This is a genomic window from Chryseobacterium sp. FH1, from assembly GCF_000735135.1.
Taxonomy (GTDB): Bacteria; Bacteroidota; Bacteroidia; order Flavobacteriales; family Weeksellaceae; genus Epilithonimonas.
Map to the genome: position 1 here is coordinate 461,372 of NZ_JPLZ01000006.1, position 461,373 is coordinate 922,744.

Annotated in this window: 389 protein-coding genes, 15 tRNA genes, 3 rRNA genes and 4 pseudogenes (2 of these 411 only partly in view); 241 read left to right on the top strand and 170 right to left on the bottom strand. The window is 37.1% G+C overall.

All coding sequences use genetic code 11. The features are described 5' to 3' along the window. The 12 genes from IO90_RS19175 to IO90_RS09175 form a co-directional block, all read left to right on the top strand. Positions 1–1,994, top strand: partial view of an HD domain-containing protein gene (locus IO90_RS19175; protein ID WP_316931173.1) — the 3' portion only. Its footprint begins 910 nt before the window's first position; 1,994 of the gene's 2,904 nt are visible here — the last part of the coding sequence; its start codon lies beyond the left edge, outside the window; the stop codon is at positions 1,992–1,994. Between the two features lie 4 nt (positions 1,995–1,998). Next, positions 1,999–2,625, top strand: a complete 627-nt coding sequence (locus IO90_RS19180) for a Pycsar system effector family protein (protein WP_165570250.1) — start codon at positions 1,999–2,001, stop codon at positions 2,623–2,625. Between the two features lie 14 nt (positions 2,626–2,639). Further along, positions 2,640–6,305, top strand: a complete 3,666-nt coding sequence (locus IO90_RS09125) for a metallophosphoesterase (RefSeq protein WP_034965848.1) — start codon at positions 2,640–2,642, stop codon at positions 6,303–6,305. Positions 6,306–6,316: 11 nt separating this feature from the next. Next, a complete protein-coding gene (locus IO90_RS09130) occupies positions 6,317–7,183 on the top strand; it encodes a hypothetical protein (protein ID WP_034965849.1) in 867 nt (288 codons plus the stop codon). A 3-nt stretch (positions 7,184–7,186) separates the two neighbouring features. Then, complete coding sequence (gene ppk1, locus IO90_RS09135) at positions 7,187–9,205, top strand: polyphosphate kinase 1 (protein WP_034965850.1); 2,019 nt, start codon at positions 7,187–7,189, stop codon at positions 9,203–9,205. A gap of 341 nt (positions 9,206–9,546) precedes the next feature. After that, the gene (locus IO90_RS09145; protein WP_034965852.1) at positions 9,547–9,888 is read left to right on the top strand and encodes a hypothetical protein; all 342 of its coding nucleotides are present in this window, start codon (positions 9,547–9,549) and stop codon (positions 9,886–9,888) included. A 152-nt stretch (positions 9,889–10,040) separates the two neighbouring features. Further along, positions 10,041–12,356 carry a TonB-dependent siderophore receptor gene (locus IO90_RS09150; RefSeq protein ID WP_034965853.1) on the top strand — a complete coding sequence of 772 codons (2,316 nt, stop codon included), beginning with the start codon at positions 10,041–10,043 and terminating at the stop codon, positions 12,354–12,356. Between the two features lie 3 nt (positions 12,357–12,359). Further along, entirely contained in the window at positions 12,360–13,805 is a 1,446-nt protein-coding gene (locus tag IO90_RS09155) for an ABC transporter permease (protein ID WP_034965854.1), read from the top strand. Further along, complete coding sequence (locus IO90_RS09160) at positions 13,806–15,152, top strand: DUF3526 domain-containing protein (protein WP_034965855.1); 1,347 nt, start codon at positions 13,806–13,808, stop codon at positions 15,150–15,152. Then, positions 15,146–15,841, top strand: a complete 696-nt coding sequence (locus IO90_RS09165; RefSeq protein ID WP_034965856.1) for an ABC transporter ATP-binding protein — start codon at positions 15,146–15,148, stop codon at positions 15,839–15,841. The genes IO90_RS09160 and IO90_RS09165 overlap by 7 nt, the downstream gene beginning before the upstream one ends. Positions 15,842–16,339: 498 nt before the next feature. Beyond that, the gene (locus IO90_RS09170) at positions 16,340–17,161 is read left to right on the top strand and encodes a GLPGLI family protein (RefSeq protein ID WP_034965857.1); all 822 of its coding nucleotides are present in this window, start codon (positions 16,340–16,342) and stop codon (positions 17,159–17,161) included. A gap of 87 nt (positions 17,162–17,248) precedes the next feature. Further along, positions 17,249–17,713 (top strand): hypothetical protein, encoded by a 465-nt coding sequence (locus tag IO90_RS09175; RefSeq protein WP_034965859.1) that lies wholly within the window; start codon positions 17,249–17,251, stop codon positions 17,711–17,713. Positions 17,714–18,234: 521 nt separating this feature from the next. On the opposite strand, the gene IO90_RS09180 is transcribed toward IO90_RS09175, so the two are convergent. Continuing rightward, positions 18,235–20,289, bottom strand: a complete 2,055-nt coding sequence (locus IO90_RS09180) for a M13 family metallopeptidase (RefSeq protein WP_165570266.1) — start codon at positions 20,287–20,289, stop codon at positions 18,235–18,237. A 135-nt stretch (positions 20,290–20,424) separates the two neighbouring features. Then, on the bottom strand, positions 20,425–21,231 hold the full coding sequence (locus tag IO90_RS09185; RefSeq protein ID WP_034965860.1) for a helix-turn-helix transcriptional regulator: 807 nt from the start codon (positions 21,229–21,231) through the stop codon (positions 20,425–20,427). A 28-nt stretch (positions 21,232–21,259) separates the two neighbouring features. On the opposite strand from IO90_RS09185, the gene IO90_RS09190 reads away from it, so the two are divergent. The 3 genes from IO90_RS09190 to IO90_RS09200 all read left to right on the top strand — a co-directional run bounded on the left by IO90_RS09190 (position 21,260) and on the right by IO90_RS09200 (position 23,631). Beyond that, entirely contained in the window at positions 21,260–21,940 is a 681-nt protein-coding gene (locus tag IO90_RS09190) for a hypothetical protein (RefSeq protein WP_131450843.1), read from the top strand. A 39-nt stretch (positions 21,941–21,979) separates the two neighbouring features. Beyond that, entirely contained in the window at positions 21,980–22,915 is a 936-nt protein-coding gene (locus tag IO90_RS18345) for an SMI1/KNR4 family protein (RefSeq protein WP_051878474.1), read from the top strand. A 128-nt stretch (positions 22,916–23,043) separates the two neighbouring features. Beyond that, complete coding sequence (locus tag IO90_RS09200; RefSeq protein ID WP_131450844.1) at positions 23,044–23,631, top strand: hypothetical protein; 588 nt, start codon at positions 23,044–23,046, stop codon at positions 23,629–23,631. Between the two features lie 186 nt (positions 23,632–23,817). On the opposite strand, the gene IO90_RS09205 is transcribed toward IO90_RS09200, so the two are convergent. From IO90_RS09205 to IO90_RS09260, 11 genes are all read right to left on the bottom strand, one after another. Continuing rightward, positions 23,818–24,297 (bottom strand): hypothetical protein, encoded by a 480-nt coding sequence (locus IO90_RS09205; RefSeq protein WP_034965862.1) that lies wholly within the window; start codon positions 24,295–24,297, stop codon positions 23,818–23,820. Positions 24,298–24,371: 74 nt separating this feature from the next. After that, complete coding sequence (locus IO90_RS09210) at positions 24,372–24,896, bottom strand: hypothetical protein (protein WP_034965863.1); 525 nt, start codon at positions 24,894–24,896, stop codon at positions 24,372–24,374. A 332-nt stretch (positions 24,897–25,228) separates the two neighbouring features. Then, positions 25,229–25,858, bottom strand: a complete 630-nt coding sequence (locus IO90_RS09215) for a hypothetical protein (RefSeq protein WP_034965864.1) — start codon at positions 25,856–25,858, stop codon at positions 25,229–25,231. A 121-nt stretch (positions 25,859–25,979) separates the two neighbouring features. Beyond that, entirely contained in the window at positions 25,980–26,504 is a 525-nt protein-coding gene (locus tag IO90_RS09220) for a hypothetical protein (RefSeq protein ID WP_131450845.1), read from the bottom strand. A 209-nt stretch (positions 26,505–26,713) separates the two neighbouring features. Continuing rightward, positions 26,714–27,628: a hypothetical protein gene (locus IO90_RS09230; protein WP_131450846.1), complete on the bottom strand. Its 915-nt coding sequence runs from the start codon at positions 27,626–27,628 to the stop codon at positions 26,714–26,716. 77 nt (positions 27,629–27,705) lie between these two features. Continuing rightward, positions 27,706–28,071 carry a hypothetical protein gene (locus IO90_RS09235; RefSeq protein ID WP_034965869.1) on the bottom strand — a complete coding sequence of 122 codons (366 nt, stop codon included), beginning with the start codon at positions 28,069–28,071 and terminating at the stop codon, positions 27,706–27,708. An 11-nt stretch (positions 28,072–28,082) separates the two neighbouring features. Continuing rightward, positions 28,083–28,727, bottom strand: a complete 645-nt coding sequence (locus tag IO90_RS09240) for a hypothetical protein (RefSeq protein ID WP_034965870.1) — start codon at positions 28,725–28,727, stop codon at positions 28,083–28,085. Positions 28,728–28,734: 7 nt separating this feature from the next. Next, positions 28,735–29,922 carry a hypothetical protein gene (locus IO90_RS09245; RefSeq protein WP_034965871.1) on the bottom strand — a complete coding sequence of 396 codons (1,188 nt, stop codon included), beginning with the start codon at positions 29,920–29,922 and terminating at the stop codon, positions 28,735–28,737. 14 nt (positions 29,923–29,936) lie between these two features. Next, positions 29,937–30,176 carry a hypothetical protein gene (locus IO90_RS09250; protein ID WP_034965872.1) on the bottom strand — a complete coding sequence of 80 codons (240 nt, stop codon included), beginning with the start codon at positions 30,174–30,176 and terminating at the stop codon, positions 29,937–29,939. A gap of 11 nt (positions 30,177–30,187) precedes the next feature. After that, complete coding sequence (locus IO90_RS09255) at positions 30,188–31,189, bottom strand: SPFH domain-containing protein (protein WP_034965873.1); 1,002 nt, start codon at positions 31,187–31,189, stop codon at positions 30,188–30,190. Positions 31,190–31,276: 87 nt separating this feature from the next. Next, positions 31,277–31,855 (bottom strand): hypothetical protein, encoded by a 579-nt coding sequence (locus tag IO90_RS09260; protein WP_131450847.1) that lies wholly within the window; start codon positions 31,853–31,855, stop codon positions 31,277–31,279. 262 nt (positions 31,856–32,117) lie between these two features. Here IO90_RS09260 and IO90_RS09265 point away from each other — a divergent pair, with 262 nt between their 5' ends. After that, positions 32,118–32,699 (top strand): hypothetical protein, encoded by a 582-nt coding sequence (locus IO90_RS09265; RefSeq protein ID WP_131450848.1) that lies wholly within the window; start codon positions 32,118–32,120, stop codon positions 32,697–32,699. Between the two features lie 59 nt (positions 32,700–32,758). Here IO90_RS09265 and IO90_RS09270 read toward each other — a convergent pair whose 3' ends face one another. From IO90_RS09270 to IO90_RS09290, 5 genes are all read right to left on the bottom strand, one after another. Then, complete coding sequence (locus tag IO90_RS09270) at positions 32,759–33,310, bottom strand: hypothetical protein (protein WP_131450849.1); 552 nt, start codon at positions 33,308–33,310, stop codon at positions 32,759–32,761. A 14-nt stretch (positions 33,311–33,324) separates the two neighbouring features. Then, positions 33,325–33,783 (bottom strand): nuclear transport factor 2 family protein, encoded by a 459-nt coding sequence (locus tag IO90_RS09275; protein ID WP_034965878.1) that lies wholly within the window; start codon positions 33,781–33,783, stop codon positions 33,325–33,327. Positions 33,784–34,266: 483 nt separating this feature from the next. Beyond that, entirely contained in the window at positions 34,267–35,580 is a 1,314-nt protein-coding gene (locus tag IO90_RS18905) for a collagen-like protein (protein WP_228374669.1), read from the bottom strand. 23 nt (positions 35,581–35,603) lie between these two features. Further along, complete coding sequence (locus IO90_RS09285; protein ID WP_034965880.1) at positions 35,604–36,086, bottom strand: T9SS type A sorting domain-containing protein; 483 nt, start codon at positions 36,084–36,086, stop codon at positions 35,604–35,606. Positions 36,087–36,303: 217 nt separating this feature from the next. Beyond that, a complete protein-coding gene (locus IO90_RS09290; RefSeq protein ID WP_034965882.1) occupies positions 36,304–37,107 on the bottom strand; it encodes a helix-turn-helix domain-containing protein in 804 nt (267 codons plus the stop codon). 676 nt (positions 37,108–37,783) lie between these two features. Here IO90_RS09290 and IO90_RS09295 point away from each other — a divergent pair. Then, positions 37,784–39,502 carry a S41 family peptidase gene (locus tag IO90_RS09295; protein ID WP_165570268.1) on the top strand — a complete coding sequence of 573 codons (1,719 nt, stop codon included), beginning with the start codon at positions 37,784–37,786 and terminating at the stop codon, positions 39,500–39,502. A gap of 283 nt (positions 39,503–39,785) precedes the next feature. Here IO90_RS09295 and IO90_RS09300 read toward each other — a convergent pair whose 3' ends face one another. The 5 genes from IO90_RS09300 to IO90_RS09320 all read right to left on the bottom strand — a co-directional run bounded on the left by IO90_RS09300 (position 39,786) and on the right by IO90_RS09320 (position 44,680). Next, entirely contained in the window at positions 39,786–40,262 is a 477-nt protein-coding gene (locus IO90_RS09300; protein ID WP_034965884.1) for a DUF6265 family protein, read from the bottom strand. Positions 40,263–40,380: 118 nt separating this feature from the next. Then, complete coding sequence (locus tag IO90_RS09305; protein WP_034965885.1) at positions 40,381–41,193, bottom strand: helix-turn-helix transcriptional regulator; 813 nt, start codon at positions 41,191–41,193, stop codon at positions 40,381–40,383. 261 nt (positions 41,194–41,454) lie between these two features. Continuing rightward, positions 41,455–42,591 carry a serine hydrolase domain-containing protein gene (locus tag IO90_RS09310; protein WP_051878480.1) on the bottom strand — a complete coding sequence of 379 codons (1,137 nt, stop codon included), beginning with the start codon at positions 42,589–42,591 and terminating at the stop codon, positions 41,455–41,457. Positions 42,592–42,956: 365 nt separating this feature from the next. Continuing rightward, positions 42,957–43,436, bottom strand: coding sequence for a hypothetical protein (locus IO90_RS09315; RefSeq protein ID WP_034965887.1), 480 nt, complete (start codon positions 43,434–43,436; stop codon positions 42,957–42,959). 50 nt (positions 43,437–43,486) lie between these two features. Beyond that, positions 43,487–44,680, bottom strand: a complete 1,194-nt coding sequence (locus IO90_RS09320) for a hypothetical protein (protein ID WP_034965888.1) — start codon at positions 44,678–44,680, stop codon at positions 43,487–43,489. A 995-nt stretch (positions 44,681–45,675) separates the two neighbouring features. Between IO90_RS09320 and IO90_RS09325 the strand changes: the two genes are divergently transcribed. Next, on the top strand, positions 45,676–46,158 hold the full coding sequence (locus tag IO90_RS09325; protein WP_034965889.1) for a hypothetical protein: 483 nt from the start codon (positions 45,676–45,678) through the stop codon (positions 46,156–46,158). 663 nt (positions 46,159–46,821) lie between these two features. Here IO90_RS09325 and IO90_RS09330 read toward each other — a convergent pair. The 7 genes from IO90_RS09330 to IO90_RS09365 all read right to left on the bottom strand — a co-directional run bounded on the left by IO90_RS09330 (position 46,822) and on the right by IO90_RS09365 (position 56,076). After that, positions 46,822–48,321 (bottom strand): S41 family peptidase, encoded by a 1,500-nt coding sequence (locus tag IO90_RS09330; protein ID WP_034965890.1) that lies wholly within the window; start codon positions 48,319–48,321, stop codon positions 46,822–46,824. A 190-nt stretch (positions 48,322–48,511) separates the two neighbouring features. Next, the gene (locus IO90_RS09340) at positions 48,512–49,411 is read right to left on the bottom strand and encodes an alpha/beta hydrolase (RefSeq protein ID WP_034965892.1); all 900 of its coding nucleotides are present in this window, start codon (positions 49,409–49,411) and stop codon (positions 48,512–48,514) included. Positions 49,412–49,606: 195 nt separating this feature from the next. After that, a complete protein-coding gene (locus IO90_RS09345) occupies positions 49,607–50,140 on the bottom strand; it encodes a GNAT family N-acetyltransferase (protein ID WP_034965893.1) in 534 nt (177 codons plus the stop codon). Positions 50,141–50,329: 189 nt separating this feature from the next. Beyond that, positions 50,330–51,724, bottom strand: a complete 1,395-nt coding sequence (locus tag IO90_RS09350) for a S41 family peptidase (protein WP_034965894.1) — start codon at positions 51,722–51,724, stop codon at positions 50,330–50,332. 228 nt (positions 51,725–51,952) lie between these two features. Next, on the bottom strand, positions 51,953–52,660 hold the full coding sequence (locus IO90_RS09355; protein ID WP_131450850.1) for a hypothetical protein: 708 nt from the start codon (positions 52,658–52,660) through the stop codon (positions 51,953–51,955). Between the two features lie 70 nt (positions 52,661–52,730). Then, positions 52,731–53,999 carry an erythromycin esterase family protein gene (locus tag IO90_RS09360; protein WP_081871797.1) on the bottom strand — a complete coding sequence of 423 codons (1,269 nt, stop codon included), beginning with the start codon at positions 53,997–53,999 and terminating at the stop codon, positions 52,731–52,733. A 406-nt stretch (positions 54,000–54,405) separates the two neighbouring features. After that, a complete protein-coding gene (locus IO90_RS09365; RefSeq protein ID WP_034965899.1) occupies positions 54,406–56,076 on the bottom strand; it encodes an alpha/beta hydrolase-fold protein in 1,671 nt (556 codons plus the stop codon). Positions 56,077–56,438: 362 nt separating this feature from the next. Here IO90_RS09365 and IO90_RS09370 point away from each other — a divergent pair, with 362 nt between their 5' ends. The 11 genes from IO90_RS09370 to IO90_RS09415 all read left to right on the top strand — a co-directional run bounded on the left by IO90_RS09370 (position 56,439) and on the right by IO90_RS09415 (position 68,493). After that, positions 56,439–57,788, top strand: coding sequence for a sigma-54-dependent transcriptional regulator (locus IO90_RS09370; RefSeq protein WP_034965902.1), 1,350 nt, complete (start codon positions 56,439–56,441; stop codon positions 57,786–57,788). 159 nt (positions 57,789–57,947) lie between these two features. Next, complete coding sequence (locus IO90_RS09375; protein WP_034965903.1) at positions 57,948–58,307, top strand: hypothetical protein; 360 nt, start codon at positions 57,948–57,950, stop codon at positions 58,305–58,307. Between the two features lie 376 nt (positions 58,308–58,683). Beyond that, the gene (locus IO90_RS09380) at positions 58,684–58,938 is read left to right on the top strand and encodes a hypothetical protein (protein ID WP_051878481.1); all 255 of its coding nucleotides are present in this window, start codon (positions 58,684–58,686) and stop codon (positions 58,936–58,938) included. Continuing rightward, entirely contained in the window at positions 58,935–59,012 is a 78-nt protein-coding gene (locus IO90_RS19220; protein ID WP_074719383.1) for a potassium-transporting ATPase subunit F, read from the top strand. The genes IO90_RS09380 and IO90_RS19220 overlap by 4 nt, the downstream gene beginning before the upstream one ends. Positions 59,013–59,151: 139 nt before the next feature. Further along, a complete protein-coding gene (gene kdpA, locus IO90_RS09385; RefSeq protein ID WP_034965904.1) occupies positions 59,152–60,852 on the top strand; it encodes a potassium-transporting ATPase subunit KdpA in 1,701 nt (566 codons plus the stop codon). Positions 60,853–60,862: 10 nt separating this feature from the next. Further along, the gene (gene kdpB, locus IO90_RS09390; RefSeq protein ID WP_034965905.1) at positions 60,863–62,902 is read left to right on the top strand and encodes a potassium-transporting ATPase subunit KdpB; all 2,040 of its coding nucleotides are present in this window, start codon (positions 60,863–60,865) and stop codon (positions 62,900–62,902) included. Between the two features lie 126 nt (positions 62,903–63,028). After that, positions 63,029–63,589 (top strand): K(+)-transporting ATPase subunit C, encoded by a 561-nt coding sequence (locus IO90_RS09395; protein WP_034965906.1) that lies wholly within the window; start codon positions 63,029–63,031, stop codon positions 63,587–63,589. Between the two features lie 16 nt (positions 63,590–63,605). Continuing rightward, positions 63,606–64,688 (top strand): porin, encoded by a 1,083-nt coding sequence (locus tag IO90_RS09400; RefSeq protein WP_034965907.1) that lies wholly within the window; start codon positions 63,606–63,608, stop codon positions 64,686–64,688. A gap of 75 nt (positions 64,689–64,763) precedes the next feature. Beyond that, positions 64,764–65,885, top strand: coding sequence for a histidine kinase (locus IO90_RS09405; protein ID WP_034965908.1), 1,122 nt, complete (start codon positions 64,764–64,766; stop codon positions 65,883–65,885). Between the two features lie 7 nt (positions 65,886–65,892). Further along, the gene (locus IO90_RS09410; protein ID WP_034965909.1) at positions 65,893–67,626 is read left to right on the top strand and encodes an ATP-binding protein; all 1,734 of its coding nucleotides are present in this window, start codon (positions 65,893–65,895) and stop codon (positions 67,624–67,626) included. Between the two features lie 468 nt (positions 67,627–68,094). Further along, positions 68,095–68,493, top strand: a complete 399-nt coding sequence (locus IO90_RS09415) for a hypothetical protein (RefSeq protein ID WP_034965911.1) — start codon at positions 68,095–68,097, stop codon at positions 68,491–68,493. Positions 68,494–68,826: 333 nt separating this feature from the next. Here the strand turns inward: IO90_RS09415 and IO90_RS09420 are convergent, their stop codons facing one another. Then, the gene (locus tag IO90_RS09420) at positions 68,827–69,285 is read right to left on the bottom strand and encodes a PA2169 family four-helix-bundle protein (RefSeq protein WP_051878482.1); all 459 of its coding nucleotides are present in this window, start codon (positions 69,283–69,285) and stop codon (positions 68,827–68,829) included. Between the two features lie 150 nt (positions 69,286–69,435). Here IO90_RS09420 and IO90_RS09425 point away from each other — a divergent pair, with 150 nt between their 5' ends. Beyond that, the gene (locus IO90_RS09425) at positions 69,436–70,719 is read left to right on the top strand and encodes an NAD(P)/FAD-dependent oxidoreductase (protein ID WP_034965912.1); all 1,284 of its coding nucleotides are present in this window, start codon (positions 69,436–69,438) and stop codon (positions 70,717–70,719) included. A gap of 50 nt (positions 70,720–70,769) precedes the next feature. On the opposite strand, the gene IO90_RS09430 is transcribed toward IO90_RS09425, so the two are convergent. Beyond that, entirely contained in the window at positions 70,770–71,756 is a 987-nt protein-coding gene (locus IO90_RS09430) for an SDR family oxidoreductase (protein WP_051878790.1), read from the bottom strand. A gap of 437 nt (positions 71,757–72,193) precedes the next feature. Between IO90_RS09430 and IO90_RS19065 the strand changes: the two genes are divergently transcribed. The 14 genes from IO90_RS19065 to IO90_RS09500 all read left to right on the top strand — a co-directional run bounded on the left by IO90_RS19065 (position 72,194) and on the right by IO90_RS09500 (position 84,400). Then, a complete protein-coding gene (locus IO90_RS19065; RefSeq protein ID WP_228374670.1) occupies positions 72,194–72,340 on the top strand; it encodes a hypothetical protein in 147 nt (48 codons plus the stop codon). Positions 72,341–72,676: 336 nt separating this feature from the next. Further along, positions 72,677–73,798: an XdhC family protein gene (locus tag IO90_RS09440; protein WP_034965914.1), complete on the top strand. Its 1,122-nt coding sequence runs from the start codon at positions 72,677–72,679 to the stop codon at positions 73,796–73,798. A gap of 3 nt (positions 73,799–73,801) precedes the next feature. Then, the gene (gene moaA / locus IO90_RS09445; RefSeq protein ID WP_034965916.1) at positions 73,802–74,782 is read left to right on the top strand and encodes a GTP 3',8-cyclase MoaA; all 981 of its coding nucleotides are present in this window, start codon (positions 73,802–73,804) and stop codon (positions 74,780–74,782) included. After that, a complete protein-coding gene (locus IO90_RS09450; protein ID WP_034965917.1) occupies positions 74,782–75,363 on the top strand; it encodes an NTP transferase domain-containing protein in 582 nt (193 codons plus the stop codon). Before moaA ends, IO90_RS09450 begins: the two co-directional genes overlap by 1 nt. Next, positions 75,360–76,544 carry a gephyrin-like molybdotransferase Glp gene (glp, locus tag IO90_RS09455; RefSeq protein ID WP_228374671.1) on the top strand — a complete coding sequence of 395 codons (1,185 nt, stop codon included), beginning with the start codon at positions 75,360–75,362 and terminating at the stop codon, positions 76,542–76,544. Before IO90_RS09450 ends, glp begins: the two co-directional genes overlap by 4 nt. A 37-nt stretch (positions 76,545–76,581) precedes the next feature. Beyond that, positions 76,582–77,316, top strand: coding sequence for a sulfite exporter TauE/SafE family protein (locus IO90_RS09460; protein ID WP_034965918.1), 735 nt, complete (start codon positions 76,582–76,584; stop codon positions 77,314–77,316). Between the two features lie 2 nt (positions 77,317–77,318). Next, on the top strand, positions 77,319–77,816 hold the full coding sequence (locus tag IO90_RS09465; RefSeq protein ID WP_034965920.1) for a hypothetical protein: 498 nt from the start codon (positions 77,319–77,321) through the stop codon (positions 77,814–77,816). Between the two features lie 2 nt (positions 77,817–77,818). Beyond that, positions 77,819–78,046, top strand: a complete 228-nt coding sequence (locus IO90_RS09470) for a MoaD/ThiS family protein (RefSeq protein WP_034965921.1) — start codon at positions 77,819–77,821, stop codon at positions 78,044–78,046. A 1-nt stretch (position 78,047) separates the two neighbouring features. After that, entirely contained in the window at positions 78,048–79,160 is a 1,113-nt protein-coding gene (locus tag IO90_RS09475; protein WP_034965922.1) for a HesA/MoeB/ThiF family protein, read from the top strand. Beyond that, positions 79,153–79,593 carry a molybdenum cofactor biosynthesis protein MoaE gene (locus IO90_RS09480; protein ID WP_034965924.1) on the top strand — a complete coding sequence of 147 codons (441 nt, stop codon included), beginning with the start codon at positions 79,153–79,155 and terminating at the stop codon, positions 79,591–79,593. Before IO90_RS09475 ends, IO90_RS09480 begins: the two co-directional genes overlap by 8 nt. Position 79,594: 1 nt before the next feature. Next, a complete protein-coding gene (gene moaCB, locus IO90_RS09485) occupies positions 79,595–80,503 on the top strand; it encodes a bifunctional molybdenum cofactor biosynthesis protein MoaC/MoaB (RefSeq protein ID WP_034965925.1) in 909 nt (302 codons plus the stop codon). A 136-nt stretch (positions 80,504–80,639) separates the two neighbouring features. After that, the gene (locus tag IO90_RS09490; protein ID WP_034965927.1) at positions 80,640–81,125 is read left to right on the top strand and encodes a (2Fe-2S)-binding protein; all 486 of its coding nucleotides are present in this window, start codon (positions 80,640–80,642) and stop codon (positions 81,123–81,125) included. Beyond that, positions 81,118–82,137, top strand: coding sequence for an FAD binding domain-containing protein (locus tag IO90_RS09495; protein ID WP_034965929.1), 1,020 nt, complete (start codon positions 81,118–81,120; stop codon positions 82,135–82,137). Before IO90_RS09490 ends, IO90_RS09495 begins: the two co-directional genes overlap by 8 nt. Positions 82,138–82,162: 25 nt before the next feature. Then, on the top strand, positions 82,163–84,400 hold the full coding sequence (locus IO90_RS09500) for a xanthine dehydrogenase family protein molybdopterin-binding subunit (RefSeq protein WP_034965930.1): 2,238 nt from the start codon (positions 82,163–82,165) through the stop codon (positions 84,398–84,400). Positions 84,401–84,447: 47 nt separating this feature from the next. On the opposite strand, the gene IO90_RS09505 is transcribed toward IO90_RS09500, so the two are convergent. Further along, a complete protein-coding gene (locus IO90_RS09505; RefSeq protein ID WP_034965932.1) occupies positions 84,448–85,584 on the bottom strand; it encodes a cysteine desulfurase family protein in 1,137 nt (378 codons plus the stop codon). Between the two features lie 210 nt (positions 85,585–85,794). On the opposite strand from IO90_RS09505, the gene IO90_RS09510 reads away from it, so the two are divergent. Beyond that, complete coding sequence (locus IO90_RS09510) at positions 85,795–87,936, top strand: catalase (RefSeq protein WP_034965934.1); 2,142 nt, start codon at positions 85,795–85,797, stop codon at positions 87,934–87,936. A 129-nt stretch (positions 87,937–88,065) separates the two neighbouring features. Here IO90_RS09510 and IO90_RS09515 read toward each other — a convergent pair whose 3' ends face one another. The 11 genes and pseudogenes from IO90_RS09515 to IO90_RS09580 all read right to left on the bottom strand — a co-directional run bounded on the left by IO90_RS09515 (position 88,066) and on the right by IO90_RS09580 (position 99,933). Next, on the bottom strand, positions 88,066–89,196 hold the full coding sequence (locus IO90_RS09515) for a serine hydrolase domain-containing protein (RefSeq protein WP_051878483.1): 1,131 nt from the start codon (positions 89,194–89,196) through the stop codon (positions 88,066–88,068). 60 nt (positions 89,197–89,256) lie between these two features. Next, the gene (locus tag IO90_RS09520; protein WP_034965935.1) at positions 89,257–89,598 is read right to left on the bottom strand and encodes a nuclear transport factor 2 family protein; all 342 of its coding nucleotides are present in this window, start codon (positions 89,596–89,598) and stop codon (positions 89,257–89,259) included. Between the two features lie 478 nt (positions 89,599–90,076). Continuing rightward, entirely contained in the window at positions 90,077–90,562 is a 486-nt protein-coding gene (locus IO90_RS09525; RefSeq protein WP_034965936.1) for a DUF4385 domain-containing protein, read from the bottom strand. A 12-nt stretch (positions 90,563–90,574) separates the two neighbouring features. Continuing rightward, entirely contained in the window at positions 90,575–90,775 is a 201-nt protein-coding gene (locus IO90_RS19225) for a DUF2945 domain-containing protein (protein WP_034965937.1), read from the bottom strand. A 309-nt stretch (positions 90,776–91,084) separates the two neighbouring features. Next, positions 91,085–91,165 (bottom strand): annotated as a pseudogene (locus IO90_RS19070) (AraC family transcriptional regulator); the annotation flags it as partial. A 207-nt stretch (positions 91,166–91,372) separates the two neighbouring features. Further along, the gene (locus tag IO90_RS09535; protein ID WP_034965938.1) at positions 91,373–92,917 is read right to left on the bottom strand and encodes a tetratricopeptide repeat protein; all 1,545 of its coding nucleotides are present in this window, start codon (positions 92,915–92,917) and stop codon (positions 91,373–91,375) included. A gap of 215 nt (positions 92,918–93,132) precedes the next feature. Beyond that, positions 93,133–94,590 carry a hypothetical protein gene (locus IO90_RS09540; protein ID WP_131450851.1) on the bottom strand — a complete coding sequence of 486 codons (1,458 nt, stop codon included), beginning with the start codon at positions 94,588–94,590 and terminating at the stop codon, positions 93,133–93,135. 1,260 nt (positions 94,591–95,850) lie between these two features. Next, positions 95,851–96,276, bottom strand: a complete 426-nt coding sequence (locus IO90_RS09555) for a hypothetical protein (protein ID WP_034965945.1) — start codon at positions 96,274–96,276, stop codon at positions 95,851–95,853. Positions 96,277–96,410: 134 nt separating this feature from the next. Continuing rightward, entirely contained in the window at positions 96,411–97,181 is a 771-nt protein-coding gene (locus IO90_RS09560; RefSeq protein WP_131450852.1) for a hypothetical protein, read from the bottom strand. A gap of 1,369 nt (positions 97,182–98,550) precedes the next feature. Continuing rightward, complete coding sequence (locus tag IO90_RS09575; protein ID WP_034965952.1) at positions 98,551–98,895, bottom strand: winged helix-turn-helix transcriptional regulator; 345 nt, start codon at positions 98,893–98,895, stop codon at positions 98,551–98,553. 15 nt (positions 98,896–98,910) lie between these two features. Further along, complete coding sequence (locus IO90_RS09580) at positions 98,911–99,933, bottom strand: LLM class flavin-dependent oxidoreductase (protein WP_034968844.1); 1,023 nt, start codon at positions 99,931–99,933, stop codon at positions 98,911–98,913. Positions 99,934–100,161: 228 nt separating this feature from the next. Here IO90_RS09580 and IO90_RS09585 point away from each other — a divergent pair, with 228 nt between their 5' ends. The 14 genes from IO90_RS09585 to IO90_RS09640 all read left to right on the top strand — a co-directional run bounded on the left by IO90_RS09585 (position 100,162) and on the right by IO90_RS09640 (position 114,818). After that, entirely contained in the window at positions 100,162–101,136 is a 975-nt protein-coding gene (locus IO90_RS09585) for an NAD(P)H-dependent flavin oxidoreductase (RefSeq protein ID WP_034965954.1), read from the top strand. A gap of 59 nt (positions 101,137–101,195) precedes the next feature. Continuing rightward, the gene (locus IO90_RS19080; protein WP_228374672.1) at positions 101,196–101,456 is read left to right on the top strand and encodes a hypothetical protein; all 261 of its coding nucleotides are present in this window, start codon (positions 101,196–101,198) and stop codon (positions 101,454–101,456) included. Next, complete coding sequence (locus tag IO90_RS19085; protein WP_228374673.1) at positions 101,435–102,163, top strand: LLM class flavin-dependent oxidoreductase; 729 nt, start codon at positions 101,435–101,437, stop codon at positions 102,161–102,163. Before IO90_RS19080 ends, IO90_RS19085 begins: the two co-directional genes overlap by 22 nt. Next, positions 102,117–102,326 carry a hypothetical protein gene (locus tag IO90_RS19090; protein WP_228374674.1) on the top strand — a complete coding sequence of 70 codons (210 nt, stop codon included), beginning with the start codon at positions 102,117–102,119 and terminating at the stop codon, positions 102,324–102,326. Before IO90_RS19085 ends, IO90_RS19090 begins: the two co-directional genes overlap by 47 nt. Positions 102,327–102,345: 19 nt before the next feature. Next, positions 102,346–103,098: an NADPH-dependent F420 reductase gene (locus tag IO90_RS09595; RefSeq protein WP_034965955.1), complete on the top strand. Its 753-nt coding sequence runs from the start codon at positions 102,346–102,348 to the stop codon at positions 103,096–103,098. Positions 103,099–103,250: 152 nt separating this feature from the next. After that, entirely contained in the window at positions 103,251–104,123 is an 873-nt protein-coding gene (locus tag IO90_RS09600) for an AraC family transcriptional regulator (protein ID WP_034965956.1), read from the top strand. Between the two features lie 86 nt (positions 104,124–104,209). After that, positions 104,210–104,965: an SDR family NAD(P)-dependent oxidoreductase gene (locus tag IO90_RS09605; protein WP_034965959.1), complete on the top strand. Its 756-nt coding sequence runs from the start codon at positions 104,210–104,212 to the stop codon at positions 104,963–104,965. A gap of 177 nt (positions 104,966–105,142) precedes the next feature. After that, on the top strand, positions 105,143–106,042 hold the full coding sequence (locus tag IO90_RS09610) for a helix-turn-helix domain-containing protein (RefSeq protein WP_034965961.1): 900 nt from the start codon (positions 105,143–105,145) through the stop codon (positions 106,040–106,042). Between the two features lie 146 nt (positions 106,043–106,188). Next, the gene (locus IO90_RS09615) at positions 106,189–107,364 is read left to right on the top strand and encodes an efflux RND transporter periplasmic adaptor subunit (RefSeq protein WP_051878485.1); all 1,176 of its coding nucleotides are present in this window, start codon (positions 106,189–106,191) and stop codon (positions 107,362–107,364) included. 36 nt (positions 107,365–107,400) lie between these two features. Beyond that, entirely contained in the window at positions 107,401–110,580 is a 3,180-nt protein-coding gene (locus IO90_RS09620; RefSeq protein WP_034965962.1) for an efflux RND transporter permease subunit, read from the top strand. A gap of 84 nt (positions 110,581–110,664) precedes the next feature. Further along, on the top strand, positions 110,665–112,104 hold the full coding sequence (locus IO90_RS09625) for an efflux transporter outer membrane subunit (RefSeq protein WP_034968849.1): 1,440 nt from the start codon (positions 110,665–110,667) through the stop codon (positions 112,102–112,104). A 98-nt stretch (positions 112,105–112,202) separates the two neighbouring features. Further along, positions 112,203–112,793 carry a TetR/AcrR family transcriptional regulator gene (locus IO90_RS18355; protein ID WP_051878487.1) on the top strand — a complete coding sequence of 197 codons (591 nt, stop codon included), beginning with the start codon at positions 112,203–112,205 and terminating at the stop codon, positions 112,791–112,793. Between the two features lie 287 nt (positions 112,794–113,080). Then, entirely contained in the window at positions 113,081–113,989 is a 909-nt protein-coding gene (locus IO90_RS18360) for a helix-turn-helix domain-containing protein (RefSeq protein WP_051878489.1), read from the top strand. 82 nt (positions 113,990–114,071) lie between these two features. Next, on the top strand, positions 114,072–114,818 hold the full coding sequence (locus IO90_RS09640; protein WP_034965963.1) for a glucose 1-dehydrogenase: 747 nt from the start codon (positions 114,072–114,074) through the stop codon (positions 114,816–114,818). A gap of 173 nt (positions 114,819–114,991) precedes the next feature. Here IO90_RS09640 and IO90_RS09645 read toward each other — a convergent pair whose 3' ends face one another. Beyond that, entirely contained in the window at positions 114,992–115,345 is a 354-nt protein-coding gene (locus IO90_RS09645) for a bleomycin resistance protein (protein WP_034965964.1), read from the bottom strand. Positions 115,346–115,397: 52 nt separating this feature from the next. Beyond that, a complete protein-coding gene (locus IO90_RS09650) occupies positions 115,398–115,937 on the bottom strand; it encodes a Crp/Fnr family transcriptional regulator (protein ID WP_034965965.1) in 540 nt (179 codons plus the stop codon). Between the two features lie 178 nt (positions 115,938–116,115). Here IO90_RS09650 and IO90_RS09655 point away from each other — a divergent pair, with 178 nt between their 5' ends. The 5 genes from IO90_RS09655 to IO90_RS09675 are packed head-to-tail and all read left to right on the top strand — an operon-like array spanning position 116,116 to position 123,040. Beyond that, positions 116,116–116,733: a TetR/AcrR family transcriptional regulator gene (locus IO90_RS09655; protein ID WP_034965966.1), complete on the top strand. Its 618-nt coding sequence runs from the start codon at positions 116,116–116,118 to the stop codon at positions 116,731–116,733. A 54-nt stretch (positions 116,734–116,787) separates the two neighbouring features. Further along, the gene (locus IO90_RS09660; RefSeq protein ID WP_034968858.1) at positions 116,788–118,122 is read left to right on the top strand and encodes a TolC family protein; all 1,335 of its coding nucleotides are present in this window, start codon (positions 116,788–116,790) and stop codon (positions 118,120–118,122) included. Positions 118,123–118,136: 14 nt separating this feature from the next. Beyond that, the gene (locus IO90_RS09665; protein WP_034965967.1) at positions 118,137–119,180 is read left to right on the top strand and encodes an efflux RND transporter periplasmic adaptor subunit; all 1,044 of its coding nucleotides are present in this window, start codon (positions 118,137–118,139) and stop codon (positions 119,178–119,180) included. A 6-nt stretch (positions 119,181–119,186) separates the two neighbouring features. After that, entirely contained in the window at positions 119,187–122,252 is a 3,066-nt protein-coding gene (locus tag IO90_RS09670) for an efflux RND transporter permease subunit (RefSeq protein WP_034965968.1), read from the top strand. Between the two features lie 11 nt (positions 122,253–122,263). Further along, entirely contained in the window at positions 122,264–123,040 is a 777-nt protein-coding gene (locus tag IO90_RS09675; RefSeq protein ID WP_034965970.1) for an SDR family NAD(P)-dependent oxidoreductase, read from the top strand. Positions 123,041–123,116: 76 nt separating this feature from the next. Here the strand turns inward: IO90_RS09675 and IO90_RS09680 are convergent, their stop codons facing one another. The 15 genes and pseudogenes from IO90_RS09680 to IO90_RS09740 form a co-directional block, all read right to left on the bottom strand. Next, positions 123,117–126,161, bottom strand: a complete 3,045-nt coding sequence (locus IO90_RS09680; protein WP_034965972.1) for a GEVED domain-containing protein — start codon at positions 126,159–126,161, stop codon at positions 123,117–123,119. Between the two features lie 177 nt (positions 126,162–126,338). Continuing rightward, positions 126,339–129,497 carry an Ig-like domain-containing protein gene (locus tag IO90_RS09685; protein WP_034965974.1) on the bottom strand — a complete coding sequence of 1,053 codons (3,159 nt, stop codon included), beginning with the start codon at positions 129,495–129,497 and terminating at the stop codon, positions 126,339–126,341. A 168-nt stretch (positions 129,498–129,665) separates the two neighbouring features. Further along, positions 129,666–131,078, bottom strand: a complete 1,413-nt coding sequence (locus tag IO90_RS18365; RefSeq protein ID WP_051878492.1) for a tetratricopeptide repeat protein — start codon at positions 131,076–131,078, stop codon at positions 129,666–129,668. Between the two features lie 65 nt (positions 131,079–131,143). Beyond that, positions 131,144–131,266, bottom strand: coding sequence for a hypothetical protein (locus tag IO90_RS19145; RefSeq protein WP_262483376.1), 123 nt, complete (start codon positions 131,264–131,266; stop codon positions 131,144–131,146). A gap of 118 nt (positions 131,267–131,384) precedes the next feature. Next, positions 131,385–132,101, bottom strand: a complete 717-nt coding sequence (locus tag IO90_RS09695) for a T9SS type A sorting domain-containing protein (RefSeq protein ID WP_228374675.1) — start codon at positions 132,099–132,101, stop codon at positions 131,385–131,387. A gap of 29 nt (positions 132,102–132,130) precedes the next feature. Continuing rightward, a complete protein-coding gene (locus tag IO90_RS09700) occupies positions 132,131–132,658 on the bottom strand; it encodes an ankyrin repeat domain-containing protein (RefSeq protein WP_034965979.1) in 528 nt (175 codons plus the stop codon). Then, on the bottom strand, positions 132,655–133,200 hold the full coding sequence (locus IO90_RS09705) for a YceI family protein (RefSeq protein ID WP_034965981.1): 546 nt from the start codon (positions 133,198–133,200) through the stop codon (positions 132,655–132,657). The genes IO90_RS09700 and IO90_RS09705 overlap by 4 nt, the downstream gene beginning before the upstream one ends. 7 nt (positions 133,201–133,207) lie before the next feature. Beyond that, complete coding sequence (locus tag IO90_RS09710; protein WP_051878794.1) at positions 133,208–133,531, bottom strand: hypothetical protein; 324 nt, start codon at positions 133,529–133,531, stop codon at positions 133,208–133,210. A gap of 20 nt (positions 133,532–133,551) precedes the next feature. After that, positions 133,552–134,394: a DUF5777 family beta-barrel protein gene (locus IO90_RS09715; protein WP_034965986.1), complete on the bottom strand. Its 843-nt coding sequence runs from the start codon at positions 134,392–134,394 to the stop codon at positions 133,552–133,554. Between the two features lie 121 nt (positions 134,395–134,515). Beyond that, positions 134,516–135,151: a Crp/Fnr family transcriptional regulator gene (locus IO90_RS09720; protein WP_034965988.1), complete on the bottom strand. Its 636-nt coding sequence runs from the start codon at positions 135,149–135,151 to the stop codon at positions 134,516–134,518. A 377-nt stretch (positions 135,152–135,528) separates the two neighbouring features. After that, positions 135,529–136,446, bottom strand: a complete 918-nt coding sequence (locus IO90_RS09725) for a helix-turn-helix domain-containing protein (protein WP_051878494.1) — start codon at positions 136,444–136,446, stop codon at positions 135,529–135,531. A gap of 445 nt (positions 136,447–136,891) precedes the next feature. Beyond that, on the bottom strand, positions 136,892–137,587 hold the full coding sequence (locus IO90_RS09730) for a TolC family protein (RefSeq protein ID WP_165570269.1): 696 nt from the start codon (positions 137,585–137,587) through the stop codon (positions 136,892–136,894). 721 nt (positions 137,588–138,308) lie between these two features. Then, a pseudogene (locus tag IO90_RS09735) lies at positions 138,309–138,677 on the bottom strand (DNA polymerase III subunit alpha); the annotation flags it as partial. A 39-nt stretch (positions 138,678–138,716) separates the two neighbouring features. Then, positions 138,717–138,956: a PHP domain-containing protein gene (locus IO90_RS19230; protein ID WP_076768777.1), complete on the bottom strand. Its 240-nt coding sequence runs from the start codon at positions 138,954–138,956 to the stop codon at positions 138,717–138,719. An 11-nt stretch (positions 138,957–138,967) separates the two neighbouring features. Next, positions 138,968–140,112: pseudogene (locus tag IO90_RS09740) on the bottom strand (DNA polymerase IV). A gap of 61 nt (positions 140,113–140,173) precedes the next feature. Here IO90_RS09740 and IO90_RS09745 point away from each other — a divergent pair. From IO90_RS09745 to IO90_RS09755, 3 genes are all read left to right on the top strand, one after another. Further along, complete coding sequence (locus tag IO90_RS09745) at positions 140,174–140,950, top strand: helix-turn-helix domain-containing protein (RefSeq protein WP_034965993.1); 777 nt, start codon at positions 140,174–140,176, stop codon at positions 140,948–140,950. A gap of 31 nt (positions 140,951–140,981) precedes the next feature. Beyond that, complete coding sequence (locus IO90_RS09750) at positions 140,982–141,593, top strand: alpha-ketoglutarate-dependent dioxygenase AlkB family protein (protein WP_034965994.1); 612 nt, start codon at positions 140,982–140,984, stop codon at positions 141,591–141,593. 82 nt (positions 141,594–141,675) lie between these two features. After that, a complete protein-coding gene (locus tag IO90_RS09755) occupies positions 141,676–141,906 on the top strand; it encodes a hypothetical protein (protein WP_051878497.1) in 231 nt (76 codons plus the stop codon). Between the two features lie 238 nt (positions 141,907–142,144). On the opposite strand, the gene IO90_RS09760 is transcribed toward IO90_RS09755, so the two are convergent. Then, entirely contained in the window at positions 142,145–143,212 is a 1,068-nt protein-coding gene (locus IO90_RS09760; RefSeq protein ID WP_034965995.1) for a serine hydrolase domain-containing protein, read from the bottom strand. Between the two features lie 202 nt (positions 143,213–143,414). Here IO90_RS09760 and IO90_RS09765 point away from each other — a divergent pair, with 202 nt between their 5' ends. Together IO90_RS09765 and IO90_RS09770 are read left to right on the top strand one after the other, a co-directional pair. Beyond that, positions 143,415–143,651 (top strand): hypothetical protein, encoded by a 237-nt coding sequence (locus IO90_RS09765; RefSeq protein ID WP_034965996.1) that lies wholly within the window; start codon positions 143,415–143,417, stop codon positions 143,649–143,651. A gap of 15 nt (positions 143,652–143,666) precedes the next feature. Next, a complete protein-coding gene (locus IO90_RS09770; RefSeq protein WP_034965997.1) occupies positions 143,667–143,996 on the top strand; it encodes a hypothetical protein in 330 nt (109 codons plus the stop codon). 96 nt (positions 143,997–144,092) lie between these two features. On the opposite strand, the gene IO90_RS09775 is transcribed toward IO90_RS09770, so the two are convergent. Next, a complete protein-coding gene (locus tag IO90_RS09775) occupies positions 144,093–144,707 on the bottom strand; it encodes an FMN-dependent NADH-azoreductase (RefSeq protein ID WP_034965999.1) in 615 nt (204 codons plus the stop codon). A 91-nt stretch (positions 144,708–144,798) separates the two neighbouring features. Here IO90_RS09775 and IO90_RS09780 point away from each other — a divergent pair, with 91 nt between their 5' ends. Further along, positions 144,799–145,167 (top strand): winged helix-turn-helix transcriptional regulator, encoded by a 369-nt coding sequence (locus tag IO90_RS09780; RefSeq protein WP_034966000.1) that lies wholly within the window; start codon positions 144,799–144,801, stop codon positions 145,165–145,167. Here the strand turns inward: IO90_RS09780 and IO90_RS18755 are convergent. Next, a complete protein-coding gene (locus IO90_RS18755) occupies positions 145,133–145,414 on the bottom strand; it encodes a cation transporter (protein WP_081871798.1) in 282 nt (93 codons plus the stop codon). The genes IO90_RS09780 and IO90_RS18755 overlap by 35 nt on opposite strands. 80 nt (positions 145,415–145,494) lie before the next feature. Continuing rightward, positions 145,495–145,872, bottom strand: coding sequence for a winged helix-turn-helix transcriptional regulator (locus tag IO90_RS09785; protein ID WP_034966001.1), 378 nt, complete (start codon positions 145,870–145,872; stop codon positions 145,495–145,497). 103 nt (positions 145,873–145,975) lie between these two features. Here IO90_RS09785 and IO90_RS09790 point away from each other — a divergent pair, with 103 nt between their 5' ends. Next, a complete protein-coding gene (locus IO90_RS09790; protein WP_034966002.1) occupies positions 145,976–146,605 on the top strand; it encodes a nitroreductase family protein in 630 nt (209 codons plus the stop codon). A gap of 218 nt (positions 146,606–146,823) precedes the next feature. On the opposite strand, the gene IO90_RS09795 is transcribed toward IO90_RS09790, so the two are convergent. Further along, positions 146,824–147,153 carry a winged helix-turn-helix transcriptional regulator gene (locus tag IO90_RS09795; RefSeq protein ID WP_034968868.1) on the bottom strand — a complete coding sequence of 110 codons (330 nt, stop codon included), beginning with the start codon at positions 147,151–147,153 and terminating at the stop codon, positions 146,824–146,826. Positions 147,154–147,272: 119 nt separating this feature from the next. Here IO90_RS09795 and IO90_RS09800 point away from each other — a divergent pair, with 119 nt between their 5' ends. Next, complete coding sequence (locus IO90_RS09800; protein ID WP_034966004.1) at positions 147,273–148,046, top strand: SDR family oxidoreductase; 774 nt, start codon at positions 147,273–147,275, stop codon at positions 148,044–148,046. A gap of 273 nt (positions 148,047–148,319) precedes the next feature. Here the strand turns inward: IO90_RS09800 and IO90_RS09805 are convergent, their stop codons facing one another. From IO90_RS09805 to IO90_RS18765, 10 genes are all read right to left on the bottom strand, one after another. Beyond that, on the bottom strand, positions 148,320–151,490 hold the full coding sequence (locus IO90_RS09805) for an ABC transporter permease/M1 family aminopeptidase (RefSeq protein WP_034966006.1): 3,171 nt from the start codon (positions 151,488–151,490) through the stop codon (positions 148,320–148,322). 2 nt (positions 151,491–151,492) lie between these two features. Further along, positions 151,493–152,365: an ABC transporter ATP-binding protein gene (locus IO90_RS09810; RefSeq protein ID WP_034968871.1), complete on the bottom strand. Its 873-nt coding sequence runs from the start codon at positions 152,363–152,365 to the stop codon at positions 151,493–151,495. A gap of 123 nt (positions 152,366–152,488) precedes the next feature. Beyond that, positions 152,489–152,695 carry a helix-turn-helix domain-containing protein gene (locus tag IO90_RS09815; RefSeq protein ID WP_034966009.1) on the bottom strand — a complete coding sequence of 69 codons (207 nt, stop codon included), beginning with the start codon at positions 152,693–152,695 and terminating at the stop codon, positions 152,489–152,491. Between the two features lie 2 nt (positions 152,696–152,697). Beyond that, positions 152,698–153,213 carry a DUF2975 domain-containing protein gene (locus IO90_RS09820; protein ID WP_034966011.1) on the bottom strand — a complete coding sequence of 172 codons (516 nt, stop codon included), beginning with the start codon at positions 153,211–153,213 and terminating at the stop codon, positions 152,698–152,700. Positions 153,214–153,476: 263 nt separating this feature from the next. Then, complete coding sequence (locus tag IO90_RS19095; RefSeq protein WP_034966013.1) at positions 153,477–153,974, bottom strand: 2'-5' RNA ligase family protein; 498 nt, start codon at positions 153,972–153,974, stop codon at positions 153,477–153,479. Between the two features lie 67 nt (positions 153,975–154,041). Continuing rightward, on the bottom strand, positions 154,042–154,395 hold the full coding sequence (locus IO90_RS09830; RefSeq protein WP_034966015.1) for a glyoxalase/bleomycin resistance/extradiol dioxygenase family protein: 354 nt from the start codon (positions 154,393–154,395) through the stop codon (positions 154,042–154,044). A 156-nt stretch (positions 154,396–154,551) separates the two neighbouring features. Further along, a complete protein-coding gene (locus IO90_RS09835; protein WP_034966016.1) occupies positions 154,552–154,989 on the bottom strand; it encodes a Crp/Fnr family transcriptional regulator in 438 nt (145 codons plus the stop codon). Between the two features lie 208 nt (positions 154,990–155,197). Next, positions 155,198–155,449, bottom strand: coding sequence for a hypothetical protein (locus tag IO90_RS09840; protein ID WP_034966018.1), 252 nt, complete (start codon positions 155,447–155,449; stop codon positions 155,198–155,200). 191 nt (positions 155,450–155,640) lie between these two features. Beyond that, positions 155,641–157,983 (bottom strand): outer membrane beta-barrel family protein, encoded by a 2,343-nt coding sequence (locus tag IO90_RS09845; RefSeq protein WP_034966020.1) that lies wholly within the window; start codon positions 157,981–157,983, stop codon positions 155,641–155,643. 93 nt (positions 157,984–158,076) lie between these two features. Then, complete coding sequence (locus tag IO90_RS18765) at positions 158,077–158,280, bottom strand: hypothetical protein (protein WP_081871800.1); 204 nt, start codon at positions 158,278–158,280, stop codon at positions 158,077–158,079. 884 nt (positions 158,281–159,164) lie between these two features. Between IO90_RS18765 and IO90_RS09850 the strand changes: the two genes are divergently transcribed. From IO90_RS09850 to IO90_RS09860, 3 genes are read left to right on the top strand one after another with little or no spacing between them, the layout of a single operon-like run. Next, positions 159,165–159,746, top strand: coding sequence for a hypothetical protein (locus IO90_RS09850; protein ID WP_131450853.1), 582 nt, complete (start codon positions 159,165–159,167; stop codon positions 159,744–159,746). Between the two features lie 2 nt (positions 159,747–159,748). Further along, positions 159,749–160,414 (top strand): hypothetical protein, encoded by a 666-nt coding sequence (locus IO90_RS09855; RefSeq protein ID WP_034966025.1) that lies wholly within the window; start codon positions 159,749–159,751, stop codon positions 160,412–160,414. 1 nt (position 160,415) lies between these two features. Then, the gene (locus IO90_RS09860; protein WP_034966027.1) at positions 160,416–161,063 is read left to right on the top strand and encodes a hypothetical protein; all 648 of its coding nucleotides are present in this window, start codon (positions 160,416–160,418) and stop codon (positions 161,061–161,063) included. 312 nt (positions 161,064–161,375) lie between these two features. Here IO90_RS09860 and IO90_RS09865 read toward each other — a convergent pair whose 3' ends face one another. After that, the gene (locus IO90_RS09865; protein WP_034966029.1) at positions 161,376–161,768 is read right to left on the bottom strand and encodes a serine hydrolase domain-containing protein; all 393 of its coding nucleotides are present in this window, start codon (positions 161,766–161,768) and stop codon (positions 161,376–161,378) included. 944 nt (positions 161,769–162,712) lie between these two features. On the opposite strand from IO90_RS09865, the gene IO90_RS09875 reads away from it, so the two are divergent. From IO90_RS09875 to IO90_RS09965, 19 genes are all read left to right on the top strand, one after another. Continuing rightward, a complete protein-coding gene (locus tag IO90_RS09875; RefSeq protein WP_034966033.1) occupies positions 162,713–163,117 on the top strand; it encodes a hypothetical protein in 405 nt (134 codons plus the stop codon). Between the two features lie 64 nt (positions 163,118–163,181). Then, complete coding sequence (locus tag IO90_RS09880; RefSeq protein WP_034966035.1) at positions 163,182–164,930, top strand: tetratricopeptide repeat-containing sensor histidine kinase; 1,749 nt, start codon at positions 163,182–163,184, stop codon at positions 164,928–164,930. Further along, positions 164,917–165,657 carry a LytR/AlgR family response regulator transcription factor gene (locus IO90_RS09885; RefSeq protein WP_034966037.1) on the top strand — a complete coding sequence of 247 codons (741 nt, stop codon included), beginning with the start codon at positions 164,917–164,919 and terminating at the stop codon, positions 165,655–165,657. The genes IO90_RS09880 and IO90_RS09885 overlap by 14 nt, the downstream gene beginning before the upstream one ends. Positions 165,658–165,980: 323 nt before the next feature. Next, a complete protein-coding gene (locus IO90_RS09890; RefSeq protein ID WP_034966038.1) occupies positions 165,981–166,337 on the top strand; it encodes a hypothetical protein in 357 nt (118 codons plus the stop codon). Positions 166,338–166,430: 93 nt separating this feature from the next. Further along, a complete protein-coding gene (locus tag IO90_RS09895; protein ID WP_034966040.1) occupies positions 166,431–167,117 on the top strand; it encodes a DUF2589 domain-containing protein in 687 nt (228 codons plus the stop codon). A 73-nt stretch (positions 167,118–167,190) separates the two neighbouring features. Next, a complete protein-coding gene (locus tag IO90_RS09900) occupies positions 167,191–167,721 on the top strand; it encodes a DUF2589 domain-containing protein (RefSeq protein ID WP_034966042.1) in 531 nt (176 codons plus the stop codon). Positions 167,722–167,930: 209 nt separating this feature from the next. Further along, positions 167,931–168,392 (top strand): DUF2589 domain-containing protein, encoded by a 462-nt coding sequence (locus tag IO90_RS09905; protein WP_034966044.1) that lies wholly within the window; start codon positions 167,931–167,933, stop codon positions 168,390–168,392. Positions 168,393–168,426: 34 nt separating this feature from the next. Then, entirely contained in the window at positions 168,427–169,248 is an 822-nt protein-coding gene (locus IO90_RS09910; RefSeq protein ID WP_081871801.1) for a glycoside hydrolase family 25 protein, read from the top strand. A 983-nt stretch (positions 169,249–170,231) separates the two neighbouring features. Continuing rightward, entirely contained in the window at positions 170,232–170,894 is a 663-nt protein-coding gene (locus IO90_RS09915) for a response regulator transcription factor (protein ID WP_076768778.1), read from the top strand. Between the two features lie 205 nt (positions 170,895–171,099). Further along, on the top strand, positions 171,100–171,888 hold the full coding sequence (locus IO90_RS09920) for a hypothetical protein (protein WP_034966050.1): 789 nt from the start codon (positions 171,100–171,102) through the stop codon (positions 171,886–171,888). A gap of 167 nt (positions 171,889–172,055) precedes the next feature. Continuing rightward, a complete protein-coding gene (locus tag IO90_RS09925; protein ID WP_034966052.1) occupies positions 172,056–174,254 on the top strand; it encodes a hypothetical protein in 2,199 nt (732 codons plus the stop codon). After that, positions 174,236–177,523, top strand: a complete 3,288-nt coding sequence (locus IO90_RS09930; protein WP_034966053.1) for a hypothetical protein — start codon at positions 174,236–174,238, stop codon at positions 177,521–177,523. The genes IO90_RS09925 and IO90_RS09930 overlap by 19 nt, the downstream gene beginning before the upstream one ends. 10 nt (positions 177,524–177,533) lie before the next feature. Further along, positions 177,534–178,193, top strand: coding sequence for a hypothetical protein (locus IO90_RS09935; RefSeq protein ID WP_034966055.1), 660 nt, complete (start codon positions 177,534–177,536; stop codon positions 178,191–178,193). A gap of 69 nt (positions 178,194–178,262) precedes the next feature. After that, the gene (locus IO90_RS09940; RefSeq protein WP_034966057.1) at positions 178,263–178,619 is read left to right on the top strand and encodes a hypothetical protein; all 357 of its coding nucleotides are present in this window, start codon (positions 178,263–178,265) and stop codon (positions 178,617–178,619) included. Between the two features lie 2 nt (positions 178,620–178,621). Beyond that, a complete protein-coding gene (locus IO90_RS09945) occupies positions 178,622–178,969 on the top strand; it encodes a hypothetical protein (RefSeq protein ID WP_034966059.1) in 348 nt (115 codons plus the stop codon). 98 nt (positions 178,970–179,067) lie between these two features. Then, a complete protein-coding gene (locus IO90_RS09950) occupies positions 179,068–185,685 on the top strand; it encodes a hypothetical protein (protein ID WP_034966060.1) in 6,618 nt (2,205 codons plus the stop codon). 4 nt (positions 185,686–185,689) lie between these two features. Then, positions 185,690–192,148 carry a hypothetical protein gene (locus IO90_RS09955; protein ID WP_131450854.1) on the top strand — a complete coding sequence of 2,153 codons (6,459 nt, stop codon included), beginning with the start codon at positions 185,690–185,692 and terminating at the stop codon, positions 192,146–192,148. A gap of 76 nt (positions 192,149–192,224) precedes the next feature. Next, positions 192,225–193,994 (top strand): patatin-like phospholipase family protein, encoded by a 1,770-nt coding sequence (locus IO90_RS09960; protein WP_034966063.1) that lies wholly within the window; start codon positions 192,225–192,227, stop codon positions 193,992–193,994. A 6-nt stretch (positions 193,995–194,000) separates the two neighbouring features. Then, entirely contained in the window at positions 194,001–194,987 is a 987-nt protein-coding gene (locus IO90_RS09965; protein ID WP_034966064.1) for an SH3 domain-containing protein, read from the top strand. Positions 194,988–195,069: 82 nt separating this feature from the next. Here the strand turns inward: IO90_RS09965 and IO90_RS09970 are convergent, their stop codons facing one another. Continuing rightward, positions 195,070–197,943, bottom strand: a complete 2,874-nt coding sequence (locus tag IO90_RS09970; protein WP_034966065.1) for a hypothetical protein — start codon at positions 197,941–197,943, stop codon at positions 195,070–195,072. 813 nt (positions 197,944–198,756) lie between these two features. Between IO90_RS09970 and IO90_RS19235 the strand changes: the two genes are divergently transcribed. From IO90_RS19235 to IO90_RS10000, 7 genes and pseudogenes are all read left to right on the top strand, one after another. Then, positions 198,757–199,023, top strand: coding sequence for a LytR/AlgR family response regulator transcription factor (locus IO90_RS19235; RefSeq protein WP_410492592.1), 267 nt, complete (start codon positions 198,757–198,759; stop codon positions 199,021–199,023). Positions 199,024–199,360: 337 nt separating this feature from the next. Next, on the top strand, positions 199,361–201,307 hold the full coding sequence (locus tag IO90_RS09980; protein WP_034966069.1) for a C39 family peptidase: 1,947 nt from the start codon (positions 199,361–199,363) through the stop codon (positions 201,305–201,307). A 67-nt stretch (positions 201,308–201,374) separates the two neighbouring features. After that, positions 201,375–201,944, top strand: coding sequence for a hypothetical protein (locus IO90_RS09985; protein WP_034966072.1), 570 nt, complete (start codon positions 201,375–201,377; stop codon positions 201,942–201,944). A gap of 142 nt (positions 201,945–202,086) precedes the next feature. Continuing rightward, on the top strand, positions 202,087–202,569 hold the full coding sequence (locus IO90_RS09990; protein WP_034966075.1) for a hypothetical protein: 483 nt from the start codon (positions 202,087–202,089) through the stop codon (positions 202,567–202,569). Between the two features lie 15 nt (positions 202,570–202,584). Continuing rightward, a pseudogene (locus tag IO90_RS19240) lies at positions 202,585–202,776 on the top strand (T9SS type A sorting domain-containing protein); the annotation flags it as partial. A 1,071-nt stretch (positions 202,777–203,847) separates the two neighbouring features. Then, positions 203,848–204,291, top strand: coding sequence for a RadC family protein (locus IO90_RS09995; protein ID WP_034966077.1), 444 nt, complete (start codon positions 203,848–203,850; stop codon positions 204,289–204,291). A 60-nt stretch (positions 204,292–204,351) separates the two neighbouring features. Beyond that, a complete protein-coding gene (locus tag IO90_RS10000; RefSeq protein WP_051878499.1) occupies positions 204,352–205,632 on the top strand; it encodes a DUF3945 domain-containing protein in 1,281 nt (426 codons plus the stop codon). Positions 205,633–205,923: 291 nt separating this feature from the next. On the opposite strand, the gene IO90_RS10005 is transcribed toward IO90_RS10000, so the two are convergent. The 12 genes from IO90_RS10005 to IO90_RS18370 all read right to left on the bottom strand — a co-directional run bounded on the left by IO90_RS10005 (position 205,924) and on the right by IO90_RS18370 (position 226,722). Continuing rightward, positions 205,924–208,419 (bottom strand): hypothetical protein, encoded by a 2,496-nt coding sequence (locus tag IO90_RS10005; RefSeq protein ID WP_034966080.1) that lies wholly within the window; start codon positions 208,417–208,419, stop codon positions 205,924–205,926. Between the two features lie 39 nt (positions 208,420–208,458). Next, positions 208,459–208,998, bottom strand: a complete 540-nt coding sequence (locus IO90_RS10010; protein ID WP_034966082.1) for a hypothetical protein — start codon at positions 208,996–208,998, stop codon at positions 208,459–208,461. A 75-nt stretch (positions 208,999–209,073) separates the two neighbouring features. Then, positions 209,074–209,901 carry a GNAT family N-acetyltransferase gene (locus IO90_RS10015; protein ID WP_034966083.1) on the bottom strand — a complete coding sequence of 276 codons (828 nt, stop codon included), beginning with the start codon at positions 209,899–209,901 and terminating at the stop codon, positions 209,074–209,076. A gap of 25 nt (positions 209,902–209,926) precedes the next feature. After that, positions 209,927–210,634, bottom strand: coding sequence for an RloB family protein (locus IO90_RS10020; protein WP_034966085.1), 708 nt, complete (start codon positions 210,632–210,634; stop codon positions 209,927–209,929). Continuing rightward, positions 210,613–211,950 carry an AAA family ATPase gene (locus IO90_RS10025; RefSeq protein WP_228374676.1) on the bottom strand — a complete coding sequence of 446 codons (1,338 nt, stop codon included), beginning with the start codon at positions 211,948–211,950 and terminating at the stop codon, positions 210,613–210,615. The genes IO90_RS10020 and IO90_RS10025 overlap by 22 nt, the downstream gene beginning before the upstream one ends. A gap of 275 nt (positions 211,951–212,225) precedes the next feature. After that, the gene (locus tag IO90_RS10030; RefSeq protein WP_131450855.1) at positions 212,226–213,368 is read right to left on the bottom strand and encodes a hypothetical protein; all 1,143 of its coding nucleotides are present in this window, start codon (positions 213,366–213,368) and stop codon (positions 212,226–212,228) included. A 128-nt stretch (positions 213,369–213,496) separates the two neighbouring features. Beyond that, the gene (locus tag IO90_RS10035) at positions 213,497–216,043 is read right to left on the bottom strand and encodes an AAA domain-containing protein (protein WP_051878500.1); all 2,547 of its coding nucleotides are present in this window, start codon (positions 216,041–216,043) and stop codon (positions 213,497–213,499) included. Between the two features lie 122 nt (positions 216,044–216,165). Beyond that, the gene (locus IO90_RS10040) at positions 216,166–217,167 is read right to left on the bottom strand and encodes a hypothetical protein (RefSeq protein ID WP_051878501.1); all 1,002 of its coding nucleotides are present in this window, start codon (positions 217,165–217,167) and stop codon (positions 216,166–216,168) included. Positions 217,168–217,198: 31 nt separating this feature from the next. Next, positions 217,199–217,921 (bottom strand): hypothetical protein, encoded by a 723-nt coding sequence (locus IO90_RS10045; protein ID WP_131450856.1) that lies wholly within the window; start codon positions 217,919–217,921, stop codon positions 217,199–217,201. 89 nt (positions 217,922–218,010) lie between these two features. Beyond that, positions 218,011–219,855, bottom strand: a complete 1,845-nt coding sequence (locus IO90_RS10050; protein ID WP_034966088.1) for a UvrD-helicase domain-containing protein — start codon at positions 219,853–219,855, stop codon at positions 218,011–218,013. Between the two features lies 1 nt (position 219,856). Further along, on the bottom strand, positions 219,857–221,848 hold the full coding sequence (locus IO90_RS10055; RefSeq protein ID WP_034968884.1) for an ATP-dependent nuclease: 1,992 nt from the start codon (positions 221,846–221,848) through the stop codon (positions 219,857–219,859). Positions 221,849–222,651: 803 nt separating this feature from the next. Next, positions 222,652–226,722 carry a hypothetical protein gene (locus IO90_RS18370; protein WP_051878503.1) on the bottom strand — a complete coding sequence of 1,357 codons (4,071 nt, stop codon included), beginning with the start codon at positions 226,720–226,722 and terminating at the stop codon, positions 222,652–222,654. A 384-nt stretch (positions 226,723–227,106) separates the two neighbouring features. Here IO90_RS18370 and IO90_RS10065 point away from each other — a divergent pair, with 384 nt between their 5' ends. Further along, the gene (locus tag IO90_RS10065) at positions 227,107–227,322 is read left to right on the top strand and encodes a hypothetical protein (RefSeq protein ID WP_034966089.1); all 216 of its coding nucleotides are present in this window, start codon (positions 227,107–227,109) and stop codon (positions 227,320–227,322) included. A gap of 46 nt (positions 227,323–227,368) precedes the next feature. Here IO90_RS10065 and IO90_RS10070 read toward each other — a convergent pair whose 3' ends face one another. Further along, on the bottom strand, positions 227,369–227,602 hold the full coding sequence (locus IO90_RS10070; RefSeq protein WP_034966091.1) for a helix-turn-helix domain-containing protein: 234 nt from the start codon (positions 227,600–227,602) through the stop codon (positions 227,369–227,371). A gap of 672 nt (positions 227,603–228,274) precedes the next feature. Here IO90_RS10070 and IO90_RS10075 point away from each other — a divergent pair. Genes IO90_RS10075 through IO90_RS10085 form a run of 3 tightly spaced genes read left to right on the top strand, consistent with a single transcriptional unit; the run spans position 228,275 to position 235,181 of the window. Continuing rightward, positions 228,275–231,295, top strand: coding sequence for a SusC/RagA family TonB-linked outer membrane protein (locus IO90_RS10075; protein ID WP_034966093.1), 3,021 nt, complete (start codon positions 228,275–228,277; stop codon positions 231,293–231,295). Positions 231,296–231,310: 15 nt separating this feature from the next. Next, positions 231,311–232,690 carry a RagB/SusD family nutrient uptake outer membrane protein gene (locus IO90_RS10080; RefSeq protein WP_034966097.1) on the top strand — a complete coding sequence of 460 codons (1,380 nt, stop codon included), beginning with the start codon at positions 231,311–231,313 and terminating at the stop codon, positions 232,688–232,690. Next, positions 232,680–235,181, top strand: a complete 2,502-nt coding sequence (locus tag IO90_RS10085) for an alpha/beta hydrolase family protein (RefSeq protein ID WP_034966100.1) — start codon at positions 232,680–232,682, stop codon at positions 235,179–235,181. The genes IO90_RS10080 and IO90_RS10085 overlap by 11 nt, the downstream gene beginning before the upstream one ends. A gap of 110 nt (positions 235,182–235,291) precedes the next feature. Here the strand turns inward: IO90_RS10085 and IO90_RS10090 are convergent, their stop codons facing one another. The 7 genes from IO90_RS10090 to IO90_RS10115 all read right to left on the bottom strand — a co-directional run bounded on the left by IO90_RS10090 (position 235,292) and on the right by IO90_RS10115 (position 239,130). Then, entirely contained in the window at positions 235,292–236,107 is an 816-nt protein-coding gene (locus tag IO90_RS10090; RefSeq protein ID WP_034966103.1) for a GLPGLI family protein, read from the bottom strand. Between the two features lie 251 nt (positions 236,108–236,358). Continuing rightward, on the bottom strand, positions 236,359–236,601 hold the full coding sequence (locus IO90_RS10095; protein WP_034966105.1) for a hypothetical protein: 243 nt from the start codon (positions 236,599–236,601) through the stop codon (positions 236,359–236,361). A 98-nt stretch (positions 236,602–236,699) separates the two neighbouring features. Beyond that, a complete protein-coding gene (locus IO90_RS19150; RefSeq protein ID WP_262483377.1) occupies positions 236,700–236,828 on the bottom strand; it encodes a hypothetical protein in 129 nt (42 codons plus the stop codon). Positions 236,829–236,849: 21 nt separating this feature from the next. Beyond that, the gene (locus IO90_RS19100; protein ID WP_034966108.1) at positions 236,850–237,134 is read right to left on the bottom strand and encodes a DUF6520 family protein; all 285 of its coding nucleotides are present in this window, start codon (positions 237,132–237,134) and stop codon (positions 236,850–236,852) included. A gap of 77 nt (positions 237,135–237,211) precedes the next feature. Then, positions 237,212–238,654 (bottom strand): MauE/DoxX family redox-associated membrane protein, encoded by a 1,443-nt coding sequence (locus tag IO90_RS10105; protein ID WP_034966111.1) that lies wholly within the window; start codon positions 238,652–238,654, stop codon positions 237,212–237,214. Positions 238,655–238,666: 12 nt separating this feature from the next. Further along, the gene (locus IO90_RS10110) at positions 238,667–238,876 is read right to left on the bottom strand and encodes a hypothetical protein (RefSeq protein WP_034966114.1); all 210 of its coding nucleotides are present in this window, start codon (positions 238,874–238,876) and stop codon (positions 238,667–238,669) included. Beyond that, positions 238,873–239,130, bottom strand: a complete 258-nt coding sequence (locus IO90_RS10115) for a hypothetical protein (protein WP_131450857.1) — start codon at positions 239,128–239,130, stop codon at positions 238,873–238,875. The genes IO90_RS10110 and IO90_RS10115 overlap by 4 nt, the downstream gene beginning before the upstream one ends. Positions 239,131–239,386: 256 nt before the next feature. On the opposite strand from IO90_RS10115, the gene IO90_RS10120 reads away from it, so the two are divergent. The 12 genes from IO90_RS10120 to IO90_RS10180 all read left to right on the top strand — a co-directional run bounded on the left by IO90_RS10120 (position 239,387) and on the right by IO90_RS10180 (position 255,080). Then, a complete protein-coding gene (locus IO90_RS10120) occupies positions 239,387–241,093 on the top strand; it encodes a helix-turn-helix domain-containing protein (protein ID WP_117596593.1) in 1,707 nt (568 codons plus the stop codon). A gap of 44 nt (positions 241,094–241,137) precedes the next feature. Beyond that, a complete protein-coding gene (locus IO90_RS10125; RefSeq protein WP_034966120.1) occupies positions 241,138–241,983 on the top strand; it encodes an RteC domain-containing protein in 846 nt (281 codons plus the stop codon). Between the two features lie 342 nt (positions 241,984–242,325). After that, positions 242,326–243,842 (top strand): 16S ribosomal RNA (locus IO90_RS10130). A 182-nt stretch (positions 243,843–244,024) separates the two neighbouring features. Continuing rightward, positions 244,025–244,098: transfer RNA gene (locus IO90_RS10135), tRNA-Ile, on the top strand. 80 nt (positions 244,099–244,178) lie between these two features. Further along, a tRNA-Ala gene (locus IO90_RS10140) sits at positions 244,179–244,252 on the top strand. Positions 244,253–244,611: 359 nt separating this feature from the next. Then, positions 244,612–247,374: ribosomal RNA gene (locus IO90_RS10145) — 23S ribosomal RNA — on the top strand. Positions 247,375–247,547: 173 nt separating this feature from the next. Next, positions 247,548–247,655: ribosomal RNA gene (gene rrf, locus IO90_RS10150) — 5S ribosomal RNA — on the top strand. The 16S, 23S and 5S rRNA genes sit together here with 2 tRNA genes alongside, the layout of an rRNA operon. A gap of 1,386 nt (positions 247,656–249,041) precedes the next feature. Continuing rightward, positions 249,042–250,703 carry a hypothetical protein gene (locus tag IO90_RS10160; RefSeq protein ID WP_034966125.1) on the top strand — a complete coding sequence of 554 codons (1,662 nt, stop codon included), beginning with the start codon at positions 249,042–249,044 and terminating at the stop codon, positions 250,701–250,703. A 235-nt stretch (positions 250,704–250,938) separates the two neighbouring features. Continuing rightward, positions 250,939–252,435 (top strand): TlpA family protein disulfide reductase, encoded by a 1,497-nt coding sequence (locus IO90_RS10165; protein WP_034966128.1) that lies wholly within the window; start codon positions 250,939–250,941, stop codon positions 252,433–252,435. A gap of 81 nt (positions 252,436–252,516) precedes the next feature. Further along, entirely contained in the window at positions 252,517–253,923 is a 1,407-nt protein-coding gene (gene rlmD / locus IO90_RS10170; protein WP_034966131.1) for a 23S rRNA (uracil(1939)-C(5))-methyltransferase RlmD, read from the top strand. 49 nt (positions 253,924–253,972) lie between these two features. Beyond that, positions 253,973–254,446, top strand: a complete 474-nt coding sequence (locus IO90_RS10175) for a DUF6452 family protein (protein WP_034966134.1) — start codon at positions 253,973–253,975, stop codon at positions 254,444–254,446. Continuing rightward, a complete protein-coding gene (locus tag IO90_RS10180) occupies positions 254,412–255,080 on the top strand; it encodes a DUF6048 family protein (protein ID WP_034966137.1) in 669 nt (222 codons plus the stop codon). Before IO90_RS10175 ends, IO90_RS10180 begins: the two co-directional genes overlap by 35 nt. Before the next feature lie 233 nt (positions 255,081–255,313). Here the strand turns inward: IO90_RS10180 and sppA are convergent, their stop codons facing one another. Next, on the bottom strand, positions 255,314–257,059 hold the full coding sequence (sppA, locus tag IO90_RS10185; protein ID WP_034966139.1) for a signal peptide peptidase SppA: 1,746 nt from the start codon (positions 257,057–257,059) through the stop codon (positions 255,314–255,316). Positions 257,060–257,079: 20 nt separating this feature from the next. Between sppA and folK the strand changes: the two genes are divergently transcribed. The 7 genes from folK to IO90_RS10220 all read left to right on the top strand — a co-directional run bounded on the left by folK (position 257,080) and on the right by IO90_RS10220 (position 264,991). Beyond that, on the top strand, positions 257,080–257,496 hold the full coding sequence (gene folK / locus IO90_RS10190; RefSeq protein ID WP_034966142.1) for a 2-amino-4-hydroxy-6-hydroxymethyldihydropteridine diphosphokinase: 417 nt from the start codon (positions 257,080–257,082) through the stop codon (positions 257,494–257,496). A 21-nt stretch (positions 257,497–257,517) separates the two neighbouring features. Continuing rightward, positions 257,518–258,942 carry an OmpA family protein gene (locus IO90_RS10195; protein ID WP_034966145.1) on the top strand — a complete coding sequence of 475 codons (1,425 nt, stop codon included), beginning with the start codon at positions 257,518–257,520 and terminating at the stop codon, positions 258,940–258,942. Positions 258,943–258,964: 22 nt separating this feature from the next. Further along, positions 258,965–260,398, top strand: coding sequence for an OmpA family protein (locus IO90_RS10200; RefSeq protein WP_034966147.1), 1,434 nt, complete (start codon positions 258,965–258,967; stop codon positions 260,396–260,398). An 85-nt stretch (positions 260,399–260,483) separates the two neighbouring features. Beyond that, the gene (locus IO90_RS10205; RefSeq protein WP_034966148.1) at positions 260,484–262,385 is read left to right on the top strand and encodes an ATP-dependent DNA helicase RecQ; all 1,902 of its coding nucleotides are present in this window, start codon (positions 260,484–260,486) and stop codon (positions 262,383–262,385) included. 195 nt (positions 262,386–262,580) lie between these two features. Beyond that, complete coding sequence (gene fmt / locus IO90_RS10210; RefSeq protein WP_034966149.1) at positions 262,581–263,528, top strand: methionyl-tRNA formyltransferase; 948 nt, start codon at positions 262,581–262,583, stop codon at positions 263,526–263,528. 10 nt (positions 263,529–263,538) lie between these two features. Beyond that, complete coding sequence (gene nudK, locus IO90_RS10215; RefSeq protein WP_034968889.1) at positions 263,539–264,120, top strand: GDP-mannose pyrophosphatase NudK; 582 nt, start codon at positions 263,539–263,541, stop codon at positions 264,118–264,120. Between the two features lie 40 nt (positions 264,121–264,160). After that, positions 264,161–264,991 carry an endonuclease/exonuclease/phosphatase family protein gene (locus tag IO90_RS10220; RefSeq protein ID WP_034966150.1) on the top strand — a complete coding sequence of 277 codons (831 nt, stop codon included), beginning with the start codon at positions 264,161–264,163 and terminating at the stop codon, positions 264,989–264,991. Positions 264,992–265,131: 140 nt separating this feature from the next. Here IO90_RS10220 and bglX read toward each other — a convergent pair whose 3' ends face one another. Further along, a complete protein-coding gene (gene bglX, locus IO90_RS10225) occupies positions 265,132–267,354 on the bottom strand; it encodes a beta-glucosidase BglX (protein ID WP_034966151.1) in 2,223 nt (740 codons plus the stop codon). A 407-nt stretch (positions 267,355–267,761) separates the two neighbouring features. Here bglX and IO90_RS10230 point away from each other — a divergent pair, with 407 nt between their 5' ends. The 3 genes from IO90_RS10230 to IO90_RS10240 all read left to right on the top strand — a co-directional run bounded on the left by IO90_RS10230 (position 267,762) and on the right by IO90_RS10240 (position 271,538). Beyond that, positions 267,762–269,630, top strand: a complete 1,869-nt coding sequence (locus IO90_RS10230) for a M1 family metallopeptidase (protein WP_034966152.1) — start codon at positions 267,762–267,764, stop codon at positions 269,628–269,630. A gap of 139 nt (positions 269,631–269,769) precedes the next feature. Then, the gene (locus IO90_RS10235; protein ID WP_034966154.1) at positions 269,770–270,726 is read left to right on the top strand and encodes a hypothetical protein; all 957 of its coding nucleotides are present in this window, start codon (positions 269,770–269,772) and stop codon (positions 270,724–270,726) included. A gap of 104 nt (positions 270,727–270,830) precedes the next feature. Then, on the top strand, positions 270,831–271,538 hold the full coding sequence (locus IO90_RS10240; RefSeq protein WP_034966156.1) for an FKBP-type peptidyl-prolyl cis-trans isomerase: 708 nt from the start codon (positions 270,831–270,833) through the stop codon (positions 271,536–271,538). 287 nt (positions 271,539–271,825) lie between these two features. On the opposite strand, the gene IO90_RS10250 is transcribed toward IO90_RS10240, so the two are convergent. After that, complete coding sequence (locus tag IO90_RS10250; RefSeq protein WP_034966159.1) at positions 271,826–272,353, bottom strand: hypothetical protein; 528 nt, start codon at positions 272,351–272,353, stop codon at positions 271,826–271,828. Positions 272,354–272,483: 130 nt separating this feature from the next. Next, a complete protein-coding gene (gene clpB / locus IO90_RS10255) occupies positions 272,484–275,075 on the bottom strand; it encodes an ATP-dependent chaperone ClpB (RefSeq protein ID WP_034966161.1) in 2,592 nt (863 codons plus the stop codon). Positions 275,076–275,486: 411 nt separating this feature from the next. Here clpB and IO90_RS10260 point away from each other — a divergent pair, with 411 nt between their 5' ends. The 12 genes from IO90_RS10260 to IO90_RS10315 all read left to right on the top strand — a co-directional run bounded on the left by IO90_RS10260 (position 275,487) and on the right by IO90_RS10315 (position 293,240). Beyond that, positions 275,487–277,034: a helix-turn-helix domain-containing protein gene (locus IO90_RS10260; protein ID WP_034966163.1), complete on the top strand. Its 1,548-nt coding sequence runs from the start codon at positions 275,487–275,489 to the stop codon at positions 277,032–277,034. Positions 277,035–277,212: 178 nt separating this feature from the next. Continuing rightward, entirely contained in the window at positions 277,213–278,154 is a 942-nt protein-coding gene (locus IO90_RS10265) for a T9SS type A sorting domain-containing protein (RefSeq protein ID WP_081871804.1), read from the top strand. Between the two features lie 225 nt (positions 278,155–278,379). After that, a complete protein-coding gene (locus IO90_RS10270; protein WP_081871805.1) occupies positions 278,380–281,058 on the top strand; it encodes a reprolysin-like metallopeptidase in 2,679 nt (892 codons plus the stop codon). A gap of 125 nt (positions 281,059–281,183) precedes the next feature. Beyond that, positions 281,184–281,984 carry an enoyl-CoA hydratase/isomerase family protein gene (locus IO90_RS10275; protein WP_034966165.1) on the top strand — a complete coding sequence of 267 codons (801 nt, stop codon included), beginning with the start codon at positions 281,184–281,186 and terminating at the stop codon, positions 281,982–281,984. A 103-nt stretch (positions 281,985–282,087) separates the two neighbouring features. Continuing rightward, positions 282,088–282,501: a PaaI family thioesterase gene (locus tag IO90_RS10280; RefSeq protein ID WP_034966166.1), complete on the top strand. Its 414-nt coding sequence runs from the start codon at positions 282,088–282,090 to the stop codon at positions 282,499–282,501. Between the two features lie 124 nt (positions 282,502–282,625). After that, complete coding sequence (locus IO90_RS18375) at positions 282,626–288,775, top strand: fibronectin type III domain-containing protein (RefSeq protein ID WP_051878513.1); 6,150 nt, start codon at positions 282,626–282,628, stop codon at positions 288,773–288,775. Between the two features lie 106 nt (positions 288,776–288,881). Continuing rightward, a complete protein-coding gene (locus IO90_RS10290) occupies positions 288,882–289,499 on the top strand; it encodes a hypothetical protein (protein WP_034966167.1) in 618 nt (205 codons plus the stop codon). A gap of 22 nt (positions 289,500–289,521) precedes the next feature. Next, the gene (locus IO90_RS10295) at positions 289,522–290,049 is read left to right on the top strand and encodes a hypothetical protein (protein WP_131450860.1); all 528 of its coding nucleotides are present in this window, start codon (positions 289,522–289,524) and stop codon (positions 290,047–290,049) included. A gap of 3 nt (positions 290,050–290,052) precedes the next feature. After that, positions 290,053–290,343 carry a winged helix-turn-helix domain-containing protein gene (locus IO90_RS10300; protein WP_034966172.1) on the top strand — a complete coding sequence of 97 codons (291 nt, stop codon included), beginning with the start codon at positions 290,053–290,055 and terminating at the stop codon, positions 290,341–290,343. Positions 290,344–290,454: 111 nt separating this feature from the next. Further along, a complete protein-coding gene (locus tag IO90_RS10305) occupies positions 290,455–291,291 on the top strand; it encodes a metallophosphoesterase (RefSeq protein ID WP_034966174.1) in 837 nt (278 codons plus the stop codon). Between the two features lie 94 nt (positions 291,292–291,385). After that, a complete protein-coding gene (locus IO90_RS10310) occupies positions 291,386–292,780 on the top strand; it encodes a DUF4173 domain-containing protein (RefSeq protein ID WP_034966176.1) in 1,395 nt (464 codons plus the stop codon). Continuing rightward, positions 292,773–293,240: a hypothetical protein gene (locus IO90_RS10315; protein WP_051878520.1), complete on the top strand. Its 468-nt coding sequence runs from the start codon at positions 292,773–292,775 to the stop codon at positions 293,238–293,240. Before IO90_RS10310 ends, IO90_RS10315 begins: the two co-directional genes overlap by 8 nt. A gap of 132 nt (positions 293,241–293,372) precedes the next feature. Here IO90_RS10315 and aroQ read toward each other — a convergent pair whose 3' ends face one another. The 8 genes from aroQ to IO90_RS10355 all read right to left on the bottom strand — a co-directional run bounded on the left by aroQ (position 293,373) and on the right by IO90_RS10355 (position 297,279). Then, positions 293,373–293,780 (bottom strand): type II 3-dehydroquinate dehydratase, encoded by a 408-nt coding sequence (aroQ, locus tag IO90_RS10320; RefSeq protein WP_034966178.1) that lies wholly within the window; start codon positions 293,778–293,780, stop codon positions 293,373–293,375. A gap of 81 nt (positions 293,781–293,861) precedes the next feature. Further along, positions 293,862–294,461 (bottom strand): hypothetical protein, encoded by a 600-nt coding sequence (locus tag IO90_RS10325; protein ID WP_034966180.1) that lies wholly within the window; start codon positions 294,459–294,461, stop codon positions 293,862–293,864. Between the two features lie 3 nt (positions 294,462–294,464). Further along, positions 294,465–295,085 carry a hypothetical protein gene (locus IO90_RS10330; protein WP_034966184.1) on the bottom strand — a complete coding sequence of 207 codons (621 nt, stop codon included), beginning with the start codon at positions 295,083–295,085 and terminating at the stop codon, positions 294,465–294,467. A 123-nt stretch (positions 295,086–295,208) separates the two neighbouring features. Then, positions 295,209–295,280: transfer RNA gene (locus IO90_RS10335), tRNA-Glu, on the bottom strand. Between the two features lie 105 nt (positions 295,281–295,385). Continuing rightward, a tRNA-Glu gene (locus IO90_RS10340) sits at positions 295,386–295,457 on the bottom strand. Positions 295,458–295,468: 11 nt separating this feature from the next. Further along, a complete protein-coding gene (gene rpsT, locus IO90_RS10345; RefSeq protein WP_034966187.1) occupies positions 295,469–295,723 on the bottom strand; it encodes a 30S ribosomal protein S20 in 255 nt (84 codons plus the stop codon). Between the two features lie 223 nt (positions 295,724–295,946). Then, entirely contained in the window at positions 295,947–296,759 is an 813-nt protein-coding gene (locus tag IO90_RS10350; RefSeq protein WP_034966190.1) for an anti-sigma factor domain-containing protein, read from the bottom strand. A 1-nt stretch (position 296,760) separates the two neighbouring features. Continuing rightward, on the bottom strand, positions 296,761–297,279 hold the full coding sequence (locus IO90_RS10355; RefSeq protein WP_051878522.1) for an RNA polymerase sigma factor: 519 nt from the start codon (positions 297,277–297,279) through the stop codon (positions 296,761–296,763). A gap of 348 nt (positions 297,280–297,627) precedes the next feature. On the opposite strand from IO90_RS10355, the gene msrB reads away from it, so the two are divergent. The 4 genes from msrB (at position 297,628) to IO90_RS10375 (ending at position 300,445) form a co-directional block, all read left to right on the top strand. Continuing rightward, entirely contained in the window at positions 297,628–298,143 is a 516-nt protein-coding gene (gene msrB / locus IO90_RS10360) for a peptide-methionine (R)-S-oxide reductase MsrB (protein WP_034966195.1), read from the top strand. Between the two features lie 112 nt (positions 298,144–298,255). After that, positions 298,256–298,825 carry a fasciclin domain-containing protein gene (locus IO90_RS10365; RefSeq protein ID WP_051878524.1) on the top strand — a complete coding sequence of 190 codons (570 nt, stop codon included), beginning with the start codon at positions 298,256–298,258 and terminating at the stop codon, positions 298,823–298,825. 70 nt (positions 298,826–298,895) lie between these two features. Continuing rightward, positions 298,896–299,606, top strand: coding sequence for a ferritin-like domain-containing protein (locus IO90_RS10370; protein WP_034966197.1), 711 nt, complete (start codon positions 298,896–298,898; stop codon positions 299,604–299,606). 29 nt (positions 299,607–299,635) lie between these two features. After that, positions 299,636–300,445: a ferritin-like domain-containing protein gene (locus tag IO90_RS10375; protein WP_034966199.1), complete on the top strand. Its 810-nt coding sequence runs from the start codon at positions 299,636–299,638 to the stop codon at positions 300,443–300,445. Between the two features lie 147 nt (positions 300,446–300,592). Here the strand turns inward: IO90_RS10375 and IO90_RS10380 are convergent, their stop codons facing one another. The 4 genes from IO90_RS10380 to IO90_RS10395 all read right to left on the bottom strand — a co-directional run bounded on the left by IO90_RS10380 (position 300,593) and on the right by IO90_RS10395 (position 303,807). Continuing rightward, positions 300,593–301,660 (bottom strand): SDR family oxidoreductase, encoded by a 1,068-nt coding sequence (locus IO90_RS10380; protein WP_034966200.1) that lies wholly within the window; start codon positions 301,658–301,660, stop codon positions 300,593–300,595. An 83-nt stretch (positions 301,661–301,743) separates the two neighbouring features. Continuing rightward, a complete protein-coding gene (locus tag IO90_RS10385; protein ID WP_034966203.1) occupies positions 301,744–302,325 on the bottom strand; it encodes a Crp/Fnr family transcriptional regulator in 582 nt (193 codons plus the stop codon). A gap of 61 nt (positions 302,326–302,386) precedes the next feature. Beyond that, a tRNA-Glu gene (locus IO90_RS10390) sits at positions 302,387–302,458 on the bottom strand. A 59-nt stretch (positions 302,459–302,517) separates the two neighbouring features. Beyond that, positions 302,518–303,807, bottom strand: a complete 1,290-nt coding sequence (locus IO90_RS10395; RefSeq protein ID WP_410492593.1) for an N-acetylmuramoyl-L-alanine amidase family protein — start codon at positions 303,805–303,807, stop codon at positions 302,518–302,520. A 36-nt stretch (positions 303,808–303,843) separates the two neighbouring features. Between IO90_RS10395 and IO90_RS10400 the strand changes: the two genes are divergently transcribed. From IO90_RS10400 to IO90_RS10410, 3 genes are all read left to right on the top strand, one after another. Further along, positions 303,844–306,465 (top strand): putative LPS assembly protein LptD, encoded by a 2,622-nt coding sequence (locus tag IO90_RS10400; protein ID WP_034966207.1) that lies wholly within the window; start codon positions 303,844–303,846, stop codon positions 306,463–306,465. Positions 306,466–306,594: 129 nt separating this feature from the next. After that, positions 306,595–306,975, top strand: a complete 381-nt coding sequence (locus IO90_RS10405; protein WP_034966211.1) for a RidA family protein — start codon at positions 306,595–306,597, stop codon at positions 306,973–306,975. Position 306,976: 1 nt separating this feature from the next. Continuing rightward, on the top strand, positions 306,977–307,441 hold the full coding sequence (locus IO90_RS10410) for a hypothetical protein (RefSeq protein ID WP_034966213.1): 465 nt from the start codon (positions 306,977–306,979) through the stop codon (positions 307,439–307,441). Positions 307,442–307,478: 37 nt separating this feature from the next. Here IO90_RS10410 and asnB read toward each other — a convergent pair whose 3' ends face one another. Further along, positions 307,479–309,140 (bottom strand): asparagine synthase B, encoded by a 1,662-nt coding sequence (gene asnB, locus IO90_RS10415; protein WP_034966215.1) that lies wholly within the window; start codon positions 309,138–309,140, stop codon positions 307,479–307,481. A 567-nt stretch (positions 309,141–309,707) separates the two neighbouring features. On the opposite strand from asnB, the gene IO90_RS10420 reads away from it, so the two are divergent. From IO90_RS10420 to coaE, 7 genes are all read left to right on the top strand, one after another. After that, complete coding sequence (locus IO90_RS10420; protein WP_034966217.1) at positions 309,708–310,994, top strand: adenylosuccinate synthase; 1,287 nt, start codon at positions 309,708–309,710, stop codon at positions 310,992–310,994. A 142-nt stretch (positions 310,995–311,136) separates the two neighbouring features. After that, positions 311,137–311,694: a YMGG-like glycine zipper-containing protein gene (locus IO90_RS10425; protein WP_034966218.1), complete on the top strand. Its 558-nt coding sequence runs from the start codon at positions 311,137–311,139 to the stop codon at positions 311,692–311,694. Positions 311,695–311,752: 58 nt separating this feature from the next. Then, positions 311,753–313,360 (top strand): LIC_10190 family membrane protein, encoded by a 1,608-nt coding sequence (locus IO90_RS10430; protein ID WP_051878526.1) that lies wholly within the window; start codon positions 311,753–311,755, stop codon positions 313,358–313,360. A gap of 87 nt (positions 313,361–313,447) precedes the next feature. Further along, a complete protein-coding gene (ruvB, locus tag IO90_RS10435; protein ID WP_034966222.1) occupies positions 313,448–314,470 on the top strand; it encodes a Holliday junction branch migration DNA helicase RuvB in 1,023 nt (340 codons plus the stop codon). 74 nt (positions 314,471–314,544) lie between these two features. After that, the gene (locus IO90_RS10440; RefSeq protein ID WP_034966225.1) at positions 314,545–315,162 is read left to right on the top strand and encodes an FMN-binding negative transcriptional regulator; all 618 of its coding nucleotides are present in this window, start codon (positions 314,545–314,547) and stop codon (positions 315,160–315,162) included. A gap of 24 nt (positions 315,163–315,186) precedes the next feature. Then, on the top strand, positions 315,187–316,053 hold the full coding sequence (locus IO90_RS10445; RefSeq protein WP_034966228.1) for an MBL fold metallo-hydrolase: 867 nt from the start codon (positions 315,187–315,189) through the stop codon (positions 316,051–316,053). A gap of 3 nt (positions 316,054–316,056) precedes the next feature. Then, positions 316,057–316,680, top strand: coding sequence for a dephospho-CoA kinase (gene coaE / locus IO90_RS10450; RefSeq protein WP_051878529.1), 624 nt, complete (start codon positions 316,057–316,059; stop codon positions 316,678–316,680). 122 nt (positions 316,681–316,802) lie between these two features. Here coaE and IO90_RS10455 read toward each other — a convergent pair whose 3' ends face one another. The 9 genes from IO90_RS10455 to IO90_RS18380 form a co-directional block, all read right to left on the bottom strand. Further along, a complete protein-coding gene (locus IO90_RS10455) occupies positions 316,803–317,054 on the bottom strand; it encodes a GlsB/YeaQ/YmgE family stress response membrane protein (protein WP_034966230.1) in 252 nt (83 codons plus the stop codon). Positions 317,055–317,089: 35 nt separating this feature from the next. Further along, positions 317,090–318,043 (bottom strand): signal recognition particle-docking protein FtsY, encoded by a 954-nt coding sequence (ftsY, locus tag IO90_RS10460; RefSeq protein WP_034966232.1) that lies wholly within the window; start codon positions 318,041–318,043, stop codon positions 317,090–317,092. A gap of 111 nt (positions 318,044–318,154) precedes the next feature. Further along, entirely contained in the window at positions 318,155–318,310 is a 156-nt protein-coding gene (locus IO90_RS18645; RefSeq protein ID WP_064506456.1) for a DUF4295 family protein, read from the bottom strand. Between the two features lie 19 nt (positions 318,311–318,329). Further along, complete coding sequence (gene rpmG / locus IO90_RS10465; RefSeq protein ID WP_028123137.1) at positions 318,330–318,512, bottom strand: 50S ribosomal protein L33; 183 nt, start codon at positions 318,510–318,512, stop codon at positions 318,330–318,332. Further along, on the bottom strand, positions 318,512–318,760 hold the full coding sequence (gene rpmB, locus IO90_RS10470; RefSeq protein WP_028123136.1) for a 50S ribosomal protein L28: 249 nt from the start codon (positions 318,758–318,760) through the stop codon (positions 318,512–318,514). The genes rpmG and rpmB overlap by 1 nt, the downstream gene beginning before the upstream one ends. A gap of 158 nt (positions 318,761–318,918) precedes the next feature. After that, the gene (locus IO90_RS10475) at positions 318,919–319,269 is read right to left on the bottom strand and encodes an arsenate reductase family protein (protein WP_034966235.1); all 351 of its coding nucleotides are present in this window, start codon (positions 319,267–319,269) and stop codon (positions 318,919–318,921) included. Positions 319,270–319,344: 75 nt separating this feature from the next. Continuing rightward, positions 319,345–319,959: a deoxynucleoside kinase gene (locus IO90_RS10480; protein ID WP_034966236.1), complete on the bottom strand. Its 615-nt coding sequence runs from the start codon at positions 319,957–319,959 to the stop codon at positions 319,345–319,347. 89 nt (positions 319,960–320,048) lie between these two features. Beyond that, positions 320,049–320,810, bottom strand: a complete 762-nt coding sequence (locus tag IO90_RS10485; protein ID WP_131450862.1) for a hypothetical protein — start codon at positions 320,808–320,810, stop codon at positions 320,049–320,051. Positions 320,811–320,828: 18 nt separating this feature from the next. Then, positions 320,829–321,392, bottom strand: a complete 564-nt coding sequence (locus IO90_RS18380) for a DUF6759 domain-containing protein (RefSeq protein WP_051878534.1) — start codon at positions 321,390–321,392, stop codon at positions 320,829–320,831. A gap of 238 nt (positions 321,393–321,630) precedes the next feature. Here IO90_RS18380 and tsf point away from each other — a divergent pair, with 238 nt between their 5' ends. The 5 genes from tsf (at position 321,631) to IO90_RS10515 (ending at position 327,544) form a co-directional block, all read left to right on the top strand. Further along, entirely contained in the window at positions 321,631–322,455 is an 825-nt protein-coding gene (gene tsf / locus IO90_RS10495) for a translation elongation factor Ts (protein WP_034968910.1), read from the top strand. A 119-nt stretch (positions 322,456–322,574) separates the two neighbouring features. Continuing rightward, positions 322,575–325,322: a T9SS type B sorting domain-containing protein gene (locus tag IO90_RS10500; RefSeq protein ID WP_131450864.1), complete on the top strand. Its 2,748-nt coding sequence runs from the start codon at positions 322,575–322,577 to the stop codon at positions 325,320–325,322. Between the two features lie 149 nt (positions 325,323–325,471). Beyond that, the gene (locus tag IO90_RS10505) at positions 325,472–326,266 is read left to right on the top strand and encodes a hypothetical protein (protein WP_051878537.1); all 795 of its coding nucleotides are present in this window, start codon (positions 325,472–325,474) and stop codon (positions 326,264–326,266) included. Between the two features lie 110 nt (positions 326,267–326,376). After that, positions 326,377–327,057 carry a tRNA (guanosine(46)-N7)-methyltransferase TrmB gene (gene trmB / locus IO90_RS10510; protein ID WP_034966241.1) on the top strand — a complete coding sequence of 227 codons (681 nt, stop codon included), beginning with the start codon at positions 326,377–326,379 and terminating at the stop codon, positions 327,055–327,057. Next, positions 327,050–327,544, top strand: a complete 495-nt coding sequence (locus IO90_RS10515) for a DUF6759 domain-containing protein (protein ID WP_034966243.1) — start codon at positions 327,050–327,052, stop codon at positions 327,542–327,544. The genes trmB and IO90_RS10515 overlap by 8 nt, the downstream gene beginning before the upstream one ends. 56 nt (positions 327,545–327,600) lie before the next feature. On the opposite strand, the gene IO90_RS10520 is transcribed toward IO90_RS10515, so the two are convergent. Continuing rightward, complete coding sequence (locus IO90_RS10520; protein ID WP_034966245.1) at positions 327,601–328,623, bottom strand: glutaminyl-peptide cyclotransferase; 1,023 nt, start codon at positions 328,621–328,623, stop codon at positions 327,601–327,603. Positions 328,624–328,810: 187 nt separating this feature from the next. Here IO90_RS10520 and IO90_RS10525 point away from each other — a divergent pair, with 187 nt between their 5' ends. The 3 genes from IO90_RS10525 to IO90_RS10535 are packed head-to-tail and all read left to right on the top strand — an operon-like array spanning position 328,811 to position 330,791. After that, positions 328,811–329,305 carry a dihydrofolate reductase gene (locus IO90_RS10525; protein ID WP_034966249.1) on the top strand — a complete coding sequence of 165 codons (495 nt, stop codon included), beginning with the start codon at positions 328,811–328,813 and terminating at the stop codon, positions 329,303–329,305. Between the two features lie 41 nt (positions 329,306–329,346). Then, on the top strand, positions 329,347–329,958 hold the full coding sequence (gene recR, locus IO90_RS10530) for a recombination mediator RecR (protein ID WP_034966253.1): 612 nt from the start codon (positions 329,347–329,349) through the stop codon (positions 329,956–329,958). Further along, entirely contained in the window at positions 329,958–330,791 is an 834-nt protein-coding gene (locus tag IO90_RS10535; protein ID WP_034966257.1) for a glycosyltransferase family 2 protein, read from the top strand. Before recR ends, IO90_RS10535 begins: the two co-directional genes overlap by 1 nt. On the opposite strand, the gene IO90_RS10540 is transcribed toward IO90_RS10535, so the two are convergent. Next, positions 330,788–331,303, bottom strand: coding sequence for a hypothetical protein (locus tag IO90_RS10540; protein WP_034966260.1), 516 nt, complete (start codon positions 331,301–331,303; stop codon positions 330,788–330,790). The genes IO90_RS10535 and IO90_RS10540 overlap by 4 nt on opposite strands. Positions 331,304–331,336: 33 nt before the next feature. Further along, positions 331,337–332,668 (bottom strand): PDZ domain-containing protein, encoded by a 1,332-nt coding sequence (locus IO90_RS10545; protein ID WP_034966263.1) that lies wholly within the window; start codon positions 332,666–332,668, stop codon positions 331,337–331,339. A gap of 247 nt (positions 332,669–332,915) precedes the next feature. On the opposite strand from IO90_RS10545, the gene IO90_RS10550 reads away from it, so the two are divergent. From IO90_RS10550 to IO90_RS10640, 19 genes are all read left to right on the top strand, one after another. Then, positions 332,916–333,746, top strand: a complete 831-nt coding sequence (locus IO90_RS10550) for an energy transducer TonB (RefSeq protein WP_034966265.1) — start codon at positions 332,916–332,918, stop codon at positions 333,744–333,746. A 187-nt stretch (positions 333,747–333,933) separates the two neighbouring features. Then, a complete protein-coding gene (locus IO90_RS10555; RefSeq protein WP_034966267.1) occupies positions 333,934–334,707 on the top strand; it encodes a ParA family protein in 774 nt (257 codons plus the stop codon). Between the two features lie 93 nt (positions 334,708–334,800). Continuing rightward, positions 334,801–335,691 carry a ParB/RepB/Spo0J family partition protein gene (locus IO90_RS10560; protein ID WP_034966270.1) on the top strand — a complete coding sequence of 297 codons (891 nt, stop codon included), beginning with the start codon at positions 334,801–334,803 and terminating at the stop codon, positions 335,689–335,691. Continuing rightward, positions 335,692–336,321, top strand: a complete 630-nt coding sequence (locus IO90_RS10565; protein ID WP_034966272.1) for a DUF5683 domain-containing protein — start codon at positions 335,692–335,694, stop codon at positions 336,319–336,321. It begins immediately after the preceding gene. Positions 336,322–336,400: 79 nt separating this feature from the next. Next, positions 336,401–337,099: a 4-hydroxy-tetrahydrodipicolinate reductase gene (gene dapB, locus IO90_RS10570; RefSeq protein ID WP_034966274.1), complete on the top strand. Its 699-nt coding sequence runs from the start codon at positions 336,401–336,403 to the stop codon at positions 337,097–337,099. Positions 337,100–337,238: 139 nt separating this feature from the next. After that, positions 337,239–338,873, top strand: coding sequence for a signal peptidase I (lepB, locus tag IO90_RS10575; RefSeq protein WP_034966277.1), 1,635 nt, complete (start codon positions 337,239–337,241; stop codon positions 338,871–338,873). A gap of 390 nt (positions 338,874–339,263) precedes the next feature. Continuing rightward, positions 339,264–339,881: a WbqC family protein gene (locus IO90_RS10580; RefSeq protein WP_034966281.1), complete on the top strand. Its 618-nt coding sequence runs from the start codon at positions 339,264–339,266 to the stop codon at positions 339,879–339,881. A 10-nt stretch (positions 339,882–339,891) separates the two neighbouring features. Next, positions 339,892–341,583, top strand: a complete 1,692-nt coding sequence (locus IO90_RS10585) for a S8 family serine peptidase (protein WP_034966283.1) — start codon at positions 339,892–339,894, stop codon at positions 341,581–341,583. A 104-nt stretch (positions 341,584–341,687) separates the two neighbouring features. Continuing rightward, positions 341,688–342,182, top strand: coding sequence for a lipocalin family protein (locus IO90_RS10590; RefSeq protein WP_034966285.1), 495 nt, complete (start codon positions 341,688–341,690; stop codon positions 342,180–342,182). Between the two features lie 19 nt (positions 342,183–342,201). Beyond that, positions 342,202–342,894, top strand: coding sequence for an OmpA family protein (locus IO90_RS10595; RefSeq protein ID WP_034966287.1), 693 nt, complete (start codon positions 342,202–342,204; stop codon positions 342,892–342,894). Between the two features lie 88 nt (positions 342,895–342,982). After that, positions 342,983–343,873, top strand: coding sequence for a decaprenyl-phosphate phosphoribosyltransferase (locus IO90_RS10600; RefSeq protein ID WP_034966289.1), 891 nt, complete (start codon positions 342,983–342,985; stop codon positions 343,871–343,873). A gap of 77 nt (positions 343,874–343,950) precedes the next feature. Next, complete coding sequence (locus IO90_RS10605; RefSeq protein WP_034966291.1) at positions 343,951–345,267, top strand: FAD-binding oxidoreductase; 1,317 nt, start codon at positions 343,951–343,953, stop codon at positions 345,265–345,267. A gap of 86 nt (positions 345,268–345,353) precedes the next feature. Continuing rightward, positions 345,354–345,734, top strand: coding sequence for a GxxExxY protein (locus IO90_RS10610; RefSeq protein WP_034966294.1), 381 nt, complete (start codon positions 345,354–345,356; stop codon positions 345,732–345,734). Positions 345,735–345,852: 118 nt separating this feature from the next. Next, entirely contained in the window at positions 345,853–346,578 is a 726-nt protein-coding gene (locus IO90_RS10615) for an SDR family NAD(P)-dependent oxidoreductase (protein ID WP_034966295.1), read from the top strand. An 85-nt stretch (positions 346,579–346,663) separates the two neighbouring features. Beyond that, entirely contained in the window at positions 346,664–347,251 is a 588-nt protein-coding gene (locus tag IO90_RS10620) for an HAD-IB family hydrolase (protein ID WP_034966298.1), read from the top strand. A 51-nt stretch (positions 347,252–347,302) separates the two neighbouring features. Continuing rightward, positions 347,303–348,475 (top strand): cysteine desulfurase family protein, encoded by a 1,173-nt coding sequence (locus IO90_RS10625; RefSeq protein WP_034966301.1) that lies wholly within the window; start codon positions 347,303–347,305, stop codon positions 348,473–348,475. A 67-nt stretch (positions 348,476–348,542) separates the two neighbouring features. Continuing rightward, positions 348,543–348,860, top strand: coding sequence for a thioredoxin (trxA, locus tag IO90_RS10630; protein ID WP_034966305.1), 318 nt, complete (start codon positions 348,543–348,545; stop codon positions 348,858–348,860). 139 nt (positions 348,861–348,999) lie between these two features. Then, positions 349,000–349,073, top strand: a tRNA-Asp gene (locus tag IO90_RS10635). A gap of 33 nt (positions 349,074–349,106) precedes the next feature. Further along, positions 349,107–349,180 (top strand) — tRNA-Asp (locus tag IO90_RS10640). 116 nt (positions 349,181–349,296) lie between these two features. Here the strand turns inward: IO90_RS10640 and IO90_RS10645 are convergent. Further along, positions 349,297–350,907: a Na+/H+ antiporter gene (locus IO90_RS10645; protein ID WP_034966309.1), complete on the bottom strand. Its 1,611-nt coding sequence runs from the start codon at positions 350,905–350,907 to the stop codon at positions 349,297–349,299. 247 nt (positions 350,908–351,154) lie between these two features. On the opposite strand from IO90_RS10645, the gene IO90_RS10650 reads away from it, so the two are divergent. Next, on the top strand, positions 351,155–353,179 hold the full coding sequence (locus IO90_RS10650) for a M13 family metallopeptidase (RefSeq protein WP_034966311.1): 2,025 nt from the start codon (positions 351,155–351,157) through the stop codon (positions 353,177–353,179). A 366-nt stretch (positions 353,180–353,545) separates the two neighbouring features. Here the strand turns inward: IO90_RS10650 and IO90_RS10655 are convergent, their stop codons facing one another. The 3 genes from IO90_RS10655 to dnaE form a co-directional block, all read right to left on the bottom strand. Beyond that, positions 353,546–354,940, bottom strand: a complete 1,395-nt coding sequence (locus IO90_RS10655) for a GEVED domain-containing protein (RefSeq protein ID WP_165570272.1) — start codon at positions 354,938–354,940, stop codon at positions 353,546–353,548. 384 nt (positions 354,941–355,324) lie between these two features. After that, complete coding sequence (locus IO90_RS18385; RefSeq protein WP_051878540.1) at positions 355,325–356,872, bottom strand: T9SS-dependent choice-of-anchor J family protein; 1,548 nt, start codon at positions 356,870–356,872, stop codon at positions 355,325–355,327. 211 nt (positions 356,873–357,083) lie between these two features. Further along, positions 357,084–361,733 carry a DNA polymerase III subunit alpha gene (gene dnaE, locus IO90_RS10665; RefSeq protein WP_034966313.1) on the bottom strand — a complete coding sequence of 1,550 codons (4,650 nt, stop codon included), beginning with the start codon at positions 361,731–361,733 and terminating at the stop codon, positions 357,084–357,086. A gap of 152 nt (positions 361,734–361,885) precedes the next feature. On the opposite strand from dnaE, the gene IO90_RS10670 reads away from it, so the two are divergent. Both IO90_RS10670 and IO90_RS10675 read left to right on the top strand, forming a co-directional pair. Further along, on the top strand, positions 361,886–362,599 hold the full coding sequence (locus IO90_RS10670; RefSeq protein ID WP_051878545.1) for a hypothetical protein: 714 nt from the start codon (positions 361,886–361,888) through the stop codon (positions 362,597–362,599). Positions 362,600–362,631: 32 nt separating this feature from the next. After that, positions 362,632–364,719 carry a S8/S53 family peptidase gene (locus IO90_RS10675; RefSeq protein ID WP_034966316.1) on the top strand — a complete coding sequence of 696 codons (2,088 nt, stop codon included), beginning with the start codon at positions 362,632–362,634 and terminating at the stop codon, positions 364,717–364,719. Positions 364,720–364,790: 71 nt separating this feature from the next. Here the strand turns inward: IO90_RS10675 and pyk are convergent, their stop codons facing one another. The 5 genes from pyk to IO90_RS10700 are packed head-to-tail and all read right to left on the bottom strand — an operon-like array spanning position 364,791 to position 368,969. Beyond that, positions 364,791–366,236 carry a pyruvate kinase gene (gene pyk, locus IO90_RS10680; RefSeq protein WP_034966318.1) on the bottom strand — a complete coding sequence of 482 codons (1,446 nt, stop codon included), beginning with the start codon at positions 366,234–366,236 and terminating at the stop codon, positions 364,791–364,793. Then, entirely contained in the window at positions 366,229–366,702 is a 474-nt protein-coding gene (locus IO90_RS10685) for an IPExxxVDY family protein (protein ID WP_034966320.1), read from the bottom strand. The genes pyk and IO90_RS10685 overlap by 8 nt, the downstream gene beginning before the upstream one ends. Then, positions 366,677–367,447, bottom strand: coding sequence for a ribonuclease III (gene rnc / locus IO90_RS10690; RefSeq protein ID WP_034966321.1), 771 nt, complete (start codon positions 367,445–367,447; stop codon positions 366,677–366,679). The genes IO90_RS10685 and rnc overlap by 26 nt, the downstream gene beginning before the upstream one ends. A gap of 9 nt (positions 367,448–367,456) precedes the next feature. Then, positions 367,457–368,704, bottom strand: a complete 1,248-nt coding sequence (fabF, locus tag IO90_RS10695) for a beta-ketoacyl-ACP synthase II (protein WP_034966324.1) — start codon at positions 368,702–368,704, stop codon at positions 367,457–367,459. A 25-nt stretch (positions 368,705–368,729) separates the two neighbouring features. Then, positions 368,730–368,969: an acyl carrier protein gene (locus IO90_RS10700; protein WP_002976354.1), complete on the bottom strand. Its 240-nt coding sequence runs from the start codon at positions 368,967–368,969 to the stop codon at positions 368,730–368,732. A gap of 181 nt (positions 368,970–369,150) precedes the next feature. On the opposite strand from IO90_RS10700, the gene folE reads away from it, so the two are divergent. The 9 genes from folE (at position 369,151) to IO90_RS10745 (ending at position 381,134) form a co-directional block, all read left to right on the top strand. Further along, positions 369,151–369,816, top strand: a complete 666-nt coding sequence (folE, locus tag IO90_RS10705) for a GTP cyclohydrolase I FolE (RefSeq protein WP_034966330.1) — start codon at positions 369,151–369,153, stop codon at positions 369,814–369,816. 117 nt (positions 369,817–369,933) lie between these two features. Continuing rightward, entirely contained in the window at positions 369,934–371,403 is a 1,470-nt protein-coding gene (gene cysS, locus IO90_RS10710; protein ID WP_034966333.1) for a cysteine--tRNA ligase, read from the top strand. 103 nt (positions 371,404–371,506) lie between these two features. Then, positions 371,507–372,238: a hypothetical protein gene (locus IO90_RS10715; RefSeq protein ID WP_034966335.1), complete on the top strand. Its 732-nt coding sequence runs from the start codon at positions 371,507–371,509 to the stop codon at positions 372,236–372,238. Positions 372,239–372,309: 71 nt separating this feature from the next. Then, on the top strand, positions 372,310–374,961 hold the full coding sequence (locus IO90_RS10720; protein WP_034966338.1) for a 4-alpha-glucanotransferase: 2,652 nt from the start codon (positions 372,310–372,312) through the stop codon (positions 374,959–374,961). 277 nt (positions 374,962–375,238) lie between these two features. Next, positions 375,239–376,171, top strand: a complete 933-nt coding sequence (locus IO90_RS18390) for a hypothetical protein (protein WP_051878547.1) — start codon at positions 375,239–375,241, stop codon at positions 376,169–376,171. Between the two features lie 107 nt (positions 376,172–376,278). Further along, positions 376,279–376,659, top strand: a complete 381-nt coding sequence (locus tag IO90_RS10730) for a hypothetical protein (RefSeq protein WP_051878550.1) — start codon at positions 376,279–376,281, stop codon at positions 376,657–376,659. Positions 376,660–376,740: 81 nt separating this feature from the next. Then, a complete protein-coding gene (locus tag IO90_RS10735; RefSeq protein WP_034966340.1) occupies positions 376,741–377,247 on the top strand; it encodes a ferritin in 507 nt (168 codons plus the stop codon). A gap of 16 nt (positions 377,248–377,263) precedes the next feature. Next, on the top strand, positions 377,264–379,147 hold the full coding sequence (locus IO90_RS10740; RefSeq protein ID WP_034966343.1) for a DUF3857 domain-containing protein: 1,884 nt from the start codon (positions 377,264–377,266) through the stop codon (positions 379,145–379,147). 13 nt (positions 379,148–379,160) lie between these two features. Then, positions 379,161–381,134: a DUF3857 domain-containing protein gene (locus tag IO90_RS10745; protein WP_034966346.1), complete on the top strand. Its 1,974-nt coding sequence runs from the start codon at positions 379,161–379,163 to the stop codon at positions 381,132–381,134. Between the two features lie 171 nt (positions 381,135–381,305). Here the strand turns inward: IO90_RS10745 and IO90_RS10750 are convergent, their stop codons facing one another. Continuing rightward, positions 381,306–384,464 carry a UvrD-helicase domain-containing protein gene (locus IO90_RS10750; protein ID WP_034966349.1) on the bottom strand — a complete coding sequence of 1,053 codons (3,159 nt, stop codon included), beginning with the start codon at positions 384,462–384,464 and terminating at the stop codon, positions 381,306–381,308. 50 nt (positions 384,465–384,514) lie between these two features. Next, positions 384,515–385,111, bottom strand: a complete 597-nt coding sequence (locus IO90_RS10755) for a ribonuclease HII (protein WP_034966350.1) — start codon at positions 385,109–385,111, stop codon at positions 384,515–384,517. A gap of 130 nt (positions 385,112–385,241) precedes the next feature. On the opposite strand from IO90_RS10755, the gene IO90_RS10760 reads away from it, so the two are divergent. Further along, positions 385,242–388,163 (top strand): SusC/RagA family TonB-linked outer membrane protein, encoded by a 2,922-nt coding sequence (locus IO90_RS10760; protein ID WP_034966352.1) that lies wholly within the window; start codon positions 385,242–385,244, stop codon positions 388,161–388,163. Positions 388,164–388,168: 5 nt separating this feature from the next. Continuing rightward, positions 388,169–389,740, top strand: a complete 1,572-nt coding sequence (locus tag IO90_RS10765) for a SusD/RagB family nutrient-binding outer membrane lipoprotein (protein ID WP_034966353.1) — start codon at positions 388,169–388,171, stop codon at positions 389,738–389,740. 122 nt (positions 389,741–389,862) lie between these two features. On the opposite strand, the gene ffh is transcribed toward IO90_RS10765, so the two are convergent. Both ffh and IO90_RS10775 read right to left on the bottom strand, forming a co-directional pair. After that, a complete protein-coding gene (gene ffh, locus IO90_RS10770) occupies positions 389,863–391,227 on the bottom strand; it encodes a signal recognition particle protein (protein ID WP_034966356.1) in 1,365 nt (454 codons plus the stop codon). Between the two features lie 518 nt (positions 391,228–391,745). After that, positions 391,746–391,934, bottom strand: a complete 189-nt coding sequence (locus tag IO90_RS10775; protein WP_034966358.1) for a hypothetical protein — start codon at positions 391,932–391,934, stop codon at positions 391,746–391,748. Between the two features lie 168 nt (positions 391,935–392,102). Here IO90_RS10775 and IO90_RS10780 point away from each other — a divergent pair, with 168 nt between their 5' ends. The 4 genes from IO90_RS10780 (at position 392,103) to IO90_RS10790 (ending at position 395,665) form a co-directional block, all read left to right on the top strand. Then, positions 392,103–393,446 carry an ammonium transporter gene (locus tag IO90_RS10780; protein WP_034966361.1) on the top strand — a complete coding sequence of 448 codons (1,344 nt, stop codon included), beginning with the start codon at positions 392,103–392,105 and terminating at the stop codon, positions 393,444–393,446. A 117-nt stretch (positions 393,447–393,563) separates the two neighbouring features. Beyond that, complete coding sequence (locus IO90_RS10785; RefSeq protein ID WP_051878557.1) at positions 393,564–393,941, top strand: hypothetical protein; 378 nt, start codon at positions 393,564–393,566, stop codon at positions 393,939–393,941. Positions 393,942–393,992: 51 nt separating this feature from the next. Then, positions 393,993–394,217, top strand: coding sequence for a hypothetical protein (locus IO90_RS18840; protein ID WP_228374702.1), 225 nt, complete (start codon positions 393,993–393,995; stop codon positions 394,215–394,217). 116 nt (positions 394,218–394,333) lie between these two features. Then, positions 394,334–395,665 (top strand): hydroxymethylglutaryl-CoA synthase family protein, encoded by a 1,332-nt coding sequence (locus tag IO90_RS10790; protein WP_034966364.1) that lies wholly within the window; start codon positions 394,334–394,336, stop codon positions 395,663–395,665. Between the two features lie 207 nt (positions 395,666–395,872). On the opposite strand, the gene IO90_RS10795 is transcribed toward IO90_RS10790, so the two are convergent. Further along, a complete protein-coding gene (locus IO90_RS10795) occupies positions 395,873–396,790 on the bottom strand; it encodes a helix-turn-helix domain-containing protein (RefSeq protein ID WP_051878559.1) in 918 nt (305 codons plus the stop codon). 206 nt (positions 396,791–396,996) lie between these two features. On the opposite strand from IO90_RS10795, the gene IO90_RS10800 reads away from it, so the two are divergent. Both IO90_RS10800 and IO90_RS10805 read left to right on the top strand, forming a co-directional pair. Next, complete coding sequence (locus IO90_RS10800; RefSeq protein WP_034966366.1) at positions 396,997–398,526, top strand: aldehyde dehydrogenase family protein; 1,530 nt, start codon at positions 396,997–396,999, stop codon at positions 398,524–398,526. A gap of 100 nt (positions 398,527–398,626) precedes the next feature. Beyond that, positions 398,627–399,016 carry a DUF779 domain-containing protein gene (locus IO90_RS10805; RefSeq protein ID WP_034966369.1) on the top strand — a complete coding sequence of 130 codons (390 nt, stop codon included), beginning with the start codon at positions 398,627–398,629 and terminating at the stop codon, positions 399,014–399,016. 136 nt (positions 399,017–399,152) lie between these two features. Here IO90_RS10805 and IO90_RS10810 read toward each other — a convergent pair whose 3' ends face one another. Further along, a complete protein-coding gene (locus tag IO90_RS10810; protein ID WP_034966373.1) occupies positions 399,153–400,367 on the bottom strand; it encodes a dicarboxylate/amino acid:cation symporter in 1,215 nt (404 codons plus the stop codon). Positions 400,368–400,460: 93 nt separating this feature from the next. Here IO90_RS10810 and IO90_RS10815 point away from each other — a divergent pair, with 93 nt between their 5' ends. Next, positions 400,461–401,711 carry a CinA family nicotinamide mononucleotide deamidase-related protein gene (locus IO90_RS10815; RefSeq protein WP_034966375.1) on the top strand — a complete coding sequence of 417 codons (1,251 nt, stop codon included), beginning with the start codon at positions 400,461–400,463 and terminating at the stop codon, positions 401,709–401,711. 135 nt (positions 401,712–401,846) lie between these two features. On the opposite strand, the gene IO90_RS10820 is transcribed toward IO90_RS10815, so the two are convergent. The 10 genes from IO90_RS10820 to IO90_RS10865 form a co-directional block, all read right to left on the bottom strand. Beyond that, positions 401,847–402,590 carry a dienelactone hydrolase family protein gene (locus IO90_RS10820; RefSeq protein ID WP_034966377.1) on the bottom strand — a complete coding sequence of 248 codons (744 nt, stop codon included), beginning with the start codon at positions 402,588–402,590 and terminating at the stop codon, positions 401,847–401,849. A 2-nt stretch (positions 402,591–402,592) separates the two neighbouring features. Next, a complete protein-coding gene (locus IO90_RS10825) occupies positions 402,593–403,786 on the bottom strand; it encodes an MFS transporter (protein ID WP_034966379.1) in 1,194 nt (397 codons plus the stop codon). Positions 403,787–403,789: 3 nt separating this feature from the next. Then, the gene (locus IO90_RS10830; protein WP_034966382.1) at positions 403,790–404,734 is read right to left on the bottom strand and encodes an aldo/keto reductase; all 945 of its coding nucleotides are present in this window, start codon (positions 404,732–404,734) and stop codon (positions 403,790–403,792) included. A 12-nt stretch (positions 404,735–404,746) separates the two neighbouring features. Then, complete coding sequence (locus tag IO90_RS10835) at positions 404,747–405,739, bottom strand: alpha/beta fold hydrolase (protein WP_034966385.1); 993 nt, start codon at positions 405,737–405,739, stop codon at positions 404,747–404,749. A gap of 10 nt (positions 405,740–405,749) precedes the next feature. After that, positions 405,750–406,136, bottom strand: a complete 387-nt coding sequence (locus IO90_RS10840; RefSeq protein WP_034966387.1) for a DoxX family membrane protein — start codon at positions 406,134–406,136, stop codon at positions 405,750–405,752. A 131-nt stretch (positions 406,137–406,267) separates the two neighbouring features. Next, positions 406,268–407,320, bottom strand: coding sequence for an aldo/keto reductase (locus IO90_RS10845; RefSeq protein WP_034968929.1), 1,053 nt, complete (start codon positions 407,318–407,320; stop codon positions 406,268–406,270). 91 nt (positions 407,321–407,411) lie between these two features. Further along, on the bottom strand, positions 407,412–407,702 hold the full coding sequence (locus tag IO90_RS10850) for a DUF3861 domain-containing protein (RefSeq protein WP_034966389.1): 291 nt from the start codon (positions 407,700–407,702) through the stop codon (positions 407,412–407,414). A 3-nt stretch (positions 407,703–407,705) separates the two neighbouring features. Beyond that, positions 407,706–408,827 carry an aldo/keto reductase gene (locus IO90_RS10855; RefSeq protein WP_034966390.1) on the bottom strand — a complete coding sequence of 374 codons (1,122 nt, stop codon included), beginning with the start codon at positions 408,825–408,827 and terminating at the stop codon, positions 407,706–407,708. Positions 408,828–408,864: 37 nt separating this feature from the next. After that, a complete protein-coding gene (locus IO90_RS10860; protein ID WP_034966392.1) occupies positions 408,865–409,848 on the bottom strand; it encodes an aldo/keto reductase in 984 nt (327 codons plus the stop codon). Between the two features lie 9 nt (positions 409,849–409,857). After that, the gene (locus IO90_RS10865; protein WP_034966393.1) at positions 409,858–411,201 is read right to left on the bottom strand and encodes an amidohydrolase family protein; all 1,344 of its coding nucleotides are present in this window, start codon (positions 411,199–411,201) and stop codon (positions 409,858–409,860) included. A 201-nt stretch (positions 411,202–411,402) separates the two neighbouring features. On the opposite strand from IO90_RS10865, the gene IO90_RS10870 reads away from it, so the two are divergent. Continuing rightward, positions 411,403–412,248, top strand: a complete 846-nt coding sequence (locus IO90_RS10870) for a helix-turn-helix domain-containing protein (RefSeq protein WP_034966395.1) — start codon at positions 411,403–411,405, stop codon at positions 412,246–412,248. A 13-nt stretch (positions 412,249–412,261) separates the two neighbouring features. Here the strand turns inward: IO90_RS10870 and IO90_RS10875 are convergent, their stop codons facing one another. The 5 genes from IO90_RS10875 to IO90_RS10895 all read right to left on the bottom strand — a co-directional run bounded on the left by IO90_RS10875 (position 412,262) and on the right by IO90_RS10895 (position 418,300). Next, positions 412,262–412,675: a DUF6157 family protein gene (locus IO90_RS10875; protein ID WP_034966396.1), complete on the bottom strand. Its 414-nt coding sequence runs from the start codon at positions 412,673–412,675 to the stop codon at positions 412,262–412,264. 25 nt (positions 412,676–412,700) lie between these two features. Continuing rightward, positions 412,701–413,600, bottom strand: a complete 900-nt coding sequence (locus IO90_RS10880; RefSeq protein WP_034966398.1) for a hypothetical protein — start codon at positions 413,598–413,600, stop codon at positions 412,701–412,703. Between the two features lie 23 nt (positions 413,601–413,623). Continuing rightward, positions 413,624–415,168: a sodium:solute symporter gene (locus IO90_RS10885; RefSeq protein ID WP_034966400.1), complete on the bottom strand. Its 1,545-nt coding sequence runs from the start codon at positions 415,166–415,168 to the stop codon at positions 413,624–413,626. Between the two features lie 298 nt (positions 415,169–415,466). Then, positions 415,467–416,684, bottom strand: coding sequence for an MFS transporter (locus IO90_RS10890; RefSeq protein ID WP_034966401.1), 1,218 nt, complete (start codon positions 416,682–416,684; stop codon positions 415,467–415,469). 98 nt (positions 416,685–416,782) lie between these two features. Further along, entirely contained in the window at positions 416,783–418,300 is a 1,518-nt protein-coding gene (locus IO90_RS10895; RefSeq protein WP_034968932.1) for a Do family serine endopeptidase, read from the bottom strand. A gap of 311 nt (positions 418,301–418,611) precedes the next feature. Between IO90_RS10895 and IO90_RS10900 the strand changes: the two genes are divergently transcribed. From IO90_RS10900 to mtaB, 3 genes are all read left to right on the top strand, one after another. Further along, positions 418,612–418,935 (top strand): hypothetical protein, encoded by a 324-nt coding sequence (locus IO90_RS10900; protein ID WP_034966403.1) that lies wholly within the window; start codon positions 418,612–418,614, stop codon positions 418,933–418,935. Between the two features lie 36 nt (positions 418,936–418,971). Next, complete coding sequence (locus tag IO90_RS10905) at positions 418,972–419,451, top strand: hypothetical protein (protein ID WP_034966404.1); 480 nt, start codon at positions 418,972–418,974, stop codon at positions 419,449–419,451. 307 nt (positions 419,452–419,758) lie between these two features. Further along, positions 419,759–421,117, top strand: coding sequence for a tRNA (N(6)-L-threonylcarbamoyladenosine(37)-C(2))-methylthiotransferase MtaB (mtaB, locus tag IO90_RS10910; RefSeq protein ID WP_034966406.1), 1,359 nt, complete (start codon positions 419,759–419,761; stop codon positions 421,115–421,117). A gap of 69 nt (positions 421,118–421,186) precedes the next feature. On the opposite strand, the gene IO90_RS10915 is transcribed toward mtaB, so the two are convergent. After that, positions 421,187–421,921, bottom strand: a complete 735-nt coding sequence (locus tag IO90_RS10915) for a hypothetical protein (RefSeq protein WP_034966408.1) — start codon at positions 421,919–421,921, stop codon at positions 421,187–421,189. Between the two features lie 59 nt (positions 421,922–421,980). Between IO90_RS10915 and IO90_RS10920 the strand changes: the two genes are divergently transcribed. Continuing rightward, positions 421,981–422,415 (top strand): RNA-binding S4 domain-containing protein, encoded by a 435-nt coding sequence (locus IO90_RS10920; RefSeq protein ID WP_034966410.1) that lies wholly within the window; start codon positions 421,981–421,983, stop codon positions 422,413–422,415. Here IO90_RS10920 and IO90_RS10925 read toward each other — a convergent pair. Then, positions 422,412–422,927 (bottom strand): shikimate kinase, encoded by a 516-nt coding sequence (locus IO90_RS10925; protein WP_034966412.1) that lies wholly within the window; start codon positions 422,925–422,927, stop codon positions 422,412–422,414. The two genes, IO90_RS10920 and IO90_RS10925, sit on opposite strands and share 4 nt — an antisense overlap. 106 nt (positions 422,928–423,033) lie before the next feature. Here IO90_RS10925 and IO90_RS10930 point away from each other — a divergent pair. The 3 genes from IO90_RS10930 to IO90_RS10940 all read left to right on the top strand — a co-directional run bounded on the left by IO90_RS10930 (position 423,034) and on the right by IO90_RS10940 (position 423,384). Then, a tRNA-Lys gene (locus IO90_RS10930) sits at positions 423,034–423,106 on the top strand. Between the two features lie 35 nt (positions 423,107–423,141). Beyond that, positions 423,142–423,224, top strand: a tRNA-Leu gene (locus tag IO90_RS10935). Between the two features lie 87 nt (positions 423,225–423,311). Next, positions 423,312–423,384: transfer RNA gene (locus tag IO90_RS10940), tRNA-Lys, on the top strand. Between the two features lie 103 nt (positions 423,385–423,487). On the opposite strand, the gene panC is transcribed toward IO90_RS10940, so the two are convergent. Further along, complete coding sequence (panC, locus tag IO90_RS10945; protein WP_034966415.1) at positions 423,488–424,333, bottom strand: pantoate--beta-alanine ligase; 846 nt, start codon at positions 424,331–424,333, stop codon at positions 423,488–423,490. 299 nt (positions 424,334–424,632) lie between these two features. Between panC and IO90_RS10950 the strand changes: the two genes are divergently transcribed. From IO90_RS10950 to IO90_RS11010, 12 genes are all read left to right on the top strand, one after another. Then, entirely contained in the window at positions 424,633–425,403 is a 771-nt protein-coding gene (locus IO90_RS10950; RefSeq protein WP_034966416.1) for a glycogen/starch synthase, read from the top strand. Between the two features lie 16 nt (positions 425,404–425,419). Beyond that, on the top strand, positions 425,420–426,997 hold the full coding sequence (locus IO90_RS10955) for a DUF4270 family protein (protein WP_034966417.1): 1,578 nt from the start codon (positions 425,420–425,422) through the stop codon (positions 426,995–426,997). 13 nt (positions 426,998–427,010) lie between these two features. Next, positions 427,011–428,864, top strand: coding sequence for a glutamine--fructose-6-phosphate transaminase (isomerizing) (gene glmS, locus IO90_RS10960; protein ID WP_034966420.1), 1,854 nt, complete (start codon positions 427,011–427,013; stop codon positions 428,862–428,864). A gap of 106 nt (positions 428,865–428,970) precedes the next feature. Continuing rightward, positions 428,971–430,389 (top strand): gliding motility lipoprotein GldK, encoded by a 1,419-nt coding sequence (gene gldK, locus IO90_RS10965; RefSeq protein WP_034966422.1) that lies wholly within the window; start codon positions 428,971–428,973, stop codon positions 430,387–430,389. 37 nt (positions 430,390–430,426) lie between these two features. Beyond that, entirely contained in the window at positions 430,427–431,104 is a 678-nt protein-coding gene (gene gldL, locus IO90_RS10970) for a gliding motility protein GldL (protein WP_034966424.1), read from the top strand. Positions 431,105–431,151: 47 nt separating this feature from the next. Then, on the top strand, positions 431,152–432,720 hold the full coding sequence (gldM, locus tag IO90_RS10975; protein WP_034966426.1) for a gliding motility protein GldM: 1,569 nt from the start codon (positions 431,152–431,154) through the stop codon (positions 432,718–432,720). A 52-nt stretch (positions 432,721–432,772) separates the two neighbouring features. After that, positions 432,773–433,990 (top strand): gliding motility protein GldN, encoded by a 1,218-nt coding sequence (gene gldN / locus IO90_RS18395; RefSeq protein WP_076768781.1) that lies wholly within the window; start codon positions 432,773–432,775, stop codon positions 433,988–433,990. A gap of 57 nt (positions 433,991–434,047) precedes the next feature. Continuing rightward, positions 434,048–435,079, top strand: a complete 1,032-nt coding sequence (locus IO90_RS10990) for an NAD(P)/FAD-dependent oxidoreductase (protein ID WP_034966428.1) — start codon at positions 434,048–434,050, stop codon at positions 435,077–435,079. 85 nt (positions 435,080–435,164) lie between these two features. Beyond that, a complete protein-coding gene (locus IO90_RS10995; protein WP_034966429.1) occupies positions 435,165–435,878 on the top strand; it encodes a phosphoadenylyl-sulfate reductase in 714 nt (237 codons plus the stop codon). 18 nt (positions 435,879–435,896) lie between these two features. Further along, positions 435,897–436,805 (top strand): sulfate adenylyltransferase subunit CysD, encoded by a 909-nt coding sequence (gene cysD / locus IO90_RS11000; protein ID WP_034966431.1) that lies wholly within the window; start codon positions 435,897–435,899, stop codon positions 436,803–436,805. A gap of 200 nt (positions 436,806–437,005) precedes the next feature. Then, positions 437,006–438,244: a sulfate adenylyltransferase subunit 1 gene (locus IO90_RS11005; RefSeq protein ID WP_034966433.1), complete on the top strand. Its 1,239-nt coding sequence runs from the start codon at positions 437,006–437,008 to the stop codon at positions 438,242–438,244. Positions 438,245–438,260: 16 nt separating this feature from the next. Continuing rightward, a complete protein-coding gene (locus IO90_RS11010) occupies positions 438,261–439,559 on the top strand; it encodes a TSUP family transporter (protein ID WP_081871806.1) in 1,299 nt (432 codons plus the stop codon). A gap of 170 nt (positions 439,560–439,729) precedes the next feature. On the opposite strand, the gene IO90_RS11015 is transcribed toward IO90_RS11010, so the two are convergent. Further along, positions 439,730–440,245 (bottom strand): membrane protein, encoded by a 516-nt coding sequence (locus IO90_RS11015; protein WP_034966435.1) that lies wholly within the window; start codon positions 440,243–440,245, stop codon positions 439,730–439,732. An 85-nt stretch (positions 440,246–440,330) separates the two neighbouring features. Between IO90_RS11015 and IO90_RS19010 the strand changes: the two genes are divergently transcribed. Continuing rightward, positions 440,331–440,498 (top strand): hypothetical protein, encoded by a 168-nt coding sequence (locus IO90_RS19010; RefSeq protein ID WP_165570274.1) that lies wholly within the window; start codon positions 440,331–440,333, stop codon positions 440,496–440,498. On the opposite strand, the gene IO90_RS11020 is transcribed toward IO90_RS19010, so the two are convergent. Next, positions 440,495–442,405 carry an ABC-F family ATP-binding cassette domain-containing protein gene (locus IO90_RS11020; RefSeq protein WP_034966436.1) on the bottom strand — a complete coding sequence of 637 codons (1,911 nt, stop codon included), beginning with the start codon at positions 442,403–442,405 and terminating at the stop codon, positions 440,495–440,497. The genes IO90_RS19010 and IO90_RS11020 overlap by 4 nt on opposite strands. A gap of 219 nt (positions 442,406–442,624) precedes the next feature. Between IO90_RS11020 and IO90_RS18770 the strand changes: the two genes are divergently transcribed. After that, the gene (locus IO90_RS18770) at positions 442,625–443,449 is read left to right on the top strand and encodes a carboxypeptidase-like regulatory domain-containing protein (protein WP_051878564.1); all 825 of its coding nucleotides are present in this window, start codon (positions 442,625–442,627) and stop codon (positions 443,447–443,449) included. Between the two features lie 38 nt (positions 443,450–443,487). After that, positions 443,488–444,267: an alpha/beta fold hydrolase gene (locus IO90_RS11030; RefSeq protein WP_081871808.1), complete on the top strand. Its 780-nt coding sequence runs from the start codon at positions 443,488–443,490 to the stop codon at positions 444,265–444,267. 85 nt (positions 444,268–444,352) lie between these two features. Here the strand turns inward: IO90_RS11030 and IO90_RS11035 are convergent, their stop codons facing one another. Further along, a complete protein-coding gene (locus IO90_RS11035; RefSeq protein ID WP_081871809.1) occupies positions 444,353–445,213 on the bottom strand; it encodes a glycoside hydrolase family 25 protein in 861 nt (286 codons plus the stop codon). A gap of 135 nt (positions 445,214–445,348) precedes the next feature. On the opposite strand from IO90_RS11035, the gene IO90_RS11040 reads away from it, so the two are divergent. Both IO90_RS11040 and IO90_RS11045 read left to right on the top strand, forming a co-directional pair. Further along, positions 445,349–445,693, top strand: a complete 345-nt coding sequence (locus tag IO90_RS11040; RefSeq protein ID WP_131450866.1) for a hypothetical protein — start codon at positions 445,349–445,351, stop codon at positions 445,691–445,693. Between the two features lie 146 nt (positions 445,694–445,839). Further along, positions 445,840–446,490, top strand: coding sequence for a hypothetical protein (locus IO90_RS11045; protein WP_034968950.1), 651 nt, complete (start codon positions 445,840–445,842; stop codon positions 446,488–446,490). Positions 446,491–446,575: 85 nt separating this feature from the next. Here IO90_RS11045 and IO90_RS11050 read toward each other — a convergent pair whose 3' ends face one another. After that, positions 446,576–447,160, bottom strand: a complete 585-nt coding sequence (locus tag IO90_RS11050) for a DUF3109 family protein (protein ID WP_034966440.1) — start codon at positions 447,158–447,160, stop codon at positions 446,576–446,578. Between the two features lie 15 nt (positions 447,161–447,175). Then, positions 447,176–448,081, bottom strand: a complete 906-nt coding sequence (locus tag IO90_RS11055) for a DUF6427 family protein (RefSeq protein WP_034966442.1) — start codon at positions 448,079–448,081, stop codon at positions 447,176–447,178. Positions 448,082–448,123: 42 nt separating this feature from the next. Here IO90_RS11055 and IO90_RS11060 point away from each other — a divergent pair, with 42 nt between their 5' ends. Further along, a complete protein-coding gene (locus IO90_RS11060) occupies positions 448,124–448,357 on the top strand; it encodes a hypothetical protein (protein WP_034966445.1) in 234 nt (77 codons plus the stop codon). Between the two features lie 98 nt (positions 448,358–448,455). On the opposite strand, the gene IO90_RS11065 is transcribed toward IO90_RS11060, so the two are convergent. From IO90_RS11065 to IO90_RS11080, 4 genes are all read right to left on the bottom strand, one after another. Beyond that, on the bottom strand, positions 448,456–448,899 hold the full coding sequence (locus IO90_RS11065) for a universal stress protein (protein ID WP_034966448.1): 444 nt from the start codon (positions 448,897–448,899) through the stop codon (positions 448,456–448,458). Positions 448,900–449,001: 102 nt separating this feature from the next. Beyond that, entirely contained in the window at positions 449,002–449,610 is a 609-nt protein-coding gene (locus tag IO90_RS11070; protein WP_034966450.1) for a fumarylacetoacetate hydrolase family protein, read from the bottom strand. A 90-nt stretch (positions 449,611–449,700) separates the two neighbouring features. Then, on the bottom strand, positions 449,701–450,465 hold the full coding sequence (locus IO90_RS11075) for a 3'-5' exonuclease (RefSeq protein WP_034966452.1): 765 nt from the start codon (positions 450,463–450,465) through the stop codon (positions 449,701–449,703). 173 nt (positions 450,466–450,638) lie between these two features. After that, positions 450,639–451,349 (bottom strand): CDP-alcohol phosphatidyltransferase family protein, encoded by a 711-nt coding sequence (locus tag IO90_RS11080; protein ID WP_034968953.1) that lies wholly within the window; start codon positions 451,347–451,349, stop codon positions 450,639–450,641. Positions 451,350–451,466: 117 nt separating this feature from the next. Here IO90_RS11080 and IO90_RS11085 point away from each other — a divergent pair, with 117 nt between their 5' ends. The 10 genes from IO90_RS11085 to IO90_RS11130 all read left to right on the top strand — a co-directional run bounded on the left by IO90_RS11085 (position 451,467) and on the right by IO90_RS11130 (position 457,734). Beyond that, positions 451,467–453,386 carry an LTA synthase family protein gene (locus IO90_RS11085; protein ID WP_034966454.1) on the top strand — a complete coding sequence of 640 codons (1,920 nt, stop codon included), beginning with the start codon at positions 451,467–451,469 and terminating at the stop codon, positions 453,384–453,386. A 164-nt stretch (positions 453,387–453,550) separates the two neighbouring features. Continuing rightward, positions 453,551–453,967 carry a DUF2147 domain-containing protein gene (locus IO90_RS11090; RefSeq protein ID WP_034966456.1) on the top strand — a complete coding sequence of 139 codons (417 nt, stop codon included), beginning with the start codon at positions 453,551–453,553 and terminating at the stop codon, positions 453,965–453,967. Between the two features lie 128 nt (positions 453,968–454,095). Then, complete coding sequence (locus tag IO90_RS11095; protein ID WP_034966457.1) at positions 454,096–455,079, top strand: pyruvate dehydrogenase complex E1 component subunit beta; 984 nt, start codon at positions 454,096–454,098, stop codon at positions 455,077–455,079. Between the two features lie 427 nt (positions 455,080–455,506). After that, positions 455,507–455,704, top strand: a complete 198-nt coding sequence (rpsU, locus tag IO90_RS11100) for a 30S ribosomal protein S21 (protein WP_028123384.1) — start codon at positions 455,507–455,509, stop codon at positions 455,702–455,704. Between the two features lie 75 nt (positions 455,705–455,779). Beyond that, the gene (locus IO90_RS11105) at positions 455,780–456,658 is read left to right on the top strand and encodes a tyrosine-type recombinase/integrase (RefSeq protein ID WP_034966460.1); all 879 of its coding nucleotides are present in this window, start codon (positions 455,780–455,782) and stop codon (positions 456,656–456,658) included. A gap of 69 nt (positions 456,659–456,727) precedes the next feature. After that, positions 456,728–457,018: a ribosome hibernation-promoting factor, HPF/YfiA family gene (gene hpf / locus IO90_RS11110; RefSeq protein ID WP_034966462.1), complete on the top strand. Its 291-nt coding sequence runs from the start codon at positions 456,728–456,730 to the stop codon at positions 457,016–457,018. Between the two features lie 276 nt (positions 457,019–457,294). Further along, positions 457,295–457,368, top strand: a tRNA-Thr gene (locus tag IO90_RS11115). 17 nt (positions 457,369–457,385) lie between these two features. Beyond that, positions 457,386–457,466 (top strand) — tRNA-Tyr (locus tag IO90_RS11120). An 85-nt stretch (positions 457,467–457,551) separates the two neighbouring features. Beyond that, a tRNA-Gly gene (locus tag IO90_RS11125) sits at positions 457,552–457,624 on the top strand. A gap of 38 nt (positions 457,625–457,662) precedes the next feature. Next, a tRNA-Thr gene (locus IO90_RS11130) sits at positions 457,663–457,734 on the top strand. A gap of 116 nt (positions 457,735–457,850) precedes the next feature. On the opposite strand, the gene IO90_RS11135 is transcribed toward IO90_RS11130, so the two are convergent. Next, positions 457,851–459,362, bottom strand: a complete 1,512-nt coding sequence (locus IO90_RS11135; RefSeq protein WP_034966464.1) for a DUF4394 domain-containing protein — start codon at positions 459,360–459,362, stop codon at positions 457,851–457,853. A 239-nt stretch (positions 459,363–459,601) separates the two neighbouring features. Here IO90_RS11135 and tuf point away from each other — a divergent pair, with 239 nt between their 5' ends. The 4 genes from tuf to nusG form a co-directional block, all read left to right on the top strand. Next, positions 459,602–460,789, top strand: coding sequence for an elongation factor Tu (tuf, locus tag IO90_RS11140; RefSeq protein WP_028123380.1), 1,188 nt, complete (start codon positions 459,602–459,604; stop codon positions 460,787–460,789). A gap of 51 nt (positions 460,790–460,840) precedes the next feature. Then, positions 460,841–460,911 (top strand) — tRNA-Trp (locus tag IO90_RS11145). A gap of 13 nt (positions 460,912–460,924) precedes the next feature. Continuing rightward, positions 460,925–461,128, top strand: coding sequence for a preprotein translocase subunit SecE (secE, locus tag IO90_RS11150; RefSeq protein ID WP_034966467.1), 204 nt, complete (start codon positions 460,925–460,927; stop codon positions 461,126–461,128). A gap of 17 nt (positions 461,129–461,145) precedes the next feature. Further along, positions 461,146–461,373, top strand: partial view of a transcription termination/antitermination protein NusG gene (nusG, locus tag IO90_RS11155; RefSeq protein WP_034966470.1) — the 5' end (the start) only. 318 nt of this gene lie beyond the right edge of the window; the window shows 228 of its 546 coding nt (coding positions 1–228); the start codon lies at positions 461,146–461,148; its stop codon lies beyond the right edge, outside the window.

Sequence of the window (461,373 nt, forward strand, 5' to 3'; positions counted from 1 at the left end):
CCCTCTGTGGATGTTCCTTTGAGCGTTTGATGGAAAATGAAAAACCTTTTATAATTCCGAATGTCTTAGATTATCTTAAAACCGAAGAGAATTATAGGTTAGGGACACATCTGTTGAACCAAGGTATAAAATCCTTTTTATTAGCACCCGTCATCAAAAATAATAAGCTGGTGGGTTTGATACAATTAGCGACCTCTAAGATTAGAGAAATCAACTCTGTCAATGCTACTAAATTAGAATTGATATTGCCCTACATAGCTGATACAGTTGAAAAAAGCAATACCGATATGGTCAACCAGCTGGAAGCAATCATTCAGAAGGAGTATACAGCAATACATCCAAGTGTATATTGGAAATTTAAAAAAGAAGCAAAAAATTATTTCCATTCAGACATCACAGTTAAAGAACATACATTCAAGGAAATTGTTTTTAAGAATGTACATCCGTTATATGGACAGGTAGACATCAAAAGCTCGTCCGAGAATAGGAACAGTGCTATTGTAAATGATTTAAAAGAGCAAATCAATGAGATTATTGTAATCATTGAAGCATTAAATTTTGATATTAAAATTGGACTTATTGAGCAAAAGAAGTTTGAACTGCATCATTTTCTACTGGAATTGGATATGCCACTAAGAAACAATTCGGAACAAACCATCCATCACTATATTGAAACCGAAATTCATCCATTCTTAAAAAGTGCTACTGTCAATCAAAAAACTGAAGACCTGATAAAGGCGTATTTGAATAAACTGGACAAAAAAACAGGAATGTTCTATCAGACCCGGAAAGATTTTGATGATACAATAATGAGCATCAATAAAAAGCTTTCCGCAATTCTTGATAAAAAACAACTGGAGGCTCAGAAAATTTTCCCTCACTATTATGAACGCTTCAAGACAGATGGTGTAGAGCATAATTTATACATCGGCGCTTCAATAAATCCCAAGATAAGGTATGACCCAATATATTTCCATAATCTCCGGTTATGGCAACTGGAAACACTTTGCGAAATGGAATTGGAACATCATCATCTTAAGACCACATTGCCCTATACACTTGATGTTACTTCTCTTATATTGGCTTTTAGTGCTCCTATTTCTATACGTTTCAGAATGGATGAAAAACGTTTTGATGTAGATGGTTCATATAATGCAAGATATGAGGTAGTTAAGAAAAGGATTGACAAGGCGTTTGTGAAAAATTCTACTGAACGAATTACTGAAAAAGAAAAAATAACAATAGTCTATTCCAATTTTACAGAAGAAAGAGAATACCTAAAATATATTAGATATTTACAGCACAAAAACCTATTAGAAAACGAAATAGAAAAATTAGAGGTTGAAGACCTGCAGGGTGTTTCTGGCTTAAAAGCAATTAGGGTAAAAGTAAAACACGATGATAATAGTTTGTTGATAGAAGCAAAAGAATTCATCACATCACTCTTAAAGGAAAGACTTGATTCAAAATATTCCTATCACAATTTAGAGCATACAAGAAACGTGGTCAGAGCTGTTGAAACAATTTGTTATGCCGAAAAGATAGACCCTGAAAAGACCAGTATACTCATTCTGTCGGCTTGGTTTCACGATGCCGGGTATATTGAGGGGACTGCCGACCACGAAAAAAGAAGTATTAAAATTGCTTTGGATTTTCTTCAGGATAGAAATATTTCTGATAATATCCAGAAAAAAATTAGTGCTCTTATATTGTCAACCACATTTGACCACGTCCCAAAAAACCAGTTAGAAAAAATAATGAAAGATGCGGATTACGCCCATTTGGCTGATTATCAATATCCGGATACATTGGAAAAATTAAGACAAGAATGGGAAAATTCAATTAATAAAAAGTATTGCAATGAAGATTGGTTCACGATGAATATTGAATTTCTTAAAAAACATCAATACTACACAAAATTTGCTCAAAATGATTGGCAGATATTAAAAGAAAAAAACCTCAAATTGATTGAAGACAAACTTCTAAACCTCTAATATTATGACAGATAATATACCTAAAGATGAAAACTTAGAAAAATCATTTTTGACAGAAGATGATATCATAAAGAAAAAAAAGAAAGATTTAAAACAGGAAAAGGCTGAAAGAGGTATTGATACAATGTTTAAAACAACCTTGAGTAATCATAATAATTTGAGTCGTTTTGTCGACAACAAAGCGAATATATTATTATCAGTGAATGCCATAATCATTTCGGTTTCACTTTCTACAATTATTCCCAAATTAGACAATCCAGCTAATGCACACTTAATCATCCCCACATTAATTTTAATTATATCGAGTGTAACCTCCATAACATTTGCTATTCTGGCCACTAGACCCAGCGTCACAAAAGGTAGTTTTACAAGAGAAGAAGTGGACCAAAAAGAAGTGAATCTTTTGTTTTTTGGTAATTTTTATAAAATGCCCTATTTAGATTATAACTGGGCGATGAATGAACTGATGAAGGATAGGGCATACATTTATAATTCTATGATTAAGGATTTGTATCATCTTGGAATCGTTTTAGAAAAAAAATACCGGTTATTAAGAACTACCTACACTATTTTTATGTTCGGGATTATTACTTCCGTTCTGGCTTTTCTCATTGCTTTTACATTCCGATAATAATAAATATACTAATGAAAAATAATTTAACTACTCTTTTTTTATTGCTATGTTTACTGCAATCCTGTGCTACATATCAACCACAATACATTGCGGATGCAGAAAAAGAAGTGTATCCGGAAGACAAAAGAGTAGTACATACTTTTTTCCTGATAGGAGATGCCGGTAATGGACAGGTTGAGAATACCATCAACCATTCAAATTTTTTAGAAAGTGCTTTAAAAGATAGAGAGAAAAATAGCACATTACTTTTTTTGGGAGACAATATCTATCCAGCCGGAATGCCAGACACGACTGATACAAAGCGAACTGATGCCGAAAAAAAAATGCAAAACCAAATTGACCTTGCGAGTGTGTCCAAAGGAAAAACTATTTTTATTCCGGGAAATCACGATTGGTATAATGACGGTGTTAAGGGACTGAAAAGACAGCAGGAATTTGTAGAAAAACAGTTAGGGAAAAAATCATTTTTACCAAAAAACGGTTGTGCGATAGAAACTATAGACATCAGTGATGATATTGTACTGATTATTGTCGATTCGCAATGGTATATAGCCAATTGGAACAAAGAACCAACGATAAATGAAAATTGCGAAATCAAAACAAGAACTGATTTTCTAGATGAATTCAGAAGTGAAGTAAAGAAATCTAGAGGTAAAACCACCTTAGTTGCCATTCACCATCCGATGTTCAGCAATGGTCCACACGGTGGACAATATTCCTTTAAAAGCCATTTGAAACCTTTTCCTGTCTTAGGAAGTTTTAAAAATTTGATCAGGGAAACGAGCGGTATCTCCAATGCCGATATGCAAAATGAAAAGTATAACGAATTAAAAAAGAATCTTGTTGCTGCAGCGCAACAAAACGATAAAGTAATTTTTGTTTCCGGGCACGAAAATAGTTTACAGTATATTGTTGAAGACAACTTACACCAAGTCATAAGTGGCTCGGGTTCCAAAACATCACCTACCCGAAATTCTAACGGCGGTAAATTTTCGTATGGTGTGAACGGATATGCCATTGTAGATGTTTTTGATGACGGTTCTTCATTTGTACGTTTCATAAATAGTAATGACAACAAAGTGTTGTACCAGTCAAATGTATTGCCCCCAGATATTAAAAAACAAAACAGTACATTCGATACTGATTTTCCTTCTGAAATAAAGAGTGCGATATATGATAAAAAAGCTATTACTAAATCCAAATATTATAATTTCTTGTGGGGAAAGAGGTACAGAGAAAGCTACGGTATTCCTATAACGGCAAAAACGGTGCGCCTGGATACTCTGTTTGGAGGCTTGACCCCAATTAGAAAAGGCGGTGGAAACCAGTCAAGAACATTGCGTTTAAAAAATAAAGAAGGAAAGCAGTATGTTATAAGAGCAATGAGAAAGGACGCTGGTCAATACATACAATCTGCCTTTTTTAAAGACCAGTATGTAGTGGGTAAGTTTAAAGAAACTGCTACCGAAGCGCTGATTATGGATGTTTTTACGGGCTCGTTTCCTTATGCAGCTTTGGTGGTCAACCCGCTTTCTGATGCAATTGGACTGTATCATCTAAATTCAAAGCTCTATTACATCCCAAAACAGAAAGCTTTAGACCACTTTAATGATGAGTTTGGTGATGAACTATATATGATGGAAGAACAGGCTTCTGATGGTAATTTTGAGATTAAAGACCCCGATTTCACAGGAAAGATAATCAGTACAAATGAGCTCATAGAAGAACTGCATTCCGATGAAAGCAAAACAATGGACGAGCCAGCTTACATCAAGGCGAGATTGTTTGATATGTTGATTAATGATTGGGACAGACACTACGACCAGTGGCGCTGGCTGGAGTTTAAGAAAAATGGTAAAACAGTTTTCAAACCTCTGCCCAGAGACAGAGACCAGGCATTTTCTAAAATGTCTGACGGGTTCATTTTAGGAAGTGCTGTAAAACTGATCCCAGCTGCAAAATTATTGCGGAAATACAGTAATGATCTGAAAGATGTTAAAGGTTTTAATGTAGAACCTTATCCACTGGATGTGGCGTTTATAAAAACGTCAGACAAAGCAGTCTGGGATGAGCAGGTACGGTTGATACAAAATAACCTGACAGAGAAAGTAATAGAAAGTGCCTTTCGGGACTTACCGAAAGAGATAAATGATGAAAACGTGACATTCATCAAAAAAACCCTTAAAGCAAGGATGAATAATCTTCAGCAGATTTCTGACAGATACTTTAAAGTAATCAATAAATACGGAGTGATTACTGCAACTAACAAAGATGATATTATTAAAATTGAATCCAGCGAAAACGGAAATATAACGGTCTCATTATTCCGTAAAAAAAATGATAGCAATGAATTATATATCCATAAAGTGTATGACCCAAAACTGACCAAGGAACTCTGGGTTTATGGACTTGATGACAAAGATAATTTTGAAGTTTCCGGTATTAGCAAAAAAATAAAAATTCGTCTTATTGGTGGACAAAACAATGATAAATTTACCGTTCAAAATGGTAAAAACATATTTATCTACGACTATAAAACCAAAAACAATACAATTGAGGTCGTAGATAATGCGAAAGTAAAGTTGAGAGATGATTATGAGGTAAATACGTATGATTACAAGAAACTAAAAACAAATACCAACCAAATTATTCCAACAATTGGAGCCAATCCGGATGATGGGTTAAAAATCGGATTACAGAATGTCTATACCCTAAACGGTTTCGAAAGAAATCCTTTTACGGCACGACATCAATTAAATGGGGCATATTATTTTGCAACCAATGGTTATGAATTAAATTACAGAGGAGAATTTGCTAATATAATGGGAAGGTTTAACCTGTTGTTAGAATCCAATTTCCATAGTCCCAACTTTAGCCAAAACTTTTTCGGGTATGGAAATGAAACTAAAAATGACGATGACATTTTTGGAATGGACTACAACCGTGTGAAGGTAAAAGAATTTGGTTTTTCACCTTCATTGGTCTGGAAAGGAAATGGAGGAGGTAACTTATCATTTGGACTATCATACAAATCTATAGAAGTAGAAAATACGAAGAATAGATTTATCGGAAACACTACGGCAACACCACAAACCATTTTTGGAAACAATCAATTTGCGGGTGTTAATTCAAAATATGAATTTGAGAATTATGATAATAAAGCTTTTCCTACAATCGGAATTAAAACGGCTTTAGAAGTTGGATTTATATCTAATTTGGAAGACAAAAAAAGGAATTTCGTTTATATGATTCCGGAAGTCAGCTTTAATCATAAGCTTATTCCTTCAGGAAAATTAGTCTTGGCAACCTTAATTAAAAGTCACATTGTTTTCAACAGCAACTATGAGTTCTATCAGGCAGCGTCAATTGGTGGAAATGATGGACTTAGAGGTTTTAGAAACCAACGTTTTGCAGGACAACACTCGCTATTTCACAATACCGACATCAGATATACCTTCAACAGCTTCACGACTGCTATTCTTCCTTTAAAATTAGGAATTTACGGAGGTTTTGATTATGGACGAATTTGGGTAAAAGACGATAATTCCACTAAATGGAATAATTCCTACGGAGGCGGTTTATTCGTTAATGGAGCAGAAATCATAACGGGAAACCTTGGCGTATTTAATTCGATTGACGGTGTTAGAGTATCCTTTGCATTAGGCTTCCAGTTTTAAAAAAAAATTATATGAAAAAAATAGTATTAATAACAGTTCTTATTTTAATTTTCTCGTGTGATAAAAATAAAACCAGTGTCATTCAGCAAATAGCTGAACTGCCAAAGGAATTGAAAGAAATTTCGGGTATAGCCCATTCTAATAATTTGATTTATAGTATTGAAGATAGTGGCAACGAAAATCAGGTAGTTGTTTTTGATACATCAGGAACCATCACTAATCAAATTATTGTTAATAATACTGAAAATACTGACTGGGAAGATGTAACCTTTGATACCAAAGGGAACTTATATATCGGAGATTTTGGTAACAACGACAATGTGAGAAAAGATTTAGCCATTTATAAGATAGACAAATCCAATCTTCAAGGCGAAAAAGCAGATGTTGCTTATAAAATTTCTTTTGATTATCCGGAACAAACTGATTTTCCGCCAACAAAGAAAAATCTGAAATATGATGTGGAGGCTTTTTTGGAATACAATAATCATTTTTATTTATTTACAAAAAACAGGAGTAAAGATTTTGACGGGACGAGCTACATATACAAGATACCCAATACTCCCGGACACCACCGCGCTGAGCTTGTAAAAACTATTACAACGTGTAACGACTATCAAAACTGTGCGATTACCAGTGCAGCGATTAGTCCTGATGGTTCCAAATTTGTGCTATTGTCACACTCCAAAATTTGGCTTTTTGAAAATTATGCTCCGGACAATATTTATGCTGGAAAAATGAGCGAATTGGAACTAAACCATTTTTCGCAAAAAGAAGCGGTTTGCTTCAAAAATAATGATACGTTACTTATTGCTGACGAAAGGGTAAAAAAGACAGGTGGGTATTTATACCAGATGAGCTTAAAATCTTTAAAAAAATAAACGATGCGAAACAGTAACATTCCTTCGGAAATTTCGTGGCTTTCTTTCAATAGTTGCATTTTGGAGGAAGCCAATGATAAAAATAATGCCTTGTATGAACGTATCAAGTTTTTGGCAATACATTCCTCTAATTTAGATGAGTTTTTCAGAGTGAAAATCAATAAGCTGTTAATTGCCAATTCAAAAAAGAAGAATGGGTTACTAAAACAAATTCTTATCGAAGTGAAACGCCAGCAAAATACATTTGGAGCAATATGGAAAGATAATATAGTGCCGGAATTGGCATACCATAAGATTATTCTCTATGAAGATCAAAACATTAAAAAAGAACATTTACACGAAATTGAATACTATTTTAAAAGTATCATTCTTTCCTACATTCAGGTAGTTAATATTTCAGAGCAGAATCAAAAACCTTATTTTTTAAATAATCGAGGGCTGTACTTGCTGGTGAAACTTCAGGATAAGACCGGTCATTTCAACTATGCCTACCTCAATATTCCATCAGATAAACTTGACCGTTACAAGCAATTACAAAATATTGGTGAGTCAAATTATATCATTTCTATTGATACGATTATCAGGAGATGCCTATCGTTCATATTTCCATTAGAAAATGTTGTTTCCTGCTATGAAATTAAATTAAATCGAGATGAGAACTATAAAATTTCTGATGAAACTTCCGGAGATTTAATAGCACAGATACAAGCAAAAATTGAGGAAAGAAAGTCAGGTCTGTCCACACGCTTTCTGTATGATTTCAATATGGATTCCGAGACTGTTTTGGTGTGTAAAAAAGCATTTAAATTAAAGGATAATGAGATGATTGAAGGCGGAAGCCATCATAATCTTTTTGATTTGTTCAAATTTCCAAATCCGATGAAACCGAAACTTCAAGGACAAAACTACCCGGCACTAAAACACCTTCCTTTTGAAAATAACAGTTCGTTTTTTGAAATTATAGACAAGCAAAATCAATTGATACATTTTCCATATCAATCCTATCATTATGTTTTACAGTTTTTTAACCAGGCGGCAATTCATAAAAATGTTACAGAAATAAAAATCACACTATACCGGATTTCATCACAATCGCTGATTGCCAATGCTTTGATAAGTGCTGCAAAAAACGGGAAAAAAGTGACAGTCTTTGTAGAGGTCAAAGCCAGATTCGATGAGTACAATAATTTATTTTGGTCTCAGGAAATGAAGAAAGCAGGCATTAAAATCATTCACAGTATGCCTAATTTAAAAGTGCACGCAAAAATTGCACTGATTACAATGAAAAGTGATAGTGGCAAATATAAATTTTACAGTTATTTATCCACAGGCAATTTCAACGAAACTACCGCTAATACTTATTCTGATTTTGGTTTTTTCACTTCTCAGGAAAAATACACCGCCGACATAAAAAAGGTATTTGCCTTTTTAAAGACCAAAGAAAAAGGAGCAGAAATAAAAAATATTTTGGTTGCAGGCTTTAATATGAAGCAAAAATTGATAGCATTAATAGATACTGAGATTGCTAATAAAAAAGCTGGTCAAGAGGCTTCGGTGTTGTTAAAAGTAAATGGTATCGATGAAGAAATTATCATCAGTAAACTAATTGAAGCAAGTCGGGCAGGCGTAGAAGTTACTCTTTTGGTGCGTGGAATTTGCACTTTATTGCCGGGAATCAAAAATATATCGGAAAATATAAAAATATATCGGATTGTTGATATGTTTTTGGAGCATGCAAGAATTTACAGATTTGCCAATGCCGGAAAAGAAAAAATCTACCTGTCTTCTGCCGATATGCTAAGTAGAAATTTAGACCGAAGAATTGAAGTGGGTTTTCCCATAAACGATAAAAACCATATAACGGAAATAAATACGATCATTCAATTGCAGTTAGAAGACAATACTAAAAAAAGAACCATAGATTCTAATGGTTTGAATCAGCAAATAAGTGAAAAAATAAATAATCCGAGACGATCTCAGACAGAAACATACCATTGGCTTGCAATAAAAAATAAAGAATGATAATGAAAAGTCAGAAATATGGAACATTTCATAAAATCAGAACATTGATTTTATTGGATTTATGGATATTTTTTTTAATTCTAAAGATGATTTTTTCCAAATTTTTTCTTGTTGTCAGACGATTCTTAATCTCATTATGAACAATCAAAATAGGGTGATAATTAAATGTGTAATTTGTTACCTTACCATTGGGATTTTTCAAATAGTTTCTTTTGGTTTTTAAGAACAAGTAGGGTACCTTGCTATCATTAAGAAACAAATTATGTAAGTACAATTTGTATAGAAGAATTTATCTGATGATTTAATAAATAAAAATATATTTGTATTTTTGTTCATAGTTTATGAAAAGGTCTCTCAGAAACTTTTTTGTCTTTTTCTCACTTTTGATATTTGTTTATAATGTCAGTGGCTTGGGTATATGCATAGACCACGCTCAACACAGCAAAAGTATCTCTTCAAAAGCGAAAAATTCAAAAACTGAGAAAGAAACGTCTATTTCTCAGGATGATGAATGCCAGTGCGCACTTCATATGCAGATGAACCACATTCTCTTGCAGGAACCTTTAGCCATCGAATTTCCGATTGATACTTCAGTTGATCATCAGATACCTCATAGCAAATCGATTACTTATCGTTGCTTACTTGACTATTTCAGCTCCAGAGCTCCACCATCTTTGTCTTGATTCTGTAGCACAATACTTATATATTGACTACAGCCAATACAGATCTTCCTGATCTGTAAGACAATATCTATGGACTTTTGCGTAATATCCCAAAAGCAGAATTTCTTTTATTAATAGATGGCATCTCAAAGTGGCATTCTCATCCTTTTTTTATGTATAACAATTTTAATGATTTAGGAATAATTAACTTTATTTCTGACAAAAAGATAAAGCTTTACTTGATAAGTTTTATTTTCTCATCAACCGTCTTCAACGCACAGCAAACCGAAATAGATTCGGCATCTTCAACAATACAAACCGTAGAGATTATAGGACGAAGATCTCAAAATTACGTTTCTGATTATTCTTTTGTTGCCACCAAGATAGCAATGAAGAATAAAGATCTACCGCTAACTTTAAATACCGTTACAAAAGAACTGATGAATGACCGACAGGCCTTTCAGCTTGGTGATGTGATGAAAAATGTAAGTGGAGTTTCGCCATCGAGTTATTATAATCAATACAACATCCGTGGTATCAGTCAGAATGAAGAAGGGCAAATTATCAATGGATTGCGGACAAGGCAATTCTATTTCCTTCAGCCAATGACTGCAAATATAGAAAGGGTCGAAGTTTTCAAAGGTCCTGCAAGTATTACAATGTCAAGCGTCGATCCCGGAGGTACTATTAATATGGTAACCAAAAAGCCATTGCTCATGCCCCGTCACGAAGTCAGCTTTTCAGGGGGAAGTTTTGAAACTTACCGTGTCACAACAGATCTAACGGGTCCTTTGAATAAAAGTAAAAGATTGTTGTACCGCTTCAACGGTGCTTATCAAAATGCAAAGTCATTTAGGGATCATGTCAATAACAGTGGCCTTCTCATCTCTCCTTCAATCACTTATATTCCGAACGAAAAAACGTCTGTCAATGTCGAATTGATCTACAATGACCTTAACGGGAATTTAGATCGTGGTCAACCCATTTTCGGAGCTGTTGCAGGAAAAACAGATCTCAACAGCACGCCAAAAAGCTTAAATATGGGAGCGCCCGAAGACTATTTTAAAACAAAGGAACTGATCATTATGGGGTCTTTTGCACATCATTTCAACAAGAATATTAGTTTCAATGCTTCTTACATGAAACAGTTTTGGCGAGAAGATCTCCAGGAACACCGCACAACTAATGCCTTTGTTCCTGACATTAATAATAATCAGATCTCAAGTCTGGCAATGATGCAGTTTATCCAAAGAAAGCAAAGATGGGAGGTTGATAACGTGAATGCTTACTTCAATTTTAATTTTAAAACAGGACAGATCGACCATCAGACTTTAATTGGTTATGATACCCAGATTTGGGAAAAGCATGTTGGCGGGCAACAAAATGCGGCGAGAGGTTTTCTGTTGAAAGACGGCTCAGTCGCTTCTTCGTATGATCCTGCACAGGCAAACAATTACCAAACAATTTATTATAATGGAATTCTATTGCCTAAACCAAATGTCTCTCCTTTTGATCTGACCCCCGGCACAGAGAACTATCAGGATACGGATCTTTATACAATGAATATAATGACTAATTTGCCTACGGCACTTACAACCACTCACGCATTGTATATTCAGCATCTTCTTATTTGGAAAAAATTGAAAGTATTATCTGGGATTCGTCAGGAATGGTTTCGTGACGTTACCAACTTTAAAAAATCTGATGAAATGTCATTCGGTAATTCAAAATTACTCTACAGATTAGGTATTACCTACAGTATTGCTAAAGATATCAATCTTTACGGAACTTATCTTACAGGCTATCAGCCACAGTCGAATACAGTAACTTTAATGCCTAATACTGGAAGCTTTACCGGCAATAATTCAGCGGCGAGGTTTAAACCTCTAACTTCTGATCTTAAAGAATTTGGAATCAAAACACAATTATTTGGAAAGGTCTCTATGAATATGGCGGTGTATGAAATTAACCAAAAGAATATATTGATCAATGCCAATAATCCAGCAGAACCCGATGAATTGATACAGCGGGGTGCCGACCGAAGCCGCGGTTTTGAAACTGAATTTACAGGATATATTCTTCCGCAATGGCATATTTACGGTGGCTACAGTTATATAGATGCAAAAATTATGAATGATGCCAATTCTGGCCTCAATGGAAAACGAAAAGAAAATACATCCAAAAACTCGGTTAATCTCTGGACACGGTATAATTTTTCAAATATCGAGACATTAAAAAATTTCGGAGTTGGTTTAGGAATGCTTTATCAAAGTTCAAAAGTTCCCTGGTTTACGAGAAGTTTTGAGCTTCCTGCTTATACGACATTGGACACCGCATTATATTACACGCCTTTCAAATATAAAGTTCAGTTCGCAGCGAATGTCAATAATATAACCAATACATCATACTGGATCGGTGCTCAGAATTATTTGAGATTATTTCCTGGAGCACAACGAAACTATCTACTAACAGCTACTTATAAATTTTAAACGATGGCCATATCCACTTTACAACTTATCATCAGAAAAACACGGCAGGATTTGATAAAGGGAAGACAAAACTTGCTAATTATCGCCACCGTGCTCCTCTTTTGCTTCTTGAGCATCGGTGTTGGTTTTACAAAATACATAGACACGAGTTCTCAAATCGGAAAATATCGACAAGAAGTAAGAGAACAGTGGGAACATAGACCTGCAAAAAACCCTCACAGAATGGCGCACTATGGATACTTGGTATTCAGAATAGGACATCCGTTGAGTATTTTTGATAACGGATTGGATGATTATTTGGGAAATGTCATTTTTCTTGAAGCGCATAAACAAAACTCTGCAAACCTGTCGGAAGCAGGAAGTTCAGGGATTTTGGTGAGATTTGGAGTTTTTAGCAGTGCCTTTATTCTTCAGTGTCTGATTCCGCTTATCATTTTATTTTTAGGCTTTGGATTGGTTGCCAAGGACAGGGAAGATGGTATCCTAAAAATTTTAAGTACTCAGGGTGCCTCGAATAGGCAAATCACATGGGGGAAAGTATTAGGCTTGTGGCAGTTTTCATTACTGTTCATATTGCCTGTTTTGCCTTTTGTTTTCATTGCTGCGGTGATGTCAGAAGCTAGTTCATGGTGTGATATCGCTCTGCGTGTACTATCGATCCTTCCCGCATATATGATCTATTATTTTTTTATTAGCTGCTTTACTGTCTTTATTTCTGCAAACAGCAAAACAGCATCGTCCGCATTAGTAAGTTTGATTGGTAGCTGGTTGGTATTGGTGATTTTTTTACCGAAGGGAATTCAGTTCGTGGCGCAAAATATTTATCCTACACCTTCCAGAATTGCATTTGAAACCATTTTGGAAAAAGATATTCTGAAAGCTGGAGACAGTCATAATCCAGATGACCCTCATTTTAAAAAAATCAAAGATTCACTTCTAGCCCATTATAGAGTGGTTTCAACAAACGAACTTCCGTTCAACTACAGTGGTTTTGTGATGAAAGAAGGCGAGAAGATCAGTTCTCAAATTTATCTCAAACATCAAAAAGAATTGGGTGAAAAGTATTATCACCAACAGAGGTTTTCAGATGTTACTGCTTTTATTGATCCCGTGATCGCCATTAGAAACTTCTCGATGATCGCTTCAGGAACTGATTATTATTCTTACACTGAATTTCAAAAACAGGCAGAAGAATTCCGTTATAAAATGGCGCAAAAACTCAACGATCTTCAAATTGAAAAATTAAGCAATATAAAACCGGAAAAAGGTGGGCCGCCAGCTATTATAGAAGCTGAGAACTGGAAAAAAATTCCTGATTTCAACTATCAATATACATCATTTTCCAAAAGTATTCAGGAACAATGGATGCCTGTTGCTGCTCTTTTGTTTTGGTTGGTGGTATGTGTTTTTATGATTGAAATGTCGAGTAGAAACCTAAAATTAATTTAAATGAAAAATTATTTATATAAACAATTCTATCGTAACCAGGCATATATCATTGCCTTGGTTTTCTTATTGCTAGCTGGTTGTATGGCAATCTACACCGGAAAGATGTTTCTGGAAAGGAATCAGGATATCATTGCGAATAGTAAACAGTTTCAGAAAGAAAGTATTGAGAAAAATGTAAAATACCATCAAGAAGATCTAGGCCTCATCTTGTATTATATAAAATTCAATCTCATTAACGAAACTCCAAAACTAGCAACATTGAATATCGGAATGCGTGATTTGAACCCTTCAATACAAGGCGTCACAATACGGAACTTGGAAGAGCAACGCTACAATTCAGATCTGTATAATCCTGCAAACGCTGCAGTCGGTAATTTTGATTTCAGTTTTGTATTGGTTTTTCTATTTCCGCTCATTATTGTTGCGTTTTGTTACAATTTGATTTCGGAAGAAGAGGAGAGTGGCAGGTGGAAATTACTTTCTGTGCAAAGTAGTCACTTAGGTAAACTTATAGATTCCAAATTATTAATTCGATTTTTAGCGATTAGTTTTGTTTATCTGATATTAATTTTAATTGCAACTGTTTGGATATCAATTCCGTTAGATCTACCATTTTTCGTCTTCATTTTTTCAGGTTGGCTGTATATTTTATTTTGGTTTTTACTGTGCAGATGGATCATTTCTTTTAGAAGATCGTCTGCTTATAATGCATTGGTTCTACTGATTATTTGGGTTTTGATGAATTTTATTATTCCGATGAGCAGCAATATGATCATACAAAAACTGTATCCGGTTCAAGAATCTTTAAAAGCCGTGATGCAGCAGAGAGAAGGTTATCACAACAAATGGGATGAGGCAAAATTACCTACAATGAAGAAGTTTTTTAACGCCTATCCACAATTCAAACAGTTTAAGGTGAAGGAAAATGATGAGTTTACCTGGATCTGGTATTATGCGATGCAGCATATGGGCGATATGGAAGCATCATTATCATCAAAACAGTATAAGGAAAAAATGAATAAAAGAAATAGTGCTGCAGAACTTTTAGGATACTTTCTTCCGAACATCCATACCCAGCTTACGGAAAGTCAATTGGCTGAAAGTGGTATGGATAATCAGCTGCGGTATGGTACAGCATTACAAAAATTTCACGAAGATAAACGTTTGCTATTTTATCCGCTTATATTCTCGGGTAAAAATGCAGATGCCATTAATTGGGAATTGCAGACCGTGAAATCTTTTAAAAACGCTGAAAACATCAATTTTGTAAAGATCTTTCTACCTTATCTTATTAGCATCATTTTAATGATTATCCTTTCACAACAAAAATTTAGAAAACTATGCTAAAAACAATTAATTTACATAAGAAATATAATGACTTCACGGCCCTGCAATCACTTGATCTGGAAGTGCGCAAGGGCGAAATCTATGCTCTTTTGGGACAGAACGGAGCGGGAAAAAGTACGACGATCAATATCCTTTTAGGTCTCATCAAGGCGACCTCGGGAGATGCTTTCATCAATAATATCTCTGTAAAGGATCATCCTCAGGAGATTAAAAAACACTTGGCCTATATCCCCGAAACTGTATTGTTGTATCCCAATCTGAACGGAATGGAAAATCTGGATTTCTTTTCAAAAATTGCGGGATTTAATTATTCAAAAGATGAATTGTCAGCTTTTTTAAAGCGTACAGGACTTCAGGAAACTGCGCATCACAAAAAGCTAGGAGGATATTCCAAGGGAATGCGACAAAAAGTAGGCATTGCTATTGCTTTGGCTAAAGATGCGAAAGTGCTATTGCTTGATGAGCCGACAAGTGGATTGGATCCTATTGCCACGGCAGAATTTACCGAAATTGTGCGCCAGTTTGGGAAAGAAGGCAGAACGGTCTTTATGGCGACGCACGATATTTTTAATGCCGTCAGTGTCGCTACAAATATTGGAATAATGAAACAGGGGGAATTGGTACAGAATTTACCTTCAAAAAGCTTTAACGCCACAGAATTGCAGGAATTATATCTTAAAACGATCTAAAGTAGATAATTCTAACTTTAATGTTTAAAATCTGTTCAATGATTAAAAATTAGTTGCGACAGAATCAGCGAATTTTACCATTATAATAGATCAATCAAAATCCTAGTTGCCACTAGGATTTTGTATATAATCCATTGTTGATTTCACAGAAAATATTAACAATTTATCTGTTGAAATTTCTGATCGTCTATTAGAAATTTCAACAGTCATTACGAAAATTAGACAGTTATGACGAATCTTAATTTTATAATTCGTTAAAACAGAATATTTTCACAAGTATGTTTCATAAAAAACATATTTTTTCCTTACACATTCCATTTTTACAATTACGTCCTACTGTACCTAACTATATTTACAATTTATTACAAAATGTAGAGTATGATTGATTAATGTATTTGATATTTTATATAACATTATCTATCACTAACATCATTATGTAATAGAATATTTTGAACTGGAATCTCCTAAACTAAGAAATTAAAATTATTTAAAAATACTATGAAATTATTATTCTCCTTCACTTTAGTTATGCTCGGCTTATTTTCCAATGCACAAAACAAGCGTTTTAGTTATGATTATCAATTCATCCCCGATTCGACTAATGCATCTGATATAAAAAATGAAATAATGAATTTGGACGTCTCAGAATCTGGATCTAAATTTTATAGTTATACAGTCTATAACTCTGATTCTCTGATGAAAATCGATATTGAAAAACAGATGGCAACAACAGGGTTGTCCAATGTTAAGTCAAATAATCGCAGAGGCCTGGTACGATATACAGTTTCTAAAAAATACCCAAAATATCAAGTGTTCTTACAAAATAGAATATTGAGAGATCAATATAATGTTCTGGAGGAGAGACCCATTGTATGGAAGATCACTTCTGAAAAACTTAAAATTGGAGAATGGACAACACAAAAAGCAGAAACTGAATTTGCCGGAAGACATTGGTATGCTTGGTTTACGACTGATATTCCTATTCAGGACGGACCTTACAAATTTCACGGACTTCCTGGCCTTATCGTTAAATTAGAAGATAAGACTCAATCTCACCGTTTCTCATTAATAGGTGTAAAAAATATCAGTTCAATTCCTCAAGATATTTTTGGAGCGAATGAAATTTCAATCAATGCAAAACAATACAATAAATTGTTATCGGATTACGAAAATGATCCTACAAAGGGTCTTAGGCAAGCACAGATGGGAGGTGCAATTATGGTTACAAAAGATGGTCAAAAATCCAATATTAGAAATCAGGAAGAGCAGATCAAAGAAAAAATGAAAAAAGATAATAACAAGATCGAATTGAAACAATAATGATTTTGCTCGGTTCAGCTATAATCTTGTTTGATAAGTTTTCATAAGGAAATTCATTTTAAAATTAACGTTTATATAACTAGAAATATGGGATATAACATAGCAGGTCTTATTATAAAAGGTGAAACTGACCGGGCATCCATCGAAGATATTGTTGGGAGCAAGATTAGCTTTGTGGAGGAAGTAGATTTTGAAGATGCCTCCAGCGGTCTTCGGGAAGATGATGCGATCGATGTTTTACAGACCGAATCTGGAACTTTGATATTTACAGCATTTGGTTCACTATACGACATTTCCAACTTTGATGGTGAGATCATCCAATTTATAGTTTCAGACATTTCAGATACATATTATTTTGAAAAATATACTGATGGAAATCTTGATAGGAAATGTATCTATTCTCAAGGGGAAATCTCAGAAGATGTAGGCACTGGAATTATAGAGGAGGGCGACGATCTGGAAGATGTAATCTGGAAGCAGGCAGATCAATTTCTGCAAAATAATTTTGCTGAAACGATGTTCGATCTTAAATTTAAGAGATACAATCTCTAGTATTGATAATATCTTAATTGATATCGAATTCTTTTAAAATGAAGAACAAAAACGGTTAGATATAAGGCGACATTTTGCCTATAGGATCGACAGAAGAAACTATGTATTTGTTAGAATCCTGCTTGATATTGCTAAACGGATAAAAATAGAAAATCTAAAATCCAATTAAAAATTACGGACTGACCAATTTGATGGAAAAAGCTTTGATCGCAAACTATATCACAGAATAAGCAATACGCTTGATATAGATTTAAACAAACTTTCACAGACTTTGGCTTGGCCATCGTTACAGAAATGAATCGATTGGCTAGGGTCTGGACCCTGAAGAACTTCAAAATTGTATTGCAGACCGATGCAATAAATCTTATTGGGAAAGCAAGCATTTTTATAAAAGAAAATCAGACCTAATAAACCCTATGAACATTGATGTCAAAAGGGAAAAATTTGAGTTTTCTGGATTAGATGCAAATAAAACTTACGAACAAAATTTGATGCTACTAAAAAAACCGAATTCACAATAATTACCACAGCCGTACTCTGTTTTCCGGTTTAAGATAAAGTTTGTCATTTTTATTGATATTAAAAGCTTTATACCAGGCATCAACATTTCTCACTACGCCATTTACACGATATTGGGGAGGAGCGTGGTAGCCTTTTTCAACACTTTGCCGGTATGCTTCTGGAGTATAAAGGCTTCTGTTTACTTGCGCGAAAGACAAAAAGTATCTTTGATCGGGCGTATAGCCATTCAGGCTTTTTCTTTCTTTTGGATGATTTTGAAGATAGATATGGTAAGCTTGGAGAGCCACCACAACACCTGTCAAGTCACCGATATTTTCTCCCAGTGTTTGTTTTCCATTTAAATGAACTCCCTCTAACGGCGAAAAGCTGTTGTACTGCTCAATAAGAAGCTGAGTTCGCAATTCAAATTGTTTTCTTGTCTCCTGGGTCCACCAATCCCGCATCACGCCATTGCCATCAAATTGAGATCCCTGATCGTCGAAACAGTGACCTAACTCATGTCCGATAATAGCACCAATAGCACCAAAATTAACCGCTGGATCCGCATTAGGATCAAAGAATATTGGTTGCAGAATACCAGCTGGGAATTCTATCGAATTGTATAATTTACTGCTTGTGGCATCAACAGTCTGGGGCATCTGATACCATTCCTTACTGGTGAATTTTTTATCAAGAAGTGATCTTTCATAATCCCAATTTGCCTTTGCGATCAACTGTTCATTTGCAACCGGATTTTTTGCATCGAATTTGAGAGATGAATAGTTGCGCCAAACGTCCGGATATCCAATTCTTACCGTTACCGCATTCAGTTTCTCTATGGCTTCTTTCCTGCTTTGATCATCCAGCCAATCCAGTTTTTCAAGTCTGTCCAAAAATGCTCGTCGCACATATCCTACAAGATCCTTGATGCTTTTGAGGGACGATTCGGGGAAATACTTTTCAACATAAAGTTTTCCAACCAGCTGTCCCAAACGATTGTTCACGTATTGAATTGATTTTTGCTCTCTTGGAAGATCTTTTGAGATACCGCTTAGTCTGGTTCCGTAAAAATCAAAATGGTTTTGACGGAAATCTTTTGATAAAATGGTGGAGTGGTTGACAATCCAATGAAATGCAAGATATGATGACCATACGTCTATCGTTGTTTCGGCAAATAATTGGGCTTTTGCCTTGATCGCCGAATCTGCCTGCAAGATTACCTGATTCACATCGGCGACATTCCTTTCCTCTAGGAAAACCTTCCAAGGAAAACCAGGCGCATAAGATTCCAGATCTGCGAGATTCATCACATGCGAATTTATTTTGCTGTCACGCATCTGAGCAGGTGTCCACTGTAACATCGCGAGTTTTGTTTCAAGATTCATAATGCCATCAGCACGCAGGTCAGCATTTTTTATGCCCGCTAAATCAAATGTGCGAATGATATACTCTTTGTAAGCTTCCCGATGTTTGATGTTAATAATATCATTCTTTGTATAATATTCAGGCGAGGGTAGGCCGATGCCACTCTCATTTAATGAGACCAGAAATTTACTTCTGTCGTTAAGATCTGGTGCGGTATGGATAGTGATGATCGAGAAAGACTTTGGGTCGGCCATCCATTTTGCAACCTCTTCGTAACTATGAATAGCGAGAATGTTTTTAATATCATTCTCAATAGGATTTATCCCAAGCTTATCCATATTATCTGTGTCTAAATACCCCAGGTAAACCGAGCTGATCTGTTCCAAAGATTGATTTGTAGAATGACCAGATTTAGCTCCTTCACGAATCATCTCATTGATCCTTTGATTTATCTTATCTCTAGCTTCACTGTAGCTGTTGAATCCCGAAACGCCAGTTGGAATTGATGATGATTTTAGCCAACCTTCATTTACATAGCTATAAAAATCATTGCCGGGTGCAATGGACTTGCTAATGAACCGGGTTTCAATTCCCCAATCTCCAAATGTAGCTTTGCCAGTATTTGCTTCTATTTTTTGGGCTTTAATGCAATAAGACCCAAAGATCATTATGCACAAGGATATAATTTCCCTTACTACATGGGTTTTCATACAATCGGCTTTTATTCTTTTTAAGAAGATGCTGGGGTTTGGAAATGAGATTACTAGATTCATCGTATATCAATTTTGATCTGACGAATTTACTATTATGTGTAATATTAACATTGGAAAAAAGCGAACACGTTATTATTTTTTTATTGTAAGAAAAAATGCCTTTTCATTGAAATTTTTTGGCGTTGTTCCTACAATAGAAGAAAAAGCATTGTTGAAGTGAGGCTGGTCATAATAGCCAGTTGATAAAGCCAGTTGAGTAAATGTCGTAGGTGTATCTGGGTATACGATATCATCCAGTGCCTCCCTTAATTTTATGATGTTAATAAAAAGCTTTGGGCTTATACCGATGAAATTTTTAAACAATTTTTGCAGATGGCGCTCAGAAATTTTCAATGATAATGCAACAGAAGATACAGTTAGTTTTCCTTGACGAGCCAAGATCATATGGGTACTTTCAGTAATTAGAGATGTGTTGACATTATTATGAAATAGGCCGACGAAAGCTTTTGCCATGTATTGGCATATCATCTTATTACTTAATCCCATCATTATATTTAGATTTAAATCCTTCAAAATGCCTATGTCATTGGCCAAGCGAATGGTGTCAGTATATAAGTAAGCATCTGAAATACCAAAAAATGAAGGTGTCCAAGGGAAAAGCTGAAGCATTGTGGCCTTTGTGCCGGATAAAATATCTATATTTATAGTCTCGGTAATCTGACCGCAAAAATAAATCCCTTCTGATAGATAATTTATCTGATTTTTATGTTTGATACTTAATCCATTTCCCTGAATGATAGCAATAGTAAAACAACCGTTAGGGGGAACCCCCTTTTGTAATATGGGAGGATGATTCTCAGGGTTGTTTAAAATCCAAAGTTTCTTAATGAAATTTTTATTTTTCCCATGTACGTAGTATTCATTATATATTGGATCCATTATGTAAAATTAAAAAAACTTAATATAAATGAAAATAAAACAATTCTTTTTAATACTGGTTTTACCACTTTTAACTTATTGTAGTAAAGTTAAGCAAACAGATTTAGCTAAACTAAAATTGAATGAACCCGTGGAAAATCTGCTAAGTGAAACAAGTTTAAAGAGCATCGGGACAAACAGTGTAGAATATCCTTTTGCAATTTTGGCGGAAGATACTGACAGCACGAAATTTGTATTCTCCACCGTCCCTGCGGATAGAGTATATTTTCTTTTATCGGCAAAAGTCAATAATGACAGTGTGATAAAAAATGGGGGAGGACGTTTTGATGGTATATATTTTAAAACTAAAAAACAACTGGAGAATAATCTTCAAATCTTAAAAAAGCAAAATTTTTCGAACGAGATTTTTGGCTTCAGGGCCGAAATTAAAGGTAAAAAAAATCAAAATGCAGTAAAGCAATTGTTAACAAAAATGTATGGTAAGAGTACGAAAAACCCGAATACAGACAATGGGGAATATTGGAACGTAAAAAATGAAAACAAGTATGTTTTCTTCGCACCGGATTATAACAGACTCATCATCCTGAACAGCAAAAATCTTTCAAAAACTTGCTATTGGGACAGTCAGAATGGAATCATCAACATCGGAAAAGAAAATTGTAATTATGATAAATATTTAAGGGAAATGGGTGTAGAAATACCGAAATAAGAATTCGTTACCCGGTATTTTAGCAAATCAAACGAATAGATGAGCATCACGAAAAAATTTCAAAACATCATAAGCCTTCAAAATAGTTATGATGACGAACCTTCAGGAATCTTAAATCCTCCGATTCCTAGTATTGACATTGAAAAAATTGAAAGATTAATAGAAGATAAATTACCGTCCGAAATACTGGAATTATACGGATTTGCAAATGGACAAGATGATGCAGGAAACGGTGTGTTTTTTGGACATAGTTTCTGTAATTCTGCAGAAATCATCAGGCACTTGCAGTTGAGCAGGAAATCACTTAAACCAGAGACTGCAGAAGTACCAGATCCTAAACAATCTGAGCCGTTAATAAAAGAAATCATCGATTTTTATGTAGGTTATGCACCAAAAAATAAGCTCTTCGGTCTGCAAAAATCGTGGCATAAAATGAAGTTTAGCTGTTCACCCCAGAGTAGTGGAGGTCCTTACCTTTATTCAAAAGAGAATACAACCGACAATGACAGGGGAATTTTGGATATCGACATCGATGATCTCAGAAAGGTTCTTAAAATCGTGGAAAACTTGCAGGAAATGGAAAGGAATGGTAACCAATGGGATGAATTAGAATTTACTGTTTACTCAAATGGCCTGTATGAGGTTGAACGTTCTTCATACGACTTTGACAATCAAATTCCATTTACCTCAACGCCGGAAAATGCAATTCAGAAAAAATATTTTCATTACAAATGGTTGCCCGTTTTTTCAGATTCCGGTGGCAATTACATCGGAATTGATCTTGATCCTGATATCAATGGAACAAAAGGCCAGGTCATTAACTTTGGAAGAGATGAAGAAGATATGTTTGTGCTCGCTGAAAATTTGGAACAACGGTTTGATAAATTATTGGCTGAAGCATCTAAACCTGAAAGTCGACTTGTTGATTCCGAAACACATTTGCACGATGTAGTGATAGAAATGATCAAAGCATAACTTTCTAAAAAGGTAGAAACTTATGAATAAGTTGGAGATCATAAACATACAAATTAAATACTTTCGAACCTTCAAATTCTACAAGATTAAAAATGGTGGACTCAGTCTAATTCTAATATTAATTTCAAATGAGAAACTCATCTTTTATTTTTAAATCCAGTAGCATTTATTTTATTCTATCTGCTTTTATGCTGAACAGTTTTCTAGGCTGTAAGGAAGAAAATTCTCGAAGTAATAAGAAGGACTCTATTATTCATAAAGTTAAGGAAGTAGAAACTGATCAAAACAAATTATTCCTGACTTATGTAGATTCTGTATCTAAACTCCCTGAAGCAAAATTCACTGAGGCTGGTATTCGGTCTTTAAATAAAAGATTTTTTAATAAATTACCAGTGGTGATGTACGACCCAACGAAAGAAGATAATGGGCAAAGCATAATCATACAGTATCATAAGGATAAAGAAGAATACCTTAAGATGGGCTCGGAAATTATTATATTGATTCCTGAGACGATTACCGATTCTTTGGTCGTTGCAGATTTTACAGACTATTTTGGTAGCATTAAAAATGAAAAACCGCTCATAGGTGTTACGGCACAACCTCTACCTGTATTTATACAAGTTTCCTCAAACAGGGCAATTAAATTAACTTTTAAAAATAATGAAGATAAGAATCAGGCTGGTGTTACTGCAGTTGAGGTCTTAAATTACAGGTGAGTTTATTTTGGTTGCTAAAATTTTCGAATGCTGTGGAACTCCTTGTCAGTTGGAAGTTTTAATATCATACAATTCAAGAAAATCAATTGAAAAACCGATGTAAACTTTGTACTTCTGAAAGCTTACTGAACCACAATTTCTTATGTATTGCTGTTCGTTTTAATGATGATCTGTATTTTTCCATTTTTAAACGTCAGACAATTTTAATGAATTAAAGTTTAGTGGCTTCTTTAGTATCAGTTTATCACTATCTTCTAAAACATTTTCTATTGAAAGATATTCTTTAAGAAGTGTGTCGCCAAAAACAATGATCAACGATTGGTCAACGGTCTTAATAGGATAAAATTGTTCCTTAATTTTTTCTTTTACAATTATTTTGTTGAGTTCAATGATTAAGTCATAATCGAACCATTCTTCGCACAAAAGTTTGATTTGATAATTTTCATTGTTCAGTGTAAAATTTATTTCAACAATATAATGCTCTCTATTTTCAGTCCACCCTTCGTTCTCGATAATTAGGTTTTGAGGCGAGAATTTAGTTTTGCTAATGGATGATAAATTTCTAATTAATTCAGTGTAAGTTTCACCTTCTTCAAAACTTTCGCAGTCAAACCACACGAAGTCTTTTCCCGCTTCTAAAATTCCATATTTTTCAAGAATTTTCATATTTTTTATACTTTATAATCGCATTCTCAACTTAAAATTACCATTGCAATTTTAAGTTGCACCACAAATTCGTATTAATGGCAGATTTTATTTTCGTTTCTCTTATTTGCAGTCATTAAGGCATTGTCGAGTGTATTTCTCAGATTTCCATAATTGTCAATATGAGATATTGCCTGTTCTAAAAAAGGCATTTCCATTTTATAGATCTTATAATTCTTCAAATGAATTTTCAGTCGTTCTGAACTGTGCTTTCCTAAGTACCGATAAAATTCAAAACGCTCAATATGTCGAAAGTAAATAAATCCGAATTCCGCGGTCCATATACCATTTTTAGAAACCCTAAAAACCAATTTATTTTTTTTAAGTCCACCATAAATGAAAAAACAACCTACAATAATTAATGAAATTCCGTAAAGTATATAGGTTTTGAAAATGATATAAAGAGCAAACACAAGCATTAGAAATCCAAAAATGGCTAAGCCAAAAGGTTGTTTGGTCTCGTAATAGTTACTGTAAAATTCTTCTTTGCCAACTTCTAATTTCTTAGAAATATGATCTTCATAGTTGCGTCTGAAAATAGCGTAATTTTTATTTGTCATTATCTAAGTAAGATGGAGTCGTTTTATCCGGCTAAATTTACGTCTTTATATTTTCCGTTTTCGTCGTTTGTCATTGCTTCTTCGCTGTTCAAAATCTTTAATTTTTTATAATTGCTCTAAGCCTATTTCAATCTGTCCACTTCGCAAAATCCGAAATATCCCTTAGCTTTTTAGGTGTTTTTACTATTTTTATATGATTTGGTTCAATGTTGGTAAATTGTATGTTGAGTTGCAATCAAAACTATATTTTTGGATATGTGACTAAGGGTACTTATATTATTCTTTACTATTAGCAATAAATTTTAAATAATACGTTTTTGGCATTATGAGTCCTAATATAAATTTTTATCAGAAAATTTAAACTCCTGTAATTTCGGCAACGTTCTGACTAATCTGGTTTTCTTTCTCTTACTTGATGGTTCTTTTGCACCTAAAATTTCATCAGTTTCCGTTATAATTCCGTTAACTAAATCAAAATTCATTTCGGTGAAAATTGTATTTTCGTTAGTATATCCCTTGGTCGCATTATTGGTTAACTTTTTTACATTAATCAATTCAAAGTTCCCATTTTGATATTTGAAATTGTACGTAATATTGCCACTTTTAATTTCACTCCACATTGATAAAATCCCATTTTCAATAAAGAAATTTGGAATCTGATAACCACTAAATTTTCCTTGATTTTCAAAAGGATATTGAGGTTCAATAATTTTGTCTGAAGATAAAGCCAAAGTCAATTTTCCTTTGGGTTGAGATAGGAAAATTTGCACTTTAAATGGTCTTGTCTCATCAACTGTATCCATTTTTACCGTGATTCTGTCTGCCTTGCCATCATTGTTCAAATCACCTGTTTCTTCTCTTACCTGATAATCATAATGGTTTTTATTCTTACTATTTTGAGCAAAAAAATTGATTTGGAATGAGATGAAGATAAGTACGAAGTAATAATATTTATTTTTCATAATCTTGAGTTTGTAATTTTCAATTCAAAAAACAATTAATCATATGCCCTTCAGCCCGCCTGACGCATAGCCCTGATTCTATACCATATTATTTATTTTTTCTTTTCAAATAATTTTAGTATTAGTCATTGTCGTTATTTAATTCATCACCAAAAACTTTTTTAGTGGTTGCTTCTTTTTTATAATATTTATGTAAGTAAATCCATCTTCTCAGACGGAATATTGAATACATACTGAACAAGGCTCCAAGTATAAAAATTACCATACCAAAATAATTAACCTCCTTTTCAAAAACAACAACTGATAGACCTCCTAATGTCAGACAAATACCTAGAAATAAATAAAAACTTCTAAAGATAATATTCTGAATTTGTTGTTGTTTTTCATCTTGCATCTCATTCTGATACATTTTTTCGATTTCTTCCTTTGAAGGAGAGGGTGGCAGATTACTTTCTAATTCAGTTTGCAACTCCCTGTTATTCTTCGTTTCAAGGACACCTCTGTAATAAATGAAAGAGGCAATGTTTAAAAATATAGTCCATCCTAACAATGAACCAATGTCGCTATTTAAAGCATATTTTAAAAAAACAGCAACTACTAAAAGAATTGCTGACAGAAATAGAGGTAAAAACCTGTATTTGTACACAACTTTAAAACTAATATTATTGGCATTTATACAGGATTTTAAGTTTTTAAATTTCGGATGGTTTGGGTCACAAATAAAGTCTGATATGCTAAAGTGAGTCCTGAATATTTTTTGCGTTAGTATTGAAAGACAAGCTGTGAAATGTAAAAAATAAGTGTTTCATTTTGAAATGTTTTTGTAAAATTTGCAACCGATGCAAAAACTTATCATTATTCAATTCCGTATTTCTTTTTTACTTCTTCTTTCGTTTTGTCATCGGCCGGCTTGAACCCAAATCCGTCGCCCTGACTCCCAAAAATCTGATAACCGTGTTTCAATCCATAAAACCTGTCGATAAGCATTTTTAAAGGAACTACTTCTAATTCTTTGTCAAGAACAGCTTTTTTAATGACAGGTAAATATTTTTCCATCATTTCCACATTGGAATGCTGAATAACAGCCCACATAACGCTTTCAAATTTCTTACCTACCAAGCTTCTTCCTATGTATGTTTTATGTGTCTTATATAATGAATCAATAATTGCCTGGTTTTTTTTATCCAAAACTTGTTGGCTGTCTGATAATCCATTTTTCCTGTCGGAACTTCGGTATTTCTGGTCATTGATTCCAATATTATATATTTTTTCAACTAAGTAAAAATTCAGATGATTAGACCTAGAATATTCCGAAATATCTAATTCTTTTTCAACTTCAGTATTGGACTGGCATTTAGCTATTTGCTGGTTGTAATTCTCTCGTATAATATCATAGTTCGGACTATTTTTAAAAGAACTTTCAAAAGCTAAAATATATTCGCAACTCCCTTTTGCATTGACAAATTTTTTAAATGCAACATTAATATTTTCATTTGTTTCATTCAGCTTAAGAAACGCCATTAAGATGTTGAAATAATCTGCCAAATTGAAATTTTCGGGTTTATTTTTTACCGAATCCCGTGTCTCTTTTAAAATCATAATGCCATAGTTATAATCCTTATCCGAGACAAATGGAATTTTATTTGGATTATAATTTAGTATTTGATTTTCAAAATTATCTACTGTGAACTTATTAGAAAGTGCTTGAGAATAGATATCCATAAACCCAAATAGAAATATTGTAAGTAGTATCAATTTTTTTATTTCCATCTTTAAATATTGTTTTACTTTTTTTCTTAACAATGCTTACAACTTAAAAATATATGTATTCTTCCAATTACTCATTCTTATTCCCAGATTTCCCACTCGCCATTCTGAAAATCATATTTTGCATATTCTCCCGAATCTGTAAATTCAGAAGCAGTCATTCCCACTTCAAAAATCGAGTCTTCAGTCCAACTTGCCCTGAAAAACAAGGCTTCTTTTGTTAATAATGCAGTCCCTTTATCCTCATCATCGTGGCTGAACTGTAAGCCATAATCATTCTCTTCTGATAGTTGATAACCGTAGCTAATCAATCTCTCTTTTAGTTCTTGAAATTGTTGTTCTGTGAATGCAACTAAATTTTCTTCGTTTTCGAAAAAGCTTTCATCATCTGTGCTTTCTTCTTTTTCTCTGGTTTCGATTCTATAAAGTGAAATGTCGTAACTCATTTTTTAAAATATCATAAGACTTGTTTTGGGGATTTGATTGATTTATCAGTATTGATCTTATCGTTATTTAATAATTCATCTAAAAAGTCATCCATCTCGTTTCTTTCGTCATTCAAAAACTTGCTGTCATTATTAGGAAAATCCTCTGTCCAAATAATTTTTTCAGCTTTTATGTCCGGATTAAGTAATTCAGAGATTAATTCTACTACATAGCTAACTTTATTTTCACTGCTATAATCGTAATTATCATGGTCAAAAAGCTGTTTAACGGTTACTCGATAAAAACCATTTGGGATTTTGATATTTAAATCATCATTAGTTTTGTCAGGTAATTTGGTGTTTTTAAATTGAAGGGAAGAAGTCAGGTCTGTCCAATTGACCAGATAAAGATTTTCATCCGTCACTTCAATACTTTGTTCGAACTGCCGAAAAGCAGTCATATCCGTTTCCTGATTTATGAAGAATTCTAATATCCATTCGTCATCCCACGCAGTTTGAAAAACAATTAGATTATCTTTATTTGTTTCCAGTAAAAATTCGTTGACTTGTTTCCAGGTCCAACTTGTCTGGTTTTTTAATATTTCATTGTATGCTTTCGTATTTGAAATCGCAATGATTGAACCGTCTGCAATGATTTTTAATTTTTGTGTACTCATAGCTATTTTACTCCATACGTTTAAGCAAATAATCACTAATGACTTTTCCTTCCGGTGAGATAACCAAGACTCCTGAGATGTAATCGTGATCCGCCCCAGAAGAATAGTGAACTGCAAAGCCTTCGTTGCACTTCGACGCACTTTTGTAATTAAAAGTTACAGCAGGCTGAGACCAGATAATTGCGCCAGTTTCCACATTAAGGCTTTGCAACATAACAGGTCCATCCGTGTTTGCAGTGGCGCAGGTTGCGATAATTAAATTTTTATCATCCTGATACAGAAGCTGTGGTCTGAAAAACTTGCGATCAGGTAGCAGGTTTACACCAGTTGGTTTTAAAGTGTTTTTGTCAAGTGTCATTTTCATCAGGTTATCAGATAAAAACATGTCAAACTTGAGCCAGGTTTTGGGATATGTGCTGTAGATTGCTTTTTCTACTTCGTCGCGTTCCTTGGTAAGTAGATCTACTTTAGGTACATAATAATATTCCTGACCATCGTTTGTCATCAGATCAAAATAGTTATCATTGAGACTTATTTTAGCAATTCCAGAACTCATTTCGGGATGTTTGCTGAAAATAGATTTAGTGACATCTACAAGTTTATTATTTTTACGGTCAATTGTAAATAACTTTTCTCCAGGATAGGTCATATATATGGTCCCATCCTGATAAACTTCAAATGTGCTAAAATAATTATCAAGTCGCCTGATGCGTTCAAAGATCACATCATCTTTAAATTGCTTTTTAGTCATCGGATCGATAAAGACCGCGTGTGTATTCACATAATCTATACTATTATCTTTTCCAATGATATTTTCACGTCCCAGTCTTAAAAATACAGCTTTCCCTGTGTTGACATTTTGGTATACGATGTCGCTTCCGTAATAATCATATTTTTCTTTTGCAGATTCAGTTGACACAGCTTCTTTCGAATTTCGATTAAAATTTTTTACAACTAAAAAGAGTACAAATAATAACAATATTGTAGTTATTACAATAGTAACTGTGTTTCTTTTTGCTGTTGTGGACTGTTGTGCACCTTGATAAGGCGTATGATTGATATTGATGTTGATGTCATCGTTATCAAGAAAATATTCGGTATCGCAATTAAGACAGCGGAAATGATCCGTTTTGATTTCCGTTTTTTTAATACTGCCGCAATTTGGGCATTTGATTGCCTTAATATTCTTAGCCATATTCAATTCTGATATTATAATTTGGGATGTGCTCTGTTGCCTTTGGTTTTATCATAGTCTTGATTGTTATCTTTTAAAAGAAAACCATAGACGATAATCAGCAAGAGATTTGCTAACCCAAGTAAGAGCAATGTAATACTGCTTTTTATAAGATTTTTAAGACTGATGATCTCAATATTCCAGATGCGTAATATAATGATACCAATTAATGCCATACTTAGAAGTATGATAGCAATTCCAATAATTTTTTTCATCTTTCCAAAATTTAAAATTTATCCAGCCATTCTTTCTTTTTGATGTCGAATTCTTCCTGCGTAATAATATCCTCTTGCAGTAGTAGCTTCAATTGCTGTAATTTTGTTACAATGTCAGGCGCATCAGCATCTAACTGATCTTCTTTGGCAACATCAAACGTTTTGCCCAACTCCATACCAACACCTAATTGCAGACCTGCGCCTGCAAGGCCACCCTCGTTACGAGCAGCGTCACGAAGTGCTTTGAGTTTTTCCATATCGATGTAGGATAATCCACCTTCTCCCGCGGCCATAGATTCTGCCGTGATATCTGCTATCTTGCCGATCCGTTCAGTTGTGGCAGCATCGAACATTGTTCCGTTGAGTTTAAAGTCGGTCAGTAGAAATCCAAGTTCTTTGATCTCTACCTGCAACTGTTCTTCAATGTCCTGAGATAGGGAGGGTAGCTTTGCGTCAATATGCTGATAGGAAATTGCACCTGTTGCAAGAACCGAAGAAAGACTTTGTGGAAATCTTCCTTGCAGGAGCTCTCGTGCTTCTGCCACCAAGTATTGATCTCGAGATCCCACAACATTGGTAAAGAGATACAGAGGATCACTGATCTTAAAAGAAAAGGTACCATTAGCACCCAGTTCTATCGGAATCTTATATACGGGATCAATATATTTGATAGCCTGTGAAGTGCCCCAACCTTGGTTAACAACTTCAGAAGTACGGTAGAAATAGATCTTTAATTTGTGCTCGCTTTCAAAATAGGTGCGAAGTTTTAGCAAAGTTGTGATAAAAGGATGATTATCACTTTCCAGATCAAAAATACCTTCTTCAGACAGATGGTCTGTAACTTTGCCCTCATAGACCAAGATCACGCCCTGTCCAGGTGCTACTATAAGTTTGGATGCGTTCTTGATCTCATCATCTTCAGATGGGAATTTGTGAATCAAAACATCTGGTTGCTGGTCTTTCCACTCAATGACCTGTGAAAGTTGGCTTCTGAAAAAATCTCCTAAACCCATATAAATATTATTTATTAATAATTAATCAAAAAGTATGCAGTACAGCATTTTACCTGATAACTTTATGTTTTACGTAATTGTAAAATGCTAGTAAGTTGCAGGTTTTATTTCAGAAAATTCAGTTGCAACAAAAAAGTTGCTAAATTCGTTACCGGAAGTGATATCTTTAAAATCAACTGCTAGAATTTTCCCGCTAAATACAACATCCGTATTTTCTTCTATGCGACTCAATTTTTCATATAATTTTCCATTTTTAGGTATCGGCTGAACTTCGACGAAAGAAAAAGAATCCTGATAGTTACTGCCGTAATTGTTTGTAATGATTATTCTCATAACAACCGTGTCTTTTGAATAAGCATCGACTTCATCCAAATCAAGCAATGTTATCTTTCCTTTCCAATTTTGGCAAATTTTAATTGAATCTACTTTGTTTTCATATTCAAGCTTCATCTCCTCAAGCCTTTTGACATTGTTACTATCCTTTCTTGCCTCGGCATTGAATTTTTTTGTAAAGTTTATTAGTTTTGACTGTAGCTCAGAATTATCTTTTTCTAAAATCGATTCACTTTTCATTTTTCTCTCACACGATGTACTTATCAGTATAAAAATGAGAAGTATTAAAAATGATTTACTATTTTTCACAATGAACGAGGTAATATGATACATATGTAATAATTCAATTTTCAAAATGATACAAAAGGGTAGAAGAACAATATTTCCACGATGATGTTTAAAGTATTTGACGTAAAAATATGGAAGGGAATCTTAGAAAACTTGTAAAAATGGAATATGGTAATTTCAGCAGTACATATCGAAAGAAAAATGATGTAACTTAAAAAATTTGAAAGTTGGCACTATGGTTGACCGTTGTTTAAAATGTACAATAATTGATATGTTTAATCCAATGATATTTATGCTTGAAAATTTTATGAGAAAGCAATTTCTATCAATAGTTTTTTTGTTGACGGGTAGTTTTGTGTTTTCGCAGAGCGGGACTTATGAATTGAAAAATAAAAATGGTTCTTACTGTTACATTTCATTTCAGAAAGCCGGAGTTAACGTTACAGCGGAAATCTTTGCGTGGTGGAACACACAAAGTGGACAAACAGGTTCGTACTTTGGAAAATCACAATCAAAAGATAATACCTATCTCTTAAAAAGTGATGAAAATGACCCTGACTGCAAGGTGAGTCTGTTGTTGGACAATGGTAAAATGCACGCAAATTTTGACAATTGTAACGTTGATCACCTCCCACAGGATTTCAATGGTGATTATAGAAAAATCACAGATGCTACAGCCGGCGATTATATTGTTTCTGTACCAAAATCTTATTTTTACGAAAAGCCAGATAATGTAAATAAAAAGAAAATTTATCTGATAAAAGGTAATAAGGTAACTCTTAATATTGACAGCATAATACCGGGCAAGTGGATCAATGTGTATTATGTCGATCCCCAGGGTAAAGAGTATAGAGGATATATGGCATTGGCTAACCTAAAAAAGATCTAGTGATCTTGTCAAACAGAAATTTACAGTGCAATTCTTCCATTACAAGCTATGTTTTACTCCTATTTTACAACATTAATATCCGAAAAATCTGTTTCAATATGGAAGTTGCTGAACTCGTAACCAGGGGACATATCGTGCAAACCTGCACCCAGTAATCTACCGCTAAAAACGACTTCGCTATTTTCCTTAATACGGCTTAGTTTTTTATATAATGTTCCATTTTTAGGAATAGCCTTTACTTGCATAAAGGAAAAATAATCTTGATAACCTTTGTCATAGATATTCTCCACGCCAATCCTCATCACAACCGTATCGCTTGAATAAGCATCCACTTCATCGAGATCCAATAAAGTGATTTTTCCTTTCCAATTGTGGCAGAATCCGATGGAATCTACTATACTTTTATAATTGAGCTTAATTTCCTCAAGCTTTTTTAAATTACTGCTGTCTTTTTTTGCAAGCGCGTTAAATTTTTTGGTGTCACTCAAAAGTTTTGACTGTAGCAGAGAATTATCTTTTTCTACAATCGATTCATTCTTGATCTTTCTCTCGCACGATGTCAACATCAGTATTGAAACAAAGATTGTAAGTATGGATATTTTATTTTTCATAATCAATAGCTATGTTATTGTGTTTGTTCTTCATCAAAATTATCATAGTAGGTAAAATCCTTTGTGATGATGCCATTTTCAATGGTTATAACTGAGCAGATTGGCAACTCAAATTTTGAATTATCTGAAGCTGTTCCACTTGAGACAAATTCTACGATTATATGCTTTTTACCAGAGGGGTACATTTGAATCACTTTGTCGTGAAGGTCTGGGAAAACTTGATTAAGTTCTGAATATTTTTCAATGATCTGCTTTTTGGTCTGTTTAATAATTCCTTGTCCTAAGGAAGGATCTTTAAATTCCGCATTTTCAGCATACATATCTGCCATTTTTGTCCATTCGTGTTTGTTGAAATGTTCAAAGTACTGTTTTACTAATTTTTCATTGTCTGATACTTGTACGGTCTTTTCTTCTGTGTTGTTACAGGCGATGAAAGCTAAAATAAGAATAGATAGTGTGAGTAGGTTTTTCATAATTTTCTGTTGTGATTGATGATGATATTTTTTTATTAATTAAAAAAGGGCATAATCAAACATAGTATAAGCCTCTTTATATTTTTTATGTTTAGATAAATTTAAAACAGCGACACAATGGAAAGACGAGTTGTTCCATTCGTTGAAGTAGTAGTAATGAATGCGGCGTATGGTTCATAAACACTATGGAAATAGTGTCATTAACCGATAATGCAAACACAGTAGATGTTATTCCAGGAGCTGTAGTACCAGATCAGAATATGATTTACTAATTCATATAGGTTTTTAGCAATGAAATACAGAGCTCTTTTTTCGATTTTGAGAAAGACTTTTCATATTTTGAAGATACAGAGAACTAAAAAAAAGCATTTGTTATCAAGTAATCAAATGTAATTTAAATCAATCCATTAAGGTTAAATAAAAATAATATGAAAAGATGAATGATAATTCCACCTTTTCATATTATTTTTAAAACTAAAAAGACTAAGGATTGTACCAAGCAGTGCCGTTATAGATCAAAAGTGCAATACGATAATGTGAAAGAAAACTAAAACCGTTTAATCCAGTTCCGTCTTGAGTAATAATTTGTTTCCCATTGCCATTAACTGTTCCTACAGCTGAAGGACAGATCAAATAAATGATTTGACCATTGGTTGGTGATGCGGGAAGATTGATAGTGTAATTTCCAGCAACATTCACAATTTGATTTCCTGTACCCAAAGTTACATTTGAAGTTGCATTAAAATATGAAAAACCTCCGCCACCAGATGATACTGGCGTTGCCCAAGTTCCGTCCCCTCTGAGAAAAGTTGAACTATCTTTGGTTCCGGTTGCCGATAATTTAGCTACTGTAACTGCACCGTCATTGATCTTATCTGTTGTCACTTTAGAAGATCCAATTGCTGTGACTCCAGAAGTATTGATTGTAATGTCTCCACTAACTGAAACTGGATTTTGTGGAGTATAAGGCAATGCCCCTGTCAAATACACCTGAGCAGCATTGGTACCATTAGAAAAGCCTGCTCCTGTATCACCTTTGTCACCCTTCACACCCTGAGATCCAGTTGCACCGATTGCACCGGTATCACCTTTGTCACCCTTCACACCCTGAGATCCGGTTGCACCGATTGCCCCTGTATCACCTTTGTCGCCTTTAATACCCTGAGGTCCAGTTACACCAATTGCACCAGTATCACCCTTGTCACCCTTCACACCTTGAGATCCAGTTGCACCGATTGCTCCGGTATCACCTTTGTCGCCTTTAATACCCTGAGGCCCAGTTGCACCTGTATCTCCTTTGTCACCCTTCACACCTTGAGATCCAGTTGCACCGATCGCCCCTGTATCACCTTTGTCCCCTTTAGGTCCCTGGATTCCTTGCGGGCCGGGTGTTGAGCTTCCAGAAGTTTTAGCATATAGCGCATATGGCACACTCAACAGCTGTGATGTACCGACAATGGAGTAGTTCGTTCCACCATTTGGGTCGGTTTCTGTCTTTATGAAGTAAGTGTCATTACTCCAATCAATGGATGCAAAATTACCACTTACAACTGTTCCATTTCCTATTCTTGATGTCAAAAGTCCATTTGCGTTGGTAGACTGGGTCTGTGTCTCAGAATATACCACTGACCCGGTTATAGAACCTTTTAAGACAGAAAATTTTGAAGAAACGTTTTGATTCTTGATCAAGTCGTTGTTCGAGTTTCTAACGACTGCCTGATAACTCAGTGCATTCGGGGCTTGAGCCAATGCCATTGCAGAAATTAGAAAAAGGCATAAAATAGAGAGTTTTTTCATAATTTATAAGTTTGTTCAATTTGTTATTTATCGGTTTTCAGTACTTTGAATATTTTCACAGGTTTGTTATTTTTTGAAACTTTAAGGAGGTAAGTTCCTGAAGGATAATTTGAAATAGATAATTCGGTGACTTTCCCCGAAACTGCTTTTTTATTCAGTATTTTTCCCGCAAGGTCGTATAATTCGTAGCTGTATTTCTGGTGATCAGTAAAGTCGATTTTCAAGTTCAAGATATCTGTTGTCGGATTTGGGTAGATCTTAAGTGCCAAACCAATTTGCGATATTTCCTGACCTAGTGTTTCCGTAATTTCATAAGCGTTTTGAACACCGGTATTTATGTTTCCTCCTGGCGATGTGCTGGATTCATAGAATATTTGCCCTACAGAATAGCTCACATTTCCAGTAGTTCCAGTAGCGTTGTCGCCACTACTATTTTGTGTTGATTGTGCATTGATCTTCAAAACGCCAAAAAGCGCCAAAAAGCTAAATGTGGTTATTGATTTCATTGTTGTTGTCTTTAGTAATTAATTTTATGGTAACATCAAGTGAAGGGACTTGGGAACAAAGAAACTTTGAGATGATTTCTCAGAATAGGTGATATTGGCTCTAATGTTGCTTTATCAGCAATGGAACAACGTTATGGGTGTGATTGTCATTGTTATTTCTCTTTATTGTTGCAAATAAATAAATTTGAAATCACAAAAAATTGTAAAAATGGAATGTCTAAATAAAAAGCCAGATATTTTCTTTATCTGTGTCGACATTTTTAAAAAATTCTTTTGGTTTTTTACCGGTCAGTTTTTTAAAATCTTTTATAAAATGTGATTGGTCAAAAAATAAATTTTGATGAGATAGTGTTGTCAGATTTTTGCTTTCGCTTTTGTTGATCAAAGCTTTTCTGAAACGATGGATCTTTCGATATTCAGAAGGTGTTTTTCCAACGTTTTTCGAGAACAGGATATTGATATGCTGTCTCGTAAAATTATATTTTTGGGCAATTTCGTCAATCTTCAAATCTTTTTCAATATCTGCTAAAATCTGCTCAACTAGATCTAGATCTTTTTTTACGAAATTTGACAATAAATAATCCTCTAATAATTTGATCTGATTTTCTCTGTCTGATTGTTTAAAAATCAATTCCATTTTTTCTTTGTAATCAGGAAAAGGAGTGAAATCAGAGATCTTTGACTGTTTAAAGAGCAGAGAATTGTCAATGAAATAGTTTATAGCAAGCGGTTTGAAGTAGATTGTAACTTCATTTACTAAATTTTCATAAATGATTTCAAGAGGATTTGAATAGCTGGTCACAAGTCCTGCCACAATATTGCTGTGTTCAGCAGATTTTATTTTGTATTGATTTCCGTAAAAATGCTCATCAGCATTTTGATAAATAGACAGTATACAGTAGTTATTTGGGAAAGTAAGATAGCTGAGAGGCTTCGAAAGAATGTCTTCTGCAATAAAATAATATCCTTCGATGTACTCTTTCAGAATACTATTTTTTGGCTGATAAAAATTGACTTCCATTTTTAAATTATATTTTAACTATATTATAGTTAAGTATTCTTTTTGATGTGTTATAAATATGGATAATTGTTTAATTTTTGCAAATGTATATTTTTTAATTGATTATTTTGAAATTTTATCAAATTTATAAATGATGCCGATAGCCGATTGACTATTTTAAGTATACGAAGACAAGTTATAAATTTTAAAATTCTTCAATTTGTGGGGCTAATTGATCAAGTATAATAAAGCACAAAGGGTGGAATATAGATATTTTACAACTTTATTTCAGTGAGGTAAGTGATTGTTGTAAATGAATTTAGTAAGATTAAATATTTATATTTTTACAAAGGTTTTAAAGAATGGGTGTCCCTCGAACCTAAATCAATTTGGCAAGAAATCTTTGTTCAACTCTTAGACAGCATAATCTGTAATCGAACTATTTGGTAAATTAACAATACATTGATCAACAAATTAAATTTTACATTGTCTCCAAACATTTTGTATGCAATATTAATTTATAAAATACTTTCAAAAATTGAAACCGAAACAGTCCGAATTTTTAATGGATTACTAGTGTCTTGCTTTGACTTTCCATTTTTACAATTTTATATACCTACAAATTTATTTTTTTGCTTGACTAAGTTTTTGTTAACCTTAGCAAAAATGTATAATCCTAAATAAAATGGGCATACCAATGAAGCGACTTACAATCATTATAATGTTGTTTATTTTTCAACAAAAGCTTTCTGCGCAAACCGAACAACAATTTATGTTCTTCAAAACCTGGAACTATATCAAATATTATCATCCTGATCTTGCCAGCGGAAAGGTGAGTGCGGACAGTTTGTTTTTGGTGAATGTTAAAGAAATCAATTCTAAGGATGATTTCAATTCCATCATCACAAAATTAACTTCAAAGCTTAATGAGAAATTTACGATATCAGCTCCTTTAGAGCGATCAAAAGATGTGATGTTGCAAAATCAGAATTTCGACTGGTTTCAGAAAAACAAAAAAATTAGTACTAAAAATAAAGATATTCTCAACAAAATTTACGAGCATCGATACAATTTTGAAAAACTTCCAAAGGATAAATTGGTGAGTGATGAAAAAGAATACACTTTTCCAAAATCAGAAAATATTCCCTACGGATATCGTTTACTTTCTTTAGCAAAAATTCAGGGAGTTATAGATTACCTTTTTCCACATAAATATATCATGGACAAAGGTTTTGATGAATATTTCAAAAAAAGTTTAGATGGAAATTCACAATTAAAAACGAGAAAAGATTTTGAAATTATTTTAGCCGGATTGGTTTCAAAACTGAAAGACAGTCATGCGATTAGCTTTTACAAGCAGTTGCACTACAGAAAGGATATTTATAATATGACCTACCTTGCGCCGTTTGATTTTCAAATAGTGGATGATCATATTTTGATAACACATCTTATTATCCCGGAAATTTGTTCAAAAGCTCAGATTAGCGTTGGCGACAAAATCATTTCTATCAATGGTAAAAGTATTTCCCAGATCATTAAAGAAAAAGGAAAACTTCTTTCGGCTTCAAACGATGAAAAACTGATTCATTATTTATCAAAGTATGAGAATAATCTCATCTGGCCAGATAATCTTCCACAAAAAACGTTACAATTGAAATCCACAAAAAGCAATAAGAAAGTTTCTACAAAGATTGAAATGATAGACACTTCCAAAAAGGCGAGCTATGAGATCCTTGTTGCGTACGTTCAAGACAAGATAAAAAAGGCAGAAAGTCGTCAACTCGATCATGAAGATATTGCCTACTTCAAGATCAGCAACACATATGGCTTTATTGAGGATGTGGAAAATGACAAGATTGACGCAAAGATGGATAGTATTCTATACAATGCTTCACAGAAAAAAGCTATTGTTTTTGACATGAGAGCTTATCCGGATTGGGGAGGCTTTCCATACCATTATATCTACAAATATTTTTCGCCTGCAGAAAATTATTTTTTTAAATATTATGCACCAAATCTCAAAAACATAGGTACGTTTGTATATATTGAAGACGAGGCATATTATTTTCCAAAAATTAAAGATAAAGAGACACATGTTTATCAGGGAAAAGTTTTCTTTCTCGTCAACCCTGAAACCCGCAGTGCAAGCGAATGGTACTCGATGAGTTTACAGAAAATATTTCCGCAATCATTAACGATTGGTCAGCAAACTTCCGGTGCCGACGGAGATTTGGTAAAAGTTAATCTTCCTGGAGATTATATTTTGGAATTTACAGGAAACGGAATCTTTTATCCAGATAATTCACAAACCCAACAAACTGGAATCAGAATCAATGAAATAATTAAATATAAAGATCAGGATATTCTAGATAAAAAAGACCTAGAGTTTGAAAGGGTTTTAAATAGTTTAAAGTAATGGAATACATGAACAAATCTGATTGATTTAGATTAGAGCTCCCCAAAAGCAGATATGCTTTTGGGGATAAAAAACAAAACAATATCATTAAAAATAAAATGCGAATATCCGTTATCTGCGCGATACACTGATGCAATTATTTTTATTTTTCACTCAAGCAAAAAGATTTTTTTAAAGCTCGGTTTGTAGACATCTGTATGTTAATAAAGCACGAGGTCATAGCTTTTTATCATCTAACTTGACAGTGTTTATTTATGTTGTTGCTTATTGAGTTTCTCTAAGTTTATTTAATTCGCTTCATTGGGAACTTCCTTCGGTTTTCTTTTCCATTCTTCAGTCCTGAAATTTCTGCATTTAAAGAATCTTCATTTATTTTTTGATAAGAAATGACCTGTGGGAAATCATGCGTTCTATTTTCAAACACAAATTCTTTTTGAGAAATCAATCTACTTTCAAAACGCACTGGTTGACCCCCATTTTGATCTTTAACAGCTGGTATATAGTATAACTTTCCATTCTCTTCAACTAGCCTAATTTCCTCAAAAACGATGGTGTCATTATTTTTCAGTATATAACTTTTTCCAGTCAATTCATTTTTGACTGTTTTTCTCCAAGTCTCATAGATACTTCCTTTAGCGGTTTTGTGCTCCCAGGTTCCGATCAGCCATTCTGTTTTTTGGATGTTTTTGTTTTGTTGTACTGCACATCCGAACAGTATCAAAAGGGCAGATGCAGTTAAAAAATTTCTTTTTGTTATCATAATTTTGGGACAAGTTATTTGAATTTGATAAAATATACAAGTCGTGATAAACTATGATCCGACCACCCTGCAAAATTGCAATGCATCCCTAACAAAAAATTGTAAAAATGCGACAGGCTCAATCACCGACAAATAAGGATGTCATTTTAAGGCTTTTTCCATAGAATTCCTTTGGGGTGACACCTACAAATTCCCTGAAATCTTTTATAAAGTGTGCCTGGTCGTAATATTCATTTTCATAGGCCAGAGAAGTAAGGTTTGTAAATTCTCCTGTCAAAAGCAACTTGAGTGCAATCTGCAGACGGATGGTCTTTGAAAGCTGTTTGGGACTTAGACCGATTGCTAAAGAAAATTTACGTTCCAACTGTCTGCGGTTTACCCTGGTTATTCTTGAAATTTCCTCAATACTGAGCTGACCGTTTGCAGTTATAATGGTTTCAACGGATGATTTCACGATATGATCAATGGTTTTAGTACTTGTCAGTCTATTGAGTAAGAACTTCTCGATCAGATTGATCTTTTCCTGCGTAGAATGCGAATTTAAAATTATGTTTTGGATATCCAGTCCATCTTTTCCAAACAATTTTTCTAATGATATAGCTGTATTCTCCATTTCCCTTATCGGAATGGAAGCAAAAGGCAAAAAACCGTTTGGATGGAAACGGACAGCAAAGATACCGGTCCTTCCGGTAGGTTCTATTTCAAGAGGACGTGTAAGTTGCCCGATAACAAAGCATTTGGGTTGTGTGATATGATTCCCATTCAAAGTGTGTTGCAGGTACAAATCACCATAATGAAAGATCATTTCCATACAGCCATCGGGAACAATGGATTGCTTTTCCTTTGAATCATCTGCTGAACTTTCCAAAGTCCAGTAACATTTGACAAACATCGTCAAATCATGTGTTGGTTCGAATATATGGTAATTCATTCGGACTTATTTTTTTATAAAAATAAGTCATTTCTGGTAGAAAATAAGCATCCCAAGATTTTTTCCATACGCTCCAATAATAAATTTATCATATCTACCGAGAGGATTAATGATCTGACTTTAAGTCCGTTTGGTAATCTTAAAGAATTTACTTTTAATCGTGTTTTCCATTAAAATTTTTTTGAATTATTTATTTGATATTTACAAATAAAATATGATTTAAATTTTGCCCTGATAGAGAGAAGCAATGATTTAAATTCTTTATTCTGTTGGTTTTAAAATCAAATCTGCTAATAAAATGAGTTCATTCTGTGCACTCTGATCTGCCTCATTGGATAATAAAACAATACCTGAATTTGAATCGGGGTAAAATACCATATAGCTGCTAAAACCTAAACTGCCTCCGGTATGAGAAATACTTCTCCGCCCATCTTCTGTTTTTTTTACTTTCCAATTAAGTGCAACGGCACCATCTTCAATTTTTCCAAAGGTTGGTTGGTGGCTTAATTTTACAACAGCATTTGTTTCATTTAATTGAAAAGCCATATATTTCAGCATATCCGAACTTGTAGAAGCTACGCTGGCCGCAACCATCAGATCTTCCCAATCGATGATGGGCATAATACGCCCCTTACCATCATAACCTGTAGCCATTTTTGCCGGCCGTTTTCCAGGTGATAAAAGATGGGTGTTTTTCATTTTTAGTGGTTTAGCGAAATATATTTCCAGTAAATTTTCAAATGAATTTCCATAGACTTTTTCCATAATGAAACCCAGCAACTGCGCAGCTGTATTACAATGTCTAGAAACACTTCCCGGTGCAACCCTTAGTTTTACATCCTGTAGATCACGGTAAAAATCCTCCCGGCTGTATTTTGTGTGAACGGAATCTAAGATGAAGGGAATCGAGTCAGGATCTGCTTTTCCGAATATATCCTTGTCTGGCATCCAGTTTGGCAATCCTGAGGTAAGATTTGCTAAATTTTGTAGCGTAATCGGTGTTCCATCATATTCCAAATTAGGATAATCTTCCTTCAGATACTTGCGGATGTCATCATTAAGGTTTACTTTTTTATCAATAACAGCCTTCGCAAGTAAAGTTGCACCAAATGTTTTTGTAATGGAAGCAAGTTCATATACCGTATTTCCTGTCGGTAATTTTTGTTTATCTTTTTTGGATGAACCGTAATTATATATGTATGACCTTCCATTTTTAATAATGCCAATTGAAATACCCACTCTGGAATTATTTTTCATAAATGCAGACACTGATTTTTCTACCATTGAATCTAACGGCGTTTTTAATCTGTTATCTGTAGGTATTCTAATTTGATCTGTTTGACCAAAACAGAAAGATAAACTTGCTGAAAGGGCGAGAAATAAAAATAGTTTTTTCATATTAATTTTAGATGGTGTGCCGTTATAATTGATGTGACCTTCTACCTGTATTAATGACAGTTTGAACCTATGTAATATTACATTGATAATCGATTTTTGTTTTTTAAAATACAATTGTCCTAATCAATAATCACAAAATAACTTCAAAATTTATGTCTGTTAATCTAAAAAGAAAGAGATAAGGAAATAAGGGAAAAATTTAATTTGCTATATTTTTATTGATTCAATGGTAATGAAACCTATTCTGTCAATCCAAAACTCCCTTTTTGCCACAATCATTCAATTTACTGATTCAGAAACTTTATTTTTTTATTGATATTTTTTTTGCATCTTTTTAGTATCTAAGTCCATCTTTTTTCATTATATCATCGAATCAAAAATATTTTTACCTGGGCATAAACACTAATTAATAGTACAACAATATAAAACATGATTAGATATGATAAGGTATCAAGAGATACTTTCTTTACCGTTATTTGTCTTTGAATATATGCTGTCAGAATCAAAATATTCATTCCTAGGTAGCCTGCACCAAACATCGCAATATATCCCCACGGACTTCCAAGTTTAATATCAGTTCCTGAAAAATAATTTAAAAAAGGAATTCCTCCGGCACAAAAAAAACCCATTATCAAAGGATAAACCAATATTGATATCAACCTGAGCATCTTCTTATCCTTGATAAAGCTGAAAAAAGGCAACTCGATATACTGTAGTATTTTTAGTGCAGTTGTGCTGTTGTTTCCTTTTAAAATATTCCATAAACGTTCTATCTCAAATATTATAAATACCTGAAAAAAGATGATTATTAAATTTGATAAAATTTTTGCTAAATTGATATCCATATAACAGATAGATAATTCAAATCTGAGTTGAAAATGAAATGATTAAAATCCTATTCTGTTTTTGGAAATTTTGAAGCCGTGACTTTCGGAATAACCACAAGGTAATCATATCCATTTATTATTCTTATTAATTTGACATCTTTAATGATTAATTTTTTATTTTCCAAAGCGGTTCTGAGGGGATGCATATCAAAACAAAACCATTCATCAGAAGTAATGCGGTCAAAAAAAGGCTTTAATGTTTTGAAACTTCCACTATTCTCATCCACCATTTGTTCAGGGAAGCCTTGGAATGGTGAAGCCTGCGTACCAGATTTTCCTATGATCATTATGTGTAAGGATTTTTGAAATCTGCTATCGGCAACATTATTAACTAAGTTTCCAATGTCATATATTTTCATTAGGCTTTCACCCTTTGCAAGATGGTTTGCTCCGAATTTGAATAGATTTTTCTTATCCTTCCATTCTGGATAGACCTTCATCAAATTACTTTTCATTAATTGAATTCGTAGATGGTGACTGTCTTCACCCTTATATATTCTTGCTGATAATTGAAGTGCTTCGACTTTCTCCTTTTCCTCCTGGCTTAAATTTAATAGTAGAAGTTTTTCTATTTCATTTTCAAACTCTACAGTTTTCATGAAAAACGGTTTGTTCTGGTCTTTTAAAAATTCAGCAAAATATGATTTTGATTTGGTCTCAATATTCTCAAAAATTTTCCTTGCTTTAGCGTTTTTTGTCTTTAGTTTCAGTTCATTGCAGACCAGCCTATCAGCTACTAATAATATCTGGTCAGTTCCATGAATAGAAGTTTTTGAACTCACCAACTTTTTTAATAATTCAAATTCGGGATCAAAGGCATAAAAAGAAAATACATTTCCAAAATCAGTCACATAATTTCTCAATTTTTTGTCAGGTAAATTTCTGATTTTGGATTCAATAATTTTTGCGGTATAGGGGTCTACTTCACAAAAGAAATTATCAAACTTAACCTTGTTTGTAAGAGCTGAAAAGAAGAAAGGAATTTCGTTTGTAAAATGATCTTCGCCAATCAGTATATAATCTGACTTCTGTACTTTAGACACTATGGTATCCCAACCTTTTCCTTCGAATGAGTGGTTTTTTACGGAAAACGTCATCATGTTCTGCCTTGCAATTTTTGTTATCAGTGAATCTTGGGAAAATACTATTGAATTAAATAAGGTAAAGAATACTATTAAAGATTTTAATCGACTTACTTTCATATGTTTTATAGGTTACATCTTATTCATAATGCTAAATTTGGACGATTTTTAGTAATTAATTCTTCTGCATTTTACTTTAGAAGAAGTATCACTACCGTAAAAATTAAAAAGTTCATGGTAAGAAAGTTGTTAAGCTGAGCTGAAAAGTCTGAAGTTACAAAGATTAAAGCTATAGCAATATTTATAATTCTTTTAGTTTGGATTTTGGATGACAAACATAGATAGCTGTAAGTACTTAAAATTGTATAAATGGAAAGTCAAAAAGAGATATTTTATAAGTTTTTTTAATTATTTCAGACAAGACACATTATATTGATGCGCCTTTAAAATCTGTAATGAAATCAATTTATGCATATCAAAATGTTTTTTTTGTTTTCGTTTAAGAACAAGTCGATATTAATGCTCGGCTTTTTAATAACTCAAAAACAATTTAAATCAAATAATCATCTTTGGCGAGATGTAGAAATTAATTAGGTTTAGTACTATAAATACTATCCAATAAAACAAATATGCAAAAAACTGGAAATTACAGTATTATTGATCATCAGGCTTTAGATTAAATTGATCATTTAATTCTAAACCAATTGATCAAGGTAAGTAACCGTTAACATTTAGAAGAACGATGTATAATTCAAACTGAATTCTTTGATCACATAAAACAGAATCTGATGGTTCATATTTCAAATATCATACTAACTTTCCATTTTTACAATTTTTTGCGCGTACGATTTCTTTTCTTTGTTTCTCAATCAAAGAGATGAGAAACCGATTTTAGCAACACTATATTTTTAATCGTCATCAGTATAGTTTTTGTCCAAACAAAAAAATCAGATCCCTCAGTATTGATCTTACCGACATTAGGATGGAAAGGTGATTACGAACTGATTGAGAAGTGGATTTAAACTATTTTTTTTGCTAAAGACCAATTTCATTTTTTTAAATCACTGTTATAGGCAAAATTATATAAAGATATTACTACAAAAACAAATTTTAAAATGACATATAAAACATTATTTGTAACAATAGCAGTTACAGGCATATTATTAACAGCTACCTCATGCTCATTTTTTGAAGGAGGGAAAAACCGTGAAAAAGGAACACCAGTGGAATCATCAAAGGCAACAGTAAAAAAAATTGTGGATGACATTGAAGCGAACGAAGGTAAGCGTTTTTCTATTACAGGGTATTTGAGTTATTCCGCAGGATTTACGGTTTATACTAACAGACCTCAAACAGTAACTGTAAATACAGCACCGAACGGTGGAGGAGAGACGATTACACCAGTAGAAATGAAGTGGGCAGAAAACGGGCATAACAGTATTTTTCTTCCTGAAGATGCAGGAAGAGAATCTGATAAAACGATATTTTATGATAATGAAGGCACACCATTGACGACGAATGACAAGGTTGAAGTATCATTTGAGGTTGGGAAATCATCAATTTATCCCGTTGAAATACGGATAGACAAAGTGAAATAATTGGTCAGAACACTAACGAGATTTCAGATTTTATCAGGTTAGTAAAGCTGGATCAAATTAAAAAATTATGGTTGCAAAACCTCGTTTAAGAAATCATTAAAATTATTTACATGCAGGTCAATTATTTAATACTCTTTTTTACGGGTCTATTCTTACTCGGAACTTTCATTAATTACAGGTATACTCAAAAGAAAGGAATGGTGTTTAGGTATAAGCCTATTTTTTTATTTATTGTGGTTGTTTTATTTTTAGTTGCCCTATATGGAGTTATCTTTGGCAAGCCATACAATGAAATTTTACCATTTATACGGTAAACACACAGTGCATTATAAAATATTATAGATTGAATGGAAGGTCATTCTGAATTTTTTCCTTTTATTTTGGTATTCAAACCGCTCTACGTGTAACAAAATTCGAAAAGCTGAACTAGAATAATCTCATATAGCTATAATTAGAAAAAATCTTTGTTGATCTTAATGCATCCTATATTTGATGTGTTTAATTCATCCCCATATTCATAATAATTTTCGGCAATTTCAATCCAATTTTTTTTTATAGCATCTTCCTCAATTTGTTCTACTTTTTTTGTTCATTCATATCTACAAAAAATAGTAGAACTATTCTTGTCATTTCTCTTTTTAAATTTGGGTCTTCGATCGCTTTTTACTTTTCAATTTTGTTGAGAATAAATTTCAATTGAGTGTCAATTCCATTGTAGATGTCTTTTTGATTTGATTTGACCTCGTAATCAGGTTTTATGCCTTTGTCGGGTCTAGGTTTTACATAAGTTTGCCAAATAAGGGGAATATCTATTTCTAATTTAGAATAAGGTAAATTTAAAAAGAAAAACTGCCCTCCGTTTATACCCTTCTTAGTTCCACCAGTAGTCTCACCAATTAATTTACCGGTATGAGTTTGCTGAAAGATGTCAGACATTATAAAAGTACTTGAACTATTACTAGAATTGATCAATAAAAAAATTTCACCATCAAACACATTTGCCTTAGGATAAGTGAGGATACAGTCAGATTGAGAAGCATCAATTTTTTCGTAATAGTCGTCAGATGTTTTTATATAATCACTAGCATTTTTTGGTTTTTTAAATTCTTTATCCCAAGTTTTTAAATATGGCAATAATGAATCTGATACGGAGAGAAACTTGTAAAGTCTTCTCATTGGATTTTCACAACCAAAAGGTTTATTTATTAGATAAGACAGAACTTCTGTTCTTGCATCGTCATCACCTCCTTCGTTTCCACGAATATCAACAATCAAATTTTTTGCAGATGAATTGTGGAGATTTATGAAAATGCTGTCAAGATATTTTTTGTAGTCATCCTTCCATTTCCAAATTGCAAAATCGCCCAATCTTAAATATGCGGTTTCTTCATTAATAAATTTGAATTCCCAATTTTTTTCATTCATAGGAATTGCTCCAAAATTCGAAAGATAAATATCTTGCCTTTCGTTTTTTGATAATGATTTTAGGGTCGTTTTGATATTTTTATGTTCGAAGGTTTTTATCACAAAGTCATATTTTTTGGTATTAAAATTTTTTGGAAAATAAAGAGGGAAATAAATGTCAAAAAGAGAATAGTTTGTTGTGATAATATTGGTAGGAACTATATTGAGATTGTCAATTTTTTTGTTCACTCCATTATTACCATCCGTCCGGCTAACATTTAATAATGTGTGAATGATTTTTTCTACTTTAATTCCATTAATACTAAGGATTTCATCACCTGCTTTAAAGGTTTTATTTTCAGATAAGTTATGTGTAATAATAAATTTATTGTCAATTACCTCATAAAGAAAAGGAATAAAGGACTTAGAAAAGTAATTATTAACTGTTTCTTCTGTCTGGTTATATGGATTTAAATAAGTGTGCCCGCATTTAATAAATGTTGTTAATTCAGAAAGCAAAATAAAATATTGCTCTTTGTTTATATCCTTTGAAATTTTTTGTTTTAATTTTTTAAAATAATTTTCAATTTCAGTAGGTGAATTATATCTGTATGTTCCTGGATGTAAATTAACAAATGTCGATCTGATAATTTCTACTTCCTTTAGTCGCTCTTCTTTTGTGAGATTCGATGTCGTATTTTGACTGTTGATGGTTGAATAGGAAATCAGAAAAAATAAAATAATTATCTGTTTTATCATAAGACATGTAATTTATAAGTTATAAAAATTTCATTTTTTTTAAAATTGACTTTCAACGTTTTTGGTGCTTTGCTTTCGGCGAGAAACCGAAGCACAAAACTGATATTATTACTAAAGTTCAATTGAAAAACTACTGTTGAATTTTGCACTTCAGCCCGCCTGACGCAAAACCTCTGTTGTAGGCAGTGCTTCATTTTGATGATTTAGTCTTTTTTAAGTTCAAAGTTTTCTGTTTTATCCATTGAATCGAAATGTCAAAAGGTGTTGTGTCATTGTCGAATACAGTATTATGTCCTAATGCTGAAAATAAAGTGTATTCAAAAGGTTTGCCTTTAACTTTAAATTTATTTAGTTGTTCAATACACAATTTTACAGGAATTTGTATGTCCTTTTCACCAAAAAGCCAAAGTCCGGGAATCGAAAGAGTACTCAAATAATTTTTGGGGTCAGTTGCTTCGAATTGATACTTATCTGGGTCATTTTTAGTATGTTCAATAGCATCAGCATCTGTATGATTCTCCCAAAAATTATTATTCCCGTTCGTGTAAAATTGAAATCGAAGTTGTTCTAAAGTTGTTATCGTAGGACAACTAAATAAAACCATAAATTCTATTTGTGGATTTTTGTTTGCAGTAATTGGAATTATCCACCCTGCCTGACTGACCCCAATTAAACCAATAGGTATTTTTTTGTTCTTTAAGTAGGTTTGCAATGTTTTTACTGCCTCATTTGCGTCGTTAGATAATAGATTAAGATTAGTACTGTCAATATTATTTGTACCAACAGATGGTCCAACGTATACACCGCCAGATTCTCCAACTCCACGTTTGTCATATGTTAAAACAGCAATGCCTTCTTTTGCAAGACGTTTTGCTAAAGCCATTTCTCTTTTTACAGGGTCGGAGCCGTGAACAAAGACAACTGCTGCAAATGGATTTTCAGGTTTTATAATTGAACCAGCAAGAGTAACGCCCTGACTTTCAAACTTTACATCTTGAATGGTAAATTCAGTCGATTGAGAAAATACAGTTACGGGTAAGGTTATTAATAACAACCAAAGTAATAATTTAGAAAAAAGATTATTGTTCATTTTAATGTATTAAGGAGGTTTTTTTGAGTGGTCGTTTTAGCATTGCCTACAAGTTTTGTGGGTTTTGCGATGGTTGGGCAATCGAAGCACAACAGCTGATATTATTACAAAAGTTTAATTGAGAAACTATTGTTGGATTTTGCATTTCAGCTCGCCCGATGCAAAACCAATGTCAGTTACAACTTTAGTATGTTTTTAATTGTTAGGGTTAACTAAATTCCAATATATCAGATCGTCTTCTGTTTTTATTTGCCTAAAATTAAATTTATTCAAAAGATTTATGGAACTAACATTTTCGGTCAAACAATTTGCTGTGATTTCTTTTATTATTTCATTTGTGAAAGCCCATTTTATTATTTTATTTACTGCTTCTTCTGCGTAACCTTTACGCCTTTCTTCTTTGATTATACCGTACCCCAAATCAATATTTTCTTCTTCATTATTAAACCCTTTAAATCCCAAATCTCCAATAACTTCTGATGTATCTTTTTTAATAATCATCCAAGATTCATAGCCTGTTGGACACTCCACTTTTTTTAAATTATTGATTATTCTTGGTAATGTGTCCAAAACATCTGCATCTGGCCAATTTTTACCTTTTTTTAAGTTCAAAATTTCTAAGTCCCTATAATCGCTGTTCAAAATATTCCTACAAAGGTCTATTGTATATGGAATTAGTATTAATCTTTCAGTTACAAGTCTATCAATTTTTAGTTTATTAGCTTTCATTTTTTTATCAATTTCATTATTTTGTATTTAGGTTAGATGGCTCCGGAAAATTGCAACCAACAATCGAGGCTTGGCAATGGCGGGCAAATCGACCCTGAAATTTTCAACTAAAAACAAATTTCAACCGAATCGCAAAAGTGAATTTTAGACTTTCCGCCCGCTATTGCCAAACCATTGTTTAACTGTAGTTTATTTTTGGATTAATTTAAAAACCATCTCAATAGCTTCATCTCCATTTTCTATTTTTCTATTTAATGACCTGATAAACTTATTTTCGTTTTTCGGATAATCAATTTCCTTATTTGGAGGAACCCCTATATTCTCAAAACAAATTCCCTCAGGATTTTGATAAACTTGATTGGAAATATTTAATGTCCAGCCGTTGGGTAATTTTTTTTCCAGTATGTCTGAAAAAATCCCTTCAGTATTAGATCCCACTCTTGTAATATTCTTAACCGCCATTGAGCCCAGAGCCAATATTTCTGGTGCGCTGGCCGTCTGATGACTTGTTAAAAGAAAGACAGGTTTGTTATATGTTTTCTCAGCAGGGATTATTGAGAAGTTTTGGACTTCAGTAAAACCATTTAATAATTTTGCTTTTTTAGAATATAATTGCGTTTCTTGATCTATAAAATGCCTTAATATTTCTAAAGATACGATATCATAACCGCCCGTATTAAAACGTATATCTAGGATAATTGCATGAGTTTCCTGCAGTTCTGTAATGATATTTTTCATTAGGGAATCTATTCTCTTTTTTTCATCTTCAAAATGATTAGGATTTGTAGAAGACGCTTCTAAATAAGCAAATAAATAATTGTATCCTGACGTAGAATTTGGGATTTTGTACCTATCTGAAAAAAACATCATATTGTTAATCTGAATATAACCCACATTATTTTCTGTAATTCCATAATTTAAAAGACCATTACCCTTAATGCTTCTTCCGTATGTTTTTGGGACTTTTACGTAGTGGTTTAAAAGTTTATCCTCTAATTTTGAAGTTCTGTTATTTGATCTGTAATGATGACTAGAGTAGCTTTTGCGTGATGGAAGAAGTGTGGTGTGTCCATCATTTAATTGGTGTATCGTTTTTTTTAGGATGCGTCGTAATTGTCTTTCGTTCTTGATATCTGTGTCTCCATATTTCTCTCGAATTTCTGACCAGTCGATATTCCTCTCCTTAAAAAAAGGATAGTTTTCATTCATAGTGTTCCAAAACACATCAAAAACGTAGTTAGCATCCGTTGGCTCTTGTGACATGCCTTCGATATTTGGAAATTCAGCTATTCGGTCTAATAGATAATTCATATTACCCTCCTTAAGGGCTAAGACATTTTTGTTTAGCAGTTCAATTTTTCCGAGTTCATCTATTGATGCTTTTTTTATCTGTGAATTCAGTGTGCGTGAAATCGCGGTAACGTCAAAGCTATTTACAATCGAATCATTTATTTCTATAATTTTCCCGTAACCTCTCATTCTCCATATTCCATTAATTGAATCTGTATTTTTTACTTGGGCGTTCACATTATTTATGATTCCTAAAAGTAGGAAGTATAGAATTATTCTGATTTTATTATTCATTTTTTTCTTTTCGCGTTTTTTTTATAATTAAAGTAACTAATTAATAACCAATACACTGTAACACATATAGTCAGAAATTAGTTTACTATACTTAGCACTTCTACTAACTTATGAAAATTTCATTATCAAATTGTAAATTGCTATAAATCGACTAGCAGTACTAAAAGTAATACATATTATCCCAATTAAAATGATGCGAAAGGGTCTTAAAGTCCGGCGCAAATAAAGTTATTGTTCTGGTCTCGAAATATTGTCAAGGATCATCGTTGCTAATTTGTTGTTCCTGAAGTACATTGTTATAAATTGCTTCTTTTCATCAATAAGTAGTAGATCCTTTTCAGAGACATTTTGTCTGGTAATTTGCGCTCCTGCCGGATTCCAGAAATATTTATCAAAACCATCTACCACTCTAATACTGTCTGGCTTACCGTACTTCTTAATAGCTTTCTCTTTTGAGTCTCCTATTTTAAATCCCATGTTGGTAATAAAATACTTTGTGTCAATTTTTTTGGCTTTTGAAAAGAACTCTTGGTAATAAAGCAGGCGATCTTCTTCATTTGATGGATAATTAGCGTTGTCACTAAAATCCATTTTTGAAAATACCTCACTAGGCACATTCTTATGATCAAAGCAAGCAGTTACTAGCCTTGAATTATCAGAAAACAAAATAAACATCAACGTCTGTTGCAGACTGTCATTAGTAAACCAGGCAGTATTTTCAGAACGTAAGTGAGCGGTTATCACAGGTCTGTTTGCAGTTGGCTTTCCAAACATTTTGTCTGTAACAGGATAGTTATCTGCAAAAAATGGTTTTATCAGTTCCTCAGGACTCTTTAACTCTGAGTCCTGCATAGCCACATCTTCATCCTTCTTCTGCTGTTGGCAGGAAAAAAAGAATATCGAAGATAGTAGTAGTGCAATTGAAGCCTTTGTCATAATAATCATTGTATTTAATTAAACATCTCACTTGAAAATATTTTGGTTCTTTGCACTGGTGTAAAAATCTTCAATCCAAAAGTTTTGAGTTTGTAGACTTTTTGATGAAGACCAGATAGTCGAAATCATTGCTTACGTTGGCATCCCAAAATTCACGTTTCAAAACAACCGCGCCTGTGTTGCGAAATTTAGTGATGTCGTTTACGATCCATTTAGCAAGCGGGTTAGCTTCTGACTTTAAGCGCTTCAGGTCAAGAATCAAAATCGGGATATCCAAAGAATTCAATAGATATTCCACTGTTCCCGGAACTGCCGTCTGAGCAATTTGTGGCGTTCGCAAGCTTTCTTTCTTCAGGGTATTGGAGAGCGCAGTATAAGTACCTTCATAAAAAGCGAAGCCGAAGGTGGTGTAATCATTTTTAAGACCGTCTTTCAAAAAACTGCCCATCTCATTTTTCCTATTGTTAATGTGTCCGTTATGGGCTGAAACAACAATTTTTGAATTTGGATAGTTTTCTGCAATCCACATCACATTTTCAGCCATCAGCTTATCCCTGGTGGAGTAGGATTTAGCAAGATATTGCTCTATGATCCGTATATTTTGGAGAAACCATTTTCTGTCGATGCCGGCTGGTATTTTTTCAGCTAGTCTTTTTGTGTTGTTCAGAAGAACATCGATTTTTTCTTTCTGTTTTTTTGAAACAAGGGTGTGTCCTGATTTTTTTTCTCGTGTTTTCGTGTGGATCTCAATTAACAGAGCGGAAAGTTCGTTGACATCACTCTCTGGAAATTGATATTTAGAAAAATCTTTTTTTAAATTAGCAAAAGCACCCTGATAAAACTGCATATCAAATCCCAAAAACTGAATCTTGTTCTGATTCTGGCTATTAAACTCTTTCATCCAATTGACGATGGACAGCATCTCTTCTGTCTGCCAGATCCAAAAATACATTCCTTTCAACAAGGCTTTAGGGTCACCTTCTCCATTGATCACATATTGATTGATGTTGTATGCCTCGGGCATTGCGGCCTCGAGGGAGAAAATGTCATAGCCCTTGTTCTGTGCTAGGTAACGGTACATCCTGTCTTTCAGTTGGTAGATCTCACTGGAACCATGGGTGACCTCTCCCAATGCTACGACCTTGGAATTTCCAACCAGCCCGTTCAGGATCTCCAGGTCATCATTGCCTTGCTTTTCTGGGTCGACAGAAGAGATGGGGTAAACGAAGTTTAGAAGATATTTCTTTTCTTCGTCGGTTAATTGATTTTTGGTTTGCGAAAATGCGAAGCCTGATATCAAGCATAAAAATAATAGTAGAAGGGTTGGACGGTGTGACATATATTCAGAACGATTTTTAATATTTTTTATTGATGAAACTTTTTCATATTCTGAGAGCTAACATTTTTAAAATAAGTAGATTTTCTCTAAAATCAGCTTAAAAGAGATTTGTAAAATAACAGCAATTCTTTACCTCCTGCACGTTGGATAACAAATATATAAAGTTGTAATTACTTAAAATTGTATAAATGGAAAGTCGAGACCAGATACATTCAATGTGGTATATCTGAAACAAAGGCTCGGGGACGGTGGAAATGATATTTGTATACTAAAGGAAGTCTGTAAAAATATGAGTTGCCATGAGGAATGCAGGACAACGTATGGGCCACTTCATTCTGGATTGTGTCGATCACTGAAATTTAGATAGTATTTTTATGGGAAGTGCTGATACAACTTTATTTTAGTATTATATTTTCAGCTCGATGGAGTTTACCCAAACTTGCTCACGGTCTTTGTTATTTTCAAAGTTTTGCAACATAAGCTCTCGATCATATTCTACTTTTCGGTTGAAATATAATTTTCCGTTGATGTAAACCTTAACTCTCTTTTTTAAATTGACCATTTCAGGCGAAATTTTAATCGAAAATGATTTAATTTTTGACACTTTGATGTAGAAAACGTTGCTGTCATATTCCGCTTTTATTTTACCTGAATTTCTTGGGAAATCAAAAGCATTCTTATCTACAGTTTTTGTTATCAGGCTGTCTTTTTCATCATATTCTAACCACTTTGTTATTTTAAAATTTAAATCTTTATGCCAATCAGCTCTTGGTTTTAGCGTGTCTAATTTTATATCGGAAAGCCAATCGATCGTGCCATATTTCTCATCATCGAATTCCCAAGATATTTCTTTTGGAAAAGGATTCCTTTTTCGCTTTGTCAACTCATTGAAAAGAATTTTATAAGCCGGTTCAGATTCATCAAATTTAGGAAACCAATGCGGAAATCCATTATATCGATATTCTTTGTAATCAGCTTTTGTTGCGTTCATCAGTTTATTGAGATCATCATTTGCGTTTGGCGGATAATAATAATCTTGATCCGTCGAAAAGTTGACGAAGAAACGGTTTTTGATGTTTTCTACAAAAGTTCCGCCTGTGAAGACTTTTGGATAGGTATTGAATCCGTAAAAGCCGGCAAATAGTGTTGGTTGTTTCATCAGGTAAGAAAAAGAACCTGTTGCACCGTTTGAATGTCCCGATATAAAAACTTTATTATCGTCAATATTGATCGCTCTTTTGACAAGTTTTACCATTTCAGGTATCATAAAGAAGCCATCATCTGGCGACATCCAATTATATTGTCGGCTACCCTTTGGGAATACCAGAATTACATCGTTTTGTTCCGCGTATTTCGTGTAATATCTGTTCCAATCGCCCAAATTCCAATCGGCAAGCTGGTAGTCTGCCAATGCATTATTTTTAACAGCACCGTGAAGGAAAAAGAGTAGGGGATACTTTTTTGACGGATCATAATTTTTTGGAAGGTGAATGAAAAATGATGTTTTGATAGAATCATTTACTTTAAAAGAAATTGAATAATCACGATTATTTTTCTGCTTGTAGGAATTAAATTTTCGTATTTCTTGATATAAAATTTTGGGATCTCTGATTTCCTTCAGATTGTTTTCAGACGCGTTGTAAAATTCATTTTCTCTTGACAGCAACTCGGCATAAAATTGCTCTTTGTCTTTTAAGGCTTTTGCTTTCAACGAAACCCATCTTGCGTCAGAAAGCAAATTTTTATATTCTGTTTCTGCATCCAATATGTAGGTCCAACCCGGATAGCCGTCTTCATCTGTCTCCATTGCGGCCAGCGGTGCAAGGTACTTGAATGCCTTGTCATAATCTTTCAATTCCGAAGCAATTACGGAAGATTTATATAAACCTGTTCCATCAATGCTGTCAGGATAGATCTTAAAGGCATTTTCGTACATATCTAAGGCCTTTTTATAGCCAGCTTCATCTTTGGCCTTCCACATCGTTTCCAATGCTTTTTGCGCCAATGTTGAGTAGTTCTCCTGTGCGCGGCCGAGAAATCCGAATACAACCAAAAACAATGCTAAGCAATATCTCATAGATCAAAATGTTATAAGACAAAACTATCACTAAAGTATTTATAAAACTTGTAAAAATGGAACATTTTAAATTAAGCTTTTAGGTGCCAAAATTTCTCTATGAGTAGTGGGGCGGATCTCCATAAAAGCGGATGAACTTTGCATTGTCGGTTATCCGTGAGTTAGAGGATGTTATTGGAAAATATGCGGAAGGATCTTTTCTTTTGAAGTTGACTTTCATTTTAAAATAAAAAAATATAGGTTTCTGTTCTCAAGTTTACTAGATCACTAGATTTGGAAGGACTCCAAGTAATAGTCAAAATGTGTGATTTTTTATAATTTCTTAAGCGGTATTATTTACATTTGTACATTAATATCAGACATTGAACAAGATCCTCATCATAGACGACGAAGAAAAAATAAGGACTCTGCTTTCCAGGATTATAGGATTAGAAGGCTTTGAGGTCTTCCAAGCCTATGATTTGAAGAATGCAAAAAAAAGACTAGAAGCATCTGATATCGATGTTGTCATAAGCGATGTCAAACTTCCGGACGGTAGTGGTGTGGATTTCTCTAGAATCATAAAAGAAAAGCATCCATCAATAGAAGTCGTTCTTTTGACGGCTTATGGCAATATTCAGGATGGCGTTCAAGCAATCAAAAATGGTGCATTCGATTACATTACGAAAGGTGATGATAACAACAAGATCATTCCTCTTGTTTACAAAGCGGCAGAAAAAGTGGCTTTGAATAAAAGAGTGATACAACTCGAAAAACAATTGGGAGATAAGCAATCTTTTGATAATATAATTGGAAGATCCAACATAATTAAATCTGTCATTGATTCAGCAAAAAAAGTAGCGGTTACAGATGCAACAGTACTTTTGACTGGAGAAACAGGAACTGGGAAGGAAGTTTTTGCACAAGCCATTCACAATGGAAGTTATAGGAATAAACAGAATTTTGTAGCTGTCAACTGTTCTGCATTCAGCAAGGAATTGTTGGAAAATGAATTGTTCGGGCACAAATCAGGCGCTTTTACTGGTGCTGTCAAAGATTCCAAGGGGATTTTCGAAGAAGCTGACAATGGAACGGTTTTTCTGGATGAGATAGGAGAGATGCCACTCGATTTGCAGGCAAAACTGCTTCGAGTTCTAGAATCAGGCGAATTTTTGAAAGTTGGTGACAGCAAACCAACCAAAGTCAATGTGAGGATCATTGCCGCGACAAACCGGAATCTGCAGATTGAAATCAATAATGCAAATTTTCGCGAGGATCTGTATTATCGGATAAATATTTTCAATATTGTCCTGCCCTCTTTGCGTGAAAGAACTTCTGACATTGCAGAACTTGCTAACTATTTCTTGAAAAAGTTTACTAATAAAACCGGTAAGAAAATAGCTTCCATTTCTGAGGAATATTTAGAGGTATTGAAAAAACATTCATGGAAAGGAAATATCCGTGAACTTCGCAATATCATTGAAAGAAGTGTGATTTTGGAAGAAAGCCATGAATTATCTATCGGAAGTTTACCCTTTGATTTGCAGCAGGGTTCAACATCCCACGCGACATCGCACAAAACTTTGTCAGCCTTTTCTATGGCAAGTGCCGAGAAGATCCATATTCAAAAAACCCTCAACTACACCAATGGGAACAAGGCAGAGGCAGCCAGATTGCTCGAGATCGGCATCGCCACGTTGTACCGCAAAATCGAAGAATACAAAATTTCATAAGATCATTATCATATTGAGAAAAAGCCTATCATTTTGATAGGCTTTTTTATTGGGTGAAAATTCATGTTTGATTTTAATTAATTGATTAATTGTTAGTTATAGACTTTTTTTGCTTGTGGGAATATTTATTGGCATTAGTGATTCAAAACAATTACAAAAATGAATCACACAGAAGCAATACAGGAAATCATCCAGGTGGTTCCGGATTCCAAAGCGGAGTTCGAAGAAGTTTATAAAACCAAAAATTCCTTTATGGTGATCAATGTCTTTACGAGACAGATCAGAAATCTTATAAGGAAAGGTGAAACAACGATTTTGATCCGGTCTTTCGATAAGATGAATGACCTCTACCAAAAAGGCGATCAGGCTCTGAAAAATGCGGTAGAAAATGTATTTGTCTATTCTTTGGACAGCCTGATATTTTCCTGCGACAAAACCTACAAGAATTTGATCTTTTCGAAAATGCCGAAAAGTTTACATCAAGTTTACATGCGTCAGATCTACAAATCAGGACTTTAAAACAAACGATATCATGCATAGAAAAATAATAAAATCGAGAAACTGGGAAAGCTGGAAAAGATCCAAAACCAAACATGACTTTGAGATTCTTATCATCAATGTCGCGGTGATCCTAAGTGTTTTTGTGTTTGCAGCAATTATTCAACCCTAATAAATACACGATTATGACAGCGATTTTAATTCTCTCAGGAGTAGCTCTCTTTGCCATTTTTTTCCTGTTGATAAGAATTTTTGAAAAAATTTGAACGATGCAAAAGATCAATCAAAAAAAGACAGTCGAATATCTGAAGGCTTTTTATCCCGATATCAAGAATGAAATTACAAACCTCTCGGACGAAACAATTTTGCGGGAATCATCCAAACCACGGTAGATTCTATGAAAGACCTTATGGAGCAGACCAAGATCCAATCTGTGATCCGCAATGTCAAAAGAATGGATTGGATCTACAAGCGAAGCAATTCCTACGTGAGATACTTGATAGAAAATATTTTCATCCGCTCATTTGAAAGCCTGAAAAGAAAAACAAATCCGCAGCAATGGCGATTTCTCTTCCAGGAGATTCCCGCAGATTTTAAGAACATTTATATGAAACAGACAAGAAAAGACCACCAATTAATCAACAGATCATGATCACATTATTTATCATTGCTATTGCCGTCTTCGGCTACATAGGCTACGTTTTGATCAATCCGGAAAAATTCTAGAAAGGATGGACGTAAGGACTAAAAGTGAAATGAAAGACTGGCTCGGGATACTGGGCTGGACAGTTTTCGTCACTTCATTCCTCTTTATCATCATCAAGATCAAAACAATCAATTAAATTTTAAAGAAACTATTAATAAAATGGACAAAGAAATATTAGGAATTATATTGATGTTCGCCCTCGCAGTAGGCATTGCAATGCCACTTGGGCGCTACATCTCAAAAATTGTCGGAAACGAAAAAACCTGGTTGGACAGGCTTTTAAATCCTGTAGATCGATTATTCTACAAGATCTCCGTCATCGACCCAGAAAAAGAAATGACCTGGAAACAACATTTGACCGCATTACTAACCATCAATTTTGTGTGGTTTTTAGCCGCAATGTTCGTCCTGACCAATATGAGCTGGCTCCCAATGAATCCGGACAACAATCCATCAATGAGTGGTGATCTAGCTTTCAATACGGCGGTTAGTTTTGTGACAAATACCAATCTCCAGCATTATTCTGGCGAAACAGGAATGTCGTATCTCGGACAATTGACCTTAATGCTGTGGCAGTTCATCAGCGCGGGATGCGGAATAGCGATCGCAGCTGTCGTGTTTTTTGCAATGAAGGAAAAAACGACCGATAAACTTGGGAATTTCTACTTCTTTTTTGTGAGAAGTTGCACAAGGATTTTATTTCCAATTGCGATTGTTGTTGCTTCACTACTAGCATTCAACGGAACGCCGATGACTTTTGAGGGCAAAGATTCAATTATCAATTTACAAGGTGACAAAGTAGAAGTTAGCCGTGGTCCAGTCGCTGCATTTGTGGCAATTAAACATTTGGGAACCAACGGCGGTGGATTTTTCGGACCCAACTCTGCGCATCCTTTGGAAAATCCGAATTACTTTACAAACATTGTTGAAATCGTCACTCAGATGCTGATTCCTCTTGCAATGGTTTTCGCAATGGGATTTATTATCAAAAGAAGAAAACTTTCTTGGACGATTTTTGGCGTGATGACTATCGGATTTTTATTGTTAATGATCCCGACAGTCGTTTCCGAAGTCAATGGCAATCCTGCGATTTCCGAGATGGGAATTTCTCAATCGATGGGAAATATGGAAGGTAAAGAAGTCCGTTTCGGTACCGCAGCTTCTGCTTACTGGAGTATTGCAACCACTGTTATTTCTACTGGAAGTATCAATTCGATGCACGACAGTTTTATGCCTATCAGTGGAATGAATCAATTGCTTGGGATGATGGTGAATTGTTTCTATGGCGGTGTCGGCGTTGGATTCCTGAATTTCTACATCTTCATCATTCTCGCAGTTTTCATCAGTGGATTGATGGTTGGAAGAACGCCAGAATTCCTTGGTAAGAAGATTGAAGCCAAAGAAATGAAGATCGCGATGATCATTGCACTTCTACATCCACTTTTGATTTTGGCAGGAACCGCAATCGCAAGTTATACTTTTGCGAATGATCCAGAAGCTTATGCCAGTTGGCTAAATAATCCAAGCTTCCACGGCTTCAGCGAAATGCTGTACGAATTCACATCGTCAAGTGCCAACAACGGAAGCGGTTTCGAAGGTCTGGGAGACAACACACCTTTCTGGAATATCGCCTGTGGCATCGTGATGTTGATGGCAAGATATCTTCCAATCATCGGTCCGGTAGCAATTGCAGGAAGCCTTGCTGCCAAAAAATACATCCCTGAAAGTGCAGGTACACTGAAAACCGACACACCAACTTTCGGATTGATGGTCTTCGCCGTTATCGCACTTGTTGCTGCGCTTTCTTTCTTCCCAGCTTTGGCTTTAGGACCTATCGCAGAACATTTTTCACTTAAATAATTGAATTAAAATGAAAGGAAATCAAAATAATTTGTTTCAGGCCGACTTGGTGAATGAAGCATTGAAACAGTCTTTTATAAAACTAAGTCCATCCAAGATGTTCCGTAATCCTGTAATGTTTATGGTATGGATTGGAACAATTGTAATGGCCGGCGTTTGTGTCTGGATCGCACTTGGCGAGAAAGATCAAGGAAGTTTGATTTATAATATCATCGTAACTGCTGTCTTATTTATCACCTTACTGTTCGCCAATTTTGCAGAAGGCATCGCAGAAGCAAGAGGAAAAGCACAGGCAGATTCACTCAGAAAAACGAGAGAAGAAACGCCTGCAAAATGGATTCAGCCGGTGGGGGATATTTTTAATGATGAAATCACCATTGTTCCTTCGTCTCAGCTTAAAAAAGGCGATGTGTTCCTATGTGAGCCCGGCGATATCATTGCCTCAGATGGTGAAATTATTGAAGGTCTTGCAACGATCGACGAAAGTGCGATTACTGGAGAAAGTGCACCCGTGATCCGTGAATCCGGAGGTGACAAGAGCAGTGTGACCGGCGGAACAAAAGTACTTTCCGACAGGATCAAAGTCAAAGTGACCACAGAACCAGGCGAAAGTTTCTTGGATAAAATGATTGCTTTGGTAGAAGGGGCGAGTAGACAGAAAACACCAAACGAGATTGCTTTGACAATACTTTTGGCAGGTTTCACATTGGTATTCATCATCGTGACGGTAACCCTCAAACCATTTGGAGATTACGCAAATACGCCAATCACTATTTCTGCTTTTATCTCATTATTCGTTTGCTTAATTCCGACTACGATTGGTGGACTTCTATCAGCCATCGGAATCGCAGGAATGGACAGAGCATTAAGAGCAAACGTGATCACGAAAAGTGGAAAAGCTGTAGAAACTGCCGGTGATGTAGATGTTCTTTTATTAGATAAAACCGGAACGATCACCATCGGAAATAGAAAGGCGACCCATTTCCATATTGCAAACGGAATAGATGAAAAGCATTTTCAAAAAGCCGTGGTTTTAGGTTCTATGGCAGATGAAACGCCGGAAGGAAAATCAATCATAGAACTCGCAGGAATTGACCCTAAAAGTTACGAGGTAAAAAGTCCCGAATTCATCAATTTCACAGCAGAAACGAGAAGTTCAGGTGTGGATTATGACAACATCAGAATCCGAAAAGGCGCTTCAGATTCAATCAAAAACCTGGTTGCACAAGCGGGAAATCCTTTTCCAAAAGAAATCGAGGAAGCGGTAAAAACCATCTCTAGCAACGGCGGAACACCATTGGTCGTTTCCGAGAACGAAGAAGTATTGGGTGTCATGGAGCTTCAGGATATCATCAAACCAGGCATTCAGGAACGTTTTGAACGTCTGAGAAAAATGGGGATCAAAACCGTGATGGTAACTGGAGACAATCCTTTGACCGCCAAATATATCGCTGAAAAAGCAGGCGTCGATGATTTCATAGCCGAAGCGAAGCCTGAAGACAAGATGAACTACATCAAAAAAGAACAAGCCGAAGGGCGATTGGTCGCAATGATGGGTGATGGAACCAACGATGCGCCAGCACTTGCCCAAGCCGATGTCGGCGTTGCGATGAACAGTGGAACACAAGCGGCAAAAGAGGCCGGAAATATGGTGGATCTGGACAACGACCCGACCAAACTGATTGAGATCGTGGAAATCGGGAAACAGTTATTGATGACCAGAGGAACGCTCACCACGTTCAGTATTGCGAATGATGTCGCTAAGTATTTCGCAATCGTTCCGGCTTTATTCATCGCCTCGATTCCGGCCTTGCAGGGACTGAACATTATGAACCTTCATTCACCAGAAAGTGCCATTCTATCGGCAGTGATTTTCAATGCGATCATCATTCCTGTCTTGATTCCACTGGCTCTGAAAGGTGTGGCCTACAAACCAATAGGCGCGAGTGCATTGCTCAGAAGAAACCTTTTGATCTACGGTCTGGGCGGCGTTTTGATCCCATTTGTCGGAATCAAGATTATAGACTTGTTTGTATCACTATTTATTTAAATTATTTGGGTAGCTATTCCGTCCTCCGTTCCCTCCCGATTTTACATCGGGATCCACTCAGGCCGGGCTGCAGATCCAGTATCAAAAGACGCCACAACATAGAATCGAACTTTAAAATTAAATCAAATGAAACAAAATATTCTTCCTGCCTTAAAACTGACATTGGTTTGTCTGCTATTTTTCTCAGGATTTTACACGCTTATCATTTTCGGAATTGCGCAGTTTTCTCCCAACAATGGAAAAGGCGAAATCGTAAATGTCGGTAACAAAAAATATTACACAAATGTGGGACAGGCATTCACAGAAGATCAGTATTTCTGGTCACGTCCGTCAGCGGTAGATTATAACGCAGCAGGAGCCGCGGGAAGCAACAAAGGACCTTCCAATCCGGATTATCTGAAAACGATTCAGGAGCGAATTGACAATTTCATCAAACACAATCCTGATGTTCCAAAAGCCGAAATCCCATCTGATCTGGTCACCGCCAGCGGAAGTGGATTGGATCCGAACATCTCCTTGCAGGCCGCTGATGTTCAGGTGAAAAGGATTGCGAAAATCAGAAATATTAATGAAAACAAAATTCAAGATCTGGTAGCATCCAATACAGAAAAACCTTTTCTGGGATTATTCGGAACGGAAAAGATCAATGTCTTAAAACTCAATATCGCGCTAGACGGTTTGAAATAAAATTAAAATTAATAAAATGAAAAGTTTAAAAATATTATCGCTTTCGATGTTAGGATTATCAACGCTTCTTTTTGCACAGGAAGAAGTTAAAAATCCGCTTAAAATAAGCGTTTACGCTGAGGTCTATTACCAGTACGATTTTAATAATCCTGAAAATAACACACGCCCGGGCTTCATCTACAGCCACAACCGAAACAATGAGGTGAATCTGAATCTCGGATTCGTCAAAGCCAATTACGAGAAGGAAAGACTTCGAGCCAATCTGGCTTTGGCAACCGGAACTTACATGAATTCAAATTATGCTGTAGAACCCGGCGTTCTCAAAAATATCTATGAGGCCAACATAGGATTGAAGATTTCGAAGACCAAAAACCTTTGGATCGATGCTGGAATTATGCCGTCTCACATCGGTTTTGAAAGTGCCATCAGCAAGGATTGCTGGACCTTGACCAGAAGTCTTTTGGCAGAGAATTCACCTTATTACGAAAGCGGCGCAAAAATTTCCTACACCAGCGAGAGCGGAAAATGGTTGGTCAGTGGTTTGGTTCTGAATGGCTGGCAAAGAATTCAACGAGTAGATGGGAATTCGACGCTTGGTTTTGGACACCAATTGACCTACAAACCGACAGATAAGATCACGCTAAACAGCAGTTCTTTCATTGGGAATGATAGGCCGGACAGCATCAAACAGATGCGGTATTTCCATAATCTGTACGGCATTTTTCAGCTGAGTAAAAAGTTGGCGTTGACCACAGGTTTTGACATCGGCGCGGAACAAAAAATAAAAGGCAGCAATCAGCACAACATTTGGTTTTCTCCTGTTATCATTGCAAAATATGCAGCCACAGACAAGTTGAGTTTTGCAGCAAGAGGCGAATATTACAATGATGAAAAAGGCGTCATCATTGCGACGGGAACAGAAAATGGATTCAAGACCTTTGGTTATTCTGTGAATGCGGATTATTGGATCCTTCCAAATCTCGTTTGGCGTACCGAAGTGAAAAATCTCAGCAGCAAAGACGATATTTTCCTGGATCGAGATGATCATTTGAACAAAATTAATTTTATGGCAATTACATCGCTTGCTGTAAGTTTTTAATAGTTTCCATATTACCAAATCCCTTGTTGAATTTTTGACAAGGGATTTACCTAAATTTGATATAGATAATCTGTTATGGATGAAAAAAGGTCAGCTCAGGATTTTCTTAATTTGATAAAAAAGTCTAGACGCGGGAAATTCAAGATCTACATTGGGATGAGTGCCGGTGTGGGAAAAACGTACCGAATGCTCCAAGAAGCGCATTCGCTTTTAACAAACGGTATCGATGTGAAAATAGGATACATTGAAACCCACAACCGCAAAGAAACGCACGCTTTGCTGGATGGTTTACTAATTATTCCGAGAAGAAAATTATTCTATAAAGGAAAAGAGCTGGAAGAACTGGATGTTCAGGCAGTGATCAATCTTCGCCCGGAAGTAGTGATCGTGGATGAATTGGCGCACACGAACATCGAAGGCAGCAAAAACGAAAAACGTTGGCAAGATGTAATGGAAATCCTCGATGCCGGCATTAACGTCATCAGCGCGGTCAATATCCAACATATCGAAAGTCTGAATGAAGATGTGAAAAACATAACGGATATCGAAGTTAAGGAAAGAATTCCGGACAGCGTTTTGGCTCAGGCTGATGAGGTCGTTAACATTGATTTGACCGCTGAAGAATTGATCGACAGGCTAAAAGCGGGTAAAATCTACGACGTTGCTAAGATCAATTCGGCGCTCAGCAATTTCTTTAAAAATGATAATATCCTACAGCTTCGTGAGCTGGCGCTGAAAGAAGTGGCTTCTCAGGTTCAAAGGAAAGTGGAAACCGAAGTTTCAAATATCAAAAATATCAGAAAGGAAAAATTTCTGGCGTGCATAAGTTCCAACGAAAAAACAGCGAAGAATGTCATCAGGAAAGCAGCGAGACTGGCCAATTATTACAACAGCAAATGGTATCTTCTCTATGTTCAGATCCCGAGAGAAAGTGCAGATAAAATTGCGCTCGACAAGCAACGGCATTTGATTAATAACTTTAAATTAGCCACCGAATTGGGAGCCGAGATCATCAAGGTAGAAAGTACGAATGTCACACGAGCAATTATGGAACAATGCGAAAAGCGGAAGATCACAACCGTTTGTATCGGGAAACCACATCTCAATCTTTGGAAAGTGATTGTTGCCACAGATACTTTCAATTCGCTTTTGAATAAATTATCACAGGAAAATATCGACCTTGTAATTTTAAGTTGAAATTAAAATGAAGATAAAAACTAAATTAAACGCTGGCGTAGGCTTGCTGTTTCTCATGATCATTGTGCTATCTGTGCTCAGTGGCTGGTACATCAATCAACTGAAAAAAGATACCAATAATATTCTCGTCGCCAATTACAATACACTCCAATATTCCAGAAATATGCTGTTGGCATTGGAAGAAATCCACTCTAATTCTTCGGCTTTCACGATGTTTGAAAGGCACTTGGATAAGCAAAAGAAAAATGTGACCGAACCTGGCGAAAAGGAAGCGACGGAAAATATTGCCACGCATTTTCTATTATTAAAGGAAAGATCTAATAATCCAGAATTATTATCATCCATTAGAAAAGATATAGCCGAGTTGATGCAGCTGAACATGATCGCTATCGAACATAAAAGCAGTGTTGCAGAATCTACAGCGAAGAGTGCGATCATGGCAATCTCTGTGACTGGAATGCTGTGTTTCATCATCGCCTTCATCCTGATGGTGAATTTGCCTTCCAACATTGCCAATCCTATCCAAATCCTGACAGGAAGTATTAAGCAAATCGCGGATCAGAATTACAAAGAGAGAGTTCATTTCGAGAGCAAAAGTGAGTTTGGGGAATTGGCGATGTCATTCAACATCATGGCAGAAAAACTTCAGGAATATTCGGAAAGCAAGCTGGATAAGATCATCCGCGGAAAACGGCGCATCGAAACATTGATCGATAATATGCACGATCCGGTGATTGGCATTGATGAAGGTAAAAAAGTTCTGTTTGTGAATGATGCTGCCCTCAAGGTCACAGGACTCAAAAAAGAATTCATTGTGGGCAAACAGATTCAGGACGTAGCTGTGACCAACGACCTTGTGAGAAAACTCATCAAAGAGCCCACTCAACCAGACACTTCCGTGAGAAATGAGGAGGCTATGAAGATCTATGCAGATGGTAAAGAAAGTTATTTTGAAAAAGAGATCATTGACATCAACGTCATTCCAACAGGAGAGAAGGAAAGTCAATTCATTGGACAAGTGATCATGTTGAGAAATATAACGCCTTTTAAGGAACTGGATCTGTCCAAGACCAATTTTTTAGGAACTGTTTCACACGAATTCAAAACGCCTATCGCTTCCATCCAGATGGGATTGCAGCTTTTGGAGAACAAGCAGGTCGGAAGTTTGAATGATGAACAGGGTGATCTGATTGCCGGGATCAAGCAGGATTCAGACCGATTGCTAAAGATCACGGGGGAACTCCTAAATATGACCCAGTTGGAAAGCGGTTCGATAGAACTTCACAAAAGGGCGACTGAGATCAAAAGCATTATTGACTATGCAGTGAATGCAAACAGGTCAGCTGCCACGGAAAAGCTAATTCAGATAAGAGTTCAAATTCAGGAAGGACTGTCTACTGTTTATGCGGATACGGAAAAAACGTCTTGGGTATTGAATAATCTTCTTTCCAACGCTATTCGCTATTCCCATGAAAATTCAGAAATTGAAGTGGATGTGCTAAATGATGTGGACAAGGTCTGGTTTTTGGTCAGGGATCACGGACGTGGAATCGAGGAGCAGTTTATTGATAAGGTCTTTGATAGATATTTTAGAATTCCAGGGACGGCAAAAGGTGGGACAGGTCTTGGCTTGAGCATCAGCAAGCAATTTGTAGAGGCCATGGGGGGCAAATTGACTGTGAAAAGCAACTTTGGATCGGGAAGTGAATTCATCTTTTATATGGAAAAATACCAGAATTAAGATCTCTACAATTTGACATATTAATGAAAATAAGTCATATCACTATTGATAAATAAAAAGACAGACAAAAAAGCAATCTACTGACTTCAATAGATTGCTTTTTTTGTTTATACCTCATAAACGAATAGATATAGAAATATTAAATTGAAGATTTATAAAGAATTGTAGAATTATTTAATCCCCTCAAGGAACCTTGGCAAGCGTATCTTCATACACTTTTATAGATGATTTAATTCGTTTGAGTCAAATTTAATAAGAATAGGCTATCCCAAATTTTACATTAAGTATCTAGTAGTCGTAAAGTTTTCCGCAATCTAATTTTTTCTTCTAAGTAAAAATCAAAGTTGATATAGTTAGAACATAGTTGGCTTCGACGTCTTTCTTTGCTGAAGGAAAGATTTTAATTAATAGATTATTGGATTTAAAATATAATTTGGTACATTAAAGTATATTGTTGCCGAGATCAAAATGCTCACAAGATCACAAATTGAACAACTGGAGCAGGAGCTTCAACACATTGTTTCGGAAAGCAAAGAACTTGAAATTAAAACAAAAATAGATAATGCGCTTGATTCAATAGAAAATCTTGAAAACCTTTACCAGCAGGGCGATTTGCTAACAAAAAGAACAATAGGGTGTTTGATATTTCCCCAAAAAGTCGAATTTGACGGAAAAAGTTTTCAAACACCTAAAATGAACATTGTCGCCCGATGTATCTATCAGTATAACAATGGATTAGAAAATAAAAAAAACCGACAAAGAAGTGAAAAAACTTCAAATGTCGGTCTTGTGACCTCGACAGGACTCTATTCAAACCAATTATGGGAGGATATTGATAATATAATAAAGGTGATCAACTACTTATAATAATCCAATTATAAATAGATTTGATTAATTTTGATCGAATAAAAACATTGAAAATCATCTTTTATCCCTATGATGTTTATCTTAATAAACACGCAAGACAATAGAAAAAATTGACCTCATGCCAAATAGAATAACCTACCAAATATGTTATTTCTTTTGCAAACTGCAGTCGAGTAAGGATTATTATTTTTGAGCTATTTTCACAATCAATTCAAATGCCTATACATTTGGAGTATAACCAACGCTTTGTACTTAAAATAATATGAAGAAGAATCTCCTTAAAAAAAGACCGTAAATATTACGGTCCTGTATCTTCTTCTGTATGTCTAATTTTTATGATCTGATATTCTCAGCTATTCCCCTGAATTCCTGAGCTGAATCCTTGATCCTTTTTAATTGCTCACCTATTACACTGGAGCTTTCAGCATCTAGTTCATTTGCGTCTAAAGCTTCCTGGTAGGCCTGAATCGCTGCATTCTCTCCAAAGATAACATTTTGCAAGGTCGATGATTCAAGGTCGCTGATCACGAATGCATTTTTTACATCGATCCACGCCCTGTGCAATGTACCGGTCACTGATGCTGAATCTTCAGGATTTCCACCACGTTGTGTTATCAGGTTGATGATCTCGACCTTCATTATCTTGGTGTAGGAAATGATGTGCTCATACTTTTCCTTTAATTCGCGATTGGTTTCCCATACTTTCCCTTCCACCTTTTCAAAGCCCTCCAGGCGGTCATTGATAATATGCAAAAGGTCGTTTAAAATTGAGATGGTCCTTGAGTGTTCCATTATGAAATAGATTTATATAATGTAGCAATTGCAATTTTGATGCCCAACGAACTAATAATCGTCTTCGTAAGCCTTCTCGCTACATCGCAGCTTAAGTGATTTGGCGTGATTATCGATTGTTGAACAGTATAATTTTTAAGACCATAGTAAATGAAAGATAACAATACTGTAGTCATCATAGGTGGTGGTTTTGCAGGTGTAGAATTGGCAGAACGTCTGTTAAAGAACGACAAAAAGGTCAATGTAATTTTGGTAGACAGGAACAACTATAATTTCTTTCCTCCACTATTGTATCAGGTGGCAACAGGATTTTTAGATGTTTCGAACATCAGCTATCCTTTTAGAAAATTTTTTAGGAATAACAAAAGGTTTTCTTTCAGGATGGGAGAGTTGTTGCAAATAAGACCACAAGATAACAAGATAATCCTGAATAATGGAGAGATCTCCTATTCAAACTTGGTACTGGCTACGGGAACCGTAACCAATTATTTCGGAAACGACAATATACGCCGGAATGCATTGCCGATGAAGACCATTAGCGATGCCATCAACCTTAAAAACAAGATTCTTGAAAGATTGGAACTTGCCACCAGAACTTCAGATGCCAGTGAGCGGATGAAGCTCACGACATTCGTGGTTGCTGGAGGAGGTCCAACGGGAGTTGAGATTGCCGGTATGTTGGGAGAGTTGCGAAAGAACATTCTATCGGAGGATTATCCTGAATTGCAGAACTGTCCTTTCGATATTTATTTGATCGATGGCCTGCAAACCATATTGGCGCCAATGAGTAAGGCCTCTCAGCAATATGCAACCAATTCTCTGAAAGAAATGGGTATAATTTTAAGGCTTGGACAGGTGGTTAAAGATTATGTGGATAATGTGGTCCATTTGGCAGATGATACAACAATCGACTCAAGCAATCTGATCTGGACGGCTGGAGTCACCGCACAGGTATTTCCGGGTCTTCCCGAAAAATTCTATGGCAGAGGAAAACGTCTTTTGGTGGACGGACAAAACAAGGTGCAAGGAAGCCACAATATCTACGCGATAGGTGATACAAGTTTGATGAAAGCAGATCCCGCATTTCCGGAAGGACACCCACAATTGGCACAGGTCGCAATTCAGCAGGCGAGGTTGCTGGCTTCCAATCTCACATTGATTGACGAGAAGAAGAGGCTTCTGTCATTTCAATATAATGATAAGGGATCAATGGCCATCATCCGGAGAAACAGGGCAGTAGCAGATCTGAATGGTCCGGTTAAACATTTTAATGGATTTATTGCGTGGCTGATCTGGGTTTTTATTCATCTTATGTCTTTAATAAACCTTAGAAACAAAATCACCACATTTTTAAATTGGTTGAATTCATACATGACCAAGGATCAGCCGTTGAGGATGATCATAGATCCGTCAGATAAAACATCTGACCAATAAATACAAAAAGCCACCGATGGGATGGCCTTTGTATTTTGATGGTAGTTTCTTTAAGGTTGTCCATTTCCACCTGCAGATCCGTAGATCTGGCCGGTTGCAAAACTGCCGGAGTTATCAGCCAGCTGGACAAATATCGATGCCAGTTCTGCTGGTTGTCCTGGTCTCCCCAGGGGCGTGTCGTCACCGAATTTTACCAGATTTTCCTGCGTCTGTCCGCCACTGACCTCAAGTGCGGTCCAAACAGGTCCCGGAGCAACGCCATTGACCCTGATCCCTTTTGGTCCTAACTGCTTGGCCAATGATTTCACATAGCTTGTTGTCGCGGCCTTGGTCTGCGCGTAGTCGTAAAGGTCAGCGGAGGGGTCATAGGCCTGCACGGAGGAGAGGCCAATGATACTTGATCCCGGCATCAAATAAGGAAGCGCTGCCTTCGTGATCCAGAATGGCGCGTATATGTTCGTTTTCATTGTTCTGTCAAAAGCATCCGTGCTAATGTCCAATATTGATGCATTGGTTTTTTGATGACCTGCATTGTTGACAAGGATATCGAGTCCTCCCAGCTGTTCTGCGGCTTCGGATACCAGCCGTTGGCAAAAGGCCTCGTCGCGGATGTCTCCGGGAATGGCTACTGCCTTGCGACCTGCTTTTTGAATTAATTCGATGACTTCGAGGGCGTCAGATTCTTCCTCAGGAAGATAATTGATCGCAACGTCAGCACCCTCTCTTGCAAAAGCTATCACCGCAGCACGTCCAATTCCCGAATCACCACCTGTGACCAGAGCCTTTCTACCTAACAGTTTTCCGGACCCTGTGTAACTTTCTTCACCGTGATCGGGAACTGGCTCCATTTTGTGCGCCAGACCTGGAAATGGTTGAAATTGTTTGTTAAATGGTGGTCTTGGATGCTTGGTCGTTGGATCTTCCAGATTTGAATCTGAATTATTCAAAGTTCTGTTATCAGAATTTTCAAAATTGTCGGGACTTAGAGCGGATGCTAATTTTTCTATTGCATCTCTTCTTGTTATTTGGTCTTCCATATTGATTGTGATTAGATATAAGTAATTTTCAGGATTGATAAGCAACCAGCATTCCATTTTCAAATTGAAAAATTTGATATATCGCTCGCGTCATAGAAGATGACTCCGCTGCGAAATCTTACATTATTTTAAGAACAATCCGGCATCGATCTAATGTTTGTTTTTTTGATGAGCAGAAACGATCTATTGGCTTATGTGTCAGTATATTTCAAGGTAATGTTTGGCATTTCATTTTTTCAGATAATTAATTGTATGGTGACCTAGATCATAATTTTAGGATAATTCAAGTATTTAAATTTGATTGTAGTGAGGGTAATTCTGTAATGTATTTTAAAATTTAATTAAGATCGAATCTATTATAAATTAAATGTTATATATTTTTCACAGATATTATCGATAGTCAGCAAGCAGAAGTGTCTAATTGCGTATCAAGATCCGTGACAGAAGCCATGGCCCTTAATTTTGCTAAGTTATTTAGTACGAAATGGTCTGTAGCGACCACCGGATATTGCACGTCGCTTCCAATCTCTGCGAATGGAGTATTTGGTTATTATGCGATCGTTTACAAAGGAAAAGTTTTCTAATACGATAGCGATAGATCAGCATACAAAAGCGGTGGATGCAAAAAAACATTTTTCAGAATGTGCACTTATGGTATTCCAAAAAGAACTAAAGAGACCGCTTCCGGTCTACTTAACATTTATAACCATCTAACTGACTCAGCGGAGTATCGATAACAATGTTTTTTAAAGAGGATAATGTGATGTTTCCTTTTATTTCAGAAACTACCACTTATAGTGGTAGTTTTTTGGCTTCTGTATTCCGCCACTTAAGGTTAACATCATATGACTATGAAATATTTGTCGCACGGAATTTGTTAGCTCAAGGAAAAAATCACGTGTGGAACTAAAAAGTAAGGTATGAAAGAAATCTCTGACATTATAGAATCATACAGAAGATCAGTTTTTGAGGGTAAAAAAAGCGCTCTAGCAACAGTTGTAAAAGTCGATGGTTCGTCCTACAGGCAACCTGGGGCAAGAATGCTGGTAACGGAAGATGGCATCTTGACGGGAGCCATAAGTGGGGGATGCTTGGAAGGCGATGCATTGAGAAAAGCTTTGATTGCCATCAATCAGAAACAGAATAAGCTTATCACTTATGATACGAGTGATGAAAGTGCTCTGGAGTTCAGTGTACAGCTAGGTTGTAATGGCATTGTCCATATCTTGTTTGAATACATTGATGTCGATGATCCTCATAATCCATTGGAAATATTAGGACGTCTGGGACAGAACAGGGGCGCTTCAGTAGTTGCAACACTGTTTTCTTTGAAACGAAATGCAAAACAAATTGGAACGATCAATATACTTCAGGAAAATGGAATTTTTGTGGATGACCTCTATTCTCTCAAAAATAATATGTTGGGTATTTTAGAAAGTAAATGTACCGAAATTCAAACTTTTCAAATTGAAAACGAAGAACAGAGCGCAATGTTTCAATATATTGCTCCACCCGTTTCGCTGGTTATTGCCGGCGCCGGAAATGACGTTCAGCCTGTGGTGAAGATAGCGGATATTTTGGGCTGGGAAGTGACTGTTGGTGAGGGAAGAGTGACTCACGCTACTCAAAAGCGTTTTCCAGAAGCGAAAAATATTTTGGTTGTAAAACCTGAAGAATTGATACAGAATATAGTGATCGATGACAGAACTTATTTTGTTCTGATGACCCACAATTATAAATATGACCTTGAAGTTTTAAAACTGGTTTTAAAAACAAACTGTCCGTACATCGGAATATTGGGACCCAAAACAAAACTGCAGAGAATGTTTGATGACCTTCATGCAGATGGTAATATTCTCGCAGACGGAGATTATCAGCGCATCTACGGCCCGATTGGTCTGGATATTGGTGCAGAAACGTCGGAAGAAATTGCTTTGTCTGTCATTTCAGAAATCAAAGCAGTGATCGAGGACAGGAAAGGGACTTCTCTACGTTATAAAATTGATAAAATTCACGTCCAGACAACGGCAAAACATACATAACACATGATTACAGATACTTTCGGAAGAGTGCATGATTATCTGAGGATTTCCCTTACAGATAATTGCAACCTGCGTTGTTTTTACTGCATGCCGGAAGAAAAATATGCCTTTGCTCCCGCCGCAAAACTGATGCAGGTGGATGAAATTGAAAACATTGCTAAGCTTTTCGTCGACCAAGGAGTGAAGAAAATCAGACTCACAGGTGGCGAACCTTTGGTCAGAAAAGATGCTCCGAAAATCTTAAGATCATTGGGCAAACTGGATATCGAGCTCGCAATTACCACCAACGGAATTCGTGTCGATGAGATGCTAAACGAATTGCTGGAAGCCAATATCAAAGCCATCAACATAAGCCTTGATACTCTTCAGCCTGAAAAATTTCTAAAAATTACAAGACGCGATCTGTTTCACCGCGTCAGAAACAATATCAATTTACTCCTGAAGCACAACATACGTGTGAAAATCAATGTTGTTGTCATGAAAGGTTTAAATGATGATGAAATTCTTGATTTTATTGCTTTGACGAAACACAGTAATATCGAAGTCCGGTTCATTGAGTTTATGCCTTTCAGCGGAAATCAGTGGACTAGCAATCAGGTGTTTACTTTGCATGAAATATTATTGAAAGTTAGTTCAGTATATGATGTCATTCCGGTCGAATCCGAACCCAATGATACCGCAAGCCGGTACATCATCGATGGTCACATTGGGTCATTCGCCGTGATCAGCACGATGAGCCAGCCTTTTTGTGATACCTGCAACCGGATGAGGCTGACTGCCGATGGAAAATTGAAGAACTGTCTGTTCAGTAAAGATGAAACTGATCTATTGGGAGCGTTGCGGAATGGTCAGGATATTTTACCGTTGATTAAGCAAACGATGAAGGCTAAGGCCAAAGCTTTGGGCGGACAGTTCAGCGGTATATTTGAAAATATAGATGCATCAAAATTAGAAAACAGAAGTATGATTACAATCGGTGGTTAATGGAAACAGGAATACTCATTTTAGCGGCAGGAAATTCCTCAAGACTCGGACAGCCAAAACAGTTGTTGGATTTTAAAGGAAAAAGTCTCCTGCGACATGTTGCTGAAGAATCACTCAAAATAACAAAATCTGTCGTGGTCGTTACAGGAGCAAATTCAATTGAAATTTCAAAAGAAATCAATGATCTCGAACTCATCGTTACAGAAAATAAAACTTGGAACGAAGGCATGGGCTCTTCAATCCACATCGGATTTGATCAGCTTTTAAATTTAGTCCCAGCCATTGAAAACTGTATTATTTCAGTTTGCGATCAGCCTTTTATCGAAGCGTCGGTTTTCTCTGAATTAATTCAAACGCAACAAGATTCTCAAAAAGGAGTTGTTGCCTCAAAATACGCAGACACTGTAGGAACACCGGTTTTATTTACTAAAAGATACTTTAAAGATCTTTCAAAACTTTCCGGCCAGGAAGGTGCCAAAAAACTGCTACAAAAATTTAAAGACGATATCGCTGAAATCAATTTTGCAAAAGGCGCAATAGATATCGATACCCAAAACGATTACCAACTACTGATTCAATGAAAATGATTTCCGTCAACGAAGCCAAACAAATCATCCTACAATCTGCATTCACGAAAAAAAGCAGTGTCATTCCGCTTTCAGAAGCTTTTGGGTTGGTCACTTCAGAAGATGTAATTGCTTCAACCGACATTCCCAATTTTGCACAGTCGTCGATGGATGGTTATGCCCTGAAATTTGCAGATAAAGATCAGTCCCTTTCCGTAATTGGTGAAATGGCTGCAGGTACATCGAAACAATTTGCAATAAGTACGAAGGAAGCTACCAGAATTTTCACCGGAGCGCCTCTGCCTGAAAACGCAGATACCGTGGTGATGCAGGAAAAAATTCGGTTGGAAAATGAAAAGCTGATTGTTGAAGACGAAAATCTATATGAAGGTCTCAACGTCCGTACAAAAGGTGCCGAAGTAAAAAAAGGAGAGGTCGCCATGACAGAAGGAACCTATCTCTCGGCCGCCGCCATCGGATTTCTTGCCGGTACCGGTTGTGCTGAAATTTCTGTTTACACACCTCCAAAAGTTGCCATTATTCTTACCGGAAACGAACTTCAGGATCCCGGAAATCCATTGGAATTTGGTCAGGTCTACGAAGCTAATTCTTTTCAGTTGAAAGCAGTCTTAAATCAAACTGGAATTAAAGATATTGAAGTCTTCAGAGCCGAGGACGATCGTAAGGAACTGCACAAAGTACTTGAAAGCGCAATCGAAAACAGTGATGTTGTTTTGCTGAACGGTGGTGTGAGTGTGGGAGATTATGATTTTGTCACTGAGGTTGCGAATACCTGTGGCGTTGAAGAAAAATTTCATAAAATCAGACAGAAACCGGGCAAACCGCTTTTCTTCGGAACGAAAGAAAACAAATTGGTTTTTGGACTTCCCGGAAATCCATCTTCATCGCTGACCTGCTTTTACGAATATGTTTTACCGGCGCTCGAAAAAGTGATGGGACTGCCGTCAGGTGTTACCGAGATTAAAGCAAACGTAACTAATCGTTACCCTAAGCCTGCAGGATTGACGCATTTCCTGAAAGCATTTTACAACAATGGAAAAGTAACGCCGCTTCACGCTCAGGAATCTTTCCGTCTGCATTCTTTTGCACAGGCAAACTGCTTTATTGTTCTGCCTGAAGAGTCATTGGGATGTACAGAAAATGAAGAAGTTACGGTGCATCTTTTACCAAATTAATTTAAAATAAAAAATAAAATTCTAACGCATCACGCCTATGTCAGTAGAAATATTTTATGTTATTCTTTTTTTTGTTGCCTTTTTGTATGCCGCTGTCGGACACGGTGGTGCAAGCGGATATCTGGCACTCATGGCTTTGTACGGCGTAGCTCCGGAAGAGATGAAACCGACCGCTTTAGTGCTTAATCTTTTTGTTTCCTTAACTTCATTTATACAGTATTACCGTGGCGGATATTTTTCCAAAAAACTTTTTATTCCCATTGCCGCAGCCTCAATTCCCTTGGCATTTATAGGCGGAATGATCACAGTGGAAGAAAATATTTACAAAAGGATCTTGGGAATTTTACTTTTATTTCCGGTGATCCGATTTTTCTTTTTTAAAAATGTAGACGACAGCGAACTGAAAACTCACAACACGACAATTGCAGTCGTAACGGGCGGAGTGGTAGGTTTACTCTCAGGAATGATCGGCATCGGTGGAGGAATCATTCTTTCTCCTATCTTACTTTTGTTGCACTGGACCAATCAGAAACAGACCGCGGCGATCAGCGCAGCGTTTATCTTCGTCAATTCAGTGGCAGGACTTGGAGGAATGGTCACGAAGGGAATTTCTTTCACCGGAGATATGATGATGTACATTATTGTTGCTTTCACAGGAGGATTACTGGGAGCTTATTTAGGTTCAAAAAAATTCAATCACAATGTCTTGAAATATGTCTTGGCGACCGTTTTGCTGATGGCGTCGTACAAATTATTACTCACAAAAGCCTGACCATGAAGATTCTTTCAATTCTTAGTTTATTTTTCAGTTTGACACTCAATGCTCAGGCTGCCAAATCGATTTCTGTAATCGGAGACATTGTCAAGCCACTGATGATCAGTTTTAATGATCTGAAAAATTATCAGAAACATTCGGTCGACAGCTTGGCGATCTATAATCACAAAATGGATTACAAAAGTACTCTGAAAAAAATAAACGGTGTTTTACTTAAAGCTGTTTTGTCAAAAGTGGAGTTCAAGACAGATTCATCAAGATCATTGAGTGAATTTTATTTGGTCTGCATAGCTGATGACGGTTATAAAGCAGTCTTTTCGTGGAATGAAATTTTCAACAGCGGAAACGGCGATCTGGCTCTCATCATAACAGAACTGAATGGATCCGATGCTTCTAAACTGAAAGAAAACATAATGCTGGTAACTCCGACAGATAAAGCAACAGGAAGAAGATATGTAAAGAATCTGTCTAAAATTGTAATTCAACAGTTGAAATAATTATGGAAATAAAAGTCATCTCATTTGGACAGATCGCAGAAATTACGGGAAAAGAATTCATGGTGGAAGCAACTGATTTAAATTCGTTGAAGTTGTTTTTAATTCAAAAATTTCCCGAACTTTCAGACAGGAAATTTGCTTTCGCGGTCAATAAAAAATTGGTGCAGGAAAATGTCATCTTAGATCAAAATGATGTTGTGGCATTGATGCCGCCTTATTCCGGAGGTTAATATGGAAAATTACAATGAAAGATACGCACGGCATTACGCTCTGTCTGACTTCGGTTTTGAAGGTCAGCAAAAACTTCTGCAGGCAAAAGTTCTTGTCATGGGGGCAGGTGGTTTGGGCTGTCCTGTTCTCCAGTATCTCGCTGCTGCAGGGGTTGGAACCATTGGAATTGTCGATCATGACCGCATTTCACTGAGCAATCTTCAGCGACAGACACTTTACTCCAACGAAGATGTGGGAAAATTGAAAACTGATGTCGCCTCTGTAAAATTAGAACAATTAAATCCCGAAATAACCATTAAATCTTATCAGCTTGAGCTGACTTCAGAAAACGCCTGGGATCTTATTTCAGAGTATGAAATTATTGTCGACTGCACCGATAATTTTGTCACACGGTATCTGATCAATGATGCCTGTGTACTTTTAGATAAACCTTTGATTTTCGGGGCAATTTATAAATATGAAGGTCAGGTGGCTGTTTTCAATTTAGATTTTAAAAATAATAAAACAGTCAACTACAGACATCTTTTTCCAGATCTTCCGAAGCCAGATGAAGTGCAGAACTGCAATGAAGTCGGTGTTTTGGGTGTGCTTCCAGGAATGATCGGATTGATGCAGGCGAACGAAGTGATCAAATTAATTACAGGTGTTGGTGAAGTTTTGGATGGCAGATTATTGACTTTTAATATGCTCAGTTATGAAACTTTCATTATGGATATTTCAAATGAAAATTCAGCCGTAAATTTGATTCCTGAGAATAGAAAAGCTTTTGAAGAAACCAATTATAATTTTCTTTGCGGTGTTTTTGAAATGAATATTGAAGATGTAAATCCTGATGATTTTATTCAACAAACCTTCAATGAAAACACACTGACCATCGATGTAAGGGAAATCGATGAGCAGCCAAAAGCAGATTTTAAACATATTCAAATTCCCCTTTCAGAATTAAAAAGCAGAGTATCGGAAATTGGAAAAGACAATATTCTTTTATTCTGTCAGAGTGGAAAAAGAAGTCTGAAAGCAACCGGAATTTTACTGGAACATTTCGGAAATCAGAAAAAAATAAGCCATCTTAAAGGTGGAATCACAGCATTACAGGAAAGGAAAAATGAGTAGAGCAATTAAAAATATATTTACAGAAGGAGCGATCAGTCCGGTTTTTATTTCTGAAAGCATTGCAAAACATACGACGAAAAAAGACATTGGGGCACACAGTATTTTTCTGGGTCAGATCAGAGAAGATGTGGTTGATGGCAAAACTGTAGCAGCAATTGAATATACAGCCTACGAGGAAATGGTCTTGGAGAAAATGCACGAAATCAGAGAAGAGATTTTTTTGAAATATAAGCTTACCTGCATGCACGTTCATCACAGTTTGGGAACCGTCAGTGCAGGAGAAATCTGTCTTTTTGTTTTTACATCTTCAAAGCACAGAATTGCAGCAATGGAAGCCTGTAATGAACTTATAGAACGCATCAAATCGGAGCTTCAGATTTGGGGCAGAGAAATTTTTAACGACGAATCCCACCAGTGGAAAGTAAATAAATAATATGGTTGACATTACACACAAATCATTTACGCTGCGTAAGGCGATCGCGACGGCAACAGTCAAAACTTCTACAGCAGAAACCATTTCAGCAATCGAAAACCGCACCGTTCCGAAAGGAGATATTTTTGAATTTTCGCGGGCTTCAGCATTGTTTGCGGTGAAAAAAACGAGCGATGTCATTCCGGATTGTCATCCTTTGCCGGTAGAATTTACATCGGTTACTTTTAAAATAGAAGATTTGTCGGTGATTATTTCCGTGGAAGTGCACACTATATATAAAACCGGAGTAGAAGTGGAGGCGATGCACGGCGCATCAGTGGCCGCATTGGTGATGTACGATATGCTGAAACCGATTGACAAACACGTAGAAATTCAGAACATCCGCCTGTTGGAAAAAAAGGGCGGTAAATCTGACAGCAATAAATTTATAAATTCTAATATAAAAGCGGCTGTAATGGTTTGCTCAGACTCAGCATTCCGTGGTGAGAAAGAAGATACTTCAGGAAAAGCAATTTGTGCAGGTTTGGAAAAATATCAGATTACTGATGTAGATTATCAGATTATTGAAGATGATTTTAATACCATCCAATCAACCTTAATTAATTGTAAAGAAAATAATGTTGATTTGGTCATTTTTACTGGTGGAACAGGACTTTCAGCCAGAGATGTTACTCCAGAAGCAGTTGCTCCTTTAATCGACCGCGACATTCCCGGAATTATGGAGACTGCGAGAAATTACGGTCAGCAGAGAATAAAAACCGCGATGCTTTCCAGAGGTGTTGCAGGATTTTCAGGAAATACACTTGTTCTCACCTTGCCCGGCTCCAAAAAAGCGGTTGAAGAATCTATGGAAGCACTTTTCCCACAGGTTCTGCACGTTTTTCAGTTGAATGATAATCAGATTCATTAAATCTCATTTAATTTTAATTACAATTCGGTCTTAAGTACATCGATTATAAATTAGCTTTAATACCACCACATGAGCCGTTATGCAGACATAACGGTTCTTTTTTTGTAATACGTTCATTATACCAAAGCTCAAATTTATGTTAAATAGTGAAAAACAATCCATTACACTTAATGTGAATGGTGAAAATCATCATCTGGAAATACTGCCCTGGGTTTCCCTTCTCGATGCTCTTCGGGAAAGAATTCATCTTACTGGAACAAAAAAAGGCTGTGACCACGGACAATGCGGTGCTTGTACCGTTTTAGTAGACGGTAAACGTGTTTTAAGCTGTCTAAGTCTCGCTGTAATGAAGGAAGGCACAGGAATAAAAACTATCGAAGGAATTGCAGAAAACGGAAAATTACATCCAATTCAACAGGCTTTTATTGATCACGATGCCTTTCAGTGTGGGTACTGTACACCGGGACAAATATGCAGTGCGGTTGGTTTGATTAATGAAAACAAAGCCGAAACACGTGAAGAAGTACAGGATCTAATGAGCGGAAATCTCTGCCGCTGTGGTGCCAATAGAGGTATTATTAATGCTGTCATGTCAGTAAAACAAATGATGTCCCATGAATAATTTTGCTTATACAAAAGCCATTGACGTTGAAGATGCAGTTTCTTTGATCAACGGCCATGATGACAATAAAGTCATTGCCGGCGGTACCAATATTGTTGATCTGATGAAATATTTCGTCACTCAGGCAGATACTTTAGTTGACATCAACCAAATATCCGGGCTGAGTGATATTAAGGAGATTCCGGATGGAGGAATCATAATCGGTGCGCTGCTTACCAATGCGGAAACCGCATATCATCCGATTATCGAACAGCAATATCCACTGTTGTCAAAAGCAATTTTAGCAGGAGCGTCGGCGCAGATCAGAAATATGGCGACCAACGGTGGTAATTTACTGCAAAGAACAAGATGCTATTATTTTTACGATGTCAATACTCCGTGCAATAAGCGTGAACCGGGCTCCGGATGTTCCGCGATTACCGGTTATAACAGAATTCATGCGATTTTGGGACACAGCGAAAACTGTATCGCTGTTTTTCCTTCAGATATGTGTGTAGCGCTTGCTGCTTTGGATGCAGTCGTTCACATTTCAGGACCTGAGGGAGAACGTACCTTGGAATTTGCAGATTTCCACAGACTTCCTGGCGATACACCAGAGTTTGATAACAATCTTAATAATGGCGAACTCATCACAGGAATTGGGCTACCCGAAAAAGGTTTTTCTGAAAATTATTCTTATTTAAAATTAAGAGACAGAGCTTCCTATTCTTTTGCTTTGGTATCCGTTGCGACAGGTTTAATAGTAGAAAACGGGAAAATTAAAGAAGCCCGAATTGCTTTAGGCGGTGTTGCTCATAAGCCTTGGCGTGTTAAAGAAGCTGAAGATTTTTTGGTAGACAAAGAAGCAACAAGAGAAAATTTTTCCGTCGCAGCGGATATTATTTTAAATGGTGCAGTTGGTTTTGAACATAACAGTTTTAAAATTGATCTTGCTAAAAAAGCAATCGTACGAAACTGCATAATGGCTTTAGACCCGAAATCACAGCGTCCAGGCGCAAAACCATCTTTATAAAAATCACTTTCAAATACAATTATTTATGGAAAATACACCATCTGTCGGAAAACCAATCAGCCGTCTCGAAGGTCATTTAAAAGTAACCGGAAGTGCAAAATACGCCGGAGAATATCAGGCTGACGATTTACTGTACGGTTATGTAGTCAATAGTACTGTCACAAAAGGTAAAATCAAGTCAATCGATACTTCGGAAGTCAAAAAAATAGCTGGTGTGATTGAAGTGTTCACCCATGAAAACAAACCTTCAACGGCTTGGTTCGATTTTCAGTATGCCGATATGGATGCGCCTCCCGGAACTGTTTTTAAACCACTTAAAGATGATGATATCAAATACAACGGTCAGCCGATTGCGCTGGTAGTTGCAGATACTTTTGAACTGGCCAGATATGCAGCCACAAAACTCGACATCGTCTACGAACAGGAAGATTTTGAAACCGATTTAAAAACCAATCTCGAAAAATCCCGTGATCCAAAAAAAGGACTCGCTTCAATGCTCAAACCGCCACCTCCAAAACCGACCGGAGATTTTGATCAGGAGTATGAAAATTCATTTATTAAGACAGACAGTCATTTCAGTCACGGGACAGAGCATCACAATCCGATGGAAATGTATGCGTCGACTGTTATTTATGAAGGAAAAGATAAATTAAAGATTTATGATAAGACACAGGGAACGATCAATTCCCAGATGTACGTTGCAAATGTTTTCGGACTGAAAATGAAAAATGTTCAGGTCATTGCACCATTTGTCGGCGGTGGTTTCGGTTCTGGGCTCCGTCCCCAACATCAACTGTTTATGGCCGTGATGGCATCACTTGCCTTGAAAAGGAATGTACGTGTTACCCTTGACAGGGCGCAAATGTATTTGATCGGGCACAGACCACCGACTTTGCAGCAGACAAAATTCGGAGCAGACAAAGATGGAAAAGTCAATGCGATTTACCATAAAGCTACCGGCGAAACTTCAAGATTTGAAGATTATGTAGAGATAGTAGTCAACTGGGCGAACATGCTGTATCCCGCTGAAAACACATTACTGGAACACGAGATAGTTCCTTTGGACGTCTACAGTCCATTGGATATGAGAGCTCCCGGTGGTAGCACAGGAATGCATGCAATCGAGGTCACGATGGATGAGATCGCATATAAACTGAATATTGATCCGCTTGAACTGCGGTTGATCAATTATTCAAAGATCGATAAAAGCAGCGAAAAGGAATACTCAAGCAAGGAACTAAGAAAATGTTTTCTTGAGGGTGCTGAAAAATTTGGATGGGACAAAAGGAATCCTAAACCAAGAAGCATGAGAAATGGTAATAAACTGGTCGGTTATGGCTTGGCTACGGGAATGTGGGATGCAAATAGACTTTTTGGCCGTGCCGAAGTGATCATGTCAGCAGACGGAAAGGTCGAGATCAAAAGTGCTGTGACCGATATTGGAACAGGTACATTGACCATTATGACACAGATTGCTGCAGATGAGCTTGGATTGCCGATAGATGATATAACTTTTTCATATGCTGATAGTAAAATGCCATTTGCACCTATCCAGGGCGGATCATTTACAACTGCAACCGTAGGTCCTGCCGTACAAAATGCTTGTCAGGCTCTAAATAAAAAACTGTTCAATCTTGCCAGAAATTTAGGGGATTCAGCCTTTAAAGATGTTAAATTCAAAGATGTACAGTTTAAAAATGGATGGATAAGCTTAAAAAAAGACTCAGAAGTAAATGTTAGCATCAAGGATATCATAGCTTCCAATGAAGGAAGAATTATTAAAACAACCAATTCGGCGATGCCCAATCCGCTGACCTACGGAAAAAAAGCAAGAGCGGTACACAGTGCTGTTTTTGTGGAAGTAGAAGTGGATGAAGAACTGGGAATCATTGAAGTAAAAAGAGCTTTAACAGCTGTAGCCGCCGGAAAAATTATCAATCCCAAAACAGCCGAAAGTCAGGTTTTAGGTGGAATGATCTGGGGAATCAGCAAGGCTTTACATGAAGAAACAATTCTCGATCATCAGTTTGGAAAATATATGAATGCAAACTTAGGCGAATACCACATTCCGGTGCATGCAGATATTCATGATCTTGAAGTTTTGTTTGTGGAAGAAAATGATCAGTTTGTGAATGACCTCGGTGTAAAAGGAGTAGGAGAAATTGGTGGAGTTGGAATGCCACCCGCGATTACCAACGCTATTTTTCACGCAACAGGAAAAAGGATTTACGACCTACCGATTCATTTTGACAGACTTCTGTAAATCAGTTTTAAATATAAACTCAATCCCACTGCAACCGGTGGGATTTTTTATGCTCTTAACTGATGAACAAGTTCGGTTACTTTTTTAATCGCAAAATCGATTTCCTCCGAAGTTGTAAATCTTCCCAGACTGAAACGGATAGAACTTAAAGCATCTTCGTCCGACGATCCAAGTGCTTTCAAAACATGCGATGGCTTTGAGGTAACCGATGAACAGGCCGATCCGCTGGACACTGAAATGTTTCCTAATGAGATGATCAACTGCTCGGACCAGACCCCGGGGAAACAGATGTTTGACGTATTGTATATCCTACTGGCAACCGAACCATTGATAAAGCTGCCTTCAATCTTTAATAGTTCCTTTTCAAGATGGTCACGGAGTAAGGTGATCCTTGCTTCATCTTTTTGCATGTCGGTTTTAGCAATCTCACATGCTTTTCCCAGACCTATGATCCCTGGTACATTCAAAGTGCCACTTCGCATGTCTCTTTGCTGTCCACCTCCATGAATCTGCCCGGCGAGCTCAATTTTTGATTGGTTTGAAACGTATAGGGCTCCAACTCCTTTAGGACCATAAAATTTATGCGCCGAGATAGTCAACATATCAATTCCTAGATCTGATACATCGATGGGTATTTTACCGACAGATTGCGTAGTATCACAAAGGAGAATTGCCCCTCTGGAATGTGCGATCTTTGAAATTTTTCTGATGTCGTGCAAAGTTCCGGTTTCATTGTTTGACATCATCGCGATTACTAGAAATGTTTCCTCTGTAGCAGAATTTTGAAAGCTTTCCATATTGATCGTCCCGTCTGAATTCACAGCAAGATATTCAACATTGACTCCTTGAGTTTCCAGAAATCCGCATGTATCAAGAACTGCTTTGTGTTCCGTGGAAAAGGTAATTATTTTTTTACCTGCTGGAATCGAAAGCCCTTTGATCGCTAAATTCAGTGCTTCTGTCGAGCCTGATGTCCAGATGATCTCGTTTTCTTTGGCACCGATCAAATCTGCGACTTCCCAAGTTGCGCTATCGACGGTATCCTTTACTGAAAGACCTTCAAGATGCGGGCTGTTGGCGTTTGCATATAATTCTGTGAAGTAGGGGAGCATTGATTCCAGAACCCGTGGGTCTGTCTGCGTTGTTGCGTTGTTGTCAAGGTAAATTCGTTTGGTCTTCAACATCTCGATATAATGATTCTAGCAATAGATCCAACTAAGGTATTTAAAATATAGTAGAAAGTTAGTAATAAATGTACAAATTGATTTTTTAATGTGAATATCTATCAAGCTTGTTATTTATACCGATTATTGATAGAATGCTGACCATTTCCAAGGTATAATTTTTGTTTTTCGAGATTTGTAAATTTTAAAACCAAACAAAATTTTTATATTATGAAAAAAAAGGATTTTTCAAACGAAAAGTCAGATCAGCTTCATCTTCATACGACTGATAGCAGCGATCAGGCCCTCACAACCAATCAAGGTCTAAAGATCAGCAATAACCAAGACTCCTTAAAAGCGGGTGAAAGAGGACCGAGTCTGCTGGAAGATTTTATCCTAAGAGAGAAGATCACCCATTTCGACCACGAAAGAATTCCTGAAAGAATTGTACATGCAAGAGGTTCAGGAGCGCACGGCACTTTTAAACTTAACAAAAGTCTAGCAAAATACACGAAAGCTAAGTTCTTGTCAGAAGAAGGTAAAGAAACGCCGGTATTTGTCCGTTTTTCTACCGTCGCAGGAAGTGCAGGAAGTACAGATCTTGCGAGAGACGTCAGGGGATTTGCTGTTAAATTTTATACGGAAGAAGGCAATTATGACCTTGTCGGAAATAATATTCCTGTTTTTTTCATTCAGGATGCGATGAAATTTCCCGACTTGGTCCACGCTGTAAAACCTGAACCAGATAATGCTATTCCACAGGCTGCATCAGCTCACGATACATTTTGGGATTTTATTTCATTGATGCCCGAAAGTATGCATATGATCATGTGGGCGATGAGTGACAGGGCAATCCCGCGCAGCTACAGGATGATGGAAGGCTTTGGCGTTCATACTTTCAAATTTATCAACGAAGCTGGCAAGATGCACTTTGTAAAATTCCACTTCAAACCAAAATTAGGCGTACACTCTGTAGCTTGGGATGAAGCAACCAAGATCTCTGGAAAAGATCCCGATTTCCATAGAAGAGATCTTTGGGACGCGATTGAGAACGGTGCCTTTCCGGAATGGGACTTCGGGGTGCAGATCATTCCAGAAGAAGATGAACACAAATTTGATTTTGATCTTCTGGATCCAACCAAACTGATTCCTGAGGAAGAAGTACCTGTTGAGCTGGTCGGAACACTGACGCTGAATAGGAATCCGGATAATTTCTTCGCAGAGACAGAACAGATCGCTTTCCATCCGGGACATTTGGTTCCGGGGATAGATTTCAGCAATGATCCATTGTTGCAAGGCAGATTATTTTCTTATACCGATACACAGCTTTCAAGATTGGGATCACCGAATTTTCATGAAATTCCGATCAACAGATCGATCAACACTGTTCACAACAATCAACGCGATGGTCATATGCGTCAACAGATAACTAAGGGTAAAGTGAGCTACGAGCCAAATTCCATCGGTGGAGGCTGTCCATTTCAAGCGATGTGGAAGGACGGCGGATTCGCATCACAGGAAGAAAGAATAGACGCGAAAAAGATCCGTGCGAGAAGTGAAAGTTTTGTCGATCATTACTCTCAGGCGAAATTATTTTACAATAGCCAGTCTGCCCCAGAAAAAAAGCACCTTCAAAATGCTTTGATCTTCGAATTGACAAAAGTGACCATTCCCGCGATCCGCGAAAGAGTGGTCGGGCAGTTGGCTTTCATTGACAAGGATCTTGCGACCTTAGTGGCAAAGAAAGTTGGTGTTGAAGTGACAAAACTGAAACAGCCCAACGGGAGTATTCCTGCTGACGCGGATCCAAAATCTCTTCAAAGTGCAGAAAGAGAGCCCGCCACAAAGAGTTCGGAAGCCCTAAGTATGAAAAATACCGTAAAAGATTCTATAAAAAGTAGAATAGTAGGTTTCATAATGGAAGATGGCGTGAAAGCAGGTGACGTAAATTCGTTGAAATCCAAATTGGAAGGTAAGGGTGCTGTTGTCCAGGTAATATCAGGAGGACTTTCACCGGTCACTGCTGATGACGGAACGAGCTATACGCCAAAACATTCCTTGACCAGCACGTCGAGTGTTTGCTTTGATGCGCTGTACATCGCAAGTGGTAAAAAATCCGCCGATACACTGTTGAACGAGGAGAACAGACCGGGAACAATTCATTTTTTGAACGAGGCCTATAAACATTGCAAGGCCATCTATTTTGGAGATGCAACAGAAGAAATATTGAATTACAGCAATGTCGGCAAGAAAAATCATGATGATCATGCGGTGATAACGTCTGAAAACAAGAAACCTGCCGATGAATTTGTAGCTGCAATTGCAAGCCATAGGGTTTGGGAGTTGGAGACGGAAAGAAATAATCCGGCATAAGCACAGAAGTATCACATTTAACTTATTAACATCAAAAGGCCGTTTTACGGCCTTTTCATGTTTTTTTATAAAGCAGTCTAAAATGATCCTCTCTTCCTTTTTTCATAAGTAGCTTTGGTGGAAGAAGATCTATATAATATGAGCAATCTCAGATATCAATGATCTGACCTGAAGTGGTCTGAGCTTTTTATCAACTTTCAGGCGGTTGTATAGACCTGTCTTCACTATTACCATGTTCTTTTCTGGGATCATGATTATGAATTGACCGAGAAACCCATAGAAGAACCGATGCTTCACGTCATATTCATCATCAGCCCAGATAGAGTAACAGAAAGCATCATTCTCAATTGTAGGAAACAGCATTCTTTGACAATAGGTTCTACTGATGATCTGCCTTCCTTCCCAATTGCCATTTTGCAGGATCAGCTGACCGATCCTTGCAAAGTCCCTCGGTGTCGCATGAATACAGCAGAATGCTTTTTCAACACCTTTGTCATCTGTACTCCATTTCGCTGGAAATTCCATTCCAAGGGGTTGCCATATCTTTCTAGAAAGATAGTCTGCCAGGTCACAACCTACTGCTTTTTTCAAAGCAAGACCGAGTAATTGTGCGGAAACGCTCTGGTATTCATATTTCTCGCCAGGCATTTCTTTCAGGTCAATGTCAAGGGCCTGCTCAGCAAGATCGCCGATAAAGTATTGTTTGGAGTTTGGTGCGAAAGGATGGTGATATTCTTCCTTCCAGTCCAGTCCTGACTGCATGGTCATCAGATGTCTAAATGTGAGATGCTTCCCAAACTTGCTGTCTCTATATTTAGGGATCACGGTAGAGACCAGTTGATCTTCGGAAGTCAGGCGACCATCATCAATCGCACAACCCACCAGCATCGATAGAATGCCTTTTGCCATAGAAAAAGAATTCTGAGCCGAAGTAAAGTTGTGATCCTTCCAGTACTGTTCATAAACAAGTTTGTTGTCCCTGATGACTAAAAGTGAGGATGTCCTGCTTTTCTTTAGCTCTTCAATAAGCCTTCCAGAGATTCGTGCTGAATTGTAATTTTCAGCTTTCTCAAAATCATTAGGATTTTTTGTGGGAATAGGATTAAAGGGGAATTTGTCGTCGTCATCGATAGAAGGGGTGATCGGTCCTTTTCTCAAATTGATGCCTATCGCCTTGAAAATATATCCATATCCGGATAGATAGATCAATGAAACCACGGCTGAAGTTCCCGCGATAAAAAATGCCCACTTTTTGTTCATGTCGTTATGGATGGTCTGTGACCTTGCAATTTTGGAGATATGTGACAAATCATAAGACCCTTAAATTGGAATGACAAAGGCCTTCAGTTCATCCATTTTTCCATCTCTGAAAGACCAGATGTCGCAATAATGATATTCTGTCCATTCATCTAACTCGTTGAGCAGTGATATCCTGCCGAACGCTGTCACATGATTGCCTTCTGCGATCATCTTCTCAACATCAAATCTGGGAGGTCTGGTATATTTTTCATTGATATATAGGCTTATCTGATCCTTTCCAGATATGATCCTGTCGCCTAAAAAATTCCATGTGGCTTCGTCACTCAAATAGCTTAGGAATATCTCGTGTTCTCCCTCTGAAATGGCCTTGTTGGCATTTTCCAATATTATTTTATTGTTCATATCTATGGCATTCTCTTACTGAGAATATGCTTTACTTCCCATTCAAAGCTTATGCCGTCTATGGCTCTGGAAGACTCAAATTCATTGTTGCCGTCCAGTTATATATGATGCGGTGGCTCGAGTCGATGTGAAGACATCACAATCAGTCAACTTCATGGTTTCATATGATCTTTCAACTAGGGCATTATCCATTTGAGCAAATACAATATTCCACTTTTATTGGGCCGGGGCGAGACAGCCCATATTTATTTCTCCCCTTTATCTTGTAAGATCTAATATTATTTCGGTTTCTCGATCCCGATCTAAAACATCTGGATTAAAATTAATGCATTTCCAATAACCGGGTTGGATCGCCGATCAATTCTGAACCATGGATATGGTTACTTGTCAGAATATTTTCATATTGATCAATTAAATATAGTGAAAGCTCATGCTGTAAGTGCAATCTCTTCCAGGATTACGTCAGGATGGAATTTGTTCAACCATGGTCTCTTTTCCATTGTTCCTTCATCTTCGAATACTTAACGTTATTTTCGGCCTCCTTCCACTTGATCTTGTATATTTCAGCAGATCTTGCTTTCTCAAGATCGATGGTTCCACGTTCTAAAAGCTGGTAATCATTTTCTGAGTCATATTTTTTGCCACCCTTGTAATTGAAATAGCGCCGTGCGCGTGTGAAGCCCATTTGAAGATATGTTCTGGCCATATCGGCGCCCACGAAATCATCCCTGTCAAGATATGATATGAACATCTGAAAGATTTTATTTGAACTCTCTGTGGCGATCTCCGAATTTCTAGATCGCCAGTATGGCCCGATCTCCGTTTTGTAAGGTTCGCATATCAGGACACCCTGCTCGCCTTTTCCGACCTTGTACAGTTCGGGATGCTCGCGATAGTTAATATCAGATTTCCATGCATATTCATCAGACCTGAAGTTTAGGTAGCTTGGTTGTTTAGTGCCCATTGGAATTGATCATTATATTTTTTTTAGTGCCGAAGGCTTGTGGACAGCGGTCTTGCCTGTCTTTTCGCTCATCACCTCATACTGGGGACTTCCCCCAGATGCTCTTCGTTGCCTATCCATAAACACAAAATCTTTTGTATGGACCTTTGTTATGATTCCGTGGGTCTCTCCGTATCGGAATTTCCATTGTACCTTGTCTCCTTTTTTCAACATGTTCTATTGCTTATGTTCAGATACCTCCCAAAACTCCCGTGGGGTCCACCTCTTTTCATTGATGTGGTACTTGTTTTGTTATGATCTCGCGTATTTCAGAGCCAAAATTGTTCCACACCAAATTAGCACTTTAGAGTGGAGAATTTGTTATAAATCTCCGGTCTCGTTTAAAATAGCAAACATAAAAAATTTACCGAAGTCTAGATCTGCATAAAAGCTGAATTCAGAAAATAGAAATCCTGAAAATATAATTTGGTACATTAAAGTATATTGTCGCCCTAAATTAATTCCAAAGCAGCAGTATTCGTTTTTGCTTTTGAAGAGTTTGCTGAAAGATAGCGGATGTTCAAACCCTAATTCATAGTCGATCTCGCTGACTATTAATTCTGTATTTTTAGAACGACACAATTAGAAAATTTTGCTGGACTTGACAGGTGGCATTGAGAATTCATTGTATCTATTTGGAAAATGACTTTTTTTATGTCTTCTATTTATTGCTTAGCTCATGAAGAAAATTGATAGTACAAGATGATCCCTGATCAGTGAGAACTTAAAAAATAATTCTAGTATTCTATATATAGAAAGAATTAATATATGTTACAGTTCTTTCATAGAATTCAACCACACAAAGAAATCTATTTCTGTTGGAAGATTGAATTTTTTGCGTAGGTTGTACCTATTACTTTCTATTGTTCTTATGGACTTAAAAGTGTATTCTGCGATCTCCTTGTTTGAAAAACCAAGAGATATGTAAGCAGATAGTGAAATCTCTGAAGGCTTAAGGTAAGGATCGATACGCAGGATATTATCATAAAATCCAGGGTAGACTTCCTGAAATCTTTTTAAAAAATGAGGATTATTTTCTCGTGCAAGACATAGGATTTCATTAAAGGACTCGTTGGCCCTTTGCTTAAGCTCGGCAGCTTCTTTTTCTTTTTCTAAAATAATGATTTCTTTTTCCTGTATATCCTCCTGAGAATTTAAATGTTGTATTTTAAATTTCTTTTTTTGTTTGCGATAATAAGCAATTGTGACAAACAGGATGATCAAAAAGGCGATAGAAGTCAGGACGATTTTCTTCATGAATGAAAGATTTACTACTTCTATTTCGTCTTTCAAAATATTTTTTGAAGTAAATTCGGTACTCTTTTTTTTATTTTCATTTAAATCATCGCTCGCGTGAAAAAATTTTTCATAATACTCTTTTGATTTTTTTTCATCTCCATAAGTCTCATATATTTCAGAAATATCCTGATAAACGGTTCTTAAATTTGTGTTTTCATATGGATTGCTCTCAAGTTCTTTTGTTACCTTCAAATAAATTTCCAAAGCTTTTTTGAAATCTTTACGCATAAAGTAATAGCGTCCTAAAGAGATATTGTAATCAGTTATGATGAAATCGGGCTTATATTTAGTAATGACATTATGAGCCTTATCTAAGTATATTTTTGTAGAATCTAATCTGTGTCTTAATTCTGTATTGCTATTTGCAAAAGAAATATAAGAATAATACAGTTGAGGAGCTACCGCTTCAGGTGGACATTCTTCTAATATTTTTTGAGAAATACGCATGTATTTATCTATGGAATCAGCATTTTCAGGTATATAGTCATATATAAGTCCCAAGTTAAAATAACCAGATGCAATCATTATCTTTAATTCAACATCATTTGTATTTCTAGGAGCTTCATTAATTAAATTCTTGAAATTTTTAACAGCTTTTTCTTTGTAGTTTAGCTGGTTATAGATAATGCCTAAGTTTTTATAACACGATAGCTTATAAAGAATGTTATGGTTTGTGTATTCTTCTTTTAAAGCATAGTTTGCACTCTCTATACTTTCTTTATATTGACCTAATTTTAAATAATTGGACATCATACCCTTATAAGCAGTAGCTCTGATCTTAGAATCATTGAGTTCTATTCCTATTTGTTTTGCCTTAGATGCGAATTGATTGGCCTTTTCAAATTGAAATAGAATATACGAAGAATCATTTTTTTTCATGTATTCATAGGCTAAGCCTTCTTTTGTATTCTGTGAAAAACAAAATTCAAAAGAAAAAAGGAAAAGCATAAATAGTCTAAATATTGACATATACATTATCGAATTTAAGTTAAAGGCTAATGCTGTAAATGTAACCATTTTACTACTGTAGATCCTTACAGATTTCTTTCAAAATAAAGGACATTATAAAAAATTAAAATACACACCTGATCGCGAGAGTCAACATAATCTACGTCAGTGAGTAAGTAGAAGTCTTGACGGTAAAAATATTTTACATCTGGTCTTATATAATCACTTAAAGGATGCTCAGGCGAACATTCCTTAAGTGATCTAATTTGTCAAAAAATCTATAACTACAAAGGCATATATGTAATAAAAAGGGTAGACCCGGAATTTGTCTTGTAAATTTGATTCCCGGGTCTGCCACATCCGGTTGTCACAGATATTATAGCGCCCTCATTTAAAATCACACTTCGCGTAATTGACGTCACTCCATCAGAAGTAGTAAATCTGTCTCCTATTCTCGTTAGTGTCTTTGACCCCATTGTTAATTTAGCACGACATCCGATCCTGCTTCCTTCCGTAGCAGAAGGAATGTCACTGTATTGAATAACTGCTTCCGCTGTATATATACCTGTTTTTTTTACACGATAAGATGTATTGTTTACTTTCTCGATGTAATCTGTGTAAATTCTATCAGGTGCTCCTTCAAAAGCCAATGGTCTCTCAACATCATCTGCATTTCGGGTAACTACATTATTGTTTGTTTCATACAATGCAAAAGAGCTAGCTGGTGGTAGAGAACTTTTCTTGATAGTTCCGTCATTATCTATCACTAGTATTCTATCGTCATCTACGCTTCCATTAGGAACATTTCTAAGGCGTACCGTTCCGGCGATATCGAGTTTTTGGGTAGGCGAAGCCACGCCAATACCAATTGAGCCATTTCCTGCAAAATTCAGATTGTTTCCTGCTAAAGTTACAGTTCTGTCGCCTGACAAGCTTCCATTGTTGGTATAGATGTTAGTGTTGGTATCAATCTCGGATCTGAGAGTAGAGGCAGATACCTTCTTACCCGTTCCGTCACTTCTCAAGACCATTATCCTGTCTGTCGCATCGATAGCTGTGTCTAAAGGTACATTTCTAAGTCTGATGTTTCCACTTGTATCTAATGTTTCAGTCGGCTCGATCATCCCAAGTCCAATCCCGACGCTCCCGGCATCTGTAACCGAAAACTGCCTGAAGCCGTCTGCGTTGGTAAACCGAACTATAGGTTCAGTAACGTCTATGTTACGTACAGCCAAGGTTGCATTTTTAGTGTTATTCGAACTTGATCCGATAACAACTTTACCTTTTATACGGGAGTCTCCAACAACCTCCAACTTTTCCGTCGGATCAGGAGTGGTCCCGATTCCGAAATTACCAGTGCCTGTGAACGCCAGATTAAATCCATTCAAATTTGCATTACGGTTTCCTGTCAAACTACCGTTGTCCTTATAGATGCTGATGTCACTACCGCTGCCGACTGGTGTTCCGGTAGAGAATCTGACCCATTTGGTACCGTCAAAATAGTAGTATCCTTCCTGAGTGACATTAATGGTTTTAGTGGTGGTAGGATTGGTGGCAGATGTTGCGTAGATGATAGCTCCCTGCAGTTGGCTTGTATAAAGGGCGTCTTTTGCCTTTAGCTCATTTCCTGTTAGCTTAGGAGCGATAATCCCATCAGTCTTGGTAGGATCGGAGGCAGATGAATTGACATCCAATGTTGCATATGGATTTTCTGTATTTATACCAACCTGCGAGAAAACCATAGACGAGGCAAATGCAGATAATGCAATAACGTATTTTTTCATTTGTGTAAAAATTATGTTTTTTTATTGTGTGTTCTTTATGAAATAACAACAAGGCAAAGAGTAATTATCTATCCAACCTATATGCTGGTGCTGGAAATATTGTCTAAATCTTTCTAGCATTTTTTCAGAAATAATCTGGCAGCAAATGACCAACTTTATTCAACCAAATACAAAAAAAACGATTACTTAACGACTACTTTATTTCATAAGTATTTGATTATCAATACTTAAAAATCAAAGTACAATACATTAATAGATATTTTGTGAAAGATTAACCTGCCGCATAGTTCATGCCCGTGGAGTTCAATTGTTCTGATTTCTTTAAAAATTCTTGAGGAAAAACTTAAGTGCAAATTAAAATTTACGAAGTTTTTGTTTTTAGGAATCCAAAGGGATCCGCTAAGAAATCCTGAAGAATTCTTTTCAGAAATGATTTGTCCAGAATGTTCGAATGCCATTGCTTAATCTACAAAAAGCAGAGCCCCGGGGAGAATATGTCCCAGGCTCGTAACTTTTGGTCAGTTTTAAGTGGTCAGGAAAATTTTTTTAATTTCTCTAAGTAAAATAAACCCCGGATCGCTAACAGGATGGATTATTTTTAGAAACATCACCAGAGCCCTGCTATTCTTTTATGCAGTTTCTCTTGCAATAAAAAGATAGAAAGGATCTAATGAGATACTACGATATATTTCAGACACTGATATGCTCTCATGAAATAGCTGTGAAATAGCATCTGTGGAAAAATATATAGGCAAGAAACTTGGAGTTTCTTGCCTATATTGCCATAGACCTGGACACATGGTTATTGAAGAAGAATTTAAAAAGAGAGATTTTTATCTGCTGAAAAATGTTGGGTGACAGATTATGAATGCGCGGCCCAAACCTAAATCAATTGTAAGATTAAAATTTGTTACTTAAAAAATTTTTTCCATTTCGTTATAGTATTCCTGCTAAGGCGGAAGTGGCAGGCCAATTCAGTATTGTTTAACTTATTAGTTTTCTGGTATTCGAGTATATTAATTATGGCTGTTTTGTCATATGCACGATACCTCTGATTTTCTTTTGATCTTTCATCTGAGACACCAAAAATCAGTTTGTTTAGTTTAATTACCTCCAATGTTGAGAGATTGTCTTTTCGCAATATAGCTTTGCAGGAATATATCTTCTCAGGATATTTACTTTGTAATATATCCGAATAGATTAGCTTGTAGTCAGGCTTCACTCTTTGTGTTTTAGTATCCATTTGTATAACGTGGTTTTAGGTATTTTGTACCTTTCAATGACTTGTATTTTTGTCATTTCTCCCGATTCTATTTTTTCCAAAATGAAATCTACTACTTCTTTTGTGTAGATGTTTTTACGAAACTGAGGCAACGATATTTTTTTGTTCGTCCTACTTTGGTCGGTTGTAGAGTTTTGTGGTGAATAGAGGATCAGGTGTTGTGTATAGATCCTGAAAAAGTCGTAATCTAGCAATTTGCTCCATTTTAGAAGCTTTTCCTTATCTAGGGTTTTTGATTTGTACATCAGAGCAATCTCGTGTTCAGCAACATTGAAAAAATTACAGATTCGAGTTGATTCCATCCCGAGTTGCTTAACCAGTTGCTCGATCATATTACCTATATGAATGTCCCTGTAGTTCATTGTGTTTTTTTTAAAAGTGAAAGTCGCGAATATTTGTGGAGGGGATAATACAAATTTCCAAGGCTTTGCCCTTTTGGTAGTTATATTGCTATTTCAACCTACAACCATAGACAGAGTGCTTTTTTGTACATATTTTATAAAGCTGTAACACTGAATAAGGCTTTGAAGTCGGAAATGGTAGCATAAGTGAAATTTGATGGATAAGAAATTCCCGAACTATTCGATGATAAGGCATTTGTGCCGTTTACGTAAATAACCGTGTTTAGCGTGTCACCAGCATTTAGTGATACCATTCCGGTAACTACCACAGAATATCGTAAGATCGGTTGCCCGGGAGTTGCCCATCTGATGGTCGCATTGTCCATTATGTTAGTGCCTCCAGAAGGATTTCCTGCACAATTCTTTCTAATTTCAAGATTTACAGGATAGTAAAATCCCATTTCATTCCTATTAGGTGCAGCATTAGGCATTATGTAGGCCGTTATAAGGTAAATGCCTGATTGGAAGACCCTATAAGTGCCGGTACTGACCTCAAATCTATCATTGGGATCAGTGACCATGTTATCAAATTTCTGAAAGAATCTTTGATTTACAGTTGTGCCCCCTGTTCCTCCATTGATTATAGGCGTGGAACCTGATGAAGAGTTGCTCAAAGAGATTGACGCTAATGTTGCAGAAGCGGGATTAACGGGTCCCCATTCTGTTACTCCCAGATCATTAGTTTTTAGTACATAGCCATTGGAAGGTGTATTAGACGGCAGGGTGATAGAACGGTCGGTACCAAGATTTGAAGGCGCCTGCAAAGATACCGAGTTTGTGCCGTTTGAGGAATTTTCGTAGAATTTGACAGATGAGGCTGTCCCTGTCGCGTTTGTGCTTACAGAAATATTACCTGCTACATCCAATTTCGCAACAGGAGAAATAGTTCCAATTCCTACTTGGCCGTTGCCAGTTATAACAACGTCGTTAATTTGCTGTGTGGAATTAGGTGTTCCTGTGGTTGGATTGTCCCTATTTCCATCTACATGGAATAACTGTTGCGGATTTTCAGTATTAATGCCTACTTGAGAAAATGCGATGGATGAAACCAGTACGAATGTAAAAATAATTGGTTTTTTCATTGTTGTGTATTTTATTTAATTTCTTGCTTACTATTTTAATTATTATCCTAAGTAACTGGAAAAGGTTTTCTTTAATCTGAATTCCTTTTGTTTGATTGCTATCAGCTAATAATCTGGATGCAAATAACCTTGTTTTATCCGTTTGATTACAAAAAAACTACTACTTAACAACTACTGTTTTTATTCAACATGCTGATATATTGAGATCTACTCCATGTGACACTGTGTGAGACTCTATGTATGTGAAAATTCCAATTCCTGCAGGTCAATGTCTTTATCGATCCTGATAATGAGGAGACTTTTATGCGTGAGGTCATGCCAAATTCATTATCCTCAAGATGGATACTGCTATTTGCGGAGATACTGTCAAAGAGATCTCCGACTATGTCACTGCTGATTTTGATGATCACGGAATAGACAAAGAACTGATACATTTGGGCTGCTAGATGAAACTTCGACATTCCTGTTTATACCAGTAATCCATCAGATTTTTTTCATCTTCCTTGCTTAAAAATTCTCCGAAAAAAGCATTTGGATTAAACTTTCTGATTTTATTATGAATATCTGAGACATCTTGTTGAGGATATTTCCCATAATTATGTGACACACCGATCAATAATATGTCTAATTTTTGAGCGTAGAAGGTCATCGATACTGATAGGGGCCAACTGTTCGATGATCAACTATTACTTCGGAACAAAGGAGAATTTATATATTCAGATCATTGAAGATCTATGGCCTTTGTGAGATCACATCAGCTCTAACACTGAGGCCGATACGGATATACTGCTGAAAGATTTTGTCTTTAAATAAATTGAGGAAGCTTTTCAAAATGCACAGTTGATACAACTCTGCCTGGAAAACAAAATATTTACTGTTTCCGAAAAAGCGGATTCACTTATAAAAAATGACCGAGAAGCATTTCAGTCATTTTAAAATTATAGCAGAAAAGGCCAAGTATATCCACGTCAAATTTTTATACACTTCTATTTTTGCGCTTACAATCGATCTTGTAAGCCAAATTGCAAAGTCTTCGGACCCGTCGAAAGATAGTCGCAATGAAATGGAGGAACTGTTACACTACATCGAAACTACATTTCTTATGAAATAGATATTCTAATATTTAAGAACACCAAGTATTAAACTTGCACAATTATTTAGCAATCATCTCTTTGTGATTGATTCCCCATTCTTTCAAAGCGTAGATAATGGGTGTCAGCGTATCTGCATAAGGTTCTGATCTGTAAATGATCTTGACGGGATAATCATCAATGACAATTCTTTTGATCAATTTATGCTGTTCCAGATCTTTCAATTCTTTTGCCAGAACTTTCGGTGTAATTCCCTCGATACTGTCCTGAATATCGGTAAAACGCTCATTTCCGACACCAACTGAAATGATGATCGCCAATTTCCATTTACCGTTGATCACCTCCAGCGCATCCTTTACAGGTTTCACAGTATTCAGACATTCGTTGTAAGCTTTCTTTTTTGCCATTTCAAATTGAATTTATTAATCGGTGGAAGCTTTTTCATCATTCAGTTCATCCATGAGTTCGGCAAAAAGCTGTGCCGATTTAATGCGGTCTTCCAGTGCAAAGATATTGGAAACCATTATAATCTCATCAACCTGTGTTTTTTGAAGAAAATCTTCTACCTGTTTTTTAACAGTTTCCTTGCTTCCTACAAACGAATATTTCAGCATCTGATGTAAACTTGGGTGTTTCAAAATCTCTTTTAGATCTTCGGTCATTTCGGTCGGAGCTTGGAGTGGTTTTGAATTTCCGGTCAGGATACCAAAAAACATTCTGATCAGTGACGTAAACGAACGTTCCGCTTCTTTATCCGTATCGGCAACGATGATGTTGACGCCGGCGATTGTGTAAGGTTTCTCTAAAACTTCCGATGGCTGGAATTCTTCCCGATAGATTTCCAAAGCAGGGTGAAGATGGGTGGATGCGAAGTGACTGGCAAAAGCGTAAGGCAGACCTTTCGCTGAAGCCAGATGGGCGCTGTCTGTGCTGGAACCTAAAATGTAGATGGGAACATCAACGCCTTCCGCAATGGGAACTCTCACTTTAGAAGTTTTATTTTCTGTTGAAAAGTATTCCTCGATTTTTTCTACTTCAGCCGGAAACGAATGTGCCGCCTTCATAAAATCTGAACGAATCGCTTGTGCTGTCGGCATATCAGTTCCAGGAGCTCTTCCCAATCCCAGATCAATCCTGTTGGGATAGAGTTGTGCTAAAGTTCCAAACTGTTCCGCAATCACTAAAGGTGAATGGTTGGGAAGCATAATTCCGCCGGAGCCGACCCTGATCCTTTCCGTGTTTTCGGCCACATAACCGATAAGGATTGATGTTGCACTGCTTCCCACTGCTTCCGAATTGTGATGCTCTGCAAACCAGTATCTGGAATAATTATTTTCTTCTGCAACCTTCGCAAGGGCAAGCGAATTGTTTAAAGTTTCTCTAAAACTGCTGCCTTCTGAAACAATGGCAAGTTCTAAAATTGAATATGATGTTTTATTGCTCATTATATTTCTTTGTAATGTTTGAATCGTCATTAAAAAATTAACACTACAAAGTTACAAAATGCTTTACAAAAGATAGTGATTATAAAATAGATAGTCGTGATTGATATAGTCTAAATCTTTAAAAATTCACTTTCCTAAAGGAAAGTACTATCAAAATGAAAGTAAAATTAACCTAACTTTGTCCCAACGAAAATAGATCATATTATATAGATACAAAATCAAGAGATAATGAATAAAACAAACCGTATTACGGAAATTTTAGGAATCAAATATCCAATTATTCAAGGGGCAATGTCTTGGGTAACCAATGCTGAATTTGTTGCAGCAGTAAGCAATGCCGGAGGTCTCGGAATGCTGGGTCCTCACGCAGGTCAGAAAACAAATCCTAAATCTTTGGAAGAGCTCACTGATCGGCTGAGAAGTGAAATTCGCAAGGTAAAGCAGTTGACCAACAAGCCTTTTGCAGTGCCGGTTATGCTTTCTAATGACCTGACTACCGTTGATGTAATCGCTGATCTGCTCCTTGAAGAAGGTGTTGAAGTGGTTCTTATCAACGGCATTGAAGATTATGATTTTGAACCTTTGATCATAAAATTAAAATCACATCATATTAAAATAATTTATCGCGCACTGAATCCAAGTGTGGAAAATGCAAGAAATGCAGAAAAAATTGGAGCTGATATTATTGTAGCTACCGGATTTGATGAAGGTGGTACTGTGCCTGATAAAATTATTGGCACATTCTCTATCATACCGATGATATCAGATGCTGTAAATATTCCGGTGATGGCTGCCGGAGGAATTGCTGACCTCCGTGCTGTTCGTGCATCCTTTGCGTTAGGGGCTGAAGGTGTTTTTGCAGGAACAGTATTTATTGCTACAGAGGAAAGTCCTGCTGCCGAAAATGTGAAACAACTCATTGTTGACCATACAGCCAGTGACCTATTGATTTTCAGAACCAATCCGGCGTATTACCGTTCCATTCCAACACCATACAGCCAGGAACTTTTGGAAATGGACGAACGGGGTGATTCACGGGATGAGATTGCCAGTAAAATGTATGGTGAGCAAGGCTTAAAAGTTGGAATGCTGGATGGGGATATTCATAGAGGGTATATCACTGTGGGTAATGGAATTTCGTATATTAATAGTATTCGTCCTGTAAAGGAGGTTGTCGAAGAATTGATGGGTGATTTTAATTAGTACAGTTTTAAATCGATATTGTAAGGTAGAATTTAAGTTCATCAATCTTAAAACAGGAAATGAATAAAATAGCGAAAAAATTAAAACTAGGTGCCGTACTGGACGGTTTAGGCTGGAATCATATGGCGTGGCAACATCCCGCGATGCCTTCTGATGCCAGCGAAAACCTTGATTTTTACATCAAGCAGGCTCAGTTGGCGGAGTCTGCCAAGTTCGATACTTTGTTTTTGGTGGATGTCAGCCACGTCGGTCCCAGAAATATTCCGCATTACCGGAGTATGTTCGAAGGATCAGCATTATGTCTGCGCTCAGTATGGTGACTAAAAATATTGGGCTTTCTGCGACCACCGCATCTTCTTACGGTGACCCTTACAGTGCTGCAAGGCAGATATTGTCGCTGGACAAAATTAGCAAAGGACGTGCTTCGCTCAACGCCATCACTTCCAATCCTGGCGGGATGGTCAACTTCAGCCGCGGACATTTGACGAAGAGAGACCAGTACCCGATGAACAGGGAATTTATTGAAATTGTCCTTGGACTTTGGGATACGTATGAGGACGATGCCTTTATCCGTGACAAGGAAAGAGGAATCTTTTTGAATCATCATAAAATGCATAACATCAACTATCGTGGAGATTATTTTTCGGTAGAAGGTCCTTTGAACATCAGTCGTTCGGTTCAAGGTCGGCCTGTTCTTTATACCGCAGGAACTTCTGAAAACTTTATGGAAATAGCCACCAGTTACACAGACGGCGTTTTCACGTACGGTTACGATTGGGAAGATACATCGGCGTTGGCAAACAGAATCAGGCAGAAATTTGTTGCAAAACAGAGAAGACCGGAAGATTTCATTATTTCCATCTCACAAAATCCCATTGTGGGTGAAACTGAAAAAGATGCGATTGATAAATATATGGAGCTGATGCAACTCAGCCCACGAAACAGTCTCCCACAACCGCAATTTTTTGGTTCAGCAGATAATGGTGGCAGACCAGGTTCAGAAATGGTACGAAACAGGAGCGATTGATATGCTTTTAATACGGCAGGACCATCCGCACGGTCTGCGTGATTTTATTGATTTGGTCGTCCCAATTCTTCAGGATAGGGGCATTTTCAGAACAGAATATGAAGCGGAAACTTTGAGAGGTAATCTTGAAATTCCAAATCCGCCATTCAGAAAAATCATTTAAAAATTAGAAATAAATTATTATGAAAATAGGAATTATTGGTACAGGAGCCATTGGCGGTACCATTGCAAAAAAGATGGTAACGGCGGGTCATTCCGTAAAAGTAGCTAACTCAGATAATGGCGATAAATTAAAGACCCGTGCCAGGGAATTGGGAGCCCAGCCTTCTTCATTAGAAGATGTAGTCAATAATGTGGATGTCATTATTTTATCATTGCCAACCGTGGCAATTCCAACTTTGGCGAAAAATCTTTTTTCCAGCGTACCTGATAACGTTATTGTTGTAGATACTTCCAACTATTATCCTTTCCGTGACGCTCAGATAGAGGATTTGCAAAACGGTAAAGCAGAAAGTGTTTGGGTTTCAGAACAATTGGACAGACCTGTGATTAAAGCTTTTAATAATCTGCTGGCAGAAACATTATTGAACCGTGGAAAAGAAGCAGGAAGTGAAAACAGAATTGCAATGGCTATTGCCGGAAATGATGAAGATGCCAAGAAAATAATTGCAGGTCTGGTTAATGATGCAGGATTTGATGCGGTTGATTCCGGCAGTCTGGAAGATTCCTGGAGACATCAGCCCGGAACGCCGGCATATTGTACAGAGCTTGATAAGGAAGAACTGAAGGTTTCATTTGATAAAGCAGACAAAGATAAAGCTCCTGCAATAAGGGATAAAGTTGTAGCAGAACTTGGCAGTAGAACAACTTACCCATCACATCAGGAGATTGTTGAGTATAATCGGAATCTTTTTACCGATAATCACGCAAATTAGGCTAAGAAATAATGAAGTAATTTACAAACATCGAAGTAACTATAAGCTGAGCTTTTAACTTGATATCGATAGTTTAGTAATTAACATTTCATTGAAAAAATACAGTTGACATTTAAATCTGGTTTATCGAAACTGTTATCTTTGTACCTATTATGTTGGATAATTTATTTACAGAAAAGAACTCATCCTCAATCTCGACTGAAGAATCTTTCAGAACGTTGACGGAATCATCGAAATCGGGAGAAATCATCAGTTTTTCACGTAAGAAATTTTATTCAGTTATTCTTCTTGATGGTTTTTATCAAATTAATTTCGAAGATACGAGCCTGCCTTTGGAAGGAAAAAATATTTTGTTCACCACCACAAAAGTTCCTTTCGGTATCCATTGTTTCAAGGAAAATAAACCTGTTCAGTCCTGTGCTTTTTCAGGAGGCTTTATTACAAAGGCAAATTCCGGTTACGAACTGCTTTCTTTCAGCGTTTACAAACCAGGCAGTCAGTTTATCTATACTCTTGATGAATTTGAATATGATAAGTTGTCGACAATTTTTAAAAAAATAGCGGAAGAGGATTCAAATGAAGTTAATCCGTTGCAGACATCACTATTGAGGCATTATACAATGGAGCTGATTCTCAATGGGCAAAAATTACATCCGTCCGCATCTTACATTAACAGCAGAAATACCGCCGAAGTTGTTGCCTGCTCGTTTATAAGACTTTTGGAGAGTCAGTTTCCTATTGATGACCTTTCAAAAACCATTGGTATAAAAACCCCTGGTGAATTTGCTGAGGCGCTACACTTGCATCCAGTCTATCTCAACAGGCAGGTGAAGAAAGCCAAAGGACGCACGATGAGTGATTTCATTGCGTCACGAGTGTTACAGGAAGCCAAAATTCTTCTCAGGACGACAACTTGGAACATCAGCGAAATTGCTTCTGCGCTGGCCTTTGAGGAAGCTTCCCACTTTAATACCTTTTTCAGAAAGCACACTAAAGTGACACCGTCGGAGTATAGAAATTCCTAGTTTGAATTGTGCAAGCATTGGTTGCATTGTCGCTATAACTTGACTTGAATAAAGACTGAGATTTGCATCAAACAAAAATCAGTACAATGACACAACAAAAAGTAGCTCTGGTTACCGGTGGTAACAGAGGAATAGGAAAGGAAATCGTAAAGAAATTAATAGAAAAAGACAATGCGGTGATCTTCACCTATCGTTCAAATGAAAAGGAAGCGGAAGACCTTATCGCAGAATTTGAATCCACAGGAACTCGCATAAAAGCTTTGAAACTAGATGTCTCAAAAATGGAAGAGTTTGAGAGCTTTTCTAAGTCGGTTAACTCAGTTTTAACCGAATGGCAGGCTACAGGCATCGATTCATTGGTCAACAATGCAGGAATTGGATTTTTTGTACCATTTGAAGAAGCAACGGTTGCCCAGTTCGATGAAATGTTGAATGTTCATTTTAAAGGTCCCTTTTTCCTTACCCAGAAATTGCTGTCATCAATCAATGACAACGCAAGCATCGTCAATATCAGTTCCACCGCAACCCGTGTGGCACTTCCCGGATTCTCCGTGTACGCTGCAGTGAAGTCGGCGATGGAAACCATCTCATTATATCAATCCAAAGAATTGGGAGCGAGAAAGATCCGTTCCAACAGTATTCTGCCAGGACCAATTGCAACCGATTTCGGAGGTGGGGCAGTCCGTGATATTGAAGATATCAACAGCCGGATCGCTCAGCAACACGCATTGGGCAGGGTAGGTTTGCCAACAGACATTGCATCTGCCGTGGCGTTCTTATGCAGTGAAGATTCTGCATGGATCGATGGACAGGCGATTGAAGTATCGGGAGGTTATATGTAACTAATCATTGAAAATTGAAAATTCAGTTTTAAAAGGATCAGCCACACAGATTTTGATGTGGCTGTTTTTTTAACATACTGATTAAAAAATAAACAAAACTATATTCAGTTGTCAAAATAAGAAATAAATAAAAAGTTCTTTTTGTGCAAAAAAAATATTTTGTTAATTTTGTCATCTATGGAATCCCTTATACCGATTTACACACTTGAGCAATTTGCAGAATTTAATGATCTGAAAGTACTGAACAAGAATATATTGTCTTGCATTTGTGGACCGGACAATCTGGATGCGATCGACCTCAACTATCCAATGAAGATCAGCAGTTTTTCGCTTTTGTTGGTAACCACAGGAAAGGTTCGCCTTAACATAGATTTTCAAGAGGTTGCTTTGCAAGAGAATGATATCATCTTTCTCTATCCTAAAAATGTCATCGAATTTCTTGAAGTTTCAGTTGATGCGTCTTTTGAAAGCCTTTTCATCTCAGGGGATTATTTTTCTAATCTCAACCTACAGATGAACTCTAAGGATGCGTTGGAAATCTTATCGAGTAATTATTCAAAGATACTTTCTCTTTGTCCGAACAGCATTGGTCATATCACAACAAGTTTTGAAAGACTGAGGTTTCTAAATGATCCTGCAAACGAAACTATTTTCTATATGGAAATGCAAAAAGGGATCATCAATCTGATCATGTACGAACTTGCAGGATATTTGCAAAAACAGCAGAACAATTTGCTGAAAATCTATCGTAAGGAAGATATCGCAATACGATTTGCCAATTTGGTAGGTCAACATTACCAAATCAGGAGAGATGTACAGTTTTATGCAGATCAGATCTTTATAACCAGAACCCATTTGACAAGGACGATCAAAGAGGTCTATCTTAAAAATCCCAAACAGATCATCGAAGACAAGATCATCTCTGAGGCTAAAATATTATTACTAAAGAGTGAGTACAGTATCAGTCAGGTGATGACGGAATTAAAATTTGAAGATCAGCCTACTTTTACCAAATTTTTCAAGAAAAAAACAGGATTCAGTCCTAATGCATACCGCAGGTCATTGGCAAGTGCATAATATTCCCTTGCAAATCGATTCAAAAAGAACCAATGAGGTTCTTAAATGTTCTTTTTTGACAATATTTAGATTCTTTCTTACATTGTTGTCTGACATTTTTGTCAATAATTTTGCAGGCATATACTAAGAAAAAATCTTAATCATTTATGAACTATTTAAGCAGAAAGTTTATTTCGGGCTCAGTGATCGCTTGTGGCCTATTTTTACTTCAATCTTGTAATAAAACCGAGCAACCGCCACAGTTTCCGCCGATGGAGTTGCCTGTTTCCAAAATAGAGAGTGGCAACGGGCTGGTCTCAAAAGAATATCCTGCCAGCATAGAGGGTGTGACCGATGTCGAGATCAGGCCCCAGGTATCTGGTTATCTGCACAAAGTTTACGTTGATGAAGGTGCTTATGTACGAGCAGGCCAACCCCTTTTTCAAATCGATCCCAGAATGTATGCCGAGCAGTACAATACAGCGAAAGCCGGCGTTTCTGTAGCGAGAGCGAACCTTGCCAATCTAAAGATCGACCTTGACCGCAGAAAGGAATTGGTGAAAGAAAGCATTGTTTCCAACATTCAGATCCAACAGGCCCAGGCTGCGTATGACGGAGCAAAAGCATCTTTGACCCAGGCTGAAGCAACCGCACAATCTGCAAGGATCAATCTTGATTTTTGCACGATCAAAGCTCCTGTCAGTGGTTATCTTAGCAGAATCAACTACCGTTTGGGAAGTATGATAAGCCCGGCTGGCGTAGAGCCCATTACGGTTCTTTCTGATTCGCACGAGGTGAATGTGTATTTCAGTATGAGTGAAAATGATTTCCTGACATTCCAGAATTCTCAGGTCGGAAGCACTATCCAGGAAAAGATCAGAAAAGCTCCATTGGTAGGATTGCAGATCGCTGACGGTCATCTCTATGAGGAAAAAGGAAAGATCGATGCGGTCGAAGGTCAGTTCAATTCCAATACAGGATCTGTGACTTTCAGAGCTAAATTCAATAATCCCAAAAATATCATTCGTGGTGGGAATACAGGAAAGATCATTATTGACCAACACTATGATAACGTTATTATGGTCCCGATCGCATCTACAGTCAATATTCAGGACAAAGTGTATATTTTTTCAGTCGATAAGGACAATAAAGCTGTGCAGAAAGCTATTGAGGTCTCTGGAAAAAGCGGTACGAGCTATATGGTGACAAGCGGTATCAAAGCCGGCGAATCTTACATCGTTTCTGGCTTCGAAAGATTGCAGCCGGGAATGCCTGTCGTTCCTAAAACAGTAAGTCAACAAGCCAATAAAACTTCATCAAAATCAGCATCTGGTAAAATGTAGGATGTGCCCTGAAGTTTAATTTCAAATAAAAAATCAATGTTAAAAACGATTATAAAAAGACCGGTTCTAGCGACCGTTATATCGGTGTTGCTTGTCATCCTTGGAATTGTAGGGATGAAAACGTTGCCAATAACCTCTTTTCCTGAAATTGCGCCACCAAGTGTCACCGTAATGGCGGTCTATCCCGGGGCAAGTTCTGAGGTGATAGCGAGATCCGTAGCGCCACCATTGGAAAATGCGATCAACGGCGTTGAAAATATGGACTACATCACATCCACGTCCAGTAATGGCAACCTGATGCTAAATGTGGTATTCAAATTGGGAACTAATCCCGATCAGGCCGCGGTAAATGTGCAGAATAGAGTAGCACAGGCAACCAGCCAGCTACCGGCAGAGGTGAATCAGATCGGGGTAACCACGATGAAGCGACAAAACAGTATCCTGGCGATGCTGACCATCTATTCTGAAGATCCTTCCGTAAATGACCTGTTCATAGAAAACTATGCTAAGATTAATCTTGTACCAGAATTGAAACGTATCAGAGGAGTGGGTGATGCAATGGTTTTTGGTAATAAGGATTATTCGATGAGGGTCTGGCTCGATCCTCAAAAAATGGCCTCATACAATTTGACGCCGCAAGAAGTGGCTGGTGCCATTCAAGCGCAGAATGTGGAAGCAGCGCCAGGTAGATTTGGTGAAAGAAGCAAGGAAGCCTTGGATTATGTCATCCGTTACAAAGGAAAAAATACAGAACCTTCACAATATGAAAATATTCTTATCAAAGCAGGTAATGATGGAAGCACGTTGAGGTTAAAGGATATTGCCAAAGTGGAATTCGGATCCTATGATTACGGCGTTTCCACGCTTTATGAGAAAAAACAGGGTGTAATGATCGCACTGTTTCAAACGGCGGGATCCAATGCGAATGAAATTGAGATCGCGGCACAGAACAGAGTGAAAGAGCTTTCTGCATCTTTCCCGGCAGGTGTGAAATATACTTTTATGTACAGTTCCAAAGAATCACTGGATCAAAGTATCGATCAGGTGATCCATACTCTGATCGAAGCTTTTATTCTTGTCTTTATCGTTGTATTCATCTTCCTCCAGGATTTCAGGTCGACCCTGATCCCGGCCATTGCGGTTCCGGTATCTATCTTGGGAACGTTCTTCTTTATGAACCTGTTTGGATTCTCGATCAACCTTTTAACTTTATTTGCTTTGGTCTTGGCGATCGGTATCGTGGTAGATGATGCGATCGTGGTTGTTGAAGCTGTTCACGCCAAAATGGAACACCGGAAACTAAACGGCAGGGCGGCAACAATGTCGGCGATGAGCGAGATAACCGGAGCGATCTTCTCTATTACTTTGGTAATGGCTGCGGTCTTTGTACCGGTTGCTTTTATGGAAGGGCCAACGGGGATCTTCTATCAACAATTTGCTTTAACACTGGCAATGGCGATCGTGATCTCGGCAGTCAATGCATTGACCTTGAGTCCTGCCTTGTGTGCGATCTTATTAAAACAGCATCATACACCTGGACACGGGCAAGAGCCTAAGAAATTATCATTTAAAGAAAAATTCTTTGCGGGCTTCAATGCATCGTTTGATAAAATGACTTTCCGATATGGCAAATCGGTTCTGTTCTTATTGAAGAAAAAATGGGTCGCTTTTTCAGGGCTTGCGGTTGTGATAGGTCTATTTGCGTGGATGTTTATCATTACGCCAACAGGATTTATTCCTGATGAAGACCAATCATTTTTGATGGCAACGGTTACGCTACCGCCAGGCTCCACGCAAGCGCGTACCACAGATGTTGTGAACAGAGCCGAGCTTGCCTTAAGAAAGCATCCTGCGATCAAAAGCATCGTTTCTGTTAATGGTCTGAATATGCTTAATTTCAGCACATCATCATCCAGTGCCGTGTTTATGCTTAAACTTAAAAATCCTAAAGAACGTGGTGACGTACACGACATCAATCAAATAATCGGCCAGCTTCAGGGTGAGGTGAGCCAGATAAAGGAGGCTTCATTCTTTGTTCTGGGTATGCCTACTGTTCCTGGATTCGGTAACACGAGTGGTATGGAGATCGTTCTTCAGGATAAGACCGCTGGTTCATTGACCAAATTCAACGAAACTTCAAATGTCTTTATCGGTGCGTTGATGCAAAGACCGGAAATAGCAATGGCATTTACCACATTCAATGCTTCTTTTCCACAGTATGAGCTGGTAGTTGATGAGGTAAAGGCAAAACAACTGGGTGTTAATGTTTCAGATGTAATGTCTGTGATGCAAGGGTATTACGGAAGTATGCAGGCTTCAGATTTCAACAGATTCGGAAAATACTACCGTGTCGTGATGCAGGCTCCTCCTGAGTACAGGGCAGATCCTAATTCTATGAACGGAATTTCGATTAAAAATAATGTTGGGCAAATGGTCCCTGTCAGTACGGTCGCTTCATTGAAACAGACGGCAGGACCAGAGGTGGTGGATCACCATAATTTGTTCAATGCCATCAGTATCACTGCGATTCCGGCTCCGGGATACAGTACAGGTCAGGCAATGGCAGTGCTCAAAGAAGTCAGTGCCCAGAATCTACCGACAGGATTTTCCTACGACCTAAAAGGAATGGCGCGTGAGGAACAGTCTTCAGGAGGACAATCGGCGGTGATCTTCGGATTGTGTTTCATCTTTGTTTACTTCATCCTTTCCGCACAGTATGAAAGCTACCTGGTCCCATTTGCAGTGTTGTTGGGAATTCCGACAGGATTGTTAGGTGTATTTGTAGGAATTTCAATTGCTGATATTGCAAATAACATCTATGTACAGGTTGCTTTGGTAATGCTTATCGGTCTGCTTGCGAAAAATGCGATACTGATCGTGGAATTTGCGATGCAGAGAAGAAAAGCAGGAAAGAGTTTGACAGCTGCTGCAGTGGAAGGCGCAAAAGCAAGATTGAGACCTATTTTGATGACGTCACTAGCATTCATTGCCGGTTTGCTTCCATTGTTGTTTGCATCAGGGCCATCCGCGATCGGAAATCATTCCATCGGCTATGCAGCGGTTTTCGGAATGTTGTTCGGAACTGTTCTCGGGGTGTTCATCACGCCAGTTCTTTTTGTCGTATTTAAATATCTGCAGGAAAAGATAAGTGGTAAACCACTTGACGAAAGTGTCTGGGACTATGAACCTTCAAAACTCGCAAAACACAATCATTAATATAATAGTTTGAGAGCCCAAAGATAATTCAGGGTAGGCAAGAGTATGATGTCTGCCCAATTATCGGCGGTAAAAAAAATTACAATGAAATCAAATATCAGATCATATACAAATTTCGGAGCTTTTGCAGCATTACTAACTTTAGCATCCTGTAGCGTTCAAAAATATAAAGCTCCTGAAGCAGAATTGCCGGAGAGTTTCAGAGATACAACTCAATTGGATGTTGCGCAGGATAGCACACAAGGTAGCATTGCGAAAATTCCATACAGAGAGTTTTTTACGGATCCGACTTTACTTTCGCTCATCGAAAATGGCGTTAAAAACAACAACGACCTCAAAGTGTCCATCAAGCAGATCGAATCTGCGGCATTGAGCTATAACCGTTCGAAATGGGGAAATGTTCCAAACGTCAATTTAAATATAGCAACGGCGTCCATCAGCAGACCTTCTGACAATAGTATGAACGGACAAATGTTCGGACAGATGCTGGGGCAAAGATATATAGAGGACTACGGAACAAATATTTCAATTTCTTGGGAAGCAGACATTTGGGGAAAGATAAAAGGCAGAAAAGAATCGGCTTTGGCGGCCTATCTTCAAACGCAGGAAGCAGCAAAAGCGGTTCAGACACAATTGGTTGCGCAAATTGCACAAGGCTACTACAATCTTTTGATGTTGGATACGCAATTGGATATTACTAATCAGAATTTAACACTGGTGAATAATACCCTGAGAATGATTACCAAGCAGCAGGAATTGGGAATTACAACAAGTCTTTCCGTGCAACAGCAGGAAAATACACGTGACCAAATGTTGGTGACGATTCCGATAATCGAGCAGTCGATTACGATTCAGGAAAATGCGCTAAGTATTTTGACTGGAAAAATGCCTGGCGAAATCCAAAGAACGTTGAAGCTGACAAATATGGAGACGCCGGAATACAGATCGGTAGGAATTCCGACAGAACTCTTGAGCTATAGACCTGACGTGAAAAACAGTGAACTGAGCGTGAGACAAGCTTTTGCCAATGTGAAAGTTTCCAAGGCAAGTATGTATCCAGCTTTTAATATCACTGCTCAGGGCGGTTTGAACACATTCAACTTCAAAAATTGGTTTGACATTCCAGGATCATTGTTCGGCGCAGCTGCAGGTTCACTCGCAATGCCTCTGATCAATGGAAAACAATTGAAGACCCAATATGAACAGTCGAAAATTGCAATGGAGCAGTCTGAGATCAATTTCAAGCAAACTGTTTTAAGTGCTGTCGGAGAAGTGTCAAATGCTTTGGCAAACATCGAATCAGCCGATAAACAGGAGGTAATTACCGTTGGTTTGGTGGCGAGATCTGACAAAGCTGTGACCATATCTACCAAATTGTTCCAACAGGATATGGCGACCTATCTTGATGTCATCACGGCACAGAATAACAAACTGCAGGCAGAGTTGAGCCTGGCAAACATCAAACTTCAGAAGCTGAACTCGGTAGTGGATCTATACCGCGCCCTCGGAGGAGGATGGCAATAAACTCAATGATATGAACATCGAATTGGACCATAGTTAAAGTTTTTCTTGTTGTAGCAGTTGGTGGATTCCGCCAGCTGCTATTTTTAAAATTATAAAGAATGAGTGATACAGAAAATAAAATAAAAGCGGCCACGGTAGATCTTCTGCTAAAGGAAGGGAATTTCGGATTCACGCTTTACGATGTCGCTGAAAGATCAAGGGCAAACCGTACGGTGATTCACTATTATTTCAGGTCGAGGGACAATCTTCAGACCGTTGTTACAAAAGAGATCCTTAGCACTCTAGTACGACCCCGCTACGAAACATTGATATGCAAAGACGATCTGAAAAGTAAGATCCTCAATTTTTTGGAAGAATCGGACAAGATATGTAGTCTGTATCCCTACATCGATGTTTTTCTGATGGTAAGACTTAAAGTCAGCCAGGATCTGCAATTGTTTTTTCAGAATATTTTAGAGAGTTTTAAAGATCTGATCTTTGAAGTTCAGGAAGCGATCGACCGGAAAGAGACAAATTATCAGAGTGCACAATTATTTTTAAGCGATTTGTTTTCACTTTCTTCATTTTCATACATCTTCAGCAATTTTTTCCAAAGTTTAGACATTCCTCTGCATCAAAAGTCGAATTCTTATGACTGTACAAACAAGAACGGAAGAATTTTGGATATTCTTTTTGGCAGGAATAATTAAGTAAAACGAAGTTGAAAAGGTAATTTTTTAGTTTTGAGATGTTGTTCTCATTAACAAAATAAAAGAAGCACTCACCGATCAAGATGAATGTTCAATTAAAGATAGAGATGTTGCTGTCAGAATAATGATAAAAGGATTTCTTGAAAAGAGAAAATAGGATCAGATCAAAATATTTTCAGCTATATTTTTAGTTATTTAAGTCTTTTAAAAATTCGCATCAACTTTCTGATGTAATAAATGTTTTGAAAAATGCATTATCATTCCGATAAATTTGATAACTTAAATCAATGAAAATAAAGGACGAGATTAAGCAATATACGATCAGGAATATCATCAACTATAGAAAGCTCGACTGGAGTATTTCAGATGATTTCCTGTATCTTACAGATGTACCGGAGATCTTCGAGCCTTTTGAAATGAAACCGCACTATTTCGCCTATGGAATTATCAATTCCGGTAGTATCACCATCGAAGTAGATTACCAGAAATTTCTGATAGATGAACGTTCATTATTAATTTATCGTCCTGAACAAAATGTAAAAGTTATAAAGATAGAAGCTGGTACAAAGGGAATGTTTGTACTGTTTACGAAAAAGTTTATGGACTATCTTTTCGAAAGTTTCTTCTCTATTGCGCCCAATTCTTTTCTGAAAAACAAGTTCGGTTCACAGGTCGTTCTTTCCAAGGAAGACCACTCGAAAATGAATACTTTGTTTGCACGTACTTTGGATTTTTTAATTGCTTCGGAGGCAGACAACGAAAGATGGATCTATTCCGCTAAAAGTATGCTTCTTGCTTTGATCAATGAAAGTGATTTTTTGGTAAACAGGTACATCGAAAACAGGAACACCATTCATCAACCTCGTGAGGAAGAGATTGGATACAACTTCAAAAAATTGGTCTCAAAGCACTACCTGACTTTTAGAAATATTGAATTTTACGCCCAAGAGCTGAATATCACAACCAATTACCTGCATAAAATTGTAAAAAGCCAGTTTTATCAAACGCCTGCAGAGATCATCAATATGGCGCTCCTGTCTGAGTGTAAAGTGCGTTTGTCAGATTCCAGCGAGTCAATAAGTCAAATCGCCGATGACCTTCAATTTACCAATCTTCAATCGTTCAGCCGTTATTTTAAAAAGCAGACTGGTGAGACGCCCACTTCATTCCGTAAATATAATTTGATAAATCCATAAAATGATAAAGTTTGTCCAACTTCGGGTAAGCAATAGGAGATGATCAATCGCTAATTTTATTTTATAATTAAATTTAATTAGTATGGAACGATTAAAAGGAAAAATAGCCATTATTACAGGTGCATCCCAAGGAATGGGAGAGTCGCACGCAAGAAAATTTATTGCAGAAGGAGCCAAGGTGATACTTACGGATCTCAATGAAGAAAAAGGAAAAAAGATCGCTGATGAATTAGGTGAAAATGCTCTGTTCTTAAAGCACGATGTTTCGGATGTCGAACAATGGAAAGATGTCGTAGCGAAAGGAGAAGAAAAGTTTGGACCTGTCAATGTTTTGGTCAACAACGCAGGAATTTTAGGTCCAATCAAAACAGTGACTGAAATTACAGAAGAGGAATATCTGAAGGTAGTCGAAATCAATCAAAATGCTGTTTTCTATGGAATGAAGTACACGATACCGTCGATGCAGAAGGCTGGTGTAGGCTCCATCGTGAATATTTCCTCAGTTGCGGGAATAGTAGCAATTCCTGGATATCCAAGTTTGGCCTATACGGGCAGTAAATTTGCTGTCAGAGGTCTTACAAAAGCAGCAGCTGTAGAATATGGCAAAGAAAATATAAGAGCCAATTCAGTGCATCCAGGATACATCAAAACCCCAATGATGGTGGAAGCCACTGGCGAAGATGGAAGTGGCGCGGCAGATGTTACGCCTCTTGGCAGAATGGCAGATGCAAGTGAAGTTAGCGACCTGGTGGTGTTTTTAGCTTCCGACGAATCATCGTTTCTTACAGGTACAGAGCAGGTAATAGACGGCGGGATGAGCATCCAATAGTTACATATTTGCTTCTAGGAATTAAGTTAAATTTGTTTTTTATAGCGTCACTTTAGGAAAGTGGCGCTATTTATTTTACTTACTACAATGAATTTTAAAATACTTTTTGTAGGTAGTAATGAGTTTAATAACGTAAGCTAGTTTTTGGTTCTGCTCACTATTTCAAAAGCTCTTTATATTAAAGTCTGTCCGAATGTGATCAGGTTATGATCAGGGTCAAGCAATGAAAATTCTTTCTGTCCCCACGGTTTTTCGGTAAGATGTCCTGCCGGATGGATTTCAATTCTTGCTTTTTTGTAAGTTTCGTATATCGAATTTATATTTGTACACCTGATATAGATCTGACCATAATTTTCTTTGGGCAGCAGATCGCCGAATTCAAAAAAATGAATTTCCAGAGCATCTTTTTTCATCATCAAATAGCCTTGAAAATCATTTTGGGAAATCTCAAATCCTAACAACGTGTAGTATTTTCTTGTTATTTCCTTATTGCGCATCGGTAGTTTTGGGATTATTGCTGTCATCATATTTTTTTCTTCAAACTTGATGATAATATCTCAGAGTAGCACTTGATCGAAATCAAAAAGAAACATTCGCTCGTATCCGACTTAAGGTTTCAGGCCTCATTTTGAGATAGGAAGCAATCATAGAAAGCGGAAATGTCTGTATCAGCTGAGGTCTTGTTTTGAGGATGTAATTGTACTGTTCCGCAGGGTTCATATTCTCATCATAGAAGCGCAATTTCGGATTCGAGATGAGAAGTTTGTTGAACTGCAGGAATTTGTTCGAAATATTAATAAGTGTGTGCAGACTGTCAAGGGTCAGTTCCATAACTTCGGATCTTTCAAATGCCTTAAGGGTAGCTTTTGCAGGCTTCTGGGAAACCAGACTTTCCAGATTGAATGCCCATTCATTTTCCAAATGAAGATCTGTAATGATCTCCTCTTCCCGGGCATTGTGATAAGATTGATAAAATGATCCTTTTACAATAAAAAATATAGATTTTGAAACTTCACCTTCTTTGCTGAGGATCTCACTTTTGTCCACATACTTTTTGCAGATATTTTTATTAAAGAACTGTATTTCGACATCAGAAAAATGTGCAAATTGTTCCAGCATTGATTTATATGATTTTTATATCTTACAAATATAAATGATTTCAAATCTTTAAAATTCTTTATTATCAGACAAGATCTACTCGAGGGACCCGATCGATAGAGCAGAATTTTATACGTAAAATAAAAAAAATGAACAACGTTCAAAAAATATTTATATATTTGCATCATAAAATCATTTCATGAGTATCAGCGAAAGAAAACAGAAGGAAAAGGAAGCACTAAGACTGCTGATCCTGAACGGAGCCAAAAAGCTTTTCGTTGAAAGGGGGATAGAGTTTACCACGATCAGAAATATTGCTGATGAGATCAACTACAGTGTCGGGACGGTCTACGTTTATTTCAAAGATAAAAATGCGATCTTCCACGACCTGCATTCGATCGGATTTCAGGAGTTGGGACAATACTTCCATGAACTTTTTACCATAGAAGACCCGATGAAAAGACTGAGAAAAATGGGATCGGTCTATATTAAGTTTGCCTTGGAAAATTCTGAAATGTACGATTTGATGTTCAATCTTAGAGCTCCTATGGATTACCTGGAAACCCAAAAAAATCAGCTATGGTCAGAAGGGAATGAGACATTTGGTTATGTGAAAAAAACTGTGGAAGAATGTATGCACCAGGGGCATTTCCAGGAGCATAATTCCGAAGCCTTGGCATTTATGATCTGGAGTTTGGTGCACGGAATGTGCTGTCTTGAAATTCGCCAGAGAACAAAAGGGGTGAAGTTCAGCAGTCCTGAAACCATTATGTCTGAAGGTTATAATGAATATTTAAAAATATTGGAAAAACTATGAGTTTTTTTGCTCTAAAAAATGAACAATGTTCAAATTAAAAACAATGTATATATAATGAAAAAATTATCAGTCGTATTGCTGCTTTGCTTCGGATCATTCTCTTATTCCCAAAGTCATCTGGATCACTATATCGAAGCCGGTCTTGAAAACAACGAAGTGATCAAACAGAAGAACTTTGACATCAATAAAAGTCTGTATGCGCTGAAGGAAGCACAGTCATTGTTTTCGCCGAACGTCGCCTTTGTCACCAATTACACCATTGCAGACGGCGGAAGAACCATTGACATTCCGATCGGGGATATGCTGAATCCGGTGTACAGCACATTGAATCAGATCACGAGTTCCAACGCTTTTCCACAACTCCAGAATCAGTCGGTACTGATCAATCCAAACAATTTCTACGATGTCAAGATTCACACGACGATGCCTCTGTTAAACTATGAGATCATCTACAATAAAAAGATCAAGGCTCAACAGACGACGTTGCAAAAGATAGAACTGGAGATCTACCAGCGTGAATTGGTCAAGGAAATAAAAATTGCCTACTACAAGTATCTTCAATCTGTGGAAGGTATCAGGATCTATGAAAATGCACTCTCCATTGTTAAAGAAAATCAAAGGGTCAACAGGTCGCTATTTAAAAATGACAAGATCAACAGAACAGCAGTACTCAGGAGTGACAACGAGGTAACGAGAATCGAGGCGAACCTTGAGACAGCAAAAAACACAAGCAAAAATGCAGGATCTTATTTTAATTTTCTTTTAAATCAAAAGTTGGATTCAGAGATCGAAATTGATGAGAATATGGAATTGCCCACGGAAATGATCACAGAAAATACTTCCAGCAGAGAAGAATTGAAACAAATGGGACAGGCAAAGGAGATCAACGAAAACGTTTATCAATTGACGAGATCCAACTGGTTTCCAAAAGTAAGCGGATTCGCAGATCTGGGATTGCAGGATTTTGATTTTAGAGTGGATAGGTCGTCCCGCTACTATTTTGCAGGTCTGAGTTTGGAATGGAATATTTTCTCAGGTAACAAAAACAAATTTAAGCTGAAGCAGGTGGATGAGGACAGCAAAAAGATCAGTTCTCAGATAGACAATGTAAAACAGCAATTGCTATTGCAGTTCGAGGTTTCCCAAAACAATCTGAGGTCAGCATTGGAACAGTATGAGTCGGATAATAAGCAAAAAGAAACTGCCCAAAAATACAACGGAGATGTTACCAAACTGTACAAAGAAGGAATGGCCATTTATATTGAACTGTTGGATGCCCAGAATCAGGTGGTCAACACTCAGCTTAATGCCAATATTTCACTGTACAATTCCTGGATCGCCTTTGCAGAACTGGAAAGGGCCAATGCCACATTTAATTTTAAAAGATAAAATACTAAAAGATCATGAATAAAACATTAAAAGTATCAATGTTTTCTCTCTTCCTAATCATGTCCTGCAAAGAAGAGAAAAAAGAAGCCAAACCCTTTGAAAATGCCGAGGTCATTCCCGTTAAGACCGCATCGGTCGGATCTCTGGCTCTTGCCGGAAACATCAGCGCATCAGGTCTGGTGACGACGGAAAACGAAACGACCTACTCCTTCAAGATTGGTGGAGTAGTGAGTGGCGTGTATGTTGAGGAAGGTCAGTTTTTTAGAAAGGGTCAGCTTCTGGCAACGCTGGATGAGACCGAGATCCGTGCCGGTCTGACTCAGTCCGATCTGAATGTTCAGAAGAATGAGCGTGATTACAAACGTGCAACCAATCTCTACAAAGACAGTGTTTACACATTAGAGCAGGTTCAGAACACTAGAACAGGTCTTGACATTGCGCGCAGACAAAAAGATGCCGTTGCCTTCAATGTAAGATACGCAAAGATCTATGCAAGCTCTGACGGCTTCGTTTCGCAAAAAGTAGCCAACACGGGCGAGATCGTAGGTCCTGGCTCTCCGGTTCTGATGATCAATGAAACTTCCCACAACAACAATTATTTACTGAAAGTCGGCTTGACAGATACCGAATGGGCATCCACAAAGATCGGGCAGAAGGCGGTAGTGACGCTGGACGGTTATCCTGGAAAGAAATTCGATGCCTTCGTGTTCAGGAAATCACAGGTGGCCGATATGGCGCTCGGATCTTTTCAGGTGGAGCTTAAGCTTATGTTGGGTGACAGCAAACCTGCCGTGGGAATGTTCGGAAATGCAGAGATCCAATCCGATCATTCAGAAGACTTCATTGTGATCCCTTATAATTCTCTCCTTGAAGCTGATGGAAACAGGGCGTTTGTCTTTGTTGTTGAGAACAGCAAGGTCAAGAAAAGACCGATCACGATCGCCAAATTTGAAAACAGCAAGGTCTTCGTACAGGATGGACTTCAGAAAAGTGATAAGATAGTGATCTCCAACAGTGCCTATCTGAACGAGCAGTCGAACATTAAAATCATTAAATAACAACTGATGAAAATTACAAATTTTGCTGTAAAGAACTATCAGTTCACGCTGATCATGTTTCTTCTAGTTGCCGTAGTGGGGATGCTGACACTGTTCACAATGCCGAGATCGGAAGATCCTGCTACGCATCCGCCGCAATATCTGATCACGGTCATCTACCCCGGTACAAGTCCAAAGGATATGGAAGAACAGGTGGTGAAACCGATTGAAAATAAGATCTATGGATTGGAGAATATCGATAAGATCCTGACCACTGTGGAAGATGGTGTTGCCGCCTTTGAGGTCAAATTCAAATATGGCGTTGATGTGGACAACAAATACCAGGAAATTTCCACGGAGATCAATGCGCTGAAAAACGGTGAGCTTCCGAAAGATATCTATCAGATCAAAACAGAAAAGATATCCTCGGCCGATGTCAAAATACTGCAGGTTGCCTTGGTGTCGGAAAATGCTTCTGAGAAAAAGATGCACGATGAAGCCGATAAACTTAAAACAAAACTGGAGAAGATCACCAATCTTAAAAACGTGATCTATTCCGGGATTCCTGAGCAGGAGATCAGGGTAGACCTGAAACTGGATAAATTGGCTCAGCTGAGAATCCCTCTGAATGTGGTAATGGGAAGTTTACAGAGCGAGGCTGCCGACATTCCGGGAGGAAGCATCGATATGGACACTAAAGTTTTCAACGTAAAAACGAGTGGTAAGTTCAAAAATGAAGAGGATGTAGCCAATACCGTCATCTACAATGCCAACGGAAAGATCGTCTATATGAAAGATGTTGCCGAAGTGGGCTACAAATCTCAAACGGTAGATCATATCACGAGGATCAACGGACACCGCTGTGTTCTTGTCAGTGCAGGGATGAAGGACAATGTAAATATTACAGATGTTCAGAAAGAATTTGAACCGATCCTTGAGCAGACTGCAAAAGAGCTTCCTGAAAATATCAAACTGGTCAAGAATTTCGATCAGGCGAATATGGTTTCGCAGCGTCTGGGACATTTGGGTATTGACTTTGGATTGGCAATCATATTGGTCATTATCACGCTACTGCCTTTAGGGACGCGTGCCTCGGTGATCGTGATGATCTCCATTCCTTTGTCACTGGCACTGGGATTAATTGCAATGAACGCACTGGGATTTTCATTGAACCAATTAAGTATCGTTGGTCTGGTGGTCGCTTTGGGATTGCTGGTCGATGACAGTATCGTGGTCGTCGAGAATATTGAAAGATGGCTGCGTGAAGGGCATTCCAAGAAAGATGCGGTCCTGAAAGGAACCAGACAGATCGGCTTGGCAGTCGTTGGCTGTACCGCCACGCTGATCATTGCGTTTCTTCCTTTGGCGTTCCTTCCTGATGTTGCAGGAGAATTTATGAGAAGTCTTCCGATGGCCGTGATCACGAGTGTATTAGCTTCGATGTTGGTCGCGTTGACGTTGGTTCCCTTTCTGGGAAGCAAGTTTCTGAAGACCCACGACCACGAAGGCGGAAATATCTTTCTTCAATACCTTCAGAAATTCCTGACCAACAGCTACAAAGGTATTATGCCTAATGCGTTGAAATATCCAAAGATAACGATCGGAATTTCATTGGCCTTGAGTGTTTTGGCATTTGCATTATTCAGTTTCACAGGATTTAAACTATTTCCGACCTCTGAAAAACCGATGTTTCTGATCAATATCAAAATGCCTCTTCAATCCAACATTTCCGAAAGTGACCGTGTGGCGAAGATCGTTGAGTCGGAATTAAAAAATCACAAGGAGATCACCTATTATACTTCGAATGTGGGTAAAGGAAACCCGCAAATTTATTACAATGTGCATCCACAGGACAGAAAACCCGATTTTGCCCAGGTCTTTGTTCAATTGGATGACGAGGCAAAACCAGCTGTAAAGACCGAACTGATCGAAACCTTGAGAGAAAAATTCAAGACAATACCTTACGCGAAAATTGAGGTCAAAGATTTCGAACAGGGAACACCGATTGAAGCCAATATTGTGGTTCGCCTTTTTGGTGAAGATCCAGCGGTGCTGCGATCACTCTCTTCACAGGTTGAAAATATTCTGAGAAAACAGGAAGGAACAGTTTACGTCAACAATGAGTTAAATACCTATAAAACAGATGTCAAGGTAAAGATCAATAAAGAAAAAGCAAGAACCTTAGGCGTGATGACCAGTGAGGTCGATAAAGTGATCCGCCTTGCCATTGCCGGACTTCCTGTTGGAGATTACATTGATGACCGGGGTGATTCAAGAACCGTGACCTTGACTTTGCCAAGGGAAAAATTCTCCACTCTCGATGCTTTGAAAAATCTTTATGTTAACAATGTCCAGGGTGCTCCGATCGCACTGGATCAGATCGCGACTGTTACCTTTGAAACTTCTCCAACAGCGATCAACCACTTCAATAAGTCAAGATTTGCCAAAGTTTCTGCAATGACGGCCAAAGGCTACTATGCCAATGACCTGCTGGTGGATATTGTTCCGAAGCTTGACAAACTGAAAATGCCGCAAGGCTATTCTTACAAACTGGCTGGTGAAAAAGAATCTGAAGGCGATGCGCTGGGTGGTAACTTTATCTCGGTCATTATTTTGAGCACATTTCTTTTCATTGCGGTCTTGTTGTTACAGTTCAAAACATTCAAAGGGATCATTATCGTTTTGTCCATCATTCCGTTGGGAATTTTAGGTGGGGTTATTTTCCTGCTGATCGACGGAAGCCCTATGTCGATGGTTGCGATCATCGGATTCATCGGACTGTCGGGAATTCAAGTTAAAAATTCTCTATTGCTGGTAGATTTCACGAATCAGCTTAGACTGGAAGGGAAGTCGATCGACGAAGCCATTGCCATTGCCGGAGAAACACGTTTTCTTCCTGTGGTTTTAACTTCCATCACAGCAATTTGTGGATTGATTCCTTTGGCATTAAATTCAAATCCATTGATCGCACCTTTGGCCATTGTGTTGATCGGAGGTTTGATAAGCTCAACGATTCTTTCAAGAATTGTGACCCCTGTAATGTACAAACTGATTCCGCCAAGTCTTGATGTCGAAAAAGAAGAAGAGCATTAAAATTTAAAGAAATGAAAGAATATATATTGATCACCGGAGCATCATCCGGAATAGGCTATCAAATGGCCATCCAATTGGCTGAGAAAGACAAAAATCTGATTTTGGTGGCTAGAAGTGAGGAAAAGCTGAGAAAGTTGCAGGAAGAACTGATCAATTTCTACAAGATCTCTGTGTATTACATAGTCAAAGACCTGTCCGTGGTGGACAATGCAATTGAGCTCTATGGTGAAGTCTTGGAGAGAAATCTGCTGGTTACTGGTCTGGTCAACAATGCCGGTGTTGGAACTTATGGAGAATTCATAGAGACCTCTCTGGAAGAGGAACTGAAAATGATCGACTTGAACATTTCCAGTCTGGTGGTACTCAACAAACTTTTTGCGACAGAGATGGTGGCAAGAGGATCAGGCAGGATAATGAATGTTGCATCTCTTATGGCATTTCTGCCGTTTCCATATTATTCTGTTTACTCTGCAACGAAAAGTTTCGTTTTGGCCTTTACGGAAACGCTTGCTTTCGAACTTGGGGGAACGGGAGTTGTGGTCACTGCGCTTTGTCCCGGACCGATCGATACCGGATTTTATACCGAGACAATGCTCAAGGCAAATATGGTGAGAACCAACAAGCCCGTACATCCGGAAGTCGTTGCCGAAGAAGGTGTGAAACTTTTGCTTTATGGAAAAGGGAAGAAGATCGTTGGTTCGATGAATTGGCTTCTTTCCAATCTTCCACGGCTTATGCCGGATTTTCTGATGATGAAGATCAAAAAATATCTAGCCGGTCAATCATAGTCTTATATCAGTTAAAAAACATAAAAAAGTCCACCCAGCTAAGGGTGGACTTTAAGATAACATAAATAAAAACAAATTATTTTTTAATGACTTTAAACGATTTTACACTTCCGTCTTCTATTTGAAGATTAACAATGTATAATCCGGAATTTAAGTTCGATAGATCAATTGCAGAAGATGCTGAAATAGATTTAACTCTTCTTCCCGTGGTATCAAGGACTGAAATAGATTTAACACCTTTGACATTCGATACATTTAGAATGTCAGTAAAAGGATTTGGATACACAGAAACTTTTGATTTGCCTATTTCTGTTGTAGCCAAAGTCCCATCTGCCAATACATCCAAAGTGTAGTCTTCTGCCTGGCCGAAGTTTCTGGCCCTGTCACAAGGATTTGTAAAATTGCTTGTTGACACTGGAGCGGAATATGACCATTCTTTTTTGATACGCATTCTCGTCTGTCCCAATTTCGCGTTGGCAGGAACAGCGATGTTTCCTAAAGCTGTTTTACCATCTTCACCAGTTGAATTGTCTACGAACAGAGACCCATCTCCAAAATACACTTCCCCAGCATCATTCAGGCTTCCGTTCTGATTCCAGTCAACGAAGACAACAAAGAACGATTTCTTTCCGTCATTGGCATCACTTTTTCCAGCGACAGACAATTCGGAAGTAGTTCCTGCTTTCACGTGTCCTATAATATTGGTAAAATCCTGATAGCCGGATGTTCCGTTCAAAACTGCACTGGTGGAATTGTTTATGCCTCCAAATGTAACATTCGTTATAGGCTCCACGGTTGGGAATGAAGGTGTGCAGTATGTGAAATCATTGGTGGAGAAAGTAATTTCCTGACATCCTGTTGCATCTCCTAAATTGTTTGTTGGTACTACTCTTAGATAGTAGGTTTTATTTCTATCCAGGTTTGCGACATATGACAAACCTGTGACAACCGTTCCATTGACAACTTCTGAACCTCCTGCAGTACTCCCTAAATATACTTTGTAGCTTGCCGCATTGTTGGTTGCTGTCCAGTTGATTGTCACTGGATTCGGAACCACATTTGTTGTTGCGTTGGAAGGAACTGTAATTGTCGTGCAATCTGGTGCAACTGTAGGTGCAGCGTAAGAAAATTCATAAGCACCCAGATCTGGTGTTGCAACATTCCTTGTTGTGCCGGCAAAGTCGGTCGCATAGCCATCGATGTTACTTCCCTTATTGTCAAGAAGTTCATTGGCCGATGCGCTTCCATTGATTTTAAGGAAATCCGCGTCGGTTCCGGAAACTGATAAAAACTGGGGTATCAGACTGATCGAATTTGCTTCGCGAGTTGATACTAAAGTTTTGAAATCTTCCAGGTTGTACTTTGTAGTTCCATTGAAATAAACAAAACCAGTTGTGCCGACTGCAAAATCGTTGTTGTCCGATGTCATTGCATAATTTTCCAGATTGACTGCGGAAGTCCTTCTAAAAGCGCTTGTTGTTCCGGTTCCATTCGGAGTAGAGGTGTTTACGATGATATTATTTCTAAGGCTAAGTGCGCCATTGGTAGCATTGATATTGTAAGCGTGCAGTATTCCTGTTGAACTGAAATTGGTACCTGTAGATACGGCATTTAAATTCACAGTGTTGTAATAGACATTTAATTTAGAATTTGCTCCGGTTGCAGCAAGGTTGATCCCTGCCAAGCTTACACTTGTGCCATTTGCGGTAGGTGTTTTCATATCAGAGATCAGATTGTTGAATATGTTTGTCGTTGTATTGGCTGCTGAGCCACCAACATAAAGCCCGTAGGCATTTCCTCCATTTCCGTTAGAAACAATATCGCTGATCTTATTATTGGAAATATTGGTGGTAATTGCCGTCCCGTTCAGATAGATACCACTTGCATTGGAAAATGCCCCCGATGTTGATAAATTTCTAATGATATTGTTGCTGATGTTGGAAAAAGATCCGGTAGTACCAGCATACAGGCCTTGAACTGTATCAACGCCAAACATAGAGATATCATTACCATTGGCAGTAAGAGTTCCACTTGGATTCTGAATGTAAAGTCCATAGGCGGCACTTCCTCCATTGAAACTTCCTGCTATAACTTTTATGATATTACTGTTTGCAGTCAAGTTCATTCCTGATGAATTCGCGTAAATTCCATAATGCTGGGTTCCTGCGTTATTATCTGCATTGCCAAATGCATTGATCATATTGTTGTTTGTAGTAAAAGTGGCGTTTGCTCCCGAAACAAAAATTCCCACAGTTCCTTTTCCGTTTGGGGAAAAATTGATGGTGTTGTTGGATACGTTCAGGTTATTTTGAGCCGTATTGTTGAAGCCGTAATTGTTATTGATATATGCACCACCTGCAACGCCACCAATATCCGTCAATGTATTTCCGGTTGCTGTGGTAGATCCTCCAATATCATTTCCCTGATCAAACAATGTGTAAGGGGAGGGTGCAAAAGCGAAACCTGTGAATATAACTGCGGAGCCCAATGATTTTTCAATCGTATTACTGTAGATCTTGTTATAGCTATGTGTTCCCTCCACAGTTGTAGGGTTCAGTGCTGTGCCTGTTGCATTCTGGTGGGCGAAGTAGATCCCGATCGCAGTGTTGTTAAAGTTTCTCAGGAATGTTATCTTGCTGTTTTTGATGGTGTTGTAATTACACCCGTCTGTGCCAGTCAGATTGTAAAAAGCAAAACCTCGCTCATTTAAAGTAACGGCAGTTGTATTGGCGGTATCTTCTTTTATGTCAATACCATCAATGGTCATATGATCTACTCCGGAAAATTTAAAGATCGCATCGACAGTGGCTGACGTTCCAGTATTTCCTGTAAACAGAGGATTGGCTCCTGAGCCGTTTTTTTGAATGACCAAAGGATTTGCTGATGATAAAGTGGCGTTCAAAACAGTGCTTCCCAATTGAAAACCACCTGATGGTGCTGTTTCTGAATAACCTGCCGGTATGTTCAAAGTCACTCCTCCAGATCCTACACCTTTGGTATTAAGATCAGCAAAAGCTTCGGATAGGGTTGTGTAATCGGTGCCGATCGTTTTTGATCCTGTAACTTGAGCTGATACTAATGCTCCAAGCGCGATCAAGCTAGTAAGTAAAATTCTCTTCATAGTTTTATATATTGTGTAATTGTAAAATTCATCTTATTATCATTAATTATTTATGATATTTTTATATTTAATGTTAAAATATTATATATTTCGTAAATGTGGATTTTTTAAAGAAAAAGCTGTCTAATTTTACTTAGACAGCTTTCCTATCTTCATTTCTACCTGAAATTGATATGATTATTTTTTGATCACTCGGAAAGATCTGGTTGTTCCATCTTCCAAAGAGGCTGTGAAAATGTAAACACCTGTAGGAAGTTTTTCCGTAGAAACATTGCCATTGGACACATTAGGTTTCAATTGTTTTACCTTCTGTCCAGCCATACCGAAGATCTCTATACTCTCAACTTTTTTAGTAGAATCAAAGTTCAAGACGTCTTTGACAGGATTTGGATAGAATTTGAAGTCTTTTCCAGTGATCTCACTTGTGGCAAGATCAGAAGCTGTACACGTACCTTTCAATTCATACACGAAATCACTTCCTGTTGGTGATGGATTCCAAGATCCATCCTCAAACAACATCATCGGTTCACCAATAACACCTGACGTAGAAGCTTCCCAGGCAACTGCATCTGATTCCATAGTCATCCAGTACTTACCAGCTTCCAGTGCAACTTCCTGATTCAATTTGACCTCATATTTGTGAGACCAATATAGTAATGGTAGCCATTGTGTACCCGTGGTGTCCTCTACAATTGAACTGCCAACTGCTAAAAGTTCTTCCCCAGGTTTTCCATTGTCATCCTTGTAGAACTTGAAGCTGAAAGAAGTGGCATAATTTACTGTAGTTGGAAGCACAGACTTGATAGTGAACTTAGTTCCTACAGGCACATCGATATCTACAGCAGCAACTCCGATCCAGCCTTCTTCCTTATCATTGGATGGTACTTCCTGACCACATGCATTAGGATCAGTCACAAAAACCGTAGCAGTTGCGTAGCTGCCATCGACTGGATTTGTTACACGGACCTTAGCGATGCCGGAAGCAAGTCCGGTAACGAGTCCATTGGAGTCAACCGAGATAAAAGTATTTCCTTCTATCAATGACCAATTTACGTTGGAAGTAATATTTCCATTTAATTTCGCTTCCAGCTGAACTGTTTGACCGATCAAGATCTGAGTGTTCTGCCCTTGGACTGCACCTACTGTCAATGGCATCGGCGTGCAATTTCCAACGATTGCAAAGGCGCCGTTGAATCCGCCATCGTTCGCGATAATCCAACCATTTCCGTCTAATCTGTCCTGGTAATAATCAGATCCTAATTCTTCATCTACGGTAGAGTCCCAGAATACTGAAGAACCATCTTGTCCTGTAGCTGAAGGACTTAACCAATAAGTACCTTCGTTAAAAGCAACTGGCTGAGAAAAATAAAGTTCAACCTCATAATGAGCTAGACCAGCGCCATATTCTTTCAGATATTTTTGAGTTGTAGGCACAACATTTAAGACAGATGCTATTTCCTTCCCTGGCTGACCATTGTTTCTGGTATCCAAAAACTTAATGTCAAATGACCCTAATGGTGAAGTTTCTGAGGATATTACATTCAGTCTGATTTTAGTTACTTCAAATTTTGTTCCTGCCGGTACGATGAAGTCGTCCGCACCCTTACGGACATTTTTTGTAATGGTCAATCCGCTACCAAAGAAATTGGTATTGACCGCTTGTCTGCACCCATTTTTGAAAACATCTACACGGATCTCGTCATATAAGGCACTCTTTGTATCAGTAGCACGAATGATCGCAAAACCTTCTGCTAGGCTTGTGACCTTGCCACTCGCATCGACACTTGCAATGTTGGCTCCCTGCGTAATACTCCAGTTGACGTACTGATCAGCTTCTATAGGTAGAGTTTTAGAAGTTAACTGCAAAGTTCCTCCAATGGAGTATATCTCTTTAGGGACCTCATTCAAGGTTGAAACTTTTACAGAAGCTGCCGCCACAGGACTATTCTGATTGGTGATGGTAACATCGATCTCATCAAAAACTGCAAAATTAAGCACAGATGTTGCCTTGATCTTTACGACAGCGTTTGAAGCAATTGCTGTAACCAGACCGGTCTGGCTTACGGTTGCGAATGTACTTCCTTCCTCAACACTCCAAACTACATCTTGGCTTGCGTTAGAAGGGTTGACAACAGAATTTAATTGTAATGTTCCTTTATCAACACTGATAGTGGCAGGAGTGTTGTTCTGCGTGCTAACTTCCAAAGAGGTTGGTGCAACAACAGCCAAGTTAAGTTTTTTTACACATAATTTCTGCAGAACAGAATCTACATATGCCAAGTAAAGATCACCATTGCTTGTCACAGCCAGTGAATTAAACAAGCCTTGTCCCTGCGAGGCATAGCCTGTTCCTACCTGACTCCATGTGTTAGTGGCATCATCATAGCCCATCACATAGTTTCTAAGTGTGTCTGCATTTTCCCAATTGCTTACTGCAACATATAATTTATTATTTGCCCCGATTGCTATACTTGCGTACTTTGTTCTTCCAGGTGAAAAATTTAGAGGACCTACCTGAGACCAGGTAGTGCCATTGAACTTCTTTACATTCAATTTGTTTCCTCCCGCAGTGCTTGAAGCATAAGCTACATATACATTGTTGTTGCTGTCTGTTGCAAGTGAAGAATAGTATTCGTCATTAGTTGGTGATGAGGCAAGGTCTGCCACACCACCTGCTGGTTGCCATGCATCGGTAGGAGATGCATTTTGATCGTTCACATAAACGTGAAGATAACCTGCAGTGTTAAAACTTACATATATTTTCCCGTCTGTTGTAGAGACCATATCAACAAAGGCAGGAAGTCCACCAGCAAAACCGGTATTTCCAACTTGTACCCAAGCACCGTTCACTAATTTTTTAACAGTTCCATTGGCCTCATTGTTAACAGCAAACAAAGTATTGTTTGCTGAAATAGTCGAAGAGTTGTAGTTAATGACCGCATTTGTCACATTTGGTAATGAGGTCCAGGCGTTATTTTGAAAGACCCTTGCCTGGTGTCCAACTTCCGGAGCCGCCGCCGCCTGATTCAGAAAATAAGGTACACCTTGATTGTTTACCGACAGTGAGTTGTATCCGGCAGTGGTAGTCGTCATCCCTTGATTTCCAACGTACGACCACGAAGTGCCATCGAATTTTTGTACAGATCCCTTCAGAGCTGCGGCATCGTAGTACCCTACGTACAAATTGTCCTGAAAGTCATTTACCATTGTAAGACGTCCGGCATTTCCGGCAGAGATGCCAGCCGAACTTCCGACTGACTCCCATACTTGCGCTCTTGCACTATTGAAAAGTAGTAAGCAGAGCAACGAAGAAAAAAATAATAATGATTTTTTCATAAAAAAGGTTGCATTATAAAATTGTGAATAGAATTGGCTTTATTGCCATCACAAATATAAATTATAGAGTTACAAATTATGTAATATGCAAGTCCTCTATTGCTTCCTTTACAAAAAAAACAAAGTACTCATTTGATACCTCATCTTGATAATCAGTAGTTTACATTTTCATTCAAAACCACTGAACCAGACATATATGTCAGTATTAGGTGGAATATTTAATTTTTTTCTGATGCGATATTTTTTGTTTTGAACTGTTTTTGTTTCAATATAGGTTGTTTTGGCAATTTCCTTGGTAGATAGATTCAGCTTGAGAAGTGCGCAAAATTCGATTTCTGATTTCTGTAAGTCAGGATTTATTTTGAGCAGCTTATCGGAAAATGCAGGAAAGACCTGCTCGAATGTGAACATAAACGAAGGATCACCACTGTTTGCCAAATCTACTAATGTGGCATATGATTCTTGTGGTGAGCGTCTTGTCTTGTTTCTTTGTTTTCTGACAAAATAAAAAGTTGCTGTGATGACGATAACAATAACGGCGAGCAAAATGTAAAGCCGGTAGTCAGATTTGTTTTTCTGAGCTTTCTGAGCTTTCTGATCCTCAACAATCACTTTTTTGAGAGAATTGTATTTGCTTTCCAACATTGAGATCTGAAGCTGTTTCAGCTTGTTTTCGAAAATAATTGCGCTGTCCTTTTTGCTGGTCTTTTTGTAAAGATCCACCAAAGAGGTATATACTAATTTTTTATTCAGATCAAGGCCTGTGTTTTCGCTTACTTCCAGTGCTTTATGGTAATATTTGATGGCTTTATTATCTTGAGAATCGTCTTTATATGCTTTTCCAAGCAGAAAGTAATTCATCATCATTACACCGTCATCCTTTTTATCCCTAGGCTTTAACTCTATAGATTTCAAAGCAAAATACCTAGCAGAATCTGAGTTGGAATCCCCATAGAGGCTTGCTATATTCGAGTAGTTGACATATTGAAAATGTTTTATTTCATCATCTTTGTTTAGTTCGTTATAACTTTTTATAACCTCATGTAATTTTTGAATGGCTTTTTTAGGTTCACCTTTATCAGAATAAATATTGGCGTAACTATTTAAAACGTTTGTTTTTGCCAAAAATATTTTTTTCTGTCCACTTTTATCATTTTTTAGAATTGCGTATGCTTTGTCTAACTTTGGAATGGCGCGATCATGAAATCCGTTTATCGAGTATGCCTCTGCCAAATAGATATTGGCCATTGCCTCAAAATAAACATCTTCTATTGATAATGCTCTGCTATTAAGTTCTTCAGCAAGCACGATGAGATCATCAATCTGATTTTTACTGTAATAGTATCTGCATTTTCTGTCGAGTAAAATTAGCTCGGCAGAATAATTTTTACTGTTCTTTGCTTTTTTCAGCAAAGGATCGATCTGATTGAATGCCTTATCTAAATTTTCATTGAAAAGTGTACCATTTTGTTTTACTTCGTCAGATAATGCATTATTTTGCTGACCATAGAGAGATAATGTAGTTCCAATGCAAAACAGGATAAGTAATATTTTGAAAAAAGATTTTGATGCCGCTATCATGCCTCAAATTTATTAAGAATAATTCACTATATGAAGAATGAAGAAAAATAATTGCAATGACACTTTTACGGTATTCGGAAATTAACTCTCTGTTGCGACAAGATCATAGTCGCATGATGTATCATCACATCACCAAAATCTTCTGTAGCCAAAAGCACAATGGAAATACCTTCAGTAAAAGTATGCATGCTTTTGCTTTAAATTTCTTCAAAAGTGAAAAAAATGATGGCCAAAATTAAATTTCGGCCACTCAAATAATTAAAGGATATTTTTAGAATCTGTCCATAAAATCGAAACAGCTAAAACTTAATTTTTTATCAACTTTTCTACTGACTGGGTTCTGTTGCTTAAATTAATTTCCAAGTAATAGATACCATTTTTTAATCCTGAAATGTTAATTCGATCTCCGTCTAATTTTATTGATCTTATTTTTCTCCCGGTAGATTCATAAATTTCAACAGATTCTATTAGAGCAGGATTTTTGAAAGTTACGATGTCTTTTGCCGGATTTGGGTAAAAGGCAATATTTTTGTCTTTTGCCGAAACGTCATCTGTTCCTAGGGAGGCTACCATATTCAAAGTAGAATATCCTCTGCTTCCTCCGTGATATCCCAAGGTTTGACCACCTGCGGTTCTGGCATAGAAGATACTGATCGCTCCTGCGGCATTTGCAATTGCAAAATCACCAGTTCCGCCGGTAAGCGTTCTAGTTGCTACAACTGTCCTAGTGCTGCCGGAAACAGTGTTTGAGGTCTGTGTCCAATCTTGTACTGCATCTGCAGTGGGTGCTGTAAATCCTGAAAAAGTATAATCCCTGTTGGAAGATGAGTTGTAAATGAAACCATCCGAGCCGCTGGCCATACCCATATTGCCAAATCCGATCCCAAGCATTGAATTACTGTCACCGATCAGGGTAATAGTTGCGGTGGTAGGACTTGTTTCTAATTTTACGGTCATTGATGCCGCAGATAAATTGACAGTTCCGGAACTGTATTGAGCTTTAACACCTATTGTAAGAGCCAAAACCGAGATTAGTAAAAGTTTGTTCATATTTAATTTTTTAAAAGATTAATAATTTCCTTGTTTTCTGTTTTTAAAGCATATTCGAATGGTGTTTTATCCATCGAATCTTTCTTTGTCTTATCTGCCTTGTATTTCAAAAGCAATTCTATCAGCTCTTTATTTCCTGATTTAACTGCCCAGTGAAGGGGTGTGGTTCCGGTGGTGTCTGCGATATTTGGGTTGGCATTTTTACTTAGTAAATGCTCTACAAGGCCTTTATTGTAGTGTATGGCCAGTCCTGCCAAGGCTGTGCCTTCATGACTGGTGTAATCCACGTCTTTGACATGGTCTATCAGAAAATCAGCGACCTCGGTATTTCCACGGTAGCATGCTAGGATCAACGGGGAAAATCCGTTTTCATTTTTTTGATCAATGATGTCGGGATCCAGCTTCATTAATTCCAGAAGTTCTCCCACGCTGCCATTCCTTGCTATATCATACACCGATTTACTTTTTGCCTGACCTGAAGTGGCAACAAAAACAAAAATGGACATTGCAAAAACTAATAATTTTCTCATTGTCTGGCCAGTGTATAATTGTATTCGACGTTTACATTCTCAGCTACTTTTTTCATAACCATTTTAGGAATGGTGACTTTAAAATCCGCAGATCGCGCTACAAAGCTCCCTCTGATGAGGATCTTCCCGTCTTTTGAAGAAATACTTGCTGTAGATGATACATTTTTGTCCACCCCATGAAAATTTAATACCCCTTGAATACTAAACTTTTGAGGGCTTTCGCTCAATTTTGTTTTGTCAAAGTTCAAGATCCTTCCCTTGAAAGTTGTTTTTGGATATTTTGTCGACTCCGCATAATTTTCATTGAAATGCTCTTCCATCAATTTTACCTTGAATCTGAAGTTTTTCACCACGGATACGGAAGCCATGTCACCAGTATCAGTATTGAGCACGACAATATTATTGTCATCCTGTGCAAAAACATCTTCAACCATAGGTAGAGAAGCTTCAATGGTCACTTTTCCCGTCTTAGAACTATATTTCTGTGCAAATACAAGATTGCCATACAGCAGCGAAATGCCAATTAAAAGTATATTTTTCATAATATTTTTAGTTTTCTATAAGCCCATCGGCTTTCCATTTAACAATGATATTGATCTGATTTTGGGGTAGTGAACCACCTTGAGGCATTCTTAATGGATCTCCGGCAGGCCTCTGGATCCTGTTTATGATATTGTCAATGTTCGCTCTGACCTGGCTGTAATTTGTCAGTGGTGCAGAACTCGAAGAAGAGTGACAGCTGATACAACTGTTCTCAATGATAGGTTTGATATCAGCTTCATATTTGACAATGCTAGTAATAGGGGTATTGTCAGAAATCTCTTCATAGGTAGTGCTGTCGCACGATGCAGCAGAAAAAAAGAGACCCGCCATGTAAATTGTTTTTTTCATTTTTAAAATACTCTATAAAGATTAAACCCAAAAAAGATCTGTCCTTTTTCCCACTTTCCGGTCGCATTGGTCAAATAGCCAATATCAGAGTTCAGCTGTGAGTTACTGAACAAAAGCTGAAAGACATGACCTCCTGTCTCAATATCGAGTCCCAGTGATAAGGGATTTTTGTAAAAACTATGATCGTCAAAATTCACAAAATACTCTGCATTAACCGATATCCTTTTGGAAATTTTGTATCTTCCACCCAATCCGGTCAAGAATTGATTGTTATTTTCTACTGAAGGCTCATAAAGATTTTTGTGCACGTAGGATGGCGTCAGCTGTAAAGAAAAATTATCGCTGAACCTTCTGGAGATCAATGCCTGTGTAAGGTAGGAAAGTCTGTCGCTAAATTTTAGATCTGGATAATTGTCTGTACTCAGGTCTGTATTTACGGCCAGCACATTGTATCCTACAAGATCCACAGGCATATTGTCGCTCTGTTTCAAAAGCCTGTACTTTGTTCCGGCTTCAAAAGTTTTCATATTGGTTTCTCTCGAAAGACTTAGGGAAATTTCGTCTGTCAGACCATAGATAACACCTAGTTTTGTAGAAGCATCGTCCAATCCGAAGAAATTTTTGAAGCCTGTGCTTATATCACCGAACCTGTGTGCGATCACAACGTACCACTCATTTTTGGCGGTAAGCTTGGTTGACTGCCCAGTAACGATTTGAAGTGCCTTAAAGGCTGGTGGCGCAGTTGTTGTGCTCGTAGAAATAGTGTCAATATCTTTCAATAGATCTTCTTGCGAATAAGCGAAAGTTGAAGAGATCATCAATAAGAATACTAAAATTTTTGTCATAGGTCTGCTTTTTACTTGAGGGCAAATCTACATTGACTTAAAAAAAATGATCGGTGATATTAGTCACTGATATTAGATTTATTAATTATTTACTGAATAGATAAAATCTATCTGTCAATATTTAGTTCTGTGACAAGATCGTTATCCATTGATTTGACTGGCTTATTAAACCTTCATTTTCAAATTTTTTCAGAATCCTGCTAACAACCTCTCGAGCAGTCCCGAGCGTATTTGCTATTTCCTTATGTGATATCTTAATGGCCTTGCCGTCATTTTCCCTTATTTTCTTATCGAGAAGATCTAGTATTCTTTTGTCCAATTTATAAAAGACAGCCTGGGTAACCATTTCCATAATTGCAGTGTAACGCCTGTCATATTCCTTTAAAAAGAATTGATTGAATAGAGGATACTCTATGATCCACCTCAAAACCTTGTCAACAGGCAATAGCAGTACGTCTGATGATTCTTCTGTACAAGCATATATTCTGCTTCTGGAATTCGTAAATATAGACGAGAAAGTCATTGTGCAGCTTTCGTACGGCTTAATGTAGTAGTATACCATTTCCCTTCCGTCAATTAGAGAGTAGACCTTTACAGAACCACTTAGAAGAATTGGGATATAGTCGATCTTTTCGCCTTCGATAATAACATCTTTTCTTGCGCCAACAGTTTTTTCTATGACGGAATCCTCCACTTCATTTAAAAAATCATCACCCAAATGTTCAAATATTTTTCTAATGTTTTCTCTAACTTTCATTTATTTAATTTTATACATTGTTACTACAGTAATAGTTCATAATTGCTCATTTTTTGCTCGATTCAGCATTTAGATCCCATAAATAAGTCGTTCATATACTATTGATGGTCAGGGAATGTATGCGTTGAAGGTTGTGGTTTTATTGAATCACTAGTTTTGAACTTCCATTTCCTCTGAGCGAGATAATTACTTGTCAGAAGTAGTTTGACTTTATTAACGTATATCCGCGAATTATCCGACTAATTCAAATTTGCCCCAGCGTTTACTTCACTACTGTTGAACAAAATTAGATAGACAAGTGTAAGGATGACTAACATTCATCAAACCGATCCTTATGAAAATCAAACTTTTTATTGGTGAGAATGAGTGAAAGATTCTTAATCTTTTTTTAGCTTCCGGTAGTCCGTGGGAGATACCTTATTCTGTTTTTTGAAAAAAGAATTGAAATGTGAAGGTTCCTCAAACCCAAGTGAATAAGCTATTTGAGCGATATTCCAATTGGTAACCTTGAGTAGTATCTTAGCTTCCTGGCCAATCCTAGCTGCTATGATTTCGCTAACAGTCCTGCCTTTTGACAGCTTGACCTGACGGTTTAGATAATTAGGGTGAAGCGATAAATGCTCTGCGAAATCTCCCGCAGTTTTTAACTTAATAATATCCTCTTGTGTATCAATAGGGAATTGAGATTCTAAAAGTCGTATAAATGAACATGTTATTTCCTCAGTGGTATTGTTAACCTTGATGTAAGAGTCTGTAGGATCCAGCTTCTGGGCATGAAAGATAAGCTCAAGCAAATAAGTGCGTTGTAAACTTTCTTGGTATTCTCCACCATTTAGCCTTTCGTCAAAAATTCTATTATAGATATCTATGAATTTTTCAGTCTGGGTATCAGTGATAGAATAAATATTCTGCCTTCCTGGCTTGTATATCGGTAATTCCAGCAACCTGTAGCCAGAATTATTTTTTGTAATAAACTCTTCTTTAAAAACACAGCTTAAACCGCAGTTAGTTCGATTGACAGCTTGAATACCAAAGGGAATTTTATTATTTGTAAATATCAAGTTACTGCCTGTCAGATTAACTTTTCTATCTTCAAATTCTAGAATATAATCTCCCAGTAATAAAGTAGCTGTGTAAAATGTCTTTCTTGAATAATTGAAAGAAAAAAAAATATTATCAACATTTATCCGACTCAAATCAAAAATTTCAAAATCACCGACTGTATGCTGGTTTTTTTCTGAATTATTAAGGTGGTTGAGCTCAAGAGAAATAGCTTTTTCTGATTGGTAATTCATAATACTAAATTAGATAGTTCGTTACCCATTCAGTTTATATTTGGAAATTAAGGTGTAAATTTAACATTTTTTTGTTTTAGTATTAAAAAAAGATAAAAAAAAATGACAGATTGAATCTTTATTGTACGATTACATTTCCTGCACATTTGAACTTTATCAGAAATCAACATTCTGACGTAATTGCCAGCAGTATTACAAACTTAGCTTCCACAAAAGTCATCTTTGCCGAGATGAAGTGAATATTAAATCCTATCAAGGTCAAAAAGCAAATATTATCATCACAGACCAACGGTCAAAACGTTCGCAAGAGTGATGAGAGTCATTTCTTGGAATTCTTTTGCCTCCCATTCTCTTTTTAGTAATCTAATGCAATTGTACTTTTCACCACCAAATGCACTAGAAGATGAATTTTCAGAAAAGTATTTTCAGAATTTCATACATCTTCCTATCTTCCGGTATCTTTCAGATATTTGGCAACTGCAATTTGGTAATTGATCTTTGATTCAATTAATTTTTCGCGGGTCTCACTTACCTGTGCTTGAGAATCCAGCAGATCGGACATTTGGGATAATCCGTTTTTGTAGCTTTGCTCATTTACCCTTCTGTTTTCGAGCGTTTGCACTAAAGTCTCTTCGTTGAGCTGAATACTTTTGTAGGCTTCATCAAGATCCCTCCAGGATTTTTCAATCTGAAGGTTTAATGATCCTACACCTTCTTTTAGTTCATTTTTAGCGATATCTTCTTTGGTGATCGATTGCTTGATCTTGTGTTTATCTTCCCACCAGTTTGAAATCGGAACCGATAGGCCTACAAATGCCATCCCATTAAATTGGCCATCCATGTTTTTGCTTAACTGGTCAAGATAAAATCCTGACAGTCCGACATTCACGGAAGGTCTGGCATCACCTCTTTTCAGTTCCGTCTGCAACTGAGAGGCTGTAATTGAGGTTTCCAGCAACTGATATTCATTCCTCTGCGTAACAGCCGATCCGGGTTCAATGTAATAGAAGCCGGGAGCATTTAAAACATTAGGCTCACCATTGATTTTGAGACTTTCATGGTATGGTATGCCTGTCGTTTGGCAAAGTTGTCTCGTTGCCAAAACCACGCCGTTTTCCAGCTGAAGTCTCTTGAGTTTCAATTCGCTCCTTTTCACCGTGTCACCTTTAGAAGATCATTTTTTATGGTAACACCATTTTTTACTGCAGTTGAGACTTCTTATTTCAGTAGGTATGGATAATCAGAGATTTACTGATATTTAAATAGTGTTGAAGGAATTACTCTAAAAGCCTTAGCGAAAGAACTTAAGGAATTGGAGCAGTATAAGCTCATTAAAAGAAGAATGACCGATTTTATCTATAAATCTGAGCCTGATGCCGATACATTAAACCCCCATTATCTATGCTTTAAATATTGGAGGAGTTAACCATAAAAAATTTATCTCTGAGGAGTAGATTATTATAATTTGTGAATTTGTATTATTACCACTTTAAAAAAATCTCAAAAAACGATCATTAAGCATTTGAAGTACATTTTTTTGCAACATATATCATGATATTATTAACAATTAAGTAAATACCAGTAATTACAGGTACGATATTAAATACAGTTACTTGTAGCGCAGTCAATTTTCTGAATAAATATCAAGCCAAATTTTAACATAATATAACTAAGTTTTAGAAAATTTAAAATTACATGGCTTAATTATTGCTTCCTTATGAAGCGATTCTCAAGTTTAATTTGAGTTTTCATGGTTATTAGTTTTTACCCAGCTTTTTGCTGGGTTTTCTTGTTTTTGATACGAAACAAATTTTATACATAGAAAAGTTTGTCAGGGCAACAATAATACTATACATTATTGGTCTTTTTCTCGGCAGCCTGATCTCATTCTCTTGTGGGTACGGTTTTCTGGAAGTCACACTCACATCGTCCCGAAGCCCTCTCTCGATTTCCAATGATTTTTCTTTGTCCATTGAATATCTCGAATCGGCAATAAGAGGCATCTTCGCCATTTTTGTAATGGTGACGGTCGGAAAATGATAATCAACTTCAACGGTTCCCAATAAAAGATAAATGCCACCTTCCTTAAAAGGAAACTTTCTCAGACTGTCAGGAAAGTGGGCTGTGTCAAAATATTGTCCTTCGGCATCGATCCAGGTCCCGAAATACATATCGTCTTTTTTACCGGGATGGTTTTTCTTTTTGATAGGCACATGCTTTCTTGAGATCAGAGCAGGGAATAGATCACAAAACTGTCATTCAACACAGGATTAGATCTGGGGATAGCGACAGATATAATACTGTTGATTTTCAACCCGAATATCCATACCTACGATCGGCTTGATCCCATTTTCCTGACAAAGTTTGTAGAACTGATAGATACCGGTCACGGTATTGATATAAGTAAGTGCCATAACCTTTAACTTATGGTCAACGGCCAACATTACCAGATCTTCGACAGAAATGGTCCCGTAACGCAGGCTGTGGTAGGTATGGCAATTGAGAAACATAGGTAGTTTATTTATTTTAGAAGGCCGGATGCCCTCCCCACACTGGAAGTTCCGAATCTGTTCTTGATCTTGTCCATTGTCTGATACAATGAAATAAGTTCTTCCGTATCTTCAAAAAGATCCATCTGATGAAGTCCATGAATCAATCCTGTGAACCGGATGCCGATCAGGTGGATACTCATTCTTTTGGTGTACAACTTATTGAAGAGCTCCAGGACATACCGAAGCAAGGTGTGGTCTGCAGAGGTATAGGGAATTCTGCACTGTTTGGTCTCTGTATCGAAATTTGAGTATCTGATCTTCACGGAAACGATTGAGGTCAGCCATTTTTTCTGCCTTAACTGGAAAGCAAGCTTTTCCACCATCCCCGAAATGATGCTCCTGACATTCTGAATATCGATCGTATCCTGTGCAAAGGTATCCTCTGTAGAGATTGACTTTCTTTCAGAGTAGGGTAGCACAGGTGTCTCATCTATGCCATGGGCTTTCTCCCAAAGTATACAGATCCATTCTTTCCGATCAGTTGTTGTAATACGTCGACCGGCATTTCAGAAAGGGTCTTGATGGTCTTGGCTCCCAGTCTTGAAAAAAAGTTGAATGTCTCAGGTCCTACCATCGGTATCTTTTTATAGATAGCGGATCTAAGAAATTTTGTATGTTGGCCTCTTTTACTTCAAACCGTCCGACAGGCTTTGATTCGCCGGTCCCGATCTTGGAGACCGTCTTATTATTGGACAAAGCACAACTTATCGGCAGGCCGCTATTTCGCTGAACAGCATCAGCAATTTCCCTCGTCCACTGATAACAACTGTAGAACCTTTCCATTCCTGATAGGTCGAGATAGAATTCATCGATGCTTGCCTTCTCCAAAACAGGTACTTTTTCCTGAATGACCTCGGTTACCAGATGTGACATATTGGAATAGTGTTCCATATCACCTTTGATCACATTAGCTTCCGGACATAATCTCATTGCCATTTTGATAGGCATTACGCTTCTAACGCCAAAGTATCTCGCCGCATAAGAGCAGGATGCTACCAAACAACGTTCTCCACCTCCTATGATCAAAGGCTTTTTCTCCAATTCGGAGTTTTGTCAGCCGTTCACAGGAGACAAAGAAAGTATCTAAGTCCATATGTGTAATTGCTCTTTCCATTTGACAAACTTAGTTACGTTTTGAAACAAATTTTGTATTTTTGTTGTCTAAAATTGTAACAATGTCAAAGTTCTCTGATAACATCGTGTTCCTGAGAGGTAAGAAAAATATGACTCAGCAAGAGCTGGCAGATCTGTTAATTCTTACCCGATCCAGATATGTCGCCTATGAATATGGAAGAACAGAACCTCCGATTGAAATTTTGCTTAGAATTTCAAAATTCTATAACATCGGCATCGACCTTTTGTTAACTGTAGATGTTAGAAAATTTTCAGTCGATGAGATTATGGAACTTCCCGATAATAGAATTGTTCTTCCTATTAGAGTTGATCAGGATGGAAACGATCAGATTGAGATTATTCCACAAAAAGCTTCTATGGGCTACTTAAACGGCTATGGAGATCCTGAATATATAGAAAGTCTGGAGACCATATCGTTACCATTCTTAAAAGGAGGTAAGTTCAGGGCATTTCCCGCTGACGGAGATTCAATGCCACCCTATAAGAATGGAACCTACATCGTAGGAAAATATGTCGAAAATCTTTCGGACCTGAAAACAGACAGAACTTATGTTTTCATCACAACGAATGACGGGATCAGTTACAAAAGGTTTCAGTTTCACGAAGCAGATGGCATTTGGGTTAAGGCTGACAATCAATTTTATGAGCCTTATAAAATTCCATTGCCTGAAATTAAAGAAATTTGGGAGTTTGCATGCAGTATTAATACAAAGGAATACGAACCTGATGAATTTTCAGAATATCATATTCAAAATTTTATAACTGAGATTAAAACTGATATAAAGCATATCAAAGAAAGAATTGGAAATAAGAATTAAATTTATTTTGAATAAAAATTAATTGAAGATTATGACTCAGTTAAGTTTGTTTGAAGCAATAGAATTTTATGAATTTCCAAAAGACCTTTTGGAATACAAGGAGAATTTCCTGAGTAGAGAAGAGGCGGATCAATTAAAAGATCATCTGCTTAAAACTGCTCCGTGGGAACAGCGTACTCAAAAAATGTATGATAAAATGGTTATAACGCCGAGGTTAACAGCTTGGTACGGTGATTCAAAATACAACGAGTCGGCAGATAATAATATTTCCGGTACCAACTCTTGGACTCCGGAGCTATTATCTTTAAAAGAAAGAATAGAAAAGAAATTCGGCTATCAGTTTAATGGTGTACTCCTTAATTTATATCGCGATAATAACGATTCTGTCGCATGGCACAGGGATAAGGAGAGCAGATATGGAACGCGTCCGGTGATTGCCTCCATCAGTTTAGGCGAAACAAGAAATTTTGATTTCAGAAAGAAAGATCACCATCAAAGCAAATACAGTCTACCACTTCCTAACGGTTCATTACTCATTATGAAAGGTGATCTACAGGAGAATTGGGAACACAGGATCGCAAAATCTATACATCCAATGAAACCTAGGATAAACCTTACATTTAGATTGCTTAAGGAGTTGTAATTTCATTTTGTATCAATTGAAGCAATTCCGGAGATCACATAATAAATATTAGCAGAAATCATTAAATTCAAAACGAAATCATATGTTTATTTCATATTACAATTTTAATAATCTATCCAAGGAATCTCAGATTGAGCTTGTAATTTCTGAAGGACAAATAATTGATGAGACGACCAAAAACAATTTAAGGTTTGCGATATATAAGCTATCCTCATTTTCTGTGGAGATCGTTTACGAAACCATTGACAATAAGATTGCCGGGATTACCGCCTTTCAGAACAATCAGATTGAAAATAGCGAGGCTGCAGATTAAGTTAGCCGTATTGTATTTACGCATTTACCCATTCCTCATGATCACATCTCTGACATCGATACCTTCCAGAATTAAGTTCTGCGGTTTCTCCGCAGTATGTACAGGCATAGATGTCTTTAATGTCGAAATGTTTTTTCTGGTAAGCCTTTGGAAGTGACTAGAACGAGGAATAAAATATTTTTAATTTCATCTTTAATCGTCAATTGTCTGCTTCGTACAAAAAATTCTGTCATATGAATTATTTTTTTAGATTTTCAAGAGCCAGTTTAGCCATATCTTTTACCAACTGAGTGGGAGAGTTGCAGTCACAATTGCTGAATCCAAGCACATAAATATCTTCACTTGGAATATAAACAGCCATCGATTTGAATCCGAAAATACTTCCGCCGTGTTCACGGGTTGGGATGCCGTTGATGTTCTTCAAATGCCAACCGTAGCCGTATTCTATCTCCTGACCGTCATTGAGTTTGTACTTGGTAAAAGCTTTTGTTTCTTCTTTAGAACTTAATAATAGATTTTGATTTAAAGCATTCTGCCATTTGAGCATATCGTCCAAAGTAGACATCAATGAACCTGAAGAAAAAGGAACGCTGAAATTAATGACTGTTTTATTCACGTAACCGGTACTTTTCTTGTGGTAGCCAAATGCTCTGTTTTTGATAATTTTTCTGTCACTGGCATAATAAGAATTCGTCATCCCGGCTTTCTCAAATATATTCTTCTTTATAAAATCTTCATATGTTTCACCTGATACCAACTCAATGATATAACCCAGAACGACATATCCTGAATTATTATATTCGAATTTTTCTCCGGGAGCGAAATCGCCTGGTTCATTTTTAAAGAGGTCAACCATCTGTTTTGGCGTCATTTCCTTTTGAGCAATGTCCTGCAAGACCTTCATTTTCGTAAAATCCTTGATACCTGAAGTGTGGGTCAGAAGATGATGGATGGTGATCTTATCTCCGTTAGGATATGAGGGAATGTATGTGGAGATCGGATCACTGACCTTTAATTTTCCTTTTTCTTCAAGCATTAAAATAGCAATCGCTGTAAACTGTTTGGTCATCGAACCGATCTGAAATACACTATTTGTATTCAGTTTGGCGTCCAATTCCAGATTGGCCATTCCGAAGGCTTTTTCATAGACGGGTTTCCCTTTTTTGGCAATAAGGAAAACGCCGCCCGGTCCGTTGTTATCCTTAAATTCTGATTGGATCAGACTGTCGATTTTTCGATTCAGACCCTGAGCATTCGAACAGACAGAAGACAAAACAATAGAGCATAATAAAAATAATCTTTGCATAGTGGTGTGATTTTATGCAAAGATATATCTATTAATTAATACTATGCAATACAAAGTAGTATTTTTAATGTTAAATTTCCCTTTTTTCTGTTAAAAATAAGAAAGTATGGAAACCTTTAATGACCTGACCTTGTCCGAATCATTCATTGCGATAAAACCGGTTACTGTCACAGCCATCGTCCACACAGTCGATGAAACATAATTGGAAAGGCTGGCTGACAAACTTTTTCATTTACCGCACGATTATGGTGCAGGATTGCACACCACTGCTGAAAAGCTTTCCCACGAAAGATCGAACTCAAGGGCTCTGCTCATCGATGAGGTGAAAAAAGATGTGACGAGGCAGTTTTCAGAACAGGTGGAAACCTTGGAAAAGCAGTTAAAGAAGAAAAACGAGGCGTTCACCGAAGCCCAGAAAATATACAAGGAACAAAGTTAAGCACATAACAAAACCTTGTCAGAAGAGTTTCTGAAACTTCAGGTGACATCCTGGAAACAGTTGGAAGATCTTCAGAAGAATTTTCAGGAGCAGCAAAAACAGCGACAGGCTGAAATGGAGAGCTACAAAAAAGAGATCGCTGTTCTGCATGAGAAGAATGTACAGTCTTCTATCAATGAAAAGACGTCGTCTTTGCAGGTCAATCTGGAAACGTTGAAGCAGGAAAATTTCAGATTGAATCAGGAGGTTCAAAATAGCAAAACTGACTATGTGAAAGATCATTATCGCATTTTTTCTGGCACTCGTCATTGGATTTGTGTTGGCAAAGCTTGTATAATGAAATAAATTAGAGTGTTTTTAGTCTTAATTTGCTCTTATTTTCTGGTGTTAATAGGAATTAGTTTCAACCAAAAAAACAAAATATAGCCTGAACTAAACACATTATAATTGATCATCGATCACAACGCTTTCAATAGCTTTTAACATAGCATTCTCAGATCCAAAAATTGCTTGCCCTTCTACACGAAAAACATTGACGACCTCTATTCCCAGAAGGTTCAGAAAAAAACGAACGTAATTTGTAGTAAAATCGTAAGATCCCAATTCACCTTCAGAATAGATTCCGCCGGATGAGGTAACAATGCATGCTTTTTTCTCTTTTAGCAAACCCTTTGGCAACAGGCCTTCACCAGTATATTGAAAAGTTAGTTTAGCTCGTGCTATCTGATCGAAGTATGCCTTTAACGTACTGGGAATATTCCAATTGTACATAGGAGCCTCGATCACAATAATGTCAGCTTTTAAGAGATCTTCAATTGCCCGGTCTGACCGCACTAAAGATTGTTGATGTGCTTTTGTCTGAATTTCTGCAGGTGTAAAAAATGCTTCAATGTGGTCTTCATCCAAATGTGCTATTGTATTTAGTGCAAGGTCATATTCAGTTATCTGTAAATCAGAATATTTTTCTTTTATCTTTTCAACCACTATCCGACCCAATTTTCTGCTTGCAGAATTCTTAGTTTTCGGACTTGACATAATGTGCAATAACTGTCTCATGTAAATATTTATATATCCGCAAATTTATTCTATATTTACTATTGTTTTAATAGTAGTATATAAAAGGATAGTAGTAATATTTGGGATAGTTATGAAAGGAATTGACAAAAAGCGGGCTTTTACAAAAATTGAATGTGCAGACAATCTTTCAGCAGTTGAAGATGCGATCTATGTATTGGGAGGCAAATGGAAACTTAGGATCATAGTTGCTTTGGTAAGTGGTTATCATCGATTTAATGAGATCCAGCGTGCTGTAAAGGGAATCACTCCAAGAGTCTTGTCAAATGAACTGAAAGTACTGGAACTTAACGGGCTGGTAAAGAGAAAGGTTGATTCGGAAAATTATCCGATTTTGGTCGAATATGTACCGACTGACTATGCGGAAACACTAAAAGAGTTGGTGTCCATGTTGGGCAGTTGGGGAGTCAATCATAAAAAACGGATAACGTCGGAGATTTAAAGTTTAAATTTTTGCAGATCCCATATGTATTATTTATTCCGGCTGGATTATAACAAAATGAACCAATGGAGGATGATATCATCTGCAGGTTTTTTGCTCCTTTCAATCCATACAGCAATAACAGCTGGTATGTGGTATCAATAGTGGAGTGGATTCCCTCAGAGATCATAGAAGAGCCGTTGGTGATTGCCCCGGCAATAAACTGAGTCAATGTGATCAGCAGGTTGGCGACTAGTGCACTGTAAATTGATTTACGGGTATTGGCCCTTTATGGAATTAGGATTTTAGATAGGAGAATTATCGACTCTCCAGAGTATATGGATCATTTTACAATTTGCTGTCCATTTTTCTCTTCATTCCTGAAATAATGCGTTCTCTATGAATGAATCCCCAATCTGATATGGTGCTTGTGAGCTGTTTTAGTGATTCTCCGTACTCGGTTATTTGATATTCCACAGCAACAGGCGCCGTATTTAGGACCTGACGGTTGATCAGTTCATTAATTTCAAGATCTTTCAACTCACGGCTGAGCATCTTTCCGGAAATGCCTTTGACCTCTTTCAGCAATTCGGAGTACCGCATCGGCCTATAGCACAGACATGCAATAATGGACATCTTCCATTTCCCGCTCAAAATTTCCATTGTATCACTGATTGCCAGTATCTTTTGACTGCAATCCTTTACCAGATCAAATTCTTGTTCCATACCATTCACTTGGTTACCCGTTTGTCACTATAACTTTTTGTCACTTGGTTACAAATATACACATTGAATGGATAAATTTGCCCATTAAATTTATAGATAAAAAATGGAATTAATCAAAAATCTAAAATGGCGTTATGCTGTCAAGAAATACTCCGAGGAGAAGGTCAGCGAAGAAAAGGTCGATCAAATTGTTGAAGCTATCAATCTTACCGCTTCATCTTGCGGAATACAGCCCTATCGACTATTTGTCATCACAAATCCCGAAATCAGAAAAAGATTGGGAGAAGGGTCATTCAATGCACAGATCCATGCTTCTTCTCATTTACTGGTCTTTGCCGGATTCAATGAAATAAGCAGCGATTATATCGTCGACTATATTGAGATGATGGAACAGCAACGAAATTTGGAAAACGGAGCATTGAACGTCTTGAAGGATACATTGGTCGACTATTTCTCTGTCCAGACACCCGATCAAAATGTGATATGGTCAGACAAACAAGCATATATCGGTTTGGGTACCGCCCTCATCGCTGCTGCAGAGTTAAAGGTGGATGCAACGCCTATGGAAGGCTTCGACCCAAAGTTATTTGATGAGGTATTAGGCTTGTCGGAAAAAGGTCTTCACGCCTCGGTGATCCTGTCATTAGGCTATCGGGATAATGAAAACGACTTCCTCGCATCGGCTCCAAAATCTCGTCTACCGATCAGTAAGTTTTCCACTAAGATCAATTGATTCTTTAAAAAAATGGTAAACATATTTAGTAACCAGGTTTTCAAGAATCACAGTAAAAATATAAGCTTCGATATTTGTCGAGGCTTATATTTTTTATCATAATAAATTACTTCCCCATAGTGTATCTTATCAATCCAATTCTTCCGGGTTTTACAGCCAGATTGCACAATTAATTCAGGTATCTAATTGATCATACAACTGAAAATTGATTGTTATTTTCAGTTATTCACATATTCAAGTCCCCATTTATAAAGCTCATTAATGATGGGTTCTAACTTTCTACCTTTAACTGTCAATGAATATTCAACTGTCGGCGGCACGGTTGCATAAGCTTTGCGATCCACAATATCATTTTCTTCCATATTCTTTAATTCCTTTACCAGCATTCTTGTACTTATCCCAGGGATCATTCTTTCCAGTTCCTTGAAACGTTTCTTGTCAGGAATTAGCGCATAAATGATGGACATTGACCATTTACCTCCAATAATGTCAAGGATCATTTGAAGCTCACATTTATTTTCAGGTTTTTTAATTTTTTCTTTTTCCATAAGAATCTGGTTTACAGCAAAAGTCACACGGAGGTTATTAGTTCACATTCGTGTAACTACTTGCAAAACTAAAGTAATGGAAATAGATTTACAACTTAATTTATAAAATACAACAAATTATGTATGATTCTTTAAAAGGAAAAGTGGCATTGGTGACCGGTGGCACAAAGGGAATAGGAAGATCCATTGCCGACAAACTTAGTTCAAGTGGGGCGATGGTCGTAACAACTGCCCGAACACAAGCAAAGGATAATCGCAACAGGCATCATTTTATCGCCGCTGATCTTACCGAGGCAGATAGCGCAGAAAAAATTGCAAAGGAGATATTGGAAAAATATGGCAGAATAGATATCATCGTTAACAATGCCGGCGCCAATTTAGGACCTGGGGGAGGTTACAGCACGTTGGAAGATGAAAACTGGTTTAATGACTGGGAACTTAATTTTATGTCGGTCGTCCGGATCAACAAAGCATTATTGCCATCTATGCTTGAACAGAAGGAGGGCGCGATCATCAACATATCCACAGGAGCTGCCAAGCAGCCGATCTGGAACATGACGATGTCCTACTCGGCGGCCAAGGCGGCACTGAATGCCTACAGCAAAGCACTGGCCAGCGAAGTAGGATCAAAAGGAATCAGAGTTAATGTGGTGTCTCCTGGAGTCATTCAAACACCATTGATGAATGAGTTTGTAGAAAATATAGCCCAGCAGTCAAGAGTCAGTTTTGAAGAGACCTTCCAAAATATCATTGATACGGTTGGCGTGCCGATCGGAAGAATGGGTGAGCCTGCTGAAGTAGCCAACATAGTTGCTTTTTTAGCATCATCCGAATCTCAATATATCACGGGAGCTAACATCTTTGTAGATGGCGGCTCTTCACCAACGGTCTGATGCGATCATATTATACGATCATATAAGAAAATAATATTCATTTGTTATTATAAACAAAAGAAGTATTGATCTGACGATCCTGTCAGATCAATACTTCTTTATTTTCCATTTGTCGACCTTTGTCCAAAAGACCAATGAACATATCATATTCAAAAAAGTTAAAAATTTTGCATGTTACTACGAAAAGTTGTTCCTTTCGCCGTAATTCGATCCGACATGGAAACCTTTACAACAATAATTTATGAAAACTTCTTGTAGATAAAGGTTTGGAAGTTATTTTGATCTGAATAAAACGTCGACTTTTCGTTTAACCGCTTCATTAGGACTCACCTTATAAAACTCTTTTATTAAGTCCAAAGTGGTGGGCTTCTTAGGATATTGATTATGTAAAAGAAAATTTTTAAGGGCTTTGTTTACCTGATCTTCACCGATTGTTTCACTCAATTTAACCATCACCGCAGCGCCTCTAGAATATGATATGTGCGTTTTGTCTCCCGTAACTTTATAGAGTGGCTGAATCTCAGATAGACCTTTTTCGTTGTCATAGATCTGTTGGTGCATCTTTATTCTCTCCATCATTTTTTCTCTTCCGTGCATCTTTTTGTAAAGCATCATTTCGGTGTACATGGCCATAGTTTCTGTCAGCATTACTGCGCCTTCTCTTTCATCGGGGTCGATCTGGCTGTTTCCCCACCAGAGATGTGATAGCTCGTGCCCCGCAAGCTCATTGACCACGTCCTGATTCTGATCCGAGTTGATATGTGCGTGAAACAGCATATCTTCTGTCATAAAGATCGATGAAGGATAAGCGGTAGCTGCAAAACCTTTCGTGAAGGAAGAAACTTCTGCAAAGTTGATGGTCTTGAAAGGATATTTTCCAAAATTTTGTGTGCAGTAATCTAAAGTCAGTTTCGCATTTTCAATCAGATGATTCACATTTTCCGGATGTTTTTGATTATAATAGATGTTGATCGCTATTCCTTTGTAGACGGCGGTCTTTACCTGATATTTTGCGGAAGAAACAGCGAAACGAAACGGAATGTTTTCAGCTTTGTACCGGAAATAGGTTCTGTTATTTCTAACATAATGTTGTATTAGATCTCCAGTTCCTACAGCAGTCTGATCTCTTTCTGTGGAAACGAGCATGTCCAAATTAATGAAATCCTTCTTGAAAACTTCCGGAGCTTCCAACTTTTTTAATTCCGATTGTTTTCCCAATTTAAATTCAGTCCGTTTTCCTTCATTTTCAATTTCATTAGTAGCTTGATAACCGAACGTTGGGAAATACCGGCTGATTCTCATAAAAGACCCGTTTTCGATGATTGAATTAAATGAATCGTGACCATTCACGGCAGACCAATGATAAGAAATTTTAAAATCAAGGCTGGCTGTTTCTCCAGGCTGTAAGGGCTTTTTTAAATAAATTTCGGTGACTTCCTCATCGATCTTTTTTGATATAGAATGTTTAATTAACAAGGCTGATTCTATTTTTAAATCAGGATGAAAATTAATTAAAATCTTATGAATTGGCTTGTCAGTTTGATTGACCAATTGATAAGTCCCGTTGATCTTATAAGAATTGTCAGACGGATAAAGTTCAATGTCTGTGTTTATGTCTGTGATTGTTGGCTGTGCAAGATTTTCATAGTGCTTGAAATTCTTTTCATATTGTGCTGACCGTACTAATTTTTCATCTTCATTTTTTGAAATAAAGCCTTTCATATAGAGATTTCCAGTAAAAACTCCAATTGATAATAAAATGACTGTGAAGATGATTGGTTTGATATTCCATCTTTTAGTTTTGACCCATTCAATGATCAACCATAAAAAAGCAATCAGGCCTAGTCCGAATAACAGTCTTTCTGCAAAAGCCGATGCATAGATTCCGTATCCGTTGAAATCACTGTAAACGCCTTTGTAATCTGAGAAAATTCTCAATAATGGATAAGAAATGATCTTCTTTGAAACTGGTCCGGCGAACATAAAACCTGCTAGAACGGAAACTCCTAAAGCGATAAACCGATTTTTGATATTATCATTGATCAACAACATAAAAGCTGAGAAAAGAATCAGAGGAAAAGTATTGAAAAGAACTGTTCCGAGATACGCATTCCAGTTGATATGAAAATAGTTGTAAATAAACTGAAATATCAATCCTTCCAAAATTAGAATCGCTGTAAGAAAGATCAATAAAATACTGATGGAAATAAAATGTCCGCTCAATTTTCTTTTAGAAAAATAGGTGCTTTTTTCAATCAGTGAGAATCCCGATGAATGGCTTCTCCAATAGAGATCGTTGATGAAATAGATAACGATCAGCATTCCAAACAAATGAAAATTTTCCGAAATAGTGGTCGACATCAATCCTGAGCTTGCATATTTCTGGGGAAGACGGATTCCTTTTTCGATCTCGGCATACATTTCCATCCCTACAAAAAATAAAAGCAATATAGAAACGGCTATAATAGTGATACTTTTAAAAAGATAAATGAGGTCGATTTTCGCAAATGACAAAACAGATCTCATCCCGGCAGAAATTCCAAATACTGATTTTGTGGTTGTAAATTGTTCCAAATTATGACTAAAAGAAACATTCACTATTTGATTTTTGTTTTTACTTTTATTTTTAGAAAATGTTGACAAAGAAAACAATCTGTAAGTCAGTAATAGAAGAAGGATTGAAATAATTAGAAATACGATCCTGTTGATCAATAAATATCCCCAGAACGGAACAATGATCTCATTTTTCTGCTGAGCGGATAATATTCTTGCTTCAAAAAAATAAGATGACATTCCAAAAGGATCGATCAATGCCGACAATTGTTGTGTTTCCAATGATTGCGGTAGGCTTCCTGCCATAAACGGTGAATTCGAAAAGACCAGAATAATCATATAAAGTACATAAAGAAACAGTCCGCCGACAACGACCAGAAGCTTTTTCTTCGTATTGAACGAGATGAAAAACAAAAAGCTGCACACTATAAAACAATTGATTCCTCCGAAGATCAGAAGAGGGTAGAAGTAATGCCAAAAATGAAAATAAGGTTGGATCTCACTTCCTGTCCGCAAATTTTGTCCGATCACAAATCCGATCATCAGAAATGTAAAACTTAGAAAAGTCTGCAGAAAAAAGGTGAGAAATTTCCCTTGTAGGTAAGTTTGCTTTGAAAAAGGATAGGAAAAAATAAGAATGTCAAATTTCGAATCCTGATCTTTAAAAAGAATCTGAATGGCAAAAATGATCGCAAAAAAGATAATGACCAAACTCAGCAATCCGGTCATAAAACCAATGGTGTAAGGCGAATTGAGATAAATTCCTTCTCCAACCGTAAAATTGAACTGGTATCCGCAGAAAATGCCGATCAATACTAAAATTACGGCAACAAGGTATGCTGGCCAACGTTTTACAAGACGTCTGCCCTCGAATAAAAATAAAGCATTCATAATTAAGGTTTTTGAGTGAGCGTATTAAAATAAACGTGCTCCAAAGAAGGTTTTACTGAAGAAAAATCTTGAAGCCCCTGTTCCGAAAATGCAGTGATATGTAATTCTCTTTCTATCAATTGTTGACTGATGATCGTGTAGTTGGATTGATAAGATCCCAACTCCTCTTTTCCGATAGGTCTTGACCAGATCTTGTTTTCCAGTTCGGCAATCAACTCGTTTGGATTTCCCTGCCTAAGAAGCTTTCCCTTATTGATAACCGCAACTTCTGAACAGAGATTCCGCACATCTTCAACCAGATGGGTCGAAAGAACAACGATCACGTCATTGCTGATATCATTCAGTAAAGAATTGAACCGGTTTCGTTCTTCAGGATCCAAACCGGCGGTCGGTTCATCCACGATTATGATCTTTGGGTTTCCCAATAAAGCCTGTGCAACGCCGAAACGCTGTCTCATTCCTCCGGAAAAGGTATGGACTTCCTTATTTCTAAAATCAGAGAGATTTACTTTTTCAAGCAAGTTCAATATCTGCTTTTTCCGCTCGGAACTGTCTGTGATTCCTTTCAATATGGCGATATGTTGCAAAAGATCGTAGGCCGATACTTTGGGATAAACGCCGAAATCCTGGGGAAGAAATCCGAGATTTTGTTTGATATGATCCGGATTTTCAGAAACATCGACTCCGTTGAAGATGATAGTTCCAGATGTGGGTTTCTGCAGACCTACGATGGTTTTCATCAAAGATGATTTTCCAGCGCCATTGGGTCCCAATAGACCGAACATTCCGTTTTCTATTTCCAAGGAAATATTTTTAATGGCCTGAAAACCATTTTTGTAGATAAGGTTTAGATCGTTGATGTATAAGGTATTCATAGGATTGATTTTAGGGTATAGAAATCCTGGCAACGTTTCCATTGCTTTCGAAATTATGTGTGAAAATTTTTTACGGTAAAACTTTACGACCTAAAGTCGCAAACACTTTTTTGAGATATTGGATTATTCCTCTTTATACTCTAGGATGTCTCCCGGCTGACATTCCAAAGCTTTACAGATAGCTTCCAGCGTATCAAAACGCACACCTTTTGCCTTTCCTGTTTTAAGAACAGAGAGGTTAACGGTGCTGATTCCCAGTTTCTCTGCCAATTCTTTACTCTGCATTTTTCGTTTGGCAAGCATAACGTCTAAGTTGATGATAATTGGCATTTTTATATAAATAGATCTTGTTCGTTTTGCAAATGTAATCCCTGTTTAAAAATATTAGCGAGGAAAAAACAGAAAATTCCTAACATAAAGTGGATGAAGACCAATCCCCAGATCACAGACTCAACTTCCACAAAAAAACTTGCTATAATGACAATAGGGAGAGGAAAGAAAATATTATAAATGTAAAATCTTTTTAACTGCATTATATTTTCTTCTGTAAATAATTTTGTCTGGCAAAATACCTTAAACACTTTAGCAGATAACCAAAAAAAGATTCCATATGTGCATAAAACCAATAAGAATGAGAGAATAATATATGGGTAATTGTTCTCAATGATCAGGAATGACTGTTCCGTAAAAGGATAATTGATGTGCAGATATAGATTTTCCTTATATGGTGTAACAGCAAAACCGGTTGAAAGGCAAAATACCGAATAGATGAATGTAAGGAGATAGCCCGCTGATAACAAAATGCACAGATAGTACAGGATCTTTGATATGTTCTTACTCTGATTCATAGGATAATCAATTAATTTGTTAATGCAAATATATAATTAATTATCGTAAAACATTAATTAATTAAAATAATTATGAGTTTATTTATTGAGGTTTTCAAAATTTAGGTTCACTTGGAATGATCTATTTTCTGATAATTTTCCGATTTAACGGGTAACCAAATCATTTTCTAATCGTTTCTTAAAGCGTTATTCTGTTTTATCAAAAAAATCAGTTTTTAAGTGTAAGATATTACCAAGTCAATGATTAATTCAATTTATATAACTTACATTTGGAATGTTTCCAATAGTTCCCATTCATTATCATCTGTCTGCTGTATCAGCGAAAATTCTTTGAAAAGGATGGATTCGGGAATTTTTATTTTTTTGATCTCATCAAATATCTCATCTGTGCAAGTAGAATTGCGTGGATGCATTAACGTGATGTGAGGATATGGAAAAGTAAGCGGTATATTACAGTCTTTGAGAATTGCTTGACGTAAATAGTGGTATTGATGATTGTCATGTTTTGCACTTATCATTACACCTTTTTGGTTCGAAAATCTCATCAATTGATCAAAGTTGATCCTGATGGAATCCAAATCAAGCTGGCTGATATTAATTTTGATCTTCGCTAGATCTTCAATTTCGTCTTCACGACAAAGTGTAACGTGAGATCTGATCAGTTTATACTGATCAGGATTGTATTTTCTCCTGATCGTTTCAATTTCTGTTGAATAATGATCATCCAAAAAAAGTGTCAATTGCCTTCTTATCTTATTCATTTTTTCTGCTGTCTTACAATTTTGCTATTGTCTTATAAAATCATAACAATTGCGGGGCAATATTCATTTATAATAATGCCTGTCCAAAGGTGATCAGATTGTTATCAGGATCCAGCAAAGAAAATTCTTTTTGTCCCCATGGTTTTTCACTCAAATCTCCAGCCGGATGTATTTTAATATCTATTTCACAGCAAGTTTTATAGATCAGATCTACGTCGTAGCATCTGATGTAGATCTGTCCATAATTTTGGTCTGGTGAAAGATCTTTGAATTCAAAAAAGTGAATCTCCATATTATCTTTTTTCATCATCAGATAGCCTACAAAATCATTTGCAGAAGCTTCAAATCCTAATTGAATGTAATAGTTTTTGGTGGGTGCTTTACTACGCATCGGCAGTTTGGGAATTATGGTCGTCATCATATTTTTTTTCGAAAATGATGATAAATCCGCATAATAGCACTTGATTAAAATCAAATAGTGACATTCGATCTGACACGGCTCAAAGTTTCAGGTCTGATCTTAAGGTAAGAAGCGATCATTGTTAAAGGGAATCTCTGTATAAGCTTCGGTTTGGTTTTAAGCAAATGACTGTATTTTTTCAGCGGGATTCATATTTCTGTCAAAATAAGACATTTTTGATCCTATACTCAAAAGCCTATTAAATCGAAGAAATTTCTGTGATACCCTAATAAGATGATGAAGACTATCTAACGTCAATTCTAATACTTCGGAATACTCAAAGGTCTTAATAGATGCTGTTGCAGGCAATTGACTGATGAGACTTTCGTGGTCGAATGGCCATTCGTTTTCCAGATAAAGATCAGTTATGATCTCCTCTTCACAAATGTCAACATAGTATGATTGGTAAAATGACCCTTTAGCAATGAAAAATATGGATTTTGAAATATCACCTTCTCTGCTTAATGTCTCATTTTTGTCCAAATACTTTTTACAGATATTTTCATTGAATAACTGTATTTCAACATCAGAAAAATCTGCAAATTCTTTCAGCATTTTTGGATAATTTTAATATTACCAAATATAGAAAAGATTAATGCTTTTGTCTCAGCTTTTTAATCATTTCTTTCGCATTATTATTCTGAAGATGCAGTTTTAATGGTCTGTTCATAATTTTCAACTTCCAGATATGTTTCTCCCAAAGTAGCAATGACGTGTCCAAATCTTGATTCCATTTAAGCTATCCGTGCATTTGGACTACTATTTAATGTAATCTCCTCATAGTTACTTCCTGCTTGATCTTTCCATAATTGAAAATATGGGCAATGATTATTGGAATAAACGCCATCGGAATCAATGTATAGTAACCTGGTCCGATTGTAAATGTAAAATAATTACAACCAATTACAAGGAGGGCGAAAAAAATCATAAAACCGATAAAATGTGTTTTTGCTCTTTTAAGTGTTCTTAAAAGTTCATCATTGGATAATTTAGAAAGGTTGTCTGAATTTTTCATTCTGTGATATATGATCACATACTGCAACTTGAAGACCAAAGATATAACGAAATAATCTTTCTATGGATCGTTAAAACCTAATCAATAGGAATTGATTGCGATTGATTGATTGATTGATTGATGATAGGTGTAGCCGACTTCCTACAGGAAATGCAATTTATTCTCAAAAGATATGATGCAAATAAAAATTTTTAATTCGCCCGGTTCTTTTCCTCAAATCTCACATTTCGACCCTGTGCCTTTACTGTTTTATTTCCAAAACTGTAAGTCAACGAAACGGTCAGGTTTTGCCCATCATAATAGTTGTTGAATGTATGTGTGGAATTCTGGTAGTAGATCTCCCCGTGACTCTTCGCCTGACGAAAAATATCAGAAACGTAGACATTCATCTGAAGATCTTTGTTCATCAGATTTAATTTCACGCCGGAGGTGAGATTTCCGACAAAGTAAGAATAGACATTTCCAATGTTTGACGGCAGGCGGAACCAGTAGTTCATGAAGAACTGGATTGTCTTGTCCTTTTTCAAGGCAAAACTATTCTGGAGGTTGAAGGTCGTGCTGTTTCCTTTTCTGGAAGCAGCATCGGTCGCATAGACCTGGGTTTCCATATGTGAGAGGTCACCGGAGTAGTTGACTTCCCAGAAATTGAACAAGGTGTCGGAAAAGCTCAGTGAAATTCCCGTACTGTTCTTGTTGAAAAAATTATAGAAATTGCTGGTCTTGTTCTCTCCGTCCAAAACTACGATCTGGCTGAAAGCATCCAACTCCCTCTGAAAGTATGCAGAGACGGAAAGCTTGCCCCTATACAGATAAGAAAGTTCAAAATTATGATTGATGGAGGGATTTAATGCCGGGTTTCCGGAATAGTAGGAATTTATGTTCGTGTACCAGCGGAAAGGATTGATGGCTCGAAAACCCGGGCGGTTGATCCTTTTTGAGTAATTGATGTTAAAAGTGTTGTTATCATCGGCTTTGTATGACAGATAGGCGGTTGGAAAAAATTTACCGTAGGAATTTTCGGTATTCTGTCCTGTGGAAGCCGATTCGCCGCTTACGGTAGAATATTCATATCTCAGGCCTGCTTTTAATGTCCATCTTTCAGCAAATTGCCTTTCCATGCTGATGTACGTAGCATAATTCTTTTCCTTGTAGTTGAAAAGATCGCTTCGCAACGGATCTGTGACATAGGTTCCATTGATCAGATCCTGGTATCTGATGTCGGAATTGTTGTCGAAGGTGGTGAACTTGACTCCGGCCTCCGTCCTTGCAGATCCAAACGGAAGCGTAAGATCGGCCTGACCTGAATATATTCTGTAGTTCAGTTCAGACGGTGTCTTTACGACCGAAGAGTTACCAGAATTGCCGATCGTTGTGAAATCGATATTGCTTGAGGGCGTATTGGAGAAGTAATTTCCCGTAACGCTCAGTTTGTTGTCCCGCTTTCCGAATTTCAGGTCGTAGTAGGCGCTTATGGTACTGTTCTTATTTTTTGTGCGATGCTCTGCGTAGGTGGACAGGGTATTGGTGTAACTTTCACTATCAAAATAATCCGAAGTGTTCGTGATGTCCATCCCTGAGTTTCCGAGTCCTTGATCGTAGACCAGTCCAACACTTGATCTTTTATTGAGTTCATAGTCCAGACTATAATTAAGGCCTCCGCCGCTCCAGAAATCTCTCCTGTCATCTGAACTTGCCATTCCGTCTGAGCCAATGATCTTATAGTTCTCATACGAATGTTTCTGACTGTCGTATTGTCTAAGCTTCAGTGATGACCTCAGTTTTCCACCTTGATAATTGACCGTTGCGGAATTGGAAAACCCGGCATATGTGGTCTGAAAGAGACTGGTCGTCAGACTTCCGTTCCAGCCCATGTTCTGGTTTTTCTTCAGAACGATGTTGATCAGTCCGCTGTTTCCCTGGGCCTCGTATCTGGATGGTGGCGCGGTGATCACTTCTATCTTTTCGATGTTTTCCGAACGCAGGCCTTTGAGGTAATTGATGAGCTCGGTCCCGGTAAGGTTCAGCATCCTGTCATTGATCATCACTGCTACCGCGCTTTTCCCGACCATAGAGATCCCCGCGTTTTCATCAACTCTGATCTGTGGGGTGCTGTTGAGAGCTTCTATGCCGTCCATTCCCTGCGAGGCCACCGAATTGGCGACATTGAAGACCAAACGGTCCGCCTTTCTTTCGATCAATCTCTTTTTCGCCGTTACGACAACGCCATCGATCTCTCTTGCAGGCTTGCTTTCGAGAGAAAGATCGTGCTCCACGCTTCCGTTGACAGTGACGTCATCTTTTGAGACTTCGATCCCGTCGACAATGCAAACCACCTGATATATTCCATTTTCAGGAAGTTTCAAAGCATAATCCCCTTGGTCATCGGAAATTGTTGTTTGTTTGAGTTTATCTTTTACCGCAACGATCTCCACATAGGAAACCTGTTTTCCAGATCGTGTGATCTTCCCTGTTATACTTTGCGAGAGAGCCAAAAAAGGTGTGACTAAAATAATTGAAAGCAATGTCTTCTTCATGATCCTGTGAATAGTTCAATATTATGACAATCCTGAGCTATTTTTTGTTACATGCCATAGCACTACTTTTTGATGTAAGGACTGCTGCTTCGCTTAAACTTTGTGCTGGATTTTAGAATTTGGCATATGATGATTTGAGGTGTGAAGCTGGTCCAGGACCACAGATGTTCTTTCGGGACACAGGTCTCGACTGTCCAATGCGTCTTGGTACGCATCTATGGCAACTTTCTCTCCAAATACCACACTTTCCAAAGTGGATTCGTCTTTGTCAGACGAAAATGTGTTCTTAATATCGATCCACGCTCTGTAAAAGAAGTCTGATCGCTAGTGCTGTGATAAAGCTTCAGTGCCTAACAAAGATAAAGCATGATCTTTCAAATGTGCTAGATAAATGGTTTAGTGATCAAATCTACGATACTACCTTGTCATCAAAACGATCTTTATATCAATTTATAAGATCATGCCCTTACTTTGCTTGGAAAATATCCAGACAGAATGCATTATTTCTCAATGATCCTTTCGATTCGAAACTCATTTATGATAATCTAATCTGTTTGAAAATAAGAAAGTAGCGATGCTATTTTTTACTTAAATGTATTCAAGGCTGGTCATATTATACTATCCTAACCAGCCTGATCAGTGTTCGGTATCCCATACTTTGCCAATTCAACTATCTTCTCCTGTAAAATCTGCATTGTACCTTTTCCTCCCTAAGCCTTTTAGGTGCGATATGGATCTGGTAAGTATCTGGCGAAAACTCAACAGTTGCATCGGCGAAAGGTTTCTATCTTTTCAACTTCTCTTCAACAAATGACCGTGTGAAATTAGAAGGAATCAAAATTCAAATATTGAATGACAAAAGATAATGGAACTTGATAATCTCGATAACAACCATCAATCGGTAGTGACCATTCTATCATTATTAAACATGTTGACGAGAAAAATTATGATAATGTGAAAAGAACAAATGAGAATATTACATATATTTCAAATTTTATTATATTTGCAATAATTATTCTCAAATGTTGTGAGACTTGTAGTTGTTTATCGTCATTAATGAAATTTTGTATATGTCTAGAGCTTTTTTTTGTCTATTTGGTTTGGTATTGTTTCAAAATTTTAATGCACAAGTAGGAATCAATACAAGCGTCCCTACGAAAACACTGCATGTGGTGGGCGACTTGGCTGTCAGAAAGATAGTTGATGAGTCTGATAGGCCTTCAACGTATGACCGTATTCTTGTGGAAGACCAGCAGGGAAACATAGACTATATCTTGAAAAGCAACTTGTTGCCGTCGACCAATGGCACAGATGAAGCAAGCAAGGAGGCGTACAGCCAGTTGTTCAGTATGAGTACTGAAAATGGTGATCCTGCACGAATCCTGACTTGCGGGAAATTTTATTTTCTATTTGACAATGGTTCCGATTCACGTATAAAGTTCCGATTGGTCGATGATCCCGTCGAAACTGTGAATATCTTCATGAGCATGGAGCAGAACTGGTCTGGAAATGGATTCCAGTTTTTTCAGGGCAAGGCTTATAATGACCCGGCCACAGTTCCTTTCGTATTCGATTCCGCCAACTATAACATCCCTCAGGAATTTGCAGAGGCAAACGTAGCCGACTCGGAGCAGAACGTCATGCATTTCCAATATCCGAACGATCCCAACTTCTATAGACTCACAATCTATAGGGTAAGACAAAAGATAGGTGTGCCAGTTGTCAATACGTGGGACTTTGCGGCGACTTGCGAAAAATTTTAATTATGAAAAAAACAATCATTTTGCTAATTGTGCTTAGTGGCATGTCAGCGTTTTCCCAGACACAAAATGTGGGAATCAATACAGATAATCCAGAGAGGAAGCTACATGTCAACGGAGATCTCAGAGTGACCTCATTACCAGACGTGACAGGGGACAACGCCTATCCGAAAATACTTTCTGTCAACAAGAACAATGGGGATGTCGATCACATCAGCACTTCGGCCTTTATGCAGTCGGATGTGAACAATGTGGAGGTCAAGCGAAATGTGTACATTTCAACCACACCAGACAATGCGAAAGAGTGCAGTTGTGGGGATATGACATTCAGGATCAACAGTAACAATACTGCGGAATTCAAATTGAATAGTACAGCGACATTTACCACAAACAATATCACGGAATTTGAACTGGACTATGGGATCAAACGGTGGACGAGTACCTATTACAACTATTTCAACGATACCGTCACTTTTACGGCAGACAATTATGCACAGTACCACATCCTAGACCCAGATGGCTTCGATTCCAATGATACTGTTCGCATCTATACGCTGATCCTTCCAAGGCAGAACAATCTGTACCGCCTTACATTATCAAGGCTGGCGAATTCTGCTGTGAATCACACCTTCAGTCTAATTTGCGAAAAATTCTATATACAGTCTTTGTAAAATGAAAAATATACTACTTCTACTGGTCTTTTCGAATTCACTGCTTACATACTCTCAAGTGGGTATCGGAACCCGTACGCCCCAAAAGACCTTGGACATCAATGGTGATCTGCGAGTGGCCGCCACTTCAGACAAGGGCTCTGATCCCCAGTATGATAAGGTGCTGGTGGCCAATGCGGATGGTACGGTCGGAGCTTGGCAAAAAGATAATGTCAAGGAACAGATCGCAAGCACGCTCATGGAAAATAAAAAAGTAGTGGTCTTTTCCAATGCACCGGACATCAATAGGACTATGGAATGTGGCAGATTTGAGTTCAGGTTCAATGTGGGGCCGGTCCCTCAGGTAAAATTGTCAACCAATCCCGCTCAGCAGACCGTGGTCTACTATAGTAGGATACACCGTGAAAACTCTGGTGCAAGCTCTTTTTACGGTAACAATACATTTTCTTCCAATCAGCCATTGACCTTCGAGACCTCTAATGACTGGCAGTCTTTGGATGATTCCTCAAATATTACAGATACGCTGAATGAGATCTATATTTCCTATCCCGGAGACAACAACCTTTACAGGCTTACCTTATTGCCTAGGACGATGCAGACCTCGCCAACGACAGTGTACTTTTATACCATGATGTGTGAGAAGTTTTGATTAAACATGATATTGTTGATAAGATGATGTTGATAGGTGCTATGGCAGGCAAGCAGCGTTCATATTTCTATTGGGACTAGCCTGATTGACACAGTGGAGGGTATTTCGCAATTTCAAGTGATCATTTTTATCGAAACTATAATCGAAACTGTGAAAAGTTCATTGACAAGCTTTCTTATCCTGTTATTCTTACTTGTCTCATTACTTTTATTGAAAATTATCAGCAATGAGTTTCGTATACCCCCCCTCTTGTTGATATTATATTCATTAATTTTGTTTATATTTACTACGTTCGTTCTTCTACAATGACATCTAACGTTTTGGGGCTTGGAGATGGCGGGCAAATAACTGGTCTACCGTGATCTTTTGCCACTCAACTGGAATATCATCCAAATATTTACTGATCGGGTCATTCAATTTGATTTTGTCTTGTTCGACCAGCTGCATTACGGCAACGCCCGTGAAAACCTTTGTGTTGGAATTGATGGGAAAGATGGTTGTATTGCTTACAGGAATATTGTCCTGCAGATTTGCAATTCCATAGGATTTGCTTAAAATAATTTTCCCATTTTGTATAACTGCCAACTGTACTCCCGGGATTTTCCTTTCCATCATTTCTCGGTTAATGATTTCATCAACACTGGGATTCGTTTGCTGTGCGGATAGCTGTAGCGCAAATAATAGCAGTAAAAAGTAGATTCTCATAATGTTGAGACAATCATAACTTACTTTTTATTACATCATAAAAAAAAGAATTTATCAATATTTATCTGTGGGCATATTTTGGAGAGATACCATTAAATTCTTTCCCTAAACTGTAGTGATTTTTTGAGATACTCCTAAACCCTGTGGACAGTATTTCAAACGTATCTCTAACAACATTCTTTTTATTTATTATTCTATCATAAGCAGATCATATTTCAAGCTACCATCATTTCTTATGAGGCTACCTGATTTTCTATAGCAAATATATTCCGTTGTCACTGTGGAAAAAAATCTTTTTGGGTATCCGGGATCGGAGATCCCAGACCCTCCGCAAAAAGATTTCAAGCTTTCATCAATGTTCTTTCTTATTGCTTTCAAGGAATTGATTGCAGTTTTCCTTGTGCCTGCCTGAATGGTTACCTGCATAGAAAAAGTCAGAAACCTCACAAGATGCAATTGCAGTTCATTGAAATTTTGATCCTTATTATTCTCTTGACAAAATCACAAGATGCAAATGGTGTATGGAATTTCTTCTGACCAAGGGATTCATAAAATCAATTTGTTCCTATTTTTGATTAGTTTCCTTTACATAGTTACTTTGAAATTTCAGAGTTTCTGTTAAAAAACATTTATCCATAGCTATCGTTTGCCTTTCAAAAGCCAGATTTGTTAAATATCTGACCTAAATATTTATCTTAATTTTTCGCAAAATAATAATTTATAAATTGATTACATTAAAGCACTTTTTTAATACACAACAATGAGGTCATTTTTCGATAAGTTATTTAAATTCACAGCTAATTTGAAAGCTTTTGGTCATCTAATCAGTCATAATTAAAAATGTTGTTTTTGTAAAAATAAATATTTACAGTTAAGGTATATTTGTTATTATGTTATTTTTATTAAATTGCAGATAACTAAATAACTTAAAACTTACATATATCATGAAAGATTCGTCAATCCCTTTTGAACTTACAATCGGCAATACTATAGAATTTAATAATAAATGTGGTGGGAATCCACTTATGCCATTGGTCCAAGCAAGTTATTCTGACTCCAACAGGGACATTATCCAAATTAGTGTTAATGTGTTCATCAATGAAAGTGTCAGATTAAGTAAGGAAAATCTTATCATCACCCAGGATTCTAATAATCAATACCTTTTTTTCATAGAGTATATAAAAGATAATAAGACAAACGCAGTACGCCGTTTCAGGAATTATAGGCTAGACTTTGAAATAAAAAACTTGAATGCGGATACTAATCACGGTGAATTGGTGATCTATTTAAAGGATGAAGATCCAACCTTATCCAGAGGGACGGTCACAACGGTACTTCATACAAGATAAGACAATATAAGCTGTGTCAACTTAAATAGATTCAGTATAATCTGTAGTTCTTCATTGATCAAGAATGAAATATTACACTCATTTAACTAATGTCATTATTAAATTCACGATCTGTCTAATATTTCCGATTGGTTCGTACAAAGCGCAAAATGTAATTGATCATCAGATTAAAATTACTGCTAGGCAATTTTCAGCAGATAAAAATTTTTGCAGAGCGGCAGGTTTTTTTTTGGACAAAGTAGATGACTCTGCATTAATATATGCAGGAAGACAGCTTGATGAAGGTCAGACAGATCCTGTCGTTAAAGATTTCTGCAATTACTTTAGAGGTGTTGCTTTTAAGGAAAAAAAGATGTTCAAAGAGTCGAAGTCTTCATTTGAGAGCATAAACCCTAATTTTATTCTTAAATTAAAAGTTGACGCTTTTTTAGGTGACATATCATTGGAACAGGGTGATTTTGTCAATGCAATTATATATTTTCAATCAGTCGTGGAATGTAATCGGTATGATCGGTATGGTATAAATGAAGACCATATTATTCATAATTTGGGCCTTTGCTACCTGCATTTGGGTCTTTATGATAAAGCTCAATATTATCTCTTTGCCAGTTTGAAATTGCAAGAAGAAAGGAAGGATACTAACGCAATCATCATTTCTTACATGGATATAGCAGGAATGTACTATGAACAATATAAAGACGATCTGGCTTTGAATTATTATAGAAAAGCATATCAGCTATCAAAAAGATCAGACAATTTTCTTATCAGGAAAAACGCGGCCATCAATATGGCCGTTGTACAAGAGAATAATAGAAATTACAAAGCATCTCTTGAATATAGGAAGGAATCAGAGGTTTGGTCAGATTCTCTAAATGATCAGAGCAGGATATGGTCTGTCGCACAGATGGAAAAACAGTTTGCCATCAAGAGTAAGCAAAGTGAGGTCGATAATCTTACAATAGTAAATAAGCTGAGAACACTGGAGAAAAATAGGATCCTATATGTCACAGTTACTTTGTTGATTATATTGATTGGAGGATTTTATTTTTATTACCAAAATCTAAAAAAAGGTAGAGTCATCATGGAGCAAAAAGAGATGTTGAGCCAATCAAATAAAACCAAAGACATGCTCTTTTCAATCGTCAGCCATGATTTGCGATCTTACTTGAACTCTTTGCATTACGGCCACCGTAAAATGCTGAATGATTATGAAAATCAGAAGTTGGAGATGCTTCATGGCCAGTTGCTAAAAAGTTCGGCGATTGTCAGTTCGACACAGAACCTTCTGAATAATCTGTTGCATTGGGCACTGGTTCAAACACAGCAATTGTATTTTCATCAAGAGATAATCAATGTCAATTCTTTGGTAAGACAAGTTGTCTACAATTACCAGCCATTATTGGATGAAAAAAATATATCATTCGAAAATAAGATATCCGTAAAAGCATTTGTCTATGCAGATCAGGAATCTTTAAAAATTATAGTGAGGAATCTGCTTGATAATGCCATCAAGTACAGCGATCCAGGAGGATTTATCAAGCTGTATGATGAAATTTTATTAGAGAAATATCACAGCATTATCATTGAAGACAAAGGAAAAGGAATGAGTGCGGAGCAGAAGAGTGAAATTTTAAACAAAAATGACAGTGATCTCACCAACAAAAGCACTCAGGAAAGAAGTACAGGTCTAGGTCTACAGCTTTGCCAGATCATGACCGAAAAAAACAAGGGAATCTTGAGAATCGAATCTGAACAGCATAAAGGAACAAAAATAATTATATCACTACTAAAAGCTAACTATGTCCAAAGTTAATGTTCTTATCGTCGAAGATTCATTAGAAGAGGGCACAATGCTTTCAGATGTTCTATTGAATAACCATTACAATGTTGTAGGTATTGCTTCCAGATACGAAGAAGCTCTGAATTATTTTTACAGTTGTAAAATTGATATTCTCATTATCGATATTTTTTTTGACGGTCATCCGGAAGGGATCAATCTTGCACAAACGATCAATGCTACCCCAAATGGCACCAGACCGTTTGTCTTTCTGACCAGTTCCTCAGATCGTCAGATCTTTGAAAAGGCAAAGCTTACAAGACCATTTAGTTACCTTTTAAAACCTTTTAACGAACTGGAGATATTATATGCCATCGAATTGGCAATAGAAAAGTTTTATGGTCAGGAAAATACTATTACTACAGAGGAAAATACTCTAATTGGCAGTGATTCCATATTTATCAAAAAAGGCAAAAACCTAAAAAAGGTTTCTATCGATGAGATCATCTATATTGAAGTGGAAGAGCGCTATTGCAATGTAGTGACCAATACCGAAAAATTTGTTGTTCAAATATCACTTACCAAAATTTTGCCCATTTTAGAAGCATACAAGTTTGTCCGTACCCACAGGAATTTCCTTGTTAATACTGACAAGATCATAGAGGTCACATTGTCTGAAAATGTGGTTCTCCTTGAAGGAAATCACAGTATAACACTTAGTGATAAATATAAAGGTTTTCTTTCCAATTATAAGATCCTCTAATTTACCAAGTCAAGAACTACTTTTTTGACTTCACTTAAATTTTCGTAACGCGGTTTCCGCATCTTATGTCATAGGTTTTCTACCTCATGACATCATTTCCCATGCACTTTACCCAAGGTTTTAATTTCACAGCAGATAAACAAAGAAGCTAGCACTTTAGTTATTGATCATTCTCCCCAAAATCTGTTGATAAGGAATAGACCCACATGTGTTTTACATGATTATCCTTGATTGATTTCCTATTGTACCAATTTAAGGAGAATGAAAAGACAGGGAAACCGAAAACTGAGATAGAGTAGGTGAAAATTATAACATTATTAATTATGGCATCAAAAATTATTTCCAAGCCATCCAGAAACCAGCCAATATATGGTTTTGACGACGTCACAAATGGTGATGAGGTCACAGTACTTGTTAAAGACATCCGCAAAAAAGTCGGAAACACGGTAATGATCTATGTCCTGTCCGGGACTCACGGTGATACAGCCGGCAACCTTGTTGGCGAAGACAACTTCTACCAGGAGGACAAATTAGGAGAATTGCAAACTGTCAAAGCAGTTAGGGTTAATCAGGATACGCCAGCGAACACTTGGAAGTCCTACTTCGACAAGAAAAGTATCTTGGTTTTGGCCTGGTGCTATAGCGACAGATGGTCAGGGTTGGCTACCTACAACAAGTAATTATTATGAGCACTGAAAAGTGTGGAGGATCTTTTAAAATCAGGGAAGCCGAAAACTGAATAGAGTAGGCACTTATTATTAAAATTAAATAAAATGAACGATCAATTATTATCGGTTGCCCAGCAATTTTCAGGGTTGCCAATTGACTCACTTATAGGAGGGCCATTATTAGCGGCAGCCAAGGCTAATGCAAATATGGCATATACACAGACACAATTTTTATTGGACACTTGTTTCAACAAGGATGCAACAAACAATAATTATTCTCCGATCATCATCAATATGGAATTACAGAATAATGTAATCGGTGCTGATGCTAATGGAAATCCTACTGTGACACCATTTACCACTGTATTCAATCTGCCAATTTTGACAATTATCCCATTGAACTCCCTAGCGGTCGACAATGTAGATATTGATTTTGAAATGGAAGTGAAATCAAGCTTTTCTGAAGACACCAAGAAAGAGGCAAGCACTGAAACAAGTGGTAACGCAGGCTTTGAAGCTAAAGCAGGCTGGGGTCCTTTTTCAGTTACAGTCCATGGAAGCGTGAGTTATGATTCTAAAGAATCTTCTTCTGACAGCACGCACTACGAAAAAAGCAACAGTGCAAAATACAGTGTTAAGGTTCATGCGGGTCAACTCCCTCTTCCAAAAGGTGTCCTGACTATTATTGATGCTTACAGCAAAAATATTACGCCGGTCCAACTGCCACCTGCGCCACAAGACAGTGGAAGTAACGGTTCAGCATCTGGAGGAAGCTCTTCGGAAACTAATTAACATATACTTCAATAAATGTTTGGAGGTCACTGCCTCCAAACATCTTTTAACCTAAACATTAACAATTAGCATCATGAGTGAACAAGATCAAAATAATCATCAGGCCGCCTTGATAGAAGATCTTTTAGCAGCTCCCTTTATCGCTGCTGCAAATGCCAATTCTAAAATGGCTCAGGAACAAGTCAAATTTTTGATGGAATCGTGTTTCGACCAAGATGGAGATTCATTCACCCCAAAAATGGTAAGCCTGACCATCAGAAGCAATGGACAGCCCCATAGTGCTGAAGATGAAGTCATAAGTTTCGAGCTGCCCATAATTACCATCATACCATTTAATTCGCTATGTGTAAAAGATATTAGTGTCAAGTTCGACATGGAGGTGGTTTCCCTGGGATCAGACCACGGTATTGAAAATAGTGATGGAAGCAAAAAAAGCATGCAGATGAGAGGCAGTGTTGCATCTTCAAGAAGCGATGACAATTCCACTCAGGCTAGAAACCAGTCTAAGATGCAGGTTGAAATAACCGGTGGCACAATACCACTACCTGTGGGACTTACCACAATTTTAAAGTTTTACTCCAATAACATTCAATTAAAATCCTAACATTATGAGTACGAACCACACGATACCGTGTCCAAAATGTCAATCTGACATAACTTTTAACGCTCAGGCATTAATTGCAGGTGCCAGTTTTGAATGCCAGACCTGCAGATCACAGATCAAAATGTCAAGCTCAAGTATGAACCAGGCAAAAGAGGTCTTCGACAAGTTCACAGACCTAAAGAATAAGATAGCTTCAAAATAATACAGATATGATAAATTTCAAAAATTTGATAGAAGCATTGAACAATGCGGTAAGCATAGCCAACGACTCTTTGATCAGTTCTCACAGCGAATTCATCGACACATATTTTGAAGAGGCTGAAGGTGGCGGTCTCAATGCAAAAAACCTGACAATCAATTACCCTGTCAAGATGCCGGACAACACCTTCAAGAATGTTCCCGTGGATACACCGATCATAACACTTATTCCTGTTTACACGTCAAAAATTGACGAGGTGAAACTTACTGCTGATCTTGATGTCACTTTAGATAAGGAAGATTTATTGGTAAGCTTTTCAAATAAGGCGGATTGTGGCAGTTTGTTCGGAAAAAAGGAAAGGTCTTCCAATGTCAAGCTTGAAATCATTTTAAGGCCAGGCGAAAATACAGAAGGCTTGAAAAATATTATTGAGGGATATGAAAAAATTCTAAGAGCCCAGATCCCAGGCTAATCGATCAAAATTATTATTAACAAAAAAAAATATTATGAACTTAATTTCAAAAATAATTGTAGGATGCACTATGTTCAATTTTGTAAGCCTTGGACTTTTATCTTTTAAAGTTTTAAAATCAGAACAGGAAAATAAGCGGATGTTCAATCAGCTGAAGATTACGATCCCGGTCTCCCAAAACATTCCGCTGGATAAGCAAACCAGTCCGGCGAAAGGGCAATCTGAAGTATTGAAATTTATTTCTCCTGAACAAAACAGCGAAGAGGAATTATTTGGAATAGATGTATCACACTGGAATGGCAATATAGTCATGGATCTACCCAAAAAGGACAACTTAAGTTTCGTTATTTGTAAAGCGACACAAGGGGACAGAGGTATTGATCCTAAATTTAAGAGTAATTGGAAATTTCTTTCGGAACACAAGATGATGAAAGGGGCATACCATTTTTATGAATACTCCAAAGATCCCATTCTACAGGCGGCACATTTTTGTGATACCGTGGGAAAAATAGAATTGTCAGATTTTTCTTTGGTAGTTGATATTGAAGAGATGAGCCTTCCTGCAAAAGATGTAAATGCCCAAAAATTGAAAAATAACTTGCTGAAATTTTTAAATTATGTAGAAGATCATATTCAAAGGGTTCCAATTATTTATTCGGATTATTCTTTTTTGAATAAGTATTTAGATGATCCAATATTTTCAAGATATCCATTATGGCTTGCAGAATACTCCCGCAATGAGAAACCGAAACTGCCGAAGGTCTGGAAAGATAAGGGTTGTTTGATTTGGCAGAAAACAGACAGCTATCATATCAATTCGACAGCGACAGATTATGATGTTTTTTACAAAAAATAGCTTGGTACTATTCAGAAATCCTTTGTTATATCACAAAGGATTTTAATGCATTTCAGGCAGCATTTAGATATAGTCAACTTCCTAATGGGGAATTTCATTCTGATTAGGAAGCAGTTACTAAATGATTACGTGATAACCATGAGAAAAAAGGTTATTTATAATATGGAAATGGCAGGTCAAGTTTAGTATTGATAAGAAGATGAGCGAAGCATTATTTTTTGTATGATCAATCGAATTACTAATTGTTATATGTTTCGTTAATTGTGCTAAATTAGATATTATAAATTACCAGACAGTATTTTTGCAATTTTTCATTATAATTATTTGTTTCTATCCACCCGTCTCTCTGAAATTTATATGTCGACATGGAGATCTTGTTTAATTTTTCATTTTGAAAGGTTTTATGAGGGTGCAGGGCCTGCTACTTTATTTAAGTAGCCAATTCTTTATTATTTTAAAAGCTTAATGTTATTGTACAACTATGAAAATAGCTTCCAACTTACGCATTGAATCGTCTTTTAATGTAATTCCTTAACCTAATCTCAAAAAATTATATAAATAAGATTTTAGAGTTTCAATAAAAGTGTTAGTATTATCATTGTTCGATATAATAATTTAGTTTTGATTACGATTGCGTAAAATTCGTTAGTATGGCTCAATTTTTAAGCTGGCAATACCTTGGTGGCTAATATTAATTAAATATGCATTAAAGTTTAAATATATCATATTTACATTAATTAGGTTGTATATCTGATTAAATTTTATTATTTTTAGAGAAATGCTATTAATATGACAGATGTTTTGTTGTAATAAGTCATTTTATATTCTAATAACCAATTAAAGCACTATTAAAATGAGAAGACGAATAAACTATTTGAAGACCTTTCGAAGTATATCAGCGGATAGCAATGGTGAGATATTAATAGCTCGATCAGGAAGAATGATTCCGGAGATGGCAAATCATTGAATGAAATTCTATGACTATGAAAACCAATATAGCCATTGCAGATCATCATCGTATTTTCAGAAGAAGCTTGGTTGGGTACATGGAGAGGCACTCTGATATTCATATTATTTTTGAGGCATCTGAAAGCTCGGACCTGATGCAGAAACTTTCTGAATATAAAGAGGTTCAAGTTGTACTACTAGAACTTCAGTCTGCAGAAATGGACGGATTTAATTGTTGGAAAACTATTAATAAAAACTATCCAGATATCCGGATTATCATCCTTTCCCACCTTCGTGGCAGTCATTATCTCAAATATGCGCTGCAATCACAAATACTTGGCTACTTTACAAAGGATTCTGATCCCATTGACCTGCTTAAAGCTATTAGGGGAGCAAATAGCGGAGAGTTTTATTATGATATTATTTTAAAACAAGATGTCGCACAGATCACTAAGTATCTAAACCAGAATTTAGATGATCATTTAAATTCAGCTCACTTTTCACCAAGAGAGTTGGAAATCATCTATTGGAGTGCCCGAGAATTAAAAAGCAAAGAAATCGCAGAGAAGCTTAATATTAGCTATCGTACAGTGGAGGGGCACAAAAATAATCTTATCAAAAAGACAGGCTGTAAGACTTTTCTTGGCATTATTCTTTTAGCTCTAGATCTCAATATGATTTCTAAAGAATTGATCTAATATTTAAACATATAAAATCACGTATAAATACGTATTGTTTATATCGAAATTAAATTTGAACTTTGATGCAGGTCTTGATGGTCTGGTTTTTTTATTTTAAAATTTTACAAGCCATTCTTTAGTCCTTGATGTACGCTACGATTCTCATAACCTTTTGAGACGAAACAATTTTCTATAATTGAAAACTAACCATAAAACTTTTATTATGCTTGCAAAAGGGCCACAAGAACAGTACACAGACGAGATGAACCGAAAATTCGGCTATATGGCAACCTGGCTGCCGGGAACACCTTTGAAATTGGGGGATATTGGTGTGATACACGACAACGTATTTTCGAGAGTTGCAGGTTTGGAAGACTTTGATATTACATTTTACATTCGTGAAGATGATACACCAGAAGATCTTGAGTACTCATCTAAAGGGTCTGTATCTGTTACTACAAAACTTTCAGGTGCTGTAACCCCTCCGGGTAGTAGCTTGGGAAATTTAGATGCTGGGTTCATTGTTGAGTTCTCCGGACAGAATTCTATTCTTTTTAAGGCTAATAAAACCAAAACCAATCTTATAAAAAATACCATAAAAATTGGCGAAGAAGTTTTGAAACTTTATAAAGACGGTAAATGGAATAAAAAATGGGTGGTAATCACGGAGCTTGTAGAAGCTGAAACTGCCACGATACTTATTTCGAATGCAAAAAATGCAAGAATAGAATTAAAAGCCAATGCCAATATCAAGTTACCAAAATTAGACATTGCTGAGGCAAGTTTAGATTTAGGTTATACTTCATACAAAGGAATGGATACCAAAATAATTTCACAGTCTGGTCTGTCTCCTCTTTTCAAAGTTAAAGGAATTCGAACAAATATTTTCCTTCCTCCTGCATTCGCAGATAAAGGACTGAAAGCATTTGATTTTGTAACCCCAGCTACAGCAGCAGGAGAGTATAAAGACAACTTGTATTTTGATTATGTTTCATCCGATGAGTGGGAATAAATCACATATATATTCGTATTACAGTTTTTCATCACTTAATTTGAAACACTGGTCATTAGAAGAAATTTACAATATGTGATAATCTATTTTTCAAAAGATCAGTTTGCGATGTGGGAGATTGGTTTTATCATAACTCACCATTTTAAATATTCCAAAAAATAATATTTATGCCTTCACAATTAGAAAATAGCCCTCAATATAAGGATCTGACAACCTCTAATAATGGTACTAATGTCCGGCCAGTTTTGAAACCGTCGTCATTTTTTTTTACAGATGGAGCATATGGGCAATCAGTAAATCAAAAATTTGGTGCAATATCATCATTGCAATACAGAGGAACAACAAAAATGACCTGTACCGGAAAGATTTATACGATTTGTCAGGGACAAATATTTGTTCAACCGCAAGCAGGAAACTCAAATAAAGTTAATATCATTTTAAAACCTTTCAGTCAACCCATAAATGAAATTCCTATAAAATTCGTTATCTATAGGGGACTTAATAAAAGTGATTTTGTATCAGGTTCAGGTGATAATCAAATTGTTGCAGGAAGTGCTACCTCTGGAATTGGATTTTGTCAATATATCTGGTCTGAATTCAACAAGTTTTATCAAGGTCAAAATCCGCAAGACATACCTGCGTTTTTTGCAAAATTTATTGGTTTCCCAAAAGATAATGACAGCTCTCAACAGCTTTCTGATTTAATTGATTCATATTTTTATAAAATTGTAAACTATATTGATCCTGAACAACAAGAAGAAGACCCTGCTACCGCTTACGAGTTACCATTAGTACCAGCCGGAACGGAATTAGGAATGATCAATGGAGAGATTGGAATTGATATTATACTTAATAACGGTGATTTTTTTATTCCTACCGATTCTGGATTTTTTAATTTATCCTTTGCAAGAGCAACAGAAACCTTACTAGATGTAACTACAAGTAATGAATTCGAAAAGAAACTTATAAAAGATGCGTCCACTCTTTTTTTGGATTTAGCATCATTTTATGGTTTACATACTAACGATTATGGAAAACTTTTCGTTGCTGGACAATCATCTCCATTAACAAGTCCTGAAGATATATTTGCAAAATTAAATGGTTTTTTAACAAAAGATGTCATCTATTTTTATATTCAAAGTAATCGCCAGCGGTATTATAATTTTTATGGCAATTATAATTACTCTGAAACAATTGATTTTGATTTAAAGATCGGCAATACTTTTAATGATTTACTTGAAACAAATTTTGGTACAATGGGATGGCCAGTACAAGCATATGTCCCTGAAGAATCAGAAATTGTTCTTCAACTAACAACAGATAACTATTCAGGAGCAGGAATGTATGTCAAAACAGGGGTTCTGTCAGATGATACGCCACAAGAAGAAGGTTTTATAAGAGAAGAAAATCTACTTCAATCTGCTTTGGATACTGCTGTAGATTTAAATTATACAAAACCAATAACGTTTAAAATCCAACAGATTAGTGACATTCCTGTTAGTGGTATTATAGAATTAATATATGAAGGCAAACAGATATATATTCCTGAAGAGGATTACGAGGAAAACTTATTTGAATTAAAAGATATTGATGACGTATTTGGTCTATTAAATGCTCGATCATTTGTTCAAAAGACACGAGAGCTAGAACTTCCATCAGTAATGGACAGCCGCTTACAATTAATTAATTTTCCAAATAATCAAAAAGCAAATGACATCAGTACAGTGCAAACAAAAAAAGTAGAGGATGTTATACAATTTTCTGATGATCAATTATTGGAAAGAGTAACCTACGAAACATTACTGGCAGGCATAAAGCGTAATACATCCTTATTTTTGACTTCTTCCTCACCGCTATTAGATAGTACAACTTCGAGTTCTGTTCATTACGGAACGGAGAGGAATAATTTCTATCAACCCGAAGCTCCATATTATTTAAAAACTGTAATATTTACAGATAGCTCCCAAACAGTTACCGGACTAACACTTCAAATTACAAATGGAAGTATTGCTACAAAAAAACTTTTAGGGATTACAACTGAGGAAAACCAAAGATTAACCGCGGTTATAGAAGATAATGATTTAGTTAACCCTAAAATATTTTTCAGAGGACTTTTGGAAGAGAGTGACAACCCCTCAGTTTCACCAGAAAATATATCTTACAGAGCTTACATTCTAAATATTGTCGGAGAAACTAAAAGCAATGACGGAAATTTAAAACTATATTCTTCTGGAGAAGATATTATTGTTTATTCAATAGACGGGTTTGTTTTTACGAGTGATATTTATTCAAAATATACACCAGCTATAAACATACCGTCAAATAATGCTTATTTAAATTTTGGACCATGGCAGCAGCAGGAATAATAATTATCAGTCAATTAGAAAACAATAAGTATATAAAAATTAAGAAAGTTATTAGTACAATAAACTTCCTTGATTCAATTTTCTATGACAAATATGGCAACATATCCAAATTTCGTATAGATTTGGATGATTCATATTACATTAAAACTGTAGAGACTACACAACAAAATGGAACAAAAATTATATATTATAATGAAGCGGATTACAGTGAATTTAAATCTGGAATAAAAGAATTAAATAAAGTAAGAATATTTGATATAAATAAATTTATCCCAGCTTCAACTGGAGATGAAATTTCAATTTATCTGCGTCAAATAAATCTGATTTCGACACCTTCATCTTATTGCTATAATTTTATCAAGTGGATTTATGATGAAACAATATTTAGCAATACAAATTCCGATAAAATAGATATCCCTACGATTCATACTGTAGTTTCAACCAATTGCTCAATTCTTTCGTCAGAGGCAGATAATTTTTTTCAATACTATTCGAATAAATTAAAAACAGCAGAATTAAACATTGGTATTAATCAATATGAAGAAGTACATAATTTAATCGCAGATATAGCTGGACTACTAGATTCAATAGATGATGGAATTTATAAACTATATGAAACTGATCCAAATTTTCAAATAAGTTTCAATCCTCCACTTTCAACGTTGATACAAAATCAATTGCAAGAATTATCACAATCTTCTATTTCACTCTATGAACTGAATACTTTTGAGGATTTTCAAAATCATTATATCAAAGTAAGTAATTATTTTAATGACTTTTTTAATGACCTAATGGTCTTAATAAAAAATGGAACTGATTTGGATAAAATTGTTAAACTTTTAATTTCAATAAGTCCAAAAATTTTAATTCCAATTAGTATTGAAGATAAACTTAAAATACTTAGTTATTTAGCTGCAAAAAAATTGGAAACCTCCCTAGAAGAGGGATTCAAAAGTGTCATTACTACTGCGGCTCCTATTATAGGTAATTTGTTTTATGAGAACAACATTGATAAATATGAAAATCTTGTTGTCAAAATTTGTCAGTCTTTTGACCAGAGCAGTCTTGATGATTATAATCCAAATAATCCTGGAGTTTCATGTATTGATGTTTTTCTGGAAGGTTTGCTTAAAAATTATAAGGATGGTAGTACCATCACATTATTTGAAGCGGTATATAGTAGGTTAAGTACTAGTTGGAATGCAACAGAAACCGTTATAAGCTTGACTAATTGGGTACTGAAAACAGATTATAAACCTAAAAATACAAAAGGCGCTTTTGTGCAAGCGATTTATTCTTTATGGGAGTTTAGCAAATATAATCCCTTCGACATCAATGGTAATATAAAACAGGGTACAATAGGTTTTAATATTTTAGATGCTAGTTTGGTTAATTTCAATAATGCAAATGATCCGAATAATCAAAATACTTTGTTTAAGTACACCAGCGAAGTATCTTATGAATCTTATTTGCATATTGATGAAAATATTATTGGGCAACAATTTGAAAATACTTTATATAAAGTTAAGTGGGGAAATGCCTCTCCTATAACAATGCCATATGAATCAAATAAGTTCATAGGTATATATTTTGATAATTTTGACTTTGAGATAAAGAATAAACAAATAATTGCGAAGCAAAAGGGGTTACCGACATCCACAAGATATGATACTGAAATGAATGCTTTCGACCCCGTATCAAAACCTATATTGTATGGCTCGTATGATTTGTTTCAACCAGTAAGTTTATTGAATATAAATTCCGAAACTAAGTTTCCGATTTTGACAACTACTAATGACCCTGCCGATTTTGGCGATTTGAATTTAAAAGTCAATTCCTTAATCCCGATTTTTGTATTATATCATATAGATTCGGCAGGTGATAGAAGTGATGCAGAAACAATGCTTGGTTATTCTGTAGACGCAGTCCTAACATTCTCAGGAGTTGGTAATCTCACTAAATTGAGACACCTTCGATGGATTGCTTTAGGAGCAAATGAGGTTTCTTTTTTTACAAGACAAGGCTTAAGAATATTTTGGAGTGGAATTGAATTTACAACAGGTGCACTTGGGTTTTTTGCCAATTTTATAGAATGTAATACAGGGGACGAATTTTGTCATAGGATGAAAGAATTCATTTTCTTGTTTGAAATCTTTGTTGGAGGTATTTCTGCGACAGATACCATTGCATCATTGGCAATGAGGAATAAAGCCAAGCAAGTTGCTGCGTTAGCTGGTGGTACAACTCCTGACCAGATAAGGGCTAATCTCAAAAATCGTTTCCAGCAGCTTCATCCCAATGAGAATCCTGCTATTTTACAGCAAGCAGCAGACGCAGTTTTCTATTCTAGTATTGTGCCTATTCCTATTGCAGCTATTAAGCGAATAGTAAATAAAATTACCGCTTATGTTGCTAAAAGAAAAAATTTAGGAGGGCGCAAATTATGGGATTTAGATGCTTCCTATACCAATGCATTTTTGGAAGCGTATACCCAGCTTTGCAAAAACCAGCTGGGTCTTACAGATGATTTTATTTTGGATTATGTTTATTTCGCTAACAGGAAATATTTTAAAAACGGGCAATGGCATATCATAGATCCAGACACTGGAAATGTTAAATTTATTGCAACTGAACAGTTGGTTAAAAGAACCAATTTTCATAAATTGGAAATAGTAAAAAGAGGATTTGGCGGTGGCTTTAATAACCTAGGACAATATAAGCAATATTGCAACAGTGCAAGGAACAGATTTATTAATAATTTGCAGGCAATGACGTTAGATGTTTATGATACCAATTTTACGCAATACATTTCAAGTCTTGAATGTTCAGTCAAAGGTAGTTCTGTAACAGTTCCGAGAGTTGGAGACCCACCACCCATACATCATACGACAGATCTTCCTATAGGATTTGCGGACGATATTGATAACAAATTCGGGCTTTCGCAATCAGATTTTGCTGGGTTTCTTGATGAATTGGACATTTATGTCGAAGCAAATCACGTACGAATAGATAGTAGACAATTAGATAAAATAAAAAGTGAGATAACTTATGCAAGGAATACAGGTGCACTTGGATATTCTACATTAGAAAAAATTCCAATAGGAAATTCCAATTTTACCACATTAATGAAACAGGCTATGAAACCACACACGCAATTTCCTGAGAATAAAATTAATTTTTTTATTATGGTAAACCGTACCGATGGAGCGGAAAACGTGAAAAAAATTACCCAATACGATAATTTACCGGAATTACCCTATTCTTACTAAAATTATAAATATGGCAACAGAAATCAAATACACTAATAGATACGATAAAATTTTAACTCCTCAACAGTTAAATCAGACAGAAGATTTTGTTAAGCAAACCTATGTAGATGGAATGCTAAAAATGAAAGAGGATAATTACAGAACAAATAAAAATAATAAAAAGTTTAAGAGGGTAACTTATTTTCTTGACGATGTTGCGGAAGACAAAAATACTATCGCAGAACAGTTTTGTAATGTAGAAGAAAATGCATCCTGTACTATAAGATACAATAAACAAACGGCTAATGGGTTTACGCTTTGGGATGTACAGTTTTATGATATAGATGGTCAACCAGCAGGTGCGGGTGGTCAGGAAGTTTATGATAGTCAAGGAAGAATAGTTTACTCAAGTAGTTTTTATGAACAGACTGGTCAATTAAGAAGCGTGACCAAGGTAATGTATGCTAACCAAGTTGAAAATGCTTGGGAAGATGCACTTTTTGATTTTCATTTTAGTTTTGACTTTGATACTGGCGGGATAAATTTTACTATTAGTGATACCAACCATCGATATCATTGGTTGATGCCACAGAATATAGATGTTGAATTTGTTCAGGGTGAAGGTTATTGGGACAGTCATCCTTATTATCACAGCCATTTGCCTGTACTACCCCAAACACCCATAATTTAATATTTTGTGGAAATAGAAATCAAGTATAGGGAGACATAACAAAAGTTTTAACTCCTCGGCAATTTAATTATGAGCAGACGTGCAGAATATAATTTACAATTTCAAAAGATAGAAAGTAATGGCTGGTCTACATACTATGATTGTATTGGAACAACATCTGATGGCAGGTCATTATTTATTGCCAATATTTTAAGAGGGCATAATGATGCTGGCGCACCCGAAGCATTTATTAATGAGATAGAATTAGCTGAAACTGGCCAGTTTGAGGAAATGGATGAGTTTTGGCAGCCGGATAGTTTAACAGATAGTTTTAGATGTTTTATAACACCTCCCAACATAATATTAGGAAAGAATCATAATTACACGCTACCATTATTAAGTTTTAAAGAATTGCTTCAAGAGTGGGCCGCATTTTTACAGCAGTAGATATGAACTTCAAAATATTAAATCAATATAATATAAAATTTAAAAAGAGTAATGAACTTGTATTTACGACGACAGCCAACTTTAATTTGGGAGCACTTATATCTCTATTTAAATCAAAAGAAAGCGTTGAACACCTGATTAGTGATATTAATTTGGCTTTAAATGGAAATTACAGCCAAATTTTGGATCCTAATTACGCTATGGAATTAGGTCAGGATATATATTTTGGAATTATAAATAATGATATGACATTTAGTGTTTATTATGAAAATAATCCTATACAGTCTATTGATTATCCACTAAATGATATAAAAGAAATTTTTAGTTCTTGGTTAGAAATTATATCATAAATTTTATAATGATTGACCCAATTAAGAGTTACCAGTGATGTAGGGAAAACCTGCCACAATTTTAGTACATATTTTACATAATTAACAAATATTCTGTTATGCCAAATGGAACTACGCCTGTTATAGCTAGAAGATATTATCCGACACTATCCTCTGTTATCACTAAAGAAGACATCCCGGAAATATTAGGCTTTCTTAAAGAAGGACTTCAAAATTTGCTTGACAAAATCCATTATAAGGATTTACAATATAGTAAGAGCCCAACAGGAGATGCGGCATTCTATAGCCTATCGCTTGTAACTCCTAATAGATTGGATATAGAACTACCTGGTACAGGCATATATTTGGTCTTAAATCCGGATATTACCGGAGGAGATTCACATATATCTGCATTTCCCATCACCGTAGAGTATCAATGGAAAATCTTGGCATATCTTCGAGCATTCAGTATAGACAGTTTTTCTTTTTCTCCACAACAGATCTTTGAAGTGGCACTACGCATTCTTAATATTTCGGAAGAACAAGCAATTGCAAATTTCATTAATCTTTTTGTCGTTCCGATAGATGACAATACAACAGCATTAGAACAGTTTGTTACAGATATTAATGATCTTACAGACTTAAATCTTCCTGCACCAACAGAAGATACTACTATAACACAAATCGTTATGGAAATGTTTAGCCAAAGTAGTGGTCAGTACGCTTCGGTTATTGCACTGGGTGCTTACATATCGGTTGATCCTAATCAGGCCTTAGACAAGCTAAAAATATATTTTAAATCATTTTTACCTGAAAATATAGATGATTACATCAAGGAAATTCTAATTCCAAAATTCAGAGCTACACTGACCCTAATTGCTGGAATAGAATTCCCCCGTAATATGTTGATTCCAGTTTATCCGGAAGGAACAATTATCAATAATACAGATGTATCTTACGAACCTATACCTGTCACTAATCCCAATGCTCCTATAAAAGATCAGGAACCCAAAGCTCTTTTTACCTTTGCGGAAGCTCTTTTCTATGCAGATACAACACAAGGTTTTGGATATAATATGGACATTGTTATCAATACAATTACTCCAGTACAAATAGGAAATACGGGGTTAATTGTTAATATTCATAACCTAAAGATAGATCTCAGTACAAAAACAAACTTTCCGGAAGCAGATGTAGACGGTAGACCTCCTGAATTTATGGGAGTTTACACGGAGCAAACTGATATTGTTCTTCCAAAAAAATGGTTTTCTAAAGATTCCAACATCAGTCAAACATTAAAAATATCAGGAAAACATTTATTAATAGGCACCGGAGGGGTTTCTGGAACTATCGCCTTAGAAGCAATCAATACAGGTAACCCTCCGGGGCAAACGGATTTCTTTTGGGTGAACTTGGGAAAGGATGAAGCTACAGCTTGGAAATTAGGATTTAATTCATTTGATATAGCATTTTCTCAAGGCGATATTGTTTCCTCTAATATAAGAGCACGACTTGAAATTCCAACATTTACTGATGACGATGGTGATGAAGCAATGATAGATGTTGTTGGTCATATAGAACGTAATGGGGATTTTCTTCTAACTGCTTCTGCAGTACCTCCTTTTAATCCGACAATAACTTTTTTAAACGTATTCAAACTGCATCTTAATTCCATCGAACTTGGAAAAGAAGGTGATGAATTCTTTATTGGAGCAACTGCTGATCTTGAATTTATTGATGATTTTTTAGGTGGTTTGTTAGAAGGTCAAGCAATCACGATATCAGCTTTACGTATATACAGCAGTGGTCGTATTGACTTCCGAGTGAATGGAGGTAATCTTACACTCCCTAAACCAGTTAAATTAAAAATAGGACCTACCGAACTCTCTGTAACCGCCATCCATTTTGGTTCCCATGAAAGAGAATATAAAGGGAAGGTCAGAAAATACAACTACTTTGGATTTGACGGTGGAATCAGCATAGGATTAGCGGGAGTTGATGCAAGAGGTGACGGAATCAAATACTACTATACAATAGATGATGATCTGTCAGAAGATAAAGGACCGGATTCATATCTGCATATTCAGACCATATTTGTAGATATGGTCATTCCTGCAAATTCGAGTGATCCAAGTGTCGCCATAAAAGGCTGGCTTACTATACCGGAACCTGGCGCTTTCCAAGAATACCAAGGTGGTGTTGATCTAAAAATAAAAAATCCTAGAATCAATGGCAAGGTCGATATGAGACTTGCTCCCAAATATCCCGGTTTTCTGATTGATGCAGCCATTGAGCTGCCCAATCCAATTGCGCTTGGCCCTATCTCGATCTATGGTTTCCGGGGTCTCTTGGGTTACAGGTATGTTGCCGAGAAGAAGGCAATAGGGATGAATGAAAACAACAGCTGGTATGAATATTATACGGCACCGCAACGAGGGGTCAATGTGCATAAATTCAGCAGACCGGATCAAACGGAAAATTACGGTTTCCCATTCTCACTGGGAGTAGGTGCCATTCTTGGCGATACTATGGCTGCTGGAAATATAATATCTGCCAATGCGATGCTATTATTGTCATTGCCTTCCATGATAATGGTCGATGCCCGAATGAAGCTGTTGGACCAGAGGGTGAGCTTTTCAGATGATCCGCCCTTTTTCGCTTTCTTTATCTTTGGAGATAACTCGTTAGAATTTGGATTTGGGGCCGATTACAAGTTTCCGGATTCAGGGGCGATTATTAAGTTGTATGCAGAGATTCAAGCTGGATTCTTCTTTAATAACCCTTCTAATTGGTACATCAATTTCGGTACAGAGCAAAAACCTATTACCGCGAAGCTTCTAATGGAGATCTTTACTTTGAAATCATACTTAATGATCTCAGGGAAAGGAATCAAAGCTGGCGCAAGAGGGGAGTTCAGATTTGACAGGAAATACGGGCCAGTCAAAATTTTCGTGCTGGCGTATCTTGAGCTTGGAGGCAAGGTCAGTTTCCAAAAGCCGCAAATGGGTGCCTATATCGAAGCTGGCCTAGCCATCGATATCAATGTTAAGATCTTTAGGATATATGCCTCTGTAACAATTCTACTTGCCGTTGAATCACCTCAACCTTTCTTGATTTACGGTGCATTTATGGTGGAGTTTAAAATCAAGGTGCTATTCTTTAAAATTAAATTTAAAGCGAAGCTGGAACTGAAATGGGAATTTAACAGTAAAGTGGACAGAGACCCTATCAATCCATTTACAGAGATCAGAGATCAGAGGGGGAGTCTAGTAAAGGGTGTAAGTATGCTGACAAATGAAACCTTTGATCTGAAAGAATTTGAAGATCCTGATATTTTAGATACGAATCCAAGGGCTGCCGCAGAATCTATCGACAAGGTCATACCACTTGATACATACATTGACATCAAAACGACAAAGGGGTTGCTTCCTAATTTGGTGGACAATATCATAGGCGGTTACACAAGTCCAGCTGATCTATATACTGATATGGTTCCACCTGAAAAGGTGATGAGAGGTCTCGAGCTACGTCAGGTAAAACACCAGTACACATTGGAGGGCATTGATATCCGAGCCTATAGCACGACAGCAAGAAAATGGATCAAATATAATCCATATGTCGCGCTATATCCCAATGACACCGAAAACAGCTTTGGCGCATTGAAAGTAGGACAGTGGCAGAAAAAAGACAATCAATATAACGCCATAAGAATATTGGCCACAACACCATTTTCTTATACCGAACAAGGAATTCCCGGATGGTATGTCCCTGAACAATATGGTGTTTTATCATCAACTTTGTTTTGTCAAGGCCAAAATATTGAGTCTTCAGTTTCTGACTTCCTTGATAAGGAAATGAATACAAAATATTATGCTTCTTCATCAAACTATTTTCACAGTAAAAAAGCTTCATACCAGCTTCAGGGAGATGTTCAATATATCGTGAATCCTGATGGATCGGTCACCATGCAGGGCGACTACGCTGAGGTGACAAATGAAACAAATTTCTTTACATTTGATAAATCCTTGAAGTTTCCTAATAATGCACCTTTGATTATAATGCTTCCAAATCCATCATTGGAAGTTGAGCTGAGATTGAGTACATATAGTTCTGGTGTTTGGGTTACGATGTTTGCAAAAGATCTTGATAGTACAGTATACGACCCTCAGTACGAAAGAATTTTCAGCGAATATCGTACGAAGGATGATCTTACAACTGCAATCAGATATGAAGATACTGATACACAGATGGGTATTACAAAAATCGTCATTACTCCAGATACGCCAGATTATGATACCATAAGTCAGATCGAGCAACAAATGGCCGTTCTTATGGATGAAGGATATCAGAATGCATTGGCTGAAGGTGGCGAGATCATTGAGATCATTCCAAGCAATCCTAGACTGTACAACAATCTGTCCAGAACCTTAAGACAATTAAAAGCGGTTGGATGTGAAGGCGTCTCACAGGAATTATTTCCTGAAGTGTGTGGCTTTTACATGGAAATGATCTCATATTATAATAATTATTTCAATGAGATGTATGCGTTTCATGACTTTTTTATTCCCGAACCAGGCCCAGAAGAACGAAAGGAAATTTATGCTGAGTTCATAAAAAATAATCTTGGCAGATACTGGTATGCATATTCTGTGATCAGTGCCAACGATATCACACCGATCTATGATAAAAATGTCGAGCTGTACAGAACCTACTACAACATCCTTGCAGATTATATTGGCCAACATCCTGTAAATTTTGATGGCATCATCTCCAGATTTGAGATTTTGAAAGCTAAGTTCGAGCAGATTTTGAGTTGGTTGCAAAGTGCAAGACCTTGTGAGGATCAAATTCTGTGTGATCTCGGTCAATACCTAAGCCATCAGGATTTTGGACATTTCTATGATAGGCCACCAGTCAGCAGATCGCCGCTTTTAGAGTCATATTATATCTTTGTCAGTCAAAATCCACGCTATAACTATCTGGATCTTGTTTTAGAGCGCCAGATCAATTTTATTCAGAATATTATTGATCAAGGTTGGGTAATCTATTCGCAAAATGAAGAAAATTATAAGAAAGCTTGTGAGGCACTGATTCAAATCATTGTTGACCTGGGAAATTGTAAACCAGAGCACAAGTGTTTCACTTTGCTTCACGACATCAATTGGTTGTCTGTGGAAGATTTCACCTACAACGAGCAAATTCCGGGATTGGAGGTCATTGATGAGGATGTTCAGGCTACATTGGATGCCATATCCAAGTCGATACAGCCGATATGGCGTCCTGACACCAAATATTATGTCAAGTTTACTTTGCGAGATATGGTTGATAACGTTGGCAACAACAACCAGGTCTTTCATCAAGCATATGGCTTCAGGACAGCTGGTCCTCTTGGATTCTTCCATCTGGACGATCAATCAGACTATGGTGATAGGATTGTACCAAACTCGACACATACACTTAAAGATGCTGTAGGCAAAATCGTGGACTCTGAGCAGAATTTGGTAGAAAATACCACTGCCCACCCTGACCTGTATCCGCATACCAATCTTCGTAGTTATATTGATTATGAGAGATCCTATCCTAATGCTGACGGGAATATTGTCAATGCCAAACCTCTTTTCTATGGAGATGATACAACCAAAATAAGCTTGTACTTCAATAAAACTTATGTTCAAAAACTTTTGGAAGGCTGGGAAGCGATGAAAGATCCTGAAGATCCTTCTATGGTCGCTCTTCCTGAAGTAGGAGGCATAATGAAAATTATTATCAAGGATCCTGTAGAAGGGGTCGAGATCAGCAACCCTCCTAGCTTGGATAATACCGTAGTTGATATTGATGTCCCGCAAACTATCGAGAGTTGGGATGAAGACGATGATCCTCCGTTGCCGGCAATCTATCAACAGTACTTTAATATGTTGCTTAACAGCGAGTGCCATGGATCTATCCAATTGGTCAAGCCGAAATCTACGTACCGAACAGTGACACCAAAGCTCTTAAAGCCACAGAAGCTTTACACGGCCCAGGTTCTTAACTTTTACTGGGGTAATAATGAACTAGATCTTAGTAATATAACAGAAGACGATAAATTGAGATATGCTAAAGAAGTACACAAATTTGTCTTCCAGACATCCCGATATATGAACTTCCGTGAACAGGTGACAAGTTGCTACAAAGAATATCAGGACGAAAATAATGAAACCCAGTCTAAAATGGCTGTTTACGAAATACATCAGTCAATTGATGCTTCGAGAATTCAGGCAGCATTTGATATGCTTCGTGGTATTTCAAATCAAATGTCGGAAGAAATTTCGTCACAATATCCTGATCTTTTTGATAGAATAATGGAAGGTATCTTTCGCATAAGTCCACTTGCCAATGCAGAAACTACGGAGTTCAATAAAATAATCGATACTGTTACAGGAAAAATTATTGCTTTGCTGGTAAGGAATCCAGAACCGTTCAACCATCCAAAGATTCCTCTTGCTCAGATTAGCCGCAATGATAGAGATGCAGGAATGATAGAAGTAATGATCCCTCCGCTAAGGCCAGGTGCCAGACCGACGATCAACAGAAATTATCATGCTCTATATTCCAAAGATTATGCAAAAGCTATAATCATGCATAATGATATGTTCATATCAGAGACAGCTCTTAGATTTCAGTTCATTTTCAAAATCTGGGATGGATCGAAGTATGAGCAAAAAGATGAAGTAACAACCAGAATCAACCTAATATAAAAATATGTCTTTCGTAAATAACTATAGCAGCAATATAACATTTTCGCAAGAATTTGTCGAATATGATGGATCTTACATCTATTTTGTATCATCGCAAACAAGAGGGAGTGATCAGGTCCATATTACTAAAGTAGATCTGAGTGGAAACGTGATATGGTCCAGATCGATTACCAATTCATCTGTCACACAAGGGGAAAGGGATCTTGTCATGGTGCAAATTACTGCAATGCCTGCAAAGCAAGAAAATGGCAGCAATGAGGATCTGGTTGTTGAAAATGAGAAAGAGAGTGATGTATCTAGTGATTTAATATCTAATGATGTAGTATCTAACTATGATGGTCAATACGTACTAATTGCTAGAAATACAGACAATCTTACACAAAATATTCTTGCCATTGATGCAAACGGCAATCTGAAATGGTCAAAGGCATACAATTTTCAAGAAAATGGCCATCATCAGCAAACGATCGTGTCAAACTATGCGGGATTTTATATACTTGCCTCGGAAACAAATGAGTCAAATTCAGTAAGATATCATACGCTTTCAAGCTTTGATACAGGCGGGGTTGTCCAACAAATCGTGAGTTTGGAAGACATCATCGATGCATCAGACCTGATATTAGTTGGATCGTCATTGCTAGTCTCGGGTATTTCGGGTCAAGCTGGTTTTATAGCTGAATTCAATACCTGGGATCTGTCAAATATCAATAATTACGAGTTCAGTGGCTTTGGAAATATATTTAGAATCAAGGCTAATGACTACGGAAGGATTGCTTTGAAAGTGGCCCGGAATGACAGTACCTTTGGAATTGCCATTATATCACTATACAATAATGAATCTGTTGCAGAAGCAGTTCCTACCATACCACCGGTTTACAGATATATTTCAGTAGGGGACGATGTTTCTGATTTTGCCATAACGTCGGACAATGTATTTATTGTCAAAGAAACCCATATCCATAAGACGGATCTAGCATTGAACGTTCTCTGGGTCAAAGAAATGGTCTCAGACAAAGGTCAGATCATTGTAAATGGCATTCACTATTCCTCTTATTCAGGCCAGTTGCTAGTATCATCTTCTGCTCATGGTGTCATTGTGGATGGGTCCGCAGGAATGATCTTCTACATGAATCAAGATGCAAATGTCTGCCTGACCGTTGACAGGCCTCTTAGCAACTTTCCGAAAAGCATTTTTTCAATAAATAGTTCATTATCAAAAATTCCTTCACCTCTGCGTAGTCAATCGGGACCTTTACGCTACAGGTTAAGCTCACATGAGAGCACCTTCGAATCGATCTGTGATCAAACAGGTACAGATGAGGCCGCACTTGTTCAATCCAGTTGCATCTATCTGCAGGCGGCAGGTTCCAAAGGTACTGATAGCACGGCGGGCATACATCTTCGATGGATGCTTAAAGGAGCACTTGCAGAACATCTTCCAAAGGGAAATTATTACCAATCTCCTTCGGGGTTCAACCGGCGCAATGATTTTGTGACCTTGCTAAGGGCCCCATATGTTCCTGTTGTAATAAAATTGAATCTTTCTGTTGCACCCAATGCTATAGTTGATTCGGAGGCTTTATGGTTGTATGAGGTTGGAACTAAAAAGTTTTATGTCTATTTTAGAAGTGTGACAAAATACCAACAGGTCAGGGCATCAGTAAGCCCGCTGAATAATCCATTGGGTTTTTTACAACAATATGGTAGTAATCTGGTTGAAGTCGAGTGTAAGGAACAACTATTTTTTGCTGCAAGATTATACATTTCAGGTATCTCAAATACTGCATCTATAAAAACAGAAATTCAGTCCGTAGAGACAAATCAGATGAATCTGCCAAAGCATACTTCATTCCGAAAGCAACTGTCAACTACGGAATTGGGCCAAAAGATCTTCGCTGAGAATGCTAGAAGCATCAGGTTTGCTACATCTGAATTGTACATAAACGCCATTGATTTTGAATTTTACAGTGATTTCGCAAAGTTTGCAAATGAAACCTCAAGCTGGAAAAATATCGGCGAACATGCTTTGACTCTTGAAGATAGTGTAGCTTATCAGCGTTTAGATCCAGATCCCGAAAACCATCCAATTCATGCCGTCTGGCCACGATATAACGGAGGAGAGTTCGTGAACATAGACAATTATCGAACTAAATGGAATGGTAGATTAGACGATGACAGAAACAGGATCAAGCATTCAGTGGAAAAGTACATCGAGTATAGCACCGATCTATTACATCCAGATCCACTCGCCAATGAAACTTACTTTCTTGAAAATGAAGATGGTGACATTATTGATCCTGATAATGGTTTACAAGTTTCCCATCTTACTATTCTCAATATGGCCTCTTTGGATTATCATGTTGCCAGGATGCTTGGATTGGGCTTATTGGATTTCAGCGCAGAGGTCTATACCGGTCAGAAGTTTATCTATGCAGCACAATATACAACAGATGCTGATCTGAATGATGGACATGGTCAAAGGACTGTCAATCATTTGGCCCTGTCACTTCCGACTTCTAAAAATGATGAAAGATCAACACGTCCGGTCGAACTTTTGCAACCTGTTCCAGGAATTGCCACTTCATCTACTGATACTGAAAATACACAAGTCATTACTGATGCGGACGGTTATACCCATGATGGAACGGCACGTTACCTGAGCCTATTTACCAGAGAGGTAACTCCTGATGAGCCCGCAAACAGCAGTTTCTTTTTTACCAATCAACGATTCGATCTCTCAACATTTACTTATCCGGTCTATGTAGGAATCGAATATAAAAAAACCGGTGACATTGCATGGCGAAGCCCTGAACTTCCTAATGACAGAGACTATAAAAATGTCAATGGTCAAGGTATTATATCATCCAATGAAACCGTTGCGATTGCATTGCCAGATTACGGGCAGCCTGCATTTATACACCACGAGACCAAGTCTGGAATGCATACATACGGCTCTTACGGAGTCAACTGGTTTTCACGAGCAACAGCAGCATACACAAGCTGGGACATCAAAACTGAAATCAGGGCAACCAATAGCTTATTACCTCCTTCAAACATCAATTCTGTGCTGATCCAAAAAGAATCACCACTGATGTTCACTTCTGAAAATGAACAGAATGCATTGGCTACGCTTCTAGGAGACAAGACCTTTATCAGATTGACCTTTGACTACGATGCATCTCAAGATATGATCACCTATCTATACAAGGTGAACGGCGTTGAGGTTCCTGACTTTGGTCCGCTTCCCGATGATGAGGAAGTTTTTGCTGATGAGGTTGAAATATTTTTTAGGCCAGATATTCCAAAGCAGTTATTCGGCATGATTACAAGTGTTGTAGATCTTCCGCAAAATCCTTTGATTTCCGTTGTTCAATCTGGTAATTTTACGCTACACAGTACTGGCCAGCCAAATGTCGAAGATTCCTCACAGACTTTATCTCCAGCTATCCCTTTATCGGAAATTGAAAATTACATCGGTGCAGTATTTACATCTGGAGGAAATGAATTTATCATCCATGATATCCTTCCTGGAAATAATGACCTGCCTATTTTTCACATTCTGAAGCAACAGGTTGGTAACGCATTTGAGCAAAATAGCAATACCTCTTATGATCCGTCTGATTTTATTGCACCAGTTGTTGAGCAATCTTTCATGATTGTTGAAAATATGCAGAATGAAAGTACTTGGGGCAATGTTAATCCACATCCTTTAAAAGTGAGAGTTGGATTTGAGTGGCCAATTTACACTGAGGAAATACAATCAACTGCCGGGCAGGCCCCTGATCTTACTGAAAATACATATTATCGCAAATTTAGAGGAATTTACAAGCGGGCTACAATTACAAAATTTGTTGATGAAGCTATAGGTGAGTTCCAAGGGGTATACATCATAACATTTAATGGCTATACTTTAGGAAATCATCCGCAGTACAGGTCAATTACAGGACAGAACAGCGTTCAATGGTATCAGGGTACTGTAAGAGTTGCTCGTGATGGTCAATCAGGTACAGAGCTGAAAACACTTAAGGTGCTTAGAATTGACAATGCGTCACTGTCATCAGGAGACTTAAAACTCTATGTGGTCGATGAAACATATAATGATGATCCCATACAATCTGTCAACTCAAGAACAACAGCGGTAAACTACTATCCAGGCTACAGGGTCTATTTGTTTAAAAATGATCCTTGCAGGCTTAATGAGGATCATATCTATTCCAGCAATGAGAACCAACCTGACAAATATTCTATCTTTGGTCTAAGAAGTATTGATATTCAAGAGGATTACAAGTCTGCGATATCAACACCGACCCTGATGTTTGCAAGAACTATAAAAGAGCCTCAGCAACCATACGCTCCTTTAGGAGCTAACTACGCAACCAGACCTGATTACTTTGGTCGTTCCACCTATGCTTTTACCACAACCTTCAAACAAAAGCCGTTCAGTGTTAATTTTTTGAGGAGTAATGATGATATACTCCTAAGCTCGCTGTATAAACAAACAAAATACGGTGATGAGATCGAACGAAATTCAGTAGGTGACATCAGAAGAAGAAATAAGGACGGTTTCGAAAACGACAGGCTTCTCGGTCTGGCAAATTTTCACATAGACCGTACTACAATGCTATTCAAGATCGTCAATGGATATCGCCTTCCTCTTCCTAACAATCCTCAGTTATTTGACAATATCAATAATTTTATAACTGAGCACAACCTATTTTATGGAGAATCACTATTACCGGTCAACCCATCAAATATCACCAATTTCGGAACTGTGATCATACAAGGACATAGCAGCAATAAACATGGTTCATATGGAACACTGACTTTCGAAGATTTTATCAGACAGACCATCCAAAACACCTACGTACCTCTTACAGAGATTCCTGTCATCTATCAACATATAAAATCAGGAAAATACCAGCCGGTCAATAAAGCGCAGGTGATCAGAGATAGAAGTGGGAACCTCCTAAGTCCATCTTCACCAGATTTTGAAATGGCCCCGATGGCCAAATCTCTAAATGACGACCCGCATCAGGTTCTATTCGTCGATTTCAACCTTGATGGGAACTCAAACAGTCTTTATTTCTATGCTGTGAAAGAATTGAACTCGCAAATGGAGCAGAGCGATCTTAGTGAAGCTGTAGGTCCTGTCAAACTGGTTAGTTCATATCCTGTCAAGGCGCCTGAAATCAAAAGCGTCACACCTGTTCTTGAAAATAGAATATTGTCCATCACTCCAAAGATGCAGATCTCGATAAATTCTTATGATAAGATCTATGGCGTTAAAAAAGCAAAACTCTATCGGGCATTAAATATGTCAGATGCCTTGTCTGTAAGAACAATGACGCTGGTTCAGGAAATCGATCTCGAAAACGAGGAAATGCTTGATGAGGAGAGCTGGAACACAATTGACAGCTACATTGACCTTCCTGAGATTCCTTTTGGTGATCCCTTGTATTACAGAGTCACAGTGGAAACTGAAATAGAATATTCAGAACCGGACTTTTCAGGATCAAACCCGCAGGTTATAGTTGACTACGCACCTTCCGAAGCCTCCAAATTATTGATCACTACGATAACAGAAAGTGTACTACCTAATTCACCGGAGTTGTCATATAGTGCATTTCCCCTAGCTGATCAAAATGTAATTACTGGTGTCAAATTTACCTGGAAAAAGCAGGCATACAATGCAAAATATCACCTGTACAAAATGAATAGTCAAGGAAATTGGGTAGAACTTGCAACGGTCCAGAGCAATGACGACATTACAGTGGTATACCTTGATGAGACAACGTGGCAGAGTGATGTTCTCAAGACTTTGGACGATGACGGCAATCCATTATACCACCATTTCAAGGTGTTGACGGAAAACACGGCGGGGATGATGAGTGTAGAGGAAAATATTCTTACGATAGGCGGTGAATTTAGCAGTTTGATAGAGACTGATGTAAATCTTGTCCGATACAGAGCTTATGTTCGTACTTCTGATCTCACAAGGGATAATAATCTCCTCATGCCTCCATTTTTGTTCTTTACAGGAAGCGGAGACCGAAACAACAGTCATAATGAATCGAACATACCTAGCGATCTCGCGGTATGGAAACAGATGCCTGATGACTATTTGGTTCTCCCTGAAATCAATACGGATCTTAAAAAGAATCCGCACACCTATAATTTGCTAACCAAAAAATTCGGTTGCTACTATACTGTTTCAAAAATGTCTTATGGCTCGATTGAAGGAAGTTCACACCATTTTTTGAAGAATTCAGTTAAGAAGGCAAGAAAAGCAGGTGCTCGAGAATGTATAGTTGATCTTGGAAACAATGCTTTGTTTATTCAAAAGAACATAGATATGCTTAAGGCTGCATTGTTGGAAGGCAACGATAGAGGAATTGACAGAATCAGTCTTATGGTTGATAATGTAATTAGACATTACACCATACAGCAGATACTCGATCTATAAAAAAGACAACCCTCCCAAATGGGAGGGCAATCCTACATCACAAATATACAATTTATTTTTAAATAAAAAATATTTAATGGATGCATTCGAAATTAATTATCAAGACGACAAGATCCATATCGGTCTTGTGCTTGCAGGCGCCGTGACAGCTGGTGCCTACACAGCTGGCGTGCTGGATTACTTGTTTAATACCCTGTTTCTTTGGGAGGAAAAACATAAGAGCCATCCTGCTAATATACCGAAACCCAATGTGATCATTGATATTTTTACAGGAGCATCTGCTGGAAGTATAGCCGCCGCAGTCTCTCTTATAGGGCTTGCGAAGAATTCTTTGAATGAGGTATCTGATCCATATTCTACGGATGCAAAGAAAAATATTCTGTTTGATACTTGGGTCAACTTTGGACTGAATGATGATGAGGACATATCTGAATATCTTCTTTCGTCCGATGATCTTGAGACAGGCAAACTTGAATCCCTTTTGAATGTGCGTTTTATGGATCAGCTCATTGATAAGATTGTCCTTAAATCTCAATCGATCGAAATCAATGTCCTACCTCAATTTATCAATCCCAATCTAGACGTTCTATTTACACTAAGCAATCTTAAGGGCATACCTATCGACCTATATTATGATTCAAACAAAAATAAAGTGGCCCATACAATGTCATATCATAAGGGATTTGCCTATTTTCAAAACAATAAAAACGATAATGATACCTCGAAACTTGATCTGGATTTAAATGACGACGACTCGATAAGATTCTTTTTAAAATGTGCCAGGGCAAGTGGTGCCTTTCCTTTGGGGTTGAAGAGTGTGTCATTTGAGAAGGTCCCGAAGGACTACATTATTGGGAACCTTAAACGGATATTTGGCAATGAGTTTAAATTTGTGCCCAGAATTGACCACTTTTATAATTTTTCAGCTGTTGACGGTGGCCTTACAAATAACGAGCCCATTGCGGAAGCGCTTAGAGTAATCGGAAAGGAATTCAATAAAAATTACAAATTGATCATGATCGATCCGTTTCCAAGCTATATCCTACCTACAGGAACGAAGGAAAAGATAGTTGACGAAGATCTGTTCACCACAATTCCAAAATTGGTGTCCACTTTGCGCCAGCAGGCCTCTTTTAAAGAAAACGACATCACGGACATGTTTGATGACAACACAGACAAGAATATGATCTGGCCGACAAGATACAATGAAAAGAATGAGCTTCTCCCTAATACCATTGCCTGCGGTTCTTTGTCTGGTTTTGCAGGTTTCATCAACAAGGATTTTCGTATTCATGACTACATGCTTGGCAGGAAGAACTGTCAGAGCTTCCTCAGATATTACTTCCATTTAGAGGAAGAACTACATCCATCAATGTCTGAATGGTCAGAGTCATTGAAAGATCAGTATGCTTTCATTGACAATATAACTAAAAAAATAATGATTCCCATAATACCTGACTTCAGGATAGAATCAAAGGCAATACAAGGCGACAATACCCGTTTTTACCCCTACATTAACGAATCAAATACCAATGGGCTCACTTTTCCGTCTATAAACTATCAGGAAAATTTGATACCGCTTGAAAAAGTTTTGAATAGAAGATTGAAGTCCATTGTAGACATCACTTACGATCATCTTCGCAAAAATGATGATAAGGCGACAATCCCTGTCATCAAAAGGCGAAATGAACTGGTATTCATCAAAAATTTTAAGGTAAGGGTTTGGAGATTCTTAGGATATACTTTTATGAAATCGGTTGGAAATCGTTTCATCGCCAGAACATTGAGCAATAAAATCACAAACATCATTATTGAAGAACTTTTTAAATATGAACTGTTAAAATAGAGGATAATGGAAACGAAGTACGGTTTTACAAAAATGGACTCAAAGGAATTTGCCAGCTATATAGATAAATTGAAAGTTGCACGTACGGTGATAGTTATACAGCAACATCATACCTACATTCCTTCATATATCCACTTTAAAGGAAATAACCATTTTGAATTGCAGAGAGGAATGAAGAATACCCATGTCAATCTTAATGGATGGGCCGACATCGGACAACATATCTCCATTTTTCCCGATGGATCTGTCGTTACAGGTAGAAGTTTTGAGAAGTCGCCTGCTTGTATACATGGTAATAATGCAAACGCTTTTTGCATCGAAAGCATCGGTAATTTTGACAAAGGGGGAAATGTTATGACGAAAGAACAAAAAGATGCGATTATCGCGGTGACAGCAAATCTATGCAAAAAATTCAATTTGATTCCTGATACCAACAGGATTGTCTATCATCATTGGTTCAATTTAGCGACAGGTGTCAGAAACAATGGTTCTGGAAACAACAAGTCTTGTCCAGGAACTAATTTTTTCGAAGGCAACAAGGTGGAAGACTGCAGAAAATATTTCATTCCATTAGTTTCTTCCCACCTGAAAAAATTGGTGACGACAAATGATGGCAATAAAATTCTAAAATATGTGAGCGTTAACTCTGATACACTTAATGTGAGGTCGGGACCTTCTTCTTCCAGTTCCATCGTGAAGGATCGTGATGCCGCTCTTTTTGGTGCTATCCTACGAATCTATGAAGAGAAAAACAAATGGTACAGAATATCGTCGTCTTCCCAACACTGGGTCTCATCGTTCTATACGAAAGAGGTTCAAAGATCACTTGTGAATGCTGATGTTCTTAATGTCCGTTTAGGACCTGGGACCAGTTTTCCAAAGATAAGCTCAATAAAGAGGGGAATCGAGGTCTTCATTTATAAACAGGAAAATGGATGGTCAAAGATCAGTATTGATGAAAAATGGGTGAAGGATTCTTATTTATCTAGTTAAATGCCAAATGATTATTTATGTGCCTTAAAAAATAACAACTACCAAATTTTCAATTGGTAGTTATTATTTATAATAGTTTATTTTATTTATCAACAGATCTGAAATTGACAAGAGGAATATCAATCTTAATACCGAGATGAAAAATGGTAGCATCAAAAACTCTATCATTGATTGGATTTCCATTGATGAAAGTTGTTTTGAGTGGTAGAAATTTAACACCAGCAGATACTACAAAAGGGCTATTTGTTATTCCTGCCAGAAGCGTTATACCTGGACTGAATATCTCAGAAAAATGAACCTCTTTACTGTAATCAGTATTTGAAACAAGATAATGATTTACAATATTTCCTAGATCAACCGCATCAAACGTGACACCTGTGTTTTTAAGAAACCATAGCTTTTTACTGGACGTAACTGCGACACCAATTGGAGCAGTGATACCTCCCACGACTCGATGAGAATATGATGAATTTTTACTTGGAATCATAAATCCACCAAATGCGCCCACGTAGGCATTCAGATCAACGGAGGATTTCATCTTTCTTTTCAATTTGTAAGAAGTTGAGGGGAGTGCATGCGAATCAATGACATTAGCTAATTCTTTATCATTTTTGACACTTAGTATAACACCGAAAAATGAAGTCAGTTTTATTAACTGTGACGCATATCTTTTGTTATATTTTTCAATAGGTGTCTCAAGCGAATGATCATCAATTTCTATGTTGTCAAAATTCTTCAATGAATTTTTAATTCTTTCTTGTGAATTTTTGATAATAGTATCATTATGCAGATAGAAGTAATGAAGCAACTGAAACATCTGAATTTCAGTTAAGCGTAAAGCACTTGAAAAACTTTTAAATGTCTTCTTATATTTTTCTTTGCCATTTTCAGCAATCATTTCGTCAATAAAGTCAAAATTGTCATTTTTTAAAGTGAGGAATTTAAATGCAGGTGCAATCTCTTCAATGTTTTTGATATGATAAAACTCCCCAGATCTGTTATAAATTTTAATGAGATTATTTTCACTTTCAACCTCCACAATTTCATTATCTCTCGACAAGGTTAACTTGTATGTTGAACCGGTTGACGTTTCTTTTAATACGACATTGTTGTTTAATTTTATCTTATTGACTGTGATGGAATTCGAAGGCTTTTTCTCATCGATCAGATCAAATGTCTTTTTAATTGCTGATGAAAAATTCTTCGACTGAAGATCACCGTACAATGAAATTAAATCTTTTAAGTATTTCTTCAATTCAGTATGTTGTTTATTTTGGCTCGTATGATTGTCCAGCTGATTGATGATCTGATCTATTAATTGCCATGTAGTGTAAAAATTTTGTTCCGAAATATTTTCGTTGTTGGTATCAGTAGAAGAACGGTAATCATTTTTGATCTTATCGAATTGTGCCAATGAGATCAAAATATTGCTAATCCATTTTGTGGTCTCTGGTCTTCCTTTAATCAGGTCTTTTGTAGCACTTATGAATTCTTTATCATTGAGTAGTTTATCTTTATACTTTAAAGATATTAATTCAAATAAGATTTTCCATTGGTCGTCTGTCAAGCTTTGTAATTCTTCGAAGGATAGAAGGCGGTGATGAGGATTCCCCTCAGCTGTTGTATCAATGGCGAAGAGTTCATTTGTAATGATATACAGCCTCGTCATATTATTATTGATAATTGAGTCAATGTTGGAGCTTTCTTTCATAGGATTGATATAGAAGTATCGGATAATATCTTTGTAATTGTACCGCTCCGTCATTACTCTGTTAAGGTCATACCCAAAGCTAATTCCAGATTTTAGATTTTTAATGTTGTTTGTATCAACTATATTTTTCACCCAGGTACTTGATACAATATTTTTTGGCATTTCAACAAAATCCTTTGCTATGGCAAACCGCCATTCTGCACTAAAATTTGGCACTTTGTAATCTTCAAGCCTGCTGATCAGTTTTATCGTCTCAGGGAAAGCATCATAGATCAAAGGATTGCTCAAGCGTGAACGAACTTGGTCCATAAACCATATGGCTGTTTCCTGTTTAGCCCGATCAGCCAAGACTGTTGCGACTGCGATGATGAACTCGGACTCACTAGGTATGTTCAGTCCTGACGAGCTATCTTTTTGTGCGGATTGAACAATTGAATTGATGTTGATAATGTTTTTAGCACCTTCTTTAGACGGCTGAAAATCAGATTTTTGATTAATAATTCGATTGTAGCGAGGATACAGAATGAAATATTGTTTTCTTAAATGATCTATTTCATTAATGTATTGTTTTTCTTTCTCCAAATATTGGTGTTCAAGCCTTTTAATACTTGTCTGGTATTCCACGATTTCATTTTTGATATTTAGTAGTTGGGCATTATACTCTGCTACTTTCTCTATGCTGTTAGCAATAGAGTCTGTTGGTGACATTTTTTTGTCGTTCTCTAACCTGATCTCATCATTAACCCGACTATTCATATCTTTTTTCAGTTTCTCAATCTCACTTTTATAAAGTATTAATTCTTCACCAATTTTTTGAATGCTTTCATAACCAGATATTAGAGTTTTTTGCAACTTTATATTTTTATAATAATCTGTTTGTTTATAAATATTAACAGGTAATGTCTCTATTTGTTCTTTAAAATTTTTGTAATGGGGTGATTTTTCGAGATAATCATGTAAAAAATATTTTACCTTACTGCTATCATTGCCAGTCTGGATAAAATTTTGAACTTTTTGTTCGCCAATTTGTGAGAATAGGTGAGAATAGACAATCTCTTGTTGTTCAGGAGTTAAATTGTCTGCTGAGATAAACCTGCTGAGATAGTAAAGATTGTAAATTGGTATTTCGTCTAGTTTCTTTGTGTTGTCAGTAATTTGAACTGTGAACTTTGGTGCTGTTTGCGAAAGTAGTTTGATGTTCAAAAAGCACAGGATTGCGATCAATAAATAAATTTTTGATTTCATAGTGTAGTTTTTTTTGGTTAGTACTAAGTTAATAAATTATTGATTATCAAATACATAAGTTATATTAAATTTACTTTAATCAAATTGTTTAATAACAACAGTTAATTCAAAGGGAGCTTATTTTAATTTAGTTCTTTGTTACTTTTAGACTTATGCAAAGGGTGTTAAAATCATTATGAATAATATATATCAATAATATCAGATGCTACAGTACTGTATAAATGACAGTAGGTCAAATGGTAATTTCTTTATGATATTTCATTACTGCATAGCTAAAGATTATATATGATCTATAATTTCAATTTTGTAAAAGTACCACTCATAGCAGACTACCAAACCACTCTCGTTATTTATTGACACTATAATAAGCAGATCATATTTCAACTTCTGTAATTCTATTGAGGCTACCTGATTTTCTATAGCAAATATATTCCGTGGTCACTACGGAAAAAAATCTTTTTGGGTATCCGGAATCGGAGATCCTGGAGCCTCCACAAAAATATTTCAAGTTTACATCAATCTGCTTTCTTATTGTTTTCAAGGTATTGATTGCAGTTTTCCTTGTGCCTGCCTGAATGGTAATCCGCATAGAAAAAGTCAGAAGCCTCACAAGATGCAAATGCAGTTCATTGAAATTTTGATCCTTGTTATTTGATTGGTATAAATCATCTTATCAGATGTTAGTATAAAATAACTCAATAGACATTGGTATAAGTCAATTGATCAGAATCTTTATAATCCACTTCTTCATATGATATTGTCAATCAATTTATAAGATTCTTTAATAAGTCATTTGTAAAATGTGATTATAGCATAAAACTAGAAGAAGAAAAAATCAATTACATAGAATCCGAAGGTAACTATGTGCTTTTCTACACAGATGAGAAAATCTATAAAATACGTTCCACAATAAAAAATATATTAAGTGAACTTTCCGAATCGGATTTCATTCAAACACACAGAGCTTATATTATTAATAAGAGTAAGATAGAAATATTTAGTAGTAAGAGTCTTATTATTAGAAATGTCAATATTCCTATCTCAGAAAATTATTTGGATAAGGTAAAGTTGTTTCTCTAATTCATCACTGAAAAAACAAAAATAAAGCGTTTCGATATTGATATTAGAACGCTTTATTTTTTAACATATTCTATCTATAATCAATTACGCTTCATTTTCTATCCCAAAATTTACCATTATATCCCAGAAATTTCAAAATCTAAAATTAATTATCAACATTTACACTATAAAAAATAAAACAGTGATAATAAGAAAGATATATTGTTCAAAAATATTTTTTAATAAATTCTTATGTGGTAATTAATTTCAAATCATAGCAAATATACTATCACAAACATTTATATAATCATTATTCTGAGTTTTTATCAATATTTGAAGTAATTACAATTAAATTTTTATGGATACAAAAACTAATGAAACTAACACTAAAAACGATTTATTCAACACATTAAAAATTAGCAAGGGCGGATATATAAATATTCCTTCCAATGATGCGTATAAGTTTAGTGATGGACCATTTACAGTAATGGGATATATAACACCTAAAAAATTAATTACGGGAAATACCGAATTGACTTTAGGAACTATTTTTTCTTCAAAACCCGCTCCTGGCGGATTGAGTAATGGTGGATGGCAACTCTTGTTAGAGAAAGTTAATGAAGAATATTACCTGTGTTTTAAAGTTGATGATGGTTTTGGTTATCATTTATTAAGAGCACCATTAAATAATCTCTATGATAATAAAATTAGAGTCTTTAATCCTGATAATATCTTAGAGAAAACTCTATCGCAGACTTTGTTTATGGAATATACTCATTTTGTAGCAGCTGTAAATGGAGGCAATGGAGATTTAAGTATTTATGTGGACGGTTATTTATTAGCCACGGCAACTCCAGTTAATAAAGGAAAAAAAAGTATGGACGCTAATAGTTTTCAATTAAAGACCATCTACAAAGAAGCTAAAAAAGATACTCCTACACATTTTTTTACACTAAAAAAAGATGAGAGCTCCTTTATTGTTGGTTATGGAAATTGGGATAGCGATGATTTCACTCAACTAGGTGAAAGCTTTCAGTTAGAAAATAATTTCAAGGAAATTACAATTCCCGATAAGGATCAAAGCGATTGCGGAATCTCTGCAATAAGGGTACAAAAAATAAAAAATGTTACACCCGCAAAGGGGATGATTCCTTCAGATGAGATAGTATTCTCTGTAATCCCATTAACAACAGATTCTTCAACAAGAATTCAGCAGAAAGGAAATATAATTGAAGGTAAGGTTCTCTCACAATTTTTAGCTAGTGGTTCGGACGTTGGTTCTGTAAATAATAAATTAGGACTAAGGATAGGGAGTACTGAACAATATCTTGAAACAGATCTATTTGAAGGATTTGTGAAACATATATCTTTATGGAAAAAAGCTTTGAGCCAACAAGAAATCATAAAATTTATGGATCATGAAATGATAGAGTCTGACGATCTTGATTGTATTGGATTTTGGAAACTAGAATCAGACTTTAATGATTCTTCGCATTATAAGAACCACGGAACAAAAATTGGCAATACAGAATTCGTTAGTTTACCTCATATATTGCCGGTTTATATGGAGGAGCAGATCGAGACACAATGGTGCTGGTCAGCTACAGGTTTAGCAATAGTAGAATTTTATGATCCTTTGTCCAATTTAACCCAAAAAAACATTGTAGATGATCAAGCGGCCAAAAACCCTGATAATTTTAGACAAAATATTAATAGTGGATGGCATGTATCCCATTTCCTAGATGAAAAAACAAAACACATAAGAAATAGATATTTTAGAGATACAAACACATTATTCAATTCACTTAACTCTCTTGAAGACTTAGAAAAAAAGAAAATAGAATTACAAAATAAAATTGCCGAATTACAAAATGAAGAGAAAAATGCTCGTGAAAATATTGTAATAAGAGAAAACGAAAAAAAAATAGAAGAATTACAAAATGAAGAGAAAAATGTAATTCAAAATATTGAAATAGAAAAAGAAAAAAAAATTGCCACGGAATTTCAGGATGGGAATGGAAAAGAAATCGTGTCATTTGATTTTATTAAAAATGAAATTAACAATATCAATCCGCTAATTGCAAACGTATTTTGGTCAGATAAAAATAAAGAAGGCAAATATTGTTTTAACGGTGGTCATTCTATGTGCATAACGGGTATAAAAAATGACAATATACTAATAATTAATGACCCTTGGAATGGTGTAATGGAAATTGATTTTAAGATATTTTTAAAGAGCTATAATGGCAATGGTTATTTAACAGACGTATTTACAACGTGTACAAATAACAGTATTAACAATTAAGTCTTCGTATCGCTTAATACACTTATTTAATCGATTTAGATAATAAAAAAACAAAAAAAATAGAATCATGCCAATAAAAATAAATAATGCACCCGCTGAAAGTTTTGACATACTAAAAAGCAAAGCTCAATCCCATCATCATGAACTTATTACTCATGATACTAATGGCAACCAAAATCATTATATACCCCACAAAGTATATGACCTTAACATTTTCAATCTTGCAGAAGGTGGCGAATTATCTAATACTCAACAATCAGCTTGGCGCTACATAATACAAGATGAAAATGGTCACAACCATGTAGTCGAAATAGGAATAAATGAAGTATTGGATGAGCACAATTTACATTTCATAAACACAGGAAACCATGTAAATAATTTTTTAAAAATATACGAAAACATTAGCGAACATGAGTATGTAAAATATAAAGATTATGAGATAAATCTCGTACGAAGTAATCAAATTTATCTACTTGCAATATGGTTAAGAGGAGTAAACCATGATCATGAGTTCTTCATTCCGATTCCTCCTGTCAATAATAGATTTGAAGCAAATAAAACATATTCCTATGGAAAATTCTCAAATCTTTTGAAGAAGATTTCTCGTGAATATGTCAAGAATAATATGAGGCGTTGAAAAGACATTAACTTTTTATCCACATAAACTTGCTTAGATAATAGGTATATAATCATAAAAATTAGGGAATAAATAAAACACAGCAAATGGTGTTCAAGCTTGTGGTTCAAACAATGTTACCAGTGCAAATTCCTTTGCGCGCTTGTACAATCTTACTTCATTAGGCTATAGTAGTTTTGCAGTTACTAAGGTAAGCTTTGCGGTTCAAGGGTTTCAACTTGGAACCGCAACTACTTTCCCAGTTAACGTAGAAGTTTACTCAAGCACAGGAGGAGCTGTTACCAATAATCTTACTTTAAGAGGCACTGCTACAGTTAATATAACTGCTTCTATGGTAGGTAAAGTTGTAGAGGTTCCTCTGGTTGCCCCAGTATCTGTCTCATCACCAGAGATGTTGATTGTGGTTTCCGTACCTGATGGTCAACCGACTTCAACAGGCTTTTACCTTGGAGGCAACTCGAATGGCCAAACAGCAACGGGCTACATAAAAGCGAGTGCTTGTGGAGCAAACGATTATATGACTTTTGCAGCTATAGGAAATGCAAATGCTCATATTGTTTTGTTCCCAACAGGAAACGCAACTTTAGGTGTGGAAAATTTGGATTCTGTTAACAAATCTATTTAATTCTATCCCAACCCTGTAAAATCTGGTCTTAATTTCTCTGAGGAAGTTTCCAATATCAAAATAACAGATTTAACTGGTAGAACAATAAAACAAATCCCAGCTTCTGCAAAATCTGTAAATGTTGCAACATTAAAAAGTGGAAATTATATCGTAACAGCAACTACAAAAGATGGTAATACGGTAACTAAAAAATTAGTGAAAGAATAAATTTATTGGGTTTAAACTGAGTTAATTTTTCAACCTTTCAGATTAACATCTGAAAGGTTTTTTTATTTATTTCTTCTTATATTCTTTAATTTCCTATTCAAACCTGATAACTGTAAATTCCAGCGATATTGACTACCGAATTCCAATTCAAAGTGGCCAGATAATTTCGATCTAAATTGCTCACCATCAATATTGATTAAAACTCTTGTTTTTCATTCATTAAAAATTATTCGTTTTTTATGATTGGAAAAAAGTGGTTAATCCCTTGAGTAGTAATCGAAATTTTTAAATATTTAGACAATGATTATTGATCTAGCTTAGCCTAAGCTAAATATTTAAAAATTATCTAATTCAAAAATATATTTCATATCAATTTTACAATAATATGAGAATTGTTCAACTCTGATTTAAAATTCCAATTTTGGAATATGAACATACATCGAAGATATGCCGCATCATTCTCTATATTTACGAGAGTTATCATAAGCAGATCATATTCCATTGTCCTAATCCCATATGAGGCTACCTGATTTTCTATAGCAAATATATTCCGTGGTCACTGCCTAAAAAAATCTTTTTGGGTATCCGGGATCATAGATCCCAGAACCTCCGCAAAAAGATTTCAGGCTTCATCAATGTTCTCTCTTATTGCTTTCAAGGAATTGATTGCAGTTTTCCTTGTGCCTGCCTGAATGGTGATCTGCATAGAAAAAGTCAGAAACCTCACAAGATGCAAATGCAGTTCATTGAAATTTTGATCCTTGTTATTTGATTGGTATAAATCATCTTATCAGATGTTGGTATAAAATAACTCAATAGACATTGGTATAAGTCAATTGATCAGAATCTTTTACAGATCGATTTACCAGATTCTTATGTAAACCACTTCGTCAGAAGTTATTAAAAATCAATTTGTCAAACGCGATTATAAATCAATCCATCAGATGATACGCTCAAATAAAGAATAGAAAAAGGTCAAAGTTTCCTTCAATCTGCAATTACAGAATCTACAGGTTTTTAAAATGCAAGTGCGGGAAAAACAGGTCTCCGCCGTACTCGGAGCAGGAAATTATGAAATTCAATATTGTCAACGAAATTAAATTGAGCTACTCAAGAAAGGGAAATTGTGAGAGGTCTATATCGTCGTCATTGGATGCGGTGGATGTTTTCAGGGAACATTTTGATTCGGAAGAAATGGACTATAGGGAATCATTCTTTGCGCTGTATCTGAATCAGGCGAACAAGGTTTTGGGTATTAAGAAAATATCGGAATGCGGAATTTCTTCAACATTGGTAGACGTGAGAATTATTATGCAGGCGGCTCTTCTTTGCAATGCTTCGGGGATCATTGTTGCCCACAATCATCCTTCGGGAAATTTGAAACCTTCTGGTTGTGATATTAAAATGACTGCACAGATCAAAGAGGCTGCGAAAATCCTGAGTCTATCGTTGCTGGATCATGTGATATTGACTTCGGATTCGAATTTTTCATTTGCTGCTGAAGGAATAATCTGAGTAGTAAAATGATAAGCAATCAAAAATAATTAGGATTAAATAATATCTAAAATAATCATCATGAACAAAATAGAAAATCATACAGCAATTTCAGAGGTCAGCACTTTATTGGTACTTCGTCACAGTAGCAATTCCATCGGAATTGTACAGGGCATCGAACACAACGGAAATCTCATAGACGTGCAGCCTGACCGTAATAAGGTAGACACAATAATGCGGATCGATTCGGCGGAGAATTCTTTTACGGACTTCTATTCAGATTTTTATCATCAGCTGAAAGATCCCTCTGAATATTCATTTTTTAAAGTGAGGGAATTCGAGGCGCACGATACAGCTATAGATTTACAGGAGTACATTGATTGTTTATCGGAGGTTGAGAGACAAGATCTGAAAGCGGTTGAAGTTTCTATTGAGGCGGTAGAGTCCATCAGAAATAGGAAAACCGCTGACAGGGATTCTTCTGTTGTTAAGAATGGTTGTAACAACGGTTCATCTATGATTAGTAATCGTTCGCAATACCGCTATCAGATCGAAGATGTTCCGTGGAACACGATGGCTGAAATGGGTCTTGACAGGGAAAAATTGGAAGAGATTGGGGCGTTGGATGCTCTGTTGAAAGGCTATAAAACACCGATGCTGATCCCGATACTTTTTAATGATGGGGAAGTGGTAAGTCAGATTGATGCACGCTTACAGTTGAGGATTGACGATGATGGAGAATTGATTGTTAAAGTGCATCGGGTTTGTAAGAAAGTGGATTTCAGAAAGAAGTTTAAGGGTCATAAGTTTACAAAAGAGGATAGGGTCAATCTTTTAAGTTCAGGGAATATGGGAAGAGTGGTGGATCTTATTGATACTGTGACAGGCGAGATAACTCCATCATTGATAAGTTTGGACAGGCTGACCAATGAGCTGATCTCTTTGAGGAAAGAGTTTGTAAGGATTCCTGATTTGCTTTGCGATGTGAGGTTAGATTCGGAACAGAAACAAATGCTTCGTGATGGAAAACCTTTGTTTATAGAAAATATGGTGTCGAAGAAAGGAAAGCTTTTTTCTGCGACGGTGCAGTTTAGTGCTGATAGGCAATGGGTGGAGTTTATGTTTGAGAGTAAATTTAGAAGTTCTGGTTTTAGAGAAGTGAATCATTCTGAAAGGGAAGTTCCTTCACATTTCAGAGGGATAAAGCTTCGTAGATGGCAGATGGATAAGCTGAAGGCAGGGGATGTGGCTTATATTACGGGATTGGAGAGCAAAAAAGGGAAGAACTATCAAGGTTATATTAGCTATGATAAGTCGATAGGCAAGATTGTGTTTTCATTTAAGAATCCAAAGAAAAAATAGGAAGTGCTTACGATGTTTTGAGACTCAAGAGGAAGGAAATAAGTAACTTTGAACATAATTTTTTATTAACCTGCAAGGTCTATTGACTTTGCAGGTTACTTTGTTCGAGTTTTAAAAGAAATGGCTGAATGAAAATCTGGCGGCAAAAATGCAATTCCTTCCTGTGGTCGGAAACGCATTTTTGCGGAAAATGGAGCAACCCCATTTCTAAAACATTGCCGGGTGGGGCTTTCCTATGTTTTTGAAAAAAGGTTGCGGAAATTTAGAATTGAGGACTATAGCAATTGAATTTTAACTGTTTTCATTCTTCCTCATATATTTATTCTCAAAAAGTTCAGGAGAGATCCTGAAAGCAAGAGAGCTGTATGGATAGTGTTTTTGATCGACATTGATTGCAATAACCAACGTGCCTTTCATACCTTCCATTTCGTCACAATATAAAATATCACTGATCATTTCATTCCTCTCATTTTTCAGACTGTCTGTATAACAATACACAGCAATCGTGAACTGGCGCTTTTTTTCTGCGGTCTTCAGTAAGATCCAGTTATGCTTTTTCTCAGTCTTTCCGGTCAGGATTGCATTTGTCAATTGATCCTTCATTTTTGCAAGGACTATTTGATCTTCATATTTGACATTATGAAGCAGGTAGGAAATCGTAAGCCAGTTTTCCGGCTTTTTGCTTTCCAGTCTATTCAAGATATCTTTCCACCATGGGCTTCTACGGAGGAAAGGTTTAGTCACTTTTTCTTTATTAGCCGTTCCTATAATGTAATGGTCAAGTTCTTTAGATTTAAGGTCCATTTTAAAAAGTCCGTACTTTTCCTGATCCTCACCTAGATTAAAACCTTCATCCAGGTACCATGCCAGCAGATCCAATTCATCACCTATATACTCAATGTTTGATTCCAATTCCCTACGACGTTGCAGGTAATGTAGTTTTTCCGCGGTATTTGGAAGAAGGTCAAAAACCACTTCCAGATCTGTAAGACTTATGGAGGTGGCAAGATTCTCGATTTTTTTATTGGTGACACCTGCTCTTATCAATTGTTTAAGATTGGTGCTTGTCATTCCAAGGTGCGATAACGTAACACCTAATGGAATAAAATAGCATAGTTCGGTAGAATTAAAATTATTGTTGGGGCCTTTTTTGACTTTTAGTGATAGGTCTCCCTTGTTTTCAGTCAGAAATTCAATGAAACGAATTGCCTGTTCTGAGGGTTCTTCAATCAGTTCTTTCAAGGTTTTGAACAGGCGATCAGGTGCTCCCCGTTTTGCAGGAGGACTGACCATACCTGCTTTTGCTTCAATAACCAATGCGAACTGATCGATAATCACTAACAGGTCATTCTCATATATTTTTCCATCTTTTGCTTTCCATTTGCTGCCAGCAAAAATTTTTGCTGTTGGAAAAGCTTTTCTGAAAAGTGATGAGATTTCCTCCTCAAGGTAACCTGCCCTTGCAATGTTATATTTCTCCCTCAGTTTTACATCGGCCGCGCATAAACCTTCAAGCAGACCGATGCTGAAATGCGTTAGTACAGTATACATTGTACTGAATACGGTATCATTTTCGGTAATCTGTATAAAAGGTTTTTCTTGTACGGGATTTCCAAGCAGAAAATGGTCTGTGTTATGTTTTTCAAGATCACCAAATTCAAAGCTTACCATTTTAAAAATTTGTTTTAACTTTTCTCCTGAAATGATACTCTGGGTATATGATTCCAGTGTTTTATAGTCAAAAGAGAATATATCTTCTAGATAAAAATCAGAATGCAGCAAAAACAGGGATTTCAGTTTATTGAGATTCTTGCCGCAATTTTCCCAGAACATTTTTTGCTTTTCTTTAGGCATTTTTTGAACAGGAAATAGCGATTCATAGGAATCAATAACTGTACTGTAGCTTGCTTGTGTTAAGAATTGTCGGGTCTTAAGACCGTGTTGATTTATTTTGATTTCCACTTCCTGAGTCATGCGATAGAGCAGTTCCAAGAAAATGACAGGATCAAATCCATGATGTTCCATAAAGGCATCACTGACCTTCCTTGCAAGATCCAATGTAACCTTTTTCATATTATGGTCATAGGACCAGTTTCTAACAGCGGTCGTCTGCATGATCATTTCTGTCCTTATCAAGTGGATGGGCATATCATCAATTGTCAGAACTGAATCCGGAAATTGCAGTTGTTTAGACCTATACAGATCACCGATTTCCCTAAGACTATTCTTGAAATCCTGAACCTCTTGAGAAAAAGGATCTGCTTTGTAAGATCTTGGAAGAGTCAGTGAAAAAGCCTGCAATAATTCCTGGTAAAATGGTTGAAAGTCAATCTTTCCTGTTATGGCTTCTTCATCGTAGCCAGCGGGAGCTGTCAAAAAATAGTAAAAAGAAAATGCAAGGATCTTTGGCTGGTCGTATTTTCTGAACCATTCTTGGATACTTTTGTATTTATCAGGAAATTGTTCTGCAGCTTTTCTTCCTATCCCTTTGAGCATTTCCAGCCGCTCTTTAAATGTGTGAGGTAGCCCATCCTCAATCGAAGATTCAAAATATTTCATTTTGATGGGAGCCGGTGCGATATTACCAGTAAACTTATGTTTGTCTGACAATAACAAAGCTTTTTGATTGGGTTGTACTTTTTGAGATTCCCTTTTACTTTTTTTCTTTTGTCGTGACATTTGGTTTGCGGTATTAAAATAAAATTGAACTAAAGAACCCAGTTCTCTGCATTTCCCATCATCTGTACCTGTTTTTTTTCTTCTCCAAAAATTCTTTCTTCTCCTCATTTTTCTTATAAATTTCAGCAGAGATTCTCTTAATCTCTTTCACTCAGTTCCTTTTTTGATGGTAAAAGGATGAAAAATATTAATGAATCCTGAAATTGTGATAAAGAAAATAATAGTTTGTGCCCATATATTATTAGCTATAAAGTTGATCAGGGAATTTTCTTTGGCAATATTGAAAATGTAGAAAAGATATGAGAGAAAAAATGCCAGAGCGAATACGAAAATGGTGTATTTTCTCTCAAATAGAGCGATCTTGAATTTGTAAAGTCTGTCGTTGATCGGATGTTTGTTCATTAAAAATCTTAATACAAAGAATTTGAATGAGTTGACCTGAACTTCGTCATAAACGCCCTGATGTAAGAATTTGGTTATCGTGTTAGTGTCTTTATCCACTAGCATTGGCCAGTTGATCAGAATGAATTTTTTACGACCTGTGTTTCTGAAATCGAGTGATGTTTTCCACCAAATACCATCGATCAGCGTTTCAGATGAATTATTATACCGTCCCCAATCCTTCCAGAATTTATTATTTTCATTGTGTTTAGTCCTGATTCGGTATTTTCCGACACTAATCTTCACGGGCTTTGTATTTAAGATATTTATCAAATATACCTAATTAATCATCCAGATTGATCTGTACATTTTAGTTTAGAATCATTTGTTTTTGTATCTAACAACATATTCGCCATACAATTTATAACCTGCTTTTTTAAAAGATCTATTCGAGTATGGATTATAGCCATCGGTCATCAGGGAGCACTTTGTGCTCCCTGTGCCGAGAAGTCCTTTTGAAATTTCGTAGACCATAGACGCACCAATGTTCTTCCCGCGCATATTTTTGTCAACATAAATAAATCCAATTAGGGGAAAATCAAAATCAGAAAAATTAACCTGAGCTATGGCTACAAGTTTACCATTGATGCTCCACTGATAAAGGTCATTGTTTTGGATTCCGCTCCAAGCGACGTGAATACCTTCTTTATCAATATTATTTTCTTCATAAAATTCACTATTGAAATTATCAATGTACTCAGCTAAAAGTTGTATCTCATTGATATCAGCCATTTCCAGTTTGCCTTCAGCAGCAACAAAGTCAGGATCTATTGATTCTATATTATAATAACAGCGGTATTTAGTTTCTTCATAGGAAACATCGAACTTCTTAAAAAGATAATCTGTAGTATTTTTAGAACCGCTAAAAATGAAGCGTTTAAAATTTTCAAAACCGATTTCCTTCGCAAAGAAATCAAACAGCGCAACATTGTGGTTCAACGAATATGAGATAAACTCATCATCTTTCCAAAGACAAAATAAATAATCATCATGGTCTTTGATGTATAAGAATCTTTCAAAAGGAATTTTATTATGTGCAACTTCTCTGATTGAATTTTCCAAGTGATAGTAATAAAACGGATTATAGTCTTTTAATTTCTCAGTTAAATCAAAGTATTCCCGAAATGTTCTAAAATTATAAACTTCCATGATGTATTTTTTTATTGTCTTGAAATTATGCGTTGTAGCTATACCAAGCTATCAAATCTCGCAGATGTTCTACCAATAAATGAACGTAAGTACAAGGATTGGCATCAATAGGACTTTTATTTCCGTGGTGGATCAACAATCTTTTAGCTCGTTTAATTGCAACTTTTTCATTGCCTATATCTATCACTGCATCGATAATATTGCTTTTACCGTGTTTATAGACAAAGTCATTGTAATGCTCCGAACTTTTAATCAGCTCTTCGAGTAATCTGTAAATTTCATCTCTAGGTAATTCGACATCCGGATCAACATCCGATAAGTGGAGGAGTAGCCACAACTCAAAAACCTCGTTGCTGAAAGCAATATTCATCTTTTCGCTTTCTGCTAATGCCCAAGCCTCATTAAAGCTAGCAAGTGTCTTTACATTTTTTCCTTCATCATCCCTGTCAAAAACGATCCAGACTTCATCTAAAGATTTTTTGATTTCCTCTGAAAGTTCGTCTCTTTCACTGATTGCTCTTGCTACAATTCCCTTGGGTTTCAGACCCGTTCCAATTTCTTTCAGATATACGGTGTCGGCAGGAAATTCTTTTTTGATCTGACGGAAATAGTAGGGTTCGGTATTCTCATCTTCACAAACAATGAGGATGAATTTTTTATAAATTTTGTGGCGTATTGGACGGCTGTCTTGTTCAACTGCCTTTTTTCTGTTTATTTTTCCTCCTCTAGCCATTTCTTAGTTTTTATGGTTTGCAGAAATTCTCCTAAGGCCGGAATAGCACCATATCTCCCTTCAAAGTACCGTTTTTCCTTATCCGTATCAGGTCTTTCCTTTTCGGATCTGAATTCTCCATCTTTTTCTTCAAAATAAACAAAGTCAGATAAGGAGTATAGTTCAGTACTTTCCCATTTATTCTTTTGAGCAAAACATATCTGGTCTCTTCTCAGTGTCGAGTAGCTCAAAAGGTTGGTGTCGTGGGTTGCAAAGATCAATTGGGCATTGTTTGGGTTATTCTCTTTATTTAAGAAAAGTTCTATGGTCTTTAAAGTCATGATGGGATGCATTGCGGCTTCAATTTCATCAATGATCAATACATTGCCATTGATCAATGCCCATAAGATGGGACCACTCATCTTAAATGCCTTCTGTGTTCCTGCGGACTCGCGCTCATAAAAATCCCAATGGTAGGTGTCTCCAGAAAATTCTCCCTTTTTGTTGTAAATTTTATGTACAGCATTAACCTGATAATCTTTAAATTCACCTTTTAGATATTTGAAAAAGGTTCTCCTATCACCTTGTCTGTGGCCGATATCGTCATTATCCCGTTCAGTAATCTGTATGTCGAATAGGCTGACACCAATATTGGTCAGGTAATCCCTAATTTTCTGCTCATATTCAGCGGAATTGTAAAGACTTACGGTATTTAGATTCAGGTCATCTTCAGTGGTCAGTCCGTCCAGCATCGTAAAACCGGCAAACCATTGCATAATCATCTTTGCTTCTTCAATATTGAGGATGTCACAGGTAGACAAAAAGAGAGCATTGTCTCTTGTTGCTTCTATTGCAGCATTGATAAGTGATTTGGAGCCTCTGAAACCGGAGCTGACGTCGATAACGTCGAATTCTCTTTCAAAAACGATAACCTCTCTTCCTACACTTTTCCGAAAAAGCCACTCATTGACAATATGGGTTTCATTGAAATCCACACCGTAGCGATATCTTTCCTCATTAATGATAAAAGATATTTCAAACTGGGTCGGTTTTTGTGCAGAGCCCTCCTTAAGCAAGAAAGGGTCGTAAGGTAACTTGGTCGTTGAATTTGAGCGTGCTGACCTATTGACAAGCTTATCCAGAAGACTCATTGCTTTTAGCAGGTTAGACTTCCCTCCTCCATTAGGACCATATAAAGACAAAGCATTTAGGGCCTGATGTTTACCTTCGTGGAGAATGTTTTCCACGTGTTCTCTCTGATTGGTTGCGGGAACAAGACTAATTATCTGTTCTTCACCAATTGATCTGTAGTTGGTGACTTTAAATTCTAGCAACATAATGTTTTATGTAATATTTCTACAAAAATACTAAAGTTCGTTGATATTTAATGTGTCAAATAATAAATATTTATCTTTTTTGATATAATAATTATCATTTGATGCTTGAGAAATAAACTGATGATAGAATTTATAGTTACGAAGATTTGAAGTTACAAGTTGTAAATTATTTATTGTTGATGAAAAAGCAGTTGATTTAAATTTAGTAAAATCTATATTATTTTACAGTTCAACAGCAGGTCTTGTTGGAAATTTAATAAAGCTGTACATTTCTGTTACTTCTCTTTAGTCTTATAAAATTTTTCATACTCTTCAAATACATCAATAATTTTAACGATTGCGGCGAAATTGACGTAGTTCTTCCATTTTAAATTAAAGTCCTTGAAATTTCCATGAATTATCTGGTTTCTATCATCTTTATATTTTCTGACAAGAAAATTGAGCATCACAGGTAAATTTATTTTGATTTCTGTATCGTCATCTTTCATCAGATCATTTGTGTCATTTTTCAAGTTTTCAACCAAATTATGGATTTCAGATTCTGTAATAGCACCAGGTGAAAATTTTGATAATCTCTTTTTAATTCTTCTCTGTGCAGACATGTGCATCTTGTGTTTTGTACGTAGGTAATTAAGTGAATCATCGTTAACATCCTTATACTTTACTAACGCCTCTGAGAATTTAATAGGAAAATCAACGGTCCAGTTACCTTTCGTTATTAAACTTTCTAAGGAAGTATATTTATTATAAATATATTCATGAATATCTCTATCATTTAAATCAGGATTCTGATATTGGTATATTCTAGATGACAAAAGCCTCACCAGACTTTCGCAAGCCGTAATCAAAAGAATATTACTTGTAATAAAACTATTGTTTTCTGATGATTCTATGGCCACCTTAAGGACCGATAAAATTTCTTCAAATTCCTTATTGCATTGCATTATGGGAATTATTCTATCTTTTACTTCGCTAATTTTGGAGGGAAGAAACTTATCCAGAATACTAATATCTTTTATGTTAAGATAGATATCTAAATAATCACTGACATTTCCGTCTGTCAACCATGAAATATCAAGCAGTAAATTTGATTCAGGAGATAATCTCGCAATATCAAAGATCATAGTTCCGACCTTTATCTGCATCATCGTGACATTAAAAAACTCTGACAACTCTTTTGAAGAAATTTTACCATCTTGAAATTTTGACTGCAGACCACAAAAAATCTCAACTTGTTCAGTTTGTAGATCATAGTTTATGTCTAATATTATATGCTTTAACTCTTCAATAGAAATTTCACTCTTTTTTTCAATCCAAGACTTATTTTTGTCAAACCTTAAATTCTTATATTTTTCGAGAGTTGCATTCGCTAATTTTTTTAAGTCCTTCAATTGAGTAATTCTTTCTTGTTGTGTCATTCTATTCTTTTTTTTAGCTCCTAATAACTCATGAATATTAGTTCGATTAAGATCCAATCATTAAAATTTATTACTTTGGTAAGATTTGAAAACTTTATGTGAAACTTTCGATAAAATGTTCTTTTACCTTATAATTCGTTTAGCCTATGGATCAACCTTTCCCTTTCTCCACTTCCAGTAGTTGAAAATCTCAATATAGGAACTCCATACTTATCCAAGACCTCATTCTTCATTAGATCCCTTTCTCCTTGTCGGCTATCTATTTTATGATATTCGTAGCCATCCACTTCAATGGCGAGAACAGGATTTTTACCCAGTTTGTTGTAAATCAGAAAATCAAGATGCGTGGCGTGATGTCTGGCATATCTCTCTTGTTCGTCAGAAAGTTTTTTAAAATCCAAAAGAAGATTTCTTAAAGGAAAATGAAGCACCACATCGTATTTGTTAAATTCATCCAAAGACAAAACTTCCTTAATCAATCCATACATTAAATTTTCACTAGCAAAAATTGATTTCTTCTCTTGACCTGATAGCAAAGCTCTTCGTTTCTCTTCATATCCTTTATACAGATAATCGAAAATAGAGTGGAGTTCACTGTTGACAATGTCGAAATTATGATAATCTATGTACTTTATCAGGTCAGAGATATTGCTGTCTCTCTCATTTTCATTTCCATTAACGACAAGAATTAGCTGATCTTTTGCTCTTGAAACAGCAACATTCAAACGGTTGGGATGATCGGTGAAATCTGATATTTCATTATCCACCGTAGAAAGAATGATTACATCATTTTCCCTTCCCTGAAATTTATCTACTGTGTCCGCTTTAATATCGGTTCCTACAAACGTATTTTGCAAAGCCGATGTCTGATTACGATAAGGAGTTACGATTCCCAAATCTACTGCCTGAAGACTTTGCTGAGGAATAATTTCGTGCAAAATAACATCAATCTGTCGCTGATTCATTCTATCTCGTGCGTGATTACCGGCTACGGTCTTATAAACAACCAAAGGATTTCTGTCCGTCTTTGCTTCAGATAAGATGATCAACTGATTATTGTAAAATTTCCGGTTACAGAAATCAATGATCTGAGGATGACAGCGGTAATGTTCTTTTAAAAGCGTTTTGGTAATATCGGGAAACAGTTCTGTTACCGATGATAACAAACTGTGATTTGAATAGCGGTATGCTTCAGGAAGATTATATGCCTGAAAAATGAAATCTGTCTTATGTGTCGTTTGAGCATCGACCACATTGGGAAGCTGCTTTAAATCTCCAACAATCACCGCTCTATTGGCGCACGATAGAGCTAAGACTCCCGTTGCCAGATCTACTTGGGAAGACTCATCAATGATCACAAAATTATAGACTACGTTTTCAGCGAGACTCCTTCTCAGCGAATAAGTTGTACTCATGATGATGGGATAGTCTAGAATAAATTCAGCTGATCTGAAACGAATATCTCTTTCAATATATTCGGAACGTTCACCATCTTTATATCTTTCACATAGTTTACTTTTAAACAACTGCATCGAAATATCCGTATATTCCTTCATTTTCTCATTAAAAGAAAAATCTTTTAGCACGGCTTCTAACTCAAGTTTTCTTAGCTTAAGTTCTGAGATTTTTGTGGTGTAATATTTTGACTGCACCAATCTGATCAATTCCGGATAAGAAAATTCATAAAAATTTTTATCTCTTACCCCATAAAGAAAAGGAAAGGTCAGTTTACGCCACCAGTTCAATTTTTTGCCTGACTGCTCATAGTTTTCAATAGTGATCCAAAGCGAGAGCAGTTGATCAGAACTGACATTCTTTTTAAAACGGACATCTGCAAATATATGATTGGAGCTGGTGAAATGATGATATTCTGTTTGTATATTTCCAATTTCCAGTTTCAGAGAAGCCAATTCATTTTTAAGTTCAAGTTTTTCTGAAAGCTCCACGAATAATAGTTTATTGGCTTCATTGAGTGAAAGAACCATAGCATCAGATAATCTCCAACTTGATAAGTCTGGGATTTCAGTCTGGGATTCAATAAATTCTTTTTTATTTTGTGAGTTCCCTAAAATTGCTGCGATGAAAGAAATGCTATTCTTTTCCAATTTTTCAAAAACATTCTTTATTGCAGAATTATTGCTTGAAACCACTGCTACGGTTTGATCATTCATCACCGCATTCGCAATGATGTTGAGAATGGTCTGTGTTTTTCCAGTTCCCGGAGGTCCTTCAATTACACTTAAAGGATTTGAAAAAGCTTCGTTGACTCCATCTTTTTGGCTAAGATTAAAACCAAAAGGAAAGATTTCAATAGGAGAGGAAGTAACATTTTTCTTAGGCTGAGTTCCATTAAGATAACTCGAAAGAACTGAGGTATCAGGAATAAATGATATTCTTGAGTAGCTGTCGGCAAGTATATTATTTCCTTCTTTCTTAAGCCCGATCGTTTGAGCAATTTCTTTCAAGTAACTGAAAATACTTCCTGCTTTCTCACTTTGAATAGCAGACTTCACAATCCTGATCTTGTTTTGATGATAAGAATACGATTTACCATTGCTCTTGTAAATCACCACACATTTATTACCTTCCAACGAAAAGGATTCAATCTCATCGGTTCTGTCTTTGCCATCGATGTAGATGGCTTGAGATTTAAGGTTTTGGGCACTATTATGCATTGGTCTATAGTTTATCTTAAGTATATTAAACTAATCTTAAAATATATCTTAACAAATTAAACAGATACAAAAGATGTATTAGGTCAAAATTAACTGAGGTTGTTTTTAAAGAAATTTAAAATTTATTCTCTTAAAACAATTTTTGTAATCTTACCATCCATTACTGTAAAATCAACATTCCTGTACCAAAGGTTTGTGAAGTGATATTCATCAGTATCGGCAAAACGATTATTCTTGATACCTATCGTTAAATAAGGTAGTTTTATATCCCATTTTGATCTTATTATAAGATTCTGTCTACAAAGCTTCTGTTCTTCTGATTCACTATATTCTACGAAGTCAGAGATCCCTGAGCATTCAAAGATGGTCTTCCATCCATTCTTTTGTTCAAAAGCCAGATCTGGATGAAGATTTTTTGTAAGGTCTTCGGTATCTCCTGAATTGCATGCATTAATAAAATCTCTGACTATTTTTCTTGGAACTCTTTGTATTTCTGTAATTTTCTTCTTTTTGTTGGCCTTGAAAATTTTAAAATCCTCCTCTGCTATATCTTGTATCTTGTAGAATCCAAAATCGAAAGCTTCCAATGGAGACTTATACATTCTATCTTGCAATATTTCAGAGTTCTCCCGCTCCACAGGTTCTCTAAAATTATTAAGAAGTAGAAATCCTTTCTCTTCCGTACGCTTGTTCATTCCGTCTATAATATTAGTTTGATAAAAGAACTCTTGATCATCAAATAAAACAGTTATTTTCTGACTGAATCTAACAGGCTCATCTTTTTTAATGATTTTCTTTACAAGATATTTAGTTTCGTTAATAGGATTTTCATTTCTTCCTCCCCAGCCATCCGTTACAAATTCGGACTCACGCCTTGATAGCTCCAGCCTAATTTCTCTTCTTCCTGTGTCGGGATGACCTATAAATTCATATTGAGGAAAACAATCCAAAATAGCGGTTTCCAATTCCCACTCACCATAATCACTTGTAAACGCAATGCGATAATGATTTTCAAATTCTAAAATATAGACTGGAAATTGAATATTGCTGTCTATTATTTTTTGTTTGATAAGATCTAAATCTGATTTTCTATTGATTAGAATAGTGATCTCGGTTTCATTCATTGATTAAGTATTAAAAAAAAGAAGTCTACAATTAAAGAGAATGATCGTTTATGATTTCATCAAGTTTCAGCTCCAAAATCTCATTGAAAATCTTTAAAATTTTAAAAGAATTTTCCCACCCGCCACAACATTCAGGACTAAGTGCTATTGTTAAAACATCAATCTCAGCCATTCTCTTTTTGATTTCCTCTGCTACTTTTTTAATTGCCTCATCAGAATACAATTGGATTTGAGGTCCGCCTACACTGGCAAAGAAATAATCGAGATCGAGATTGACGATACATCCATTTTTAGGATACTCAATCCAATGTTTAAATTCTCTAAGAAAATGTTCTATATCATATTCATCTTCCACAAATTCAGTCTTTGAACCCGCTTTTTTTGTAACGAAATATTTGTTTCCAAACAGATTTGGAAATAGATTATCAATGTGGTGGATATAATTATCCCAACGAAATAACTTAACAATCAGATCAGGAGGCCCCTCCATATCTTGCTTTAAACCACAATATTCTTCAAAGTTCAGGTTTTGAACATCTATGTTTCTTTCTACAATGTTCGCTTCTATTTCTTCTGGCTGATCGATCAGATCATAATGTCTGTCAATATGAACAAAAGTATATTTTTGAAGAACATCAATCTCTTGCAACCAGCACCAGGCAGCAGCCAGATGATTGTCTGACACATATATTTTATTTTTTTTGTAAAGGAAGTTCACATTGATAGATCCTGATTCTCCTAAGACTTTTGGCATTTCTTTTATCCACATTAAACTCTTCTTTTATTAAATTTATATTTTGAATTGACATAGATTAAGAAATCTTTATATCATAATATAGTAAACTAATTTTTTCTTTCTGTAATCAATACTATTCCTGAACTTACCAGTTCTTCCAAAATAACTTTGATTTTATCAATGCGCTGTGTCTTTAAGCCGAAGCGTCCCTCCCTCAGCTTGCTAAAAGTGAACACAACTCTTTCTTTGGCTCGTGACAAAGCAACAAAGAATGCACATTTGTCTTCATCAGGTTGGCTCTCGAATGACCAAAATGCCCCATCTTCTAATCCAATGAAAATTACGGTGTGATATTCTAGGCCTTTGCTTTTATGTATAGTCATAACTGGAATGGTATCTTTGCCAACCAACATGTCTAAAGCCAAAACAATATCATTTGATTCCTGATAATTTTTTATAAACTCATTTTCCAGGTTTTGTAAAACATTATCTAAAAAATCACTATTTCTTAACGAGGGAAATGATGCCCTGATGAGATCTTTACCTGCAAAATTTACGACCTCTTCAAAAAGCTTTTTGATTACCTCTTCATTCATTTCGTCTACATTGTAATTGTTATTCATTTTCTTTACAAAAATCGAAAATGAAATTTCCAATTTTAATAATTGAGAATCTTCTAGTTCTGTATGCAGTTGACTTAAGAAATTGAAAGCTTTATCCTTTTCATCGATGGACTTTTTTTTGAAAATGACATACAAGACATTAATGACGTATACCGATACTTCTTGTACTAAAAGGTCCTGTAATTTATTTTCATCTCTAGCTTTTACACCATTCTCATTAAAATACCTGATTAATTCGCCAGCATACTGATCTAATTGCTGCTTGACTAAAATGCAAATATTTCTGGGATCTATCTTTTCTTCATTGATCCATTTTTGTACCTCAGTAAAAAGTATCTGTTTTTCTAAATTGGGATTTTCAAAAACCCAGACGGAACACTCACCTTGTTCAGGATGCCATTTTTTGGAAGGTGTTGCAAAATCAGTTTTTTGCAATAATTTTTCGGTTAAATGGTTCAGCAGCATTACTAATCTTGGTGCACATCGAAAGTTCATTGTAAGTGGGATGCGTTCCGCAGTTGTATCTGCAATAAAATCTTCAAAAATAGATTCCTGTGCGCCAGCCCACATCATAATCCTCTGTTTATCATCACCGACAGCTGTAAATTTTGTTGTACTATCTAAAAAACAACTTTTAAAGAAATCATATTGAATTTCAGTAGTATCTTGAAATTCATCTAAAAATACAAAATGATAGGTCTCCTGTAAGTACTCTTTAATTTTTGGATTAATGTTGATTATATATTCAGCTAATCGCATGATCATTTTAAATGATAATTTTGATTGCCAAATCATAGTTTTCCAAACCTTGTTTCGTATATTTTCTCCCAGATTTAAGTTTGTATGTGGTAATTTGTTGTGATGAAGACTAAGTATGTCGGCTGTTGTTACACTACTAAAATAGGTAATATCCTCCGCTTTATAATAGTCTAAAATAGTACGATCATCCAATACAACATCATATTCCGATTTAATCTTATAGTTGGTTGGGACAGCCTGATTAAACCTGTCGAACAATTGTTTAGCAAACGAATCAAAAGTCAGGGAATCAAACCTCTTAGCCAATTCTTCGCCACATCTTAATCTTACTCTTTCTTTCAAATTATGTGCAGCGTCTCTTTTAAAACTAATTGCCAATATTTCATGTGGAAATTTGCAGGTATTTGTCTGCAATAAAAAACATGCTTTTTGAGCTAGCAATTCTGTTTTTCCTGCCCCAGGTCCCGCAACTACCAAATTATTATCAGTCGCAATCGCTACATCAAAGGCATTTTGTTCAAGCTCCAGACCATAGGTTGGAATCCACTCATCGTTTTTGATTGGTTTCATGTTATTCTTCAGCTTTTAAAAGAGTAGAAATTCTTTCGAATATTTGAGTGAAAACTTCAGGTAGATTCTCCTTTATATCTTCATCGGTCATCGATGACAAAACCTGAATATGAGTGGTCGGTTTTCCTCTTCCCAAAAAATGATAGTTGTACCAAATCATTAATTCCTTCTGGTATTTGGTGTAGGTTGCTGCAGTAGCCTGACTGGATTTAAGCGTTGCATGGACAGCTGATTCCACTTTTTCTTCGAATTTTTCTGCTTCTTTGGCTTGGTCAGGAATTTGCGGACCACCATTTTTAGGAATTGCTTTTTTGTAAAATTCTGGATAATGTTTAAGCATCAAAAAATCAAGGTCAAGAGGAGCTGAAAAATAAATATTGTATTGCTTTAAAAAATTTATCCAGCCATTCAGAGTTGCTTTCTGTGAAACTTTCCAAGAATGCATAGCATTAAACTCTACATCAGATAGTATTCCTTCGTCAGTCTCTAGCAAATCATCTTTTTTAATTCCTATTTTTAGTAATTGTTTTAAGGCGTATTTGATTCTTCCCCAGCCACCTCCTTCTCTTTCAAGATCAAGGTCAAGTAGGGTTATATATGGAATATGTAATGTCTCAAGTAATTTCCAGATATGATTTACAAACCTATGTCCTAATGGAGCAAAAGTGATTATATTATCATCGAAATCAACATCCATTACTTCCATCAGCCGATTGAAAATCACTTCTTCACTGTCGCCTTCTCCAATAACTACAAGCTTAGCAAAGTACAACTCCGGATAATTGTGTACCGCTTCTTTCACATATTTATAGGCTTCATCCGTTTTTTCAGGAAGTAAAATTTTATTAACCTCTGTTTCATATTTTTCAGTGATCCTAAAATGCAGGATACTTTCAGGATTTAATCTTTTGACAATTGCCGGCGTGTGTGAAGAAAGAAATACTTGAGAATTTTCCTGTCCTGCAATTGTTTTAAGAATTTTAATAACTCTTCCTAATAGCTGTGGTGCAATATGATTTTCTGGTTCTTCAATTGCTAAAATTGTCAGTAGAGGACGGTTAATTCCAATATTTTCTTTATCTTGCTCATCAGCCAGTTTTTCTTCTATATCTAATAAGGCACATACAAGAGTTAAGTAGAAAAGAGATCTATATCCTTCGCCTAGTTCATCAATTTTGTAAGGCTTGTGAACGCCCGTTGGACTAAAAGATATTTCTAGTTTTTTAAGGATAGAATCGAAATCACTTCCACCGAATGAAAGGGTAGCATCCTTGTAGCGATTGTCTTTGTGAAACTGTTGCCAAAATCCTGTAATCGAAGTTTGAACGGTATTGAATTCAGACAATGCTTTAAATTCAGCATTTATTTCCTCAACTTTCTCATCAAATTTTGCCTTAAATGCATCGTCCCATTTGATTTTTTTTAAGACTCTAAATAATATACTGCCTGAAGCAAACTTTAGTTGTTCAGCAGGCCTTCTAATAGCAGGCACATACATAATTTGTATAAGACTTTTAAAGTGGCTTGGGTAGATGGGCTTGTTTTCGTCTGATTCCTTTTCGCCTTCTGGAACTTTAATGAAATAGGTCTTGGTTTCAATTTCTCCATCAGGTACAAGTTCAGATTTTTTCCAACTTGCCTCTAATCGGATCCGTATGTAAGGGTTTTCACCTTCATCATCGATAACCATATTACTAAAGAAATGAGGAATAGATTCTTTTTCATCGTTGGAAAAGTCTATTCTGGCTTCGATAGAAAGTTCTCTTTCATATACTTCGTCAACCTCTTCGTCTTTGCCTATATGAAAATCTTTTCTTGTGAGTTCTCGATCAGCTAATGATTGACCAAATAATTTTCTCATTGCTTCAAGTGCAGTTGTTTTGCCTGAACTATTAAGACCGACAAAACCAACTAGATGTTCGTTGATTGGAATGATTATGTTTGAGGATCCAAACGATCGAAATCCCTTAATTTTTAGAGAGCTTATTTTCATGTAATAGTTAGTTTTTTGTATCACTAAAATAAACATATCTATTCAAATAAATTGATATGTTAAGTTTAATTGCATCAAAATCTGTAAAATACATTTTGATTTAGTGCATATTTTCAAATATACATGTAAAGTTTCAATGCGTTTTACGGTTTTCCGTAAACATAAAAGTTAATCACTTTTCAATTAATATCTTTGACTTACATCAAAGCTGATTATGAATAAGAAAACAAGGTATGAAATCTAAAAAATATTAGAATTTTTGATTTTTACACGTCTTTGTCTATCTTAATTTGAAGAAATTTTAATGTGATTTTAAATATCTATAGCTATTAAAAACTATACCCCAAAGATTAATAGCATCACTGGCTTTCTCATCACGAACGGGATATTTCTCGGGCATTACCTAACCGATCAATTCTTGAATATTAGACTCATCCGGTAAACATAGTAAATCTTTTAGAGCTACATAATTATAAGATGTTGCAGAATCGAAGTCTATAATAAATGTTTCTTCATCTGAAACTCTAATTTGTTTGTTTTCTGTAGTCGAAATTGTTAGTTTTTAACCCATACTATTTTTTATAATTATATTAATTAATCCTTTGAAAAAAAACAACCAATATCAATCCTATGCTTTATTTCCGTTAGATTTCAATTTGGAGAATATTTGTTGTCATCACGTTAATAACTGCGTACCGGATAAAAGCAGGCATTAATTAGAGTAATGTTCTCTATAACCGGGAAAATGAATTATAAAAAAATAAAATGAATTTCGGATAAAATAACCAAATAAGCAATCTAATCTAAATCAAAGCACCATTTTTTATCAATTGATTTTTTGTAACATTATCAATTCCTATAGTGTCTCGAAAATCGACATCATTAACATGTAAGATATTACTAAATTGATCTACTATCTCGTCAAAATAAAGATTAAATAAAACAATTTGGTTTGATGTTGATATTATCAAATTATTTTCTACAGTATCTAATGTTATGCTATTAATTCCTTCATGTGATTTCTTTCCTAATTCATTAAGAACTTCGATTCTATGCTTTTCAACTACTATTTTTGTATTAACATCAATAATAAAAACTTCGTAGTCGTTATGTGTGTATATAAAATCTCCTTCTAATGAGAAACAGAAGTCTCCTATGCCTTGAATTTCAATTTCAAAATCAAAGTTGTCAGTTAAAATGTTGTAACATCTAAGTCGATTTTCATCAGTGATAAAGAGAAGATTTTTCAAAGGGTGAAATTTTGAAATAACTTTAATAAAAGAATCTTTATTTATTCTTTCAAACTTTATTTTTCTATGATTTTCAAGATTCCAAACACTAAACGCATTAAACTCTGAGCATACTAAATATTTTTCGTCATACGAAAGTGATACAGTTTCTGCGCCTTCAAAACATTGGAATATATTACTTTCTTCCTTTTTGATCAAATCAAATTGATAAACAAATGAATTGTTATTACTAATAAAAACTGTCTTACTATCCTTCGTGAAAATAAAACCACCTGTCCATAAATTTTTTCCATCCTCTTGTGCGTTTTCATTATATTGACTAGATAAGGATTCATTATATACTACTTCGAAATCCTCTGTATTTCTGAGAATTAAAACTCCATATCCGGAATTTATAAGATATTTACCATCTGGAGAAAATTCTAAATTCCATCCGCTGTCATCTATAATTTTTATTAATGTAAGATTTTTTGCATTTAAAAGTCTTACTTGATTTGGAGAACCAACCGCAATTATATTTTTTTGTGGCAAAAATGCAACAGAATCTATCTGTAATAAAACAAATTTAAAATTATTTAAAGTTGCATTCCTAAACGTTGAATGAAGAAGATTATTTTTAGCTAAGAAGTAATGCGTATGATTAGTAAAGTCAACATTTGTAATATGACAGTTATTAAAGTTAGTATTTGTGAAATCTGGGACCTTCAATTTTTCAATTGGGTGGTCAAAATTATTTTCACGATGGGGTACAGAAAAATCTTTTATGACCAAGAATGATAGGTCGTATCCTCTAAAGTAATCATGTTGATATTCTGTTAAGAGAAGTAATAGATTTGTTACGATATATCCCACTTCTTCAAAACTTTTATAACGACACTTTTCAATTAACTCATTCAATTTGTTAAATGTTTTGTTAAAATTAAAATCAATCATATTAACTATCAAATCTAAGATGGCTCTAGATAATACTTGTGCGCCAAAAGTTAGTTTTAATTGTTTAATACTGATAGTAGTAAAAGTACTTAACATGCTATCATTAGAATTCTTAAAGTAAAATTCCCATTCACATGAAGTTGGTACGGAATTTTTGTTTTTATTATTATTTAAGATAAACGATAGAAAGTCATTATTCATTATTCCTAACTCACCTGCAAACTTGTAAGCAATAAAAAATTCTAAAAGAGATCTGTGTGACGGTTTATACTCACCATCATCATTTCTAATGAGCATCGACTGTCCCATCATGTCATATTGCCAATGATCAATGTCTTTTTGCTCTTGAACTTTGTCATCAAACAAAAAACGTATTCTATCAGGAATTAATCGATAGTGAATATTCATATTTTCTGTCAAAAGCATTTCCCAAGATAATTCACACATGAAATAAACTTTATCTGAAAAGGAGGTGAATGTTCTCTCTTCTTTTATATCTTTATTAAGCTTTTTACTAATAGCATACATATATATACGAGATATGTCGATTTGTTTTCCCTCTTCAATATCTCTTAAAGAATCTATTATTAGCTCCGTCATTATTGGTCGACTGGCTAGATCCATCAAATTTTTATTTTCCATTACCTTTTTAACCACAGCCTTGTTGGTGTGCAACAAAAGTAATTTTTTAATCTGCTTTCTATTTAGCTTTAATAACTCTAGTATTTCAAATTCAGGTGATTTAATTACTATATGCTGTGTGGATGCTTTTAGCTTTGCATTCAGAATATCACGTCCTTGCTTTGACTCTGGAAAATGTTCATTTCGACATGTTAAAATAACTTTTGAATTAATATGGATAGTTCTCGCTAATTCCCAAAAATTATTTATCATTTTTTGAGAATCAATTTTATCTGCCATTTCATCGAATCCATCAAAAATTAAAAGCAACTTCCCCATTTTATTAAGCTCTATAAATGCATCAAACGTAGGAATAGGACTGTTGTGCTTTTTAAAAAAGAATTCTGAAAAAACACTTTCTATGCTGACAGCTTTAGAAAAATCTCGTAATGCAACTAGAATTGGTATTCTAGGCCTGTTAATCCCTCTTTTCATTGCTGTTTTATATTCTTGCAATTTAATCCAAGCATAATGCAGTGTAAACCAGGTTTTTCCAGTGCCAAATTGACCTAAAATCGATATGTGCTTTTTTGCAGGATCATCAAGCCATATATCAACGTAACCTTCAATTTCATATTTATTAGAATCCAGTTTTATATTAGATTCTTTATCGAACAGATCTTTTTTACAATAAAGTTTTATGTAATTGTCATTTATCTGTTTAGACCTTACTTCATTTTCTAGCCACTCAAAATATCCTGTAAAATCAATATCGCCATCAATTAATTCATCCAATGTATAGCAAAACAAATTTGAATAATTTTCTTTTTCAACCTTGTTTCTAACTGAATCACTAATTCTTTTATAAGTAATTACCCATCCCTCGTCACACCCATATTTATTAGTATATTCTAATAATTCAGTTAATTCAGTTATTTCTACAGACTCGCTGACACACATTACAAAAATTCTGTCGTAGCCTCTTCGCTTACTAATATTGATTATAAATCCATTTGTAGTTCCGCTATTTAATAAATCTTCTAATTCTAATTTATACCCTATAGCTTTAAACCAATCTTTAACTTGAATTGATAAATTTGTCACTGGTATATTAGAATTCTCAATAACTATGTTATCTCTTATCTCCTTTACGGCTTCTAGCGTAATTTCTGAAGTTCTTTCAATTTTTGCAAGTACATCAATAATTTCAAAATTACTTTCAATTAAATAAATAATTTCCTTATTTAGTTTATCAGTTATGCGCTTTTTCAAATCGGCAGAATCCAAAATATTTTGTAATATTTCATTATTCAGGAGTCTGTCCTCTTCTTTATTTTCACATGATTTTTCAATTACTGTATTCAAAAGATATCCCAAAATAAAATTTTCATTGATAGCTTTATCAATTTTTAAATCACTAGATAATATAATTTTTTTTACCTCATCAACTAATGTTCTGATCGCTTGATTAGTATCAGTAATATCATAAAACTCCCACCTAACTAACTCAAGAAAGTTTAAAAAAATATCTGAGTTTATATTTTCTTCAAAATCTTTAAATATATTGCTTGCTTTACTAATTTTTACTTTATCAGTAACTTGTAATTTATACTTACGTAGTTTTTCAGACATTACATTTATTAGTGTAGTCCTAACTTCTGTTATAAATTCTATAGGTGAAAAGTTGCTATTACGCTGATTTTCAAACCATTTCTGAAGAGATTTTCCACTTCTTTTTTTATGACTTGAATTTGTTTGAAAATAGAACAAGCCTGTGTAGTAGTCCTTATATTGTAGATATAATTTAAAAAAATTTAATAAAGAATTAGCTATCTCAGGACTTTGAAGACTAAAGCCATCACTGTAACATTTAATTTGCCTAAAAGCATATTCCTTCTTTAAAATATTAAGTTCAAAAATATCGTCTTCTCTTTCACAAAAAATCTCATTAGATATATTTCCTAAATAATTTTCTAACCATATTTTTGTTGTGGAAAGATATTGATAATAAAAACCTTTATTTGTAGCTATAGCATCAGTATTTTTTTTAAATACATGAAAGTCCGTCATATTTAGATTAATAGTAATTATTTTACTAATTTACTGAAACAATTTAATTTATATAAAAAAACCTACTTAAACTTTTATTTTCCTCATATAAAAACTAGAGAAAGCTAGCATTAGGAAGACCGATAAAATCTTCCAAATTAAAATGTTCTATGACTACGGTCGAGAACAATTTTAATAAGAAGTATTATATTATCTCCAAAAACAACAAATATGAAACCGTTAAAAATCTACAGTGTGGTTGCAACTCTTGCAATAATCTTATTATCCATCAGTCTTTATCAGACCAACAAAGAGTGCAACAAACCCAAAAAAGTACTCAAAGAAACAGAAGAAGTTTTACAACAATGTTCTGAACGATATTATATAGCCATTGGAAAGTAAATTATGAATAAAGAAATATCTTTTTATGAATTCACACAATTGTCAGATGAAGAACAATATGAGTTAGTCTTTAAAGAAGGGGAATTCCTAAATTATTCTATAAAAAACGATTTGAGATTTACACTATATAAATTAAAAAATTTTTTTGTTGAAGTGGTATATGATGCCAGAGAAAATAAGATCGTAAATCTTAGTAGCTTTATGAATGCTAAGAATTAAAATATATTCTTTGGTGTAAAGAAAAATCCCAACTTTCGTTAGGATTCTAATCAGTTTTAAAGTTCAATAAATCTTTAGGAGATATATTTAAGCCTCTGGCTAAGTCTATCAGGGTAGTAAATGCGAAATTTCTTTTTCCATTCTCTATGTCGCTCACCGTGCCTTTAGTGATTTTGCTGCTATTCAGTACAACGTCATCTTGTGTTAGTCCAGATTTAATTCTTAAATCTTTAACGTGTTCTCCAAATTTTCTTAGTATTTCATCTTTTGAAATGTCCATTTATTAGTACTTTATACAAAGTGCGTAATTTTTCCGACATATTTTGTTACAAGTTCTTGTAACAAAGTGAAAAATTCTTATATTTGGAAATAATTACTTATTAAAGTAATTTTGCGATACTTCAAAGAAATATAGAAGCTATTCGCTTAGAATCTCGAAGCAGAAAACTGGTAATTTTCAAATAACAACGAGACGATAAGCAGAAAGCTCACGACCTAGGGCGTGGGCTCTCTTATCTGTTGTTATGGGTATACCAGTGCCTCTGCTCGGATATGTAGAGTTCCACGCCATTTTATTTCCCATGTTGTCCGCTCACTCTACAATCTAAGCCGCTTCCTCAAAATATAGTATCAGACTGCACGATACAATGGGGTGTACAACTCATTGCGGCTTTAAAGCTTACACGGGACACAAATTTCATTCATATTAATTTTTTAAGATATGCTGGGGCAGGAGGTTTTTGCTATGTCTTTAATGAGACTTCCTCCCGAGCGTCATCGCAGTAAACTATGTCTATGCTGATAATGAAACTGAATTTTTAAGAAACAGATAGTATGAAATTAAAGAACTAGCCATAGAAACAAGAAAGCCCTCTTAGCACTATAAGTATTGTGGAATTTACGCAGTGCAGAAGAGAGCCTAAAATTTAACGAATTAAATCTATTCAAAAGTATGAAAAAAAACTTTTGCAGCCTGAGTCATATCCAAGTGGCTTTTGGCTTCACCTTGCTAGCCTCCGGCTTAGCAATAGGGCAGATGCGTGTGATCACAGGCACTGTTACAGATAATACTAATAATAAACCCATTTCAGGGATAAGTATATTTCAGGAGGGTAGTGATGCGGTCGCTACTAGTAATAGTTCTGGTATTTACAGGGTTGAGGTGTCAGGTGAGAATCCTGTCCTTGTGTTTAAGCATCCTGATTATCCGGAACGGAAAGTACCTTTGGGAAATAAAACAGTGGTCCATGTCTCATTGGGTATTAGCAGTGACGAAAATGAAATTAAGGAGGTCGTCCTTAATGCGGGGTATTATAAGGTTGCTGAGCGGGAGAGTACGGGAAGTATTGCCCGTATCACTGCCAAGGATATTGAGAACCAGCCTGTCAATAATGTGCTGCAATCGGCGCAGGGCAGGATGGCGGGTGTGTCCATTACCCAGAACTCTGGTGTTCCCGGTGGTGGCTTTGATGTGCAGATCAGGGGAAGGAACAGCCTTCGGAGTTATGCGACCACAGGCTATGACGGCAACAAGCCCCTCTATGTGGTGGACGGCGTGCAGCTGCCGCAGGTCAATGACTTCAACAGCGGGATGTCGGCATCCATCCACCCCTACAGCGATACGAATCCGCTTAATTCGATAAATCCTGACGACATCGAATCCTTCGAGGTACTGAAGGATGCGGATGCCACGGCCATCTATGGTAGCAAGGGCGCCAACGGGGTGATCCTTATCACCACGAAGAGGGGCAAGAGGGATAGGACGGAGGTCAATCTGAAGACCAGCTACGGGCTGGGTAACACGACGAACCTGCCGAAGATGATGTCCCTTGACGAATATGCGACGATGAGGAGGCTCGCCTTTGCAAACGACGGTGTGGCGGTGCCGGGCATCGCCTATGACATCAACGGGGTCTGGGATCCTGGCAGATCCACGGACTGGCAGAAATACTTTGTCGGAAACACCGCTGAGTTCTCAGATGTGCAGGTCGGGGTGTCGGGAGGCAGCGGCGGGACGCAGTTCTCCATATCTGCTGGACACAACGAAGAGACGACAGTGTTTCCGGGAAGCTACCGCTACAAGCGGAACAACATCGGCGTGAACGTCCAGCATGCGAGTTCGGACAAGAGGTTCAGGATAGCCTTCAGCGGGCTGGGCTCTTTTCAGGACAACACGCTTCCGCCGACAGACTTCAATCTGGTGTATTCTGCCTTGGCGCCCAACGCTCCTAACCTTTACAACAGCGACGGGAGCATCAACTGGGAGAACGGCACGTTCACCAACCCGATGGGGCCTGCGACGCAGACCTACACCGTGGACACGAAGAGCCTGAATGCGAACCTTACCTCAAGCTATGTCCTGGGACGTGGGCTGAGCGTCAACCTCAACACGGGCTACAGCATCCACAATGCCTATGATCAGAAGATATTTCCAAAGACGACCTACAATCCCAACAGCAACATCGGCAGCAATGTCTCTTCCATCAGGAAGGGGGAGAAGCTGAACCAGAGCTGGATCGTGGAACCTCAGCTCAACTATGAACTGAAATGGGGCGAGAACCGGTTCTCGGCATTGCTGGGGACGTCCTTCCAGGAACAGCGGTCGGAGAATATGGTGATGGTGGGCAGGGGCTTTGCGTCCGACGAGATGCTGACCAACATAGGTGCCGCCACTACGGTCACCGTTCCAAGCGCCTACGAGTCATTGTACCGCTACCAGGCCATCTATGCTAGGTTCAACTACGGTTATAAGAAGCGCTACTTCCTGAACCTGACGGGACGCCGTGACGGTTCCAGCAGGTTCGGCTCGGACAGGCGGTATGCCAACTTCGGCGCGGTCGGTGCGGCATGGGTGTTCTCCGAGGAGGGTCTCCTTAAGGACAGTCCCTGGCTGAGCTTCGGGAAGCTGAGGACGAGCTACGGTGTTGCGGGAAATGACCAGATCGGTGACTACCAGTACTATGATACCTACCAGACAACGGGCGGTTCCTATGGTGGTTCCTCGGGTATCAACCCGCAGCGGCTCTTCAACAGGAACTTCAGCTGGGAGGTCACCAGGAAGTTCGAGGTCGCCGTGGAGACAGGGATGTTCGACAACAGGCTGATGCTCAACCTCGGCTATTACCACAACATCAGCTCGAACCAGCTGGTCGGCGTACCGATGCCTGCCACGGTGGGCTTTGCGTCGATGCAGGCCAATCTGGACGCGACCGTCAGAAACAGGGGACTGGAGGTGACGGTGCAGTCGGTCAATCTCAAGGGCAGGGACTGGAAGTGGACGACGGGACTCAACTTTACACTGCCCGAGAACAAGCTGCTGGAATTTCCGGACCTGGAGCGTTCGACCTATTCCAACAGATTCGAGGTGGGGAAATCGACCTCGCTTGTCAAGCTCTACCGTTTTACGGGGATCGATCCTGTGACGGGACTCTACACCTTTGACGATGCCAATGGGGACGGGATCATCAACACCGCAGACCGCAGCGTTTCAAAGGAGATCAGGGAGTATTGGTACGGTGGCATACAGAACAGCGTCCAGTACAGGAATTGGACATTCGAGGTCCTGGTGCAGATGGTGAGCCAGAGCCAGTACAACATCTTATCGACGTACGGGGACGTCGGCTACATGGGCAACAGGCCGTCCGTCTATCTGGACTACTGGACGCCTGACAACCTCGATGCACAGTTTCAGAGGCCGAGTGCGGGATACAGCACCGCGGCGGCGACCGCAAGTACGAGGTTTGCGACGAGCGATGCCACCGTGTCGGATTCTTTCACAGTGCGTGTGAAAAATGCATCCCTGACCTACCGTATCCCGCTGCCCGAAGAAAGGAAGCTGGTGGCGAGGGTCTTTGTCAACGGGCAGAACCTGTTCGTCTTCTCAAACAGAAAAGGCCTCAACCCTGAATTTCTGGTGGCTGGATACAGCACGCCACTGCGTGTGGTCAGCTTCGGACTGTCCGTAAATTTTTAAAACCATTCAATACCTATGAAAAATACAATACTATCAATTTGCGCGATGGCACTTTCAATGTGCCATAACTGTGACGACTTTACGGATGTGGGACTGCCGAAAAGCCAGGTGACCCGTGACGTGGTCTTCAAGGATGACGAGTTGGCGAAGTCCGCCATGGCCGGCGTGTACAGGTCTCTGGAGGAGACGGGATTTCTGTCGGGCTCTCAGAACGGTGCACAGGTCGTGCTCGGTGCCTATGTCGACGAGCTTCAGTCCTATGCCCTGGCGACGAGCGACGTGTCTGTCTTCTACACCTTGTCCCACAATGCATCGTCCAACAAGGTCAGTACCTTGTGGACGACGAGCTTCACCCAGATCTACTACATCAATTCGGTGATCGAGGGTGTCGAGAACTCGAACCAGATAAGCGCGTCTGTCAAGAACAGGCTGAAGGGAGAGGGTCTGTTTCTTAGGGGACTGCTCCATCTCTATCTGGCACAGACGTTTGGGTCTGTGCCCTACGTTGACAGCACCGACTACGAGGTGAACCAGTCCATCGGCAAGAGCAGCGTAGCGGAGGTCTTTGCCAAATGCAAGGCGGATCTTTTAGTGGCAGAGCCACTGCTGACCGCGACATTGCCAAAGGGGAGCAGGGTCTATCCGACGAAGATGGCGGCATACGCCATCCTTGCGAGAATTGCATGCTATGAGAAGGATTGGGATGCGGCGCTGAGGTATTCTGATCTTGTCATCAACCAAGCGCAGTACCAGATGGAGCCTGAGCTGAACAAGGTATTCCTGAAGGACAGTTCAAGCAGCATCTGGCAATTGCTGCCTTTCAACGCGGTCTACAATACCTATCAGGGAAATGTGTTCATACTGAATACGGCACCGCCGACCAACGTGGCGCTCCGTCAGGACTTTGTGGCATGTTTCGAGGCCGGTGACGCCCGGCGTGCGTCATGGGTGGGGCAGCGGAACAGTTCCCAGAACCAGACCTTCTATTATCCATTCAAGTACAAGCAGTATTCTACCAGTACGAGCTCTCTGGAATATTCGGTGGTACTCAGGGTCGAGGAATTGTACCTCATCAGGGCAGAGGCCTATATGATGAAAGGGCAGTATGCGCTGGCGCTGAACGACCTCAATGCCATCAGGGGGCGTGCAGGTCTGCCCACGTTAACTTCCACTGGTGATGCTGTTGTTTTGACCAGTGCACTTGTAAGGGAGAGAAGGTCAGAGCTCTTCACGGAGTTCGGGCATCGTTTCTATGACCTAAAGCACTACGGCCTATTGGACGAGGTGATGTCTGCAATGAAACCGGCGTGGAGGACCCATTTCGGGCTACTGCCACTTCCCGAGAAGGAGCTGCTTCTGAATTCCAACTTGAACCCGCAGAACAATGGTTATTAGAATACTGGCACTGGCCCTGATGTTGATCCATGGCCTTTACCTGTCACAGAATATCGACAGTGTGGACAATGTCTACAGGAAATACCATGTGACGGCATTGCTGACGGCAAGTCCGTCAGGGCGACATGTTGTATTGAACCACTACAATATCTATGGCAAAGACGAAGATGAGCTGTTTGATGTGAGGTCAGGCAAGGGAATCACTCTTGAAAAGCATCTCAAATACCAGTTTCTGGGGGACGACCGCCTGCTTATGACAAACATTGCGCGCACCAGGTTCCATGACCTAAAGCGCAACCTATCTGTTGATGTGGCAGGAAACTATGTCGCAACGATCGCTGATGCATCAGGACAGGTAGTGCTTCATGATGCAGGCGCCAAAGTACTTGCTCTGGCCTCGAAGGATGGCAAAGTCATTTGGAAAGTGCCAAATGTCAAGAACTACCAGTTGGACAATGAACGTGGCCGCTTGATATATGTTGCCGGTGACGAGCTATGGACAAGGGAGCTTAAAAATGGAAGGTCGAAGACCTACATGCTCGACAGTGAGATCCAGTGGCTGTCTTTCAGTGCGAATCGGATCTACTGTGCCAATATCAGGGCGGCAAGAGTGGAGCTCTACACCCTGGACCTGCTGTCGGACAAGTTGGAGAAAGAGCTCATCGACAGCCCCGAGGCGTTCGAATTTGCAAGTAGCCTGACCTCTTATTTTGAGATCAGGGAGGATGGGAAGTTCATATTTCCATTCTATATGAAAAGCAAGCTGCACGAGAAGAAGGACCCCGAACTGAAGATCACCTATTCCAACAGGAACAGCAGGGACAAGGTCATGAACTACCATATGGGAATCTATGATCTCGGGGGTGGCAGATGGGACTACAGGCCTGACGAGCGGATCCATCTTCCCATGTACAGATTTTTGAACGGAAAAGGTGATTTTATAGTGTATGACCAAGGTGGTGATATCGTGGAGGAACAGCAGAACGTCGTTCTCGACTTCCAATTGGTCTTGGATTACGGCAAGAGCTCACATATACTTCCAAAGAAAAGGGTGGAGGATGGCAATTACCTCTGGGACCGCAATACAAGGCAGTTCATTTACTTCGATCGCAAAAGGTGGTGGTCCCATAATATAGGGACAGGTGCAGATCAGGAACTATTGCCTTTGGATTCCGAGGGATGGGAAAGTCGCTCGCAGAACGGACTTGTTCAGGCGCCAGAGACAAATCCTGTCCTCGTTAAAGGCAGGTCGGCGATCATCCTTTCCAACCAGCATGACTATTTTTTAGTAGATCTTGAGATTCGTCGATCGGAGAGGATCACAAAGGGTGGGGATCAACAGGTGAAATACAGTTTGCAGCTGTCAAAAGATCAATACCCGAGATCGTCATGGACCCTAAAGCTTGCAGAGGTCGATCTTGGAAAAGAGCTGACGTTCAAACTTTTCAACGAGATCAGTTATGATTCGGGATTCGCTACCTATCTGTATGGAAAGCAAAAGACCAGATTGTTTCGACAGGGTCATTACAAGGAGATGATACCATATAGGAACGGTTTGTTTTTTACCTCTGATTTTGCTCTGGAACCTTTCAAGCTGACGAAGGTGGAGCAGGGGAAATATGCAGTTGTATATGAATCTCTGAAAACAGAGAAAAAGGATCTGGAAAGCATGAGGCATAAGGTCTTTCAGTATAAGACGAGATATGGTACGGCCAATGCCGCCGTAATGTTTCCTATGGGCTATGACAAGAATAAGAAATACCCGATGGTAGTCAATGTCTATGAAAAATTTTCACTTTTTACATTGGATTTCGTGCCGCCATATTTACGGACAAATGGTGGATTCAACTACTTGCATTACCTGATGAACGGCTATATTGTTTTATATCCTGATCTGCAGTATGAAACTTCCAATGTCAAAAACAGTGTTATGACATCCTTGGAAAAGAGCATAGATACAGTCAAATTGTTGGCTTCTGTCGATGAAAAGAACATCGGTATTCTGGGCATGTCATACGGTGGCTATGAGACGGGACTTGCATTGACCAGTTCCAAGTATTTCAAGACGGGAGTGGCAGGAGCCATGATCTCTGATCTGGTCACACATGCGCTCAGTAATAATGAATTTAGACCGTATCCCAATTACATGCGGACAGAAAATCAGCAAATGAGAATGGGAAACAATGTATTTGACGATTGGAGCAGCTATTTGGAGAGCTCACCGGTCTATCATATGAAAAATATCGATGCGCCAGTACTGATCTGGAATGGATCCAAGGACAAGAACGTTCCACCTGCCCAGTCGAAAATGTTCTTTATAGGGATGAAGAGGCTTCAGAAAAAAGCCGTATTGCTGGAATATGCAAATGAGACACATAACATATTGTCTGCACCCAACCAATTGGACCTGGACATCAGGACGTGGCAATGGTTTGACCATTATCTGAAAAAGAAGTCTCCGGCAGACTGGATCGAACCTCTAACTAAATAGAAGGGGCGTGTATTATTGATGGTCGGAATTTGATTCCGGCCATTTTTATTTAAGTTTAAAGAATTTATTGCATCTCTCCATCAGCCGTTTTTGGGAGATTTTGTGCATACCTATGGATAGATAATGGCTTTGTCCAGCTCTATAGGGTTGTTATATTTCTTAAGTTGCTGCTGTTGTTTCAAAGTCAGTTCTCTACCGTCCATCTTTTTTACATTGCCATACTGGTCCTTGACTATCAAACTTTGATTGCTGTAGTCTTTTAGCGGATTTGTATAGTAATCCAATCTCAATTTTCTCAAAGTACTTTCGCTAATTTTCAAAGGTTTCAATTGATTGAGGTTTTCAAGATAAAATGACGTATCATAGTTTGACGTCAGATTGGTATTTTTGGCAAGTTGAAAAATGAACTGCTCTCTATCATCCTTTAACTCCACGATAAGTCCCGGCAGACCTCTGAATTTATATGGTCCTTCCTGAAATGGAAACGAAGGAGCAAACCAGGCTTCCCAATGACGTCCTCCAAAAAAAGTTGTAGCTTTTTGCACCTGCAGGTCATGTGTTTTTTTTGTCTCGGTACTTATGATCCATTTCTGGCTGTCTTTTGTCTCATAGGAATAGTAGAGAGGTGAAATAGCGGTAAAGTTGGTGTTTATGTTTGTGTTCCTGTCTCTAATTAATTGATAGTCTATATTGTTGTTGGAATAATCATAATTACCAGTGTTTTTTCGCAAGGAATCTCTTACCAGAAAATCCTCCGGATAGAACTTGACAAAATCACGTTCAATATCGAGAACAGATACCTCCTTGGAATATTTGTCTGATAGCGAATCCTGCTTATAGGAAAAGTTATAGTAAAATCGATTGGTTTGTGCTGATAACATTATTAAAATAAATAACAGGGCAGCTGTTATATGGAATTTAATCATAGTAGAATTTATATATAAAAGTAAGCCTAAAAAATTAGGCTTACAAATAATTTAGAAGTAATAAGTTAGTGTAAAAAGAATTTTGGCGATCAGATCAGTTTGAGTATCTAGCTTCTGTTGTGGAAGTTGATCTTTGCAACTTCGAGTTCCAATTCTCAGTAATTCTGACTAATAAATCTAGATCTTTTGCGCCAAGTATTTTTAGGACACTAACATCTTAAATGATAAAAGATTTCTTATCCAGTAATAAATTAAGGATTTGTAATGATCACTGCAGGACACTTGACTTCAACTAGTTTTCCGTCCTTGTCGTAATCATAGCATTTTGACGTGCCTGCGATCAATACAACTAAAGATGAAGCTTTAATTGGCTTGATCTCAATCTTCTCAGACTTTTGTTCTTTTGAACCTTTAAGGTCAACTAATGGATTAACAGTGTTTGCGCTAACTAATCCTGCAACAGAAATTGTTGCTAACAATAATAATTTTTTCATGAGTAATAAAATTTTAATTAATATTTGAAATACACTTTATTTATAATCCATTTCGTTTGCATTACGTACTACAAAGTTCTACGGAATGATAAATCATTTTATTGTTTCAAATGCCCGCCGTACTTGATGGGAGGGTCTTCTTTTATAGTTGTGGCAGATTTTGCACTATCCTTCGCAACCGTAGAGTTTTCTGAAGAAAAAGGTCGGAAGATCTTTCTTCCGACCATAACTAATTTCGGAAGCTATCTTTAATTGGATAATCTGTATAGCTCAACGTTGGCAGTCTCAGGATGATCAACCTCCGGACCATCGGTTCCGAAGACCTGCTGACCTGCTGGTAGACCGTTGACGGTGCAGATGACATCTTCGATATCACTGCACATGACACTTTTGTCCCACTGATTCGTCGAGCTGTTAAAGATATAACCTTGACGAACAGCAAACTTCTCGTTGCTACTTTCTGCTTTGTGAGTAGCGAATGCAGTTCCGGTTCCTATAAGAATTAGAACTGCGGGTAATACGAACTTTTTCATTTTTGTTAAAATTTGATGTTATGCCTACTCTTGATCGACAGGTTTTCGGCAATCCCTGCTCTGTTGGCCAACAGATATTATTTAAATGCATATCTTGTAATACGTTCACTCGATAGTACATAGAAATATTTTTTTGTTCTCAATATTCCTTTCACAGAAGACCTGTCTTCATTTTTGAGCTTGTAGCTGTACAGGTATTTTTTCTTTTTAAGATCATAAATGTCGATGACGATCGATTTTCTGAAATCTCTGAACGATTCGTCCTTGCCACGGATCTTTGAAATATTGTACAGCCGACCTGCGAAGACGGTTTGACGTACATTGATCTCTTGGGGTGACCGCATCATTTTGGTCTGTCCGTTTGATAGTTCTTTCACTTTGATGTCAGATCTTGAAAAAGAGTCAATGGTATTGAACATTTCTAAATTGTCAAGGTCAAAGTCTGCAGAGACAATCTCGTTGCGATAGAGATAGGTGTAAAGTATTCTTCTATTTTCCATGTCTACCCATAAATTGCCGTCGACATCAAAGATGCCGTCAACATCTGATTTTATGACCTTTGGTTTTAGAGTGTACCTATTTTCTACTGTATTTAACACGCCTAGTTCACTTTTTTTTGTTTCCGTGACAAAAGCTCTGAAGACATATTGATGCTGACCTGTCGGAGACAGTTTTGAGAAATAGAGATTTCTGACAGCTGTCTTATTGGCATCCATCGACGGAAGTTCTCCTTCAAAGATCACCGGAACCTTTCCATCAGATAGACTGAAGTAAGGGTAGAGGACATTGATCCTGACACTCCGAAATTTCAAACTGTAGTCATCTAATCTTATCTTATCCGTTTTTATCTTATCAAACTTCGGATCCACTGTTCTCAAAAGCAGGGGTGTCTTGCTGTCGGCTAAAAAAATGGTGTCATTGTAATTGCCGGCAAAGTAATGGTTGCTTTTTTCAAGGTCTATCATCTTCAGTTCTGAAGTAAACGGATCTATAATTTTTCTGACGAAGCTGTCCTGATTCTGCTTGATGACAGGGTAGAAGGTCATTGTCAACAATACCGACGGAATGATCATCTCTGCCGGCATAACAGCAAGCAAGATCTTCCTTTTGTTCTCCGTACTGATCACTATTGCAATGAGTGCGATTGCCGCACAGACCAGATTGAAAATGAGATGCTCGGACCATCCTAGTTTTTCAAGTACGCCACCACATGAGCAGGGTATGTTATCGCTGTAGTTCAGAATTATATAGATGTAAATTGTGAACAGGGACATCAAAGTAAAACTTGCATGAAGACCTATCAGCCTCAATCTTGGAACACATAGTAGGCAGACGATGATCAATTCTACGAGTATTACAGTATAAGAGATACTGATTGAATAGGCATTGGTCAACGGTGACTGCGCCAACTGGACCTGAAAGTTCTCAAAGTCGAACATCTTGCTGATTGCCGTATAGCAAAAAAGAAGAATGAAAAAAAAGCCTGTCAGTAAAACAAATTTTGTCTTGAATGCTTTCATCGCAATTATTTTTTAACCGTTCCTTACTAATTTCCACTTCACTGTTTTCCCACAGTACAAAGGCATTGGATCACCTTTTGAGACATAGACCGTGGTAGCGATCGGACCTTCCGATTCCCACTCTCCGCTCACAGTGCACTTCCTTCCAGATGCTAAAATGATATTCTTTGGAGGCTTTTTCTTTTCCAGACCATCTTTTTCCTCTCTGTGAGAATTGGTCATGGCCGAATCGTGTCATTGGCCGTCCGCCAGTGCGACTTGTCTTTACGCGGTTCATCGTCGTCACCTGTTTCTGTCTTATTCATGACCGAATGATCTTCTTCGCTCGGATATTCATAAGATACAAATGATCTTGCCTGTGATTTTTGCCCTCTGTGTGAGATCTGTTCTTCAGGATCTGACATGAGGTCTGACCTGTCACATGACTGCAGTGCAAATGCAGCCGCTAAACTTAAAATTGAGATATACTTTTTCATAGCGTTAAATGATTTTTTAAAGTTATCCCGGCCGGTCTTTTACTTAGAATTCTTATTCGAAATTAGATGATGTGCCGTGACTAAAAAAGACATTGTGGTCACCATAGATACATTGTGACGTCATCATTGATCATCCGTTACCACTATGTTTGGGTGTATTCGTTTGGTTATCATAATTTTATATCAGTTTAAGATACGTAGTCTCCTGATAAGCAAAATTTTGGGAACAATTTTTTAAATTTGATCCAACAATGCCATGCGAAACTTTACAAAATTCCTTTTATCACTGCTGATACTTGCATTCTGCAATTTTGAATGCCAGGATGTAAAGGCGTATTCCTATGCCCATTTGAACGATCTGTTCAGCTCCTATTCCGAAAATGACGAGCAGGCAATGGTCTTTGTCAATATGTACATTGCAAAAGCTAAAAGAGAACAGAGGTTTTCCAAATTAATTGCAGGATATGAGGAGGCTCAGTTTTACAGCAAGTCGACAGATACGAAAATTAAATATGCTGACAGTGCAGTGGCCGCTGCAATTAGATCAAAGGATGAAGATCTCATCGCCACTTCTTATTTGAAAAGAGGCATCATCCATTATTATAACCGAAGGGACTACCGTCGTGCTTTGAAGGAGTACCTGTCAGCTTTCAAAAATGCAAAGAACACCAATGACCTTTATCTATACAATAAGATCTTGTATCATTTGGGAATGGTAAAATCCTATCTGGGCCTATACCAGGAGGCTGTCGTCCATTTTACTGAAACTGCCGGCTATTACGAAAAACATATGTCAGATCAGGACCATCAGAATGTCAGATCGAATTATGAGCACGGATATCTCAACAGTATCTACAGGCTCAGCACCTGTTACAGAAAACTGCTGCAGTACAGGCAGGAAGATTCACTGATCGGTGTCGGAAAGAAGAGGGTGGTTGATACAGAAGAATTTTCATTGGAGTTCGCCTATTTTGAAAAGGCGCAAGGCATCCAGTGTCTGAGAAACGGAAAGGATGCCATTGCGGAAGATCATCTTCTGCGGGCTGAAGACATTCTTAAAAGAAATCAGGATTTTGCTGCTCTGGCGACCGTTGACTTCTACATCGGAAAGCTTAAGTACAAAGATGGCAAGAAAGGTGAAGCCATAAAATATTTTAAAAAGGTAGATTCTATAATTGATCAATATAACTTCGTCACTCCAGAGATCATCGACAACTATAAATTCCTGATCCACTATGCGAAAGAAGATCATAATGGAAATCTGCAACTATATTATACCAATAAACTGCTGCGTGCGGACTCCATCGTTCGGACAGATTTCGCTGCCCTTTCTTCGGATATCATCAGGGGCTATGATGTCGATGTCCTGGTTGATGACCGTGACGAACTTGTGCGGAAGCACGAGTACGGAAGCACTTTTTTGATCGGAATCATAGTCTGTGGACTTCTGGGGTTTTACTTTTTTCTATACCGTTCGAGAGAGAAGGAAAAAGACCTCACGAAAAAGTACGGCGATCTCTTGGAGAAGTTGATGAGAGTTGATGAGGAAGGTGAAGAAACAACTTATGCCGATGATCGGATCAAAAGTATCTACAACGATCAGGTGATAGAAGTTGTCAAGAGGGGGCTTAAGATCTTTGAGGAAGAAAGGCAGTTTCTTGACAAAGACCTTAAATTACCTGATGTTGCCGCTCTGATCAACAGCAACAGATCCATTGTTTCATTTGTGCTGAACGAGCACTTCAACATCACATTTAGTGAATACATCAAGAGATTGAGAATACAGTATATCACAAAAAAACTTCTGGAAGAGAGAATTTACCTGAAATACAGCATGGACACATTGGTCGCAGAATGCGGAATGAAGAACAGGCAGGTGTTTTCCAACCATTTTTTGCAGATCAACGGCATTCGTCCTAAAGATTTTGTGAGAAAAAGACTTGAAGAGCTTGAGAAATCATAGTTTTTATTTTTTTAGCCCGATTTTTACGTTAAAAATAATGACGTATGAATGGACAACAATTTAAGAAGAAAGTTGATCAGCTTTGGAATACACTGACCACAAATGTAGATCAGATCAACAGAAGAGACAATGATATGATCAGCCGGGCAGAGGAGATCTTGATGGAGACCGATGTGGCCATCAGGCAGCTGAAAATGTTTCTGAAGCAATACCGATTTGCAGACTGGAGCGAGGAGATCTACTTCTTTAAAAATACAAAGCCCCAGTTTGTGGCGATCTACATCTACTATTCGAAGCTTCTGGCGATAGAAGCATCGAAGCCTTTTGCCGAATCACCGGCATTGAGATCCTATTATGAGGATGAAAGAAAAAATCTGCTGTATTTTTATAATGAACAGAAAGACTTTATCAATTACTACCGGCGTAAATCGACCTTCCTGGACAAAAAATATTTTGTCAGGTTCAATTTTGACTTCAAACTAAAGCTAAGTCCGGAAATGTACAGCTACGACGAGGAATTTTCAACATCCCACGACCATTTGGTCTCTCAAATTATGGCAAATGATCTTTTAGATCAATACCTGACAAATAAAATTGATTTTAAAACTGCCAAGGAAACTTCGATAGCGAATATCAAGAAATTGGAATGGACTGCTCCAAAAGTTGCCCTTATTGAGCTTCTCTATGCACTTCATCAGACCAGGTGTTTCAATGGCGGTTATTCTGATTTGGCAGAGCTATTTCGATGGGCAGAGAATACAATGAATATCAGTTTAGGTAATTATCATAAGACCCTGAGCGAAATACGTTTAAGGAAAACAGATCGGACAAAATTTATATCACTTCTGCAACATAACTTTGATCAATACTTAGATGACTTGGATCTCTAGAGAGGGATGTTTTACTCTGCTTTTATTTCTTCGCTAGTACCTTTAGCCTACCGATATTTTCTGCTTTTATAATGGCAAATTGAGAAAGGATTGAAGAGGAGAATAGAATTAGGGAATGGTATCAAACTGACTTTCAGGCTAGAGAGAAAAACTAAAAAAAAATACTTGCCAGTCTAAAAAACTTTTATACTTTTGCACCCGCAATCAGGGTCAACAATGACAGATCAAGATTCCTGAGGAGGCGAACAGAACGCAGTTCATTGACATAACATATAACAACCAAATTAAGAAAACCAAAGCGTCAATTTTAAATTGAGTTTGAGTATAGGGACGAACAAACATACAATGGAGAGTTTGATCCTGGCTCAGGATGAACGCTAGCGGGAGGCCTAACACATGCAAGCCGAGCGGTAGAAGACCTTCGGGTCTTTGAGAGCGGCGCACGGGTGCGGAACACGTGTGCAACCTGCCTTTATCTGGGGGATAGCCTTTCGAAAGGAAGATTAATACCCCATAATATATTGAATGGCATCATTCGATATTGAAAACTCCGGTGGATAGAGATGGGCACGCGCAAGATTAGATAGTTGGTAGGGTAACGGCCTACCAAGTCAGTGATCTTTAGGGGGCCTGAGAGGGTGATCCCCCACACTGGTACTGAGACACGGACCAGACTCCTACGGGAGGCAGCAGTGAGGAATATTGGACAATGGGTGAGAGCCTGATCCAGCCATCCCGCGTGAAGGACTAAGGCCCTATGGGTTGTAAACTTCTTTTATACTGGGATAAACCTACTTACGTGTAAGTAGCTGAAGGTACAGTATGAATAAGCACCGGCTAACTCCGTGCCAGCAGCCGCGGTAATACGGAGGGTGCAAGCGTTATCCGGATTTATTGGGTTTAAAGGGTCCGTAGGCGGATCTGTAAGTCAGTGGTGAAATCTCATAGCTCAACTATGAAACTGCCATTGATACTGCAGGTCTTGAGTGAGATTGAGGTAGCTGGAATAAGTAGTGTAGCGGTGAAATGCATAGATATTACTTAGAACACCAATTGCGAAGGCAGGTTACCAAGTCTTAACTGACGCTGATGGACGAAAGCGTGGGGAGCGAACAGGATTAGATACCCTGGTAGTCCACGCCGTAAACGATGCTAACTCGTTTTTGGGCCTTCGGGTTCAGAGACTAAGCGAAAGTGATAAGTTAGCCACCTGGGGAGTACGATCGCAAGATTGAAACTCAAAGGAATTGACGGGGGCCCGCACAAGCGGTGGAGCATGTGGTTTAATTCGATGATACGCGAGGAACCTTACCAAGACTTAAATGGGAAATGACAGATTTGGAAACAGATCCTTCTTCGGACATTTTTCAAGGTGCTGCATGGTTGTCGTCAGCTCGTGCCGTGAGGTGTTAGGTTAAGTCCTGCAACGAGCGCAACCCCTGTCACTAGTTGCTAACATTCAGTTGAGGACTCTAGTGAGACTGCCTACGCAAGTAGAGAGGAAGGTGGGGATGACGTCAAATCATCACGGCCCTTACGTCTTGGGCCACACACGTGCTACAATGGCCGGTACAGAGGGCAGCTACCAGGTGACTGGATGCGAATCTCGAAAGCCGGTCTCAGTTCGGATTGGAGTCTGCAACTCGACTCTATGAAGCTGGAATCGCTAGTAATCGCGCATCAGCCATGGCGCGGTGAATACGTTCCCGGGCCTTGTACACACCGCCCGTCAAGCCATGGAAGTCTGGGGTACCTGAAGTCGGTGACCGTAACAGGAGCTGCCTAGGGTAAAACAGGTAACTAGGGCTAAGTCGTAACAAGGTAGCCGTACCGGAAGGTGCGGCTGGAACATCTCATTTTAGAGCGTCTTCTAGACGATAAACAAAATTAAGTTTTTTATACTTGAAAAAGCTTTGGTTTACTTTGGTTGCTTATATAACAATATACCCCTAAAGATTAGTAGGAGGGAACAGAGAGATAGAGAATCTTGAGGAATGATAGAGAGTAGTCGTTTATTATTCATCAAATATCACTCACAGAGAGTCTCGTAGCTCAGCTGGTTAGAGCGCTACACTGATAATGTAGAGGTCGGCAGTTCGAGCCTGCCCGAGACTACTAATTTTGCGGTTAGCAAATAGCTTATAGCGGATGGCATCAGCCAAAGGCAAACGGCCAATAGCTATCGGCATTTAAAGGGGGAATTAGCTCAGCTGGCTAGAGCGCCTGCCTTGCACGCAGGAGGTCAAGGGTTCGACTCCCTTATTCTCCACAATTACTGGAAGGTAATGAAAAAGTTACAGAGGTGTAACAAGAACAGAAGATTATACATTTACGAAAGACAATATCTATGGACAGACGGGTCCGGCACTGTAATGATGGAAGCATTATTGGGTGTAGAGAGTTCGAGCCTCTTATATATAGCTGTTTTACAAGATCGATTTAAAAGTTACGGATAGAGCCAAAAACAATATCTGTTCATCGGTCGGGTAGGAAGAACAAAGATCATTGACATTAACGATAAGAACATCACAAAGAGAAAACCGAGTGCAATTGGGCACTTGAGTTTATAAGAATACCGCTTGATAGCAATATCGAGCAATAAAAATACTGAACTAATTAATAATTAGGAAAGAAATCGTTAAGGGCGTATGGCGGATGCCTAGGCTTTCAGAGGCGAAGAAGGACGTGGTAAGCTGCGAAAAGCTCGGGGGATCGGCACACACGAATTGATCCCGAGATGTCCGAATGGGGCAACCCGTCTGGTTGAAGACCAGTCACTCCATATTTATATGGAGAGCAAACCCGGAGAACTGAAACATCTAAGTACCCGGAGGAAAAGAAATCGAAGAGATTCCGTAAGTAGCGGCGAGCGAAAGCGGATTAGCCCAAAAGCTTTTATATGTTTAATAGAACGTTCTGGAAAGAACGGCCATAGACGGTGACAGCCCGGTATATGAAAGGCATACATAAGTGATAAATGAGTAGGGCGGGACACGTGAAATCCTGTCTGAATATGGGGGGACCATCCTCCAAGGCTAAATACTCCTGAAAGACCGATAGTGAACTAGTACTGTGAAGGAAAGGTGAAAAGCACTTCGAATAGAAGGGTGAAATAGAACCTGAAACCGTACGCCTACAAGCGGTCGGAGCCCACAAGTTGGGTGACGGCGTGCCTTTTGCATAATGAGCCTACGAGTTAATTTTACTAGCGAGGTTAAGGACTTAAGGTCCGGAGCCGGAGCGAAAGCGAGTCTGAACAGGGCGCTTAGTTAGTAGGATTAGACGCGAAACCTTGTGATCTACCCATGGGCAGGTTGAAGCTTTGGTAACACAAAGTGGAGGACCGAACCGGTTGACGTTGAAAAGTCTTCGGATGACCTGTGGGTAGGGGTGAAAGGCCAATCAAACTGGGAGATAGCTCGTACTCCCCGAAATGCATTTAGGTGCAGCGTCGAGACAAGTTTATTAGAGGTAGAGCTACTGATTGGATGCGGGGGAGTCAAATCCTACCAATTCCTGACAAACTCCGAATGCTAATAAATGTTTCTCGGCAGTGAGGGCGCGGGTGCTAAGGTCCGTGTCCGAGAGGGAAAGAACCCAGACCAACAGCTAAGGTCCCAAAATATATGCTAAGTTGAAATAACGCGGTTGGACTGCATTGACAGCTAGGATGTTGGCTTGGAAGCAGCCATTCATTTAAAGAGTGCGTAACAGCTCACTAGTCGAGCGGTCCGGCATGGATAATAATCGGGCATAAGCATATTACCGAAGCTATGGATTTGTAATTTATTACATCTGGTAGGGGAGCATTCTGTTTGCGCAGAAGCAGTGTCGCGAGGCATTGTGGAGCGGACAGAAAAGAAAATGTAGGCATAAGTAACGATAAAGCGGGCGAGAAACCCGCTCACCGAAAGACTAAGGATTCCTCAGCCATGCTAATCAGCTGAGGGTTAGTCGGGACCTAACGCGAACCCGAAAGGGGTAGTGGATGGACAATGGGTTAATATTCCCATACTTGCTCACACTAAAAAGGGGACGGAGTGCCGTACCTGCTGGAGACTGACGGAATAGTCAAGGCCTAGCCTTCGGGCGAAGCTGCTGCAGGGAAAGTGCTTCCAAGAAAAGCCGAAGTGAAGCAACCCGTACCATAAACCGACACAGGTAGTCGAGGAGAGAATCCTAAGGTGCTAGAGTGAATCATGGTTAAGGAACTAGGCAAAATAGTCTCGTAACTTCGGAAGAAGAGACGCCAGCAGCAATGCTGGCCGCAGTGAAGAGGCCCAGGCGACTGTTTATCAAAAACACAGGACTCTGCTAAATCGAAAGATGCTGTATAGGGTCTGACACCTGCCCGGTGCTGGAAGGTTAAGGAAGGGCGTTAGCAGCAATGCGAAGCGTTTGACTGAAGCCCCAGTAAACGGCGGCCGTAACTATAACGGTCCTAAGGTAGCGAAATTCCTTGTCGGGTAAGTTCCGACCTGCACGAATGGTGTAACGATCTGGGCACTGTCTCAACCATGAGCTCTGTGAAATTGTAGTCTCGGTGAAGATGCCGAGTACCCGCAATGGGACGAAAAGACCCTGTGAACCTTTACTATAACTTCGTATTGACTTTGAGTAAGTAATGTGTAGGATAGGTGGGAGACTTTGAAGCAGGCACGCCAGTGTTTGTGGAGTCGACGTTGAAATACCACCCTTTACTTACTTGGAGCCTAACTTCTTTCAGAAGGACATTGCGTGGTGGGTAGTTTGACTGGGGTGGTCGCCTCCAAAAGAGTAACGGAGGCTTTCAAAGGTACCCTCAGCACGCTTGGTAACCGTGCGTAGAGTGTAATGGCATAAGGGTGCTTGACTGTGAGACCTACAAGTCGATCAGGTGCGAAAGCAGGACATAGTGATCCGGTGGTTCCGTATGGAAGGGCCATCGCTCATAGGATAAAAGGTACTCCGGGGATAACAGGCTAGTCTCCCCCAAGAGCTCATATCGACGGGGAGGTTCGGCACCTCGATGTCGGCTCGTCACATCCTGGGGCTGGAGAAGGTCCCAAGGGTTGGGCTGTTCGCCCATTAAAGTGGCACGCGAGCTGGGTTCAGAACGTCGTGAGACAGTTCGGTCTCTATCTATTGCGGGCGTTAGATGTTTGAGAGGGCTTGAATCTAGTACGAGAGGACCGATTTGAACAAACCTCTGGTGTATCAGTTGTACCGCCAGGTGCACCGCTGAGTAGCTACGTTTGGAAAGGATAAGCACTGAAAGCATATAAGTGCGAAACCTGCCTCAAGATGAGACATCTTTTAAGGGTCGTTGGAGATGACGACGTTGATAGGCTACAGGTGTAAAGACAGTAATGTCATAGCCGAGTAGTACTAATTACCCGTAGATTTATTGCCTAATTGGCATAGTGCCCAACTGCACGACAAGGTTCTCTCTTTGTGAACGTTTTTATCGATAATAAATTCGATATTCCAAGTTTGAAGTTCAATATTGTAAAAATTTTGAATCTCAAAATGTAGAATTCTGAATTTAATAAATATACCGTACATCCTTTTGTACGAACAGCCTTTAGGGTGGTTCTAGCAGAGGGGCTCACCTGTTCCCATTCCGAACACAGAAGTTAAGCCCTCTAGCGCCGATGGTACTGCGAAAGCGGGAGAGTAGGTCGCCGCCAGTTTTTTTCAAACGCTCATCATTCACTTGATGGGCGTTTTTTTTTGTTTAGATTCAAAAGTGATCAAAGCGAATCTTGATAGGATTTGAAAAATGTAAAGGAAACCTTCATCAGTTAGAGGAAACTGAAATCGCTACTTTTTATGAAATTCTTTTGGTTCCTTGGATCTAATTATCTTTCAGAACTTTATTACCGAGATTTACCATCTGCTCTAAAATAAGGTAGATTTGTATCAGAACGTTTCAAATTTTAAGTGCTTCTTAAATCAAAATTATAAAATGTCTTTATCTTCAGCTTGCACGCATATTCCATTCTTAAAAATGAATTTTGCAGGAATCAAATCATTAGCGATATCAGCAAAAATGTAGAATTTTTCGTTGTTGTACAGTAAGGTTTGTTATATATTTCGTTCCAATAGCAAAAATTTTAAGTTAGAAATTGAGAGTTTTCACTTTTTAAACAAAGTTCTATCAATATCTAATATTCCTATCAAATCAATATTAATAATTTCTAATCATTAAATGTTGACTTTATTCTTGATACATTTAATGGGATTTCTAAAATTTGGCAGTTATATAATATTAGCGATTTTTCACATAATATTATCATTAAATCAATGTTTTATTGCGTAAAATTTATTATTTTTACGATAAAGATACAATGTTGATAAATTTTAAATGATTTATATTAAAATAAATAAATTGATTGGTATTTCTTGTTTTGATAAGAAATGTATCATCTTTATTTTATTTTTCTTCTGTCATGCTTTCGGTGCACAGATTTATATCTCACCAGACGCAGAATTAAATTTTAGCAAGGGAACTATCGTTATTATTAATGATAATTACAGTGAAGGATCTAAAATTCTTGAAGATAGACATCAAGTAATCGTTTCGAAAAGTTCTACTGTCAGCAATTATAAAAATTCTAAAAACAGGAAGTCTACAAATAGGAAACTATCAAAGAAGAATTATAGTTCTTCATCTCCAAAATTACCAAAAAGCATAAAATCTAAGAAAGCACCATTTAAGTTTTCTCCAATTTCTACTTCAGAGTATTTTAGTAATGATTATGTAAGATCACATTTCATTATATCTAATATAAATTTTCATTATTTAAAATTTTATATAAGGCAAGAAAGTTTCATACTTACGTATTGTACATGTGACAGAAAGAAAATTAATTTCTTCGATGAATATTTGTCTTTATACAGGATATATTCTAATCATCTTTTCGCTAGGCCACCTCCAAATTTTAATGTTTAATTTTTTATAATAATTTCAGAGTAGTACAATTAACCAACTATTTGGTTTAAAATATTCTGTGTGTATAATTATTATAGCAATCTTAAATTCTTTAATAAAATTACATTAATTAAAAACATACATCATGAGAATATATAAAATTACTTTTTTAGCTTTGCTTAGTTTCGTTTCGGCCACATCAAACTTAAAAGCACAAACTGGTCGCGTCGGCGTTAATACAGATGATCCAAAGAGTACTTTAGATATTACTGGGTCTAAGAATATAAATGGTGAACTTCTTGCAACAGATGTGACAGGTCTACAAGCGCCTCGTCTTACCAGGGCGGAGCTCACAGCAAAGGGAAATAGTCTCTATGGCACTGACCAAAGAGGTACTTTAATCTATATCAATAATATTACAGGCGGAGATAACCTTAGCCAGCGGCAAAATGTGACCGCAATAGGTTACTATTATTTTGATGGTAACTTTTGGCAAAAATTTTTGGATACAGATACGATTGTTACACCAACGGGTTTTGAAAGAAGACCTGATATGGGAGCTTCAAATTTCTACTGGAGACTTATAGGTGCGCCTGTCGCAAATTATGGTGTAGAAGGAAAATATGGATTGGATGCTACTTGGAATCCTACTGATCTTTCTGAGGTTTTAATTCCAGGGTCTCCAGATTTTACGTATAGCATGCTTTTAGGAGCAAGTGGGCTTACAGTAGCTAATTTAGGAGCTATGGGGAAAAACTCTTTCGTTGCCGGGACAATAAATAGTGCCTCAGGGATTGGTAGTACTTCTTTAGGTATAGCAAATGAAGCAAGTGGTATGGCAAGCTTTGCAGTTGGAGCTTTAGTGAAAGCAACAGGCCAATTTTCCACAAGCATGGGTAGGGGTACATTATCATCAGGGATAAGTTCCTTTAGTGCTGGCCTACTTTCACAAGCAACCAACCAAGCTGCTATTGCCATGGGGAATACCAGTATTGCTTCCGGAGAGAATTCCGTAGCAATAGGTCAGGCGAATACGGCATCAGCACAAGGTACTTTAGCTATCGGAAATACCAACACAGCATCAGCTATAAGTGCAGTAGGTATTGGACAAGAAAATAGGGCGTCAGGACAAGGATCATTGGCTATTGGAAATACAAACAATGTTTCTAACACGAGTAGTGTTGGGATTGGGCAGGAAAATATAGTCGCTGGGAATGCGGCTGTTGCTATAGGAAACTCAAATAATTTATCTTCAACCGCTACCAGTTCTGTTGCTTTAGGATTTATAAATAGTGTAACTGCAGAAAGTTCTTTTGCAATTGGAAATTCTAATACCTTGTCCGCTACAAGAACATTTGCGATGGGAAGTTTGAATGTTTTGACAGGACAATATTCGAAAGCAATTGGTTATGGAGCTACTGCCTCTAGTATGTATGCTACATCATTGGGAGTGTATAATACTCTTGAGGGTACACCAGAAGCAAGTTCTTATTCAAATCTATCCAAAAGACTCCTTGTAATTGGAAAAGGTAGTTCTTCAAGTGCTAGAGGTGACGCCTTAACAATTTTGAGAAATGGTAAAGTTGGTATTGATATTAACAATTTTGAAGGTACAAGTAGTAGCGGTGATGCAAAACTACAAGTCAACGGAACTGTGAAAATAGCAACACTTTCTACATCTTCTACTTGTAATGCAGCTAATGAAGGTACTATCCAATACGTGAAAACTACTGGAGTAGGAAGCTTTCAAGGTTGTACGCAAACCGTGTCATCACCAGCTACATTTGCTTGGGTGAATCTTAACTAATGATTTTATTGACAATAGAAATGCTGGGTATTTTTGCCCAGCATTTTTTTTGATTAATGTTTAGAATTAAGATGAAGAAGTCCAAAGAATATTGATAGTATATGAGTGAGTTGAACTGCTCAAATTATATTATTCAAATTATCGATCTAATTTCTGTTAATCTTATAATAAAAATTGATTTTCATTTTTTTTAAAATCTTAATTAAGTTATTTTTGCACAAATTAATTTTTTAAAATGAAAAAGTACTTATTTCTTCTTTTACTCACTTTGCTAGTCGTTTCTTGCTCCAAAGTCAAAGTGGAAGGAAATGTAAAAGGAGGTTCTCCTTTGGAAAGAATAGAATTTATAGAAGCTTCTGGCGTGGCAACACTGCCACTTGTCAATTTAGGTGTTGATGACAAGGGAAATTTCAAAGGTGAATTCAAAGCACCCAAAAACGGAATGTACGCAATGACCTATGCCGGTAAAATGAATTTCATTTATCTTAAAAAAGGTCAAGATCTCAAGATCTATGGAGAAGCAGGAACTTTCCCAGAGGTTTTCAAAATCGAAGGTGATGCTAAGAAGAACAATGATTTTATTACAGAAACTCAAAAGTTTTTGGAAACGTACAGTTCAAAACTGAATATGCAAATGCTTCAGAAAAAAGAACCAGAATTCTTAGCTGAAATAAAAAAAATCCATTCCGACCTCGAAAAAAATCTGGATCAAAATGCAGACAAAATTGGGGCAGACAGCGATGTTGTAAAACTTAAAAAAGATGAGTTGATCACAAACATATTGACTTTCTTGGTTCAATATCAATCTGCTCACGGACAAGTGACTGGCGACCCAACTTTCAAAGTTTCAAAAAACTTTACAGATTACGAAAAGTCTTTGACAAAGAATAATGATAGAATGGTAGAAAATTTACCAGTTTACAGAAATTATTTATTGAACAAAGTTGGTCAGGACTTCCAAACCTTCGCTGAAAAGCAACAAGATAAAAATACGGCCAGTATGTCCGCGATCTTCGGAAGATTCTTGGCAACCAACAAAGAAATGTCTCAAAAAACTAAGGATTATTTGCTGGCATTTGTAATTGCTAAATTTGATTTAAATCCTTACACAAGCGAGGTAGAAAAAGTAATCAAAGTAAGTGACGAATATATCAAAGATTCTGAAGTGAAAAAAGATTTGAACTCTGCAATCAACGCTGTTTTCGGTTTGAAGAAAGGTGAAGTTGCTCCGAAAGTGAGTCTTGCTAAATTGGACGGAAAATCTGGAAACTTCGAATCGAACGGCAAACCAACTTTGGTAATGAGCTATGCTTCTTGGAATCCGTACATCGGACAATCTACAATTCCAGTTTTGAAAGAGGTAGTGAATTTCTATAAGGCTAAAGTTAATTTCGCATTCGTCAACTTAGATGATAAAAAAGACCAATTCACGAAAACTGCCAACGCAATGTTCAAAGGAATCCCTGGAACCAATTACTATGCAGAAGGCGGATTGTCATCAGAATATGCTAAGAAATATTTCATCTACGGTTTCAAAATTCCAGGATTTTTCTTGATTGACAAAGATGGGAAAGTAGCGAGCCAAACTTTCTATAATTTGGGCGATGCTAAATTTGTAGAAGAGATGAACAAGATTTCCGGTTTGCAAGCGCCAACTGTGAATCCGCAAGCACAAATGCAAAACGACCTTTTGCAACAGAATCCAAACGCAGATTCTACGCAAACAAAATAATAGATGAATCAGCCATATAACTTTGAAAGAATAGAAATATGGCTGATTCATTTGACATTGAAAAACAATGAAAATTAGCAGATGAAACAAAGAAGAAATAAAATTCTTGAAAATATCAGACTCCTTTCCGCCGGTGCGAAAGGAGTTTCTGTTGGTAAGACCGAGGATGGAAAAACGGTTCTAGTAAAGGGCGCAGTTCCTGGAGATCTTGTCAACGTAAGAGTCAAAAAATCGAAAAGTAATTATGTAGAAGGAGAAGCTGTTGATATCTTGGAATATTCGGAGCATAGAGTAGAACCTAAGTGTATCCACTTTGGAACGTGTGGTGGTTGCAAATGGCAGAATATCGCGTACGAGAAACAACTCGATTTCAAACATAGCGAAGTCGTGAACAACATCAGAAGAATCGGTGGTTTTCCAGAGTTTGAAGAAGTTCCGATCTTGGGAGCGCCAGATCCATATTTCTACCGAAACAAGATGGAATTTTCTTTTTCCAACGCACGTTGGTTAACGCAATACGAAATCAGTTCTGAGGAAAACTTCGGAAACAGAGATGCATTGGGATTTCATATTCCCGGGATGTGGAGCAAGATTCTCGATTTGAAGGAATGTTGGCTTCAGGAAGATCCGTCGAATCAAATCAGATTGGCAGTTAAGAATTATGCTGTTGAAAACGGATTGGAGTTTTATGATGTCAAAGAGCAAAAAGGTTTTTTAAGAACTTTAATGCTTCGCCAGAATTCCAAAGGCGATTGGATGGTGCTTTTCCAATTATATAAGGATAATAAAGTGGAGAGGATCAAATTGTTTGATTTCCTTTTGAGCCAATTCCCGCAGATCACGACTTTGGTCTTTGCCATCAATCCGAAAGGCAATGACAGCATTTACGATTTGGATATTCAAAATTATTTTGGAGAAGGTTTCATCTATGAAGAAATGGATGGACTTAAGTTCAAAATCGGACCGAAATCCTTCTTCCAGACCAATTACAAACAAGCTTTGGAATTATACAGAAAAACATTAGAGTTTGCGGATCTTACAGGCGACCAAGTCGTGTATGACCTTTACACAGGAACAGGAACGATTGCGCAATACATTGCAAGAAATGCTAAACACGTGATCGGAATCGAAGCCGTTCAGGAAGCCATCGACGCGGCCATCGAGCATGCAGAATTGAACGGTCTTAAGAATACAACTTTCTATTGCGGTGATATGAAAAACGTTTTCAACGACGAATTTTTGGAAACTCATCCAAAAGCCGATGTCTTGATTACAGATCCACCAAGAGACGGGATGCACCAGAAAGTGGTGGAGCAGATTTTGAAACTGGCGCCCGAAAGAATTGTTTATGTAAGTTGTAATTCGGCGACACAAGCGAGAGATATTGCTTTAATGAAGGAAGATTACGAATTGGTGAAAATCCTTCCCGTAGATATGTTCCCACAAACGCATCACGTGGAAAATATCGCTTTGTTGATTAAAAAATAAAGGCTTAATTTTAATTATTAATCTAATACTAAAGTCTAAATTTTCATTAATGAAAAACTTAATATGGATTTTCGGTTTTTTGATGCTTCTAATAAGTTGTGGGAGCGACGATGATATTTGCCTAGGCGAAGAATCCACACCAAGATTGAAATTACTATTTCGAAATGCTAATAATAATCAATTAGTAAGATTGCCATATTTGAAAGTAGATGTAGATTACGGAAATCCAAAAACTACAAATATCATTACTTCGAATAATGTAGATTCTGTTTTTATTCCGTTGAGAATTGATGAAAGCCCTTTTACAGACATTTACATCAAAACAGCAATTCAGGGCGATAGTTCCAAAATTAGAATCCGTTACGAAGCCAAGTCCATCTATGTTTCGCCACCTTGCGGTTTCAAAAGAAATTATGAAAACCTGAGTGCTGAACTTTTAGAAACAGGCCCAGTACAAAGTATCCAATCCAATCAAACATCATTGACAGATGAGACTAGCATCAATTTTTATCTGCGTTTTTAGCCTTTTGTCGATTTCCGTTTTTTCTCAGACCCAAGCTGAAAAGAAGAAACAGGATTCTGTAAAATGGAAGTATACGCCCAACTTTACTGTAGGCGTAGATCTATTGAATCTTGGAACTAGCTTTTTCGGTGACAGACAAATGATTCAAGGTTTCGTTTCCAGCAGAATTAGCAAGAAGGTTCACGCGGTCGTAGATTTTGGGTTTGACAAGAATATCTATCAAAAAAACGGTTACGATGCAAAAGTTGACGGTCTATTCGCAAAGATCGGTGGATTTTATATGTTGTCAATGGATCCCGAAAATGACCTGAATGGTTTCTACGCCGGCGCAAAACTCGTAGGAAGTTTCTACAACCAAGAGTACAAAGCGATTCCCATAAAGGGGATCAACAGCGAGGGCGTTTTCGTTTCCTTCGATCCATCTTCTCAAAGTAGTTATTGGATCGAGGCTTTTTTAGGAGCCAGAGTTCAGGTGTTCAGCAGCAACTTTTTCATAGATGTCAATGTGCAACCGAGATATTTGGCTTACACTACGAAACAAGAAGAGATCAAACCGATGATAATCCCAGGATTCGGAAACAGTTCAGGCAGTTTCAATATGGGTTTCAGTTGGAGTCTCGCTTACAAATTTTAAATACAAAAAGTCCACAAGTTGTGGGCTTTTTTTTGTCGGAAATATTCAAATTCAAAATACTTAAAATATCATCTTAAAATGGCAGGCCTACTATTCCTCAATAGCAAAGGCATCCTTTTTTAGATTAATTGATAAACAGTTACAGTTTATTTTTGCAAAATCGATAAAAAAAAGCACAAAACCGATCATCGGTTTTGTGCTTTTTTTTTGATAATACGTACTTAAGTTTTTTATTAATCCAACTTGATGCTGAATGGTGTTTCCATCATCACAGTCGCTTTTGCATTAGGATCTGTCATCTGTTGGAATATTTTGAAATTCTCTTTACCTATTTTATTTCTAATCACTCTTGTCGAGAAATCCTCATCAGTTTCTGGAGAGAAAAATTGTTCAAACTTAGACACTTTCGCAGGATAAGTTGAAACGCCATAATCCTTCAACTTCGCAGATTTTGCAGCATAATTGATGGCATCTTGCAAATTACCCAACTCATCCACCAATCCGATTTCTTTGGCTCTTACTCCAGACCAAATTCTTCCGCCACCCACAGCGTCGATCTGTTCGAAAGATTTTTTTCTGTTTTGCGTTACGAAATGCACGAAACGCTGGTATGTAGATTCAACACTTCTAGTCATTATGGTAACTGCTCCAGGACTCAATCCATTGATTGCTGAGATCATATTAGAATTCGCATTCGTTGTCACAGCATCACTTCGGATTCCGTTTTTCGCCGCCAACTCTTTGAAGTAAGGAATCACACCGAAAACACCGATAGATCCAGTCAAAGTGTTAGGCTCTGAGAAAATTTTGTCAGCACCCATTGCGATGTAATAACCGCCGGAAGCCGCATAATCTCCAAAGGAAACAACAACAGGCTTAATGCGTTTCAATTGTTGCATTTCGAAAAGGATCTCGTCCGAGGCATTGGCGCTTCCACCCGGCGAATTGATTCTGAAAACTACAGCTTTAACATTTTTATCTTTTTGAAGTTTTTTGATTTCTTTCACAAAGTTGTCTGCGTAGATAGCATCATAGCCTTTACCATTGTATATAGTACCAGAAGCATATAAAACAGCAATTTTATCTTTGCCACCATCATCTTTTATAGAATTCGTGTACTTGGCAAAAGAAATTTTATTTATTTTTTTATCTGCATCGATTTTCAATTTTTTCTTGATGATGTTGTCGTATTCAGATTTTTGAATCAGTTGATCTGCCAATTTGTATTTCAAGCTCAAATTAGGAAGATAGCCATAAAGACTGTCCGTGATCATTTTGAAATCTGATGCTGGAATGTTTCTCGAAGCCGCTATTCTGGTAGAGGTGTTATTCCAAATGTCGTTAAGCAAAGTAGAAAGTTGCTCTTTGTTCTCTGGCGATATTTCATCCTTTAAAAAAGGTTCAACCGCTGCTTTGAATTTCCCATGTCGAATCACCTGGATCCCGATTCCATACTTCTCAGCAAAACTTTTATAAAAGGTAACTTCCGCAGAAAGTCCTTGCAAATTGATACCTCCAGATGGATTTAAGTAGTATTTGTCGGCAACGGAACCTAAATAATAGGCACTCTGAGAAACGGTGTTGCCATAAGCATAAACAAATTTTCCGCTTTTTTTGAAATCAACCAAAGCTTTTCGAATATCATCCAATTGAGTGATCCCAGCGCTGATGAAATCAGATTCTATGCTGATTCCTTTTATTTTATCATCTGTTTTTGCTTTATTGATGGCTTGTAAAACGTCATACAATAAAACTGCTTTTTGTTCTTTATTGATAGCGAAAAAATCTTCTTGATCTTCGGAAGGGCTGTCTATTATTTTAGTTTTAAGGTCCAAAGTCAAAACAGATTCGGATTTTACGTCCGATGTTTCAGAAACTGAAGATATTAATATGAAAAAGAGAAAAAATGCAAAAAAACCTGCAACAACAATGAAAATTGCAGTTAAATTTGCGAGAACGAGTTTGAAAAAACTTTTCATTATAAAATTATTTGTTTGATATGTCGCACAATAGTGTCGTTTTGTTACTGGGAAGTAATATTAATAATCCAGAAAATAATATCCAAATTGCTTTGAAAAAAATCGTAGAAAATATTGGTTTAATATTAAATAAATCTGAATTAATTACTTCTCAACCTGTAGAATTTGTTAGTTCTAATAATTTTTGTAATATTGCAATTCAAATTAAAACACAAATTTCGCCTATAAAGCTATTGGATAAATTGAAGGAAATAGAAAGATCAATGGGTCGTACCAGGGATTCTTCTTATTTCGGAGGGTATCAGGATAGGATTATAGATATTGATTTAATATTATATAATGATATAAAATTCATCTCTCGCAGATTAATTATTCCTCATTATAAAAATCTTTTTGAAAGAGATTTTGCAATAGGATTGATCAATGAAGTGAGATAAACAAACTTAACACAAATGATTATGAAGAAAAAACTATTTCTACTTCTCCTTTTACCTGTTCTCGGTTTTGCACAGACCAATGAGACAACAAGTGATACGGAAATCAAAACACAACCTTTTAACAACAAAAGCAGGCTTTTTAAAGATTGGTCCATCTCTGTAGGTGGTGGCGGGGCTTTTATGTCCCATGCAGATATCACTTCCTTTTATGGTGGAAAAGTCAATTGGGGCTGGAATGGCTATGTAAGCTTGGATAAGCAAATTAGCCATACTTTCGGAATTTCCTTATTATATACACGTGGAGAAACCAAACAAAAGGCATATTTGAATGACATTGCTGGGGTTGCACATGGCCATACAAAGTTTGATCAGATTGCTTTGATCGGAGATGTTAATTTCTCTAATATTATGAGAAGAGTAGATAATAAATCTAACTTCAGATGGGCTTTGCATGGCTACGGAGGAGTTGGGTTTTTGGGATACAAAACTTTCTTGCAAGATAATGCAGTGCTAAGCAAATGGCCACTTTACATTGAGCAAAAAATTGATATTTCCTCATTTAGTTATATTGGCGGTATCGGTCTAAAATATAACATTTCCAGATTGCTTGATATCGAACTTAGAACTATGTACATCATGAGTGGTGATGAAGAGTTTGATGGTGGCGGATGGACAAGAGATGCAGCTCCTGGATATAACTTAATCAATGATACTTATTCGGACAATGCATGGTTGGTAAATCTTGGTATTTCTTTCAAATTGGGAAGACATCAAGACCATCTGCGTTGGGTAGATCCATTGCAAAATGCTTATGCTAAAACTGCAGCTTTGGAAGAACAATTTATAGATTTCAAAGTTTGTGATAAAGGAGATGGTGATAATGATGGCGTGTGTGATGATTGGGACAGACAACTTGATACTCCAGCAGGAGCTAGAGTAGATGGGTCTGGTGTTGCATTGGATTTGGATTTAGATGGCGTTATCGATCTTTATGATAAATGTGTTACAGTTCCTGGGCCAATTTCTAACAATGGATGTCCATTAGAAACTGCTCAGCCATTAGTTTCAAAACAAGTTGCCATAGAAGAGATTAACAAATATTTCAATGGAATAGAATTTGAATTGAACAAAGACGTTATCAGACCACAATCTTTCCAAGATCTAAACCATGCTGCGGACATTATCAAAACATTAGGGGCAGGCGACAGCTTCATCGTTGTAGGTGCCACAGATAGCAGAGGATCTAGTGCTTATAATAAAAAACTTTCTCAATCAAGAGCAAATGCTGTTCTTAAATATTTAGTAGAAAAAGGCGTATCTTCATCTGTCCTTACGGCGGAAGGAAGAGGAAAAGAAGATTTAAAATATACCGAATGCGATCCGGCAACAAAATGTCCGGAGTGGAAAAATGAAGCAAACAGAAGAGTATATTTTGTAGCAAAATAATTAATAAAAAAAACATTCAAATATGAAACAAAATTTATTATCATTAGTAGCAGTGAGCTTATTGCTGCCTATGAGTTTAGCTGGTCAGGAAGCATCTACGCATGCGAATTCCGGGTCTCAAAATGTTTCCCCATTTACACAAGAGTCAAAAAGATTTAATGATTGGTCGATTTCTGTTGGTGCAGGTGTCCCCTTGATTCAGTCTGCGGATATGACATCCATTAAAAATGGAAACGGTAAAAACCTCTTTGGTTACTCTGCATACTTAAGTGTAGATAAAGCTATAACTCACGCTTTCGGTCTTAATTTGCAATACGACAGAGGCGAAACAAGACAAGGTTATGCAAATACAAAAGATCACACGATATTAACAGGAAGACAGATTGCTGGAAGAACTCAATACAATGCGATTTCAATCTTGGGAGATCTTAATTTCTCCAACCTTCTTAGAAGGGTAGATAACAAATCTCCTTTTAGATGGGCATTACACGGTTACGCAGGTATTGGAACTTTGGCCTATAAATCTTACAGACAAGATCCAGGACCGGTTTACAACCAAACGCTTAATTTTGAAGCAAAACCTTTCAAACTTAATTCACTATTCGGACAAGCAGGAGCTGGTCTTAAGTTCAAAATTAATAATAGATTGGATCTAGAAGGTAGAGTGATGTATGTTGTAACTGGTGATGATGAGTTTGATGGGGCCGGAGTTGGACAAACTGGCTACAACCTTATCGAGGATCAAATCTCTGACAATTTCTTCAACACGACTTTAGGACTTACTTTCAAATTAGGAAAACACGAGTCTCACTTGATGTGGCACGATCCATTGCAGGAGATCTATTACAAATTGGATGTTCTTAATGAAAAAACTCAAGATCTTGAAGTTTGTAAAAAAGGAGATGTTGATAATGATGGGGTTTGCGACGATTGGGACAGACAACTTGATACACCTGCTGGAGCAAGAGTTGACGGCGCTGGTGTAGCATTGGATGTGGATTTGGATGGTACAATTGATTTGTATGACAAATGTGTAACAGTTCCAGGACCAGTTGAAAACCAAGGTTGTCCTTTGACAAATACAACAACAGGTCTCGTGACAGATGCTACAGCAATTATGAAAGGAATCGAGTTTGATTTGAATTCTGATAGAATCTTACCTTCTAACACGCCAATTCTTAATAATGCAATTAACTATATCAATGGATCAAACAGTACTTTCAGAGTAATCGGAGGAACTGATACAAGATCTACAGAAGAGTACAACCAAAAACTTTCTGAGAGAAGAGCAAATAATGTTAAAGATTATTTGATCCAAAATGGAGCAGACAAAGCTAAATTAGAAGCAATCGGAAAAGGAGAGACAGACCTTCTTTACCCAGAATGTGAGCCAGCTGAGAAATGTCCAGAATGGAAAAACAGAGCAAACAGAAGAGTATATTTTGAAGTTAAATAAAAATATATTTTCATCATAATCAAAAACCGTTTCGTTTTATCACGAGACGGTTTTTTTTGTTTTAAAGAATTGATTAAATTTACAAATGCTTTCTTTCACAGACTCACAAAATATTTTAATTCATCAAACGCTCAAACAATTTTGGGGGTATGATGAGTTTCGGTCTTCACAGGAACAAATAATCCTATCCATCATCAATGGTAAAGATACTTTGGCGCTTCTGCCAACAGGCGGTGGGAAATCGCTTTGTTACCAATTGCCGGCGATAATTCTCGAAGGAACTTGCCTTGTGATTTCGCCTTTGTTAGCTTTGATGAGAGACCAACTGCAATCATTGCAAGCTTTAGGAATCGAAGCCGAATTACTAAGTTCCGACTTAGATGAATTCGAGGAAGAGACCGTTTACAACCGTTGCAAGGAAGGTTTGACCAAAGTTCTTTTCGTCTCGCCAGAAAGATTGCAAAATCAATTATTTTTAAGAAATATTCAGGAAATCCATATCTCGTTTATTGCAGTTGACGAGGCGCATTGTATCTCGGAGTGGGGACAGGATTTCCGCCCAAGTTATCAGAACATCAAAAAGTTTCGTCAGGATTTTAAGAATGTGCCGTGCTTGGCATTGACGGCAACAGCGACAGACCAAGTCGTTGACGAGATTTCAATCAAGTTGGGACTTCACCAACCTCAGGTTTTTAAACAAAGTTTCCGAAGAGAAAATCTCAACATTATCGTTGGGAATACTGCCGATAAGTATAATAGAATATTAGAATTCTTAAGACAAAATCCATCTTCCGGAATTATTTATACCAGAACCAGAAAGGAAGCGGAAGAACTCACGCATTATCTCAAAAATAACAGATTCCAAAATGTGGATTTTTTCCACGCCGGAATGACTGCCCGTGACAGAGAGAATCTTCAGAAAAAATGGATTACCAGCCAATTCCACGTTTTGGTTTCGACCAACGCTTTCGGGATGGGAATCGACAAAGATAATGTCCGATTTGTAATTCATTTTTCACCTTCCTCAACTTTGGAAAATTACTATCAGGAAATAGGAAGAGCGGGAAGAAACGGACAAGAGGCCATTGTCCTGCTACTTTGGAATGAACAGGAATTGAAGAATATCGATGATGTTTTCAAAAACCAAATCCCCAACAAAACCGAATACGAGAAAATCCTGATGTATCTGTATTCCATTTTTCAGATTGGAGATTCGGATTTGCCGGAACGGACTTTCCAATTGGACATCAACAGAATCAAAAATTTGACAAAATCATCAACGGCAAAAATCAAAAATATTCTGACGTTTCTGAATAATCAGGAATTGATTTATTATAAAAATTCAATCTCATCTTCCACCCTTCAAAGTTTTATTAATTCCGAAGATTTGGAACAATTGGCGCCGTCGGATGCTTATTTTATGGAATTGTTGTTCCGTAATTTGCCAGGTTTGGCGATTCAAAAAGTACATTTCAGCGACTTGGCATTTTGCAAAAAGAATGGATTTGATATCTTGACTTTCAAAGGAAGACTTAAACAATTGCAGAAAGCAGGACATTTGGAATATCTCGACGGCAGTCAACATTCCATCAAGTTCCTGAAACCTCGGAACGACCGACATCTTTCGGGCGAATATTGGTCGCTTTTCAATCAGATTCAGAAAAATAAATTAAAGAAATGGGAGGAAAATAAATTCTTCATCAAGGACACAGATTTCTGCAAAATGAAATTGATTCTCAGTTATTTTGGAGAACGTGATGCCGATAATTGTGGCAAATGTTCTGTCTGCAGAAAGAAAACAAATACGAAGAGAACTTTGTCAACAGAGATTTTCGAACAACTTGCCAAGCGACCGATGGCTTTGGAAGAGGTTGCCGCCAATCTCAATTTTCACTCCAAAGAATCCATTTCCGACACGTTAATCTTTCTTTTGGACATAGGTAAAGTCAAAATGTTGAATTACAAAACCTATATGTTAAACCAATAAAATTATTTGAATAAGTCGAACCACTTTGTTAGGTTTGGGCAGCTTTATCCGCCTTCCACTCCCAATCTTTTTTGCATACCATTTCCATTTAAATAGAACTTAAGATTACGCAAAAAAGGATTTCCGTTCAAGTCGGGCTGCGAGTGATTCGAATCAAAAATCAATTATCAACTATCATTTATCAATTATAAATCAATGACGAAATCCCTTAATGTCGTTTTTTTCGGAACTCCCGATTTTGCCAAAGCTTCTCTGGAAGCCATTTTCAAATCTCATCATAAAGTAGTCGGTGTTGTAACTGCTGCCGACAAAGCAAGCGGACGAGGAATGAAACTCACACCTTCACCAGCCAAAGTTTTTGCAGAAGAAAATGGGCTCAATCTTTTTCAACCCGAAAAACTGAGAAACCCGGAATTTTTGGAAACCATTCAAAATCTGAATGCCGATGTTTTTGTCGTGGTAGCTTTTAGAATGATGCCTCAAGTCTTGTTTTCGATTCCGAGGTTGGGAACTTTCAATCTCCACGCTTCATTGTTGCCGGATTATCGTGGCGCGGCGCCAATCAATTACGCGGTTATCAATGGCGAAACCAAAACAGGAGTCACCACGTTTTTCATCAATGAAAAAATTGACGAAGGAAGCATTCTTCTCCAAGCTGAAACAGAAGTTTTACCTGAAGACAACGCCGGAACTTTGCACGATAAGTTGATGAACATCGGCTCGGAATTAATCATCAAAACTTTGGATGGATTGGCTGATAATTCAATCGAAGAATTACCTCAACCTGACAAAGAAAATCCAAAAACTGCCTACAAAATTTTCAAAGAGAACCTGAAAATCGACTGGAATCAAAGTGCTGAAACCATTCATAATTTTGTGAGAGGAATGTCGCCTTATCCAACGGCTTTCACGATTCTGAAAGTTGGAGACGAAGAAAAATCCTTGAAAATATTCAAAGGAAAATTCGAAGTTGAATCTCATTCCCGTGAAGCTGGTGATTTTGATATTTCCAAAACCGAATTCAAATTTTATACAAAAGACGGAATTTATTATCCTGAAGATGTTCAAATCCAAGGTAAGAAAAGATTGCCAGTCAAAGATTTTTTGAATGGAATCCAGAATTTTGAAGATTATAAAAAATAACCCAACCCATATGCAAAATAGTAAAATCAAGATTCTAAAAACAGAAATCCTTTCCAATAATTGGTACACTTTGAACAAAGTGACTTTCGAATATCAGAAGAAAGACGGAACGCTGGAAACCCAAAGCAGAGAAGCTTACGACCGCGGAAATGGTGCGACGATTTTGCTATATAACAAAGAATTGAAAACCGTCATTCTGACAAAACAATTTCGACTACCAACTTACATCAATGGCAATGAAGACGGAATGATGATTGAAGCTTGCGCCGGACTTTTGGATAAAGATAATCCCGAGGATTGCATCAAAAGAGAAACGGAAGAAGAATTGGGTTATGAGATTTCGGATATCAAAAAGGTTTTCGAAGTTTATATGTCGCCAGGTTCTGTGACGGAGATTCTCTATTTTTTCATTGCAGAATATTCCAAATCGATGAAAATCAATGACGGTGGCGGACTGGAAGAAGAGCAGGAAGAAATAGAAGTTCTGGAATTGGATATTGATAAAGTGCTTGATATGATTGATAATGGCGAAATCAAAGATGCTAAAACGATTATGCTGATTCAGCATCTTAGGCTTAAAAATATATTATAAGAACCTTAAATCCGATATTATCAAAACTTAAATATCTAAAATGAAAAAATTATTATTTGGTTTAATGTTCTCTTCCAATTTCTTTTTTTCTCAGGATTTGAAAGTGATGACCTACAACATCCGATTGTCATTGGAAAGTGATAAAGAAAACGCTTGGGACAAAAGAAAGGACGATGCTTTGGCGCTGATGAACTATTATCATCCGGATTATTTCGGCGTGCAGGAAGCCGTGCCTCAGCAGATGATTGATATCAAAACCAATTTGAAAGATTACGATTATGTGGGCGTTGGTAGAGACGATGGCAAAAATCAAGGCGAATATTCGGCGATTTTCTACGACAAGAATAAATTAGAAGTTCTGAAATCAGGAACATTCTGGCTCAGCGAAACGCCAGAAAAACCATCGAAAGGTTGGGATGCGGCTTACAACAGAGTTTGTACTTATGCGTTTTTCAAAATCAAGAAAAGTGGGAAAAAATTTCTGGCGATGAATCTTCATTTTGACCACGTTGGTGATGTGGCGAGAGTCAATTCTTCCAAATTAATCCTTGAAAAAATCAAAGAACTAAATCCTCAAAATCTGCCTTTGACCTTGACAGGCGATTTCAATTTGACGGAAGATACAGAACCAATCAAAATCATTTCTCAGTCCTTGGACAATGTCTATTACCATTCGAAGAAGCCACATTACGGACCAAAAGGAACATTCACGGCTTTTGATGTGAATACCATTACAAGAGAAAGAATTGATTACATTTTTGTAAAAGGCTTCGAAGTCCAATCGAACCGGACAATCAATGACAGACGAGAAAATCTGCTTTATCCATCAGACCATTTTCCGATTTTGGCGGAGATTAGTTTTAAGAAATAATTATAAAAGCAAAATCCTCTTGTTGAAAGAGGATTTTTTGTTTTAACGGAAAAGTCTTCGACGCCGCTCAGACTGACATTGTTAAAAAAATAGTTTTTAGTATTAGAGTTGTCACACTGAGCGGAGTCGAAGTGTTTATGCTACTTTTCCCAAACAATCTTCTTCGTCATCACTTCACTGGAATTGGTCCCAACCATTATTTCAAATTCGCCAGCTTCCCAATCGTAATTCAAAGCGTCATCGTAGAATTTCAAATCCTCAGGAGTCAGTTTAAAAGTTACATTTCTGTTTTCGCCTTTCTTCAAAAATATTTTCTGGAAACCTTTAAGTTCTTTGATTGGGCGAACCACTTTTCCGAAAAGGTCGCGGATGTAAAGCTGAACCACTTCTTCACCATCAAATTTCCCCGTATTGGCAACATTCACATTGACGGTCAAAGTTTGATTGCCTTTCAGATTTTCAGAACTCAAATTGAAGTTGGAGTATTTGAAATTCGTGTAGCTCAATCCAAATCCAAACGGGAATTTCGGGTCGTTGTCCAAATCGATGTAAGCGGAAACGTAATTTCTGTCTGTGGATTTTCCAGCTGGTCTTCCGGTGTTGTAATGGTTGTAATAGATTGGGATTTGACCTTCTGTTCTTGGGAATGTCATTGGCAGTTTACCACCAGGATTCACATTTCCGAAGATGACATCGGCGATAGAATTTCCGGCTTCTGTTCCCAGCCACCAGCTGTAAACGATGGTCGAAATATTGTCCGCTGCCCAATCAAAAACCAAAGGTCTTCCGGCGTTTATCATCAAAATAATTGGTTTTCCTGTTTTGGCAATTTCTTTCAACAATTCTTCCTGAACACCGGAGAAATGTAGGTTGCTTCGGCTTTTCGCTTCACCACTCATTGCGTGTCCTTCGCCCAAAGTCATTATCACAACGTCTGCTTTTTTGGCCGTTTCGATAGCCTCTGCAAACATAGATTTGTTGTCGTCGTTTTCATTGCAGCCTTTCGCATAAAGCAAAGTTGAGTTTTTGTCTAATTGATTTTTGATGCCGTCAAATTGAGTGACGATTCTCTGCGCATCATCTTTAAATGGAACCGACCAAAATCCGTGCATCGCAACTGCTTCTTTTCCGAATGGTCCAATCAAGGCAACCTTTTTGGTTGATTTGGAAAGTGGAAGGATTTTCTTTTCGTTTTTCAAAAGAACGATGCTTTTCGCCCCGAATTCTCTTCCGAATTTTCTGTGCTCAAGATTATTGGTTTGTTGTTTTTGTCTTTCGGAATTTGAAAATTTGTATGGGTCGTCAAACAATCCCAATTCGAATTTCTTGATTAAGATTCTTCTCACAGCATCATCCACAAATTTAATATCCACTTTTCCTTCTTTTACCAGTTTTGGAAGTTGTTCCATATAGATTCTGCTTTCCATATCCATATCGGAACCTGCGAGGATGGCTTTTTCTCCAGCTTCGGCATTGTCCTTTGCAAAACCGTGTTTTATCATTTCGCCGATGCTTCCCCAGTCGGAAACCACAAAACCTTGGAATTTCCATTGGTTTTTCAGTAAATCTCTCAAGATATATTTGTTCGCGGTTGCCGGAATTCCGTTGATGTCGTTGAAGGAATTCATAAAGGTAGCAACGCCGGCTTCAGAAGCCGCTTTGAAAGGTGGAAGATAGGTTTCGTGAAGTTGACGAAGACTCATATCAACCGAGTTGTAATCTCTACCACCAACTGCTGCACCGTAAGCGGCGAAGTGTTTCGCGCACGCCATTATCGCATCGATGTTGCCTAAGCCTTTGCCTTGGAAACCTTTGATTCTCGCCAATCCGATTTTGGTTCCGAGGTAAGTATCTTCACCAGAACCTTCCATCACGCGTCCCCATCTTGGGTCTCTGGCAATGTCCACCATTGGTGCAAATGTCCAATGAACACCGAATGCCGAAGCTTCTATTGCAGCGATTCTTTCGGATTTTTCTATCATTTCCAAGTCCCAGCTTGCGGCCTGACCGAGGTTAATCGGGAAAGTTGTTCTGAAACCGTGAATTACATCTTGACCAAAAATCAATGGGATTTTGAGTCGAGATTCTAAGGCTAATTTTTGGAAAGCTTTTGTTTCTTCTGCGCCAGTGACGTTCAGCATCGAGCCGACTTTTCCGCTTTTTATTTCGTCCAATACTTTTTTGGAGTTGGAGTTTTGTGGTCCTGTGGCGTATTCGAAGCCGCTGTATTGGACGAGTTGTCCGGCTTTTTCTTCCAGGGTCATTTTGGAAAGGAGTTCGGTGACTTTTTGGTCGATGCTTTTTTGGGCGGAGATGGTGATTCCGAAGATTAGGAGGAGGAATGAAAGGCTGTATTTTTTCATTGTAATGTTGTTGTCTCTTTTTGAGAAATTGATAATTGTAAAAGTAACATTCTTTTGTAAATAAACTAAAATCTGATATGATTTTAATGATTTAAGTTTTTGTCATTCCGGAGGATACCTAACGAAATGGTTTGTCAATCTAAACAGTCTAGATTCCTACGGAATGACAAAGCAACGTTTTTATATTGACTCTTGTTATATACTGAATCTGCAGCCCGACTTGAACGGAAATCCTTTTTTGCGTAATCTTAAGTTCTATTTAAAAGGAAATCGTATGCAAAAAAGATTGGGAGTGGAAGGCGGATAAAGCTGCCCAAATAATTATTCTAAATCTTAGATATTTGACAAATGACGCTCAGCGAGGGAATTGGTTTTAATTCTTTATTTTTGAGTTTTAAATTTTGGAAATGAAAAAACTATTATTGGGATTGATGCTGATGGGAACGGCGATTTTTGCGCAGGAACTGTATATGCCGAGGAATATCAAGAATGCTTATGCGAAAGGGACTCGCGATGTTTCTGGAAAACCCGGAAAAAATTACTGGCAGAACAAAGGCGTTTATGATGTGAATGTGAAAGTGGATGCGAAAACGAAAATAGTTTCGGGTTCCGAGACGATTCAGTATTCCAATAATAGTCCGGATGAGTTGAAGGTTTTGGCGATTCGGTTTGTGAATAATATGACTAAGCCGCAGTCTCCGAGGGCTGGATATGCTTCGAAGGAATCTTTGACGGAGGGTTTGACAATCAAATCTTTCTCCATCAATGGTGAAAAATACAACATCAACAGCGACGATTGGGGAACTGTGGAAGCGGTAAAACTGACGAAAGCGATTGCCTCAAAATCCAAAACGGAAATCAAAATCGATTGGGAATATCCATTGGCAAAGGAAAGTGGGAGAGAAGGGCAGATTGATCCGGAGACTTTTTATGTGGCCTATTCTTTTCCGCGAGTTTCTGTTTATGATGATTACAACGGTTGGGATATGTTGGCGCACAACGGCAGACAGGAGTTTTATAATGACTTCAATGATTATTCTTTTGCGATTTCTGCACCTAAAAATTTTGTGGTCTGGTCAACGGGCGATTTCCTGAATCCTGAGGAAGTTTTGCAACCGCAATTTTTGAAACGTTTTAAAGAATCTTTGAAATCAGATAAAATCATCCACGTTGCGAATGAAACTGAAATGAAATCGGGGAAAGTGACGAAGCCGAATGAGTGGAATGTCTGGAAATTCAAAGCGAACAATATTGTAGATTTTTGTTTTGCCTTGAGCAATCATTACGTTTGGGATGCGTCGAGTGTTCAGTTGAAAACGAAACGAGCTAGCGTTCAGTCCGCTTATAAAGTTGGGGCGAAAGATTTCGAACAATATACAGAATGGATGCGCTACAACCTGAAATGGTTTTCGGAAAACTGGCCTGGCGTGGAGTATCCGTTCCCTGCGATGACGGCTGTCCAAGGTTACGCCGATATGGAATATCCGATGATGATTAATGATACCAGCATTCCTGATGATTTGCAAGATGCGAGATTGACGGCTGACCACGAGATTGCGCATACTTATTTCCCTTTTTATATGGGAATCAATGAAACCAGATATGCTTTTATGGACGAAGGTTGGGCGACGATGCTGGAATATTTGATTGGAATCTCGGAGAACGGACAAGAATCTGCGGACAAATTTATGAAGAACTTCCGTGTAAAACGTTGGATTAATGATGCTTCGACGGAGCAAGACCAACCGATTATCACAATGAGCTCTCAGCTTTCGGGTGCTGGATATGGGAATAATGCATATGTGAAATCGGCGTTGTCGTATTTAGCTTTGAAGGATTATTTGGGTGATGATTTGTTTAAGAAATCTTTGCATCATTATATGGACAATTGGAATGGGAAACATCCGATTCCGTGGGATTATTTCAATTCGATGAATGCTGGTTCGGGGAAGAATTTGAATTGGTTTTTCAACAATTGGTTTTACACGAACAATTATATTGATTTGAAGATTGCGTCTGTTTCTCAGGATAAAAATCAGGTGAATTTGATGGTTGAAAATGTTGGTGGATTTGCAGTTCCGTTTGATGCGGTTGTGACTTACGATGATAATTCGACGGAGAAAATTCATTTTACGCCAGCGGTCTGGGAGAAAAATCAGAAGCAAACTAACTTGAATTTCGCAGTTAAAAAGAAAGTGAAATCTGTGAATTTGGATGGTGGGATTTTTATGGATTACACACCGGAAAATAATTTGAAATTAATAGAGCAGAATTAATTAAAAATAAATTTAACCACATAGACACATAGTTTTTTGTAAGGATTCAAGATAAAATAGATGAGCTTTATCTTTTATGAAAAAATAACCTCAATTATCTATGTGTCTATGTGGTTTCAGCTCACCAAATTTAATACCGATGAAGAAAATATTTTTATTAATTGTTGCTATTTCGATGCTGGTTTCCTGCGTTTCCAACAAGACGAAAACCCTTCAGCAGAATATCCTGACATTGCGTGACAGCTATTGCAAAGCGCCATTGCAGTACAATTACAACCAAAAGTTGCCTTCCTATAACTCAGATTCTATCATCTTGGCGAACAGTCATTTGAAAATTTATTTTTCTGACCAAAGTATTCTCATTCTGAATGCCTTGCAAAGCATAGATGAGGTGGAAGATATTTTGAAATATAAAAAGGATGGCTCGCTGGAAGCTCAGGTAAAAGTGCTTCAATTGAAGACTAAAATTAACAGTAAAATCAGTATTTCACTCACGGAATTGGACGCGGTCGCGGCGGAGTTTGACTGCGAAGGCGAACGTGTGGCGCAAATGGCGAATTATGTCGATAACATCAATAGCAACAATAACAACAAACTGATTCTCTTTTCCATCATCACGGGTGCAGTAACTTCGGTCGCGAGTGGGATTATCAAGAATGACAATGCAGAAAACATCGTGAGTATTGGTGGTGGGCTTTTGGGTGCTGGTCTTGGTTTGGCGACTTTCAATCCGAAAGGGAAGAAGGTAGAGTTCATTCATGAAAGAAATCTATTGAAAGATATTTGGGATGAGAAATTGCAGTCTCATAATTTTCCGCCTTTTATTTGGTATATGTACACGGAGAAAAAATTTACGGGGAATAGGGAACATTCGATTATCCAAAATATGAAACAGAGATGGATTAATTATCAGTTTGATAACGATGAGGATTCCGCCAACAAATCTGTAAATTTTGGGACAGGTGGCTATTATCGCTCATCGGATTTGCAGAATCGTGCCTCGATGTTGAACCAGATGCAGTCTGCGACGAGGACCATTAATCAAAATATTAATTATCTGCTGTTGGATTTGGATAAGATGATTTCGGAATCTTGAAATGAAATTTAAAAATCAACAGTAGAAAAATTCATTCTAGCAGGAAAGTTTCTATTATTAATAATAGATTTGCAACCATTAATTCGTAATCATAAAATTATAAAATGAAAAGACAGACTATTGCATTGTTTTGCGTAGCAACACTTAGTTTTTCGTGTGCTGACAAAGGTGACAAGAAAGACGACAGCAAATATACAGATGAACAAAAAGCTTCTTATTACATAGGAATGAGTATCGCTCAAAATATGAAACAAGAAGGCTTCAAAGTAGATGCAGAACTTTTGGCTCAAGGTATCAAAGAGGAAATGGACAGCACGAAGAAAAAGATGTTACCAGCTGAAGAAATGAACAGCTTTATGCAAGACTTTATGATGAAGCAACAGCAAAAAAAGCAATCTGAAGCGGGAGCACAGTCCAATGACAATAAGAAAAAAGGTCTGGATTTTCTTGCGAAAAACAAAAGTAATCCAAAAGTAAAAACCACTGCGTCAGGTTTGCAGTACGAAGTTTTGCAGGAAGGAGATGGTAAAACAAAACCAAAAGCTTCCGACGTTGTCCAAGTAAAATACACCGGAAAACTTTTGGACGGAACCGTTTTCGATTCTACCGACAAAAATGGCGGCGCACCCATGGATATCAATCTTGGTGGTGTCATCAAAGGTTGGACAGAAGGAATCCAGCTGATGAGCAAAGGTTCTAAATATAGATTTTACATTCCGTCCGATTTGGCTTACGGAGACCAAGGCGCTGGAGGTGCAATTCCAGGTGGCGCTACGATTATCTTTGATGTGGAATTGATGAGTATTAAGTAAAGTCATTCAATTCGACAAAATTAAAAACCTCAGCTAAAATGTAGCTGAGGTTTTTCTTATGTACTTAAATAATCTTAATTTGGAATAATCACTCTAATCAAGATTTTTGTTTCGACCGTATAATGGATTTTCTTGTTTTAATTTGATATGACAATTTTGTTTCGGCTAGTTTCTGTGCTTTTCGCATTGTTATAAACTCACTGATTTCTTTTTGTTCGGCTTCGTTAAGAGGTGGACTTTGTATAATAAAATTGACACCTTTTGGTTCTTTTATAATTCCCATACTTTTAATCTTTAAAATACTTTTGTACTAATAATCTTGCAGGCTCAGTTTCAATAATCATTTTCTGGTCTTTGAAATGATAAGCTCCCAAAGTCTCTTCGTAATGTTTTATCAATTTTGTTTTGGCAACAAAAGCGATATATCCATCAAATCCTTTTTGGAATGACACTTTACAGGCGTATGCTACGAGATTCCCCGCAACCCCTTCGTAAAGTTTATTGCCACCAATATTAAATGGTGCACTTTCCAAAAGATTCATATAAATGTGGTCATTCATAATGTTGATACTCAAAAGCCCTTGAATGATATTTGGATTATTGACGATGGTAAGTTTGTAAACTTCTTTGGAAATATCTTGAAATTCAGATTTCCAATTAAAATTCCAACCATTCTTTTTTGTAATGTTTTTCAAATCATCTTTTGTCAGTAAAGAAATTTCGGTTTGAAAACTATCTCCTGAAATCAGATTTACAATTGAGTTTGTAAGCTTGTCAATTGTAAAAGCAAGTTCTATTTGAGTGTTTTTATGCATTACTCAAATATACTAAAATTCAGTTTATGTATGTTTTAAAAACCTACTTAATTATGAAAATAACCAAAAACCTCCGCCAAAATTAGCTGAGGTTTTCTTTGTTTTAATATGTATGAAGAAAATTTAACTCTTATTCCACCGGTCTGAAAACCAAACCTGTTTCCTCAAAATAATCCAAGGTGATTCTATCGCCGTCATTCACGGTTCCTGCGAGGATTTCTTTTGATAATTTATTTAAAACTTCCTGCTGAATCACTCTTTTTAAAGGTCTCGCTCCAAAAACCGGGTCGTACCCTTTGTTGGTCAGATAATCCAAAGCATCCTGAGTTGCGGTCATAATGATGTTTCTTTTCAGCAACAAATCATTGAAACCTCTCAATTGATACTGAACGATTTTTCCGATTTCTTTTTTTCGTAAAGGCTGGAACAACACCGTTTCATCAATCCGGTTCAGGAATTCCGGACGAAGCGTTTGTTTTAATAAATCAAAAACCTGAATTTTTGTTTTGTCCACAATCTCATCCTGATTTTCCTCGGTAATATTCTCAAAATTCTCCTGAATAATATGCGAACCAAGATTCGAAGTCATAATGATAATCGAGTTTTTGAAATTCACCACACGACCTTTGTTATCGGTCAATCTTCCATCATCCAAAACCTGCAGTAAGGTGTTGAAAACATCAGGATGCGCTTTCTCAATTTCATCCAAAAGCACGACTGAATAAGGTCTTCTTCTCACAGCTTCGGTCAATTGTCCACCTTCGTCATATCCAACATATCCAGGAGGCGCGCCAACCAAACGAGAAACGGAATGTCTTTCCTGATATTCACTCATATCAATTCTCGTCATATTGTTTTCATCGTCGAATAAAAACTCAGCTAAAGCCTTTGCCAGCTCGGTTTTACCAACTCCGGTTGTTCCTAAAAATAAGAAACTTCCAATCGGTTTTTTCTCGTCACTCAATCCCGCTCTGTTTCTTCTGATGGCATCAGCAACCGCTTCTATCGCTTCTTCCTGACCAACAACTCTGTGATGAAGTTCTGTTTCAAGATGCAGTAATTTTTCTCTTTCAGATTGCAGGAGTTTGGTCACAGGAATTCCTGTCCATTTTCCAATCACTTCTGAAATATTATCGGCCGTAACTTCTTCCTTAATCAATTCATTCTGATGGTTTTGCATTTCCAGTTCGAGTTTCTGCAAAGCATCTTCCTTTTCTTTTATTTTTCCGTATTGAATTTCGGCAACTTTCGCGTAATCTCCAGCTCTGGAAGCTCTTTCTGCTTCGAGTTTTAAGGATTCAATATCTTTTTTGATGGATGTTAAATCCTCAGACTTTTGTTTCTCTTTCAGCCATTTCGCATTGATTTCGTTTCTCTGTTCAGAAATTTTCGAAATATCTTCTTTCAAATGGTCGATTTTCGTCTGGCTTCCTTCTCTTGAAATAGCAGCCAGCTCGATTTCCATCTGCATCAGTTTTCTGTCGAGAACATCCAGCTCTTCTGGTTTAGAATTGATTTCCATTCTCAGTTTAGCAGAAGCTTCATCAATCAAATCAATCGCTTTATCCGGTAAAAACCGGTCTGAAATATATCGTTGAGACATTTCCACCGCCGCAATAATCGCTTCATCTTTGATTCTTACTTTGTGGTGCGCTTCGTATTTATCCTTAATTCCACGAAGAATTGAAATCGCAGATTCCGTATCAGGTTCTTCCACCATCACTTTCTGGAAACGTCTTTCCAATGCTTTATCTTTTTCAAAATATTTTTGATATTCATTCAAAGTCGTTGCACCGATTGCTCTTAATTCTCCTCTTGCCAAAGCTGGTTTTAGGATATTTGCCGCATCCATAGCACCTTCGCCACCGCCGGCTCCCACCAAAGTGTGGATTTCGTCTATGAAAAGAATAATTTGTCCGTCTGATTTTATCACTTCATTCACAACAGATTTTAATCTTTCTTCAAATTCACCTTTGTATTTTGCTCCGGCAATCAGTGCGCCCATATCCAAAGAGTACAAAGTTTTATCCTGCAAATTTTCTGGAATATCGCCGCTGATAATTCGGTGTGCAATTCCCTCAGCAATCGCCGTTTTACCAACGCCAGGCTCTCCAATCAAGATCGGATTGTTTTTAGTTCTTCTCGAAAGAATCTGCAAAACTCTTCTGATTTCTTCATCACGTCCGATTACCGGATCCAGTTTCCCTTCTGCAGCGAGTTCATTGAAGTTTTTAGCATATTTATTTAAGGACTGATAAGTCTCTTCTGAACTTGCAGAAGTGGCTTTCGAACCTTTTCTTAGTTCTTTGATTGCGCCCTCGAGAAGACTTTTGGTCACGCCCATATCCTTCAAAGTTTTTGAAACTTCAGAGTTGGTTTCCAAAAGTGAAAGCCAAAGATGTTCGATGGTCACGAATTCATCACCCATTTTTTTAGCGATGTTCGGTGCGTCCAACAAAACTTTGTTCGCAGATTGTGAAAGGTAGATATTTCCGCCCTGTACTTTCGGGAGTCTTTCTAGATTTTCTCGGTTTCGCTCTCTTACTAAATTTGAATCTGCTTCAGATTTCTTTAATAAGAATGGAGATATATTTTCATCAACTTGGAAGATTCCTTCCAGTAAATGTTGCGGTTCTATTTGCTGATTGCCAAATTCCATCGCCACTTGCTGAGCGGCCTGGATGGCTTCTTGTGATTTTACGGTATATTGGTTTAAGTTCATATCTTTATTATAATTGATGATTGATAGATGATAATTGATTATAAAATTGCATCAAATTTTGTTTAATTTTTAGTTTTGAAAAGATGATTTTTATTTTTAAAAAACATTAAGAAAGTAATTTCTGAGGTTGACTTTCTTAATGCTTTATCAATTATTTAATTCGAATAGCTTATCGCAAAAAGTGTTCTTTTATTGAATTTTTAGAATTATCAGACAAAATTTCCGAATAATTGAATTTGTATTAAGTTAAAACGACAAAATTTCCGAAAATCAATTAATTAGATTAAAAACGATTGTCAATTTGGTAATGGTTTTTGCTCAATCAAATTTTATTACCCAATTATTTAGCGTTTTTTATTCATAAATTTGAGTCTATAAAATCTGATATTGACCCGTCTTGTAATTTTTTTGATGACTTTTTGCTTGCTGATATTTTGTTCTGCTCAAAAACAAAATCAAGAAGACTTGTCTGGAACTGAAACCTTTGATAAAAATAAAATTTCACCAGAAACTATTATTGAACAAAGCATCAAGAAACTGGAACAACCCATTTCTGAAGAAGAGAAATTTGATGTTCGAATGAAAATGGCGGATGCTTATATGAAAATCAAAAAGCCTGATTTTGCAAAGTCTACGGAAATGCTTTTCAAAGCGAAAGAGATTGCGGAGAAATTGGATAATACCAAACTGAAAGCAAAAATCTACGGTTCTATCGCCAATCAATATTCTTTTTTGAATTTTCCGGATAAAATAAAACCTTACTTAAACTTATCGAAACAACAAGTTGATAAATTACCAAATGGTTACGAAAAGAATTTCCTCACAGCCAGGTTGTACATCGAATATGGGAATCTTGAGGCGGACAAAGAGAATTTTCTTGTTGCGAAAAAAGATTATCAAAAAGCTTTGAAATTTTTAGGGAATATTGGAAGTCCCAGCAAGAAGAATATTTTCCAATTTCGAAGAGCGTTTTATAATTTGGGTGTTTCTTACGCTTATCTCAAACAAAATGATTCGGCAGAATATTTTCTGAACAAAGCTTTGGTCATTCGTGATAATGAAAATAAGGAGTTTAAGTATTTTATTTACAATAATTTAGCTAAAGTTTATGCTGGCGAAAATGAACATCAGAGAGCAATTGATTCTTTGGAAGTGGTTTTGAAAGAAAGTGCTTTTAAAGATAACCGATTGAAGGCAGATATGTACAAAAAGCTCATCGCCTCTTACAAAGCTTTGAATAATAAAGAAAAATACATCGAATATTCTGAAAAGCTTTTGGAACTTGAACCTGATGTGAAAGACAGTAATCTGAAGGCCATCAATACGGCGGTGACAATCGAACAGAAAGGCCTTTTGGATCAAATTTCTAACAAAGAGGGACATAATCAACTGCTGATTATTGGTTGTGGGTTTTTAATTCTAATTGGGGGAATTTCGATTTTTCATATTAATCAAAAAAGAAAAAAAGAGAAGTTGCTTTATCAGAATTTTATTTCGAATCTTGAAAGAAATGAGATAAAGGAAACTTCAGAACCGAAAGAAATTGTTCAGCCGGAAATTGAAGAAAAGGAAAAAGTAGCGTTCTCTGTTCCCAGTTCTGCAGAAACTATGATTCTTGAAAAATTAAGCAAGTTTGAAGAATCGGTGAAATTTACCAATTCAAAACTGACGGTTGCAAGCTTGGCTGTGATGTTCAAAACCAATCCAACTTATCTCTCCGAAACCATTAAAAAACATAAAGAGAAGAACTTCAATAATTATCTGAATGAGCTCCGAATTAATTATATCTGCAAACAGATTTTGGAACGTCCAGAATTCCTTAATTACAAAATAAGTTACTTGGCAGAAGAGGCTGGTTTTTCTTCGCATAGTTCATTCACAACGGTCTTCAAAAACGTAACGGGAATCTCTCCATCGGCTTTTCTAAGAGAAGCAGAAAATAAACATAAAAATTTTTAATCCTTTACTTATCAATGTTTTAAAACCTTGTTTTGATTTTAAAAATATGATATTTCGAAAGTCTAAAGCTTTTTTTTAATTCTTAGAGTATATACATTTACTTCATCAATGAAATAAAATTTATTTCCATTTGATAAGATTATCACAACGAAATTTATTAAATCTTAAAAAATCAATTATGAAGAAAATTGTATTATTTGTTTGCGCAATGGGTTCGGCACTTTCCTATTCTCAAGAGCTTGGTTATGGGAAATCGTTCTATGACTCTACGCCTAGAGTTGTTTCCAAATCGCAATCTCAGAAAGCTGAAAACTGCAACGTTGCAGTCATCAACGATACAGACGAGCAAACCGGTGTTTTCATTGTCGGGACAGCTGGGCAGAGAGCGGCAGTTGATATTCCTTTGGCGTCCAATCAAACGATTAAAATCAACAGCATTACGGTGACGTTAAGCAGTAAGTTGGCGCCAACATTTGTTAATTTTGTTTTCTACACCAATGTACTTTCTACGCCGGAAGATCCTGAAGACGCAAGAAGAAATATTCCAAATGAGCAATTTATGCAGGTCGAAAATACAAGTATAGAATCTGTAGAAATTATTGGTTACGAGCCAGATCACGAATTTTATGTGAGAAAAGTGAAAGTGAAATTGGCCACTCCAATTCTTTTGGACGGAACGATGTCTGATGGCAGAGTTTGGATGGGCGCAAAATCCGATGCCAATGCCTGGGCGATGACACCGCATTATCTCACTGGGGAAGGCGTTGTTGGCGAGAGCCTTGCGATGGGAGCTCCAGCATACGGATGGTTCCAATTGTTGAACCAGGAATGCCTTTACGAACTCGAGGCGGAATGTGATTTCTTGAATGTTGCAGACGCCAACTTCAAGTCAAAGGTTGCCATCTATCCAAACCCGACGCAGGATTATTTTGAATATAAAAACATGGAATCAATGAAGGTTGTTTCTGTCAATATCTTCGATGCGACTGGAAAAATGGTGAAAACCTTAAACGGAGATAGAACAAGAGTGGACGTTCAGGATTTGACAAAAGGGGTTTACATCATCAAAACTAAAACTTCTTCCAAAATTACTTTGACCAATAAACTGATTAAAAAGTAATTCATATTTTTAAATTTAATTGAACCCGTTTGATGGATTTTCGTCGAGCGGGTTTTTGTAATTTAAACTAAGGCGAATTGTTGACTTTTTAATCATACAATAAAATATCTTGGGATTTGATTTAAATATTTATGTTTGATTGTCAAGGTAAAGTCACATTTGTATTTTTTTTGTTAAAAATTATTATTTTGTTTTGAGAATTCTTAATTTGCGGAAAAATTATATATGAAGAAGTACTTACTAATGTCAGCATTGGTTTTGCCAATGTTGAGTTTTGCCCAATGGTCGAAGGTGGGCAACACGACCAAGCAGGTGAAAGCGGAGTTTGCAAGTCTTAAAGAGAAGCAATTGTTTTCTTTGGACAAAGCTCTTTTGAAATCAAAATTACAGAATGCGCCACAAAAATTCTCAGGACAGAATGGTGTTGAGATTCTGATGCCTAATGCAAATGGTGTTTTGGAAAGATTCCAGGTTTGGGAATATTCCAATTTTACGCCTGAGTTGCAAGCTATGTTTCCTGATATCCGATCTTACATGGGAGTTGGTATTACAAATCCTACGGCTTACATCAGATTCAGTATTTCGGATCTGGGTCTTTCTTCTACCACATTTGGTGCTGAAAAATCTAGTTTTATAGAAGCTTACACAGCTGGTAATGATGTCTACGCGGCCTATTCTTCAGCATCTAGGATTTTGGATCAGAAAGATGAATTTATTTGTTCTACGATGGATGAGATCATTGAAGGAGGTCAAGGAGAGGTGGCATCTTCAAACAAATCAAACAATCAGGTTTTTAAAACATTTAGATTAGCTGTTTCTGCACAGGCAGAATATTCTCAGTATCATATCACCAGAGCAGGTGCTGAATCTGCAACGGATGATGAAAAAAAGGCGGTAGTTCTTGCTGCGATCAATAATACTGTTACAAGAGTGAATGCCTTGTATGAGAAAGATCTTGCGGTGCACTTCAATTTGATTGATATATTACCAATTATTTATTTAAATCCTAATACCGATCCTTATACAGGTAACTTTAATTCGCAACTTCAGGCAACTTTGAATAATACTTTGCTTGTTGGTCCCGCAAATTATGACATCGGACACCTTCTAGCTTATGCAAGTCCAAATGGTAATGCAGGTTGTATTGGTTGTATTTGTACAAATTCAAGCAAAGGTTCTGGATTTACTTCACATTATATTCCAGTAAGTGATATTTTTGATATCGATTACGTAGCACACGAGATAGGACATCAGGTAGGTGCTAATCATACACATACTTATGCTGGATCAGAAGGATCTGGCGTTCAAGTGGAAGTAGGTAGTGGAAATACAATTATGGCCTACACTGGTATTACCGGAAATTATGACACTCAATTTAATTCAAACGATTTCTTTACGTACAGAAATATTCTTCAGATTCAGAATAATCTTGCGAATAAAGCCTGTGCTGTAAATACACCAATTACCAATACACCGCCAGTTGTAAATGCTGGTCCAGATGTTACCATTCCAATCAGTACACCATTTGTGCTAAAAGGAACAGTGACTGATGCTGAAAATGATGCATTGACTTATGTTTGGGAACAAAACAATTCTGCGAGTGGAAGTGCACAATTTGGAACTGGTTCTTATGCTTCTCCTACAAAAACTGGAGGTCCAAACTTCAAAATGTTCCCTCCAACAGAAGAGCCTGTAAGATATTTCCCTGAGTATGGTAAAGTTCTAGCTGGTGTCAATGCAACTCGTTGGGAGGCATTATCTAGCGTTGGTAGAGTTTTAGACTTCACACTGACGGCTAGAGACAATTCTCCGGAAGGTCCTCAAACGCAAACCGATGCTATGAGAATTACAGTAAGTGCAGCAGCTGGTCCTTTTATAGTTACAGCTCCAACTTTCGGAGAGAGTCTAATATCTAATGAAACTTATAATGTCAAATGGAATGTTGCGGGAACTAACGTAGCTCCTGTAAACACGGCTAATGTAAACATAAAATTATCTCTGGATGGTGGAAAAACATTTACAACTTTAGCAGCCAATACTGCTAACGATGGTGAAGAGTCTATAACAATTCCTGCAAGTTCGCAAGCCGCAAATGCTTACATAATGATAGAAGCAGTTGATAATGTTTATTTTGCTATGAGTCCTAGTTTTGTAATAGACTACACTGCAAATGGTGAAGTTTGTACAACTTACAATTATGAGGGCCCAGCAGTAGATATCAATGATGGAACAGGAAGTACAGGAGGTCCAATTTCATCTCCTCAGATTATGGTTCCAATCGATGTTCAGGATTCTGGAGTAATTACAAAAATCAGAGTGAAGCCAACAGTTGAGCATCCAAGAGTAAGTCAGATTGTTGTTGGAATCCAAGGTCCACTAGGTCAAAGTGCTTGGTTATGGAATAAAAAATGTAATACCTCTGGACTAACTGCAACATTCAGTGACGAAGGTGCTGCTTACGTTTGCGCATCTCCAGTTGCTGGAACAGTGAAACCAGATGAGTCCTTATCAATCTTTAAAGGTAATGATACTAAAGGGGTGTGGAATTTATTCGCATCAGACAATATTTTAAATCTAACTGGTAAAGTAACGACTTGGTCACTAGAATTATGTACCAGAGAGGCACAGACATTAGCTGTAAACGAAGGTGCTTTTAATTCTAATAATATCAAAGTATATCCAAATCCATCCAATGGTAATTTCTTTATCAAGTCCAAAGATCTTGGAGGAAATGCGAAAGTTGCAATTTACGATATGAATGGCAGAGTGGTTCATACTTCAGGTTTTAATGGCTTGACAGGAGAATCTACAAACGAGTTTAATGTTAATCTAACAAAAGGTATTTACTTGTTAAAAGTAACTTCTGTAAAGGGTAATTACACTCAGAAATTAATTGTAAAGTAATTCAAAATACTTCTAAATCTAAATAGCCGGTCAGTAATGATCGGCTTTTGTTATTTTGAGAATAGAACTTTCTCCAGCACTTTCAATAAAATACATTAAATTGCATCTAACAATAATTATGTAAGATGAATTACACACAAATAGAAATAGATGGCCAATTTGAAGGAAAATTACAAATGATCTACCTCAATCAACCCGAGAGTTATAATAGTTTGACTAAGGTGATGTTGGGCGAATTGAGAGATGCGGTTCACAAATTCAGTAATGACGAGAATGTGCGTTGCGTTGCGATCGCCGGCAAAGGAAAAGCATTTTGTGCCGGTCAAAATTTGAAAGAAGCCTTAAGTTTTGGTGAGGACGATGACGAGCGCGCCATCCAGCGTTTTGTGATTGAATATTACAATCCATTGGTTTTGGAAATTGTAAAGTGTAGAAAACCGGTAATTGCCTTGGTCAATGGTCCTGCAGTTGGAGCTGGTGCGATGTTGGCTTCTATTTGTGATTTCACTTTGGCGGTTGAAAGTTCATATTTTTCGTTCGCTTTTGCTAATATTGGTTTGATTCCAGATACCGCGGGAACTTACTTTTTACCTAAATTAGTAGGAAAGCAATTGGCGAGTTACTTGTCTTTCACAGGGAAAAAGGTACCTGCGCCCGAAGCCAAGAAAATGGGCTTGGTTGCCGACGTTTTCCCAGATTCTGAATTTGTGGAAAAGTCTATGGAAGTTCTTACACAATTGGCTCATTCTGCAACAACAGCACTTTATCTCACTAAGAAAGCCTTCAGCAAATCTTATGATTTCACTTTGAAAGAGCAGTTGGATTACGAATCCATCATTCAGCAAGATGCAGCAGAGACAGAAGATTTCCGCGAAGGTGTGACTGCTTTTATCGAAAAACGTTTACCAGATTACAAAGGGAAGTAGGTTGGAGCGTTTTAGAGTAGGAGAGTAGGAGAGTTTGAGCGTTTTTTCTTCCAACTTCTAACTTCCATCATTTATCATTTATCAATCATCATTTATATCTTTTATGACTCCGAAAGAGACCGCCGAATATATGTTCGGGAAAGACCTGTTTTCTCAATGGTTGGGAATTGAGCTTGTCGACATCAAAGAAAATTATTGCTTTCTGAAAATGCCGATCAAACCTGAAATGATCAACGGATTGGGAACAGTTCACGGTGGTGTGACGTTCGCTTTTGCAGATTCGGCCCTTGCCTTTTCTTCCAATAATTCTGGCGATGCGGCGGTTGCGCTTAATTGTTATATTAATTTTACAAAAGCTGTAAGAGATGGTGATATTTTGACTGCAGAAAGTATTTTACTCACAGATACAAGGAAAACTGCAGTCTATGACATCACGATTAAGAATCAAAACGATGAGGTTGTTGCAGGTTTCCGAGGAACAGTTTACAAAATAGGGAAAAAGTTGATAGAATTATAGTTTTTTTGATCTAATACAAATGGTAGTTTAAGTTTTCCAGATAATCAATATTAATTCTTCAAGTTTGTTTTAACAAAATTTAAGAATATTAAGATTTTTTTATATTTTTGGGAAACTTTTATTCATGAAAAAATTCTACAGTTATTGTTTGATGTTATTTCTGATATCAACAATCAACATTTATTCTCAAAATCAACAGGATTTCAGTAAGATTCAACAATCTTCCAACGTCAATTCTTTAAGATCGTTTTCCGAAAACAAACAAAAGAATTTCGAACTTAATTTCAATCGAGCCTATTCTTTGGCTGACAGATACCAATGGAGAAAGGTGATCATAACAGATAGCACCTACTCCAGACTGATGGGTGTCACGGATGATCTGAAGCCTATCTATTACATTACGGAAAATCGAAATGCTGGGATTACATCACGTGCAGACAGGCTTTATACTGGTGGCAGTCTTGGACTTTCTATAGAAGGGCAAGGTATGCTTGCCGGCGTTTGGGATGCTGGAAGTCCGTTGCTCACACATGAGCTGTTTTCCAGCCGACTTTCTCTGAGAGATAACTCGCCTTATATGCATCCTCATGCCTCTCACGTTGCAGGAACCATTATCGGAACAGACGCCGTACAAAGTGGAAACGCAAGAGGAATGGCTTTCAAGGGAAGTGCAAATGCCTATGATTGGGACAATGACGTCGCTGAAGTTGCCAACGCGGCGGCCGCTGGATTGTTGATTTCCAATCATTCTTACGGTTACAATCCTTCATTTCTAAATGTAGAAAGATTTGGAAAATATGATCAGAATTCAAAAGATTTTGATAATATCCATTTCAATGCACCTTATTATCAAATGGTTTGCGCTGCCGGAAATTCCAGGATTTATGGTGTAAACACGGGTAAAAATGGATTTGATCTTATTACTGGCCACGCGCTTGGGAAAAATGTCATCACTGTAGCGGCGGTGCAAGAAGTTCTCAACTATACCAATGCTTATTCTGTAGTTATGTCAGAATTCAGCAGTTGGGGGCCTTCGGATGATGGACGTATAAAACCGGATATTTCTGCAAAAGGAGTTGGTACATTTTCTGCGATCAACAATTCCAACAGTTCCTATGATTATTACAATGGAACCTCTATGGCGTCCCCAAGTGTGGCTGGAACATTACTTCTTCTGCAACAGTATTATCATCAGGTAAATAATTCTTACATGAAGGCATCAACGCTAAAAGGGTTGATGATTCATTCTGCAGATGAAGCTGGAATTGCGCCTGGACCAGATTACAAATTTGGTTGGGGATTGATCAACGCAGAGAAAGCAGCGAATATTATTAAAGATAAAAATCTTTTTTCTAAGATTGAGGAAAGTACACTTAATAATAATGAGACGAAAGATGTAATCATTAATAGCGATGGCGTAAATCCTCTTGTAGTCACTATTTCTTGGACAGATCCAGTTGGAAATTTGCCTTCTGATACTTTAGATGATGCAACGCCTAATTTGGTCAACGATTTGGATATTCTTCTTTCAAGAGACGGTGTTGATTATTTTCCATGGAAACTCAATCCTGCAAACGTAAATTCGCCAGCTGTAAAAGGTGTCAACAATGTGGATAATGTGGAGAAGATTGAAATTAATAATCCAACTGCGGGCACCTACATTCTTAAAATCAAGCATAAGGGAACGCTTGCCAATCAGTCTCAAAATTACTCTCTGATTGCCTCTGGAATTGTTACAACGGATTATTGGTTTAATACAGCTCAAAGTCATATCAGTATCTGTAAAAGTTCGACTGATAATTATTCCGTTAACTTTGATTACTACGTAAAAAATGGTTTCTCAAGCGAAGTAAACCTGTCAGCGATTAATTTGCCTAATGGTTTATCTGCATCTTTCACGCCTTCAGTTCTATCCAACGAAAGTAATTTTGTACTTAACCTTAGTGGAATTAAGAACGTTCAAAAAGGAAAATATAATATTATTGTCAAGGGTGAAAATGGCGCAGATAGTTTTGAATTTCCTTTAGCGATTACAATTTATGATGATGCTCTTACAGCGCCCACTTTGCTAACACCAGCAAGTAACAATGTTGCTGTCAATTATTCTAATACCGAATTTACTTGGTCTTCGGACACTAACGCAGAATCTTATATATTAGAGATTTCCCAAGATTCAGATTTTTCTGTAAAAGAAACTATTACAACGCCGATCAATAGACATGCTCAAAATCTAAACACAGGTACACAATACTATTGGAGAGTGAAAGCAGTCAACATTTGTGGAGAAAGCAGTTTTTCCCAAGTTAATACTTTTAACACTGTCTGCACGGGTTTGAACTATGTGGAATTGGTAAATGCTGGAACTAATAGCCTTAATATTAGATGGAATACAAATGCTCTATCAGGAAAATGGGAAGTTGAGGTTGTTCCTACTGGACAAACGCCAAGCGGAGTCGGCGTTTTGGCTACCACAAATCCTTACACCATTACAGGTCTTACCAAAAATACTTGTTACGATGTTTACGTCCGTGTTGTCTGTGGCGTAGCGGGTAGCAATTCTGAGTGGGTCAAAGGAAGTAACTTTTGTACAACTGCAGACTATTGTGGCGGTGATCATTTTTACGATTCTGGTGGGGCTACAGGCAACTACCCACCATCCGAAAACTTTACAAAAACAATCTATCCGGAAAATGCAGGAGATCGTGTTACGGCTATTTTTAATAAATTCAAAGTAGAGACTTGTTGCTCATATTTTTACATTTTTGATGGACCTAATGAAGGATCTCCTATTATCTTTTCAGGTTCCAGTATGAGTCAATTGCCATACACTTACAGATCTTCTCATCCTACTGGTGCCCTGACTTTTAGATTCTTCTCCTACGGAACTGGTGATGAGGGCTGGGATGCAACAATTCTTTGCGAGCCAAAGCCTGCCTGCCAGGTTATCCCAAAAAATATTTTATTAACATCATCTACGCCATCTTCCATTTCTTTTAACTGGGAAGATACTTCAAATGCCACACAATGGGAAGTAGAAATCGTACCGGAAGGATCTACACCTACAGGTGCTGGCTACGTAACTTCAGAAAAACAATTTACTCAGTCCGGGCTCACGAAGAATACTTGTTTTGATATTTATGTAAGATCTATCTGTGCTGGAGGGTATTCAGATTGGTCAAATCCTAGTAGACTTTGCACATCGCCAGATTATTGTGCGGGTGAACATTTCTACGACTCAGGAGGTGCGAATGGTAACTATTCAAATAATGAAGACTGGACAAAGACCATCTATCCATCGATTAGTGGTAACAGGGTAAGAGCTGTTTTTAACGAATTTTCTCTAGAATCTTGTTGTGATAGATTGACGGTTTATGACGGGCCTAATAAGACTTCACCAATTTTATTTTCTAGCGGATCTATGTCGGAGTTGCCTTCTGTCTTCAGATCTACTCATGCTTCGGGTGCATTGACTTTTGCCTTCAGATCAGATGGAAGTTCTGTGAGATCGGGTTGGGATGCTGAGATTTTCTGCGAGCCAGTTCCGGCATGTTTGGAATATCCAAAATCTATTGTTCTGCAAAATTCTGCACTTAATAGTCTTACTATTAATTGGACAGACAATTCAAACGCTACTCAATGGGAAATTGAAACCGTAAAAGATGGTAGTTTGCCAACTGGTGCAGGGACAATTATTAATACAAAACCTTATACGATCCCAGGTTTGCAGTCCAACACAATGTACAAAGTTTACATCAGATCGTTATGTTCTGGTGGGACTTCGGAATGGAGTGTTTCTAAATTATTCACAACAGTAGCAGATTACTGCGGTGGTGATCATTTCTACGATTCAGGTGGTGTAGCGGGTGGTTACTCTAACAATTATGAATCCTATACAAAAACAATTTATCCTGCAAATAGTGGCGACAGGGTAAAAGCTATTTTTGAAATGTTTGATGTGTACCAATACGATCAATTTACAGTTTATAATGGTGCTAATGCCTATGGCAATAATGTCCTCTATAGTAGTTATGGAAACTCAATACGACCGGGGACTTTAGCCTCAACTGATTTATCTTCAGGCGCCTTGACGTTTGTTTTCTATACATCTGGGAATAGTAATAATTACGCTGGCTGGGATGCGCAAATAATCTGCGAACCAATGCCTGCCTGCCCAAATGCACCGGGAGAAATAACACTTCAGACATCAAATCTGACTTCACTCCGTGTTACTTGGCCCGAGAACTCCAACGCCACACAATGGGAAATTGAAGCGGTAAAAGATGGCGATGCTCCTACAGGAATTGGTACCATCATCTCTTCAAGACCTTACACTATAACTGGACTTACAAGCAACACTTGTTATAAAGTTTATGTCCGTTCCATTTGTGCTGGTGGTAATTCTGAATGGACCGTTTCCAAATTGTTCTGTACTCAGGGCGACTATTGTGGCGGAGACCATTTCTATGATTCGGGTGGTGAATTAAGTGGGTATCCTACAACTTATGAAAATTATACAAAAACTATATATCCTTCCGGTAATGGCAATAGGGTAAAGGCTGTCTTCGAAATGTTCGATATCAATCAATATGATACTTTTTCGGTTTATAATGGAACTAATACATCTAGCAGTAATCTTTTATATAATAGCTATGGAAACTCCACGCCACCTACAACATTATCATCAACAGATATTTCTACTGGTGCGTTGACCTTTTATTTCTATTCATCTGGTAACTCTAATAACAAAGCAGGATGGGATGCGAAAATAATTTGTGAGCCAATGCCTGCCTGTCCAAATCCGCCAAGCTCAATCTTATTACAAAATGCTGGCCTTAATACACTGAGAGTAAATTGGACAGATAATTCAAATGCAACGCAGTGGGAAATTGAAGTAGTAGCAGACGGAGGTTCACCTACGGGGATTGGAACTATTGTTTCTACTCGTCCATACACCATTAGTGGTTTACAAAGGAATACATGTTATAAAGTTTATATCAGATCAGTTTGTACAGGAGGAAAATCAGAATGGGGTGTTTCTAGGCTTTTCTGTACGCAAGCAGATTATTGCGCTGGAGATCATTTCTATGATCTGGGAGGTGCTTTGAGTAATTATCCTTCTGGTGAATATTTTACAAAAACAATTTATCCAACTGGTTCCGGTAATAGAGTAAAGGCTATTTTTGAGATGTTTGATGTTTATCAATATGATCAGTTTTCGGTTTATAACGGAACATCGACTTACGGAAGTACTTTGCTGTATACAAACTACGGAAATACTACACTTCCAGGTACTATAACATCTACAGACGTAGCAACTGGAGCGTTGACTTTTGTTTTTAGTCCTTACTCTAGCAATATCAATAGGGCGGGGTGGGATGCACGGATTATTTGTGAGCCAATGCCACCATGTGCCAATAAACCAACACAACTTCTCCTAGAGTCTTCCAGCGCAAATACGTTAAAGATCAATTGGGTGGAAAATTCTAGTGCAACGCAATGGGAAGTAGAAGCAGTACCAGCTGGTAGCTCACCAACGGGGCACGGAATCATTGTTAATAGCAAATCATATCTGTTATCAGGACTTTTATTTGACACTTGCTATGATGTATATGTGAGATCCATCTGTTCCAATGGAAACTCAGAATGGACCAAATCTTCTACTCCTTTCTGTACTATTCCGAATTATTGTGGAGATGCACATTTCTATGATTCTGGAGGTGCAAATGGAAATTATACAAATAATGAAAATTGGGTCAAAACAATCTATCCAATGTCTGCAGGAAAATTAGTAACTGCTACTTTTAATTTCTTCAGTTTGGAGTCTTGTTGTGATAGATTGACAATCCACAACGGACCAGATACACTTTCACCAGTTCTGTTTTCATCTGGAACTATGCCTGCTATTCCAAAAGTTTATAAGTCCTCCAATCCTACAGGTGCGTTGACTTTTAAATTCACCTCGGATTCTAGTTCCACTTATGCAGGCTGGGATGCTATTATTAATTGTGAAGCAAGCCTATCTGTAGAATCCAGTGAAAAGGAAAACATCAAAATATTTCCTAACCCGGTAACGACAGGAATTCTAAGCGTAAGTTCACCAATTGAAATCAAGAAGTACGAGATTTTTGATGTCAGTTCAAAACTGATCATGCAAAAGTCCGTTTCAGATAAAAATCTAAAGATTGATATCAGCCAATTTGCATCAGGAAATTATGTGGTGAAGATTACGGATCGTGATTCTGTAATTCATACATTCAAGATTATTAAAAATTAAAGAGAGAAGGGAACATTTGAGTTCCCTTTTTTTTATTTCAAAAAACTTCAAAATTTATTTTGGAGTTTTAAAATAAGTTGTAGCTTTGTAATTCAAAGTTCTTTTTATGGAATCGAAAAATTATCAGGAAGAGTTAGCGCACATCCGTCAGATGATGGAACGCAGTTCGAGATTTATTTCATTGAGTGGCTTGTCTGGCGTGATTGCAGGAATCGTGGCTTTGCTGGGTTCCGTGTATGTGTATTTCGTTTTCCAGAGAGAAGGCATCGATTACTTTGATGGCGAACGCAATATCTACGGACCAGCTCTGGCAAAGGAATTATTCTTTGTCGCTTTGGTTGTTTTGGTGTTAGCGATTTCCAGCGGATATATTTTCACAGCAAGAAAAAGCAAAAAGAAGAATCTTAAGATTTGGGATTCGATTACGAAGAAGTTGTTGTTCAATTTTACAATTCCATTGGTTGCAGGCGGAATTTTTTGCATTGCGCTTTGGTACCATAACTTTTTTCCTTTAATTGCGCCGGCAATGTTGATTTTCTACGGATTGGCCTTGATTAATGCTGAGAGATATACGCTAAGCGATGTCAAATATCTTGGGATTTGTGAAGTCGTTCTTGGAATGATTGCATTATTCTGGCTTGGTTGGGGATTGATATTTTGGGCGATTGGATTTGGGGTTTTGCATATTTTTTATGGGATTTTGATGTATAGGAAATATGACTAATAAGATTCTCTAATCTATGTGGATGTTTTTTTCTCTTGCATTACTTCTCTTCCTGGGATTAATTACTTTGATGTTGTTATTAATCAATCATTTAACAAAGAAAAAAATATTTATAAAGCTGTCATTTGGAATATGGATTTTGGTTGTCATATTATCTTTAATGATTATTTTAAGCAATTTTTTAAATAGTAAAACCAATGTTGAAAAAAATGATTATTACGGAACTTATATTATTGACAATAATAAATTCAAAGGTGAAAATGCTGATTGGCAATACAATCATTACAGGTTTGAGATTACAAAGGACGATGAACTGAATTTATATGTCACAGATAAAAATAAAGTATTAAAAGTTTATAAAAGAAAAATTGAATTTATAGAAGGAAGTGCAAGTCCACATTTGAAAATCATTAATGAAAATCCAAATTTTATTTTAGATTCGGAGCCAACATTATACAGAAACTCTTGGGATTTTTATTTAGTTTTTAAAACCAAACCGTACTCCAATATGTTTTATAAGAAAGGAAAGTGGAAACCAATAAATAATTAAGAAGTGTTAAACATCAATCAACTCAACAAAGAATTCGAAAGTCGTGTAAGATTGGGCATTATGTCCGTTCTTATGGTCAACGATTGGGTTGATTTTACCGAAATGAAAAACCTTCTCAGCGCCACCGACGGCAATCTCGCCAGCCACAGCACAGCGCTGGAAAAAGCAGAATATATAGAAGTGAAGAAAGAATTCGTCGGCAAAAAACCGAGAACATCTTACCGCGTCACACAAAAAGGTCGAGATGCGTTCACAGAACATATCAATAACCTGGAAAAATTGTTGGGAAGATAGACAATGGATTTTGCTCCCTGTAAGGTTGGGGAAAAAAAATTATTGGGATGATAACTCCCGATTTTTTTTGAAAATTAACTTTGTAATTCAAAGAACTTTATAAATAAAAAAATGACTAGAAGAAAATTTATTACCAAGTCTTTACTCGCAACTGCAGGAATCTCATTATTCTACAGTTGGCAAGTCGAGCCATTTTGGTTGGAGTTTGTACATCAAGACTTACCAATCAAAAACCTGCCTTCAAAACTTCACAACAAAACGCTGATGCAAATCTCAGATTTACACGTTGGAAATAGATTCAACTACAATTTCCTGATTGATTCTTTCAAAAAAGCAAAAGCTTACAAACCAGACATCGTAGTTTACACCGGCGATTTTGTCTGCTGGGAAAATGACAAAGAACAATTCGAACAACTGAAAATCGTAATGAAAGAAGCTGTTCTGGGAACTCTCGGAACAAAGGCAATTCTCGGCAACCACGATTATGGCGCAGAATGGAGAGAAGAATATGTCGCCGACGAAATCTCAAAAATCCTGACAGATTTCAACATCCAAATGCTGAGAGATGAAAAAGCTGACGTTTCCGGACTCAATATTTTTGGTTTCGAGGAAGTTTGGGGAACGAATTTCCATCCAGAAAATCTAACGAAAACCATCAATCCCGATGAAGCCAATCTCGTCCTTTGCCACAATCCCGACGTTTGCGATCTGGATGTCTGGAACGATTATCAAGGCTGGATTCTCGCGGGACATACACACGGCGGACAATGTAAACCGCCCTTTCTCCCACCATTAATTTTACCAGTTAAAAACCGAAAATATACTTCTGGAATCATCGATTTGGATGACGGGCGAATGCTTTACATCAACCGTGCTTTGGGACATTCTTACCAAGTTAGATTCAATTGCAGACCAGAGATTACAGTATTTACTTTGAAATCAATTTAAAAAACCTTGTGCTCTTTGTGTAGACGTCCGTGCCCTCTGTGGTTAAGAAATCGCAAAAAATAAATTTATCAACTATTAAAAATCATTTATAATTATGAAAAAACACCATCTTATTTTCATTACAGTTTTGGCAGTTGTCGTTCTTTTTTACAAAGAATACATCGCGCTCAATCTCGGGATTTTCGCAATTTTTCTGAGCATTTTAACTTTTACCCAAACCAAATCAGAGTTTCGGAACAAAACGTTTCTTGCACTTTTTGTCACATCCATTTTCTCTTCGTTTGCATTTGCTTGGTTTGGCGATGCTATTTCTTTCGTTGCCGTTTTCGTTTCTGTATTTTTATTAAGGTTTCAAGGCACTTATCCGAAACTTAAACCATTTCTTTATATCGAAGTTCTATTAATCAACCTTTTCTCTTTTTTGGGAAGAGTTTTCAACACAGAACAATGGTATGAGAAGCCGAAAGAAGGGAAAAGCTTTGCCAAGAAACTCATCACTTTTGTTTTGATTCCAGGATTGTTTGTCACGATTTTCTTCTTCATTTACTCTTTTGGGAGCGACCATTTTGCTAATCTTTTCAACGATTCTGAATTGGATTTTGAACCACTTACAGTGATTATTCTTGCAGTTATCGGTTTCTACATTGGGTTTATTTTCTGGAATTCCGGTGTGGAAAGATTTATCTTCAAACAAAATCACCATTTGAAAGACGACTTTTTCGGCATCATCAAATTGGAAAAACCAACCTTTTCTTTCCTCGACATCGATTCCGAAAGAGTGAGTGGATTCATCTCATTGTCAGCGCTTAATATTTTGTTAATGATTTTCATTGTCACTTACAATTATGAGCAATTTTATGAGGTCACATCATCCGCAGACACTTTGAGCGCAGAAACGCACGATCGCGTGAATGCTGTGATAATGTCTATCATAATGGCAATTCTCGTGATTTTATTTTACTTTAAAAATGGATTTAATTTTGATGAAAAAGCCAAAACTTTGAAAATTTCCGCAAAAATATGGATTGTTCTGAATGGGACTTTGGTGCTTTCCGCAATCATCAAAAATGCAGAATATATCTCGGGTTTTGGTTTGACTTACAAGCGTTTGGGCGTTTATGCTTTTCTCACAATGGCTTTGATTGGATTGATTTTAACTTTCATCAAAATCCAGAAAAAGAAGACCAATGCATTCCTTTTCAACAAGATGTTTTGGGCATCGTATGGCTTGATTTTGGTTTGCAGTTACGTCAATTGGGGCGGAATCATCACCTTCAACAACATTCAAAGAAAAGATTTCGCGGACAATTACCATTTGGTTTCCATTAATTATAATGAAAAAATTTTGCTGGATTATGCAGAGAAATCTGGAAATACGGAAATGAAAAACAAACTGACAGAAAGAATCGAATCTTATCAACAAGAAACTTTCCTCTCAAAAATTTTATATTATGAAACGATTAATCTCGAAAAGTTCAAAAATGAATAACTTGAAATATTTGGCGCTAATCCCGTTGTTTTTGGTCGCTTGTAAAAAGGAACCAGAAGTAAAAGATACAAAGGTGGACACCCTCACGACGATTGAAAAACCAATCGATTCGCTTTCTACCATTTTAAAAACTGAGAAAGAATCCAACCAAAACATTATCACAGTCGATGCATCCGAAATGCCAATCCGACTCAATCTCGAAATCAAAAATCCGGATGACCAAATTATTTTGAAATTAGAAAATCTGAATCAGTCCAAAATAAAAGGTTATTTAAAAACCGAAACACCAATGAATGTGAGATTCAATCAAATCAGAATGCCAGACAATACTTTTGACGGACCATTCGGACCGACGATTGAATATGACACGAAACAGAAAGGAGAATATTGGCTAATCTTCGCCAAGAATAATATGGCAGATGGATCTCCAGTCGGAAAATTCTTTGTGAAAATTGAGTAATATACGAACCGCATAGGCACATAGAATTGTGATAAAAATGGTTGCTAAACTAAAAAAGAGAAAATAGAACATTTACTATTTTCTCTTTTTGTTTTTAAGACTGATAAAAATCTATGTGCCTATGTGGTCAAATTACTTCAAACTCAGAATTGCTAGTCTATAACCTTTCATTCCGAAACCAGAAATCACAGCATCGCAACTTTCAGCCGTCACAGATTTCTTGCGAAATTCCTCACGTTTGTAGATATTGCTGATATGAACTTCAATTTTTGGTAGTTTGATATTCTTAAGGCAATCCGAAATCGCGTAGGAATAGTGCGTGAAAGCTCCAGGGTTGATCACCACAGCGTCGAAGTTATCTTCCTGCAAACGGTTGATCAACTCACCCTCGATATTGGATTGGTAGTAAAACAAATCATCAGATCCGAATTCATTTTTCAAATCCGAAAGATAATCTTCCATAGAAACCGAACCATATATTTCCGGCTCACGCGTTCCGAGTAAATTAAGATTTGGACCGTTGATGATGAGGATTTTCATTGATTTTTTTTTAAATTAATGTAAAAATAAAAAATCCCCAGAGATTTCTAAGGATTTTATAAAGATATGTTTGTATTGCAATTATTTAAAAAGATTATTCAAATCCTTTTGAGCCTTATCAATTCTTTCGTTCGCTGCTTTTTTTGTTTCTTCAGTAGATTTTTTGAGGTCGGCCTTTACTTTTTCAGCTTCCACTTTCGCATCTGACACTTTTTTATTCGCATCTTCTACAAGTTTTGCTTTTTCAGCGTTCACTTTATCTTTTATTTCTTTTGCTGTATTGTCTATTTCAGCGTTTGTTTTTCCAGTGATGATGCTATCAGTTTTCTTAATTGCATTGCTTACGATACCACTTGAAGTATTTCCTAAGATTTGGGTAGATGTTGCCAGATTGTTTTCATATTCGGCTTTCACCGTTCCACCTTCTGCTACATACACGTTTTTAGATTCCACATATTTGTCTTGTGCTTTTTGCAATTCGATTTTCGCCGATTCTATTCTGGCTGGGTCATTGCTTGCAACAGCTGCTTGATAATTTTGTTGAGCTGTCGCCAATGCCAAAGCCGCATCTTCATAAGATTGTGTGAAATCTATTTTTACATTTGCAGTATCATTTTTTTTGCAACTGTTGGCAGTCATAACAATTCCAGCTAACGCCAATGTTAAAAGTGTTTTTTTCATAAATTATGGTTTGTTCATTATTTGTTGTGTTAATTTTTGTAGCTCTTGGTTTTCATCAGACTCGGAGATGTCTCCGTTCAGCCTTTTTATTTCGAGCGTGTTCACTTGTTTTGCAAGACTTAGGTAAGCCAAATACTTTTCCAAGATCTGCGTTTTTTTCTCTGCGCTTGCATTGGCGGCGTTGGCGCCTTTCACAAAAGTTTGCAGATTGTCGTTACACAAAATATATGCCTGAAAAGCATTGGACAGAAAATAATCGCTCACCAGAGAATTGGTTTCAAGATTAGTATAAAGCTTCGGTATTTCTATTGGTGAGTATTGGATGATCTCTGCAACGTCAACACCTTTTTTCGCAGGATTGAGATACATTCCTTGGGTTTTCATTTCACTGTTTTCCAAAGAAAGATTTGTAGCATCTAATAGTTTAACTAGATTTTTTTTCTGATTGATGTCAGATAAAATGGTGTTAAGACTTAAGGCAAAAAAGAAACCGATAAAAGTTGAAATCAATGAAATGAAAAATTCCAAGGTTCTTCCTCGCTTGCTTCGGAAACCATCAAGCAAAGTGGAGTTGATGAGGAAGACAACAACTAAGATTAATAAGATAACGACTAAAATATACATAAGTGTTTTTTTTGATATTGAAAAATAATGGTAGAATTCAATTAACTATCAACGATAGAAGAATCAAATTATTTTGTTTTTAAACCAAAAAAAATCCTTAGAATTTTTCTAAGGATTTTTAAGTAGCCCGTAGGGGAGTCGAACCCCTCTTACCAGGATGAAAACCTGAGGTCCTAACCGATAGACGAACGGGCCTGATTAATTTTTCTGTTATTTATCATCTGCATTCTGATTGTAAAAGACAGATTTTAAATGTTTCATAAAAAATACCTTCAGAAAAATTAGTGAAGGTATTTTAAGTAGCCCGTAGGGGAGTCGAACCCCTCTTACCAGGATGAAAACCTGAGGTCCTAACCGATAGACGAACGGGCCAAGGACTTATATTAAGCTAAGCTGTTTACGTGCTTAGTTAATTTGCTTTTTAGGTTAGAAGCTTTATTCTTGTGAATAATGTTTCTTTTAGCTAATTTATCAAGTAAAGAGATTACTCTTGGTAATTGCTCTACTGCTACTGCTTTATTCTCCTCTGTTCTAAGAGTTTTCAAAGCTGTTCTTGCAGTCTTGTGGTTATATTTGTTACGAAGTCTTCTTACTTCGTTTTGTCTGATTCTTTTAAGTGCTGATTTATGATTTGCCATATCGTTCAAATGTGGGTGCAAAGATAAAAACTATTTTTTAATTTGCAAACTTTTTTTAAAATTAATTTATATTGCCTGATCGAGGATAATCTATTCTTTAAATCATTTTAATGATGACTATTGGGCATCATTCTTTTCTCCCGTAAGGCGATGCAAAAGTATGTATATTTTTTAAAATTCAAAATATTTTGAATGATTTTTATAGAAATTTTTAGAGTTAGAATCAGATAGTTCCCATCACCACCATATTTTCCATCGTCGGAGATGTGCTACCTCCCTGCTTTTCAAGGGTTATGGCAAAGGCTTGTGCTTTTGGAATATTTGATAGAATAATGACAGAATCTTTCTCTTCTGAGTACATTCCTGCATCCACAGGCTTGCCATCTACCAATGCCCAAAGTTGATATTGCATCCCTTTTGGTGCCTTTGGAAGATTTTCTGCGTTTAGATAAACGTTTTTGGATTCCTTGTTCCAATATACGATTGCTTTGGAATCAGGATGTTTTTCAACGCCGTTCAATGGAACTGAAAGAATATTTGGGTCAGTAAGAAGTGCTAATTTCTCTTGAGATTTCTGCAATGAGAGATCTTGGGTCTTCTTTTCGGATTGCAATTGTGCGATTTCCTTTTTATTATCAGAAATATCACTGATCCAAAAGAAATTCCCTAAAATACTTATAAGGAACAATACAGAAGCCGCGATCGCATATTTCTGCCAATTGATGGTTTTATTAGGATAGATCTCAGGATTTATTCCGTATGTTTTCTGCTCTTTTTTATCAGCTTCCAACTTGGCTACCTCCGAGTTTTGATCACTTTGCAATCTGTCCCAGATTTTGGTTTGCAAATCGTTAGGCGGTGTAACAGCTTGAGCTGTCGCCAGATCTTCCAAGGTTTTTTGTGCTTCCTCCAATGCTGTTTTTACCTCAGCATTATTCTTCATTACACACTCCAAGATGCTCGCCTCCTCAGGAGAAGCAAGACCTAGAATATAAGATTCTAAGATTCCGGATGATATGTATTCTTCTATGTTCACTTTATTTATAATCTTTTAGTAGATCTTTCAGTTTGATTAGAGCTGTCCTCATTTTGGTCTTTATGGTACCTAGCGGAACATTCAGTTTTTCTGATATTTCGTTTTGAGTATAACCTTGATAATACGCTAAATTAATCATTTCTCGTTTATCAACGTCCAAATTCGCCAGAACATCATTGAATCCGATAAAATCCGAAGACTTATTGGTCGTTGAAAGTTCCGTGCTGTTATATACGAATTCTGGCAGAGATTGGTTTTTGAGTTCGTTTTGGAAAGACTTGGATTTTAGATAATCAATCGCCGTATTTCTGGCAATATTGATCATCCAGGTGTAGAATCTGCCCTTGACAACGTCGTATTGATGGATGGAGTTCCATATTTTGACAAAGACATCTTGGATTATTTCTTCAGTATATTCTTTTGACTGTACTATCCTGAAAATAACACCATACAACGCACCGGAGTAGTGGTTGTATAAATATTTGAAACCTGTTTCGCTCTTTTTTCTGAGCAGTTCCAAAAGTTCATCTTCGGAATAGGCTGTTTTGATAATCTGTTATTTTCAATCCAAATATAGAAAAATTATACCAATAATGATTTATTAATTCATTTTGTTAAATTTTGTTATCAGTGTCACATTGTTTTAAGAAATTTTGGGCGCCTTTATCCGCCCTCCACTCCCAATCTTTTTTGCTCCACCATTTCATTTGAGGTAAACTGTATCCTTATGCAAAAAAGGATTTCCGTTCAGGTCGGGGCGCGCTTCGCAGAGGTGAAACATTTCATTTCCAATTTATAGTTTCCATAAATTACGGAACTAAAACCAATTTTTCTTCCAGCTCGTAAGTAATGATAAATATTTACGACAATGAAAAAGCTTAAAAAAATATTCCTCGTCAGCTCCGTCGCCTTGATGCACGGAAACATCACCGCACAATCCGGAAACTTCAAAACCAAAAATCCATACTATTCGAAAACCGAAACCTCAAAACTAAAGGTGAGCAACGAAGAGTGGAAAAAGATTTTGAAACCAGAACTATATCTGGTAGCAAGAGAAGCGGCAACAGAAACCGCTTTCACAGGAAAGTTTTATGAATTTGACCAAAAGGGAACTTACTTCTGCGCTGTCTGTGGCAACGCATTATTCCTTTCCACTTCCAAATTTGCAACTACTTGTGGCTGGCCATCATTCTACGAACCCATTCGGAAAACCAGCGTGATCTACAAAAAAGACACTTCTCATAATATGGAAAGAACGGAGGTGCTTTGCGGAAGATGCGATTCCCACCTTGGTCATATCTTCGATGATGGACCTGCGCCAACCGGAAAACGATTCTGTATGAATTCAGTTTGCTTGGATTTTGTTCCTGTCGCTAAAAAATAATAGACTGATTATTAGTGGTTTAAAATAAATATTCAATTATTTCAATCCAAAAGTAAACTTTAATCGTAACTGCACTTAACACACAAAATATTAATATTAAAAAAATAAAAAAATGAACCCAAGAACAAAAATCGCAGCTTTCGGAATGATCGCGTTATCATTCGCATTCAGCGGAAATGTGGCTGCACAAGCTACGAAAGAAAAAACGGTAATGGTAGGTGGTGCTGCAATGTACCCTTCTAAAAATATTGTAGAAAATGCAATGAACTCCAAAGATCACACAACACTTGTGACTGCAGTGAAAGCGGCAGGATTGGTAGAAACGTTGCAAGGGAAAGGTCCTTTCACGGTTTTGGCACCAACGAACGAAGCTTTCGCCAAACTTCCGGCAGGGACTGTTGAAAGTCTTGTGAAACCAGAAAACAAATCGACATTGACCAAAGTTTTGACTTACCACGTTTTAGCAGGAAAATACAATGCAAAACAAATCTGGGCAGCGGTAAAAGCCGGCAACGGAAAAGCAGCAATGAAAACTGTAGAAGGTGAAGAAGTAACATTTTGGACCAAAGGAAATGACCTCTATGTGAAAGATGGAAAAGGAACAAGCGCGAAAGTGACCATAGCAGACGTAAACCAATCCAACGGCGTGATCCACGTGATTGATACAGTTCTGATGCCTTAATAATGACTGAAACCAGCATAATAAATAATGCTGGTTTTATTTTTTTAAACCAAACTTTAAAAATAATATTATGAAAAAAACAATCAGCGTGTCCAGTGGCTCAGCTACTTTGGATACCAACAGAAGAAACTTTTTGAAACTCAGTGGCGTTGGACTTGCGTTGGCAGGACTTGCACTGGTGGGTTGTAATGACGACGATGATTTCACAATCATTGACAACAGCGTTTTTGATCTAGGAAAAGGCGACGTAGGTGTTTTGAATTATGCTTATGCACTCGAGCAATTGGAGGCGGATTTCTACAGCAAAGTAGTTAACAGCTTCTACACAGGAGTTTCGGAGGCGGAAAGAACAATTCTTACAGATTTGTATCACCACGAGGTAATCCATAGAGATTTCTTCAAAGCGGCAATTGGTGGCGCGGCCCCGAACAGTATTCTGCCAACTCTGGAATTCCAATATCCTAACGTGGATTTTAAAAGTAGAACTTCTGTTCTTGCAACTGCGAAAGCACTAGAAGATACGGGTGTTGCCGCTTACAATGGTGCAGGGAAATATATTACCAATCCAGATTATCTTGTTTTGGCAGGGAAAATTGTTTCGGTAGAAGCAAGACACGCTGCTGCGATTCGTGATCTGATCAATCCAAAATCAGCAGATTTCTCTGGCGATGATGTGATCAACGCGATGGGATTGGATCTTGCAAAAGAACCGAAAGACATTGTGACTGTAGCAGCAGGCTTCATCAAAACGCCATTCACTTGGAAAGAGAGAGGTATTTAATTCGTTATTAATTTCAAAAATTTACTATTATGAACATTCTTAAGATATTAGACAAGCTCTCTGATGACAAATTCTTCACAGGAGAAGCTTCAAGATTACAAACTTTAACTGGTATTGCTGACTTTGGAAAAAAAGCAGCCGTTGCATCTGTCCCACTTGGACTAGGCGTATTGATGTCAACACCAGCAAAAGCAGAAACTACAAGTACAAGCGCTACCGCATTCAAAACACCGCTGACGGACGCTTTGCAATTGGCACTGACATTAGAATATTTGGAAGACGAATATTATCGAATGGGCTTGGCAAAAGCAGGGCTTATCCCAACTGCGGACAGAACTGTTTTCTCTCAAATTTCAAAACATGAGACGGCACACGTTGCATTTCTTAGAACAGCATTGACGTCATTAGGAACAACGCCAGCTACAAAACCAACTTTCGATTTTACAGCTGGAGGAAATTTTGATCCGATGAATGACTACCAACAATTTATGATTTTGGCGCAAGCTTTTGAAGATACGGGTGTAAGAGCCTACAAAGGACAAGCTGGAAACGTAATGTCCAACAAAGATGTGTTGACTGCAGCTTTGCAAATTCACTCGGTTGAGGCAAGACACGCTTCGCAAGTTAGAAGAATGAGAGCGCAAAAAGGATGGATAGAATTGGCAAATGGCGGTAATATGCCAGCAGCAACAAATCCGGTTTATGCAGGAGAAGGTGTTACGAACCAAGCTGGTTTCAACACGGCAACAGCATTTGGTGCGGAAGCAGGTTCTGCAGCTTATGACGAAGTAATGAGTGGTACAGATGCTGCGACAATTGCTGGATTATTCATTGCATAAAATTATACATAAGTGGTGATAGTTTATTGATCCTTTTCCTTTATTGGGAAAGGATTTTTTTGTTTTAATTGATGATGGAAATCAGTTTAATCAAATAAAAAAGGATCAACAAAAATATTGATCCTTTATAATAGATGACCTTAGATTTTAAGGAATTATTTTTTCTTCTTTTAATTTTCTAAATAGATCTTTAAAGGAATCTAGTGTGCTTTGATAAGATGTAAATCCAAGTTTTCTGCTATTCGCCATATCCGTCATTACCTCGATTGGTCTTCCGAGGTCAAGATCTGTATGCCAAGCTGAGGCGATTTTTGACAGGTTATTTTCTTTGAGATGATATTTTTCAGAAATATTTTCCCAAAGCTCCTGATCATTTTGAAGTTCTTTTTCCAAAGGTCTGATATTATTATCAAAACCTTCAAACTCGATTTGAAAGTGATCTGCGATTTTTTCCCAAAGCCACTTCCATCGGAAGATATCTCCGTTTGTAATATTGAAAGCTTGATTTTTTGCACCTTCGGTTGTAGAAGCCCAAATCAATTGTTTGGCTAAGATTCTCGCATCGGTCACATCAGACAATCCATTCCACTGTGCGGAAGATCCGGGAAAGATAAATTTACTGCCAGTTTCTTTGCAAATACTTGCGTAAATAGCCAATGTAGTTCCCATATTCATCAGGTTTCCAACGGCGTATCCAATAACGGTGTGTGGTCTGTGAATGCTCCAAGTAAAGCTGTCTCTTTCCGACGCTTCATAAACTGCATCTTCCTGAGCATAATAGAAATTCGGATATTCCAATCGTGGTTGCTCCTCTCGAAGTGGTGTTTCTGGTAACGAACCCGATTTTGCATAAGCTTCAAATGGACCCAGATAATGTTTCAGTCCTGTAACCAAAGCAACGTGTTGAACAGATTTTTTGGGAGATAGAACATTTAAAAGATTTCTGACCAAGGCGCTGTTGACCTTGATGTTTTCTTCTTCGGTCTCATTTCGCATCCAAGTCGTAAAGAATATGTGGGTAGGAGAGATGTTTTCCAAGGCGACCTTTAGATTGTCCTCATCCAGCAAATCCGCTTTTACAGGAATCAATCCTGATATGTTTGAATTGGGATTTCTTGCCAATCCGTATGTTGTCCAGCCATTTGTGACCAATTCCTGAGCAAGATTGCTTCCCGTGATTCCGGTGGCTCCGACAACTAATGCAATATTTTCCATAAAAAAATGATTTGATTGCAAAGTTAGAGACCTCAAACCCGACAAAACTTGATGTAGGTCATCAGTTTTAGTTAATTCAAATTTTATTGAAGGGAAATCTTTTTCCTGATTCTGCTGACTGTTTCGGGACTTAAACCAAGAAAAGAAGCGATCAGCGCGTGAGAAAGTTTCTGGGTTATTTTAGGATGGCTTTCGACCAATTGAAGATATTTTTCTTCTGCGGTGAAATTATTAGAAATGATCAATCTGTAATCTTTCGTCACCAAACTATTTTGATAAAGAATTCTAAAATACCTGTCCATTATTGGAATTCGCAAAGTCAGTTCCTCGTAATTCTCCCGACTTATCATTAACAATTCTGAGTCTTCAATCGCATCAATATTAAGAAAAGCTTTTTCGTGATTAAGGAAACTATTGAAATCTGAGATCCACCAACCGTCAAAAGCAAAAAGATTGATCCGTTGATTTCCTTTTTCGTCCAGGATATAAGACTTGAGAATGCCTTTGCTCACGAACGTCAGGTTTTTGCAAACTTCCCCTTCCTGTAGCAGATATTCTTTTTTATGAAGTCTTTTATGAGTGAAAAATGATTTTAACAATTCAATCTGATTTTCATCAATGTCAACTTTTTCTCGAATGTGGGATATTAAAACATCGAACATCATATCATTTAATGTAAATATATAACAAAAGCGCCTTAGAAAAGCGCTTTGTTGTTTTAAAATGTAGCCTATAGGGGAATCGAACCGCTGTTGCAAGAAAGAAAATCTTGAGTCCTAACCACTAGACGAATAGGCCGTTTGGCGTTGTGGACTGCAAAAATAGAGACTTTATACAGTTTAGGCAAATGATTTTGTCTATTTCAATTTTTTCTCGATAATCGTATTTGTGATTCCTTTGCCCTCCAGATCTTTCTGAGCTTTGATAGCATCTTCCAGAGTTTTGTATTTTCCATGGGTATAATAGAAAATGCCGTTTTCCTTGTTTCTGGTCATATCTGGAAGCGTTTTCATTATGATAGACTTAGAATCCAACTTGTCTTTTCCAGCGTAGATTTCCAATGTGTAATAACCGCTTCCCAAAGATTGATTCGGAACAAAACTGATGGCCATGGAGTTTCTGAATCCTGCATCTTTAGCCGTTTTCAGATTCGTGTCTTTTACGGAGGCAAAGTTTGTGGTGCCATAATAATATTTGTAGAAACCATTTTCTTTGATTGGCAAGATATATTTCAAGCCTTTCAATGCTGGGTCTTCGTCTGTGTATTTTGTTGGCGAGCTCATCAGCAAGATTCTAAAATCATTTTTCAATGGTTGCTCCGCTGGTTTTTCTGGCTCAGGTTCTTTTTGGTTTCTGTCTACCAATTTTTTATAATTTACGATAGCGTTGAAGATACTCTCTGCAATGGACTGTTGCCCATCTTCTGTAGAAATGTATCTAGCATCGTCATAATTATTTACGAATCCAGTTTCGATAAGAATGGATGGCATTGCATTCATTCTCAAAACGTGCAGGTTGGCTTGTTTTACACCTCTGGATAGTCGTTTGTCTTTTTTAACAAAATTATCCTCGATCATTCCACCAATCGTGAGACTTGCTTCAAGATATTTGCTTTGCTGAATTTTTAGTGCAATTAGAGATTCCGGAGAACTGGGATTGTACGATGCAAAATTTTCCTTGTCCTTTTCGTCAAGGAAGATTACGTCGTTTTCTGCTTTTGCAACATCAAGATTGGCTTTGTTTTGATTCGGACCTTGTACGAAAGTCTCTGTTCCTTGCGCTGTTGCGGTTCTGCTTGGTGAAGAATTTACGTGGACTGAGATGAAAAGGTCTGCTTTGCTTCTGTTGGCAAGGTCGGTTCTGTAAGTTAACGATGGATATTCATCAATTTTTCTCGTGTAGATGACTTTGTAGTCTTTGTTTTTTTCCAACATTCGGCCAAGTTTGAGAACGATACCCAAGGTGACCATTTTTTCCTGTACTGTTCCGATGTCCGAGTAGTTTCTATTGGCTCCTACATCGCTTCCACCATGACCTGCATCTAGGACAACCGTGAATTTTTTCTGCGAATGGAGGCTACCAAAACCAATCAAAAATGTTAACAGAAAAAAAAATTTATTATAAAGTGTTGGCCTAATCATTTTAATCTTTAAAATTTAATTAATTTTGAACCCAATTTCAGAATGACTGCATTGGCTCGAAGTATTTTCAAAAGTATATTACTAATTTTAAATATCCTAATTTTTAACAATATTTTAGCACAAATTGTGCCTCAAAATACTGCTGGAAATAATGGTGTTCAAGATTCATTAAATATAACCAGAAATTCCGTTGGAATTAAAAAAGACACCATCATCCCAAAGGAACAACTGGATGATGTCGTAAAGACCAGAGCTGAAAACAAAAGCAGTTCCTCCATCTCCAACAAGCAGACTTTCCTCAACAAAAAAGCGCAGATCATCTATCAGGATATGCAGATAGATGCAGACTACATCCGTATCGATTGGGAAACCGGAAAGATCTACGCAAGAGGTGAGCAAGACGAAAAAGGAAAAATTACGACGCCCGCAATAGCTACACAAGGTGGCAAAAAATTTGAGTACAGCGAGGTGATCTATAACTTCAAAACCAAACAGGCCATTGCCTTCAACGCTAGAACGGAGGAAAGTGAAGGTGTCATCGTTGCAGAGCGAACCAAGAAGTATGATGACTCGGTTTTTGTAATGAGAAATGCGATGTTCACGACAGACGAATATTTCCTTAAGAAGAAAGATTCCCTCGCGGATTATCACATGTCGGCGCCCTACATCAAACTATTGAAAGGAAAAAACAGTTCTCAAATAGTGACTGGACCTATCCAAATGTACATTGAGCAAGTTCCGACACCATTAATATTACCTTTCGCCATTCTTCCTTTTTCTGATAAACGATCAGCGGGGATTTTGATCCCGAGTTTTGGAGAAAGACAAGATGTTGGATTTTTCCTGAATGGATTAGGTTATTACCAACCAATCGGCGATCATTTCGATTTGAAGATTCTCGCAGATGTTTATACGAAAGGAAGTTGGAATTTGAAACCAGAACTTAATTATCTCAAAAAATACAGATATTCCGGAAACTTCGCAGCGGATTACGGTTATACAGTCCGTGGAATCAAAGGCTTGGATGATTATTCCAGAACCAAAACGTTCAGGATTGCGTGGCGGCATTCTCAGGATTCAAAGGCAAATCCGTATTTTACATTCAACTCGAGTGTGGATATTGTGAGCAGTAGATTCTATAATAATACAGTTAATAATAATTATATCTTCAACGAGAATGTTCTGAATACGCAACAGACTTCGAGAGTGAACGTCACCAAACGTTTCTTAAATCTTCCCGTGACGATAAGTGCGAGTATGGCTTATGCCCAGAATTTTGCTACTGGACTTACGGATCTTCGTTTGCCGGATATGACGGTGGCGATCAATCAGTTTTATCTTTTCAAACCGAAGACCGGCGTGCGAACTGGTTTGTTGGAGAATATCAACGTGAATACTGGATTGGCATTAAGCAACTATGTGCAGACGACAGAGGACAAGCTCTTCAAGAAAGAAATGTGGGACGAAATGAAAACCGGCGCGAAGAACAACATCTCGATGTCCACCAATACAACCGTTGCGAAATTTTTCACATTCTCGCTTAGTGCCAATGCAGACAATGTAGTGACGACCAAAACACTTGAGAGAAATTATAATCCAGTTACAAATGCTATAGAAGACAAATTTAACAAAGGGATTGCCGCTTACTCCACATTCTCAGCGAGTACAAGTATGCAAACCGTTTTGTATGGGCAGAAAAACTTTAGCAAAAATTCTCCGATTGTCGCAATTCGACATATGATCACGCCAAGTTTCAGTTTCACTTATTCTCCGGATTTTGGTGAGGCCAGTTGGGGTTATTTCAGAAATTATTCTAATTCGAGAGGGGAGATGGCTCCGTATTCTATATTTGACAATGGAATCTATGGAGCTCCAACTTCTGGACTTACGCAGAGTTTAGGATTTAATATTAATAATAATCTGGAGATGAAGGTAAGATCCAAATCGGATTCTACGGGCGTGAAAAAAGTGAAGATCTTTGAAAACTTAAATATCTCTGGAGGCTACAACTTTGCAGCAGAAAGATACAAATGGTCTGTCTTTTCTGTGAATGGACAATCTTCTTTCTTTGATAATAAATTGAATGTCAACACCAGCCTTACGATAGAACCTTACGAGATTGTTTTCCAGGACGGAAGTAATGTTGGCGAGAGAACGGAGAACTTTGGACATTTTAGTTTGCAGGGTTTCAATCTTCAATTGTCGTATCCAATGAGTGAAGCCATCTTCGGCAAAAAAGAAGAAGCCTCGAAAAAATATAAGAAGAAAGGTGAAATCCGAAATGAGAATTATTTCTTTGATGATGATAATTACTCCCACTATTCTCCAACATGGACTTTGAACATCAACGGAAATTATTCCTACACAAGAGGATTGACTCGACTTGGTCAAAAAGTTGCAACGCTTGGTTTGGACGGAAGTATCAAACTGACACCATATTGGAATATCAATGGAAGTACTAACTATGACATTCAAAACAAAGAGTTGGGCTACACACGACTGGGATTTGCGAGAGACCAGCGTAGTTTTACGATTACATTCAACTGGGTTCCGTTTGGGCAGTACAAGGTCTATGATTTCTTTATCGGAATCAAAGCCAACATCCTGAAAGATGCGGTGAAATATAAAGAAAGAAGTTTCACGCAACCCAACAGCAGTTTTTAGAAATGTAGTGCTAGAAATTCGAAGAATGTCAATTTATAAGTTGCTAAAATGCGGAATCAAGAAAACTTCCGACATCTAACTTCCAACTTTCGACTAATTTATATAGTTTTGTAAAAATTAATATTAAAAATGAAGAAAATCATTCATACATCAGAAGCTCCGGCTGCGATCGGCCCTTATTCTCAAGCAACTTTGGTCAATGGAACATTATACATTTCCGGACAAATTCCTGTAGATCCGGAAACTGGGAAATTGGTAGAAGGCATCCAAAAAGAAACGCATCAGGTCATGAAAAACTTGAAAGCCATTTTGACTGCGACCGATATGGACTTTAGCAATGCCGTGAAAGCTTCTATCTTCCTTAAAAATATGGATGATTTTGCTGAGGTGAATGATATCTACGCTTCATACTTCGAAAACGAAATCTACCCTGCGAGAGAAACAGTTCAGGTTTCTTGTCTTCCGAAAAATGTGGACGTGGAAATCTCTATGATCGCTTTCAAAGATTAAAATGAATTTCTGTAGGAATACTTTAGGTGTTTTGGCTGGCTTGGTGGTCGCTGCTCTCATTATCACGTTGGGGATAAAGATTGATTCATCGTGGATCACCTACAAGCAGTTTGCGCCGTTTGAGCATTGGGAAACCTTGCTTCGGTCTGTGCAGCACAAAAATTCCTTCTTCGTTGCGCTTTTGTTTTTCGGTGGATTGGGAGTGACTTTTGGTGGCGTTGTAACGGCAGTGATTGTAAAATATGCGAAGGTTGCCTACGCTATTTTAATAGGCTTCATTATGTTGTTCATTGCGATGTTGGATATTATCATTTATCCTTATCATCCTGTGTTCTACAAAATATCCATCTTCCTCATCTTCTTCCCATTCTCCTGGATCGGCGGAAAAATTACCGAAGTCATCTACGAAAGACGAAAGAAAAGAGAAAAGCAATTGTTACTAAAAAATAAAAAACCACAAGTCTAATACTTGTGGTTTTTCTTTGTAGTTAGTGTATGTTAGTTTAATAAGCCGTCTCGTGCACTTTCACCGCTCTTCCGCTTGGATCATTGGCATTTTTGAAAGCTTCATCCCATTCCAAAGCAACGGGCGTAGAACAAGCTACTGATGGAACAGATGGAACACAACTTGCGGCAGAATCACTTGGGAAATGACTTTCGAAGATCGTTCTGTATCTGTATTCCTCTTTGCTCATTGGCACATTGATTGGAAATCTGAATTTCGCATTCGCCATCATTTCGTCTGTGATTTCATCTTCAGCAACTTGTTTCAAAGTGTCGATCCAAGAGTAGCCGACACCATCGCTGAACTGCTCTTTCTGTCTCCACGCAATACTTTCTGGCAACAAGTCTTCGAACGCTTTTCTAAGGACCCATTTTTCCATTCTTTCCGGCGTGATCATTTTATCTTTTGGATTGATTTCCATTGCAATGTCCATAAATTCTTTATCTAAGAAAGGAACTCGCCCTTCAATTCCCCAAGCCATCAGAGATTTGTTGGCTCTAAGACAATCATACAAGTGAAGTTTTCCGAGTTTTCTCACAGTTTCTTCGTGGAAAGCTTGTGCAGATGGCGCTTTGTGAAAATAAAGATAACCGCCGAACAATTCATCCGATCCTTCGCCGGAAAGAACCATTTTGATTCCCATCGATTTGATGACTCTTGCCAAAAGATACATTGGTGTGGATGCTCTGATTGTTGTAACGTCATAAGTTTCCAAATGGTAGATCACATCTTTGATAGCGTCCAAACCTTCTTGAACTGTATATTTAATTTCGTGGTGAACAGAACCGATATGATCTGCCGCTTTTCTTGCCGCTGCCAAATCTGGCGAACCTTCCAATCCAACTGCAAAACTGTGCAATCTTGGATACCAAGCTTCTTGAGTATCGCCACTTTCGATTCTTTGTCTTGCATATTTTGCCGTAACAGATGCGATAATAGAAGAATCCAAACCTCCGGATAGCAAAACACCGTAAGGCACATCGCTCATTAATTGTCTGTGGACAGCTTCTTCCAAACCTTTTCTGATGGCTGCGATGTCGGTCGGATTATCTTTTACATTGTCGAAATCTGTCCAATCTCTTTTGTACCATTGTTGAAGTTCCTGTCCTTCTTTGCTGTAAAGAAAATGTCCAGGCAGAAATTCTTCAATCTTGTTGCAAACGCCTTCAAGAGATTTCAGTTCGGAGGCTACGTAGAAACTTCCGTTTTTATCCCAACCCATGTATAATGGAACGATTCCCATATGATCTCTTCCGATGAGGTAAGCGTCATTTTCTTCGTCATACAAAGCAAATGCGAAAATTCCGTTTAGTTTTTCTAAGAAATTTTTGCCGTCTCTTCTATATAATGCCAAAATCACTTCGCAGTCAGATTGAGTCAGGAATTCATAATCCGGGAATTCTAATCTCAATTCTTGATGGTTGTAAATTTCACCATTCACAGCTAATGCGACTTTATTATCTTTTGTGAACAAAGGTTGTTTTCCAGATGTTGGATCCACGATTGCCAATCTCTCGTGAGAGAAGATCACATTGTCGTGTTGGTAGATCCCTGACCAGTCCGGACCTCGATGTCTGATTTTTTTTGACATTTCCAGTATCTGAGGTCTTATAGATTCGTTTTTTTGTTTAGTGTCAAAAACACATACAATTCCGCACATTTCTTTATTTGTTTTTGTTTTGATTAAAATTATAATGCAAAAATAGGTGAGTTAATTCAAAATCAAAATTATATTTGCTTTTATATTAAAAAAATTAATATAAATATTTAAATTTAATTATTAAATTCCGATTAAGTATTGAAATACATTAATCTTCTTTATATTTTATATTAATAATAGTTTGATTTGGAATTTATTCAAGAAAAATGTAAATGTATTATTACTTAATGCAATAAATTAAAAACTTCAAAAAGAACAAAGTGTATATTTATGTGGTTTTGTGTTTAAAATTTTAAAAATAAAAGATTATTGTATTAATTTATTCAAGTGATATGAAAATTTATTGTTTTTTCTTAGGATATATTGTAAAAAATGTACGATTTTTGCTCCGAAAATTGTATTGTAAATGTGGGATAAGAAATTATCTCAATTGCATTTATAATTTTTTTTCATCATTTGTGTTTTTGCCCTCTTATTTTCATCGATAAGAGGGTTTTTTGTGCAATCGATTTTGTCATGCAGTATTTAAGATTTAACTTTGTAAATAATCTAATAAAAAAGAAAAATATGTCAACTTACGTAGTTGTAGGTCTTCAATACGGAGACGAAGGAAAGGGAAAAATAACAGACGTTTTATCGGCGAAGTCAGATTACGTGGTGCGCTTCCAAGGTGGCGACAACGCTGGTCACACGGTTTACGTGGGCGATGAGAAGTTTGTATTGCACCTTTTGCCATCCGGCGTTTTGCAATGCAAAGGGAAATGTATCATTGCAAATGGCGTTGTTGTAAACCCGAAGGCATTCGTGAAAGAGATCAACCAAATCGAGAGCAAAGGTTTGCGAACAGATCACGTTTTCATCAGCAGAAGAGCGCACGTGATCATGCCATATCACATTTTGCTTGATACCTACAGAGAGGAGGAACAAGGCGGAACACAGATCGGAACTACAAAAAAAGGAATCGGACCTTGCTACGAAGATAAGATTGCAAGAATAGGAATCCGAATGATCGATCTTTTGAACCCGGAAGTGCTAAGAGAAAAAATCGAGAAAAACCTTAAGACAAAAAATTCACTTTTCGAAAAATATTTCGAGAAACCAACTTTGGATGTTGAAGAGATCTATCAGGAATTCATCGCGTTGGGAGAGTTGTTGAAAGACAGAATCGTTGACACCGAATTGGAAATCAATGAAGCCATCAAAGATGGTAAAAATATCCTTTTCGAAGGTGCACAAGCTTTGATGCTGGATATCGATTTCGGAACTTATCCTTACGTGACTTCTTCTTCGCCTTCTACAGGCGGTGTTTGTACTGGCGCAGGCGTTCCACCAACAGCGTTGCAAAACTTGATTGGGGTTGCAAAAGCGTACACGACAAGAGTAGGAAACGGACCTTTCCCAACGGAATTGGACAATGAATTAGGCGAGAACATCAGACAAATCGGAGCGGAATTCGGCGCTACAACTGGAAGACCAAGAAGAACCGGCTGGTTGGATCTTGTTTCTTTGAAGCACGCTTGTATGATCAATGGGATCAATAATTTGGTGATTACTAAATTAGACGTTCTGACAGGAATTCATCCTTTGAAAATCGCTACAAAATACAAAACAGAAGACGGAAAAATCATTGATTATTTTACATCTTCAACAACTAAATTATACGATTACGAACCGCAATATGAAGAGTTGGAAGGTTGGGACGAAGATATTACCAACGCAAGAACTTACGACGAACTTCCTGTGAATGCAAAAAAATACATCGAGTTTATCGAGGAGCATTTGGGAATCAATGTTTACTTGGTTTCAGTTGGGCCAGAGCGTTCGCAAAACATCATCAGAAAAGAACTTTTCTAAGATTTCAAAAAATATATTTACAAAGCTTTCTCTTTTGGGAAGGCTTTTTTGCTTAACAAACTTTAACAGCGAATTTAATTTTTGGAATAATAATTGAAAAGACTAATTCAATAATTCACTTTTTGTGATAAAATGAATGATTATGAAAAAGTTATTTTTAACAGGATTCGCAGCTGCATTGATTTTGACATCTTGTAACAAGGATGAAAAGATTCAGACTGCTTCTCTTGAACAGCAAAAATTAGATTATCAAGCCAGACAAATTGATATTGAAAAACAAAAACTGGCAATCGAAAAAGAGAAAATAAACTTCGAAAGACAAAAAGATAGTCTCAATAAAGTAACAGAAGAAAAAGAAGCTGAGAGACAAGCTGAAGCCAATAGAGTTGCCAGAAAATCTACACCTAAGAGAAGTTCATCATCTGGGAACTCAGGTGGAGGAAGCTCATCTTCATCAGGATCAACTGCATCGAATTCCGGAACGTCTAGCTCTGCAGGAACGACTGCAAATCAGAAAAAAGGATGGAGTGGCGCTGCAAAAGGAACCGTAATTGGAACCGTTGGGGGAGCCGCAGCGGGAGCTATTATTTCTAAGAAAAATCCAGGTCTAGGCGCTGTAATCGGCGGTGTTGCAGGTGGTGCGACTGGATACACAATTGGTCGTGCAGAGGATAGAAAATCTGGACGCGTTCAGAAGTAAATTCTTCATATATATATTTAACACGGAAAGATTGCTTATTTTTAGGCAATCTTTTTTTATGATTTTTATTTTACTCACTGTTTTTTCACTGTTGGCGATCAATTTCGGAAACGGATTGATCGTCAGAAATATCCTCAAAATCGAGACTCGAAGTTTTGTTTTGATTTCGTTTTTGGGAATGATGGGTATTACAATGTTTGAGACGATTCTCGCGTTCTTTTTTCCGCTGGGTTCAATGATAGAATTAATTTTTATCACAATTGGATTGCTTGGAATCATTTGGTTTTTGAAAAGCGAAAGATTGTCATTGTCAAATTTCAAATTCAATTTTTGGTTTTACTTTTTTTCCTTAGTTATTCTTTTTTCTGCTTCGTTTTCGCCGTATTTGTTTGATCATCAGAGTTATTACGTTCCAACGATTTCTTATTTGAAGGAATTTGGTTTTGTGAAAGGCATTTCCAACCTTGATTTGTTGCTGGGACAAACTTCATTTTGGCATATTTACCAAGCTGGATTTTCTCATTTTGTTGATCCGTTTTTAAAGATCAACGCCTATTTGTCAATCCTTTTTCTGATTTATATTTATGAGCGAAAGCAATATTTTTTATTGATTTTCCTTCCCATTTTTTTATTGTTCGTTCAACAGCCAAGTCCCGATTTACCGATTCTGATTCTCACTTTAATAGTTGTTAACGAATCGATTAACAAACAAGAAAGTCCAATAATTCTTTATTTGGCACTTTTTGCATTTTGCATCAAACCGATTGTGTTTTGGTTGCCACTTTTTGTTATTTTGAATTTTGTTTATCAGCATAAATTCAATTTTAAAGTTCTTATTCCAATAGTTATTTTCGGAAGTTTATCTGTTGTGAAGAATCTCTGGCTGTTTGGATTTCCAATTTTCCCGGTTTCTTTTGTCGATTTCAATTTGCCTTGGAAACCGAGTCAGGAGATTTTGACCTATTCCTCACAGATTGGTCTGATGAAAACTTATGATATGAAATATTCCTATCAACAAGTTATAGAATTTAATTTTTTTGATAAAATATACCATTGGTTTACAATTGGTTACAAGTCTGTTTTGAATGTTGGAATCATCGTTTCTTTAATGATCATTTCAATTTTTACAATTAGGGAAAAGAATAAATTTTATTATCTATTATTAATTTGTATAATCTTAAAAACAATTTTAATAATTTCATTTTCAGCGCAGTATCGCTTTTTCATTGATGTTTATTTGATCGCCATATTTTTAATTTTTAAGAATATTTCAGAAAATAATTCTGTTACGATTGCCGTTTGTCTTTCCGTATTTATTTCTGTGATCTTTACATTTCCCGGATTTCTTCAGCAGTTCAATATCGGAAAACGACTTTCAGATTTTAGTTGGTCTCAAATTTATAAACCAAAAGTCAGTTCTGTAATGAACTTCAATTCAGACTATCAAATAGGAAATTTCAAATTTGATGTCCCAAAATATCCATTTGAGAAAGATTTTTTTCCTTCCATCAATATCTATGATTTGAAACTTTATGATTATTACGGAGTCTTCCCGCAACAGATGGGGAATGATTATAAAGATGGACTTTATCAAAGAAAATTAACAGCCGAAGAGAAAATCCAATTGAAAAAAATCATCACCGAAACCGAAAATTACCAACCATAATTCCTTTATTTTTTCATTATCTTTGATTGATGATATACGTCAAGAATTATCATTTATCAAACATCATTCATCAATTATTTACAAACAATGCCCGATTTTTTACATCCCGATAAGGAGAATTATTCCAATGACGACTTGATTCAGGAAGAAAAAATTCGTCCGCAGAGTTTCCAGGATTTTGCCGGACAAAGAAAAACGCTGGACAATCTGGAAGTTTTTGTGGCGGCAGCGAAGAATCGTGGTGGTGCTTTGGATCACGTCCTTTTGCACGGTCCGCCAGGTTTGGGAAAGACAACTTTGGCAAACATCATTGCGAATGAGTTGGGTGTTGGTTGCAAAATCACTTCCGGTCCCGTTTTGGATAAACCAGGGAGTTTAGCTGGATTATTGACCAATCTTGAGGAAAATGACGTGCTTTTTATCGATGAAATCCATCGCCTTTCGCCGATCGTTGAGGAATATTTGTACTCCGCGATGGAAGATTACAAGATTGATATTATGCTGGAAACCGGTCCCAATGCACGTTCTGTCCAAATTGGACTGAATCCGTTCACATTGGTTGGCGCAACGACACGTTCCGGAATGTTGACCAAACCGATGCTCGCAAGATTCGGAATCCAAAGCCGACTGGAATATTACACCATTGAACTTCTTGGAATGATCATCGAAAGAAGTGCACGAGTTTTAGGCATCAAAATATACGAAGACGCCGCATTAGAAATAGCACGAAGAAGCCGAGGAACACCCAGGATTGCGAATGCACTTTTGAGAAGAGTTCGTGATTTTGCCGAAATCAAAGGAAACGGTGAAATAGAAATTGAGATCACAAAATACGCACTTAATTCGTTGAACGTGGATGAGTTTGGTTTGGATGATATGGACAACAAGATTATGCGCGTGATGATTGAAAACTTCCGTGGGAAACCGGTGGGAATTTCAGCTTTGGCAACTTCCATTGGCGAAAACCCTGAAACTTTGGAAGAAGTTTACGAACCATTTTTGATTCAGGAAGGTTTCATTATCCGAACGCCACGAGGAAGGGAAGTGACGGAAAAGGCGTATAAACATTTGAATATTGCTGTGCCAAGAAGACCGGATCAATTGTTTTAATTGAAATTGTTAGGTCATTAATTGTAATTCTAAATGTCAAAATAGAATATACACTTTTCAATTTAAATTAAAATATGTTCATCCCCAAAATATACAAAAGCCAAGACCAGGAATTGATGAAGAAAATCATCAGTGAAAATGCTTTTGCGCTTTTGATTTCGGATAAAGAAAAATTATCGGCGACTCATTCGATGTTTTTGTTGAATGAAGATAATGATGGCTTTTATCTTGAAACGCATATTTCCAAAGCGAATTTTCAGGCGAAAGTTTTGAAAGATGATGATGAGGTTTTGTGTGATTTTCTCGGAGCGCATTCTTATATTTCATCGTCGTGGTACGAGAAAACGAATGTTTCAACTTGGAATTATGAAGCTGTTCAAATTCGAGGAAAAGTGAAGTTGATGAGTGATGATGAGTTGTATAAACATTTGACAAAGTTAACTTTCAAATATGAAAAAACTCAGAAATGCCCGATGTTTGTTGAAAATATGGGCGATGAAATGGTGAGAAAGGAAATGAAAGGCGCTTTTGGAATTAATATCATTCCGACAGAAATTTTTATCGCCAATAAGCTAAGTCAAAACCGAAATGAATTTGATTTTGAAAATATTATTCTTAATTTAGAGCAATCAGATTCAGCCAACGAAAAAAAAGTTGCAGAGCTGATGAAGAAAAATCGAAGTTCGCTTTAAAACTTTCTCAAAATAAAAATATTTATGAAACTATATCCGATCCAGTGTGGAAAATTTAAATTAGATGGTGGCGCAATGTTTGGCGTGGTCCCAAAAACGCTTTGGGAAAAAACAAATCCAGCAGACGAAAGAAATCTGATTGAACTTGGAACGCGTTCTCTTCTTGTGGAAGATGGCAAAAAATTAATTTTAATCGATTGTGGGCTCGGTGACAAACAAGACGAGAAATTCTTCGGACATTATTCACTTTGGGGCGATGATTCTTTGGATAAGAATTTGAAAAGATATGGTTTTGTGAGAGATGATATCACGGATGTTTTTCTCACGCACCTTCACTTCGATCATTGCGGTGGTGCAGTGGAGTGGAATGATGATAGATCCGGTTACAGACCAGCGTTTAAAAATGCACATTTCTGGACCAACGAAAACCATTGGCAATGGGCAACCGAACCCAACCCGAGAGAAAAGGCAAGTTTTTTGAAAGAAAATATTCTGCCAATGCAAGAAAGTGGACAACTGAACTTTCTACCTTTGCCAACCACGGGAAATTATGGCTTTGCGCCAGACTTGAAAATGGATGTCATTTTTGTGGATGGTCACACGGAGAAACAAATGTTGCCAGTTCTGCAATATCAAGAGAAAACCATTGTATTTGTGGCGGATCTGATTCCGACTGCTGGTCACATTCCGCAGGTTTATGTGATGGGATATGACACGCGACCACTGTTGACAATGGAGGAAAAGGGAAAATTTTTGAAACAATGCGTGGACAATGACTATCTTTTGTTCTTCGAACACGATGCACACAACGAATTGGCGAGTCTGAAGATGACGGAAAGAGGCGTGAAGCTGGATCAGACTTTTAGTTTTAATGAAATTTTTGGATATTAAATTATGGACATACAAGATATAAATCAAAATCAGGAAGACATTCCTCCTCCCAGGATCATTGGGTTGACAGGCGGCATTGGGTCAGGAAAAACTTCCGTTGCAAAATTGCTGGAGGAGAAAGGTTTTCCGGTTTACTATTCGGACGATGAGGCAAAAAATATTGTCAACAAAGATTCTGAATTGAAGGAAAAAATCATAGCACTTCTAGGCCAAGAAGCTTATCAAGATGGGAAATACAACAGAAGATTTGTAGCGAAGAAAGTCTTCATCGATTCTGAGGTTTTGAACGAACTCAATCATTTGATTCACCCAGCGGTTAGATTGGATTTTGAAAAATGGGTAAGTTCCCAAACTTCGGAATTCATTTTCAAAGAAACGGCGCTTTTGTTTGAACTTAATCTGCATGAGCAATGTTACAAATCTCTTTTGGTAACGGCAGATGACAATCTAAGAATCAAAAGAACGATGGATCGCGACAATAAAACCTACCGAGAAATTGAGGCGATAATGCACAAGCAAATGCCAGAAAAAGATAAGATAAAACTGGCGGATTATATCATTTACAACAATTCGGATTGGGAAAATCTACAAAGCGAAACAAATGCTTTCCTTGATAAGTTGCATTAATCTCCATTGTTGTATGACCAAAATCTAATTACAATTTTTTTATAAATACACTCACAAAAAATGCGTCAAATTTTGACGCATTTTTTAATAATTTCAGATTTTGTTGTAAATCTAATATCACTTTATTTATTTGTAACCATCCTGTATAAAAACAGTAATAGTACAGAACCTCCAATTGCAACAAGGAAACTAGAGAAATTGAATCCAGATACATCCACGCCCAAGAGCATAGAGCCTAACCAACCTCCGAGCATTGCGCCTAAGATTCCAATAATGATTGTTACTACCCAACCTCCAGGATCATTCCCTGGATGAATTGCTTTTGCGATTGCTCCGGCGATAAGACCGAAAATAATCCATGTTAAAATACCCATAGTTTAAATTTTTTAATGTTAATAGTGTGATTTGTTTATCTCTTTCTAAAGAATGAGTTTACAAATTCCATACCATTAAAAATTTGAAGGTCTTGCATTTTTTCACCAACGCCAATATATTTTACAGGGATTTGAAATTGATCAGAGATGCCAATCACAACGCCTCCTTTTGCTGTTCCATCTAACTTTGTAACTGCCAGTGCAGTAACTTCTGTTGCGGCAGTAAATTGTTTTGCCTGTTCAAATGCATTCTGACCAGTTGAGCCATCCAAAACCAATAAAACTTCGTGAGGCGCATCCGGTAAAACTTTTTGCATCACACGTTTTATTTTCGAAAGTTCATTCATCAAGTTCACTTTGTTGTGAAGTCTTCCTGCGGTGTCGATAATGACAACATCAGCATCCTGAGCAACCGCAGATTGTACGGTATCAAATGCCACAGAAGCGGGATCTGATCCCATCTCTTGCTTTACGATCGGAACGCCAACTCTTTCGCTCCAGATTACCAATTGATCTACAGCGGCCGCACGGAAAGTATCTGCCGCACCAAGAACCACGTTCAGTCCTTGAGATTTGAATTGATGAGCAAGTTTCCCTATCGTAGTTGTCTTTCCAACACCGTTGACGCCTACAACCATGATGACGTAAGGTTTTTTACTAGTATCAATGTTATCCGTATCAAGATGTGGATTGTCTAGTAGTAGCGCAGAGATTTCTTCTTTAAGAATTTCGTCAAGTTCGCTTACGTTAACATATTTATCTCTTGCAACGCGTTCCTCGATTCTTTTGATAATCTTGATGGTCGTTTCTGCGCCTACGTCGGAAGCGATGAGAACTTCTTCCAGATTGTCAAGCACTTCGTCGTCCACTGTGTTTTTGCCGACAACGGCTCTGGATATTTTATCAAAAAAACCTTGGCTGGATTTTTCCAATCCTTTGTCAAGTGTTTCCTTATCTTCTTTTTTGAATATTTTTTTAAACCAACTCATTTGATGTATAAATGATTAATGATAATCGATAAATGATTTTACTGGAAACAAATATAACAAAAAAACTACCCTTAAAAAGAGTAGTTTTCTATATTGTATCCGGTTGAGAGATTATTTTTTAAGATAAGCTTCAACTTCGTCAGCGTTCATTACTTTTTCTTCAAAAACGTAAGCTTCAGATTTAGAAGACTTCACCATTTTGATAACTTTGGTCATTTTTTTTGATCCAGCACCACCTTGAAGCGTTGCTACTACTTTTTTTGCCATTGTAAAATATCTTTATAGATTACTTAATTTCTTTGTGAACAGTATATTTCTTAAGAACTGGATTGAATTTTTTAAGCTCCAATCTCTCTGTAGTGTTCTTTTTATTTTTTGTAGTAATGTATCTTGACATTCCTGCTACACCGCTTTCTCTATGCTCAGTACATTCTAGAATTACCTGAACTCTGTTACCTTTTTTAGCCATTACTTAGTAGTGTTTTTAATAAATCCATTTCTAGCTGCTCTTTCAAGCGCCTCCTCGATACCAATCTTATTGATAATTCTCAATCCGTGTGCAGAAACTTTCAGGGTTACTGATTTATCTTGCTCAGGAAGAAAAAATTTCTTCTCTAGTAAATTAATTTCAAAACGTCTTTTCGTTTTGTTATTAGCGTGGGAAACGTTGTTTCCTACCATTGCACGCTTACCTGTTATTTGGCAAATTCTTGACATATCTCGATGTTCTTTTGACTAATGAATATTTGAGAGTGCAAAATAAAGGATTATTTTCCGGATAGGCAAATTATTTTAAAAATAATTCATAAAAAAACAGACGTGGAATATTTAATAATTCATATTTCACGTCTGTCTCTATGTTTCTTTATTTTGTCTTAATTCTCGATAAAGAATTTTACGTTTTCCAACGGATTTCCCGGCATTGCGATCTTTCCTTTGATCAGGATAGGGCATTGTATCAATTCGGGATTCAAGGCGATGACTTCCAAGGCTTGCTCGTCATTCACAGATTCGGAGTCTGAGAAATATTTTTTGAATAGCTCTGTAGAATGTCTCAAAATCCGGCTTGGATTTTTGTTGAGTTTTTTGAAAAGTGTTCTCAGTTCAAAAAGGCTCAATGGATCTTTCTTGATATCGATGATTTGAAATTTGATATCGTTCTCGTCCAGATATTCCAAGATGGCTTTGGACTTTGGACAGCTGTTGTTGTGGATTACTTTTATCATAACGGTGATGCTTTCAATTATAACTTTGGCGATTGTAATTTTTCAGATTTGTCAAACTATTTCGCCAAAAATAATTTAAAACAAACCGTTCAACTCTGCATCAATTCTTTCTAATATGTAACCGAAATCTTCCGGTCTTTCTACAAAATCCAGATCATCAACATCAATAATAAGAAGTTTCCCTTCCTTGTAGTTTTCTATCCAGCTTTGGTATTTGTTGTTCAGTTTAGATAGATAATCTATGCTGATTCCGGCTTCATATTCTCGTCCTCTTTTGGAGATTTGTCTCACCAAAGTAGGAACGTCTGCTCTGAGGTAGATTAGCAAATCCGGTGCCGAAACGAAGTCTTTCATCAATGAAAAAACTGATAAATAATTGTTAAAATCACGTTCGGAAAGGAGATTCATCTCAGCTAGATTTTCTGCAAAAATGTGTGCATCTTCATAGATCGTTCTGTCTTGGATCACGTTTTTTCCACTCTCACGGATTTCCTTCACCTGTCGGAATCTGCTTCCCAAAAAGTAGATTTGAAGTGCAAAACTCCATTTTGACATATCACCATAAAAATCGTCCAAATAAGGATTGTGATCCACGTCTTCGAATTGTGCTTCCCAATTGTAATGTTTTGATAACATCGTCGTGAGGGTTGTTTTTCCGGCTCCAATATTTCCTGTGACAGCGATATGCATTTCTAATTATAATTGATAGGTGATAATTGATGAATGATAAAATTGATAAACCGAAATTTTTAAATCATTTATGAATTATCGATTATCATTTATTTGGTGTAAAGATAAAGTTTGTCTTTTATGAGTGCCAAAAATCCAGAGTTATTTTTATCCACAATTTTTGCGCTTTCGTTTTGGAAGATTTGAGTAAGGTCTTTGCCGTCGAATTTGTGGATGCTTTGGCTTCCGAAGATCCAAATATCATTGTTGAATCTTCGAAGTTTTTTCGCATTGGAAATAGGCGTGGAATAGAGTAGTGTGGACTTTGTGCTGTAAACTTCGAACGTGCTTTCGCGGAGAATATAGACTCTGTTGTTATACACCAAAAAATCTTTGAGCGAAGTCAGATCGATGTTGAAAGGAAAAGAGCTGATCGTGGAAGTGCTTCGGAAATTGTATTGGATCAAGGTTTTGTTGCTCTCATCTATCATCCATGCAAATTGTAGATCCTCTGCATAAACAGCTTTGATGAAACCGAAATTTAAACCCAGATTGATTTTCTGGATCTCATTAAGATTTTGGTCAACAAATTTGATTTCCTGAGCATTTTCAGAAAACATGACGATATTCAGCGGATTTGTAACGCTTTGAATTTTGTAAGGGAAAGTCAACATCAGTTTTCCAAGTTGATTTCCGAGTGAATCGTATTTTGTAAAACTAAGATCTTTGTTCTTATAAAGATAGATGCTTCCGTAGTCATCGCCTAACATTTCCTGAACGTCTTTGGTGTTCAAAGAATCGACGCCGATTTTCTTCTGAGAAAAAAATAGGGATGAAACCAGAATGAGAGTAATTGAAAAAAACTTCAGCAAAGTATATTTTTTGGGAGCTTATCTTTTTCCGCCATTTAGCGTAATGATCACGTCTTTTGTGAATGCTTTGTTTTGATTGTAGGCCGCATCGCAGATGGATGTCGTTACATTATAACTTCCCTTGTCCACCAAGATGTAGTTTTGTCCGTTGGCCGGAACAGTCAGGTTGTAAAATTTCTTACCACTTATTTTGATGATCAGGTTACACTGTGATTTGTTCACAAATTGTACGATTGCTTCTTTCTTATTTGGATTGTTACTGAAAAGGCTGGTTAGAACGGCCGCTGTATTTTTTGCTTGTTCCGATGGTTGACCTTTAGTAGATGATGTTCCAACGGTTGAGGTTCTTTCGATCCTGTTTTCCGTCATTTGGCTCACGCTTGGTTTTGCAACCTGGGAAGTTCCGCCATACTTTAGAGAAAGTGCTCTTTGTCTTAATTGAGGAACGGCGGGATGGTTTGGGTTTGCTTTGATGAACTTCTCAACTACGGCTCTGTCTGTTGTTTGCTTGGCTTCAAAAACGCTCTGTGAAAATGCAGAAATACCAATCGTGATGCATAAAAGTAAAAATATCTTCTTCATTATAATAAATATCGTTGTGGTCTTTAAAACGTAAAAATAAATTAAATCTTGTTAAATGATGTGAAATTTCTCATAATAAATTAGAAGTTCACCAATTTTTATTTAAGAAAAGACAGTCTGGCTTTGCATTTAATTAAGAATAATAATGTGCATTATTTTTTTATAAAAATCACTATATTTGCACGCTGAAAAACGTGAAAGCGTAAAATCAAAACAAATAATAAAAAATAATTTCATTATGTATACACCAGTAGCTGCAGATGTAGCAAAACTAAGAAACACCACAGGTGCAGGAATGATGGATTGCAAGAAAGCTCTTACAGAAGCTGAAGGAGATTTCGAAAAAGCAATCGACATCCTTAGAAAAAAAGGACAAAAAGTGGCTGCAAACAGAGCAGACAGAGATTCTTCTGAAGGTGCAGTTATCGCAAGAGTAAACCAAGACAACACATTGGGAGCGATCATCTCTCTTAACTGTGAGACTGACTTCGTTGCTAAGAATGATGCTTTCGTAGAATTGGCTTACGAATTGGCTGAGCAAGCTGTTGCATATTCTAACAAAGAAGAGTTTTTGGCTTCTGACTTCCACGGACAATCTGTTGCTGATAAATTGATCGAGCAAACTGGAATCATCGGAGAAAAAATCGAGATCGGTGCTTTTGAAAGTATCCAAGGTGCGTTCTTAGGTGCTTATATCCACGCTGGAAACAAAATTGCTTCTATCACTTCACTTTCTGCAAAAGTAGATGGGGCTGACGAAGCTGCAAAATCTGTTTCTATGCAAGTTGCTGCAATGAACCCAATCGCTCTAGACGAGACTCAAGTTTCTCAGGAAACTATCGACAAAGAATTGGAGATCGAAAGAGAATTGTTGACAAAAGAAGGTAAACCTGCAAACATCATTGATAATATCCTTAAAGGTAAAATGCAGAGATTCTACAAAGACAATACTTTGGTACACCAGTCTTTCATCAAAGATGCTGGAATCAGTGTTGCTGACTATGTGAAGTCTGTGAACGGAGATCTTAAAGTAACAGGATTCGTAAGAGTTGCTCTTTCTTAATTGAGATTCAAATAAATAAATTAAATCCTGCTATATTTTTATGGCAGGATTTTTTTGTGTTTATTATGGAATTTCGAAAAATAAAATAGACTAAATTTGTCGTCCTAATATTTAATATTTTGAAAAAGAGCTTTCGATTCTTATTACTTTTTATTTCGTCATTATTTTTTGCACAGATGGATGTGGAGCATTGGTTTGCGCCTATGGCCAATAATTACGGATCGTCGAGTAGTAATTATCAAGCAGTCTATCTTTCTACAAAAGAAACAACACCTTTTTTAGTTGAAATCTACAGTGCTGGAAATCTGATAGGAAATGAAACGATAGCCAAGGGAAGTCCAGCAGTTTTTAAGATACCAAAACAATACATTGTTACAAATGAAGATAGTGATAGATTGTCTGTTCTGAATAAAGGCTTGCACCTCGTTGGGTCTAAAAAGTTTTTTGCGAACCTTAGATTTTCCGTTACGAATCATGCAGAGATTGTAACATCTAAAGGTTTGGGTGGCTTGGGAGAGCTGTTTTATCTTGGGATGCCCGAAGTGAATTTGGGAAGTCCCACTGCGAATTCTAATCATACGGCAAGTGTAATTGCAACCGAAAACTCCACAACAGTTACATTGTCAGGATATGATGCTGGTCTCGGTTTTACAAACGATTATGCACCATCTGCAACCAAAAGTGTAGTTCTCAACAAAGGAGAATCTTATATTTTTGAGATTAATAACAGTAGAAGTCAAGATTTTAAAAGAGGTCTAATTGGTTCAAAAATAGAAAGTGACAAACCTATAAGTGTTTCTAATGGTAGCTTTTCTGGGAGAATTGCTGATACTGGTATAGATATATTTATGGATCAGTCCATTCCGGTTAGTAAAACGGGACAAGAATTCATTGTAATGAATGGGAATGGCAATCTCAATTCTCCAACGCCATCCATAATGGAAAAGACACTCGTTATTGCAACAAAACCTAATACAAATGTTTTTTTAAATAATAACACAACATCAACTCCTGATCATACTTTGGCAAATGCTGGTGATTTTGTTTTCGTGGACAGTAATAAATATTTCCCCGTTGTGCCGACAGATAACATATTTGGGCTTTATGTACGAACTTCGGAAAATGTTTATGTATACGAATTATTGGCCGGAAGTTCTGCTAATGAAGAGGCTTCAGGTGGTATGAATCTTATTCCGGCCTTGTCTTGCTTCCTTCCGAGTAAAATTGATGAATTGAGTGCTGTTGATGAAAATGAAGTGAGTACGAATTTTGGAACGTTTGTAAAACATGATGTTAAATTAAATATAATAGCACAAAAAGGAGCTGATGTTTATGTGAATGATTCCAAAACAGGTTTGCTTGGTCCCTATCCTGTTTTAGGAACTGCCGAATGGGAATTGTATTCTGTTCTTGCTGTAAAGGATGATATCACAGTTGAATCTAAAAACGGTAGTGCAATAACAGCTGGTATTGCTGGTGGCTCTACTAATGTAGGATTTGGAGGTTACTTTGCAGGGTTTAGTTCAGTTCCTGCTATTGCGAAAGTTGGAGATTGTGCCAAGGGGCAGGAGTTGGTAGTGGACGATATTTATGATCTTTATGAATGGACATACAGCCCAGATGATACACTTGGTTCTTATGTTCCTTATCCTGGATCAACTTATTTTATAAGTCCAGGTTTGAAATTTGGTTATTACAAGTGTAACGTAACCAAATATTCTTGTCTTCCCGCAAGAGAAACCAACGAGTTCAAATATTTGAAATGTGCAGAGCTTACTACCAGCAGTCCTTATACAATAGGAAACTGCATGAGTATTCCTACTATTGTGCCTACTTTTACCAAAGCTTCTGCAGGATCAATTGATGTTTCAAGAACATTTATTTCGCAACATCCGGCGGGAGGCAGAGCATGGGTAGATAAGGCTACTGGCAATGTTTACTTTGATGCAGAAAATACCAGTTTGGAAAAAGTTACTTTCAAATATTATTTTGAGAGTTTTGGAACTTTTCCTGATTCAGAAGAAGTGACGGTAACTGTTGATATTGCCCAAATAAAATTGACAAATATATCAGATGTTCAATGTGTTAATTTTGATGGAAAAGGAATGTACAACCTGAAAGATATTTTTGAAAAACCAATCAATCAAGACGTTACCTATGATAAATATGAGTATTTTAAAGATTCTGCACTGACACAAAAAATACCAGTTTCAGACCTTGAATATTACAAATCTGAACCTGACAAAACGGTTTATGTAATAGTTACAAATATCTATGGCTGTAATAACAAATCCAAACCAGCACAGATTCTCCTTAAAACCTTTGAATTGCCCACTATTAATACAATTGATGTGGAAGGACAATATTCTGTAACAGTAACTGTCAGCAAAGGAAATCCACCTTATTCATATTATCTTAAGAAAGATGGTGATTTAGACTATCTACCCGCTGATTCAGATTACAGCACACCCACAAACAGTTCTTCCTATACACTACCTATAAAAGATGGCAAAGGAACTTATACTTTATATGTAAAATCAGCGGATGATTGTAATCCAGTAGTTCAGGTATTTGCTGTTATCGAAATTCCTAACGTCATCACACCTAATAATGATGGGAAAAATGATAACATAGATATGTCTATGCTTTCTTACAAGCTAAATCCAAAATTTCAAATATTTGATAGAAATGGAAAAAAGCTTTTCGAGGGAAATGCTGTTAATCATTACATTTGGGATGGTAAAGAAAATGGAAATCCACTTTCGACAGGAACTTACTGGTACCTTCTTCAATGGCAGGACTACGAAGGTGCGCCACCAGATACATTGACAGGTTGGATCCTCCTCAAAAACAGAAACTCAGACTAATCAATTTGTTTTTAACAATTGTTTTAGAAAACAGATTATTATTAAAAGTACTTAACAAAAAGCCGACAAAGTTTAATAAAATTTTAACCTTATCAGCTTTTTTTTGTGCGTATTCTCTATTTTATTCTCTATAAATTTGCCGAATAATTATGAGGAACATTTTTACCATTGCGCTATTGTTTTGCCTGTCGTCTGTTTACGGACAGGAATTGCAGGGCGAGATTTTTATCAGAGATAAATCCAGTCTGTATCTCAATCAGGTTTACGTTACCAATATCAATGCGCACAAAAGTGTTGTTGCAAATTATAACGGCGAGTTCAAAATTGCTGTGAAAGAAGGCGATATCCTCAGATTTACATCCATCGCGACGGAGAGAAAAGATATCGAAGTGACTGCTCAAATGTTGGGAATGCGAAAAAACTTCATCGAGTTGCAGATTGCTTACTATGAGATTCAGGAAGTGATCATCAGCTCTTTCAAACCGACTGGGAATCTTAGACGAGATGTTGCAATGCTGAAAGGTTCCGAAAAAGCATTTGAACTCCGAAAAATGATTGGACTTCCAGAACCAAAAGGCGATGGCAATTCTCCGGAAATCCCTGTAATGTCTTTCAACCAAGGTCTTAGTTTTAGTATCGATAGTATTTTTGATTTGATCTCTGGTGAGAAGAAGAAAAAAGAGCGCTATTATCAGTACGAGAGAATGGCAAAAAACATCAAAAATCTTCAGGATTATTATGGTGACGATTATTTTGTGAAAATGAAAATTCCAAAGGAATTAATTCCTAATTTCCTTCAATTTGTCTACAGTTCGGATAATATTACGGACTATTTGGCGAATAATAATTACGAAGCAGCGAAAATTTATATCGAAAAATATCTTCCAATTTATCTTCGCAGATTGCAAAACTCTCATTTGATGCAGGTTACATCTCAAAATTGATAAACCTTATTTATTTTTATTAAATCTTAAATAAATCTTAATTATTTTTGTGACTTCAAGATTAATCTTTATTTTTATTGCGGTTTTAAAACAAAGAGAAAACTGACTTAATGGGAAAGAATAAAGCAGCAAGATTCCGAGAGAACAAAATTTTACCAAATGTGATCCAACCGACAAGAGAAGAGGCGATCAGTAATTTTGAACACAAGGGAAAATGGAACGAATTTTTTGGTAACGATAATCCAATTGTTTTAGAACTTGGTTGCGGAAAAGGTGAATATTCCGTTGGACTAGCAAAATCTTTTCCAGATAAAAACTTTATCGGCGTTGATATCAAAGGTGCAAGATTTTGGTTTGGAGCCAAAGAAGCTATTCAGGATGATCTTAAAAACGTAGCATTTCTTAGAACTCAAATTGAATTGATCGACAATCTTTTTGCAGCGAAAGAAGTTTCCGAAATCTGGATCACCTTTCCAGATCCACAAATCAAATACAGAAGAACCAAACACAGGTTGACCAATCCGGAATTTCTGAAAATGTACAGAAGCATTCTGAAACCAGACGGTGTTATGCATCTAAAAACAGATTCTGAATATTTGCATGGTTACACATTGGGACTTTTGCAAGGTCTAGGTCACGAGATATTGACTGCCCATCACGACATTTACGGTGCTCCGGAGTATCAGCCAGATACGCCATTGCTTAGAGATATTAGAACTTATTACGAGGATTTATTTTCATCCAAAGGAAAAACCATTACTTATATCAAATTCAGATTGAAAAATGAATAGAATTTTTTTGCTTCTTCTTGGTGGTTGCTTAGTGAGTTGTGCATCTACCCAAACTCTTTCGCCGGTTTTCGGAGGTTCAAATGCCAGCGTCATGTTGGAAACCAATCACATGAAAACAAAGCATGTTCGATTACCCATCGAGAACAAAGCAATCTCATTGCTGAATCAACTTTTCAATTCTGATCCTTCAAATACAAATATGGTTTTGGTCATTAATAATGATTCTGACTGTGATTTCACAATGAACATTGTAGGAGATACAAGTCACAGCATTCCAGTGGGCTCCAAAAAAACAGAAAGCGTTGTTCTTCCGCAGGGAGATTATGAGATGAGTTCCAATGTTTGCTCAAGCCAGTATTTGTCCCGTAAAAAGCTAGTGGAGAATACGCAAGTTGTTATCAGGCATTCTGTTATTAATACAACTTCCAATACGCCATTCAAGTTAGCAGACAATAATAGTTCAGGTAATAGTAATGTAACAAAATAAAAAAGAAGCTTCATTTGAAGCTTCTTTTGTTTTATCATTAAGGTTTATTCTGAGAATTATTTAATTGTGATCTCGTAGATTTTATTCCAGTTCTTTCCTGTTACCAACATATTGTCACCTTTGAAAGCGATTCCGTTCAGGACATCATCGTTTCCGCTTGTATTTTGCTTTGCAATGTTGGTAAGGTCAATGATTCCTATGACTTCTCCGTTTGCAGGATTGATCTGTAGAATGATTGGTTTCTGCCAAACGTTGGCGTAGATAGAGCCGTTGTGATATTCCAATTCGTTCAATTGATCATAGCCTTCTGTGTTGCTTGCAACTGCAATCGTACGCAGAACTTTTGAAGGATTTTCTGGATTGATGAAATATAGATTTTTGGTCCCATCGGACAAGATCAGTTCTTTCCCGTCATAAGTCAATCCCCAGCCTTCGCCTATCATATTGTCGTAAGGGAATTCGCTCACTAATTTCAAGGTGTTTTTATCATAAATAAAACCTTTCTTGTTTTGCCAAGTTAATTGATAGACTTTATCACCAACTATTGTACTTCCTTCCGAGAAATATTCTGCAGCTTGTGGAACGCTGATGATAGGTTCTGTTGATCCAAGATTATATTTTATGATTCTAGATTGTCCCTGTTGTCCGTCAGATTCATAAACAGTATTGCCTTCTAATTGGAAACCTTGTACAAAGTTTTTGGGATCGTGTGGATATTGGTTTATAACCTCATAAGATATTGTTCGGGCTTTTGCTTTTGCAAAAACATTGATGGTTGCATCTTGTTGTAACGTTTCACCACTTTTTGTTTTAATGTTAAAAGTGACGTCATTTTCACCTAAAGTAAAAAAGTTTGGGTCAATTGCCAGGTTATTGCTTTCCTTGTCTCCAAAACTAATGGTAATCGCTTCCGCATAATCCAAAACGTCTTGTGGGATTTGAAGTTTATCACCAAAGTTGTACCCTTTGTTTTGTTGGCTTAGGTTGTAATCATTCAAAGAATTAAGAATGTCTTTATCTTTATTACAGCTCACCAAGACCAAAAATGTAAAGGCAGATGCTAAAAAAATCTTTTTCATGTGTAGATTCTAATCGGATTTTATTTAAAATTAATTTTTTATGTTTCAATTTGTATCAATCAAACTCCAAACTTCAAAGTCTTTTAGCGTCCAAACTCCATAAACTTTGCCAAAAATACAAATTATGAGAACTAACATATCATAATTTTTTCTTAATTAAACATAAAAATGTAGTTTTGTAGATATTATGATTACGATAATTGCAGCAATAGGAAAAAACAACGCATTGGGCAAAGACAACCAACTGCTTTGGAAACTTCCAAAAGATCTGAAACATTTCAAATCGCTTACCGAAAACCATCCCATTGTTATGGGAAGGAAAACCTTTGAAAGTATTGGCAAGCCCTTACCAAACCGAACCAACATCGTGGTAAGTAGAAAAGAAAATTGGTTCTCGGAAGATATTCTGATTGTTTCAAAACTGAAGGAGGCAATCAAATTTGCAAAGAAAATTGACGAGGATGTTTTTATCATCGGTGGAGGCGAGATTTATAATCAGACAATGGAATTAGCCGATCGATTGGAAATCACTTTTGTGGATGAGGATTTCGAAGCTGATACCTTCTTTCCAAAAATCGATTTGAAGATCTGGCAGAAAACTGATGAAGAATTCCACGAAAAAGACGAAAAAAACAATCATAACTTTTATTTCCAAACCTACGAGAAAATCAACAAAGACTAATACATCTAGACTCTTAGATCTATTGTCTTGTATCTTAAATTATGGATTATCCAAGTAAAGTTTTATCGAAAGCTGTTGAAGAAATATCTGGTTTGCCTGGAATAGGGAAAAAATCGGCGCTTCGTTTGGCTTTGCACTTGTTGCGTCAGCCGGCTTCTCAAGGTATTTCTTTGGGGAACTCAATCCAAAAGCTTGTCACGGAAATCAAATATTGCAAAGAATGTCATAACTTTTCAGACTCGGAGGTTTGTGATATTTGCAACGACCATAAGCGAAATGATGATTTGCTTTGTATTGTGGAAGATGTTCGGGATGTGATGGCGATAGAAAATACGGGAAAGTTCCGTGGAAAATATCTGGTTCTTGGTGGGAAAATTTCACCGATGGAAGGCATCGGACCAAGCCAGCTAAGAATCGGCAGTATAGAAAAAAAACTAAACGATGGCGTGGTGAAGGAACTCATTTTTGCACTCAGCGCAACGATGGAAGGCGACACGACGGCATATTATATTTATAAAAAATTCAAAACTTTTCAGGTGATATTTTCCAGTATTGCCAGGGGGATTTCCGTAGGTGACGAGCTGGAATATGCAGACGAAATATCACTTGGAAGGTCCATTACCAACAGAACTGTTTATAACGAAGCCAGCTGATGAAAGTAAGTGTGATTATTGTACATTATCAGGTGAAGGATCTGTTGAGAAACTGTATTCTTTCCATTAATAGATATTTTCAAGGGTTTGATTATGAAATCATTGTCGTGGATAATGATTCCCCCAATCCGGAGTGGAAAGTTTTGATTAATGAGTTTCATAATGTCCATTTTATTGAATTAAAAGAAAATCTTGGCTTCTCCAAAGCGAATAATATTGGTGTGAGATCTGCAAATGGTGAATATGTTTTTATCTTAAATCCGGACACAGAAATCGAAGGAGACTACTTTAAAGAGATTCTTGATTTCGCAGATTCTCAAAAGAAAATCGGAGCATTGGGATTGAGGATGCACGATACAGATGGTACGTTTTTGCCGGAGAGTAAAAGATCTGTTCCGGCATTGATCAATTCATTCGAAAAATTATTTACCAAGCTTAATAATGATTCCAAAACCTATTACAGAAACGATGTTGCAGAAACGGAAATCGCAGAAGTGGAGGTAATGACCGGTGCAAATCTCTTAATGAAAAAGTCTCTTTACGAGGAAGTTGGAGGTTTTGACGAGCGCTATTTTATGTATGGCGAAGATATAGATCTCTGCTATACGATTTTGAGAAAAGGTTACAGAAATATCTATTACGGAAAGTATTCAATTCTTCATTATAAAGGTGAAAGTACGGTAAAAGATAAGGTTTATCTTGATAGATTCTTCGGAGCGATGGATATTTTCATCAAAAAATACTACAAGAAACAAAAACCATTTCAGTATTTACTAATGAAAATCGGATTGAAATTCAAACATTTTATAGAAGAAAAGAAAATCAAAAATTAATCTTCTTTTTCCACATGGAGCGTAGATTCTTCTGCAAATCTCCTCAATAAACTCATTTCATATTTGGCTTTATGTTGCCCAAATCTCGCGCCTGCGTAAGTGACAGCAATCAAAAACAAAACGACAAACGAACATGGCAAACTCCAAGGGTAGTTGTCTGTTTTGATTTGTTTTTCGACATAATATAACGTGAAGAAAGTCATCCAAGAAACCGTCAGCAAAAAATAAAGAAACATAAAAAAAGTCCACACGGAAGCACTTGGCCCAAAAACACCTCGGATGACAGTTGTGTCGTCTTCCTTCTCAATTCTCAGCGAGAGGTTTGGTTTCCAGTAGTCGTCCAATTCTGTTCTCACAAAGATAGTTGCCACTTCCTTATTGATGTTTCCGTAAAACTGATCGTGATTTTTGTCGAGATAATCTTTCAGATTAGCCTCGTATTCTTCCAAAGAAAGATCCGTATAAAGCTTGAATCTCGGTCTGTTTCGGATGCTGTTCAAAGTTTCCTTCATAATTATAGTTTATTGGTAATCACTTAGCAATTCCTATTCCTCAATATAGGGAATGGGATCTTCCAGTGTAAATTCAAATTTCATTGGAAGTCCGTTTCGTTGGATTTCCAGATTTATTTTTCGGCTGACATCCGTTTTCAGGATTTGATGGATTTTGTTTAAGGTCAAGTCTTTCGCAACTTTTCTATCGATGCTAATCAGTTTGTCATCTTTTAGAATTCCAGCTTTCTGCGCTGGTGAATCTTTACGCGTTCCAGACACTATGAAATTTGGTTTTAATGAGAATTTGTACTGGAAATTTTCTTGAATATTGGTTACGTGAGATTCATTATTTCCTACTTTTACTCGCACCGGTTCTATTCTCACTTCTTCTTTTTCCCAGAGCAATCCGTTTTGTTTGATTTCCAACCCGCTTCCGTCGATCAAAAAGGGATCTCCGATATGTTTATTGGATCTCATATAAATTTTATTATTAGGATAATCAAAAATAATGGTGAATCTCCGAAGAATCTCCGAGCCAATCGAACCTTTTCTGTCCTTTACGATTTTCAAATGTTGAATAGAAAACTCGTCTGGCATTGATGCAATCGGTTTGTTAAGCGTAAATTTTCCAAAAGAAAGCGAGTTGATTCTGCTTCGTTTTCCAAAAATATCACCACTGAATCCGCGTCCCAAAAAATCATCAATATTCGGTCTATTGTAGATGAAATCCTTTATTAGTGCCGGGAAAAGCCAAACCGAATCTGTGTTTCCAAGATCCAAAAGCAGTTTCGAACTTTGTTTCTCGTGTTTCATTTCCACATCGGCGTTCATATAAGGTTTGTTCATTTCCACGCTCATCGGGAACTCAGAAAATCGTTTTACTTTTTTTGGAAATTTGGATTGGTCTTTGTAAATGGTGATGGTTTTTTTAATATAATTAATTTCGATCGGATGATTTTTGAAAAAGTAATAACCAATGATTCCGTTGATGGGAACGCCAACATCCTGAGAAATATTAAATTCCTGATCCAAAACCAGAAAAATAGTATGGGATTTATCCACAAAGTTTTTCCCGATGGTAATGTTGTTTTTGATAGATTTTAAAGCTTCGATGCTTACAGATTCTCCCAAACCTTTGAAAGTGATTTTCTCTATATTTTTAAAATCGACATCTTTGTTCTCCAAACTGAAAAGCAAAGTTTCCGCCACACCCGAGTCCAAAAGAAAATTGAGTTCCACACCATTTACGGTCATAGGAATGAAGATGAGGTTGTTGATTAATTTAAATTTGATAACAGTTTTCTCAGTATTCTCCAATACAAATCCATCCTGAGCCTTCGTCCAAAAACTTAAAAGTAAACTGATGATAAATAAGAATTTCATACGGGTGATTTGAATTTTTTAAAGATCATTGAACTGTCAAATGTCTTTTGATTATGCAATCAATTTCATAACATTAAATTACATCTATTTCTGTGATTTCCAATTCTTCTGATAATGAATTTTATAAATATGTATGTTATTCATAATTTATTTGAAAAATAGTTTAAAATTTGGAATGTTGTTTGATGTGTTCTCAAACTATATTGAAATACTTTGCTAATTATTTAATTTAATACTTTTATTTATCATGAAAAATTTTTCATCTCTTTTCGCGAAAGACAATTTAGACGAGATTGTTTTCTCAAATAGAAATAAATCTTACGGTGCTTATGTTCTTAGAAACGAATACTCTGGCAACCTTACAAAGGCAGTTTACATTGGTGTCGCCTTTTTTGCTTCATTGTCCATTGTTCCATTGGTAATTTCTGCATTTTCAACCACGGTGATTCCAAATGATATTACTACGTATGAAAATCCTCGTAAATTGATAAGTGTAGAAATTCCTGACAAACCAAAGCCGGAAATTGCATCTACAGTTCCACCCGATATCAAAACAGTGGCTAGCCCGATTTTCAAACCAGTGAGAGAGGTGAAGAAAGAAACGCCAGTTCCAACCAAAAAAGATTTTGAAGGCGCTGCTATTGGGATAGAAACGAAGGCAGGAAGAGAAACTACGATTCCGTCGGCTCCTCCAATTGCAATAGCAGGTCCGCCATCTGTTCTTCCATCTGCGCCACCAGCAAAACCTGTAGATCCAAATGAAGTTTTCAATCCTAATAGTGTTGATGTTGCTGCAAATTTCAAAGGCGGAATCGATGCTTTTCGTCAAAAAGTAGCACAAGGTTTTGATACAGAATCTTTGGGTCAAGAAGGTGCAGTTGTTTCTGGCGTCATTACATTTGTGGTAGAGACAGACGGAAGTATTTCTAATATAAAAATATCTGGAACTAACTCAGATTTCAACAAAGAAGCAGAAAGAACAGTGAAGTCTATCAAATCAAAATGGACACCTGCACAATTAAAAGGCAAAGCTGTAAGATCTTCTTTCAGAATGCCGATTTCCATGAAAATTGAATAGTCTGAAAATCAAGACTATGTAAATATTAAACATCACGTTTTTTATAATTATCCACATTTTGTAATGAAATGTGGATAATTTTTTTTGAAGTCAATCGTTTAATTAACAACACTTTAACGGCATTGGGGTTTTTAGAAATCTTTCTAAGTGCTAAAAAATCGTATTTTTGAGGATTAAATTAATGTTTATGGCAAAAATTATAGGTGTTGCAAATCAGAAAGGTGGCGTTGGAAAAACTACCACAGCTGTCAATCTAGCTTCAGCTTTGGGCGTATTGGAAAAGAGAGTTCTCTTGATCGATGCAGATCCACAAGCTAATGCGAGTTCTGGTTTGGGTGTTGAAGAAATCAATTTTTCTACCTATCATTTGTTGGAGCACAGCGCAGAAGCAGCCAAATGTATTTTGCCTACAACTTCGCCAAACGTGGACATTATCCCTTCTCATATCGATTTGGTTGCGGCAGAAATAGAATTGGTAGATCGTGAAAACCGGGAGTATATGATGCGCGAAGCTTTGAAATCAATCAGAGAGGATTACGATTACATCATCATCGATTGTGCGCCGAGTTTAGGTTTGATCACCATTAATGCCTTAACTGCTGCAGATTCTGTGATCATCCCGATCCAATGCGAATATTTTGCTTTGGAAGGTTTGGGCAAATTATTGAACACTATCAAAAATGTTCAGAAAATTCACAACCCAGATTTGGATATCGAAGGTTTGCTTTTGACGATGTACGACAGCCGATTGAGATTGTCCAATCAAGTTGTGGAAGAGGTAAATTCCCACTTCCCAGAAATGGTTTTCGAAACAATCATCAGCAGAAATGTAAGATTGAGCGAGGCACCAAGTTTCGGAGAAAGCATCTTGAGCTATGATGCAGAAAGCAAAGGCGCCATCCAATACATCCAACTGGCAGAAGAAGTTTTGCTGAGAAACGAGAAATTAATAAAGAATTAAATAGCTTATTGCAGTTGGCTTTTAGCTAATTGTGGATAAAATTATAACATATTTAAAAAAGCAAAAAGCTATTAGCTAATTGCCATTTGCAAAATGAAAGACAAAACAAGAGCAATGGGTCGCGGTCTCGGCGCAATTTTGAATGCCGAAAGCAAGTCGAATATCAACTCCGCTTCGGATGAAGGTGCAAAATCTTTGGTAGGTAATATCGTAGAAATTTCCATCGATGATATCTACCCAAATCCAAATCAGCCAAGAACTTACTTTGATGAGAAAGCACTGAATGACCTTGCCGAATCGATCAAAAGCTTAGGTATTATTCAGCCGATCACACTTAGAAAAGACGGACCGAAGTTCGAAATCATTTCTGGAGAAAGACGTTATCGTGCCTCTAAGATTGCAGGTTTGGAAACGATTCCGGCTTACATTCGTTTGGTTAATGACCAAGAATTGCTAGAAATGGCTTTGGTAGAAAATATTCAAAGAGAAGACCTTGATCCAATTGAAGTTGCTTTGACTTATCAAAGATTATTGGACGAAGTTGGGATGACTCAAGAAAATCTGAGTCAACGTGTTGGAAAAGAGAGAAGTACGATTACGAATAGTGTTCGTCTTTTGAAGTTGTCTCCGGATATTCAAAAAGGCGTGAGAAGTGGTCAGATTTCTGCTGGTCACGGTCGTGCAATTATGGGATTGGATTCTGAAGAGAAACGTCAGATCTTGTTTGATCGAATCGTCAAAGAACAATTGAACGTGCGACAAGCCGAGCAGTTGGCTGGTCTTATGAAAAATGCTCAGGACACGGAAAAAGTTGCGAAGCAATCCATCATCCCAAATCATTTCAAAAAAGCTCAGAAAAGTTTGTCAGATATTTTGAATGTAAATGTTGAGATCAAAACTTCGGCAAACGGGAAAAAAGGGAAGATTGTTCTCGATTTTAAAAATGAAGAAGAGCTGGAAAGCATTCTTGCACACATTAGATAAATGCAGAAATTACTCACACTTTTTTTGTTCTTTTCTTTCAGTTTTGCTTTTTCGCAGGTGAATCCCAACGATACGATTCGTGTGGAAAATCATCCTAAAGACAGCATTCCTGCTGCGAAACCAACTTCTGAAGCTCAGATTTTGAAAGACATCGATCAGAAAAATGCACCTTTGAAAGTCACAAAATTAAGTCCTGCGAAAGCTGGTCTCTACTCTGCTGTTTTACCTGGATTGGGACAATTCTACAATAAGAAATATTGGAAAATCCCGATTGTTTGGGGCGCAGTGGGAACCGGGATTGGAGTTGCACTTTGGAATGAAAATCAATATAAACGTTACAGAAATGCCTTTGTTTCTGAACTTAATGGACTTCCTCACGAGTTTTCCGGAATTAACGGAATTGACAAAAACGTGCTGGGAAATGCACAAGACAGATCCAAAAGACAGCGAGATTACGCCATCGGAATTTCCGCTCTGATTTACATTCTAAATATTGTAGATGCCGTTGTAGATGCACATTTGTACGAAGGTCGGAATGATCCGGATCTTGCCGTGATGCCGACCATCATCAATGATCAATTTACAAATTCCTACGCACGAGCTGGATTGAGCCTTAATTTTAGATTTTAATTAAAATACTTAAAATAAAATTTCTCCCTTTAGAGTTGGGAAAACGAATTTTATTTTCCATTACAAATAATAAAGAAAAATGAAAATAGCATTGGTAGGTTACGGGAAAATGGGAAAGATCATCGATGAGATTTCTCAAAGTCGTGGTCACGAGATCGTTGCGAGATTGCGCGAAACACCAACTACCGAAAACTTAAACAATCCCGATGTTGTCATAGAATTTTCCAATCCGGAAGTTGCTTTTGAAAACATCAAAACTTGTCTTGAGAATAAAATTCCTGTCATTTGCGGAACAACTGGTTGGCTGGATCAAAAACCAGAAATCGAAAGGATTGCTCTGGAAAATAATACAGCGTTTTTGTACGGCTCAAATTTCAGTTTAGGCGTGAATTTGTTTTTCGCTTTGAATGAAAATCTGGCTAAAATGATGAGCAAATTCTCTGAATATAATTGTCAGTTGGAGGAGATTCATCACATTCACAAATTGGATGCGCCGAGTGGAACAGCGATTTCTCTGGCAGAAGGCATCATCAACAATTCAAATTTCGAAGCTTGGAAACTGGAGGAGACCAAAGAAAAAGAATTAGGTATTTTTGCCATTCGCGAAGATGAGGTTCCAGGAACACACAGCGTTTTTTACAGATCCGAAGTAGATGAAATCGAAATCAAACATACCGCCTACAATAGAAACGGATTTGCTTTAGGCGCCGTGATTGCCTCAGAATGGATTGTTGATAAAAAAGGGATTTTCACAATGAAAGATGTTTTAGGATTGTAATATTTTTGAAATTAATTCTCCCTTTAGGATTGAGGGGAAAATTAATTTCATCAAGTTATTTCTGTAACAAAAACCATACATCAAAAACTAATAATAAAAATCAGCAAAAGGCGAACAGCCAATTGCCAAAAGCCAATATATGAATTACATCATTACCTATACCATTTATGTCCTCATCCTGAGTGTATTGATGGGACTTACAACTTGGAAGTTATTCAAAAAGATGGGTTATAATCCATTGCTTTCTTTCGTTCCTTTTTATAATTACGTTATTATTCTAAAAGAAACCAACCATTCAAAATGGTGGGCGATTTTAGCTTATTTGCCAATTGTAGGACCTATTATGATGTCTGTTTTCCACATTTTTCTAATGAAGAAATTTGGGAAAAGAGGCGCTGTAGATGCATTCTTGACGGTGATCTTGCCATTTATCTATATGGCGACGGTAAACTATGGAAAAGATCCACAAGTAGAAACTGAAGAAGAGGAGGAAGAAGGCAAAAAGAAAGAAACATTCTTGGGTTCTGTGACTTTTGCAGTCGTTTTTGCAACCATCATTCATACTTTCATTACGCAACCTTTCGGGATTCCGACGGGATCTATGGAAAGAACTTTGTTAGTTGGAGATTTCTTATTCGTTAACAAATGGGCTTACGGTTACAGAATGCCGATGAGACCAGTGGCTTTGCCATTTTTACAAGGAACTATTTTCGATACGGGACAAAAAGGAAATCCAAAAGACGATCCGAAATCTTATGTTGATGCGGTGAAATTACCTTATTTAAGATTGCCAGCTTATGACGAGATTAAAAGATACGACATCGTTGTTTTCAACTACCCACAAGATTCCGTTCATACTTCTATCGACAGAAAAGATCCTTATGTGAAAAGATGCGTCGGGATTCCTGGCGATGTGATCGAGTTTCGTGCAGGAAGATTATTTGTAAACAACGCACCAGAGAAAATCCTAGGCGATGAGTACCAGCAACACGGTTATCTTGTGAAGTCAAATTCTCAATTAGATATTCTTCAATTATACAAGGCTTATGGTTTTCTTCCAGCTCAGGAAAATCAAACCAACGAAGGATTTGTTTACGCTTTCCAAGGTTTAACGGATCAAACAGCCAAAGAAATCAAAGAACTTCCGGGCGTGACAGAGATGACCGAAATCGTCGAAGAAAAAGGAGAAGGCGCAGTAAGGTACAAAGTGAATGCAGATAAAACAGCTTACACAAAAAACATAGACACAACCAATTCCATCTATCCAGTCAACAAACCGTGGAACCAAGACTGGTACGGACCACTTAGAATTCCCAAAAAAGGAGATGTTGTAAAATTGGATCAGGAAACACTTCCAATGTACAAATGGATCATTTCCGAGTACGAGCACAACAAATTGGAGAACAAAAATGGAAAAATATTTGTTAACGGTCAGGAAACCAGCCAGTATACCATCAAACAAAATTATTATATGATGATTGGAGACAACCGCGATGCTTCTTTGGATGCAAGATTTTTCGGAGTCGTTCCAGAGGAAAATATCGTTGGTCGTCCAATGTTTACTTGGCTGAGTGTTGAAGGTTTATTCGCAGATGCGAATTCCACGTACCAAGCGCCAGGAAAAAAGATCCGTTGGGACAGAATGTTCAAAGCGACCAATACAGGCGAGGCGAACAAAACCTCATATTGGTGGGTTGCAGTAGCTATTTTGGTGCTGTTTTTCGGATGGGATTTCTTCGCAAATCTCTTCAAAAAGAAAAAAGAAGAAGATTAAATTTAACTAGGAGCTAATCCCGCTATCCACTATATCTTTTTTGCTTTCAGAACATTTGTAGTCAAAACAAGATTTTTAAAAAAGCAAAAAAGGATGCCGTTCCTATCGGGGCTATGGGATTTGTCATCCAAATAAAATTTCCAAACTTGATTGACGTTTCTTGACATCAAACAAGTTTTAAAAAATCACCACTTTGTCAAAGTTTCAAACCTTTGACAAAGTTTTTTAGTTTTAAAGAACATCCGAATTTTTATGCTAATTTAAAATCATTCCTATCTTTGCTGAGTTTTACGTCCTTGCGAACCTTTAAACATTTAGTAATTAAAAAAAAATCTTTGCGGACTTTGCGTTTAAATTTCAAAGTGATAAAAAGATGGTCTTACAACAAATATGAATAACAAGATTCTTTTACCCATATTTTATTTGCCACCAATCTCGTGGTTTTCAGTTTTTTTAGATTCAGAAAACGAAACAACGTTTGAGCAATTCGAGAATTTTCCAAAACAAACGTACAGAAACCGCGCAGTGATCTATGGTGCCAACGGAAAATTACCACTTATCATTCCCATCAAACACACAGGAAAGAGAGAACTCAGAGACATTGAGATTTCTTATGCAGAAGATTGGCAAAAACTCCATTGGAAATCCATCAAAACCGCTTATCAAAGCACACCTTATTTCGAATATTACGAAGACAAACTGAGATCCATCTTCGAAGAGAAAATCGATTCTTTGGTAGCCTTCAACCTCAAAGCTTTGAAAGTGGTTCTCGCTATTCTTAAATCCGAAAAGGAATTTACATTTAGCGAAGAATATTTCAAAAATCCAGAATCAGAAGATTACAGAGAAAAATTCTCCGCAAAAACGGAAACTGAGATAGAAATGGCACAATATTATCAGAGCTTCTCCGACAAAAATGGCTTTCTCAAGGATCTCTCGGTTTTAGATTTGATTTGTAACATTGGTCCAGAAAGCTTGACTTATATTAAAAATATCAAAATCAATTAAAAGATAGTAAATGAAAAAATTATTGATAGCAGCTGCTTTTTATGGCAGTTTTGCAATGATAGCAGCACAAACAGTTGCGCCAGAAAATGACAAAGATCTTAAAACCTGGTATCACAAAGATTTTTCTAAAACAAAAGTTTACGGAGTCAATACAGAAAACGCTTATAAGTTTTTAGAATCCAAAGGTCTTAAACCAAAGTCTGTGGTAGTTGCAGTTTTGGATAGTGGCGTAGAAGTGGATCATCCAGGATTGTTGAAAAATATGTGGAAAAATCCAAACGAGATCCCAAACAACGGAAAAGATGACGACGGAAATGGATATATCGATGATGTTTATGGCTGGAACTTCCTAGGTGGAAAAAACGGTGACATCGACGTTGATAATATGGAAGTGACGAGAGTTGTTAAAAAATACAAACCACTTTTTGAAGGCGATGATTCCACGAAAAATAAAGAGAATCAAGCCAAGATGCCTGATGAGTTTTCGATGTATATGAAGTCTAAGCAACTTTTCACAGAAAAGAGTGAAGAGGCAAGACAAAGGCTACAACTTTATACAATGATCAATAATTCGATTCCAGATATGATCAAATTGTTGAATGGAAAAAACTTGACAAAGGAAACTCTGGCAAGCATCAAACCATCAACTCAGCAAGAAGCGATGGCAATGCAAGTACTTGCTCAGGCTGTCAATGATCCAGAAATTACAGGAAAACCTGCCCCAGAAGTAGAAAAGTATATGACAGCTCAAATGAAAGAAGGGTTGGATCACTTCAAACCTCAAGCAGAAAAGAGTTATAATTTAGATTTCGATCCTAGAAAAGAAATCGTTGGAGATAATTACGATGACTATTCAGAAAAAAGCTATGGAAACAACCACTACGAAGGCCCAGATGCAAAACACGGAACGCACGTTGCGGGAATCATTGCAGGATTGGCAAATGGATCAGAAACCCAGTATGGTGTCGCTTCCAGAGTTGCAAAAATTATGACTGTAAGAGCAGTTCCAGATGGTGACGAGAGAGATAAAGATGTTGCAAACGCAGTAAGATATGCAGTTGACAACGGTGCTAAAATCCTTAATATGAGTTTCGGGAAACCAGTTTCTCCAGGGAAGAATGTGGTTTGGGATGCCTTCAAATATGCGGAAAGCAAGGGTGTTCTTCTTGTAAAAGCAGCAGGAAATGAAAATGAAAATATCGCTGAACATCAATATTATCCTACCAATTTCAAATCTCAGTCAGACGAGAAACCATTCATCAATAATATGATTGTTGTAGGAGCAAACACCAACAATGCTGAGATGTTGAAAGCAGGATTCTCCAACTTTGATGCGAAGATGGTAGATGTTTTTGCGCCAGGAGATAAAATTTATTCCACAGTTCCAGACGGAAAATATGAATACTTGCAGGGAACTTCTATGGCTTCACCTGTTGTAGCCGGAGCTGCAGCGGTAATGTTAGCTTATATGCCAAATCTTAAGCCTGAACAAATCATAGAATCTTTGGTCAAAACATCCAATGTTACTGCAACAAACGGATTTGATAAATTATCAAGATCTAATGGTGTTATAGATGTTGCGAAAGCGTCAGAATATGCGTACAGTAATTTTTACAAAGCAGATTCGTCTTCAAAATCTACAAAGAAACCTGCAACGCAAAAGAAAAAATTGAGCAAAACGATTGATAGAAGCAAACTTTAGTCGATCACATTATCTTAAAATTAAAATCTGAGAATTCCTCAGATTTTTTTATTTTTGTCTTTGGCATACTTTTTATAATACTTAACTGTATTAAATTTACAACTATGAAAAAAATATTATTTATAGGACTGGTTGGTGGCTCATTGATAGCAACCTCGTGTTCTTCCAACAAGAGTGGAGTAAGTGCTGGTGAGGCACAAGCTGTACGTGCTGATGTAATGAAACTAAAAGGGCAATGGGATATTGCTAATATAGATTATGATAAGAACTACAGCGTAAAACCTTTTGACGAAGGTGTAAGCATCAGCTGTTTCGTTGGGAGCTCTTGGACTTTGATTCCAAATAATTACTCAGGAACTTACGCATTGCACGGAAGTGCGGCTTGTCCTGAAAAAACCCAGCCTATTACTTTCAGTGTAGATAAAAACAGTGTTGTATCTATCAAAAAATTAGGTGAAGGTGAAAAAGCTAAAAGAGTGACCAGTGGTTACAAATTAATGTTGGAAAACCCAACTGCAAACAACTTTACTTTGGTTCAATCTGTTAACGCGGATGGAAAATCAATGGACATCCGTTACAATTTTGTAAGAACTAAATAATCAATAAAATAAAATTCAAATGAGACTTAATAAAATTAAAATTGCAGCATTCTTCATCTCAGGTTCACTATTGATGACAAGCTGTGAAGCTGTACAAAATGCTAATAACACACAAAAAGGAGCAGCGATAGGAACAGCAGCGGGTGCAGTTCTTGGAGGAATCCTTGGAAACAACTTGGGTAAGGGTGGTAATGCACCATTGGGAGCTGTTCTAGGTGGCGTAGTTGGTGGTGTTGCTGGTGGTGTCATTGGTAACAAAATGGACAAACAAGCCAAAGAAATTCAAGATACATTGCCAGGTGCAGAAGTAGAGAGAGTAGGAGAAGGGATTAAGGTGACGCTTAATGAAAATACGGTTAACTTCGATTTCAATTCTTCAAATTTGACTGCTCTTGCTAAAACTAACTTGGACAAATTAGTGACTGTACTTAAAAATAATCCTGATACAAATATTAACATCTACGGTCATACGGACAGTGTTGGTAGCGATGCTGTAAACTTAAGAATCTCAGGACAGAGAGCTGCCGCAGTAAAAAATTATTTTTCTGCACAAGGCGTTTCTGCTTCTAGATTGTTCACAGAAGGCTTGGGGAAATCTAGTCCTGTAGCTTCTAATGATACTGACGCAGGTAGAGCTAAAAACAGAAGAGTTGAGTTCGCAATTACAGCAAATGAAAAAATGATTCAAGACGCCGCACAGTCTGGAAATTAATATTCATTCATTTTCAAATAAATACCAAACCGCAATTTGCGGTTTTTTTATTTTAATAGTACTTTTGCAGGATTATTAAAAACTATTGATGAAAAACTATTTAAAATTAATAAGGGTAGAACAGTGGGTTAAGAATCTATTTGTTTTTGCCCCATTATTTTTCTCTGGCTATATTGCAGTCCCAATTTTATTTTATAAAAGCGTTTTTGCGTTTATCATATTCTCTATTACTGCTAGTTCAATTTACATCATCAATGATTATTTTGATATAGAATCCGACAAAAAGCACCCTGAAAAAAAGAACCGACCTTTAGCAAGTGGCGCTATTTCCAAAACCAGTGCTAAAGTTTTATTTGGATTTTTGGTTGCGCTTTCAATATCGCTTATTTTTTTAGGAAGTTATATTTTCGAGACTAATTATTGGAAGTTTGGAATCATCATCGCTGCTTATTTTGTAATGAATATTTTCTACACATTCAAACTAAAGCACGTTGCGATCGTTGATATCTGCATTATCGCTTCAGGTTTTGTATTGAGGATTTTAGCAGGTGGATATGCCGCGGATATCCAAACCACGCAATGGGCGATTTTATTGACGTTCGTTTTGGCTTTGGTGCTAGCAATCGGGAAAAGGAGAGGAGAATTGATCAATGCACAAATCTCAGGAAAGACAAGGAAATCTTTGGATGGTTATAATGTTCAGTTTGCTGATATTGCATTGTCGATTTCTGTGACTTTGGCAATTATCTGTTATTTGATGTTTACATTGTCACCGGAGATTCAGAAGAAATTTCACCCGAGGGTTTTTTACACCGTGATTTTCGTGGTATTCGCATTTCTAAGATATTTGCAACAAACCTTAGTTTATAACAAAACCGAATCACCAACCAAGATCGTTTACAAAGACCGATACATCCAGATTACAGTTGTGCTTTGGGTCATCGTTTTTCTATTGCAAATCTATTTTAAAAAAGAATAATCACTAAAAGAGAAAAAACATAAAACAATGATGAAGAGATTATGGGGATTAACTTTGACCTTAAAAAATACTAGCAGATGAAACCGAATTTTGTTCAAAAAGTCACCAATTGGGGAAATTTTCCAGTGGTAGAAAAAGAAATGAAGTCAGATGATTCTGTTTCGAAAATCAAACAATTTGTAAGAGATAATAATGAGGTCATCGCAAGAGGAAACGGACGTTGCTATGGCGATGCTTCTCTTGGCGAACATATTTTCTCAACCAAAAGACTCAATAAATTTATTTCTTTTGATAGACTCAATGGCGTTATCGAATGTGAAGCGGGCGTTTTGCTGTCAGAAGTTTTGGAGATTTCTGTTCCGCAAGGTTATTTTCTTTACGTGACGCCGGGAACCAAATATATTTCTATTGGAGGCGCAATCGCATCCGATGTTCATGGGAAAAACCACCATGCAGAAGGTTGCTTTTCGGAATATGTAATTGAATTTAAATTGGTGAACGAAAATGCCGAAGTCATCACTTGTTCACGTGAAGAAAACTCAGATAAGTTCTGGGCAACTATTGGCGGAATGGGATTGACGGGAATTATTCTCTCAGCCAAATTTAAACTGAAAAATATAGAATCTGCTTATATCAAACAAGAAAGCATCAAAGCTGAAAATCTGGATGAGGTTTTCCGATTGTTCGACGAAAGTGAAGATTGGACCTACAATGTTGCTTGGATCGATTGTTTCCAAAAAGGAAAAAATTTAGGTCGTTCAATTTTGATGAGAGGAGAACATGCTTTGAAAGCCGAATTGCCATCCAATCTTCAAAAGAAAACTTTGAAGCTGAAAGAGAAACCAAAACCAACGATTCCATTTTATTTTCCTGGATTTGTATTAAATTCTTTGAGTATTAAGATCTTCAATTTCCTTTATTACAACAAGCAGACTAAGAAGCAACTCAATAATTTCATTGATTACGAAACATTTTTCTATCCATTGGATGTCATTAATGATTGGAACAAGATCTACGGAAAAAGTGGCTTCATCCAATATCAAATGGTCATCCCGAAAGAAAATGGAAAAGAAGGAATGCGACAAATCCTTAATACCATTGCAAAAAGTGGAAACGGTTCTTTCTTAGCAGTTTTAAAGTTGTTCGGAAAAAACAATCCACAAGCCTACAATTCTTTTCCAGTTGAAGGTTACACTTTGGCTTTAGACTTTAAAGTCAACAAAGGACTTCGAAAGCTGGTTGACCAACTCGATACAATTGTCGAGAATTTTGGTGGAAAAATATATTTGACCAAAGACAGTATGAGCCGTTCATCTCTCACGAATTATCTTCAAAACGTTGATTCTTCGAAGTTTGTTTCACTTCAGTATAAGAGAATTGTCAGTGGAAATTAAACGCAAAGTGCGCAAAGAATATTCTGATTATTGAAAATAGTCGATACGCAAAGACGCTTCGCTCATCAAAGAAAAAGCACAAGATCATGACTGAAAATGAAATTTCTAAAATTATTTTTGATGCTGGTCTCAAGATTCACAGAAAAATTGGGACTGGACTTTACGAAAGGGTTTATGAGGAATGTCTCTATTATGAGTTGAAGAAGTCAGGACTAAAAGTTGAAAGACAAAAAAGTTTATCAATACAATATGAAGAGCTGATGATTCCAGACGCTTTTCGAGTTGATTTGCTAATTGAAGAAAAGGTGGTTGTTGAATTAAAATCAGCCTTAGAATCTGGACAATCAATCTTTGAAGCTCAATTATTAAATTATTTGAGATTAGGAAAATATAAACTAGGGATGGTTCTGAACTTTAATCTTCCTTTTTTCAAAGATGGTGTAAGGAGAATTGTAAACGGACTATAAAAAATATAATATCAATTAACCTTGATGAGCAAAGCGTCCTTGCGAATCTTAAAACATTAGTAATTCAAAAAAAATCCTTGCGAGCTTTGCGTTAAAGTCAGCAAAATATATAACCATAATGATAGTATTAGGCAGTAATTCCGAAGTTGCACAGGCGTTTGTAGAAGAATGTTTGGCGAAAGGCGAAAAATTCTCAACCATTTATCTCCTAAGTTCCAATCCGGAAACTACGGAGAAATTCGCTGGACATATTCAGGTGAAGTTTTTTCAGGATTCCGAGATTATTCCTTTGGATCTGATGAATGACATCGATTATAAAACTCTGGAAAATATCAATTCTGATGTTCTGTTTTGCGCGACTGGCTATCTTGGTTTGGGAACTGAGGAAGGACTTTACGATGATGAAAATACGGAAAGAATTATTGATGTGAATTATGCGAAATTAGTTCCTGTCCTCAACTTCTTCGCCAAAAAAATGGAATCCAAAAGAACTGGAACAATGATTGTGCTCTCATCTGTCGCAGGCGAAAGAGGAAGACAAAGTAATTTCATTTATGGTTCTGCGAAAGCAGCTTTAACAGCTTATTTGAGTGGGCTGAGAAATTATCTTTTCGATAAAAAAGTCCACGTGTTGACCGTGAAGCCAGGCTTTATAGATACCAAAATGACAGAAGGCTTACCACTGAATCCAGCTTTGACAGCAAGTCCGCATAAAGCGGCCGAAGGAATTTACAAAGCTTTTAAGAATAAAAAAGATGTCTCCTACGTTTTACCAATTTGGGCGATCATCATGCTAATCATTAGAAATATTCCTGAGTTTATTTTTAAAAAACTTAAATTATAATTGATGAATGATAGATGATAATTGATTCAATTCTGAGATAGAAAAGCGATGCAACTAATCATTTATCATTCATAATTCATCACTTATGAAAAAACTATATCTATTCGACTTCGACGGAACGCTCACTTACAAAGACACGATGTTTTTGTTTTTGAAGTTTTACAATCCTGCCAAATATTCGTTTCAATTTCTAAAGCACGTGCCGCTTTTTGTACTGTTAAAAGTAAAATTGGCCAGTGCAGAAGCCGTGAAGAAAAGTTTTATTTCATCAATTTTAGAAGGTGAGTCGAAGTATCAAATCGAAAAAAAAGCAAAATTATTCTTCGAGGAAAATTATCCAAGTTTATTCAGACAAAACGCTTTGGACTTCATCAATAATATCAACAGAGAAAGTACAGAATCTTACATAGTTTCGGCATCTTTGGATATTTGGGTAAAACCATTTGCAGAGAAATTCAATATGAAATTACTTTCCACGGAAGCAGAATTCCAAAATGATATTTTTACAGGTAGATTCGTTGGGAAAAACTGCAACAAGGAAGAAAAAGTAAATCGAATAAAAACTGAACTAAGAGATAAGAAATACGATAAAATCATAGCGTTCGGAGACACTTCCGGAGACAAAGCAATGTTTAAGTTTGCCAATGAATCGCATTACCGATTTTTTCACTAATTTAGTACCTTAATTTTTCGAACTTTTTCGGCTTTCAAATCTAAATTTAAAATGGAAAGAATTTATCTGGATAATGCTGCAACTACGCCTCTCGACGATGAGGTGATAGACTGTATGGTGAATGTTTTAAGATTCAACTACGGTAATCCGTCGTCCACACACAGTCTGGGACAGGAGGCCAAAACCATTTTGGAAGAAGTAAGGCGAAAGATCGCAGATTCTTTGAAAGTCATACCTGGAGAAATCGTTTTTACCTCTTGTGGAACGGAATCCAACAATATGATCATCAAATCCGCGGTCAATTATCTTGGCGTGGAAAGAATCATCACTTCTGCTTTGGAACACAAATGTGTCGCTGAAACTTGCCTCGAAATGAAAAAATTGAAAGGCGTGGAATTGGTTTATCTAAGACCAGATGCCAACGGCGATTTCGATTTGAATAAATTAGAAGAAGCGCTAAAATCATCAGATAAGAAAACTTTGGTCACATTGATGCACGCCAACAACGAGATCGGGAATCTTCTCGACATCGAGAAAGTAGCGCACCTTTGCAAAGAAAACAATACACTTTTCCATTCGGACACAGTTCAGACAATGGCACATGTCGATTTGGATTTTTCTAAAATTCCAGTTGATTTCGCCTCTTGCAGCGCGCACAAATTCCACGGACCGAAAGGTGCTGGCTTTGCATTCGTAAGAAAATCCTCTGGGTTGAAAGGAATAATCACTGGTGGTCCGCAAGAAAGAAGCTTGAGAGCTGGTACGGAAAACGTGACTGGAATTGCAGGTTTGGGCAAAGCCTGGGAAATCTCTCAAGAAAAAATGGTGGAATATAAAAGCCATATCCTCGACATCAAGCATTACGCAATCCAACAATTGCAGGAAAAAATATCCGGAATCAAATTCAATGGGAGAAGTGCAGATGATGAAAGTCTTTACACAGTTCTAAACGTTTTGCTTCCATACAAAAATCCATTAATCGGATTGCAATTGGATATGAAAGGCATTGCTATTTCTCAAGGAAGTGCTTGCAGTTCGGGTGCTTCGAAGCCTTCAATGGTTTTAATGTCCGTATTGTCAGAAGATGATCTGGATAATAAAACACCATTGAGAATCTCATTCAGTCACTACACCAAGAAATCTGATATAGATTCGTTAGTGAGCGCATTAGAAGAGATAGGAACACAATTTGTTATAGAAAAAGCTGATAGTTTACATAGATAATCAACAGAATAAATAGAAAATATAATTTGTAAATTTGTATTACAAAATTAATTAAAGAACAAGAATCATGGCAGTAGAAATTACAGATCAGTCCTTTCAGGAAGCAGTATTAAATTCAGATAAACCAGTTTTAGTTGACTTTTGGGCAGCTTGGTGTGGACCTTGTAGAATGTTAGGACCAATCATCGAGGAGATTGCAGAGGATTTTGAAGGTAGAGCAATAGTAGGAAAAGTGGATGTGGATAACAACCAACAGATTTCTGTAGATTACGGAATCAGAAATATCCCAACAGTTTTGATCTTCAAAAATGGTGAAGTAGTAGATAAAATAGTAGGCGTATCACCAAAAGAGGTGATTGCTGAGAAGCTTAATTCTTACTTGTAAGAAATTAATATAATTGAAAATGAACGCTTTTCCTCTGGAGAGGCGTTTTTTTTTGTTTAAAATTTGTAGTTGTGAATTATTGTTGTATTTTTGCAACCACAATAAACGACGATAGTTTTTCTTAGTTTGTTGGGCAAGAGATCCGGTAGTTCAGCTGGTTAGAATGCCGCCCTGTCACGGCGGAGGTCGCGGGTTCGAGTCCCGTCCGGATCGCATAAAGTTTCATCAATTACTTTTCAAAAAATTGATCCGGTAGTTCAGCTGGTTAGAATGCCGCCCTGTCACGGCGGAGGTCGCGGGTTCGAGTCCCGTCCGGATCGCAAAAGAGTTTCACAATCGTGAGACTCTTTTTTTTGTTCTCATCTTACTGTTAACTCAATTAAATTTATTTATAAAAAAAACTCTCCCAAAAAAATGAAAGAGTTTGTAGTTTAAATTACGAATGAAAATCTGGATTTAGTTTCAAATCGTTCAGATCCAATTGGAGCTCTGCTTTTCTTATTTCTTCATCTTCATAATACTTTTCTTTTCTCATTTGGAATATCTCAACTCTTTGCTTGTCGTAGATTTCTTTTAAAATCGTTTCGAAGTCGTCAATTTCTTTTACGGAACAATCGTTACATTCCAGTAAGTCAAGTTGGTTTTCTGTATTTTCTGTTTCTAACGATATTTGATTCTGATAATTTCGGAGAAGATTGCTTTTCGGTATCACATCATTATAATTAGCATTAATGTGGTTTAACGCCAATCTATTGAGTCTAATTTGGATTTGTGCTTCTTGCTGTTCCTGTGGCAACACGACGTCCATGGCAGGAATATTAAGCTTATTTACGATATAAGGCAGTGATAAGCCCTGAACTACGAGTGTGATGAAAATAACGATGAATGTGATCAATAAAATCAGATTGCGATGAGGAAATGGAGAGCCATCCGGCATCAAGTACGGAATAGAAAGGGCAGTTGCCAAAGAAACAACACCTCGCATCCCAGCCCAGCCAATCACGAGTGGCCCTTTCCAGCCTGGCGATTGCTCTTTTCGAACGGATTTGAAAAGCCAACGGGGAACAAATGCGGCAGGATAGATCCATAAAAATCTGATGGCAATAGCGACCACGCTGATCACAACACCATATTTGATTCCTTGAATGAGGGTAGCTTCTTCCAGCCCGCGGATGATGGATGGCAAAGACAATCCAATTAATATGAAGACCATCGCATTCATTACGAAAATCACCGTGGTCCAAACCCCAAGCATATTCAGTCTTGTGTTTCCATTTTTGAAAATCTCGTGCGATCTGTAAGAAATGAAAAGTCCCCCAGTAACTACCGCCATCACTCCCGAAAAATGAAACTGCTCTGCACCAAGGTACAAAATGTAAGGTGTCATTACTGTGAGCGCTGCATCTATGGCAGATGTTGTCGGGAGGAAACGATGAATCAAATACATGATGGCGCCTCCAACTATCCCACAGACAATTCCCATTCCTGCAACGAGGAAAAATTGCCCAACAGCTTGATTCATGGAGAAACTTCCCGTGAGTATGGCGGCTAATGCAAATCGGAAAACAATCAAAGAGGAAGCGTCGTTTACCAAACTTTCACCTTCCAAAATGCTGACAATTCTTTTTGGAATTGGTAATCCTTTTAAGACGGAAGTGGCAGCGACAGCATCGGGAGGCGAAATAATCCCGCCCAAAAGAAATCCTAACGCCAATGTGAAGCCGGGAATCATAGCCTGGGAAAGATATGCGATAATCAATGAGGTTGCGAAAACCAGTCCGAATGCCAATAGTGAAATTGGTCTTTTCCATTTCCAGAAGTCATTCCATGAAGTGTACCAGGCGGCTTCGTACAAAAGTGGCGGAAGGAAAATAAGGAAAACAAGTTCTGGATCCAGTTCGATTTCGGGAATTCCGGGTAAGAAACTAATCATTAAGCCTGCGATGACCAAGAATATTGGATACGCAATCTTCATTTTTTTTGCCACCATTACCATCATGAATACGGAAAATAGCAAAGCAAGAATTAATAGTAAATTATGATGCATTTGTGTGAAAATTGAATTGAATTTTTTGTAAAAATATCATTCTATCTTTTAATATCCAATCGATATGATCAATTTGATGAAAAAGTTAATTTGTTATGCCCTCATTAATTGTTAATCCATTTATATTAAGCAAATTATAGAGGAGTTTTATTTATTAATTTAAATTTACTTTTTTGAGTTTTTCCATAAAAGAACTGTAACAAATCTAATTTTATCAATACAAATACAACAATATTATTAATTAAAAATGAAAAAAATATCACTTACAGCTTTTATGTTGGCTACGATGGTAAATACACTTTCTGCACAAGCAAAACAAAAAGCTTTGGAATTGACGTACATGGATACTTCTGTTCGCCCACAAGATGACTTCTACAATTATGTGAATGGAACTTGGATGAAAACTGCCAAGATTCCTGCGGATAAACCAAGTTGGGGGTCATTTACTCAATTGAGAGAAACTACTGATATGAACTCTCTTGGACTTTTGGATAATATCTTAAAAGAAAAATTTGAAACAGGATCAGAAGGTCAAAAAATCCAAGCACTTTACGAAACCTACATGGATATGGACAAGCGTAATACTGATGGTCTTAATCCTGTAAAAGCTGATCTGGCAAAGATAGATGCGATCAAAAACTTGTCAGATCTACAAAAATATTTGGTGGATGCTACCAAAAGAGGCGACAACTCTTTCTATGCGTGGGGTGTTGACGGTGATCTTAAGAACTCTAAGATGAATGCGGTCTATCTAGGTGCTGCATCATTGGGTCTAGGAAGAGATTACTACCAGAAAGACTCCCCGAAGAATACTGAAACAATCGAAGAATATAAAAAATATGTCGCTCAGGTTCTTACAGAAATCGGTTACAAAAATTCTGCTGTAGTTGCGGGACAAATTGTAGATTTCGAAAAGAAAATTGCTAAGACTTTTTTGACAAATGAGCAGATCCGTGATGCTAATTTGCAATACAATCCCAAGACTTTACCAGAATTAAAATCATTAGTAAAAAACATCGATCTTCCAAAATATCTTGGAGAAGCTGGTGTGAAAACGGATAAGGTGATCATCGGAGAATTGGGTTATTACAAAAGTCTTGACACTTTCCTTACTGAGAAAAATATTCCTTTGATCAAGGATTATCTTAAATTCAACCTGGTTTCTGGAAGTGCTGGTTATCTTAATCAGAAGATGGATACCATGAAATTTGATTTCTACAGCAAGTATCTACAAGGGCAACAAGAACAAAGAGCGCTTAACAAGAGAGCTTTGGGTTTGATCAATGGTGTTGTAGGAGAGGCTTTTGGAAAAGTATATGTTGAGAAATATTTTACACCAGAAGCTAAGGCACAGATGCTGACTTATGTGGATTATCTTAAGAAAAGTTTTGCAGTTCATATTCAAGGATTGACTTGGATGTCGTCTGTGACCAAAACGAAAGCTTTGGACAAACTGAATAAATTCACTGTGAAGATTGCTTATCCAGATACTTGGAAAGATTATTCCAAATTGACGCTTAAATCTGAAAAAGACGGCGGTACACTTTATGGAAATCTTCAAAGCGTTTCCAACTGGCAGTACGGAAAAGAGTTACTTAAAATTGGAAAACCTGTAGATAAGGCAGAATGGGGGATGTCTCCACAAACGGTGAATGCTTATTACAATCCTGTGAACAACGAGATTGTTTTCCCAGCTGCAATTCTTCAGCCACCATTCTTCAATCCGGATGCAGATGCGGCTGTTAATTTTGGAGGAATTGGCGCTGTGATTGGCCACGAAATGACACATGGTTTTGATGACAGCGGTGCGCAGTTTGATGGCGACGGAAATCTTACCGATTGGTGGACTGCCGAAGACAAAGCGAACTTCGAAAAGGCAACGAAAAGCTTGGCTGCCCAGTATGATAAGTATGAGCCGGTGAAAGATGTGAAAGTGAATGGAACTTTCACAAATGGAGAGAATATTGCCGATCTTGGTGGTGTCAATATCGCTTACGATGCATTGCAAATGTATTTGAAAGACAAAGGAAATCCGGGTAAAATTGATGGTTATTCTCCAGAACAGAGATTCTTCTTCAGCTGGGCGACAGTTTGGAGAACTCTATCGACAGAGAAATATCTGACCAACCAAGTGAAAACAGATCCGCACTCTCCAGGATTATTCAGAAGTTTTGGACCATTGGTAAATACAGAAGCATTCTACAAGGCATTTGAGGTGAAAGAAGGCGACAAGCTTTACAAAAAGCCAGAGGAAAGAGTGAAAATCTGGTAAGATAGATTTCAAAATGATATAGAAAAGTCCTGCAATTTTTTTACAGGACTTTTTTTTTGCTCAAACTTGATTGAAGTTTTATATGATTAATTAATTTTTGAATCAGAATAAAATAGGAGTCAGTATTAATAACAAATAAACTTTACATTAAGGCAAATTAATTTTTTAAGCTATGATTTTACTAAAGATTCTAGGTATTAATAATCTTTGTTTAGTCTTAAGGATAGGTTATTTTAAATTAATGTAGATAATTAATTATAACTAGTACAAGCAAATTATGTTATGATAACCAGAATTTAGCACAAATAAAAACCCGCTTCGTTTCATAAACGAGGCGGGTTACTTATTAATTATAATTCCTTAGAATTACTTTTTGATAGCTTTGAAAGTTTTTACGCTTCCGTCTTCCATTTTAAGGTTTACCATGTAAAGACCAGCTTTAAGGCTAGAAAGGTTAAGTTCTGCAGATGGCGCTAGAGATTTAACTTCTCTTCCAGAGATATCGTTTACAGATACAGATTTCACACCTTTCACGTCAGAGATTTTAAGTAAATCTGTGAATGGGTTAGGATAAACAGAGATTCCAGCTTTGTTGAGATCAGAAACACCTAAAGTTTTATCTTTGATATCAATTGTATAATCTTCAGTTTGTCCATAAGCTGTTACTCCACACGCAGGTGGCACAACATTTAATAAGTTCAATCTTATTCTCATTCTTGTAGTTCCAAAATCAACACCCTCAGGTATAACAATTGTTCCTGTAGATGTTCCTGGTGCTATTGTGCCGGTTGTAGTAAGAAGTGTTTGCTCGTTTGCCGAGAAAACGCCATCTCTATTGTAATCAATCCAAACAGCAACTCTGTTTTGATTGCCTGCATTATAGTTTGCATGAGTAACTGTAATTGTGTTGCTACTACCATTTAAAACATTTCCAGTGATAGAAGTGAAATCTTTATAAGCATTATTATTTCCTACAGATGAGTTCGAAATATCTGCAAACACAACATTAGAGATATTTCCAAAATTCTGATGATCTGGTGTTGAAGATCCTGTGCTACAGTATCCTACATTTGAATTAGTTGTGAATGTAATTTCGGAACAACCAGTAGCGTCTCCAAAATTGTTAGAAGGGACAACTGTTGCGTAGTATGTCGTGTTTTTGTTTAAAGGAACAGATACTGATGTTGTTGTAATCGTTTGATTATAGATATCCGATCCGCCAGTAGTAGTTCCAATTTTTAGTTTATAAGTTTGTGCTCCCGTAACAGCAGTCCACTTAAAGTCAAATGTTCCAGCGTTTGCAGTACCATTGTTTATAGGTGAAGTAAATGTTGTACAAGCTGGTGCAGCTGTTATTTGAGTTCCTTTAATAACAACATCGTCAATACTTAATCCAGGTTGAAACTGATCTATATTGTCCGATGTAAAACGCCATCCAATCCAAAATGATTTTTGGTTAAGGTCAGCAGGAAGAGCTAAATCTGTCACAGTTTGTGTATTCACATTACCAGATCCTAATCTATTTCCAATAAGAGTCCAACCGGAAAGACCTGCAGGATCAGTCGAATACATTAATTCTCCGTAATCAAAAAGAGTCCCATTGAACAAATCTCCATATCCTTTCCAGTTGTACGATAATAAAAGGTTGGCATATTGGCTTGCATCAATTTGTTTACGAACCAATGGCTTAAAGGTCGTGTTTGGAGTAGAGACATAACCACATCCGTAAGCTGAGGCAGATGTAAAACCAACGATAGACATTGATTTTCCAGTAATGCTGTTTACAGGGCAAGATGTTGCGTCTACAATAGTAAATCCGTTACGAGGGTAAGCAGGAGCAGTGCCAAAATTAACGACGCTCCAAGTAATTGCACTTTCAAAATCTTCTGTAAAGAAGGTTGTCTGTGCATTTGCGCTAAGACCCAATGCTAAAGAGCACGATAGTAAAAATTTCTTCATAATTATTTAGTTTTATTTAACCGATGGCAAATATAATTATTTTTTCAATAATACGTGGGTATTTTTGAATTAATATTAGTGATTCCGTTTTATTGTAATAGATTGAATAATTGAATTTGTTTTTAAAAAGAAAAACCGTCTCACTGCAAAGTGAGACGGTTAATTATTAATTATAATTCTAAAGAATTACTTTTTGATAGCTTTGAAAGTTTTAACGCTTCCATCTTCCATTTTAAGGTTTACGATATATAAACCGGCTTTAAGGTTAGAAAGATTAAGTTCTGCAGATGGTGCAAGAGATTTAACTTCTCTTCCGGAGATGTCATTTACAGAGACGGATTTCACACCTTTCACATCAGAGATTTTAAGTACGTCTGTGAATGGGTTTGGATAAACAGAGAGACTAGATTTTTCAACATCGGTAACTGCCAATGTACCCATGCATGTTACTCTTCTTACGTGATTTGTCATGGCAGTTCCGCAAGCGGTATTCACATGACTGTAAAATCTTAATGTCCCACTTGTTGTTGCTGTGTATGTTACGGTTCCTGTGCCAGAAGCAACGCCTGTAGTACCATTAGCAATAGTGATAAAGTAAGACGGTTGACCGATAGTTTCAAATTTATAAGTTCTACCTGCTACTACAGTTACATTAGAATATTCACCAGCCCAAGCATCAGTTGGTGAATTTACTGCCGTCGTGCCATTACATGTGGAAGGAACTAAAGCGGCTGATGGGTATATGGATCCATTCGTGCAATATGTTATAGGTGGTGGTGGAGTGGCGCCTGTAGTGAATGAGTATATGGTGCAAGTGGAAGCTTCTCCTATTGCATTCTTGGGAACGACTTTCCAGTAATATGTTGTGTTTGGAGCCAAACTACTCGCCGGTGCGAATCCTGTTCCGATAAAATTGCCAACCAAAGTTGTAGGGTTTGCATTCGTGTCAAGATATACATCGTAAGAAGTTGCGTAGGAAGAAGCAGCCCAAGAAAGGAAAAGCCCTGAGTTGAGTGCTGTAGCTGGTGTTGGATTTACACCAGTTGATCCGTTTGCTGGTAGAACTGATAATACGCAACTTGGGGCAGTAGTCGGTGCCACGGAAGAAGTTACTCGGAAATCATCAATTGAAAGTGCAAATTGATCATCGGAAGTACAACGAATTCCAATATATATCTGCTGTCCTTCATATGCGCTCAAATCGTAAGTGAATTCTCGCCATGTAGTATCAGCAACTGTTACTATAACTGGAGATATTGAAGTGAAATCTGCAACTTGAGTTCCTGTTGTAGATACAAATACTTGAAATTTTTCAAGCCCGTACAATGCATTTGCTGCTTTTGCCCAAAAACTAACTGAAGAAGTACCACTTCCTGGGATTCCAACTCTTGGTGTAATCAACCAGTCATCATTCCAAGGTGCCGAATCCGCATTAAAACATGCCAATGATTTATTTCCGGTTCTAGGAGTAAAACCAGCAGTGGATGCTGGGATTGTGGCAGAAGCATTGAAAACCTGAAAAGATTTTGCGACCCCTGAATTTGCAAAAACAACAGGAGCACCCCCAGAAGTTATCCCATAAGTTGTTTTAAGATCAATGTCTCTTAAAGTCCAGCTTCCTACATTAGTGATACTAAAATTCGTGTAGTCTTCAAAACCGTCTTGGAAAACCACATTTTGTGCATTTGCGCTGAGTCCTAGTGCTAATGAGCACGAGAGTAAAAATTTCTTCATAATTGTTTAATTTATATTAATCAAACAAATGTAATGAACTTTATTTAAATTAAGCAATGTTTTTATGGTAAAAATGTATTTTTTTTAGATTTTTTATGAGTTAAAGTTTATTTAGCTGTCTTTCTTCAAATAAAAACCGAATTTTAAACAAAATTCGGTTTTATCAATGAAATATTTTTCAATAAGTAATTGTGTTAGTTGACTTTTAGTGTCAATTCAAAAAAACTTCATAATTATTTATAGAATGAATCACCTCCAAAAGATCTTCATTGATATTGATATGATGTTTCATACTCACCACTTCCAAAACAGACTCGTCTTCTGGATTTTTTATAAAGAAATTCAATTTCTGCTCACCGTGATTCTCAATGATCTTCTCTCTAAAGAATTCAATATCAGTTTTACGCAAAGAATCGAGAGGTACTACAATGGATAAACTACGTGCAAATCGGTCAAACGCTTCTTTCAATTCCAAGACATCATTCACATTGACAAAAACCCGCCCGTCTTTTCCTTGCGAGAATTTGAGTTTCATAATGACAAAGCGCTGAACTTCCAATTTGTCTTTCAACCTCATATAATCTCTATCGCCCAATCGGAAAGAGTAGGAGCCTGTGTAATCTTCCAGCAAAACAAACGCCACTTTTTCCCCACTGCGGAAACCATCCGCCACACGATATTCCGTGATCAGCCCCGCAACTGTGTATTCTTTGGTGTTGTCTTTTTCATTCATCTTGTCCTTCCAGCTTTTCTTTTCTTCAAAAAGTTCGGGCGCTTTTGGCGGAAAGGCCAGATCTTTGAAAGCTTCCACTTCATCCAGATTCAGGAAGTTGAAATTTCCTTTTGGCTCTGCTTTTTTGCCAGATTCTTCAATGATCTCATCTTCCAATCCGACTTCATCAGAAACCAAAATGTCAGGTACTTCCTCATCAGGCGTATTGTCGGTTTCAAGAATTGGGATTACTTCATCCAAAACTGGAATTTCGTCTTTCTTCTCATCAAGGATCGCTTTTTTGGAAAGCACGCCTTGTATAAATTTAAATTGATATTTGAACTCGTCCAGAGGATGCGCTGATAAATAGAATCCAATGATTTCCTTCTCTTTATTAAGTTTATGCATATTCGGCCATTCTGCGCAAGGCAAGAGTTTCGGTTGTTCGATCTGAACTTCCTCGGCAAAATCTGCAAATAGAGAATTATCCATTTCATTTTTGCTGTCCTGGAAACTCTGTCCGTAACGCGAAAGTCTTTCAATGTTCGTTTTCCCGGAAGTGTCGATGTCGAAGTATTGTCCGCGGTGATACGTGTCCAATTCGTCAAACGCTCCGGCGGTCACCAAACTTTCCGCAACCCTTTTGTTCACTTGCGAAGGCGGAATTCTCTCAAAGAAATCATAGACGTTTTTATATCTTCCGTTTTGTCTAATGGTGGCAATCGCCTCACTCGGACCTTCACCAATTCCTTTGATAGCGCCCAATCCAAAGCGGATTTGACCCTTCTCATTAACCGAAAATTTATATTGAGATTCATTCACATCCGGACCCAAAACATCAACACCAATAGCTTTGCAATCCTCCATAAACATTGTGATGGAAGCTGTGTTGTTAATGTTGTTACTCATTACACTCGCCATATATTCTGCTGGATAATTGGCTTTCAGATAAGCAGTTTGATAAGCGATCCACGCGTAACAAGTCGAGTGGGATTTGTTGAAAGCGTACTCTGCAAAGGCTTTCCAGTCATTCCAGATTTTCTCGAGCCTCTCTTCATCAAGGTTGTTCTTTCTTCCGCCTTCAATGAATTTCGGGTACATTTTGTTCAGAACTTCGATCTGTTTTTTACCCATCGCTTTTCTCAGAGTATCGGCTTCACCTTTGGTAAAGTTGGCCAACTTCTGAGACAGAAGCATTACCTGTTCCTGATAAACTGTGATCCCGTAAGTTTCCTCAAGATATTCTTTCGTTTCTTCGAGGTCATAGATGATCTCCTCGGTTCCGTGTTTTCTGTTAATGAAATTTGGGATATATTTAATAGGACCTGGACGATACAAGGCATTCATCGCGATCAAATCGGCGAAAACAGTTGGTTTCAGTTCTCGCATATACTTCTGCATTCCGGGACTCTCGTATTGGAAAATTCCGATTGTTCTTCCTTCCTTAAATAATTGATAAGTTTTGGCGTCATCTAGCGGAATTTCATCTGGGTCGATATCAACGCCGTGACGTTCTTTTACAAGCTTCACTGCATCTTTGATAATGGTCAAAGTCCTTAATCCAAGGAAATCCATTTTCAAGAGACCCGCATTTTCCGCCACCGAGTTATCGAACTGGGAAACCAAAATGTCCGCATCTTTCGCCGCAATCGTGATCGGAACCAAATTGCTAACAGGTTCCGGCGTAATGATCACACCACAAGCGTGAATTCCCGTATTTCGGATGCAACCTTCCATTTTCTTCGCACTTTCCAAAACCGAGAATCTTGAATCATCGGAGTTTGAAAGAATGAACTTCATTTCATCCACCAATTGCTGGTCTTCCGGTTTTAACTTGTCATATTTTGAAAGCGCTTTCGCAATGTTCATTCCCGGACTTGGCGGAATAAGTTTCGCGATCATATTCGTTTCTGGAATCGAAAGATCGAGAACTCGACCAGCATCTTTGATCGCCGATTTTCCTCCCAAAACCGAATATGTGATGATCTGCGCCACTTGTTCCTGACCATATTTTTCAACCACCCATTTGATGACTTTATCACGTCCTTCATCATCAAAATCGATATCGATATCGGGCATCGAAACCCTTTCCGGATTCAGGAATCTCTCAAAAAGGAGATCATATTTGATCGGATCAACATTAGTGATTTTAATACAATAGGCAACTGCCGATCCAGCCGCCGATCCACGACCCGGACCAACCGAAACACCCATATTTCGAGCTTCATTACAGAAATCCTGAACGATCAAGAAATAACCGGGATAACCGGTGTTGGCGATAACTTCCAGTTCAAAATCCAATCGCTCCTGAATTTCAGGCGTAATGACCGGATAACGTTTGTTCGCACCTTCGTAGGTCAAATGTCGCAGGTAGGCCATTTCACCACGTTTTCCGCCATCAGCTTCATCTTCTGGATCAATAAATTCTTCCGGAATGTCAAACTTCGGAAGCAAAACATCACGTTTCAAAGTATAAGGTTTGAACTTTGCTAAAAACTCCTCGTAAGCTTCGAAAGCGTCTGGATAATTTAAAAAAGCTTGTTTTAATTCATCTTGACTTTTGATGTAATATTCGTTGGTCGTCAAACCTTTTCTCTTTCCGAAACCTTTGCCAATCGGCGTTGATTGCTTCTCGCCATCTTTGATGCAACCCAAAATGTCTTGGATATTCGCATCGTCTTTATTGGTGTAATACGTTTCGTTTTGAGCTAAGATCTTGACATTATATTTATCTGCAAATTGCAATAGAACTTCATTCAAATGCTCTTCCTCGGGCAAATTGTGATTCTGGATCTGCACGTAGAAATCATCACCAAATTCCTCTTTCCACCATTGGAACAATTCTTCCCCTTTTTGTTCTCCGATATTTAAGATCGTATTCGGAATATCGCCGTTGATCCCGGAAGTCAAGGCGATCAATCCTTCTTTGTATTGAGAGATCAATTCTCTGCTGATCCTTGGAACGCCAAAGTAAAATCCTTTCTGAAAACCAATGCTGGAAAGTTTGATCAAATTTTTATAACCATTGAAATCTTTTGCCAGCAAAACCATTTGCGTCCGTCTGTCCGGATCATCTTTGGTAAATTGCTTTTGCTCGTATCGATTCGAAATGAAAAATTCGCAACCAACAATTGGAATCAGTTGATCTGTAATTGGTTCTTCTTCGTTGAAAGCTTCTCCTTTTTCTTCGGCTTCCTGTTTTTTAGCCAAATATTCTTTGTGCTTTTTATTTCTTCCGGAATTCGTGTCTTCAACCGCAGAAACGAATTTGAACGCGCCCATCATATTGCCAATATCCACCATTCCAACGGCCGCATAATTCTCATCTGTCGCTTTTTTGATAAGGTCGTTGATATTGGTCGTAGCCGTCAAAGTGGAGAAAACACTGTGGTTGTCGAAATTGAAGTATTTTCCAAGATCGATATCATCAATGCTACCAACGTCGGATTGTTTTTTCTTGTTGTTAAAACTCGCAACCTGTCTTCTGATGACGATTCCGAAAGGTTTTATCGGGTTTGGATTGTGGTTTTGAAATTCTTTTAACTGCGTTTCATTGATCTTCAAAACATCCGTTGGAATCACGCCGATTCTCATCATTTCGAAGAAAACCTGCGCAGTCGCATTCACATCGGCTGCAGCGTTGTGCGCTTCATCAAATTTATGTCCGTAGAGTTTCTCGTAAAGTTCTTCCAGTTTTGGCGATTTGAATTTTCCGCCACGTCCGCCAGCCAATTGGCAATAATCTGTTCCCAGAATCATCGTGTCGGCTTTTGGTTTTTCCTGAAGATTATCTTTAATGTTTTTCCTGAAAAATTCTGCTCCAACGATATTGTAATCGAATTCCACATTGTGTCCGGAAACAACTCTTATATTTTCCAAAGCTTTAGAAAATTCTACTAAGATTTCTTCAAGATCTCGACCTTCTTCATTAGCGATTTTAGTCGTGATTCCGTGTATTCTTGCCGCGTTGAACGGGATGTCATAACCTTCTGGTTTGATGATGTAATCTTGGTTTTCTATCAGGTTTCCATTGTCATCGTGGATCTGCCATGCAATCTGGACCATTCGTGGCCAGTTGTCTGAATCTGAGAGCGGTGCGTTGAAATTTTTAGGTAAACCGGTGGTTTCTGTATCGAAAACTAAGTACATCTACATTGTAATTTTGCGTAAAGTTAAGGTTTTAAACAGAGAAATAAAATGCTTTGGAAATCCGATTTTGTTAAATGTTCACAAAAAAGTTAATCCTGGTTAAATGTCATTTGAAAGCCGGAATTAAATTTATTTTTGATAAAAAATAGCCTTTGAAAATATTTCTATTCTCTTTCTTTTTACTGATTTCACAACAGCTTTCTTCGCAACAGATCAAAGGAAAAATTGTATCTGATTCTGTGAATGTCAATCAGGTTTTAATCATTAATATTAATTCTCAAGAAAAAACATATTCCGATTTTGATGGTGGATTTATTATTAATGCAAATATTGGAGATGAACTTCGAATCGTCAAAGAAGGTTATGAAAGGAAAATATTGACCGTCAGAAATTACAATGAATTACTCATTAATATTAATAAAATTGCTATCGAAATAGAAGAAGTAGAAGTTCAACAAAAGTTATCTGGAAATCTTGGAAAAGATTCAAAATTATTCAATGAAAATAAGAAAAAAGTAACGCTCAATAATGATTTGAAAGTTTATTTCAAAACGAAATCCAGTGGAGAATTAATGAAACCAAAGCCAGGCGAATTTGTACAACCCGTGAGTGGTGGAATTGGTTTTGGTAAAATTGATAACAAATGGACGGTTCCTGATCTGGTGGATTGGATCCGGGAAAATTTGACAGATGATTATTTCATGTCTTTAGGATTGGATTTTCAGGAAATCAATTCATTTTTATTCTATTCGCTTCAAAATTATAACACCAAAAATATTTTGAAATATGGTTATTGCAATAATGAAGATGTTGGCAATCTGAAACTTCACTTCGAAACTTCATACAAGAAACTCAAGGATAAATAACTGAATTTTTTATCTTTGCAAAAAGTTTTTAGATGAAGAAAATTGTACTAAGTGTAGGAATGTTATGTTCGTTTTATTTTTCCAATGCACAAGATCTCAAATTGAAAAATGAATTTGGAAAACAAAGGATAAATAATGAGAAAAGGTTTGATGCTTTTTTTTCAAAATCAAAACAATCTGCCCAAGTCAAAGATAGCCTTAAACAAAATCTTGCGGGTTTTGTTGGAGAGATTCCTGTTTTTTATTCAATCGAAGAAACCGGAGCAAACGCTACAGCCAATGTCGATTTGTTGCAGTCAGGAAATGTCTCTGGAGCAGGAACTGTGACTGGGGATGGAATTAAAATCACTGTTTTCGATGCAGGAAGAGTTCAGGACACACACGAGCAGTTTACCACCGGCAGAGCAATTAATAAAGAAGCGGCAACAGAGCCGAAACATTTCCACGCGACCAATGTCAATAGTGTTTTGATAGGTAATGGAACTGCAACAGGCACTTTCAATCAAGCCAGTGTTGCTTATCCAAAAGCTAATGCAAAAGGTGTTTTGCCAAAAGCAACTACAGATAATTACCGTTTTGCAAACACAGCACTTGGTGATAATTTTCAGAAACTTTCTACTTTGCCAGACCTTAATATTTCAAACCATTCTTATGGTGTAAACGTTGGCTGGACCAATATTACGGCAGCAAGTCCACCAGTCTATCCCGGCGCTGGATGGTACTGGGTTGGGAATTACGAGCTCAATACACTGGATACTTATTCTGGAACTTATGCCATAAACGATTATAATTTTGATAAAATTGTTTACCAACAACCACAGCAGATTATCATAAAGTCAACAGGGAATTATTATGGTTTTGGTCCAACGGGCAGTCAAAATAAATACAAATATGATTCTCAACTTAAGGTTTATGTTCCTTTTGAATCTACAGATATTATTCCTGCAGCCAATTGTAGCCTAGGTTACAACTGCATTGGCTACGGATCGTTGGCCAAGAACATCATCACTGTTGGAGCAGTCCATCAATTGACGACGCCCGATCATAAATATACGCAAGCTAGCGATGTAATAAAGGGAAGTTTCAGTAGTGCCGGACCAAGAAAAGATGGCGCAGTGAAGCCGGATCTGTCAGCAGTTGGTGTAGATATGATCATGGCAAATTATACCACAGGAAGTCCAAATGCAACTAATTTGTATGTTTTGAATTACGGAACTTCTTACGCAGCAGCGGTTGTGTCTGGCATAGCAGGTGCAATTACGCAGGTTCAAAGAAACATATCGGGAAATAGTAGTTTTATCTTCAAAGCTGATGAGATGAAAGCTTTGCTCACGCACACTGCAAACGAAGCAGGAAGACCTGGTCCAGATGTTTGGTACGGTTGGGGATTGATAGATGGAAAAAAAGCAGCTCAGGTATTAATTAATAAACTTGAAGAAAATTCTTATTTAGAAAGAAAGCCTCTAACCTCTGGAACTCCGTTTGAAAAAGAAATCAAAGCAACCGGCAATGAACCTTTGAAAGTGACTATTTCTTGGGTAGATCCTGCAATTACGCCATTCACAGATGATGTTGATATGCAGAGCAACCACGCTTCCAGAATTGTAAATGATTTGGATCTGCGCGTTGTAGAAGTTGGGTCTGGAAATATATATTATCCATGGAAATTGGATGTCAGCAATCCCAATGCAAATGCTACAAAAGGTGATAATTTAGTTGATAATGTAGAGCAAGTTGTGATTGATAATCCTACACCAGAAGGCATCTATAAGGTGATTGTGACCAACAAAGGAACATTGGTAAATCAAGATGGAAATTTGGCTGATCAGGATTTTGCCTGGGTTGCAACTGGAACCAAAAAAGTGACTTTGGCGAGTTCTGCTTTTGATAAAGATGAAATCAAAATCTATCCTACCAAAACCAAAGACGCTGTAAACATCACTTCACCAAATGAAATTGAAAGAATTGCTCTTTTTGATATGAATGGAAAATTAATCCTTGAAAATCTTAAAGCTTCAAAATCACACTCAATTAATTTGAACAAATTCCCAAGTTCTGTTTACATCATCACGATAAAAACAAAAACTGGAACGGTTTCTAAGAAAATCATAAAAGAGTAATTTCTCTGAAGTTCATCAAAACAACAAAGCCAACTCATTTGAGTTGGCTTTGTTGTTATTTTAAATCCGAATTAAATCGTAGATAATCTTAATGTATTGGTTTTTCCACCATTGTGAACCGGCATTGCATTCAGGTTGATGACATAATCACCTTGCTCTACAAATCCGTAATTATGCGTCAACATATTCACTTGGATCACAGTTTCGTCCGTAGATTTTTCCATATCGTAATGGAAAGCTCTTACACCCCAAAGTAGGTTCAGCATCGTGATCACACGTTTGTTGTTACTGAAAACGATGATGTGAGAAGAAGGTCTGTGTGCAGAGATTTGGAACGCTGTGTAACCAGAAGAAGTCAAAGTTACAATTGCTTCTGCTCCTGTAGATTTTGCAATATCAACTGCAGAACGACAAACTTTATCTGTGATGAAACGCTCATCTACACAATTGATTTTCTCTTCTACAACGTGGTTTAATTTTTCGTAAAGCGCAGTTCTTTCAATGTTCTTAACGATTTTGGCCATATTTTGAACCACTTCCACAGGATATTTTCCAACAGAAGTTTCTCCAGAAAGCATCACAGCATCAGCACCGTCTAACACAGAGTTTGCAACGTCATTTACTTCCGCTCTGGTTGGCGTCAGGATATTGATCATTGTCTCCATCATCTGAGTTGCAATGATCACAGGTTTTGCATAAAGTCTAGCCTTATTCACCAAATTTTTCTGGATTACAGGAACTTGCTCCATTGGAACTTCAACACCTAGATCTCCTCTGGCAACCATCAAGCAATCACATTCCATAAGGATTTGATCGATGTTTTTTACACCTTCAGGTTTCTCAATCTTAGCGATGATTGGTGTTTTGATTTTATTATTTGGATGTTTCGCCATCAAATCTTTTAGATCGATGATATCCTGAGCGTGACGTACGAATGATAAAGCAATCCAGTCAAACTCATTGTCCAGCATAAAGTTTGCATCTTCGATGTCCTTTTCTGTCAATGCAGGAAGAGAAACGTTTGTATTAGGAAGATTCACACCTTTCTTAGAACTCAATGGTCCACCTTGGATTGTTTTTGCTCTTACGGTGTCAACATTATTCGTTTCGATAACTTCGAAAACCAATTTACCGTCATCAATCAAGATTCGCTCTCCAACTTTTACGTCTTGAGGAAACTGCTGATAAGTCATATAAACTCTCGTAGCGTCACCTTCTATTTTTTCATTGGTGAAGGTAAGAATGTCTCCAGGATTAAGGAAAGATCCTTCTTTTACGACACCAACTCTTAGTTTTGGTCCTTGCAGATCTCCAAGAATAGAAACTGAGTAGCCATATTCTTTGTTGATCTCACGGATGATATTTACATTTTTCATCACCAGATCGTAATCGGCATGAGAGAAGTTTATTCTAAATACATCAACACCAGCCTGGATCATTTGGATCATCGTCTCCTTGCTAGAAGAAGCGGGACCTAGTGTTGCAATGATTTTTGTTTTTTTAAGGTTTTTATTCATAATATTGAATTAATTGATAAAGTTCTTCTTCAGAACTCAATGGGTATTCCTGAGTTTGGAACACGAAATTTTCCGGTAGCAAAATTAACGAAAATTCCGCAAACATATCAGAATTACTTAAAATGTAATCCACATCTTGGTGCAGATTTAGTAAAAATTTAATATTTGATTCATCTGAAAAAAGCTGATTTTGCTCTTTTTTCTGAATTGAGACAATAGACTTGTTGGAAATGAAATTGTAACAGTTTTTCGAAGATTTGTCATAAGCCTGATATCTTGAAAAAGAATGGTCAAAATATTCGCCTTTTATCAGGATATCCTCAACTCTTTTGAATTTGAAAGTATTGATTTCATTGATGGAAAAAAACAATTCGTGTTCTGGGATTGGTTTTGCAAGCCGAATCAATCCTACGTTGATCTCTGATAGATCTTCTTCTAGTTTAAGATACTGTTTTTTGATGCTCAATAATGTTTTCTTTTTTACTCAAAACGTAGAATGCTCTTTGCGCCGCTTTTTCCTCTGCTTTTTTCTTGGAAGTTTCTACTGCGTTGGCAATTCTTTCATTGTGAAGCCACACGTGGCAACGGAAAACTGTGGCCTTATTTGGTTGAATCTCTTCGCAAGTTTCATATTTGATCGGGATCTTTTTCTTCTGACTCCATTCCAATAGAAGACCTTTGTAGCTGATAATTTTGTTCTCCAACTTATTGATTGTCGAAGGTGTCAAGATTCTATCAAGCACAATTTTCTTACAGAATTCATAATCAATGTCGAGATAAAGTGCACCAATCAAAGCTTCCAAAAGATTGCCCGATATATTTTCACTAAGGATTGTTTGGCTGGTATCCTCCTGCAAAAGACTACTCAATTTCAAATCATCTCCCAGTTTGTTGAGGTTTTTCCTGTTCACGATTTTGGATTTCATCTGCGTGAGAAATCCTTCGTTTTCATTCGGGTAGGTTTGAAAAAGATGACAAGAAATAATGGTTCCTAAAACAGAATCCCCTAAAAACTCAAGACGTTCGTAATTTTTTTTATTCGTGCTTTTTGAAGAAGACTTCAACGAAAAAGCTTCTTTAAAAATTTCGAGATCGTGGATGTTGTAACCTACGATGTTTGAAATATTTTTGCGAAAAAGAATATCTTTTTCCGAAAGTTTTTGTGCTCTGTTTTTTGGAAGGAATTTAGAAAAATAATTTTTCAACTCCATAAAAACATTTTATATTTTTTTGAAAAGAACGCAAGCGTTGTGACCTCCGAAACCAAAAGTATTACTCATTGCGATGTTAACTTCTTTTTCAACTGCAGTATTGAATGTAAAATTCAATCTTGGGTCGATGTTCTCATCATCAGTAAAGTGATTGATCGTTGGTGGAACAATGCCGTGAATAATGGCGTGCAATGCAGCAATGGCCTCAATAACTCCAGCTGCTCCCAAAAGGTGACCGGTCATTGATTTTGTAGAATTGATCTGAATGTTGAAGGCGTGTTCTCCAAATAATTTTGCAATCGCGTTAGATTCTGCGATGTCTCCCAGTGGAGTAGATGTACCATGCATGTTGATATGATCTACTTCATCGGCAGTTACACCTGCGTCTTCCAAGCAATTTTTCATTACCAGATAAGCGCCAAGTCCTTCAGGGTGTGGAGCTGTCATGTGATGTGCATCAGCACTCATTCCGCCACCAGCTAATTCTGCATAGATTGTTGCACCTCGTTTTTTTGCGTGTTCGTATTCTTCAAGGATGATACAGCCTGCGCCTTCGCCCAATACAAATCCATCTCTGTCTTTGTCAAAAGGTCTTGAAGCCGTTTTTGGATCATCGTTTCTTGTAGAAAGTGCGTGCATTGCGTTGAAACCTCCCATTCCGCTCGCTGTAACAGCGGCTTCTGAACCTCCACAAACAATGACGTCCGCTTTGCCTAAGTTAATAAGCATTTTGGCATCGATCAGAGCATTGGCAGATGAGGCACAAGCAGAAACGGTCGTGTAATTAGGCCCGTGGAAACCATATTCGATAGAAATATTTCCTGGCGTAATGTCCGCAATCATTTTTGGAATAAAGAAAGGATTAAATCTTGGAATGCCTTTGGATTCTGCAAAACCTAAAACTTCTTGTTCAAAAGTCTCCAGTCCGCCGATTCCTGATCCCCAGATCACACCAACGCGATTTTTATCGACATTGTCTTCAATAAGTCTTCCGTGAGCGATAGCTTCTCTTGCGGCAATCTGCCCAAACTGAGAATTTCTATCCATCTTTTTCGCCTCTTTTTTATCGAAATAATTAAGCGGGTCAAAGTTTTTCACCTCACTGGCGAACTTGGTTTTAAAATTAGTGGAATCAAAAAGAGTAATCGGGGCAGCGCCACTTGCTCCTATTTTAAGGCTTTCCCAGTATTCTTTAGCGTTATTTCCGATTGGTGTAATAGCGCCGAAGCCGGTTACAACTACTCTCTTTAATTCCATAAATTTTTTTTGTCTTGAATAAATATTATTTATTTACAACTTCCTCGATGTAAGCGATAGCGTGACCAACAGTTGTAATTTTCTCTGCTTGATCATCTGGAATCTGAATGTTGAATTCTTTTTCGAATTCCATGATAAGTTCAACAGTATCCAAAGAATCAGCTCCTAAATCGTTTGTGAAGCTAGCTTCTGGAGTCACTTCTGTTTCTTCAACGTCAAGCTTATCAGCGATGATAGCTTTTACTCTTGATGCAATGTCTGACATAGTATTTTATTTTTAATTATGTTAATTTGGTGCAAATATATAAAAAATCAAATCATTTCAATTTTTTTTTAGTTTTTTAGATGCTTTCTAAATCTATTCTTTTTATAATCAAATCTTTAGATTTTGTCTCGGCGGACTATCTATTTTTTGTTTATTTTTGCTTCTTATTACTAATGATATTATGGAACACATTCCTGACAATGATGATGATCTGTTTACAGGAAAAGATCACACGCCTCTCAGACCAGACGCTTTTGATCTGAAACCGGAAGAAAAAGTAAAGAAGATTGAAGGCTTATTTAGCGAGATTATGGAAACATTAGGTCTTGATATGACCGATGATTCCCTGAAAGATTCTCCAAAGCGTGTGGCGAAAATGTACGTGAATGAAATCTTTGGAGGCTTGCTTCCGGAAAATAAACCTGGGATTTCAACCTTCAAAAATCAATATAAGTACCGCCAAATGCTGGTGGAGAAAGATATTACAGTTTATTCTTTCTGTGAGCATCATTTCTTGCCGATCATCGGGAAGGCGCACGTTGCTTATATTTCAAGTGGTGAAGTGATCGGTTTGTCTAAAATCAATAGGATCGTGGATTATTACGCCAAACGTCCGCAGGTTCAGGAACGATTGACAATGCAGATTGTTGATGCTTTGAAAGAAGCTTTGGGAACAAACAATGTCGCGTGTATCATCGATGCAAAACATCTTTGCGTCAATTGTCGTGGGATAAAAGATACCGCAAGTTCTACAATCACAGCAGAATTGAGTGGGATTTTCAGAACGAATCCAATTACGAGACAGGAGTTTCTGCATTATGTAGGAAGTCACGCGAAATTTGATTAAAATGATAAAATATAAAAAACTGACGCATCAAATTTTCATAACAACAATTATTTGTTGTTGATGTTTTGTGTCAATATTTAAATCATTTATCAATTATAATTTATCATTCATAAAACAATGCAACTAAAAATATACAACTCGCTCACTGGCGAAAAAGAAGTTTTCAAACCCATATTGGAAGGTAACATCGGAATGTACGTTTGTGGACCGACAGTTTACAGTAATGTGCATTTGGGGAATGTGAGAACTTTTTTGTCCTTCGATTTTATTTATAGAAGCCTTCAGTTTCTGGGTTATAAGGTTCGTTATGTCAGAAATATTACGGACGCTGGACATTTGACGGATGATGGCGATATCAATAATGACAGATTCATCAAGCAATCCAGATTAGAAAAACTGGAGCCGATGGAAATCGTGCAAAAATATACCGTCGATTTTCACGAGGTTTTGAAGAAATTCAACTTGCTTCCGCCAACGATCGAACCGACTGCAACGGGTCACATCATCGAGCAATTGGAACTTGCGAAAGATCTGATTGAAAAAGGTTTTGCTTACGAAAGTAACGGTTCCGTTTACTTCGATGTTTTGGAATACAATGCGAGAGGACTCAGTTATGGTGAACTTTCCAGAAGAAACATCGAAGAATTATTCGCCAACACAAGGGATTTGGACGGACAATTTGAAAAGAAAAATCCACAAGATTTCGCCCTTTGGAAAAAAGCTTCGCCGGAACATATTATGAAATGGCCGTCGCCTTGGGGAGAAGGTTTCCCTGGCTGGCATCTTGAATGTACTGCGATGAGCACGAAATATCTGGGCGACCAATTCGACATTCACGGAGGTGGAATGGATTTGAAATTTCCACACCACGAATGTGAAATTGCTCAAGGAAAAGCCTGCAACGGCGTAGAACCTGTGAAATATTGGATGCATGCTAATATGCTGACAATGAACGGGCAAAGAATGAGCAAATCCACAGGAAATTACATCCTTCCAATGGAATTGATTACCGGAAACAATGATTTCTTTGAAAAAGCTTTTCATCCAAGTGTATTGAGATTCTGCTTTTTGCAGGCGCACTATAGAAGTGTTTTGGATATTTCCAATGACGCAATGTTGGCGAGTGAAAAAGGTTTCAACAGATTGATGGAAGCCGTAAAAATCCTAAATACACAAGTTCCTACAGAAGGTGTAGAAACTTCTTCTTTTGATTATAAAAATTGGAAAGAAAAAGTGTTGGAAGCTTTGTCAGACGATTTCAACAGTCCGATTTTGATTTCACATTTGTTCGAGGCAGTGAAGTTTATTTCAGCTTCGAAGCTTGGAAAAGAAAGCATTTCGACCAATGATTATGAAGATTTGAAACAATTCTTAAATGCGATTGTCTTCGATGTTTTAGGATTGGAAACTATCGAAGAATCAAATAACGATAAGCTTGACCAAACCTTACAGGTTTTGATCGATTTAAGAAATCAAGCGAGAAAATCCAAAAATTGGGATTTATCTGACCAGATCCGCGACCAGCTTCTGGAAAAAGGAATTGAGTTAAAGGATGGAAGAGAGGGAACGACTTATCAATTATTGTAGATTCAAGACTTAAATCTTAAATATTAAGAAATACGGTTAATGAAAGTTAAACCGTATTTTTTTGTTTCAATAAAAAACTATTTTTGACGAAAATTAAGACCATTTGAAGAAATTTCTATTCCTTTATTTTCTTTTGATTTCTATATCAATCTATTCTCAAACGCTTTCTGGTATTGTGATGACGGAGGAATCTGCGCGCATTCCAAAGACTTTGGTCGTCAATATGCGTTCGGATCAAAAGGTTTTGAGCAATGAGCTCGGGGAGTTTTCCATCCCTGCAAAAACTGGCGACGAAATCCGATTCGTAAAAGAAAACTACGAACGTGAGAAATGGATTGTCAGCGATAATCTTACCATCACAATTCGATTGTCCAAAATTCCGATGGAAATTGAAGAAGTCACGATTGAGAATAAAAGAGTGGCAGAAGCAAAGAAAGAAGAACTGAGACAATCCATTGGTTTGCCAAAGGGACCAGAGAAACCAAGGGAAAAACCGGCAGATGCAGTGGACGATATTGTGAGACCTTTGATAAGAATTCCTCCAATGGTCAATATTCAGGCGATTTATGATGTCATGAGTGGAAAGTCCAGACGAATGAAACGGCTTTATAAATATGAAGATCTACAGGAAGGTTTGGCTTGGATCAACAATAATGTGGATTTGGAATATTTTGCAGAAGCGGGAATTACGCCTGACAAGTTTAATGATTTCCTAATGTTTTCCCTACGAGACGAGAAGGTTTTGATGTATATGAAAGCCAAGAACATCGGTGGAATTACGATTTCTCTTGATAATAATATTAAGGACTATCTGGAAAGAATTGCAGGAAAATGATTTTTTTGATGGAATAATAGTTATAATTCAATAAATCATTAAATTGCGTCCATATTAATAGACCTTAATAAATGAAACTATACTTTAATGTTAACTTCGGAACAAAAGTTGGCCAACGGCTCGTTTTGCGCCTATACGACGAGAAAAACGACCACCGGGACTACGACTTGAACTATTCCGAAAATAACAACTGGACAGCAGAAATTGATTATTTCTCAAAATCAATTCAGTACAAATATCTTTTGTTGAATGAAGAAAATGTGGTTTTGGACGAGGAAATCCCAACTCACAAATTAGATTTGCCAAACAGTTTCAAAGAATTTGTGATCTTTGACCAATGGAATCTTAAAAATTTCCCAGAAAATTATTTGACCAACAAAATTCTTCACAACCGTTTGCAAGGTTTCAAACCTGAGAAACTATCGGTTGTCAAAAAACAAACCCATCTTTTCCGTATAGAAGCGCCACTTTACCATCCGAACTGGACATTGGTGTTGATCGGAAATGTTGATGCCTTGGGGAATTGGAACGCTGAAAAATCGGTAGAGCTAAAGCAAACAGATTATGGGATTTGGGAAGTTGGCGTTGAAATCCCGACGCACCAAACTGTTCTCTACAAATACGCGATCAAAGACAAAAATACGGGACAATTAATTTACATAGAACCAGGCGAGAACCGATGGGTTTTCGGAAATCCGACCAAGGATATTTTGTACGTGAAAGCGGATCATTATTTTAAATTTGATAATGAAACCCTTTGGCATTCTGCAGGTGTTGCAGTTCCTGTCTTCGCTTTGAGAACAGAAGATGGTTTCGGAGTTGGCGAATTTTCTGATATCAAAAAATTAGGCGATTGGGCCAATGACGCAAAGCTTTCTGTGATTCAGATTTTGCCGATCAATGATACGACGGCGAATTACACTTGGACCGATTCTTATCCGTACGCGGCGATCTCGGTTTACGCACTTCACCCGCAATATCTTTCGGTTGAGAAGTTGGAATATGCTTTACCGAAAAAGTTAGTAAAAGAATATCAAGATAAAAAAGCTGAATTAAATGCTTTGAGTTTAATCGATTACGAGCAAATGATTTCCGGAAAATGGAAGTTTACAAAAGCTGTTTTCGAGGAAAATCAAGAAGCGATTTTGAAGGATAAAAACTTCAAGAAATTCATTAAGGATAACGAAGAATGGCTGATGCCTTATTCCGCATTTTGTGTTTTGAGAGACAAATACAAAACACCAAATTTCAACGACTGGAAAACCCATAAGAAATTTGTTGCCGGAAAAGTAGCGACGCTTTATGCGCCTAAACATAAGGACTATGCAACCATTATGCTTCACGCTTGGGTTCAATATCAGTTGCATTTGCAATTGCAGGATGCGGTGTTATATTTGCATCAACTAGGACTTTCGGTGAAGGGCGATCTTCCAATTGGGATTTACAGATATTCCGTAGAAGCTTGGACGGAACCAGAACTTTTCGGAATGGATTTCCAAGCTGGAGCACCACCAGACCAGTTCTCCGATCTGGGTCAAAACTGGGAATTTCCGACCTATAATTGGGAAGTGATGAAAGCCGACGATTACCAATGGTGGAAAAAACGTTTCAAAGTCTTGGAGCAATATTTTGATGCGATGAGAATCGACCATATTCTTGGATTCTTTAGAATTTGGAGAATGCCGATCTCTGCGACACAAGGTTTGTTGGGCTATTTTTATCCGGCTGTTCCTGTGACAGAGAAAGAGTTTTCTGACAGACAGATTCCTTTCAACTATGATCGTTACATCAAACCATTTGTGAACGAACCGATTCTTTGGGAAACGTTTGGCGAATCGAAAGAGAAAATTCAAAATCATTTCTTTGATCATCAGAATGGAAATTTCACCTTCAAACCGGAATTTGATACGCAAAGAAAATTAACCGATTACTTCAAAAAAGAATCGTGGGATTGGGCAGAAGAAAAATTGATCTCTTTGGCCGGAAATGTTTTGTTCTTGACCGAAGAAACTGAGAACGGAATTGTTTATCATCCAAGATTCAATATCGCTAAAACGACATCCTACAAATATCTGCCAGATTGGGAAAAGGCGAAGTTGAGTGATGTTTACAACGATTATTTCTTCAAACGTCAGGACGGACTTTGGTACCAGAAAGCGATGGAGAAATTACCAGCTTTACTCAATTCGACTACGATGTTGATCTGTGGTGAAGATCTTGGTTTGGTTCCAGATTCTGTACCTGTAGTGATGGATAAGTTGGCAATCACCGCTTTGAAAGTTCAAAGAATGCCTTCCGACAATATTCCGTTCTACGACCCGAAAAATGCAAGTTATTTGAACGTAGTAACAGCTTCTTCCCACGACAGCTCTACCTTGAGACAATGGTGGCACGAGGACAGAAATCTGACTCAGAAATATTTCAACCAACAATTGGGACAATATGGAACTGCGCCTTGGGATTTGACGCCGGACTTGTCAGAGATGATAATGAAACAACATCTTTTCACAGAAGCGATGTTGGCGATTTTCCCAATTCAGGAATTTTTGGCGACAGATGATAACTTGATGAATCCCAATATGGACGAAGAAAGGATCAACAATCCTGCGGTTTTCCCACATTACTGGCGTTACAGAATGCATTTGAAATTGGAAGATTTGAAAGAGCAAACAGACTTCAATCAGAAAATTGCTGGCTGGATAGAAGCAAGCGGACGAGATTAAGATAGCTCCAGGCAATTGGCTTTTTGCAAATTGCTTTAAAAATTTCACTTTGTCAAAGTTTACATACAAAACCCCTTCAGAGTTTCAAACTCTGAAGGGGTTTTCTTTCCCCATTGAAAAATAATATCATTGATTATCAATCATTAATCTCAAATTCATCATCGTTTTTAGAAATATTAATTCGTCAGACTTTAACTTTTATTCTTATCCAATATCAAAAAGGTAGAAAGTTTCATTAGAGAAAATGGATTTTCTTAATTAAATAAAATTTAAAGAAATGAAAAAGATATTTTTTACCCTAGCTATAATTTTTGGAGGATTGATCTCTGCTCAAGATTATTATGATACTTATCCAAACGAATATAACGGATACGAGTATTATGATAACTCTTATGATTATCCTGAGGATTATTATTACAATTTTCCAACGGACTATTATCCAGACCAATATTACCAAGGTTATTATAATGACTACAGAAAGGCAGTTTACAATGTCAATTGGAACCAGTTTTTTATACAACATCGTTTGAGTCCGTTTCAGATAGAGCAAATTATGATGTTGAATAACAGATTTGCTTCTTACAACGCTTGGAACTCTTACTACAGATGGAATCCGGATAGATGGTACTACGACAGATTCTATGCACTGCAAAATATTCTGGGACCAAGGATTTTCGTAGTTTATCAAAATGTTTACTTCCGAGGCGCGAGTCCATTTGTGTTCTACAGAAACAGAAACGTGAATTTCTATGCGAGAAGATATCCCGTTCGACCAATTTACAGAAATGTGAATATCAATATCTACAAAGTGAACCGTGGGAATTTCAAGGAAGGCTTCAGAAATGATGGAAGAAATCAAAATATGATCACGCCGAATAGAAATGATGGAATTCGCACGCAACCAATCAGAAGTGGAGCGAATGGAAATAACATCGGCGGAATCAGAAATTCACAAAATGGAGGCGGTCGAATTGATAATAATTCAGGAATCAGAAACCAAGGCGGTGTGAGAAACGGCAATGAAAACATCAGAAAGCAATCTGCTCCAGCGATTAAAAATGAAGGAACGAGAGGCCAGAATAATGGCATCCGACAAAATCAAAATTCTATCAGAAAATCTGAGGTGAAAGGCAATGGCGGACAGAGAAGTGCGTCTCCAAAATCTGACAATAGCAACAGAAGTTCGGGAATGAGATTGACTTCAAGATAAGTTGGTTGAGAATTTAACAAAATTTTATAATTTATTAGATTAACCTTATTATTTTTTAGACATCAAACAAATAAGTAAAATATATTAATATTAAAAATCAATTTAAAATGAAAAAAATAATTTTAAGCGCCGCATTTCTTGGACTAGGAGTTTTCGGATTTGCACAGCAATCAAAATCTATAAGCGGAGATCACACTCAGAAGAAAGCTGAGCATCTTCAAAAAATGAAACAAGAATTGAATCTCACCGATGCGCAAGTTCTACAATTGAAAACGCTGCACGAGAAAAAAGCAGTAGAAAGAAAAGCAGATTTTGAAGCTAAAAAAGGTGACAGAATACAGAAGATGAAAGAGAATGAAGCGGAAATGCAGAAAATCCTGACGCCAGATCAATTCAAAAAATATCAGGAAATAAAAGCAAAAAAAATGGCAGATAGAAAGGCCAATTTTAAAGATAGAAAGAAGGTTGATGCAACGGTAGTTAAGTAATATGTTATTTTGTGGTTAGTTTTAGTAAGAGTCGTTAATTTTAACGGCTCTTTTTGCTATATTTGGGAAAAATTAACAATAATGGTAAGCGAAACAATAATAAACCTGGTAAACGAGCAAATCACAAAAGAACAATATGCGGCACAGCTTTATCTATCGATGAGTGCGTGGTTCTATGCTCAAGATCTTGAGGGAATTGGAAACTACTTCAGAGTACAATCCAAAGAAGAATTGATGCACGCAGACAAGATGTTTGACTACGTGAACGACATCGGAGGAAAAGTAATCCTTAATGAAATCCCAAAACCACCGAATGAATTCAACAACGCGCAGGAGATTTTTGAAAAAGCTTTGGATCATGAGAGATTGGTGACAAAAAGTATTTTCAATATCGTAAAAGCGGCAAATGACGAAAGCGATTTTGCTACCACAAGTTTCTTGCAATGGTTCATCAATGAGCAAGTGGAAGAGGAAGCTAGCGCATCACTTTTGGTAACGAAAATCAAAATGGTGAAAGACAATCCTTCGGCGTTGTATCTATTTGATCAAGAGTTGGCACAAAGAGTTTTTGTTCCGGCAGCGAATTAATTTCCTTCAAAAACTAATGAAAAAACTAATAACCGTATTGGTGTTAATGTCAGTCAAGGCGTTTTCACAAAATTATGCTATCTCAGAAATTCCGGAAGAACTTAAGAAAGATGCGAATGCTGTAGTTCGGAATTATTCTTCGGAATATTTGATAAAATCTTGGAATGATATGGAAATCAAACAAAAACAAGTGGTTTCTATACTCAACAAAGCGGCAGAGAAGTTTTCTTACGTCAATATCCCCTATGATAAGAACAGAAAAATATCGGAAGTAAAAATAAAAATACTGGATGCAAATGGCAAGCAGCTCAAAACCTATTCGAAAAGTGATTTGAATGATGTGAGTCAATCTGATGACTCCGATTTGTACTCAGATTACAGAGCTTTGGCCTCCAGAATTATACAGCCGACTTATCCTTATACAATAGAAGTAAGTTATTCTATAAGAACAAATGATACCGCATTTTTACCAAAATTGCAGCCTTACTTCAGCAACAATATTTCCATTGAGAACTTAAATATAGAATTCAGAAATGAGTCAGGTATCAATCTTCGAAAGAAAATTACAGAATCTGATTTTGGAAAAGTAGAACTTTCAGAAAGTGGTAATAGTCTGAAAGCATCTTACAAAAACATCCCAGCCTACAAGTATGAGAAATATGCTCCAGAACCTGAAACGCTTTTTCCAAAGATTGAATTCGCATTAGATAAAGCTTGTCTTAAAGATAAATGTGGCGATTTTTCCAGTTGGCAGAGTTTGGCAAAATGGTACAATACTTTGATGGAGCCGGTTTCTGTTATCACACCTGAAATACAGAATGAAGTGAATAGCCTGAATTTGAAGGGTTCGACTTCTGAAAAAGTAAAAACAATCTACCAATACATGCAGAAAAAAACAAGATATGTTTATGTAGGAATTGGGATTGGTGGTTGGCAACCGATGGTAGTAGATGATGTCAGGAAAAAGGCTTACGGTGATTGTAAAGCACTTACAAATTATATGCGTGTTTTGCTCAAGGCAGCTGGCATTCCTTCATATTATGCTACGATCACTATGGACAATACGCCGGTCCATTATGATGAGAATTTTCCAAAGATAGGCGGGAATCACGTTATTTTATACATTCCAACGGAGCAGGGAGATATTTGGTTGGAGAATACAAATCAGAATATTGCATTCAATCATTTAGGATATTCTACCAGAAACAGAAATGTAGTTTTGATGGATACCCAAAATGCCAAAATTATAAATACACCGACTTACAAGGCAGAAGATAGCGAGGAGGCAATGCATTTTGTAGCTACAATTGCCGAAGATAATTCACTCTCGGGTAAATTCAAATTCGATTTTTCTGGAGGATTGTATGATTTCAATCTCCGCAAAGTTACTATGACGCCTGAGCAGATGAAAGAGTATTTGAAATCAGAATTATACATGTTGAATTTTTCTTCTATTGATTACAATAACCTTTTAAATGACAAGGATAATGGTAAGCTATCTTATAATATAGATTTTAAAGCTAATAATTTTTCTAAAAATTTGGGGAATGATTTGTATTTTAGAGCGTTGCCGGTTTCTGACAGTGGATTTTATTTAGAGAATTCCGAAGACAGGAAATTCCCGGTTGAAGTTGCGTTTGGCTTTACAGATAATTATGAGGTAGAATATACAATTCCTAAAAATTACAAATTTTCTGAGGTACCATTGGCGAAAAAAATTGATTCGGAATATGGTAATTATTCTATCGAGTTCTCCCAAAAGGATGATAAAATCATAATTAAAAGAAAATTTAGGCTTAATAAAGGTTCTATTGCTGTAGAAAAAATCCCAAATTACATCAATTTCAGAAAACAAATCAATAAAATTGACGCAACCAAAATCCTGATAACCAAACTATAAAATTATACAATCAATGAAAACGAAAATTTTACAACTGATTTTATGTTGTTCAATCATATCAATTTTTGGGCAAACCAAGTTTTTAGACCTTCCAAAGTTGGACAAAGCTGATTTACAAAGTACTTCCTATGCGAAAAATCCCTCTGAAGCAGCCGAGGTGCTATACAGAACGTACCACTACTGGATAGAGTACAGCGGTCAGATGCATCTGGAAGTGATTAGCCGTGTTAAGATTTATAAAAAAGACCAAGCAGACAAATTTCTGAACCAAGAGATTTATACCTACGATGGCAAAAACAACAATTCTGAAAAAGTCAATTCTCTAAAAGTCACGACATACAATCTTGAAAATGACAAAATAGTTACGACAGTTGTAGATAAAAGTTCCAAATACAAATCAAAGGAGTCAAAATATCATTCTGTTACAAAATTTGCATTTGAGAATGTAAAAGATGGTTCTGTGGTAGAATATAAATACGAGGTTCTATCACCATTCTATTGGAATGTTGATAGAGTTGGAGTAGAAGATATTGTTCCCGTTCGTCATTTCGAGTATGTTTTTGACCATCCAAAGTTCTTAGGCTACAACATAGATTATAAAGGTGAGCTTTCTCCAAAAAAGAGAGAAGTTGGAGATAGATACATGTATGGTGGAGATTATTATACCTACAGATTTACTTATGACAACATTGCACCATACAGAAATGAAAAATATGTGCATAATCTGAATAATTATAAGACTTCGATCCGAGCAGAACTTAACTCCAGCAATGTCACTCATAATTCTAGACCCTACGAAAATTCGGATTCTGGAGGTTTCAAATCTTACGCATATACTTGGAGCGATATCAGAAAACAACTCTATGACTCCAAATTCTTCGGTGAGGAAATCAAAAGAAAATCTCTGGTCAAAGATGTGCTTCCCCAGGATATTAAAAATATTGCAGATGCAGAAGCGAAAGCGGCTGCAATTCTAAAATTTGTTCAAAGCAACTACACTTGGAACCGAAATTATGGCGAAGGCGTAGAAGATGGAGGTGGTATAAAAAGATTGTTGCAAACCAAAGTTGGTAACTCTGGGGAGATTAATCTACTGTTGGTGATGCTAATGAAATCTGCAGATCTGCAAGCCGAACCTTTGGTGCTTGCGACTATAGGAAAAGGTTTGCTGATGGATCATTCCCCTTCCTATAACCAACTTAATTATGTTATTGCTTTTGTAGATATCAAAGGAAAACCATTTCTTTATGATGCTACATCCAAGATGTCTGTTCCAAATCTCATTAGACCAGATGCGCTCAATTATGTAGGCTATATCATGACAGAAAAAGAAGCTAAAAAAGTGAATGTCTTTACGCCGGGAAAAAGTACAACTTATCTCACAGTAGATGCAAACCTTAGTAACGAAGGAACTTTTTCTGGCAAATTTTCTGATAGAGATACCAAATTATATGCATTCATGAACAGTGAAAGATATTCAGAAGATAGCGCGGCTTTCCAAAAAAACTATTATAAAGACAGATATACTTTCCCCTTTACCAATATCAAATCTGAGGTAATGGAGAACAATGATTTCCAAACCAGTTTTGATTTTGATGCGGATAGTTTTGTAGATGGAATCGGGGGTAAATTGGTTTTCAATCCACTTTTGTTTTTATACAACAAATCCCACGAATTTGACCAGGCAGACGAGAGACGTTCACCAATCGAACTTTATACAGGCTACGACAAGATCAAAAAAGTGACGATTACTCTACCTGATGGTTACGCTTTCGAAAATGTGCCAAAATCCAAAAAGTTCAGAACAGAAGACAATGCGATCCAATACATTTACAAAGTGACTCAAGAAGGTAATAAACTGACTGTAGAAACCACAACAACGGTTGAAGACCCGGTTTATCCGAAAGAATATTATCCAGCATTCAAACAGATTTTCGATAATATCACAAAAATGGAAGGCCAAGTTGTAACGGCTGTTAAAAAATAAAAAATAAAATCCCGAGATGTATTTCTCGGGATTTTTATTTAAAGTCGCAGAGCGCGACGAACTTAAAAGCAATAATATATTATTGAGCAAAGCTCCAGAGGAGCGATATGTTTGTAGAAAATCAGCAATCAAGCAACAAAAAGCTCCAGAGGAGCGACATGAATTTCCTCACTAAATATAAATCACATCCGTTTTCAAAACCTTTTCCCCAAATTGCTCCAATTTTTCCTGATAAAGCGCCACCTGTTTCTGGTCTTTTTCTTTCTCACTTCCTGTTTTGAAATCCACAATGATGAAACCATTTTTTGTCTTAATCAATCTATCCGGACGATAAGTTTTCGACGTTCCATCTTCCACAGAAAGCATATCTCTTTCATTGATGATGGTCAGATTTTCTTCGAAATAGGAAGCGTAATTGTTATCATTAATGATATTCTCAATGCGTTCCAAAATCGAAGTTTTCTCTTCATCCGTAATTGTTCCTTCCAAAACATAAGAATTCAGAACTTTCAGAACATCTTTTTTTGTTTTGATTTTTGATAGGATTTCGTGTGTGAAAATTCCCATTCTCACGTGTTCCACACGGTTTTGATAACTTTTGGATGAAGTTGCAATTTCGATATTCGAAGCTTTCTCTGTTTTTTGTGAAATGGAGCTAATATTTTCTGACAGATATTCTTTTTTTTCTTTTCTTTTTTGTTTTTTTAATGACTGTGCTGAGGTTTCATAAACATCAAATGAATCTAATAATTCACCATTTTTCGTGGGCTGAAATTGACTTGCAAAATCAAATAATTCCAAATGATTTGCAGATTTATTCGGTTTTTCCAGAAAGAAGAAAAGTTGTTCCACAGGTCGCGTCGTTGCCACATATTGAATGCAAAAACGGTCGATTTTATTTCGGTAAGAATTAATCAAATTAAAACCTGCCAATTCTTCATCATATCTTTCCAGTTCAGGCGAAAATTGGTTTAGAATCACCGTTTTCAGTTCATCTTCGCTTCCCAAATCAAACCATTCCGAGAATTTGCCATCATTATTTTTATTTTCCATAGGAATGAAAACGATGGGAAATTCCAGACCTTTCGCTTTGTGAATCGTCATAATCTGAATCGCATCCACATTTTCACTCGCCTGAATACTGATTTTTGAAGCTTCATCATCCCAATATTTCAGGAATTCTTTCAGCGTTGCGCCCGTGTTTTGCGTGTAATTGTGGAGCATTTCAAGGAAATTCAACAGGAAGTCCGTTTCCTTATTTTCGACGGAAAATTCGTGAACGTAATATTCAATGAAATTGTAAAGATTAAGTTGCGGAATGTCTTTCTGAATGAGCGTTACATTATATTTTTCATTAATGAAATCTTCGATATCTTTCTTGTTATCAAACTTCAAAATCTCTTTAATTTCCGACGTAAAATCCGTCATTGTAATTCTTCCCGAAACATTCAAGAAGTACATCATTTTAACTAAAAACTGACGGTTTTTCGGAACCAGATTCCATTTCAAAAACTCAATCAAAGCTTTGATGGTAAAGGCTAAATCGAGAGTCAAACCTTTTTCGGAAATCGTTTTGATGTAAGTTTCCTTTCCTTTGTAATTGACTTTCAAATTTCCCAAAAGCTGAGAATAATTAAAAATATCCGAATTTCCCCTGCAAAGAATCGTGATGTCGGAAAAATCAAAACCATTGTCCAAACTTTCCTGAATGTCATTCTGCATTTTCGCCACCGTTTCATCGTAGAAAACATTTTTGGTGGAGTTTTCCAAAAGATGAATTTTCACTCTTCCTTCCAGTTTGGATTTTGATTCCTGCAAAGCATTTTCGCCGAAGATTTTCTGATGCTCATCATTCAAATCGCCGGACATAAAATCGTACAACTTATTATTAAAATCAACAATATTCTTCGCGCTTCGCCAATTGAAACCGAGGTTTTCTGCTGTTGCAAATTTTGGTGTAATTTCTTTTTTATTAATGATGTTAAGCATCAACTCACTTTCGCCACCACGGAATCTGTAGATGCTTTGTTTCGGGTCGCCAACGATGGTGAAACTCGTGTCGTCCGACGTGATGCTGTTGTCCCGAAGCGGAAGGAAATTCTGCCATTGCATCGTGGAAGTGTCCTGAAATTCATCAAAGAAATAATGCTGAAACTGCGTCCCAACTTTTTCATAAATGAAAGCGGAAGGTTCATTCCGAAGATTTTCATTAATCAAAATATTGAACTTAGAAAGCAAAACCAAATCGTTTTCTTCCTCGATTTCCAATAGCTTTTTCTGAATATCGGCGTTCACCTTTAAAGGCAAAATCGCTTGCAGAACTTTTTCTTTTTTTTGAGAATTAATGTAAAGGTCAATGATTTGTCTTCGCCACGAAATCAATTGTGGTAAAATATCCTGAATCTCTGCTTGCTTATGTTTTCCTTTTGTGGAAGCGCCTTTCAGAAACGTTTCAATCTTCGAATCTTCGGAAGTTGTCGGGAACGGAAATTTTTTATCCTTGATTTTATGAAACTCAAGGATATTGACAAAAAATCCACCAATTCCACTTTTTCCGCTCGCAAAATCCTCAATCTCAATATCTCTGCTTTTGATTAATTCTAAAGCTTTCTTTGCAATTTCAAGCGATTCTGATTTTAGATTTTTAATCGTTTCCCTAAGTTCATTTTTCTTGTTTTCATAAGCTTCCCATTCGAAATCTTTGTTGTCCTGCAAAGGTTTGTAGTGCACATCGCTCACAAATTTCTTCGCCGAATTGTAAAGCGTTTGATTGAGATTGACGCGCTCGTTATTATCCAGATTATAATTAACATAATCCATAAAAGCGTCGGAAACGGTTTCGTCTTCGCCAATTTCGTCCAGCATTTTGTCAACCGCTTCAATCAAATAAGGTTCTGGCTGAATTTCCAGATTGAAGTTCTGCGCCAATCCCAATTCGTAGGAAAAACTCTTTACCAATCGGGAATTGAACTTGTCAATCGTTCCAATGTTCAAAGTCGAGTAGTGGTGCAAAATATAATCAAGCACTTTCTGCGAACGGTGATGCAAATCGTCCAACGTAATCTTGTAACCCTGATTCGCCAATGCTTCCTGAACATTCTTCAAATCCTGATTTTCAGTGTAATTATCTTTTACAAATTCGCCGAGATAGAAGAGGATTCTTTCCTTCATTTCTTTGGCCGCCTTGTTGGTGAAAGTCAATGCCAAAATCGTTCGAATAGCATCTGATTGATTGGGAAATCGAAGGCAAATCATCAATAAACTCTGAACCAGACGGTAAGTTTTGCCAGAGCCGGCGGAAGCGTTGATGACGGTGTATGAGTTTTGCATCCTTATATAATAGGTTAAGGAAGCAATTTACAAAATAGTTTTAAAAAAAATTAATCAATCTCGACATCGTAGTCCAATCGGAAAGATTTCCTGTGGTGAATTGTAGGCCCAAATTTTTTAAGTCCTTTTTGATGCGTTTTGGTACAATAGCCGAAATTGGTATCCCAGCCGTAATGTGGGAACTCATCGTGAAGTTTTATCATCAGATTGTCACGGTAATTTTTTGCGATGATAGAAGCGGCGGCGATTGAAAGAAATTTGCTGTCACCTTTGATGATGCAATGGTGTGGTGTGTAATTATAAGGATGGAAACGATTGCCATCCACCAGAATCAATTCTGGTCTGTTTTTCAATTGGTCCAGAGCCAGATGCATCGCGTGGATACTTGCGTTCAAAATATTATGTTGGTCAATAAATTCCGGAGAAAGTTCGGCAATTGCAAAATCTACTGCATTTTCACGAATGTACAGGTCGAGATTCTGTCTGGTTTTAAAATTTAACGTTTTAGAATCATTAACTAAATTTTGCTTAAAATTTTTGTCAACTATCACAGCGGCAGCAACAACGGGACCAGAGAGACAACCTCTTCCGACCTCGTCGCATCCGGCTTCTAAAAGTGTTTGTGAAAAGTTTTGTAGTAGGGGCATAATAAATATAACGATGCAAAGTTATAGAAATAGTAAACTTTGCATAATATCATTAACAAATTTTTAACAATTTGTATTGTGTATATTAATAAAGTTTTGCATTTTTGTTTATTGAAAAATTTGATTTGATATGAAAAAATTAACAACAAGCGTGTTGGCTGTAGTTCTTTCGTCCTCTTTTGCAATGGTTTCTGCGCAAACGGTACAAGACACAGCTAAGACACAAGATATCGAGGGCGTTGTAGTGACGGCTTTGGGTATCAAGAGAGAAAAAAAATCTTTAGGATATGCTACTCAGCAAGTTTCCGGAGAAACCCTTTCTGACGCAGGACAAACAAATGCTTTAAGTGCTTTGTCTGGAAATGTTGCAGGAGTTCAAGTTACTGCTCCATCTTCAATGGGAGGTTCTACTAGAATCACAATGAGGGGGATTAGCTCTGTAACTGGTGAAAACAGACCTTTGATTATTGTTGATGGTGTTCCTTTGGATAACTCCAATGTCAATAGTGTTGACACACAAAGAGGAGCGGGAGGTAGAGATTACGGTGATGCTACATTTGATATCAATCCAGATGATATCGAAAGTGTAACTGTTCTTAAGGGTGGTCCTGCTGCTGCGCTTTATGGTTTTAGAGCTGGTAATGGTGCCATTATCTACACGACTAAATCTGCAAAAAGAGGTAGGACTGAAGTCCAGTTAAATACTGGGGTTACTTTTGAAAGTATCAATATCAGACCAAAATTACAGAATCAATATGGTGGAGGTAGTGAAGCTACTCTTCAACAAGTTGAAATTAATGGAGTAACTTATAACGTTCCAGATTATAGTTATGATGAGTCTTGGGGTCCAAAATATGATCCTAATTTGATGCATTTACCTTGGAATGCTTTTGATCCGGAATTTGCTGGTGATTATTTAAAAGAAATGCCTTGGGTCGCACCTAAGCATGATGTAGATTCTTTCTTCAACACGGGGGTAACTTACACAAATAACTTCTCAGTTTCCAAATCTTTTGAAAATACTAATGTAAGATTATCTTATACAAATACTAACATTAGTGGTATTGTTCCAAATAGTAAAATTAATAAGGACAACCTTAATATTAACGTTAATACAGCTCTCTCTGATAAATTAAAAGCTGAAGCGAACATTAACTATGTTCGTACTGCAGGTTTCAACAGACCAGAACAAGGTTATGGTGATAACTCTATTGCACAAAAGATGTATCAATGGGGTCAAAGACAACTTGACTATTCTAAGTTAAAAGATTACAAACTTTCTACTGGAGAACAGAGAACGTGGAATAGAACTGCTTATGATGATGCTACGCCTTTGTATTCTGATAACCCATATTGGACTATCTATGAGAATACATCTGCAGATCAAAGAAACAGATTCTTCGGTAGCGCAGGTTTAACATATAATTTCAGCAAAAAATTGTTCGCTACAGGTAAAGTTTATGGAGATACTTATTCTCAAACAATTACTTCACAGGTTGCAATCGGTTCTGCTGCGCTTTCAGAATTTAATATTCAGAAAAGAAACAGATCTGAGTTCAATTATGAAGCTAAATTACATTACAATGATAATTTTGGTGATTTAAGCTTAAACTCTTTTGCTGGATTTAACATCATGGACAATAAAGTGGATGTCCTAAATGGTAATTCTAATGGAGGACTTGTAATCCCGAATTTGTATAACCTAGCAAACAGCAGAGATAATGCTACTTCTACAAATAGTGCTAGTCACTGGTCAACTAGAAGTTTATTTGCATCCGTTTCATTAGGATATAAAGATTTCTTATATGTTGAAGCTACTGCAAGAAATGATTGGTTTTCCATGTTGAATGATGATCAGTTCTATCCATCTGTAACCGGTAGTTTTGTTTTCTCCAGCTTATTAAAACAAGATTGGCTTAGCTTTGGTAAATTGAGAGCAGGGTGGTCTAGCGTTGCAGGAGGAGGAAATCCTTATATTAGAGGAACTTATACTGTGATTAATAATCCTTTCCAAGGGGATCCAAGTTATTCAATGCCAAACACATTTGGTAATCCATTGATTCAACCTGAGCTTAAGAAAACTAAAGAGATTGGTTTAGAAGCAAGTTTCTTTAGAAATAGAGTTGGTTTTGATGTAACTTACTATGACGTTGAATCTACTGATCTAATTATACCATTACCAATCGATCCTGCTTCAGGATATGGATTTAAAACTGTAAATGCAGGTTTAATGACTAATAAAGGATTAGAAGCGATGGTGAATATTACACCAATTAAAACAAGTGATTTCTCTTGGGATATGACTTGGAACTTTGCTCAAAATAGAAACAAACTTGTTGAATTAGCTGAAGGTTTAGATACTTACGTATTGACCAATGCACCTTTTAGAGCTCAACTTGCTGCACAAGTAGGATATTCTTATGGTGTTATATTAGGAACTGATTTCGTTTATGATGATAATGGAAATAAAGTTGTTGGTTCAAACGGTCAATATTTAGCGTCAGCAATTAAACCTTTAGGTTCGATCTTGCCAGATTACAATATGGGTCTAAGAAATACCTTCAAATATAAAAATCTTAGTTTGTCATTCTTATTTGACATGCAACAAGGTGGAAGTTATTTCTCAACATCTCACATGTGGGGCATGTACTCCGGAATGCTTGAGGAGTCTGCACTAGGAGGAAATAGAGAAGCCGGTGTTATACTTCAAGGTGTGAAACAAGATGGAAGCATTAATGATATTTTGTTAGATGCGCCAACTTGGGGTGGTACATATTATAGTACTGTAGATGCGCAAAACGTATTCGATGCTAGTTATATCAAATTAAGAGATATCACAATTGGATATGATTTACCTAAATCTATTATTGGTAACGCTTTCCAAGGGATTAGAGTTTCAGCATTTGCTAGAAATCTATTTGTTTGGAATCTAGATTTCAAAGGAATTGATCCAGAAAACGTTTCTTACGGGTCAGGTAATTTCCAAGGTTTGGAAGGAGGTTCTTTACCTTCAACCAGAACTTACGGATTTAATGTAAACTTTAAATTTTAATTAAAATGAAAAAAATATTTTCAATATTATCAATTGTAGCCTTATCACTAACGGTTACAAGTTGTGCAGATACATTTGAAGAAATCGATACTAATCCAAACTCTACCGAAAATCCACTTCCTACAGGCCTTTTTAATAGTGCTAACAAAGAGTACATGGATTATACAAGAGATGGATGGGTGTCTGCAAGAATGATTTTACCTTGGGTTCAATATTCGGCTCAAAGAATTTATACTGAAGAAGATAGATATCAATACAGATTAAGTACTGATGTTCAACTTTGGACAAGATCATATTATGTAGCGACGGATTACAAAAAGATAATAGATCTTAATACAGATCCAGAAACAAGAGATCAGATGAAAGTTTACGGATCTAATGAAAATCAGATTGCGGCAGCAAGAATTATGTTGTCTTACGTATTCTTAAATATGGTAGACTCATTTGGTGATGTTCCATATTGGTCTTATGGTAATAAAGATGCTGATTTTCAAGCGCTTAATGTTGATGATCAAGTTCAGCCAAAATTTGCGTCTCAGATGAAGATTTATACCGACATCTTGAAAGAGCTTAAAGAGTCTGCTGAAATGATTACAGGGAGTCCTACTAGTAGAGTTTTTTCTGAAGGAGATCAAATTTTTGGAAGTACTGCTAAACTTAAAAAATTCGCAAATTCATTAAGACTTAGAGTTGCTACAAGAGTAAAAGGAGTTGTTCCTGGAGCGGAAGCACATATTACAAATGCAATTGCTTCTGGAGTTATGACTTCGAATGATGATACGGTTGGGATAACTTACGGTAATACAAACTTAACTGCTTCACCTTTTTGGTTAACTTATGTATCTAGATCAGATTTCTCTATTTCTAAAACATTTGTAGAATTGTTGAAAGGTCAAAGAGGTAATTTTGGTGAAGATCCAAGAATTTTCAAATATGCTGCTCCAACATCTGTGAAAGTAGGTAATATTAGAAATCAAACAATGACTGAAGCTACTGATGTGGATGAGATTGTTGGTATGCCTTACGGTGTAACTAGTCAAATGTCAACTACACAAGCTCCTACGGCTAGTTTCTTTGGAAAAGATGTTCTTAAGTTAGATTATACAGAAATATTTATGGAATATGCTGAAGTAGAATTCTTATTAGCTGAAGCTAATGGATGGTCTCAAAGCCACTATGAAAATGGTGTGAGAGCTTCTATGGAAAGATGGGGGATAGATTCTGCTAAGATAGATTCTTTTGTAGCTTCATTGCCAGCAGCTTCTCCTGCAACTGTAGGCGGTCAAAAATATGTAGCTTTGTTTATGCAACCTCACGAAGCTTGGGCGGAGTATAGAAGGACAGGATACCCTAACACATTGTTATTGCCTGGTCAAACTGGTGAGTTAAATGTACCAACAGCAAGTGGTCAAACTACTTATGTATTTACACCTTTAATCGCTGGATTGACAGATGTTCCTAAAAGAATTTTCTATCCGACGACTGTTCAGAACTTGAATGGTGTTAACTACCAAGCAGCTGTTCAATCAATTGGAGGAGATAAAATGGACACTCCATTAATCTGGGACAAAAACTAAGAATAAGTTTTCACTCCAAATATTAAAACCCGCATCTTGCGGGTTTTTTTATACAAAAAATTCACATAAAAAAAACCTGAGAAAATTTTCTCAGGTTTTATATTTACATACGATGAAGTAATCTACTTCCCAAACAATCCGCCGCCCATTCCCGGCATATTCGGCATTTTGCTCATCATTTGCATCATTTGTTTACCTTGTGGGCCTTGCATCATCTTCATCATTTTTCCCATTTGATCAAATTGTTTCATCAAGGCATTTACATCTTCCAATTTTCTACCAGCACCTTTAGCAATTCTCTGTTTTCTTGAAACATTAATGATAGAAGGTCTTCTTCTCTCATCTGGCGTCATAGAGTGGATGATCGCTTCGATGTGCTTGAACGCATCATCATTGATGTCCACATCTTTGATCGCTTTCCCGACACCTGGGATCATTCCCATCAGGTCCTTCATATTACCCATCTTCTTGATCTGATTGATCTGCTTCAAGAAATCATCGAAACCAAATTCATTCTTGGCGATCTTCTTATGAAGTTTTTTCGCCTCTTCTTCATCAAATTGCTCTTGAGCTCTTTCCACCAAGGAAACAACATCTCCCATTCCCAGGATTCTGTCCGCCATTCTTTCCGGATAGAAAAGATCCAAGGCTTCCATTTTTTCTCCAGTCGAGATGAATTTGATTGGCTTCTCTACAACAGAACGGATTGTCAAAGCGGCTCCACCTCGGGTATCACCATCCAATTTCGTAAGGACAACACCATCAAAGTTTAGTGTATCGTTAAACGATTTCGCCGTATTCACAGCATCCTGACCTGTCATAGAATCTACAACAAACAAAGTCTCATTCGGCTGGATCGTGCTATGAACAGACTTGATCTCGATCATCATCTGCTCGTCAATTGCCAAACGTCCCGCTGTATCCACGATCACCGTATCAAAACCATTCGATTTTGCATAGTTGATGGCGTTGGATGCGATAGAAGTTGGATTTTTATTTTCAAGTTCTGTGTAAACTTCAACATTGATCTGTCCACCAAGAACTTTCAACTGATCGATTGCCGCAGGTCTGTAGACATCACAAGCTACCAAAAGTGGCTTCTTGCTACGTTTTTGTTTCAGGTAATTGGCCAACTTTCCGGAGAAAGTAGTTTTACCAGAACCTTGAAGTCCAGCAATCAAAATAACGCTTGGTTTCCCCGAAAGATTGATGCCTTCCTGGCTTCCACCCATCAATTCCACCAACTCATCGTGAACGATCTTCGTCATCAATTGTCCTGGCGTAAGAGACGTCAGAACGTTTTGTCCTAGCGCCTTATCTTGCACGCGTTTCGTCAGATCCTTTGCAACTTTGTAGTTCACATCGGCATCTACGAGTGCACGTCGGATTTCTTTTACAGTTTCTGCAACGTTGATCTCAGAGATCTTTCCGCGACCGGAAATATTATGAAGCGCCTTATCTAGCTTATCTTGTAAACTGTTGAACATAACTTTGTGTAATATATTAAGGTTGCAAAAATAAGAAAATTTAAACAAAGGAAATAGACTCATCCATTACTTATCGATCATCATTTAGCATTTATATTATTTGGGTAGCTTTATCCGTCTTCAGCTCTTAATCTTTTTTGCAGATGATTTCCATTTCGATAATAGAACTTGAGTCCACACAAAAAAAGGGTTTCCCTTCTCGCCGAGCTACAGATTCAGTATAAAGCAGCTCCTGTATGATGCGTAGTAAAATTTCGCGTGATATTTAATTTAAAACGGGATAAGAATTTAAAAAAAATATAAAAGGCCATAGAATGGCGACCTGTCGGTAGAAATCAACAGATCACTGTAATCTAAGTTCCAGATGAGCAAACTTTAATACATTGATTTTAAATTACGAAATTATTATAATATTTCTTCAGAATGTTAAATCATTTCAAAGTATCATTTTACACAGAGATATCCATTAAAATATATCTTTGATTATTCTAATACCTATAACAGGTCGCTCCTACAACTTATATAGAGTCTTTTACTGTTTGTTCTACTGGTTCTATGTCTTCGGTTTTGTTCATTTGTTCAATCTGTTTCGGGATGAACATCATATAACCGAAATAGCCTAAAAGGAATAATACCACAATCACAATGATTGCAATCATCGGTCCTTTGTTGGTCTCACTGTCTGGTTTTGGAATATCTGATCGCATAGCTTGATTTTTTTAATCTATTGCAAAACTAATGCCTGAATATTATATGAATAATTTTGAATAGATTAATTTATTATCTGTAAAAATTATGAGGGTTTTGTTTTTAAAATATATGATTTTTGAAATTAACCCCATATATTTGCAGGGTTAAAAATTAAAATCATTAAAATGAAAATCGAGAAGCGCTGGATTATTTCTTTTGTCATCATCAGTCTTATTTCAATCACAGCATTATTCTGGCCAGAGCAGACATCGCTTCCAAAGCCAGGAACATTCTTGGGCGAGGAAGATATTGTTGGCTCAGATGTCGCTTGGATCTTGGCATCTTCTGGTTTGGTTTTGTTGATGACACCCGGACTTTCATTCTTCTACGGCGGAATGGTCGGGAAAAAGAATATGATTTCCACGATGTTGCAAAGTTTCATCGCATTGGGCGTGATCAGTATTTTGTGGGTTGTAGTTGGTTTTAGTTTGTCTTTTGGAGAATCTATAGGGATCACAATCGATGGTCAACATTACGGATTGATAGGCAATCCCACCACATATTTGTTTTTTAATAATGTTGGCGTTTTGCCTCACAGTCAATTGGCTTCTACGGTTCCGTTCGTTTTGTTTGCGATGTTTCAGATGAAATTTGCGGTTATCACGCCTGCTTTGATTACTGGTTCTTTTGCAGAACGTGTTCGTTTTATTTCCTATCTGCTATTTATGGTTTTGTTCAGTTTAATGATCTACACACCGCTATGCCATATGGTTTGGCATCCGGAAGGGTTGTTGAATAAATATTTCGGCGTCAAAGATTTCGCTGGTGGAACAGTTGTTCATATGAGCGCGGGATTTGCCGCTTTGGCTGGTGCGATGATGATTGGAAAAAGAAAAAAACCGCACCACGAACCATCGAATATTCCATTTGTCATCTTAGGAACAGGAATGCTTTGGTTTGGCTGGTTTGGTTTCAACGCGGGTTCAGCTTTGGCTGCCAATGCAACAGCTGCGATGGCTTTCGGAACCACGACAGTTGCTTCTGCTACAGCGATGTTGTCTTGGATTTTCTTTGATAGGATGAATGGTCGCAAGGTTTCCGCTTTGGGCGCTTGTATCGGAGCGGTTGTTGGTCTGGTTGCGATTACACCTGCTGCCGGATTTGTGACGATTCCACACGCTATTTTCATTGGATTTATTTCTGCCATTATTTCAAATTTGATGTGCAACTGGAAACGATTGAAAAGAGTTGATGATACTCTGGATGTTTTCGCTTGCCACGGTGTTGGCGGAATTATGGGAATGATTCTGACGGCAATTCTTGCACAAGGAGAAAACGCGAGTCTTCTACACGGCGGTTTCGAAGTGTTTGCGCATCATATGATGGCCTTGGTCTTGGTTTCCGCCTTCACATTCTTAGGCTCATTGATTTTATATAAATTAACAGATATGATCATTCCATTGAGAGTTGCTGAGGACTCAGAGAATATTGGATTGGATTTATCTCAGCACGATGAAAGTTTTGCATAATAATGCAGCGATGCATATTTGATTTTGATATGAAGAAAGCCTCACTAATAATGTTAGTGAGGTTTTTGTTTTATTTAGAGTAAATGTTTTTAAATTTGTTATTATTAATAAAAACTAATGAAGACCAGAACTTTAGTATTAAGTTTTATCATCTTTTTCTTTAACTGCAAATCGCAAGATTGTCCACAAGGTATCAATGTTTTACCAATGTATGGAAATGCGAAAAAATGTAAGGAACAACTCGAAAGTGACAAGGAATTTCTTGCAGAGATGGACAAAGAATTTGATAACAGAAAAGATGCTGCAAAGAGTCTGATAAAATCTGGATGGGATTATTTTTACAAAAATGATTATAATACTTCGATGAAACGCTTCAATCAAGCTTGGTTGATAAATAAGGAGATTTATGAGATTTATTGGGGTTTTGGTAATTTGGTGGCCGTTCAGGGAAATCCTGAGAATGCTCTAAAATACTTTGATTTGGCAAAAAAATAAAATCCACAAAATTCAGATTTTTACAGTTCGACTGCGATCGCATATGCTCAAATTTATTTAAAAAACAACAATAGTGAATTACTAAGAAAGGCCATAAAAGATTTGGAAACAGGATTGAAAATTGATCCAAAAAATGCAAAACTCTATTCATTGATGTCAACTTCTTTTTTTTATTTGAATGATGTAAAAAAAGCAAAAGAATTTTTCAAGAAAGCAGACGAAATTGATGGTTCTGCTATAAATGAAGAATACAGAAAAATTATCAGTTCCAAATAATAGATTAATTCTTGTCGGAAGCGAAAATATTTCTAATAATTCCCAAACTTTCTCCCCAAAGCACAACCAAAATCCGCCGAAAAATCTTTAAATTCGTGTCTTAAATTTTTTATGAGATGACGAAATTCGGAGTGGATGCGGCCAGTTTTTATGTGCCTTCTTTATATTTAGAAATCAAAGAACTTGCAGAGAAAAGAGGAATCGAACCAGCAAAATTGGAGAAAGGTCTGGGGCTTCACAAAATGGCTTTGCCAGATGTTCACGAAGATGCGGCAACGTTTGCAGCAGAAGCTTTACTCAAATTAATTCAAGATTACAATCTCAATCCTAAAGAAATCTCCAGAGTTTACCTCGGAACGGAAAGCGCTTTGGACGCAGCAAAACCAACTGCAACCTATGCGGTTCAAATGGTGGAAGAATTCTTAACAGAAGAATTTGGTGAGAGGGTTTTCAAGCACTGTGACGTTGTTGATATGACTTTTGCTTGCATTGGAGCTGTGGATGCTTTGCATAACGCTTTGGATTTCGTAAGAGCAAATCCAACAAAGAAAGCTGTCGTCATAGCCAGCGATTACGCAAAATATGAATTGGCCTCATCAGGAGAATATACGCAAGGCGGTGGCGCTGTTGCCTTATTGGTTTCCGCCAATCCGAAATTAATCGAGATTGATAACAATTGGGGAGTTGCCACAGAAAGTGTTTTCGATTTCTTCAAACCGAGACGTCATTTTTCCAAAGCCGATTTCCCAACGGCTCCGGAAAATTTCCCTGACAAAATTGAAGTTTTTACAGACGAACCTGTTTTCGATGGTCAATATTCGAATGTTTGTTATCAAGACAGAATTCGTGAAGCTTATGAGCATTACAAAGACCAGACTTTCACCGTACGACCTTATGAGAATTGGCGCTATTTGATTTTCCATTTGCCATACGCTTTCCACGGAAAAAGAGTTTTCACCGAAATTTATAGTTTAGAAAATCACCTGGATTATTCTGACGCAGAAAAGCAAAAAGCCATCGCAAAATCCGAAGATTATATCAATTTCATTAATGAAAAAATAGAGAAATCTCAGCGCGCATCTTCTGAGATTGGAAATATGTACACGGCTTCAATTTTTATGGCGTTGCTGTCAGCATTGCAAACTTCACTTAATGAAAATGAAGATTTGGCAGAAAAAGAAATCGGTTTCTTGGCTTACGGAAGTGGTTCCAAATCAAAAGTTTTCGTCGGCAAAGTTTCCCCTGAATGGAAATCCGTCGTTGAAAAATGGAATCTTTTCGAGGAACTAAAGAATAGATTGCCAATCGATTTTGAAACTTACGAGAAACTACATCGCAAACAACTAGATTTTTCGGTTAACCAAAATTACAAAGGTTTTGGATTGACGAAAATTGAAAAAGAAAGTCCGGTGCTGAAAGGCGCGAGATATTACAGCTATCAGAAATAAAAATTGGTTAACCACATAGAAACATAGATTTTTATTTTCAAAAAGAGAAGATAGATATGGTAACTATTTTTACTTTATTATCTAAATTTTTAATTTTAAAATAATCTATGTGCCTATGTGGTTCAAAACAAAACATATAAAATCGAAAACGAGCAAAAATTTCTGCTCGTTCTCTTTTGAAAATCTATAACTAACTACTAACTTAATTCAAATTATTTTTTTGTTCTGAAATATTTTCGGTGTCACACCTTCCACCTGTTTGAAAACCCGAATGAAATAATTCGTATCCGAAAATCCAGTGCTGAAGGCCGTTTCACTCACCGAGTTCTGTTGGCTCAATAACTCCTTCGCTTTTTTGATTCTCTCGTGGATGATAAACTCATTCGGAGAAAGTCCCAATTCCTGTTTGAACATCTTGAAGAAATTAGATTTGCTGACGTAAGCCATCTTCGCAATCGCATCGATGGATAATTTCTGATGAAGATTCTTCTTGATAAAATCTGCTACAAAACCAATTCTCGATTGATTTTTCAACGTATTTTTTTCAACCAAGTTTCTCGCTTGCGTCTGCATCAATCGGATTAATAATTCCTTCAAAGCAAAATCTGCAATCACATCTTTATGTGAATTATCGTCCATCGCAATTCTCATAATGTTGTTCGTTGCTGAAGCAAGTGCTTTGTTATTAAGCAAATAAAACTCGTCAAGCGAAATATTCCAATGCGAAGAATCATCGATTTTTGTGGATGTGAAATTTAGGTTTTCCAAGGATTCTTTCACAAATTCAGGACTCAAAGTCAAAGAAACACATTGTGCTGGCTGAACATCAGCTTCCGGAAAATCAATTACCATTGTTTCGCCAGGCGCCACCAAAACGCTTTCTCCTGGCAAATATTCGAAGTAGTTGCTCTTGTCCTGAAGCTTCATCCATTTCTTTCCTCTTAACATTCCAGTGAACGCCAGATGCTCAAAATGCAATTTCACATCGTAAGCCGTCTTGTGCGTTTCATAGACACTGAGTTCACAATTATTTAAACTGAATTTGGTTTGATTTTCTACCAATGTATTCAATTTGTTTTCGTGTGTCAGGCTTGGTTTGTTAAGTTGAAAATGATTTGGATTCATAATTTCAAGATTTGTAACATCCTGTTTTTCAAATATAAGATTTATTTATGACTTCAGCTCTTAAATTTTGTTAAGGACTTATAAACTATTATAAATGTAGGATTTTACTGTTTATTTGGAGGATTGTGCTATAATTCTTGTTGTATTAGTAATTAATTTAGCATTAATCAAATATTAATTCAGTATTAATAAAACCAAATATTATTATGAGTACAACAGCAGAACAAACAAAAAATTCAACCACTTTGGCTTGGCCAGAATTCAAATCAAAATATGATAATTACATCGGCGGAAAATTTGTGCCGTCAGCAGGCGGACAATATTTCGATGTGATTTCTCCAATCAACGGACAGGTTTTCACACAAGCCGTTCATTCCAACAAGGAGGATTTAGAGAATGCCGTAAATGCTGCGTCAGAGGCTTTCAAAACTTGGAAACTTACCTCTGCAACAGAGCGAAGCATCATTCTAAATAAAATCGCTGACAGAATAGAGGAGAATTTGGAATATATTGCAACAGTTGAAACGATTGATAATGGTAAAGCCGTGAGAGAAACTCTGGTCGCCGATATTCCTTTGGCGATTGACCATTTCAGATATTTTGCTTCCGTAATCAGAGCAGAAGAAGGTTCTCACAACGAGTTGGACAAAGACACAGTTTCGTTGATTGTTCACGAGCCACTTGGTGTCATTGCGCAAATTATTCCTTGGAATTTCCCAATCTTAATGGCCGTTTGGAAACTCGCTCCAGCTTTGGCCGCAGGAAATTGCGTGGTGTTGAAACCAGCAGAAAGCACGCCAGTTTCTATTATGGTTTTAATGGAATTGATTGGCGACCTACTTCCAGCAGGTGTTGTAAATATCGTCAATGGTTTCGGAGCAGAACTAGGAAGAGCGTTGGTTACGAATCCAAAAGTCAACAAGGCTGCCTTCACAGGTTCTACGGTGACTGGACGAATGGTAATGCAATATGCGACAGAAAATATCATTCCGGTAACTTTGGAATTAGGAGGTAAATCGCCTAACATTTTCTTCAATTCGGTGATGGATGCAGATGATGAGTTTTTGGATAAAGCTGTTGAAGGTGCTGTAATGTTTGCCTTAAATCAAGGCGAGATTTGTACTTGTCCTTCAAGACTGCTGGTACAGGAAGATATCGCAGACGCTTTTATTGCAAAAGTGATTGAAAGAACGGAGGCTATCAAAATCGGAAACCCGTTGGATAAAACCGTGATGATGGGAGCACAGGCTTCGAAAATCCAGAAAGATAAAATTATGGGTTACCTGAAACTAGGTAAAGAAGAAGGAGCGGAAGTTCTGACAGGAGGTGAAGTGAATGAAATTGAAGGTCTGGAAGAAGGTTATTACATCAAGCCTACCATCTTCAAAGGGAACAATAGAATGAGAATTTTCCAAGAGGAGATTTTCGGACCAGTTGTGGCGTTCACGACTTTCAAAGATGAAGCGGAAGCTTTAGAAATTGCAAATGATACAATTTATGGTTTAGGAGCGGGCGTTTGGACGCGTGATGCGCATCAATTGTACAATATCCCAAGACACGTGGAAGCGGGTAGAGTTTGGGTGAATCAGTACCACGCTTATCCTGCTGGTGCACCTTTCGGAGGTTACAAACAGTCGGGAATTGGTAGAGAAAATCACAAAATGATGCTTGACCATTACCGTCAAACCAAAAATATGTTGATTTCTTACGATAAGAAAAAATTAGGGTTCTTCTAGTCCAAACCTTCAAGGTTTACAAAACCTTGAAGGTTTAAAATAAACTCTGAACCCGGCAGAATTTTTTGCCGGGTTTTGTTTAATTTTAAAATAAAAAAAGATGCAAACTAAAGATAAAATCTCAAGACTATCCGTCACCGACGAGGCGATGGAAGTCATTTGGGGACTCGAGAAAAAACACGGCGAACTGATGTTCTATCAAGCGGGTGGCTGTTGCGAAGGCACGCAACCACAGTGTTTCGAAAAAGGCGGTTATTTTCCAAGAATGAATGATGCAATGATTGGAACCATTAATGGTTTCGAATTTTGGATAGACCGCGACCTTTTTGAATATTGGAAATATGCGCACTTTACCTTGGATGTTCTCGAAGGTTGGGGACCGGGCGGATTTTCTTTGGAAACGCCTTTGGGAAAAACTTTCAAAGTTCATTACAGACTTTTTACGGCGGAAGAATTGGAAAATCTTGAACCGATAAAGCGAAGTGAATAGATTGTAGAATCGTCACATAGCCCCGATAGGAACGGCATCCTTTTTTGCTTTTTGTATCAACTTTCTTTCGAAGAACAAATGTTCTGAAAGCAAAAAAGATATAGTGGATAGCGGGAAATAGCTCCTAATTAATATATCAGACGGTTTCTACTTTCACGAATTTTGAGACAATCATCGACGCCAAAATGTTTCCGACAGAATTGAGGACGGTCGCCAATGGGTCCACCAAAGTGCCGATGATGATGACAGCTGGAACGACATCGGGCGGGATTTTGTAAACCGAAATCATCAGCATTTCGCCGATGTAACCGCCATTCGGGATTCCGCCGGCGACTGCGCTGACGAAAACGGTGATGCCGAGCGCCATTATGAGATTCATTGGTTCGAAGAAATTCCAGCCCAGGAGTTGGAACGCGACATAAATTTTGATGATGGAGGAAATGGACGAGCCGTTTTTATGAATCGTAGTGCCAATCGGAATCACGACGTTGGCGATGGATGCGGGAACGCCCATTCTTTTGGCAGACTCGATGGCTACGGGCATTGTCGCCAAACTGCTACACGTGCTGATGGCAGTTGCGGTCGGTAATAGACTTTCTTTCCAAAATGCTTTCACGCCGTTTCCACCTTTCCAAACGAAGGCGTAAAGACTGAAAAACACGATGAAATAAATCGTTCCTGCAATGTAGTAAAGTCCTAAAGGTTTCGCGTAAAATCCAAAAAGCTGAGGTCCAATTGTACCCACTTGGTACGCAAAATAAGCGCCTAATCCAACGGGCGCGACTTTCATAATTAATAGCAAAAGCTGTTTCATCACTTCGTTTCCTGAGAGGATGAAGTTTTGAAAAGCCTTTCCCATTTCGCCAGATTTTCTGATGGAAATCCCGACCAAAAAAGAAAATACCAAAAGTGCGAGCATATTTTGTCTCGAGAATAAATGATAAAACTCGCTGACGGTGAAAAATCCGACAATCTGGTCGTTGATATTGGCGTTGTTTTGAAGGCTTTCGGTGATGGTTTCTTGAATGTTACTGGGTGTTTCTGTTGGGAAAAGATAAACCATCACGATGCAAAACGTGGCGGAAATCAAGATGAAACTGAGGAAAGTCAAAACCATTGTTCCGATGATTTTTCCCAATTGATTTTGTTGTTCGATGCCTGAAATTGCGGAGACAATCGCAAAAAACACGAGTGGAATGACCGTAACGAAAAGTAGATTCAGGAAAATGTCACCGATTGGTTTTAGGTAAACGACAAAATCCGGCGCGAAAATTCCCACGAGACTTCCGATGAAAATCCCGATGAGAAGCAGGAGGATGTTGCTGTAGTTTTTCCAGAAAGATGATTTCATTCCTCAATTTTAATCAAAGATAAATATAAAAATGTTTGGAATTTTATTTAAAAACCTAATTTTAGAATTGAATTATTCCCGAAATTTGTTCTTATGAAAACAGCAGTTTTAATCACCATCGGAGACGAGATTCTCTCAGGAAATACCGTAGATACCAATTCTAATTTCATTGCCACCCAACTCAAAGAGATTGGTGTGAAAGTGACTTCCATCTTCACGATTCCTGATGATGAAAGTGCGATTGTTTCGACTTTAGGAAAAGCATTTGAGATGGTAGATGTGGTTTTCACGACTGGCGGATTAGGCCCGACTAAAGATGATATCACCAAGAAAGCTTACGCTGAATTTTTCCAAGACGAATTGATTTTTTCTGATAAAGTTTATGAACATTTGCGTGCTTATCTCGAAAAGCGAAACCGACTTTGGATTTTGGAACACAATAAAGAACAGGCGATTGTCTTGTCGAAAGCTGAGGTTTTTCTTAATCATTTCGGGACAGCGCCTTGTATGGTTTTGGAGAAGAATGGAACGTTTTGTTTCAGTTTGCCAGGCGTTCCTTACGAAGTGAAACCTCTGGTGAAAGACCAAATCATTCCATTTTTGAAAGAAAAACTGTCATTAGAACATATTGTGACGAGAATCGTTTCGGTTGTGGATGTTCCGGAAAGTATTCTGTCAGAAAATATTGAAAGTTGGGAATTGGCTTTGCCGAAACATATTGCGCTGTCTTATTTACCAATCGGAACGAGAGTGAAATTGAGATTGACCGCTTCGGGAAGTTCTCAGGAAATTTTAGAACAAGAATTAGAAACTGAGATTAAGAAATTAATCCCAATCATCGGCGAAAATATCATCGCCACACACGAAGATAAAATCGAGAAAATCCTCGGCGAATTGTTGAATGACAGAAAGTTGACCATCTCGGTTTCGGAAAGTTGTACTGGCGGAGAATTGTCACGGTTAATAACATCAATAACAGGAAGTTCAAAATATTTTATCGGCGGAATTGTGAGTTATGCGACCGAGAAAAAAGTCGATATTCTGAATGTCAATCCAAAAACAATCGAGGAATCTACTGTCGTGAGTGAACAAGTTGCTTCCGAAATGGCGAAAGGTTGTCAAGAATTATTCAAGACCGATATTGCGGTTTCTACGACAGGCGTTGCTGGTCCTGGAAAAGGCGAGGACGGGAAAGATGTGGGAACAGTTTATTATACAATTAGAATTGGCAATGAAGAAGTGACGTCAAAATTATTTTTGCCACATCTGGAAAGAATTGATTTTATGAATTTCGTTTCTCAGAAAGTGGTGCAGGACATTGTTTCGTTGCTCATCAAAAAATAAATTTGATTTTCTATTTGCCAATCCTAAAGTCAAATATGAATCAATTGATTTTCTTTTTGCCCCAACCCTAAAGGGAGAAAGAAAATCAATTGACTCCCTTTAGGGTTGGGGAAATCAATTGATTTTTAGTTGAGATTATTTCAATACTTCTTTAAGGAAAGTCAACGTGTGATTCCACGCGCGTTTCGCCATTACTTCGTTGTAATCTGGAGATTCCGGACTGGTGAAAGTGTGTTTGGAATTGGCATACGTGATGATTTGAAAATCCGTTTTTCCGGCTTTCAATTCCGCAATCAGATTGGTCATATCTTCCGGTTTTACGCTTTCGTCGTCGGCTGGATTTTCTACGAGAACTTTAGTTTTGATGGGAACATTCAGTCTGTCATTGCCTTTAGCCAAACCGCCGTGAATCGAGATGACACCAGCAACCGGCATTTGCGCTCTCGCCGTTTCCAATGCGCCCGTTCCACCGAAACAATAACCTATAACCGCAATTTTATCTGGATTCGCACCTTGTTTTTTCAATTCTTCCAAAGCCAGAGCAATTCTTTTTTGATACGCTTTGTAATCTTGCTTGTAAGTTCCCGCAATCTTTGAAGCCGAAGCATTGTCGGTTGGGATATTTCCTTCGCCATAAATATCAGCGATGAAAGCGATGTAACCTTGCTTTTCCAATTCTATGGCAGAATTTTTAGCTTCATCGTCGATGCCTTTCCAAGCTGGAAGAATCAAGACGCCGGGAAGTTTTTTTCCTGCATTCGAAGTGACTAAACCGTTCAATTTTTGAGTGCCGTCTTGATAAGCCACGGATTTTAATTTTTGGGCTAATGTGAGTTGCATTCCAAGGAACATAGCGAATAATGTGAGTGAGAGTTTCATATTTAAGATTTTGTTTGATTAATTTTTTTCTGCTTGATGACGTTCATTAGATTCATTAAAAGTACAATTAAACTGAATACCACGAGCTGAATTCCAACATAATGCCAACCGCCAAGTTCCCAACATTTGAGCCCGATGAAAGTTCCCAAAGCGCCACCAACAAAGTAAGAAGTCATATAAATCGTGTTGATTCTGCTGTTCGCTTTTTCGTCAAGTCTATAAATCAATGCAACATTCGTGACTTGGATAGACTGAACACCAACATCAATGAAAATCACGGCAAGAATAATTGAAATTAAATAACTCGGAAACAGAAAAATCACGACCGAACCAACTAACAAGATAACACTTGCAATCAATTGTGTGTATCGGGAATCGCCTTTGTCAGATGCTTTTCCAATCAATGGCGCAACCAAGGCACCGGCAATTCCCAACATTCCGAAAAGTCCAATCGTGTCCGAACTGTAATTGTAAGGTTTTTCAACCAACAAAAATGTCAAAGTTGTCCAAAACGAACAGAAGACAGCAAATGCAATTCCGCCAAGTAAGGCCATAAACCGCAATTGAGGAAATCGCTTTAGTTGATAAAACGAAGACGAAATCAATTTAAAATAAGATTCTTTGAACGTCGGTTTTACACTCGGCAATTTGAAATAGACAAAAGCCAAAGAGAAAATCGTGAATCCAGCCGAAAGATAATACACCATTTTCCAACTGCTCCATTCAGAAATATAACCGCTGAAAACCCGCGCCATCAATATCCCTACGAGAATTCCGGTGAAGATAATTCCGACATTTTTTCCTTTTTCGTTGCCCGATAATTCCGCCGCCATTGGCAAAATAACCTGAGCCGCGACCGCCGTCAATCCCAATAATAAACTGAATAAAAAAATAAAATAATAATTGGAAACCAACCCGATTGCAATCAAAACAAAGAATAAAGTTCCAAGTAAAGTCAGAATCAATTTCTTGCGGTCAACTTTATCGCCCAACGGAACCAAGGTCAAAAGTCCAGCACCATAACCGACTTGTCCGAGTCCGACCATAATTCCCATTTTACTTTCAGGAACGCGGAAACTTTCGGCGATTTGATGTAGAATGGGCTGGGCAAAATAAATATTTGAAACGCTAATTCCTGCGACGACAGCCATTCCCAAAACCTGACCTTTGCTCAGTTGTGATTGTACCTCTGACATCGCTTATTTCGAAGCTTGGTTAAGGATTTCCAAATCTTCAGAATCTAAACTCAATTTTGGCGCATCGAAAATGGTTTGCAATTGTCGTTCGCTCGTCGCACTTACGATTGGAGCAGTGATTAACGGATTTGCTAACAGCCAAGCTAACGCCACAGTTGCAGGCTGAGATTGATGTTTTTCGGAAACTTTGTCAAGCGCGCTCAAAACCGCTTTTCCTTTGCCATCAAAATATTTCTTGATGCCGGCGCCTCGAGTTGTTTTCTCAAAATCTTCTTCGGTTCTGTATTTTCCGGTTAAGAATCCCGCGGCCAAAGACCAATATGGGAAAGCGCTCAATCCGTATTTTTCAACCAATGATGCGTATTCCGTTTCGAATTTTTCTCTTTCCACCAAATTGTAATGAGGCTGAAGTGCAACATATTTTGGCAAATTGTTTTTCTCAGCAACTTCAAAAGATTCAATCAATCTTTCTGGCGAAATATTAGAAGCGCCGATGTATCTTACTTTTCCAGCTTTGATGATTTCGTCGTAAGCAGAAAGTGTTTCTTCAACTGGCGTTATTTTGTCATCAAAATGTGTGTAATACAAATCGATGTGGTCCCTTCCAAGACGTTTCAGAGATTCGTCAACAGATTTCAGAATGTGTTTTTTAGTGATGTCGAAGCCGTGTTCTTTGGTTTCAGAACCTACTTTTGTGGCGAGAACGATCTCTTGTCGGTTCTTTTTTTCCTTCATCCATTTTCCGATGATTTCCTCGGATTGTCCGCCTTTTCCGTTCACCCACCAGGAATAAGTGTCCGCTGTATCGATGAAATTAAATCCTCCTTCTTCGAATTTATTCAGGATATTGAACGATTCTTTCTCGTCCAAAGTCCATCCGAAAACATTTCCTCCAAAATTGATTGGAGCGATTTCTAAGTCTGTATTTTTAATATTTACTTTTTTCATTTTGATAATTTATTATTTTAAAAATTCTTTTACAGGTTTGATGAATTGGTCAAAAACCTCGATGTGCGGAAGATGTCCCACATTATCAAGTTCCACCAATTTTGAATCTTTGATTTTTTGTTGAGTAGCTTTTCCTAATAAGTCGTATCGTCCCATCGTTTCAGCTATTTTCGGGTCTTTCACATTGTTTTTTCCAATCGCCGTTCTGTCACGCGTTCCGATGATTAATAGTGTTGGAACATTCAGATTTTGGAATTCATAAACAACAGGTTGTGTGAAAATCATATCCGAAGTTTTTGCGTTGACCAATGCGACTTTGGGATAATCTGGCGCTTTTGTCCAGCCTGTCAAAAGGTAAACCCATTCGTCATATTCCGGTTTCCATTTGTTGTCATAATAGAATCCGTTTTGATATTTTTTCGTCGATTCGTAGTCGGCTTTCAGTTCGGTTTCGTAATTTTTATCGATGGAAGTGTAAGGCGCAACCAGTTTCCAATCTTCCAGTCCGATTGGGTTTTCGAGGATTAATTTCTCGATCGTTTCTGGGTACATTAATGAAAATCTTGTCGCGACCATTCCGCCCATCGAATGTCCGAGCAGATAAATTTTATCAATTTTTAATTCATCCAGAACAGCTTTCGTATTCTGAGCCAACTGCTGAAAAGTGAATTGATATTCTGTTGGTTTTGATGATTTACCGAAACCAATTTGGTCTGGAACGATTACTCGAAATCCTTCTTTATTCAAAGCTTCAACCGTCGTTTTCCAATAAGCACCATTGAAGTTTTTGCCGTGAAGCAGAACCACGGTTTTGCCGTTGGCTTTATTTGGTTTGATGTCCATATAAGCCATCTTCAAATCCTGATTCTGGCTTTCGAAATTCAGAAAACTGACTTTGTATGGATATTCATAATTCGTCAACATAATATCTAAAACCGGCCGATTTTTCTGCGCGGATAAATTGATTGATAAAAATAAAAGAACTAGGTATTTTAAGTATTTCATAAAATTGATTTTAAAGATTTGATTCCGGTTTGTACTTCTGCCAAAACCAAACCAATCCGAAGAGATAGAAAGAATGCAAAAGTTGAGATTCTACCGCGCTCCAGTTTTCGATGGATGAACTGCCGAAAATCAAAAGGCTCATCAAGAATAAACTTGCAAACAAAGTGTATCTGGGTTGAAATCCGATTAATAACGAAAGTCCCAAAACTGCCTCGGCAATCGGTAAAAAATAACCGAAAGGCGCAACCAAAAAATCTGGAATCGCCGATTTTTCCATTGAAGTTACCATCCAACTACTGAATGTCTCAAGCTTGGGAAGCCTTACCAGACCGTGACCTAAAAGAGAAATCGCAATCGGCAATCTGAGAAAGAAGAAAATTGTTTTGAAGTCTTTCATAGCTCAATTTTAAAGTTTATTCGATAACAATTAACAGACAGAAATAATCTCTCGCATATTCAGCTGATTTGGCTGATTTAATTTTGATTGAAATCTGCGTCCTCTGCAAAATCTGCAAGATTAATTTAAATTTATTTCAAATGGCTGTAAAAATCCGGCGTTGGATTCAAACTTTTATTTTTCCATTGATGCCAATAAGGATAAGTTGGCGGAACTTCGCTGGCTTTGTCGAGTTTTTCAACTTGTTCACGAGTCAGATTCCAGCCGACAGCTTCCAGATTTTGTTTCAATTGTTCTTCATTTCTCGCACCAATAATGATGCTGGAAACAGTCGGACGTTGCAACAGCCAATTCAACGCGACCTGAGCAACAGTCTTTCCAACTTCGCCGGCAACATCTTCCAAAGCATCAATCGTGTTGTAAAAAATCTCTTCCTGTACAACCGCTTCGGGAACAGGACTTCCGCCTTGTGCAATTCTTCCGTCTTGCGGAATCGGTTTGTTTCGCCCGTGTTTTCCGCTCAATCTTCCGGATGCCAGTGGCGACCAAATAATCGAACCGACATTTTGGTCTAATCCGAGTGGCATCAATTCCCATTCATAATCACGGTTTGCCAAGGAATAATAGACTTGATGCGCAATATATTTGTTCCAACCGTATTTTTCCGAAATCCCAAGAGACTTCATCAAATGCCAGCCGGAGAAATTTGAACAAGCGATGTAACGGACTTTTCCGCTGGTCACCAATTCATCCAAGACTTTCAAAGTTTCTTCAACCGGTGTGTTTCCGTCGAAGCCGTGCATATGATAAACATCGATGTAATCTGTTCCGAGGCGTTTCAGACTTCCTTCGATTTGTTTCAAAATATGGAGTCGGGAAGAACCTTGGTTATTTGGACCGTCGCCAAATGTGAAAGTTGATTTCGTGGATAAAATTAATTTGTCCCGAGAAAAATCTTCAATCGCTTTTCCGAGAACTTCCTCGGATTTTCCGTCGGAATACATATCGGCCGTGTCAAAGAAATTGACGCCAGCATCCATACAAATATTGACGAGTTTTTTGGCCTCATCCACCTGCGTATTTCCCCAAGCTTTGAAGAAATCGCCTTCGCCACCGAAAGTCGCGGTTCCGAAACTTAGAACAGGAACTTTCAGTCCTGATTTTCCTAAAAATCTGTATTCCATTTTGTGGTTTTTAATTCTTTTTTGAAAAACACTTCGACTCCGCTCAGTGTGACACTCATAAACTGTCAAGCTGAGCGGAGTTGAAGCCATATTATTGACTTTTTAATTTTTTTATAAATTCGGAAATTGATGGTTTCAATTCTTCAAACAATGGATGTTGCTTGTTTTTCAACATCACTTCGGTAAATAGTTTTAAACCTAAAGCGAATTCGGTTGCCGTATTTTCATCATCAAATATCTTTTTTGATTTAATGACTTGAATAATGTTGAAAATATCATCGTGGTTTTCAAATTGAAGACTTAAATTTTTTGTGCCTTCAGAAGCGTCTTTCAGTTTAAGCTCCTTTAAATCTAATTGATAAGTATTGTTTCTTTTTTCCATTAATTAAGATTTTGGAACTGGCGCATTGGCTTCGATTAATTTTTCTTTCTTTAGTTCTGCCCAGAAATCAGCCGGGATTTTTGCTTTGAATGAGGTCGCATTTTCCTCAGCCTGCTTCACCGTATGCGCACCAGGAATCACACCCGAAACCACTTCCGGCGCTGCCGCAAATTGAAGTGCCGCCGTTCTCAAATCTACTTTGTGATTGTCAGCAACCCTTTTCAAAGTTGCTAATTTTTCTTTGACACCATTCGGGAAATCGCCATTGTACAAATATCTGTCTTTACCAGAAAGAAAACCAGCACACAGTGGCGCGCCGACAACAATCGAAATGCCTTTTTCAGCCACTTTTGGGAAAACTTTGTTGAGGTCATCGGAATGATGAATTAGTGAATACTGACAGGCAGAAAGGAAAATGTCAGGGTCCGAAACTTCGATGGCCTTCAAAATCGGTTCGATGGTGTTGACACCAAATCCCCAACCTTTTATCAGACCTTCCTCACGCATTTTGATGAGTTCTGGCATTGCGCCTTTCGCAGCAATATCAAAATATTTTACCCAATCGCCCTTCATATCTTTGTTGTCAGGAGAAAGGTCGTGGATGAAAACAACGTCCAATGAAGCAACGCCTAAACGTTGCAAACTATCTTCAACGCTTTTTCTGGCGCCGGCTGCAGAGTAATCATAATCGTAAGAAAAGTTGAGTTTTCCTTTCCAAAGTCCATCCAATTTGAAATCATCGTGAGGTTTCAGGATTCTTCCCATTTTTGTGGAAAGTGTGAATTCATCGCGCTTTTTATCTTTCAAAAATAGTCCCATTCGGTGCTCGCTGAGTCCCAAACCGTACCACGGCGATGTGTCAAAATAACGAACTCCCGCATTCCAGGCGGCTTCTATAGATTGTAAACATTCAATATCCGGATTGATGTTGAAACCATTTCCCAAAGCGACTCCTCCGAAACCGGATTTGTTTTTGGGTCTGAATCTTTTATGCAGATTTGAATTTTCAAACTGTTCCATAATGTTTCCTTTTAATAATTGCGATGCAAATGTGGGAATGGCAGATGAAGCCATTAATCCTGCAGCGGCCAGTCCGGTGTTTTTAATAAATGTTCGTCTTTCCATTTTTTTAATATTTTGTGATTGGTGGTTTTAGTAAAGCTTAAAAAGCATTGACAAGTTCATCGATGGTATGTAATTCTTCTTTTGTAAGATTAATGTCCATCGCATTTGCATTTTGAACGGCTTGTTCTGCATTTCTTGCTCCAGCCAAAGCAATTGTAATTCCGGGTCTTTCAATCGTCCACCGAAGAACCAATTGTCCAAGCGTTGCATTATGCTCGTCAGCAATCGGTTTGATTTTGTCGAGAAGTTCATTGGTTTTCTTGATAAAATCCGGTTGGAAATGAGGATGCCCAGCTCTGTGGTCGCCCTCTTGGAATTTGTAGTCGGAAGTAATTTTTCCTGTCAGTAATCCTCTTTCCAAAGGACTGTAAGCCAAAATCGATTTTTCATTTTCGATGCAGTAAGGAACGGTTTCGTCCTCAATACCACGATTCACCATACTGAATGGAATCTGATTTGAAACCAATTTCAACGTTTTCTCAGCCTCGGCCATTTGTTGTGCATCATAATTACAAACGCCGGCAAAACGGACTTTTCCCTGTTCAATCAATCTTGAAACCGCTTCGAAAGTTTCATCAATCGGTGTTGTAACATCTGGCCAATGGATTTGATAAAGGTCGATGTAATCTGTTCCCAATCTCTTCAAACTTTGCTCACATTCGTAAATGATGCTTTCTTTTCCTGCGTATTTGTAAATGTCGATATCATTTCCGTCGTTATTTTTACTGTTCATTGCCAAAGTTCCCTTGTCCAAATCCCAACGCATTCCAAACTTTGTAAGGATTTGAACCTTGTCTCGAGAAATATCCTTAATCGCTACGCCCACAATTTCTTCGCTCGTTCCTTGTCCGTAGATTGGCGCGGTGTCGATAGACTTTACACCGACATCATAAGATGCTTTGATGGCCTCGATGGCTTCATTTCTGTCCGTGCTTCCCCACATCCATCCGCCGGCCGCCCACGCTCCGAAGGTGATTGCTGAAACTTCTAAATCGCTGTGTCCTAATTTTCTATATTCCATTTTTAATTTTTATTTTGTTAAAGGTCCTTTACTTACTTCTTTCCCCGCTTTATAAACTGAAAAAATATCTCTTGTATTCTTAATATTTTCTGTAGGATTTGAATTTAAAATAATAAAATCAGCCGTCCTCCCAACTTCAATTGTACCAAAATCTTTATCAATTTTCAAAGCTTTCGCTGAGTTTTTGGTAGCAACTGTAATAGCCTGAATTGGCGTCAATCCAGATTCCGTCATCAACTGTAATTCCAAATGTTCCGAAAATCCCTGAGCTCGCAAAGGCATTGCACCGCTGTCTGTTCCCATCGCGACAAGAATTCCGGAATCGTAAACTTTTTTCAGATTTTGTTTCGCGGTTTCGAAAGCTTTGATATTCAAATTATAATTGGGAGAATTTTTTATTTCGTTCTGATATTTTTCAGAAGTTATCATTTCGTAAACGCCTGGTTCTAATGATTTTTTGAAGAATTCATTATCGACCCATTCTGGTTTTTTGGCGTACACATAAGCATATTCGTCAAGCGAAAGAGTAGGGATGTAAATGATATTTTGAGCTTTCATTTTTGCCAAAGTCGCATCGTCAATCACTTCGCTTCGTACGCTGTGGCCGATGACATCGATTCCGTCTTCAACCAGTTGTTTCAAATCCGAGAGATAATAAACGTGCGCAGCAACTCTCAGATTTCTTTTATGAGCTTCTGTGATGATGGCTTTGTAAATCTCAGGACTTATTTTTTTCTTGAATTTTCCATTAAAATCATCTACCCAGATTTTCACCAATTCTGCATTGATGTTTTTTAAACTGTCCATCTGAGCCGGAATTTGATTCACAGAACTTGGTCGGAATACTTTATCCATCGCAAAATCGAGTGGTGGAGCGCCGTCGGTCACACCAAATCCGTAACCTGCAGAATGTATTCTTGCGCCATCAATTTCGCCTTTTGCAGATTTTTCTCTCAATCCGATTTTAAACAACAAAGGCCGGTCGGTTCCCATCGACATTACATTGAGAACGCCGTAATCCTGATATTTTTTAAGTTGAGAAAGAATATTTTCTTCGGTATAATTTTCTGGAACTGTGGTTTTTCCTTTTAAAGTTCCAACGTGGGAATGGGCAGAAATCATAGCTGGAATGATTGTTTTGCCTTTTAAATTAATCCGTTTTGCAGTTTTGTCAGAAATGGTTTTTCCGATTTTTGAAATTTTATTATTCTTAATGAGAATACTCGTGTTTTCTATTGGAGTTCCGCCGTTTCCATCGATGAGCCGAACGTTTTCTAAGATTAAACTATTTTGCCCGAAAGAAAAATTAATGATGAAAAAAGATAAGACGGTAATTATTTTCCAATATTTCATAATGCTAAGATTTTTGATGTTTCAGAATATTTTAAGCACTAAAAAAGGATTCTGAAAAATGAATATTATCGAGGGAACAATTATTATGCCCCGCAAACGCATTACAAATGTTGAAAAAAAATAAAAATTTTAGCTTGTACAATTAATTTAAATAATTGTAATTTTATGCTACCGTAAGAAATTTAAAATTAATTTAATATTGTGAAAAAACTGCAGTTTGAGTCCTTGGTGATTAGTGATTTGGAAGGTGAGGAGTTTGGCCATCCGTCGCACAGCCATACTTATTATGAGATGATTTATGTTTTGAAGGGAAATGGAAATCACCATATCAACAATATTATTTTGCCTTACAAATGTGGCGACCTTTTCCTGATTTCGCCAGACGATCAGCATTATTTCGAGTACAATAAATATTCGAGGTTGATTTTCATCAAGTTCACGGATGACTATTTTAAAGGAAACAAGCATCTTTCTCCCGATTCTTTTGCGATGAATTCTCCGGAAAACGTGATGCGGAAACAAATCCTGAAAGAGAAAAAACTCATCTTTTCCGAACCTTGCAAGACGATTCTGAAAAAGACGATTGAAAATATTTTGTCCTACAACTGCAGAAAAGATGTTTCCACGTCGCCGATTGTTTTTTATCAAATCCTTTCAATTTTCGGATTGATAAAAGAAGCGACTTCGAAAATGGACATCAGGTTGGATGTTGGACTTCAGAATAAGGAAGATGTGATTTCGTACATTCATCAGAATATCTACCAGCCGGAGACGATTCGAATCAAGAATATCGCTTATCATTTCAATATTTCGCCGACATATTTCAGTGCTTATTTCAAACGGAATTTCGAAGTTTCGTATCGTGATTATGTCAATGATTACCGTATGGCGTTGATAGAAAGACGAATGGAATCCGGACAGAATACCATCAAACAAATCGCCTATGAGTTTGGTTTTACGGACGAAAGCCACTTGTCGCATTACTTCAAAAATAAGAAAAGCAAAACGCTGGGTTCGTACAAAAATAAGAGTCGGAGTTTAGCTTAGATAAATGGTGAAATCACTTTTTTGATTTCATAGCTTTCACTTTCGTAATCGAATCATCAGCCAACAATTTTTGATAATTATCAGATTCAGCCGGAATCAATTGGATTTTAGAATCTTCATTGTGAAAAATCCCGAATCCATTCTTCTTAGCCAAAGGCGACGTTCGCAAACAAGGTTGACCTTTTGAAAAGAATTTCTGTTTTTCTTCTTCAATTTCTGAAGGCGAAATATCATTTCGTTCCGCAAAAATTTCAAACAACAATTCATCGGAAGTATATTTCAAAGGTTGTTTCGACAGCTTTTCGAATTGATAACTGGCAATCGTTTTCTTCTCATTTTTCACCACCGGAATCACCGCTTGGAAAACCGGAGAATCTTCTGCGATTTCTATTAAAGTGTTGGTGTAATTGGTGGTGTGGGTTTTCATATAATTTAAGACAACTAAATAATAATTAATTCAATTTAAATGTTTTTGACACCTTTTTATAAATTTCTAAATTTTTTTCTTTGTCGTCCTTTGCTTGTCCAACAATTAAATAATATTCTTTATCAGGCGTAAATAAGGTAACTAGATAGATTAGTTGTTTACTGTTATCTTCAGCAACAATTTCATAACCTTCCATATGAGAAATTGTTACCTTATCAATTGTTTTGATTATTGAATTGCTTGCGTCAGGTAATTTTTTTAATCTATCAATAGAAAACTGTTTGTAATCAGAGTTTACTTTATGTCCTAAAGAATATGAAACTCCTATCAAGCCTTTATCCGTCGGAATTTTATCATCTTCACTATAAAGTAGAGACCCTGCTAAGGATTTTACGAGCTTATAATCTGTTCCATCAACATTAATTGAAAAGTTTACAGATTCCAAAGGCTTTTCAACCAATTTTTCATTTCGTTCAATAGTAAACAATGATTTTTTTACTTCATTCTCACTATCCTTTGATTGTTCGGGATAAATTCCATTAACCATCACCGTTATTTTTTTATCACCAAATAATAAAATTTGCTTTAGATAATTTATTCCATTTGCTTGTTGGCTAACTTTAAAAAGCATTGCATCTGAGTTCTTGTATCTTACGTTTTCTTTAGAGAGTAAGTTCATCCCCTTGGTTTTCAAAGCTTCCTTTGTAAAACCTGATACAAGAGAGGAATAAGAAGTTGGAATATCCATAATCATAATTGATGCTCCTGTTTCATTATTTTGAAACCCGGAAAAATTGGTAGACAGGATAAAACCTTCAGGAGGAATCATTGAATATTTGGTTCCCGGAATTAGTACTGACGAAGTTTGTCCAAAACTAAATATTGAAATTAGTAGTAGACTAAAGAGAATGATATTTTTTTTCATAATGATTTTAACAATTAGTAAAATTATTGAATTTCGACTTTACGTTCAAGATTCTTCGACCTCACCAACCACAATCCCAAAAACGTCAAAAACCCATTCAAAATAATCAGTTCCACCCCAATTCTGTAATCCGTATTATTGGTCACATAAAGATTAATCAAGTAAGTCAAAACCGGCGCAAGTAGCGTCACAGCCAATATCGAATACTTTTTTACAATCGTAAATTTCGTCAAAATCCCAAAAGCGAACAATCCCAAAAGTGGCCCGTAAGTATAACCCGCAATTTCCATAATCAGGTAAACAATCGACTTCTCATTGATGGCTTTGAAAACCATAATCAACGCAAAAAATATTACCGTGAACGTCAAATGAACTTTCATTCTCAGTCTTTTCTTTTGCTTCTCGGTTTTTTGCTGGTCTTCATTCAAGCCCAAAAGGTCAACGCAGTAAGAACTCGTTACCGCCGTCAAAGCCCCATCAGCAGACGGAAACAAGGCGGAAATCAATCCAATGATGAAAATCACAGAAAGCGCCATCGGAAAATGTCCCAAAGACAATGCCGGGAAAAGGTCGTCGCCCATTATATTGCTGATTTGTCCATCGGCACCTTTGAAACCGAAAATGCCATCGCCATAAACTGCGCCATTTTGTATCGCAAAAAGATAAAGCAAACCACCCAAAAATAAGAACGCCAGATTCACAAAAAGCAAAGTTCCGGCAAATGTCAGCATATTCTTTTTCGAGTTTTTCAGGTTGTCCACCGAGATGTTTTTCTGCATCATTTCCTGGTCAAGACCCGTCATTGCAATCGTGATGAACATCCCGCCCAGAATGGTTTTCAGGAAAAATGTTTTGGAATTGATGTCAGTATTGATGAAATGCGTGTACTGCTTTTGCTCCAGAATCGAGTAGGCTTCACCGAACGACAAATTCAAATTCGATAAAATATAAACGATGCACGCAATCAAACTCAAAATCATAAACGACGTCTGCAATGTATCGGTAATCACAATCGTTTTCACGCCACCTTCAAACGTATAGAGCAAAATCATCAGCAACAACACAAAAGCCGTCACCCAAAACGGAACGCCCAGATTCTCAAGCAAAAATATTTGAAGAATATTAACCACCAGATACAACCTCGCCGTAGCCCCAATCGCTCTCGAAATAATGAAAAACAAAGACCCGATTTTATGCGCCTCCACATTGAATCTTCGCCCCAGATAAGTATAAATGGAAGTCAGATTCATCCGGTAATAAAGCGGAAGCAGAACGCCAGCCACGATAAAATAACCGATGAAAAACCCAATCACCATCATATAATATTCGAAACCGCCAAACGCATAATCGCCCGCCGTCATCTTCCCGACCGTGCCCGGAACGGAGATAAACGTCACGCCCGAAAGCGACGTCCCAATCATCCCAAACGCCACCAGCCACCACTTGCTTTTCTTGTTTCCAATGAAAAAAGACTGGTTGTCGGAGTTGCGACTTGTAAAATAGGAAATTACCAAAAGCCCAATAAAATAGGCGAATACGAATAATAATAAAATAGTTCCCGGATTCATTGTTCAAATTTGAGTGGAACAAAAATAGTTTTTTTATCGCATTGGTTCGAAAATAATTATTTGGGCAACTTATCCGCCTTCCACTCCCTCCCGATTTTACATCGGGATGCACTCAAAAAGTTTATGCTGAGCTTGTCGAAGTAGGTTGCAGATTCCACATAAAGCCACGATTTGTCCAAGAATTGAAGATTTCAAAGCACTTTTATTCTTTCTTTTAAGCAAAGCCAAAAAGTTAAGTTTGACAAATAATGCGATGTCAGTCTGAGCGGAGTCGAAGACCTTATTCAAACAAAACCAACTACCGGGTCGGAATCATCTTCTTCACCACAATATAAATCAAAACCGCCGACAACGCCAACACACCAAACGACCCAATCCACAAACTGTCAAACCCAAATTGACTCACCACATAAGTTCCCAGAAACGGCGTGAAGATAAACGAGAAAGAAAATGCAATTCCATTCAGTCCCATATACGCACCTTTGTTTCCCCGCTCAGCGCGCAAAGCCGTCACAGTGGACATAAACGGAAGCACCCAAATCTCCGCAACAGATAATATCGTCATCGAAAGTAAGAGCAACGCAACATTACTTCCCAAAAGCAAAATCAAATACGATAATCCAGCCATTACAATCCCAATGAAAAGAATTTGAGGAATCCTCAAAGTGCGTTCTGCAATACTTACCAAAGGCATTTCGAGCAATACAATGATAAACCCACTGTAACCCAAAACAAATCCAATCGTACTTTGGCTCAGCTTCGCAACGTCTTTATAAAACAATGGAATCGTATTAAAAAACTGAAAGAAACAAACCGCAAAGACAGCACACAAAATACTATAAATCAAAAACGGAAAATCTTTGTAAGGCGATTTCGTGGCGACGTTCTCAACCTTTTTTTCTGGTTCCAATCTTTTTTTCTCCCGGAAGATTTGATTTCTCTTTCGGAAAAATACAACGTAAATAATGCCTGCAACCAAAGCGCCGATTGCATTTACCACAAACAAAAAATTATAAGAAATCCCAGACAATATTCCACCCAAAGCTGGTCCAATCGAGAATCCAAGATTGATGGCCATTCGGTTCAATGAAAAGGCTTTGGTCAGATTTTCAGGTCGTGCATATTTCGTAATCGCTACAGAATTCGCAGGCCGGAATGTATCGCTAATCGTACTTTGAAGGAAAATCAAAAACGCCATCATCTCAATGCTCGGAAAAAATGGAATAATGAGAAATATCGGCGCACTCAAAAACAAACTCCAACATTGCACATAATATTCGCCAAATCTATCCGTCAAAAGTCCACCCAAATAAGAACCGAGCACAGAACCAATCCCATAAAAACTCAAAACGATTCCCGCATTCTCCAAACTGAACTTCAAATGGTCTGTCATATAAACACCCAAAAATGGCAAAACCATCGAACCAGAACGGTTGATGAGCATAACAATGGACAACATCCAAGCTTCCCTGGAAAGTCCTTTGAAAGTTTTGATATAAGAATTGAAAAGTTTCATTTTGATTTTCGAACCGCAAATTTACCCAAAAAAGAAAGCCATCCGTAAAGAATGGCTTTCAAAATTTATCATTTAGTATTGAAGTCTAATTTCTAGTCTTATTGTAATTTAAATCCTCTCGTTGTGATTCTTCCGTAGCTGTCCACGTATTTCACTTGAACGTTTCCTTTGTAGCCGTTTAGGATTTTTTCGACATCTTTTTGAGAATTGACAGGTTTTCCGTTGATTTCCATCACGATGTAATTGTCCACCACACCAATTTTGTCCATCTCACTTCCTTCGATAACGTTTTTCGTAATCACGCCACTTTCCAGACCGTAATCGGTTTTCACTCTTTCGCTTAGAGGTTCAAACTCAGATCCGATTTTCTCGGTCACAGTCAAATCTTCTTTGCTTCTAGATGATGTTCCGCCCTTCAGGTCTTTAAGCGTAACATTAATATTATTGGTCTTACCATTTCTAGTGTAAGTTACCGCTACTTTATCGCCAGGTCTTCTGCTTCCAATGGCAAGAGAAAGATCGGAGAATCCGGAAATATCAGTATTGTCAATTTTTGTGATGATGTCGCCAACTTGAATTCCAGCATCCTCTGCACCGCTTTTTTTCGTGATTTCCGTTACATAGATTCCGTCGCCGGCTTTCAAATTTTTCTTTTCTCTTTGGTTGTAGGCCGCCACTTGCATTTCATTAGACAAATCTAAACTTCCAACACCCAAGAAACCTCGCTGTACCAAACCAAATTTCTTGATGTCTTCAACGATTTTTCTCGCAAGATTCGAAGGCACTGCAAATCCATAACCTTCGTAATATCCAGTTTTAGACTGGATAGCTGTATTGATTCCAATCAAATCACCATTCACGTTCACCAACGCTCCACCACTATTTCCAGGGTTGATCGCTGCATCCGTTTGGATGAAACTTTCGATCGGTGTTCTGGATTGCTGACTAAGAATATCGATGCTTCTTCCTTTCGCAGAGATAATTCCCGCCGTTACAGTAGAGTTAAGTCCAAGTGGATTTCCGACCGCCAAAACCCATTGTCCAACTTCTGTCAAATCAGAGTTTGCGAAATTAAGATAAGGCAAACCTTTCTCTTCGATTTTCAAAAGGGCAATATCTGTGTTTGGATCTGTACCAATCAGGTTTGCGATGTAGGTTTTTTTATTGCTAAGAACCACTTCCAATTTATTGGCACCTGCGATCACGTGGTTGTTTGAGATGATGTATCCGTCTGGGGAAATGATGACGCCAGATCCCATTCCGGAAGGCATGTTTTTAGGTGTTTGTCTTTGCTGAGGTCTTTGCTGATTGCCACCTTGTGGACCAAAGAAAAAATCGAACATATCTGTTTCCGGCATTCTTTGGGAAGCCGCGCGGTCTTGGTAATTTTTGATTGTGACAACAGCCGGAACCGTTGTTTTGGAAGCTTTGACGAAATCATCTCCAACCGTAGAACCCATTCCTACGAAAGCTGATTTTTTGGAAGCTGTTGTGAAATATGAGAAATCCTCACTATTGTTGTTTGAGCTAAGATATTGACTTGCTCCGAAAACCGTAGCTCCGGAGATAACGCCGGTCAATGCAAAAGGCATTAGTTTTTTTAAAGTATTCTTCATCTTAATATTCATTTCTTTTTTGAGATTATTGATACACAAATTTAATGCTAAATTAGTATGAACTAAAAACTTAGTGTTACAGTTTTAACGAAGTTTAACCAATTTTAAAAATTCCTTAATAAATTCTCTTCTATTTTAAGTCAAATTGGCAGTTTTAACAATTGTGAACTTGTATTAAATTAGATTTAATATTAATTTATTTGTCAAAGTTTCCAAAAAATTTAGGTTTCAAATCTGAATTTTAAAACTTTAGAAATTCTTGAAATCCACTTTTGGCAGAACTTTTGTTTTTAAACTTGTAAATAAATTATATGAAAAATACGATAAAAATTGCGTTGGGATTTGCTGCGGGAGGAGCTTTGATTTTACTTACTCAATTGAGAAAGAGAAAGAAAAATAAAAACGAAAAATTTACAGCACCAGACGGTCACAGGTATATTAAAAATGAAATGTACAGAAATGCTGAAGGTGAGATTTTCAAAAATGGCAAAAAGCTGAATTTCGAAACGCCACAACATTTGACAGATGCGAACAACAAGATCGATTCTCGTATTAATCAAAACCTTAGCCCGAAAAATCAAAATCCTGTGAATAGAAATGTGACTTATCACAAAACAGGGACAAGACACAGATAATAGTTCAGAAAATAATAATCACAAAAAAAATAAATTATGGAATCAGAAAATATAGTTGAAAGACTCAACAAGTACGAGTACGACAATAGCAACGTTTACACAGGTTTTAGGTCTGTAGGAGAAGCCAGAAAATTTGCCGAAGATAGAAATGGAACTTTGGTGGAAGTGGGTTTCCTGGATGGAAATGATAATCCAGTCGAAGATTCTTCACAAAATCTGATCAACGAAAATAAATATTATAAAGCTTTTGCAGGACCAGATTACAAGATCTTACATTCTTCGGATGAAGGTTTTCAGGAAATGGCAGAGAAGCTGAAAGAAAGACAAAATGCTGTGACTGAGAAAAGTCCAGACGAAAAATATTTCTCTGATGCTGACTGGCAAATTGAAGAAGATGCAGTAATCGTTCTTTTCAAAGGGGAAATAGAAAATGTAACATCTAGAGAAAGATCAAAATACTTGATGCATACGAAGGTTTACGAAGTCGCAGTAAGTGTTCCAAAATCATCAGATTAAAAATATTCAAATCACTATTTTATAAGGAAATCCGGATTCAATTCGGATTTTTTTTTGGTTTAAAAACTGTTTAGATTTACAATGTCAAGTTTTTTTTAACCACATAGACACATAGTTTTTGTAGAGATTTTAAGATAAATTAGTACGCCGTTTGGTCCTATTTTATCTTTTCTGAGGACTTTATTGCGCTATTCTATGTGTCTATGTGGTTTAATTTTTTTTTAAAATAGGCTCTTAATAACTTAAGGATTTTGGACAAATTCTACATTTGGAAGGATTTGGATTTTATTAATAACTTTGCAGACTTATGTCAAATGTAATTTCACAACCGAAAACCGTTGCGTTTCACACACTTGGATGCAAATTGAATTTTGCGGAAACTTCCACCATTGCCAGACAATTGACGGATGCTGGCTATCAGAAAGTCAATTTTGATGAGCCTGCAAAAGTTTATATTATCAACACGTGTTCTGTGACAGAAAATGCAGATAAGGAATGCAAACTCCACGTGAAGCGTGCTGCGAAAGCCAATCCCGATGGATTGGTCGCAATCATCGGCTGTTATGCACAATTGAAACCGGAAGAGATTTCTGCGATTACTGGTGTCGATCTGGTTTTGGGAGCGAAGGAGAAATTCAATATTCTAAGTTATTTGGATGATTTGGAAAAGTCGGAAAGTCGTGCGGAAATCCATTCTTGTGAGATTGATGAAGCTGATTTTTTCGTCGGCTCATATTCGATTGGCGACAGAACGAGAGCTTTTCTTAAGGTTCAAGACGGTTGCGATTACAAATGTACGTATTGCACGATTCCGCTGGCTAGAGGAATTTCACGCTCTGATACCATCGATAATGTGGTTGCGAATGCAAAAGAGATTGCTGGGAGAAATATCAAGGAAATCGTTTTGACCGGCGTTAATATCGGGGATTATGGAAAAGGCGAGTTTGGAAACAAGAAACACGAGCATACTTTTCTGGATCTAATTTCTGAATTGGACAAAGTAGAAGGCATCGAGAGAATCAGAATCTCATCCATAGAACCAAATCTTCTCAAAGACGAAAGCATCGAGTTGGTTTCCAAGAGCAGAAGTTTTGTTCCCCATTTTCATATTCCGCTGCAGTCTGGAAGTGACGAATTGTTGAAAAAAATGAAACGCCGTTATCTCACGACTTTATATAAAAACAGAGTAGCAAAAATCCGGGAAGTAATGCCGGAAGCTGCGATTGGTGTCGATGTGATTGTTGGGTTTCCTGGAGAGACAGAAGAATTGTTTATGGAAACTTATAATTTCTTGAATGATTTGCCAATCAGTTATCTGCACGTCTTCACCTATTCTGAAAGAGAAAATACAGAAGCCGCAGAAATGATTGGCGCAGTTCCTATTCCTGAAAGAAAAAGACGAAACAAAATGCTGAGAATTCTTTCTGAGAAAAAGAAAATGGAATTCTACAGAAGTCAGTTAGGTAGAAAACTGAGCGTTCTTTGGGAGCACGAAAATAGAAATGGATTGATGTTTGGCTTCACAGAAAACTACGTAAGAGTTTCAAAAGCATTTGATGAAAAGTCTATCAACCAAACAGAGTTTATTATCCTTGATAAGATCTTAGAAGACGGAAGCGTGTCTATCAAAGAAAATCAGTTTGAAGATTTCCTAGCCAAGATTTAAAATTATAAAATTTATAAAAAAAAGCGGCATATTGGAAAATATGCCGCTGTTGTATTTTAATAATGAGGATTAATCTTCAGTAGAAAGTCTTGTTTTTGCATCGTATAGCTGAAAGTTGAATACAAAGCTTCTATTGTTGTAAGATGCACCATAAACATTGTTATCTCTCGCATAAGCTGCTCTAGAAGGAACAATTATGATACCTTGCATGTTGTAATTAGCAGAAGCGTCAAGTTCAAAAGATTTAAAATATTTCAGACCTTCTTGGAATCCTTCGATTTCAAAGAAATCTCTACCGTAAGTGGTGCCATTATCTTTGTTGTACTTTGCGATCACAGAGTTTTTCATATAAAAATATCCAGGATCAATGGTTGGATTTCCTGACGCAACACTATTGCTAAAAGTGTTCTCACTTCCAAAAATAATTTTATCATCTACCTTTGTTGATATGTAAGTTTTTACAACTTGCATCAAGGTAAGAACATCACTTGCATTAGCAATCTCTTTTCCTGGATCTGGTTGAGCATTGGGAATTACAATATATATCACACCAGATGGAAGTGTTTTATAATCATAATCTATCAGTTTTTTCTCATTATCATCTGTATCAGTAGTCGTACTGAAAGGCGTGATTACACCTCTGCTATTGATATAATTTTTGGTAAGAAAGTCCTTGGCGGCAGCATCATCATAGGTGTTTTGTTCCTCTACGGTCAAGACTACAGTTTCCACTTCATCATCATCCTTCTTACACCCTTGCAGTACAACGACAGACAGAGCAATTCCTAAAAGTATTTTCTTCATTTTTTTATTTTAATCTTAAATTGCGATTAATTTTTAACGTGACAAAAGTATAAAAAATTATGAGAATAGATAAATTTTTATGGAGTGTAAGATTTTATAAGACAAGAACTATCGCTACAGAAGAGATCAAAAAGAACAGAGTGGCCATTGGTGAGAATGTGGTAAAATCCTCCAAAGAGGTGAAAGCTGGAGATATCATCAAGATCAGAAAAAATCAAATTGATTATAAAATAAAAGTTCTGGACATCCCGAAAAGTAGAGTAGGAGCCAAACTCGTCGTCCTGTACGTGGTGGATATGACGGAGAAAGACCAGTACGAAATCTTGAGAATGAGAAAAGAATCCCAAGATTATTACAGACACAAAGGCATTGGAAGACCTACCAAAAAAGACCGTCGGGATATGGACGATTATGTAGATGATGGCTCTTTGGAAGATATGGAAAATGATGATTGGGATGCTTTTTTCAAAGAAAATAAAGAGTCTGAAGATTAGATTTCAAGCTTTTTTATGATTTCATCTGATATTTCGATGGCGTTTTTAGAATCTGTATCTATGGTCAAGTGTGCTTTGGAATAAAAGGGGTTTCTCTCGAAAAGATGTTTTGCAATGAATTCCGGAATATCAGAATCTTCCAGCTTTGCAATCAGAGGACGTGTGTTTTTTTGCAAAAGGACACGATTCGTGAGTGTGTTTACAGAAGCTCTTAGGAAAATACTTGTTGATTTTTGATTGATGATTTCCATATTGTCATAGTAAACGGGAGTTCCACCGCCAAGACTTAGAATAAGGTTTTCATCAGAGTTTAATAATTCTTCTAAAATTCTTTTTTCCTCCTTTCGAAAATAGATTTCGCCCTTCTTTTCGAAGATTTCTGGAATTGTTTGTCGATGTTCGTCAGAAATTTGCTGGTCGAGGTCAATTAATTTGAAATTTATTTTTTTGCTCAAGTTTTTGGAAATGTGAGATTTACCACTGCCCATATAGCCTAAGAGGGAAATTATCATAATTTTATTTTAAACAAAGTTCGAAAAAAATTTTGAGATTTTAAAAAAACGCCTATCTTTGCACCACTTTAAAACGAAATAGTAATATTGAGATTTAGATGTGGCCGACTCGGTAGCTCAGCTGGTAGAGCAATACACTTTTAATGTATGGGTCCTGGGTTCGAATCCCAGCCGGGTCACAAAGCAAAAATCCGTAGCGATACGGTTTTTTTTTGCCTGCGTGGTGAAATTGGTAGACACGCCATCTTGAGGGGGTGGTTTCCTAAGGATGTGCTGGTTCGAGTCCAGTCGCAGGCACTGCAAAAATAATCGATAAAAGATAGTCGATAATTGATATGTTTTACAATCATTTATCTCCCATCAATTATCATTCATCAAATGACCGACTCGGTAGCTCAGCTGGTAGAGCAATACACTTTTAATGTATGGGTCCTGGGTTCGAATCCCAGCCGGGTCACAATTTACGCAAGTAAATTTTTTTCATATTAATATTTTGTGATTTGGTGTAAGAAACTTCTTGAATAAAGAAGTTTCTTTTTTTTTGCCCAAATCTTAAATGATTAATCCAAATGTAAATTGTCAATCAATCTTACGTTCCCGACATTCACTACAATGAAAGCTCTGAAATCGTCGTCAGCTGAAAAGAAATCTACTTCCTTCAATGTTCCTTCTTCTGCGATCAGGAAATATTCCAAATCCATATTTTCACTGTCAAAAATCTCTTCTACTCTGGTTTTGATTTCCGGAACAGAGATGACGCGAAACCATTCATTTACTCTTTTCAAAGTTTGAAAGATAAGTGCTGAGGTTTCTTTTTCAATTTCGGAAAGACGCATATTTCTGGAGCTCATCGCCAATCCGTTTTTTTCTCTGTGGATTTTAACGCCGTGGATTTTTATTTTCAAATCCAGACCTTCTACCAGCTTTTCGATAATTTTCAGTTGTTGAAAATCTTTTTCACCAAAGTAAGCATTGTCCGGGTTGACTTGAACAAATAATTCTTCCACTACAGTTCCAACGCCGTCGAAATGACCTGGTCGCGCGGAGCCTTCCATTTCGTTTTCAATCCCGCCAAAATCATAGTGTTTTCTATCCATTCCATTTGGGTAGATGTCTTCAACTCTGGGTATGTAAACGGCATCTACAAGCTTTGAATCTTCCAATTTTTTGATGTCATCTTCCACAGTCCTCGGATATTTTTCCAAATCTTCCGGATTATTGAATTGAGTAGGGTTTACGAAAATCGAGGAAACCACAATGTCGTTATCTCGTCTTGCTTCTTCGTAAAGTGAGATGTGTCCCGCGTGCAATGCGCCCATTGTTGGGGCAAATCCGATGGTTTTCTGCTGGTCTTTTTGGGATTGGATATAGTTGGAAAAAGAATTCTTGTCGTAGAATACTTGCATAGTTTGTTATTTTATCAATCAAAGATAATCGTTTTTGTAAATTCTGATATAAGTAAATGTCGAATAATCATGCTTTTCATCATAAGTTGTTGAAAATAATAATTATATGGGATTTTTGCGAATTGAAATCATCGATTAGGCTGTTTATCTATCAAAATTTAACATTTTAAATCATGTAACGGTTTGATTATGAATGTTTTTGATCACTAAGTATTAATATTAATGAAAATAAATAATTTGATTTAATTTTTTGTAATTTTGCAAAATGAAGATTTTATACTTCAACTAAAGTAAATTTTATGCCTAATCAAAAGATTTTATACGTTACTACAGAAATGTTCCCTTACCAAGAAGATACTAATATGGGAAGTTTGGTACACAAAATGGCGCTGAAAATGCACGGAAGTGGTAACGATGTTAGGGTTTTCATGCCCAGATTCGGACAGATAAGCGAAAGAAAATTCCAATTGCACGAGGTGATTCGTCTTTCTGGGATGAACATTATCATCAATGACTTGGACCAACCTTTGATTATCAAAGTGGCATCTTTGCCCGGCGAACGTCTGCAGGTTTATTTTATTGATAATGAAGATTACTTCAAAAGAAAACAATATTACTTTGATGACGAAGGAAAAGCTTTTGAAGATAACAATGAAAGAGCGGTTTTCTTCGCAAGAGGTGTGATAGAAACAATCAAGAAACTGAACTGGGTTCCAGACGTGATTCACCTGAATGGTTGGATGTCTGCTTTGATTCCGATTTATTTGAAGACTTATTACAAAGACGATACTTACTTCAACGATACCAAAATCGTGCTTTCTGTCTACAATGAGGACGATGTTGAGTTGAGTAGTAATACAAAAGAAATTCTAGCATTTGATAATATTTCTGACCTACAGTCGTTAGATAATCCTAGCTTCCTAAACTTTGTGAATGACAGTATGCAGTTTGTAGATGTCATCGTAAAAGGGAATGAGTTTTTGGAGGAAAAATTAGATGAAGCTTACGGAAAAGCAGAGGCCGAAAAATCGGACTATTTGAATGCTGATTCCATAGCTACAGTTTATTAATTACTATTTTTTTATAATGATAAAGATAAAAACTTTGATGAAGGTGATCCCGTTTTTAATAATGGGAATGGTGGTTTTGAATTCTTGTGAAGGTGAGTTGGATGATCTTGGGTCACAGCTTGTGGAGGGAGGCGCCTCTGACGGTGTTGATAGAATGTATGGCCTCGTTGCTTACAATATTAATAATAATGATACCATCCAGACTGATGCTTCCAGAATAGATAGTGTAACGGTTGGTGCTTTTAATGAGCAAGTATTTGGTGGGCAGAAAGTATCTTATATCACACAGCTTAGATTGAATGCGTATGATCCAGACTTCGGTACAAATCCCGTAATCGATTCTGTGGTTTTGACATTGAAGCCAAGGTACGAAACTGCTACTGATTCTCTTACTACAACTACGAACGAAGATTATGTTTATCCAGACGGAGAGGTTGCTGCAAAAAAAGTGGTTGTAACATATCCGGTAAGAAAATATGGTAAATATAAAATGGGTGGCCAAAAAACACAACTGACTGTAAAAGTGCATGAAGTGAATGACTTCTTGGGTGCAGCTACCGATAAGGTCATCTCCAATAAAGCCATTTCTTTAGGGTCAGAAATTGGATCTCAAAATTTCAATGGAACAGTGAATTCGGTGCTTATCACAAAAGATACAGACGCAACAGAATTGGTAAAGAGAGAAGTCTCTTATAGAATGAAATTGGACAATGCATTTTTTCAAAGCAAAATCATCGCTAAGAAAGGTGATCAAGTTTTGAAAGATGCAGCATCGTTTATCAGATATTTCAAAGGAATTAGTATTTCTGTTGCAGAGAATGATGGTTATCTTTTCTCAATGAGACCTAATGATGCGGCAATTACTATTTATTATAAAAATGATGTAACCACAGATGGTGTAGTTACACGTACAAATGCAGAAGTGGCTCTGAGCTTAGGTTCAGGAAATGTACATATAAGTAAGATTGCTTATGACAGAGCTGGTTCTAATTATGCATCCGCAATGTCATCCGTAGGAATGCCAAATGATGTGAGTGGCGATCAATTGATTTATGCTCAGGGAATGGGAGGCGCAGGTTTTGGGCTTAAGATTCCGGCTTCTGCAATCGTGGAGTTGAAAAATATGTACAAAAACGAAAAAGTTGGAATTGTCTCTGCAAAAATCAGAGTTTATAATGATGCTGACAGCTGGAATAATTCTTACAGAAAACCAAGCAGTTTATTGGTAAAAGAAAAAGATTCCACAAGATTTCTACCAGATATGACAGAATTGGCCGGGACAGGATATTCTTTGATCAGGACTGGAAATCTTTCTACCAAAGATGCTTATTACGATATAGGGATTACAGCTTCATTGAAAAAAATAATAGAAGATGAAAGTTATGACGTTTCTAAAGGAAAAGATTTCATAATCAATCTAGGAAGTTATTCAGTTGATGCTTCTACTGGTAATCTATTAGGACAGGATTTCAATAGCAGGGCTTACACTCCGAACCGAATTGTTCTGAAAGGTACAGATCAAAGCAAAATTGGTCAAATATTACCAAAGGAATCTAAGACAGCTCAATTGAGATTAATATATACTAAAAAATAAGAACTGAAAATATATGTGTGGAATTGTTGGATATACAGGTTTTCGAGATGCCTACGATATTGTGATCAATGGATTGCGACGTTTAGAATATCGTGGCTACGATAGTGCTGGAGTTGTTCTAGAGACTGAAAATGGAGCATTCGAAGTGAAGAAAACCAAAGGTAAAGTTGACGATCTTGTTGCTATTTCAAAAGGTTTAAAAAGCACTTCGAAAATAGGAATGGGGCACACAAGATGGGCAACGCATGGTATCCCAAGTGATCAAAACTCCCATCCTCATGTTTCCAACAACGGAAAAATTGCTTTGGTTCATAATGGTATTATAGAGAACTATGATACGATTAAAACCATGCTTATCAATAAGGATTTTGAGTTTAGATCAGAGACTGATACAGAAGTTCTCGTTAATCTAATCCAATATTTTATGGATAAGGAATTGACATTGGATTTTTCTGAAGCTGTGAGATTTGCACTTAACGAAGTTTATGGTGCATACGCTGTTTCTGTAATGCACGAAGATTTTCCAGGAGAGTTGGTTGTCGCAAGATTAGGATCACCCTTAGCGGTTGGTATTGGTGAAAACGAATATTTTGTGGCTTCAGATGCTTCTCCATTTGTTGAATTTACTAAGGAAGCTGTTTATCTGGAAGAAGGTCACATGGCAACTATTTCTTTGGAATCTGGGATTGACATCAGAACAATTACAGAAAATACTAAGATAGAGCCAGCTATTCAAGAGTTGAAACTTAATCTTGAGCAAATAGAAAAAGGTGGATACGAACATTTTATGTTAAAAGAAATCTTCGAACAGCCAAAATCTATTCTTGATACGATGCGAGGAAGATTGCTTGCGGATGAAGGTATCATCAAAATGGCAGGTATCTGGGATCACTTGGAGAGATTGACCAATGCTGAAAGAATCGTCATCATCGCTTGCGGCACTTCTTGGCACGCAGGACTTATTGGAGAATATCTAATAGAGGAGTTTGCAAGAGTTCCTGTAGAAGTTGAGTATGCGTCAGAATTTAGATATAGAGATCCAATTATCAATTCCAAAGATGTTGTAATTGCAATCTCTCAATCTGGAGAAACAGCAGATACTATGGCGGCTATCAAGCTTGCTAAAGAAAAAGGCGCATTTGTATTCGGAATTTGTAATGTGGTAGATTCTTCTATAGCGAGATACACTGATGCAGGTGCTTATACACACGCTGGTCCAGAGATTGGCGTGGCTTCTACAAAAGCATTTACAGCACAGTTGACTATTTTGTCTTTGATTGCTATCAAATTAGGAAATCACAATGGTAATCTGGGTAAAGCCGATTTCATGAGATTGATTACCGAATTGGAATCAATTCCTAAGAAAGTAGAAGAGGTTCTTAATTCTGTAGATGGTGTAGTAAAAACTATTGCCAAGAAATTTGCAGATGCAACCAATTTCTTGTACTTGGGAAGAGGTTACAACTTCCCTGCAGCTTTGGAAGGTGCGCTTAAGCTTAAAGAGATTTCTTACATCCACGCAGAGGGATATCCAGCGGCAGAGATGAAGCATGGCCCAATTGCTCTGATTGATGAAAATATGCCAATCGTCATTATTGCTCCAAAGATTGGACATTATGATAAAATTGTAAGCAATGTTCAAGAAATCAAGGCTAGAAAAGGAATTGTGATTGCTGTAATAAATAAAGGTGATACTCAAGTTGCTGCAATGGCAGACTATATTATTGAGATTCCAGAGACATCTGAATGCTTCTCACCGATCTTGGCATCTGTACCATTACAACTCTTATCTTACTACATTGCGGTAGAAAGAGGAGCCAATGTAGATCAACCAAGAAACCTTGCAAAATCAGTTACTGTAGAATAATTTCACGGTTTGTGAAATATTCTTTAACAATTTACGTTTTGAATAAAAATTGATAATTATTCATAAAAAAAATTATATATTTACCGCTTAATTTCTTTAAAATAGGATGAAAAGGATATTACTAATATTATTGTCAACGTCGGTTATTGTTTCTTGTTCCAAAGGGGGAGGAAAAGGTATAACTGGCAACCCAGGTATTAAGGGAGAACTTGTTCCGAGAGGATCATCAAAATCATTTGTAGCAGAAAGACCTTATGGGATGGTTCCAGTACCGGGAGGCTCCTTTGTAATGGGTATGGCTGATCAGGATTTTGCAGCTACACCGGAAAAAGCAATGCCTAAAACTGTTACAGTAAATTCCTTTTTTATGGATGAAACAGAGGTGACCAATGCAGAATACAGAGTTTTTATCAACGCTGTTAGAGATTCTATTGCCAGAGGCTTGTTAGCTGAAGCAGCAGGAGAAGGTGGCGGAGATGGCGAAGGGGGCTCTATTGCTGACTATGCTTATGCAGGCAAGAAAACTGGAGATGAAGCTTCACCATATCAACAATTCTTGGAATCCCAAGGAGGTAGAGATGGTTATGATGAGTCAAAAAGATTAGACAAAAAAGTTCCATTGACATATAATACGTCTGCTTATCCAGACGAAAAATATGCAGAGGTTTTAGAGTCCATGTATTTACCAGTGGAGAAAAGAATCAACAACGAAAGAATTATTGACTGGTCCAAAATAAAATATAATTACCAGTGGGAAGATGTATTTTCTGCTGTTAAAGACAAAGACAGAGGGGCTAACTATCTTAAAAAAGAAAGCATCGCAGTTTATCCAGATACAACTGTTTGGGTGAGAGATTTTAATTATGCTTATAACGAGCCTTTGTTAGATCAGTATTTTTGGCATAATTCTTATAAAGAATATCCTGTTGTAGGTGTTACTTGGGATCAGGCGAGAGCATTTTGTGATTTCAAAACCAAAATCAAAACTGATTACAACAACAGTTTGAAAAAGAAAAAACAAAAAGCAATGAGGTTCCGTCTTCCTACAGAAGCTGAATGGGAATATGCTGCAAAAGGTGGAATTGAAAATGCTACCTATCCTTGGGGTGGACCTTATTTGCAGGATGACAGAGGATGTTATTTGGCAAACTTCAAACCAAAAAGAGGTTCCTACATAGAAGATGAGAAAAAAGGAAACTATGCTTATACAGCACCTGTGAAAAAATTCCAAAAAAATGGATATGGACTCTATGATATGGCAGGGAATGTTGCTGAGTGGACAGAATCACCATACAGCAACTCTACATATGAATTCTCTTCAACTTTAAATCCTCACTTATCAAACCAAGCATATAGAGAAACTAAAAAGACGGTTAGAGGTGGATCTTGGAAAGATGTTGGTTATTTACTAATGACTGGTTACAGAGATTGGGAAAGAAAAGATTCTGCAAGAAGTTTCATCGGATTCAGAACAATTCAAGATATCCCTTCTGGTGCAGTGAAATTTAAAAGAGCTACAAAATAATTAACTAACTATTACTAACTAAAAACTTAAAAAAAACATGTTTAAAACTAAAGATTCAATCACGAATTTTGTGTATTCGTTTGGTGCAGCTATCGTAATCTTGGGAGCACTATTCAAAATGACTCACTGGAGTCTTGGCCCAATTACTGGTAACGTTGCTCTTGCTGCTGGTTTGATTACAGAAGCACTTATCTTCTTATTCTTCGCATTCGATCCACCAAAATCTGAAGAAAACTATGCTTGGGAAAATGTTTACCCAGAATTGCTAGACGAAACTGCAGAGAGACAACCTAAGAAAGTTATAGCTAAAGTAGAAAACAAAGAATTAGAAGTATCTTTGTCTGATAAACTTGACAAAATGTTGGCTGATGCTAAATTAGATGTGAATTTATTCGAAAGACTAAGAGGAGGCATTGATAAATTTTCATCTTCAGTAGATCAAATCAACCAAACAGTTGATGTTTCTGCTTCAACTCACAAATATAACGAGCAACTTAATTTGGCTGCCTCTCATTTGGAAAGTATGAATGCTTTGTACGCACTTCAATTGGAGCAAGGACAAAAACAATCAGAGTTCAGTAAAAAATATGTTGAAGATATTCAAAAATCTGCTGCTCATTCTGAAAAATTCAATGAAGAATTGCAAGGACTTACAAGTAATCTAAATAATCTTAATAGAGTTTACGGAGGAATGCTAAGCGCGATGAAGTCTTAATCCCTATCATTTTAATTTTTGTTTAACAATTAATTTAATTTATTAAAATGGCAGGAGGAAAACAGACACCACGTCAGAAGATGATTAACCTGATGTACTTGGTTTTCATTGCGATGCTAGCAATGCAGATCGATCAGGAAATCATCAGATCATATAAAGATACAAACCAGTCGCTTACAGATACCAGACTAATGGTAGAGGATAAGAACGACAAAATTTTCGAAGCTACACTTAAAGCAAAAGCAGCTTCATCTCCAGAAGTTTATGGTCCTATGCTTGTTCAATATCAAGAGTTGAAAGCGAAAACCAATGATTTAGTGGATTACATCACTGGATTAAAAAATAAGATGAGTACTGAGGCAGAGTATAATTCTGACTTAGTAGTTGAGGAAAGTTTTACAGCTCTAAACAATACCGAGCCAGCTACTACTACTTTTTTCAAAGATGGTGATGAGAAGACTTTATCTCCTCAATCTGTTGAGTTAAAAAATAAAGTGGATGCACTTAGAAATTATATAGTAACAGCTTTCGGAAATAATGCGCAATTGAAAGATGTTGCCACAAGAGCAAATAAAATGATGGTCGCTGAGTTTCCTAAGGGAGATAAGAGAGCGAACAAAGGTTGGACTCAATACAAATTTTATAATCAACCTTTAGTTGCTGCATTATCAAATCTTGAGGTGATTCAGTCAGAAGCTAGAAACTTGCAGTCTGATGCTTTGACTTCTATGTTGCAAGAAAAAGTGGACGCAGATATCAAATTTGACGCTTATGAAGCTTTGGTTTCTGGACCTAGTTCAGTGATGAAAGGTGAGCCGGCAGAAATTAAGGTGGCAATCGGAACTTTTGCAAGTTCTGTTCCTGGTCTAGCAATTACTGGTGCTAAAGTTGTAAATGGTCAAGGTATCATTACACCAGCAACAGGAGCAGTTGGAACTCAAGAATTAAAAGGTCAGATTTCATTTACAGATAAAAATGGTAAAGTTCATACATTGCCTTATGCCCACACATTGAACGTTGTGTCTGGTGCAGAAGCATTGAAAGAACAAAGTGGTGCAATCTTGGCAGCTGATAAAATGAATGTTTTGTATAGAGGTTTGTCAAATCCAATTTCAGGATCAATCTTAGGAGCAGATCTTAGCGCTACTACATTGTCAGCAGCTGGTGCCTCTGTGAGTGGAAGCAACGGAAAATGGAACGTGACACCTGGAGGAGGAAATGAAGTAACGCTTACCATCGCTGGAAAATCTCCAAGTGGTAAAGTAATTTCTCAGCCTTTCAAATTCAGAGTTAAAAATATCCCGCCTCCAAGAGGAGAGATCAGAGGTAAGAGCTACGATGTGATGCCTGCGAATATGATTTCAAAACAAACTTTGACGGCAACGCTTAAAGATTTTGATTTCCCAGTGACATTCAATGTAGTGAGCTTCAAAGTAAAAGTACCTGGAAAAGCTGTGATGTCTGTAAACGGTAATTCATTGGCACCGGTAGAATCTTTGACGAAAGGATTGAGATCTGGCGACAATATTGCAATTTTCGATGTTCAGGCGACAGCACAAGGATTAAGTGGCGTTGTACTTCCTAATATTGGAGGTGTGGTGATCAGTGCACTTTAATTTATTTTAAAAAGTTATTATCAACTTATTGATTTTAGATTCAATATTTATTATGAAAAAGATTTTATATAGTTTAATTTGTCTTTCCTCAACAATGGCTTTTGGTCAAAGTAGCATTCTTAATGCTAGCTCACCACAGACATTTAGAGAAGAACGTGAGGTCAAGAAAGATAGTATTACACCTCTTAAATACGGTTTTATCGAAGATAAGGACATCTTAAGAAGTATGGTGGTATGGGAAATAATTGATATGAATGATAAGATCAATCAACCTTTTTATCATAATAGTGATGGTCTTGTAACACAGAACAAATCGCTTTATCAAATATTGTTAGAAGCTGTTAATTCTGGTAAAATCAAAGAAGTTTATTCTGGTGATGATTTTACAACCAGACTTACCCCTGAAGGGATTGCTGCGGCGACTTCTGTTCCAATGGTAGATAACTATTTTACAGAAATCCTTAATGCAAACAAAATCAGTGATGCTGAAGCTCAAAAACTTTTAAAGTATTTCACATCTGCGAGAGGAACTGGTAACAAGCAAGTAGAAGGAATGTTTATGAAATATTCCACAAGGTTAACTGATGTTTTAGAGTTTAATGGATCTGCTCAACCTACCGCTACTGAAGAAACAGTGACTACAGGTAAAGGCAAGAAGAAGAAAACTGTAAAAAAGAAAGTTAGTGCTCCTAGTATCGAACCAGGAACAATGTTGGTAAACTTAGATGGATCTTGGTATAAAATCAAGAAAAATGATGTGGACGCCAATGTTGGATTTGCTGAAACTACCACTGAAAAAGTAAAAGCGCTTAAGTTGATGGGAATGTGGTATATCGATAAAAGAGATACACAACTTAGATACAGATTGCTTGGTATCGCAGCAATGGGAGAAGATCCGAACTCTGCAATCCTGAAAGCTGAAAGAGCACAACAAATGCAAGAATCTGGAGCGCCTCTGGATCCTGCTATGTTGAACGAGGAGGGTGATTTGATCGATCTTTTCTGGATCTACTATCCAGATGCAAGACAGGTATTATCTAGTAATTATATTTTCAATGCTAGAAATTCTACTTCGGACATTACTTTTGATGATGTCTTGAATGCAAGAAGATTCTCTGCTGTAATTTATAAGTCTGATAATGGTCTTGGTAGAGGAGGAAGCGGTATTATTGATGAGTATATCCCTGCTGATGCTGACGGACAATTGGAAGAAAGTGATAGAATCAAAGCACAGATTCTTCAAATGGAAAACGATATGTGGAATTACTAAGATTTCTCATAGTCCAAATAGAAAAACCTGAGTATCTTTACTCAGGTTTTTTATTTTATGGGTCAGGTAGATTATATCATTGTTGGAGGCGGATTTGCAGGTTTTTTTCTTGCACATCAATTACAGAAGAATAACAAATCGTTCTTGATTTTCAATGGTGAGCAGATTTCGGGTTCGCATATTTCTGCTGGGGTTTGCAATCCGGTAATCCTTAAAAGATTCAGCACATTTTGGAAATCCAAAGAGCAGATGGATTATCTAGAGACCATATTTTCCGAGATAGAAAGTTATACAGGAAAAAACTATATCATCCACGAACCTGTTGCCCGGATTTTTCACGACGAAGCAGAAAAAAAGCAGTGGCTAAAGAATTCTAACAAGGAAGATTTAAAACCATTTTTGGAAAAGGATTTTATTACATTAAAGTCTGTTGAAAATCCATTAGAGTCAGGAATTGTAAAGAATTCTTGCCGAATAGATGTTGAGAATTTCTTCAGAGATATGTTCAGTTATTTTGATACGAAAGGGCTTCTGATCAAAGGGTCTTTTGATTATAATTCCATAGATTTAGAAAATTCAATGTACAACGATTTGAAATTTCAAAACATCGTTTTCTGCGAAGGCATTCATACAAAAGACAATCCTTATTTTTCTCTTGTCCCAGTTTTACCGAACAAAGGGCATTGCTTAGAAGTTAAGATTGATAGTAACATTGATCCTTATATTATCAAGAAAAAGCATTTTCTTTTTGCTTTATCAGATAACCGTTTTTATTACGGAGGAACTTATGATAGATTCGATCAGTCGGAGGATATTAATCCAGAATTCGTAGAAGAATTAGAAACGGGATTGCAGGCTTTTTATAAAAAAGATTATTCAATTTCGAAAGTCAAAACTGCTTTTAGGGCAACTGTTGACGACAGAAGACCAATTCTTGGAACACATCCGAAATTCAAAAATCTACATATTTTCAATGGACTTGGCGCAAGAGGCGTTCTTAATGGAACCTATTTTTCCAAAGTGATGTTTGATTATTTGGAAAGTGAAATTAAACTCGATGCGGAGATCGATGTTAAAAGATTTTATTAAAATGATTTTTTCTCATTAATCATATTATACTAATTTGGTAAGATATATCCGAATCATTAACTTTGCACCGAGTAAAGACCTAAAAATGAACGAGGATTTAAAATCAATCTTTCAAAGCTTAATAGATAATAACATTCAAGATCAATCAATCGATGAAGTCTTGAATCACATTACAAAAATTTTCCCCACAGAAACTTGCTTTTCTACGAGTTTCAGTATGGAAGATCAAGTCATAACTGATTTCGTGAAAAATTCAGACGTCAAGATTTTTACTTTAGACACAGGTCGTCTTTTCGAAGATACTTACAACACTTGGAATCTCACCAGGTCAAAATATAAAGTCAATATCAAAGCTTATTATCCAAATCAGGAAGAGTTAGAACCTTTCATTCAGGAAAATGGGCCCGATTCATTTTACAGGTCAGTAGAAAATCGGAAAGCTTGTTGCAACATCAGAAAAGTTCAACCGTTGAAAAGAGCTTTGGCTAGAAACAAAATCTGGATCACTGGATTGCGTGCAGAACATTCGCCAGATCGGGAAAACCTTCAGCAGTTGGAATGGGACGAATCCAATCAGATTATCAAATTCCATCCGCTTCTGTTTTGGAGCACACAAGAAGTCAAAAATTACATCAAAGAAAAACAAATTCCATACAACATTCTTCACGACAAAGGTTTTGTCAGCATTGGCTGTGCGCCTTGTACTAGAGCAATTCAGCCAGGCGAGGATTTCCGCGCTGGCAGATGGTGGTGGGAAGATGCAAGCAAAAAAGAATGCGGACTGCACGTTCACAAATAACAATTAATTACAATTAAAATGTCAAAATACCATTTGGACTATCTGGAACAGTTGGAGTCAGAGGCCATTCATATTTTCAGGGAAGTTGCAGGGCAATTTGAGCGTCCTGCTTTACTTTTCAGTGGCGGGAAAGACAGTATTACGTTGGTACATTTGGCTTTGAAGGCTTTTCGTCCCGGCAAATTTCCTTTCCCATTGGTTCACGTAGATACAGGTCATAATTTCCCCGAAGTTCTGGAATATCGAGATCAACTTGCTGAGCAGATCGGCGAGAAACTCATCGTCCGAAAGGTGGAAGATACCATCAAAGAAAAAGGATTGACCGAGCCAAAAGGCAAATTGCCAAGCAGAAATGCACTTCAAACTTTCACGCTTCTCGACACAGTAGAAGAATTCGAGTTCGACTGTTGCATCGGCGGTGGAAGGCGAGATGAGGAAAAAGCCAGAGCCAAAGAAAGGATTTTCTCCGTACGCGACGATTTCGGACAGTGGGATCCAAAACTCCAGCGTCCCGAGCTTTGGAACACCTACAATGGCAAGATTCACAAAGGCGAACAGGTGAGAGCTTTCCCGATCAGCAACTGGACAGAGCTGGATGTTTGGAATTACATCCTGAAAGAAAATATCCAATTGCCATCCATCTATTTCTCGCACGAGAGAGAAGTTCTCAATTTTGATAACCAATTCATCGCAATGAACGAGTTTGTGAATCTTGATGAAAATGATGTCGTGACCACGGAAAAAGTCCGCTACAGAACCGTTGGTGATATGACTTGTACCGCCGCGGTCTTGTCCGAAGCCAGTAATCTGGCAGAAGTAATTGCAGAGATCATCACGACCAAAACCAGCGAAAGAGGCGAAACCAGGATAGACGACAGAACCTCGGAAGCAGCAATGGAAGATCGTAAAAAAGCGGGCTACTTCTAATTCAATTATAAAAATTAGGAGCCGGGAACCTGCTGTCCACTATATCTTTTTTGTTTTTTCAGAACGTTGGCATTTCTGATTGACATTTAGTTATAAAAAAACAAAAAAGGATGCCGTTCCCATCAGGGCTATTGAGATATCCAAAAAAATCGTAGTTGCGTAAAATCTATCAACTATCAACCAACAACTGACAACTAAAAATGGACATACTTAGATTCATAACTGCAGGAAGTGTAGACGACGGAAAAAGCACACTCATCGGGAGATTACTATACGACAGCAAAAACATTCTCATCGATCAGATGGAAGCGGTGGAGCGCGCAAGCAAATTCCGAAACGATGGAAGTCTGGATCTCGCTCTGTTGACAGATGGTTTGCGTGCAGAGCGCGAGCAAGGCATTACCATAGATGTGGCCTACAAATATTTCTCCACGCCAAAAAGAAAATTCATCATTGCAGATGCACCAGGTCACGTGCAGTACACAAGAAATATGATCACAGGAGCCAGCAACGCCGCTTTGATCATTATTTTGATTGATGCAAGAAACGGAATCATAGAACAGACGCGTCGCCACTCCATCATCGCCTCATTGCTTAACATTCCAAATGTGGTTGTGGCAATCAATAAATTGGATCTGGTCGATTATTCCGAAGAGATTTTCAATAATATAAAAAACGACTATTCGAAGATGGCAGACAAGCTTTCTTTGAACAATGTGGTTTACATTCCCATAAGCGCTCTGGATGGTGATAACATCGTGGACAGATCAGAAAACTTGTCTTGGTACGAAGGTAAAACACTTTTGGATCACCTGGAAACAGTCGAATTGGAAAATACAATCAATCTTGATAAAGCCAGATTCCCAGTTCAATATGTGATTCGGCCGCAGTCAGAAGAATACCACGATTACAGAGGTTACGCAGGAAAAATAACAAGCGGAATCTACAAAGTTGGAGATGCTGTTACAGTTCTACCTTCTGGGACGGAAAGTAAGATTTTAGCGATCGAAGTCGATCAGAAAAAAGTAGAGGAAGCTTTTGCGCCTCAAAGTGTGATTTTACATTTGGAAGATAATATTGACATCAGCCGTGGTGACTTGATTGTAAAGTCAAACGACCTTCCGAAATTGGAGCAGGAATTAGAAGTGCTCGTTTGTTGGATGGGAGAAAAACCGTTGAAGTCAGGTTCAAAATATTTGATTCAAAACAACACGACTCAAGTCAAAGCAATCATCAAAGACATCGAGTACAAATTGGATGTCAACACATTGGAGAAGCAAGAAGTAGAGCAGGTTTCTCTCAACGAAATCGTGAAACTGAAACTGAAAACCGCCAAACCTTTTGCTTATGATTCCTACAAAGATCTAGCTTCCAATGGCGGTATTATTTTTATAGACGAGACAAGTTTTGTAACGGTAGGCGCAGGTTTGATTCAATAACTTTAATCTCAAAAACTTGAAACCACAGATCTCTTTACCAATTTTCATCAATGCTTCCAACAACAGAATGCTGATTGTAGGTGGTGGAAAAGTAGCAGCCGAAAACCTGAATGATATTCTCCAAAATATCACAGATCCCAATATTACTTTGATTTCTCAAACCATTTCTGAGGATCTCCAGATCTTGCTTAATGAAAATGAATCTGTAAAAGTTATCAAGAGAAAATTTGTCCGCGAAGATTTTTCTGAGGCTGATTTGGTGATCATCGCAACAGAGAATCCAGTTTTTGATCAGGAAATCATATCAATTCTAAAAGAAAATAAGAAACTCTATTTCCTTCCAAGTCAACCTTCAGAAAGCTCTTTTTTCTTGACGAATATTTCTAATATTGAAAATTCGGATCACACTTATTTGCCACTGATCAATGGCGAGAAAAAATGGCGGAGAATTGCGACAGTCTTTTTCTTGGCGTTCGTTCTATTGCTGATTGGAAATATTCTTTCTTTTTACATTGGTGTGAAGGATTTGGAAGTTGCTTATCACTATCTAAATACTAACACGGATGAACGTTTTTTCTGGCTTTTTCTCGTCGGATTTTTGGCTCAATTGATAGATGGAGCTCTAGGAATGGGCTATGGCGTGACTTGTACCGCAGCACTTTTGTACATCGGAATTCCTTTGCCAGCTATCAGTAGCAGTATTCACACGGCCGAAATGTTCTCAAGTGGTGCATCTGGTTTTAGCCATTACAAATTCGGAAACATCAACAAAAAGCTCTTCAAAACTATTTTGATTCCAGGCATTTTGGGTGCTATTTTAGGAGCACTTATGTTGTCCTATTTAGGGGAAAAATACGCTGGGATCATCAAACCGATTCTTGCACTTTACACTTTCATTCTCGGAGTTAGAATTTTGCTTAATGCCTTCAAAAAGAATAAGATCAGAAAGAAAACAAAACGTGTCGGTTGGTTAGCTGGAGCTGGTGGATTCCTGGATTCCTTCGGTGGAGGCGGTTGGGGACCATTGGTAACATCAACCTTGATTTCGAAAGGGAAAACACCGCGTTACGTCATCGGAACTGTAAGTTTAACCGAGTTTTTCGTGACCTTTGCAAGCGCATTGACATTCTTTTCCGTCATCGGGATCAGTCATTGGCAATTGATTGCGGGATTGATTTTGGGTGGGGTTTTGGCAGCGCCAATTGCAGCGAGACTTGCCGGAAGATTACCAATAAAAGCGATGTTCATAGGAGTTGGCGCGTTGGTAATCATTTGGAGTTTGAATGTGTTGTTGAAGACTTTCCATATCATTTAGAATTTGGGCAAATCCCTCGCCGACGACTGTCCATCCTGAGGCCCTCGCAATGCCACTGCTCGGGTCGGGCTGTCCGTTAATATCTTTTTCTCCCAAGCCTTTTCCTTCGCTAAGAAAAAGGATAACCACTACCATCCCTTTTGCAGCTGACGCAAAATACGAAACTAAGCTTATAAAAAAGTCAAAAGCAAAGCAATCGCAATTCCTATTGCCGTAAAGACCATTCCTCTTTTAAAGACTTTCGATTTCGGTGGAAACATCCAAAAGCTTGATAGCACAAAGAAAAACAAACAAACGCCAAAAAATGTATTAAGCGGAGAAAGGGCTTGCTCCGACTTTGCTTTGTGAAGTTTTGTCATTTTATCCCAAACAAAAGGTAATTCCTTCTTCGTGTAATCCGCTTTTCCGGTTACAGAATTATAAATTCCTTCTTTGAAATAAGCAATTCCATTTTCTGTTTTTGTGATCTCGAAATTCTTGATTTTTGTTTCTTCGCCTAATTGTTTTTCGGTCAGATTTTTCTCAAAAACTTTCTCGTAATGATTTTCCTTTTTCAAGAAATCCGTATCACGGTAAACCAAAATCACACCGCTGATGGCATAAACCGCCATAATTCCCGCCATCAAATATCCCAAATAGCGATGAAAGATTCTCATAAAACTTCGGGTGTCTTTTATCTTGTCCATAGCTTTAATTTTAATTAAGCGAAAATATTAGTTAAAATGTAGTAACATTTAGCAAAAGTCAAATACTTATCAATAAATCAATTTGATGCAAAATAGAAAATCAACCAGTTTCACAGTTATCGGATTATTGTTCGTGGTATCAGGCTCTTTTCTGTTTCAAGATAATGAAGTCCTGAGATACGGCTTTTTGATTCTCGGAATACTGATGTTGTTGACAAGTATCTATATAATGGTCACTTCCAAGAAAAATTAATCTTGCAATTCCAACCAGCGCAATTCGAAATTTTCCAATTTCTCTGAGATGCTTTCCAACTCCGCAGAGAATTTTGCAATTTTCTCGTAATCGGTTTCGTTATTCAGTTCGTCGAGGATTTTGCTTCGTTGTTCTTCCAATTTCGGCATTTCCTTTTCAATCGTTTCCAGCTCGTGTTGCTCTTTGAAAGATAATTTCTTCTTTGGCTGTTGGTTGTTGGATGTTGGTTGAGGATTTGTCACAACTTGCACAGTCGATTTTTCTTCCGACTTCTGACTTCCGACTTCCGTCTTTTCTACCTTAGGATTTTTCTCTTCGTTTTTCAGATTCTCGCGATATTCTGAGAAATTCCCCACAAACTCTTTGATTTTTCCTTCGCCTTCAAAAGCCAAAACGTGGTCCACAATTCTGTCCATAAAATAACGGTCGTGCGAAACGATGATTAAACTGCCTTGGAAATTCTGTAGAAAGTTTTCCAAAACCGTCAAAGTCGGCAAATCCAAATCATTTGTAGGCTCATCAAAAATCAAGAAGTTTGGATTTTGATAAAGAATATACATCAAGTGCAATCGGCGTTTTTCTCCACCCGAAAGTTTCGAAATCGGCGAATATTGCGTCTGGTCATCAAACAAGAACAATCTCAAAAACTGAGAAGCCGAAATGGTTTTTCCATTGGCCAACGGGAAATTCTCTCCAATTTCCTTGATGAAATCAATTACGCGCTCATCTTCTTTATATTGAAGTCCTTTCTGCGCAAAATAGCCGAATTTAATCGTTTCTCCAGTTTCAATCTCACCAGAATCTTTCGGTTCAAAACCTTGAATGATATTCAATAAAGTCGATTTTCCAGCACCATTTTTCCCAACAATTCCTACTTTTTCACCTCGTTGAAATTGATAGGAGAAATCTTTGAACAATACTTTTTCACCATAACTTTTATTGATGTCTCGAAGTTCAAGGATTTTGTTCCCCAATCTTTTCATCTCGAAATCCAACGCCAAAGTTTCTTTTCTCGTGTCGGTTTTCGCTATCTTTTCAGTTTCGTAGAAATCATCTTGACGCGATTTTGACTTCGTAGTTCTTGCTTTCGGCTGTCTTCTCATCCATTCCAATTCTTTTCTGTAAAGGTTGTTGGCTTTATCGATTGTTGAGTTCAAGTTGTCCTCACGAATCATTTTATTCTCGAGGTAAGTCGCGTAACTTCCGTTGTGGAGATAGAGATTTCCGTCTTCCATTTCCCAAATCTTGTCGCAAACTGCATCCAGGAAATAACGATCGTGCGTCACAAGAAGCAAGGTGATTTTCGCTTTACTCAAATAAGTTTCCAGCCATTCTACCATTTCTACGTCCAAGTGGTTGGTCGGCTCATCCATAATCAACAGTGTGTGGCGATGTTCCGCTCTGGTTTCTGTCAATAGTTTTGCCAACGCAATTCTTTTGATTTGTCCACCGGAAAGCGTTCCCATTTTTGCTGACAAATCTGTAATTTTCAGTTGGGAAAGAATCTGTTCCATCTCATTTTCCAAATCCCAAGCCTTATGGATTTCCATCTCAGCCAAAGCCGTTTCCATATCATCCGGATTTTCCGAGGTCAGAGCGTGATGGTATTTCTTCAAAGCGAGAATTGGCGCAGAATCCAAAGTCATCATAAACTCTTCCACAGAAAGTTTCGGGTCAAAATCAATTTCCTGGTCAAACAAAACCACCTGAATGTCTTTGTTAATGACGACTTCACCGCCGTCCGCGATTTCTTTTCCCATCAGGATTTTCAGGAGTGTGGATTTTCCACTTCCATTTTTGGCAACGATGGCAATTTTGTCGCCTTCGTTCACGTGGAAGGTAATATTTTTGAACAGAACTTTGACGCCGTAAGATTTGCTAAGATTTTCTGCAGAAACGTAATTCATTTTTATGAAGGATAAATGATGGATGTTATTTGAAGGTGCAAAAATAAGGATTTGAAAGTCGAAAATGCTATGAAACAAAATTATTAACAATTTAAGCTAGTCACTAGTTGATTTCTTGAAGCTATTTTGAAAAAATTAACAAAACACTTAGCTCATTTAACCTTTTCTTGAGATAATTAAAATGGGAAATTTCAGATGTTTGCAATCAAATTAAACTCTATGAGAAAACTCAACTTTCTGTTTGCCATCTTCGCATTCGTATCTTTTCACGCGCAAACCATTTCCGGAACCGTCCTTTCAAAAGAAGATAACACACCAATTCCTTACGCTAAAATTGGAATTATGAACGAAGGTTCTGGAATTCAGGCGGACGAAAACGGAAAATTCCAAATTCAATTGGACAATGTTTCGAAAGATAAAGAATTGATAGTCTCCGTTCCCGGATACAAACAGTTTCGCAGTTCGGTAGAAGACTTTGCAAAACAGAATCCTTACATTATTTATTTGTACGAAAAAGTCACCAATATTCAGGAAGTTGTCCTCGTTCCCAATAATTACAAAGACAAAAATCTGGGCGTGAACAGCAAATCGAAATCTGTGATGTTTACGCCGAATATCGAAAAAGGAAATTCAGTCGTAGAAGAAACTGCGGTTGAGTTCAGCTCCAGCAAAAAACTAAAAATCACCAAAATCAATATCAATTTTTCCAGATTCGAAGCTACGACGCCCATCAAAGTTCGTTACACGATTTATGATGAGAAAGATGGAAAACCGAACAATCTGATTTTAAATAAAGATATCATCGCTACCATTGATAAAGATAATTTGGATAATTCTACTTTTTCTGTGGACGTCAGCAATGAAAAAATCTGGCTTCAAGGCAAATTCTTCGTCGGGATTCAGTTTATTGGACAATCGGATGGGAAAGTAGCTTTGAGTGGGGCGCTTTTCAGATCGGGATACTACCGTTCATTTTATGGGAATTGGGAAAAGATCGGACTGGCAGCACCAGCCATCAACATTGATGTGAAAGTGAAAAAGTAGTTTGATTTATTTCTACATTTGACCATTAATCAAATCCAATGAAAAAAATAATATTCTTAGTCTTATTATGTAGCTGCATTTTCGGCATTGCCCAAGTTTCAGATTTTGGTAAAAATGAAAAAGTGGGAAAAGTACTTCATTTGAAAGATGCCGATATCTATTACGAAGTGTACGGAAAAGGCGAACCATTATTTTTGTTGCACGGAAACGGTGGAAGCATCGACGCTTTTAAGAAAGAGATTCCGGAGCTTTCCAAGCATTTCAAAATAATTGCGATGGACACGCGCGCTCAGGGCAAAAGTACGGATACTTCGACTGAACCATTAACCTACATTAAGTTCGCTGATGATGTAAAAGCTTTGGCGGATGAATTGAAATTAAAGAAAATCAATATTCTCGGCTGGAGCGATGGCGGAAATACGGCAATTGAATTTGCAATCAAATATCCAAAGAACATCAATAAAGTCATCACAAGCGGCGCCAACGTTTTCCCAAATGGCGTTGGAGAAAGTGAAGTCGAAAATATGAAAAAGGACGCAGCGAAAATGAAAGCTGAAAACAAACCTGAACGTGACATTCGCTTGCTTCAATTGATGATTGATGAACCAAAAATAACCATGGAACAACTCAACCATATCAAAGCGAAAGTTTTTGTTTTAGCAGGAGAAAATGATTTGATTCTGCGTACGCATACAGAATACATCGCCAAAGAAATTCCTAATTCCAAATTGAAAATCTACAAAGGTGCATCACACGGCGTCCCGATAGAAAGAGCGGAAGAGTTGAACAAAGATGTGATTGAGTTTTTAAATAAATAAAAAAATATAAACACTTCGACTCCGCTCAGTGTGACATTTATAATACTAATCGTCTGTCAGTCTGAGCGGAGTCGAAGACCTTTGTCTAATCAATCGTCAGCATTTTCAAACTCCACAGATTTCCATTGTAAATATCCAGATCTACTTTGGTATTGATGCCATAAACAATTCCTTTTTCGGAGAATTGCCAAAACTGCCATTCATCATCTGGCGAAGGCGAAGGAACATCATTGTAATTGGCTAGCCAAAGCGGATAATCATCAAATTCACCTTTCAAATAGTCTTTGTAAAAGTGATAGTAGGTGTAGATAATTGGTTTCTCACCATAAGTTTCCTCCATTATCTTGATCCAAATCTTAAGGTCGGAAATCAATTCTGCTTTCGTTTTTTTTCTAGGTGCTTTTTCAATGTCGAGAATTGGAGGCAAATCTCCGGATTCCAATTTCGCAACAGAAAGAAAGGAATTGGCTTGCATCACTGGATCTTCGTCGGGTCTGTAAAAATGATAGGCACCTCGGATCAGATTGTGTTGTTTTGCGGTTTCCCAAAAATGGTCAAAGTTTTTGTCAAGTCTTTTGTTTCCCATACTTGCACGCAGAACTACAAATTTCAAAGGAATTGTTCGGTTGCCAATGCTGAGACTGTCCCATTGGATATCTTCTTTTCTTTGATAATGAGAAATGTCAAAACCAAAAGTTTGATTGGAATATAACCCCACGATTTTGTCGATTCTTGCTGTTTCTTTTTCAGAATTAGTAAGATTTTTGTGCTCGAAATGTTTTCCTAAATAATAAGAAAAATAATAATTAATTTTTTGTCTCAAGTAAAAACCAGTTCCTAATAATGCTACGCAAAGTATGATCAGAAGAATCCAACGCTTTTTGATAAAAGCATTTTTTCTTTTCTGATGAATTTTTCTTTTCGTAGTTTGGGTAGATTTCGACATTTGATTTGCAAAAATATTGTTTTTCCTTTTTGAAACGAAAGAGAAAATATTATTTTTAATAATTAAAATTTAGCTTAATTTTTTTGGCGTGCTTTATGCTATCATTGAAACATTAATTATAAAATAAAAAATCAGATGAAAAATAGATTATTAGCATTGGCCTCAGTACTATTCGTAACTGTTGCAATGAATGCTCAAACAGTAAAACAAGAAGTGAAAAAAGATGCAAAAGCTGTTGGAACCGCAGTTGAAGACGGTGCAAAAGCAACAGGCGAAGGCGTAAAAGATGGTGCAGAATGGGTTGGCGACAAAACTAAAAAAGGTGCAAAAGCAACCAAAAAAGGAGTAAAGAAAGGTGCAAAATGGGTTGGAACTACAACCAAAAAAGGTGCAAAAGCAGTAGAAAAGACAGCTGTCAAAGGTGCTGACGCAGTGTCAGACGGATACAAAGACGTAAAGCAAGATCTTAAAAAAGATTAATGATATTCCAAAGACTTCAGAAATTGAGGTCTTTTTTTGTAACATTTTGATAAAAATGGTCACTAATTAAAGGAAATGTTTCAGAAATGAAACCCAATTATTTTAGAAATTTAACTACTTTCGTTCAAAGGAAAAATTTAAAAAAAATGAAGAAAATTATTATGACGTTTGCACTTTCTGTTTTGATGGTCGCAAATATGGCAGCTCAGGCGGTTCCAACAGCAAAGCAAGTAATTGACAATTATATTACAGCTCTTGGAGGAAAACAGAAATTGGAATCTGTGAAAACACTTTCTATGAAAAATTCCATCAGCGTGATGGGAATGGAAATGGAAGGAAAAACAATCAAGAAAGACAACAAATTCAAATCCAGCCAATCTATGATGGGGCAGGAGATGGTGCAGGTTTTCGACGGTGAAAAGGGTTTTGCTAACCAAATGGGACAAAAAGTAGATTTCCCAGCAGATCAGGTTGAGAAGTTGAAAACTGCAAAATTGATGGATGCTCTTGGTTTGGATGCTGCAAAAATCAAAACAGTTGAGAAAACGGCAATTGATGGAAAAGATTATTTCGTTCTTTCTTCAGATGAAGGCAAATCTTATTTTGATGCAAAAACAGGATTGCTTTTCAAATCTGAGAATGAGAAAGGAAATATGATCATCAAAAAATATGCAGATGTTGACGGAATCAAATTCGTAGAAGAAATGTCCCTAGACGCCGCTGGACAACAAATTGAAATCAAAAATACAGATATCAAAATCAATCAGCCAGTTTCTGATGATGAGTTTAAACTTTAATTAGAACTTCTAAATTATAAAAAAAGGATTCAAATTTTGAATCCTTTTTTTGTCTTATATCTTGAGTTTCAAATCTCGAGTCTGATTAAGAATTATATTCCTTTTCCCATTCTTCGGCTGCATCACAAAGGGTTTTGTAAAACTCTTCGCCATATTTTCTAATCAGAGGTTCTTTCAGGAATTGATAGATTCTCACTTGCAATTCTTTTCCCAAAGTACAGGCGTCATTACAGATTTCCCATTCGTGATAGTTGAGCGCGATGAAAGTTTTGTAGTCATTAACTCTGATAGGATAGAGATGACAGGAAATTGGTTTTTTCCAATCAACAACGCCATCTTCGTAGGCTTTTTCGATACCACATTTTGTTGTGCCTTTCTCATCAAAAATAACATAGGCACATTCGCTTCCGTTTACCAATGTCGTTACGTAACCGCCGTCATAAGGATCCACGACCCAAGTTCCTTGTTCCTCGATGGCTTTCACGCCTTCTGGTCTAAGATAAGATTTTATTTTTGGGAAAATCTCCTCAAGAATTGGTAATTCATCCTTGTCTAATGGTGCGCCAGTGTCGCCGTCTACGCAACAAATACCTTTGCATTTGGTAAGGTTGCAGACGAAACTTTCTGCAAATATATCTTCGGAAATCAGTTTGTCATCTATCTGAATCATTCTTCATTTATTATTTTAATATTGTGCAAAATTAGCAATTTTAAATGCTGCAAGTGTAAAAACTATGATCCAAAGTCCCAATTCCTGCATCCAGTATTTGGGAAGGAAACGCAACATTCGACTGATGATGATGCTTACAGGCAGGGCTAGAAGCAAAAGATAATCGTAATTATTTCCCATATAGAAAATAATGGTGATCAATTGTGCTAGGGAAAAAACCAGAACAAAAGTATATTTGTAGCGGCTGATCGGGCTTTTCTCATTGTAATGTTTGAAATGATCTGAGATTGAAAAGATGATCATCAAAACAATCGGAATCAAAATGTACAACGGATAATATGTTTTCAACATTTCAAACGATGTGGAAAATGGAAAATATTTGCTGTCCCAAGTGGTGTAATGAATGAGATACATCACGCCGAAATAACTCAAAACAATCAAAATAGCGCCGTACAAAAGTCGAAACATATTGAGTCCAACTCTACCGGATGTTCCAATAATATGGAAAATCACAAAGACAGCCATTGGCCAGCTCGGCGGGAAAAAGAGAAATGTGAACGATAATATAGCGCCGACGAGCATAAAGGAACTTTTTCTAAGTTGATCATTCTGACTTGTTAAAATCAATAATAAAATTGAACTCATCAAAAAAGTAACGCCCAATCCCAGATCAATTGTTCCATCGTAGAAGGATGCAACAAAGAGAGTGTAAAGAAAAAGTGGAAGATGGGAAAACTGGTTGAGCGCAATCGCGTTGAATAAAAAATATCCCAAGCTAATTCCCGTGAATGTAATTATTATCGAAATCAAGTCTATGTTTTTGAAATCTAATAAGTTAAGTGATAGGAATATCAGAAACAAGAATCCAATGTAAGCCGGAACAGAAAAAATATTGCTTTCTTTTGAAAGTAATCGAAACATTTTTTATAAATTTGTGCAAAGTTAATTTAAAAAAAGAAAAATATGACATCTTTCTGGTTAGCATTAAGTGCAGCTTTCAAATGGTCTTTCGGATTTTACACACTTTTTGGCAATGTGCTGAATTGGGTGTTATTTCTTGTAGCAACAGGGTTTTTCTGCTACTGGTGTTATATTTTGGTAGTGACTTTGGGCGGACAAAAAGATAAGGAATATTATTCTCCAACGGAAGGTAAGAATCCATATTACGATCCAAAAATTTATAAAAACGAAGGTTAAATAAATTGATTATATAATAAAAAACCCGTCTTGTTGCTAAAACGAGACGGGTTCTTTTATTTTTAAATCCTGATTTTCTTGAATCCTAATTCTTAATATCACTCTTCGTCGTGACAAGGAACAACTAAAACAGGAATTTTGGATTTTTTGGTAATTTCTTTGGTCAAACTTCCGATGAAAACGTCGTAGACACCACTTCTTCCGTGTGACCCAACTACGATGTAATCAGCATTCTGAGCATCTGCAAATTCTAAGATCGTATCACCGGCGATGCCTTGTTTCAAAATATGATTACAAGTAACACCTTGAGCAACAATTCTTTCTTGAAGCTTATTCAGTTCTTTTAATTCATATTTGATTTCGTTTTCCTCTACTTCAGGGAAATATTGGAATCCCATATCACCAATTACAAAACCAATATCTGTTGCGGCAACATGAATCAAATGAATTTCGGCATTGATGTCTTTGGCGAAATTAATGGCATAATCTACCAATTTATTTGAACTGTCGGAAAAATCTACGGGTAAAATAATTTTTTTCATAATCTAAGTTTATAAGCTACAAAGTACAAAAATTTAGCCATTATAAAAAGAATTCAACTGATAACCGTCAACTATTAACCAACAACCATCAACTAATTCTGACTACTGGATCTTTAAACTGAACAATTTTTTATCTTCCAAAAAAGCTTCCAGCAGATCATTCTCAGAAACCTTCCCAACACCTTGTGGCGTTCCTGTGAAGATCAAATCGCCAACTCTCAAAGTGAAATATTGAGAAGCAAAAGCAATAATATCCTCGGGACTGAAAATCATTTCGCTCGTGTTTCCGTCTTGAACTTTCTCATTGTTCTTGATTAATGAAAATCCAAGATTTGTCAAATCAAAATTTTCTTTCGAAACAAAATCTGAAACCACCGCCGAACCATCAAAACCTTTTGCCAATTCCCAAGGTAAACCTTTATTTTTCAGCTTGGATTGCAAGTCTCTCGCCGTGAAATCCAATCCTAAACCAATCTCGTCATAGTGGTTTCCAGCGTTTTCTTTTTGAATATATTTTCCACCTTTTGAGATTTTCAAAACCACCTCCAATTCGTAATGGATGTCATCAGAAAATTCAGGAATGTAGAAATCCGAGCCTTTTTTCAAAATGGCGGTGTCAGGTTTCATAAAGATCACTGGATCTTCCGGAATGTCATTTCCCAACTCTTTGGCGTGCTCGCCGTAATTTCTTCCTACGCAGATTATTTTCATAATATTAATGTAACAATTTATCACTAGAACAATGTAACAATCTTTAATTTCAAATTCTTACGCTATTCGATTTTCACAATGGTAATTTAACTAAAACCTAGATTTCAGCTGGATTTTTGTAAATATCTTCTTTGTATAAAGCGGAAAATCAGCGCTTTGAAGCCATCCATAATAGCCAATATCTTTTTGGAAAACTTCCTTTACAACTTGGCCTTTATATTTCCCAAAAGCAAAAATCTCTTGGTCTTTGTCATTAAAATGAATCATTCCAGCCAGATCCGCAAACTTGCTGTGGAAAGAGAACTCACTCAGGCCGGCAACTTCATTCGGCAAATCTTCGTAATGTCCAACTTGCGCATCCAAAACTTCGAAAGTCGCCAAAACATCGGCTTCAGCAGAATGTGCATTTTCCAAAGTTTTTTGACAATAGAAATTGTATGCTGCGGAAAGATTTCTTGGTTCCATTTTGTGATAAATCGTTTGCGCATCTACCAATTTGAACTTGCTCAAATCGAAGTCCAAACCAGCACGCAACAGCTCTTCTGCCAAAAGTGGCACATCAAAACGATTGGAATTGAAACCTCCCAAATCTGTTCCCGAAATCATCTCCATGATTTTCGGTGCGATTTCTTTGAAGGTTGGTGCGTTCACAACATCTTCATCGTAGATTCCGTGGATGGCGGACGATTCTTTTGGGATTGGCATTTCTGGATTTACTTTCCAGGTTTTGCTTTCTCGGGATACGTCCGGATTGACTTTCAGGATGCAGATTTCCACGATTCTGTCTTTTCCGACGTTGGTTCCCGTCGTTTCCAGATCGAAAACGCATAGTGGTTTATATAGTTTTAAGTTCATTATTTATAAATGATTATTGATGAATGATTATTGATGAATTTTTTGTTCTCGCAGATTTGTCAGATTAAGCAGATTTTTCTAAAATAAATCTGCAAAATTTGCTTAATCTGCGAGAAATATTTTTATAATGTTATGATTTTAATAACTTCGGACATCTGACTTCCAACTTCCGACTACTTCAACTGTTTTTGAAATATCAATGAAATCAAAATGTAATAGATGATGACCAAAGGAATTCCGACTGTTTTGAATATCAATAAAATCAAAATTCCGCCAATCAGCAAAGCCAGTTTTGGATAATTATCTTTTAATTGTTTCGATTTGAATTTCATCGCAATCATCTTAATTGGACTAATCAAAAGCCAAGAAGAAACAATGGTTAAAATCAGTAGGTAAATTTCATTCTCGAATAGAAAACTGAAAGCGCCAGTTTCTTTGAAAGCATAAAACAATCCGAAAATCAAAATCGTGTTGCTTGGCGTATTCAAGCCTTTGAAGTAATACTTCTGGTCATCATCCAAATTGAAAATGGCCAGTCTAAGACAAGAGAAAAGTGTGATAATGAAACCTAAATATTTTATCCACGGCATAAATTCGGGAAGACCAGAAAACGTCAAGTGTTCCAATGCAACAAACATTGTAATCCCAGGCAAAAATCCGAAACTTACCATATCTGCCAACGAATCCAATTGCCCGCCCAGATTACTGCTGGAATTCATAGCTCTTGCAATAAAACCATCGAAAAAATCGAGAACCAATGAAATAATAATGCAAATCGCCGTCGTTTGATAATCGCCCGAAATAAGGTGAACAATCCCAACGCAACCCGAGAAAAGATTCCCTAAAGTGAATGCGTTGGCAAGGTTGTTTTTGATGAAATTCATATCACAAAAATAGGAAAATAGTTGGAGGATGGAGGTTGGAAGACGTAAGTTTTTCAGGTGTGTGGAAAAACTTCCATCTTCCATCATCTGACTTCCCACTTTTCGTAATTTTGCAAAATGAAGAATTTGAGAGGGCAGGAAGTTTTGGCCTTGTTTTACAGACTTTTTTTGGTGTTTTTCTTTTATCAACTTGCGAGATTCCTGTTTTGGTTTTTCAATCGTGAATTGGTGGAGGTTGATGGAATTTCCGAATATTTCAAGCTTTCTTATTACGGAACTGCGTTTGACACAACTGCGATTCTTTATGTGAACTCGGTTTTTATTCTGTTAAGCATCATTCCGATAGTCATTAATAAAAAAAAGAATTATCAGAAATTTCTGTTTTTCTGGTACTTCATCACGAATGGAATTACCTACGCTTTCAACTTTGGCGACATTATTTATTATAGATTCAGCCAAGCGCGATTGACTTCTGCGGTGTTTTCCGTGGCGAAGAACGAAAGTAATATTGGAAAAGTCTTTTTCAATGCGGTTTTGCAGAATCCGTTTGTGATTGTTTCTTTTATTTTAATGATGCTCTTGTGGATTTTCCTTTACAAAAAATTGAAAGTGGAAGAGGAACTACCGATGAATTTAATCAAATATTTTGCCTCATCTGTTGCGATTTTGTGTGTAACTGCACTTTTAGTGGTTGGCGGAATCCGTGGCGATTTCAAACATTCCACAAGACCGATTAATTTGGTGGATGCCAACAAGCACGTCAGCAATCCTTTGCAGGGAAATCTTGTTTTGAATAGTGTTTTCTCATTTTTCAGAACTATTAATACAAATAATTTCAAGCTCGTTAGTTATGTTGATGAGAAATTCATTAACCAAGAAATTAAACCTTATAAATTATATGAAAGGGAAGTGGAAGACAAGCCAAACGTTGTCATTTTCATTATGGAAAGTTTCGGAAAAGAATATTCTGGAGCTTTTAACAAAAATACAGACATCAAAGATTTTGTTTCCTACACGCCATTTCTCGATAGTTTGGCAAATGAAAGTCTGATTTTCACCAATGCGTTTGCGAACGGAAGACAATCCATCCACGGAATGAGTTCTGTTCTCGCGGGAATTCCGAGTTTGACGGATGCTTTCACGAGTTCGCCTTATTCCAATCAAAAAATCCAATCGATTGTTTCGGTTTGTAATGATTTGGGCTATGACACGAGTTTCTACCACGGCGCGCCAAATGGCTCGATGGGTTTTCAAGGTTTTGGGAATATTTTGGGTTTCAAACATTATTTCGGAAAAAACGAATACGATAATGACAAGGACTTCGACGGAATTTGGGCAATTTGGGACGAACCATTTTTTCAATATTTTGCTAAGAACATTGGGAAAAAGCAACCGTTTATGTCTACAATGTTTTCCGCTTCGTCTCACGACCCATTTAAAATTCCGGAGAAATATCAGAATAAATTCAAATCTGGACCATTGCAAATCCACATTCCTATTCAATATACAGATTATGCTTTGAAGAAATTCTTCGAAACGGCGAGCAGACAACCTTGGTATCAGAACACGATTTTTGTTATAACTGCGGACCACACCAATCAAATCCATTATAAGGAATATCAAAAAGCGATGAACAGATTTGCGATTCCACTTTTATTTTTCTCTCCAAATCCAAAATACAATTTGAAAGGAATCGATGACCGTTTCGCCCAGCAAATCGACATTTACCCAACTTTGGCTGACTTGCTTGGTTACAACAAAAAAATCAGAAGTTGGGGCAGAAGTTTGGTTTCGGACAAGGATGAAGATCATATGATCATCCATTCCGATTCCATCAATGAGCAAATTGTGATAGGAAATTACGTCTACATTTTTGATGGAAAATCTGTGACGGGAATCTATAACAAAACAGATCTGGCCTTATCCAAAAATCTCTTCAGCAAAAACCTTAATCCAGAACAAAAACTCGGAATCCTAAAAACTAAAGCTTGGTATCAGGATTATATGGATCGCGTCATCAACAGAAAACTGTATTAAGATAAAGGTGTTTAAGATTAGAAAAATCTGTCAATTGGCTTTATTTATGCTTTGGATAGCAAATAATTCTTGTTTGTTTAAAATTAATTTATATTTTTATCAATATTAATTTAACGTTAACAACGTAACTGTATCAAACAACAAACAAACTTAAAATAAAGACAATGAAAAAATTACTTTTAACATTTGCCTTATCATTCATCGGCGTTCTTTCATTCGCTCAGATCGAAGGAAAATGGAAAACCATCGATGACGAAACCGGAAAACCAAAATCCATCGTAGAGATTTCCAAAGATTCCAAAGGGAAATACAACGGGAAGATCGTACAACTATTGATCAAACCAGAAAATGCGAACTGCGTAAAGTGTAAAGATGATCGCAAAAACAAACCTTTGGTAGGTTTAGAAATCATCCGCGGACTTTCAAAAGATGGCAACGAATTCTCGGGAGGAACCATCACCAATCCAAAAGATGGAAAATCTTATAAAACAGAAATCGTGAGAGAAGGAAATGAATTGAAAGTTAAAGCAATCATCCTAGGAATTGCGGTTAAGACTCAGACTTGGCACAAAGTAGACTAACTAAAAATTATGATATAAAGCAGGCTTCCAATTGGAAGCCTTTTTTGTTATGCAGATAATAAAAAAATTAATACTTTTGTACTTCGAAATTAAACAAAGAACATTTTCATAATCAATATTACATTATAATGAAGGAATATACATTTCGTGAAGTAATTGCTCAGGCTATGAGCGAAGAAATGCGTAAAGACGAATCCATTTTTCTAGTAGGAGAAGAAGTTGCAGAATACAACGGTGCCTACAAAGCGTCCAAAGGTATGCTGGCTGAATTCGGAGAAAAAAGAATCATAGATGCACCAATTGCGGAACTTGGATTTACAGGGATCGCTGTAGGCGCAGCAATGAACGGGAATCGTCCGATCGTAGAATATATGACTTTCAACTTCTCTTTGGTTGCGATCGATCAGATCATCAACAACGCAGCGAAAATGTACCAGATGACAGGTGGACAATGGAATATTCCAATCGTTTTCCGTGGTCCCACAGGTTCAGCAGGTCAGTTGGGTGCAACACACTCTCAGGCTTTTGAAAGCTGGTACGCCAATTGTCCAGGTCTCAAAGTGATCATTCCTTCCAATCCTTATGACGCAAAAGGCCTTTTGAAATCTGCGATCCAAGACAACGATCCAGTGATCTTTATGGAATCTGAGCAGATGTATGGTGACAAAATGGAAATTCCAGAAGAGGAATATTACATCCCGATCGGAAAAGCAGACATCAAGAAAGAAGGAAAAGATGTGACTTTGGTTTCTTGGGGTAAGATTATGAAAGTAGCTTTGCAAGCTGCAGAAGACTTGGAAAAAGAGGGGATCTCTGTAGAAGTGATCGACCTTAGAACGATCCGTCCTTTGGATTACGACACAATTCTGGAGTCCGTAAAGAAAACAAACAGATTGGTAGTTCTGGAAGAATCTTGGCCATTTGCAAGCATCTCCACCGAGATCACTTATATGGTTCAGCAGAAAGCATTCGACTATTTGGATGCGCCGATCAAAAGAATCACTACGCCAGATGCATCAGCGCCATATTCAGCGCCATTGTTCGCAGAGTGGTTCCCGAAAGTGGAAAAAGTGAAAGAAGAGATCAAAAACGCTCTTTACATCAAAGCATAAAACAAAACTCCCGGATTCATTCGGGAGTTTTTATTTAATAGAATATTTTAGGAGCTTGATCCCGCTTTCCGTTGCAATCTTTTTTGCAAGACGATTTCCCTCTAAAGAGAACTTTCGGTAAACGCAAAAAAGGATTTCCACTGCAATCGGGGCTAGGGGATTTGTCATCCAATCGACGATTGAACAAAATCAAATGATAATTACATCTGTAAATTTGCGCAGTCTGTGAGATGATTCAAAATCTTTGATGAGTTTTACGTCTTTGCGAACCTTAAAATATTTTCAATAATATCAAGAAATCTAAGCGGACTTTGCGTTCAATACTATTTTTAAATATTTGTCAATTAATTTTCTTAAAATAATACGCCAAAAATTTGCGAATTAATAAATAATTCATATTTTTGCAATCCAAAATGAGATGTAATATATGTTAATAATTCCAGTAAAAGACGGAGAGTCTATCGACAGAGCTTTAAAAAAGTACAAGAGAAAATTTGATAAAACAAGAGTTGTAAGAGAACTTAGATCAAGACAACAATTTATCAAGCCTTCTGTAACTTTGAGACAATCAAAACTTAAAGCAGCTTACAAACAAAGAAACGCAAGCATCGAAGAACAAGCTTAAGTTCTTTTTTGCAAAACATAAGAAAAATCACTTCCGAATTTCTATATTTGGAAGTGATTTTGCATTTATAGAACTATGATAGAAAGATTCCTGGAGTACATCGAAGTGGAAAAGAGATATTCCCCACACACGCTTACAAATTACACAAAAGACCTTTCGGACTTTTCAGCCTTTGTTTTGAAAACAGAAGCAACGGAAGATGTGGTCCACGTACATAAGAAAGTAATCAAGAATTTTATCGTAGAACTCAGCAATTCCGGCCTGGCTAAAAGAAGCATCAACCGGAAACTTTCATCACTCCGAAGTTTCTATCTATTTATGCTCCGTTTGGAGGAGATAAAAGTCTCGCCAATGGAAACCATAGATTCGCTCAAATTCTACGCAGAAAAGCGCATTCCGTTCTCTGTGGAAGAGATGGACACAATGAAAACGGAAGTGGAGGAGAAGGGACAGATGACACTTCTGGAGAAACTCATCATAGAAACGCTTTACCAAACCGGAATCAGAAAGGCTGAACTCTGCAATCTCCTACTAAATAACGTCGATTTCTCAAAAAAAGAGATCTTGGTCATCGGAAAAGGAAACAAGGCCAGAATCATCCCGATTGCGGACGAATTGCTTTCCGATTATCAGACCTATCTTGCTACAAGACTTCCGGATTCTGATAACCAGCAATACTTTTTCATTAATAAAAAAGGAAAAAAACTCGGCGAAAAATTTGTTTATGTAGTCGTTAATAGGTACTTTAGTAATGTTACTTCCAAGCAGAAAAGAAGTCCTCACATTTTAAGACATACCTTTGCTACACACATTCTAAACGAAGGTGCAGAGATATCAAAGGTTCAGAAATTGATGGGACATTCCAGTTTGGCAAGTACACAAGTTTATACCAGCGCAAATATTGAGAAGCTGAAAGAAGTTTACAAGAACGCACATCCAAGAGAGAAAAAATAAATTTGATAAAATAGAGAAGATGGAATGATTTTTACATTTTACATTGTTTAACCATTTAAAACAGACGTTATGAAGATTACAATTCAGACTGCAGGTGTTACACCGCACGAACCATTAAAAGAAAGAATTGAAAAAAAATTAGCCAAACTTGAGACCTTTTATGACAAAATTGTTGAGGCTACGGTTTACCTTAAAGTTGAAAATACCACTGAGAAATTAAATAAAACAACCGAGCTCGTTATCAAAGTTCCAGGTGATGATATAGTCGTAAAAAAGACTTGTGCTACTTTTGAGGAAAGTTTGGACGAAGCTGTTGATACCGCTAAGAAACTGTTAATCAAGAAAAAAGAATTAGCTTAGAAAAAAATACGTTTTTTTTGTAAAAAAACATTTGTAGGTTTCAAAAAAGAGTCTCATATTTGCACTCGCAAAACGGAAGCAACCGAATTGCAGAAATATGATCTTTAATTTGAAACCTACTTTTTTGTTTAAACTGACTGTTTAGATTAAATAAAAAAAAATCAAATTTTTTTTTAAAAATATTTGCAGGTTTGAAGAAAAAAGTCTCATATTTGCACTCGCAAAAAGGAAGTAACCTAGACGCAAGATTGACGATCTTTATTAAAAAAAATAAATGCCTCCATAGCTCAGTTGGCTAGAGCAGCTGATTTGTAATCAGCAGGTCGTGGGTTCGAGTCCCTCTGGAGGCTCATTTATAGAAAATTTTGGGGAGATACCAGAGCGGTCAAATGGGGCTGACTGTAACTCAGCTGCTTCGGCTACGTAGGTTCGAATCCTGCTCTCCCCACTTTTTTATAAAAAATTTTATTTGCAGGTTATAAGATTTATTTTTAAATTTGCAAACCGTTAACCAACCTTTTTGGAAACAAAATGCGAAAGTAGCTCAGTTGGTAGAGCGTCAGCCTTCCAAGCTGAATGTCGCGGGTTCGACCCCCGTCTTTCGCTCAAAATCACAAACCTTACGGAATGTGATTTTTTTTTAGGCCGACTTAGCTCAGGGGTAGAGTGCTTCCTTGGTAAGGAAGAGGTCACGGGTTCAAATCCCGTAGTTGGCTCAGAAGGTCCCGAATCCGTTCGGGATTTTTTATGTTTAAATTAAAACTGTTGTTAAAATAAGAAGCCCGGAATAGATTTCTATTCCGGGCTTCTTTATGAGGATTTAGGGTTGTTTTTAGAACCCTAATCCTACAGCAAATCCTTTTACCATATTTGGATAGTTTGAAACAGCGGTTGCGGCTCCGTTGGTAGTATTTACCGTATAGATTTTAGTTTCAGTTCCAACAGTTGCTACCAAGTAAGCTTTCTGGCTAGTACTTCCAATATCAAATCCGTTGTTTGAAGTGATATTAATTCCCAAAGCACCTCGTTCTACTAGTGTTCCGGCGTTCGGTGGATTTTGAAGATATAATTTGTCTGTATTATGATCGATGACAAATAGCGATGTAGTTGTTGCTCCAGCGAAGTTGTCTGTGTAAGCTGCAGAGCTCAATGTAGGTGTTCCAGGGTTAATTAAACCATCAACTGCGGAAACAGATCCGTCAATTGGATTCAAACGCAGATTTTGACCCAAATCACTCACGACTCTAATTCTGTCAACTGTTGGGTTGAAGTCGAAGCCAAACTCAGTTCCGACAAGTGGCGTTGAAAGTGTTCCAGATCCAACTTGAGTAGCAGCGCCAGTTCCTAAATTGATTGTATAGATTCTGCTGGTGCTCCCCAAAGCGTAAAGCTGTCCGTTCAAAGGTCTAAAATCAATACCTAAGATGCCTTCTCCATTTTGCAATCCTGTAATAGCTTTTGAAACCGGTTCTGGTCTGTTTGGATTAAAGATTTGAAGTGCATTCGAAGCATCTACAGTGTAAGCAACAGCATCGGTGGGAATTGCCAGATCAATGACTTTTTGAGGTAACATTCCGATGTTGGTTGTTTTTCCATTAGAAAGATCTAATGTGTAAAGATGTTCTTTCGAATCTCTGGTTACTGCAACAAGCGCAACGCTGTTATCTGGATTAATGTCGAAGGCCGCCTGACCTGTGAAGGTGAATCCAAGACTTCCAACTTCAGCCAGCTTACCATCGTTTGGTGGATCTTGTTTGAATAATTTTCCTGATGTTGCGTCGAGATCATACAACGTTGTAGAGGTTGCTCCAGATTTACTATTGGTATATGCGATACCTGTGATTGAAGAAGTTGTGGCTATACTGCCATCCGTTGCTGCTACACCTCCGGTTTCAGGATTGAGGCGTAAGTTTTGTCCCGAGTTTGTCACTAATCTGATGCGGTCCACAGTCGGATTGAAATCAATTGAGGCGATTGCTCCCGAGATAGCCGGTGTGAAAGCGGTAGTACTTACAGGTCTTGAGGTAGCAGTTGAAGTGTTGATGATGTAGAACTTGCTTGCGTTGGAAAGTGCATAGAGTTCTCCTGTTGCTGGTCGGAAATCGATGCTTAACAATTTTTCCCCAGCAGCGATTCCTGCAATAGCAGTTTTCGAACTGAAGGAAGTTGGACTGTTGGCATTGAAAACCACCAATTCATTGTTTTCGGTCAGTCCATAAGTGACTTGATTGGGGCCGACAGTTACAGGTTCTTCCGGCGTTGGATTCATGTCGTCATCATTGTTACAAGACATTGCCGAGACCATAGCGAAAGTCGCTAAACAAAAATTGAATAATTTTTTCATAAGATTATTTTTTAGAGTTTCATATTAATATACGACAGAAAAGCAATCTTGGATTTGATGAAGTTTTTTTAATTGATTTTTTTATGTAAATTTGCCGTGTCAAAAGACAAAACTTTAATTGTTTGCAGTTTTTGGATTTGAATATCGAAATTTTTAATAAAAATATTTTTGATATTCAAAAAATCGCTATATTTGCAAACCGAAAAAAAATAATTAATTAAATTAATAAATATTAAATCATGGCAAAGGAAACGTTTAATCGTAACAAACCCCACTTGAACATTGGTACTATTGGTCACGTTGACCATGGTAAAACTACACTTACAGCTGCAATCAGTAAAGTGTTATCTGATAAAGGATTCGGAACTGCAAGAGATTTCTCTTCTATCGATTCTGCACCAGAAGAAAAAGAAAGAGGTATCACTATCAATACTGCTCACATCGAGTATGAAACTGCAAACAGACATTATGCTCACGTTGACTGTCCAGGTCACGCGGATTACGTAAAAAACATGGTTACAGGTGCTGCTCAAATGGATGGAGCTATCCTTGTAGTAGCTGCTACTGATGGACCAATGCCTCAAACTAGAGAGCACATCTTGCTTTGCCGTCAGGTAAACGTACCTAACGTACTTGTTTTCATGAACAAAGTAGATATGGTAGATGATGAAGAATTATTAGAATTAGTAGAATTAGAGATCAGAGATCTTTTATCTTCTTACGAATATGACGGAGATAACGCTCCAATCATCCAAGGTTCTGCTTTAGGAGGATTGAATGGAGATGCTAAATGGGTAGGAAAAATCGAAGAATTGATGGATGCTGTTGATACTTGGATCGAACTTCCAGTTAGAGATCAAGATAAACCATTCTTGATGCCAATCGAAGATGTATTCTCTATTACAGGTAGAGGTACTGTTGCAACTGGTAGAATCGAGTCTGGAGTTATCAACACAGGAGATCCTGTTGATATCGTAGGTATGGGTGATGAGAAATTGACTTCTACTATCACTGGTGTTGAGATGTTCAGAAAAATCCTTGATAGAGGTGAAGCTGGAGATAACGTAGGTCTATTGTTGAGAGGTATTGAAAAAACTGACATCAAGAGAGGTATGGTTATCGCTAAGAAAGATTCTGTTAAACCACACAAAAGCTTCAAAGCTGAGGTTTATATCCTTTCTAAAGAAGAAGGTGGACGTCACACGCCTTTCCATAACAAATACAGACCTCAGTTCTACGTTAGAACAACTGACGTTACAGGTGAGATCTTCTTGCCAGAAGGTGTAGAAATGGTAATGCCTGGAGATAACTTAACTATCACTGTAGAGTTGTTGCAACCAATCGCTCTTAACGTAGGTCTTAGATTTGCGATCAGAGAAGGAGGTAGAACAGTAGGTGCTGGTCAGGTTACTGAAATCACAGACTAATTATCTAAATAATATAAAGTTCCGTAAGGAAACTTACGGAACTTTTTAATTACGGGCATCGTCCAATGGTAGGATACCGGTCTCCAAAACCGTTGATCTGGGTTCGAATCCTAGTGCCCGTGCAAAAAGAAAATAATGAGCTTAGTAGAATTTTTAAAAGGTTCTTATACAGAATTCAAAGATAAAGTAGAGTGGCCAAAGTGGCCAGATTTGCAGTCCTCGACTATTGTGGTAGCTGTGACAACTGTAATCCTTGCTTTACTTACATTCGGAGTAGATTCTTTCTTCAGTGTAGCGATCAAGAATTTTGTTGCGACGTTTATTAATATGTTTAACTAATCCAAATTACTTTCCTCATGAGCGAATCGAAATGGTATGTGCTGAAAGCAATTAGCGGACAGGAAAATAAGGTTAAGAACTATATTGAGAACGAGATCCAAAGATTAAATATGGATGCGTACGTCACTCAGGTAGTGATTCCTATGGAAAAGGTGATCCAAATCAGAAACGGTAAGAAAGTTCCAAAGGAAAAGCCCTACTATCCTGGTTATCTAATGGTAGAGGCAGACCTTGTTGGGGAAGTT

Excerpts from the sequence above, each read along its gene's own strand:
- IO90_RS19180 (WP_165570250.1), top strand. The coding sequence starts at position 1,999 with ATGACAGATAATATACCTAAAGATGAAAACTTAGAAAAATCATTTTTG.
- IO90_RS09125 (WP_034965848.1), top strand. The coding sequence starts at position 2,640 with ATGAAAAATAATTTAACTACTCTTTTTTTATTGCTATGTTTACTGCAA.
- IO90_RS09130 (WP_034965849.1), top strand. The coding sequence starts at position 6,317 with ATGAAAAAAATAGTATTAATAACAGTTCTTATTTTAATTTTCTCGTGT.
- ppk1 (WP_034965850.1), top strand. The coding sequence starts at position 7,187 with ATGCGAAACAGTAACATTCCTTCGGAAATTTCGTGGCTTTCTTTCAAT.
- IO90_RS09145 (WP_034965852.1), top strand. The coding sequence starts at position 9,547 with ATGAAAAGGTCTCTCAGAAACTTTTTTGTCTTTTTCTCACTTTTGATA.
- IO90_RS09150 (WP_034965853.1), top strand. The coding sequence starts at position 10,041 with ATGTATAACAATTTTAATGATTTAGGAATAATTAACTTTATTTCTGAC.
- IO90_RS09155 (WP_034965854.1), top strand. The coding sequence starts at position 12,360 with ATGGCCATATCCACTTTACAACTTATCATCAGAAAAACACGGCAGGAT.
- IO90_RS09160 (WP_034965855.1), top strand. The coding sequence starts at position 13,806 with ATGAAAAATTATTTATATAAACAATTCTATCGTAACCAGGCATATATC.
- IO90_RS09165 (WP_034965856.1), top strand. The coding sequence starts at position 15,146 with ATGCTAAAAACAATTAATTTACATAAGAAATATAATGACTTCACGGCC.
- IO90_RS09170 (WP_034965857.1), top strand. The coding sequence starts at position 16,340 with ATGAAATTATTATTCTCCTTCACTTTAGTTATGCTCGGCTTATTTTCC.
- IO90_RS09175 (WP_034965859.1), top strand. The coding sequence starts at position 17,249 with ATGGGATATAACATAGCAGGTCTTATTATAAAAGGTGAAACTGACCGG.
- IO90_RS09180 (WP_165570266.1), bottom strand. The coding sequence starts at position 20,289 with ATGAAAACCCATGTAGTAAGGGAAATTATATCCTTGTGCATAATGATC.
- IO90_RS09185 (WP_034965860.1), bottom strand. The coding sequence starts at position 21,231 with ATGGATCCAATATATAATGAATACTACGTACATGGGAAAAATAAAAAT.
- IO90_RS09190 (WP_131450843.1), top strand. The coding sequence starts at position 21,260 with ATGAAAATAAAACAATTCTTTTTAATACTGGTTTTACCACTTTTAACT.
- IO90_RS18345 (WP_051878474.1), top strand. The coding sequence starts at position 21,980 with ATGAGCATCACGAAAAAATTTCAAAACATCATAAGCCTTCAAAATAGT.
- IO90_RS09200 (WP_131450844.1), top strand. The coding sequence starts at position 23,044 with ATGAGAAACTCATCTTTTATTTTTAAATCCAGTAGCATTTATTTTATT.
- IO90_RS09205 (WP_034965862.1), bottom strand. The coding sequence starts at position 24,297 with ATGAAAATTCTTGAAAAATATGGAATTTTAGAAGCGGGAAAAGACTTC.
- IO90_RS09210 (WP_034965863.1), bottom strand. The coding sequence starts at position 24,896 with ATGACAAATAAAAATTACGCTATTTTCAGACGCAACTATGAAGATCAT.
- IO90_RS09215 (WP_034965864.1), bottom strand. The coding sequence starts at position 25,858 with ATGAAAAATAAATATTATTACTTCGTACTTATCTTCATCTCATTCCAA.
- IO90_RS09230 (WP_131450846.1), bottom strand. The coding sequence starts at position 27,628 with ATGGAAATAAAAAAATTGATACTACTTACAATATTTCTATTTGGGTTT.
- IO90_RS09235 (WP_034965869.1), bottom strand. The coding sequence starts at position 28,071 with ATGAGTTACGACATTTCACTTTATAGAATCGAAACCAGAGAAAAAGAA.
- IO90_RS09240 (WP_034965870.1), bottom strand. The coding sequence starts at position 28,727 with ATGAGTACACAAAAATTAAAAATCATTGCAGACGGTTCAATCATTGCG.
- IO90_RS09245 (WP_034965871.1), bottom strand. The coding sequence starts at position 29,922 with ATGGCTAAGAATATTAAGGCAATCAAATGCCCAAATTGCGGCAGTATT.
- IO90_RS09250 (WP_034965872.1), bottom strand. The coding sequence starts at position 30,176 with ATGAAAAAAATTATTGGAATTGCTATCATACTTCTAAGTATGGCATTA.
- IO90_RS09255 (WP_034965873.1), bottom strand. The coding sequence starts at position 31,189 with ATGGGTTTAGGAGATTTTTTCAGAAGCCAACTTTCACAGGTCATTGAG.
- IO90_RS09260 (WP_131450847.1), bottom strand. The coding sequence starts at position 31,855 with ATGTATCATATTACCTCGTTCATTGTGAAAAATAGTAAATCATTTTTA.
- IO90_RS09265 (WP_131450848.1), top strand. The coding sequence starts at position 32,118 with ATGAGAAAGCAATTTCTATCAATAGTTTTTTTGTTGACGGGTAGTTTT.
- IO90_RS09270 (WP_131450849.1), bottom strand. The coding sequence starts at position 33,310 with ATGAAAAATAAAATATCCATACTTACAATCTTTGTTTCAATACTGATG.
- IO90_RS09275 (WP_034965878.1), bottom strand. The coding sequence starts at position 33,783 with ATGAAAAACCTACTCACACTATCTATTCTTATTTTAGCTTTCATCGCC.
- IO90_RS18905 (WP_228374669.1), bottom strand. The coding sequence starts at position 35,580 with ATGAAAAAACTCTCTATTTTATGCCTTTTTCTAATTTCTGCAATGGCA.
- IO90_RS09285 (WP_034965880.1), bottom strand. The coding sequence starts at position 36,086 with ATGAAATCAATAACCACATTTAGCTTTTTGGCGCTTTTTGGCGTTTTG.
- IO90_RS09290 (WP_034965882.1), bottom strand. The coding sequence starts at position 37,107 with ATGGAAGTCAATTTTTATCAGCCAAAAAATAGTATTCTGAAAGAGTAC.
- IO90_RS09295 (WP_165570268.1), top strand. The coding sequence starts at position 37,784 with ATGAAGCGACTTACAATCATTATAATGTTGTTTATTTTTCAACAAAAG.
- IO90_RS09300 (WP_034965884.1), bottom strand. The coding sequence starts at position 40,262 with ATGATAACAAAAAGAAATTTTTTAACTGCATCTGCCCTTTTGATACTG.
- IO90_RS09305 (WP_034965885.1), bottom strand. The coding sequence starts at position 41,193 with ATGAATTACCATATATTCGAACCAACACATGATTTGACGATGTTTGTC.
- IO90_RS09310 (WP_051878480.1), bottom strand. The coding sequence starts at position 42,591 with ATGAAAAAACTATTTTTATTTCTCGCCCTTTCAGCAAGTTTATCTTTC.
- IO90_RS09315 (WP_034965887.1), bottom strand. The coding sequence starts at position 43,436 with ATGGATATCAATTTAGCAAAAATTTTATCAAATTTAATAATCATCTTT.
- IO90_RS09320 (WP_034965888.1), bottom strand. The coding sequence starts at position 44,680 with ATGAAAGTAAGTCGATTAAAATCTTTAATAGTATTCTTTACCTTATTT.
- IO90_RS09325 (WP_034965889.1), top strand. The coding sequence starts at position 45,676 with ATGACATATAAAACATTATTTGTAACAATAGCAGTTACAGGCATATTA.
- IO90_RS09330 (WP_034965890.1), bottom strand. The coding sequence starts at position 48,321 with ATGATAAAACAGATAATTATTTTATTTTTTCTGATTTCCTATTCAACC.
- IO90_RS09340 (WP_034965892.1), bottom strand. The coding sequence starts at position 49,411 with ATGAACAATAATCTTTTTTCTAAATTATTACTTTGGTTGTTATTAATA.
- IO90_RS09345 (WP_034965893.1), bottom strand. The coding sequence starts at position 50,140 with ATGAAAGCTAATAAACTAAAAATTGATAGACTTGTAACTGAAAGATTA.
- IO90_RS09350 (WP_034965894.1), bottom strand. The coding sequence starts at position 51,724 with ATGAATAATAAAATCAGAATAATTCTATACTTCCTACTTTTAGGAATC.
- IO90_RS09355 (WP_131450850.1), bottom strand. The coding sequence starts at position 52,660 with ATGACAAAGGCTTCAATTGCACTACTACTATCTTCGATATTCTTTTTT.
- IO90_RS09360 (WP_081871797.1), bottom strand. The coding sequence starts at position 53,999 with ATGTCACACCGTCCAACCCTTCTACTATTATTTTTATGCTTGATATCA.
- IO90_RS09365 (WP_034965899.1), bottom strand. The coding sequence starts at position 56,076 with ATGAGATATTGCTTAGCATTGTTTTTGGTTGTATTCGGATTTCTCGGC.
- IO90_RS09375 (WP_034965903.1), top strand. The coding sequence starts at position 57,948 with ATGAATCACACAGAAGCAATACAGGAAATCATCCAGGTGGTTCCGGAT.
- IO90_RS09380 (WP_051878481.1), top strand. The coding sequence starts at position 58,684 with ATGAAAGACCTTATGGAGCAGACCAAGATCCAATCTGTGATCCGCAAT.
- IO90_RS19220 (WP_074719383.1), top strand. The coding sequence starts at position 58,935 with ATGATCACATTATTTATCATTGCTATTGCCGTCTTCGGCTACATAGGC.
- kdpA (WP_034965904.1), top strand. The coding sequence starts at position 59,152 with ATGGACAAAGAAATATTAGGAATTATATTGATGTTCGCCCTCGCAGTA.
- kdpB (WP_034965905.1), top strand. The coding sequence starts at position 60,863 with ATGAAAGGAAATCAAAATAATTTGTTTCAGGCCGACTTGGTGAATGAA.
- IO90_RS09395 (WP_034965906.1), top strand. The coding sequence starts at position 63,029 with ATGAAACAAAATATTCTTCCTGCCTTAAAACTGACATTGGTTTGTCTG.
- IO90_RS09400 (WP_034965907.1), top strand. The coding sequence starts at position 63,606 with ATGAAAAGTTTAAAAATATTATCGCTTTCGATGTTAGGATTATCAACG.
- IO90_RS09405 (WP_034965908.1), top strand. The coding sequence starts at position 64,764 with ATGGATGAAAAAAGGTCAGCTCAGGATTTTCTTAATTTGATAAAAAAG.
- IO90_RS09410 (WP_034965909.1), top strand. The coding sequence starts at position 65,893 with ATGAAGATAAAAACTAAATTAAACGCTGGCGTAGGCTTGCTGTTTCTC.
- IO90_RS09415 (WP_034965911.1), top strand. The coding sequence starts at position 68,095 with ATGCTCACAAGATCACAAATTGAACAACTGGAGCAGGAGCTTCAACAC.
- IO90_RS09420 (WP_051878482.1), bottom strand. The coding sequence starts at position 69,285 with ATGGAACACTCAAGGACCATCTCAATTTTAAACGACCTTTTGCATATT.
- IO90_RS09425 (WP_034965912.1), top strand. The coding sequence starts at position 69,436 with ATGAAAGATAACAATACTGTAGTCATCATAGGTGGTGGTTTTGCAGGT.
- IO90_RS09430 (WP_051878790.1), bottom strand. The coding sequence starts at position 71,756 with ATGGAAGACCAAATAACAAGAAGAGATGCAATAGAAAAATTAGCATCC.
- IO90_RS09440 (WP_034965914.1), top strand. The coding sequence starts at position 72,677 with ATGAAAGAAATCTCTGACATTATAGAATCATACAGAAGATCAGTTTTT.
- moaA (WP_034965916.1), top strand. The coding sequence starts at position 73,802 with ATGATTACAGATACTTTCGGAAGAGTGCATGATTATCTGAGGATTTCC.
- IO90_RS09450 (WP_034965917.1), top strand. The coding sequence starts at position 74,782 with ATGGAAACAGGAATACTCATTTTAGCGGCAGGAAATTCCTCAAGACTC.
- glp (WP_228374671.1), top strand. The coding sequence starts at position 75,360 with ATGAAAATGATTTCCGTCAACGAAGCCAAACAAATCATCCTACAATCT.
- IO90_RS09460 (WP_034965918.1), top strand. The coding sequence starts at position 76,582 with ATGTCAGTAGAAATATTTTATGTTATTCTTTTTTTTGTTGCCTTTTTG.
- IO90_RS09465 (WP_034965920.1), top strand. The coding sequence starts at position 77,319 with ATGAAGATTCTTTCAATTCTTAGTTTATTTTTCAGTTTGACACTCAAT.
- IO90_RS09470 (WP_034965921.1), top strand. The coding sequence starts at position 77,819 with ATGGAAATAAAAGTCATCTCATTTGGACAGATCGCAGAAATTACGGGA.
- IO90_RS09475 (WP_034965922.1), top strand. The coding sequence starts at position 78,048 with ATGGAAAATTACAATGAAAGATACGCACGGCATTACGCTCTGTCTGAC.
- IO90_RS09480 (WP_034965924.1), top strand. The coding sequence starts at position 79,153 with ATGAGTAGAGCAATTAAAAATATATTTACAGAAGGAGCGATCAGTCCG.
- moaCB (WP_034965925.1), top strand. The coding sequence starts at position 79,595 with ATGGTTGACATTACACACAAATCATTTACGCTGCGTAAGGCGATCGCG.
- IO90_RS09490 (WP_034965927.1), top strand. The coding sequence starts at position 80,640 with ATGTTAAATAGTGAAAAACAATCCATTACACTTAATGTGAATGGTGAA.
- IO90_RS09495 (WP_034965929.1), top strand. The coding sequence starts at position 81,118 with ATGAATAATTTTGCTTATACAAAAGCCATTGACGTTGAAGATGCAGTT.
- IO90_RS09500 (WP_034965930.1), top strand. The coding sequence starts at position 82,163 with ATGGAAAATACACCATCTGTCGGAAAACCAATCAGCCGTCTCGAAGGT.
- IO90_RS09505 (WP_034965932.1), bottom strand. The coding sequence starts at position 85,584 with ATGTTGAAGACCAAACGAATTTACCTTGACAACAACGCAACAACGCAG.
- IO90_RS09510 (WP_034965934.1), top strand. The coding sequence starts at position 85,795 with ATGAAAAAAAAGGATTTTTCAAACGAAAAGTCAGATCAGCTTCATCTT.
- IO90_RS09515 (WP_051878483.1), bottom strand. The coding sequence starts at position 89,196 with ATGAACAAAAAGTGGGCATTTTTTATCGCGGGAACTTCAGCCGTGGTT.
- IO90_RS09520 (WP_034965935.1), bottom strand. The coding sequence starts at position 89,598 with ATGAACAATAAAATAATATTGGAAAATGCCAACAAGGCCATTTCAGAG.
- IO90_RS09525 (WP_034965936.1), bottom strand. The coding sequence starts at position 90,562 with ATGGGCACTAAACAACCAAGCTACCTAAACTTCAGGTCTGATGAATAT.
- IO90_RS19225 (WP_034965937.1), bottom strand. The coding sequence starts at position 90,775 with ATGTTGAAAAAAGGAGACAAGGTACAATGGAAATTCCGATACGGAGAG.
- IO90_RS09535 (WP_034965938.1), bottom strand. The coding sequence starts at position 92,917 with ATGGTTACATTTACAGCATTAGCCTTTAACTTAAATTCGATAATGTAT.
- IO90_RS09540 (WP_131450851.1), bottom strand. The coding sequence starts at position 94,590 with ATGGTTTTCTCGCAGGTTGGTATAAATACAGAAAATCCATATGCAACA.
- IO90_RS09555 (WP_034965945.1), bottom strand. The coding sequence starts at position 96,276 with ATGAACTACAGGGACATTCATATAGGTAATATGATCGAGCAACTGGTT.
- IO90_RS09575 (WP_034965952.1), bottom strand. The coding sequence starts at position 98,895 with ATGGCAAAAAAGAAAGCTTACAACGAATGTCTGAATACTGTGAAACCT.
- IO90_RS09580 (WP_034968844.1), bottom strand. The coding sequence starts at position 99,933 with ATGAGCAATAAAACATCATATTCAATTTTAGAACTTGCCATTGTTTCA.
- IO90_RS09585 (WP_034965954.1), top strand. The coding sequence starts at position 100,162 with ATGAATAAAACAAACCGTATTACGGAAATTTTAGGAATCAAATATCCA.
- IO90_RS19080 (WP_228374672.1), top strand. The coding sequence starts at position 101,196 with ATGAATAAAATAGCGAAAAAATTAAAACTAGGTGCCGTACTGGACGGT.
- IO90_RS19085 (WP_228374673.1), top strand. The coding sequence starts at position 101,435 with ATGTCTGCGCTCAGTATGGTGACTAAAAATATTGGGCTTTCTGCGACC.
- IO90_RS19090 (WP_228374674.1), top strand. The coding sequence starts at position 102,117 with ATGGTGGCAGACCAGGTTCAGAAATGGTACGAAACAGGAGCGATTGAT.
- IO90_RS09595 (WP_034965955.1), top strand. The coding sequence starts at position 102,346 with ATGAAAATAGGAATTATTGGTACAGGAGCCATTGGCGGTACCATTGCA.
- IO90_RS09600 (WP_034965956.1), top strand. The coding sequence starts at position 103,251 with ATGTTGGATAATTTATTTACAGAAAAGAACTCATCCTCAATCTCGACT.
- IO90_RS09605 (WP_034965959.1), top strand. The coding sequence starts at position 104,210 with ATGACACAACAAAAAGTAGCTCTGGTTACCGGTGGTAACAGAGGAATA.
- IO90_RS09610 (WP_034965961.1), top strand. The coding sequence starts at position 105,143 with ATGGAATCCCTTATACCGATTTACACACTTGAGCAATTTGCAGAATTT.
- IO90_RS09615 (WP_051878485.1), top strand. The coding sequence starts at position 106,189 with ATGAACTATTTAAGCAGAAAGTTTATTTCGGGCTCAGTGATCGCTTGT.
- IO90_RS09620 (WP_034965962.1), top strand. The coding sequence starts at position 107,401 with ATGTTAAAAACGATTATAAAAAGACCGGTTCTAGCGACCGTTATATCG.
- IO90_RS09625 (WP_034968849.1), top strand. The coding sequence starts at position 110,665 with ATGAAATCAAATATCAGATCATATACAAATTTCGGAGCTTTTGCAGCA.
- IO90_RS18355 (WP_051878487.1), top strand. The coding sequence starts at position 112,203 with ATGAGTGATACAGAAAATAAAATAAAAGCGGCCACGGTAGATCTTCTG.
- IO90_RS18360 (WP_051878489.1), top strand. The coding sequence starts at position 113,081 with ATGAAAATAAAGGACGAGATTAAGCAATATACGATCAGGAATATCATC.
- IO90_RS09640 (WP_034965963.1), top strand. The coding sequence starts at position 114,072 with ATGGAACGATTAAAAGGAAAAATAGCCATTATTACAGGTGCATCCCAA.
- IO90_RS09645 (WP_034965964.1), bottom strand. The coding sequence starts at position 115,345 with ATGATGACAGCAATAATCCCAAAACTACCGATGCGCAATAAGGAAATA.
- IO90_RS09650 (WP_034965965.1), bottom strand. The coding sequence starts at position 115,937 with ATGCTGGAACAATTTGCACATTTTTCTGATGTCGAAATACAGTTCTTT.
- IO90_RS09655 (WP_034965966.1), top strand. The coding sequence starts at position 116,116 with ATGAGTATCAGCGAAAGAAAACAGAAGGAAAAGGAAGCACTAAGACTG.
- IO90_RS09660 (WP_034968858.1), top strand. The coding sequence starts at position 116,788 with ATGAAAAAATTATCAGTCGTATTGCTGCTTTGCTTCGGATCATTCTCT.
- IO90_RS09665 (WP_034965967.1), top strand. The coding sequence starts at position 118,137 with ATGAATAAAACATTAAAAGTATCAATGTTTTCTCTCTTCCTAATCATG.
- IO90_RS09670 (WP_034965968.1), top strand. The coding sequence starts at position 119,187 with ATGAAAATTACAAATTTTGCTGTAAAGAACTATCAGTTCACGCTGATC.
- IO90_RS09675 (WP_034965970.1), top strand. The coding sequence starts at position 122,264 with ATGAAAGAATATATATTGATCACCGGAGCATCATCCGGAATAGGCTAT.
- IO90_RS09680 (WP_034965972.1), bottom strand. The coding sequence starts at position 126,161 with ATGAAGAGAATTTTACTTACTAGCTTGATCGCGCTTGGAGCATTAGTA.
- IO90_RS09685 (WP_034965974.1), bottom strand. The coding sequence starts at position 129,497 with ATGAAAAAATCATTATTATTTTTTTCTTCGTTGCTCTGCTTACTACTT.
- IO90_RS18365 (WP_051878492.1), bottom strand. The coding sequence starts at position 131,078 with ATGATAGCGGCATCAAAATCTTTTTTCAAAATATTACTTATCCTGTTT.
- IO90_RS19145 (WP_262483376.1), bottom strand. The coding sequence starts at position 131,266 with ATGCATACTTTTACTGAAGGTATTTCCATTGTGCTTTTGGCTACAGAA.
- IO90_RS09700 (WP_034965979.1), bottom strand. The coding sequence starts at position 132,658 with ATGAGAAAATTATTAGTTTTTGCAATGTCCATTTTTGTTTTTGTTGCC.
- IO90_RS09705 (WP_034965981.1), bottom strand. The coding sequence starts at position 133,200 with ATGAAAAATATACTTTTAATTGGCATTTCGCTGCTGTATGGCAATCTT.
- IO90_RS09710 (WP_051878794.1), bottom strand. The coding sequence starts at position 133,531 with ATGGCGGGTCTCTTTTTTTCTGCTGCATCGTGCGACAGCACTACCTAT.
- IO90_RS09715 (WP_034965986.1), bottom strand. The coding sequence starts at position 134,394 with ATGACAAAAATTTTAGTATTCTTATTGATGATCTCTTCAACTTTCGCT.
- IO90_RS09720 (WP_034965988.1), bottom strand. The coding sequence starts at position 135,151 with ATGAAAGTTAGAGAAAACATTAGAAAAATATTTGAACATTTGGGTGAT.
- IO90_RS09725 (WP_051878494.1), bottom strand. The coding sequence starts at position 136,446 with ATGAATTACCAATCAGAAAAAGCTATTTCTCTTGAGCTCAACCACCTT.
- IO90_RS19230 (WP_076768777.1), bottom strand. The coding sequence starts at position 138,956 with ATGTTTCTCAATTGCCATACCTACCACAGCCTGCGTTACGGGACCATT.
- IO90_RS09745 (WP_034965993.1), top strand. The coding sequence starts at position 140,174 with ATGTCAAAGTTCTCTGATAACATCGTGTTCCTGAGAGGTAAGAAAAAT.
- IO90_RS09750 (WP_034965994.1), top strand. The coding sequence starts at position 140,982 with ATGACTCAGTTAAGTTTGTTTGAAGCAATAGAATTTTATGAATTTCCA.
- IO90_RS09755 (WP_051878497.1), top strand. The coding sequence starts at position 141,676 with ATGTTTATTTCATATTACAATTTTAATAATCTATCCAAGGAATCTCAG.
- IO90_RS09760 (WP_034965995.1), bottom strand. The coding sequence starts at position 143,212 with ATGCAAAGATTATTTTTATTATGCTCTATTGTTTTGTCTTCTGTCTGT.
- IO90_RS09775 (WP_034965999.1), bottom strand. The coding sequence starts at position 144,707 with ATGAGACAGTTATTGCACATTATGTCAAGTCCGAAAACTAAGAATTCT.
- IO90_RS09780 (WP_034966000.1), top strand. The coding sequence starts at position 144,799 with ATGAAAGGAATTGACAAAAAGCGGGCTTTTACAAAAATTGAATGTGCA.
- IO90_RS09785 (WP_034966001.1), bottom strand. The coding sequence starts at position 145,872 with ATGGAACAAGAATTTGATCTGGTAAAGGATTGCAGTCAAAAGATACTG.
- IO90_RS09790 (WP_034966002.1), top strand. The coding sequence starts at position 145,976 with ATGGAATTAATCAAAAATCTAAAATGGCGTTATGCTGTCAAGAAATAC.
- IO90_RS09795 (WP_034968868.1), bottom strand. The coding sequence starts at position 147,153 with ATGGAAAAAGAAAAAATTAAAAAACCTGAAAATAAATGTGAGCTTCAA.
- IO90_RS09800 (WP_034966004.1), top strand. The coding sequence starts at position 147,273 with ATGTATGATTCTTTAAAAGGAAAAGTGGCATTGGTGACCGGTGGCACA.
- IO90_RS09805 (WP_034966006.1), bottom strand. The coding sequence starts at position 151,490 with ATGAATGCTTTATTTTTATTCGAGGGCAGACGTCTTGTAAAACGTTGG.
- IO90_RS09810 (WP_034968871.1), bottom strand. The coding sequence starts at position 152,365 with ATGAATACCTTATACATCAACGATCTAAACCTTATCTACAAAAATGGT.
- IO90_RS09815 (WP_034966009.1), bottom strand. The coding sequence starts at position 152,695 with ATGCCAATTATCATCAACTTAGACGTTATGCTTGCCAAACGAAAAATG.
- IO90_RS09820 (WP_034966011.1), bottom strand. The coding sequence starts at position 153,213 with ATGAATCAGAGTAAGAACATATCAAAGATCCTGTACTATCTGTGCATT.
- IO90_RS19095 (WP_034966013.1), bottom strand. The coding sequence starts at position 153,974 with ATGAATAAGATAAGAAGGCAATTGACACTTTTTTTGGATGATCATTAT.
- IO90_RS09830 (WP_034966015.1), bottom strand. The coding sequence starts at position 154,395 with ATGATGACGACCATAATTCCCAAACTGCCGATGCGTAGTAAAGCACCC.
- IO90_RS09835 (WP_034966016.1), bottom strand. The coding sequence starts at position 154,989 with ATGCTGAAAGAATTTGCAGATTTTTCTGATGTTGAAATACAGTTATTC.
- IO90_RS09840 (WP_034966018.1), bottom strand. The coding sequence starts at position 155,449 with ATGAAAAATTCAGACAACCTTTCTAAATTATCCAATGATGAACTTTTA.
- IO90_RS09845 (WP_034966020.1), bottom strand. The coding sequence starts at position 157,983 with ATGAAGAAGACATTGCTTTCAATTATTTTAGTCACACCTTTTTTGGCT.
- IO90_RS09855 (WP_034966025.1), top strand. The coding sequence starts at position 159,749 with ATGAAAAAAACAATCATTTTGCTAATTGTGCTTAGTGGCATGTCAGCG.
- IO90_RS09860 (WP_034966027.1), top strand. The coding sequence starts at position 160,416 with ATGAAAAATATACTACTTCTACTGGTCTTTTCGAATTCACTGCTTACA.
- IO90_RS09865 (WP_034966029.1), bottom strand. The coding sequence starts at position 161,768 with ATGAGAATCTACTTTTTACTGCTATTATTTGCGCTACAGCTATCCGCA.
- IO90_RS09875 (WP_034966033.1), top strand. The coding sequence starts at position 162,713 with ATGAAAGATTCGTCAATCCCTTTTGAACTTACAATCGGCAATACTATA.
- IO90_RS09880 (WP_034966035.1), top strand. The coding sequence starts at position 163,182 with ATGAAATATTACACTCATTTAACTAATGTCATTATTAAATTCACGATC.
- IO90_RS09885 (WP_034966037.1), top strand. The coding sequence starts at position 164,917 with ATGTCCAAAGTTAATGTTCTTATCGTCGAAGATTCATTAGAAGAGGGC.
- IO90_RS09890 (WP_034966038.1), top strand. The coding sequence starts at position 165,981 with ATGGCATCAAAAATTATTTCCAAGCCATCCAGAAACCAGCCAATATAT.
- IO90_RS09895 (WP_034966040.1), top strand. The coding sequence starts at position 166,431 with ATGAACGATCAATTATTATCGGTTGCCCAGCAATTTTCAGGGTTGCCA.
- IO90_RS09900 (WP_034966042.1), top strand. The coding sequence starts at position 167,191 with ATGAGTGAACAAGATCAAAATAATCATCAGGCCGCCTTGATAGAAGAT.
- IO90_RS09905 (WP_034966044.1), top strand. The coding sequence starts at position 167,931 with ATGATAAATTTCAAAAATTTGATAGAAGCATTGAACAATGCGGTAAGC.
- IO90_RS09910 (WP_081871801.1), top strand. The coding sequence starts at position 168,427 with ATGAACTTAATTTCAAAAATAATTGTAGGATGCACTATGTTCAATTTT.
- IO90_RS09915 (WP_076768778.1), top strand. The coding sequence starts at position 170,232 with ATGAAAACCAATATAGCCATTGCAGATCATCATCGTATTTTCAGAAGA.
- IO90_RS09920 (WP_034966050.1), top strand. The coding sequence starts at position 171,100 with ATGCTTGCAAAAGGGCCACAAGAACAGTACACAGACGAGATGAACCGA.
- IO90_RS09925 (WP_034966052.1), top strand. The coding sequence starts at position 172,056 with ATGCCTTCACAATTAGAAAATAGCCCTCAATATAAGGATCTGACAACC.
- IO90_RS09930 (WP_034966053.1), top strand. The coding sequence starts at position 174,236 with ATGGCAGCAGCAGGAATAATAATTATCAGTCAATTAGAAAACAATAAG.
- IO90_RS09935 (WP_034966055.1), top strand. The coding sequence starts at position 177,534 with ATGGCAACAGAAATCAAATACACTAATAGATACGATAAAATTTTAACT.
- IO90_RS09940 (WP_034966057.1), top strand. The coding sequence starts at position 178,263 with ATGAGCAGACGTGCAGAATATAATTTACAATTTCAAAAGATAGAAAGT.
- IO90_RS09945 (WP_034966059.1), top strand. The coding sequence starts at position 178,622 with ATGAACTTCAAAATATTAAATCAATATAATATAAAATTTAAAAAGAGT.
- IO90_RS09950 (WP_034966060.1), top strand. The coding sequence starts at position 179,068 with ATGCCAAATGGAACTACGCCTGTTATAGCTAGAAGATATTATCCGACA.
- IO90_RS09955 (WP_131450854.1), top strand. The coding sequence starts at position 185,690 with ATGTCTTTCGTAAATAACTATAGCAGCAATATAACATTTTCGCAAGAA.
- IO90_RS09960 (WP_034966063.1), top strand. The coding sequence starts at position 192,225 with ATGGATGCATTCGAAATTAATTATCAAGACGACAAGATCCATATCGGT.
- IO90_RS09965 (WP_034966064.1), top strand. The coding sequence starts at position 194,001 with ATGGAAACGAAGTACGGTTTTACAAAAATGGACTCAAAGGAATTTGCC.
- IO90_RS09970 (WP_034966065.1), bottom strand. The coding sequence starts at position 197,943 with ATGAAATCAAAAATTTATTTATTGATCGCAATCCTGTGCTTTTTGAAC.
- IO90_RS09980 (WP_034966069.1), top strand. The coding sequence starts at position 199,361 with ATGGATACAAAAACTAATGAAACTAACACTAAAAACGATTTATTCAAC.
- IO90_RS09985 (WP_034966072.1), top strand. The coding sequence starts at position 201,375 with ATGCCAATAAAAATAAATAATGCACCCGCTGAAAGTTTTGACATACTA.
- IO90_RS09995 (WP_034966077.1), top strand. The coding sequence starts at position 203,848 with ATGAAATTCAATATTGTCAACGAAATTAAATTGAGCTACTCAAGAAAG.
- IO90_RS10000 (WP_051878499.1), top strand. The coding sequence starts at position 204,352 with ATGAACAAAATAGAAAATCATACAGCAATTTCAGAGGTCAGCACTTTA.
- IO90_RS10005 (WP_034966080.1), bottom strand. The coding sequence starts at position 208,419 with ATGAGGAGAAGAAAGAATTTTTGGAGAAGAAAAAAAACAGGTACAGAT.
- IO90_RS10015 (WP_034966083.1), bottom strand. The coding sequence starts at position 209,901 with ATGGAAGTTTATAATTTTAGAACATTTCGGGAATACTTTGATTTAACT.
- IO90_RS10020 (WP_034966085.1), bottom strand. The coding sequence starts at position 210,634 with ATGGCTAGAGGAGGAAAAATAAACAGAAAAAAGGCAGTTGAACAAGAC.
- IO90_RS10025 (WP_228374676.1), bottom strand. The coding sequence starts at position 211,950 with ATGTTGCTAGAATTTAAAGTCACCAACTACAGATCAATTGGTGAAGAA.
- IO90_RS10030 (WP_131450855.1), bottom strand. The coding sequence starts at position 213,368 with ATGACACAACAAGAAAGAATTACTCAATTGAAGGACTTAAAAAAATTA.
- IO90_RS10035 (WP_051878500.1), bottom strand. The coding sequence starts at position 216,043 with ATGCATAATAGTGCCCAAAACCTTAAATCTCAAGCCATCTACATCGAT.
- IO90_RS10040 (WP_051878501.1), bottom strand. The coding sequence starts at position 217,167 with ATGAATGAAACCGAGATCACTATTCTAATCAATAGAAAATCAGATTTA.
- IO90_RS10045 (WP_131450856.1), bottom strand. The coding sequence starts at position 217,921 with ATGCCAAAAGTCTTAGGAGAATCAGGATCTATCAATGTGAACTTCCTT.
- IO90_RS10050 (WP_034966088.1), bottom strand. The coding sequence starts at position 219,855 with ATGAAACCAATCAAAAACGATGAGTGGATTCCAACCTATGGTCTGGAG.
- IO90_RS10055 (WP_034968884.1), bottom strand. The coding sequence starts at position 221,848 with ATGAAAATAAGCTCTCTAAAAATTAAGGGATTTCGATCGTTTGGATCC.
- IO90_RS18370 (WP_051878503.1), bottom strand. The coding sequence starts at position 226,722 with ATGACGGACTTTCATGTATTTAAAAAAAATACTGATGCTATAGCTACA.
- IO90_RS10065 (WP_034966089.1), top strand. The coding sequence starts at position 227,107 with ATGAATAAAGAAATATCTTTTTATGAATTCACACAATTGTCAGATGAA.
- IO90_RS10070 (WP_034966091.1), bottom strand. The coding sequence starts at position 227,602 with ATGGACATTTCAAAAGATGAAATACTAAGAAAATTTGGAGAACACGTT.
- IO90_RS10075 (WP_034966093.1), top strand. The coding sequence starts at position 228,275 with ATGAAAAAAAACTTTTGCAGCCTGAGTCATATCCAAGTGGCTTTTGGC.
- IO90_RS10080 (WP_034966097.1), top strand. The coding sequence starts at position 231,311 with ATGAAAAATACAATACTATCAATTTGCGCGATGGCACTTTCAATGTGC.
- IO90_RS10085 (WP_034966100.1), top strand. The coding sequence starts at position 232,680 with ATGGTTATTAGAATACTGGCACTGGCCCTGATGTTGATCCATGGCCTT.
- IO90_RS10090 (WP_034966103.1), bottom strand. The coding sequence starts at position 236,107 with ATGATTAAATTCCATATAACAGCTGCCCTGTTATTTATTTTAATAATG.
- IO90_RS10095 (WP_034966105.1), bottom strand. The coding sequence starts at position 236,601 with ATGAAAAAATTATTATTGTTAGCAACAATTTCTGTTGCAGGATTAGTT.
- IO90_RS19150 (WP_262483377.1), bottom strand. The coding sequence starts at position 236,828 with ATGGTCGGAAGAAAGATCTTCCGACCTTTTTCTTCAGAAAACTCTACG.
- IO90_RS19100 (WP_034966108.1), bottom strand. The coding sequence starts at position 237,134 with ATGAAAAAGTTCGTATTACCCGCAGTTCTAATTCTTATAGGAACCGGA.
- IO90_RS10105 (WP_034966111.1), bottom strand. The coding sequence starts at position 238,654 with ATGAAAGCATTCAAGACAAAATTTGTTTTACTGACAGGCTTTTTTTTC.
- IO90_RS10110 (WP_034966114.1), bottom strand. The coding sequence starts at position 238,876 with ATGACCAATTCTCACAGAGAGGAAAAAGATGGTCTGGAAAAGAAAAAG.
- IO90_RS10115 (WP_131450857.1), bottom strand. The coding sequence starts at position 239,130 with ATGAAAAAGTATATCTCAATTTTAAGTTTAGCGGCTGCATTTGCACTG.
- IO90_RS10120 (WP_117596593.1), top strand. The coding sequence starts at position 239,387 with ATGCGAAACTTTACAAAATTCCTTTTATCACTGCTGATACTTGCATTC.
- IO90_RS10125 (WP_034966120.1), top strand. The coding sequence starts at position 241,138 with ATGAATGGACAACAATTTAAGAAGAAAGTTGATCAGCTTTGGAATACA.
- IO90_RS10160 (WP_034966125.1), top strand. The coding sequence starts at position 249,042 with ATGAGAATATATAAAATTACTTTTTTAGCTTTGCTTAGTTTCGTTTCG.
- IO90_RS10165 (WP_034966128.1), top strand. The coding sequence starts at position 250,939 with ATGAAAAAGTACTTATTTCTTCTTTTACTCACTTTGCTAGTCGTTTCT.
- rlmD (WP_034966131.1), top strand. The coding sequence starts at position 252,517 with ATGAAACAAAGAAGAAATAAAATTCTTGAAAATATCAGACTCCTTTCC.
- IO90_RS10175 (WP_034966134.1), top strand. The coding sequence starts at position 253,973 with ATGAAAAACTTAATATGGATTTTCGGTTTTTTGATGCTTCTAATAAGT.
- IO90_RS10180 (WP_034966137.1), top strand. The coding sequence starts at position 254,412 with ATGAGACTAGCATCAATTTTTATCTGCGTTTTTAGCCTTTTGTCGATT.
- sppA (WP_034966139.1), bottom strand. The coding sequence starts at position 257,059 with ATGAAAAGTTTTTTCAAACTCGTTCTCGCAAATTTAACTGCAATTTTC.
- folK (WP_034966142.1), top strand. The coding sequence starts at position 257,080 with ATGTCGCACAATAGTGTCGTTTTGTTACTGGGAAGTAATATTAATAAT.
- IO90_RS10195 (WP_034966145.1), top strand. The coding sequence starts at position 257,518 with ATGAAGAAAAAACTATTTCTACTTCTCCTTTTACCTGTTCTCGGTTTT.
- IO90_RS10200 (WP_034966147.1), top strand. The coding sequence starts at position 258,965 with ATGAAACAAAATTTATTATCATTAGTAGCAGTGAGCTTATTGCTGCCT.
- IO90_RS10205 (WP_034966148.1), top strand. The coding sequence starts at position 260,484 with ATGCTTTCTTTCACAGACTCACAAAATATTTTAATTCATCAAACGCTC.
- fmt (WP_034966149.1), top strand. The coding sequence starts at position 262,581 with ATGACGAAATCCCTTAATGTCGTTTTTTTCGGAACTCCCGATTTTGCC.
- nudK (WP_034968889.1), top strand. The coding sequence starts at position 263,539 with ATGCAAAATAGTAAAATCAAGATTCTAAAAACAGAAATCCTTTCCAAT.
- IO90_RS10220 (WP_034966150.1), top strand. The coding sequence starts at position 264,161 with ATGAAAAAATTATTATTTGGTTTAATGTTCTCTTCCAATTTCTTTTTT.
- bglX (WP_034966151.1), bottom strand. The coding sequence starts at position 267,354 with ATGAAAAAATACAGCCTTTCATTCCTCCTCCTAATCTTCGGAATCACC.
- IO90_RS10230 (WP_034966152.1), top strand. The coding sequence starts at position 267,762 with ATGAAAAAACTATTATTGGGATTGATGCTGATGGGAACGGCGATTTTT.
- IO90_RS10235 (WP_034966154.1), top strand. The coding sequence starts at position 269,770 with ATGAAGAAAATATTTTTATTAATTGTTGCTATTTCGATGCTGGTTTCC.
- IO90_RS10240 (WP_034966156.1), top strand. The coding sequence starts at position 270,831 with ATGAAAAGACAGACTATTGCATTGTTTTGCGTAGCAACACTTAGTTTT.
- IO90_RS10250 (WP_034966159.1), bottom strand. The coding sequence starts at position 272,353 with ATGCATAAAAACACTCAAATAGAACTTGCTTTTACAATTGACAAGCTT.
- clpB (WP_034966161.1), bottom strand. The coding sequence starts at position 275,075 with ATGAACTTAAACCAATATACCGTAAAATCACAAGAAGCCATCCAGGCC.
- IO90_RS10260 (WP_034966163.1), top strand. The coding sequence starts at position 275,487 with ATGACTTTTTGCTTGCTGATATTTTGTTCTGCTCAAAAACAAAATCAA.
- IO90_RS10265 (WP_081871804.1), top strand. The coding sequence starts at position 277,213 with ATGAAGAAAATTGTATTATTTGTTTGCGCAATGGGTTCGGCACTTTCC.
- IO90_RS10270 (WP_081871805.1), top strand. The coding sequence starts at position 278,380 with ATGAAGAAGTACTTACTAATGTCAGCATTGGTTTTGCCAATGTTGAGT.
- IO90_RS10275 (WP_034966165.1), top strand. The coding sequence starts at position 281,184 with ATGAATTACACACAAATAGAAATAGATGGCCAATTTGAAGGAAAATTA.
- IO90_RS10280 (WP_034966166.1), top strand. The coding sequence starts at position 282,088 with ATGACTCCGAAAGAGACCGCCGAATATATGTTCGGGAAAGACCTGTTT.
- IO90_RS18375 (WP_051878513.1), top strand. The coding sequence starts at position 282,626 with ATGAAAAAATTCTACAGTTATTGTTTGATGTTATTTCTGATATCAACA.
- IO90_RS10290 (WP_034966167.1), top strand. The coding sequence starts at position 288,882 with ATGGAATCGAAAAATTATCAGGAAGAGTTAGCGCACATCCGTCAGATG.
- IO90_RS10295 (WP_131450860.1), top strand. The coding sequence starts at position 289,522 with ATGTTTTTTTCTCTTGCATTACTTCTCTTCCTGGGATTAATTACTTTG.
- IO90_RS10305 (WP_034966174.1), top strand. The coding sequence starts at position 290,455 with ATGACTAGAAGAAAATTTATTACCAAGTCTTTACTCGCAACTGCAGGA.
- IO90_RS10310 (WP_034966176.1), top strand. The coding sequence starts at position 291,386 with ATGAAAAAACACCATCTTATTTTCATTACAGTTTTGGCAGTTGTCGTT.
- IO90_RS10315 (WP_051878520.1), top strand. The coding sequence starts at position 292,773 with ATGAATAACTTGAAATATTTGGCGCTAATCCCGTTGTTTTTGGTCGCT.
- aroQ (WP_034966178.1), bottom strand. The coding sequence starts at position 293,780 with ATGAAAATCCTCATCATCAACGGTCCAAATCTTAATTTACTCGGAACG.
- IO90_RS10325 (WP_034966180.1), bottom strand. The coding sequence starts at position 294,461 with ATGAAAAAAACACTTTTAACATTGGCGTTAGCTGGAATTGTTATGACT.
- IO90_RS10330 (WP_034966184.1), bottom strand. The coding sequence starts at position 295,085 with ATGTATATTTTAGTCGTTATCTTATTAATCTTAGTTGTTGTCTTCCTC.
- rpsT (WP_034966187.1), bottom strand. The coding sequence starts at position 295,723 with ATGGCAAATCATAAATCAGCACTTAAAAGAATCAGACAAAACGAAGTA.
- msrB (WP_034966195.1), top strand. The coding sequence starts at position 297,628 with ATGAAAAAGCTTAAAAAAATATTCCTCGTCAGCTCCGTCGCCTTGATG.
- IO90_RS10365 (WP_051878524.1), top strand. The coding sequence starts at position 298,256 with ATGAACCCAAGAACAAAAATCGCAGCTTTCGGAATGATCGCGTTATCA.
- IO90_RS10370 (WP_034966197.1), top strand. The coding sequence starts at position 298,896 with ATGAAAAAAACAATCAGCGTGTCCAGTGGCTCAGCTACTTTGGATACC.
- IO90_RS10375 (WP_034966199.1), top strand. The coding sequence starts at position 299,636 with ATGAACATTCTTAAGATATTAGACAAGCTCTCTGATGACAAATTCTTC.
- IO90_RS10380 (WP_034966200.1), bottom strand. The coding sequence starts at position 301,660 with ATGGAAAATATTGCATTAGTTGTCGGAGCCACCGGAATCACGGGAAGC.
- IO90_RS10385 (WP_034966203.1), bottom strand. The coding sequence starts at position 302,325 with ATGATGTTCGATGTTTTAATATCCCACATTCGAGAAAAAGTTGACATT.
- IO90_RS10400 (WP_034966207.1), top strand. The coding sequence starts at position 303,844 with ATGACTGCATTGGCTCGAAGTATTTTCAAAAGTATATTACTAATTTTA.
- IO90_RS10405 (WP_034966211.1), top strand. The coding sequence starts at position 306,595 with ATGAAGAAAATCATTCATACATCAGAAGCTCCGGCTGCGATCGGCCCT.
- IO90_RS10410 (WP_034966213.1), top strand. The coding sequence starts at position 306,977 with ATGAATTTCTGTAGGAATACTTTAGGTGTTTTGGCTGGCTTGGTGGTC.
- asnB (WP_034966215.1), bottom strand. The coding sequence starts at position 309,140 with ATGTGCGGAATTGTATGTGTTTTTGACACTAAACAAAAAAACGAATCT.
- IO90_RS10420 (WP_034966217.1), top strand. The coding sequence starts at position 309,708 with ATGTCAACTTACGTAGTTGTAGGTCTTCAATACGGAGACGAAGGAAAG.
- IO90_RS10425 (WP_034966218.1), top strand. The coding sequence starts at position 311,137 with ATGAAAAAGTTATTTTTAACAGGATTCGCAGCTGCATTGATTTTGACA.
- IO90_RS10430 (WP_051878526.1), top strand. The coding sequence starts at position 311,753 with ATGATTTTTATTTTACTCACTGTTTTTTCACTGTTGGCGATCAATTTC.
- ruvB (WP_034966222.1), top strand. The coding sequence starts at position 313,448 with ATGCCCGATTTTTTACATCCCGATAAGGAGAATTATTCCAATGACGAC.
- IO90_RS10440 (WP_034966225.1), top strand. The coding sequence starts at position 314,545 with ATGTTCATCCCCAAAATATACAAAAGCCAAGACCAGGAATTGATGAAG.
- IO90_RS10445 (WP_034966228.1), top strand. The coding sequence starts at position 315,187 with ATGAAACTATATCCGATCCAGTGTGGAAAATTTAAATTAGATGGTGGC.
- coaE (WP_051878529.1), top strand. The coding sequence starts at position 316,057 with ATGGACATACAAGATATAAATCAAAATCAGGAAGACATTCCTCCTCCC.
- IO90_RS10455 (WP_034966230.1), bottom strand. The coding sequence starts at position 317,054 with ATGGGTATTTTAACATGGATTATTTTCGGTCTTATCGCCGGAGCAATC.
- ftsY (WP_034966232.1), bottom strand. The coding sequence starts at position 318,043 with ATGAGTTGGTTTAAAAAAATATTCAAAAAAGAAGATAAGGAAACACTT.
- IO90_RS18645 (WP_064506456.1), bottom strand. The coding sequence starts at position 318,310 with ATGGCAAAAAAAGTAGTAGCAACGCTTCAAGGTGGTGCTGGATCAAAA.
- rpmG (WP_028123137.1), bottom strand. The coding sequence starts at position 318,512 with ATGGCTAAAAAAGGTAACAGAGTTCAGGTAATTCTAGAATGTACTGAG.
- rpmB (WP_028123136.1), bottom strand. The coding sequence starts at position 318,760 with ATGTCAAGAATTTGCCAAATAACAGGTAAGCGTGCAATGGTAGGAAAC.
- IO90_RS10475 (WP_034966235.1), bottom strand. The coding sequence starts at position 319,269 with ATGATAAAAGTAATCCACAACAACAGCTGTCCAAAGTCCAAAGCCATC.
- IO90_RS10480 (WP_034966236.1), bottom strand. The coding sequence starts at position 319,959 with ATGCATATCGCTGTCACAGGAAATATTGGAGCCGGAAAAACAACCCTC.
- IO90_RS18380 (WP_051878534.1), bottom strand. The coding sequence starts at position 321,392 with ATGAAGAAGATATTTTTACTTTTATGCATCACGATTGGTATTTCTGCA.
- tsf (WP_034968910.1), top strand. The coding sequence starts at position 321,631 with ATGTATACACCAGTAGCTGCAGATGTAGCAAAACTAAGAAACACCACA.
- IO90_RS10505 (WP_051878537.1), top strand. The coding sequence starts at position 325,472 with ATGAGGAACATTTTTACCATTGCGCTATTGTTTTGCCTGTCGTCTGTT.
- trmB (WP_034966241.1), top strand. The coding sequence starts at position 326,377 with ATGGGAAAGAATAAAGCAGCAAGATTCCGAGAGAACAAAATTTTACCA.
- IO90_RS10515 (WP_034966243.1), top strand. The coding sequence starts at position 327,050 with ATGAATAGAATTTTTTTGCTTCTTCTTGGTGGTTGCTTAGTGAGTTGT.
- IO90_RS10520 (WP_034966245.1), bottom strand. The coding sequence starts at position 328,623 with ATGAAAAAGATTTTTTTAGCATCTGCCTTTACATTTTTGGTCTTGGTG.
- IO90_RS10525 (WP_034966249.1), top strand. The coding sequence starts at position 328,811 with ATGATTACGATAATTGCAGCAATAGGAAAAAACAACGCATTGGGCAAA.
- recR (WP_034966253.1), top strand. The coding sequence starts at position 329,347 with ATGGATTATCCAAGTAAAGTTTTATCGAAAGCTGTTGAAGAAATATCT.
- IO90_RS10535 (WP_034966257.1), top strand. The coding sequence starts at position 329,958 with ATGAAAGTAAGTGTGATTATTGTACATTATCAGGTGAAGGATCTGTTG.
- IO90_RS10540 (WP_034966260.1), bottom strand. The coding sequence starts at position 331,303 with ATGAAGGAAACTTTGAACAGCATCCGAAACAGACCGAGATTCAAGCTT.
- IO90_RS10545 (WP_034966263.1), bottom strand. The coding sequence starts at position 332,668 with ATGAAATTCTTATTTATCATCAGTTTACTTTTAAGTTTTTGGACGAAG.
- IO90_RS10550 (WP_034966265.1), top strand. The coding sequence starts at position 332,916 with ATGAAAAATTTTTCATCTCTTTTCGCGAAAGACAATTTAGACGAGATT.
- IO90_RS10555 (WP_034966267.1), top strand. The coding sequence starts at position 333,934 with ATGGCAAAAATTATAGGTGTTGCAAATCAGAAAGGTGGCGTTGGAAAA.
- IO90_RS10560 (WP_034966270.1), top strand. The coding sequence starts at position 334,801 with ATGAAAGACAAAACAAGAGCAATGGGTCGCGGTCTCGGCGCAATTTTG.
- IO90_RS10565 (WP_034966272.1), top strand. The coding sequence starts at position 335,692 with ATGCAGAAATTACTCACACTTTTTTTGTTCTTTTCTTTCAGTTTTGCT.
- dapB (WP_034966274.1), top strand. The coding sequence starts at position 336,401 with ATGAAAATAGCATTGGTAGGTTACGGGAAAATGGGAAAGATCATCGAT.
- lepB (WP_034966277.1), top strand. The coding sequence starts at position 337,239 with ATGAATTACATCATTACCTATACCATTTATGTCCTCATCCTGAGTGTA.
- IO90_RS10580 (WP_034966281.1), top strand. The coding sequence starts at position 339,264 with ATGAATAACAAGATTCTTTTACCCATATTTTATTTGCCACCAATCTCG.
- IO90_RS10585 (WP_034966283.1), top strand. The coding sequence starts at position 339,892 with ATGAAAAAATTATTGATAGCAGCTGCTTTTTATGGCAGTTTTGCAATG.
- IO90_RS10590 (WP_034966285.1), top strand. The coding sequence starts at position 341,688 with ATGAAAAAAATATTATTTATAGGACTGGTTGGTGGCTCATTGATAGCA.
- IO90_RS10595 (WP_034966287.1), top strand. The coding sequence starts at position 342,202 with ATGAGACTTAATAAAATTAAAATTGCAGCATTCTTCATCTCAGGTTCA.
- IO90_RS10600 (WP_034966289.1), top strand. The coding sequence starts at position 342,983 with ATGAAAAACTATTTAAAATTAATAAGGGTAGAACAGTGGGTTAAGAAT.
- IO90_RS10605 (WP_034966291.1), top strand. The coding sequence starts at position 343,951 with ATGAAACCGAATTTTGTTCAAAAAGTCACCAATTGGGGAAATTTTCCA.
- IO90_RS10610 (WP_034966294.1), top strand. The coding sequence starts at position 345,354 with ATGACTGAAAATGAAATTTCTAAAATTATTTTTGATGCTGGTCTCAAG.
- IO90_RS10615 (WP_034966295.1), top strand. The coding sequence starts at position 345,853 with ATGATAGTATTAGGCAGTAATTCCGAAGTTGCACAGGCGTTTGTAGAA.
- IO90_RS10620 (WP_034966298.1), top strand. The coding sequence starts at position 346,664 with ATGAAAAAACTATATCTATTCGACTTCGACGGAACGCTCACTTACAAA.
- IO90_RS10625 (WP_034966301.1), top strand. The coding sequence starts at position 347,303 with ATGGAAAGAATTTATCTGGATAATGCTGCAACTACGCCTCTCGACGAT.
- trxA (WP_034966305.1), top strand. The coding sequence starts at position 348,543 with ATGGCAGTAGAAATTACAGATCAGTCCTTTCAGGAAGCAGTATTAAAT.
- IO90_RS10645 (WP_034966309.1), bottom strand. The coding sequence starts at position 350,907 with ATGCATCATAATTTACTATTAATTCTTGCTTTGCTATTTTCCGTATTC.
- IO90_RS10650 (WP_034966311.1), top strand. The coding sequence starts at position 351,155 with ATGAAAAAAATATCACTTACAGCTTTTATGTTGGCTACGATGGTAAAT.
- IO90_RS10655 (WP_165570272.1), bottom strand. The coding sequence starts at position 354,940 with ATGTCTATCGTTGGTTTTACATCTGCCTCAGCTTACGGATGTGGTTAT.
- IO90_RS18385 (WP_051878540.1), bottom strand. The coding sequence starts at position 356,872 with ATGAAGAAATTTTTACTCTCGTGCTCATTAGCACTAGGACTCAGCGCA.
- dnaE (WP_034966313.1), bottom strand. The coding sequence starts at position 361,733 with ATGTACTTAGTTTTCGATACAGAAACCACCGGTTTACCTAAAAATTTC.
- IO90_RS10675 (WP_034966316.1), top strand. The coding sequence starts at position 362,632 with ATGAAGAAAATTGTACTAAGTGTAGGAATGTTATGTTCGTTTTATTTT.
- pyk (WP_034966318.1), bottom strand. The coding sequence starts at position 366,236 with ATGAATAAAAACCTTAAAAAAACAAAAATCATTGCAACACTAGGTCCC.
- rnc (WP_034966321.1), bottom strand. The coding sequence starts at position 367,447 with ATGGAGTTGAAAAATTATTTTTCTAAATTCCTTCCAAAAAACAGAGCA.
- fabF (WP_034966324.1), bottom strand. The coding sequence starts at position 368,704 with ATGGAATTAAAGAGAGTAGTTGTAACCGGCTTCGGCGCTATTACACCA.
- IO90_RS10700 (WP_002976354.1), bottom strand. The coding sequence starts at position 368,969 with ATGTCAGACATTGCATCAAGAGTAAAAGCTATCATCGCTGATAAGCTT.
- folE (WP_034966330.1), top strand. The coding sequence starts at position 369,151 with ATGGAACACATTCCTGACAATGATGATGATCTGTTTACAGGAAAAGAT.
- cysS (WP_034966333.1), top strand. The coding sequence starts at position 369,934 with ATGCAACTAAAAATATACAACTCGCTCACTGGCGAAAAAGAAGTTTTC.
- IO90_RS10720 (WP_034966338.1), top strand. The coding sequence starts at position 372,310 with ATGAAACTATACTTTAATGTTAACTTCGGAACAAAAGTTGGCCAACGG.
- IO90_RS18390 (WP_051878547.1), top strand. The coding sequence starts at position 375,239 with ATGAAAAAGATATTTTTTACCCTAGCTATAATTTTTGGAGGATTGATC.
- IO90_RS10730 (WP_051878550.1), top strand. The coding sequence starts at position 376,279 with ATGAAAAAAATAATTTTAAGCGCCGCATTTCTTGGACTAGGAGTTTTC.
- IO90_RS10735 (WP_034966340.1), top strand. The coding sequence starts at position 376,741 with ATGGTAAGCGAAACAATAATAAACCTGGTAAACGAGCAAATCACAAAA.
- IO90_RS10740 (WP_034966343.1), top strand. The coding sequence starts at position 377,264 with ATGAAAAAACTAATAACCGTATTGGTGTTAATGTCAGTCAAGGCGTTT.
- IO90_RS10745 (WP_034966346.1), top strand. The coding sequence starts at position 379,161 with ATGAAAACGAAAATTTTACAACTGATTTTATGTTGTTCAATCATATCA.
- IO90_RS10750 (WP_034966349.1), bottom strand. The coding sequence starts at position 384,464 with ATGCAAAACTCATACACCGTCATCAACGCTTCCGCCGGCTCTGGCAAA.
- IO90_RS10755 (WP_034966350.1), bottom strand. The coding sequence starts at position 385,111 with ATGCCCCTACTACAAAACTTTTCACAAACACTTTTAGAAGCCGGATGC.
- IO90_RS10760 (WP_034966352.1), top strand. The coding sequence starts at position 385,242 with ATGAAAAAATTAACAACAAGCGTGTTGGCTGTAGTTCTTTCGTCCTCT.
- IO90_RS10765 (WP_034966353.1), top strand. The coding sequence starts at position 388,169 with ATGAAAAAAATATTTTCAATATTATCAATTGTAGCCTTATCACTAACG.
- ffh (WP_034966356.1), bottom strand. The coding sequence starts at position 391,227 with ATGTTCAACAGTTTACAAGATAAGCTAGATAAGGCGCTTCATAATATT.
- IO90_RS10775 (WP_034966358.1), bottom strand. The coding sequence starts at position 391,934 with ATGCGATCAGATATTCCAAAACCAGACAGTGAGACCAACAAAGGACCG.
- IO90_RS10780 (WP_034966361.1), top strand. The coding sequence starts at position 392,103 with ATGAAAATCGAGAAGCGCTGGATTATTTCTTTTGTCATCATCAGTCTT.
- IO90_RS10785 (WP_051878557.1), top strand. The coding sequence starts at position 393,564 with ATGAAGACCAGAACTTTAGTATTAAGTTTTATCATCTTTTTCTTTAAC.
- IO90_RS10790 (WP_034966364.1), top strand. The coding sequence starts at position 394,334 with ATGACGAAATTCGGAGTGGATGCGGCCAGTTTTTATGTGCCTTCTTTA.
- IO90_RS10795 (WP_051878559.1), bottom strand. The coding sequence starts at position 396,790 with ATGAATCCAAATCATTTTCAACTTAACAAACCAAGCCTGACACACGAA.
- IO90_RS10800 (WP_034966366.1), top strand. The coding sequence starts at position 396,997 with ATGAGTACAACAGCAGAACAAACAAAAAATTCAACCACTTTGGCTTGG.
- IO90_RS10805 (WP_034966369.1), top strand. The coding sequence starts at position 398,627 with ATGCAAACTAAAGATAAAATCTCAAGACTATCCGTCACCGACGAGGCG.
- IO90_RS10810 (WP_034966373.1), bottom strand. The coding sequence starts at position 400,367 with ATGAAATCATCTTTCTGGAAAAACTACAGCAACATCCTCCTGCTTCTC.
- IO90_RS10815 (WP_034966375.1), top strand. The coding sequence starts at position 400,461 with ATGAAAACAGCAGTTTTAATCACCATCGGAGACGAGATTCTCTCAGGA.
- IO90_RS10820 (WP_034966377.1), bottom strand. The coding sequence starts at position 402,590 with ATGAAACTCTCACTCACATTATTCGCTATGTTCCTTGGAATGCAACTC.
- IO90_RS10825 (WP_034966379.1), bottom strand. The coding sequence starts at position 403,786 with ATGTCAGAGGTACAATCACAACTGAGCAAAGGTCAGGTTTTGGGAATG.
- IO90_RS10830 (WP_034966382.1), bottom strand. The coding sequence starts at position 404,734 with ATGAAAAAAGTAAATATTAAAAATACAGACTTAGAAATCGCTCCAATC.
- IO90_RS10835 (WP_034966385.1), bottom strand. The coding sequence starts at position 405,739 with ATGAAATACTTAAAATACCTAGTTCTTTTATTTTTATCAATCAATTTA.
- IO90_RS10840 (WP_034966387.1), bottom strand. The coding sequence starts at position 406,136 with ATGAAAGACTTCAAAACAATTTTCTTCTTTCTCAGATTGCCGATTGCG.
- IO90_RS10845 (WP_034968929.1), bottom strand. The coding sequence starts at position 407,320 with ATGGAATACAGATTTTTAGGAAAATCAGGACTGAAAGTTCCTGTTCTA.
- IO90_RS10850 (WP_034966389.1), bottom strand. The coding sequence starts at position 407,702 with ATGGAAAAAAGAAACAATACTTATCAATTAGATTTAAAGGAGCTTAAA.
- IO90_RS10855 (WP_034966390.1), bottom strand. The coding sequence starts at position 408,827 with ATGGAAAGACGAACATTTATTAAAAACACCGGACTGGCCGCTGCAGGA.
- IO90_RS10860 (WP_034966392.1), bottom strand. The coding sequence starts at position 409,848 with ATGGAATATAGAAAATTAGGACACAGCGATTTAGAAGTTTCAGCAATC.
- IO90_RS10865 (WP_034966393.1), bottom strand. The coding sequence starts at position 411,201 with ATGAAATATTGGAAAATAATTACCGTCTTATCTTTTTTCATCATTAAT.
- IO90_RS10875 (WP_034966396.1), bottom strand. The coding sequence starts at position 412,675 with ATGAAAACCCACACCACCAATTACACCAACACTTTAATAGAAATCGCA.
- IO90_RS10880 (WP_034966398.1), bottom strand. The coding sequence starts at position 413,600 with ATGAAAAAAAATATCATTCTCTTTAGTCTACTACTAATTTCAATATTT.
- IO90_RS10885 (WP_034966400.1), bottom strand. The coding sequence starts at position 415,168 with ATGAATCCGGGAACTATTTTATTATTATTCGTATTCGCCTATTTTATT.
- IO90_RS10890 (WP_034966401.1), bottom strand. The coding sequence starts at position 416,684 with ATGAAACTTTTCAATTCTTATATCAAAACTTTCAAAGGACTTTCCAGG.
- IO90_RS10895 (WP_034968932.1), bottom strand. The coding sequence starts at position 418,300 with ATGAAGAATACTTTAAAAAAACTAATGCCTTTTGCATTGACCGGCGTT.
- IO90_RS10900 (WP_034966403.1), top strand. The coding sequence starts at position 418,612 with ATGAAAAATACGATAAAAATTGCGTTGGGATTTGCTGCGGGAGGAGCT.
- IO90_RS10905 (WP_034966404.1), top strand. The coding sequence starts at position 418,972 with ATGGAATCAGAAAATATAGTTGAAAGACTCAACAAGTACGAGTACGAC.
- mtaB (WP_034966406.1), top strand. The coding sequence starts at position 419,759 with ATGTCAAATGTAATTTCACAACCGAAAACCGTTGCGTTTCACACACTT.
- IO90_RS10915 (WP_034966408.1), bottom strand. The coding sequence starts at position 421,921 with ATGAAGAAAATACTTTTAGGAATTGCTCTGTCTGTCGTTGTACTGCAA.
- IO90_RS10920 (WP_034966410.1), top strand. The coding sequence starts at position 421,981 with ATGAGAATAGATAAATTTTTATGGAGTGTAAGATTTTATAAGACAAGA.
- IO90_RS10925 (WP_034966412.1), bottom strand. The coding sequence starts at position 422,927 with ATGATAATTTCCCTCTTAGGCTATATGGGCAGTGGTAAATCTCACATT.
- panC (WP_034966415.1), bottom strand. The coding sequence starts at position 424,333 with ATGCAAGTATTCTACGACAAGAATTCTTTTTCCAACTATATCCAATCC.
- IO90_RS10950 (WP_034966416.1), top strand. The coding sequence starts at position 424,633 with ATGCCTAATCAAAAGATTTTATACGTTACTACAGAAATGTTCCCTTAC.
- IO90_RS10955 (WP_034966417.1), top strand. The coding sequence starts at position 425,420 with ATGATAAAGATAAAAACTTTGATGAAGGTGATCCCGTTTTTAATAATG.
- glmS (WP_034966420.1), top strand. The coding sequence starts at position 427,011 with ATGTGTGGAATTGTTGGATATACAGGTTTTCGAGATGCCTACGATATT.
- gldK (WP_034966422.1), top strand. The coding sequence starts at position 428,971 with ATGAAAAGGATATTACTAATATTATTGTCAACGTCGGTTATTGTTTCT.
- gldL (WP_034966424.1), top strand. The coding sequence starts at position 430,427 with ATGTTTAAAACTAAAGATTCAATCACGAATTTTGTGTATTCGTTTGGT.
- gldM (WP_034966426.1), top strand. The coding sequence starts at position 431,152 with ATGGCAGGAGGAAAACAGACACCACGTCAGAAGATGATTAACCTGATG.
- gldN (WP_076768781.1), top strand. The coding sequence starts at position 432,773 with ATGAAAAAGATTTTATATAGTTTAATTTGTCTTTCCTCAACAATGGCT.
- IO90_RS10990 (WP_034966428.1), top strand. The coding sequence starts at position 434,048 with ATGGGTCAGGTAGATTATATCATTGTTGGAGGCGGATTTGCAGGTTTT.
- IO90_RS10995 (WP_034966429.1), top strand. The coding sequence starts at position 435,165 with ATGAACGAGGATTTAAAATCAATCTTTCAAAGCTTAATAGATAATAAC.
- cysD (WP_034966431.1), top strand. The coding sequence starts at position 435,897 with ATGTCAAAATACCATTTGGACTATCTGGAACAGTTGGAGTCAGAGGCC.
- IO90_RS11005 (WP_034966433.1), top strand. The coding sequence starts at position 437,006 with ATGGACATACTTAGATTCATAACTGCAGGAAGTGTAGACGACGGAAAA.
- IO90_RS11015 (WP_034966435.1), bottom strand. The coding sequence starts at position 440,245 with ATGGACAAGATAAAAGACACCCGAAGTTTTATGAGAATCTTTCATCGC.
- IO90_RS19010 (WP_165570274.1), top strand. The coding sequence starts at position 440,331 with ATGCAAAATAGAAAATCAACCAGTTTCACAGTTATCGGATTATTGTTC.
- IO90_RS11020 (WP_034966436.1), bottom strand. The coding sequence starts at position 442,405 with ATGAATTACGTTTCTGCAGAAAATCTTAGCAAATCTTACGGCGTCAAA.
- IO90_RS18770 (WP_051878564.1), top strand. The coding sequence starts at position 442,625 with ATGAGAAAACTCAACTTTCTGTTTGCCATCTTCGCATTCGTATCTTTT.
- IO90_RS11030 (WP_081871808.1), top strand. The coding sequence starts at position 443,488 with ATGAAAAAAATAATATTCTTAGTCTTATTATGTAGCTGCATTTTCGGC.
- IO90_RS11035 (WP_081871809.1), bottom strand. The coding sequence starts at position 445,213 with ATGTCGAAATCTACCCAAACTACGAAAAGAAAAATTCATCAGAAAAGA.
- IO90_RS11040 (WP_131450866.1), top strand. The coding sequence starts at position 445,349 with ATGAAAAATAGATTATTAGCATTGGCCTCAGTACTATTCGTAACTGTT.
- IO90_RS11045 (WP_034968950.1), top strand. The coding sequence starts at position 445,840 with ATGAAGAAAATTATTATGACGTTTGCACTTTCTGTTTTGATGGTCGCA.
- IO90_RS11050 (WP_034966440.1), bottom strand. The coding sequence starts at position 447,160 with ATGATTCAGATAGATGACAAACTGATTTCCGAAGATATATTTGCAGAA.
- IO90_RS11055 (WP_034966442.1), bottom strand. The coding sequence starts at position 448,081 with ATGTTTCGATTACTTTCAAAAGAAAGCAATATTTTTTCTGTTCCGGCT.
- IO90_RS11060 (WP_034966445.1), top strand. The coding sequence starts at position 448,124 with ATGACATCTTTCTGGTTAGCATTAAGTGCAGCTTTCAAATGGTCTTTC.
- IO90_RS11065 (WP_034966448.1), bottom strand. The coding sequence starts at position 448,899 with ATGAAAAAAATTATTTTACCCGTAGATTTTTCCGACAGTTCAAATAAA.
- IO90_RS11070 (WP_034966450.1), bottom strand. The coding sequence starts at position 449,610 with ATGAAAATAATCTGCGTAGGAAGAAATTACGGCGAGCACGCCAAAGAG.
- IO90_RS11075 (WP_034966452.1), bottom strand. The coding sequence starts at position 450,465 with ATGAACTTAAAACTATATAAACCACTATGCGTTTTCGATCTGGAAACG.
- IO90_RS11080 (WP_034968953.1), bottom strand. The coding sequence starts at position 451,349 with ATGAATTTCATCAAAAACAACCTTGCCAACGCATTCACTTTAGGGAAT.
- IO90_RS11085 (WP_034966454.1), top strand. The coding sequence starts at position 451,467 with ATGAAGAATTTGAGAGGGCAGGAAGTTTTGGCCTTGTTTTACAGACTT.
- IO90_RS11090 (WP_034966456.1), top strand. The coding sequence starts at position 453,551 with ATGAAAAAATTACTTTTAACATTTGCCTTATCATTCATCGGCGTTCTT.
- IO90_RS11095 (WP_034966457.1), top strand. The coding sequence starts at position 454,096 with ATGAAGGAATATACATTTCGTGAAGTAATTGCTCAGGCTATGAGCGAA.
- rpsU (WP_028123384.1), top strand. The coding sequence starts at position 455,507 with ATGTTAATAATTCCAGTAAAAGACGGAGAGTCTATCGACAGAGCTTTA.
- IO90_RS11105 (WP_034966460.1), top strand. The coding sequence starts at position 455,780 with ATGATAGAAAGATTCCTGGAGTACATCGAAGTGGAAAAGAGATATTCC.
- hpf (WP_034966462.1), top strand. The coding sequence starts at position 456,728 with ATGAAGATTACAATTCAGACTGCAGGTGTTACACCGCACGAACCATTA.
- IO90_RS11135 (WP_034966464.1), bottom strand. The coding sequence starts at position 459,362 with ATGAAAAAATTATTCAATTTTTGTTTAGCGACTTTCGCTATGGTCTCG.
- tuf (WP_028123380.1), top strand. The coding sequence starts at position 459,602 with ATGGCAAAGGAAACGTTTAATCGTAACAAACCCCACTTGAACATTGGT.
- secE (WP_034966467.1), top strand. The coding sequence starts at position 460,925 with ATGAGCTTAGTAGAATTTTTAAAAGGTTCTTATACAGAATTCAAAGAT.